This window comes from Niallia oryzisoli, assembly GCF_036670025.1.
GTDB lineage: Bacteria > Bacillota > Bacilli > Bacillales > Cytobacillaceae > Bacillus_BD > Bacillus_BD oryzisoli.
In genome coordinates, this window is record NZ_CP137640.1 from 4,279,778 (window position 1) to 4,741,150 (window position 461,373).

Here is a 461,373-nt window from a genome sequence, read left to right on the forward strand (position 1 = left end):
GTTGTTGAGTTCTCCTTTGTGGGATCTTCCTCTTTTTTACTTGTCATCATTGATGCAACTGAACCCATTTTTTTTACCTGCCTTTTGATTATTTTAATAGCCTTTGGATGATTCTTATTTTAAAAACTGCTGCTCCAATCTTTCAGCAGATAGAGGCTTACTAAATAAATAACCTTGGAATTCATCACAATTTTTGTTTATTAAATACTTTAATTGTTCCTCTGATTCAACCCCTTCAGCAATTACTCCGAGCCCTAAATTATGTGCCATTGTAATAATCGTTTCGACAATACTGGCATCACTTGAACTATTTGTAATATCTTGAACAAATGTACGGTCTATTTTTAGACGATGGATCGAAAAACGCTTTAAATAATTTAATGAGCTATATCCTGTACCAAAATCATCAATGGAAATTTGAATTCCCAATGCATGCAGTTCTTTTAGAACATGAATCGAATGATTGACATCCATCATCATGCTTTCTGTGATTTCTAAATCTAGAAATTCGGGTGCAAGTCCTGTTTCTTCCAAGATTTTACTCACATCAGCTGCTAAATTTTCCTGTGAAAATTGCTTGCTAGATAAATTGACTGAAATATTGATCGGTGGATAACCTGCATCCTGCCAACGTTTATTTTGTTTGCAGGCCTCCCTGAGCACCCATTCCCCTAAAGGTACGATGAATCCCGTTTCCTCACTTAATGGTATAAACTCAGCAGGTGATACTAAACCAAGCTGCGGATGATTCCACCTAATTAACGCCTCCACACCGACAATTTTTCTGGTCTTAGCATCAACTTGCGGCTGATACTCCAAAATAAGCTCATTATTTTCAATTGATGTTCGTAAGGCATTCTCCATGAATAGCTTCTTATAAGAATTGGAATACATACCGGGTGTGTAAATTTGAAAATTATTTCCACCGCCAGCTTTCGCTTGGTACATCGCGCTGTCAGCACAAACCATTAACTCTTCTATATCCCTCCCGTGATCCGGAAAAACAGCAATACCAAGGCTCGCTGAAATATGCAAATCAAATCCATTGACTACAAATGGTTTGTCGAAACAGGAAAGAATGTCTTTTGCGTGAGATTGAATCGATTCTTCCGAGTCCTTATCCGGCAAAATAAAAATAAATTCATCTCCACCCATACGCGCAACCAAATCTTTATTTGAATACACGTATTTTTGCAGCCGTTCGGAAACCTGCTGTAACAATCGATCTCCTTCACTATGACCAAAGGTATCGTTCACGTATTTAAAACGGTCAAGATCGATAAACACAATCGCAATTTTTTGAATCGGATCGTTTGTATTCTCAATTTCTTGTAAGAGCCTTTGTTTGACTAAGCGACGATTCGCTATTCCTGTTAGTTCATCATGATGGGCCATATGGTTTATTTTTTGTTCTGATTCAAATCTTTCTGTAATATCACGGAACTGGCCTAAAGCACCAATTAATCCACCCTTGTAATCGTAGATTGGTAAAGCATCGAAAAGACAGACGATGTCTCTATTATTTTCGGAATCATAGAAGCACACTTGAACGTCTTCAAATTTCTTTTCTTCATTTAAGACTCGGCCAATATAGTCACTCATTTGTTCTATCGTGTCAATCGATTGACCGATTACTTCCTCTTTTTGATACTTTAATATTTTTTCAGCACATGAATTAAATTCAAGAATAATTCCTTCCGGATCTGTAGCAACGATAGCATTTCTTGTCGTATCAATAAGTATATGATTGAGAACATCTAATCGGCTGTTTTGTTTCCGAAGTAGCAGCTCCCGTTCAATCGAATCTACCATCGTAATCAGCATGGCTAAGAAAAAAGGATGATTATACTCTTTTGATGTCATAATGGATATTGTTCCAAGTAAATTATCCTGTTTCTTATAGTAAAAAGGAACCGAATAGCATGCAGCACTATGGAAAAATTGATGATAATGTTCATCACCGATTAATTCTATCGGCTTTTGGTGCTTTAAAGCCAGATTTACCACATTTGTTCCGGCCCATTCTTCGCGAAACTGTATTCCGACTCTAAAACCAGCTTTATTCATTACCCTTCTTATCGATTGGTCTCCATCGATTTGAAGGATTACCCCTTCTTCATTGCTTATCGAGATCAATAATGGAATTCCCTTTCCTTGTATCGATACAAGGAACTGATTCATAAAAAAGCCGACAACTGAAAGAATCTCTTCATAATTTTTCAGCTTCTTATCGAGTTCATCACTAGGCATACAATGAAAAGTAGGGATCACAGCAGGATCTAGACCGGATTGCTTACAGAACTCTTTAGATTCCTGAACCATTGATATCTTATCAATATTATGAAGCATTCTTTTCTTCCTTTCTATTTACATTGCCATACAAAATATACGTCCGATTCTATATGACAATATTCGTCATTTTTATTGTACATTAATTTTAAATAGGAGTATATATTGATGATTAAGTATAAATTTTGGTATTTTTATAGAGATAATAAACTATTTCCAATAAAAAATAAAATAAAAAACACGGGTGGGCGTTTCTATTGCCTTCTTGAAGCAATAGAATCGTCCCCCCGCGTTTTTTATGCTGTTGTTTCAATACTCTCAATAGCTTGTCTTAGTTCATCCGGGATCGGGACCGCTCTCACTCTTGGTGTATTGAAATCAGCCCAGGCACGGATTTCGTAGCCTTCTGCAACAGTTTCTCCATCTCGTAGAAAGGTATGGTTTATGACAAACACTTTCTTGCGTATTTCTGATATAGTGGTTCTAATCGTCACTTGATCACTAAATACCAGCGGTGTTTTGAATACGCATTTTGCTTCGCAAAGCGGAATACTGACCTTATCCTCTGAAAGTAATTTTGTTGTTGGATACCCGATTTCGGCAAAATAATGATGGGACGCTTCATCCATCCAGGCATAAAAGCTGGGATAAAAAACGATTCCGGCAGCGTCTGTTTCACCCCAACGAACTTGAAAATGATATTCTATCGTTCTTGCCATGTTTTACACTCCTCTTATTTTTCCAGACAAAAATCTCTTCTTATTATCCTAGTTTCCTATCAAACTAGCGAAGAATGCCTTCAAATTTTGCCCGCAACTCTTTTTCGAGCGCTACTTTTGTAATTTTTCCGCTCGCTGTCATTGGCATTTCATCTAAAAACACAATATGGTCAGGTATTTTATAATTAGCCACTTTTCCTCGGATAAAGTCCTTCATTTCTTCCTCGTCTTCAGTCATACCTGGTTTTAATTTTATCGCTGCGCAGGAAACCTCTCCAAGCACCGTATCAGGTAGGCCGACAATCGCAATCTCTAGTACACTCGGATGTTTGTAATACAATTCTTCTATTTCGCGTGGATAGATATTATAACCGCCGCGGATGATCATTTCTTTTTTCCGGCCGACAATTCGTATGTAACCCTTTTCGTCCATTGTCACTAAATCGCCCGTATAAAACCAGCCTTCTTCATCAATCGCCTCTTTTGTCTGCTCAGGCATTTGATAGTAGCCTTTTGTAATTCCTGGTCCTCTTAACGCCAGCTCCCCAACCTCGCCGAATGGGACCGCTTCTCTTTGTGAACCTACTACCTTTGCTTCTGATCCGGCTAAAATTCGGCCAACGGTTGTTGCCCTGATAAAATCATCATCCTCAAAGGTTGTCGCTGTTATGGATGCCGTTGATTCTGTTAATCCGTAGAATACCGAAATGTCACAGCCCATCACATTACGGATTTTTCGAACAATTTCCTCAGGACATGGCGCTGCGGCAATAATACCTGTTCGTAAGGAAGAAAGATCAAACTCATCAAATCTTGGATGATTTAATTCAAGAATGAACATCGTTGGAACCCCATGGTGAACCGAAATCTTTTCTTTTTCTATTAACTCTAACGCCTCAACCGCCTTATAATTTTCCATAAAGACAATTTTGGCTCCGGCACCAATGGCTGAAAGAATACCCGGTGCCATTCCAAATACATGAAAGACGGGCACTGCAATTAGGAATACATCATCAGGTATACACTGTAACTCTTCATTTGTAATAAGTGCCGAATAGTTTAAATTTTGATGTGTCAGCATGGCACCCTTTGGTTTACCAGTTGTTCCTGATGTATAGAGAATGGAAAATACGTCTTCGACCGGATGAATACCAGGTTGTGTGAAAGGAGTATTGTTTCCTAATTCCAATAATTCGTCAAATGAGAGAAATTCTTCATTTTTACTGCGTACCGTAAAGATCTGTTCTAATGAATAGCCGTTGTGCTCATTTTTAAGATAATGTTTAAAAAACTCCACATGCCCAAATTCACCGGTCACAAAAGCTACTTTTGCATGAGAATTTTCAAGGATATACATCAGTTCTTCACTGCGATATCGTGTGTTACATGGAACAAGAACGGCCCCTACTTTGGCTAACGCAAAATAAATTGACACAAACTCATTCCAGTTAGGGAGACAAACCATGACTCTGTCTCCTTTTTCAATTCCCCTTTGTGATAAGGCAGAAGCGATATGATTTACTTCATCATATAATTGCTGATAGGTAACGCGGGTATATCCGTCATAAAGCGCTTCTTTTTCTGGGTTTATCGCATAGGATTTTTCCAACACTTCATATACTGACATTTGTGTATACATTATTATTCCCCCTTATCGTTAATAGACGTTTATCTCAGCAAAATGTGTAAGTGATAGCGATTACATTTCTATTCATCAATTTTTTCTCACTCATAAATGATTTCAATAATATTTTTTGTATGTCCCCCTTAAACTATTTAAATTTTCTGTATTTTAAGTATAAAATAATTTTTTAAATCTATATACCGACATGGTATAGGAAAGATAATTAGTTATTTCCACACATTAGAGGAATTTTCTATAGTAAGTAAAAAAAAATTTATAGAAGGCGTTTCCTTCAACGCTCTATAAAAAGATGCCCAAGCCGAAGCCTGGGCATCTATTTGATTAAATAACCGATTTTTCAAGGATCTCAACGACATCTAATGTTTGAACTTTTTCATCTACTTCCTTAGCTTTTGTGCCATCACCAATCATAGTTAAGCAGTATGGACAGCCTGTACTAATAATGGTTGGATTTGTTTCCAACAGCTGTTCCGTTCTTGCCACGTTAATCCGTGTTCCCGTATCTTCCTCCATCCACATCAGCCCGCCGCCGGCACCGCAGCACATGGCTGTTTCACGTTTCCGTTCAGGTTCCACAAGCGTAACACCCGGAATAGACTTCAAAATATCACGTGGTGCATCATACACATTATTGTAGCGGCCTAAATAACAGGAATCATGATACGTAATGACTTCATTGACAGCCTTATTTGGCTTCAGCTTTCCTTCTTCTACGAGTTTGGACAGTAATTGCGTATGATGATACACTTCTGCCTCTAGACCAAATTCAGGATATTCATTTTTCAACGTATTAAAAGCATGCGGATCCATTGTCACAATCTTCTTCACATCATACTTCTTAAATGTTTCAATATTAGCATTCGCCAGCTCTTGGAATAAGAACTCGTTACCAATCCGACGCGGTGTATCACCAGAGTTCTTTTCCTCATTTCCAAGAATCGCAAACTTAACTCCTGCATGATTCAACAAACGGACAAAGGACTGCGTCAGCTTCTGACTTCGGTTATCGTAGGAACCCATTGAGCCGACGAAGAATAGATACTCAAACTCTTCTCCCGCTTTTTTCAATTCTTTTGCTGTCGGGATCGTCACATCCTCAACAGCATCACGCCAGTTCGCACGCTCCTTGCGGTTCATTCCCCAAGGATTTCCCTGACGTTCAATATTGGTAATTGCCCGCTGTGCATCACTGTTCATGTTTCCTTCCGTTAAAACAAGATAACGGCGGAGGTCGATAATTTTATCCACATGCTCATTTGCTACAGGACATTGGTCCTCACAATTGCGGCACGTTGTACAGGCCCAAATTTCTTCTTCTGTAATGACATCACCAATTAATCGAACACTTTCCATCGCTGCTGCCACTTCTTCGGCACCGCTTCCTGCTAATGCCAGCTGATTGGCTCTTGTATTTTTAAACGCAAAAGCAGGTGCCCATGGCTGCCTCGATGTAATGGCTGCGCCTTTTTCTGTTAAATGGTCCCTCATCTTCACAATCAGATCCATTGGCGATAACGTTTTTCCAGTACCCGAAGCTGGGCACATATTGGTGCATCGACCGCATTCTGCACATGCGTACAGATCAATCAATTGCTGCTGTGTAAAATCCTCGATTTTACCAACACCGAATTCCTCAGCTTCCTCATCCTCGAAATCAATCTTTCTTAATTTTCCCACAGGGCCTTGTTTTTTAAAGAAAATATTGACCATGGCAAATAACTCATGAAATTGCTTTGACTGCGGGACAAACACAAGGAATGTGAAGACAGTCAGCATATGAACCCACCAGAATACGTAGAACAGTACAGTTCCTGCGGTTGTTCCAATACCGGAGAACAGCAGAGCAATTGTACCAGAGAATGGAGCATAGACTAGGTTTGGTTCATGATTTAACATAACCGCTTCGAAACCTAAAGTAATCAAGATGGATAAAGTTAGTGTGGATAGAGCGATATAAACAAAAGCTGCTTTTCCGTCACGTTTCCATTGCAGACGTTTTAACTTTTCACCATAACGGCGGTAAAAACCATATACGATAGCCAGCAGCATGAGGAATGTGGCCCACTCTTGCAGCAGACTGAAATATTTATGTGCTTCACCAAAAGGAAATTCATAACCTTTGATAAAACCTTTTATAATCAGTTCAATTAGTCCAATTTGAATGATAAAGAAAGTATAAAATAGTACTAAATGCATCATTCCGCTTTTTTTGTCTTTAAATAATTTGGACTGACCGAAGCCGTTGGTTAATACGAGATTCATTCTTTCTTTCAAGTTTGGTTCAAACTCAGCTTTTTTACCAAGGTTGATAAATAAATACCGTGTATAAACAAGATTGACAAACAAATAGACTGCAAATCCAGCCACGGCTAGGAAAGCAATTAAATTCAGTAATGATATCATCCTTTTCATCTCCTCCCATGGTTGTATTACGGGAATGGGAGGAAATGAATTCCTCCCTATAAGTGGATGCCTGATACCGGCATCCTATCCTGCACATTTAGTTAACTGCCACACTTTTAAACTCTTCCACTAATAACGGCACGACTTCAAACAAATCTCCAACAATTCCATAATCAGCGATGCTGAAAATATTTGCTTCTGGATCCTTGTTGATGGCAACAATGACTTTTGAGTTGGACATGCCGGCTACGTGTTGAATCGCACCCGAGATTCCGCATGCAATATAAAGATCCGGTGTGACCACTTTTCCTGTTTGGCCAATTTGTAACGAATAGTCACTGTACCCTGCATCACATGCACCACGGGATGATCCAACTGCTCCGCCTAATGCATCTGCCAGTTCCTGCAGCACTTTGAAGCCTTCTGCACTCTTTACGCCGCGACCGCCGGATACAATAATTTTTGCCTCTGAAAGGTCTACTCCGCCTGTTGTTTTGCGTACTACGTCTTTAATAATCGTACGCAAGTCTTTGATATCAACAGTAACTGATGCTACATCACCAGTACGTGCTGCATCCTTTTCAAGTGGTGCAATATTATTTGGACGAATGGTGGCAAAAATCAATCCTTCTTTAATCACTTTCTTCTCAAACGCTTTTCCAGAGTAGATTGGACGGGTAAACACAACCTCGTCTCCATTTACTTCAAGACTGACAGCATCTGAAACTAATCCTGACTTAAGCTTTGCCGCAATTCGCGGTGAAATATCTTTTCCAATTGATGTATGTCCTAGAATCAATCCTTCAGGCTTCTCCGCTTCGATCACCTGCATAATTGCCTGTGTATATCCATCTGGTGTATACTTATTCAGTTCGCTGTTCTCAGCTACTATTACACGGTCTGCTCCATATTGGATCAGTTGATTAGCCAAACTGCCTGCATCGCCTAGTAATACTCCGACTACTTCTCCTCCATCCGCAATATGCTTTGCAGCCGCAATGGCTTCAAAAGAAACATTCCGTAACTCACCTTGACGAACTTCACCTATTACAAGTACTTTTTTTGACATACTGGTTCCTCCTATAACTTTCACTTTGATTATTCCGTCCGTTTTTCTCTCTATATACTGCGTGCATATTTGTTTTGTAAAATTAAACTACCTTGGCCTCTGTTTTTAATAATGAAACAAGCTCTTTCACTTGCCCAGAAATATCCCCTGTAAGAACCTTTCCGGCCTCTTTTGCCGGCGGTAAGAAAATATCAATTGTTTTTGTTTTTCCTTCTACATCATCTTCATCAATGTCTAAATCATCTAAATCTAGCTTTTCAAGCGGCTTTTTCTTTGCCTTCATAATACCCGGCAAAGATGGATAACGCGGTTCGTTTAACCCTTGCTGGCAAGTGACTAAAAGTGGCAGCTGTGTTTCGACGATTTCGATGTCGCCTTCTACATCACGTTCAATCAATGCTTTATTTCCGTCAATCGAAAGCTTTGTAATTGTTGTAACCGCCGAAATTCCTAGCTCCTCTGCGAGTCTTGGACCTACTTGACCGGAACTGCCGTCCACAGTTACATTCCCCGCTAGAATAATATCAACTTCTTTGTCTTTAAAAAATGTGCTTAGAATTGTTGCGGTAGAGAATGGATCGCCGTCTTCCACATCTTCGTCATTAATGATGACAGCTTTATCAGCTCCCATTGCAAGGGCTGTGCGAAGCTCTTTTTCCGCTTCTTCTTCACCAATTGTGACAACGGTTACTTCACCGCCGTGTTCTTCTCGTAGGTTAAGCGCCTCTTCAATTGCATACTCGTCATATGGATTGATAATAAATTCAGCACCATCATCCACTACTTGTCCATTTTTAATCGTGATTTTTTCTTCTGTATCAAAAGTGCGTTTCATAACAACGTAAATATTCATTGTATTTCCTCCTCAGAAATGTTTTTGAATTGAATTGATTACATCTTATAAACTCTTAATCTGCTAAAATATCTTTCGCAATGACAACCCGTTGAATTTGGTTTGTTCCTTCATAAATTTGCATGATTTTAGCATCGCGGAAATATTTTTCAACCCCATATTCGCGAATGAAGCCATAGCCGCCATGTATTTGAACCGCATCTGTTGCCACCTTCATCGCTGTATCAGAGGCATAGCATTTAGCAAATGATGAAGCCTTGATATTTGGTGTTCCTTGCTCTACATACCAAACGGCCTTTTGTACTAATAATCTCGAAGCCTCAATTTGCATAGCCATGTCAGCCAGCATAAACTGAATGCCTTGGAAGTTCGCAATCGGCTTACCGAACTGCTTTCTTTCCTTTGCATAATTAACAGCTTCCTCATAAGCTCCTTGTGCAATGCCAAGTGCCTGAGCTCCAACCATTGGGCGGGCGTAGGATAACGCTTTCATAAAAATCTTAAAGCCGTCCCCTTCTTCGCCAAGACGATTTTCCACTGGAACACGTACTTCATCAAATGTCACGGAAGCTGTATTAGAAGAACGAAGTCCCATTTTCTTTTCGTGAGGACCGACATTTACTCCTTCTAAGTCGCGATCAACAATTAACGCAACAAACTTGCTGGCTCCTTCAGCATCCTTTAACTTCGCAAGTACTGTATAGTAATTAGCATAGCTGGCATTGGTAATAAAACATTTGTCTCCATTTAAAATATATTCATCTCCAACTCTTTCAACCGTTGTTTTCATCCCAGCTACATCACTGCCTGCTGAAGGTTCGGTAAGAGCAAAAGCTGAATATCCCCCATCGGCGAGAATTCCGAAGTATTTTTTCTTTTGTTCTTCTGTTCCACCGACAAGGATTGGATAGGATGCCAAGGAATTTGCTTCGACAGAAGTCGTAATTCCTGCGCAGCCTCGTGCCAGTTCTTCTACGATTACAGCATGTGAAATTTTATCGATACCAGGACCGCCAAATTGTTCAGGGAGAGCGAAATTATATAAACCAACTTCTCTCAGCTTGTTATGAATCTCAAATGGAAACTCTTCCTTTTCGTCATACTCTCGTGCATATGGAATAATTTCCTCGTTTACAAAATCTCTCGTCATTGTCTTAATCGCCAACTGATCTTCATTTAGTAAAAAATCCATTTATCTCCACCCCTAAAAAGAATAAAGTTTATCGTTAAACGCCTAAATTCTATATTGTTTTCTTGTTTTAAAGTTTAATATTTTTCAAGCAAAAGGTGTACCTACACAATGTAGGAAAATTAAGAGTCTTTTTGTACTTTATTAACGATAAATATAGTAAATTCGTTTTACAACTACTACACTGTTAGTACAGGGATAGGTTAACTACTCCTTTTTTGTTAAAGAAAAATAGCCTTATCCGATATACAGATCAAGGCTCATGTCTCTATTGACGGCTCATCTTTTACACTTTTCATGTTTAATTAATCGAAATCGTTTACCCTTCCTTTACGTCTTTTATTTGCAAAATACTGCTTTTGACTTTGTTTGCACTTGTTAATCTCCAATAAGCCGGAATCGTAAAAATGATGATGACACCGCATAAAATATACAACGCAGAGTAGCCCGATTGTGCTGAAACACCCCCTAACACAAAGGCGCCGAGAGCCATACCAGAATCAAATAATGTAAAGAACGTTGAAGTTGCGTGCCCGCTTCGATGTTTTGGTGCTGATTGAATTGCCAATGCTTGGAAACAAGGAACAATCGATCCATAACCGACTCCGATGAGAACCCCCGATATGATTAAGGTCGTAACAGAGTGTATTGAACTTAATAGAAACAATCCCGCTGCAAAAAAGAGGAATGATGGATAAATAACAGCATGAGGACCTTTCGTATCATACAAACGACCCGTCATAGGCCGAACCATTATCATCGCTGCCGCAAAGACAATGAAAAATAAACTTGCGTATTGAAGTAACCCCCTTGTCTCAACATACACGGAAATAAACGACATAATACTTGCATAAGCAAATGCTGTTAAGAAACCAACAACCGCAATTGGAAAAGACTTTGTTTCAAAGAAATCATGCCATGAAGGACGATTATTTCTAACCGTTGAAGACTTCGGCTTATACTCTGAAACCTTCAAGGAAAACGCAAATAAATACCCAATTACAACGATAACAGCGAGACCAGTGAATAATAGTTGATACGAAAACCATTGTAATGCGGTAAATGCAATAAGCGGACCAAACACTACCGCTAAATTCATAGACATGGCAAAATAACCAAGGCCTTCTCCTTTGCGGCTTTCTGGGATAATATCATTCGCAATCGCAACTAACACTGTTGTGACAATACTAAACCAAATACCATGAAATAATCTTAGAATGAGGAGAAATGATAAAGAATCAACAAAAATATATAACACCGCTGAAAGACAAAAAACAAATTCAGAGATCAGAAGCGTTTTCTGTTTCCCGAATATTTCAATAATCTTTCCTGCAAAAGGTCTTACGATAATGGCCGACAGCATAAAAATGGTCATTGCCAGACCTACTTGTCCCTTCGTTCCATTTAATTCTCCTAGAATGTAAACAGGTAAAATAGTTAGTAATGCATAATAAACAATAAATAAAAGAAAGTTATTTATTAGTGCCACATAAAATTGCCCTGTCCATATCTTTTCTACATACTTCTTCCTCATAAAAATTCCTCTTTCTTTTCATATCAATACTGCTGAAGTTTTTTCATAAACTATTAATCTAGAGCATTGTATGAAAAACATCCAAATAGAATATTAAAAATTTTTTGGCTATTCAATTAATTATAACATATTTTTTGTTACTCACAGATTCTTGATTCTTATATATGACATTTCTTAATTAAAATAACCAAAATAGGCTCGGATAAAATCCCAAGCCTGAAGTCTGTAGGAGCTGTCCATGTGTCAGTAAATCCTTCGCTCATCAATCTCTCATATTCTCCAAAAAAAATCGGGTGGCACCTACCACCACCCGAATTCATCATTACTGTCCGATATAAACCGGTTTTCTTTTTTCAACAAATGCATTTAGACCTTCTTTTGCATCTTCTGTTGCAAATGACGTATTGAAACATGTAGTTTCAATGATTAAACCAGACTCAACATCGGTATTACTTCCTGTATTGACCGCAAGTTTTACCATTTGTAAGGCTACAGGAGGTTTTTTAGCCAATTTACCTGCCCATTCTTTAGCGGCAGCCAACAGTTCATCTGCTGGGACTACTTTATTGACGATTCCCCAGTCTAATGCTTGTGCTGCATCAAACATGTCACCAAAGTAAAGTAGTTCTTTCGCTCTGCCCTGACCGATTATTTTTTGCAGACGCTGTGTTCCACCTCCGCCAGGAATAATACCAAGACCTACTTCAGGGAAGGAAAACTTCGCCTTGTCTGAGCTGATTCGGAGGTCACAGGATAGTGCAAGTTCAAGGCCTCCGCCAAGTGCTAAACCATTTAGGGCCGCAATGACAGGTTTGGTTGAATTCTCGATCTTTGTAAAAACGGAACGTGAAACTTTATTGTTGTTGACAACGGTAACGAGATTTGCATCTGCCATTTCATTAATATCCGCACCAGCAACAAATGCTTTTTCTCCGCTGCCTGTTAAAACGATCACATTCACATTAGAATTGATATCCAATTCATCAATTACTTGTCCTAGTTCATTAAACACCTGTGCGTTTAATGCATTTACCGGGGGACGATTAATCGTAACGACTGCTGTTTTGTTTTCTATTTCAACTAATAAAGACTGGTAGCTCATTTTGTCACCGCCTCTTTCTCTTGTTTCTTTTCTGTATTGTAATCGTAGAATCCAGCGCCTGCTTTCTTACCGAAGCGGCCGGCTCTCATCATGTTTTTCAATAATAGCGGCGGTGCCCAGCGGTTATCAGCAAATTCTTTTTGGAAGTATTCCATTACATGGTAACCGATATCAACCCCTGCATAGTCTTGAAGTTCGAATGAACCCATTGGGTGATTTAACCCGTAACGCATCGCTTTATCGATATCTTCTTTTGTCGCAATTCCTTCTTCAAGCACTTTAATGGCTTCAATAAATTGTGGAATCATGATTCGGTTGACGATAAATCCAGGAACGTCCTTCTTCACTTCAACCACTTCTTTTTTCAACACTTCAGAAACCTGTTTCAATGTAGCTACTGTTTCATCGCTAGTGCTATAGCCGCGAACGACTTCGACAAGCTTCATTATTTGAGCTGGGTTAAAGAAGTGCATGCCCGCTACACGATCTGGACGTTTTGTTGCCGCTGCAATCTCTGTTATGGATAAAGAGGATGTATTAGTTGCTAAAATAACATCTTCTCTCACAATTTCGTCAAGCTGCGAAAATACAGATTGTTTCAAATCCATATCTTCAAGAACAGCTTCAACAACTAAATCTACATCTTTTAAATCTTGTAAATCAGTTGTTAATGTAATGCGGGATAGAACTTCTTGCTTAGCTTCTTCTGTAATTTTTCCTTTTTGCACACTTTTGCTCATAAATTTGTCGATGCGATCTAACCCACCCTGAACAAAACGCTCCTCAATGTCACGTAATACCACATTATATCCGTTTAACGCAAATACATTTGCAATTCCTGAACCCATGGATCCGGCGCCCACTACACCTACTGTTTTAACTGTCATATCTATCGCTCCTCATAAATATTTTTAATATTTAAACTTATGAGTTTATTGTAAGTGCTTTCTAATATTGATGAAACATACATGGTGTAGGAAAAGACGACGTTTTTTTCGTCAACATTATCGAAGAACAGAAAAAGGCATGGGACAGCCCCATGCTCTCATATATTGGTAAACGAACTGCTGATCGATCGTAAAGTATGAAGCCTTGCGGTGAAAATGAACAAATCATTGTAATTTTGTTCGATATAGTCTCCGATCATGTGGATCGCTTTTCTAAAACGATTGACTAATAAAGCTGTATACTTTTCATCGTATACGAACTTATTTATTCTTGTTAATTCATCTGCTATAATTTGAAAATGAAATTCATCAATAAGCAGCTTCAGCCGATATAATTTATCCGGATCGGAAAGATAGCTGTTCTTTTGTTGATAACTTTTCCGAACAAATTGAATAAAACCTTTAATATTTTCCGCCAACAGATTTGCCTTCTCTCTTTCAAAGTCCACTTTCCACCACCTCATTAGAATTGTATGAACATCATGATGAAAAATGCATAGCAGGTATACATAACCATTTGAAGACCATTTCATTTAGAACAAACAAAGGATAAAATAGATTCATTTTACAAATAAAAAGGAACAATAGGATTAAATCGATGTAAAGGATGATAACTATGATCAACTCAAATGTAACCTTTGATTTTCACACACATCATGAGCGCTGCGGACACGCACGTGGTTCGATTCGGGACTATATTAAAGCTGCGCTGGATTGCGGACTATCGATGATTGGGATTGCAGACCATTCCCCCTATTTCGGAAGCGAAGAAGACCATCCATATCCACATATCACAATGGCGAAAAGCGAATTTCCTCATTATATAGCTGAGGTACTACAGCTAAAAAAGGAGTACGAAGGAAAAATTGATGTCTTGTTGGGAATTGAAGCAGATTTTTTCCCGGAGAACGTAGACATCTATCGCCGGTGTTTTGAGCCTTATCCTTTTGACTATATTATCGGATCCGTTCATCATGTAGATGGGGAAAGTATTTTTCATAAGACTCGCTGGGAAGGACTTTCTGAAGCGCAAAAGGTAAAGACAAAAGAATCCTATTATGAACTGATTGAAGGCTCAGCTAGAAGCGGAATGTATGATATTCTTGGTCATATTGATGCTATGAAGGGTTTTTATCCTGCCTTTTCCTCGATTCAAACAGCTGCTGTTGAAAAAACCTTAAACGTAATCGCAGAGCAGGATGTCGTGATTGAGGTCAATACCTCAGGCAAAACGAAGGACGCAGGCGGCTGGTATCCATCTGTTGAGATTCTTGAAATGGCCCATCATTATGGTGTAAAGGTGACCTTCGGTTCAGATGCCCATGATCCGGAAAGAGTCGGCGACGATTTTGAACTAGTTCAAAAAAAACTGAGAGAAATCGGCTATAAAGAATGGTGCTATTTTAAAAAGAAGAAGAGATATTCTGTTTCATTATAATGAGTATAAAAGGTGATAGGACCGGGCTACCTATCTCCTTTCAACACTTTTCCCTCATCTGCATTTCTTTAACGCTTCTTTGACATATCTTCATAAAATTACGCTTATACATATAATCAGCTAATACTCAGGGGAGGAATTCAATTATGTCATCACTCGAAGAAAGGTTTCTTGGCTTACCTACAACAGGTATATCGGATGCGTTACAAGGATATAACCATATGAATACAGCAATCAAACCACTAAAGGAAACTTACAAAATCGCTGGCAGAGCGTTTACGGTCAGTATTCCTGCAGGTGATAATACAGGAATTTTACGAGGAATTAGAGATGCTAAACCAGGAGACATACTGGTTGTTGACGGAAAAGGGTATACCGAGCGGGCCGTTGCAGGTGATTTTGTCATTAGCCTGGCCCAAAACATGGGACTTCAGGGAATCATCATTGATGGAGCTATTCGTGACATCCAAGGTATCAGGGACTTGGATTTTCCTGTATTTTGCCGTGCTTCCACCATTTCAGCAAGTGCAAAAGCAGCACCTGGAGAGCTGCAGGTCCCTATTTCCTGCGGCGGCGTAAGTGTCAGCCCAGGCGACATCATCGTGGGTGATGCAGATGGTGTCATCGTTGTACCTGCAGGAAAAGCAGAACAAATCCTCCAGACAGCAATCGAAAAAATGAAAAAAGACCAGCAGCGTCAAGAGAAATATTCCGGAAGTAAAGAGAAGGCACTGCAATACTTACATTCTATTCTTGGAGATAAATAAAATCACTTGTTCCTTGTTACTGGGCGCATACCTATACATAGTCATTTGTACTGCATAGAATACACTAGTCTGTGCCCTGTAGGAGGATTTAAATATGCCTGATATAAAAAAAGAAAAATATATATTTGATGATTACTTCGATTGTGAGCCGGAAAAACAACACCATCACAAGGCCAAAATGGTGACAAAGGTTCCAGTCGTCTTAGCAGAGGTTTATATCCAAAAAGATATGTTCCATGTAACTGACTTTCATGACTTTGTATTAGAGATTAAAAATATAAAGAAACAATTGGTTATTACGAGATGCCGTCTTTTACTTCCGACAAATAAAGTATTTATTAAAGGGTTTGTTCGTAAAAATATTCAGTATGCATCTCCCATCAATTTCGAAGCGGAGCATAATGGAGACAATCGTCCTCCGGAACAAACACTGGAGCAAAATACACGAGGTTTTGAACCCTTCCTGACTCCTATTATAGATTCCAATCTCAAATCACATACTGAACATATTGATTTTGAGTTAATTACAGAAATTAAGGAGTTTATTTCGAAACCAGTGCTGCCTAAGAAGAACAGTCGTCATGAATTTGATTTTTTAGTTCCGCAGCCTGTGCCTTCAGGTTTTCTGGAAAAAGATGAGATGCTTTCAAGTGACCTGTCCCAATTCCACCAAAATAGTGATCAATTTTATAATGACCTGCCGTACTGTGAATTGATTTCAAGTAACATCATTGAATGGGATGAAGCCATTTTTAGAGATCAGCGGGAGTATAGACGAAATATTAATATTTACAGTCCATCCGGCCAACTTATTTGTCAAGAAGTTCCTTTTCAAACGATTGATGATAAAATGGTAATTGATTTTAAGATTAGAATTCTCCAAAATCAAAACGTTTCCGTCTGATCACTTGTTTATGAAGTTCACTGTGACTATTAGTGAAAAGGATCATTAGCTTGCCAGCTTAAGCTTTTGAAATCTGTTCAAATCACTTAATATGTATCAAATAAAGTAGAAAAATTTTTTCCTTTTTATATGCACATTTAAGCTTCATTGCATACTCTATACTGGGTATAAGTCAATAATAAACCAGCATTTGGACCGCATTATGTATGCGGTTTTTTTTTTAGAAATATAGGGTGGCCCAAACGGTGTCAGGCATCCGATATTTACATATAGTCGCATTTTCGATAACATGGAGCCTGACGCCTTTGCTTTTAGGACATCTCCTTGTTATTTATGTTAAAATATATTATACAACTATAGTATAAGAGGATATAATTCATGAAAATAAAGGGACGTCTATTTATTATAAGTATTTTCATTTTTTTTGAATTGATTAGTCTTCTATTGTTTAGAGATTTTTCAACTTGGAAATTGTTCATTGATTTAATTGCAGTAATTATTATTGCTTGGTTGATTGGCAAACAATATGATAAATTATCATTTTATATTGAAAGAATGAACGAAACGGACAAGAACTACCAGCAATTAATTGAAACCATACCGGATTCTATCCTTATCCATTATCAAAATATGACAATTTACGTAAATGAGGCTGGGAAAGAATTACTTGGAGCGAAAAACAAAGATGAAATAATCGGAAAATCCATCTATCATTTTATTTCTCCGAACTACCAAGAACTTGCGAAAAAACGGATGGTTCTTCTCCACCAAGAGAAAAAACCAACTAATAATGTGGAACAAAAATTAATGCGGCTCGATCACAAAACAATTTTCGTCGAAATCTCGAGCCGGTTAATTATGTATGAAGGGAAGATGGCTACTCTATCTGTTTTTAAAGATATTACCGATAAAAAAGAAGAAACAGAAGGTCTTCTGCAGAAATCAGAAAAGCTGGCACTTGTCGGGCAAATGGCTGCAGGGATTGCTCATGAAATTCGGAATCCGCTGACTTCCATCAAGGGGTTCCTGCAACTATTTAAAGCGAAATATACCGATGATCAAGAACATTTCGAGCTAGTATTATCAGAATTAGATCGGATTAATCTCATTATTAGTGAATTCCTAGTATTGGCCAAACCAACTGCCATGGAATTCAAGGACAGGGAAATAAAGCATTTAATCAAAGATGTCGTGACTCTTGTTAACACACAGGCTATTTTAAACAATGTCCAAATCTTTGTTGAATTTGAAGCAGATATTCCAACCATTGTCTGTGAAGAAAATCATTTAAAACAAGTGTTTATTAATATCTTGAAGAACGCCATTGAGGCCATGCCAAATGGCGGAAATATTGATGTAAAAGTTAATAAACTGGAAATAGACAAAGTTTCTATTAAATTTATTGACCACGGCATTGGGATCCCGGCAGACCGGATACCGACACTTGGCGAACCGTTCTATACAACAAAAGAAAAAGGGACCGGTTTAGGCTTAATGACCAGCTTTAAAATTATTGAAAATCACGATGGCGAATTAAAAATTTCAAGTAAACTAAACGAAGGAACAACCGTAGAAGTCATCTTACCAACCGTACCTGAAACTCATTTAGTGAATGCATAAAAAAACATGGGAACGGTTCTCTTGCTTCCAAAGGAGCAAGAGAACCGTCCCCATGTACTTTTTATGAGAAACTTGGTTTTACTGCATTTTGTTTGTCTAGTTCAAAAAATAGGTTTTTGTATTCTTTTATGGTTAGTTCGCCAGAAAGGTAGTTTTTTTGGACATAATCCAGTAGTTCATTTACATGTGATGGGTTACGTTTTTTTTCTGATTTAAAGCGTTTAATTAATCCTTCTAGTAACATAGTAATCCCACTCTTCCATTGTCATTTTTTTACTTTTCTTACCGACAAATTCATTATAACATGTGATTTTAGTTACAGTTGTTTTAAAAAAATTCAAATTACCGACATTTTTCTACAAAAATTTCGACATTTATTTAATCATTTTGGCGCTAATGTACCTGCACCCTGTTCCAGCAGTACTTTGTTTCGACCAAAAAGGATGGTAAGAATGAGCATTAGTAATCCGGTTCCGCTGAGAAGCCACTCAATGGGGACAATGTCTGCGAGCGGTCCAAAGATAAGCATTCCGATTGGCATCATGGAAGTGGAAATCATTCCAAAGACACCAAAGATTCTTCCTAAATAATTTTCGTCCACCCTTTCCTGCAATAATACGTTAGTTGGGGTATTAAAAATAGGCATAGCTATTCCCGTTACGGCCATAAACACTAGATAAATCCAAAAATTTGGCACGATTCCAAGTGCAAAAGTACAGGCTCCCATGACTAGACTAGCAAAGGTCATTGTATGTATTTTATTTTGAAAGCCTCCCCATGCCGCTATAATCCCCCCGCCTGCCATCATTCCGACAGAAAAAGCTATTTCAATAGCCGTTAACTTCCAAATTTCATCCCCAAACGTGCGGGTCACCTGCAGCGGTGTTAAAAAGGCAGCCGGTGCCATTAAGACAAAGAAAATAGCAAAAAACAGAAAGAAAATCTTTAGAAAATCATTTTGTCTAATATAGGACAAGCCTTCCTTTAAATCGGAAAAATAACTTGTTGTTTGTTTTTCCGATGCTTTCTTATGTAATGGAATATGGAAAAAGAGAACTAAGGTTAGAATACCAATCGCTGCCGTCACGACATCAATAAAGAAAATCTTTTCAATAGTCGTTACGGAAAGTAATGCTGCGCTGACAATCGGCGATACAAACATGATCACAGCTTGGATACTTCCGTTTGTCCCGTTAACCTGAGTTAGTTTGTCCTTCGGCACAATTTGCGGAAGAATCGCTCCAACTGCAGGCGTTTGAACTCCTGTTCCGAGGGCACGGATTGATGCAATGACAAAAAGCAGCCACGCTTCATCATACCCCATTAGAAAAACAATGGCGAGGATTAGTGTAGCTATAGCAATCATTCCATCTGACAACATAATCAACAGCTTTCGGTTGTAACGATCAGCCCATACCCCAGCAATCGGAGACAAAATAAAAGTCGGGATGAAACCGCATATAATATAGACCGTCATCATCACGCCGGAATTCATCGAAAGAGTAATATACCAAAAAATAGCGTATTGAACTAACGAGGAACCAAAAAGCGAAATCGTTTGGCTGCTTAAAAAGAGAATAATATTCCGTTTCCAATGTTGTTTCGTTTCCTCTTCAGTTATTGTGTTCATCTTGTTCACGACCTTCTATAAACATGTAAGATATAAACTAAAGTACTTTCTGGAAATTGTCAATTCAAAAGGGATCAAAGAGGCAAGATCACCCTGAAATATCCTGTTATAGAACATAAAACAATACAAAAAAACCTCCATTTAATTGGAGATTTTCGTGCAATTTGCTTCTTTTGTCTATTCCTCTTTCTTTGATAAGCAATAATCACATTCCATTAGAAAGGATTCAACCTTCTCATCTATGATTTGGCCACATTCCACACATACCTTTTTAGGTAATTCTTTTACATCTACTGTACTACGCATATTTACCTCTCCTTTTTTATAATACAGATTCAAACGATCTTAAATTGTTATAGTACAGTATATGTTCAACAGCTGGAATGATGAATATTTTTTATAAAATGTGACTTTAGCCTAGACAAAGTTTTTATTTCAATTTCACCCTTGTCTCTGGGCGTATGCCCAAACATGGTTATACGCCCAGCATAGAATACACTATTCTGTTCCCAGTAGGAGGATTAAATATGTCAAATAATAATAAAAAACACCTTCAAGATAATTTCGTGCAAAAAAGTCACCGGCCGCAAATAACGATCGGTAAGGTACTTACAAAGGTACCCGTCGTTATAGCAGAGCCTAGCTTACAGGTTCAAACCGTTCACAGAACGACCTTTCCTGAAGACGTTCTAGAGATTAAAGATGTTAAAAAGACGCTGGTTCTTACACAATGTAGACTATTATTGCCAACAAATAAATTATTTATTAAAGGATATGTCCGTAAAAATATTCAATATTCAGCTCTTACGGAGCAATCCTCAACTGCTACAACCGTTTCAACGGATTTACACTCACTAACCGTGCATATTCCATTTGAGCTGATAACCGAAATTAAAAATTTCATTGCAAAACCAATTATGCCTAAAACAAACAACCGCCATGAGTTTGATTTTTATCTATCGAAACCTATGCCTTCCGATTTCCCAGAAAAAGATGAAATGTTATCAAGCGACCTATCCCAATTCCATCAAGCCAGTTCTGAGTATTATAATGAAATTCCATACTGCGAATTAGTTAACAGTAAAATCATTGAATGGGTTGAGGCAGTTAATCGGCATTCCATCGAAACACCCGGTCTCATAAATGAAGGTACATTTAAAGAAACAGAAGATAAATTAGTCATTGACTTTACCATAAAAATCCTCCAAAATCAGCATCTATTCGTATCTTCAACAAGTAATGACGATGACTGTGATTCTGAATAATTTTTAATAAAAAGATTTTACAAAATCATAGTATTGCCAGCATCCTTATACACTTCCTCATTGAGTTATGAAAATTAGTTTCTGTAACCTTACATCATTCACCTTAGACCCCATTCTGATACAGTTGAACATGCATGTGAGGGATGGTAATTTTTACCTAATCCCTCACAATGCCATTAATTAAATACAAATTCAATCTTGTCTTAGGCAAAGCCCTATACATAGACTTTTATACCGCATAAAATAACTATTATTTGCCCTAGGAGGTATAAAATGATCAGAGACAAAATGAATGAAGAATTTGATTTTTTCTTTTGTGATGAGGAAGAAGACATACATCAGCATAAAATAGCCATCGGAAACAGAGCATCAACCGCACCGATGATTATTACAGATCTTAATTTACAAGTGGATTTATCCTATGTGACAGAATTTCCAAAACCAGTTCTCGAAATTGTCGACATGAAAAAAAGAGTGAAAATAACAGGATGCAGGCTTATCCTGCCAACCAACCAGTTATTTATTAAAGGATTTATTCGTAAAAACATTTCCTATACGGACGGTATTTCTATGTCCTTCCTAATAGAAAATTTTCCATTCGAAAGGAAAATTAAACTAAAAGACTATCTAACGATTCCCAAACAACCAAAAATGAACACCCGTCATGAAAATTATTATTCCATCTCAAATTCAATACCAAATGGTTACAACCATTCGAATAAAAGGTTATCTAATGACCCAGGTCATATACATCATCATTCAACACACCATTTCAACGAACTTTCTTACTGCGAATTAATTCAAAGTACCATCATCGAATCAAGTGAACCAATCAATAAAGGAATCGAAGTCTCAAACTACACACTTCCAACAGGTGCAACAATCAAAGAAGAACTCTTCACCCAAGTAGAAAACAATCTCTCCATCGACCTCGCCATCCAAGTCATCCAACGACAACCGATTTTCATTTCCTAAGAAGCAGAGGGACGGTTCTCCTGCTTCCAAATAAGATAAAGGATTCACTTTATATAATGAAAAGAATGGCTGCTTCTGTTTGAGCAGCCATTCTCTTCATTTACTTCACTTCGTTTGCGTGAGCAGTTGCTGCCTCGCTTGTTTTTGAATTACCTGTTGTTAAAGGGTTGGAAACAGGCTTAGATTCCATATTATCAAGAGCTTGGTCCACAGTTGTTGTATAATTTAATTTATGTTCCGGTATTCGCTGACTTTTCATATCTATTCGACCACCTATCATTCTCTTATCTAATACGCCCGGTTATACCATCATCACCGATAATGGTTTCGCCAATTTTAGGTTTACTTGCAAGCTTTGCATTCTTTGTTTGCTTTTCCACACCAAGGTCAGTGCTGCTCTTAGCCATTGAAGGCTGATCGACCACGTCTGTAATCTTTTCATTATTCGCCATAAGAGTTCTCCTTTTTAATAACATCGTTATACTAAAAATTATAAACCGCCCACTAAAGGCAGCAAAACTTATTTCATTTAGTGATATTCCATCGGACTAAGTGAATCCATATGGCTGGCAATCATAGCAATAATCGTACTTGCTTCTTCTTTACTGAATATAAAATTCGTTTCATCTTTTAGCATATCTTCATCTGTCCAGATACGGTTGACACGTCTTAATACACCATCCCCCGTCTCCTGAACAATCCCGAACTGGTACGTAACTTCCACTTCGTTTTCTAAATAATAAGCGGTTACTTCAGGAGTTTCCCATTCTACATCTACTTCTTCTAAGTAAATTTCTGGGTCCTCATCATCGCCATCTAACAATTCTAACTCATCATCAGAAGCATAATACTCGGTATCATCAGCCAACAGATCCTCAACGACTGAAATATCGTCATCCATATAAATATGGAAGCTTTCATGAACCGCATCAATGATGTCCTCGATATCAGCCAACACAACCTTACTTTCATAGCCAAGATCTGGATCAAAGGATTCAATATAGAATTCTTCATTTCGTGGATCGAAATAAATCGTACAAAAATAATCTCTATCTACATCTCCATTTTCGACGAAAAAGTCAATTCTGGGATGCTTTGCCCCGCGTTCTACAGACATCCCGCCATTTTCATCATACTTACTGCAAATAGAATCAAGACTATCCTCCAGCTCACCACAAACTCTGTCAAACCATTCTAAGTCCATATCCTTCTCCCCCTTTCAAACACTACATCCATAGTATAACCCTCACACCAGAATCCACTTGTTTTTTCAGGTGGTTAATTATTGGAAGCAGAAGAACGGTTTAAAGGATTTATTTTCAGTTTGATTAAGTATTTTGAGGAAATTGAACCAAAATATTATACTGTGATGTATTTTAATTAAGTTCGAGAAATTCTTCCTATACGAATTTCAAATAACCATTTAAAAACAAAAAACCCTTCATAAGGATGAAAGATCCTACAAAGAGTTTGTTATATTCATTAAGTATTTATGATTATTCATCCCGCTTTGATAAGCAATGATCACATTCCATAAGATAAGATTCTGCCTGCTCCTCAATCATTTGACCGCATTCAGCACACTCCTTTTGCGGTAATTGTTTAAAAAATTCAACTGGGTTTTGTAACATCTAAGTCGCCTCCATTTTATAATACAGTTTTACTTAATTTTCCTTTGTTATAATACAGTATATGTATTTGTCCTTTAACTATGTACAAATTTTGTAAAAAAAAAGAAGCAAGAATTTCTCTCGCTCCTTCAACCAATCGTAATTAACTATAATGTTCTACCAGCAGATCCCGGTGATTTATCTGTATTTTCCTGGGTATTATAGTCATTTTTATTGCTGCCTCTGCCACGTTCCCCGCCATATTCACTCTTATGCTGACTTTGAATTTTTCTAAACTTCTCGAAGTTTTGGTTAACCATTGTGATCCCCCTTTTCATTCGTTAAAATTCAATTCATACGTTAATAAGATACACGACTGAAAGAAACTTATTCCCCACGAGAAATAATAGAAATTTTACTTGATTTTATCCTTCTAATCAAAAAAAGTTTTTTCTAATCGAAATTTTTGCTATAGTAAACTTTATATAATAAGAAAGGAATCAATCAAATGAAATGTTTCTCCATCGATTTAGACGGTACATTATTAAATTCACAGCATGAAATCTCAACAGAAAATCTACATGTCCTGCAAGATTTACAGAAGCAAGGACACAGCATCATTATTAACACAGGCCGGGCAGTGGAAGATGTCATCAAATTGGATGCTATACAAACGCTTCAGCCGCCCATTATCAGCATAAATGGAACCATCATCTACTCTAAAACGAGAGAACCCTTATTTGAAGCATCTTTGCCAATCCCAACCTATAAAAAATTGTTTCCGATTTTACATCAATTAGGATTATGGATCATGGTCTATACCAATCAAGGCGGCTTTCCATGTCGAAATCCAGACATCCAAGATAAACGTCCCGAAGAAATCGAACCGATTTTCCAGGATTATAATTATGAGCAAATTTTAGCAAAAGAAAACGTAAAAATTTATAAGGTCATGGCTGTATCACGACATGATCAGCTTGAAAAAATTGATCAGGCTAAAAAAGCAATCGAAGGGAAATTGGAAGTGTCCATGGCATCCTCACACCCAAACAATGTAGAGTTTACATCTATTGAAGCCGATAAAGGAACTGCCCTCCTGCGCTACCAGCAACTAACGAACCAGCCATTCGACGAAATCTACGCATTTGGGGATGGCGGCAACGATGTTGGCCAATTCAAAGTTGCGACAACGTCCATTGCGATGGGCAACGCCCCATCTTCAGTACAGCAGGAAGCCGATATCGTCACCAAAACAAATGACGACAACGGATTTGCCTATGCCGTTCAACATTTATTAAACCTATAAAACAAGGGGACGGTTCTTTTGCTTCCAATTTTGGAAGCAAAAGAACCGTCCCTGTGCATCTTTATATATTAATCTGTAGTGCAATAAAAGCTTTAGCCTAACAAAAAAAAGATGTGAGAAATATCTCACACCTCTTTCTTTACTTCTTTTTTCACTTCATCTATTTCTTCCACTATATCGCTGGTTAGTTCACGTGTTGACTTTTTAAATTCGCTTAGAGTTTGACCAACAGCACGGCCTAATTCAGGAAGCTTCTTTGGTCCAAAAACAATAAGAGCCAAGAGTAGAATTAAAATTAATCCCGGTACACCAATATTAGAAAGCATCTAGAAGACCTCCTATATGATTAAAAATTATTATAATACTATTATAAAACTTATTAATTTGTTTGTATTAAAAAAAGAGAAAACTTCTTATAAATTTCACAAATCAAAGGTGTTAGGACAATTCCTGTGTTATTAATTGTATTTCATCGTGTACACAAAAAATACCACAATTCTAAAAATTGTGGTATTGATATGATTTATCAGCGTAGGAACGAATTTTATATGGGTGTTATTGATGTATTCTTCTCGCAAAATCGACAAATCTAAATTTATCGGGTCTATGTCTAGATTCCGTATATTGGAAGAGACTGGTGTCGTCAAGATAGACATAGTTTTTAATGATAACAATGGAATGGAAGCCTTCTAAATCCAATAATTGTTTGTCTTCTTCCGTTGGTTCTTCGACGATAATTTCTTTTTTAGCAAAACTAATATTTAAACCCAGCTCTTTTTCAAGATACTCATAAATAGAGTTTTCACACACTTCCTTGGTAAGGGTCGGGACGAATTTTTTATACAAATAATCCTTATCAAGAATCACCTTTTCCCCGCCCATTTCTCTTACCCGGAGCACCTGCCACACCTGATCCTTGCTTGAAAGATTCAGCTGCTTTTGAATATATGTTTCCGCCTTAACGAGCGAAAGCTCCTCGACAAATGTACGCGGCTTCTCTCCCATTTTATCTGCCAATTCCTTAAAGCTCACTAAACCGGAAACAGGAAAATCAATCTTCGTGCTTTTTATGACAATCGAGCCCTTCCCACGGACCTTTTGAATATAACCGTTTTGCGATAACAAATTTAAGGCCTTACGGATGGTTTCCCGAGAGGTATTGTAACGATCACATAACTCATGCTCAGAAGGCAATAGTGAATGGGTCGCAAATTCCCCTTTATCGATTTGCTTGGCAATTTCATTATGGATCATCAAATACTTATTTGTCATAGTCAAAACCCCAGTTTACTTTTTTATGTGATAGACAATCGACTCATATGGTCTTAATGTAAAGTTTTTCGGATTTTGTGACGAATCAACATAGTTGGACAAAAGAATTTTGCTGCTGAAATCCGTTAAATCAATCTGTTCAGGCAGCTGGAACTCGACTTCTTTTTCATAAAAATTGTTCACAACGAGCAGCTTTTCATCACAATTGTTCCGTATATAAGCAAAAATAGCATCATGATCATCTAATAGCAACTCATAATTTCCCGATGTCACAATTTCATAATCTTTTCGCAGCCCAATGAGTTTTTGATAATGGTAAAAAATTGAATTCTTATCAGCCAATGCCTTTTCTGCATTAATTTCCTTGTAATTGGCAGCTGGCTGGATCCACGGGGTTCCTGTTGTAAAGCCGGCATTCGTACTGTCGTTCCATTGTACAGGCGTTCTTGAATTATCACGGGATTTCTGCTTTAAAATAGCAAGAACTTCCTGCTCTGACATTCCTTTTTCCTTGAGAATCTTAAACATATTTAATGATTCCACATCTCGGTAGTCATCGATACTCTCAAAATTCGGGTTGGTCATCCCAAACTCTTCGCCTTGATAAATATAGGGAGTTCCCTGCATCATATGAATCGCCGTAGCCAGCATTTTGGCCGATTCGCGGTGATACTTTTCATCATTGCCAAACCGTGATACGACTCGCGGCTGATCATGGTTGCACCAGAATAGAGCATTCCAACCGCCGCCTTTGTTCATTTCCACCTGCCATGAAGAAAGGATTTGCTTTAACTTCTGAAAATCAAAATCTGCTTTTGTCCATTTCTCTCCATTCGGATAGTCCACTTTTAAATGGTGGAAGCTAAAAGTCATATTCAGCTCCTGCCGGTCAGGATGAGTATATTTAATGCAATTATCAATGGAAGTCGACGACATTTCTCCAACTGTCATGATATCATACTTTGAAAATACCTCTTGATTCATTTCATGTAAATACTCGTGAATTTTTGGCCCATCGGTGTAAAATTTGCGTCCATCCCCGGGCGCAATGGTGCCGTCGTCATCAAGGAAACGCTGGTCCTTCGAAATCAAGTTAATGACATCGAGACGAAACCCGTCAACCCCTTTATCAAGCCATACCTTCATCATATCATAAACATCTTTTCGAACCCGTTCATTTTCCCAATTAAGGTCTGCCTGTGTGACATCAAACAAATGAAGAAAATATTGCCCTGTTTCTTCATCATATTGCCAGGCATTCCCGCCGAATTTTGATTCCCAATTCGTTGGCGGTTCACCGTTTTTTCCATCCTTCCAAATATAATAATCTCGGTACGGACTGTCTTTAGAAGATCTCGATTCAATAAACCATTGATGCTCCGTTGACGTGTGGTTCACGACAATATCCATAATGATTTTAATCTTACGCTTATGCGCTTCGGTTAAAAGAAGGTCAAAGTCCTCCATTGTTCCATATGGTTCATATATTTGAAAATAGTTACTGATATCATATCCATTATCACGCTGTGGAGATTCATAAATCGGAGTTAACCAGACCACGTCCACGCCTAGCTTTGTTAAATAATCTAACTTCTCGATAATCCCCTGTATATCACCGACACCATTACCGGTCGTATCATTAAAACTCTTTGGATAGATTTGATACACAACCGCTTTTTTCCACCAAGGCTGAGTCATATTTTAACACCTTTCCTTTTATAAAATTGAACGAGTTTTTCCCATAAATATCCTAAATAGTAAAAGAGGAACAACTAGTTGTTCCCCTCGTATTTTGTTTGTTTATTTTCTTTTAAAAGAAAACTTCGCCATACCCGTTTTAGCAAATACGATTGTTAAAATGAACGGAATCACAGCGGCTACTACCATCGCAATTGCAAATGTCAGCATGTGCTGCGGCTGGATGGAAAGGATTCCTGGAAGACCGCCGACACCGATGGAGTTTGCCATCACATTGCTTCCAACTGAGATAACAGCAGCAACAAGGGAACCGATCATCGCTGCTAAGAATGGGAAGCCGTATTTTAAGTTAATACCGAACATCGCTGGCTCTGTTACACCTAGGTAACAAGAGATGGCAGCCGGAATGGATACTTGCTTCTCTTCCTCGTTCTTTCGATTAATGTAAATCATCGCTAGTACGGCAGAACCTTGAGCAATATTTGAAAGAGCAATCATTGGCCATAGGTTTGTTCCGCCAAGCTCACTCATCAGCTGAAGATCAATCGCATTTGTCATATGGTGTAAACCTGTAATAACAAGCGGTGCATAGGCAAAGCCAAAAATTGCTGCAAATAACCAGCCAAATGCAGAGGTTAAACCAGAATAAACCACATCAGAGATGAAAGAACCGATTTTCCAACCAATTGGTCCTAATACGATATGAGCAATAAGAACAGTCGGTACTAAGGCAAAGAATGGGACAACAATCATCGAAATTGCATTTGGTACAATCTTACGTAATTTCAATTCAAGATAAGATAATAACAAACCTGCAAGGATAGCCGGAATGACTTGGGCCTGATAACCAATCATATCTACTTTCGCAAAACCAAAATCCCAGAAAGGAATTTCTGTCGCACCGGCAACAGCATAAGCATTTAGGAGTTGTGGTGATACTAGCGTGATCCCCAACACAATACCTAGAATTGGTGTCGCACCCATTTTTCTTGCAACCGCCCATGTAATCCCAACAGGAAGGAAGTGGAAGATTGCTTCCCCAATCAGCCATAAAAACGCATGCGTTCCGGCCCAGAATTGAGAAATTTCAACTAACGTTTTTGTGCCATCCTCAAACATTTTAATGTCGCCGATGATATTTCGGAATCCAAGAATAAGACCCCCGACAACGATCGCTGGAATTAACGGTGTAAAGATATCTGCAAGGTGAGCGATCATCCGCTGAAGAATGTTCATATTCTGTTTCGCAGCCTCCTTCGCTTCATCCTTTGAGGTGTCACTTACACCTGCTATTTTAATAAATTCATTATAGAAAGAAGACACTTCATTCCCGATAATTACCTGGAATTGCCCCGCTTGAGTAAACGTTCCTTTTACTAGCTTAAGAGCTTCAATTTTATCAATATCCGCCTTCTTCGGATCATTTAAAACAAAACGCATTCTTGTGGCACAGTGTGTCACAACAGAAATATTTTCACTGCCGCCTACGTGCTCCAACAGTTCTTTTGCAGGTTGAGTAAAGTTACTCATCGTTTTTCCCCCTCTTCTCTCGAAGAACTTAATAAAAGTATTTGTAAAACACATTTCGAATATTAATCCGCTTTCATTCCAAACCAACATGTATATACATGTTTTATTGGGAACGTTTTCATTGTAACTTGTATATACAAATCTGTCAATCTGCTTTTTTAAAATAATTTTTTAAGAAGCAGAGCGACGGTTCTCTTGCTTCCAAATTTTAAGGAACCAATAAAATCTATGACAATTTTTTGACATTCTGAACATTTTTCTTCTTCAAACGTATTACTTATTGAAGTAAAGATTTTGTATCATCAACATTCTTACTATCGATAAAGGGAGAATCCAAAGATGAAAAAGCTTGGAACTTTATTGTTGCTGATGCTTATGTTGTTTATGTTTGTTGGCTGTTCGGGAGGTTCTTACACCATTACCGTAGGGGAAATTGATTCATTCAAGCATGAAATTGCGGGAGAATATAGTAGTTTTTCAGGAAAATATTATAAGCAAGTAACAGTTGAACCTGGAGAGGTTTTAGAAATAACATTGACTGCCCATACAGAAAAAGGCAGGCTGAAAGCAGTCATACTTGATTCTGAAGAAAAAGTGATCAGCACCCTGAATCCGGGCAATAGTGTTCAAATTCGGGATGCCGGTGTATATAAACTACAGGTAGAAGGTAAAAATCATAAAGGCAGTTTTACCCTTTCATGGGAAACACCTTAGACATATAGAAAAAGAGTTTGGGAGTCTATGGTTCAGACATTCAAACTCTTTTTTTGATATCTGTTATGACCGGAAAATGATCCATCATCAAGGAAGCAGGAGAACCGTCCCTCTGCTTCTATCTCCACTGAAGCTTTTCTGGGTTGATATAGATGTTGGTTATTTGTTCGTTTTGGTCTTGAAAGCTGATGACGCTGTGGGGGTAGGAGTTAATGTAATTGACAACCCCTAGTTGTCCATTTATGTTTTGAAACTTTGTAATGAGGTCAGCCGGTGCTTTTGCGGCTATTCCTGTTAAGAATGATAGTACATGATTTCTCGAATAGATAGGTTTTATGGCAGCTTTGACGATTCCGCCTCCATCGGAATATAACACCACTTCTTCTGATACAAGTGTCATGATTTTTTCCATATCACCATTTTGAAAGGCTTGGATAAATTCAGAAATGATTGTTTGATTTTTATCATTGTTCAGCGTTGTCACCTGAACTTCTGCTCCGATTTTTTCTTTTAATCTTGTAAAAATTTTTCTACAGTTGGCTTCTGTTTTAGTAACGATTTCTCCTATTTCACGATAGCTGAATCCGAACACTTCTCGAAGGAGGAAAACAGCTCGTTCCACAGGAGACAATTTCTCCATGAGCAGTAAATAGGAAAAGGACAGACTTTCCTTTGCAATGGCTTGATCTGCGGGATCATCCTGTTCTACCGGCGTCAAAATAGGTTCAGGCAGCCATGGTCCAACATAAACCTCACGTTTTTTTCGAGCAGATTTCAGTGTATCAAGGCAAAGATTGATAGCCATTTTACATAAATAGGCTTTTTCATTTTTGACCGCCCCTGTATCATGCTGAAAATAGGATAAAAACGTTTCCTGCACGATGTCTTCTGCTTCTGTGACACTTCCTAGCATTCGATAGGAAATTGAAAAAAGCAACGCTCTGTATTGTTTAAAAATGATTTCCTCTTTACTTATAGACAATGGCATCATTCACCTCACTTAAAATTACACTTGCAGCTTTTTTGGCCGTATAAAGCGCCGCTTCTGCTAAAAGAAAGTCGTTTGTTACCCATTCTCCTGCAAGCATCAGTCCCGGGAATTCCATTGCTGCAAAATCCATAATATTTTCAGCCCCTACGGCCGGTAACGATTAGATGAGGTATGTAACGCTGGGCCACGAGATTGACCTCCCAACCGGGTTGATTTTTTTCTAAAAAAGCTGCAAGCTGGGTTTTCACTTGGTCCGGTTGAGGATTTCCCCCCGGTGTTAAATATTTCATGACATGGACCACTTGGTGCTTCGGGTTAACTGCAAGTTTCGCCGCTTGAGAATGATTGGAATAGTATAGTGAGTTTTCAAAATCAAGGGCAAAATGCTGCTGTGGTTCAGTTAAGCGGCTTAACGCTACATCTAAACAAGCTGCCTTGACAGGTATACTATTACTAAGCATATTTCCAAGATGAGTATGTTGAATATCCTTCACTAAGCGTAAGATTTCTTTTGGCGCAGCTGTAAAAAGAACCCATCCTGCCCCTATTTTCTTTTGTCCTCCCACTTTCGTCAAAGAAATAACCTTCACTTCCTCGTGCATATCCACTTGTTCTACTTTACAATTATTTAGTAAAACAACACCAAGCTTTTCCGCTTTTTCCTTGAGCTGATCAATGATTGTTTGCCATCCGCCATCAACGTAGACAGCACCATTCAAGGATGTTTTCAGCTGGCGAAGAATAACCCCGGCATTTGCAATCGTTGGTGCATTAATATAACTGGCTAACCTACAAAATGCATAAAACAACTCTTGATTCCGCTTTGATTTCAACCTAGTCTCTACCCATTGCTGTATGGTCTGATTATAAAAATTCTGAGGATTCATTCTTTGTATATTCATTAAAAGGGAAACAAATTCTCTTTTTTCCTTCCAAGTTAACAGCTTCGTTCTGAATAAATCCATCATCGTACCAGGCAATTGAAATTTTTGCTCCTCCACATATATAGCTCCTTTGGTACTTGGGCTTCCTCCCTCCAGCTTTATTCCAAGCTCTCTTAATACACGAGCAGCCACTCCTTTTTTATAAAAAGCATGAGGACCTAAATTAAAATAGGAACCTGCCATTTCCTTCGTCACAGCCCTGCCTCCAAAACCCTTCCCCTTTTCGAGAACTGCCACCCTTTTTCCGCCTTGCGCTAAAAAAACCGCTGCCGTCAACCCAGTCAATCCACCGCCAATAATCACTACATCAAACACATGACCATCTATACCTATCCACCCCTTAATCATCACTCACAAACATGACGAGCAAGGAGAGAAAAACGTGACATGGGGACGGTTCTTTTGCTTCCTTTTTGGAAGCAAAAGAACCGTCCCCATGCTCCTACGAAGATGAACAGCCTGCATTGAGGAAATAGGTTTAAACCCGCTTTTTTGCGACAACGACCAATGCTGGTGAATTCTTCGAGTACTCCTGACGTGCGAAATTCCCATAAACATGTTCCACTTCAAAACCGACCTCATGTAGAATGGGAATCAATTGACTAGAGGTTACTGGATATAAGGGAATTGAGTTAGAAAATTTGTCTCCTTTTACGGTTAAATTAGTAGTAAAAATGATTTTTTCTCCTTCCTGCCTATAGTACCTTGTAAACGTTAAGTCATCTTTTTGAATGACTGGAAATGAAAAATCATTAACCGATGATAGCACTTTTTCATAATTCACAAGCTGAAGAATAAATCGGTTTCCATTACTTAGAAGCTCATAACATTTTTTTATAAAAAGCCCTAACTCTTCTGAGTTATTCACATGCGGCAGTGTATTTCCAATACAATAAATCCCACCGACCTTTTCAGCTATCTGGTCGATTTCCTGCATCGCTTTGATATGAACGGGAATTGTTACGTTATTTTCACCAGCCTTTTTGCCTATATACTCAGCCATCGCTACATCCGGCTCAGCCGCAATCACCCGCAGCCCCTTCTTCGTAAGCGCCATCGCCATATTCCCCGTACCAGCCCCAACATCCAACACAATCTCAGCCTTTTCAAAAAACGATAACAAAAAATCACAAGCCGTCTCATTCACAGGAAAAATCTCATCATAAAACGGAGTCAACCTCTCATAAAACGCCATCATAAAACTCCTCTCTATTGGAAGCAGAGGGAGGGTTTTTCTGCTTCTTTGTTCGATTTATTTTTAAGCAAAAATTAAGTTAAGATACAGTTTTCACAGATTAATTCTCAAGAATATTCATTTAATCGACATTCAACTGCCATATAAAAACAGCAGCTAAACACAATTACAGCTGCTGTTTTTCTAAACCTATTAGTAATTTAGTTTTGGACGTACAATAATCTCATTAACGTTCACATATTCAGGCTGAGACACAGCATACACAATCGCATTGGCAATATCGTCTGCATGTAAAAGCGTTCTCTTCTTATTTCCTAAATTAGAGCGAACCTCTTCATCTGTAATATGCTCTCTCAATTCACTTTCAACGGCTCCAGGTGAAATATTGGTCACGCGTAATCCAGTCGTCGAAAACTCTTTCTCCAACCCCATTGAAAGAGCACGGACAGCGTATTTGGTTGCAGAATAAACCGTACTGGTCCGAGTCACTTCATGACCTGCAACCGATGAAATGTTGATAATATGGCCAGTATTTTGTTCAAGCATCGTAGGTAGGACAGCATGAATGCCGTGCAGAACACCTTTAATGTTCACATCCACCATCCTAGTCCATTCATCAATTAAATCATTTTTAATATGAGATAATAGCATAACTCCAGCATTATTCACCAAGATATCAATAGAGCCAAATGCTTCCTTCGTTTTCGCGGCAAGCATTTCCACAGCAGCTTTATCCGTTACATCTGTTTTTACGACAATCGCTTTTGCGTTTGTTTCATTTTCTATCCTCGTTTTCAATTCTTCAAGACGTTCTGTTCTCCGGGCCGCCAACGCTACATTTGCACCTGCTTTTGCCAACGCAAACGCTGTCGCTTCCCCAATACCACTACTTGCCCCCGTAACAATCGCCGCTTTTCCACTAAGTGTCATATGTATACCTCCACATCATATAGTCACCTAAATTGTATCAAAACGGTTTTTTTATCTCAAAGAATTTCACATCGTATTTTACTTCCGAAAAGAAAGCATGGGGTTTTCTTGCTTCCTAAAACAAACTGTTATAATACAGAATGATACTCCATGACAAAGTCCTTTACGTTCCATTATAATCCTCACAATTTGAGCAATAAAAAAACCTCCGACAAATGGAGGTTGGGTTAAATACGGGAGAATCATTAAAGTTTTTTCGATTATTCAACTCTCTTAGACAAGCAGTGATCGCATTCCATTAAATACGATTCAGCCTGCTCCTCAATAATTTGCCCACACTCAACACAGATTTTTTTCGGTAATTCTCTAAAAAAATCAACTGGACTTTGTAACATTATATACCCTCCCTTTGTTTGATACAGATTACACCACTCAAAACTGTTATAATACAGAATATGCAGCACTTTTAAAAAAATGCAGACTTTTTTATAAATGATTAATTAGCTGACAAAGACAAAAACAACACCTGATTTTACTCATAAAAAACAAGGGGACGGTTCTATTGCTTCCAAATTCACTTTTTGAAACTAAGATACTATCCCCCTACCTCTTTTTCCCATATCTTAATATTTGTATAATATTGGGAGCCTCAATATTAATGGCTCGTAAAATAATATCCTCTGACCACACTAATTTAATAAAAAAGGAACCTATTTCTGGTTTCATAGTTAGTTGTACAAGCAACTACTAAGTCAAATAAATATAATTAAGTAATATTTCAAATTCTGGGGGATAAGCATAGGACCAAGAGTATTCTACTAAAGGAGTTCTTTATTTTTTGGAAGCAAAAGAACCGTCCCCCTGCCTCAAAGGATGTGTAAAATGAAGGATAATAATACTGTAATAACTGTTTTGGGAAGTGCTGGTGGTGTTGCAAAGTCTGTACTCTCTATTTTGAATAAGTCTGTTGTTGATACGAGCGATCCAATCCACTCTCTTATTAAGAATTCTGTGATTCACTTGGTTGATAAAAATCAAAAGGATTTAGAGTACTATAGTAGTCTGTTTCCTGAATTGTACCAGCATTTCGTTTTACATCAATTTGATCTTAAGGATATAAAGAAACTGACGAAGCATTTGAAAAGCACTAAAACGTTGGTTGTGATTGATGTTTCTTGGGGAGATACCGTGGAGATGCTTCAATGCTGTAATAAACTCGGTGTTAAGTACGTTAATACAGCATTAGAGAATACGTATATTGATGAAAATGAAGAACTATATGAAGGATTTCAATTAGCAGAGAGAATCTACCATTTAGAAAAGCACAAAGACCTTTTCACTAATACCACTGCAATCATTGGTTCAGGAATGAATCCTGGAGTGGTTCAATGGATGGCATACGAACTTTTAAAAGATTCAAAGGAAAAACCGCTTGCCTGTTATATTGTCGAGCATGACACCTCGTTTTATAAAAATCCTTTAAAGGCGAAAGAGAATACTATCTACACAACCTGGTCACCTGAATGTTTTCTCGATGAGGCAATTGCAAGCTACCCAATGTATATTCATCATCATACCCCGCTGTATTTATATGAAGATGTATATGATATTGAATTTAAGGTTACCTTGGGAAACAAACAGTTTTACGGCTGTTTAATGCCGCATGAGGAGATTTTTACGTTAGGAAAAATTTATGATTTCGAAAGCGGATTTCTATACAAAGTGAATGACCATACGACAGACATAATTAGGACCAATTTAGATGATGTTGATAAATTATGGGACTATGATATGGAAGTACTGAACCCTGATAAAGCACCGCTTGATGGAGAAGACTTAGTCGGCGTCCTTGTCGTCTACCAAGACAAAGAACATTATATGTATAATGTATCTTCTAACGAAGAAATATTTTCCAAATTTCAAACAAATGCCACTTACTTCCAAGTTGCCAGCGGTGTCTACGCTGCTCTAGCTGTCCTCCTAAAAGATTCCATTCCAAAAGGTGCCTATTATGTAGACGAACTCCTGCATCAAACAGAAAACCAATATGGCAAATATCTAACCCACTACATGACTACCTTCGAAACCGGAGAAAACAATCAGACAGACGGACTACTTCTTCAAAGAATGCAGAGAATAAACTCCTAGAATCAGAGGGACGGTTCTCTTGCTTCCATCTATTTCTTTCTTTTGAATTCTTCTATCCTTTGGTAAACCTATTACACTTATTTTTTATTATTAAGAGCAAGAACAAAGCAGTATCAAATGCTTTTCTCTTGCTCTTAATATTAGCTGTATTTTTAATTATAAGTATCAAAGCAAGAATCCTTTTGTATCTTCTTTACTACCTCAAATCCATGATCCTCAATTCTATCATGTTATCCATTGAACGGATAAAACTTTGTCTAAATTTTACTGTAATCTTCCCTTTTGGCAATGTACCTTTAACAGAAACAATGCTGTGCAAGTTTCTGATAGACTGTTCAATTAAATGTAGACTATCAACATAGGTAATCCCGTATACATATAGAGTTAGTTGTGTTATATACAATTCCTCTTTTCATGGTTATTGGTTTATTTATTAATAGACTAAAGACAAATGACATCGTGAAATATATGGTGTAAAGTTATTATTTCTAACGCCAATATATGATAATGATTCTCATTATAAATTGATTAAGTTTTATCTATTTTCTAATAAACTAAGTGACTCTGGCCTTAAAATTATTGAAAGCAGAAGAACCGTCCCTGTGCTCCTAACAATTCACAGCGTTTTAAATTGTTGACGGTTTAATCTTTTACTGTGTTATATACAGAAACTGGAAGTTGTTTTTGTAGAATAGTGTTGGTTGAGATGAAGTATGATGTTGTGATTGCGGGAGGAGGGATTAGCGGGATTCAGCTGCGCTTTTTACAGGTCATCCGGGAATACGGACGGCGGCACATTGTAACGGATCTGCCCTACTTAATACTTCATAATTAACTCTTCCGACGATAAAGCCTCTATACAAGCAGGCTATCCACTAAAGAGTTTCTTTTTTTATGAAAAAAAATACCGGATAGACAAGAACTTCCGCCAATCTTTTTCCTTAAGGAAACTTTTTGTCTTACGAGCATAAAATAATGTAAAAAGGAGCTGTGAACATTCACATGAACCATCGTATCCATAAAAGAATTCTTGGGTATACAGCCTTATTTAAAAAGCTAGGTATACTCGACGACACTGACTTTCAAAGCATCACTCATCATCTTACCCAAAAAGGAAAAAGATAGACGTTTGTTACTTTCTAAAGCTCTTCTCTAATAACGAAAGAAAGTAAGCCCAATGCTACAAGCTCACTTTCTTTCACTTTCTTTAATTCCTCTTACTCAGCTATATATTATAAACACCTAAAAAATATATGCTTAAAATGACAAATTCTTGTTTTTCTTCTTTTTCCCCATTTAATTACCTCAGTCATATTCTCATTTTCTCCATATTACCATTTATGGTCAGAGGGACGGTTCTCCTGCCTTCAAGTCTCGTAAAACCAACATACTCTATAGATAAGGATGTGTATATCACCCTTCTTCTGGACATACTGCGAAAGAAATTAGCTCCTTTCGTAGTGTAGCTCTGTTTTGATTATATGTGTCCACACACGCTTCTAACCAAAATATCGTGCGTTGCTGCGAATTAGGGGCTAGTTTTATTTTATGGTAATTTGTGACATCTATTAAAAGATGGAATGGAAGCAAAAGAACCGTTCCCATGCTTCCACCGTAAAAATAAAAAGAGACCCGGTACAGGTCTCAATCATTTATTATGGCTCTAACTACAAAGGCTGTATTCTTTCAGAAAAGGTTATTCCTTCTCCTTTATATCGGCGCAGTCTCTACAAATCCCATACCATGTTTTGACACCGTTTGTATTCTCAACTGCGTCTATTTCTTTTCCACACTCCTGACAAATAATTGTACCCTGCTTTACGACTGCTTGATCTGACATTTCACTCATCCCCCTGTTATTAAAACGCTTTCAATAAAAGAGTTAATCAACATAACGCTAACCTATCGTAAATCTAGCAGCCTTCTTTTCTTTCTCTACTACTATTATAGCACTTCTTACAGTATTTTGATTAAGAAATGGTGTTAGGCACTAGAAAAAGACAAGATGCCCCAGTTTGTCTTTTTCTAGTGCCTAACACCATCAATGACACCATTAATAGTTGCGCAGCAGGTAAGCAATCCATTTACAATGTGGATGGTTTCGGATATTTTCTTGAAGTCCGTTTACAATCGCAGGACTTAGGCTGGGTTCAAGGAGATGCTGTTTTAACAGGATTAATGATTCTTTTTCGATGGAATCTTCCAATTCAGCAATTTTCTGCTCCATTAACTCAATAATTTGTTCCTTTGTTATCTTTTCATGCATCGAATATGTCGTAATTTGAACAAGCTCTTCAGATAAAAACGGTATGGTCGTATGCTGTGCTAAGATCGTTGTTTTTTCCACAAGCGATTGCGACATCTGCTGCAAATCTAATGGGGCATTTTGAAAAAATAATAAATTAGAGTAAATGCTCATAAAACCTTTAATACAATACATCAAATCATATTTTGTATGGGTAATCTCATCTCCATATAAACGGTCAATCATGGACAAGATCAGTTTTTCTAATAATCGATCATATGAATGAATTTTTTCAATCAATTCTTTATTTAACGTTTGTGACTGTTCCTTGATCAATATCTTGGCAAAATCAGAATGCTTTTGAAACGATTCAAATGTCGTATAATAGAATTCATATAATAGTTTATCATCGTCATTCGTGTTTTTGACTATATAGTCAATATCCGAAGTAATTTGAATCATAAAATGGTCAATCAAAGTCAAAATCAATTCGTCCTTTGACTTGAACGACAGGTAAAAAGCCCCTTTCGAAATCCCGCAATAATCCGTTATCTGCTTTATAGAAGTAGCCTCAAAACCTTGTTTAGCAAAAAGTTCAAGAGCTTTCTCCATAATTAATTGCTTTTTTAACATGTTATTTCATCTCCCCTAATCATTGACAAATGACCGACTAGTCATTAGTATAAATACTTGAGCTTAGCAAGTCAATTAAGGGTAGGTGTAATAGTGAAAGGGTTAGTCAATTTTGTCATAAGAAACAAACTGGCCGTATGGCTGCTTACGATTATCATTACGGTTTCCGGCATGTATTCAGCAGCGAAAATGAAAATGGAAACCATCCCTGATATTTCCATTCCATACCTAATGGTCATGGATGTATATCCTGGAGCAACTCCTGAACAAGTAATGGAGGATGTGTCCATTCCTCTTGAACAGGCTGTAGAAGGACTCGAAGATGTGAAAAATGTCTTCTCCAATTCCTATTCCAATATGGCCAATTTACAAGTCGAATACGAATATGGCGTGGATATGGATGAGGCAAAACGTGCACTAGAAGCTGCATTAGATAATGTCAATTTACCAGATGATGCACAAGAGCCGACAGTTACTGCTGTCAGCATGAATATGATGCCGGTAGTAGCGCTTAGTGTCAGCAGTCAATCAGAGGATATCGTTGAATTAACATCAACAGTCGAAGATATTTTAGTCCCAAAAATTGAAAAAGTCGATGGCGTTGCATCTGTCACTATTGCGGGCCAGCATCTTGAAGAAGTTCAGCTTACATATGACAAAGCAAAAATGGCTGAACTAGGATTAACAGAAGATAAAGTAAAGGAAATGATTCAAGCCAGCGACATGGCTGTTTCATTAGGTCTTTTCGAGTTTAAAGAAGGTGAACAAGCTGTTTCAGTGGACGGCAAGTTCATGTCGCTTGATGATTTGAAGGAAATGCTGATTCCTGTCACTCCTTCAGCAGCACAACCTTCCCCATTTGTAAAGCTTAGTGATATTGCAAAAGTGGAACTAATAGGAAAAGAACAATCCGTTTCACGTACAAACGGAGAAAATTCAATTACCATTCAAATTGTTAAAGAACAACAGGACAATACGGTTCATGTTGTTAATGCAGTAAAAGATTTAATTAAAGACCAAGAAAAAAAGATAGATGGCCTCAAAATTGATGTCTCACTTGACCAAGGTGCACCAATTGAAGAATCCGTTTCAACAATGGTTGAGAAAGCTGTTTTTGGCGGGCTTATTGCAGTGTTAATTATCCTTTTATTCCTACGTGATTTTAAATCAACGATTATTTCTATCATTTCAATTCCAGTGTCGATTTTCATGGCACTGCTGCTCTTACACTGGCTGGATATTACGCTGAATATCATGACACTTGGAGCAATTACAGTCGCCATCGGCCGTGTTATTGATGACTCCATTGTTGTTGTGGAAAATATTTATCGACGTCTCCATTTACGCGAAGAGAAATTAACAGGCCGAGCTCTTATCCGTGAAGCCACGATCGAAATGTTCAAACCAATACTATCTTCCACATTGGTAACTGTTGCTGTATTTGCACCTCTTATCTTTGTCGGCGGTATGGTTGGAGAGTTATTTGCACCATTCGCATTAACAATGACCTTTGCCCTTGGTGCCTCATTAATTGTTGCGATTACCATTGTACCCGCCCTCTCCCACTTCTTATTTAGGAAAAAACTTTACAGTGAAAAAACGGAGAGCAGTCATAAAGAGGCAGGAAAATTAGCGAACTGGTACAAGGGATTATTGAACAAGGCATTAAATCATAAAATCATTACTTCCATTCTGGCTGTAGTTTTATTAGCTGGAAGCTTGGCATTAACACCATTAATCGGCTTCAGCTTCATGGGCAGTGAGGAAGAAAAAGTGATGTATTTAACCTACACGCCAGGAACAGGCGAGCTGAAGAAAGACACCTTAGCGAACGTTCAAAAAGTTGAAGAAGAGATGTTAAAACGAGAGGATATTGATATTGTTCAAGTCTCCGTAACCGAAAGCGGTGATCCAATGACCGCGATGATGGGTGGCGGTGGTGACGGTGCCTTAATGTACCTAATTTTTGACCCGGACATGGAAAACTTCCCAGAGGTTCGTAAAGATATCGAAGACTATGTATCTAATATCAATCAATCCGGCGAGTGGAAGAGCCAAAACTTCTCTTCTATGTCGTCCATGGCTTCTAATGAAGTCAGCTACACCTTCTACAGTGAGGATTTAGATAAACTATATAAAGCAGTGGACAAAGTCGAAAATGTGATGAAAAAGAATGACCATTTAGAAGACGTTACATCCAGTGCAGAAAATCCTTATGTTGAGTATACGTTCAAAGTGGAGCAGGATGAATTACTGCAGTATGGGTTAACAACAGGACAAATTGTTATGATGTTAAACCCAACGAAAACACAGGATGTATTAACAACCATTGAAAAAGACGGAAACGACATCGAAGTAATTGTCCAGCAGGAACAAACAGAAGATCCTAAGTCAATTGATGAAATTTTAGACAGACAAATACCAACAGCACTTGGGACAGCCATGCCGCTGTCAGAGCTGGTAAAGGTTGAAGAAGGAACAACTCTCAATACATTGGCACGCAGCCAAGGTGAATACTATGCGTCAGTTTCAGGAACCGTTATTGGTGAAGATTTGTCAAAAGCAACATCTGCCGTTGATAAAGCCATTGATAAATTAGACCTGCCAAAAGGTGTCACCATGGGCGTGGCAGGTGTTCAGGCTGATATGACTGAAACCTTCACGCAGCTTGGTATGGCGATGCTTGCAGCCATTGCGATCGTCTACTTTATCCTTGTTGTTACATTTGGAGAAGGACTTGCTCCATTTGCAATCCTGTTCTCCCTGCCGTTTACCGTGATCGGTTCATTTGTCGGCTTACTGATTGCCGGAGAAACCATTTCCGTATCCGTTATGATGGGTCTTTTGATGCTGATCGGTATCGTCGTAACAAACGCCATCGTGCTTGTAGACCGGATTATTCATATGGAACGTGATGGAATGGGAATGCGCGAAGCTATACTTGAAGCGGGTTCAACACGTCTGCGTCCTATCTTAATGACAGCTATCGCAACAATCGGCGCCTTAATTCCGTTAGCCATTGGTTCTGGCGGAGGCGGTCTAATCTCCAAAGGATTAGGAATTACCGTAATTGGGGGTCTAACAAGCTCAACCTTGTTAACATTAATCATCGTCCCAATCGTATATGAAGTCCTATCCAAGCTATTCAAGAAAAACCGCAAAGAAATCAAAGAAAACTAAAGAAGAGGCTGTCCTATCCAGGACAGCCTCTTTTAGCCTTTTAAACTACATTTTCCTCCTGCTCTTCTGAAGCAGATTTGGCTTTTTTATGCAGGCCGCCGAAATAATAAGCTGCTACGAGGATCACAATCCACAGTGGACCCACATAAAGAGCAATTCTTGTATCAGGGAAATACGCCATGATTCCAATCACCATTGCTAAGAACGCCAAGGCAAAATAGGAACTAAACGGATAGAGCGGCATTTTGAATTTTAATTGTTTTTTGTCTTCAGGTGTTAAATCTTTACGAAATTTCATTTGAGACAGTAGTATCACTGCCCATGTCCAAATTGCACCAAAGGTTGAGATCGATGTCACCCATGCAAATACTTTTGCAGGCACTAAATAGTTTAATACAACGCCGATTACTAATGCCGCTGCGGTTGCAATAATTGCTATGCTCGGCACGCCGTTTTTGTTCGTTTTAGCAAAAGCTTTCGGTGCTTCACCATTTTCTGCTAAGTTAAACAACATCCGGCCCGTACTGAAAATTCCACCGTTACAGGAAGAAAGAGCTGCTGTTAATATAACAAAGTTAATAATTCCTGCAGCTGCTGGAATTCCGATTTTATCAAACGTTAACACGAAAGGACTACCGTTCGTGCCAATTTCTGTCCAAGGATAAATAGACATGATAACGAATAAGGCACCGACATAAAAGATAAGAATGCGCCAAAATACGGTATCGATAGCCTTTGCAAGAGTTTTTTCAGGATTCTTTGCTTCCCCTGCTGTCAGACCAATCATTTCAACGCCTAAAAATGCGTACATAACCATTTGTAATGACATAAAAACACCTGTTATACCATTAGGCAACAGTCCGCCATGATTCCATAAATTGCTGATACCTGTAGCCACTCCTCCATTCCCAAATCCGAAGAAGATCATGGCAAAGCCAACAACAATCATAAAAACAATTGCGACAATTTTAATAAGAGCAAACCAAAATTCAAGCTCTCCAAACGCTTTTACCGATAAAAAATTAACCAGCATGATGATGACTAATGCAGAAAGCGCCCAAATCCAACGCGGTACGTCCGGATACCAAAATCCCATATAAATGGCCACAGCCGTAAGCTCCGCCATACAGGTTACGGTCCATAGGAACCAATAATTCCAGCCTGTAATAAATCCGGCCAAGTTTCCTAAATAATCACGGGCATATTGACTAAAGGATCCCGCCACAGGATTTTGTATCCCCATTTCACCTAATGCCCTCATGATAAAAAAGATAATCATGCCACAAAATACATAAGCTAATAAAATTCCCGGACCTGCCAGTTGAATCGTTGATCCAGAACCTAAAAATAATCCAACTCCAATTGCAGATCCCAATGCCATAAGAGTGATGTGCCGTTGTTCTAATCCTCTTTGCAGTTGGCTTGGCGAATTACCTGCTTGCATCACGTTCCCCCCTTTTTATAATGGATGACTTAATGAATGATGCATGAAGGCTAGCGTTTTGAAACTGTGATATCATTAAAGATTGATAGATTTTTATTATACTATCATTATTAAGTGTCATCTATAATTATTTTATTAATATAAAATGTTTTTTATTGAATCAATCATGTGTCTTTTCTTTTAAAAATACATAAAAAGGCAGTGCATCTAAATAATTGAAAATGCACTATTTGGTGTACCAAAAAAGGATTATTCCATTTTATGTCGAAATATTCAATTAAGGATAAAAACCTTATTTTGATAGTTATATTTAGAATAAAAAACATAGTAAAAGAGGGATAAGAACATGACGAATATTGTTAAGACACCAGAGAACAAGCTGGAAGAGTTAGGAATTATTCTTGAACCGGCTAGACAGCCATTAGGCAATTATATTGGTTGTGTACGTACGGGTAACCTTATCTTTACATCGGGACAAATTTCTGATCAGTACTTAGGAACACTTGGACAGGATTTAACTGTAGAAGATGGTTATAAAGCAGCCCGCCAGGCCGCGGTTAATGTTATAAGAATCCTAAAGAGTGAACTTGGAGAATTATCTCGTGTCAAACGGGTCGTAAAGGTTTTGGGGATGGTGCATTCTGCCCTTGATTTTACCGATCATCCAAAAGTAATCAATGGTGCTTCAGATTTATTTGTTGAGGTATTCGGTGAAAAAGGCGTTCATGCACGTACGGCTGTTGGATTGGCACAGCTTCCTAAAAATGCTGCAGTAGAGCTTGAAATCATTGTTGAGGTAGAAGATTAAACTATAAAGGTATACAAAATGCCAATTCCCTTTGTATTAGGAGTTGGCATTTTTGTTTAACAGAACAGCAAACTATTCCCTTTTAATTATCTTATAATAATTGCCTTAGCTCCTCTGTCATTTGTTCCACTAATTCAGGCCTGCCGTGAAATTGTGCAGGAGTGTTCTGAAACAATTGAATCCACCACTTTCCTTCTTTCTTTATCACTACAAGTGTATGATGTGTGTTCACATTCGGGTTTATATCCGATTGCTGCGGCGCTACCATTCCGGCAATTGCCCTTAAAATGGCAGAATCTGAACTTAACAACCGCACTGCTTTGACTTTTGTGACAAACCGGGCCGTAGGATGATCCCGAAAAATAGGATTCAGATGTGAAAATATCTCGTCCCTGCCAAGTGAGATGCTTCCATCAAATCCTATACTCTCACCATCTTCTCTAAATAAGTCCGCCATACCGCGGGCACTCCGTGTATTCCATGCTTCTATCAATTGATGATAGACGGATTCAACTTCTTTTGTTTCGTTTTTTTCCATGCTCGTACTCCTTTGCAGAAATTTGATTTATGTAAAAAAACTCTCTCAACCATACTCCATTTTAAACTTTTCTGCCGATTTAATCCAAATAAAGTAGAAGTCCCCTCTGCCCTTCATTAAATTAGATAAAGCTATTCATGGTCAAATGCTTTATAATAATTCTAAATTTCCATCCCTATTTCCGCAAAAGTTGGCATATTTTTGAGAATGGAACAGGCTGCTTCAATAATTGGGAAGGCTAATGCTGCGCCGGAGCCTTCACCTAAGCACATATTCATCATTAACATCGGTTCTAATCCCAACAGTTCGCTGGCCAGTTTGGCACCCGGTTCCTGTGAGGCATGGGAAGTGACTAAATAGTCTTTCGTCTTTGGTTCTATCCCCACCGCAATGATTGCTGCTATGGTTGAGATAAATCCGTCCACTACAACCGGTATACGGTTTGCAGCAGCTCCGAGCATAACTCCAGCCATACCTCCAATTTCTAATCCCCCCACCTTTTCCAGTACATCAATCACATCGTCAGGGTTGGGTTCATTGATATGAATGGCTCTTCGGATGACTTCCGCTTTATGCTCAAGTCCACCTTTTCCTAAACCAGCACCCCGGCCCGTTATTCCTAACGGGTCACAACGAAGTAAAACAGACAAAATCGCCGTACTTGGTGTTGTGTTTCCAATACCCATTTCGCCTGTTCCAAGGATCTGAACTCCTTTTTTGATTTCTTCATTAGCGATTTCAATACCGACTTCGATGGCCTTTATTGCTTCCTCCCTTGTCATCGCAGGTCCTTTCGCCATATTGTCTGTACCATTTTTCACTTTTCGAATGATAATCCCAACATCACTTGGCATTTCTACTTTAATCCCAATATCTACAGGAACAATTCTAGCTCCTGATACTTGTCCAATCGCACAAACACCTGTAATTCCCTTAGCAAAATTCAACGTTTGACCAACCGTTACTTCCTGGGGATTACTTGTGACTCCTTCTTCATAAACCCCATGGTCGGCCGCCATCACAATGATCGCTTTCTGATCAAATACAGGTTTCAGATTTCTTGTAATACCCGCTAACTGGACAGCTAGATCCTCTAATCTCCCTAGACTCTTAGCCGGTTTAATAAGGTGATCCACTCTTTCCCTAGCTTCTGCTGCAATTTTTTGATCCAAGCACACAATTTTCTCAATCGTTTGTTGTAATAACTGCATGTCTCCTTCTCCTCTCAAAAAGTGAAATTAGATAATAAAAAAGTCTGCAGCTTATTTGTATAGCAAATAAACTACAGACTTTTCCATCATCTATACCGTCACAGCAAATAGGCAGGTCTCCTGGCTTAGGCTCATCATTTCATCAGACCTTCCCAGAAATAACTCCAGTGGCATCTCCAATGAAACTCCCCATTACAGTGGCGGGACCGCTGAAGATTCTCACTCCATTCCCTATTCTCCCATAAAGGGCACCTACTGCTTTTATACACATTTTTCCACAATTAAACATATCAATGATTGAAGATTCCGTCAAGAAGTAAAGTACTACCACGTTCCGCCTGCATCTACATGAAGTTTGCTTTTGTTATACTAAAGTGTCTTTATTATTTTCTCTAAGAAACCAATTTGCAGCTTATATTGGTCGACCATATTTTGAAAGGTTATTTTTGATAGCTCATTCATCTCTATCAATTGCTGTTTAACATTTTGTCCAGCCTCAAGCTCCTCTAATTCCTGATGCAGCTCCTTTTTTTGTGCTTCCATCGCTTCCATTAATACAGTAGTGTCTGCTTGGTGATTCGGGAGATTCAGCATTGATAGGCCAGTATACAAATTTACTGGTAGGGAAACAGATGGCTCACGAAAAGATTCCACTAATAATCTTCCATACTCCTTCTCCCCTGCCTCCGTTATTTCATATATTGCCTTCACGCGATTGCCTGTTGATTCAACTTTCGCTACTCTCACAAGGCCCTCTTTATCCATTTTCTTTAGTGCATGATAAATCGAACCTGTTAGGATTCCAGCCCATTTGTCTACTGCACTAATTTGCAGAAGCTGCTGCAATTCATAGCCTGACATTGGTTTTAATCTTAGCAAACCTAGAACCATAAGACGTGTCATATTACACCTCAATATTATATATTCAACGTTAACTATTGTGATAAAAATATAACACTTTTCTGAAGTGCATGTAAAGTGATCTAATTGATGTGATTTGTCCGTTCAAATTTGAAAAAGCAATGAGAATCCCCTTTTGACAACAATTGTGGTCTAGAGAAGCTGACTCCATGTTTTTGAGGCAGCAGTAAATCCCCCCAAATATCGTCCATGGCGCAAAAAATAGGCATGATTTCAAGTGCATCGTGACTCCGGAAAAAATCAAAGTAAAAACACTTTTTTACATGTAAATGATAGGACTGCTCTGTATCTTTAACGATCTCATGAGTAAAGTTCTGGTCACCATAATGATTAATCTGCTTTATTTTCGATATTTTTACTATCCGATTAAAGGGTTTGCGATCAAATAATAAATATAATTTCATAAAAAACTGCTGCTTTTTCTTTGTTCTGTCTATTAAACAATACCGTAAAACCTCCTTCCAGTTAGGATATTCGTACTTTCTTAATACCTTGAATGAGGCTAGAACCATAGAAGTAAAAATTAAGTTTAATTCAGTCGGTTTATCCGTAGCCCAGCCTTTATTTTCTTCCAATAATTGTAAAAAAAGTTCATGTGATTCACTTGCTTTTTCCTTTCCTACCTTTTGCTTAAGTCCTTTAAAAAAGCCCTTTTGAATGATATTCTTAATCATTTTTCTTCCCCATTTAGCTCAATGTTGAATAGTCAACGTTGAATATATTATGTAATTTACCATATTAAAAATTTTATGTAAATACATACCAACCATGATTTTCATCGTAAAATTTCGACTGTTTTAGCAAAAAAAGAACAGGTTTTTTCACCTGTCCAGCTATTGCCTATTGTATTGATAATCCTCTATCTCTAAACAAGGATATAAGTTACAGGGCAAAAAACGCAGCTCTTTTAAGAGATGCGCTTTTAAAAAGTCCTATTATGCCCATGTTGCTTCATTACAAAGCAGTGACGTCTTTTCCTGCAATTCTGTCAAATCGAGATTCAAATCTAATGAATGACTAGTTGATAAAAATAATCTTCTTTTATTATTTTTACTCCAGATTTCCGAAAGCTCGGAAGGATCGGTGGATTGTGACCAAAATGATTGATCAACTGCCACACCTTTTGTTTTTATTTTCGATGCATTCGAAAGCAAGGCAGTCGAAACGATTAAACAATCCGGAAGCTTTTCAATCTTTTCGAATGTTGTCACTTCAGGCGGGATTCTTAGGATTCCGGAAATATTATAGAATTTGATTACATTAAAAATCGGTTTATAGTATTGGCTGAATTCGTCCTTCAAGTGTACATCAAGCGGAAGATCCTCATTTATGATAATTCCGTCAACTTTTTCGTCGCCAAAGCTTTTAATCATTTGGATTAAGCCTTGAGAGATGACTTCAAGCTTATCAACGATATCTTCAGTTTTGTTTGAAAATACGTCCTCACCGTACAGATTTTTTAAAATGGTTAACGGGCCTGTAACCGTAGCAAATACGGAATAATCCTTCCCATTTACCTTTACCAACCTGTTAACCGTTTCAATCAGGATAGGAATTCTTCCTTTCATAGAAAAGTCAGAATGATCCAGTGGGTCTGAAAGTGAAAGCTGCGAATCAACCGCAGGCATTTCCTTATCTTCCCAGCGCAGCTGTGCTCCAAACGCTTCACATTCTACTGACGTATCAATCGGCAGGGTTAATGAATCATATCCCAATAACTGCTGGGTATTCACAATAGATGAAGCAAGCGTACTGGAGTCATTTAGTAATTCCTCCACAGATACTTGATTTACCTTTGTTAGAAACGACCCAAGTAAGGGGATAAAGGGAGGCCGAGAAACGGCCCGTCCCTTAAAAAATTTCTGTACAAACTCTTTTCTATTCATTCGCACACCTCCATGTTGAATCGGCTAATTTTACAAACGAACAATTTGTCTTACAGGCTCTGCTGTTGGCCATTTGCCATAATACGTAAGAGCTTCCTCAGGCGGCTGCTTTTCTGACCATTCCTTCATAAATTCATCATAACGCTTGCCGCGTTTTAAGCGTGAAATTCGCTCAGCCTTTCTAGCCTCTTCTGTCTTCACTGCATCCAATGTCAATGTTTCTTGATCATAGACAATCTTATAAATGTTTTGAGCAACCCAATCAGAGATAAGCTGGTCCTTGACATCCTTTAATACACTTTCAGGATCACGGTCAAGTACGTCACCAAAGCCGCCGCCTCCTAAAGAGTTTCCAACAAAGATGTCCCCTTCCTTCACTGGTGAAGCACCGCGCGGAGCCCGCTCAACCACATAATCTCCATCAATGCTTCGATTATTTACTAGTTCTGTTACATTTCGCGGAAGGTCACTATCCCCGTTTGCCATTTTCTCAAAGTAATTGGCATTGACCACTTTAATACCTGGGTGTGATGCAGGCGGATAACCGCCGAAGAGTCCTTGAACGGTTGGAACTTTATGGTTTTTAATGATTGATTGGTAGACAAGCTGCGGAACCTTGTGAACGGCCCACGCGACCGTCGTTCCTGCACCTCCTCGATATTTTCCGAAACCGCCGGAATCCTTCCAATGGTTAAAGAATAAATGAACATGCGGCTGCTCATTTTCCATATCCTCTACATCCGGTGCTTTACCCCACCAGCCCCAAGGGAAACCGAAGGAGTTGTTGCCGTCACGGTTACTTCTTGCACCGCCGCCTTCACTGTTAAGGGCATTTGCCAGCATGTCCGCAAAAGGAACGCCCCATTGATTTAGTCCGGCAATAACCATGGCACATCCACCAACACCATAACCTGCCGTCGCTAATTCGTTTGCACCGCTGGCATGAAGCATTTTAGCCATCGCATTGGAGACAGTTGAGAGTGTTACACTGTTTGTTACCGGTGAGTTGGCAACAGACGCATCCACATTTGCATTTAGGAATGTTCCCTGCGGTACGATTACCTCGATTGGAGAGAAAATACCGGATGATGTCGGCAGGTCTGCAAAAGGAACACCAAACAGGTAGATAGCAATATGGGCTCTGACAATGTGTAAGAAACTGTTAAATGAACCATCATTTTCAGGTGATGAACCTGTAAAATCAAAAGTTAAGGTGTCACCTTTTTTCGTCAACGTTAACACGCAGCGCATTAATGAGTCGGTTACCCCGATCGTATCCATAAAGGCAGTGGATCGGTATACACCATCCTGCCAGCTGGAAATTCGGTTTCTTGCCCCTTCTTCGGCAACGATCAGCATTTTTCTCATGACGCCGACAACCAGTTCTACACCTTTTTTCTCAATGAGCTGCTGTACCCGAACACGAAGGCGGTCACATGCAGCCACACGAGCTTTTGTATCAACAATCTGCATACGCGGTGCTCTTGATACCATGTTTGCCATCATGTTCAACATGTCATTGCGAATTTGATAGTTTTCACCAATTTTTATCGGTGGCAGCTTCATCCCTTCATCAGAACGGGATTTTGCTGTAATCGGCATTCCGCCCGGCTCAATCGCACCTGTTTCCGGCTGATGCACAGCTGCTGCTGACCAGGCAATCAGCTCGCCATTATGGAAAATCGGCATAACTGCCACTTGGTCCGGATTATGGACACCACCATAAAGGGCCTCATTGGCATAGAAGATGTCTCCTTCCTTAATACCAATGGTTGGATCATCCTTGTAATGCTTCAATATATACTTAATGGCAATCTGTGTTGTTACGGCATGTAAGTATACTCCGCAATAAGCTGCAACAAGGTCGCCTTTTGCCGTATAGAGACCTACAATAATGTCACCGGAGTGAACCATACTGGAAATTCCGATTTTTGTCAGTACTTCCTTTGCTTCCAAAACAAGCTGGTTTAGCTTTTCACTATAAATCTCGTATTCTCCAAATTTTAAACTTTCCAAACAGGCTTTTTCATAATCATCCATCGGCTCCGGATGGATGCGGTCATTAATTGATAAATCGATCATGCTAGTACCCCCTCAACCATTTTCTTTTCGATAATGCCGTTCAAATATTGGTCAACCGTATAGACTGCGTTCGGCGGAAGAACAACCGTTGTATGTGGTGATTCAATTAAGGCAGGCCCTTCAATTTTATTGCCATAGGCTAAATCTTCCAGTTGGTATATAGCCGTTTCAACAAAGCCGCCTAATTCAGGCCAGTAAGCCTGACGGTATTCTTTTATAGCACTGCTGGAATCTTCACCTTGGTATTCCTGTTCAATAAAGTTAAACTTTTCTTGCGGAACAATCGCTTTTAACACCATATTCTCAATTTCAATCCCGCCTTCAGGGAAAACAGCAATCGGGCTGTAAGCGTTTGAATAATCTTCTGTAAAACTATCCCAAAGGTTTTGAATATCTTCCGGACTATTAATAAAAATGGTTGGTGAAACCGTTCGCTTAATGTTCAGCTGTCCGCCAAACTTCATATCTAACTCCAGTTGGTATTGAATATCCTCTTCCTTGAAGCCTTCGCCGGTAATATCGCGAATCGCTTTTGCCTGCAATTCTCTTACAGTCGAATTAAAAGATTCATAATCTGTTAAAAATTCTTTTGTACTCGGCTGAAGCAGAATAATGTGTTTGGACTGCTCGTACATGTGCATCACATCCATCATGGAAGAAGAGAAGGCACAGAATACCGGTGACTGCTGCATAATAACTGTTTTTGGAATATCTGCGTCAAATCCGAATCCGGCACCATGGACAGGACCGCCGCCGCCTAAGGCAAACAAGACGAAATCTTTCGGATCATTTCCTTGCAGAGCCGTTTCCTTCTGAATAATATTGGCCATGTTTCCATCACAGACTTTTTTAATTAAATAAGCTGCTTCATAAACATCAACACCCAATGGCTTCGCAATCTTTTCTTCGATCGCCTTTTTTGCTTTTTCCAAGTTAAGGGATAAGTTCCCACCATGGAAATAATCCGGATTCAAATAGCCTAAAATCAAATCGGCATCCGTAACCGTCGGCTCTGTTCCGCCTTGGTCATAGGCTACAGGTCCTGGAAAACTTCCCGCACTTTGCGGACCGACTTCTAATCTGCCTCCAAGATCGTAATTGATCCAGGCAATGGAGCCGCCGCCTGTTCCAATTGATTTACTTTCAAGCATCGTCATATCCACAAGCCAGCGGTCAATGACTGGTTTGAATTGATAATTGTTTGTTTCACCATCTACAACAAGACCGATGTCAAAGCTTGTCCCGCCCATGTCGGCAACAACGATATTTTCAAAATCATATACTTTTCCAATTTCTTTACTGCCAATAATTCCTGCCACAGGGCCGCCATTATACGTGTTAACCGCAGATGTCCTGAATACCTCTGCCATTCCGCCTGTATTATGGACCATCAGCAAGGACTTTTTATAGCCCATATCGCGCAGCTCATCACCAATATTGGAAAGTTCTTCCGCCATGGCCGCATGCAGATAGGCATTCAGAATCGCCACGTTTGAACGACTGTATTCATAGCGTTTCGGCATGACCTCACTTGAAAGAACAACCGGCATATGGCCAAGATAATACTCAGGGTATTCTTCTTCGATTAATTCTTTAATCCGTTTTTCTTGCACCGGATTTTTAAAGGACCAAAGAGTGGAAACAACAAACCCTAACACCCCTTTGTCTACAAGAGTTTGTAATTTATCTTTAAAATCTTCCTCATCTAAAGGGCGGATCACCTTTCCTGTATAATCAATCCGTTCTTTTACCCCAATCACATACTCTCTGGAAATTAACGGATTCGGCTTGTCCACCTCTGAGATTTTACGAGATTCAAGCGTGCTGATTCCGTCAGCCCATTGGCTTCCCTTTCCGATATAAAGCATATCCTCGTAGCCTTCTGTCGTAATGAACCCAAGCTTCGGTCCTTTTTGTTCGATCAGCTTATTCATGGCAACTGTTGTGGAATAGCGGATCACTTCTGTATCCTCTAGCAATTCATCAATCGATAAATCAAGAAGATCGGCGCCATTTTCAATCGCTTTAATAAAACCAACGGACAAATCATAGCCTGTCGTCGGACTTTTAGAAATAATTGATTTTTCTCCATATCGTATAAAACAATCGGTAAAAGTTCCCCCGATATCAATATCAATTGTGGCTCTTACTTTTCCAGACATTCCATTTCCTCCCTTAGACCTGTTTGATTTCTTTTCCAGATTCTTCACGATTCACTTGCTTTTTGACAGCCTCTAAATCCAGCTCAATGTCATGTGTGATCGGATGTCCTGGTGCCAAAATTTCTGTTTCCACTAAAGTACCGCAGCTTGGACAATAAAACTCAACCAATCGGATCCAATTCGGATCAGGAGAAAACGTATACTCGCCCTCCAAATGCGGCTGATGGATCTCACTTGGATCACGGTCGTACACAAGACAACCTTCTTTAAAATTCTCTTTTGCCGAATTTAACTCATGGTCGCATTTGCTGCAGACCCAAACCTCTTTTTCTAAATCTAAATCGATATACTCAGTAATTTTTTTTCTCATTTTTATACCTCCATTACCCCATTTAAATGTTGATCCATTGTGAATCTTGCTCCGACAGGTACGACAATCGTCGTGTTTGAGCTTTCCAAAATGGCAGGACCGTTAATGACATGTCCTGGCTTTAATGTTTCAATTTCATAAATATTTGTAAGGATAAAATCATTTGTCCAATAAATATTTCTGATTGATTTTGGTATTGCATCTGCTTCTCCAGCCTCTAATATTGGTAATGTATAATGAGAAGCGGTTACAAAACTGTTTAATCGAATAAATTCAATGGTCATGTTGTCCGCTTGTAATTGTTCTGCAATATTGGTTAAAGCTTTTTGCAACTGGCTGGCGTTGTTTCCTTTAAAAGCTTCAATGTCTAAAGCAAAAATATTTCGTTGCTGCTGGTCAGCTGATACAGCCTCTACAGAGACATCAAAACGAATGGATTCCGGTGTAAATCCTTCTCCTCTCATATCACGATAGGAAAGTTTCTTCATTTTCTCCATCAGTTGATTGCTTGAGCTGATCAAGTCATCAACTGACTGGCCAGGACGATAGCTGTAATCAATCCGCTCTTGATAGTTGTGAGCAATGTCTGCAGTTGATAAACCAAATGCGCTGAACACGGAACTGAATGGGAAGGAATAAATCTTCTTAATTCCAGCTTTTTTTGCCATCCCTGCCGAGAAGAGTCCGCCGCCGCCGCCAAATGAGAAGAGTTCAAAATCTTGGATATCCTTTCCTCGTTCTGTTGAAAGCAGCTGCAATGTGTCGCCGCCAATTTCTTCAATTTTATCGACAATTAAAGCTGCAGCAGCCTCAACTGTGATATTTAATGGACTCGCAATCCACTTTTCGACCGCTTGAATGGCTTTCTCTTTGGATATTTTCTTTGTACCGCCTAAGAAATAATCCGGGTCCACCAAGCCTAACACTACGCAGGCATCTGTTACGGTTGGTTTCGTTCCTCCAAGGTCGAAGCATGCCGGCCCAGGTACTGCTCCTGCACTTTCAGGTCCTAGAAGAAGTTCCCCATCCTTTCCTACTTTTGCGATGGAACCGCCGCCGCCGCCAACAGAAAGAACATGGATGAGCGGAGAGTGTACCGGTATTCCGGCGATACTGGATTCTGTATCAAAGGTAAGCTCGCCATTTGAGATTAAGCCGACATCTGTACTTGTCCCGCCCACATCAACTGTCATAATATTTTGAAGCCCGTACAATTCTCCAATGTATTTAGTTCCCATTAATCCTGCTGCAGGTCCTGAGTTATACGTATCAAGTGCTTTCGTTTTTGCGACACGTGCCACACCGCCATTGGCATGAGCAATTAATAACGGCTTTGTATAGCCCTTTTGTCTGATGCTTTCATCCGCTTTATACAAGTACTTCACCATATCACGGTGCAAGTAAGCATTCACAACGGCTGCATTGGTGCGGATAGCATCGTCAGACCGCGTACTGATTTCACTGCCGAGCTGGATTGGTTTTGTTCCAAGATAATGTTTTGGAAAATCATCTTGAATGATCTTCTTGACCATTTTTTCATTTTCGTTATTCTTATGAGAATTTTCTAAGCTGACAATGATCACCCTTGTACCCAATTCCAGTAGTTTCTTCGTTGCTGCTTTTACCTCTTCCTCACTGACCGGCTTTATGACTTCTCCATTGTCAGATACATGTTCGTCAATCGATACAACCATTTCCGGCTGAATCAAATAGTTTATGAGAGGATTATGACCATCCAGGTATAATGTATCCTCGTATCCTTTTGTAACAATGATTCCTAATTTAGGTCCTGTTCTTTGAATCAATGAGTTGGTTCCAACTGTTGTGGATAACCGGATCGTTTTCGTTTTCTTCAGGAAATCGTTTACATTTTCAAACCCAAATCGCTTGGCCCCTTCACGAATGCAATTATTGAAGCAGATGGTTAAATCATGCGGGGTTGTATCAACCTTGACGACCTCAAATTGGTCACCATAGGAGAAAAATCCATCTGTAAATGTTCCCCCAGTATCAATATCAACCGTATATTGTGCTTGTACCATAATAAACCTCCTATTTCTAATTCGATTTTCTAATTTGAATTTTTTTGAATTTTACAACTTTATTATAAATTTTATCCCTCACTGTCACCATGTCTCCAAAAAACAAAATAATCATCACTTTCCGTCGCTTTTTTGGGTGTAAAACACAAAAAAACGTGAATTCAACATTTGAATTCACGTCTATAACTTATCATATTCACCTTTTTTTGAACCTGTTTGGCTTTATTTCCTTAAGAAGTCTGCAGCAATTGCTCCATCCGCAATGCCAGCATCAAATTTAATCTAGTTTCAGAGTCACTTAGATCTAAGCCGGTTATATCTAAAAGCTTGTCTATTCGATATTTTAACGTATTTTGATGGATAAATAATTCCTCAGCTGCCTTTTTAATTTGCCCGCTGTACTTTAAGTAGACGTCTAATGTCTCCTTCATTTCTTTTGAATCCTTCAATTGATTGACCTTGTTTAAATACAAATTTGTGAACGTGCTTGCCAATTTCGTATTATGGTTCATCATATTGGATAATAAGGTCCAGCTGCCGCAGGATGGATAGTAGCCGACATAGCCAAATTGAGGCAGAGAGGGAATAATGGTTAAAATTTGCCCTGCTTGATGATAGGAATGACTTAACAGCTCGATTCTATCAACCGATTCTCCGATTCCCAAAAATACTTCTATGCCCTGAAGTTCCTTCCTCAGCCTTCCTTGTAATAACCTTTGCAAACGTTCACAACATTCTATTAACTCTTTTTCTGTTTCATGAGGAAACAGAACATTAATGGTTCCATCCTGATAAATGGAACTTGATTTATTCAAAACCTTATTACTCTCTTCTATAACTGATTTGCTATATTCCTTTAATAAATCCATAGTCATTTCCCCGTTTTTATAAAAACCAATTTTCAAAACGCAAATTCTAGGCCGGGGAATGATTTCCAATGTATTCATAATATCTGTTGTTTCTTGCACTTTTTCATCATTCATGCTTTTTAATAAGCCAAATAGCTGATTCATTAAGTATCGTTCAATTTCGTTTCGTTTATAATCTTCTTTCCCGCTTGAGGCTAATTGAACAGCTGCTTCAAGAATAACGCCTAAATGATCAGCAGTTTCCAATAGAAGATTCAAATCATCCTGTGTAAAGAAACCCGTTTTTTTATTAATCGCATGAAGAATGCCAATTCTTTTTTGGTCAACAACTAAGGGAACTGTTATGATCGTTTTTGCTTGAAATAAATCAATGAAACTATGATTGTACCGTTTATCTTTGGTAGCATCCATCGTTATGGTTGAAATGCCAGTTAAAAACACTTGCTTGGCATTACTATCTTCATTTAGAGATACACGATATTGCTTAATGATTGAATCATCCCAAAAGCCAAAAGCTGGTTTTTGCAGAACTAGTTCATTTTTTTCCGGATCGTAAAGCATGACACCGGCCATATCAGAATGAAGCAGTTCACCGACTTTTTGGACCATCTCAGCTAAAATGTCTTGAAATGAATACTGATTGGTTAGTTGATGCAATTGGTTAATCAGGTTTAAACTCTTTGTTTTCCGTTGCATGATTAAAAATAAGCGGGAGTTCTCCAGAACAACAGAGATAGACTGCATAAAAATCGTAATAAGAGAAATCTGTTCTTTTGAAAGGTTATCACTTTGTTGTGGTTCAATGACAAATACAGAGGAAAATTCTCGTTGACGAAAAATAGGGAAAAAATAGGTATTGTCATCTTGAATATATCTTTCTTGACTTTTATTTAAAAATAATTTTTGAGCCATTCTAGTTAATCTCTTTTTCTCTTGATTACTTAGATCCAAGCTGGCTTGAGGAATTAATTCTTTTAAACTATAATCAAACACGAGAAATAAACCTTTTCCTTTTCCAACCTGCTTGATCCCTTCAATCACAATGGATTCCGTTAAAAGCTCCCAATCTTGAATATTATGGAGATATTCTAGACTTCCCTGGAGCAGCTCAATTTGATTTTCATTTAAAAATATTCTAGCACTATCAACCATTCAATATCCCCCAATACTCATTTGTAAAAAAATTCCTTACTATAAAAAACCTGCTACCATTTTAATTTAAAATTTTACAATATTCAATATATTTTGAATATTGTACATTAAGCATGGGGTCGGTTTATATGTTTCCTTTTTACAATAATTTGAGCATAAATATTTGCTACCGCTTTCATTAAATGGATCTATTTTATGATTAAGGCCATCATGATCTTGAACAGAGCCTTGAAATATTTTTTTAGGTTCTGCTCATTTCATATTTCATTTCCTCCCTTAGACATCTCATTTTAAGGACGATAAGTTTATCTAATTCCTGACTGCAGCTCAAAGTACTTGGACTGTTTAAACCAGTACCCTTAGCAATTTGGATCAACTCTTTTTTTAATTCATTAATCCTAATACTTAATAGTTCCTCCGCTTGAAACATTCTATATTCCCCTTTATTTAAAAAGTTATCTAACTATTTTGAATTATGTTTTTTTGATTCATTTTATCATAATATACATCATTTAAAACTTTATCGTTCTTTTATATGACAAAAGTACCCTTTTAATTAAAAAAACCATACTGATTAAATATTAAATTCGTAAACTTATTAATAAAAAATAAAAGGTCCAAAAGCAAAAGCTTTTGAACCCTTAACATGATGGCAATTCAATTAATCAGTCGTATTTTACTTCTAATCGCAATTTTTTATGTTGCATTTTCCAAGGTTGAATTTGCAACATTCTCTAGTTGTATACTACTCTTCATCAGTAAAAGCGGCAGGAACGAAACAAGTAAAAGTGCTCCAATGAACATCATTCCGCCCATCAGATCAAAATACCCTAAAATCGTTGGTCCGAAAAAACCACCAAGACTAGCCAATGTATTCACAGCAGCAATTCCAACAGCCGCTTCTTTTTCACTCAAAGATAATGATAACATGGCAAAGAATGGTCCAGTAAAACTGTATAATCCCATAGATGCCAATGTAATAAGAAGAACAGCCGTAAAAGGACTGCCAGCAAGCCCTGTGCCTGCAAAACCGAATGCCGCTAAAATCATTGGCAGAATAACAAACATTTTCTTATCTAATTTACGATCTGAGAATCGACCCCAAATGACCATAGATGGAATGGCTGCAAGGGAAGGAATCATCGCAATATATCCAATAGTCGTATTCGATAATTGCCCTGAAAAACTATCAATAATCGTTGGAAGCCAAAATGATAAGGCATATACCCCTGTATAAACGGCAAAGTAAGTAAAGGCAAATGACCATAATACAGGATTTTTAAACGCTGCCAGCTTAGAAGTCTTTTCTGTTTTTTGATTCACTTTTTCATTTTCTAATTCTTTCTCAATCCAATCCTTTTCCTCACTTGACAGCCATTTTGCATCCCTTGGACGATCTGTCAAATAAACCAAACACACAATCCCAAACAGGAAGGTTAATACCCCTGCAATAATGAACATCCATCTCCATCCGGATAAAGAAAACCAACTTACATGATCAAGAATCCATGTCGAAAATGGAGCTCCAATTAATCCCGCAAGCGGCATTGAAATCAGGAACAATGAATAAGCGCGTCCCCTTTCTTTTGCTCTAAACCAGTACGTAAGGTAAAGAATAATTCCCGGGAAAAAACCAGCTTCAGCGACACCTAATAAGAATCGTACAATATATAAATGTGTCGCTGATTGAACGAATCCTGTTAACACAACGACTAATCCCCACGTAACCATAATCCTTGTAATCCAGATTCTTGCTCCAAAACGTTCCATCAAAATGTTACTAGGAACTTCAAAAAAGAAATACCCAACAAAGAAAATACCAGAAAGAAGTCCAAAAACCTCCGCTGTTAAAGCCAGTTCTGCATTCATTTCAAGAGCAGCATACCCCATGTTGACCCTGTCTATAAAAGCAACAATATATAAAATTAAGACAAATGGCAAAATTCTTTTCATGATTTTTTTTACTGTTCTTTGCTCTAGAGAAACTACGGCTTCACTCATATCGATCCATCCCCTTTCATGGTCTATATTAAAATAGTGGAAGGAAAAACTTAGAAAAGAGACTTTTGTACCCCCTTTTAACAAAAGCTCTTTCCTAATTCCCCCTGCTATTTTGCTTTTCGAATATGCTTTTTTTCTAATCTTTGTTCGATCTTTTCCATTGCCTCTTGATCACGTAATAATTGAAGTTTATTTTCTTTAACGAGTTCCGCAAATGGACGTTTTTTAGGTTTATTCATCTTCCTTCCACCAACCTTATTAAAAAATGAAACATTTTTTAGTTATAAGCAAGAGTAAAATTTTTCTTTTCTTCAATGATATTTTTAAGATTTCCCCATTGTTCTTGGAATAAGCTTTCATCCATCATCTTGAGGTCTTCAGCAATTAACGGTCTGAAATCCATCCATGCAATAATGTCTTTCTCCAAGTCCACCCCTGGAGCAATTTCAATTAATCTCAGTTTTCCGTCTACTACATCAAAGACGCCTCTTTCTGTGATGTATAATACCGGTATGCCTGCTTTCGATGCATATTCACCACTAAATGTAATTTGCTCTACATGATCAATGATTTTTTTCCCTTTGCCATGGTCTTCGATAATGATTTGACCATTTTCAAATCTTTCTTTTGATCCGACAGCAAACGTACCCATGAACACAACCTTTTTGGAAGATTGACTAATATTAATAAATCCTCCAGGTCCCATGAGTCTTGGACCAAATTTGCTGACATTGACGTTCCCGTGCTGATCTAGCTGTGCTAGTCCTAAGAATGTAACATCCAATCCGCCGCCATCATAAAAATCAAACATGTGATCATGATTAATAATGGCATCCGGATTATAAGAAGCGCCAAAATCCATACCTGGGGCAGGTGAGCCCCCGAAAAGACCAAACTCGATCGTTAATGTCATTTCATCAGCCACGCCTTCTTCTGTCGCAACAGCAGAAACGATTGACGGCATGCCAACCCCTAAATTCACTATCGATTTTGGAGATAGTTCCATAGCCGCACGTCTTGAAATGACTTTTTTCGCATCTAGCTTAACCGGTTTGATGGATTGTAGCGGCACTCGCAACTCACCTGAAAGAGCAGGATCATATGAACTAGCCATTGTTTGGTAGTGATATTCCGGATTTTGTGATACAACAACATAGTCTACCATGACACCTGGCACTCGAACCTGCTTTGGATTCAGAGACCCTGCCTCGGCAATTCTTTCAACTTGTGCAATGACAATCCCGCCATTATTTTTAACAGCCGTTGCCAGGGATAATATTTCAAAATTAGCCACTTCACGTTCTGTTGTAATATTTCCATTTACATCTGCTGTCGTTCCGCGAATAATAGCAATATTAACAGGGATATTATGGTAATGAAGCCACTCTTCCCCATTTAATTCAACCACACTGATTAAATCTTCCTTTGTTACCGAGTTGATTTTCCCACCTTGTATTCTCGGATCCATAAGCGTATTCAAACCAACCTTTGTAATCACTCCCGGCTTTTTGCCCGCGATGGAACGCCAAAGCTGTGTGATCACTCCTTGCGGAAAAAAGTATCCTTCAATTTTATCTTCCGTTATTAATCTTGACATACGGTGAGAGAAACCGGCGTGACCAGAGATGACACGTTTGATCAAGCCTTCCTGAGCAATGTGGTCCATACCTCTTCCTTCTGTATTAATTCCGATTCCAGAACCATTCATAAAGGTGATATTTTTCGGACCTTCTTCTTTTTTATATCTTTCTCCAATGCTGACAAGCAATTCTTCGGGTAAACCGGCTAATCCTGAAGTACCTGTTGTCGCTACGAAGTCATTATCTTTTATTAATTTCGCTGCTTCATCTGCTGAAATCAATTTACTCATCACTGTCATCCCCTTTGTTTTTCAATGATCATTTCTATATAAAGAGATCGTGCTCAGTCACTAAACTGAGCACGGTTCCCAGAATTTTAAGCATTTGGATTTTTGATTAATAAAGCGATTCCCATACCTCCGCCAATACACGCGCTGGCAATACCGTATTTAGCGTTTCTTTCAATCAGTTCATACATTAAGGAAATCGTGATTCTTGTTCCGCTCATTCCCAGCGGATGTCCAAGGGCAACAGCGCCGCCATTTACATTGATACGATCATATAATGGGCTGTCTAAATACATTTCCAGCTCTTTCATACAGCCAAGCATTTGTCCTGCAAACGCTTCGTTTATTTCATATAAATCTATATCTTCCTTCGCCATACCTGTTTTTTCAAGAAGCTTGCGAATCGCAAACACAGGTCCAAGTCCCATAACAGACGGGTCTAGTCCTGCTACAGCAAAATCCACAATTTCTGCCATAGGTGAAAGTCCTAATTCGTTTGCTTTCTCTTCTGACATCACGACAACTGCTGCTCCGCCATCATTTAAACCGGAGGCATTCCCAGCTGTAACACTACCGTCTTTTTCAAAAGCTGGTCTTAATTTAGATAGAGCCTCCAAAGTCGTATGCGGTTTTGGATGTTCGTCCGTATCAATGATCGTTACAGCGCCTCTTCTTCCTTTGATTTCTACTGGAACGATTTCCCTTTCAAATCTGCCGGTTTCCTTCGCCGCTTTGGCTCTCATTTGACTGTTGTAAGCGAAAAGATCTTGATCTTCTCTTGAAATTTCATATTTTCTCACAACGTTCTCAGCTGTATTTCCCATATGCATAATTGGATATTGCGGGTATGGCTGGCAATTGTGGTGATACTTTGTATTCGCATCGCGTAATTCCTGGTTCCCCATTTTGAATCCATCATAACGAACTTCTAATGGAAGATAGTATGGTGCTCTTGATAAACTTTCTGCTCCGCCAGCTACAACGATTTCGGAATTCCCTGTTAATATATCTTGTGCAGCATTCACAATGGATTGAATTCCTGATCCGCAAATCCGGTTTAGTGTATACCCTGGTACATGATCCAATCCTGCAAGCATGGCTGCATTTCTTCCTAAGTTTGGTGCATCACCAGAAGATTCCACATGTCCTAACACCACATCATCAACTAGATGAGGGTCAAGGTTATTCGATCTTTTTAATGCTTCTTTTATAGCTGTTGCCGCTAATTCTTCAACGGGGACCGTTTTTAACCCTCCAAGAAAAGCTCCTACTGCTGTTCTAGCTCCGCTTGTGATAACTGCTTTACTCATTTGTTACACCTCTCCATTAAGCCATTATTTTTTCGAGTAGACGTGTATGAACACGGCCACTGGCAAAGTCTTCATCCTTCAAAATTTCTTTTAAGAATGGAATGGTTGTACGGATTCCTTCTATTTTAAACTCATCAAGGGCCGCGAGCATTCGATTAATCGCGTGTTGGCGGTCATCTCCATGAACAATGACCTTCGCGATCATAGAATCATAGAATACAGGTACGGTATAACCTGTATAACAATGAGAATCTACTCGTACTCCCGGTCCTTGCGGGATTTCCCATGTTGTAATCAGTCCCGGAGATGGACGGAATCCTTCCTCAGGTGCTTCAGCGTTAATCCGGCACTCAATCGCATGACCAGAGAAGCGAATATCATCTTGAGTAAAGCGAAGTTTCTCCCCATTTGCTACATTGATTTGTTCTTGAATTAAATCCACACCTGTAACGGTTTCAGTTACTGGATGTTCTACTTGTATACGTGTATTCATTTCAAGGAAATAGAATTTCTTTTCATCTTCATCATAAATAAATTCAACTGTACCGGCATTTTCATAGGATATATTTTCTGCTAGTTTTACAGCTGCACTTCTGATTTCTTCACGTAACTCTTCTGAAACTCCCGGTGCCATTGCTTCTTCTACTAATTTTTGATGACGGCGCTGCGTAGAGCAGTCACGTTCACCTAAGTGAATCGCATTTCCATACTTATCACCTAGTACTTGCACCTCAATATGGCGGGCATTAGCGATATATTTTTCAACATACATTGTGCCATCACCAAATGCTGATTTTGCTTCTGCAGAAGCGGATTCAAACATGGTTTTAATGGTTGAACGGTCTGTAATGATTTTCATCCCGCGGCCACCGCCGCCTGCTGCGGCTTTCAACATGATAGGAAGGCCAATGCTGTCAGCAATTTCAGCTGCTTCTTCAAAGGTGGAAACTTTTTCAGAACCCGGCAGAACAGGCACACCACATTCTTGTGCTATACTTCTTGCTACAAGCTTATTACCCATTTTCTTAATATGATCAGGCTGCGGGCCAACATAAATGATGTTATTTTCCGCACAAGCTTCAGCTAATTCAGGTACTTCTGCTAAAAATCCATACCCAGGATGAATGGCATCTGCGCCAACCGATAAAGCAGTTTGAATAATAGTTGGAATATTCAAATAACTTTTGGCAGCACTTGGCGGTCCAATACAAACGGCTCGATCTGCTATTCTTGCCGGTAAACTATTTTGATCCGCTTCTGATACAGCCAAAACGGTTTCGATTCCTAATACCTTGCATGTACGAATAATTCGAGTCGCAATTTCACCACGATTAATAATGAAGATTCTTGAAATTCCCATTGATAAGCCTCCCATTTATGTAAATGTTTATAATCAATTCCAGATTTCTCTAGTTTTCTATTAGCGGGAGTATGATACCCCCGCCAATAGGAATGGTTCATTATTTTACTTTAACGGAGAATAATACAGTACCATAATCGACAAAGTCAGCATCCTGAACATGAATTTCAGTAACTTCCCCTTCAACACCTGCAGGAATTGCACTGTAAACCTTCATGATTTCAATTAAACCAACTGTAGAATCTTTTTCTACTTTATCTCCCACTTTTACATAAGGAGCAGCACCCGGCTCAGGCTGAGCGTAGAAGATACCAGCAGTTGTTGCTTTAATTTCAACAATATTTGCTTGCGCTGCTGGTTTTTCAGGCTTGCTTGGTACTGGAGCAGCTTGTTCTGCTACTGGTGCTTCAACTGCTGCAGCCACTTCATCTACGATAGGCGCCACATTTTCAATCGGTACAACATTGTTCACTGGAGCTGCTTGTGATTGAAATACGCTGCTTTCAGTATTTTCTGCAACTACATCTTTACCAATCACAATTTTAAGATCTTGATTTTCTAACTTTAAATAATTGAAAGAAGATTCTTCTAATTTATCAATAAGGCAAGTAATGCTTTCTACATCTGTTCCAAATAAATTATTTTTTGTCATGTTATGTTCCTCCTGAATTGTAAATATATAAAAATTTGAAAAGAGGTAATTGAAATTATCCTATTTATTCGATAAAACTAGTGTGCCTTGATGACCTTGAATTTGAACATGTTTGATACTTGGCTGCTTGCTTAAATTATTTAATAGTTGTTCTAATGGTGTTGATGCTGAGAAATACTTTCTAGGAGCGCCAGCTTTACGCATTTCTTCTATATCTGCTGTACCTTTCATAATAAAGCGCATTAATAGTTCTTCATCTGACATAAGTGCACTTCCGAATTGCTCTTTTACCTTACGAAGAGGGATATCCTCTGCATAATTATTTAATGAAATTTCCTTCGCACGAGGAAGGCTTAAGAATTTATCCTTTAGATTTTGATCCATCCATTTATAACCAGAATCTTCATTAAATACGCCGGCAGCATATTGAATAAGCTCATCGATGACCACTTTGTAGCGTTCACCTGTAGCAATATTGATAGCAGACTGTGTAACAATAAATTGAGAATAAGGAGTAATCATTACAGGATAACCAAGTTCTTCTCGTACCTTTACTACTTCTTCAAGTACTTCTTCTACTCTATTTTCTAACTTTAATGTTTTTAATTGATGTCTTAAGTTCGAAATAACACCGCCTGGAACTTGGTGCACATATTGGGAGTAATCGTACTCTAAAGGCTCACCAATCGGCAGTTTTTCTACCTTTGCAACATGCATTAAGCGTTCTGATACTCGATTAATTCTTTCCATATCGAGATGATCAGCACTGTATCCTAAATATTTCGCAGATTCAAGTGTTGTGAATAAAGAAGGCTGACCGGAGCCATTCGCCAATGGCGGGATTCCTGTATGAAGTGTCGATACACCCATTTTCAACGCTTCTGCATAAACGGCATCTGCTAATCCTGTTGTACAATGTGAATGCAGTTCAACCGGAATGCCATTAGAATTTTCAATTATAATAGGAAGCAATGTTTGCAGTCTTTCAACAGTTAGAAGTCCACCCTGGTCTTTTAGATAAATAATATCCGGCTGATTTGCTGCTACTTCCTTTGTTTTTTCAGCGTAGTATTCATCAGTATGTCTTGGAGAAATACTAAATGAAATTCCATGAGCTGTTTCTACGCCTAACTTTCTTAGGTGCGGCATAAACCAAGGGTGGTCCGACCCAAGATTCCCGTAAATATTAGCCATTGTTTGAACTCGGTTTAAGGCACCCATCCCAATGATTTTCTCATAGAAAAGCTTTGAAACAGATACAGGCGCCGCATAAAGTTCAAATGGAAAAATAGTCGGGCATCCCATATAGGCTTTTTTGGCATTCGGCATTTTTTCAACAATCATTTTCGCCATTGCCCAAGGGTCTTCTTTTAATTCACGAATGATTTTCTTGAAGTTGATCGGCATAAGGGGTACCTCTACAACAGCAAAGCCTGCTTGATCAAGATCTTCTGCAACTGCCTCAATCATTCCTGTACGTGATTCAGCGGCCCATAAACTTTGCGTTCCGTCCCGCAATGTCGTGTCAACAATTTGTAATTTCTTAGTCATTGTTTCCCTCCTCTAATAACTCATTACTTTCATTGATTCTTTTTATGTACAATTGTACAATTCATAGTCTTCCTGTTAACGTTTCCAATTTTCATAAAATTTTAATTTATCGGAATCGTTTGAACTGATTATAGCATGATTTTTGTCATTTAAAACTTGTGTGTTCTTGTATATGACAAAAATATAAAATTCTTTAAAAAATTTTGTCTTTTATAAAAATTGTGTTCTTTTATATGATAAAAATTATTTTCCGGGCTTATTGCTTTTTATGTCATAAATCGTTAATCTATTAAATAATCAGTCTATTCAGCTATTTATAGTTGTTTTTTATATACTACCTCAGGAGGATTTCTCATGACTCAACAAGGGGATTCAAAATATATACTACAAACCGTTAAAAATGCTGCTCGCATTCTAAACCTATTTACGGTCGAACGAAATGAATGGAGATTAACGGAAATTTCCAGGGAATTAGATCTTGAAATTAGCCACACAAGACGGCTCATCAATACCCTAGTACAGGAAAATTTGCTGAAAAAAAAGGAAAAAAAGTACTCTTTGGGTTTATCTATCCTTAATATGTCGGGTTTGGTAAAATCCCAATTAAATATTCATTTGGAAGCAAGGCCCATTTTACTGCCGCTTGTTGATCAATTTAGTAAAACCATTCATTTAGGAATATTGGACGATATAGGTGTGGTCTATTTAGATATACTAGAAACAAGCCACCCTATTAGAATGTCTTCACAAATTGGGAAACCACATCCTGTTTATTCTACGAGCTGCGGAAAAATCATCCTATCTTATCAAACGGAAGAAATCCTGGAGGAAATCCTTGAAAAAGTAGAACAACAAGGAATCATAAAGTCTGCATCAAAGACTGTAACTGATTTAGATGAATTACGGAGTCAGTTAAAAGAGATTCGCAGAACCGGCTATGCTGTAACATGTGATGAGTTGGAAGAGGGAATTACCAGCATCGGGGCACCTATTTACAACTATAATGGAGAAGTCATTGCAGCAGCAGCCATTACAGGGTCGAGTAAAGAACTCGGGGGTAATCAGAAAGATTTATACATTTCAAGTATTGTAAAAGCAGCAAAGGAAATTTCAAAAAAAATAGGCTTTGACTACTAGTAAATAAAAGGATGAAAACGAAAATGACAGTTGAATTGAAAAAAGCAAACTATTCTACTCTCCAAAATGCCATTCGCTTACTAAATCTTTTTTCAATCGATCAATCAGAATTAAGCGTTACGGAAATTGCAGATGAATTAGGGATAGCAAAAAGCACGGCCCACCGTATCCTCATTTCCTTAGAATCAGAGGGTTTTATTACGAAAGAACCAAAAAACAACTTATACCGCCTGGGTATTTCATTTCTTTCACTTGGAAATGTCATTACAAAAAACATGAAAATTTACAAATATTCGTCGAATATTTTACAGCATATTCAAAAAGCTACCGGTGAAACATCAGGTGTAATGGTTTTAGAGAATGAATATGCCTATGTGATTAATATAGAAGAAAGTCATCATCCGATTCACTATTCTACCTATATCGGTCAGGGAGAACCGGTTTATCGTTCAAGTACTGGGTTAGCCATTCTAGCATTTCAGCCTGCTAAAACAATTAATGCAATAAAGGAGAAAGCTTTCATACCAGCTAAAGATTTCAATCAAAAAATTGATTTTATCCGGTCAAATGGATATTATGCTTCTATTGATGAGTTTTATGAAAACTTTACCTCTATTGCGGTTCCAGTACGAAATGGCCGTGGTGAAGTGATCGCGGCACTTGCTATAGCCGGTCCAAGTGAACGCATTCTTCCAAAGAATATTCCCGGCCTTGCGAAAACTATTATTTCAGCAAGTGAAAAATTCACTAAAACGTTAATGTTTAGTTAATTCATGTTGGGTCATTAAGAAAATGTTAGTTTCACTTTTTTACAAGTAAACTTTCTTATATTTTTTAAAAAACTATATTTAGGAGTGTAGTTATGGAAACAAAAATTATTGAAAATGCTTTTGATGAGTTGTTAAAGTGTCAGTATGAGAAAATAAGTGATACAAATTTAAAAGTGACTTTACCTATACAGCCGCTATTTATTAATAGCGTAGGGGTCGTTCATGGGGGGATCATTTGTTCACTTGCCGATATTGCGATGGGGAATGCCTTTCCTATTGATGAGAACAATAGACAGACCGTTGTAACAGTGGATCTTAAAACGACTTTTATAAAAGCGGCAAAAGGGAAATTTCTTGTTGCAGATGCACACATAATCAAGAAGGGCAGATCCCTCAATCATATTGATTGCTTTATTTATGATGATCAAAATAATCTTGTTGCAAAAGCAAATGGTATTTTCGCTAATATTTAATTTTCTATTTTATAAAAAAGAAAGAGGATGTAACATGATAGTTTCATCCTCTTTTCATCTGCATTTTCATCATACTCCGTGATGTTTTACAACAGGCATGTCTGCCTGTCCTTTTGCTACTGAAAATTATTTTTATAGGTTTCGTCTATCTCACTCTTCGTACTGCTATAGGTTTCTTCAATCGTTTTAAGTTTTTCTGTATACAGTTTATCTTTTTCCTTATACATCGTATTGTAGAAATCCTCTAAGTCTTCAAAGACAATATTATACACTTCCTGATTAATGTTTTGCGTTTTATTCAGATCCATTAATGTCTGTTTGCCATGACGAAGAAATAGCATTAGACTGTCCACTGTTTGTTCATTCAGGTCCATTAGACGCTGTTTATCTTCCATTAACTGATTAATGGCTTCATCCGTGTTTTGTCTATGCCAATCAATCCATTGCTGGATGGTGTTGTTTGACTCCTGAAATTCCTTATCAAGCTCCTGCTGATTATTCACCTGGATATAACGCCCTTCAGCACTTTCGGCTATTCTTTGGAGTTCATTCGCATCCTCTGCCTGAACAGCCAATCCTATTACATTGATAATCGGATCGATATTGGACTCAGCAAGCTGTTTGGCTGCAGCTACCGGGTCCCCATCACAGGTTTCTTTTCCATCTGAAACAAGATAAATGACATTCGTGGCATCGCCTGGATTCTCGCTGGCAAGTTTTTCTCCGACTTGCGTAAGCGATGCAGCCATCGAAGTCCAGCCGCTTGGGACAATCGATTCTAATTCCGCAGCAAACGCTTCCGTATGATAAGCAGAAAGTGGATAAATTTCTTCAATGCTGCTGCAGGAAAGCTGTTTATCGGAATCAGAGCCCGTCCCCTTGTGTCCATAGATCGTTAACGACACTTTAGCTTTTTCCGGCAGATTTGAAGCAAAATCTTCGATCGATTCTTTCGCCGTGTCCATTAGAGTCTTCCCATCCTGCACATTTTTCATAGAGCCGGATGCATCTAAAATAATCGCAATATGAATGTTTTCTTTCATCTCTCTGCCGTTTAATTTAATATTCGATGCTGACTCTAACGCTTCTAAATTTATTTTGCCCCTCGGTGTGAAAGTTGACATTGGAGGCAATTCCGGAAAATAGCTCTCAACTATAAATCGGGTGATTGTCTCCGCCTTCATTTCGTTGCTATCATCATTTTTAATCACATTTTTTAGTGTTTCAACTGCTGCCAGCTGCTCCTCTTCCGTTAGTTCTTCATGTTCAATTTTCTCCCACCAAATTCCTTTATGAACATTTTCTGCCTCTGTTAAGGTAGAAGGAAAAGAAAAGCTCCCTTTACTCTCTAGAAAAGCATCCGGCCAAAGCCCAGCCTCGTCTTCTATCTGCTTCCCTGCTTCTTTAACCATTTTTCCGGAAGATTCTACCGTATCCTCAACTTCGTTTTTTTCGACTGGAATGTCAGACTTACTGCATCCTACTATCATCACCGATAGTAGAACCATCATGACTCCATAGATCCTTTTCAAAAATATCCCGCCCTTTTTCTATTTTTCTGTATTATTAATACTACCGTAATTTATAGAAGAACGGTCTATTTTAAGGTTAAAACGGGATGATAGTCCTTCAATCGTTTACCTGTCAGCTAATTATGTATGATATAATGGTAAATATTTCCATCATCGCAAATTGGTTATACTACTTTTTTCATAGGCATGAAACCATTTATTCTGCCATACGTATAATTAGTACGCTGGTTATATCCCAAAAAATTGTACGTTCTACTGTTCTCTAGTACAAAAATCTATATTGAGGTGAAAATTGTATGTATGTTCAATCAGCAAATGGGTACATGCCGTCAGTCATGAGAACCTTTGCTATTTCACTTGCTATTTCCTTTGTAGGAATGGTAGCTGGAGTGTTTGTGCCGCCGGCTTTGTTTCTCCCCTTAGCCATTTTGGAGCTAGTTATGATTCTCTCTGCATTTTTATTTCGTAGAAAAAAGTCCATTTCGTACACATTTTTGTACGTTTTTACTTTTATATCAGGAATTACAACCTATCCGATTGTCGCCTATTATCTTGCAACAGCCGGTGCAAATACAGTCTTAATGGCATTAGGTACAACAACAGCCGTTTTTACAAGCCTTGCGGTCTATGCATCTGTAACAAAACGGGACTTATCTTTTTTAAGAGGCATGCTGTTTGCAGCTTTAATCGCCCTTATTGTGATTGCCATCTTTAACCTTATTTGGCCCTTAAGTACAAGCGGAATGCTGGCTTTTTCTTTTATTAGTGTTTTAGTCTTTAGCGGATATGTTTTATATGATTTTAACGTCATGAAGCATTATGGTTTCAGCGCCGAAGAAGTCCCTTTAATGGCTTTGAATCTTTATCTTGATTTTATTAACTTATTTATCAGCATTTTACGTATTTTTGGGATTCTAAGCAGTGACGATTAACAGGCAGGAGCATAGTCTCCTGCCTTTTTTAACGCATGATATCCACCAATTGCTACAATTGTGATAAAGAGGCACGGGATTCCTGTTTGACCGCCGCTTTCTTTATCTTTAGAAAAATCCAGGCTGCTGTTAGGGCCGTTCCAAACCAAATTAGTAAGGAGAGACTCGTTAGAATGGGGAGTGTCGAAAGTTCAAATACCGTCCTTCCTAATGCTGTTTGGAAACCAATCATTATGATCGATATCATCCAGGCGATACTGCCTATATGAACAAGCCGTTTTTGTATGATTTCTTGAACTTGCACTTTTTCCAATAACCAAGCTGGAATAATTAATGTTTGCATAGCATGAAATCCGATTCCATGGAGAACAATGAAATTCCCAGATACTCCTATTAAGCGGTCTTGCAGCAAAATCATCCATATGCCAGCGGCATTCGCTGCCAGTACTGAGAGAAACGCATAACGAGTACCGATTATTAGCAGATGACGTTCAAAGGGCTTTTTTATCCGAAAAAATTGTACCATCAAAAGCAGTCCTAATATGACGATGGTTAGTGAAACAACAGCAAACACCATCCCAGCCATTAGATCAACTAAAGTAGCTTCTTGAGAAAATCGTGGATTCAGCCCTCTGAAGTTTTGAATGGTCTCGATTCCATAGCTGTAGAGACTGGCCGCAACAAAGGTCCAGCGAATCAGTTTCCTTTTATGCTTTTTTAGCCTGGCTAAAGGCAAAATTGCAGCAATTGAAAGGATAAAACTGCCGATTGCAGCATTAAAAGAAAAGACATCGTTTAAATTGCCTTCAGGTAAAATGACTGGACCTTGAATAAAGATAACAATCTTGGTAAAAACAGCAAGAATAAACCCCACGATCCCTGTAATAACGAGCGCTTTTTCTCCTTCAAATAGCTTTATCGATGGTTCAACCTGCAATTGATCTACGTTCTCCCTATTAGACACAAGAAATCCCCTCTTTTTATTTATTTATCAATCAATAAATAATTGTGCTAAAAAAAGAAAGTTGTGTAACTCCCTTTTTTTGACCGCTTTTAACAATCCAAATTATCTTCTCCATAAATTAATTCTGGAATCTCTAACACTTCTGCCACTGTAATGAGCAAACCTGTGCCTATAAAACGAGCTGCAGCTGCTTTAGCATTCGGAATCCCAGACTTCTCCATTTTTAGCGTTAAGGATTCATACATTTTGCGATACAAGTTGCGAACATGGTCTCTAATCCCGGCCTCTGAAATGGCGTGTGACTGCATAACCATCAATATCTCGGCACGATGTGTCTTAATAATTTGGTCGAATCCGCGCCCCATCGCTTCAATTAACTGGTCGGCCGGTGCTTCTACCGTCACAAAAGTATCATAAATCCGGCTGAATGCACGATCAATCACAACCTTGAATAGCTCTTCCTTATTTTCAAAAAAATGAAACACATATGGTTGTGTCACTCCTGCTGCTTTTGCTACCATCGCGGTCGTGGCCTTATAATACCCCCTTTCAGCGAATACACTTACTGCATTTTCGATAATAAGTTCCCTTTTGTCTTTTCTGGCTGCCACTAGTATCATCCTTTATTCTGCGATTTATTTATTGATTAATAAATAAATCATATTCTGTCTGGCTATTTTTGTCAATGTGTTTCTGACCAAACAAATGAAAAAACGAAAATTTTCGATGTATCTTATAGCAATAAAAAAGGCTGTCAAGGTGGCAGCTTTTTTTTATTGTCAATCTACGTTGTGAAAAATTTGGCAGTGTATTTCTTAATGCACCAAAGATCTGTTGAACATGGGCAAGTTGTTCTTCTTCTGTTGCATTAGCCAAATCTCCAACTGAGCCAGTTCGAATACAAAGTGGTCCAATGTTTAATTGAATAAGGCCCAAAAGTACGACAGTTGTAGTACATGGGATATTAAAACATAGAAGATCACTATCCTAACATTCAGTTCCTTCAGGACATGTAGGACATTCAGGCTCCTGTTGCATAACACTTTGTTGTTGTACAGCAATTTCTTTTCTCTTTGATAATTGCCTCCCTTCTCTTGAGAATATATTGCTATACTATATTTGTCCGTGTAAGCTTGAATGGACAAGTTCATTATTTAGCTAAAACATTTAAAAAGTCTCTTTAAATTCTGTACTATTTTCAAATGCCTGTCTTATAATTTCATTATTAAGAATAAGATATATCTGTAAATTTAAAATAATGAAATCATTTTTATGGGCGTATTTCTATGAAAATGGTAGAATAATAAAATCAAGTTAAAAGGGAGCAACAACGAATGAATAAAATTGACATTATTGCACGAAGAATTATGGGGTGGAAATTAAATCGATGGGACAGATGGTATGATTTTGAAAAAGAGGCATTTATTCATGACCATGAATTTCAACCAGAACAAAATCTGGATCATGCCATGCTAATTGTAGAAAAATTAAAGCAGTTTGGATTTTCGTATAAAGTAACTGGCACTTTCGAAGTTTGCTTTAATGACATTTGCGCATCCGGTGAAACGCTGCAGCAGGCTATCACAAATGCTGCTTATTCCATTGCTGAAGTTCATTCCATTGATGACGCCTGGCTTTAAATAATGTAAATAAACATAAAACTCACAGCGACCTTCCAAAAAGGTCCTGTGAGTTTTATGTTTATAAAAATGTTAGAAACTATTCTTTTTTCTTATCCGCATACGCAATTAAGACTACATCTTCACCTGTCTCTTTACTAAGTTCTTCTTGCAGAGAATTTACCTGCTTCAATTCACTGTTGGACAGATTAGCAAAATCGTATTGATCATTATTTTTCATCTACATCACCTTCATTATCAAGAATACACCCTATGCAAGAGGGTCCTATGCACAGTATTTGTTAAGAGACAATTTTTATCCATTTGCTTGTTATGATTACTTAAAAGAATTAACTCATTTTTTCCTTGATCTGCTCTCGAATACTTTCCAGTTCTTCTAAAGGCAAGTCACTAAGGGATCTCTTAATCTCATCCTCGATCTGTTTTCTGTTTCTTTCCCGATATTGATCCCACCATTCTCGTAGACCTTCCGTGTTTTCCAGGAGATATTCAATATCAATTTCCTCTACTTCGTCATCTGACAGATAATGAAGAACCGCTCCCAGCATACGATTCAGTTTCCCTATCTCATCCTCTGTATTTTCACTTATAGCGGTCTCTTCATGTTCTTCTTGTTCTATCGTTTCTTGTTCATTCTGTTCCGTAACAGCTACAGCTTTTCTTGGCATTTCCTTCCTCCCTCAACTACGATTCTTTAAGGATATGTATGGTAGTATTCCCAAAGTATCCATCAAAATCGGACTGAAGGACAAAATTCTGAATGGATACATGAAAATGTCCTTCATTTAAGCCCGTAAGACGTCTAGATTGATGTATGATACAAGACGACGTTTTGACTAAAATATAACAATATCTGGTTTTATTAATGTTCTTCCGCTGCCGCTGCATCTGCTTTAGTATTGTGTACAGTACCAAATGGATGATTAGGCGGTGCATATATCGAATATAGTTTTAACGGAACAGTACCTGTATTGGTAACATTATGCCATGTTCCGGCAGGTACAACGATAGCAAAATCATCATAGACATTTCGTTTAAAGTTTAATCGATCTTTACGCTTTCCCATCTGGACAATCCCTTGGCCTTGCTCAATCCGTAGGAATTGATCAACTTCAGGGTGTATTTCCAAACCGATATCTTCACCAGGATTGAGACTCATTAATGTAACTTGAAAGTGTGTTCCTGTCCATAAAGCAGTACGAAAAGTATTGTTTTGCTTTGCTGCCTGGTTAATATTAACAACATATGGATTTGGACCATGGTCTTCTAGCTGCATACTTCCATTGTAGGTACGCAAAGAATCAAAGCTGTATTCAGGATCTATCCTATATGGAAAAGACCAATACTCTGGCTGTCTTGGATAGCTATAAATAGGTGTGTTCGCATAATAAGGATATCGATACTGATATGGATACTGGTTAGGAATATAGTACATTTTTCTTCATCCCCTTAACGTTTATCGATTTATCCTATGGTTTTGCTTTAAGGAAGGTACATAGATAATAAAAAAAAGGAAATGACGAGCATCCATATACTCGCCATTTCCTATCGGGCTTAATTAATACTAAAAATGATTGAAAAATATAGACAAACAAACAATAAAGCACTCATCAGAAACGAAACAAACGCAGGTGTTTTTTTTACAAAAGACATAAGCAGTAATACGATAAAAAGAACAGCTAATATTATTAATGAAATACTGACAGAGTTAAGTTCAAGCTGTACAGTCATACTTGGCTGAAAATCACCCTGGTACAGCATCATAAATAGTTTTGAAGCCCCTTCAATGGTAACAACCGTTTCATGCGGCGGAGCTTGTTGGCCCATTGCCGCTGTTGCAGCAAAAATAAGTAAAATAACAACACTTTCTAATTTTGCCCACGGCTTCGGATTATAGTGCTCATCATGGAGTAATTTCTTTTTCACAAAAAAACCATTTACCATTGCATAAATGAACAACGGAATAATCAATAAATGTTTCATTAACAGCGACTGGCCATAAGGCAGCATCCAGGAATTAAAATAGTCGTTAAACTCAACAACAAAAGTCATTAGTACTAGCCCGGTAATAATCGTGCTCAGAAAGCAAAGGATTGCTACAGGTGTATACCATTTCAAAAATCGGGACCAATTGGCATGATTAATAGAAAACCAGCTGACCATAAAGAGTATTCCCACCCAAATACTAACAGCAGTAAAGTGTAACGAATGGCTCATAAATCCAACGACAGGGTCATATGTGCTTGCATGACTGGACCAGCCAAGAGCAAGAATTAAGAACAACGCGAAAAGCAATCCAATTAAAGCATACGAGGGTCTTTTCCGGTAATCGACCCATATAACATATAAAAAAAGCAAGGTTGCAAGCAGATACGTGACTAACCAGGCTTTTCCCACTTCAAATGTTAACAATACAGACTGAAGCAGGGAAAAAGATAAGCCTATGTTTTGTTTCAGATATAAGATTAGCTCCCATACCGGGAAAAAGGAGAACAAACCAATTCCACCTATAGCCGTAAGCAAAACCCATTTAGGAACATGTATCTCCGGCTTTTTATTGCCTGGTACTAGCGAAAGGATAAACGTACCGACTAGTATGGCAAAACATAGATATAATAAAGACTGTGTCAGAGTGCCAATAAGGATCATGGCTATTTCTTCCTTTTCATCATAAAGGCAAAGCTTATAACAATAATAATTGCTAAAATACCAATCAGCACTGGTACTAGATAAGAGGAATTATTGTCTTGCTCCGTTCCTTGTTTATTCTCTTCAACGGGTGCAGGAGATTGTGCTTGCTCAGTTGTTTCTTTCTTCTCTATTGTTTCATCCTTTTCTTCCACAGGTGTATCTTTTGCTGGTACGTCAACAGTAAACGAAACAACTCCATCAATCGGGTGACCATCTGCTCCTATAATGCTCCAATTTACTTTGTAGTCCTCATTTTCTAACGGTTTTGATAGATTACCCTCGATTTGATTTTCTGCTAAAGCAATATTTTCAACAGCTATCGATGCGCCTTCTGAATTTACAAGTTCAAAAGTACTGCCCTGTTCAATTTTTGATTCAAACGTTAACGTTATGTTTTGTACCTCTTCTTTTAATACAGCTCCATCTTGAGGGAAGGAACTTTCTAACCCTGTATGTGCCATAGCATTGTGGACAAATAACAGGAAGAAGATTAATGTCAAAAACGATGTCTTTTTCACTATAAATAACCTCCGATAGTATTAATGAATCTATTGTAGCAGAGGCTATTATTTTACTCAAAGAATACTGTTAATAATGAAAATATATCGTTATATTTCACAAAATGTCTATAAAATATAGATTGGCCGGTATTTGATAACAATAAAAGACCGTGATATTATGAAAAAATGAAAATAACGAATGATGATCCTATTTCTAGATAGAGTAAAAAGGAAGTGCACGAATTGTCAAACATCCCCTATTCCTTATGTGATAAAGACCGCGATACGCTTCGAGCCGATTGTGAAAACTGTTTTGGTCTATGCTGTGTAGCGCTGCCATTTGCCGCTTCGGCAGACTTTGCAGTTGATAAAGACGGTGGAACACCCTGCACCAATTTACAGACTGATTTTCGCTGCTGCATTCATAAAGATCTCCGCGAGAAAGGTTTTCGTGGCTGTGCTGTTTATGAATGCTTTGGGGCAGGACAAAAGGTTTCTCAAGCTACCTTTGACGGAAGGGATTGGAAAGATAACCCTGAAACGGCGAAGAAAATGTTTGCGGTATTTCCAATCATGCAGCAGCTCCATGAAATGCTTTGGTATTTGACTGAAGCTTTATCAAGAAAAGCAACGGTATCGATTCATGATGATCTCAATCAAGCATTAGATAAGACGGAGCAGCTGACTCTTCTTAGCCCAGTAGCCCTATTAGATCTAGATATTCCAGCGCACCGTGCGGATATAAATAAGTTACTTATTCGCACGAGTGAACTTGTGCGTGCTGAAGCGATTCAGCAGCAAAAAAATCCTCCAAAACGTCGGAGAACAATTGGAAGAGGCGCTGACTTAATGGGCGCTAACCTTAGAAAAGCAGATCTTAGCGGTGCCAATCTTAGAGGTGCACTCATGATTGCCGCTGACCTAAGAGAAGCGGATTTAAAATATTCAGATCTGATCGGGGCGGATTTCCGCGATGCAAATCTCAGTGGTGCCGATCTGACCGGAAGTATTTTTCTAACACAAGATCAGCTTAATGCTGCAAAGGGGAATTCTCGTACGAAGCTGCCGCCCGAACTTAAACATCCAGCGCACTGGCATCGTTGATTTTTTTGGAGGAACATAAGTGATGTTAACAATACGAAATGTAATAATAGAAGATTTACCAGAGCTTATCAGCATTGAAAATCAATGCTTTACAAAAGAAGAGGCTGCAACTGAAGAGGCATTTATAAAACGAATTCAACTGATCCCGGATAGTTTTTTTGTAGCTGTAAATGATGGCAAAATTATCGGACTAGTAAATGGTCCTGTTATTGAAAAAGCCTTTATCACGGATGACTTATTTACAGATATTAAGGCAAACCCTGTAAGCGGTGGTCATCAAAGTATATTAGGACTAGCGGTTAATCCCTACGTTCAAAAACAAGGAGTAGCTTCAGCCTTACTCACACATCTAGAAAAAGACGCAAAAACAAAAAAACGTAAAAGCATCACACTTACCTGCAGAGCAGATCTCATTCCTTTTTATGAAAAACACGGCTACCAAAACCGTGGTATTTCAAACTCAGAACACGGTGGTATCCTTTGGTATAACATGATAAAGAAATTATAAAGCCGGGGCATACTTTGCTTTTCTTCACAAGGGGACGGTTCATTGCTTCTAAGCAATAGAACCGCCTTTTAGATATTATACTTGGAATTCTTGCGGCGGCCCGCCTTCCGTGTTTAAAATTCGAATGGTTTCAGGCTGTATTTCTAGAAACACATAGTTGGGATCTTCAGGACCGTCGAACCACTTCTGAAAGGAGTCATCCCAGAATTGCTGCTTCAGCTCCTGCGATTGATTAATACGACTTTTGCCGGACACCTCAATATAACTATCACTTATGCCCTTAGCCTCATAGCCTAGCAAAACAGAGGCAGAGGGATTTTTTTGTATTTCATCCACTTTCTCTGTATCCATTTGGGTTGGTGTGTACAGCGTTAAATCCTTATTAAAAAATGTCATGTAACGTGTATGCGGCTTGTTATTCTCGACATTCGCTAATACACCTGTGCGATGTTTAGAAATAATCTCCATAGCTTTCTTTTTCAAATTTTCCTGACTCAAAACTGGCACTCCCTTTCTATTTATCCAGCAGCGATGTTTCTATTTTTTGAATCATCGTCATTCCTAAGTTAATTGGCGGATCCGAAAATTCTGCATCTTTATCAGCCGGCTCGCTAAATTGATTAAAGGCTGCGGAACCATTTCCACTATTCGCATGATCATCCAGACCGATTTGATATTTATGGGATAATAAAAATGGTCTGCCAACTTTTACCCTGCAGCCTCTTGCATCTAATTGCCCGTCTATTGCTTCAAAAGGGAGCCTTAAAAACTGGTAGCCATCCTCTTCCCTTACCTTACAGTCAAAATATCCATGTTCATAATCCCAGTTTCCCCCAACGGAAAAACCGTATGGCTTCAAAGTAAGCTCAAGCTCATACATGTCAAATACCTTGCCCTCTAATCGAGTAGGTAACTCAATCATCGTCATACCCCTTCCATCAACTTTTTCTTAGCTTTTCCTTAAATCAACTTGTTAATCAAACAAAAAAGGAGTATGTTACTTTACTTCGTAACATACTCCACATTTCTATTTAAACTTTCAATTTTTTCACTTCTGGCTTTGCCAACTTGCTTCTCTCCTAGCAAGGAAAAAATAGGATATAACTGCGATTATTTCACAACAAACAATAATAATCCCCATCGGCCAAGCTGACTGACCATTTCCAATTCCTACGAGCGGTGCCATAATAGAACCTAAAATAAAAGGCATTAACCCTAATAAAGCAGATGCACTCCCAGCTGTTTTTCCCTGGCTTTGCATAGCTAGTGCAAAACATGTTGTTGATACAATACCAACACTTGATACAACTAAAAATAATGCTGGTAATATGCCAGGTAACCCCGCGTCTAAAGCAAGCATTGAGTTGAGAAGGATACCTCCTGAAAGTGCGATTCCCAAGCCAATCATCAGCATTTTGCTTTCTTTTACCCTGCCTGCAAGCCTGCCCGTTATCTGACTTGCAATAATAATCCCGACTCCATTGATGGCAAAGATGAAGCTAAACGTTTGCGCTGACGCTCCAAAAATATTTTGAATCACAAAAGGAGATCCGGAAATATAAGCAAACATCGAAGCATTGACAAAGCCTTGTGTCAACACATATCCCATGAAAACCCGGTCATGCAGCAGACCACTGAAGGTTCTTAGTGTTTCCTTTATCCCGCCTGTACTGCGGTTTTCATCCGTCAATGTTTCTTGAACACAAAAAAACGCCATCGTAATCATCAAAAGGCTAAGGATTCCCAATACAATAAAAACGCCCCGCCATGACGTAAACTGCAGCAACTGACCGCCTATAACCGGCGCTAGTATCGGAGCTGCTCCATTAATCAGCATTAATAGTGAAAAGAACTTCGTCAATTCCACTCCTGAATACAGATCCCGGACAATTGCCCGTGAAATCACCATTCCACCTGCTCCTGACAGTCCTTGTATGAATCTCAAACAAATCAGGATCCAGACGGAAGGTGCACTTGCACAAAGGATAGATGAGAGACAATAGATAACCAAGGAAATAATCAATGGAAGACGTCTTCCTTTTTGATCGCTGAGAGGCCCTAATAGCAGTTGTCCAAGAGCCATTCCGAGTAAACAGGCCGTTATACTTAATTGTGCAACAGATGTACTGCTTTGCAGATCCTCACTTAGTGCAGGCAATGACGGCAGGTACATATCAAGCGATAATGGTCCAATGGCAGCAAAAGACCCAAGGACCAATGCCATCTGCAGCCGCTTTGATCGATTCATATTAACAGTAACAGCATTACGTACACTCATAGGCAAAATACCATCCTCTTGTTAGTCTGTAGTTAACAGAATATAATGAATTAAATAAGGACGCAAGATATATGATTAGATGACTATGAGATTTATAGATTTAATACAATTCACATGGAACTTGCCGAAAAGTTCAGTTTGGTAATATGCTAATAGTTTTTTCATTGAGAACTCGATAACCATTATCTGCTAGAAAAAGAATTTTATAGATTCCTGGAGACAATGAAGCTGTATCCGTAAACGATACAACTCCTTCACTTTTATGTAAACTAGGTATCACTGTATTACTGCTTGCATACTTCCATTGAATCGATCCTTCCTCCGAACGTTTTTGCACATGATAAAGGCCAATCCAATCCGTTTCCTTACTAGATCCATTAAATGATACGGTAATGGGATCTCCACTAGAATAAGTTCTCTTATCAGGTGAAATATTCCATGGCTTATCTACCGGTATGATTTCAAACATAGATACGACTGCCCGATGGTCGGACGGCCATTTAGCCATTGAAAGGTCGGAATATGGGCCGGATTCCCCAACCACTTGACTGTCTAATGTTTTTACAGGACCAGCATGATAGATAAAATCAATGCGATCATGTTTTTCATTAGGCTCAATTGGCGGTTCTCTGCCAGGAAGACCTGAAGTCCATGTATAAGCTGGTTTTGCCACTGGATCTGGATAGATGTCACGATAACTATCAAGGAAGCCCAACTGCTCTAATTTTTTCGATATGGGCCATTCAACAACGAAACCATAATGGTTCGTACGTGCCTCTTCAGTCCAATCTAAATGGGATGGTGTATTAAAGTCGCCAGTTAAAAAAACAGGTATCTCTTTTTCAGCGATTTTAGGAAGTGACTCCAATCTACTTGCTATGCCGTTCATTCGCTCTTGTGTTTTTTCATGACGTATGACCAGGTCAACGGTATAGTTTTGATCCCGAAGTTGATAAGGCATATATGGTGCTGCAGGCAAATGAACATTGCTTACCGCCACTACCTTTCCAGGCTCAACTTCTACATAAACAAAATCTTTGTCTCCATGATCAATAATTGGATAGCGACTTAGAATGCTCATTCTTTCATTGTGATAAAAGCCAAGAAGCTCGGCAAGACCCGGTAAGCTTTGCGCTGGTTCTTGGATGCCTATAATATCTGCATTTGCAAATTTAATTGAAGCTGCAATTTCAAGTGGTGTTGAGCGGGACCCGCCGGCAAAAATATTATAAGTCATAACTATTAATTCCATTTGACTCTTATTTGTTTTTTTCTCAGCTGCCAGCGAAATAGGTGCGGTTGCAATTAAAGTAAACATTAAAAGCAGCAGTGCTAGCATGCAGGAACGAATAGACAGTTTCTCATCCTTCAAACACGTTTACCTCCTGTCATTGAGATAACTTCATTTTACTTACCCACTATTAACCACTCGTAGGAAAATACTAAATATTTTGTAAACCGCAGAATGTTACTTATCTTAAGAGGCAAATTTGCCTTTATATTTGATAAATAAGAAAGAAGGGCAAAGTGGCGATACCTATTAAGATATCGCCTCAATTTATTTGAATTTTTCAGGGAACTGCTTGACGATTCCATCTACCAGCACTCTTGACATATGAACTAAATGCTCTTCATTTAGATCAGCTAGACGGATGTCACCTTTCCAATCTTTATTCAATCTTGCGGTAACTTCATCTGTAGTAAATCTTAAATGGGTATAGAACATATCTGTCAATTCTTCTTTTGACCAATTGGGGTTGGCATTCGTTAAGAATTCAACGATCGTGTCTGCATTCCGAAACCATTCCTTATTATATTTCTCGACGTTATTTTGATCTTTTATTTTAGCTGCATCAATGATTTTTCCGGTAATCAATATGTGCTCGTTCAATAATTTCGTAAGCTTATTTCCAGCATCTGCTCCATAATAAGGCTTAATAATATTCCCAAGATCCGTTTGATTTTGTAAAAGTCTATCTAGAACATCCTTTTCATCCTCTAGTCCAGCATGATTGCTGATTATAAAACTCCTTGTCCACCAGGCATCCTCAATCCAGAGCTCCTGCATATCATATTTCAATCTAAAAATAGCCTCGTTCTCACATTCCTTTGAACTTTCGGTTCCTTGTGCATTTACCATTATAGAAGTATGTAACGAAGTGAATAAAGTAACGAGTATGATTGAAATCATCCACTTTTTCAACATGTAATTCTCCTTTACCTGTTTTTTAACAGGTATAGTATTCGTTCATTCGTTTTTCTTATGCTTCAATAAAAAAACTTTGTCGTTCATATATATAATGAAGGACAAAGTTTTTTAGATTTAATATAGCTCAGTCTTATAATCTTCATTCAGACTGTTTTCAATTTTTTCTGCAGTTGCACCTGGAATTTTCACATGTTCAGCTAAAATTTTCGCTGCATTAGGCAATGATTCCCTATCACTCCAAGATTCAGGTTTCCAGAGTCCTGACCGGATAATCGCTTTGGCGCAATGAATAAAACACTCTTCCACTTCTACACAAATGCCAAGCAGAGGCTTTTTGCCGTTGACAGCCATCCTTTCCAGTAGCTGAGAATCTTTCACCAATGCTGCTTTTCCATTCACCCTCAATGTTTCACCTAATCCCGGTATTAAAAAAAATAGACCAGCTTTTGGGTTTACCAGAATATTACGCAGTGTATCACTTCTTTTATTTCCAGGACGTTCCGGGATCACGATATGCTTTTCGTTAAGCACTAAAGCAAATCCAGGCATATCCCCCCGGGGAGAAGCGTCACAATATCCCGCCTCATCTGAGGTAGATATAACTAAAAAAGGTGAACGAGAAATAAAATCCTTGCAATGCTCGTCAATATAAGTAATCACTTTTCTTCTGACAAGCTCGCTAGGATAACCGATTATCGACCGTAATTCTTCCTCTGATTCAATTTTGTCTTTAAAGGTAATGGTAGAGTCCATATTTCTGCACACCCTATTCAAAAATTTTGGAAGCAAGAGAACCGTCCCTCTGCTTCTTACTTATGTGACTGGCTACGATTAGGCCGCTTTCGATTTGAATTCGCACTAGTTTTTGTATTGGTATGACAGAGTAGTTGAGTTCGTTTTCTAGCTGTTCGCAGTAGTCTTTTAGTTGCTTTGATCCTTTTTCGAGTGTATGTTGAAGCTTAGCTATGACTGCTGTATTATTCGCTTCTTCTAGTTGAAGCCTCTCTATTTCATATTCAATGGTCCGAACGGATAAGCCCAGATATAGTCCGTTATAGAACTTAGCCGTCTGCAGATTATCAAAGATTTCCGATATTTTAGCAGGTTGTTCAAATTCCGGCTGGCTGTTTGCCCATTGAATTTTGGCTTCACTGCCTTCTAAGACAAACTGGATCACTTCATCAACCAGTTTCACAAATGGATTACTTAATGAAATATAAGGTCGAACTTCCGTCAGCATTTTTTTTAATGCGCTAAAATGGGCTTTGTTCATTTCTACATTCTGAAGTATCGCTTCTCTTCTTGTTATTTCACCTTCACTCATGTCTTGTATTCTAGGATCATAGAAATAAGGAAGCTCAGCGAGCAGGGTAACACAATCTCCTTGTGACATCGCATAATCTGAACTGGATGTTCCATTTTTAATATCAGGGGCAGCGCCTGTATATTTTTCGGTAAAATCATACGCATCCTTAATGCTCATACTCTTAAAAACTGCCGGTGACAGCTTCGTAATAAATGGCTCCTCAGGCTCTCCTAAGCTTAATGGAATCTCTTGTTTCAATGCCGAGTTCCTTAGGCGATCATACAATTGGGGCAGATCATGGGATAGGTACCAATAAGCTCCTCCAAACCCTGCATTATGTAAAGAATACATAAATTCTGGTTTTGTCTCATCAATAATCTTCATTAACGCCTCCGTTTCAGGAAGCGGGTTATGAAAATGCAATTCCTTGTAATCAATCGGAAACGTCCATTCTACCTGTTCGTAACCGATTGGTCGGTAGTAGTTTTTCGTATAGTTATATAGGTTGAATGGTCCCTTGAACCATTGTTCATTAAGACGAACTCCGTCAGGATCAATGCATTTGATAATGTACCAAGTGAAGCCCAACTCTTCACGTAACTGGTCATTCTCAGCTAAAGCCCGTGAAAAGTACTCCATTGTCATGGCACCGATTGGTTCATTCGGATGCGGACAGGCAAAGCATAGCGCATTCTTGGGTCCGTCTCCAATTTTCATACATAATATTGAATGTCCCTTTCTTGATGTTCCAGCTTCAAAAACAGTTACGATACTAGGAAACTCACGAGCGAGTTCTCTTGTACTTCTATCCATTTCATCTACAGTCAAAAAGACCTGATAATCTGGAACATTGTTCACTACCTCTTGCATATTCATAAATTGAGTGTCCTTTCAGCCTGAAATTTTGTTACTTTGCTTTTATTAATAGATAGATAAAATACGGAGCACTTAATATAGCAACGACGATCCCTACAGGAATTTCTGTGGGTGCGAGGAGATTCTTTCCAATCGTATCAGATACCATCAACAATAAAGCACCTATTAGAGTGGAAATCGGGATAATATACTGATGTAACGGCCCCATTAATTTTCTCGCGATATGTGGAACAACCAATCCTAAAAAGGCAATCCCCCCGCCTGCTGCAACCGATGCACCTGCAAGCGCGACAGCAATTAACAACAGTATTTGTCTTTCTCTTTCAACGCTGGTGCCGAGGCCGCTTGCCAGGTCATCACCTAAGTGCAGAACATTTAATCCGTGTGCTTTCGATAGAGCAATCGGAATGAGGATCAAAATCCAAGGTAACAAAGCACCGACAAAGGTCCAATTTGCATTCCATATATCCCCTGTCAGCCAAACTGTGGCCTGCCTGAAATCCTGCGGATCCATTTTTAACTGAAAAATGGTCAGAAATGCACCAAAGCCTGCATTTACACCAATCCCGACTAATACAAGTCTGATAGGATTTACACCGTTTTTCCATGCTAAAACATAAATAAGCGCCGCAGCCCCGATCGCTCCAAGTAAAGCTGCGAAAGGCATCATAAAAATTGATAGTTCACTTGCTGCTGCAAAATTCCCTTGAAAAACGTAAATAAATAAGACTACTGCTAGTCCTGCACCCGTATTAATTCCCAGTATACCAGGGTCTGCCAGCTCATTTTGCGTAATGGCCTGCAGGATTACCCCTGATACAGATAAGCCTGCTCCGATTAACAACGCCAATACAATTCCTGGTAAACGGAATTCAAAAAGTATTAGTTCCTGCTTAGCCGTTCCGTTATTAAAAATGGTACTTATAACCTCACTCGGTGAGATATTTATCACCCCTAAACTCAAACTTACGAAAAACATGATTGTCATTAACAAAACAAGCAGTGCGCTGAGCGATAAGAACTTTTTCTTTTTCTTCACTTGAGCTGTATTCATTATTTTCCACCCCCACTGCCACGTGCTAAGTAAAGGAAGAAAGGAACTCCGATAAGGGATGTGATGGCTCCCACAGGTGTCTCAAAAGGAGCATTAACAAGTCTTGCAATAATATCTGATAAGACTAGTAAAAGTGCACCAAAGATAGCTGAGGATGGAATGATCCATCGATAATCTGTTCCCATTATAAATCTAGTGATATGTGGAATAATAAGACCAACAAATCCAACTGCACCTGCAACAGAAACTGCTGCACCTGTCAATATTAAAATCGAGATAAATCCTAAACCCTTTATAATGAGATTATTTTGCCCTAAGCCGATTGCCATATCTTCACCTAAACTAAGAACGGTAATGGACTTTGAGATAAGGAAAGAAACAAGTAAACCAATGATACCTGAGTATACAAGGATTTTAACAGATGACCAGCTAGCACCGGATAGTCCTCCTGCAATCCAAAAACCCAATTCTTTTTCTAAATTGAAATGAAAGGCTATCACCGAAGTAATAGATCGCAGCAGCGTTCCAATCGCTACACCCGCGAGGGCTAACTTCACCGGCGTTAATCCTCCGCTTGAAAAAGAACCAATCATAAAAATCAGAGCAACCGCTATGCCGGCGCCAATAAAAGAAGAAAGGATGGTTCCTGTTCCCGAAACACCAGGGAAAAGCGCCATCACTAGGACAAGGGCAAATGCAGCACCGTCTGTTACCCCCATAATGGAAGGAGATGCCAGCGGGTTTCTTGTCATGCCCTGCATCATGGCTCCTGACACGGCTAAAAATGCCCCCACTAATGCCGCCGAAATAGCACGAGGCAAGCGCAGCTCTTGAATCACCTGATGTGAGGTGAGATCAGGATTAAAGTGAACAACTGACTGCCAGACTGTGGCAAGATCAATCTCAGTTGTTCCATACGAGACGGACAGTCCGAGAGAGATCATTAATAATACGATGGCAGCAAGATTAAGAAGAATTTTTAAAGGACTTGAATGATTAATAAATGATAGCATTGCTCTCTCCTATTTTTGTTTCGTCAAAAGTATAATTGTTGTTTGACTAAATAAATGAAAATGATTATCATTAGCATAGAAATTATAACATAAAGGGGAAATACATATGCACTCTAATAAGAAATTCCGTCTATTTTTTTTCAGTATCATTATTGGGTTATTATTAGTTATCTCTGCATGCGGTAATAACAATGATGAAAAAGCTGAACCAGAAAAAGGAGAAACTAAAGATAAATCAGAGGTAACATTGGATTCTGCAATGGGAGAAGTGACAATCCCTTCTAGTGCTGAAAGAATCATGGCCCCTTTCCATGAAGATACTTTATTAGCATTAGGCGTTACCCCTGTTGCAAAATGGGCGATTGGAGATACAGTACAAGATTATTTGGAGAAGGACTTAAAGGATGTACCAAGTATTGAATGGAATCTGCCTTTAGAGCAAGTACTGAATCATGATCCAGAGCTTATCATTTTAGAAAATAATATGGATGGTTATGAAGGTTCATACGAAGAGTATAATAAAATTGCTCCAACCTACGTCATGACTGAAGAAACGACAGCAGATTGGCGTAAACAGATTGAAACCTTTGGAAAAATTCTTGGAAAAGAAACAGAAGCTGACAAGGCTTTAAGTGATTATGAAGCAAAAGTAGCTGATGCGAAAGAGCAGCTAAAAAAAGCAATTGGAGATGAAACAGTGGCTGCTATTTGGGCAGTCGGCAATCAATTCTTTTTATTTGAAAACAACCGTCACAGTGCGGATGTTGTCTATAATGAGCTTGGATTAAATCAACCTGCTTTAGTAAAAGAACTTGGGGATGCGGAAAGTACGCAATGGAATCCTATTTCTGTCGAAAAACTGTCTGAACTTGACGCAGACCATGTATTCTTATTGGCTTTAGAAGGCGAACAAGGAATCAAGACACTTGAAAACAGCGCCGTTTGGCAAAGTACACCAGCAGCCCAAAACGGGAATGTTCATCTATTAAACGATGCAAGTAACTGGACAAACAAAGGACTACTAGCCTCCGAAAAAACAATCGATGACCTAGTAAAAACCCTAGTAAAATAACCCTAAACAAAGCAGCTTCCTTTTGGAAGCTGCTTTCATGCTTTAGCGAGGCGGGGGTCTGTCCCCCACCTCGCTAAAGCATGAAAGCATGTGTCTATTTTTTTAATGAAAATGATTATCATTGACTATTAGAATAAAAGGAAATACAATAATAGTAACTACATTGGGAATAGTATATATAAATTTGTTTTTATGCACGACGTAGAGGAGAGATTCCAATGCAATCATTATCAGCAAAGGACTTAACACTTGGTTATGGGGAAACTATTATTATTGATGATCTAGATATTGAGATTCCAAAAGGTGAAATCACGGTTTTCATTGGCGGGAATGGCTGTGGAAAATCCACACTTTTACGCTCATTAGCTCGTCTGCTGAAGCCGCAAAACGGCAGTGTAATCTTGGATGGACAGGATATTGCTAAGATGAAAACGAAGGAAGTCGCCCAAAAACTTGCCATTTTGCCACAAAGTCCAACTACACCTGAAGGATTAACCGTTTATGAACTAGTGAAACAAGGAAGACATCCCTACCGAGGCTTGGTCAAGCCATGGTCTAAAGCAGATGAAGATGCTGTTATCCAGGCATTAAAATCAACCAATATTCTAAATTTAAAGGACCGGACAGTTGATTCATTATCAGGTGGACAACGGCAGCGGGCTTGGATTGCATTAACGTTAGCACAAAAGACAGATATTATTTTACTAGATGAACCAACAACCTATCTAGATATGACTCATCAAATCGAAATTTTAGATTTATTGTTTGACCTAAACGAAAAAGATAAGCATACGATTGTCATGGTATTACATGACTTAAACCTCGCAAGCAGATATGCTCATCATATCGTTGCGATAAAAGATAAGAAGGTATATGCAAAAGGAAAACCAGAAGACATTATTACGAGCGTATTGGTCCAAGACGTTTTTCAAATGAAATGCAATATTTCCTGTGATCCCCTTTTCGGAACACCCATGTGTATTCCGCACGGAAAAGGCCGCTCCTTATTTTCACATCAGCCAAAAGTATCTCCTAAGCTGTCTTATATGAAATAGCTGCAAATAGCTATTTTATATAAGACTTTTTTCTTTTCCACCATAATATGAATCACCATATAGAAGAAATGCAACTGCATGCAAAAAAATGTGGCAACTATGGGCTTTGCTACATAAATTATAAGGACACCAATTTATTCATTTTCACAAAAAACCTACTCCCTTGATGCAAAGCTTTTGGAGAAAAGTTAGATAATTAAGGAGAGCAAAAAATGGATAACTTTAAAGACTATCTGCATGAAGGATTCTTTTATAAACTTTATGTTCCGAGTCATCCCGCAAAAGACAGTCTTCCAATGGTCGTCATGCTTCATGGATGTGATCAAGATCCGGATCAATTTGCTGAAGAAACAAAAATGAATCAACTAGCCGAAAAAGAACATTTCATCGTCCTTTACCCTACGATGAAACGCATCTATAATCCTCTATTCATAGAACCTCATAAATCGAATCCCGCTGGATGCTGGAATTGGTTCTTAGATGAAAACCAGCATCGTGGAAAAGGACTGCCGAAAAGCATTGTCGGCGTATTGCGAAATGCAGAAAAAAAACTAAAAGACATCAGCCTTTCCGTTGATTGGAATAAGGTATATGTAGTAGGATTTTCTTCAGGCGGGGCCATGGCCAGTATCCTTGGGGTAACCTACCCAGACCTATTTAGCGGAATTGCCGTTTGTTCAGGCTTACCATATGATGCAGCAAAAACAAATTTATGGAAGGATCCCTGGAATATAGCTGCCGATATGGTCATGAGAAAAGGAGTAAGAGATCCCTTTAAATGTGGTACAAATGCCTTTCATGAAATGCAAAAAGCATTTACCGAAACAGGAATCAAACGAAAAGTTCCTCTTATTGTCTTTCATGGTACAAATGATCTGACAGTCCATCCGAAAAATGCAAATCAAATTATTGTTCAATGGAACCAGGCACATTTCCTCACAGAAGGCGGTAAAGGCAACGTAAAGGCTTCTCCTGCTTCTGTAAAAATTGAGACGTTGAACAATGGCAGACGATATTCCCATCATAGTTATACGGATAAAAATCAGCATCCTTTTATTGAACTATTTTTGGTTCACGATATGGAGCATGTGTGGTCTGGAGGAAGTGAGTTGGGGAAATTTACTGATCCGCTTGGCCCTGATGCAACATCTATTATTTGGGACTTTTTCAAAAGGATATCCACTACTTAACATGTTCTATTGAAAACGATTCCAATAAGAATAATAGTGTAGAGCACCATTCGTTCATGAATGATGCCCTACACTGTTATCACTGATGATAAGATTTACAAGAAATTTGCTTACTTTCGAACATAAATTTTCAATTTATCTTTAATGAATTTCTATCTTATTCCGAGCAGCCTTTTCCTGCTATTTGTTTTTGTATTTCGATTAATCAGATGACCCAAACAAATAAATTTTTTAATTATAACTAAATAAACGTCACTTCCCAACTCTTTTTTGGATATAGAGCCAAATTTCGTTTATTTTCTTTTTCTTTTTTACGATTTCTTTTATTTCACTAAGATTTATTTTAAATTTACACGTTCTTTTTTTTCATTTTTTTTATACTGCAGTGGTGACTCTCCCATTGTTTTTGCAAAAATCCTTGAGAAATAATTTGCATTTTCATAGCCGACAAGCTGAGATATTTCTCTAACTTTCATATCAGTATTAATTAATAGCTTCTTTGCTTCCCCCATTCGTCTATAAATCATATAATTTATCGGTGAATCATTATAGTGGTTTTTAAAAACATGTGACAGGTAATAGGCATTCATATGAAACTCTAATGCAATTTCCTCTAATGTTAATTGCTTTAAATAATTTTTATCTAAAAATTCCTTTATCTGGAGTGCAAGTGTTTCAGAATCATTTTTTGTTTTCATTTCTTCAAGCTGTGCCATTCGTTGGATATAGATAATCATGGACCTCAATAAGTTTTTACAAATATCATCATAGCCTTTAAGTTTTAGAGATGACTCCTCGAACATCATTGAAAAAAGTTTCTCCATTTGCTCTGAATATTTATTCTGTTTTATCAAAGGACATGTACCCATTGGAGTAATGTATCCTTCCGGTAGTCCCTCAATGTGAATATCAGCAATTCCACAATAGTATGTCTTTAGAGGATTATTTTTTGATGATTTTTCTTCATGGAAAATCCCTTTATTATAAATTAATAGATCACCCTGTTGGACCAAATAGGGCTGATCGTCAATAATAAAATCCCCTTCTCCACCTAGGATATAAACAATTTCACTTAAGTCATCATGTCTATGGCTAGGAAAATTCCAATCGGGCTTCTCACTTAGCTTACCGATATATACCAAAGACGGGTTTTGAAGAAGCTTAATATGATCCATTGATCTCACCTTCATCCATTTATTAGGAGCAGTTTTTTTATAATATTATACATATTTTTGAAAGCCCTTACTATAAAATCGAGCAAGATAATGCAGAAAATTTTGTATTTTAACAAGATAATTCATTGTTTTGTTAGCTGCTTCACTTTATTATTATTCAAAGAATAATCAAACAAAATATTCGTTTTTATCGATTTTAAACGTAAAAAACTTCACTATCCAATCATTTATCTTTTTAAAATTTGAATTATAATGGATTACCCTTTAAGTGATCCGTATGAAACAGACAGCTAATACAAGCAAGATAGTTAATATATTTTTAAAGGTGGTTAGACAAAATGAAAAGTAGAATCCTCTATTTTGTGATCGGTCAAATCATATTAACTCTCGGATCTTCTTTAATTATTAAAGCAAATTTAGGAGCTGCACCTTGGGAGGCTCTTGCTGTAGGAGAATCGCAAATTTTACATTTATCTGTAGGAACATGCGCAATTCTAAACGGGATCGTACTCATATTCATTAATTCTTTCATTCAAAAAAGAAAACCAGAAATATTATCCGTATTGACGATTTTTTTGACAGGAACACTCATTGATTTTTGGCTGTTAACCATCTTGGAATCCATTTCCTTTAATCAGCTTGTTGTCCAGGTACTCGTACTATTAGTTGGAATTTTCATTTTAGGATTCGGCGTAGCATTGTATTTACAGGCTAAGTTCCCAGCCAGTCCCATGGATACTATAATGATTGCCATTCATGAAAAATTTGGCCTAAGCCTGCGAAACTCTAAACTAATTGCTGAAAGCACTGCTCTTATCCTTGCCTTTCTTATTAACGGTGCTGTCGGAATTGCCAGCATTGTCATTGCACTAACAATTGGCGGCTTTGTTCAATTTTTCCATCAGAAAATTATAGCATGGAGGGAAGCAGGTACAATCAAAAGTGCAAATTTTATAAGAGGAATTCTGGTAAAAGGAAAATCCTATTGAAAACAAAAAAGGATGTCCCAAATGATCTGGGACATCCTTTTTTATTTTTAAGCTAGACGGAATTTGTTAGATTTTAACTTTTCAAGTGCAACTAAGAATTCATCATTCAACACTTTAATATGAGTTCCTTTCATACCTAATGATCGTGATTCAATGACACCGGCACTCTCTAGTTTACGTAGTGCGTTTACAATAACAGATCGCGTAATTTTCACACGGTCGGCCACTCTTGAAGCAACTAATAATCCTTCTTTTCCTTGAAGCTCTTCAAAAATATGCTCAACCGCTTCCTGCTCACTATATGATAATGAATTAATCGCCATTTGAACAATCGCTTTTCTGCGGGCTTCAATTGCAAGCTCTTGAGCCTGTTCATGAAGAATTTCCATTCCTACTACGGTTGCACCATATTCTGCAAGGATAAGATCATCATTATCAAATGGTGCTTCTACTCTTCCAATAATCAATGTTCCAATTCGTTCTCCTCCGCCGATAATAGGTACAATTGTAGTTATTCCATTTTTGAATAACTCTTTATTTTCAATTGGAAATACAGAATGTTCGTTATCTACATCAAGGTTTGAAGAAGTTTCTTTGATGTTCAATAAATTTTTCGTATAATCCTCTGGAAAACGTCGGTCTTCTAGCATTTGTTTCATTCGCTCATTTTCGATTTCTTGATTAATTGAAAACCCTAACAGTTTTCCTTTTAAACTAATAATAAATGTATTTGCTTGAATAATTTCACTTAACGTGTCAGTCATTTCCTTAAAATTCACGGATTTTCCTGCAGTTGTTTGTAAAAGAGAATTTATTTGTCTTGTTTTTGATAATAAGTTCATGATATTTCCCCCAAGGAATTTTCTTTTTATAATTTTTTTCCTAAACCATGTGAACTAGCATTATATATAAAAGTAATAATGATATATAAAAATAATTTCTTCCCTTCTATTGGATCTATAACGAAATCTATATCAATTTTAAATCATTTAATAAATTGAACTAATGATAAAAGTCACAGTTTTTCATGTAAATGTGAATATTTTATTAATTTTAACATCGCAACGAAGTAATTTTAATCTATTATGAGATCAAAATCATGCTTGACACTTATCCTTTTTTTCACATAAGATATATCAATCTCAGAACAGGGGGTGAGAGGGAAATGGGATTATTTATCAATGATAATAATAAACATCCTTCTATCTATAAAAATAATGTTGAACCGAAAGAACCGAATCAGGATATTGTCCGATTCAACGAGGTCACCGAATTAATAAAGGAACAACACAAAGCAAACAAGGAACTTATAAAATCAATTGAAGAGCTGAAACCACGCTACAAGAAACTTCAAAGAACAATGATAACTCAATGCAATCACATGAAGACACAAATTGCTGAATTAAAGAGCAGTAATTATCACCACGAACATTTTGAAGCGAAAATGATTCAAACGCTGCATTCCTTAAATGATAAAAATAACAATCTCCAATCTAGTATCGAAAGTGAAAGCCATTTAAAAAACTCCATTCTAAATAAAATGAATAGTCTGCTTGAATCGGATCAGAAAATGGCTGCTAGTCTGGAACAAAATGAGGCGGCAATTCAACAACTATCCTTACAAATAGCCGAACAAAAGGAACTTCATAATGAATCAGCAGCAAAACAGGAGGATTTTCAAAGGGATGTCTCTAGACGATTAGATACGCAGGAAGCCATAACGGAAAAAATCTTTCGGCAATTAAACCATATCCGTTCGATCATTTTTGAACGAACAAACTATTTAGCTGAAAAATTGGAGGATGGCTATAAGCTGACTTCTTCCTATGTCTCTAAGCTAATGAATGGTTCTGACCAGCCATTGGATTTTTCTTTATTGAATTATAAAAATCAGGAAAAACAAAAACATATCGATTGATTCTCTATTTGTTTTGTGAAAAAGGACTTTTCATCCCGTGATGAAAAGTCCTTTTTTTGGATATTTGGTTCTACTGATTTTTTGGTTATGTCTTGAACCTTTAATTAATGCCTGATTTACATTCAGGACAAGTTACCTCCTGAACATGCTTAAATTTAATTTTCTTCAAATCCTGTTTGTTTTTGGTATAGTAATAATGGTAAGGAAACTTGCATAAACAGATTTGTTCATCCTTAACAATATGTACTAAATGATCCTTCGTACTGTAAATAGTTGGTAAAAACATATTCGCCCTTCTTATTCTTTATGTATTAGGCAAATTAGAAAAGTTATCATTTATAACTAATATGCAACCCGGCTGCCGTGGCAAAGTTCTGCTTTAGGCCCGTGGCTTTGCGTCTTTTACTTTCGTAAAGTTTGCCCTTCATTATGATACCATAATTTACCGTCCAGAATATGATATCTTTAAGTTTTTCTTATTTTGATGAAATAACCTTTACAACAGCATTAGTTAATTCTCCGGTGCTTGTTCATGATAAAATTCCTCGTCATTTTCAATCACGATATATTCTTCTTCTGTTTGTTTGGTTTCTGAGTTAATGAACTCCATTGTCACCATTAAGGCAACACCACTTTCAATATCCTTTGCGCCCCAGATACGAATGATTTTTGTTTTGTCACCATTATAGAAAACCGTTTCTACCGTCAAAACTTCATCCTTTTCTTCTTCCTTTGATTCTACATGGACAAATGCTTGAAGAAATTGTACCTGCTGATTATTCTTGTCCAAAAAATTCATTAGAAAGGTTAAGTATTTTGGAAAATCCAATAATCGGTCTCCAAAAAAATACGTTCCGAGCTCCCCTGGATTTGTTGTGTGAAATAGCTGCTTTTGCATTTATATTTACTCCTTTTTTTGCGATAGTATGTTACTCTGCATGTGTTCCATTATAACATTATTGAATTAAAATATTATTTAAAAAAATCAAGTGAAAGAATTTAATCACCTTGTTTCATTGCATAGATTCTCGTATAGTAAGGTTACAAAATAAAAGCAGTAATCTTTTAGATTGAAAGGTTGAATTTAATGAACCCATTCACCAAAAAGGCAATCGAAATCATTAAATCCATTCCCGTTGGAAAGGTTATGACATATGGGCAAATTGCGGCCGAAGCAGGAAGTGCACGAGGAGCAAGACAAATAGTCCGAATTCTCCATTCAATGAGTGACAGCCACGAGCTCCCTTGGCATAGAGTCATAAATGCAAAAGGAGAAATTGCCATCAAAGATAAAGAATCGCACGATATACAGATAGAACGTCTTAAAAAAGAAGGAATTATGTTCGATGAACATCATCGAATCAACTTAGAACAATACCGACATGATTATCAACAACCCCATAATGAAGAAATACGAGAATAGACAATCCTCTCCAGATAGACAAAAGCAGGATAAATGTCCATTTTCGTTGTCAGGCACGATTAGTAATTAGAAAGGAGAATTTGCGCATATGGACAGTACAAAAATTCATCAAACGATGACAATAGATAAAGGCTCCAATTTGTATAGCGCAATCGAAAAGGTTGGGACTGTGCAGAAATATCAAAAAGGGGAAATCATTTATTTTCAAGATGATGCGGCCAGTGAATTTTACCTAATAAAATCTGGACGGGTAAAGCTATTTCTTACCTCAAAAGAAGGCAATGAAATCACGTTAAAATTATTAGGACCCAATATGATTTTTGGGGACGCTTCACATCTCAGCCATACTCCACGGTTAACTTCAGCCAGTACAGTAACAGGAGTTGAGTTGTTGACGGTAAATATTGACCGAATGCTAACGTATATGACTCTGAACCCGAGCTTAATGATTGAGTTATATTCCTTAATGGCTCAAACGATCCGTCTCCTTTCCATTCAAGTATACAGCATGGCCTTTTTATCATCCGATAAAAAAGTTGCCCATATATTAGTTCAACTAGGAACTTATTTTAAATCAACAGAATCAGATCCATTATATTCAATCGATTACACGCACCAGGAAATTTCGGAGCTCATCGGGATTGCCAGAGTAACAACGACAAAAGTCTTAAAGCAATTTGAAAAACAGGGCTGGATCTCCCTTGGATATCACAACATAACTGTACAGGATGAATACTCATTAAAACAATATGCACTATCATGAGTCAAAAAAGGCCTACTGTTAAAAGACGGAAAAGCCCTTTCCAATGATTTCATTCATTACTTCTTCATTTTCATCCCAATACCAACAGCGGCTGATTAGATGGATAATGAAAGTACTGGCGGACTGTCAATGATATCCCCTTTGCAATGGTCATGGCCATCGTATAGATTAGATGAAGGTCTGTCAGAAAAAGTGTACGGGTTTCTGACGGGACATTTTTCAGCACTACTCCCATTACACTACAGTCCCCTACTTGCGGCAGTTTGTTTCCTAAGCCTACACCAGGGTTCAAAGCCCTATTTCGAATCAAAATTGAATTTACCGACTGTTCTGAACCTAGTACACTATCAATCGCAACCACAAAGCTATTATCAGGAAAGGAAATCTGTGCAAGTTTATACTCAAGTGTATCTGCATCTAAAGGGTCTTTCAATGTCCCGGAAACTGTAATATGCTCTGTATACAAACCTTCCAGCAATGTACCGACAAACGGACCAAGACTGTCCCCATTTATTTTATTTGATCCAATACCCACTACATAAATATGCTCGGTGCCTTCTGGTATCAAGGAATACAGAATGTCCCGGATGAAGAATGGGGCTAATTTATCGTTATATGGAATGTGTTTATTCATACCATGCTTTTTTGGGGTCTTATAGAGAGTATTCATTCTTCATCCAGCTCCTCTAATTATTGTCTATTTCTTAAGTGTTTGATTGGAGTCATTCATTTGTTTTAACAACTTGAATACTTTATGTAAAGGGTTTAAAATCATTTAATAATTCTTACTATTTATTAAACAATATATTTACGCTTTTCGACAAGAACTAAACTAATAATATTAGAATAAATCCTCTCATTTTCATAATATATAGGAAAATTGTTTACTTCTTAAAAAAGGCACAATCCTGATGACGGATTGTGCCTTTTCACGTATATGACGATGAAATTCAATGGATTTATTTGTAAAAAACTTTCTCAATATTGTATTTTGCATGGAGCTTATTAATGATATAAGTTTCGTAAATTTCTCTCTCCATTGGATCGTCCACTAGACAAATATCCATTCGATAAACCTCATCTCGATGCATTTTAATTGGGGAGACATTGTCTTCAAAGTGTTTTTTAATCCGCTGTCTTAATTTTCTTGCCTTTCCAACGAAAAGCAGTTCATCATTAATATTATAAAATAAGAAAATGCCGCCCTTATCCCGGGGAATCTGATGAAAATCAATAAAGCCATAGATCGGTTTTATGATTGGCTCATTTTCTTTAGGAATTTGTTTTCGTTCTGTAATCGTAATATCAGGCTGTGGAATTTCAATTTTTATCACTAATTTTCACGTCCTCTTTCTATCATGAAGTTCAATCATAACATAATTTGGTGAAAAAAGATATTTTATACATAGTATAGGAAGGATTGGCTCAATTATTCAAATGCCATAAACGGTTTATAAGATGAATATTTTTTGTTCATACTTGATATAGATTAATAATATGTAGATCTCTACACCATTTAATTAAGATTGCAAATATAGAAAGGATGAAAGATGACATGAATAACGATGAAAAAGTCACGATAAAAATCAACGATAACGGCTCTATCAGAGTTACTGGCGAGGTCGAATTACTTGATGGTGCCGGAAGTCCTTTTAAAATCGGATCCACTTTTTCCCTTTGCCGCTGTGGACAATCGAATAAGAAACCATTCTGTGACGGAACTCATAAGAAAATTCAATTTGAAAGCGCACCACGAGCTTCGGAATAAATCATTATACATGATAACCTATTCGATCATAAAGCATCGAATAGGTTATTTTACTCAAAGCTAAGTTTTTAATTTTGTATGCATTTCCCATATAAGGAATTATCTTTTTTTACAGAAAACGGAAAATTTTTCTGTTTCAGTAAGGAAATTCTCTTTTTCAAGCCATTATAATTCACAATTATCCAAAAAGTTTCCGACAAATTCGACATGAATCGTCTTCTCTTTTTGAAAAAATATTTCCATATAGTTCCATTGTGAAAAAACAAACTTTTATATAAATCCTTTTAAATCAACAACTTATTATATTGATAATTAATTAACAATATATCTTAATGTTTAAATATTGTAAAAAGGTGTCGTTAGTTTGAATTTTATAAAAATTTGAACTGGATTTATTACATGTTATACTTATTTTTGAGAGCGTATTCATTTTCTAATAATCTATTTAAGGAGTGAAAACTATGACAATAGAAAACTTAATATATCAATTTAAAGAAGAGAAAAACTATCAGCCGTCACATGCCAATGACCTATTAGATTATGTTCAAAAGTGTTATATCGAGGAAAAACTTTCAATTATCGAATATAAAGAACTATTTCGTGAGCTGGATAAGATGCAGGCAGAGAAACCGCAATCTTATCTTATTAAAACAAGTCCCTATGAAAGAATTAATCTTCCAGGATAACAATAAAGAAAAGTTTACTCGCTCCCTTTTGCAGAATAAGATTAAAGCTAAAAGTCTATGGCATATAATAAAAAATTTGATATTGAGTTACACACTCCAAATAAACTAATAAATAGTCGGAAATAAGAGCTTGGGACATTTTCCAAGCTCTTTATATTAGATAAAAAAAAACAGACCCCTATACTATTTAGCTGCCTGTTTTCGCCAATTATGATAAATGACTTCTTTAAAAAATTCATTCAGGTCCTGTGGTTTTTGTTTCTGCAGCCACTCCACCTGATCAATTGGTAATTTCAATTTTACATTGACTTTTTCAATCGGCATTTCTACTTTCCGTATTTCTTCTATTGTAATACCCTCTTCAATATCCGGAAATTTAGAATCATTTTCATGTATTCTATGAAAGTCCTGATACTCATCAGGGTCATTTATTTCACAGAACAGGTTGAGCTGTGGCAATCTTCCTGCAAGCACTTTTACATGCATGATCGAGCTTATTATCCGGCCTTCATCTAATTCAATTTCAGCAATCAAGTTCTCCTCATTCTTATATTTTTTTACGACGACTTCACTGACAATCATATCCAACTCTAAAGTAAATCCTGTACTTGACTCAAATAGATAAATGGCACTGTTAAACACATGGATATCCTCGCCATCAATCTTGACCGATTTCACAGCAGCCATTTTACATTCCCCCCTGCAACAACAACTACTGCTGTTATAATAGGCATGGAGGATTCCAAAAGGCGATGGTATCTCGATTTATAGTGACTGACACCTTTTGGAATCCCTCTATGCATCACCAACTATTAGAATACAATGGTTTTGTTTTCGTGTACAATGACACGGTCCTCAAGATGCCATTTTACTGCTCTTGCAAGTACACTTCGTTCAATTGAGCGGCCGCTCTTTTTCAAATCTTCAATTTGCTCCCGGTGGTCTACCCGCAGTACATCTTGTTCAATAATTGGACCTTCATCAAGATCATTTGTTACATAATGTGATGTTGCTCCAATAATTTTCACTCCGCGCTGGTAAGCTCGGTCATACGGCCTTGCTCCAATAAACGCAGGTAAGAAAGAATGATGAATATTAATGATTTTGAATGGATGTGCTTCGACAAAAGAAGGTGTCAGAATTTGCATATATCTTGCTAAAATAATTAAATCAATGTCAAATTCCTTTAACAGCTCAAGCTGCTTTGCTTCTACTTGAGCACGATTTTCTTTACTAGCAGGTATATAGTAGAAAGGAATACCCAATGCTTCTACGATTGCTTTTGAATCCTCATGATTGCTGACAACCAGTGCGATTTCAGTCAATAAATCCCCATTTTGCCATTCCCATAATAGTTCACGAAGACAATGAAGCTCTTTTGAAACAAAAATTGCCGTTCTTTTCAAATCATAAACAAAAGTTAATTTCCAATCCATCGAAAATTTTTCTGCTACTGTTTGAAATTGAGTTCTCAGCACTTCTTTTTTCGATAATATATCAGGACATTCAAATTCAATACGCATGAAGAAGTTTCCTCCTTCAGGATTCGTTGAGTACTGACTTGATTCAATAATATTTGCACCATTATCAAACAAAAATTTTGAAACAGTAGCTACGATTCCTGGCTGGTCAGGGCAATTAATCAGCAGTCTCCCTCTATTTTTGCGACTTTCTCTAAATGTATGGATTTGATCTTGAATAACTGATTCCATATAAATCCCCTTTTTTGTTTGTATTAATAATTATAATAATCTAGTGTTATATTTTTTTAAAGAATTATCCTTTTTATTATACAATTTATTATTCAAAAAAATTATTTAAGATTTAAATAAATATTTTATAGTACTCTTCTATAAAAAGATATTCAAATTATTCCTATTTTCCATTAAAATGAATTTTATGACAATGCGTTAATAAGAACAGTTTGAGGAGATAGAAAGAATGAGTTTAGAAAGAGATACGGTTAAAGGTTTGCCCATGAATGTCATTTTGATTACGTATTTAACAAAAATGAAAGGAGAAAAGGTAAAAGGGAGCCGCTTCAAAGTATTGGAACATGCTATTTCTGCAACCAGCGGACTGATTGCGATGCTATTTATTTCTGTTATCGCCGTTTCCCTGGGATATCCCATGGTTCTCGGTCCTATTGGAGCAACCTGTTTACTGGTTTTCGCTATTCATGAAGGACCATTTTCCCAACCGTTTCAGGTAATTGGCGGACACTTTGTTTCTACGTTTACAGCCCTATTAATCTGGAGCTTCTTTGGTAAAGGTCCTATCACAATTGGAATCACATTGGCCTTCGTTGTCTTTCTCATGTATATGTTCAATATTGTACATCCTCCGGCAGCTGCAAGTGCAGTTGTAGCTATTAATTCGCTGCAAGGCTGGGATTATCTGTGCATGATTGTTTTTTGTTCGATACTAGTTATTGCCATTTCTATTTTATACCATAACTTGTTCAAGTCTAGACAATATCCAAAGCAATGTTTTAGATAGATAAATCGCAAGCCTAAAAGGGCTGTCCCAGGGACAGCCCTTTTTAAGGTTTTATTAATAACGTCTGCTTCTATTTCTTAAAAAAGTAGGTGTATCCAATGAATCCTCCTTAAATTGTGGATATCCAGCAAAAGGCTGCAAAACTTCTTCCCGTTTTTGCGGTTCATTTACTGAATGACGTTGTTCCTCTCTCCGAGGATTCTGTCTTCTGCCCACAGAGGGACGGGCAGGCATCTTCAATGACGGAGTATCCTTATCCTCAAAGCCCGTTGCAACAACCGTAACAATAATTTTGTTTTTTAAATTCTCATTTATAATAGAACCAAATATCATATTTAATTCTTCATCAGAAGAAGACGCAACGATGTCTGCTGCCTCTTGAACCTCATAAAGGCTTAAATCATTACCACCCGTAATATTTAATAACACCCCTTGTGCACCCTCGATAGACTGTTCGAGTAACGGACTTGATATTGCCTGTTTTACTGCTTCCACAGCTCTTCCTTCACCTTCTGCAATCCCAATGCCCATTAAGGCTGTTCCTTTATTGGACATGATCGTTTTGACGTCAGCAAAGTCTAAGTTAATTAAGCCCGGGACGGCAATTAAATCAGATATTCCCTGCACGCCTTGGCGCAGAACATTATCCGCTTCACGAAAGGCTTCAAGCATAGGGGTTTTTTTATCAACGACACCCAATAAGCGGTCGTTTGGAATAATAATCAAGGTATCAACTGATTGTCTCATGGCTTCGATTCCTTTTGCTGCATTCATTGATCGCTTCTTGCCTTCGAACGTAAAAGGTCTTGTGATGATTCCAATTGTCAACGCACCCTGTTCACGGGCAATCGCAGCAATCGCCGGTGCTGCTCCTGTCCCTGTTCCGCCGCCCATTCCAGCTGTAACGAAAACCATATCCGCCCCTTCGAGCACCTCTTCGATATGCTGTCTGCTTTCTTCCACTGCTTGTTTTCCAACTTCGGGATTGGCTCCTGCACCTAGTCCTCTCGTTAATGCAGTACCAATTTGCATTGTGATTCCTGCACGAGAATATTTAAGTGCCTGTGCATCCGTATTAACCGCAATAAATTCAACACCCTCAATTCCATCCTCTATCATACGATTCACGGCATTGCCTCCGCCGCCGCCAACACCGATCACTTTAATTCTTGCATTCTGATCCAGATTCGCATCAAATTCCAACAACATTAACTATCCCTCCTAAAATTCTGTCAATCATTTTTACCTATCAAAAGCTTTATCATAGGATACTAATTCATATTGTTCGAAGGTTTGATATTTTACTGTATTCATTTAGCAGATTAGAGACTGAATCGTGATTAAATCTTTTCCCTGCCTAAATTCAGTATTAATAGATTCGAGAAGATTTATTTTTATCCCTGCAAGCCAAAAGTCCTAATCTAAAGCACATAAACCGCACAGAACCTCCATAAGATTTTTTTTGACAAATAATATTGTCGTGTTGTTTGGAAAAATGTAAGTTTCCTTCCGAATGCTCCCGTAATTTCTTGTAAAGTTTTTTTGTATTATATATACATCCATTCATCGCATTTACTTTTCATATATTTCATTTTTTTACATCTTTATTAAAATTTTTTTTGATCCAATCGTTCGACAAAAAATGAAGAAAGTCTCCTTTATAATGTATGAGTGTTGATAGAAAATTTGACCATACATAAGTAAACATGATGAAAGTATAGTCTTAGCAGCGGATATTGAAAACAGTCCACAAAAATAGAGAAAGAGGATCTACTATGGAAACTTTAATCTATGTAAGCATGTATGCAATGGTTGCACTAAGTTCCCTATGGCTGATAAACCTTGTCTTTGACCAATTTATCAATTAACCAAATCATTTACTTCATATATAAATAGAACAAAAGTTTAAAGAAAGGAGAGAATTGATGTTTGACGAGACCATCATCATAGAAGAGAAGGAAAGAAAATTAGCAGAGTTTTTAGAGGCAAATACGACAGAGGATGTGTTGATGGAAGTTCAGGAATACATTCCTTCCCTTCATCCGAAATCAAAGGTGATCCGTAAATTGAAGGAAATGAAACTTCCCCAGCCTGTGATTAACACCTTAATTTACTTTGTACTGGCAACAAATAAACAGACATTTGCAACGACGAAACTAATGACACTCGCTGATTTATGCAGAAAAAATAATATTAGTAGTGCCCAATCAGCTATTACATTTTTTAAACAGTATTATTATGTTTTCCATACACAAATAAGTCGACAATAGTGAATGGCATCCATAACACTATTTCGGCCTATTTGCTTGTTTTTTATCAAAAATAAAAACCAGCCCCCGATTGGAAACTGGTTTACAAATACATGGTTAGCCGCCTTTGTCGTAAACAGGTATAAGAAAGTTTTAAACCACCACTCCTCAAAGTGGGTGTTTGCAGAAACAATCCTGCATGTCCTCCTTGTCATATAGACAGAGGCCTGGCATTCCTGTTTCGATTTAAACTCCCTATAACAGCTTAAAGGTTAAAACTTTATTATGGTTACGAGCAATGCAGCTTGTGTTCTTATAGTAATCCATCTCTATATCGAATTCAATGGTATTTTTATCCCGCGACACGAAATAGTTCAATAGACCTCATTTTTATTTACCATACCTGCTTTATGAAAGATCTAGGTCATAGGCTTTTCCAATTTTTCGCGATTTTAGTCTTGTCAGCTTTATAGCCTCTGCCCATCACTTCATGAACATGGTGGATGGTTACATAGGCATTCTCATCAATTTTTTTAATTGTTTTCTGAAGCTGAACAAGCTCCTGTTTATTAATTACAATATAGAGCACCTCTTTATCTGCCCCTGTGTACCCACCTTTCCCATCGAGAACGGTCAGTCCTCTTGACATGCTGTTAGTAATGCTGAAAAGAATTCTTTGTGGTTGATTTGAAATAATGATAACGGCAACACGTTCATCCAACCCATCTACGATAAAATCGATTGCTTTTGCACCTACCCAAACAACAACAAGCGTATACATAGCTTTTTCAATTCCAATAATAAAAATGGAACCAACTACAACGACAACGTCCATCACCAATATGCCTTTTCCAATACTCCATCCTAATACTTGATGAGCAATTCTTGCTAACACGGTTGTGCCGCCCGAAGTTCCGCCTGCACGAAAAATAATCCCTATTCCTATACCGACCAATAATCCAGCAAAAATAGAGGCAAGGAACGTATCCATCGTCAATACATTTCCTGTTTCGTTTGTTAAATGCAAAAAGAATGATGAAGCAGCAATGGAAAATAACGTATAAAAAATCGTTCTTTTATCAAAAAACTTATATCCGAGCAAAAAAAGAATGGTATTCAATAGAAAGTTCAGCATCCCTGCCGACCAGCCAAACACATAGTGTGCAATAAGGGTAAGACCGATAACGCCTCCTTCTGACAACATATTCGGAATTGTGAAAAAATTAATTCCAATCGAGAAAATAAAGGAGCCTAGTAATATTAATACTACATCATAAAGTGTTTTCTTCATTACATACTCTTCCTTAAGTCTAGTATTGTTCCATGATAATTTTATTCTATCACTCTTCATTTGTTTAGAACAAAATAAAAAAACGTATCTTCATACATTAAAAAAACAAAAACAGCTGGCTGACAGATATGAAATCCCCCAACCAGCTGTTTTATTATTATTTTACATATTCCTCTTTTGAATTTTCCTGTTCTCCAGAAACTTTTGTTTTCGTAAACGTGATTAATGGATTCCAGCTGCCGGAAGATTGTGCATCTGCATAATAAACTGGTTTCCAATCCTCATCAATAATACCAAATAACATCGCTAAATGACGGCCGCCTGATTCAACTTTAGCCATGCTTGAGAACTGTGGCAGCATATCATAGGCTGAACGATAGTCTTTATTCATAACAAAATCGACAAACTGCTTATCCATGGCATGTTCAGCCAGTGTCGGCATATGATGTCTGCCTCGGACTAAGTTATGTGCTAAGGCACCGCTGGCAACAAAGACTACTTTTTTATCGGATTCACGTAAAACCTTTGCAATTACTTGACCCCATTTATAGGTTTCGTCAAGATTTGCAGCCAGTGTGACAGATAGATTAATAACTGGAATGTCTTCATTTGGAACAAGATATCGCAAAGGAACAACAGTGCCATAATCCCAAACAAAATGTTCATCATAAACTCCTTCGATTGGAAGACCAGCATCCTTTCCTGCTTGAACTAATTCATTAGCTAAATCTTCATCACCTGGATAAAAGTACGGAACATCCTTAATTAAGTCCGGTGCCTCTTGTGCAGTAAGGAATCCTTTATGTACAGGATAACAATCTACATAGTGTGCGAATGTTGACGGCCAGTGACAAGAAACTAACACAATGGCATCAGGTCCAATTTGAGCAATTTCCTTTGCAACTTCCTTTAATCCAGCAACAATTCCTTTTTGGAAATCTGGAGCTTGGTCTTCGTGACAAATACTTGGAACATGTGGTGTAATCATACTTAATTCAATTGTCATGATAATTCCTCCCTTTTCTATACCCCTTTAAATAAAGATAAAAATTATTTATATATTCTAAATATTTAATTCAATGTCTTTATGTTAACGTTTTCCTATCCTGCATACAAGACAGATATTACGCTATGCGGAACAAAGTGAAATTTTTCATTTTTATTGGATATACAAGAAACATCCCTAAAGAAAATCAGACGAAGAGATTTCTTTAGGGATGAAATGAATATTATTTCACTGCAAATTCAAGCAGGGATTGTGCCCCTTTATCACTAATCTCTTGTGGAGGCCATACACATAAATCAAATGGATAATCTGATCCAGCCACAACCCGATCTTCTCCAACCATTTTGACAAGAAACTCAAGACTGCTAGGATTCCAAAGAACGGTATCATACCAAAAACGTTTTAAATACTCTGAAGGTGGTGCTTGTAAATTAGCAGCTACTAAATCCCATTTTTCATAGCCCTTATCTAAGCGCCCTATTTGGTATGGAAGCAGTCCACCCCCGTGAGCAAATAGAATTTTAACATTTGGGTATTTGTCGACAATTCCGCTGAGCAGTAAATCTGTTGCACAAACCGTTGTCTCCCACGGTACACCGATTAGATTCGGCATCATTCTTCTCTTTAAACGAGGATCTTCGCTTAGCAGCGGATGAATAAAAAGAATAGCTTTCAGCTTGTCCGCTTCTTCAAAAAATGGCTGGAAGAAGGAATCGGAAAGCATCTGCTGACCCAATCCAGGTCCGATAATGGCACCCTTAAGCCCAAGATTCATTGCTTCTCTTAGAATTTCAGCAGCTTTTAAAGGATTTGTTAATGGTATCGTTCCAAGAGCAGACATTTTTCCATTTGATTCTCTTACTAGATTAGCTAATGATTGGTTATATACCCTAGACATTTCAGTGCTTATTTCTAAAGGAAAATCATATAAAAACAGTTGCGGGATTGGAGAAACTAATGAGTGAGTTACCCCTGCTTTTTCTTGATCCGCTTTATAAACATCAAGATCAATAAAGGACTTTTTTAATTCGAAACCCCACTTTTGATTAATCGTGAGAAACTCCTCTTTATTATCTTCTTTCTTTACCCATTGAGCATTAACGCTCTTTTTATTGTCTTTAATCCAGCCTAAAACTTCTGTTGGGATAAAATGCGTATGAAAATCATGCATGGATATACACTCCTCTTTATTCGAAATTTTAAAATGTGTCTTAATATTGGGAAAATATCATATAAAAAGATATTATGTAAGGGATATGTATTTCTACTAACTTATTACTCCCTCTAGGTAAAACGATTAGAATAATAAATAGAAAATATTATTCTTATAAAACAAATATACATGAAAATAATCGTTTTGAAAAGATAATATATTCTAAAAATTTAAAAATGAATACCCTTTCCTAAAAAAATAAAAACAGATCCCTTTTATGGAACCTGCTTCTACTACTACTGGAAATTAAAGCATTAATGTAAATCTTCAAATTCCCTTGCAATTCTTTCAAATGCTTCTTTTATCATTGGTCTTGGAGACGGGATACAGATTCTTTGATATTCTAAGCCCTCTTTCCCAAACATTACGCCATCTTCAAGCAGCACATTCGCCCTGTCATAAATACGTTCATGAACTTCCTTTGGAGATATTCCATAACCGCTGAAGTCCATCCACATAACGTAGGTTCCTTCAGGAATTCGGACCTTTACTTTTGGCATCTTTTCCTTTAGGAACTGAACAACCCAGGCAATCGTACCATCAAGATATTCCTTTAATTGCTCCAACCACTCTTCCCCATCCCTGTAAACAGAAATTAGTGCTGCCACCGTAAATGGTGAAGCCGATTTCATACCAATGGCATCGCTGAATTTCTTTCTTAACTCTGGATTTGAAATAATCACATTTGTGCAATGCAGCCCGGCCAAATTAAACGTTTTGTTAATGGCCGTAAATGTAATAATATTGTCAATCTTATCGGCTACCTTCACAATCGGTGTAAAGGTCTGGTTACATCTGATAATGTCCCCATGAATTTCATCAGCTACAATGATGACATTATATTTTGCGCAGATATCTGACATTTTTTTCAGTTCATCCTGATTAAAGACTCTTCCTGTCGGATTATGCGGATTACATAGGACAAACATTTTCGTATTGTCATCTTTTGCTTTTGCCTCAAAATCTTCAAAGTCGATTGTGTAATAGCCCTCTTCATCACAAATTAGTCTATTATTTAAAAGTGTACGATCATTTTCAACGATCGCTCTTGTAAAAGGAGGGTACACAGGTCTTTGAATAATGATTCCGTCACCAGGATTCGTTAAGGCTTTGACCGCAATATTGGTTGCATATACAGTACCTGGACAATACACAATTTCTTCTTTTTGAATCTCCCAGTCATGTCTCTTTTTAAACCAATGCTGAATTGCCTCATAATATTCAGGAGGGAAAATAGAATAACCGAAGATTCGATGGTCAACTGTTTTATGTAAGGCTTGTATTAATGGTTCAGGAACAGGTAAATCCATGTCTGCCGTAAATAACGGCAAAGTTTCTTCATCATAACGATCCGTCAAACCCATGGCTTTAATCAAGTCTCCGCCATCCCACTTTACAGAATAAGTACCTCTGCGATTGACTATTTCATCAAAGTTATATTTCATCATCATTCACCCTTTCATTATTCTTTCTTAAAAGCATAAAACCTAGCCCTTAAATTGTAACAAAGAGAACCTTAAACGAAAAATTTTCTGTTCTAGTCTGCATATATTCTAGAATAGTGTCAAAAAAATGTTTTATATTGTGATTAATCGGAAATTTCCGAAAAATATTGGCAAATTTTGGAGTCTTTGTTATAATACAAACTATATTAATTTATCTGTTACATAACATTATTGCAAGATAATAAGGAGGGTTTTTGATGACAAACACGTTAAAAGAACAGATTGAAATGATTGACACAGCTGCAAATCTCGGTAACTATGAGAAAGCAGTACAAGAAATGGATTGGAAAAATGTTGAACAGAATTTTACTTGGTCAAAAACTGGCAAAGTCAATATGGTATATGAAGCAATCGATCGTCATGTAGATGAAGGAAAAGGAGATAAAAAGGCTTTTATTTACTGTGACTCGAACCATGAGGAAGAATATACATTTTCTGACTTGAAAGCGTTATCATGCCAATTCGCTAATGGTTTACGTTCAAAAGGCATTGAAAAAGGTGACAGGGTTTTCATCTTTATGCCTCGCAGTCCTGAGCTGTATATATCCATGCTTGGAATTATCAGAATTGGGGCAATTGCTGGACCAATGTTCGAGGCATTTATGGAAGAAGCGGTTAAAGACCGGTTATTAGACAGCGGTGCTAAAGCGGTAGTGACAACTCCTGCACTTCTTGAACGAATCCCAGTAAACGAATTACCAGATTTACAATATATTATTTTAGTTGGTGCTGACGAAGCAGCCGAGCCGTATCAGCTTTTATTTACAGACTTAATGCAAAGCTCTGATGAATATACAATTGAATGGGTGGACCGTGAAGCTGGAATGTTATTAATCTATACTTCCGGTTCAACAGGCAAGCCAAAAGGTGTTCTTCAAGTCCATGATGCCATGGTTCATCAATACCTTTCAGGAAAATGGGTATACGATTTAAAAGAGGATGATATTTATTGGTGTACAGCGGACCCGGGCTGGGTTACTGGAACATCTGCCGGAATGTGGTCTCCATGGCTTAACGGGGTGACCAATGTACTTCGCGGCGGACGCTTTGACGCTAATGAATGGTTTGAAACATTGGAAAAATATAAAGTAACAGTATGGTTTAGTGCACCGACTGCTTTACGTTTATTAAAGGGCAATACGGATGAGCTACCAAAGAAATATGATCTTTCAAACCTTCGCCATATGCTGTCAGCCGGCGAACCATTAAACCCTGAAGTTATTCGTTGGGGACTGGAAACGCTCAACTTACGTATTCACGATAACTGGTGGATGACGGAAACAGGTTCCGCAATCTGTGCTAACTTCCGCAGTAATCCAATCCGTCCAGGTTCAATGGGAAAACCATTACCAGGTATTGAAGTAAGCATTATTGATGATGAAGGAAATGAGCTGCCGCCAAACCATATGGGGAATTTAGCTATTAAACCAAAATGGCCGGCAATGGTTCGTACCATTTGGAATAACCCTGAACGCTACGATCAATATTTCTTAAAAGGATGGTTTGTAACAGGTGACTCTGCTTATAAGGATTCAGACGGTTACTTTTGGTTTGAAGGCCGCGTAGATGATGTGATTAACACATCAGGTGAGCGCGTTGGTCCTTTCGAGGTAGAAAGTAAGCTTGTTGAGCACCCTGCTGTTGCAGAGGCCGGTGTTATTGGCGTTCCAGATCCTGTTCGCGGCGAAGTCATTAAAGCCTTTATTACTTTGCGTTCAGGCTACACAGCAAGTGAGGAACTGCTTCTAGAAATCCGTAATTTTGTTAAAACAAATCTTGCCGCCCACGCAGCACCTCGGTTATTCGAAGTTCGTGAAACGATGCCGAAGACACGCTCAGGAAAAATCATGCGCCGCGTCCTAAAAGCATGGGAACTTGGTCTTCCAACAGGTGATTTATCAACAATGGAAGATTAATTAAAACTCATGTGGGGCTGTCCTAAAAGATACCAAACCTCCTTTAAGACAGCCCACTTTCTTTCTATATTAATATCCTTTATCAATATCAACTTTGTTAGTAAGCGACTTATTTTCCTCAATTTTTCTTAACGTATCAATAAAGCAATCCACCCCTTCACTAGGTGTTGTTACCGCTGAGATATGCGGTGTAATCCAAACATTTGGGTGCTCCCATAATTTGCTATCCTTTGGAAGCGGCTCATTGGTAAACACATCGAGAACAGCAAATCGCACTTGTTGATTTTCCAATGCCTGCAGTATAGCTGCTTCATTCAACGATGCGCCTCTCCCGACGTTAAAAAAACCAGCTTTAGATACCCTGCTAAAAAATGAATCATCAAAAAGACCTGCTGTTTTTTCCGTCAACGGCAACGTGTTAATGATGTAATCCATCTCATTAAGCCGTGCTTCATAGTTAGCTATGGCCATAACCTCTGTAAAAAACTCTTTTTCTTTTCCGCTTAATGACACACCATATACGTCTACACCTAAAAAAGAAAAAATCTTCGCCACCGTTTGGCCGATTTCGCCTGTACCGAAGATCATTACTTTTTGCTCGCTTAATAACCCCGGGGTCTTAGGCTGCCAATTTTTTTGACACTTATCCTGCTGAAATTGATCATGAAATTGAATATCCTTTAATATGTAGCTCAAACAATATTCAGCAATCCTTTGTCCAAAGGAACAAACAGTTCTTGTTAACAATACATTTTGCGGCCAATTTTTCTCGTACAAAAATCTGTCTACACCTGCTCCTAGGGAATGCACCCATTTTACATGACGAAAATCAAACAAAGATTTTAAGTTAAAAGCAACAAGTGCATCTGCCCATTTTAAATCTTGCTCTGTTACTTGATTGTCCGGAAGATAACGAAAATTCTTCTTTACTCCCTTTTCCGAAAGCAAGCTTTGTATCTCTTTATACATTGGGCTGACAACTAATATATTTGAAATCTCCATTCTTCACGCTCCAACAGACTGTATATAATTTTTATTTAACCAAACCTAAATTCTTCAAGCCATGATAAATACCGGAATCTGTTACAGATGCTGTTTTATGCTTGGCATATTGGAACAAATCAGGATTTGCATTCTCCATCGCAAAGCTTTCACCAACAGCCTGAAGCATCTCTTTATCATTCATTCCGTCCCCAAAAGCAATCGCCTGTGCCCGTGGAATTTGCAGATGATTAAGCAATTTTTTCACCGCTTCACCTTTATTTACATTTGTACGAATGACATCATAGGCATCCTTGCTGCCTTCTACATTAACCTGCGACAACCGGATGGTATCCTCAAATTCATATAGAGACGTCTGAGAAGGGTCTGTTACATTCAATACTGTTAGTCCTAAAATATGCTCAATAACCTCTTCTGTAAACAAAGTATTATTTTTCATTTGAAATGCTTTAAGAAAATGTTGAACCTTTGGATGATCCAGTGATGTAAGATAATTTTTTTCATTTGTAAATAGAATCAGCTCATGATTATGATCTTTAGCGATTTCTAACATTCTTTCAACCTGGTGTCTACTCATCGGTTCTTCGACAATGGTGTTATTTTGATAAACAGCCAGTGCACCATTTTGACCGATAAACGATTGAATATGTAATTCATCTGCCAGCTCTCTAACTTCATGAAGCGGCCGTCCCGTAGCAATAAAAACTTCAATCTCCTGCTCCAATATTTGAAGAATCGCTTCCCTCGTTAATTCCGTATAGGTATGATCCGGCTTTAATATCGTTCCATCAATGTCTAAAAAAAGCACTTTATATTCCATCTGGTACCCCTTTCATGGACATTCCCACTTTTACTTTCAATTGCCATTATTTCATATAATAGCTATTTCATAAACAAAACATAAAAACTTTCATAAAGTAGCATCACTGCTCCCTAACTTTTACCAGCTAAATTCTGTTTACTATTTTGCTATAATCATATGTATGGACTAGTTTAGGGAGGGATGTTTCTATGAGGATTCGTAATCTCCTACTATCTCTGATTATCATATTCACTTTTACCGGAGGTTTTTTTGCAGGAGTTTTATATTCTAATCATAAAGATGAGCAAGAGGCTGAAAATATAAAAACCCATCAACAATCGACACAATCAGTTAAAAATGAAAAAAATCAACAAAGGTCGAAACAAGAATCTGAGCAAAAACAGCAGACAGCAATCGAGGATTCTAAGGTGTTAATCGGCTATATGCAAGATTTTCGTGACCCTAACATAGTAAATTATGCAGATTTAACACATGTCATTTTTTCCTTTGCTCATCCTTTAAAGGACGGCAGTCTGATATTTAATGGTGATACAGCTTTAAATAATTTACGGTCAATCGTGTCAAAAGCACACGAGCAGAATACAAAGGTGATGCTGGCGGTAGGTGGATGGTTTCACATATACAGCGGCGAATCTTATCCCTATTTTAAAGAAGCCATTTCAAATCCGGATTCCCGTAAAAAGCTGGTTACTGAACTTGCTGGTATAGCCGAGCGGGAAAAGCTTGATGGTATCGATATCGATTTTGAACATCCTCGTACAACGGAAGATGCACAAAACTTAGCTGTCTTTACTCAAGAATTAGGGGAATTACTTCACAGTAAAAATAAAGAATTATCGATTGCAGTCAATGCAAAAGTTCATAGTGTGACCGGAACTGAAATTACCAATGTTGTATATGAACCACAAATGTTTAATTATGTGGACCATGTTAATATCATGGCATATGATGGACAGTGGGACGGCGGATACAATGCAGCCAATTTGGCACCCTATCATCATATCGAAAATATTGTCGGCTATTGGTCACGTCTTTTTGACAGCCATCAGATTGCTAAAGAGAAACTTGTTCTGGGCGTGCCTTTTTATGCGCAGCCAGAGGATCCAAATGTAAATCAATTATCCTATGCAGCCATCATCAATAGTAACCCGGAAAATGCTGAACAGGATACTGTTGTTATGAATGGAACAACCTACTATTACAATGGAGTTGAAACGGTTCAAAAGAAAACGGAATTAGCATTGGACAATGGCTTCGGCGGTATGATGCTATGGGAAGCTGGTCATGATGCGAATGGAGCCGATAGTTTAACTGCTGCTATTTCAGACTTCTTAGATGAGAAGCCAGAATATACACTACGGTCTAATAACTAACATTAAAGAGAGGACTTCCCTCTCTTTTAATTTTCTCTATTATTCTTTTATGTATAACCATTATTATATTCAAAAAATTAAATATAGAAAAATCAAGAATAATTACAAAGCTACTCATCCATAATAAGTTCAGCTACTTTTGAATATGGAAAGTTCACAAAAGCAGCCAAAACGATTATCGTTATTTAACGAGTATCAATCAGTTTCTGTATACATAAGAAGGAGGATTATTATGACTAACAAAAATAACAACCGTAATCAGCCACATACTGGAAGCAGTGATACTGAATTCGGCGCGGAGGCAGGTTTAAGTAAAAAGGCCAGAAAAAAAGCAGCAAGAGAAAATAAGAAAAGCAAATAAAAAAAGACGATTAACCATCATTTGATATGGTTAATCGTCTTTTTTCTCATGTACAATCTGATCCACTAACCTTTCTGCAGCTCTTTTATATAGATTACTTATATTTACCAAAGATGAGATTAATAACACCTTCTCCAAATAGTCAGCATCATTATCTTCCATCTTTTTCACTTTATCAGAGGCTTCCACTGCTTTTAGCTGGATGTCGTCTTTAAATTGTTGAGCATTTTTTTGCGATAAATCAAGATAGCTGCTATAAAAATAATCTAAATCCATATCCCCTTCCTCAACCTTTTTATTGATCCCGTCCAATGTCGACTTTATATCGTTAATGGAAAGTACTCCTTTTAACTGATAAATAAGACTTATTAATATAAGGTGCTCTTTTGAGTACTTCTTATTTTTAATCGGAAATAACAACTTACCCTTTGCATAATTGTTGATCATTGTTTTCGTTAATACCTTAACACCAGGATCTCTCTTTGTACTGTTATACTTACTTTCGAATAATTGAATGACTTGATCCATATACAAGTCAATATTCGGTATATCCTCTAATATTATGTGATTCTCCAGACCGAGCTGATCGATCAAATGCTTGATATTTTCCATAACAAACCTCAATTTCCATTCTATACTTTTATAATTCATTTACATATTAAATATTACATCAATTACCTACGAAAGTAAATCTTGACTATATATCATCATATATATATTATTATATATAGTTATAAAAACTACTTATTGTTACAGGAGGATTCAAATGGGAAATTATATTCGTGAGCCGATAAACGGTCTAACTCATTTAGCTGGAGCAATTCTGTCCTTTATTGCTTTACTGGCAATGGTGGTCAAAGCCTCACTGACAAATGGTTCACCTCTCGCTATTTTAGCTGTCATTCTTTTTGGGATTAGTATGATCCTTCTTTATTCGGCATCTGCAACCTACCACATGGTTATCGCAAAAGATAAGGTGATTACGTTTTTAAGAAAACTAGATCACTCCATGATTTTCATTTTAATTGCGGGGACCTATGCACCTTTTTGTCTGATCAGCTTAAAAGGAGTACTTGGCTTGGTGCTTTTCTCCATTATTTGTGCTGTAGCGATTTGTGGAGTTATTTTTAAAATGGTCTGGTTTCACTGTCCTAGATGGCTATCTACCGTACTATATATTGCAATGGGCTGGATGGTTATAATCGTCATTTCACCATTATCTCAGAATATGAATACAGCCGGATTGTATCTATTACTGATTGGCGGAATTCTATATACCATCGGTGGAATTATTTATGGGGTAAAACCTAAGATCCTTCAATATAAACATTTAGGTTTCCACGAAATTTTCCATATGTTCATCCTATTTGGAAGCTGCGCACATTTCTTATCCGTATTTTTATATGTTATTTAAAAAACTGTTATTTAATAGATTTGTCGAAGTAAGAAAAAACAGCAGCTGAAAATGAAATCTTTCTCAGCTGCTTTTATTTATAAAGCATCAATTTTTGGAGGACAGGCTTTTCTTACAAGCTGCCCCCCATCATAATACTTCCCATACTTCTTTAGAATACCTGCAGCTTCTACTTGTGAAGGAATGCTGCCATTTAGCGAATATGTCAGGTAATAGGTTTTCGTACTTTTGCGATGAATAACCCAGGTGAAAAACTTCATGGCAAAACCATGAAAACCATTATTGCGAAACTTGGACATTGACTTTCCATCCCATACTGTGATGGTTTGCCCGATTCCTTTACGATTCTTTAATTCCCCTTGAAGTTCAGCATAAAGAAGTCCCGGAGTCCGTTTCATTTGACTCATAACCAAGAGAGTTAACAGTTGGTTGATAAATAACTGCAATAGGTTCAATCCTTCTCCCCTCGTCAGTGAGATAAATGCCCTTTCCGGGAGCTGTTCCGGCCTCTCCCCTAATCTTAATAGACCTTTTCCTTCCTGATCCCTTGTTGTATTCCATGTCTTTTTTTCCATTGAATCCCTCCAGCCTGTTATCCATTAAAATAAGTATTCGCTGAAGAAAGTACTTATTCAATCAAAAATATCGGATGGAAGTCTCTTACGTGCTATCGCTTTAAATAGATTCTACCAACCGTAAAAAACAAAATGCGCTTCTACTTAATTTGTAGAAGCGCATTAACGTTCATATGTATGCTCATTTACTTTGCCTTTTTATAATTTTTATGGTTGACTACCGTTTTAATTGGTTCATCTGTTTTTGAATTTGTCCCAATTTCTACAATAACTGAATTTTCGCGGCTTACAATGACTATCCCCTTTTTCCCTTTCATAGGACCTTTTTTAATCTCTATCGTATCACCTTCGGTTGCTTTATTGATGACAACTTCTTCATTTTTATCTTTGCTTACTTCTTTTTCATCTGCCATTTTAAATACTCCTTTATACCTTTTGATTTGCATATATGGACTTTCTACTAATTATAAATAGAATTCTTAAGTATATGATAAAGTCCATTTTACATCATTTTCAATTCCAAATGTCTGTTTTAGTATTACCCTTTTTTCGACAATAAATAGCAATTTCGAGTCGTAAATGCAAAGAATAATGGTCATTTAATAAAAATCAAAGAGAATTTTTTTAATTATTAAATAAAAAACAAGATAATTTTTATAGAAAAGCGCGATAAAAATAGAATTTTTTTGTAATCTTTTGACTTCTTTTGTAGAAAGTATTTTAAATTCAGTTCAGCCTGTTATAATAACTTGTGTTAACAGGTATTAAGCAAAAAAAAAGTAAAAGGGAGAATTGATCTTAAAATGGAAGAAGTTATGATGTGGGTAATCACCGCCTATCAAGAGGAAGAAACAAAAATTTATGAATTCAAAACAGAAAAAGAAGCAAAAGAAGCGTTCAAGAGCATTCAAGGTTACAAGATACTTACCGAGGTGATTTCCTTCTACAACCGCTCAGTTAAACTAGTTGCAGTTTAAGATCTTTTCTAAGAGTCACAGCATCACGATTTACTTTTTACTAATTTATTAATTAATGATATTATCCCAAAGGAGAGACAATTGAAATGTCAACGTTACGTGAAAAAGCATTAAGGTTACACAAAGAAAATAGAGGAAAGCTGGGTGTTCACTCAAAGGTTACAGTAAGAAATGCACATGATTTAAGCCTAGCCTATTCCCCCGGTGTAGCCGAACCATGCTTGGACATCTTTGAAGATGACAGCAAAGCATATGATTACACAATGAAAGGGAATCTAGTTGCTGTTGTTTCAAACGGAACAGCTGTACTAGGTCTTGGAAATATAGGTCCAAAAGCTGCTATGCCTGTAATGGAAGGAAAAGCACTATTATTTAAATCTTTTGCAGATGTTGATGCATTTCCAATCTGCTTAGATACAACGGACCCAGACAAGATTGTTGAGACTGTAAAATTATTGGAACCGACTTTTGGCGGTGTAAACTTAGAAGATATCGCTGCACCACAATGCTTTGAAATCGAGGAAAGACTTAAGGAAATTTGTAATATTCCAGTTTTCCATGATGATCAACATGGTACAGCAATTGTAACTGCTGCGGGATTAATAAATGCTTTAAAACTTGTTGACAAAAAGCTTGAAGACATCCGTGTTGTAGCAAACGGTGCCGGTTCAGCAGGTGTTGCAATCGTTAAACTGTTACTAAACATGGGTGTAAAGGATGTTATTTTATGTGATACAAAGGGCATCATCTATGAAGGACGTCCATTCGGAATGAATCCATTTAAAGAAGAATTAGCCCGTATCACGAATAAGGAGCAAAAACAAGGTACATTAGCAGATGCTCTTGTGGGAGCAGATGTGTTTATCGGCGTTTCAGCTCCAGGTGTAGTGACAAAAGAAATGGTTCAGTCGATGAATACAAAGTCTATCATCTTTGCAATGGCTAATCCGATTCCGGAAATTATGCCGGAAGAAGCAAAGGAAGCGGGTGCCTTTGTCGTTGGGACTGGCCGTTCAGATTTTCCGAACCAAGTGAATAACGTTCTCGCATTCCCAGGTATTTTCCGTGGTGCTTTAGAAGTTCATGCGAAGGAAATAAACGAGGAAATGAAAGTAGCAGCTGTTAATGCCATAGCGGGATTAATTACAGAAGTAGAACTACACGCTAATTACGTAATTCCAGATCCATTTGATCCAAGAGTGGCAGCTCATGTTGCGGAAGCAGTAGCTAAGGCTGCAATGGAAACAGGAGTTGCGCAAAGAAAAATAAATGCTGAGAAAATTAAGGAAGAGCTTTTATCCTTAGCTAAGGAAAAAGAAACTGCTTTAATCTAAAATCTCAAAGAAAAAAGGTCCACAGATCAATTGATCTGTGGACCTTTTTTCTTATTATACTGCTTCTTTGTTTTCTATCGGAGCAGATTCTAGATCACTCTTTATTACCTTACTAATCACAAAACCAATTACTGCACCAAGGATTGCTGGTACAATCCAGCCTAAACCTTGACCATATAATGGCAGGATATTGGCAAATAGTTCATTGATTGGAGCAAAGCTGATTCCAGCTGCATTCAATCCATCAAATAAAGCTACGATAAATGTTAATCCCATACTCCATTGATACACTTCTTTTCTTCCTTTAAAGAAGTTGTGTAAGAATGTTAGAGCCATTAAACAAACAGCTAATGGATAAATTGCTACTAACACAGGAACTGAAATCGCAATTAGTTGACTTAAGCCGAAGTTCGCGAAAACTGTACTAAAAACGGAAAAGATAATGGCAAATTTCGTGTAAGAGATGCTTGGCCATAATTTATTGAAATAAGTTGCACATGATGTGATAAGACCAATACTTGTTGTTAAACAAGCACCAAATACAATTAGGCTTAGCAAAATACCGCCATATGAACCAAAGTAATGATTTGCTACACCCGATAGTACAGCGCCACCATTATCTAATAAGCCAAGATCTTCTACACTTGAAGCTCCGATAAACGTAAGTGAAGTGTAAATGATAGCTAGTAGTCCTGCTGCAATAAGTCCTGTCTTTGCAACGGCACTCATAATTTCTTTTCTCGTTGTTGCTCCTCTTTCCTTTACGGCATTGACAACAATGATACCGAAAACAAAGGCAGCGAGCGCATCCATCGTTAAGTAACCTTCCTTGAAGCCTTTATAAAATGAATCTGTTACATAATTTTCAGTAGGTGCTTGAAATACTCCCATTGGTTTCATAAAAGCTGTAATGATAAGAATAGCAATAAATAATAATAATAGCGGTGTTAATACTTTTCCTACGATATCAACGATTTTTTGAGATTTTAATGAAAAATAAAGTGTAATTCCGAAAAAGATAATTGAAAAGATTAATAATCCCATTGTAGTGTGTTCTTCAGCGATAAATGGTTTAACTCCCATTTCAAATGATACAGTACCTGTTCTTGGAATCGCAAATAATGGACCAATTGATAAATAAAGCACTACAGTAAAAGCAACTCCGAAAAATGGACTTACACGACTGGCCAATGATTGTAAATCACTTTTACCTGAATAACCTAACGCGATGACACCTAGTAATGGTAAACCTACACCCGTAACAATAAATCCAAAGTTAGCTGACCATAGATTGGAGCCAGCCGATTGACCTAGCATAGCCGGGAATATTAAGTTACCTGCTCCAAAGAATAAAGCGAATAGCATAAACCCAACCGCAATTAAATAAGAAAATGACATTTTTTGTTTCATTTTTCTCCCTCCCAAAAGTCTGTTATCCCGATGCATAAATGCATGTAATATAAGTAGGATGCTATTTAGATATATTCCCTACTTGTTTAGAAATGTAAAAAGAATGATACTAATATAATAAATTAGTTCTTATTAAAATTTTCAGATAACTTAACTTATAATAAGCTATTATTTGTTTTCCTCCTTTTTTTTAGAAGTATGTAATATATCAGTATACATACGATATCATACGCAAAATATTTATGCAATATATTACTTCAAAATAATGTCGATACATGCGATATATTGCATTTATATATTTTAATATATATAATAATATTATTAAAGAATACAAAATAGTATTTTACAAACAACTTATTTAAAGAACAAAGGGTGGGTTATACATGCCGATTCCAACAAATTTTTCTACTCCAACACGTGTTTCTGCAAAAGAACGTGCATTTTCTCAAATGCAAGAATGGATAATCGATGGTACGCTGAAGCCTCAAGAAAAATTACATGACGCAGATCTTGCACAAGCTTTAGGGGTAAGCAGAACACCTATTAGAGAGGCTCTACAATTATTAAATGTTCAAGGGTTCGTGGAAATGTTTCCTGGAGTTGGTACACAAGTGACTTCTGTTAAGAAAGAGGATATTACAAAGATTTTGCCTCCATTAGGTGCTCTCCAGGCACTGGCGGCAGAAATTGCTTCTCCCATAATTGATGATCAGACAATCAGTAAACTCCGCGAATTGAATTCAAGTTTTGCTCAAGCGATTCACCGTAAAGATTTTTATACAGCACTCAAATATGATGATCAATATCATAATTTGATTATTGAAACTGCGCAAAATTCTTACATTAAAAATGCAGTCTCAACTCTTCAAGCACATGTCATGAGACTTTTTCATCATCAATCCGTTATTTTAACAACTCAATCTATTGATGAACATGAAGCAATTATTGAAGCTTTCGAAAAGAGAGATCCTGAAACAGCCTCTAAAATGGCACGAATCAATTGGACTCGAGCAATTGACGAGTTTCTAGCTGAACAGAAATCAAAGTAATTGACGAAAAAAAGCTTGCAGAAAAAGAAGACTTTTTCTGCAAGCTTTTTTATGTTTCTGATAAATAGTTCATTTCACGGAGCAAATAATATGACAGAGGCACCTGTCATACATATTCCTGCCCCTAACCAAGAATAGTCTGCTACTTTCCACCATTTTTGGTTCCTTTACTTTTATATGGTTTTGCACTCTTTGCTTTATTTGCTCCAGCCTGCCATCGAGTCCAGCCTTTTTTTCCTGTTCCTCTGCCAGTACCGCCCTTACCCTTTGCCATTAGAAATCCACTCCACTTTCTTAAACTAGACAATGTCTTTCTCATATTAACTGAAAGAAGAATAAAACAAAAGCTAAAAAAAGAAAAAACGCCGCAAGCGGGCGTCTTCATCCATTATTGATTGTCATTATTTTTACTATTAGTCATTCCACTTTCATTTACATCCACATTATTTGATCCATAGCCTTGAACATTTCCTGCGTGTTCTTCATGATATTTTGACCCTGCACCAGGCTGAGTATTTATCATGTTCCCCTGCTTATCTGACTGTTGTTTTGACAAATTCGTCACCTCCTAAACACATATTAGGATTCGTATTATTTTAAAAAATATACAGCAATGTTTTTACTATCATTATAGCAAACTTCTTTTTAATCTTTTCATAAAGAACATCGATAAGATACCAATAATAGCTATATAAATTTCAATTATCCACATGCTTGTCATATCCCCTGTTTGGAAAAAGACAAGTGGAAAATCGATAGCAGCATGTATGAGAATAGCATAGATTAAATAGGAGATTTTCTTTCTGACAACTGCAATTAAAACGAGTAAACTAAATGAAATTTGCATAAATACAGCGAAAAATCGTTCGGACATACCATATAAATAATAGATTGCATTTTGGTTTACCAGTGATTCTTTTATCATGGAAATTTGATCAGCTGGTAATTGGGCTGCCATAGCTGTTTCAAATGTACCAGAATTGATCATGAAAGCAAATATAACATTTGGTAATATAGTAGAAAACGCTAAGACTACTGCCTCTATTCCTCCCCAGCCGACACCAAAAGATAATCCACCTTTATAATCTAAATATTTCTTCAAAAGCCAAGTAAATAAAATGAATCTTCCTACCTCTTCAAATAGTCCTGCTGCCATTCCTCCATAAATTCCAAAAAGAATTGGATGCTCTGCATAGTTTGGAAATTGAGTAATGACCACAAGATGTAATATCTTCTCTAAAACTTGTGTAAATACAATAAAGCCAATACTTCCAACAATCAATGGTTTAATGGATAAACCTGTTCTCCGTTTATTAAATAGGATAAAGCCAACAAATAATAATAGTGTATAAAGAATAACCCCTATCATTGATGCGATCGTCATATTGCTAACCATATTCATTTCCTCCTTTATATTAAGATCTCTCCCTTATTATTATCATTATCATTATCAATAATGATAATAATAATCTCAAAAAAAATATATACTTAATCTATTCGTATATATTTCCTATTATTTCTAAATGGGATTGAACTTAATGTTTTTTCTTTTATTATTATCAATAATGATAATAAATTAACAGCAAATAAATGTCAATAGTTTTTTAACTATTTAGTAATTTAACGAGATATTGGGACGGAAACCTATAGTAGATCTTGTCCCAATATTGGGTAAGTATTAAGGTTTTAACACAACTTTTATACAATCTTCTGTTTTTGTATCGAAACACTTCATATCCATGCTTTGCCTGATCTAAAGGAATTACATGTGTAATGATGTCACCCCTATTGACTTTTTCCTCATTAGCCAATTGATATAAATATGGCATATACGGGATAACCGGTGCTTGCCCTGTTTTTATCGTCACGTTTCTCTGAAAAATATCTCCTAAAGGAAAAGCATTATACCGACCGCCGTATACACCCAGTTACTTGAATGGTTCCGCCTTTTCGTACAGCCTGACTGGCCATCACCAAGGCACCCATGGAACCTCCATGAAGCTTTAATCCAGATGCTAAAAACTCCATCGGGGTGAACTTTCCATCCATACCCACTCCATCAATCACAATATCTGCTCCGCCTTGAGTGATTTCTTTTATATATTCTCCTGTATTATCATGTTGTTCAAAATTTATGGTTTCTACATTATTAGTCCGTTTGGCATGCTGAAGCCGATAATCAATATAATCAACAGCAATGACTCTCTTTGCTCCCTTTAACCAGGCAAACTTTTGCGCGATAAGACCGATTGGTCCGCATCCGAGAATGACAACAGTGTCACCCTGTTTAACACTGGCATTGTCAACACTCCAATAGGAGGTTCCAGCAACGTCCGCAAGCAGCACTAATTTCTCATCCTCTACTGTACAATCGTCTGGAATTTTAAAGGGCGTAAAATTTCCAAAAGGCACCCGTAAATATTCAGCCTGTCCCCCGGCAAGTCCCCCTGTTAATTCAGACTAGCCAAAGAATCCACCCATTTCACCATGGGGATTGGCATTATCACACTGACTAGTAAGATCATGACTGCAGAACCAGCAGCGGCCGCAAGCCGGTTGAAAAGGAATGATGACCCGGTCTCCTTTTTTTACTTTTGATACGTCCGGTCCCACTTCCTCTACAATCCCCATCGGTTCATGACCGATGACAAAATCCGTAGGAGTACTAGGGATCATTCCATGTATCAAATGCAGATCGGACCCGCATATTGCAGACGTTGTGATCTTGACGATAATGTCGTCGGCTTTTCTATGGAAGGATCTTTAACCTCTCTTACCTCTATATTTTTAATACCCTGGTACGTGACAGCTTTCATGGAGCTAAATCCCTCCTTTATTTATTCGGTGTCGCGAACATACCCTGACGATCTTTATCCATTGGAAATAAATTCAACTCTGCAATTTGTACGGCTGTTTCCGCAGATTTTAGATCGACCTTATATTGCTCTTCGAAATTATGTGGATTATGCCAGCCCTTTTTTGATCATGAGTGCTGAGATTTCGCCATGTAAATCAATGGCTGCTTCTAATTGCTTGGACAATACCTTTCTTAGCTCTGGACTTGCCGTTTCAGTGAGCGCAAATCCATAATTGCGAATCCCGTTTTTTATAGATAAAAGAAAATCCATCGCAAATGCAGAATCCATCAAATTCAGCAACTACAGAAGTTCATAACCAATCGGGAAATAATGAATCAACTGATTCAAAACATGATGGGAATGGGTGGAATGACGGATCAAGTGATCGCAACAGATTTCTTGATTTCTGCAAAATCCGGCGTAAGAAATTATACAGTTGCTATTACTGAAGCGGCCACACCTGAACTTCGTGAGGAATTAAGAAAGCAATTACGTACTTCTATTGAGACACATGAAAAAATTTCCAATTATATGATCTCGAAAGGATACTATCACCCTCATGATTTGAGCGAACAGCTGCAGGTGGATTTAAATGTCGCAAATACAGCACTTAATCTTGCACAAAAATAAAGCAGGAGTGAACAGACTTTGTTCACTCCTTTTTATTATCCTCTTCTTTATAATCCTCACTAAAATAAGGATTGTCTGTAGTTGCAAAATTAACTGATTGAAGACTCATTTCTTTTTCCACACCATAAAGGTCTTTTTCCTGTTCGTTATTTTCTACATTTTGTGGTTTTTGCTCCATACTAACTCCTTTCTGTTTTCCCGTTGTCCTTATATAGTGTTCCTTCTTGTTCCATCTTTATGATAGACTCAAAATCTTCATAATAGCACACGCTTTGTTTTTGCTTTACAATCAAGATAAAGGATGGCGTTCGTTTTCAATCGAAAAAAGCCCGACAAACAAACGTATTGTGTGGTGAATTATATGTTTAAGTTACTATTAATCGAGGATGATTCAACACTGTTCCAGGAAATTAAAGAGCGCTTGACAGGCTGGTCCTATGATGTGTTTGGGATTTCTGATTTCAGTCAAGTCATGCAGGAGTTTACCATGATTAACCCCGATTTAGTCATTATTGATATTCAATTACCAAAATTCGATGGGTTTCATTGGTGCAGAATGATCCGCTCTCATTCAAATGTGCCGATTCTGTTTTTGTCATCCCGTGATCATCCGACCGATATGGTTATGTCCATGCAGCTTGGCGCAGATGATTTCATACAAAAACCGTTCCATTTTGACGTTCTCATTGCCAAGATCCAGGCTATTCTTCGTCGTGTCTATAACTACAACACCGAACCGGTTGCACTTAAAACCTGGTGCGGAGCAGCAGTTGATTTTGAAAAGAATACGGTATCCAATGATAAAGGTATGGTTGAATTAACAAAAAATGAAATATTTATATTGAAACTGCTTGTAGAACAAAAAAATAAAATTGTAAGCAGGGAAGATTTAATTAAAAGCCTATGGGATGACGAACGCTTTGTCAGTGATAATACGTTAACGGTTAATGTCAATCGTTTGCGTAAAAAATTAGATGGCCTCCATTTAGGTCAATTTATCGAAACAAAGGTTGGTCAGGGATACATAGCCAGAGAAGAGTCGAATACCTATGATGCTTAAATATATTATAGAAAGAAAAAGCTGGATTTTACTTTTTATTTTTCTGCAATTATTGATGATCATCGTTGCATATCTAGATTCAGCAATACAAATAATGCCCATCCTCTATATTTCCTTTTTATCGCTTATGGTTTTCATTATTTTTTTCATCATCCGTTACCTGAAAGAAACAAGATTTTATAAAAGTATTAAGGAATGGGACAATCATTTGGATTTATCGAGCATCGCCACTGCCGAAACACCATTTGAAGCGGTGGTGGAACAAAAGCTTATCGAGCAGACAGAAATGCTGAAAAAGGATCTTGCAAAAAGCAGGATAACAATGGAGCAGGAAAAGGATGATCTTTTAGCTTGGATACATGAAGTGAAGACCCCATTGACAGCGATGAATTTAATGATTGACCGGATTACCGATGAAAGTGTAAAGGCACAATTAACTTATGAATGGCTCCGTATTCACCTACTTCTAGACCAACAGCTTCATCAAAAACGGATTCCATTTATTGAAAATGATCTTTATATTGAGAAAACAGATCTTCAAGCATTAATTTTTAAGGAGATTAAAACACTGCGATCATGGTGTATCCAAAAAGGAATTGGCTTTGACGTTGACTTGGAGATAACAGAAGTATTAACAGACGCCAAATGGTTGTCATTTATCATCCGTCAGCTGCTAACCAACGCTGTAAAATACAGTGAAGCCACCGAGATTGTCATAAAAAGCTATCTGCAGCATGGTCAATTAAAGTTGGAAGTACAGGATTTCGGCCGCGGGATTGATTCAAAGGATATTCCACGTATTTTTGATAAAGGCTTTACTTCCACTACCATGCATCAGGACAATGCGGCAACAGGAATGGGGCTTTATTTGGTTAAAAAAGCGACGAAGACCTTAGCCATACATATAGATGCAGACTCCATACCTGGAACGGGAACAACTTTTACCTTAACCTTTCCGAAAAAGAATGGTTTCTTAAAAATTACAGGCATGTGACAAAAATGTCACATGCTTTTATCATTTGTTCGTTAAAAAAAAGGAAAAGCAATTGTCTACTTTTTATAATAAAAGTAACGAATTCTAGGAGTGTGGATGGAAATGAAAATTTTAGAAGCAAAAAAAATCCATAAAAGCTACGGCAATAAGTTTAATAAACAAGAAGTCTTAATGGGAATTGATCTTAGCGTTGAACAAGGGGAATTTGTCAGTATTATGGGTGCATCAGGCTCGGGGAAAACAACCTTGCTAAATGTCCTGTCCTCCATTGATAAGGTGAGTGATGGAACAATTTACATTGAAGGAAGAGAAATGACTGCTATGAAAGAAAAGAAGCTGGCAGAGTTTCGAAAACATTATTTAGGTTTTATTTTTCAAGATTATAACTTATTAGATACTTTGACAATCAAAGAAAATATCCTCTTGCCTTTATCGATTACAAAAACGTCGAAAAAAGAAGCAGATGAAAAATTTAAAGCTGTTGCTGAAGATTTAGGCATCTATGAGTTGAAAGATAAATATCCAAATGAAATTTCCGGCGGACAAAAGCAGCGCACCTCTGCAGCACGGGCTTTTATTCATGAACCAAGTATTATCTTTGCCGATGAACCCACCGGTGCACTCGACTCAAAATCCGCTTCAGATTTATTAAATAAACTAAACGACTTAAATCAAAAAAGAAATGCTACGATTTTAATGGTGACACACGACCCTGTTGCTGCAAGCTATTGCAGCCGCGTTATTTTTATAAAGGATGGACGAATCTATACTCAATTAAATAAAGGCGAAGAATCGAGACAAACTTTCTTCCAAGATATCATGAAAACACAGGCTGTTTTAGGAGGCGTCCAACATGAACATTAATCAGCTCATTATGCGCAGTCTGAAAAAGAATCTAAAAAATTACTATTTATATGTGTTTGCGCTGATCTTTACGGTTGCCCTCTACTTTGCCTTTGTCACCCTGCAATATGACCCGGCAATGGATGAAACAAAAGGCAGTATTAAAGGTGCAGCTGCCATTCGCACTGCATCCATATTGCTTGTCGCAATTGTTTCTATATTTCTTTTATATGCAAATAATATTTTCATCAAACGGCGCAGTAAAGAAATCGGATTGTTTCAGCTGGTCGGAATGACCAAAGGAAAGATTCTGCAAATCCTGACGGTTGAGAACTTTATTCTCTATTTTAGCTCTACAATGATCGGAATCTTTATCGGTTTCTCTGTTTCGAAACTAATTATGATGATTCTATTTAAAATAACGAAGGTAGACGCTATTGCTTCTTTGAATTTTTCTTCGGAGGCCCTGATTCAGACGCTTGTAGTCTTTAGTGTCATTTATCTTTTCATTATTTTATTGAATTGGTTTTTTATTAAAAAACAGAGTATCCTTTCTCTGTTTCGCGTCAAATCCTCTACAGAAGAGAAAGTAAAGAAAGTTTCTATCTTTGAAATGATATACGGCATTGCTGGGATTCTACTTATTATTTCAGGCTACTATGTTTCCTCCAAATTATTTGGCGGGGATTTTATGACCATGAATGAACTGTTCATGGCCATGGTATTTATTCTTGGAGCTGTTATCATTGGAACCTATCTTTTTTACAAAGGATCAGTCCGGTTTATCTTTTACCTGATCCGGAAAAAGAAAGATGGCTATTTAAACATTAACCAGGTTCTTTCCCTTTCCTCCATCATGTTTCGGATTAAATCGAATGCTTTATTATTAACGATTATTACGACTGTATCCGCACTGGCTGTTGGATTACTTTCTTTAAGCTATATATCTTACTATTCTGCTGAAGAATCAGCTGAGCATACAGTTGGCGGTGACTTTGCCTTTATTGATACCGGAGATTCTGAATCGTTTAAAGCGAAATTAACAGAAAATAAGATAGATTTTACCGAAAGGAAAATTGAAGTCCTTCAGGCTGAGGCAAACTTAGAGAATATTATGAAAAGCACCTTTGAAGAAAACAACTTAACGAATGACCTAGATCGCATGCCTATTCCTGTAATTAGTGATAATTCGGTTAATATTGATGTTTCTAAGGGAGAAGTACTCTTCACAGGCTATAACGATATGTTAGATATGTTTTTTTCTTTCAAGGATTCTGGAAATCTTGAACTAATGGGAAAACAGCAAACCATTCCACTTGCCTTCAAAGGATTACAAAAGGACCATTATTTATCCTACTATTTCACAGCCGGAGGCATTCCATCTGCTATTGTGGACGACACTGTTTTTCAAGCTCTAAAAGAAGATAAGAATCCGTCCATTCAAGGAGAATTTTCATTGCATATCGGAATAAATCTCGTTGATGAAGATAAAGCAGACGAAGCGGCAGAATTATTTACAAGTACGTTTAGTAAAGATACGAAAAATTTATCTCTTCTAGAAAGAAGCAACGAAATAAAGCAGCTCTATGGTCTTACGATGTTCATCGTCGGCTTTTTAGGTTTAACGTTTCTGATTACATCCGGTTGTATCCTCTATTTTAAACAAATGGATGAAAGTGAAGATGAAAAGCCGAACTATACCATTTTACGAAAACTTGGTTTCACAGAAGGCGATTTGGTAAAAGGAATCCAAGCTAAACAAATCTTTAATTTTGGCATTCCATTAATCATTGGCTTGCTCCATGGATATTTTGCCGTCCAATCGGGCTGGTTTCTATTTGGTACAGAGGTTTGGACACCGATGATTATTGTCATGGTTCTCTATACTGCCTTGTACTCCATTTTTGGAATCCTTTCCGTTTTCTATTACAAAAAGGTTATTAAAGAGGCACTTTAAAATTTAGCAGAAAAAAGCTCCAGTAGAACGTACACTGGAGTTTTTTTAATTAAATTCATAGAGTTTTGTTTCTATTAATCCATTGGATTGAACCCATATTATCATGTGGATGTCCGTTCGATTGGATTGATTTGTATTCATTTTCCAGTTCAGATAAAGTTAGATACATTAGTTCCTCTTTATCTTTATACACATTACACACTAGTAATTTGTTTATTAATTTTTTTCGTCTCTCTTCTACTGCCTTGCGAAGATTATAGCTCATTAAACCCGCTCCTTTAATCCCTAATTGTATGAATACTAGATTAAAGATTCTATTTAACAGGGGTCAAAGATGAGAAGTATCAAATTATTAAGCTTATCAGATAAGATTTTATCGATGGCCATTTTATTTTTAGAACGGATCTTACTTCCTTTGATATACTGGATTCCATTTAAGTAAGTACATTTCAAGAAGCTTTGCTAAAGAATCTGCTAGTTTACCAAGTAAGGCGTACATTAAAATAGCTAAGACAACGATATCTAACTGCATAAATTCACGGGCATTCATTGCCATATACCCTATTCCTGAACTTGCAGCAACTGTTTCAGCTACAATCAATGTTAACCACATAACACCAAGTGCATATCGTATACCCACTAATATGGAGGGAAGTGCCCCTGGAAAAACAATTTTTGAAAATAATTTCCAGTTTGACAATCCATACACTTTCCCCATTTCAACTAACCCCTTTTCCACTGAACGAATCCCGTGGTAGGTGTTAATGTAAATAGGGAAGAATACACCGGTAATAACTAGAAAAATCTTCGCCTCTTCTCCTACTCCAAACCATAAGATAACGATTGGAATTAACGCCAAATGTGGTATATTACGCAGCATCTGAACGGTTGTGTCAAGATGTCTTTCTGCCATTGGAAACATTCCATTCAGAAGTCCGAGAAGTAATCCAAGTCCTCCACCTATTACAAACCCAATAAATGCTCTTTGAAAGCTAACCCATATATTTGTAAATAATTCCCCATTTACCATTAATGCTACTCCTGCTGTTATCACTTCAATTGGAGAAGGAAGGAATTTTCCAGAAATCAACCCTGTTTCTGAAAATAACTGCCAGAAGATTATCAGCAGAACAGGAAGGATCCATGGAGCTGTCCGATAATAGGCCTTAATTGTCTTTTTTGTCATTAAGTAACTCCTCCCTTGAACATTTAGAATTACTTATCCTCTTGAGTCCAAACATAATCTTTGATCTCTACATTTTTATCAGTCAGTCCAATTTTATACAAATTGTCTGCTTGTGCTTGTAAATCCTGAACAACTTGTTGATCCATATAATTAACGTCTGACTTTTTCTTTGTCAATACCTTTTCCCAGGTTTCTTGCGGAATATTTGTTTCCTTATTCAGCAATTTAGCCGCTTCCACTGGATTTTGATCTATTTCTTTTCCAATCTGTGCAAGGTGCTCAACAAATTTCTCCACTAGCTCAGGGTGTTCCTCAGCAAATTCAGTGGTTGTAAAATAAAAACCGCGATATGGAACATTGGGTATATCTGATAAAATCGTGTTCCCTTTACTTTCTGAAACAGTCAAATATGGATCCCATACAACCCATGCATCTACTTCCCCTTGTTCAAAAGCAACACTAGCATCTGGTGGATTAAGAAATACCGGTTCAACATCATCTATAGATAACCCCACAGAATGTAAAGATTGGGTTAATAAGTATTGCGAGATTGAGGCTTTATTAAAAGCAATCTTTTTCCCTTTTAAGTCCTTCACAGATTTTATATGTGAATCCTTACCAACTAATATTCCTTGAGAAGCAGGCGAAGATGGTTCGCTTGCAATATATTTAAAATCACTTCCTTTAGAAAGTGCAAAAATGGAAGGAATATCTCCAGCCGTTGCAAAGTCAATACTTCTAGCATTTAAGGCTTCAAGAATGGAGCTTCCTGTATTAAATTCAGACCATTTCACTTCGTAGCCTTCCTTTTCTAAATCTTTTTGAAGTGCCTGCTTGTTTTTCAAAGACAATGTAGTACCATTTTTTTGATAGCCTATATTTATTTCCTTTTTATTTCCTGAAGTTTCAGCTGTTTGCCCGCAAGCTGAAAGTATCAATGAAAGTAATAATAAACTAATAAGTAATAAATAATGCCTTCCTCGTAAAATTGATTTCATCCTTATTCCCCAGTCCCATATAATAATAGTATTTTGATGATTTCTATTGTAATACTCTAAAACAAATTTGGTTAAACTGACTGAACCTGGTTCAATCTTTCCCGTACCCTCGGGATAACAAGCTCACCGATTTGTGTAATTGTTTCTAAATGCGGGAACCCTCTTAACAAAACCTTGTCAAAACCTAATTCAACATACTCAACAATCCGATCGGCCACCTGGTCTGGTGTTCCTACGAGAGCAATTGAATTACCTGATAAAACCTGGGTTAAACCTGCCCACAGATTAGGTCCAATTTTAAAGTTATTGTCTTTTCCGCTTTCCATTAAATGATGTAATCTTTTTACACCTACCGAATCACCTTTAACAGTCATCTCGCTTTTCTTTTCCAGCAAAGTGCTTGGCACTTTACTAAGAAGACGTTCTGCATTTTTCCAAGCAGCCTCTTCTGTTTCACCAAGAACTACCTGAAAGGAAACACTATAACTTAATTCTCGATCTTGTTTGGCAGACAATTGCTTCATTTCTTTAATTCTTTCCTTTGTATTCTCAATGGTTTCTCCCCACATCATATAAACATCTGCTTCTTCAACTGCTACTGCTTTACCAATTTCAGATGCTCCTCCAAAAAATATTTGTGGAGTTTCTAATGGTTTTGGGTATAATGAAGCGCCCTTCAAGCGGAAAAATTCACCTTCATAATCAAAACGATCCTGAGTAAATAACATTTTCAAAATTTGAATGTATTCACGAGTTCTTCTATATCGTGATTCATGATCTAAATAATCTCCTTCACTAGCCAACTCTGCGGGAGAACCACCTGTAACGATATTTAATAGTGCCCTTCCCCCCGACCAAAAGTCTATAGTTGAAAACTGCTTAGCAAAAGTTGTAGGAGCTGTAAAACCAGGACGAACCGCAAACAAAATCTTTAATTTATCTGTATGTGCGATCAAGTTTGCAGCAATTGCTAAAGGATCGAGGCACCCTGAACCTGTTGGCAATAACAAGGTTGAAAAGCCTCCTTTCTCTGCAGCCAGTGCAATCTCCTTTATATATTCGTTTGTAGGTGGACGTTCTGCTGATTCGTCGGTCCCAGACCAACTGTTTACATTTTTCACATTCGAATTTTTAACAGCACCCACAAATTCACCATCTCCTGATGTCGGTGCCATTGTAATAAATTCCACCATGCTATATTCCTCCTAAAATATTATTTTCAATATAGAGTGATGATTGATTTACTACCTTTTTTAACGGTTCTTTCTTTCCTAGTACCTTTGACAAAACCATTTCCTCTAATTCAGCAAAATCAGGATTAGCTCGATTTCTTGGTCGGGGTAATGGAATTCTCAAATCCATTTTCACGGATCCTTTTTCTATTAAAATCACCCGGTCTGCAAGAGAAATTGCTTCATTTACATCATGAGTCACTAATATGGCTGTGAATTTCTGTTGCTGCCAAAGTTCCTCTATAAGTGCCTGCATTTCCAATCTAGTTAAAGCATCCAAAGCCCCCAATGGTTCATCCAACAATAATAATGAAGGATCGCCCGCCAATGCTCTTGCCAAAGCAACGCGTTGCTTTTGCCCTCCAGATAATACCGATGGCCAATCATTGGCTCTCTCAGCAAGCCCAACTTGTTCAAGAGCCCATTCTGCCCGATGTTCCCACCCTTTTTTCAAACTTAGTCCAACACCAACATTTTCAAGCACAGACTGCCATGGCAGTAAGCGGGCTTCTTGGAACATGATCCTAGCACTTTGATTTAATCCATTAATGACTTTATGATTTTGTTTAATTTCTCCTGCTGTAGCATGTTCCAATCCAGCAATGTGCCGGAGTAAAGTGCTTTTACCACAACCGCTTTTTCCGACAATTGCTACGAACTCTCCAGAAGCAATAGATAAATTAACATCATGAAGCACTTCTAAATGGTTATATGACTTTCTCAATTGATGAATATTTAACTCCACACCCATTTTTTGATGCATACTTTTCACCCCCAAATAGCATCCTATTTCTTGATATAATGATTAAATCTTTTCTGAAAATCCCCATGTAGAACAGATTTTTTAGTTAATTCATAGGAGAAATTTTTTTGATCATAACCTAATCCCTTTATGGTTTGGACAGTATTTAAAGGGACATTCTGCAATGTTTCTATCCATTCTAAACTCATGGCATGAGCGTCATGTGAATCTTTACATACTTCATGAACCAATCCGTACTTTTCGGCTGTTTGTGCATCCACCTTTTTGTTTAATAGTGTTAACATCCGAGCTGTTGAAGAACCCACTTCATGAATTAACCGCTGTGTACCTAAGACCAACCCAAACTGTGGACCTGGAAATCGAAACACTGTTGAAGCCATAGCAATTCTCAGATCACAGGAAAGAGCTAAATCTGCTCCTGCTCCGAAGGTATATCCATTCACTACAGCAATGGTAGGAATCGGAAATTGGGTAAGCTGATTGAATAGAATGGATAAATTAGTAAAGAAGAGACTTGCTTCTGCATTCGTTAAGGTGTTTATAAATTTCACATCAACTCCCGAACTAAAAGCTTTGGCTACTTCACTGCTTATGATCAGGATTCCAACATCCTCCCTTTCCCTAATAACTTCCAGACTTTTTTTTAACTCCTCGTATAACTCATAATTAATGGCATTCAAATTGTTTTCATTGGTAAAAGAAAGATGCGCAACTTTTCTCTTTGAAGCAATTTTTTCGGTGATTACTAATTTGATTGTTTTCATCCTGACTCCTTATCAACAGTTTGATTGCTATTAATCTACTTTTGGGGAATACTTGGCTCAATTTCTATCTCTGGGAGCTCATTTGTTATTTCTAAAAGATTATTGGTAATAAATTTCTTTAAATCTGAAAAACTCGTACCTGATGTTATACGGTAATATTGAAAATCCTCTTTTTGAGCGGCCTCATATGATAATTCACATAACATTTTCGGGGGAGCACATAATATAGTAACTCCACTTTCATTCAGCCACTTTATAACAGCGCCCCTTTTTCCACTCTGTAACTTTAAAGCGGGATTTTCAAAGTCCTGGACATCTCCAGTTGCTGTATCGTATAAACGGATCACTGTACCTTCTACAATAGGTACAATGATTTCTGGTTCTCCAGATAATACCATTGCAATCTTCATTTGTTACTCTCCTCATATTAATATTATTGGAATACTAGGAATTGTAGTTAACATCATGTATTCATCTATTTCTAACGCTGACTTCCAACTTTGCTTGGGTTGAGCCATTCTTTTATTACTTGTTTATTATGTTCTCCTAACTGTGGCGGGGTTCTATAAATCTCAAACTCGTAATCTGATATTTTTACTGGAAAACCTATTGTTAATGTTTGTTCACCATTTGGTAAATTCATTTCTCGCAAAATATTTAACGATTCCGTGATTGGATTTGCCAATGCTTCCGCAAAATCATTTACCGGTGCAGAAGGAACACCCCTCTTATCAAATTCAGTAATCCATTCAGAAGAGCTTTTAGTTACAAAGACTTTCTCTAATAGGGTTTTAAGCTCTTTTTGATTTTTGGCACGCATTGTTTGTGTCAAAAATCTGGGATCCTCATATAATTCCTTTAGATTTGTGGCTTCACAAACTTGGTACCAAAGTTTATCATTACCAGCTGCAATAACAAACGGTTTATCAGAACTCTCAAAAGCTTGATATGGGGCATTTCTAGGATGTGCTGTTCCTAATCTTTTTGGAGGCTCTCCCTTCCCATAATATTCACTAGTTTGCAATGCTGAAATTCCAAGTACACTTCCAAGCATAGAACAATCAATATACGAACCCTTTCCAGCCTCCTTTACTTTTAGAACAGAAGCAACAATCGTAAAGGCGGCATATAAACCAACTGCAAAGTCTGCAATAGGCACTCCACTTTTTACTGGAGGTCCATCCTCTTCTCCAGTAACACTCATTAACCCGCTAAAAGCTTGTATGGTTACATCAAATGCACCTTTCTTCGCATACGGGCCTTCTTGTCCATAACCTGATATAGAACAATAAACCAATTTAGGATTTTCTTTTGTTAAGCTATTGTAATGTAATCCAAATTTTTCAAGTACACCTGGTCTATAATTTTCAACAATCACGTCTGCTTTTAAACAGAGTTCCTTTAAAATCTCAAGTTCTTCTGGATTTTTAAAATCAATAGCTACACTTCGTTTATTACGATTTAGCGAAGAAAAATTAGCACTGTATTCACTATGTTTTGAATTTTCAATAAATGGTGGCCATGATCTCATACCATCACCACCATTGGGCCTTTCAATTTTTATCACATCAGCACCTAAATCTGCCAACAGCATTCCTGTAAAAGGCCCTGCAGCAATTTGACCAAATTCAAGAACTCGAATCCCCTTTAGTGGTTTATCACTTTGATGGAATATGTTCAAATTAACATCCCTTTCTTTGAAAATGATTATTATTTAACCTCTTTATCAAATTGATATACTTGGTTTTAACCTAGTATATATCAGTTTATTTAACATGTATAATTGAAAAATAAGAATAGTTCATTCAATAAAATTGAATTGAATCTTATACTTGTTAAATCAATTGCTACTTTAGCTCTTAACTTTGATGTCTATTAAGCACTTTCTTTAATGGAGGCTATTAAACGCTGAATGGCCTTACTATTTTGTAAACAATTAGCCTTTCTTACGATTCCCGTAACTACGCCTACTTTCAAATCAGCAATCTTTCTCTTAACCATTCCTTCTGGCGGCGTTCCTATTATTACATCAGGAATTACAGCTATACCAAGCCCTGACTGAACATATTCCTTTAAAGCTGTCATGCTGTTAACAACTAAACCAATTTGAGGATTTACACCAGCTTCTATCAATGACTTTTCTAGATGTATTCTATAATTACATACAAATGCACCTAATAAGAGTCTTTCGTTTTTAAAATCGGATAAATATATATCTTGTTTTCTTGTAAAATGATGTGTATTTGGAATCAATAATGACACATCTTCCGTCAATAATGGCTCAAATAAAATCTCGTGATCCAATTCCGGAGTATTACAAATGGCTAAATCAAGCTCTCCATCTTTAATCATTTGAGTTAAATTTTTCGTATTGTTTATTTCAATGCTGATTTGAACTTTTGGATATTCTGCACAAAATGCACCCAATATTTTGGGCATTCTATATAAAGCCATTGGTTCAATTGCTCCTATTTTGACCTTTCCAGTCTCACCATGCTGCCATTCATCCATGGAATTTTGTACATATTCTATATCTCTGAGCAATAAATCTGCTTTCTCATGAAAAACCCTTCCTGCTTCCGTTAATTGGATTTTCCTTCCCCGCTCAATCAATTTCACGCCAAGATCAGATTCAAGCTTTTGAATTTGAATCGTAACAGTAGACTGTACGTACTTTAATTCTTCTGCAGCTTTTTGAAAACTTCCTAACTTAGCTATAGTCTGAAATGTTTTGATTGCTTTTAAATCCATGATCACACCTCATTTTCACCTTTATTAACTAAAAAAGCCTACGAATCTAAGAAGATTTCATAGGCTTGGGTTAATATATTCAGCCCTTTAGACAAATCCCTTCTTTTAGTACGGGCCTCTAGTTGTCTAGTGGGCTGATTCATTTAATTTTCATTATTTAATAATATATTTTTATTTTTCCGATATGTCAAGTTGGATTTGTAATTTTTGCCACTAAACATTCATTTTTATTGAATTCAATATTTTTCTTTTTCTATTTTACAATGAATCATTTTATCTTTATGATTTTTTATAAAGAATTTTTATTTGACTATTTCGATAACTATACTGCGTTTAAACAGGAGGATAACCATGACAGCAATTAACCATTTTCAAGCCTTTGAAAAATCAGTAAGAAAAGTGTTACAAGAAGCTAAAACAGAAAAGGAAATCGTTACTCAAATTACACCTTATTTTCAGTTGCTTATTGAGAAAGAAGGACTAATACCTGAAAGCTACAAAAAACCCAAGCAGGATAAATATCGTCAATACTTACTATACAAACCACAGGATGAAGAATTCTCTATTGTTCTTTTTGTATGGGGACCAGGGCACACTGCTCCAATCCATGATCATTTAGTTTGGGGGCTTGTCGGTGTATATGAAGGAGCAATTGAAGAAACGAGATACAAAAAAACCTTAAGTGACCAGTCTCCTGATGATGTTCATTTAGAGGTTATAAATACCGTAACAGCTAAAAAGAGCGATATTTCATTTGTGTATCCTCCAAATGCGGATATACATAGTGTTAGAAATCCGTATAAGGATACAGCGATAACTATTCATATCTACGGCACTGATATCGGGAAACAAAAAAGAAATTCCTATCAAAAAGAAACCTATGCTGTTAACCCTATTGTAACACCGCATGAGAATGAAGTTCCCATTTATCAATAAATTTGACTATGGTCAATAAGTGAAACTTTCATTCCACTTGTTGACCTTTTAGACTATACTCCATTCTTTTTTATCATGAATATGCCTATTTAGTTTTTTAAAACTGAATTAATTACTAATATCCCCATTATGATAATAACAATATAATTGCATCAAAAATTCATTAAATTATGAAAGGATGATCATTGTGAGTAAATGGTTTGGGACAGATCCTACCTTTTATCCTTCTCCTCGATCTGCCATGGAAGCCCCCACTGAAAAACTTGCGTACGTAGCATTATTAAATCCTGATGGAATTGGGGTTATTGATTTAGATCCTGATTCCGAGACTTATGGAAAGGTTATTTATAAACTTGATATGCCGCACGGTGTTGAGGATGAACTCCACCATTTTGGATGGAATGCCTGCAGCTCAGCCCTATGTCCTACTGCTTTTCACCCTCAATTAGAACGTCGCTATTTAATTGTTCCCGGTATTCGCTCTTCCCGAATTTATATTATTGATACGAAACCAGATCCAAAAAAACCTAAAATTATTCGAACAATTGAACCAGAAGAGATAAAACAACGTACCGGATACAGCCGTCTTCATACAGTCCATTGCGGCCCTGAAGGAATATTTATCAGTGCCCTAGGAGAAGCGAACGGTAATGGCGGTCCAGGAGGATTACTGCTGCTTGATCATTTTAATTTTAATGTCTTAGGTGCTTGGGAAATAGATCGGGGGCCTCAAGTATTTGCCTATGATTTTTGGTGGCATATCGCACATGATATTACAATCACAAGCGGCTGGGCAACACCAGACTTATTTGAAAACGGGCTAAATTTAAATGCCCTGCTTCAGAGGAAATATGGCCATAGTCTCTTTTTCTTTGATAGTAAAACTCGAAGTTTTGTTGAGGAAGTGGATCTAGGAGATCAACATCAGATGGTACTGGAGCTTCGTCCTGCTCATAATCCCCGGAAAACCTATGGGTTTGCAAGTGTTGTAATTGATGTAACAAATTTAGCAAGCTCCATCTGGGTTTGGTATCAAGATAACGGTAAATGGAACGCCCGAAAAATCATTGAGATTCCTGCTGTCCCAACAGATCCTAATCTTCTTCCGCCTGCCCTTAAAGACATTGGAGCAGTTCCTCCGCTTGTGACAGATATGGTCTTGTCTCTTGATGATCGTTTTCTATATGTATCTTGCTGGGGAACGGGAGAATTGATTCAATATGATGTTAGTGATCCTTTTGATGCCAAGCTTATCGATAAAGTGAAAATTGGCGGTATAGCCAATCCGGTTCCACATCCTTCAGGAAAAAGCATGACCGGCGGGGTTCAGATGGTGGAACTGAGCAGAGATGGAAAACGGGCTTATTTTACCAACTCTCTCTATAAAACCTGGGATGAGCAATTCTATCCAACCGGAATCCAAGGGGCAATGGTAAAGGTTAATATTAACTCTAACGGTGGAATGAAGATTGATAAAGACTTTTTTGTTGAATTTGATGGGGTAAGAGCACATCAAATTAGATTGGATGGAGGCGATTGCTCTACAGACACGTTTTGTTATCCATAATGAGGAGATACCTGTATGACCGACATCCTTCTATCACATGACAGCCAATTAATTGCTGCTACTCTTTTAGGGGCTTTTCATGGTCTTAACCCCGCCATGGGTTGGTTATTTGCTGTATTTTTAGCTGTTCAACGAAATGATGCGCGTGTTTTATTTTTCGCTATTTTCCCTATTGCGTTAGGTCAGGTTCTTGGCGATGGAGTTGTCATTATCGTTCAAACCGCTGCAAGATTTCATTTTCCATTACATTTTGTTCATCTTTTTATTTCATCCTTTATTATTCTATATGGACTATTTCGTTTATTTCGGTACTATCGCCATTTCAAATGGTCAGGCGGCTTAAAGGTTGGTTATGGACAATTGATCCTGTGGTCTTTCCTAGCTTCCTCCACCCATGGTTCCGGATTATTATTTGCACCATTTATTCTTTCTGCAAAGAGATTGACAGATCTTATTCCCATCTGGGTGGTTCATGAACTAGGAATGCTGACTTCAATGATCATCATTGCAACATTAGTCTATTATGCCGGCATGGCCAAATTCAGTAAATACATCATAAATTTTGAATTGATTTGGGCCGTTTTATTAATAACAGTTGGGTTGATTTTATTCGTCATGAGTGGAGATATGAGCGGGGGACAGATGCATAATCACTAAATATTATTACCATGATGCACTCCTTAGAGTGCATTTTTTTTGCTATTAACTACAAGGCAAACGTGCAAGTTCATTTTTGTCCTCTAATTTGCTTTTTTTGGACTTTGATGAAAAAGAGTAACATACATATTTATTAAGACAAACAGAAAATAGCTTTAACATGGAAAGGGGACAATTCATGACATCTAAGTTCATCTCCGAGAAAAAAGTCGGTAGTTTAATAGCCATATTGTTTGGATGTTTATCATTATATGAAGGGATACAGCTATATCCGCTAAATAAAAACCTTTTAACCGGCGACCATGCCTTTCCAGGTTTAATCGGTCTTCTCCTGATCATTTTTGGCTTAGCCGTATTTTTTGATAGAAAAATTGAGGGTAATCAAACAAACCTCCCCTCCGGAAGAACTAGGCTAAATTTATTATTAACGATTCTCATCTTGTTTATTTACTGTTTATTCATTATGCTCGTTGGCTATGTCATTAGTACTTTGATTGTTTCTATTGCTTTAATAAAAATGATCGGAAACTATCGATGGCTTTTCTCTGTTTTGATGGGAGCGGCAATCACTACTGTTTTATATTACTTATTTATCGTCCTGCTAAAAATACCGTTTCCAAGTGGTTATTTTGGGTTTTAAGGAGGAGAACTTCTGATGGATTCGATCATGTTCCTGCTCAATGGATTTAGTGAAGTCATAACACCTTCCAATCTTCTTATTGTTTTACTGGGATCTCTGCTTGGAACCTTAGTTGGAGTTCTCCCCGGTCTTGGTCCAACTTCAGCCATTGCCATACTATTACCAGTAACAACCGTTCTTGACCCTGTGCAAGGATTAATGATGATGGCCGGTATTTACTATGGATCCATGTATGGGGGATCTACTACAGCCATCTTAATGAATATCCCCGGTGAATCTTCTTCTGTGCCTACAACACTAGATGGCTACCCTCTTGCAAAAAAAGGGAAGGCAGGAACCGCTTTAGGTATTGCAGCTATTGGTTCTTTTACAGCGGGAATCATTGGGTTAATAGGCCTGGTCTTGTTTGCTCCTATTTTAGCTGATCAAGCGCTTAAGTTTGGGCCCCCTGAATACTTTACATTACTTCTGATTGCGTTATTGATTCTATTCAATTTAACAGGCTATTCATTTAGAAAATCAGTTATTATGGGATTATTTGGCTTTCTATTCTCTTTAGTCGGTATTGGGATCACTACAGGCACTCCGAGATTTGACTTTGGATTTACCTTTCTGACTGGTGGATTTGAAATGATTAGTATCATCATTGGTCTTTTTGCCATTGCTGAAGTCTTAAAAGGTCTTGAAGAAAATCATACAGTAAAAAAGCATGTAAGGATTAAAAGTGTATATCCAGGGAGACAGGACTTAAAACAGAGTTTATCCCCTATTTTAAGAGGAAGTTTGCTTGGCTTTTTTCTTGGAATCCTGCCCGGCGTTTCGGCAACGATTACTTCCTTTCTTGCTTATGATTTAGAAAAAAAGGTTTCCAAACATCCTGAAAAATTTGGTCATGGTGCTATTGAAGGCGTAGCAGGGCCAGAATCAGCGAACAACGCAACTAGTTCGGGTGGATTTATTCCCTTGCTATCGTTGGGAATACCTGCATCACCGCCGCTTGCAGTCCTGTTAGCGGCGCTCATGATATATGGTTTAACACCAGGTCCTGTTTTATTTGAACAAAATAATCAAATTGTCTGGACGATTATTGCCAGTATGTTTATAGGTAATGCCATTTTGTTGCTATTAAATCTGCCTTTGGTTGGATTATGGGCAAAACTCACCGAGGTTCCTTTTGGAATTTTAGCACCTATTATTCTCCTAATTAGTGTTCTAGGTGCCTATTCGATTCGTAATAGTATGTTTGATGTTGTGGTAATGATTATTTTTGGCGTTCTTGGATATTTATTTCAAAAATATCGATGGCCGATTATACCGTTTATTTTATGCCTTGTTTTAGGTCCTAAAATAGAGAGGTATTTTATTGAGTCTTTAGAAATGTCATCTGGGAGTTTATTGATTTTTGTTCAACGGCCTATCTCACTTACTATTCTAGTATTTGCTGTCATTGCCTTAGTCATTTCTATATTTCTAATGAAAAGGACAAAGAAACGAATCATTCAGGAAACTGGGGAACAAATGGAATTTTAATATAATTGATAGGAGGTATTTACTTGAAACGAAAATTATCCGTATTGCTCACATGTATACTAATGGCTGGTTTAATTATTTCTGGGTGCTCATCTGGTTCTTCTACAAAGGAAGAGAAAAACAAGAATCTTAATTACCCTGCAAGGCAAATAGAACTTGTAGTTCCTTTCGCTGCCGGCGGCGGTGTAGATTTAGCAGCCCGTACTGTGGCAGATTATTTAAGTAAAGAGTGGGATCAGCCTATTGTCGTTACGAACAAAACCGGGGGCGGTGGGATTATTGGCGCCCAATATGCATTGAAAGAATCGAAGCCAGATGGATATACGGTTCTTGTTAATAATAATTCCTCTACATCACTGCATGAAGCAGGAACATCCAATCCTACTTTAACAATTGAGGATAACAAATTCATTTCTCGTATTGCTACTGGATCCATGGCCTATGCTGTAAAGGCAGATGCTGAGTGGGATAACTTTGAGGAATTTTCAGAATGGGTAAAGGCTAATCCTGAAAAATTAACTTGGGCAAGTGTCGGTCCTGCCGGGATTTCAGCATTTGCAGTAGCCCAATGGCTCGAATCAATTGGTGTTGAGTATAATTCTACAAAAATGGTATCCTCTGAAGGTGCATCAGACTCTGCAGCGAAAGTTGCCGGCGGCCACGTCGTACTAGGAGTCCATACAGTTGGCGAATTTGCTCCTCTTGTTGATTCAGGGAAGATAAAATTACTTGCCGTTCAATCACCAGAAAGAAATCCTCTTTATCCAGATGTTCCAACAACAGTAGAGCAGGGCTTTAAAGGATTAACGGTTAAATGGTGGAGCGGGCTATCCTTTGCACCTGGAACACCAGATGAGATTGTTAATAAGTGGGATAAGGCAATTGAAAAAATGCAAAAAGATGCGGAGTTTATCAAGCAATTAGAAAAAGTAAAATTAGAACCAGGGTATTTAAACTCTGAAGATTTTACCAAAGAAGTAAAAAATGAAACAAATATTTTTAAACAATTAGCTGAGGAGACAGGAATTCGCAAATAACATTTGCATTAAGACCAACCCTTCAGGAGTTGGTCTTTTTAATTGCTTTTTTAAGAACTTTAACAGGCTTTTCTTCTAGATCCTACTGTTATTTTATTGTAAAATCTTTTTGGAGTAACAATTTGGAGGTACTTCCAATCCAAAATGCCCGCGAAGAGTATCGTGGCCATATTCTTTACGGAATATTCCTCGCTCCTGCAAAATTGGAACCACATAGTCCACAAATTCAGGCAATCCTTTTGGAGTAGAAGCTCCAATAATAAATCCATCTGCTGCTTTTTCATCAATCCACTCTTGAATCAAGTCAGCCACTCTTTCAGGAGTGCCGACGAATTCTCCTTTCGGTGTTGCAAATTCCAGAGCTGCCTGACGTAAGGTTAAATTTCTTTCTTTCGCATTTTGTTTAATTTTTTCGGATGTACCACGGTGGCTATTCCTTCCTAAATCACCCAGGTCTGGGAAAGGTTCATCCAATGGATATTGTGTGAAATCATGATCATCAAAAGGTCTGCCTAATGCATGCAGCGCCTTATCAATAGTAACAAGATTGGCTATTTCCTGATGTTTGCGATCCGCTTCCTCCTGTGTATCTCCAATCACCGGGATAATTCCAGGCAGGATAAACACTTCATCAGGGTTCCGTCCAAACTCACGAGCTCTTCTTTTTACATCTGCATAATATGCCTGTAATTCTCCTTTTGATTGATGTCCTGCAAAAATAGCATCCGCGTTTTTGGCAGCAAAGTTTCTCCCATCCTCTGATACACCAGCCTGAAAAATAACTGGTTGGCCTTGTTTTGAACGGGCGATATTTAAAGGCCCTTTGACTGAAAAATACTTCCCTTTATGATTTAAAGGATGCAGCTTTTCCTTATCAAAAAAGACACCTGACTCTTTGTCATAAACAAACGCATCATCTTCCCATGAATCCCATAACCCTTTTGTCACATCCAAAAATTCCTGTGCAATTTGGTAACGTTCCGGATGTGAAGGATGATGATTTCTACTGTAATTATCCGCAGTCCCGGACAGCCAGGATGTTACCACATTCCAGCCTGCTCTGCCATGACTGATATGGTCCAATGAAGAAAATTGTCTCGCTAATGTATACGGCTCGCTATAGCTGACGGTCACAGTTCCTACTAAACCAATATGATTCGTGTTACCAGCAATCGCCGACAAAATAGTCATCGGCTCAAATCGATTTAAATAATGGGGACTCGAATTTTCATTAATTGAGACACTATCTGCAATAAAAACAAAATCCATTTTTCCAGCCTCCGCTATTTGCGCCTGCTGCTTGTAAAAATCCCAATTTGTACTTGCATTTGGTAAAGAATCAGGATGTCTCCAGTCTCCCCAACCACCGCCTACACCGTGTATCCATGCACCTAATACAATTTTTTTCTTAGCCATTTGATTTTCTCCTCCTCAGTTTCAAACCCTTCATTAAATATTTATTTGATTAGTTGTAAGCCTTCTTCCAGTTTTTCTTCGGATAACTCACCTAACACCTTTTTCACTACTTCCCCTTTAGCATTAATAAAAAACGTAGTTGGCAGATTCTGAACTTGATAGTTTTCTAGTACCTGCCCATTACGATCAAGCAAAATAGGGAAGGTTAATTTTTTTCGTGAAACATATTGATTAACAAGGATTGTAGGTTCAGCAGCATTGACTGCTAAAATTTCGATACCCTGATCCTTATAGGTTTGATAGGCATTTTCCAGATACGGCATTTCCTTTTCACATGGAGGACAATAGGTAGCCCAAAAGTTAATGACAACTCCCTTCCCCTGATTGTCAGCTAATGTGTGTTCCTTACCATCCAGGTCTGACAAAGTAAAATCAGGAGAAATATTCCCCACTTCAGCGGCTATTGTTTTTTCTTCTTTAAACAGTTCTTGATATAACACATATCCAGTTGTTATGAACAAAATAGAGATGAGAAGGATACGAGTAACAACCCTGAAATTCTTATTTTTCCACATCATCCCACCTCCTATGGTGAAACCTTCATTTCATAAACAGGCATAACATGTTCGGGCCCTAATGTGACATGAGAAATAAACTCATAAGTTCCTTCTTCATCAAATATCGTTTTAATTTGATACTTTCCATCACTAACTTTTTCTGGAGTAACAGTTCCAATGACTGGCCCATCCTTTTTAATTATTTCAAAAAAGATATCGGTTCCTTCACCCACACTCGTACCACTGTGAGTTATCGAAGCGATTATTTCGACCGGCTCTAGTAATGTAGCATTTTCCGGGTTGCTGATCACTTCTACTTCAAGGCCTTCTGATTGGGTAGCGTTCGACTCGACCTTTGATGAACAACCGGCTAAAACAAATAATAGAATCATTATCATCCATTGTTTTTTCATTTTGACTTTCCTGTTTCATTATCCGCTTTTAAATTAGTCCAAAACAGCAGACGCTTTTTTAATTTTTCAAATAATAACAAGGCAATTAAAATGACAGCACAGTTAAAAATCATCCCTGCAATCACGTAATCATAATAGGCAAAATCGGTGTAATACTGTATGAAATAGCCCATTCCTGATTCAGCACCAAACATTTCAGCCATCGTTAGGATTAAGAAAGAAAGGGTTAATGCCTGCCCGGCACCACTAAGAATATAAGGGGACGCAGCTGGGACAATGACTTTCGTTAAAAAGTCACTCCCTTTCAAACCCAGCGTCTTCGCATTATCTAAATATTGTTTATCAATAATGAGAACCCCTTGAAGGGTTCCCAAAAATATCGGCCAAAAGGTTCCAATAAAGATTAAAAAAATCGAAGCTGATTCAAACGTTGGCAGTACAGCGATCGCATACGGGACAAATAAGGTTGGGGGCAGTGGACTTAACAAATGAACATAAGGCATTAAAATTTGGCGAATGCGAGTTAATAAGCCAAAAAATACTCCCCCTCCAATCCCTAATATGATTGATCCTAAATAAGCGGGAAACAGCAACTTAAGGGAACTCATTAACCCCGCAAATAATTCATTTCCTGCTGTATAAAATACGCTAAACACTTCATTTAATTTTGGAAAAATCACCGGGTTTAAACCGCCAAATCTAGTTAACATATCCCATGCCACAATGGCGGCTGCTCCAATAAAAATGGTAATTCCATATTGTTTGAACAAGTTTTTCATCTGTTATGATCCTCCCGCCTGTCAATTGTTCTATATGATAACCTAGATGATTACAGATTTTGTTTAGTAAAACGTTCTAATAACTCTTGATAATAATCCTGATCCTCTGGATATTCTTTAATTAATTCATTTAATGCCCGTTCATAGAGATCTAGATTTATATATTTATTAATATCAATCTCTTCTGCGTTTTCAATATAGCCAATCTCCTGCATTTGCTCCCACATTTTTTTCACTTCTTTACTGTTTGGATCTGGTGAATAATGAGAATGCTCCTCGTTCACAATCGAATCGACGGTTTCATCATCCAATTTCAAATGAGTTTTTGCTGCTTCTACCGCTGTTTCCGGATGTTCATTTCGCACACGTTCTGCCCGAATTAGCGCCTTTAAAAAGCGTTTATAAGCTTCTCCGTTATCCTCTGATAATAATTCTTGCCTAGTCACAACTCGGCAGCAGACATGAGTTGGATTTAAATCATTACTCCAGCCAATAACCGCTAAATTTTGTTCTTTTGCTTTCAAGTAGGTTGATCCTGCTGAAACGGCCACATCGACTTTTCCACTTGCAACAGCCTGTAATAAATCGCCGCCCGTTTTAAATTCGATAATTTCAAGATCCTTTTTCCAATCAATTCCGGCATCTGCAAGAGCGGAACGGAACACGATATCAGAGGTAAACATCCGAATCGTACCTACTTTTTTTCCTTTGTAATCTTCCAATGATTTATACTGTTCTTTATTTTCTTCTTTAACAAGAATCGGGTGCCCTCCTTCTAGATGGCCTCCAATGATGGAAAAATTGGACCCGCCTGATATAAAGGTTAAAGGAGCTGCTGTTCCAAAGGTCATACCTAAATCAATTTTCCCTGCTTCCAAAGCATTAAGTCCATCTGCTGATGAGGCAAAGCCTACACCTTCCACCTTTAGATTTTCATCTTCAAAGAAGCCTTCATGATCAGCTACGTCAAATAAAGCCGCCCCGCTTCCCTGTCCATATCCGATTTTTAATTCATATGTTTTCTCTTCTTTTGATTCATTTGAATTGGTCTTTTCTGCACTTTGACCTGTTCCGCAGCCCGCTAGAGCAACAGCTGCTGTTAACGCGATGAGAGCAGACTTTACATTATTTTTTACCAATCGTTTCATGTTGTTTTCCTCCGATTCCACTTTTAGGTTAAATTTTATCTCCATTTGAACCTACAAATTGTTGATCTTCCAAATTATCCAGCAAGCCCTGATTCATGATGGACAAAATATGCTCTCTAAATCTCGTAAATTCACTGCTGCTAAATAGTTTTTTACGATTTCTCGGTTTAGTAAAGGGAACATCCACACTGGTAGTGACAGCTCCTTGTGATCCTGTTGAAAACATCACAATCCGATCAGCTAAATAAATGGCCTCATCGGCATCGTGTGTCACAAACACAATCGTCCGGTTTTGATCTTGGCTAATTTGAAGAATTAAATCCTGTAAGTGAATCCGTGTCAGTGGATCTAAAGCGCCAAATGGTTCATCCATTAGCATCAAATCTGAACCAAACGCTAAAGCTCTGGCAATCGCAGCACGTTGTTTCATTCCACCTGACATTTCACCAGGATATTTTTTGACAGCGTGACCTAACTGCACAAGACCTAGATAATCTGCGGCAAGAAGCTGTAATTCTTTTTTTGTTTTTTTTCCTTTTAATTTTTGCTTTAATGCGAGAACGATATTCTCTTCAGCAGATAACCAAGGAAATAATGAATAATCTTGAAAAACTACCCCGCAATCTGGAATCAAATCTGCTGAGGATACCCCATTCACTAATATTTCTCCATCGTTTGGCTGTTCCAAGCCTGCCATTAGTCGAAGAAAAGTACTTTTCCCACAGCCACTCGGCCCCATTAGAACCAGTAATTCCCCTTCTTTTACGTCAATGTCAATATGGTTTAAAATATTTACACCCTGATAACCAAAGGAGATCGATTTTGCTTGAACTTTGATTTTCTCCAAGTCCGATTGTTCTACTGGCTTCCTTACTGCTGTTACTTGATTCATCTTTTCCCCACCTTTTCCTTTTCCTCATTATTCGTATAAGGTTCTATAGCCTAAATCTTGTATGACTGTATCAACTGGACCATGTAAGGTCATCGTACGCATATTTCTCCAAAACCGATCAAACCCATAATGGCTGGAAGTTGCCCGGCTTCCCATTACTTCAAAAATCCGTGAGGTTATGTTTAAACCAGCTTGGGTTGTAAATACTTTTGCAGTGAATACCGCTTGCTCTAATTCATTTCTTTCATCTGCCGTAATTTGTTCGCCTTTATCCCATACTCTTTGAAAAAGTACATCTGTTTTATCAACCAGCAGTCTGGCCGCTTCGATTTGAACATACATTTCTCCATAATGTCGTTGAATACTTGGATCCTCAATGGCTGATTCAAACCCTGGTGTTCGTGGTCCTGTTTGTGTAATCGTGTATTTCCTCGCTTCTTCGAATGCGCCTTCCATAATACCAAGAAACAGATGATTGAGAATAAAATGAGCTATCTTGATACGTAATTTTGCAAATTCATCAGCATCGAAACGATTTCGTAATACTTCTTTTTCATTGACCCTTACATTTGTAAATGTTACGGTTCCGCTATCTGTTTGTCTTTGGCCGAAATTGTCCCAGTCATCGTTTACATTCACGCCTGGGCGATTAGTAGGGATCACTGCAATAAATAATTCCTCTCCTTCTTCAGAAAGAGCTGAAACAATTAGATAATCTGAATCTACACTTCCTGTACAAAACGTCTTTACACCATTTAAGATAAAATGATCTTGTTGTTTTTGGGCATGAAGTTTTATATCTGTTATATTGAACGCATTACCCCAAAATAAATTTCTCTTTGCTGTTTCGCGATAATAGTATTCTTGCTGTTTTGTATTTCCCCATAAATGGGAGGTAATAAGGTTTACGAAATGATATCCATATACATGAGCTAATGAACTGTCGTATTTTGCGAAAATTCTTACTATATTAACTACATCTGTCCATGTTCCACCCAAACCACCATATTCTTTAGGAATTAATACCTTCAGCAGTCCGCTGTTTCGAATTAAATCACGTTCTGCCTTCGGCGTACCTCCGATTAAATCTCTTTTTGCTGCATTTTCATTAAATTTTTGAGCAAGCTCCTCTGCTTTCTGAATATAAGTGTTTTCTAAAGCAGTAAACGTTGTCACGCCACCCTCTCCTCCCGTTAAATTAAATAATTATTTATCTATACTTACTTTTCAATTGCCATTAAACTTTAGTAAACAGGTATGATTAATCATGTATTGATTATAGGGTCATCCTAATTATTTGTAAAATTGAAAAAAATGAATAATCTTTTCGATAAAAATGAAATAACAAATTATTTAATTAACACTTGACTGATAGGTTTAATATAATTTAAGATACAAGTAATGAAAAAGAATAGGTAATTGCCGACTGGACCACTAGAGGCTTCCAAATCAGAAAGAGACATCATTCTGATTTGGAAGCCTCTATTTTTATTTCAAACATTGGAGGTGTATTATGGCTACTCAAGGTTATTTTATTTCTAGAAACAATGATCATGATCAGTTATCTTTCCATAGAAATGAGTATCTTAATTTACCTGATTTACAATTTTTTCTTTGGTGTCAGGACCGTTATCGTGTAAATAGGGGAGTGTATAATACGATTGATTGTTGGTTTTATACAAATGGAATTGTTTCAATTACAAACCGTCGTATTTATATCATAGCTTTTTTGGATTTTGTATTGGATTCAGGAGAACAGGATAACCATTACAAATATATACGTTTTGGAAATGGGGGACTTACGGTAAAACTTCATCAATTTACGAAAAGTATAGAAAAAAGGAACATCTATTAGGATGCTTAAAGATTTATTTCACATATACACCCAATTAAGAAGAATAGAAAAGGAGACAGATAATATGGCAAATATTGTTATTGTTTCATGGAGTTCCTCCCAACCTCAGCTATTGCTTTCTATTTGGAAAAGATTCTTACAAATCGAGGACATCAAGTAAAAAATATTAATGTCCGTGAATTCCCACCAAAGCGGAGCTATTACGCAAGCATTAACAATAATTGAACAGTCACAAGGAGTGATTGTTGTCAGTCCGGATGATAAAGCAAGCTTTACAGGTGTGTTGAAAACATTTTTTGATTTAATTCCAGAGAAAGGTTTGACTAATAAGATTATTCTTCCCATTGTTAACGGAGGTTCCATTGCTCTTCTGTTAACCTTAGAGCAATCTTTTAACCCCTTATTTTCCGTTTTAAATAGTCATGAAATAGTAATGGTGTCTATCTCATTGATTCTCAATTTACGTATAAGGATAAAGATCTAACTTTTATTGAGGTAGAAAAAGAACACAGAATAAAAATTGCCATTGAGTTTCTGTTAAATAAATTTAAGGAAAAACACCATCCATATCATATAATGCTCACACAAAAAATCACTATTCTTTTTGTCATTTTGACACAAAGAATAGTGATTTCGTAAAATTATTTTTTAATCGGCAACATTTCCAGTCCTTTTTTGTTTCACGAAAATAGAGGATTTCTTTTTCGATAGTTTATTAACTGTAAAAAGGATTGCTGTGGCCCATCCGACGAATATAATTGTGTATAAATATGGATAAACGGAAGTATGATCAATCCATGTAGTAAATAGAGTTCTAGAGTTGACAAAAATAATAAATCCACCGACTAGAACACCCATTAACTGCGGATGAACCTTTTGAACTAACCATGCGGCAATTGGTGCGGCAATTACTCCCCCAATGATTAACGCAGTTACCCAGAACCAATTTACTTGTGTCCAGCCCAGCGAAATAAAGAAACCTAATGAAGCTGATACAGCAATGGCAAATTCACTTGTGTCAACTGTTCCGACTACTTTTCTTGCACTCATGTCATTTTTACTTAAAAGGACAGGTGTAGCAATCGGACCCCATCCACCGCCACCGGTCGCGTCCATAAAACCAGCAATAAAACCAAGCGGAATGGCTTGCTTTCTCGTAAGAGTTGATTTGCCATTACCTACTGACGGACGATAGTTAAATAGAAAACGAAATAAAACATACATCCCTAATATCAAGAGAAAGATAGAGACATATGGTTTTGCCAATTCCCCAGGGATATTACTCAAAAAAGTAGCCCCTAAAAATGCTCCAATCGATCCAGGAATAATTAACTTATAAACAACTGATTTATCAACATTTCCAAATTTTATATGAGAAACACCTGAGGCTGCTGTAGTCACCACTTCTGATAAATGGACAGAAGCTGAAGCAACTGCTGGTGCGATACTAAATGCTAACAATAAAGATGACGATGTTACACCATAGGCCATGCCTAAAGCACCGTCGATCAACTGGGCTAAAAAGCCAATAAATGCAAAAACGATTAACTTTTTCATTGTTATCCTCCTAATTTATCTCCTGATACCCTTTTTTATCTTGAGGACCTTCGGTTGACCGATCGGCAGTGTAATTGGGTATTTTCTGATATTTCTTATATAATTAACATTTTAATCTAAACTATTCCGACTTGTCAACTGAGTTTTATGAGCTTTTTAATAAATAGGGTTTCTTTACTACTAATACCTTACACAGGTTGCAATCATCTAGCTCATATACCTATATCAAATTATGTGTTTGCTTTTCATTATGTGATTTATATTGGTTGAGAAACTTCATTTTTCTTGGGAACACAAAAAAGAGACAGGATGCAATCCTGTCTCTTTCCTATATAAATTAATCATGGAAATTAGTGCCGTCTGTTGTTGCTTTAATAATACCAGCACGGATGACATAGTCACCAAAGTGCTCGCCTTCCAAACGTTCTTTTGCGTAACGCGGAAGAAGTTCACGAAGTTCACGTAAGATCTCTTCTTCACCGATGTTTTCACGATACATTTTGCTTAGTCGGCTGCCATCATGGGCTGCACCAAGATACATATTATATTTACCAACAGCTTTACCGATAAAGGCAATTTCGCCTAGAGCCGGACGGGCACATCCGTTTGGACATCCAGTCATACGAATATTAATTTCTTTGTCTTGAAGTCCGCTTTCGTCGATAATTTCCTCAATCTGATCAAGTAGAGATGGTAGATAACGTTCTGCTTCAGCCATGGCCAAGCCGCATGTAGGAAGGGCTACACAGGCAATAGAGCTGCGGCGCAGAGCTGAATAGTGTTTACCGTCTGTCAATCCGTATTGCTCAACGAGTTCAGTAATCTTTTTCTTTTTCTGGCTTGATACATTGGCGATAATTACATTTTGATTTCCTGTTAAATGAAAATCACCTGTATGGATTTTCGCAATTTCACGTAAGCCCGTTTTCAATTTATAGTCATCATAATCTGCTACACGTCCACCTTGGATAAATAGGGTTAAATTCCATTTGCCACCTACACCCTTTACCCATCCGTAACGGTCCCCATTATGATCAAATTGGAATGCTCTTGCCTCCTCTAAACTCCAGCCAAGGCGGTTTTCCAATTCTTCCTTGACATTTTCAAGTCCAAGGCGGTCAACTGTATATTTAAAACGAGCATTCTTACGAACAGAACGGTTACCATAATCACGTTGAATGGTAATCACTTTTTCTGCTAGATCTTGAATCTTGTCTGGTGTACAGAAACCAATGACTTTCGCAAGCTGTGGATATGTTGCTTTATCGCCGTGTGACATTCCCATACCGCCGCCGATTGCTACGTTAAAACCAACAAGCTTATCATCTTCAATAATCGCAATAAGACCTAAATCTTGAGAGAAAACATCAATATCATTTGTCGGTGGAACTGCGATACCAATCTTAAATTTACGAGGCAGATAAGTTGGTCCGTACATAGGTTCAACTTCTGCATCCGGAGTTCCAGCAACTTTCTCTTCATCAAGCCATACTTCATAGTAAGCTCTTGTCCGCGGTAATAAATAATCGCTCAATTGCTTTGACCACTCATACACTTCTGCATGATGCTCAGATTGATATGGATTTGCTGCACACATTACGTTACGGTTTACATCACCACATGCTGCAATGGTATCCATAAGAGCTGCATTGATTCCCTGAATGGTACTCTTCATATTCCATTTTAGGATCCCATGCAATTGGAAGGTCATTCTAGTTGTCAGTTTTAAAGTACCGTTTCCATACTTGTCTGCAAGATCATCCATAACAAGCCATTGTTCAGGTGATGCGACGCCCCCTGGTAAGCGGACACGTAGCATGAACTGATAGGCAGGCTCCAGCTTTTGTTTTTGACGCTCATTACGAAGATCACGGTCATCCTGCAAGTAGCTGCCGTGGTGCTTCATCAAACGGTTGTCATCGTCGGGAATTCCAGCGCTCAGGCGGTCGAGCATTACTTCCTTCAGTGTTCCGCGTAAATAATTACTTTTTACTTTTATCTCCTCAACATCACTTGGTGATCCTTCAGGCGCTGTTAAAATTGTTTTCACCATGTTGAAAACACTCCTTTCAATCCAAAATCAATATACATCTCGCTGATAACGTTTTTGCTGCTGCATGTTAGCAAGATATTCTTCTGCTTTTTCACGGCTCATGCCGCCTTCTTTTTCGATAATCTCAATGAGTGTGTTGTGCACGTCATGTGCCATGTTTTTCTCGTCACCGCAAATATAGAAGTAAGCCCCTTCTTCAAGCCATTCGAATAATTCTTTACTATTTTCAAGCATGCGGTGCTGTACATATACTTTCTCAGCAGTGTCACGAGAAAACGCAACATCCATCTTTGTTAATACGCCATCTTTAAGCCACTTTTGCCATTCTGTCTGATAAAGGAAATCTGTCACAAAATGCTGATCTCCAAAGAACATCCATGACTTACCTTCTGCACCAATTTCTTCACGCTCCTGCATGAACGAACGGAATGGTGCAACACCAGTACCCGGACCAACCATAATAATAGGTGCTTCAGGATCCTGCGGAAGCTTAAAATTATCATTCTTCTGAATATAGATAGGCAGTGTGTCGCCTGATTCTAGACGCTCTGCACATAAAATCGAGCAAACACCATTACGCTCACGGCCATGCGCTTCGTAGCGAACAGCACCAATTGTTAAATGAACTTCTTCTGGATTTGCAGCATAGCTGCTCGCAATGGAATATAAACGTGCAGGAAGTTTTCTTAAAATAGATACAAACTCTTGTGCTGAAACATTCCATGGACCAAAATCACGAACTAAATCCACTAAATCTCGACCGTGAAGATATTCTTTTACATCCCCAGATGACAGAAGTTCACTTAATTTTTCATTATTTGTAAGCTCTAATGCCTTCTCAAGAAGAGGCTTTGTTAAAACAGTCAATTCAAAATAAGTAGTAAGCGCATCTTTTAGAGAGCGAACTTCCCCTTGCTTATTAACCGTTACACTTTCTTCTGGATTCAACTTCAGTTCTTCAATAAGCAAGTCAACAAGCCCTGGATCATTTTCAGGATAAATACCTAATGTATCACCTGGTTCAAATGTAAGTCCTGAGCCTTCCAATGATAATTCAAGATGACGGGTTTCTTTGTTAGAGCCGCGTCCGTTTAAATTAAGATTTTCAAGCACTTCCGCTCTAAAAGGATTTGTTCTAGAATACTGTGATTCTAAGCCTTGAGGTGCTTCAGTTGTCAATGCCGGTGCAGCATTTCCGCCTTGAGCTTGGTTTAAGCTGTTAAGGACGCCTTCCAGCCACTCTGCTGCAGGCTCATCATAGTCAACATCGCAGTCAAAACGTGGATATAGTCTTGTCCCGCCAAGCTCTTCCAAACGCTGATCAAATTGCTTACCCGTTTCACAGAAGAACTCATACGAGCTGTCTCCAAGTGCCAAAACAGAATATTGGAGTCCTTCAAGTTTTGGAGCCCGTTTCCCATGAAGAAATTCATGGAAAGATATCGCATTATCAGGCGGATCCCCTTCACCATGTGTGCTCACGATAATCAGCAGGTTGTCAACCTTTTTTAAATTATTTGGTTTAAAATCACTCATAGACGAAAGCGTTACTTTATAGTCCTGCTCCTCGAGTGTCTTTTTCGCTTTATCAGCTAATCCCTTCGCATTTCCAGACTGGGAACCAAAAAGGATAGTTACTTCTTTCGTAATTGTTTTCACATTATTCACAGATACTGGAGCTTCTACTGTTTCCAGTGCAGCAGCAGCCTGTGACCCCGAATGAACTTGAGACTGTGATGCAGCTAGAAAACCGCTCAGCCAGACTTTTTGTGACTCTGTCAAGCTCGGCAGCAAACGGTTAAGGAGCTCTGCCTGCTCCTGATTAAACGGACTGTTCAATACCTGAAGTTGCAACGAAATCCACCTCACAAAATAATTAAACTAATCGTACATCTTTATTATGATAACGACTAATCTCAATATAACGACTAATTCTCAAACATTTAATTTTTTCTTACATCCATCTTATATCTATTATTCCTATAATTCAAGTAGGAATTTAATGATATAGAAAGGATTTATGATTATTATCTAATATTAATGATTTCTATATGAAACTTTACCAAAAGAATGAGAATTAGTAAAATAAATATTAATTATTATAACTATTAATAATACTAATAATAAAAGGAGGAATCCATTTGTACTATGACGAATTAAAAACGTTTGTGACTCTGGTGGAAGTGAAAAATTTCACCAAAACTGCCGAGATCCTTCGAATGTCCCAGCCGAGTGTCAGTCTACATATTAAAAATCTAGAAAAGGAGTTTCAAACAAAATTATTTCTTCGCTCTCCGAAAATCCTAAAAATTACTCCAACCGGTGAATTGCTATATGACCGAGCAAAGCAAATGATTACCATATATGAACAGACGAAACAGGATATTCTCGAACATCAGAACTCAATTAAAGGAGAACTGAAGATAGGTGCCAGTTTTACGATTGGGGAGTACATTCTTCCGCCATTATTATATGACCTGCAAAAGAAATATCCAGAACTTGACCTGCAGGTTACGATTGGAAATACGGAAGAAATTGTCCAATCCGTCCGTTTGTTCCAAGTTGATATCGGATTAATTGAAGGTCATACAAATGAAAAAGAACTGACTGTCCAGCCATTTATGCAGGATGAGTTATTCATTGTCGCCTCGAACAATCATGAGCTTACTCATAAAAGGGACGTAACGATTACGGACCTGCAAAATCAAGAATGGGTCGTTAGGGAGATCGGTTCAGGGACACGAGAATATTTTAACCACGTCGTGCGTGCAAATGGCTTGAAGGTAAAATCCTTGATATCAATCAGCAGCAGTCAAGGAATAAAAGAAATGCTTATCCATGGGATGGGGCTTTCCCTCTTATCGAAGAGTGTCATTAAAAGAGATGTCAAGCATCGAATTCTTACCATTATTCCATTGCAAAATCATCCCTTTACCAGAACGCTTTCATATGTATCTTCCCCCATCATGGAGGATAAAACAAATGTTAAAGTATTTCTTTCTGCCTTACGTGAAAAGTGGACAGACCAAACCAAATCTGCATCTTTATAAAGAAGAAAAGAGAATATTTGTGTTTGGAAATGCAAAAAATACGTTGAAAACTTTTAAGGAGAGTACAGGATGGATATTCAACGTGCAATGGAAATTATCAACTCAGTTGAAATGGTTAATGTAAGCTTCAGAGGAATACCGGTATACATAAAAGAAGTTCACTCGAATAACCAAACAGCAACTGTGTTTCCTCTTGATGAATTGGATCACCCGCAGATTGTTGATTTGCATGGTTTAGCTGATGAAGGTCCCACTATGAGAGAATGAACAGACAAAATAAAGGCTGACGTAATTGTCAGCCTTTATTTTATTACATATCCATATTCATATTTTCTTGATTTTCCATCGTTCCGTTCGATTCCATTTCCGCTTCTTTCTGCATTTTTGCTTGATATCGTTTTTCAGCTTCTTGATCGATTGGATCCCAGCTTGACACTTCAGCATTTAATGCAGGATCTTCTAAATAAGGCTTAGCTCCTTCTTGATCCTTAAAGAAAGCATACCCATATTTCATAGTTGTTTGAACATCAGCTTTAACAACTACTGCACTACCAGCTTCAATCCACTCCGTTGTAGTAAAATCACGTAACCATTCCTTAACGAACTTTTCATTAAATTTTATCTCTGCGTTTAACAAGCAGCCGGAATCGCCGAAATACACATGAGTTCCGTCTTCTTTGATTGCTTGCGCCGTAAACACGCCTATTTCTTCATCTTTTGTATAAATCTTCATGTTACAGAAATAGCAAAGATCTTCTGCTGTTGGTTCCTCTGGATTTACAGCATGTTCGTGATTTTGTTTACTGCTTTCATTTGTGGCGGTTGTCTCTGTTGCAGGCTTATATCCGTTACAGCTGTTTCATTTCCCTTGTTTTCCGATTTTGATTGCTGCTCTTTCGCATTACAGCCTGCAAAAACAAAGATGAGTAGTAATGATAAAAACATTACTACTCATTTCTTCATTCCCCCTGCCCCCTAATTATTTTCATATTCCTAATGTATCAGGCAATTGTGTGAAAAGTACGAAATCGGGAAGAAACATTCGTGAGATTTGGATATTTTTGTAAATAAAAAGAATAAAAACAGATAAATGAACAAATACTTCCATCATTGCGTATTTTTATAATGAATGATACTTTAGGAAAAATCTTAAGGAGAAGAAACGTATGCATTGGTATGAAAAGTTAAATCAGTATTTTCCCGTTGTCGAAATGAAATCAAAAGAGCATATGGAAACCTTACTGAAGGAACGTTCGGATATCTATCATAAAGATGAAGGACCTAACCATATTATGATGTATGTAGAATTAGACAACTTTATCTTTATTGACTACTTGCTAGTCTCTAAACAAGCCCGCGGACAGCGTCTCGGTCATAAACTGTTAGAGAAATTAAAGCAAGAGGAGAAACCCATTATTCTTGAAGTTGAACCGATTAGCTACGAGGACAGCGACACTGAAAAAAGGCTGCATTTTTATAAACGCGAGGGCTTCGAGCATGCACAGTCAATCGGTTATACCAGGAGATCATTGGCTACCAAGGAAATAAATACTCTGGAAATCCTCTATTGGGCACCAAACAACGAGTCTGAGGAAATGATTTATGAGGCTATGAAAAAAACGTATGATCTGATCCATACCTATAAAGATCATAAGTTTTATGGTGAATCCTATCAGCCGGTTGAAGAAGTGTTAACCTTTAACCAAGAACCAGAGAATGATAATTTACTTGATCAATTGTGAGTGAAGTTATGTTTAGAAGATCAAAAAATAGCGAACAATCTGCTGTTCGCTATTTTTGAACATTAATTCCATTGATTAAGTACATTAATAGAAAGGTTTGCAAAGTAATTGGCTGCAACTAATAGAGCCTCTTCATTTAAATAAAACGCAGGATGATGCCATTCTTTTGGACCATCAACACCCATCCAGACAAAAAACCCAGGGAGCTTTGTTTGATAAAAAGCAAAATCCTCTCCAGCCTGACTTTGGGATGCTTCCACAACCTCATATCCAAGCTTATGAGCCGTTTCAGCCGCAATCTTAGTAAAACGCGGCGAATTGTCTACAACTGGCATATAGGGGTACCAATGAAATTCTGCTTTTGCACCATAAGTACTCGCGACCCCTTCCACTGTACGCTTCATTAAATCCGGAATAACCTGACGTGCTTCATTTTGAAAGGTTCGAACAGTCCCTTCAAGCTCTGCTTTTTCAGGAATGACATTCCATGTATTTCCTGCATGTACCTGCGTTATGCTGATGACGGCATTATGAAAGGAACTGAGATTACGACTGACAATTGTCTGTAGAGCTGAGATCATCTGACCGGTTACCACAATTGGATCAATTGTATTGTTTGGAATTCCTGCATGACCGCCAACACCTGTAATCTCAATCTCAAAACGGTCAACACTCGCCATTAGTGCTCCTTCACGAACCCCGATCGTTCCTACCGGCAAATCCGGCTTATTATGCATCCCGAAAATTGCCTCCACTCCGGCTAATACACCTGCTTTTCCGATTAAAACAGCCCCCTGTGAAATTTCCTCCGCCGGCTGAAAAATGATTCGTACCTTCCCTTTTAACTCGTTTCGTCGTTCCTGCAGAAGAATCGCTGCACCAATGATAGAAGCAGTATGAAAATCATGCCCACACGCATGCATAATTCCCTCATTTTTCGAAGCAAATGGCAAACCCGTTTCCTCTTTAATTGGCAGGGCATCAATATCTGCCCGTAAGGCAATTGTTGGTCCGGGCTGACCGCCTGCGATTTCTGCAACAACCCCAACCTCCAACGAAAAATCCAATACAGGAATTCCTGCCTCTTCCAACCACTTGCGAATTCGTTTGGTCGTTTCATATTCCTGCATTGATAGTTCCGGATGCTCATGCAATTCTCTACGGTATGAAACAAGCTTCTTTTGTAATTCTACTTTCCGCTCTATGCTTTCCATCATCTTAATCCCTCCCTAACTTATTAACTAAAAGTCAAACGATACTACCATCATTAGTAGTATAAAATAAACTCTTTACTAATAATTTTCCACATGATCTAGTTCTTCTACAATGGTTTTGCGCATTTTTTGAGATCCTTTTCGATTTATCATATAAATGCTAAGCAAAATTAGGACTAATCCAGAAAATAATGAGATCGTGAATGGTTCACCAAGGAATAATGTACCGATTCCAACAGAAATAAGCGGGACTAAAAAGGTAAACGAGCTAACCTTGCTTGATTCACCCGAATTCATTAATTTAAAATAAACTGCTGTGGCTCCTGTAACCCCTAGTATGGCACCATATAATAAACTAGAAACATATGGGACATTCCATACAATTTCTGATAGGCCCTCTCCCGTACCGAGACCAATACCGCTTAAAATGACTCCACCAAAAATATTCTGTAGCGCAACCAGCCATAAACCATCTACCTGACTGCTTGTTTTTTTCACATATACAACACCGACGGCCCATCCAGCTCCTGTTACGAACGCCAAAATAATACCAAGAATACTAATATTCCCCGATATTCCATCAAGACTCACAACTACAACACCAATAAACCCAATGATCATTCCAGCTATTTTTATCGGTGACAATGATTCCTTCAGCCATAACCATGCAAGGAGTACGACAAGTACCGGCTGCAAATACACAATGACTGAAAATAATCCAGAAGGCAAAAATTGCAATCCAAAGGTTTGAACTCCGTTAAAGATCATAATATTAAAAAAAGAAGAAATCATATAAATCGGCCATGTTTTCTTCCATTGAATTTTTCTCCACCCAGGAAGAAGGACGAACGCCAGCATAATCCCACCTAATAATGTACGCATACCCGCAAATAGAAATGGCGGAGTATATTCAAGTGCTATTTTATAAATGGGCCAGCATAATCCCCAAATAAGTACGACAAAAGCAATAGCAAAGGCTGCTTTTGGTTTGGACATTTTTCCCATTATCCTTGTTCCTTCTTTCTAGTCGTCTTTAATTATTATAAATTTAATATTATAAGTGAAAACTTCTATTATTTCTATCAATTAACATTGTATTAACGGTTTCATATAGAAAAAGGAGTGTATTGCCTTTTGACAGTACCCTCCTTTGTTCTCTATCTATTAATCTGCAATGATCAGCAGTCTTTCCTCTACTTCTTGCTCTGTCAATCCATGTTCAGCCTTGTATCGATTTCGCGGGTGAGTGCGGCATTCTGAAGAACAGCTGCGCAAATATTTATGTTCATTTTCCTCAGAGCAGATAATTTTTTTGTTACATTCTGGATTCGCACAATTTACATACCGCTCACAAGGTTCGCCTGTAAAGTAATCACGTCCGACAACCACATGCTCTTTTTGATTAACCGGTACTCCAATTCTTTCATCAAACACATAAAGCTGACCGTCCCACAGTTCTCCTTGAACTTCCGGATCCTTACCGTACGTGACAATTCCCCCGCCCAATTGGGAAACATCCTTAAAGCCCTCTTTCAATAACCAGCCGGAGAATTTTTCACAACGAATCCCTCCGGTGCAATACGTAACAATTTTTTTATCCTCTAACAAATCTTTATTTTCACGGACCCATTGCGGAAGATCGCGGAAATTCTGGACATCCGGTCTGATGGCCCCTCTAAAATGGCCCAAATCATATTCATAATCATTTCTTGCATCAAGGATGACAGTATCTTCATCATTGATGCTTTCGTAAAATTCTTGTGGTGTTAAATGTTTACCTGTTAGTTCATTTGGATTTACATCATCCTCTAATCGCAGCGTAACAAGCTCATTGCGATAACGAACCTTTAATTTTGGAAATGCATGTTTATCTGCTTCATCTATTTTAAATATCATATCAGTAAAACGAGAATCCATCTTCATTGTCTCCATGTAGCGGTCCGTTTGTTCCACTGTTCCGGAAACTGTTCCATTAATCCCCTCACCAGCAATGATAATTCTTCCCTTTAATTCAAGTTCCTGACAAAGGTTTTTGTGTTCCTGCGTAAACTCCTCAGGATCATTTATTGGTACATACATATAGTACAATAGCACTCTATAAGGTTTTTGCTCCATTTCAATTATTCCACCTATCATTTTATATTTGCAAGATATAACTATATACATAGGTTTTATATTAGATATTCTTACCGAACTTTAGTATATCAGAAAAATAGTATTTGGAGGTGTTATACGCTTATCATTTTTTCAAAAGATATAAGTAAATGATGGAATATGCATCTTGTTTTGTATCCTTCATGATAATTGTTATGATTATATAGCAATATAAATGAAAGGATGAATGAGATTGGCAAATATAAATATACCGGTTTCTATCTTAAACCTTGTTCCGATTCGCAAAGGTCAAAATGCGAAACAAGCCATTGATTCCATGGTTGAACTTGCACGTGCCGCTGAAAAAATGGGGTATCGCAGATTTTGGATTGCTGAGCATCATAACGCACCAACACTCGTCAGTTCTGCAACCTCAATATTAATAAAACATACGTTAGAACATACAGAAAGCATTCCCGTTGGGTCTGGGGGGATTATGCTGCCAAATCATGCTCCATTAGTCGTAGCAGAGCAATTTGGTACAATGGCAACGATTTATCCTAACCGTGTCGAATTAGGACTTGGCAGGGCACCTGGTACGGACCGGCTGACTTCCAATGCATTAAGAAGATCTAGCGGACATGAATCTGTATATACCTTCCCTGATGACGTTCAATCACTTCTAACCTATTTCGGACCCGAAGATGTCCAAAGCTATGTAAAAGCACATCCAGGCGTCGGCACTCGAGTTCCGATCTATATTCTTGGCTCATCAACCGATTCAGCCTATTTAGCTGCCAAATTAGGACTGCCATATGTGTTTGCCTCCCACTTTGCACCGCAGCAAATGGCAGCGGCTATTTCAATTTACCGGGAAAAATTCCAGCCATCTCAATATCTCGATAAACCATATATGATGGTGTGTTTGAATGTAATCGCAGCAGAAACAGATGAAGAAGCAAACCTCTTAGCTACATCATTAGACCTCTTCTTCTTAAATGTAGTCAGAAGTGCTGCCATGCCATTAAGCCCTCCGGTTGAAAATATGGATGAATACTGGACTCCAATGGAGAAAGAAATGGTAAAATCAATGACAAGCGCTGTTTTGATGGGCAGTAAAGATACTATTCGTGCGCAGTTCACGAACTTCCAAGAGCAGTATCAAATCGATGAACTAATGGCAATTTCGTATATTTTTGATGAGGAAAAACAAACACGCTCTTATGAAATCCTGAAAGAAGTAGTGGATTGGAAATAGGTTTTGAGGTTATTTTACTGGTCACTAACAAGATCTTTTAGTGGCTGCTAACGAGATTTGTTAGTGACCTTTTTTGTTTCGATTCTTGTCCGGCTGCTATGGAAATACGACGCCCATTTGTTTTCTGGTTTCTTCTATAATTTCTGCTGTTATTAGTGAATTAGTATAGGTGTTAATCGTTGATTCGTATTTTCCTGCTTTAATCAGTTTAATGAATTCATCTGCTTCATAATACATAGAATGCTGTTGCGACTGTGACACATTCTCAACGATACCATTGCGATAATGTATTTCTACTTTTTCAATTGGATTCATTTTATCTATGACGATATTTCCATCCTCTCCTTGAATTTCTGACGGCAGAGATGAATCCGTTATTTTAGAAAACATCACGACTGCTTCCATTTCTGGATACGATAAGATGATACTTCCTTCCCCATCAACCCCAGACTCGAGAATATAGCCATTCGCTTTTATAGCTGTTGGTTTTCCAAACAGTACCACTAGTGGATAGATACAATAGATCCCGATATCCATAATGGATCCATTCGAAAAAGCAGGATTAAAGGCATTAAGTACGGTGCCTGCTTTATAAGCATCGTAACGGGAGCTATATTGACAGTAGCTTGCTGTAAAACGGCGAACCGTACCAATTTTATGTAAGTTTTCTTGAACCACCTTAAAGTTTGGCAATAAAGTTGTTTTTAAAGCCTCCATTAAAAGCACATTGTTTTCTTTAGCCGTGTGAATCATTTCTTTTACTTCAGCCGTATTCGATGCGAGGGGTTTTTCACATAATACATGTTTCTTATGCTTCATCAGCAGAATAGCCTGCTTTGCATGAAAGGAGTTCGGGCTGGCAATATAAACTGCGTCAATCGCATCACTCTTCGCCATTTCCTTTAAATCAGTAAATATTGTTTCAACACCATATTTTTGCGCAAATTCCGCCGCTCTTTCCTCTGAACGGGAATAGACAGCAGATAAAACAAAATCCTCCGCCATTGATGCTGCTTCAATAAAAGAATCCGTTATCCAATTTGTTCCAATTATTCCAAATTTAATCATTCATAAATCCTCCACCCATTTGTTTTAACTTAAGAAGACTTTAACGATTATATCAAAAAACGAACAGCACTATAAGCACTGTCCGTTTAAATTCTATTTTTTAGTTATATTTACACGACCTGAAAAAAAGGTAGCGCCGCCGCCCATATCTGACACGCGGTCTGGTGTTAAAGAGTTCACCAATTGATTTGCCCCATCGAGATTCTGCCATAGTCCTTGAGTTGCTACAACTCCTGGAAGTACGGTTTCGCCGACAGTGACTTTTAGCTCACATTCACCACGGTGATTCCAAACCTTTACAACATCTCCATCTTGGATATCTCGTTCCTTGGCATCCGCTACATTTATATGAAGAAGAGGTTCTTTTTCAAGGGCACGATGTTTGTCATTAATTGAGAAAGTTGAATTTAAGAAATTATGGTTTGGTGCTGGAACAAATGCAAACGGTAAATCCCCGTCATCTTGAAGCGGGATATAGGTAGGAAGTGGAGGATACCCGTCCTTTTCCATTCTCTTAGAATATAATTCAATTTTTCCGCTCGGTGTTTTAAGTCTGCCTGGAAGCAATGGTTTCATGTTTGCTTTTACATATTGCTTTTCCACTAATGCTTCATAAGTGATTCCTTCTAAATAAGGATTTCTTGGATAATCAAGTGACTTCGCGATCAGTTCTGCTTCCGTCTCCTGAAAAGCAGGTTCATCAAAGCCCATACCTTTTGCAAGAAGCTTAAAGACCTCTACATTTGACTTCGACTCCTCATATGGCTCGATGACCGGCTGTTGAATCTGCATATAATGATGCCAATACGATGCATAAAAATCAGTATTTTCATAGGACGAAGTTGCAGGTAAGATGATATCCGCGTACTTAGCTGTTTCCGTTAAAAATAAATCATGTACCACTACAAATAAATCCTCACGAAGCAGACCCTTTCTGACTTTATTTCCGTCAGGTGCCACAACCGCCGGGTTACTGCTGTAGATATAAAGTGATTTGATTGGCGGGTCCAGTGTTAGCAATGCTTCACCAATTTGATTCATATTTACCCGTCTTGTCTTTTTATTTTTTAATAGATCGGGACGCTGCAGGTAATAAGCATTATACTCTAAATAACCGGAATTCCCTTTAATTGCCCCGCCGCCTTTAACCATCCATTGTCCTGTCAGGGCTGGAAGACACGAAATCGTACGGATACACATTCCGCCATTATCGTGATGCTGCGGACCATTTCCAATCCGAATATAGGAAGGTGAGGTCGTTCCATACATACGAGCTAATGTATAAATATCTTCAATAGGTACCCCGGTAATGTTCGAGACTGTTTTAGGATCATATTGGATAACATGTTCGCGAAGTTCTTCATAACCAACTGTATATTGCTGCAAGAAAGCATGGTCAACCATATTTTCTTTAAATAAAATATGCATCATTCCTAATGCAAGAGCACTGTCTGTTCCCGGCATAATTGGTATAAACCAATCAGCAAACTTAGCTGTTTGATTTTTATGAACATCAATGACCACAATCTTTGCACCGTTTTGCTTACGGGCCTGCTGGGCCAATGCAATTTGATGCATATTTGTACTAACCGCATTGACTCCCCAGAAGATAATTAACTTAGAATGAACAGTATCCTCCGGATCAATACCGAAGCTTCCGCCCATTGTATATTGATATCCAACTCCACCTGCAACGGAACAGATGGTTCTGTCTAGACGTGTTGCACCCAAACGATTGAAGAAACGGCGATCCATTCCTTCTGCAGTCAGATTTCCCATATTCCCATAAAAGCTGTATGGAAGAATACTCTCGGGTCCATCTGATTCGATCAACTCTTTCCAATGAGAAGTAATAGTTTGAAGTGCTTCTTCCCAGCTAATTCGTTCAAACATACCTTCTCCTTTAGCACCAGTCCGTTTCATTGGATACTTTAAACGATTCTCATCATGAATACGAGCTGTCATATTTCTTACCTTGTTGCAGATATTTCCTTTTGTGACCGGATGATTGGGGTCACCCTCCACTTTTACGATTTTTCCATCCCTCTTATGAATGAGCAGTCCGCACTGATCAGGACAATCTAAAGAACAAACAGAAGGAAAGACGCCATCCGGCTGATTTATATAAGATGTCATGAATCATCACCACTTTTTAAATTAATATCTATCATTATACATTTATTCTAAAATACTAACTAGATATTGATTCCCACTATTTATTGGCGGTAAATATTAACAAATATATTTTTATTCTAAAAATGAAACCTTTTTTGTTTTCACTCGTAAATACTATACAATATAAGGGTGATGTAAAAATGATTTTAATACCTTTGTTTTACTTTCACCATTATATTTTATAAACAAACACATGGAGGGAATATAGTAAATGAAAAAGCTTTTATCAGCAGTACTTACAGCGGCATTACTCTTTTCGCCGATTGGAAATGTGGTTTTCCAAGATCACACCACAACAGTTGAAGCAAAAGGGTACAAGTCAGGTAAGAAAAGTTTTAACAGCAACAATAATAGCACAACTAACAACAATTCATTCTTCCAAAATAAAAAGAATGACACGACTACAACCAATAAATCTGCTGCGACACCTGCCAAACAGAGCGGCGGTTTAATGAAAGGACTTATGCTTGGTGGTCTTGCAGGTCTATTATTCGGCGGACTGTTTGCAAATATGGGGTTCTTAGGCTCTATTCTAGGGTTATTCGTTAATATTTTAGCAATTGTTGTTATCATTGCAGTGATTCGAAAAATTTTCACTCTATTCAAGAATAACAAGAAAAAAGAGGATCCGAATCCATGGAGAGGCTGATCATCTCTGAGCAGGATATCGTAAATGCTCTTTGTGTCTATATTTCTCGAAAAAAACAGATAAAGCCTGAAGAGGTTGAAATCGAACTGATGTATGACGATGATTATGGTTTTTCCGCAGAGGCTTATGCAAACGGGAGAAAACAAGTGCTCGTGACAATCAATATTATTGAAGCATTAAGACTATGGCTTGACGAATTCTTGAATAGAGATCCATACTCAGGAATTGAACTTGTACTAGACGACGAGGAAGGAATTATTGCAGTCATTGGTTAATTTGTGATTAAAGGGTTCATTCGAATACAAAATATAAAATTCATTAGTAATTTGCAACCATTTTGGTTGCTTTTTTGTTTAATTAAGGAATATTGTCGAACTACGCAAACAAAATCTTATATAATGTGTCAAACCCTTCCAATAAATTGGCTTTTTCCCACTTAGAATGCCCTGTCCATTTGTACATTTTCTAATATAATGTACTATCCTTTAAAAAGGAGGTGACATATTATGACAAAAGCACACCCTCCAAGACCACACCATCCGCCACACCATCCACCGCACCATCCGCCACACCATCCACCGCATCATCCACCGCACCATCATCCGCACCATAAACCACACCATAAACCACACCGTAAACCACACCGTAAACCACACCATAAACCGCACCATCATCCGCACCATCATCCGCACCATCATCCGCACCATCATCCGCACCATCATCGGCACCATCATCCGCACCATCATCCGCATCATCATCCGCACCATCATCCGCATCATCATCCGCACCATCATCCGCATCATCATCCGCATCATCATCCGCACCATCATCCGCATCATCCACCGCACCATCATCCGCATCATCATCCGCACGAGTAAAATATTAATTTAAGTAAAAGGGAATAAGCCAGATCTCAATGAAGAAGCTTTCCAACCGTGATGTTAATCACGGTTTCTTTATCAAATACACCTTTCAATTCCATCTTCCTAAAATTTTTAGTTTAACTTACCTCACTTACTGCACAGTTTTGATCTACTGCAAATACTATCATTGAACGGGTGCTTTAATTCAAAAGCCGAAATATAGAAAAATGCCCAAAGCCTTTTTGCCTCGAGCATTTTTTATATTGTTAATTTGCTTACTAATTAATTTGCTAATGTGATCGTGACTTCATAGTTTTATTTCAAAATAGAACCCCGTTCTCTTGCAATAGTCTTTTCTCTATGTGCTTATATTTAATCCATAAATTAAAAATCTCTCAGAAGGGTTTTGATTATATTTATCGGCAAGGATCACCTCCTGTTTCAATTCAAATGCTGTATCTTTTTCTAAAAAATAGATATAGTCTTCAGATGGATAATATAAAATCAAATCGATATTACGTTGTGCTTGTTCGAACGATAATAGTATATTGTTAATAACCTTCCTGAATATTTGGATCGAAAAAGGATTAAAAAAATAAAATCGATTATCGTTAGAGCTAATCTTGTACTCCTCAGCTAAGCAATTAAGAAAATGAATCCGCTCCAGGCTGTTTTTTCTATTTCTTACATAACCTTCATTATTTTTCAATGCTTCCTGATAAAAAATCGAGTTCATTTCAATACCTATCACGGTTGCATTAAATAAATGTTCGATAAAAAAGTTTAACCTGCCCTTACCGCAGCCAAAATCAACAATTCGGTCGCTGTTTTTTAATTCATATTGCTGGAATAAAGTCTCCAATGCACTATATGGAGTCGGCTCATATGGATGGTAATGAAAAGACTTATAAAAACGCTTCTGTTCTTCGCAAGTATGAATATTTAGCAACTTGTCATAGTATTGTTCATTCATTAATAATTCTCCTGCTAAGTTGATTTTTTTAGTCGACATTCTTAATCCTCCCTTTTATGTAAGAAATCTAGTAAATTACTTTACGAGGTTATGATACCTCTAGATGAAAGCATTTACAATTTACCTTACCTTTATTTCATATATTGTTCATCAATTCACATTAACTTTTTGGTCAAATCGATTTAATGACCTTTTGTGAAGCCTTGATAATTATAGATTTACTCCTTCTAAGAAAAATTAATCTATGAAAATACCAATTATCATTCATTTACAATTATAAAAATTGATGTGATATATCTTAATTTTCATTCATAAGATTGTAAATATTTTGCATTTACTATCAAAAAAGAACGGTCATCGTGATCTCCCACAATGACCGTTTACCAATCAACTTAAAGCGATCGAAATATATTTTGTTTCGAGGAATTCCTCTATTCCATGATGACCGCCCTCACGTCCTAATCCGCTTTGTTTATACCCGCCAAACGGAGCCTGGGCAACAGATGGTACGCCGTCATTTAAACCGACGATTCCATACTCGAGTTTTTCAGATACCTGAATAGCCTTGCTTAAACTTTCAGTAAACACATAGGCTGCTAATCCATACGGCGTATTATTTGCCCTTTGGATGACTTCTTCCATGCTTGTAAAAGTAGCAATAGGTGCCAGCGGACCAAATGTTTCTTCATTCATACAAAGCATGTCATCCGTTGCGTTTATTAAAACTGTAGGTTCGAAGAAAAATCCTCCATTTAACGCAAGCTTCTTTCCACCAGTTTCAATTCTGCCGCCTTTTTGAAGCGCATCATCAATATGATTTTCCATTTTCTTAATGGCTCTCTCATCAATTAATGGCCCAATTTGTGTCCCTGCTTCGAGCCCGTCTCCAACCTTCAAAGCATTTACTGCTGCCTTATATTTTTCTGAAAAAGTAGCAGCAATAGATTCATGAACATAGATTCTGTTCGCACATACACAGGTTTGTCCTGCATTTCGATATTTAGACGCAATGGCCTCAGAAACAGCTTTATCAATGTTTGCATCTTCAAAAACAATTAAAGGAGCATGTCCGCCTAATTCAAGCGACACTTTTTTTACCGTATCGGCAGCTCCGCGCATTAACGTTTTCCCCACTTCAGTTGAACCGGTAAACGTTATTTTTCTTACTCGATCGTCTTGAAGCCATGCCTCACCAATTGCCTTTGCATTACCTGTAATAACGTTAAACACGCCCTTTGGAATGCCTGCTTGTTCAGCTAATTGTGCTAATTTGAATGCGGTAAGCGGCGTCAGTTCAGCTGGTTTAACAACCGCAGTACAGCCTGCTGCCATCGCTGGAGCCACCTTTCTGGTAATCATGGCAGCCGGAAAGTTCCAAGGTGTAATCGCTGCTACAACACCCACAGGCTGTTTCAATACAAGAAGACGTTTATTTTCATGTGAAGCAGGGATCGTTTCGCCATATATTCTTTTCCCTTCCTCTGCAAACCATGAAATAAAGCTATTCGCATAGGTTACTTCGCCAATGGCTTCCTGCAGCGGCTTCCCTTGCTCACGTGTCATGATTTCGCCAATCACTTCTTTTTCTTGATCAATTAATTTGTACCATTGCTGCAGAAGTTCTGCGCGCTCTGCTGCTGTTTTTTGGGACCAGCCGGCTAATGCCTCATATGCTGCGTCTACCGCCCTTTTTGCTTCGTCAGCTCCACAGTTTGGTACTGATGCAATAACTTCACCATTTGCTGGATTTACTACAGCTAGTAAGGTTGAATCGTCTGCCTCGATCCATTCTCCATTTACATATACGGGTTGAACTTTCATTTCGCCTGCTCCCTCCAAATAGAAGATTTTTTTATACAAAAGACATCATATAAACTTTTAATTGCCTAATTAACAAATAGTTATCTTCTTTCATTTTATAAAAATATCAAACATTTATCCAACAGTTAATTAAGATTTAACACAAAAATCAAAACACCACCCTATTCTCCAACAGGGTGGTGTTCATAGATTTATTAATTTAAAAATGAAGTATCAACTAATCCCGCTAACTCAGGTTCTTCTTTTAAGAAATTCTAATTCAAAAGATGATTTAGCAAATTGGTTTAATACATCTTCGTCTACTTCTGTAGTGTAATTGATACGATCCATTGCACTTGCCACAAGATCTTTATCAAACTCTTGTCATATTAACATGTTTATGTTATTTAAGCTTACTTTTTTATTACTCTAAATTCTTTAAATTTTAGCCTAAAATGGCTCATGGTTGTGTATCGTTTGACAGTATTATAAAATGACTTTGGAATTACTAGAGTGGAGCAAATTATTTACCACATTTTTGGGGAGATTAAAATCCAAAAGAAAGGAAGATTTTTAATGAAGATTTATAAATCGGTCATTGAATTAATTGGAAATACACCTATTGTCCAATTAAACAAGTTACCGGATTCAAACGGCGCTAATGTGTATATAAAATTGGAATCATTTAACCCCGGCGGCAGCGTTAAGGATCGTGCTGCGCTTAATATGATTGAACGTGCTGAAGCAGAAGGAAAGCTAATCCCGGGCAAAAGTACGATCATTGAACCGACATCCGGTAATACGGGAATAGGGATTACGATGGTGAGTGCGGTGAAAGGATACCGCTGTATTATTACCATGCCTGATAACGCTACACCAGAACGTGTCAAAATCATGAAAGCCTATGGAGCAGAAGTCATTTTAACTCCGGCTAATTTGCGAATGCAAGGAGCAATTGATGAGGCAAACCGATTGGCTGAGGATCTTCCCGACAGCTTCATCCCAATGCAGTTTGAAAATGAGGCAAATGCTGATGCCCACCGCGATACAACTGCTGTAGAAATCCTGGAAGCCTTTGAAGGAAAACTGGATGCCTTGGTATTAACTGCCGGAACGGGCGGAACCGTTACAGGAACCGGGGAAGAACTAAAAAAACAAATCCCGGATTTAAAAATATACGTCGTGGAGCCTGCCGGGTCACCGGTCCTCTCTGGAGGGAAACCAGGTCCGCATAAAATTCCTGGAACTGGTCCAGGGTTTATTCCAAAGATTTTAAATCGGGATATTTATGATGAAGTCCTGCTAATTGAAGATGAAGATGCCCAAGTAATGGCACGCCGTCTTGCTGCAGAAGAAGGAATTTTCGTTGGCGCATCTGGCGCAGCTTCTGCCCACTTTGCTGTCGAAGTAGCAAAAAAACTACCGCCTTCAGCAAGAGTTCTCTGCTTAGCTCCTGATACAGGGGAAAGATACCTATCATCTGATTTATTTCCAATTTAATAAATAAAATGAAAAGCCTGCCCTAAATGCATGTTCGTGAGTGCAACCGGGACAGGCTTTTTTTTTACAGTTATGTTGGTTCATTTTAAAAAGGCTGATCTCTCATACTTGACGCATTAATCTAATTCACGATTAACGGCAGAAGTAGAAACCATCACTTCTTGCTTCGGCACTCGAAGCAGTATAACGCCCCCAATAATAAATAAAATGACAAGACTAAAGACACCGCTGTTCGTACTTCCCGTGATTTGTGCAGCGACCCCGACCAATACCGGTCCGATTATCGCTGCAAACTTTCCAAAGATACTGTAAAAGCCAAAGAATTCATTTGATGATTCTTTCGGGACAAGTTTGGCGAAATAAGAACGGCTCATGGCCTGAATTCCTCCCTGTGAAGTCGCAACAAGCATTGCCAGCAGCCAAAAGTCTATAGAGGAATCTAAAAAATAGGCGTAACAGCAAATAAAAATATAAACAATGATCCCCACCATAATCATCGTCTTCTCGCTATATCTTCCGCCTAGTTTACCAAACAGGATGGTAAACGGCGCCGCTACAATCTGCGTAACAAACAAGACAATTAATAACGTGGTCGATGTAATGCCAAGGTCTGATCCAAATGCCGTCGACATATTAATGACCGTATGAACGCCATCAATATAGAAGAAATAGGCCAATAAAAATAAAAATAAAGGGCGGTATAATTTAATGTTTTTTACTGTTGAATACAGCTGTTTAAAACTTGTTGAAACTGGATTTGGAACACGTTCCTTGTAGTATTTTTGTTCCACATTTTTTAACATTGGAATGGTAAATATCCCCCACCATAATGCTGTAATGGCTATGGCAATCTGACTTGCTACTGTGGTTGATAACGGTATAATGCCTTGCTGAGACAATAAAATAATTCCAATTGAAACGATAAAAGGAATCGTACTGCCAACATAGCCAAGCGCAAATCCATTTGAAGAGATGCGGTCCATCCTTTCCTTGGTCGTCACATCAACAAGAAAGGCATCGTAGAAGACATTAGCCCCCGAAAAACCGAGCGACGTGACCACAAAACAAACCAATAAGAGCAGCCACTGATCACTAGGAACCACAGCCAGAAGCAGCGTAAAAAGGATTCCTAATGACGAAAAAATGACAAATAAACGTTTCTTATAGCCTTTGAAATCTGCAATTGTGCCTAAAATAGGGGCTAAAATAGAAATTAATAAAGTTGCAAATGAATTGGCATATCCCCAATAAGCCGTTGATGTCGAGGCCGCTATTCCTGCCTGCGTTGCCGAAGCTTTGAAATAAAGCGGAAATATTGCCGTGACGACAACCAGCGTGTATGCGGAGTTCGCCCAATCATAAAAAGCCCAACCACGTTCAGGTGCTGTCATTTTGCCCATAATCGATTCCTCCCAGGCAAGCTTTATAAAGCATTTTGTGCCTTGTCCCATTATTACTTTTATTCCTACTTTCAGTTTACTATGTATTTACTCAATATTATTTATATTTTGTAAAATATTCTTAAAATTTTCTCGAGTAACGAAAAAACAGCCCCGCACTCGATAAAAGTAGGGGCTGTTTTTTCATCCATTATACCATCACTTTACAAATATCATTTGTAAACTCAACCGGATCCTGAATTGGTAAACCTTCGATTAATAAGGCTTGATTGTATAGAAGATTAGTATACAACGCGAGTTTCTCTTGATCCTTTTCAAAGGCTGCTTTTAAGGATTGGAACACTTCGTGATGTGCATTAATTTCCAACACTTTATCTGCTTTAATACCTTGGCTGTCAGGCATCGCATTGAGGACCTTTTCCATTTCAATTGAAATTTCACCATCAGTAGATAGACAGACTGGATGAGTCTTTAATCTTTTAGAAATCCGAACATCTTTTACTTTACCAGCTAGGATATCCTTCATCTTTTCGAACAGATCCTTATTTTCATTCAATTCTTCATCTGTATTTGTTTGATCCTCTTCAATTCCGAGATCACCGCTTGAAACGGATTTGAATTCTTTTTCTTTATAAGTCATAAGCATCCTAATCGCAAACTCATCAATTTCATCTGTAAAATAAAGAATTTCATAGCCTTTATCTGCTACTAATTCTGTTTGCGGCAGCTTTTCAATCCGCTCATTAGAATCACCTGAAGCATAATAAATATATTTTTGGTCCTCAGGCATTCTAGATACATATTCATCAAGAGTAACCAGCTTTTTCTCTTTTGAAGAATAGAACATCAATAAGTCTTGCAAAACTTCTTTATGAGAACCGAAGTCACTGTATACTCCATATTTCAACTGTCTGCCGAAGGAATTGAAAAACTTCTCATACTTTTCTCGATCATTTTTCAATAAGCTTAAGAGCTCACTTTTAATCTTTTTGTTAATGTTTTTCTCAATTCGTTTTAACTGACGATCATGCTGGAGCATTTCCCTTGAGATATTTAAAGATAGATCTTCGGAATCGACCATACCCTTTACAAAGCTGAAATAGTCCGGCAGGAGATCCGCACATTTATTCATAATCAATACGCCATTGGAGTAAAGCTCTAATCCTTTTTCATATTCCTTAGAATAGTAATCAAATGGAATATTTTCCGGAATGAAAAGAATTGCATGATATCTTACCGCACCATCGACACTTGTATGAATCGTTTTTAACGGCTTGTCAAAACCATATCGCTTTTCATGATAGAACTTTTCATAATCTTCATCAGTAAGATCGTTTTTGTTCTTTTTCCAAATTGGAACCATACTATTAATCGTCTGTTCTTCTTTAAAATCTACATATTCATTTTCGCTGTCTTCTTTTGGCTTGCTTACAGTAACATCCATTTTAATTGGATAGCGAATAAAATCAGAATACTTCTTAATGATTTCTTTTAAACGGTATTCTTCTAAGAACTCTCCAAACTGGTCTTCCTCAGTATTATCTTTTATTTTCAAAATGATTTCCGTACCGACAGAATCCTTTTGCCATGGCTCAATCGTATACCCATCTGCACCTTCGGATTCCCACTTGTAGGCTTCGTCACTTCCCAATGCTTTACTTATGACAGTTACCACATCTGCAACCATAAAAGCAGCATAGAAACCAACACCAAATTGACCGATAATGTCATATCCATCTTTCAGCTCATTCTCTTTTTTGAATGCTAAAGAACCGCTCTTTGCAATAACACCCAGGTTATTTTCAAGCTCTTCCTTTGTCATTCCGATACCAGTATCAATAATTTTAAGGGTCCTGTTTTCTTTTTCTGCCTCGATTTTTATGTAGTAGCTATTCTGATCAAAACGTAAAGAGTCATCTGTCAAAGCTTTGTAATAAATCTTATCAATCGCATCACTGGCATTTGAAATTAACTCTCTTAAAAAAACCTCGCGATGAGTATAAATGGAATTAATCATCAAGTCTAGCAGCCTTTTAGATTCCGCCTGGAATTGTTTCTTTTCCATAAAAACATCTCCTTTCATAGCTAAGACTACGTGAACCATATGTTACGTAGTAGATTGTTGTAACAAATGAATTAGCACTCTACCCAATAGAGTGCTAATCGCGATATAATTTAAATAACATATCTATTTTCATGTGTCAATATTTTTGAAAAAATAACAGTCTAAATCTTATTCAGAGTACTTTCTAAACAAAAGCGTAGCGTTATGACCGCCAAATCCAAGGGAATTAGACAAAGCAATGTTAACATTCTTCTCCCTTGCCACATTCGGAACATAATCTAAATCCAGCTCTTCATCCTTTGTTTGGTAATGAATTGTAGGTGGAAGAATTCCATCTCTGATGCTTAAAAGAGAAAAGATCGCTTCAACGGCACCTGCAGCCCCTAGCATATGACCTGTCATGGATTTCGTAGAGCTGACAGACAGCTGATACGCATGCTCTTTAAAAACGGATTTAATGGCTTTTGTTTCATACAAGTCATTCAACGGAGTCGAGGTACCATGTGCATTGATATAATCGACTTGTTCCGGCAAAATATCAGCATCATTTAATGCTAATTGCATTGCCCGTGCAGCACCTTCCCCATCTGGTGCAGGCGATGTGATATGATAGGCATCCCCTGTGGCACCATAGCCGATCAGCTCGCCATAAATTTTCGCTCCGCGTGCTATGGCATGCTCTAATTCTTCTAAAATGATTATACCTGCACCTTCAGCAATAACGAAGCCATCGCGATTTTTATCAAACGGACGGCACGCTGTTTCGGGATCTGGATTTGTTGACAGTGCGGTCATGTTTGAAAATCCTGCGACCGTCATTTCCGTAATAGAAGCTTCCGTACCACCTGCAATCATAATATCTACACTACCTTTTTGTACCTCTCGAAATGCGTCACCAATGGAATTGGATCCGGAAGCACAAGCCGTTACAGAGCAATTGTTGATTCCTTTTGCACCTAATTCGATCGATACTCTTCCTGCAGCCATATCCGGTATAAACATTGGAATCGTAAATGGGTTCACCCTTCTTTGCCCTTTATCTAAAAACTTTCTATATTGTTCTTCAAATTCACCCAAACCGCCAATACCTGAACCAATCCATACACCAATACGCTCAGGGTCCACATTTTCACCGATCTGAAGAGCGGCATCCGCAGCAGCCATTTTGCTGGCCGCAACAGCAAGCTGACTAAAGCGCCCCATTCTTCTAACTTCTTTTCGATCAATAAACTCTTCTGGAACAAAGTCTTTTACTTCTCCTGCAAGTTTTACATCTACTTTTTCCACATCAATACGGACTGCAGGCGCAATTCCTGAGTGACCTTTTTTAATATTTTCCCATGCTGTTACAGCATCATTTCCTACTGGAGTAACAGCTCCAATACCTGTAATGACAACTCTTTTTTTCATTTATACTATCTCCCTATTATTAATATATTTATTGTAACCCGCGATACTCTTGATTTCAAAAGGACAGTAGAGGATGGAAAATATTTCGAATTTATTTTAAAATTCTAGCATTTTTTCCATTAGTTATATATATTTATTTATTTAATACTCGCTTCCTTCTATCCTTTTCTTACATATTCATTTTCATTATAATAAGACTATTCACTATATTACATTGGTTTAACCTTTTCAATCTCTGATTTTTTAAATATATTACTTTATTGGAGGTACTATGAATTACAAATTATTTCCACTGGGTGATCAAGGAGTTATTATCGAACTAGGAAATACTATCTCTACGATTACACATCAAAAAATACAAATGATTTCTTCATACCTTCAAGATTTTCCTGTTGAATGGATGATTGAATATATTCCTGCATTTACAACTTTGACCATCTTTTATCATCCAATGAAAATCGAACGTCTCACACAGGGACGAAAACTCCCCTACCATTATGTTTGCGAACAGCTAATCACGTTATTATCCAGTATTGGACTAGATCAAACATTTGAATCAAGAATGATTGAAATCCCTGTTTGCTATGGCGGAGAATATGGACCAGACCTAGAAATCGTTGCTGAATTCAATCACAAAACACCGGAAGAAGTGATTCAAATCCATACCTCTGGTGATTATGTCGTCTATATGATCGGTTTTGCACCCGGATTCCCTTACCTAGGTGGAATGTCAGATAGAATCGCTGCACCTAGAAGAAAAACACCAAGATTACAGATACCTGCCCGTTCAGTCGGAATTGCAGGGAACCAAACCGGCATTTATCCACTTGAAACACCCGGAGGATGGCAAATCATTGGCCGTACACCGTTTTTCTTGTTTCACCTTAATCAAGACCCTCCTACTCTATTAAAAGCAGGTGATAGAATTAAATTTACCAGCATCTCCTGCGCGGAGTTCAAAGAAAGAGAGGCAAAAGAAAAGCATGATTACAATCACTAAACCCGGCCTTCTTTCCACTATTCAAGACCTTGGACGGTTTGGCTATCAAAAATACGGCGTTATTACAAGTGGTGCGATGGATTCCCTTTCCCATCGATTAGCGAATCTATTAGTAGGTAATGAAGAAAATAAACCAACGATTGAAATGACTTTTCTTGGACCCAACGTTCAGTTTCAGGAGGATGCTTTAATTGCTATCTGCGGCGGGGACCTATCACCTACTATTCAAGACCGGCCTGTCCCTATGTGGCGTCCAGTCCTTGTAAAAAAAGGAGCCGTACTCAAATTTGGATACGCTAAAACTGGCACCCGTTCATATCTTGCAGTAGCGGGAGGGTTTTCAATCCCCTCTATTATGAATAGTACTTCCACTTATTTACGTGCTAATTTAGGAGGCTTTCATGGACGCGCCTTACAGGCAGGAGACAAAATCGCGTTTGCTGAAAAGTCACACCAGTCCAGTAAGCTGATAAAAAAATTGATCAATATGGACCGAAACCTGCCCTTTGTTGAAATGAACTGGTCTATTTCTTCAGAACTTATCCCAAAGCTGGAAAAGAATCCTGTTTTCCGTGTCATGAAAGGGCGGCAATATCAGCTTTTTACAAAAGAAAGTCAGGAATGGTTATGGACGGAACCTTTTCAAATTAGCCCTCAGTCTGACCGAATGGGTTACCGGTTAAAAGGACCTATGCTACGCCTAGAGAAGGCCATTGAAATGTTATCTGAAGCCGTCACATTCGGTACCATTCAAGTACCTGCTGACGGGAACCCGATTATCCTTATGGCTGATCGGCAAACAACCGGCGGTTATCCTAAGATAGGCGAAATTGCTTCTGTTGATTTGCCATTACTTGCCCAAGTTAAACCAAATGATACGATTCATTTTACCAATATTACGCCGGAGGAAGCACAATTGCTTTATCTGGAAAGAGAGAAAAAAATCAAACAGCTTAAATATGGGATTTATCATTTATAAGGAGGAAATCGTCATGCACGTAATTGATATAAATTGTGATATGGGGGAAAGCTTTGGTGCTTATAGCATAGGATATGATGAAGAAATACTGAATTATGTTACATCAGCAAATATTGCCTGCGGTTTTCATGCGGGTGATCCCGCAACGATGAGAAAAACAGTCCAGCTTGCTCTAGAAAAGAATGTCGGGATCGGAGTACATCCCGGCTTTCAGGACTTAGTTGGTTTTGGTAGAAGAGAAATGAAGATTTCACCTCAAGAAACTTATGATATTATCGTTTATCAAATTGGTGCACTATACGGCTTTGTAAGGGCCGAAGGCGGAAAACTGCAGCACGTAAAGCCGCACGGCGCCCTATATAATATGGCTGCTAAGGATAAAGCTTTATCAAAAGCCATTGCAGAAGCCATCTATAAAATAGACCCGGAATTGATTCTCTTTGGTTTAGCTGGCAGTGAATTAATCGAGGCTGGGAAGAAAATTGGACTGCGTACAGCAAATGAGGTGTTTTCAGATCGCACTTATCAACAGGATGGCTCCTTAACACCCCGTTCCCATCCAAATGCTCTCATTATTGACAGCCAAGAAGCAGATAACCAAGTCATTACAATGGTGAAGGAAGAAAAGGTGCGTACACTCCAAGGGATGGATCTCTCAATTCAGGCAGATACCGTCTGTATTCATAGCGACACGAAAGGGGCTTTAGAATTTGCTAAATCCTTATCCGTATCATTAAAAGAAGCTGATATTAGACTGACAAAAATCAGTGACTACAAATAATAGTGAAACATGATCTCCATATAAGGGGCTGTCCAATTGGGACAGCCCCTTCTTAATACGGTAATTCTTTAATTATATATGTATTTCAAACAAACTTTTGAAATATATGTGTCATATTTTCGACAAAATCCAATATTCCCTCACTCATTACAAAAGAAATGGTAAAATATACCCAAACAAATCAGAGGTTATCTATCATGAGATCAACACGGCCATTGTTGTTTCTTATTTTTATGATCATATTGTCTGGATACAATACATCTCCTTCCGAAGAAAAGAATAAACATGAAACAAATAGTGAATTACCGGTGATCTCAATTATCGCTGATTCAGAGCAATCACTTGCATTGTTTCAAATGGAGAAAAAAAATATTGAAGAAAAGTTTGGTGTTCGTATAGAATACCATTATCCAGACAGATTGAATGATAATCTTGAAGATTTTTTATTTGCCAGCAAAAAAAACTACGATATTTATATGATCTTTCCTGGTAAAATGCCGGAATATGTAACAAGAGATATGCTGCTGCCGCTTGATTCATATATCGAAAATACAAAAGATTTCGATGATCTATTACCCGTCTACCGAAATCTTTATATGAATTTTGACGGGCACGATTATGGAATGGTTTATGATGGGGATACACATTTGTTATTCTATCGAGCAGATATCTTTAAAAAATATAATGATGAGTACAAAGAAGAATATGGAAAAAACATAGAGTCGCCTTCAACATGGGAGGAATATGACCAAATTGCTAAATTCCTAACAAGAGATCTAAACAACGACGGAAAAGCGGTTTTATATGGCACTGCGATTTTTGGCAGAGATGCTAAAAGATACATTTGGTTTGCTGAACGTTATAACTCTATGGGAGGACAGTATTTTGATGAAGAGATGAATCCACTTATCCAAAATGAATTAGCGGTTATAGCATTACAAGATTTAATTGATCTGAATGACAGTGGAGCTACTCCCCCAAATTCCATGTATGATTGGATTGATTTAAATAACGCTTTTCTCCATGGCAACCTCGCCATGGTCGTTCAATGGAGTGACACTTCTCGTTTTTCTTTTGATCATAAAACATGGGATTCTCAAGTTGAAAATAAAATTGACTGGACTTCGGTGCCTGCGCAAGATCCTGATCAGCCTAAAGGAGGGATCTGGATTGGCCGTGTTTTAGGAATTTCCAAGCAATCACCAAATCCTGATAAAGCGTGGGAAATTATCTCTTATATTACATCAAAGGAGATTAGTAAAAAAGGACTTTCATCAAAAGAAACCATTAACGACCCATTTCGTTACAGTCATTTTACCACTGTTGGAAAAGGAGCATTCCCATTAGTTGAAATGAACGAAGATTTTCTTAACACAGTAAAGTCAAGCTTATACAACCCAAATGCTGATTTGATGATTCCAAGCGGATGGGAATACATGCAAGCACTTGATGAAAATATACACAAAGCATTAATTCATAATTTAACTGCCGAGGAAACTTTACAATTAACCGCCGCTGAATGGAATGATATTACGGAACAATACGGACGTAATGGACAGTCCGACCATTACAGACAATGGCTCAACCTCCTCAAGGAGGTAGGTAAGAATGAAATGGAATAAGGGATTAGTTGTCCAATTCTGGCTGGCCATGAACAGTCTTGTTTTAACTGGTGTTCTCACCATTAGTATGCTTTATCTCTGGCTGGAAACAACACATCTGGAGGAAGCCTTAAAAAATGAAGGCATAACTGCAGCTAAAACACTAAACTCAGCTATTGGATTATCTATGCTTGAAGGGGATTATTCCAACTTAAGTCCTCTAACGTATTCTTTGCAGTCTGAACCAAATATAGCTTATGTCATTATCAGGGATAAAGAAGGAAACACCGTTAATCAAAAAGGTGAAACAACTTTAGGAAATTTAATAATTGAAAAACTCCCTATCGAATACTATAAAGAAAACGTTGGAGAAGTTGAAATCGGTCTAAAAACGACTGCCCTGGAAAAACAACAAAAAATAGTCCTATTTGAAACAATTATTACAGTTATTATTTATTCGATTCTGTCTTTGATCTTTTCCTATGTGATTAGCAGGAGATTGACTGCTCCTATCAAAAAATTGATATCGGCAACGAAGCAATTATCAAAAGGATACCGAAATGTAGATGCGTTAGAGAAAAAAGGTGTAATTGAAATACAACAATTAGCCATTGAGTTTAATAAAATGGCCAAAACCATCCAAAACCATGAAGAAATCTTAGTCAATAAAATTAACAATGCAACGAAGGATTTATCCAACAAAGTAGCCATGCTAGAAGTATTCGACAGTATTTCAAATTCTGTCTTAGAAGACGATGTTCAAAGTTCAGAAGTCATCAAATCAACCTTGGTCAATATTCAAAAGTATATGGGAGTAGAGCATATTTCATTAACAGTTATGAACCAGCAAAAGAAACTGGAAGTACACAAACTCGAACAGTATAATATTATTTCTTCCTTTATACTGCAATTGGAAGACACATGTTTTATTTATGCTATCGACCATAAGCAAATCATTGTACGTAATCACTTTCAATTATATAATGGTTCCTATTTTGAACAGGCACTTTTGAAAGAAGGAATGAACTCATTATTAATACTGCCAATTATCGCAAAAAATACGGCCATTGGCACATTAAATATTGCAAGCACAGAAGAAAACTATTTTTCAGAAGATATTATCGAACAGCTGCAACCCTTTACAAATCACATAGCCCTTGCATTTGATAGGGTTGCAGCATATGAATCATTACACAAGTCTGCCTATCATGATTATTTAACAGGCTTACCAAATTTCCGTTTATTCAAAATGTATGTACAGGATGCGATAGAAAAAGCTAAACAAAACAATACTTTGGCAGCCATTTTGTTTTTAGACCTCGATCGATTCAAAGCAGTCAATGACACATTTGGTCATGCAACAGGAGACCTTTTATTAAGGCATATTTCAAAACAAATTGTATCTTGCTTAGATGAAAGTGATACTGTTTCCCGCATAGGCGGTGATGAATTTACCATTCTATTACCACTTTTACTAGACCATACTGAACCCATCCTGGTTGCAGAAAAAATTATGAAGGCTTTAGAAAATCCCGTCATCATTAAAGGCTATAAAATTCCTATATCAACAAGTATAGGCATTTCCTTTTATCCAAAGGATGGTAACGATGCGGATACTTTAATAAAACTAGCTGATCACGCAATGTATAAAGTGAAACAGCACGAAAAAAATAATTACGCTATTTATTCAAGACAAGATGATAAATATTTCGGAAATCAAATCGTCCTGGAGAATAGCATCCGTAAAGCCATTAATAACGATGAACTTGTTGTTTATTATCAACCGAAAATTAATATACAGAATGGCAGAGTCTCTGGTGTGGAAGCATTAGTTCGCTGGATTCATCCAGAAAAAGGGCTGATTCCACCGCAGACCTTTATTCCACAAGCTGAAGAAACCGGGCTCATTATTTCGATTGGAGAGTTTGTTTTACTACAAGCATGTCATCAATGTGTTACATGGCAAAAGATGGGACTTCCTCCTATACCTGTTTCTGTCAATCTATCTCCGCATCAGTTTTTACAAGCATCACTAGTCAGTAATATTGAAAAGATCATTAAAAAGACCGGCATAAACCCTGAACTTTTAGAACTGGAAATTACTGAAAGTATGTCAATGGATATTAACCGATCCATTGTTATCTTACAAGAATTGAAAGATTTAGGGGTTCATATCGTTGTTGATGATTTTGGGACCGGTTATAGCTCACTTAACTATTTACGAAAATTACCTATTGATACTGTAAAAATTGATAAAACCTTTATTAATGACATGACTATCGATCAAAATAACGAGGCAATTGTAGCGACAATTATTACGATGGCTCATAATTTAAAGTTAACCGTTACAGCTGAAGGTGCAGAGACCGAGGAACAAGTTAAATATTTAAAAAGATATCTCTGTGACAATGTTCAGGGCTATTACTTCAGCAAACCATTACCAGCCACTGAATTTGAAACCTTGTACTCTCAACTCGTAATGGAAGCACAAAAAACTATACTGTTATATGCTTAAGAACCTAATATACTTAGGTTCTTTTTATTAGCTGTACAAAAAGACCTTCAGGTTATTCTTTTGATCGATTGTAGCTAATAAGATATGATGTAATTCAACGTTGTAGCTTGATTTAATCCTCTCTTTTAACCACTCTTCATCCTTTCCAATCTCATGTAATACATAAATATTCAGCTTACCTTCTTTAATAACAGTTCGAGGAAAAGAGAAGGGTTTTGTTTGTATTTTCATATCTGCTTTGGTTATCGTTTGTTGTTGAGGATTTAAAAAGATAGAAATCGTTCCATCCGGCTCCCATAAAGCTAGAGAAACATGATGCACCTCTGACACTTTCTGCTTTCTTATTTCTGATAAAAGTACATCGAGCGATATCCTGGCTTTCGCTAGATTTTTATAAATAATTTGACTATCTTTTATTAATGGAAAGGCTTGGCCATGCAAAAGATTTCTAATGCCTTGAAATTTCAAAATTAATAAGATCGTACATAGATACAATATGATTAAAGCAGACATCGAAATCATCGATCCCTTTAATCCTAAATGTTCATCCGATAATGGATGCGCCATGATATTTCCGATAATTAATGCCATGACAAAATCAATTAATCTTAGTTGAGAAATGGAACGCTGTCCCATTATTTTTGCTGATAACAGCAAAAATAAGTAGGTAACAACAGCTCTTAACACCCACTGCAAGGTTGTTAGAGATTCTTGACCATGAAAGAACTCCATTGTATCCCCCCTCCCTTAAAATTTGCATGTTTATTTTCCCCAATTGGAGTTATGTTATTTCGAAAATAAAAAAGCAGACTTTTTTTATGTCTGCTTTTTACATTTATAAAATTTATCGTTTTCCGACAGAAGACTCCCACTTCAAGGAATGTGAAGGGTGTAGCCCAATGAGAAAGTGGGAGATGAATGTCGGTTGGCGATAGCCAAAACATATGTTTGCATGGTATAATTTCCCTGTACAAGTTGTTCTTTGAAAACTGGATATATAGGGTTGTGACAAGAAAGGCTTTGTCACGTAAAATATCCAAGCATCATTCGCCCTGCACGTATCGAAGTAGCGAAAACCAAGCAGAGTAGAGCGTGCAGTGAGTTCAAATGTACAAGATAGTATCGCCGCAGGAGGCTACAAAGCCATCTGTACTGCTAACTGTCGGTGCGACAGGGATAGCCTGCTAAATAACTGGTGGATACACCAGTGTTCGCAGGAATCTCCATCTCAAGTTTCGTTAGAAATTAAGGTGGAGTAGTTCAATTCAGTACATTCACTAATGTTCCAATTTGTTCAACCGTAACTTTAACTTCATCCCCTGATTTCAGCCATTCCTGTTGGTCTTCCGGATAACCTAGCACAACTCCCTCTGGTGTTCCAGAGAAAATGATATCTCCCGGCTTTAACGTCATGTGTTCAGAAATATAGCTGATAAGCGTTGCACAATCAAAAATCATATCACGAGTGTTGGCTGACTGCTTTACAACACCATTTACTTTACATTCAATATTTAGGTTGTTTGGATCTATTTCATCTGCTGTCACTAAATAAGGACCTACTGGACCAAAGTTATCAAGGGTTTTTCCAAGCAGCCACTGTCCGCTGCGGAATTGCAAATCTCTTGCAGACAAGTCATTTCCAACCGTATAGCCAAACACATAGGATAGAGCTTCATCCTTTGACACATTCGCTGCTTCTTTGCCAATTACAATGACAAGTTCTACTTCATAATCAAATTTCTCAGCACTTTTCGGCAATACAATCGTTTGATTATGCGCAGCCAATGCATTATTAAATTTGCTAAAAAGTACAGGTGATGTAGGTATGTCCATACTCGATTCTTTTGCATGGTCCACATAATTTAAACCGACACAAATTATTTTTTCCGGATTTGTTACAGATGGTGCATATACTAATTCTTCTTCTGAAAGATATGATATTTCCCTTTCACACAATTCGCTTAACTGCCTAATCCCCTTTTCACCTGCAGCAATCACATCTTCTATTTTCGTTGGAACTTCAAGGGCAAAAGTTTTAGCAGCTTGTTCTACATCGATAATTCCATTTTCTGTTTTAATACCTAAGCGTGTGGTATTTCCAGCTTTAAAATTGATAAATCTCACCTTAAGTCCTCATTTCATTTTGTATTTACTTTTGATTTATTAAAAATCAGTATATTACATAATTCTACTGACATTAGGGTAATCCCTTCATAACTTTACTGGATTTTGTGCTTGATATTAATAAGAAAATACAGTTCATTTGTTGGATTCTAATAGGATTAGTATTATTTTAATAATAAGAAGTTTATTATGTTAGGTTATGTTCATTTAAAACGAGATGGAGAGTGATTTTTGTATGATGGTTTTTGAAGCCATTCAAAAAAGACGAGAAATAACTCATTATATCCAAAAGCCGATAGCAAGTGAGGAACTGGAGCAAATATTACAAGCTGCCTATTTAGCTCCGGCAGGAAATAATCTTCCATCAAGGGAATTTATTTTAGTAACTGAGCGTGATTCGTTACAGCATTTATCACAAGCTACACCGTTTGTACCTTGGCTTTCAGATGCTGCAGCAGCAATTGTCATTACTGGACGTCCAGATATCAGCAAATATTGGCTGCAGGATTCATCCATTGCCAGTGGTTTTATTTGGCTGTCAGCAATCGAATTGGGAATCGGTGCTGCCTTTGGTGCGATTTATCACTCCGAGGATCAGGATGAGTCTGAGAAAAGAGAGAACTTTGTTAGAGAACATCTCCAAATCCCAAGTGACAGACGCGTTGTTGCCATATTAGGATTAGGCTATCCAGAAAAAGAACCACCTGCTAAAACATTATTACCAAGAGAATCAATTGTACACTACGGTAAGTTTGGCAAATAACTCTTTGCAGCATCCTGCCTGCTGATTACACAGAAAGTAAATATCATTTACAACAACTATCTATTAAATTTATAATCAAATTAGAATTTGGTATGCATTTGTCATGCTAATTACCACTCACCTTCATTGAAGGCGGGTGGTTTTTATTGTGTATTTAGTAAGGAGGAAATTATGAGTATATGGAAATATGGTCTCCTTGTATTTCTTGGAGGCTGCTCTTATGGTGTTGTTTCAACATTTGTTAAACTCGCATATTCCGAGGGCTTTAATGTAAGTGATATAACGGGAACACAGTATTTTTTTGGCGCGATCATGTTATGGATTCTTTCCATGTTTATTCAAAAAAACAAATTAAGTATAAAGCAAATTTTGATTTTGCTTATAAGCGGAACACCAATGGGGTTAACCGGTATTTTTTATAATCAATCGCTCAAATATATCGATGCTTCATTAGCCATTATACTATTACTTCAATTCACTTGGGTTGGAATCATTTTACAATTTCTTTTGGATAAAACAGTTCCAAGTCGAAAAAACTTGAATGCTACCACAGTGATCCTTATTGGCTCTGTGCTTGCTTCAGGAGTTTTGTATAATAGTATCTCTTTTTCGCTAATTGGATTATGCTGGGGATTACTTTCAGCCATATCTTTTGCATCCTTTATCTATATTAGCGGACGCTCAAGCATACCCATCCATCCTATTCGAAAGAGCGCAATTATGACCAGCGGAGCAACAATTCTTGTGTTTTTCATTTTACCGCCAACCTTTATCTTGAATGGCTCACTAATGGATGGTTTGCTTACATTTGCCCTGTTCTTTGCATTTTTCGGTTCATTTCTCCCTCCGCTTCTGTTTAATATCGGGATGCCAAAGGTCGGCAGTGGACTCGGGAACATCTTAAGCGCATCAGAATTACCTACTGCCGTAACTATGTCAACACTTATTCTTAAGGAAAGTGTTACCCTCTCCCAATGGATAGGTGTTACCATCATTCTAATTGGAATTGCCTATCCTAATCTGCAAATGGTGCAAAAATTGTACAATAAAAAAATGAAAGGAAGTTAGATTCCTTCCTCTCATTTTTAATAGATTAATAATTTCTAAAGCAATGTAATAGACTTTTTAGTAACGCTTTCTTTTTGATGAACCAGGAATACCCATTTCTTCCCGGTACTTTGCAACGGTCCGGCGGGAAATCTGTATTCCATTTTTCATGAGTAATTCGACAATCTTTTGATCTGAAATTGGTTTTTCTTTATTTTCTTTATCAATCAGGTCCTTTATTTGTTCCTTAATTACCACAGATGATTCACTATCCATACTGTTACGTCTTGAAAGGCCTGTTGAAAACAAGTCCTTTACTTTAAAAAGTCCATGTGGTGTCTGGATATACTTATTACTTGTTGCCCTGCTGATGGTCGACTCATGAAAGCCAAGCTGTTCAGATAAATCCTTTAAGGTCATAGGTTTTAATTTGGTCATTCCATAATGGAAAAAATCCTTCTGCATCTCTAATATCGCTTCAGTCACCTTATAAAGCGTATATTTTCTTTGCGAAATGCCATTCATTAGCATAGTTATTTCATGTTGTTTCTTTTTAATATAATCCTCTGCCATTTTCACAGTATTATTCTTATAAATAGGATGAATAGAAATTTGAGGAATCATACTATCATTAACAATAATTATATGTTCATCATTTACTTTTTCTACTATTACATCAGGAATAATATATTGTGTCATTTCATGATGATATTCACTGCATGGGCGGGGATTTAAAGATTTAATAAAATCAGCTGCTTCTTGAATATCCTGTACGGTTACATTAAATTGTTTGGCCATTTTATGATAGCGGTTTGCAGCTAAATCTTCCATATGGTGTTCAATGATAGGATAGGCTAATGGGTGGGAATCTTGTTGTGATTCGGTTTGAATCAAAAGACATTCTTTTAGATTTCTAGCTCCTACTCCTACTGGGTCTAGCGTTTGTAAAATAAAAACAGCTTCCTCCATTTCTTCCATTGATACAGATAAAATTTGAGCGGCATTCACTGGCTCTATTTCCAAATAACCATGTTGATTTAAATGACCAATTAAAAATTTCAAGATGTTTTTCTGACCTTCATTAATTTTAGCGTGTGTCATGATCTGCTCAAGTAAATGCTTTTCAAGAGTAATTACAGTATCCGAGTAATGAATAATAGGATCATAGTCCTTATCACTGTTAGAAGTACCGGAAGATACGCTTGTTTGATTATAGTTACGAGTCACAAAATCCATACTGATATTTTCTTTTATATCTAAAAGGGGGTTTTCAACTGCCTGTTGTTTTAAGAAATCGATTAGTTCATATGCAGAGTATTGTAGAATATTAATCGATTGCCTAAGCTCAGGTGTCAACGTCAGCTTTAGGGTTTGATATTGATTTAAATTCATTCCTAATTGCATATTACTCACCTATTATTCTGAAAATTTTTAATTATTAAAATAATATTTATAAAACTATAATAACTTATTTTTCATCATATGAATAGTACTATTTGAGTTTTTCAAAAGAGAAAAATGTCGAAATGTTATTTATTCAATCACAAAAAAGAAAAACCTGTTAAATGGCTTACAGGTTTTTCATAGGTACTTGAAAACAGTAATCTATCATACTTTATACAATTCGATTCGTTCTATTATTTATTTATGACTGTTTCATTTAACTGTATTTCTTCTGTATTCAAAACAGAATGTTCTTTTTTACGATAGAACAGGAAGTAAGAACCAATGACAAGAGCAGTTAACAGAGATGTTAACAGGAATTGCATTCTCATTGAATCAATAAAAGCCTGGGCAGCAAAAATGGCAAATAAGACAAAGATCGTTGCATAAGTCAAATATGGGAACAGCCACATTTTCACTACCAGTTTTTCAGGATTGTTTTTTTCCATTCTCCTTCGCAGAATAATGTGTGAGAAAGCAATAAAGATGTACATTAGCATAGAAACTCCGCCTGAACTGTTTGCCAAAAATACAAAGACGGTATTGGGAGCAATGAATTTACACAGCGTGAATACATAGGCAAAAAGTAAACTAATCGCTAATGCCCAAATTGGTACTCCTTTTTTATTTACCCGGGTTAAAATTCTTGGGGCATCCCCTTTCAAAGCCAATGAGTAAACCATTCGGGAACTTGTATACAGACCGGAATTTAAAACTGAAAGTAAAGAGATAAAGATGACAAGATTCATCACTTGCCCCGCGGCAGAAAATCCTGCCAGTTCAAATACACTCGCATAAGGTGTCAGAAGTAAGTCTTTGGCATCCTGTGGAATAACCATAATTAGTACAGCTACTGAACCGACAAAGAACAGAAGAAGGCGCCATACAACCGCATTTATCGCTCTCATTATATTCTTATGAGGGTTTTGTGACTCACCTGCTGCAATAGCTGCAACTTCACTCCCTGATAATGAGAAAGTAATAAAAATTACACTAAGAAATACCGGAAGAATTCCTTTCGGAAAAAATCCGCCGTTTGCTGTTATTTCTGATAGGCTTTGCGCTTTTATCCCTGGAACGAATCCAAACAAAATCGCAGCCCCTAAGCATAAAAAGATTACAATTGCTGAAACCTTAATTAAAGCTAACCAATATTCAAATTCTCCATATGCTTTAACCGAAAAGATATTTGTTATTAACATTAAAACAGGGAAAACCAAGCTACCTACCCAAACTGGTATGGAAGGAAACCAATCATGTACCATCCCGCCTAATAATGTTGCTTCGATTGCAACAATAATAACCCAGTTAAACCAATAGAGCCAACCTATCGTAAATCCAGCCCAAGGACCGATTGCATTATGAGCGTATGTAGAGAAAGACCCGCTGTCTGGATTCACAACCGCCATTTCTCCAAGCATTCTCATGATCAAAACAATCATTAATCCAGCAATGATATAGGATATAATAGCACCAGGTCCTGTCGAATCAATAATTGCACCACTTCCGACAAATAATCCTGCCCCGATTACACCGCCAATCGATATCATGGTCACATGCCTAGTTTTTAGATCTTGTTTAAGTTCATTATGTTGTACGGCCAAACTTATCACCTTCCTTGTTCATTTTTTTGATAATTTTAAAATATTTCGTCTTTTAAAATTACAACCATTCATAAAAAAATGAATCTATCGTGAAAATTACAAAGAAGTTGTTAGGGATACTGTTTTATATGCAGTAAAGAATTCCATTGCAGCCTGACCTTGTTCCCTCGTACCGGAGCTGGATTCTTTCATTCCTCCAAATGGTGCCTGTGGTTCCGCTCCTCCGGTCTCGCCATTAATTTGAACCATCCCGACTTCACTATTTTTAATAAAGTCAAAGGCTTTGTTTAAATTGGTTGTAAACAATGACGCACTTAAACCATAGATCGTATCATTTGCTTGAGCAAGCGCTTCATTATAACCAGCTACTTTGATGACAGCTAACACAGGGCCAAATATTTCTTCTCTAGCAATGGTCATTTCATTTGTTACTTGTCCAAAAATCGTTGGTTCAATAAAATAGCCGCCATGATAGACTGGATCATATAAGGCGTTACCGCCGTAGAGAATTTCTGCTCCTTCTTCTAAGCCTTTTCTTATATAGGAAGTAACTGTATCAAATTGTTTTTTTGAAGCTACAGGCCCCATTGTCACAGCCTCATTTAAGCCATCCCCTACCTTAATTAGAGCGGTGTGTCCTAACAGTTTTTCAATAAATGGATCATAAATCGACTGTTCAACGTACACCCGGCTTGTAGCTGTACACCGTTGACCCGTTTGCTTCATGGCTCCTTCCACGGTTAATTTAGCCGCTAAATCCAAGTCAGCATCTTCAAGAACAATGACCGGGTTTTTACCACCCAGTTCCAGCTGGTACTTTTTATTTTGCGCCACTGCTTTGGAAGCCAGCTCTCTTCCAACCCGGTTTGAGCCGGTAAAAGTGATGGCTGCTGTTTCCGGATGTTCAACAAGTGCGTTTCCCACTATTTCTCCGCTTCCATTTAAAAGATTTAATACGCCAGGCGGCAGACCTGCCTGTTCAAACACACTCGCTATCTTTACTGCTGTAATGCCTGTCTCCTGAGAGGGCTTCCAAACGACTGTATTACCATAAACCAGTGCAGGTGCGATTTTCCAAATAGGAATCGCTACCGGGAAATTCCATGGTGTAATGACAGAAATAACACCCAGCGGTACTCTCACTGAATAAAGTGTATTTTGACTGTTTGCTGAGGGCAAAACCTCTCCCAGCTTTCTCATTCCTTCTTGAGCATAATAACGCAAAATGGATGCTCCGCGAAGAACCTCACCTTTCATTTCAATTAATCTTTTACCCATTTCCTTCGTAGCTGTCTCGGCAATATCCTGTGATTGCGCTTCCAAAATATCGGCTGCTTTCCGCAATACTTCTCCACGTTCAACAGGTGAAAGCTGTTTCCATTGTGAGAAAGCTGATTTTGCATGTTTTACAGCTTCATTTACTTCCTCGGCAATAGCTGGTACTGTATAACCTATCATTTGTGAAGGATTTGCAGGATTAATATGTTCTCTTGTTGTTCCATCCATGGAGTCTCTCCATTCTCCTCCAATGAAATTTAAATATTTAGTCACGATATTCCTCCTCGTCTTCTTAGGTTGATTTTCAACCGATGAAATTCTTTATTAATTATTTAGCAATAACCATGCCAATCAAACTTTTGTTTAAATAAGGGAAAAAATCGCTGATTTTGAAGAATGATTCATTAACGAATTAAGATATCTGAATTTTAATTCAATTCTTGATTATTGGATAATTTTGATTTATATTTGAATCAAACGCTACTTAAGAAAGGAAAATGGGATGAAAGATTCTTTTGCAGAGAAACTATTAAATTACATTATTGAAACATCTAACAATAATATCACTATTACAGATGCAGAAGGGATCATTCTTCAGTCAAACCCTGAACATTGGTCAGTTTATGGTCTCAAAGCCGATGAATATAAAGGGAAATCTGTTTATCAGCTTGAAAGGGAGGAAATTCTTACCCCTTCTATTTCCGCGATGGTTTTAAGAGAAAAGAAACCAGTCCAAATCCTGCAGCACACTCAAACTGGAAAGGTTATCATGACGAAGGGGTATCCTCTTTTTGATGATGATGGAACGATCGTTCGGGTTGTCAGCTACGCCCAGGATCAAACCGAAATTAGAAGACTCCAAGAACAATATGAACAATTGGAACGGAAACTTCAAGGCTATCAAACTGAAGTAGAGGAACTGCGAAGAAAAGAAGGGATACACTTCCGCAGCAAAGAAATGCAGCAGATTGCCAATACCATTCATCGAGTGGCTGAATCAGACGCCACGGTTCTATTTTTAGGTGAATCTGGCGTTGGAAAGAGCATGTTTGCCCACGAGCTTCACAACCGAAGCCAGCGCAGCGAAGAGCCCTTTATCGAAGTAAACTGCAGTACAATCCCTGAGAATTTGTTTGAATCAGAGATGTTTGGCTATGAAGCAGGTTCCTTTACCGGTGCAACCAAAAAGGGAAAGCAAGGATTGATTGAACAAGCCCATAATGGCACTTTGTTTTTAGATGAAATTGGGGAGCTTCCTCTATCCATGCAGGTGAAATTATTGAAGGTACTGCAGGAAAAGAAGTTTATGAGAATCGGAGGCAAGAAAGAACAGCATATCGATTTCCGGCTTGTAACAGCTACCAATCAGAATTTAGAGGAAATGGTAGAAAAGGGAAAGTTTAGACTTGATTTATTTTACAGACTAAACGTAATTCCGCTGCACATTCCCCCATTAAGGGAACGCAAAGATGAAATTCCTTTTTTAATCAACCATTATATTGACTTAATAAATGCAAAATACAAAACCGCAAAGAAGCTCCATGCCGCAACTTATGAATCATTAATAGCCTACAAATGGCCCGGCAATGTCCGGGAACTAGAAAACTTAATGGAACGTTTAATCTTAACAACTGAGGGAACTACTATTTATCCAAATGACCTACCCCCTTCCATTAACTGTCATCCCATTTCGAAAACAAAGGAAACCAAATTACAAAGGGAAACAACAATCCAGTTTGAAGAACTAAAACATCTAGATCTAAATTCAGCTATAGAAAAAGTGGAGGAACATATGATACTTCGAGCCGCTCAAACATGCAAAACAACCTATGAAATGGCCGAATTACTCGGAATCAGCCAGCCATCTGTCGTCCGAAAGCTTAAAAAATATAAAGGTGTCAGACACCACCAAAGGACAAAATGAACCATTTTGTCCATTTGGGGTGCCTGACACCTTGTTCTTTATGCTGTTACACTGTTTGCTGCAACTGCTGCTTCGATTGCTTGCTCTAAGATATTTAATCCTTCCTCTAGCTGCTCATCTGTAATCACTAGCGGCATTAACAGGCGCAATACATTGCTGTAAACTCCTGCACTGAAAAGCAACAGTCCTCTCCTGTTCGCTTCCTTAATAATACTGTTAGTCAAATCCTTTGCAGGTTCCTTTGAATCTCTGTCTTTCACGATCTCCATTGCACACATCGCTCCAAGACCTCTTATATCACCTATGCAATCAAACTTTTCTGTTAACCTTTCAAAATGATCCATAACCTTTTCACCGATTTCTTGCCCGCGTTGGTTAAGGTTTTCTTCTTCAATGATTTCTAATACTGCTAAAGCAGCTTTACAGCCTAATGGGCTTCCGCTGTATGTTCCGCCCAGTTCACCTGGTTCAGATTGATCCATAATTTCTTTACTGCCGATTACACCGCTGATTGGTACTCCTGCACCCATTGATTTTGAAACAGTAATTAAATCTGGAACAACATCAAAGTGCTCGATTGCAAAGTATTTCCCTGTTCTGGCAAATCCTGTTTGAATTTCATCGGCTATAAATAGGATACCATGCTCTTTACAGAATTCAGCAACTCCTTGGACAAAGTGTTTTCCAGGAACGATAAAACCGCCTTCGCCTTGCACCGGCTCCATAACAACAGCCGCGATTGTTTCTGATGCTACATCTGTAATAAAGAAGTTTTTAAAGTCAGCAAGCACCTGCTCTTCATGCTGCTCAATTGTCATACCCTCTGGTCTTCTATATGAGTATGGGTAAGGCGCTCTATATACTTCAGGTGCAAATGGACCGAATTCAAATTTATAAGGCTTAACTTTACTTGTCATGGTCATCGTCATTAATGTACGGCCATGATATCCTCTGGAAAAGGAAATAATACCTTGTCGTTTTGTATATTTACGGGCAATTTTAACGGCATTTTCGACTGCCTCGGCACCACTATTTTGTAAAAGAACTTTCTTCTCATGATTACCAGGAGATAATTCTGCAAGCTTTTCTGCCAGTTCAATATAAGATTCATACATCATGACATTAAATCCAGTATGAATAAATTGATCAACCTGCTCATGCAGGGCTTGTTTCACTTTCGGATGATTATGTCCAACATTCATCACACCAATCGCACCGACAAAATCAATAAACGTATTTCCATCAACATCTGTAATTAACGCTCCCTCTGCTTTTTGAGCAAATGCAGGAACCCCATTGCTTACTCCTTTAGGAACTATATTTTGTCGTCTCTCGACTAATGATTTAGATTTTTCTCCAGGGATACTTGTTTTGATTTCTGCGAAACTCATTTTTATCATCCTTTCCTTTGTTCAAGTTGTTTTCTTGCTTTTTTATAAAGCAATTCTTATGCCAACATAAATCCATAAATCGTATCTGTGCCAATAAATTTATGTTCTTACATTTTTCATAAGCAATCTTCATGCCATTTCTATCATCCTTAGAAAAAAATAAAAAAAGACTCATTTTCCAGACTAAAATCCAGAGAATGAGTCTTTCTTTTATCAGATATATCCAATATGGGGTGGGGTTGGATATTATTTAAAAACAAAGGAATGAGTTAGTTAGATAGCATTTTGATTAAATCTGCCTCGTTGGCGCATTAATTCACGATATAGATTTGGATCCTTCTCAAAAGCTGCTCTACCATGAAGCCAAAATATATTATTAAGGACTACCAAATTTCCAACAGGCAGTTTTAATTCAATCACACTTTTATCATTCTCCATTGAGTTTGACAAATCATGCAGGTATTTTGCCTGTTCAATAGATTCTGGATAAACGAATTGGTCAATAAAACACATTCCTGGCTTATTATTATAATCAAAGAACGTTAAACGATCGATTTCTTGATCTACATTTTTACTGCTAGGCGCTTTATACGTAAAGCGGTGATTCCCGAGCGGATGTTTCATAAATTTATCAAGTTCCTTCCAATCATCAAGATGCAGTAAACGAGATTCCCCGCCTCGTGCATTTTGCTCTACCATTTTCATCATTAAAAGCCAATCTGTTGGTTCATCAACAAATGTACCATCAGTGTGAAGCGTGAATAAACGATAGGCTTGACGGAGGTAAGAATCACTGTTGTCCGTATCTTTTACGGAAAATCTTGCATAATATTTTCCTGTCATGGAGTCGAAATTTGGAATACCTACTATATGTGAAATAGCTGTTGCAAAAATAACATATTCATCAGTCTCTTCTGTAATACCTTCTAAACCGAGAGTAAATCCACCTGACTCACGATCATGAATAATTTCACGAAGCAGATTACCAAACTCTTCTCCCACCTGCTCTAAAAGATACGCTGCAACAAGGTGGCGTGCATATGGAGTATATTCTAAATGCTGAACAGAATAGTTTTCATTTATTGCCTTTTCAAGGAATCCTTTTATCGCATTTCTTGTAATCGTAATGTGGTATAAACGGTTTGTCTGCGGATGAACCTTTACCTCATAGTTTTTAGTTTTCACTTCAAATTTTGCCTTCTGTTTTTCAGTTGTCATACTCATGTTTTGTTCCTCCTGTTTTTTGTGATATAGGTGAAATAATCAACAGGAAATAGTAAAAGCCAGTCGAACAAGCTTCCTATTATCATCATAGGAATCTACTTGTACAACTGGCTTATATTCACTTCACCGCTCTATGGCAATAGAGTCACAGTGAACATACAGTTCGTTTGTTATTTACGTTTCCCGTCTATCGTTCAATTGCTGTTCACGATTTTGAAAGGGCATTTTCCAAAAGGCAAACATGCTTTACATTGAATTAACCTAATAATATTATGGATTGGCTAAATTGTCAATATATTTTTAATTTTTAAATAATAATTATATTGTTTTATTTGACAGAAATAGATTTTATCTGCTGAAAATGAACATCAAGATCCTTTATGGCAGCAACAAGTGCATTGGTCGCTTTCCCGCGATAATACGTCTGGATTGCTTCAATGGCTTCATCAACCCCGTCATTAAGACTAGTTCCCTTTAATAGGCGGCCAATAAATTCACGTCCGTGCTCTGTTGCCAGCGTACATGATGCCTCCAGTATAACCCCATATTTCTTATCAATTTCTGCCGTTATTGTTAACGTATCAAAGACACTTTTGGCTGCCATCCCTTGCGGTAAGCGGGCATGGCCGGCAACGAAAATGGTTTTCCCATTAAACATAAAGGATCATCCTTCCTATACATTAAATAATTGCAGCTTCAAGTAAGTGGGATTGAACAGGAATTCTTCGTACTACTTCTTTACCTATTTCAATGGATGCTGTTGCTGCCGGCGATGGTGCATTGCACACGTGAATCGAACGTCTTCCCATGATAATATGAAAATCATCCACCATATTTCCATCGTCTTTCAATGCTTGAGCACGAACGCCAGCTGGTGCAGGAATTAAATCATTCTCTTGGATTTCAGGAATTAATTGCTGCAGACTTTTTGTGAATTGTTTTTTGCTAAAAGAACGGACATATTCTTCAAATCCTTCTTTCGCAAACTTTCCTGCCATTTTCCATAAACCGCTGTAGCTTAATGCTTCGGCCAGATCCTTTGCATTAAAGTCGGTTTTTTTATAGCCCTCCCGTTTAAAGCTAAGTACTGCATTTGGACCTGCATCCACTTCACCACTTATCATGCGGGTAAAATGGACACCTAAGAATGGAAACTTCGGATTTGGAACAGGATAGATTAAATTTTTTACTAGATAGCGCTTTTCCGGTTTTAATTTGAAGTATTCACCGCGAAACGGCAAAATCTTCATATCTGTTTTATACCCGGCAGCGGCTGCCACACGGTCACTATGCAAGCCTGCACAATTAATGACCATATTAGCTTTGAAAGTTCCACGATTAGTTTCAATTGTCACACCGTCAGAGTCCTCATGGATTTTCTCTACTTTTGTGTTTAATTTTATTTCACCGCTATGTTCTTTGATGATTTTAGCAAACTTCTCGCTTACCTGGCGATAATTCACAATACCTGCCTGAGGTACACGAATAGCACCAAGGCCTTTCACATGCGGCTCAATTTCCTTTAACTCTTCCGGTCCGATTTTTGTAATAGCAAGACCATTTTCAAGTCCGCGGGTGTATAGGTTTTGCAGAAGCGGTATCTCCTCTTCCTTTGTTGCAACAATTACCTTCCCGCAAATATCGTGTTCAATCCCATGGATTTGGCAGAATTCTGTCATTGATTGGCTGCCTTGACGGGCAAATCTTGCTTTGAAACTGCCTGGTTTATAATAGATGCCGGAATGAATAACCCCGCTGTTATGACCTGTTTGGTGCTCAGCTACTTTAGATTCCTTTTCTATCACGACAACTTTCGCATTTGGAAATCGATTATATATTGCCATTCCTGTAGATAAACCTACTATTCCCCCGCCAACAATTGCAAAATCATACATGTATAAAATCCTCCTTTTTTTCAGAATAGTTTAACATTTTATCAATTTCATAAAAATTTAGAATCGCCGTAAGGGCTTATTTTTGTTTACACTATTTTTACAAGCAAGTTTTATGCCAAACTTTCTATATTTGAAGTGTTTTCGATATTTTCAAAGTTGCATAAGTTATTCATTTTTGCATAATTGGATATTATTATGATCATCTTTTATTAATCCTCAAAGTTTCCTATCTAACTATCCTGTCTAGTCGAATTTGCATTGGTTATTCATTTTTGCATAACGGGATATTGTGAAGCTGTTATTTATAGCTTCCAAAAAAATCTCCAACAAAAAAGCAAGCCTAATGATAGAAACTATCATTAAACTTGCTTTCTAGATTTATTAACCTTCACTTAAGGCAATGGAAATATATTTTATTTCCAAAAACTCTTCAATTCCGAAATGTCCGCCTTCTCTGCCAAGACCGCTTTCCTTAAATCCGCCAAACGGCGCCTGTGCTGTAGATGGCAGACCGTCATTCAATCCAACAATTCCGTATTCGATTCCTTCACTCATGCGGAAAGCACGACTAAGATTTTCTGTGAAAATATAGGCTGCCAAGCCATAGCGGGAATTATTCGCTCTCTCTAACGCTTCCTCTTCAGTTTTAAAGGTAGCAATTGGAGCCAATGGACCAAAGATTTCATCCTTCATACATTCCATATCCTCGTTAATATCCGTTAGGATCATAGGAGCATGGTAATAACCATTCTCACCAGCCGGTTTCTCTCCCGCGTAGGATATCTTTCCACCCTTTACAATGACGTCGTTTACAAGTCCTGCAACTTTATCATATGCTGCATGATCAATTAATGGCCCTATATCTGTTCCTGCCTCTAATCCATTGCCAACCTTAAACTTTTGCAATTTTGCTTGAAAAATCTGAATGAACTCATCCGCTACTCCTTCTTGGACATAAATCCGATTTGTACAGATACATGTCTGGCCGGCATTGCGGAATTTCGATTGAATTAATCCTTCTGCCGCCTTTTCTAGATTCGCATCATCCATAACGATAAAAGGAGCATTACCGCCAAGCTCTAAGCTGACTTTTTTCACATTTTCAGCAGCACCGCGCATCAACGTCTTCCCAACCTCTGTTGATCCGGTGAACGTTATTTTCATTACACGTGTATCCTTTAGCCAAGCATCGCCAATTTCCGCAGATTTTCCAGTAATAACATTTAATACACCACTAGGAATGCCGGCTTCATGGGCAAGTTCAGCAATTTTCAAAGCAGTTAATGGAGTTTGGTTTGCTGGTTTTACAACACATGTACAACCCGCTGCAAGAGCCGGCGCTACTTTTCTTGTGATCATCGCTGCTGGAAAATTCCATGGTGTAATCGCGGCAACAACTCCTACAGGTTCTTTACGGACAAGGATCCGTTTATGAGGGTGGGAGGCTGGAATCGTTTCACCGTATACCCGTTTCCCTTCTTCTGCATACCAAGAAATAAAGCTGTTAGCATACTGTACTTCTCCTACTGCTTCATGTAATGGCTTTCCCTGCTCCATTGTCATAATTCTGGCAATTTCATTCTTATTTTCTTCTATTAATTGATGCCATCTCATAAGCAGTCGATAGCGTTCATCCGCAGTTTTTTTGGACCATGTTTTAAAAGCAGCATGGGCTGCATCTACGGCCTGCTTCGCCTCCAAAGCACCTCCAGTAGGTACCGCTCCGATGACTTCATTTGTTGCCGGATTTATCACTTCTGTAAAAAATTCATTTTCATTGCCTACCCATTGCCCATCAATATACATTGGATAAACCTCATATTTTTTGATACTTGTCATTTATTTTTCTCCCCTTCTGCACCTTAAATCATTGTTTTATGGATTACACTTATTACATTCTTTTGCAATAATCATGCCAATGGTAAGAAACTGTATTTCATTATTTTTGAATTTAACTTTTATTAATTCTATTCACTTGTGCATAAATCTATTTATCTTTGAAATGAAAAAGCTGTTTCAGAAAAATCATCCGAAGCAGCCTCCTATTCATATGAATTTATTCAAATTAGTTTTTCACTGACAATTTTTTGATACTTTCTGCTGACAGAAGATTGACTGATCCCTAATGCTTTTGCCGCTTTTGTCGTCGTCTTATATTGGTTCATGGCCATAACAATCAGTTGCTCCTCCACCGATTCAATCGCATCCTGTAAAGGCATGACTCTTGTTACCATAGGCTTCATTTTTTTACGCTCATAGCCATACGCTAGAAATTGGCTGACAAACTCAGCATCAATCGCTGGCTGGTCGGCAGATACCACTAATCTCTCAATGATATTCTGCAGTTCCCTTACATTTCCCGGCCAGGAATAGCATTCAAGCATATTGATTGCATCCGGTGTTAAATGATAATGGCGGTCATACTTTTCATTTAGACGCTGCAGAAAATGAAACGCCAGCGGGGATATATCCTCCGTTCTTTCTCTTAATGGAGGGATTTTAATTGGGATAACATTTAAGCGATAAAATAAATCCTCTCGGAACGTTCCTTCCTCAACAAGTTTTTCTAAATTTTTATTTGTTGCTGCAATGATTTGGACATCAATTTTAATTGGTGTCGTACTTCCAATCGGGATTACTTCCTGTTCTTGAAGAACCCTGAGCAGTTTTACCTGCAGGTGCATCGGCATTTCACCGATTTCATCTAGAAACAAAATGCCTCCATTTGCTTGTTTAAAATAGCCTTCTTTCCCATTCTTATCTGCACCCGTAAAAGAACCTTTTACATAACCAAACAGCTCACTCTCCAATAAATTTTCCGGAATCGCTCCGCAGTTTAGTTTAAGAAAAGGTTTTTCCGCTCTTCTGCCAAATTGATGAATGGCCTCTGCAATGACTTCTTTCCCAACGCCCGATTCCCCGTTAAGGAGAACAGTGGATGAAAAATCGGCTATTTTCTTTACTTGATTCATGACTTTTTCCATTTTTGGACTGCTGTAAATCAATTTTTTTGATAATTGATCCTTCATTTTAAAATGCTGTAATTCTTTTTTATAGAGCTCTGATTTTTCCCGTATTTCCTCCAGTTCATTCTTTAAGCGGGAGGTTTCTGTAATATCCCTTGATGCAATCACAATCCGCTCTAATTCATTGTTTTCATTAAAAATTGGATTTCCGACAGCAAGGATTTTTCTACCCGTGCTTGTTTCTTGAACAACAGAAACCTTCTTTTGCTTTTCCATGACCAATCTTGAAACAGACGGTGTAAAGTAACCTTTGTCTACAAGATCCATAATATTTTTTCCAATTAACTCTTTTAAATCAACCTGCCAAAAGTCTTCGATAATCTTCTCACTATAGCGAAGCAATTCCCCTTTTGCATTGACCACGAGAATTTCATCATAAATACTGGATAAGATCGCATTCAAATCTGTATTTAGTTCCTTTATATATTCAATTTCACTTTCTTTATCTTGTTTTAATTCGAAACCATCTTCCACATCGTTCGATATTCGATCTAATTTTTCATTTTGGCTGGAAAACATGACTTCATCTCCCTTAATCTCTTAAGTTTGATACTATCATTTTATTTTGAATTTTTAAAATATAAAAAGTAGAAAAAGATCACATCTTTTTCTACTTTAAGAATGTATGATAAATTAATAATTTAGCCAGCCTCTTAATCTTGAAGCTTCTGCAATCTTTTGGATTCCTTCAATATAGGCAGCAATTTTTAAATTAACATTATATTTTTTAGCGGTTGCATATACATTGGCAAAGCTTTCCTTCATTTTTTCCTTTAAGCGTTCGTCAACCGTTTCTTCCGTCCAATAGTAACCCTGATTATTTTGACACCACTCGAAATAGGATACAACCACACCGCCTGAGTTTGCTAAGATATCCGGAACAAGGAGGATTCCGCGTTCGTCAAGAATTTGCAAAGCCTCTTTCGTTGTCGGTCCATTTGCTGCTTCGATGACAATTTTGCACTTGATTTTATCTGCATTCCGTTTATGAATAACACCTGAAATCGCTGCAGGAATTAGAACATCGCAAGGTTTTTCTAACAGTTCCTGGTTCGAAATTGAGTTAGAAAAATGGTTTGATACAATTCCAAAGGAGTCTCTGTTATCAAGAAGATATGGAATATCGAGTCCATTCTCATCATATAAGCCTCCCAGTGCGTCACCGATACCGATAACCTTTGCCCCCAGTTCATATAAATACTGCGCTAAGTAGCTTCCTACATTTCCAAATCCTTGTATTAGAACCCTTGTGTCTTTTAACGACATCTTTCTTAGTTCACACACCATTTGAAGCGTATAGAGAACACCTTTAGAGGTAGCCGTTTCCCTTCCCCTCGAACCCCCTAAGGCAATCGGTTTTCCTGTAATAAACCCAGGTGAGTCAAATTCGCGGATATGGTCATATTCGTCAAGCATCCAGGCCATAATTTGTGCATTCGTGTACATATCCGGAGCTGGAATATCTTTAGTCGGCCCTACGAGCTGACTGACAGCCCGTACATAGCCTCTGCTCAATCTCTCCAATTCACCCAAGCTCATCCGACGAGGGTCACAGACAATGCCGCCTTTAGCCCCTCCATATGGGAGATCGGTAACACCGCATTTTAAACTCATCCATCCTGCAAGTGCCTTTACTTCTTCAGGTGTCACATCCGGATGAAAGCGAATGCCTCCCTTTGTCGGCCCTTTTGCATCGTTATGCTGAGCACGGTAGCCTTGGAAAATCTGTACCTCTCCATTATCCATTCGAACCGGTATAAGGACCTCTAAAAATCTCATTGGCTTTTTGATGAGTTCAAAAACCTGATGAGGAAAGTTCATTATATTAACAGCTTCTTGCAGCGTCTCTTGAAATTCCAGCAGTGAATTATCTTTCTCTTTAGTTGCCTCATTTTGCTTTACGTTAACAGATTTAATAGACACTATAAACACCTCGATAATATTTTTATTAATACATTATGCAAATTACGTGCCATCATTTTAATTCTGATAAATCCAGGCTGACAGGAAAAGCATGGTTTATTTCATTTCTCAACTTATGAAAAATTAACTAGACTATGCGAAACTGCATAACTTTATGTTAGCGGACAAAAAAAGTGAGTTCCGCTTTACTGGATTTCTCACTGCTTTTTCTTATTCATAGAAAATAATTAAACTAAACGGATTTCTTATTGACAAAAATGTATATTTATAATATATTATTAATTGTCGATACTAAATCTACATATCATTGTATTAGAAAATATTTTTATTACGATCCGATAGTTCAGTGGGAGAATACATCCTTGACAGGGATGGGGTCGGGGGTTCGAATCCCTCTCGGATCATCAAGAAGCACTTTCATTAGAAAGTGTTTTTTTATTATTTATAATAGTAGAAAAAGGATAGAGTCTCTATCCTTTTTCTTAGCTATTTTTTTCAAATAAACCCATCCATTCGTCAAGGTGAAATGAAGCAATTTCTCCTTGATTCATTTTTATACCACAATATTCTTGTATATGTTCATCTGCATTTATAATATGTTCTTTCACAATTAATACTTGGTCTACGGATGTTGTTGTCCTTTGAACCCATGGCTTATAATCTAAAGTTTTTTTTCTTATTTGTGATTTAATAAAACCCAATCCTGCGTTATTAGCCCAGCTCTTCCATTCACCTTCTTTATAACAACGTACATGACTATGATCTCTCAATAACTCTAGCGTATTAATAAATTCATCTATTCGTTCATCTTCAGGAACAATATTATCCACTAAGATAAACTTCCCACCCGGTTTTAATACTCTGCTTACTTCTCCTATAAAATTTTGTGGATTAGGAAAATGATGAGCAGCAATTCTGCATGTAATAAGGTCAAAAGTTTCGTCTAAAAACGGCAATCTTTCTGCATCTGCTACAATGTATGACACATTCGAAACGTATTGATCTAAAAATTTTTTTGCTTCATTTAGCATTTCTATCGTTATATCAGTCGCAAATACTTGTTTTACATATGGAGACAACTGTTTCGTAACATGCCCCCCACCAGTCGCTATATCCAAAACAACCCAGTATTCTTTGGGTTCTGCCCAACTTATTATTATTGGAAGATCCGATCCATAGGCATGACTCTTACTATCAACATATTTTTTGGCATTTGTACCAAATTGTTGTTTTACTTTGCTTTTCAATTCCTCAGAATTATTTCTCATTTACTCCTCTCCCCTAATTTAACTATATAAATTTACATACTTTTTTAACAATAGTTTTTTTAAATACATATAGATAACTATTTTTTATTACAAAAGAGCAGCCACAAGGCTGCTCTCTTCAATTAAACTGCTCTTCCAGCAGAACCAAATTCACGCATTTTACCAATCACTGTTTCTTTAATCGCTTCACGTCCTGGTCCAATCACTTTACGTGGATCATATACATCAGAATCTCCATTTAATACTTCGCGGACTGTTTTCGTAAATTCTATTTGATTTTCTGTATTTACGTTAATTTTTGCTGTACCTAGGGAGATGGATTTTTTGATTTGATCCGTTGGAATACCCGTACCGCCATGTAAAACTAACGGCAGCCCGATTGTTTGACAAATCTCTTCCATTTCTTGAAAACCTAAGTTTGGCTCCCCTTTATAAGGACCATGAACTGAGCCTAATGCTGGGGCAAGACAATCAATTCCTGTCAGTTTCACTAACTGCTCACATTCCTTTGGATCTGCATAAATAACACCCTCAGCAATGATATCATCTTCCTGTCCGCCAACCGTTCCTAATTCAGCTTCAACAGATATACCGTGTTCATGTGCATATTCAACTACTTGTTTTGTAATCTTTACATTTTCTTCGAATGGATGATGTGAAGCATCAATCATAACAGAAGTAAAACCAGCATCAATGGCAGCTTTACATTTTTCAAAGCTCGAACCGTGGTCCAAATGGATTGCCACTGGAACTGTGATATTCATTTCATTCACAAGTGCTTTTACCATAGCTGTAACAACAGAAAAGCCGCCCATATAACGAGCTGCGCCTTCAGAAACCCCAAGGATAACTGGTGATTTTTCTTCCTCCGCAGCGGATAAAATGGCTTGTGTCCACTCAAGATTATTGATGTTAAACTGTCCAACCGCATACCCTTCCTTTAATGCAGTGTTTAACATCTCTTTCATTGAAACTAACCCCATGATTCTTCCTCCTAAAAATATGTATTTTTGCTTTAAATTTATTAAATGGAAGATGAATGTAAGAATCACTCATCTTCCATTAAAACCCTTCGGTCTAACTTAAATAGAGAGCTCCTTTGATAATGTTAATAGATTCATATCCACTGTATGGGTTTCTCCTAAAATAGCAGCAATATCATTATCTATCATTTGATTGTTATTTATTCCAACTGCTCTGCCACCCTTACCTTTTAATATAAGCTCAACAGCACGTGCACCAAGACGGCTTGCCAGTATACGATCAAAGGCAGTAGGGGCCCCGCCGCGTTGAATATGTCCTAATACTGAAACACGCGTATCAAAATTTGTCAGTTCTTTAATTTGCTTGCCAAATTCAACGCCGCTTGCCACACCTTCAGCAACAATGATGATACTATATTTCTTTCCACGCTCTTGTGCTTGTATTAATCGCTCACAAATATCATTCATATCATAGTTATCTTCAGGAATAAGAATCGACTCTGCACCGCCTGCAAGCCCGGACCATAGTGCAATATCACCTGCATTACGGCCCATCACTTCAATCACAAACGCACGTTCATGGGACTGGGCTGTATCTCTAATCTTATCAACCGCTTCAATGACCGTATTTAAAGCGGTGTCAAAGCCAATGGTAAATTGTGTTCCCGCAATATCGTTGTCAATCGTTCCAGGAACACCTACACAAGGGAAACCATGTTCAGTCAGAGCCTTTGCCCCACGGTAGGATCCATCTCCACCTATCACAACTAGCCCTTCAATTCCAGCTAATTTTAACTGCTCGATACCTTTTAATTGACCTTCTCTTGTTTTAAATTCTTCACATCTTGCCGAGCGAAGCATCGTACCGCCACGATGAATAATATCTCCGACAGATCCAAGCTCAAGTTTTTCAATGTTTCCATTCATTAAACCTGAATATCCTCCATAAATACCATACACTTCCACATCATGGTAAATGGCCTTCCGAACAACCGCTCTTATAGCAGCATTCATTCCAGGTGCATCCCCACCGCTTGTTAAAACACCAATTCGTTTCATGATTTCACTCCAAAAACACGTTTTGTCTTAAATGCTCATTACTTTATCTGACAATGCTTTTACTGCCTCAACAACTTCAGATGTTGTACTCATTTGCAGTGCTTTTTCAGCTAATTCTTCCATTTCATTTTTCGAAAGTCGGAGAATTTGCGAACGTGCTTTTAAGATGGATGTAGCACTCATTGAGAACTCATCAAGACCTAAGCCAAGCAATAACGGGATGGCGATCTCATCTCCCGCCATTTCCCCGCACATTCCAGCCCATTTGTCTTCTTTATGGGCCGCATCAATCACCATTTTTACTAACCGTAATATAGCAGGACTGTATGGCTGATATAGATAGGAAACCCGTTCATTCATACGGTCGGCAGCCATTGTATATTGAATTAAATCATTTGTTCCGATACTGAAGAAATCCACTTCTTTTGCAAATTGATCGGCCATTATCGCTGTTGAAGGTATTTCGACCATAATCCCAAGTTCAATAAAATCAGAAACATCGGCGCCTTCACTCACCAACTTTTGCTTTTCTTCTTCTAAAATAGTCTTTGCTGCACGGAATTCATCTAAGTTCGCAATCATTGGAAACATAATTTTTAAATTTCCATAAGAACTTGCCCGCAATAATGCACGCAATTGTGTACGGAATATATCCTGCTCCTCAAGACAGAGACGAATAGCACGAAATCCTAGGAAAGGATTCATTTCTTTTGGCAAATCTAAATACGGCAGCTCCTTATCTCCACCGATATCCAATGTTCTTACGACAACAGGCTTTCCATTCATACCTTCAAGAACTGTCTTATAGGATTCAAACTGCTCTTCTTCCGAAGGGAGCTCATTACGTCCCATATACAAAAATTCTGTTCGGTATAAACCAATGCCTTCACCGCCATTGTTGATGACTCCGGCTAAATCATTAGGTGTTCCAATGTTGGCAGCTAATTCTACGTGATGACCATCAACCGAAACAGTTTTTTCATTTAAAAGTTTTGCCCACTCTGCTTTTTGCTCTTCAAAACGAATTTGTTCCTGTTCATATTGAGTAATGAGTTCTAATGTTGGATTTACATAAACCTCACCCTTCAAACCATCAACTATGATAAAGTCACCATGTTGAATGTCCACTGTTGCAGTTTTTGTTCCAACAACTGCTGGGATTTCCATTGAACGAGCCATAATAGCTGAATGTGAAGTACGTCCGCCAATATTGGTTGTAAAACCTTTAACAAATTCGCGGTTTAATTGGGCGGTATCTGAAGGTGTTAAATCTTCAGCCACAATAATAGCCTCTTCTGAAATCATGCTTGGATTCACTATTTGAACACCAAGTAAATGAGAAAGGACACGTTTCGTTACATCGCGAATGTCGGCAGCTCGCTCTTTCATATAATCATTGTCCATTTGTTCGAACATCGAAACAAACATGTCCGCAACTTCTTTCAGAGCTTGTTCTGCGTTTACCTTTTCTGTTTTTATTTTATCTTCTATCTGAGTAATCAGTTCTGGATCGCTTAAAACTAGCAAGTGTGCATCGAATATGGCTGCTTCTTCTTCGCCAAGTCCTACCTTCGCCTTTTCACGAATGGTCTCAAGCTCTGTTTTAGATGTTGTTAATGCAGTATGTAATCTTTCAATTTCCACATTAGCATCCTCAATTACTTTCTTTTCAAATGAAAGAACTGGTTCAACTAATCGATAGGCTTTGGCCATTGCAATCCCACTTGACGCAGCTATTCCTTTTAGAAAATTCATTATTTTGCCAACCCCTCTTTATGTAATAAATCTTGTAAAGCCTTCATTGCATCCTGCTCATCTTCACCAGCTGCACTGACTTTAATTTCTGCACCTTGTCCAATACCCAGCGACATAACTCCCATGATTGATTTCAAATCTACTTTTCTCTCTTTAAATTCAAGATGAATATCAGAATCAAACCGGCTTGCCATTCCTACTAATACAGTTGCTGGACGTGCGTGAATACCTGTTTCGGCTGTAATTTTAAATGTTTTTTCTGTCATTTTTCTCATTCAAATCCTTTCAGTATTTATATATTTCCAATTATTTGAAGATTTTCTTAATCGGATGGATTTCCCAACAGGTCAGGTTGGGGCATCAAAAACACCGCAGGGACAATAAATGTCCCATAAGGACATTTATTGTCCCAAATAAGACAAAAAAATAACCTTTCATTTGTATTTATTGTAACAAGGTTAAATGTATCTTTCAACAATTTTGTGAATTGCATGTAAACTGTTTTGTATTCTTTTTCTAAAAAACCCTTGATAATATTTGATTATCAAGGGTTTTTTAGAAAAATTATTTGTTAAGAAACATATTTTACCTCATCTAGACTATAAACTTGTTCATCTACTGGCGTAATTTTTGTAATAATTTTATTTTTAAAAAGCTGTTTTAACTCATTTTTCTTTTGTTTAGCTATTGATAATTGTGTTTTATTATTGAAAAAAATGAAGGATTGATTGGTAAATTGTTGACCTTCTCTTGATGTTGGATCATGTAAGTCAAAAAATAATTCTAATAATTCCTTATAAGATACTTTCCAGGGATTATACCATATTTCCACTATATCTAAATTTTTCTCTCTTAGATGCCCTGTTCGAACATTTTCGATCCCTCTTAAACCTGTAATAAATGCCTTTTGACTAAAAAATCCACTTGCACCAAATATTGCTCTTTCCATTTCAATTCGCTCCTCCTGAGCGATAAGCCTCTTTCCATTTAAAAAACCTCTCTTTATAAAAAGAGAGGTCCGTATAATTAAATACATTGCTCTCATCTTTCAAAGGTTAACACCTTTGCAGGAATTAGCACCGTTCAAGTCATAAACTTGACTTGATGGTTGCCGGGTTTCATAGGGCCTGTCCCTCTACCACTCTGGATAAGAAGTTATCGCTATTATTTTATTTAACTACTTGAGTTATTGTTATTGATATTAACATTCAATTATCTAAAACTCAAGTAATATTTTGAAAATAAATATATTGAATCGTAAGATAATCAACCCTCTTATATAAAATCTCTAATAACTCATCCAATTATTTTGATTCTAACAGTAAAAAAACTTTAGATTTTTTTGTCTCGTTCAAACATACTACCATATAATTGGGGGTGTAGTTCATTCAAGGATTTTCTGCATGGAATCAAACCTTAGAATGGGAACGGACGGTTTTCATTTTGAACGGATACCCATCGAGTTGTTGTAAACTCTTCTAGAGACCAATGACCGCCATATCTTCCTAATCCAGATGATTTTTCTCCACCGAACGGAACGTTCGATTCACAATTTACACTTTGGTCATTTACATGAATCATTCCAGTCTGAATTTGTAATGCCACTTCTACACCATGCTCTAAATCACTAGTAAAAATGGAGCCGCTTAAACCATATTCACTATCATTTGCGATTCTAATGGCTTCTTCTTCGCTATCCACTGGTAAAAGAGCTGCAACAGGTGCAAATTGCTCATTCTTTGCGATGGCCATATCATTTGTCACATTTATTAGAATAACAGGCTCCATTAGTGTTCCTGTCACATTGCCCCTTTGGATACATACTGCTCCTTCACGGATTGACTCATCGATCCATTCTTGAACTTGATCTAGTTGATTCTTAGAAATTAGCGGCCCGACGAATACTTCTGGATCAGCCGGATTTCCAGCTTTTATTAGCTGTGTTTTTTCATTGAATACTTGGAAAAATTTATCATAAATTTTTCGATCCACAATAATTCTATTCAATGCCATACAAATTTGGCCTTGATGCAGGAACTTTCCAAACACAGCGGCACTGGCTGCTTGATTGATATCAGCATCCTCAAGGACAATCATCACATTGTTTCCACCGAGCTCTAAAGCTACACGTTTTAAGTTTTTTCCGCAGATTTCCCCAACCCGTTTTCCAACCTCTGTTGAACCTGTGAAGGAAATTACCTTTGGAATCGGATGTTCAATAAAGGCATCTCCAATTTCACTGCTAGATGCAACAACTACATTTAATAACCCCTTTGGCAATCCGGCCTCTTCGAAAATTTTTGCAATAAATAACCCACCAGAAATGAATGTTTGTAATCCTGGCTTTACTACAACACCATTTCCAACAGCTAAGGCTGGAGCAATGGCACGCATTGACAAATACAATGGAAAGTTAAATGGACTAATGACACCCACCACTCCCACCGGCAGATGATAAACACGATTTTCTTTCCCTGGAATCACGGATGAAACAACTTTCATTTCCATTTGAAATGGCAATTCTGCAAACTCATTTATATCAGCAATCGAAAAGTCCACCTCAGCATTAGCTTTTGCGAAGCTGCTTCCCGTTTCAGCAATAAGAATCTTGACAATTTCCGCTCTACGATTTTCTAACACTTCAGCTACTTTTTTCAGGAGAGCTGAACGTGCTTCCGGATTTGTTTTTTGCCAGTCCGTCTGAGCTTTTGCTGCTGACTGATACGCTGCATCAATGTCATCAACGGAAGCTAATTGAATTTTTACTAGCTCAGAGTGATCAAATGGATTTTGGTTACTATTTTCACTTTGGCTCTGCCCTTTTCTCCATTCTCCACCGATATATTGATTACTCCATTGACTAAATTTTGTCATTACTGTTGTCATAAAGTTAATTCCCTCCTTAGTTATTTCTCCCATTTTAATGATTGATTTAATAGTTAACCCGTTTATAGAATCAGCTATAGCTTGGTTAGTATCTAAAAAACTATGAAACTGAACTAATTTATCAAACGGGAATCTGCTTACTATCATTGCCAAATAACATTATCGAAATCTTCTGAATTTTCAATGGTGTTTTTTTGTAAGATTATATTACTTAGGAAAACCCCCAACTCAAGTTTGATCAAATGTCTTTAGGTTCATCATGAGTTTTATTTTCTATAACACTTGTTTGTCCGAGTCATAACTTTCTAAATCGACATTTTTTTCCCTTTTCTTTTGAATAAGCATAATAGCAAATGCTGCGATAATACCCGCTGCAGCAAAAACCATAAAACTTTGATTTAATGCTAGATTCATTGAGAGAAGGACTCCTCCCAACATTGGACCGGAGATAGCACCAAATCTTCCAACTGCTGACGACCAGCCAATGCCCGTTGAACGTATATGAATCGGATAATACTGAGAAGTAAAGGAGTAAAGAAGAATCTGTGTTCCAATCGTTCCTGCTCCAGCAATAGCAATAAGAACATATAGAACCAATGTATTTGGAGTAAGTCCCAGTGAAGCCAAAGAAACTGCACCGATGAAAAAGAATAGAATAAGCACTGTCTTAGCACTCCAACGGTCTGGCACCCGTGCACCTATAATAGGCCCTACAATGGCTCCTAAATTTAAAACTAATAGGAACATTAAACTTGAACCCATTTCATATCCTAATTCAGTCATGATTTTTGGTAGCCATGTATTTAAACCATACATCATTAACAAACACATAAAGTATGCAATCCAAAACATGAAAGTATTTATAGCACGGCCATTTCTAAATAGCTGTGAAACTGTCGTACCTTTTTGCTGGGGAACAATAATTTCATATACATCATTTTTATTAGGTATAAAGGTAGAATCGATTTTGGATAACATTTTCCCAATCTCTTTATTCTTATTTCTAGCCACAAGAAAACCAGGAGACTCAGGAAGAGATTTAATCATTAAAGGTATTGTAAGTAATGGGATGGCTCCTACCAAAAACATGGATTCCCAGCCAAATTTAGGGATAAGATAGATTCCAAGTGCTGCAGATAGTATCCCACCTAGAGAATAACCACTTAACATGATAGAGACTAGAGTATTTTTGTATGACTTCGGTGAAAATTCCGTCATTAATGCAATCGAATTTGGCATCATTCCTCCTAATCCTAAACCTGCCAAAAAACGAAGAATTCCAAATTGAGTAACGTTTGTAGCAAAGGCAATTAATCCCGTAAATAGACTAAAAATCGTAACACAGAGAATAATGACATTTTTACGGCCAAATTTATCAGCTAATGGTCCAAAAATAAACCCGCCGAACATCATCCCCAAAAGAGCGTAGCTTCCTAAACTACCTGCCTGAATTCCTGTTAAGGACCATTCTTCCATTAGTGCTGGTATAATCGTTCCATATACTACTAAATCAAATCCATCAAAAACAAGAATAAAAGCGCACCAAAAGACAACAAGGCCATGAAAGCGATTAAATTTTGATTCATCAACAAATTCTCTTACATTAATTTTATTCATAGTTTCCCCCCTCATATAAATAACATCTCGTCTTCAAACTGACTCTTTGTAACCGCACTCTTTTCCCCCCTCCCTTTAGCTTTAAGAATGGGGATAAATCCGATGGTTGTTCAGAAGGACGATAAGAGAACTTTCTAATCGTCCGCTTCTGAGGTATTACTCAATATTCGTTTTATTTGTTAAAAGGGAAAAGGTCTTGGTACCTTTTGAAAGGACACCCATCTTGTTGTTGTAAATTCATCTAGAAACCATTCCCCGCCATATCTTCCCAAACCGGAGGATTATTCTCCGCCAAAAGGAATATTTGGTTCACAGTTGACACTTTGGTCGTTGACATGAATAATTCCTGTGTGAACTTGGAGAGCTGCGTTTACTCCATGTTCCACATCGCCAGTGAAAACAGCACCACTCAGTCCAAAATCACTTTCATTTGCAATCCGAATTACTTCTTCTTCGCTATCAACCGGTAAGATGGCTGCAACAGGACCGAATAATTCATTTTTGGCTACCTCCATATCATTTGTAACATCTGTTAAAATAATTGGTTCAACGAGAGTACCTTCGATTTTACCTTTTTGGATACAATTTGCTCCTTGTTCAATGGACTGATCCACCAATGATTTAATTTTCTTTACTTGCCCCTCGTTTATTAGTGGCCCGATAAACACTTCAGGATCTGCGGGGTTTCCTGCTTTTAGCATCGCTGTTTTTTCCTTAAATACTTGTACAAATTCATTGTTAATATTACGGTGTACGATGATTCGATTCAGGGACATACAATTTTGTCCTTGATGTAAAAACTTACAGAACACAGCAGCGCTAGCTGCTTGATTCACGTCAGCATCATCCAGCACAATCATGACATTGTTTCCACCAAGTTCTAGGGCAGCGCGTTTTAAGTGTTTCCCGCACAGCTCACCAATACGGCGGCCTACAGCTGTAGATCCTGTAAATGAGATAACTTGTGGAATCGGATGTTCTACAAATGAATCACCGATTTCAGCTATATCCGCCACGACTACGTTGAATAGCCCTTTAGGTAATCTTGCTTTTTCAAATACTTTCGCGATGATGAAACCACCCGAAATATATGTTTGTAAATCAGGCTTCGCTACAACTCCATTTCCTGCTGCAAGGGCTGGTGCAATGGCGCGCATAGATAGATAAATGTGAAGTTAAATGGACTAATGACCCCTACGACACCTACCGGAAGGCGATAAACTCTATTTTCCTTATCCGGAATCACAGAGGTACTTATTTCACTGTTCATTTTAAATGGAATGTTTGCGAATTCTTGAATATCTGCTATGGCTAAATCTACCTCAACATTGGCCTTAATCGCACTGCTTCCGGTTTCAGAGATGAGAACACTGACGATTTCTTCTCTCATGCTTTCGACAACTTCCGCAGCTTTTTTCATCATATCCGCACGCTCACTCGGATCCCTTTGCTGCCAATGCAGCTGAGCTTGCTGTGCTTTTTTATGAGAAGTATCAATATCTAGGCAAGTTTGATACTTACTAAACTAGATTGATCATACGGATTTTTATTTGTATATGATTTTTGGCTGTTGCCTTCTTGCCATTCTCCACCAATATATTGCTTTGTCCAACTATTAAGTGTATTTGTAACTGTTGAGATTATTTCACTCACTCTTTTTAATTTTTTAAAGATTTTGATTATTATAAATATAGTTATATACTATCTATTATTTAATAGCTTGTAGGTCCTCTTTATTTGTTTCCTCTTTTCGTTCACCCTCACTGACTACAGTTGGCAGATGAACATCAAGAACAGCTGAACGTCCTTCTTTTACAGCTTGCAGACATTCATTTAAAGCATCCTGCAATTGTTCTGGATCTTTGACACTCTTGGCAAAAGCGCCTCCCGCTGCCTCTGCGATTTTTGAAAGATCCGCAACCGGTGTAAAATCAACGAAGAATTCATTGATTTGTTGGGCAATTCCAGTAGGGTGGACACCAAGGGTAGATAGTTTTGGTGATTTCCAACCGTGATTATTGTAAATGACGGTTAAAAACGGTGTATTATATCGGTTGGCCATCCAATGAACCGTTGATGGAATGCTGAACATATACGCTCCATCACCAGTAAGAGTAATTACGGTTTTATCTGGTCTAGCCAGCTTCATTCCAATGGCTGCGCCTCCATTCCACCCTAATGACCCTGCACCACTTCCAAAAAGTGTACCACTTTGGTTTACATTCAGATGGTTCGAGATCGTCGGATAGTTGGAGATCCCTTCATTCAAAACAATCGTATCCTCATCCATGATTTCACGAATACACGCTGTTAAATATTCTGGTGTAATATAGTCAGTACCTACTTCTTCAATTAAGGCTAGAGATTGTTTTTGACTTTCGTGTATTTTTGCATAAGTCTTTAGTCGCTTACTAACAAGCTCTGAATCGATATTTTCATTGTTTCTTAATTGCTTGTTTAACTGTTGCAATGCAATATGTGAATCTACTTTAAAGAATCTCTTAGAAGGGATGTACCATACAGGCATTTCTTCTTTAATTGGATCAATATCAAAGTAATATATAGTCGCTTGATCAGATGGCTTGTTTTTCATTGGGATCCAAGGGACGTCACTGTCCATTACAAGAATAAGGTCTGCATCTGCGATTAATTTATTTTGACCTGGTGTATTCCATTGATACCCGCAATGTAATGGGTGATCTGAAGGGAAGTTCATATAATTTGGACATGATTCAATGACCGGGATAGACAAACTCTCACAGAATGTAACTAATTCATCTACCGCCTCTGGATTACGTCCTAAGTAGGAAGTAACCACAAGTGGTTTTTCAGCCTTCAGTAAGTCTTGAACTACCTCATTAACAGATTGAGGAGGCATAGCGGTCGGAATGATCGGCTCCCACAGAGACGTATCAATTGTAACTGGTTCGACCTCCGCTTCCATGACCTCCCGTGCACCCATTAAATAAACAGGACCTTTCGGATCACTTTTGGCAAATTGCAGCGAACGATGTACGATTTGTTTGATATTAGTTCCAGTGCGAATTTCATTATTGTATTTAGAATAACCACGCATAATGCCGCGTTGGTCGAAAACATCCTGAATCCAGTGAATAAATTCGTTTCGGCTTCCTGTTAACTCTCCTTCTTGTGTAAAAGGAGAAGCTCCCGCAAATATAAGAACCGGTACTCTTCCTTTTGCTGCGTTATGAATGGCACCACCCAGGTTCTGTGTGCCACATTCCACGTGAATGATAACAGCTTGAGGTTTTCCTGTAATTTGCGCATATCCATGCGCTGAACTTAAGGCTACCATTTCATTTGGACAAATAATGACTTCCGGTAATTTTTTATTTTTTTGTTTAGCCTCAGCAAGGCTTTCAATAATGGCAGGATGATCACTTCCCAAATTAGCAAATATATAAGAGACACCTGCTTCCTGCAGAGCTTCTAAAAATGCGGTACTTGCTGTATACATATAAATCCCTCTCTCTATCTAATTTACAAATAGTGTCTTATTCTCTTCGATTAACGTCTTGATCTTTTGAACTGATTCATTAAAAGCTTTTCTTTCCGAAGGTTCCAAGTCCCATTCCAATACCGTTTGGACCCCTTTTTTATTCACTATAATTGGTACACCAATACTTACATCTGAAAATCCATATTCTCCTCTAAGAATGGTTGATCCTATTGTCGATACTAAATTATCATGTAATAGATGATGGACGATCTGACTAATACCAACCCCGGTTGTCCATCCAGTCGTTCGTTTAATATTTAAACTGTTGAAGCGAACAAACCAATTTTGAAGCTCTTCTTGAATTCTTGCTTTTTGCTCGCTGGTAAAAACTAGTTTGCTATTATTTTGTAAGACGTGGGAGAAAAGCGGTACCTGGGAATTACCGTGTTCACCAAGGACCGGACTCTTGATAACATTTTTATGATTAATATTTAAGATTTTCCTTATAGACCATTCAAATCGAAGAGAATCATTGAGTGTGTAGCCAATCAATTGGGAACGATTAAAACCAAAATTTTCAAAAAGATAATAATTTAAAATGTCTACAGGATTGGAAGCAGTTACGATAATTGCCTTTGGAGCGTACTTCGTAATTTGTTCACCAATTTTATTGAAAATACGAATATTATCCGCTAGATAGGCTGTTCTTGATGTTACTTCATTTCTATTGGGTACCCCTGCAGTAATAATAATGATATCTGAATGTTCTAGATCCTTGTAAGATCCTCTATAGATTGTTTTTGAAGGAAAAGCATTCTCAAAGTCCATAACATGGTTATCAAGTAATGTTTCATTAACGTCAATTAAACAAAGTTCATCAACAAAGTCTTTTAGCGAAATACACATGGCACAAGTAGCACCTAAGGTTCCTGCTGCACCGATAATTGATATTTTCCCCATCTAAATCACCCTATCTTTAAAGTTGCTCTTGTTTCCTCCCTGATTTTAACTAATTAAGCATTTAAAGGAGACATGGAAATCGGCCTTTTTAATTATAGTGCTAGGGGTTACACTCTAGATGCTTTATCCAATGCCATTATTTAACGACCGTTCCAATTAATAGCTACTACATATTTTTTCCATTTATCTACTAGAATTTATTTTATTTTGAAACTGATTCTTTAGTTTTGTCAGCATCTGTACTAAGATTTTGCATATCATACGTATTTTCAATCGTACAGATTAAGTTATACAATGCTTCTGTATATGGAACCTTCATATTCACCTCTTTAGCTTTTTTAACAATTCCTCCGTTAATAAAGTCATTTTCTGTTCTTCTTTTATTGATAATATCTGCAGACATGGAGGTAAAATGATCTTTATGAACCTCAAATGTAGCTGTTAAACTCTTAATGACAGATTCTTCCGATGCATCTACTCCATGACCATTAGCAACAGCTACAGCTTCTTTTGCAATGGTATAAACAAGTTGTTTTCCCTGCTCTGTTACTGCCATACCTCCACACGGTATTCTGCAAATCGCTGTTGTTGCATTAATCGCTGCATTAAAAGCAACCTTTTCCCAAATTGCTACCATCACATCAGGGACAATTTGACCATTTAGTCCTGACTCCTGTAATGCGTTTTTTATGATATACAACATTTCATTTTCTTCACCGTTAACTGACATAATTTTTGTATAACCCGAACCGTGTGAACTGATTTTTCCAATTCCCTTAACATCACTTGGGTGATTTGTAACTCCGGCAATTATATGGTCGTATGTAACATATTCGCTGATTAGTTCTATATTCCCTAATCCATTTTGAAGGGTTAACACATAAGTGTCCTTTCCTAAGAATTTTTTTGCCGACTCTAATGCAGATCTTGAATAGATTGTTTTTGTAAACAAAATAACCAAATCTACTTCTTCATTTATATCTTCTGCAAACGCAGCCTTGATAGGTATCAAATGGTATCCATCATCAGCTTCTAGATGTAAACCTTCGTTATTTAGTTTTTCTATAACAGCTGGAGCAACATCGACCATTGTAATATCATAACCTTGCAAAGCTAATCTGCCTCCAAAAAGCATTCCCATTGCGCCTGAACCTATAACTACTATTTTCACACTTGGTCCTCCTCATTGATTATCAGATTTATATATTCCCAAATAAAGGGAATTCAATAAAGCATTGCTCAAATACCAGATATTTCATCTTTCATTAGCATTCCTCCTATATGCGATTGATGTAAATTTATATTAAAACGTTTTCAACCATTGAACAATTCTAATATATCTATTTATTAATAGTTAATAACTATTAATATGGCATTTAAGTCAATAAACAATTGGCTTTCTGTTAACCACATAAAGCAACAAAAATACTAAATTTTTTAAATATTTAGTGGGTTTTTATGTTAGTAATACATTAATTAATAAAAATTAAAAAAGATGAACTCTATAAATATAGTGTTCATCTTTTTTGGGAATCTATAAACCTCTTTGGAAAATATCCTTTAATTTAGTTATTTAGATATATAATGATTATTCTTTGGCTTAGCCCAAAAATCAGTCCTCAATATTTTCTCATACCATTGTGAGTACAGTTCTGGACGCCAATCACAAGAATCAATTGATTCGTTGTATTCCCAAACGCTTTTAAGAAAAGAATTTTCAACGCATGAGAGGTCTAACGTTGCTGTCGAAACAGTACCTTCATCTGCACCAGGATCAAGAAATCTTTGACCCGCATAATAATGAATATGTGGTGGCTTACTTGAGGGACCTATGATGCTAGATCCACCCATAAAATAAGTAGTTACGTCCTTACCATATAGGTTAGCTGTGGCTATATACATGTCATTTGTACTGGCCAAGTATTCCAAACAAAGGTTTCCGTAATAGCCACCTGCTCCCCCGCTCTCCTCTGTGCCAATAGCAGAGCAATTAATAAATAGACGTGCACCCATTGCTCGACAGTACCGCATAATTTCTGGGAAACAATAGGTATCATAACAAATTCCAACACCAACAGGTCCCCAAGGAGTTTCGAATAAGACTGGATAATTCCCTCTATCTGCCCAGTTCATTTCAGAGAAAGGCAGATGGATCTTTCGGTAAGTACCTATTACGCCTTCCGGTCCACAAATAGCTGCTGCATTATATACTTTTGTTGGATCATTAGTCTCTCTTTCTGCAAGACCGTATAAAACATATATACCGTATTTTTTTGTTAATTCTGCTATTGCATTAGATGAAGGGCCTGGTACCGTTTCAGCTAATCGGCGATGCATTTTCTCCTCCAGGGGCTTGTCTTTATCATCATCATAACCTGTAAGGGCAGTTTCTGGAAAAACAATTATTTGTGACCCCTGTTTTGCTAATACATCAACATATTCTAGTATACGTTTTAAATTTTTGTTACTTTCACCCCATTTTGCTCCAAAATTGACAGTGGAGATTGTAATAATATCGTCCATTATGTCTTCCTCCAAATTTATAATTTTTTACTGAAGTTTTTTATTTAAAAAGGCTGTAAGTGTACATATTAAAGTAATCGGCACCATTGCAAAGGATGCAAATTCCCACGTAAAACAGACCACAAAAAACAGCACATTTCTCAAGAACCAGCTATTGCTATATTTTCATCCCTCCATAATCTGTTTTATGTAAATTAATGTTAGAACGCTTTCATTAATTGAACAATCCTAATATAACTATTAAATTATAGTTAATAACTATTAAAAAGTGTTAAAGTCAATAATCTACTACCTTTCTTTAAATTAATTAAAAGAATAAAAAATACTAAATTTTCAATGTATTATGTGACTATCTGATAAAATCCTTTAAAATAGGATTACAGAATTTTTTTACAAAAAGTATTACATCCATGCATTACTGATATTAGTATAGATGAAAGAGGTATTTAAACTATGGACCTGCGACTTCTTGAATATTTTCTTGCTGTTTCTGAAGAACTTCATTTCACAAAGGCTGCTGAAAAATTAGGAATCAGTCAGCCGACACTTAGTCAACAAATCAAAATTCTTGAAGATCGACTGGGTGCTAAAATTTTTAAACGTGTAGGTAGAAAAGTATATATGTCAGATGCGGGAAATATTTTATTAAAACATACTCTACGGATCTTTAATGAATTAGAACATGCACAAACAGAAATTAATGAATTTATGGGTCTTAAACGAGGAAAATTGACAATTGGATGTTCAGGAAGTCATTTACTTCGGGAGTTTGTCCTTTCCTTTCATGAACAATACCCTGGAATTCAGTTGTCTATCCTTGAACTGCCGACCGAAGAAACAAGAATTAGGCTTTTAAAAAACGAATTAGATCTTGGTATCGTCTACATGCCCGTAGAAGATGACCAACTTGAGACCATTCCTTTATTTTTCGAAAAATTTTCTCTGGTTGTTTCCTCCAAACATAAGCTTTCCAATGAGCCTTTTGTAAAGCTTGAACAATTAAAAAAAGTACCTATGATTTTATTAGCGAAACATTACATCGTTCGCCAATTTATTGATAATGATTGTAAGGAAGCCGGTTTTGTCTTAAAACCAATCCTTGAACTGTCAACATATGAATCTTTATTACATTTGGTAAGCCTTAATTTAGGAGCAACCATTCTTCCTAAATCGTATCTCGCAAAGATAAATGATGGACAGATTCGGGAAATCCCAATTGTTGATCAAAAACTTCATAAAAGAGTAGCTGCGATTTACAGGAAAGATATATTTATTGATAAGCCAATGAAAACACTTATCAACCATCTATCCCAAAATTTTGAAAAAAAGATTTTTTAATGTAAACTGCTGATTTTGTGATATGGTTTTAAGAAAGGTTCATTAATTCATCCTAAGGTAGGTACGACCATAAAGAAAGTAGCAAAAAAAAGAATAACAGTATCTTAAGAAAAAGGAAGTGGATAAAATGATATATATTTCTATTATCTACCTTCCTTTTCTTTAATTAATGGGTGTTAGTATAAGTACATTCCTTCACAATTTTTGGTTGTAATATAAAAGAGCTACCATAGTATAGCCCATAAAATTTATAAAAATAAAAATTAAAGTTCTTCACCCTTTGTTGCAATCACGGTTTTATACCAGAAAAATGACCTTTTCTTCTTACGGTCAAAAGCACTAAAGTAAATTTATGATCGAACCTTGAACAAGCACTTTAAATAAAGTAGACCCTATAATAACAATAGGATCTCTTTAATATCTATATCATTTTCTTCTAGATACATTTATCGTTACCAAAAACTTACCCTAGTTTGTTACGATAATAACGAGATAACTCGATAACCATCGCTCCCATTCTTTCGTTTTCTGGAGTAATTATCCGTTGTACTCCTTCTTCTCTCAAAGCCTCAGCTGTTACTTTTCCTACGGCTACAGCCATTGTAGTTGACTTGAAAGTATGTAAAAGGGATTCTAAAATATTCTGTTCCTTTGCAAAATCAAATAATGAGCGAACTTGGATAGCCGTGGTAAAACAGACTGCATCCACCTCATTTTCAAGCAGTTCTTTACATAATGTTGCAACTGTTTCTGTTTGCGGAGGCATATGTTTGTATGAAAGTATCATTGATACATCTGCGCCTTTATTTTTAAGAAAATTGATTAATGTTGGTGCTGTTTCACCATGGAGTTGAACCGTAACTCTTTTTCCAGTAAAGTCAAAGTGCTCCAATGATTTTATTAAACTCCTAGTTGTACCATCTTCGTCTACCGCTTCCGGCATAATCCTTAGTTTTTTTAATGTAGAAAGTGTTTTATACCCCCTTGAAGCAATCTTAGCCTGTTTGATAATGTTTTTAAACCGCTCTTTAACATCCAGTTTCTCAGCTATATCCAACAACGTTTCTGTTCCGATCCCCGTTGTAAAAATAATCCAATCTGTCCCCTCTTTTATGAGTTTCATAAGATCGGGTTCTATCTCCTTCTCCTCTAAATATACAATTCCTTGCAGCGAACGGACTATTGGGATTCCTCCTTGTTTTTCGATAAGCATACTAATCTCTTCCGTTTTTCGAGAAGCACCGATTACAACACGTTTCCCCAGCAGTTCTTTTGCCATACTACTACCCTCTTTACATATATTTAGGTTCATTTATTTAATAAAGGATTAATACCTATACCTAGCTAATTTAATTCTCCAATTGCTTTACTGTTGGACTTAAATTAACTAAAAAGTACGCTTCTCTTAGCCTTCTGAATGAATCACTTCCCTGCATATATGCAGGGCTTCCAGAATAGAGCATGTCTTCATAGACTATTTTCGGGGTTAACTTAGCTATTTCTAATCGTGTTAACAATATTTCCTTCAAAATAACTGTTAGTTCCGTATACTGTGCATATTCATAGGTTCTTTTACGAATGAACTCTATGTCATTCATCAATTCTCTTAGTTGCGATTTTACCTGATGATTTACTTCTACGTTTTTAGAATGACTTTCTACAATTGATTCAATAGACGCATCTGATACTCCTATACCTAAAGGTATTTGATAGAGTACTAATGTTGGGCGGACTTTTTGTATAAATTCATCTGCTTGTTCAGTGATAATCCACTTATCTGGAACAAATACATTATTAAAGAAACAGGAGTAAGTGGCACTACCATTCAAACCTACAAAATTCGTTTTACTTTCTAACTCTAAACCTTTTATTTTCGTAGGAATCATACACATTATTCGATGTAGATTAATGGATGCTATAATGACAAACCAGTGGTCGACATCCAGGTTGGACACACTTGACAAACTACCTGAGATCGTATATCCCCCTTCTGTCTTATCAGCTCTTAAACGAATCGTTTCGATCCCAGCATAATATTTCAACGCGTTTGATAAGCCAGTTCCACCGAGTACTTCTCCTGATTCTAATAATGGTAAAAGCTCGTTTTTAACAAAAGGATTGTTGCTCAATCTAGCAGAGGTTAAAGCAGCTAAGTGGCACCATAATGTAAAGGCTGACGTCATGCAATACCTTGCAGTCTCTTCTATTAAATAAATTTCTCGGCAACGTATATTCTCCTTTTGTAAATTACTTGAAGAAAAAAAACCCGCCTGTCCAACCGCACTAAGAAACTCTTTTGGATAATAAGATTCTTCATCAATTTTCCTTATAATCGGTTTAAGATTTTCGTTAATTATTTGTTTGAACGTTCTCTTGTTTAAATCAATTTGCATATTTTCCACTCCTTTCCATCTTTTTAATTAACGGTGACAATGCTTCTTGAAGCATTGATCCTATATTGTATGAGTTAACTACACCGACATTAGTATAATTGAAATTTAACAGAAATAAACATCTAATTCTCTACTGATTTACTCATCCGCTTTTTGAAATATACATATTAAAAGAACCTCACGAGGAAATAGGTCCATATTTTTTATCCATAAATGAATACAAAAAACCAGGCTCATGTTTCAGAACCTGTTTTTTATAAGTAATATAAAAGGGAAGATTTCATTCATTTGCAGATCTTTCTTCCCTTAAAGATGAATAAAATATAAAATCTCTATCATTCATTTATCCTAGTCTCATCTTAAAATCTTCATATCCAAATTGGTGTACAATATGGCAGTCTCCATCTTTATCACGAATAGAGAGAGCTGGTAATGCCATACCGTTAAAAGTTGTGATTTTCACCATCGTGTAGATTGCCATATCACCAAAAATTAAACGATCTCCACTCTTTAATGGTTGATCGAAAGAATAATCCCCAATTGTATCGCCTGTAAGACAAGTTTGTCCACTAAGTCGGTACATAAATGGCTTCTCCCCGACTTCACCTGATCCAAGAAGAGGAGGACGATAAGGCATTTCTAACATATCAGGCATATGACAGGTTGCAGAAGTGTCAAGAATTGCAATTTCAATACCATTATGATGCGTATCAAGTACAGTTGTAACCAAATATCCCGCATTTAGAGCAATAGCTTCTCCTGGCTCAAGATATACTTCTAAACGGTATTTATCCTGCACTTTCTTAATACAATCTTCCAATAATGAGATGTTGTAATCTTCCCTTGTAATGTGGTGACCACCGCCAAAATTGATCCATTCCATTTGTGACAGCCACGGCCCAAACTTTTCTTCCACCGCATTTAGAGTTGTTTCTAAGTCGTCAGAGTTTTGCTGACATAGTGTGTGAAAATGCAGCCCAGAAACGCCATCAAGCAAGTCAGGACGAAAATGCTCTATTGTTACACCGAATCTAGAACCTGGTGAACATGGATCATATATGGCATGCCCAATTTGTGTAGAGCATTCTGGATTGATGCGTAAGCCTACTTTTTTACCCGCTTGAAGAGCTTTATCTTTAAACTTTTCTAACTGGGAGAAGGAATTAAAGATGATATGATCACAAACGGATATAATTGCATCTATTTCATCCTCGCGATAAGCAGGTGAAAAAATATGATTTTCTTTCCCCATTTCCTCGTACCCTAAACGTGCCTCATATAAGCCGCTTGCTGCTGTACCATTTAAATACTTTGCAATCAAAGGATACATCTTATACATTGAAAAGGCTTTTTGTGCCAATATAATCTTACAGCCTGTCCGTTCCATAACTCCGTTTAGGATTTTAAGATTTTTTTCTACAAGACCTTCATCGAATACATAACATGGTGTTGGCAATTCTTCAAATTTCATTTTTAGTCCACAAGCTTGGATCAAAGCTTTCCTTTCATACTATTTGCACGGATATTTAACGAAGTTCTATAGATATCAAGCCTTTTCTTTTATACACTTAAACTATTTGAAATAGTAAACTTTTGTAGACACTCAGAACTAAGACTATAAGAAGCAACTTTCTTCTTCCACTGCTTGACTACATCAACGTGGTCATCGTAACTATAAACATAGAATGTCATTTCTTTTTTTCTACTTTTTACATTTATGACAAATGGAATAACATTCGTTTCTGGATTTAGAAACAATTCTTCATTCCCTTGGAATATATTGTACCTTTTTAAAAATAGAGCCTCATTAAAAAATTCAGTAAATCTAATTTTTTCTTTCTCCTCTAAGTGCTTTCCGTTAAATGTTATAGTAATATCTTTTGAATTAAGTTTTGGATGAAGTGCAAAATTACTTACAAACCATCCCACAACTGCACTTGGGGGACTTGTTAACATTTTTAACATTGCAAAAATCACTATAATAACAATCGTCCAAGACATTTCATATCAACTCCCTGATTGTAATATTTGGTTATCTAATTTACCTGTAGGCACTTGTTTTAAGCATTTATAGATTAACAATATTACAATAATATTAATTTTAAGTCTAATAATTAGTTAGTCAAAGAGACCCAATTTGTTTAAAAATAGATTAATCATCTTATTGGGAGTACATAACATTACTTCTTCCACTCAATACTCTTCTGTTTTTCACTATTTACTTCCAGCTTAAATACATCAGGTCTTGCATAATGTCCTATAGGATCGAAGTCAAATTTACTATAGGCAATTTGCTTCATATCAAGGTCAGCAAATATCATTTCTTCTTTTCCCCAAACAGGTTCCGCCACGTAATCCCCCATCGGGCCTATAATAGCACTTCCACCTATACACATTACTTCTGGGGAAGTTTCAAGATCAGCATAACAAGCTAAATCCTTAGGATACATATCCTTCGTTACATATTGATTACAAGATAAAACAAAGCATCTTCCTTCCATTGCAATATGACGGATAGTAGACTGCCAAGTCTCCCTTGCATCTGCAGTTGGTGCAATATAAATTTGAACGCCTTGTGCATACATAGCTGCCCTAGCAAGAGGCATATAGTTTTCCCAACAAATTAGTGCCCCAATTTTTCCATACGGGGTATCAAATACGGGTAATGTACTACCATCTCCCTCACCCCAAACAATTCGTTCTGCTGCAGTCGGTTTTAACTTACGATGTTTCCCTAGCAATTCTCCATCTGGACTGAAAAACAACACTGAGCAATAAAGAGTACCGCCACTATATTCACTGTCTCTCTCAATGACACCAATGACAAGATAGACACCTGCCTCCCGTGCTGCATTCCCAAGTAGTTCTGTCGCTTCACCTGGGACAGGAATTGAGTTCTCCCAATATCGATACCAATCTTTTCTTCCATCGTCCGTGCGGCTTCCTATTATTGTTCCAAATGATAATCCTCTAGGATAGGCAGGAATAAAAGCTTCTGGGAAAACGACAATTTGGGCTTCCTTTTCTCCGGCCTGTTTTATTAAGCTAACTGCCTTTTCTATAGTGCCATCGCGGTCCATCAAGATTGGTGCAGCTTGAATCACTGCAACTTTTACACTTTGATTAGTATTTACCATACATCTGGGACCTCCCTTGATATGATCCTTCAATCAATTAATATCAATTTATCATCCTAAGAGTTTTATGGCAGAGCTGGTCCCAATCCTTGATGCCCCCGCATCTACCATTGCTTTAATATCTTGTTTACTTCGGACCCCCCCTGATGCCTTAACACCAATATTTGGGCCAACTGCTTTTCTCATGATCGACACATCTTCAACGGTTGCTCCATACAAAGAAAATCCTGTTGAAGTCTTGACATAGTCTGCTCCAGCTTTTACTGATAACTCACAAGCACGTACTTTCTCTTCATCGTTTAATAGACATGCCTCAATAATAACCTTCACTAATGCTTTTCCTTTCGCGATATTAACAACAGAACGTATATCTTCTTCAACGAGGGCATCGTTTTTGTTTTTTAATGCACCAATATTAATTACTGTATCCACTTCAGTAGCCCCGTTTTCGATGGCATTTTTAGTTTCAAATGCCTTAGTTTCGGGTGTATTTGCACCTAAAGGAAATCCTATAACCGTACAGACATTTACATCAGTCTCCTGTAGGAGTTTTGCTGCTATCCTTACCCATACAGGATTTACACATACCGAAGCGAACCCATATACCTTTGCCTCTTCACATAACTGTACAATCTCCGCTTCTCTCGCTTCGGGATTGAGCCAAGTATGATCAATCATTTTTGTATAATTCATCTTTTTTGCCACCTTAAAGAATATTATTAAACCACTTAGTTCATTAAATATTCAATTCAAAAAGAATTGTTTAAAGGCTATATTATTTGATTACACGTAATGTTTGGAGTTGCTCATCTTCAGCACCTTGAACAGGAAGACCAGCATCGATATTTTTTCTTGTATAGAGCAGATTATCCTTTGTAATGATTTCACCAGGTATAAAAATAGGAATTCCTGGAGGATAAACCATAACAAATTCAGAAATAATCCTTCCATCGGATTGTTCAAATGGAATCACTTCTGTTTCAGAATAAAAAGCATCACGCGGTGTCACAGCCAAGGGAGGAATTTCAGGTAATAAAACGGTACTATCTACATTTCCATTAACCTGATATTTATATTCCTGTGACAGTTCATTTAGTGCATGTACAAGTGTCAATAAATCCTCTTCAGAGTCACCGGGTGTGACAATACAAAGAATGTTATATAGATCGGACAATTCAACTTCAATATTGAATCTGTCTCGCAGCCACTTTTCAACTTTATATCCCGTAATGCCCAGCTCTTTTACAGATATTAATAGCTTTGTAGGATCCATAGCCACTGCCGTACTATATTCCAGCACTTCACGACCCATACAATATAAATGATCAATCTCGTTAATCTTTGCTCGTGTTTCTTCTGCTTTTCGAATCGTATCCGTAAGTAATGCCTGTCCCTCATTGGCCAACGATTTTCGGGCAACATCTAAAGAAGCCAGTAATAAATAAGATGTAGAGGTTGTTGTCAACATACTTAAAACAGACTGTACACGCTTATGGGAGACAAGATTTCCACGCAAATTCAAAATAGAACTTTGGGTAAGGGAGCCGCCTAACTTATGCACACTTGTTGCAGCCATGTCGGCCCCAGCTTCCATTGCGGATAACGGCAGTTCATGATGAAAATGGATATGTGCCCCATGCGCTTCATCTACAAGTACGGGAATATCCCGGGAATGGGAAATTGTTACGATTTTTTTCAAATCACCTGAAGTTCCGTAATAAGTTGGATTGATCACGAGTACAGCTTTTGTATCTGGATATTGCACTAATGCTTGTTCAATAGATTCCGGTGTGATCCCATGAGAGATCCCGAAGTAGGAATCTACTTCAGGATGGATAAAAATAGGAATTGCACCTGATAAAACGATTGCACTCATAATTGATTTGTGAACATTTCGTGGAACTAGAATTTTATCCCCGGGTTCGCAAACTGACATAATCATCGCCATGATGGCCCCGCTTGTACCTTGTACAGAAAAGAACGTATAATCTGCACCAAATGCTTTAGCAGCTAACTCTTGCGCTTCTTTTATAATTCCTTTTGGAAGGTGTAAGTCATCGAGAGGACCTATATTGATTAAATCGATAGAAAGAGCATTTTTACCAATAAATTCTCTAAAATCAGGATCCATGCCATATCCTTTTTTATGGCCGGGAATGTGGAATTGGATTGGATCTTTTTCTGCATGTTTTTTTAAGGCTGTAAATAATGGAGTTTCAAATTGGATGACCAATTTTCACACACCCTTTCTCATCTTATAAATGTCATAATCATAGTTGTAGTAGATGATTAAAGTGTTCTTTAAATAAATATCTTCCTATATAAAAGGAACCAAATTCACCAAAACGGGCACTTACTTCATCAAAACGCATCTCATAAATTAGTTTTTTAAATTGGATAGGATCTTCACCAAATAGGGCCACTCCCCATTCATAATCATCTAGTCCAACAGATCCTAAAATAAATTGTTTTACTTTACCAGCATACTGGCGGCCAATTAAACTATGGCTCCTCATCATTTGATTGCGTTCCTCACTTGGTAACATATACCAATTATTTTCCTCACTACGAAGCTTGTTCATCGGATAAAAACAAATATATTCCGTTTTTGGGATTTTCGGAAATAATCTTGCCCTTATCTCAGGTTTACTTTAAGGATCTTCCCCTTTAGGGAGATAATTACTGAGTTCTACCACTGATACATACGATGTAGTCTGCACTGTAAACTCTGCAAATTTTGTTTTATTAAATGCTAGTTCTATTTGAGTTAATTCCCTAAGGGTTGGACGAAGAAACATGAACATGATATCTGCTTTATGTCCCAGTATTTGAAAGAGGGCATGATCACCCTCTGCTTTTTCTTCGTTATTGACCCATTGGTTCCACAATTCCATTATCTCCTCAAGAACTTCTTGACGTTGATCCTCATTTAAGGACCTCCATCTCTTCCAATCTATTTTGCGGAAGTCATTAAAGCAGTACCACCCTTCAAGTGTTTCAGCAGCATTAGACATAACTTCATACTCCCTTTGTTAAGAAATCATTGATACCACGATAAATTAGTTCAAAAAGCTCTTCTAAATCCTCTTCTTCCACACAAGAAAAGGCAATTCTTAAGTCGGTCGAGTTAATTGCAATTGTACCTACTCCATATTCATCCAGCAAATGAAGTCTTAGCTTTTCAGCATCTATTTGTAATAGCTTTAAGCACATAAAATACCCGGAATTGAAGGGATAGTAGGTCCATACTTCTTTATATTTTTCTTGATTGAGAATTTCTTTGACCTTCATTGCTCGATATTTCATTAGTTCAAACTTTTCACGTTTTTCCGCATCATACTTATTTGATCGTAACGAATCTAAAATAATTGTCTGTGACAAATGGGAACCGCTTGATATAGTCCCTCTAATAAGCCCTTTTGTTTTTTGCTCCAAAACATCAAGGATTTCATTATGATAAGAGGCAAACGTGAGGAATCCTACTCTTAGTCCCCAAACGTAATTTTCCTTTGTTGCCCCGTCCACTTTAATTGGTAAGATTCTTGGATGAAGTCCTGCCAATTTTCCAAATAGCGATTCTTTAACAGAGTCTTCATAAAACAATCCGAAATAGGCATCATCAAGTATGACTGCTAGATTTATCCCGGCCTCTGCCGCCTCCAATATTGCTGCAATCATCCCATGGACTTCATTATCATGGGGGGTATATCCTGTAGGGTTATTCGGGAAATTAAGTAAGACGATTGCCTTTCCAACATCCTTTTGTTCCATGAGACGTTCCCTGAATCCAGTAACATTAAACTTTTCGCTCTCATCAAAAAGCCCAAACGTTTTAAGCTGACCGCCTCTTCGAAGATGAAAAATTGATTGGTAATTCCCCCAATATTTATCAGGGAGAATAATGGAATCATTTTCGTCCACAAACAGATCTGCTATAATACTTAATCCATGAGTAAGTGCGTTCGTTATTATAGGCAATCCAAAACTTTTATTTATTAAGGAAGGATTCTCCTTTAATAGCTTCCGTTTCCACTCTTCTCTCAATTGAAATTTTCCAGAGGTAGGTGCATACGTATAAACATCCTTAGGAGAATATCCTGTTAATCTTTCTTGTATATGTTCGAAATGCATGGGAACGTTTTGCTCGGTTGCAATTCCAATCGTTGCATTAAAACGAAAAGCTTTTTTGCTCGCCTCATCACTCTGACTAAGGATCCCTTTAGGGTAATAAAGCTTTTTTCCCAGGTTAGACAATAAGTGATAGACATTATGATTATATTTAATTAAATCTTCATTTAGTTTCTTTGCAAGCTCATTCATTTTATTTCTCCCCTATAACTATCTATTCTCTCCTTTTGATTGAATAGAACAAATTGCTTCTATTAATATAGAGTTCTCTTCATGTGTTCCAATAGATATTCGAATATGTTTCGGCATTCCCCATGTATCGCCATAACGGACAATGACTCCAAGGTTTAAAAGTTCTTCATAAATTTTCTTAGCTTCTGTGCCGAATTCTACAAGAACGAAATTACTCATACTCTCCGTGTAGGGTAAGCCAAGTTCATTCAAGGCTTTATATAACTGTTCCCTTCCCGCTGTATTTACTTGTTTAGACCTATCTACATGTTCTTCGTCTGTTATAGCAGCAACTGCTGCAGCCTGGGCTAAACTATTTACATTAAATGGTTCCTTCACGTGTAAAATGCTTTGGATAATGGATTTGGGTGCTGCCCCAAACCCTACCCTTACACCTGCAAGTCCATAAATTTTAGAAAATGTTTGTAAAACAATAATTGGATAACCAGAACGGACATATTCTAATCCGTTTGTATAGTCTTCCTTTGTCGCAAAATGGCTATAAGCACTATCAAAAACGACTAAGATATTTTTAGGCAGTGAATGTAATAGTTTTTTTAACATATATTTCGGCAAGTAAGTACCTGTTGGATTATTGGGAGAACAAATATAAATCAATTTAGTGTAATCCGTAACTGCCGATAGAATAGAATCAATATTAAATTGATACTTATTATCAAGTGGTACGGAAACCACTTTTGCTCCCATTAAATGTGCCCCAAAATCATATTCACTAAAAGAGGGGGCAGGGACAATAATTTCATCTCCGGATTCTAGATATGTTTCTGAAATTAAGGTAATCAATTCATCTGCACCATTTGTAATGATTAACTGGCTTATGGACAAAGATAACTGTGACGCAATAACACTTTTTAACTCAAAAGCATGTGCATCAGGATATCGATTAATTCCAGAAAGACGACTTGTTATAGCATCAATAGCTTTTGGTGACGGACCAAGAGGATTTTCATTTGATGCTAATTTAATAACCCTTGTTAAACCTAATTCCTTTTGTACTTCCCACAATGGTTTTCCTGGTATATAGGGCTTAATATAATCTAATGCTTTACGCTGTTTTAACAGATTTATATAAATCACAACCCTTCCCCTCCAATCCAATTCAAAAACTATATGGTGAAAAGATAATTGTGAACCAATCCACACACTTAATTACAAATTATTATTAAATAACCTATTCGGATGGTTAATCATCCACTTCTCAATAATAAATGATTTATAATTTTTATAACCATCCAATAAGATGTTTTTTTGACCATCCATTTATCATAGTTATAAAAATAAAAAAAATCATAGTCTATATCATGACTTTTTATAAAAAGTAAATGTAATAACAAAAGAGATTAAGGATTAAGCACTTTATTTTACACTTTGTAAATTCCCCACAAATTGTTTCATTCTTTTCATTGCTTCACGTAATGCTTCCATAGAAGAAGCGTATGAACAACGGATATGACCTTCTCCTCCCTCACCGAAAACATTTCCTGGTACCACGGCAACTTTCTCTTGAATCAACAAATTTTCTGCAAACTGCTCCGATGTAAGGCCAGTATTACGAATCGATGGAAATACATAAAAAGCACCGCCTGGCAGGTGACATTCTAAACCCATTTCATTTAAGGAATCAACAACATAAGCTCGTCTTTTTCGATAACTTGTTTTCATTTCCTCAACATACTGTTGACCATTCTTTAACGCTTCGATTGCCGCATACTGTGTGATAGAAGGCGCACATATCATAGTATTATGATGTACCTTTAACATTGTTTGACAAAAGTGATCTGGTGAACATATAAAACCAAGCCTCCACCCTGTCATTGCGAAACCCTTTGAAAAACCTGATATTATAATTGTTCTTTCCCTCATTTGAGATATAGAGGCAATAGAACAAAATGGTTCATCATAGGTAAGTTCAGCGTATATTTCATCTGAAATAACAAGTAAATCATGCTCAATAATTATCTTAGATATTTCTTCTAGTTCATCTTGATTAAGGTAGCTGCCTGTTGGATTATTAGGTGAGCAAAGAATTAATGCTTTGGTATTTGTATTTATGGCCTGCTTAAGATGCTCCGGCTGAAGTTTAAAATTAGTTCCTCTGGTGGTTTCTAGTGATACAGGTAATCCTCCCGCAAGTGTTACTAATGGTGCATACGCAAGATAACTTGGTTCAATAATAATGACTTCATCACCTGAATTTAAAATCGTGCGCAATGAAATATCCAGTGCTTGACTTCCACCTACCGTGACGATAATTTCCGAATCTGGAGAATATTCAACTTGAAAATGAGACTTCATATAACAAGATATTTCTTTTCTAAGTTCGAGCAACCCTGCAGCTTCTGTATAGGATGTATTACCCTTTTGTAAAAATCCTATAGCTGCATCACGTATAGACCAAGGAGTTACAAAATCAGGTTCACCTACTCCAAGTGAAATAACTCCTTCAACACGACTTGCCATGTCAAAAAAGCGGCGAATACCAGAGGGTTTAATTTGTTTAACCCTTGAAGAAAGAAAGCATCTTGTCTTATTTCTTTTACCAGTATCTTCATTTTCACTTATTATCGTTCTTTTTTCAGTATTAATAAGATTGGACTCTAATTTCATCTTTTTTACCTCAAATCAAATTAATTTTATTTAACCAATTCAAATTGTGATTTCTCAAACTGTGTTTCAGTTTCAGTAAATTGATACAAATAGAATTTAATGATGTTATTTAACCTTCCTTAAATAATAAGACAAAATAAACAAAGTGAACCATCCAATAAGCTACTATTTTCACCCACCACTTCAAGTTTTATATAAAAAGTACCCGATTTATTATTAGAGTCTCCTGTTATACATAAAAAAAGAATCATGATTGACCATGATTCTAAATAATAATAAATATTCAAAGCTTGTGTTTCTTGAAAACATTAGTCCAAACCAAGTTTAAGGATTCGCTGTTTTAAGAAACTAATTTAACTCTTTTTGGCTTTTGTTCAGGGTACAAAAGACTTACGACAATACCTACGATGAGACAGATAAAGAATGTGGCAGCTTTGGCAGATACGATAACTTCTAATGGTGAAATGGACCATAGGATGGCACTTAGGAAACCTGTAATGATGGTTGCTACAACGCCTGTCCCCGATGTTTTTTTCCAAAAGAAGATCAATAAGATGATAGCAGAGAATGTATTTCCAACACCTGCCCAAGCAAAGCTGACCATACTATAAATAATGGATCCAGATGCTAATGAAACAATAATCCCTACAATTCCGCTGATAATGACGACAAAACGGGATAATTTTACTAGAGTAGTACTTTTAATTGTTTTCCCCATGGCTTTGTGAATAACATCTTCACTTACAGATGTTGTGATAACAAGTAACTGGGATGAAGCTGTTGACATAATCGCGGCAAGTATTCCGGCAATGATAATTCCAGCTACCCAAGGCGGCAGTAAGTCAAATACCATATGTGGCAAAATCATTTCAGCATCATCGATCGTACCTTGTTTATAAATGGTTGATGCAAAAATAGCAGATAAAAAGGCTCCTATATAAACAATTAACGTCCAAATAATAGCAACCCATTGACCCGTTCTAAGTTCTTTCTCATCCCTTAAAGCCATAAAACGCGAACTTAGTTGAGGCTGTCCACCTAACCAACCAAAGAACCAAGATAGGTTTGTAAATAACATCGCTCCAAGTGCCAGTCCAGTTAATCCACCTAACCAACTATCAGCACCATTTCCCATTGAACTTAATGCTGCCGATACAGATAGATCATTTTGCTGAATTTCAGCAAATCCAGCGATTGGAACAATAATAAACGCGATCAACATTAAGAAACTTTGAATCGTATCTGTCCATACAACAGACATAAATCCACCCATACATGAATAAGCAATAATGATTAGTGCTATGATAACTGTTCCAACAGTAATATTAAGTCCTGAAAATGAATATAGCGTTTTACCTACTCCGGAAAATTGAGCTGCAAGATAACATGTAAAAAAGATAACCATGATGAGCGATGATAACCAACGAATCACATTACTATGATTAGGAAATTTCACCGCTATATAATCTGTTAAGGTATACACATTATACTTTTTCGTTTCTTTCATAAATCTTTTCGCTAATACAAGCCATGAAAAGAGAATTCCTATAAACATCCCGGATAAAATCCAAACACCTGACAAACCTGCCACATAAATAAAGCCCACTGCACCTAAGAACATATAAGCTGATTCGCCTGTAGCTCTTTCGGAAAATGCTAGTGCCCAACCAGGTAACTTATTGCCACCTAGAAAATAATCTGCGTGGTCTAATTTTTTTCTACTAAAGTAAATACCAACGAGTAACATTAATAAGATATATACAATAATTTCAGCAAAAACAATTGTTGAACCTGAAAAATTCATTTTTATTCTCCTTTTAATCCAATTAAACAAAGCTAAATAGTATGAATAAAAGTACATTTAATCGTGTGTTAACTATTAATAGTGAAAAATTACAGAGCCTACTTTTTTAATTTAAAAGTCTTCACTAGTAGGCCCTGTTTTCTGAAACACATTAGTTAGCATCTAACTTTAAAATACTTTTATATAAGACGTTTGCTGCTTTTCCAATATCTTGCTTTGAAGAAAACTCCTTAGGATTATGACTGATTCCATCCTTGGATCTGACAAAAATCATTCCCACTGGGAATCGATCTTTAAACTGCATCCCATCATGTCCTGCACCGCTCGGTAAAGACACAACAGGTTCAGCAATTTCCTGAATACTGTCTCTGATTACTTCTTGAATTTTCTCATCACAACGTACAGGTGCTACCCTCTGTAATACCGAAATTTCAAGACCAAGTCGTCTTTCAGTCGCAGTCGTTTCAGCAAATTGTCTAATCCTTTGTTCAAGTTCATCACGGATATCTTCATGAATATCTCGAATATCCATCGTCCATGCCACTTCACCAGGGATAACATTTACTCCATTTGGTTTTACTGACAATTTGCCGACCGTAGCGACAGCTGTTGGATATTCTTTTGCTATTTTTTCAGCCTCAGCAATGATTAGACTTGCACCCACCAAGGCATCTTGTCGTTGATTCATCGGTGTAGCACCTGCATGCTCAGATAACCCTGTTAAAGTGAACTGCAGCCATAAAGGTCCAGCAATCCCCGTGACATTTCCTAAGGCAGCATCCTGATTTTCAAGAACCTTTCCCTGCTCTATATGAACTTCTACATAAGCTTTTACGTTATCTATTTTAGCACTTTGAAGTCGTTCCTTTTTATATCCGAATTCCTTCATGGCTTGTTCAATTGAAACTCCTTGTTGATCGACTCTTGTCAAATCTACTTCCGTCAATGTCCCAGCCACAGCTCGGCTACCGATCATTCCAAAACCAAAGCGAGTTCCTTCCTCATCCTTAAAAGCAATAACTTTTACTGGATGTTTTAATTGAACCTTATTTTCTTTTAATGAATGAATGACTTCAATTGCTGTTAAAACACCTAAGCTGCCATCATATTTACCACCATTTGGTACAGTATCAATATGAGAACCTAGTAACATAGCAGGAGCATCAATCGTACCTTTTTGACTTCCAATTAAATTTCCGACTGCATCAAAATGAACGGTTAATCCAGCTTCTTCCATATATTGTTTGACTAATTCATTTGCCAATTGCTCTTCCTTTGTATATGAAAAACGATTAACGCCACCATCATCATTTTTCCCGATGGAGGATAATTCTTCTATATGTCTTATCAATCGATGGATATTAATCATTTCTAGGATATTAATCATTTTTAGCATCTTCATCCTTTAATTGAAAACGAAAATGGCATTGTCCATGTTTTAAAAGTAATTGGTCATGCACAACATTAAATTTATTGTTATAGCCATGTGCAATTGCATCATCAATGATGGTACAATACACAAGCCCATATTTATGCATATCATCTGCTGCCCATTGATCACCTAAAGGACATACTGTAAATGTTTGCTCAACCTCTTCACCAGGAATATAATTTTCTTCAATGGTAAATAACTCACTTCTACCCATATCATAATTTGATAAGTAATTTTCAACAGTATTGTTCTGTCCATTTACTCTTGCTCTTTGTGCAATGCCATAGCCCCTCTTTTCACCGAACTCCCAAATACCTTCTTGAATCGTTTTTTCTCCTTCTTCACCATACGTATCTACAACAGCTTTAGTAATTTGCGCAAACAATTTTGCAAATAGGGCAAATGGTGTTAGTTTCTCATATTTATTCTTGACTTTATGATTCTTAGGAATATAATCAAACAGTTTGTGAATATCACCTTCTGTAACTGCTTTTGTGGCAATTTCTTCTGCATCTTTATAACCAAAATTTTCTACACCTTGTTGTAGTAAAGCCTTCCCTTTTTCCCCATGTTTCCCTACTACCTTTTTTTCTATTTCAGTAAAAAGCTTTGTTGTCATGACCTCCATAGAATATGGTGCAATATTATGAAGTACTGTACTCAATGATCTCATTCTCCTTTTCTTTCTTTTTTAATTATATTAGTTATTGTCGATATCAATACATATAAAACCTATTAACTTACTTATATTTTAATTGATTCTAATTATAATTAATTCCTTGTATAAATCAAATGAATATTTATAATGTAATATATGAAAATAATTAATACTTGGAGTGATGGTAAATGACTCTTGTCAGATATGATATTTTTAGAACAGTTGTAGAAACAGGAAGCTTATCAAAAGCAGCTGAAGTGATTGGGTTAACGCAGTCAGCTGTCAGTCATGCCATTTCAGGTCTGGAGTCAGACTTTGGATTTACTTTACTCACTAGAGGTCGTTCAGGTATTCAATTAACCAGTAACGGAGAAAAAGTGCTGCTTTACATGAGGGAAATATTAAAATGCAATGAACGAATGATGCAGGAAGTATCTAAAATACATGGGCTGGAAGTTGGGGTCGTGAGAATTGGTACACTGCCGAGTGTATCGATCCAATGGTTACCCCAAATTATTAAGCAATTTAATCAATATTTCCCTGACATAGAAATTAAGCTTTTTGAAGGAGATTACGATGAAATTGATAGCTGGATCGCAGATGGAACCGTTGATTTTGGTTTTATGTCATTACCGGTATCAAAAGCATACGAAGTAATCCCCCTAAAACAAGATCGACTGTTGTGTATTTTACCTGATGACCATCCCCTAACTCAGCAAGAAATAATTTATTTAAATCAACTGAATGATGAATCTTTTATTATGCCTAAATCCAGTATTGATAAGGATGTACGAAAAATTTTTAAAAAACATAATATTAAGCCAGTCATTAAATATGAAATCTCTGAGGATCAAGCAATTATTGCTATGGTACAAAATGGACTAGGAATTAGTATCCTTCCGGAAATGATCCTGTACCGGATTCCTGATGGTCTGCAAATCATACCTTTGGAAGAAAATTATTACCGCACCATCGGCATTGCTGGCACTTCCTTACGACACATATCACCCGGATCAAAAAAATTAATCAACTTTATTCAGGATTGGTTAAAGTGAACTAGGCATTTTTACTAAAAAAGCTTTTTTACTTTTGCTGGGCATAAAAAAAGAATAAGAATCATGATCAATATCATGATTCCCCCAAAAAATGTTAGAGAAAATGAAGCGCTTCAGAAAATCTTTTCATTCCTTCATCAATTGATGCTTCATTTTCTCTTGCAAAAGTAAACCGAACAAAGCCTTTTTTTGATCCCAATGTTGAACCAGGAACATAAATAACTCCTCTTTTGATTGATTCTTCCAGTAAGTGAATTTCATTAATATCCTTTTTTATCTTGCACCATATATGGATTCCTCCCTGAGGAACAGAAAATTCAACCTGGTCTTTCAAATAAAACTGAAGGCTGGTGACAATTTGATCTCTGCGTTTTTCTAATTCTTTCACTAATCCTTTGATATGAGCATGAAAATTTTTCGATTCTAAAAAGTCATTTGCTATCCATTGAGTAAAACTAGCATGACCAAAGTCTATTTGTTGCTTGGCGTCAGATAACCTCTCAATAACAGGTTTTGGTCCAATAATCCAACCAATTCTTAACCCAGAAGCAACAATCTTTGACAAAGAGCTGATATACAAAACATTCCCATGGACATCCATCGATTTGAGTGTGGGAACTTGTTCCCCTGTAAAAGACGTTAAGCTGTATGGATCATCTTCCACGACAGGAATCCCATGTTCAGATGATATGTCAAGAATCACCTTTCGCTGATTTTCGTTAAGTAAGGAACCTGTAGGATTTTGATAAGCCGGATTTAAAAATATCATTCTGATTCGATGTTTCTTATGTAAGGACAGTAATTCCTTGGGGTCTATTCCGTTCTTATCTACTGATAGAAAAAAGGTCTTGATTCCTGCTGATTTAAATATTGGAAGATTATAATTATAAGACGGATCTTCTAAAACAACAGCATCTCCCGGCTTTAACAAGCACTGAACGATTAAGTGTAACGCTTGTTGCGCTCCAGATGTAATCAGTATGGAAGATGGTGACGTTTCAATTTTACGAAATTGCCTAACATGCTCGGCAATGGTATTTCTCAATATTTCATTTCCTTGCGGATGGTCATAGCCTAAACTCCCAATAAACGATCTAGTCGAAGTAATTTCTCTTAAGTATTCCATTGGAAAAAGATCCTCTGACAATTCTCCGCTTGCTAGATTGATCAATTGATGTTCAACGGCTTCTTTTCGTATCCGTTGAGTAACGGGTAAATTAGGTAAGAAGGAACCCGCCTCAATATATCTATTCCAGCTAGGAATGCGTTTCTTAGTAATTCCCCAAATATCCTTGCTTATGGTCGTCCCGCTTCCTCTATTTCTTTGAATAAGCCCGTTTGATTCTAACTCATCATATGCAGCAACGACCGTGCTTCTGTTTATATTTAGCTCCTTAGCTAAGTACCTTTCAGATGGTAATGGTTTATCAGGGGGAAATGTACCATCCGCTATTCCATTTTCAAGATATTCAGCAAGTTGTTTATAAATTGCCTTTTTTGCTTTTCGATCTGGTCTCCAATCCATATTAACAGTCCTTAATATTTAATTAGTTACCTGTACTTAATTATAAGTTTTCTATTTATTTACTAATTGTGCTCTGTCTTTCTATTAGGCTCTATTAGACATGGTTGTTGATTTCTGTTCCGGGCACTTCGCACACCTTAGGGCGACCGCCGAGCCTCCTCGACACTGCGTGTCTGCGGGGTCTCGCCTGTCTCGCTTCTCCTGCAGGACATTGAGTTACTTCCCCGAATCCGCCCACGCACGAGAAAATCCGATAGAATTTTCGAGGAGTCTACGTGCCCTCTACTGCAATCAACCTGCTTACCCAAAATCAACATTGTGCTTTAACACAGCCTTCTATTAAGAACAAAAACAGAAATAAAAAATAACCTATTATCATTATTACAATAATAGGCAAAAATATCACATAATTTGTTTTAAGAGAAAAACCTAATGTATACACCTAGAGAAACTAAACCAAAAATAATGATAATTACATAAATAAAAGTTAAATTAGAGAAATTTCTTTTCGTTGAGCTGCTATAATTATTGTCGCCTTTTCCTGCAATTAATAGTGTTGAGACAATAGCTATTACTAAAACTATAATTACTAAAGTATATAAAACCTTCATTTTCCACCTCTATATTTGCATAGTTTAAGTAAGATTAAGTGGTAACACTGTACTTCCATTTAAATAATTCTATTATAAACTATATGTTTATCTAGTTAACCATCCACTAAACAATTAATTTAACCATCCACTTTCTTGCTTCAAGCAAAAAAGACAGAATCCAATAGAATAATAACTTTTGAATTCTGCCTTTTTTATTAATCTTAATTTATGCTATATATCTCAATTTCATCAATTTACTGTGAAGATTGAAGAACTGATTACATTTTCAATTTCTTTAAACACCATATCAATATGCTGGTTACCTTTGATATTACGTAAAGTTCCTTTTTCACTATAAAAATCAAGAAGGGGCTGCTGCTGGTCGATATTTACCTTCAGACGTGTTCCGACTGTTTGTTCATTGTCATCATCCCGCTGATATAGTTCCCCGCTGCACTTATCACATTCCCCGTCGACCTTTGTTGGGTTAAAGATCATATGGTAGGTTGCGCCGCAATCACGACAAATTCGGCGGCCGGTTAATCTGGCCATCAGCTCATCTGGGTCAACAAGGATATTTAATACATGGTCAATGCTTCTTCCGAGTTCTGCCAAGATTTGTTCAAGAGCTTCTGCTTGAGCAGTAGTTCTCGGGAAACCATCTAATAGGAAGCCGTTTAAGCAGTCATCTTTGCTTAAACGTTCACGGACAATGCCAATCGTTACTTCATCCGGTACAAGTTCACCGGCATCCATATACTCCTTTGCTTTTTTACCAAGCGGTGTACCTTCTTTTATTGCTGTCCGGAACATATCTCCCGTAGAGATATGTGGAATATCATACTTTTTAATGATTTGTTCTGCTTGGGTGCCTTTTCCTGCACCTGGAAGTCCCATCAATATTAAATTCACTAATTATCTCTCCCTCTGTATATCTATATAAGTTGGTGGTCAAATGGCCTTTGGTATATACGGACATGTTTACTCAAAATGAATCACTTTTTGCACGCATATATCAAAGGCCATTTATTTAACATAATAAATTGATAAAGCATTTTCGACTTGGTAGAGTGAATTTGGCAGTATCAATTTAATAATTAATTAATCATTGAAACTATGCTAAGATTTTTGAAGCAAAAGAACTTTCCTCCTCAGTGGTGGGTACATTCATGTAGTAAGGATTCTGCTAGGCGTTTATTATCTGAGTAACCGTATAATTTCCATCCAGCTGCTATTTGGTCCATGACTTGATCGAAATTTTCACAAATGATTTCCTCTTCTTGACAAAACAGAACATAAAACATGAAGTACCTCCCCTGATATTTTTTAATTTAGAAGATTAAGCACTTTTGCCAAAACGTTCAATTTGTTTCTTTTTGAATGTTCCAGTTGGAAGAATGTCTTTTTCAAATAATGGATTTAAGATACCTGCAGCGGATGCATACCAAGCAGCAAAGGCAGTTGCTAAGCCAAAGTATCCTGCCATCGGACCAGAAATGATTCCAAATTCGGTTAAATCCAATATGATAAACGTAATAAATAATAAAGTAAAAACAAGATTTAATGCAGGGCTGATGCGGAATGTTCCAATCCACATATAGAAAGTAAAGATTGTCCAGGCGACCAAAAATGTGCCGAGAGCAATATTTATATCCTCACCAAAATGTAAAACCCCAGTTAATTCCAGATATATCAAGGAAGATAAGGAAATCCAAAAAGCACCGTAGGAGGTAAACGCTGTAGCACCAAATGTATTATCCTTCTTAAATTCCCACATACCTGCCAACATCTGCGCCAATCCTCCGTAGAATAAACCTAATGTTAAAAATACATCACCTACAGAGTCTGGAAGCAGACCTGCATTTTTACAGCTTAAAACAAATGTTGTTAAAGCAAATGCTGCTAATCCTAACGGACCTGGATCTGCAATTGAAACCTTTTTCTCACTCATAATCTTCTACTCCCCACCATAAATTTCCTGCTTGTTTATCAGGCAATGACATCCATCGATTCATCACGTTCTTGAATAGGTATAAAGGTTTGATTTTTAAGTCCTACATATTCTGCCCGCGGACGAATTAAACGGTTATTCTCGTACTGCTCCAGAATATGGGCAATCCACCCAGATACACGGCTGATTGCAAAAATAGGTGTAAACAAATCATGCTGTATTCCTAAGCTGTGGTAAACAGATGCTGAATAGAAGTCAACATTTGGAAGCAGGCCTTTTTCATTTGTGACGATTTTCTCGATAGCCAGTGACATGTAATACCACTTCTCTTCACCTGTTACTTTAGCTAATTGTCTCGACATTTCACGTAAATGCTTTGCACGTGGATCCCCTGTTTTATAAACCCGATGACCAAAACCCATGATTTTTTCTTTGTTTTCAAAAGCTTTATGTAAGTATGAATCAACTTGTGTAATATCATTAATTTCAGCCAGCATTTTCATTACACTTTCATTTGCACCACCATGAAGCGGACCCTTTAACGCTCCAAGTGCTGCTGTTATACCGGAATACATATCAGATAACGTCGCAACGCAAACACGAGCCGTAAAAGTCGATGCATTTAATTCATGATCAGCATGGAGAATAAGTGCTTTGTTAAAAGCTTTTTCTGAGATTTTATCTGGAATTTCTCCATTCAACATATATAAAATGTTGCCAGCAAAACTTAAATCCTCTTTTGGTATAAGCGGTTGTTTTCCTTCGCGGATCCGCGAATAAGCCGCTACAATTGAAGCTAATTTTCCTTGGAGGCGCAGCGACTTACGATAGTTAGCTCCCTCAGACATTTGATTTGTCTCTTCATCATATATAGCAAGTGCTGAAACACAATTCATTAAGATTGACATTGGATGGGTGTTTTCTTTAGATAGTTTTTCAATTATATTTAGCAGCTCAATTGGGAGGTAAACGTTTTCAATTAATTCACTTTTGAATTCAGCCAGCTGCTGAGAGGTAGGAAGTTTATTAAACCAAAGCAGATAGATCACTTCTTCAAATTGTGCAGAATCTGTAAGATCATCAACATTGTATCCCCGATAGGTTAATACATCATCAATTATGGAGCTCACAGAAGATGTGGTTGCAACGACTCCCTCTAATCCCTTTGTTTGTACCATATAATCCCCTCTTCCATATTCATTTTTCTTTATTTGCTGTCACACAATGGTTTAGGAAAAACATCTGATATACAATACCAACTTTACTTGATTCGATTCTGATTATATAACACGTTTTTAAACCTGTCTGAAAATTTGGATAAAACGTTTTATTTTATGATGAAAGGAATTATATGGATATGAAACTCAGATCGCGTTATAATTTAGTCAATATTACAAAAAGGGAGAAAATTCTGCAAAATGAATAATATAAACATTTATAAATTCATTAAAGATTGGGTTCCTAAAGAAGCCTCTATTGCCTTTGCAGATATGAATCAATATTTAGATTATCAGTCCGGTATCCATGACATCCGCATCCGTCCTGGACAAGCTATTCCATCAGGCAGTATTTCTGAACGTGTTTTTCAACAAAGAAGCAGGATCGAATCATTAGTAAATGAATCGGTATTCGGCATCCCATACTATGGAATTGGCTATCCGATAGAAGAAGATAATGGTTTTATTGGTGCACTAACAGTCATTCTTCCTCCCTTGTATGCATTAAACAATAAACAGCCATCCTATTCTTTTATTACTGGAAAACAAGGCGAAATTTGGAATCCTATTCCTATAGAACAAATTGCTTATATTGAAAGCAGTCAAAAAAAAACCTGGTTTTATACCAAGGACGGCCAATACAGTACCATTCAGACATTAAGAGTTCTCGAACAACGGCTGCCAAGCTCATTTATCCGTATCCATCGATCCTATATTGTGAATATTTCATTTATACAACAGCTGTCTCGCGATGTATCTTCTAATCTGATCATGAAGCTTAAAATCCCTGACAGTCCTGAGCTGACCGTTAGTCAAACATACGTAACAACTGTTCGAAGAATTCTTGAGTTTTGATGAAATGTAATAATGAAATGAATCCACTAAAAGCCGTAGCTCTTCCTAATAGAGTATGCGGTTTTTTTTTCTCCAAAATAAAGATAGGTAAATAATCCTTTAACAAAAAAATTTCCTTCTTAGGATTCTGAAAGTACGGTAACACTACCAACTATATGATGAAATTCTTCATAAACATAGATAAGAGGTGGATTATCGTGGAACAATTGAAAGGTTTTAAAGATGGATTTTACGTATTTTAAATAGAGAAGCCCAATGTGAGCTTCTCTAATGTTTCTCTTTAAAGCTTTACTCTTTTCGCTCCTAAATAATATTCTTTCCAATAAGTATTACTCAAGTCTGATATGGTTACACCTGTAGAAGATCCTGCATGAATGAATTTGTTGTCCCCAATATAAATGCCAGCATGTGATGGTCCAGCTTTATATGTTGTAAAGAATACGAGGTCTCCCTTTTGTGGAACAGAAACAGGCGTTGCAGCGTTCCAAATGGCATCCACTGTTCGAGACAGAGAGACACCTTGCTTATTAAAAACGAAGTTTAAGTAACCAGAGCAATCAAAACCAGAAGGTGTCGTTCCACCCCATACATATGGTACACCAATATATTTCTTTGCCTCTGTGATTAAAGAATCAACATTCAAAGCCTTTACAATTGGGGCTGGGGCAGAAGCTGATGTTCCTTCAGCTGTTAATTTTAGTACTTGTCCAACATAAATATTGTCGTTCATTAAGTTATTGAATGACTTCAACTCTGTAGACGTAAGACTGTTTGCTTTGGCAATAGAAAATAAAGTATCACCAGATTTAACTGTATAAGTACTATGAGTATGCGGAGCAATCAATGATAACGCTTGACCAACACGGATTGTGTTTGATGTGAGATTATTCCAACTCATTAATTCCTGGACGGTAATATTATTGGATGAAGTAATTTTCCAAAGAGTATCACCGGCTTGAACTTTATATTCGATTGCATGTGCAGATGCTTGGGTAGAATAAGCAGAAAATAAAATACCAACCGAAGCGGCTACTACAAATATTTGTTTCTTCATAAATCATCTCCTCAGGTTTCGGCATCACCATGTGAATTATTCACAAAAAAATTGTAACTTGTAATCAACTAAAATAAAATCTCCAAAGTTTTGGTAGTTTTATAGACAAAAAGGTGTCAAGCACCACATATGAACAAAAATAGGATTTTGTCCATATGTGGTGCCTGACACCCTGTAGGTTATGCTACAGACGTAGCACGTTTTTCTTTCTTTTCTTTTTTCACTACAAAGGAAAGAATGATTAATACAAATAGAACCGAAAGGCAAACTATTGTACCAATTATGTTTTGTGCATTAAAGATAAAAGCAATAAAAATGACAATTAAGGATACTGCTGCAAATATTGTTGTATACGGGAACCATTTGACTTGAAAAGCCGGGAGCTTTGCATATTGTTTTCGAAGCTTTAATTGAGCTAAACAAATACTTATCCAAATAGATATTACGGTAAAGCCTGGTATAGACATCAGGTAGCTAATAACTTGATCTGGAGTTAAATAAGCTAAAAATACTCCTACTAATATAAAAGAAGTTGTTAAAATAATTCCATTTAACGGAATTCCCTTTTTGGATATGAACGAAAAAGCCTTTGGTGCTTCTCCATTCTGTGCCATTGAATATAATGTTCTAGATGTTGCATAGATACCTGAGTTTGCTGCTGATAAAACAGCCGTTAACAGGACGAAATTCATCACATGTGCTGCACCTGGAATACCTGATAAGCTGAATACTTGAACAAATGGACTGTCTGCTGAACTCACTTCATTCCAAGGGATGATACCACAGATAATTAAAATCGGGAATACATAGAATAGAATAACCCTTGCTACTGTTCCCTTAATAATCTTCGGAATAACTTTCTCACTATCCTTCGTCTCAGTCACAGCCACACCAATTAATTCAGCACCGCCGTAGGAAAACATGACGACAAGAAATGCACTCAGCATCCCTCCCATTCCATTTGGAAAGAAGCCACCGTGTGCTGTGTAATTAGAAAAAGAAGCATTTGTTGTGTTTGGTAAAATATTTAATAGAATCAATGCTCCCAAGATAATAAAAGCAATTAAAGTAATGATTTTAATACCGGCAAACCAGAACTCCAATTCCCCATAATGTTTTACTTGAAATAAATTAATACCCACAATAACGACTGCACAAAGTACGCTTAATAGCCATAATGGGATAGAGGGGAACCAAAATTGCAAAAAGCTTCCCGCTGCAATTAATTCTACAACCGTCACGATAACCCAGTTAATCCAATACAGCCATCCAACGATAAAAGATGATTGAAATCCAAAGGCCTTGTTGATCAGATTCTGTACATTAAGGTTCGGGTATACAGTTGCCATTTCTCCTAACGCCGCCATCACAATGAACAGCAATAGACCGCCGATCATATAAGCTACGACTACGCTTGGACCGGCCATATTCAATGTATCGGAGCTTCCCTTAAAAATACCAGTACCGATCATACCTGCTAACGCAATAAACTGAACATGCCTTGGCAGCAAGCCCCTTTGTAAATGTTGCTGATTTTCACTCATGCTGTTCACACCTTACTTATTATATAGTTGCCATTTGTTATTCTCTGGATAGTAAAATTCTTTTTTAATTAAACGCTTTTTAGCTTTTGAGCTTTTGAGTACTAAAGCATTTTACTATACTAATATATCATATTATGAAGAAGTGTCAATTTAATAATTTTGTTAATTTAAGAGATTACTAAATTATTTATTCTGCTTCACTTGGCTGCTATTTGGTAACATAAAAAACGCTAATTCTAGATTTGAATTAGCGTTGAATATATTAATTTTTCTCGTTATTTTTATCTGAGGAATCCCCTTGCTTACCCTGATTTCCAAAGTTTCCATTACTTCCGTTATTTCCGTTATGATTACCGTTATTCTCATTATTCTTTTGTTTTTCATTGTCCGCTTTTGTTTCAGCTTGTTCGGGTTTCTTTTCTTTCTCTGAAGGATGAGCCTTGTCCAGTTCCGGTCCTTTCACTTCACCCGTATATTGGTCAAAATTATTTTCCTTCTTTATTTGCCCTGGCGCCACATGTGGTGTGCTTTCTATTGCAGGTTTAGCTTTCCCATCCTGTGGTGTGTTCACCGGTGGATCACTCTGTTTTGAAGGCTCTACTGCTGGCTTATGCTCTTCCACTTTTGGAGAAGATGCATCCGTCTGTTGTTCTTGTTGCGGCAGTTCTTCTTTTACCGGCTTTTCTTTTTGATCCTTTTGTTTCTTTGAATGATTCTTATTCAAACTCTTGGATTCCTCTTTGTATTCCCCGATCGTTACACCCTGTTTTTGAGCTATCTCTCTATCTTCTTCCGTACCTTTCACAACTGTAAGTTCAAGATGTTTCCCTTGAATAACTTCTTGCACATCGGTCCATTTTTCTTTCCAGTTTGGGTTATCGACATCTATCGTTTCCGTTTCATAAACTGTTCCGACAACAATCTCATGGTTATCTTTCAAATAACCCTGTCTTTTTATTTCATCGATGATATCGTTTGTTACCTCATCGATCCCCTTCTTTTTCCACCCTTTTAGTTGGTTTACAATCTTCTCTCCATCTTCATTATAAGGAGTGATTGAAATGACTTGATAATCCTTATTAAACCCTAATTCGATACTAGGATTTATATCAATAGACATATAAGCATATACTTGGTTACCTTGATATAGAGGAATAAGAGAAACTAGTAACAGCAGGCTTGCAAATGACGCTGCAAGTGCTTTTCCTTTGAAAGTATGAAAAATTGAAAAAGATTTATTTTCCATTTCTTTCTTATCTGGAAAAAAGTCAATCTCTTGACCAATTTGATAGTCATTGTTAAGCTTTCGGGCCCGTAAAAATTCACCTTCCGGGGTTAAAAGGGTTACAAAACGATCATTTATTTCCAATATGATTCCTTTTTTCACGTTTCCACAACCCCTTTGATATAATCTTTTAGATAGACAAAATCATAGATCAATATAAGTGAAATAGCGATAATATATTTCCGATTTCGCTCAATTGTTTTTCTGCTGACGGACACCAGTTTTTCCAGCTGTTTGATAGGGAGCTGCTTTTTGTGTAACAAACTATTAGAAAGTTCTTCATTATCAGCAACTATTTTTGCGGCCAGTATCGCACTTTTTCTTGCATCAGCATGTTTAGGAGATTGCTCGAGCAAATCTTGGAATGTAAGATTGAATTGCTGTAGTAGTCCAGTGAATTGAAGAATTTCTTCTTTTCTTAATTGCTCATCTATTTTACTGTTATATTCTTTAATAGAAAGCTCAGCATCGATGGCTGAGGATTCGGAATCTTCATCCTGATAACTGCCTAAATTATAATTGAGTTCTTTATATTTAGCTTGCTTTCGAATATAATCGATTACTCTACGCTTGATAATTACTTCTGAAAAGCTGATTAATGAGTTCCCTTTTTCAAATGAATACTTCTCAATCGCTTCATGAAATGCAATAAGACCAATGCTAAATTCATCGTCAGAATCATGAATATATCTTTTACATATAGAAGAGACTGTTTTTGCAATAAATGGTTTATAGGTCTCAATCAGTTCATTAAGTAATGTCAAATCACCCTGTTGAATAAGATGGATTTTTTCTTCAAGGGTATGTTTTCTTTTTCTTGACATTAACAATAAACCTAGCATAGCCTCACCTCAAATCAGAAACCATTATAGCATATAATTTCCCTGCCATAGCTAATTCGCTTCTTGCTATTTATCATTTCCTCCTCAAATATTATATTTCTATCTGTCTCTTCTTCACTAAAACATTCGAAATAATGAGGTACTTTTTTGGGGGTAACAAAAAATAAATATTTTAAAATAGTATCATGTCGTTTTTGATGACAATAAATTTTGAATTTTACAAATTATACAAATTGATTCATAATGGATATAAAAATGACTTTATGAAAGGAATATATCAATGGAGAACACGAAGGAACTTGACTTACAAAATATGAATCGAATTACTTTAATCCTCTTCTGGACCGGTTTAGTCGTATTATGCTCATTATATGTAACAATTCCTTTACTGCCGGTCTTTGCAGCTTCCTATAGCCTTTCAGCTAGTCAGGCTGCCTGGGCCGGAAGCATATTTTCGATTTTCTTTGCAGCTGGCTCCTTATTTGCCGGCGCCATCTCAGACCGATACGGCCGCAAAAATGTGATGATGATCGGTTTGGTATGTTTTTCGTTCATAACCTTTTTGATCGGGTTAACCAATAGCTACAGTAGCCTGCTTATCCTAAGAGCTCTTCAGGGTGCCGCCGCAGCTACGTTTCCACCAATTGCCCTTATCTATATAGGTATGATGTATCCTCAAGCAAAAAGAGTGACTACCATTGGAATTGTCAGTTCAGGTTTTTTAATTGCCGGCATTATCGGTCAGCTTATAAGCACATTTATTGAATCTGTCTTCAATTGGAATGCCGTTTTTCTGATTTTAAGCGTTCTCTATTTCATAACGACGATTTTATTGATCATCTTTTTACCGAACGATGATATCCAGCAAGGGAATTATGGCATGTTTTCAGTGATTAAAAAGTTCAAAATCCCTTTTTCGCAAAAAAAACTTATCCTCTGCAACAGCATTGCAATCATGATTTTACTATCCTTTGTCGGCATGTACACCGCATTAGGAAATTACCTGAGCACTACTTTTGACTTTAATGATCAAGATATTTTTGCTGTCCGTGCAGCAGGGATTCTTGGCATGATTTTATCCCCTTTCACAGGAAGGTTTGTTCAAAGGTTTGGAATGAAAAAAGTTTTGGTAAGCGGGCTGGTTTGTTCAATTATAGGATTATTAGTCATGGGGCTTATTCAGCAATTATGGCTGATTATCACTATGAGCATTCTTTTTGTATGCGGGATTGCCGTTGTCGTCCCTTCCATGCTTGCATTAGTCGGTCAGCTTGGCGGCAATGAAAAAGGAATCGCCACGTCAATCTATACCTTTATCCTATTTATTGGAGCCAGCATCGGACCACTTTTGGCGACGCTGATTTTAAAAACAGGAATTATTACTCTGCCTTTTATTGTTTTTGGCTGCATTCTCTCAGCAGGCTTACTTATTGCCACTTCTATTTTTTCAACTGCGAACAAAACCAGCACGTCACAGATGAATTCCCAGTCATTTGATGCCTAAAAAAATGTCCTTCATCGTTTGAATGAAGGACATCTTACTTTTCTCTTATTTTCGATATTCAGCCTTATAGCTCTCATACTTTTCTACAATGGTTTTTACAACCTCATCCGTCTCATCTAAATGACTGACTTCTTTTAATACATGTGTGACACCATGTTCTTGAATCATTTTTTGCAGTTCAACGGCTTCTGGATCCCCTTGAACATCAAATAATAAGCAAGCCGCAATTGCGCTGGCGAGATTTTGATAAGACAATCCTAATTTCTTAGCCTCCACTAAAGGCTTAACTAACCGATCTTCAGCACCAAGCTTTCGGAGCGGAGAACGACCGACACGCGTTACATCATCATGCAGATGCTGATTTTGAAAGCGCCCTAAGATTTTCTTAATATAGGTTTGATGCTCTACTTCATTCAATTCGTAGCGTTTGGTTAAGTATGCACCGGTTTCTTCAATTGTAGCTTTCACTTTTTCGTATATTGATGGATCATTTAATGTTTGGTCAATCGTTTCTTTACCGTCTAGATAACCAAAATAGGCAGTTACTGCATGTCCTGTATTAACCGTAAATAGCTTACGTTCAATAAACGGTGCCAAATCAGCTACCTTTGTCATTCCTTCCACCGCTGGAATATCTTCTGTTGTTTCGACAACCCATTCAAAATAAGGCTCCACTAATACATCTAACGAATTCTTATTGTCCTGGATTGGTACGATTCGGTCAACGGCTGAATTAAAGAAGTGGACTTTCCCTTCCATGTTACCTGCTGCATCCTCAGGCATATTTTTTAAAATGTGACCCTTTAATATGTCTGTAGCTGAAATTTGATTTTCACACGCAATGACATATACCTTTTCATTCGTAACATTAAGTCTTGACTGCAGGCCTTTAGCAATTAACGGAGCAATGTGAGGAAGAATATTAGGGCCAATAGCAGTTGTAATGTAGACCGCCTCTTCAATCGCTTTAATAACCTCTTTTTCCTGCTTTATGTTATTTAATCCTGACACATTTTGAATTTCAATTACGGTTGGCTGATCCTCAGCTGTCCGAACTTTATAGGCTTTTTCTTCATTTAACTTTGAAATAATCTCATCTGCAATATCTATAAACGTTACATGATATCCTGATTGGGAAAACAATGCACCAATAAAACCTCTGCCAATATTTCCAGCACCAAAATGTACAACATTTTTCATATATTAATTCATTCCTTTACAAATTTATTTTGCAAATAGTCATAAAAAGTATCTTCCAGTTTTGAACGAATGATTTTCACATTCCCTGAAGAAAAAATCATGATTGCCCTTTTATCTTCAACAATAATGGAACTAACCATGCTTATTATTTCCAATTGAAGCTGTGTTAATTTCTCAGGAGCCAGCAGCAAAAGGATATTATGGACATCCATCTGCCTGCCGTCCATGCCCAGCAAACGATAGGGAGTCTCTAAATGGGCAATATGAAAGGTTATTTCCATAACTCCTTCATGACGGCAGTGGAAAAGTGCCATGTTTGTGTCAGGTATTCCTAAGCCTCCCTTTGTTTCTCTTGCAAGCAATTGACCATATACAGCTTCCGTGCTGGAAACTAACCCCTGCTCTAAACAGTGTTCAACCATTTCCTTGAGAAACGCCTTATAGTTTTCATTGTTTTTTGAACGATAGACAGATAAATTTTGTAAAATGCTCCGAATACTATTTTGACATTCATCCACTTCCTGCATGAATTCAAGTAACGACTTTGCTTTAGGTTTGTTATGTTTTGTTGTTTTCACTTGAGAATGGTAGCTTGTCTGCCTTGTGATCTTTTGAATGTTCGTCCCGATGTAATCATAGATCGCTTCAATGTCTTTTTCATACAACAATGGATTCACATAGACATAGTCCAATTTTTCCTGTAAAGGCAAAATGACGGTTGAAATAATAATCCCGTATTGGCTGATATCCTTCGTCTGTAAATCCTTTAGAGACGCAATTTCCGTTTCTGTTATCTCGGGAACTTCTTTTCTAATTCGACTTGCAAGCATTTTGGATGTACCGATACCTGTAGGACAAACAATTAAAGCAAGAATCTGTACCTCTTCTTTTCGCAGCTCTAATGCAGAGCCAAAGTGTAAAACGATATATGCAATTTCATCATCATTAAATTCCAGGTTTTTAAATTCTTTTGCTACACTTTTGCTGACAGTCAAAAACAACAAAGGATACTTCTTTTTAATTTCATCGGTTAACGGGTTAAACGAACTTAATCCTTTTTGTATCCGAAAAATAGAAGGCTCCATATGAGCCAATAAGCCTTGGAATAAAGAAAAATCTGATGTTAAATCACTATTCATTTGTTTTGAAACATGATGGATGATTTTCTTTATCGAGCGTCCGACCAAGACACTGTCATAATTCGTATATTCTGCTTTTTGTACTTTCGAGCCTCTTAATACCATGACAAGAAAGGCTATTTCGATATCAGTTAATGAAATAGAGAAGTACTGATAAAATTCCTGACTGATCTCTTTTACAAATTGAAATTCTTCCGATGGCTTTAAAGACTCGAGATCAATCTCGGTCTCCAAAAGGGAAAAGCCTTTTTCGATCCTTTGCAGAGAGATACAGATATGTATTAAGAAAGTAATATAATCACTGTCAGCCAGTTTGGTATTGAGATTTTTTATTTTTTCATATACAACCTCATCGATTACTTTTAAAAAAGATGTTTTTAAATAAAACAGGATTCGTTCCTTCTCCATTTGATCGTTGGCAAGTAAAATTAAGCTTTCGATTAACTCATTATTAAAATAAATGAGGTAAAAGTTGACCAGCGCTTTGCGGATTTTTTCCTCCGTTCCATATAATTCAACTCCGACACCTCTTTTTCTATCGAGCTCGATTCCATAGTCCTGAAGCCATTCCGTTAATTCATCTAAATCCGTTCCTAACGTTGTAATTGATACGCCAAGTTCTTTAGCCAAGGGGGCTAATTTCACTGGGTCCTTTGACTCCGCCATTTTGATAAAACAAAGAAGCCTTCTTTCCTCGAGAGAAAGGTCCTGTGGCTTTACTTTCGTAAGCTCTTGAATCAGGCGGTAAATATTCTGATTGGAGCCCGTTATCAATAATCCATTATCACTGGATTTGTCTAGTTGTAAATCAAAGGACTCTAATATCGTCTCGATGTTTCTTAAGTCACGGTGGATCGTTCGAACGCTTACATGTAAAAAGTCAGCAAAGGATAATGCTGTATGCTTCCCGCTTTTTTTGATCAATAATTCTAAAATAGCCTTTTCTCTCGCTGTTATCAGCATGGACATCAGCTCTTTTCCATTTCTTATGTATAAAAAACCTTTAAAAATAGGAATAAGAAAGATGCTTTTGCATCTTTCTTTCCCGCTTATTTTTCAAATGATGTTCCAATGATTGCTAGGATCTCATCCACAGATTGAGCTGTTGCCATTTTCTCGACATTTTCCATTTCTGAGCATGTAACAGCGATAGCTGAAAGGATTTCAAGATGGCCGCCTGCTTTACCTGCTATTCCGAAAATCAAACGGACCTTATTTCCATCAAAGTCAACGCCGTCCGGAACTTGGATAATCGTTACACCTGATTCGATGACATCCGCTTTAGCCTCTTCTGTTCCATGAGGGATGGCTACATCATTACCCATATAAGTTGAAGTTAATTGATCTCTTGCTATCATCGCTTCAATATAAGAAGGATTAACATATCCTCCATCAACCAGCACTTGTCCTGCGAAACGAATGGCTTCTTCTTTAGATGCAAACTTTTTATTTAAAAAGATATTTTTCTTCGTTAAAACACCGTTGTCAGCATTAGACGTTTTATTGGCTGGTGCCTCAGTGTTCTGTTCAGCAGTACCGTTATTCCCATCCTTAAATTGACTGATCAATTGATCATATTTTGGACTAGATAAAAAGTTATCAACTGATATGTGATAAGCATTTGGAACTTTTTGCTTCGCACGTGGTGTTAGTTCTTCTTGTGTGATGACGACCTGAGCATCATTTGGAAGGTTACTTATCGCTGTATTTGTTACTTTAATATCTAATCCAGCTTCTTTTACCTTTTTACGTAACAATGATGCACCCATTGCACTTGATCCCATACCAGCATCACAGGCAAATATTACATGTTGAACGTTTTCAGGATTAAGATCCATATTTGTTGCTGGCTCGTTTACAGTTAAGACACTAGCAACACTGCTTTTCTTGCCCTTCATTTCCTGCATTTTTTGCGATGCTTCTTCTAAATTGCCTTCTTTTGACTTGCTAGTCTTTAATACCAATACTGAAACAAGGAATGAAACAACAGCAGCAACCAGTACGCCAGCGATATTAGCAAGATACGATCCTGCCCCTTGTGGTGTCACGGCTAAAATCGCAAGGAAACTTCCTGGAGATGCCGGAGCCAATAATCCACCACCAAGCATGGATAATGTGAATACGCCGCTTACTCCCCCTAAAATGGCTGCAAAGAATAACATTGGATGCATTAATACATATGGGAAGTAAATTTCGTGAATTCCACCAAAGAAATGAATAATCGCTGCACCCGGTGCCGTTTGTTTTGCCGTCCCTTTACCAAAGAAGCAGTAGGCTAACAGAATTCCAATTCCTGGTCCCGGATTTGCTTCAAGTAAGAATAGAATCGATTGACCTGTCTGCTTTACCTGTTCAATTCCGATTGGTGATAATACACCATGGTTAATGGCATTGTTTAAGAATAATACCTTTGCCGGTTCAATCAGAATACTTGTTAATGGAAGAACTCCGGCATCAAGCATCCATTCTACACCTGCAACTAATGCAGTCGTTAATGCTGTAACTCCTGGTCCGATTGCTAAATATGAAATAATGGCAAGAATACCGCCGAGAATACCGGAAGAGAAGTTGTTAATCAACATTTCAAAACCAGTTTTCACTTTTCCTTCAATCAGTGAATCAAACTTCTTTATCACCCAGCCGCCGATAGGACCCATAAGCATGGCTCCTAAGAACATCGGCATATCGGCACCAACGATTACACCCATTGTGGCAATCGCACCGACTACGCCACCTCGGGCGTCATAAATTAATTTACCTCCTGTATAACCAATTAATAATGGAAGTAAGTATTTAACCATTGGATCAACGAGAGTTGCTAAATTTTCATTAGGTATCCAGCCTGTTGGAATAAACAAGGCTGTGATAAGGCCCCATGCAATGAAAGCGCCGATATTGGGCATCACCATAGAGCTTAAAAAGTTACCGAATTTCTGAACGCGAACCTTTACGCCTTTATTTTCTTGGGACATTCTGTCCACATCCTTTCTAACTAGCCTTACAATTATGATGTTAAATTATAAAACGCTTCCAAACAATGAATAGTAGATGTAACTTTGTCCTACTCCCTTGTGCCAAAACTTTAATAAGTGCTAAAACAACAAAAGAACACACGTTTATTGGTTATTTTTACTTTTTTCGATAACGTGTGTTTTTATACAATTTTTTGGGAGGTGCATATAGCAGGATAATCATTATTCATAAAGTACTATTTTTCACTATTTTCAATATTAATTTTCTATTAAAAGTTGTCGAATCATTAAACTAATCAATATAATTATTCTATATTTTGTAAGGAGATGTAAACATGTCAACAAGAGCACCTTTTCGAACAGATATCGTTGGAAGTTTTTTAAGACCAGAACGAATCAAACAAGCTCGTTTACAAAAAGAAAATGGAGAAATCACTGCCGAACAGCTTCGTGCAATCGAAGATACAGAAATTATTCGTTTAGTAGAAAAGCAAAAAGAAATCGGCTTACAAGCTGTTACGGATGGTGAATTTAGACGTGCATGGTGGCATTTTGATTTCTTAGGCGGCCTTGTCGGCGCTGAATTCTATGAAGCTGAAACTGGATTACAATTTAACGGTATTACGACAAGAGCTCACGGGGTAAGAGTGAAAGGAAAAATTGATTTTGACAATCATCCTTTTATAGAAGACTACAAATTTCTTCATAATATCGCTGGTGACCATGTAGCGAAGTTTACCATTCCAAGCCCAAATATGCTTCTCTATAGAGGAAAGATTGAAACCGATCTTTATACGAATAAAATAGGCTTGGCTAATGATTTAATTGCTGCTTACCAAAAGGCAGTTCAAGCTTTTTATGATGCCGGCTGCCGTTATCTGCAATTAGATGATACATCATGGGCATCTTTCTTTTCAGAATCAGGGCTTGAAAAGATTCGCGAACAAGGGGAAAGTCCTCGTAAACTAGCAGAGTTATATGCAAGAGTCATTAATGAATCCATCGCCAAAAAACCAGAAGATATGACGATTACGATGCATATTTGCCGTGGTAATTTCCAATCTATGTTTACATCAAGCGGCAGCTATGAAAATATTTCAGATATTATTTTTGGCGGCTTAGATGTTGATAGTTTATTCCTTGAGTTTGATGATGAGCGCTCAGGCGGCTTCGAACCGCTTCGCCACGTAAACCGCTCTGACTTAAAAATTGTTTTAGGATTAATCACCTCTAAATTTGGCGATCTCGAAAATCCTGAAAATGTAAAAGCGAGAATTAAAGAAGCAAGTGAATATGTAAGCCTTGATCAGCTTTGCCTAAGTCCGCAATGCGGTTTTGCTTCAACTGAAGAAGGAAATAAGCTGACAGAGGAACAGCAGTGGGATAAAGTACGTCATGTCATTAACATTGCTCAGGACGTTTGGAAATAATTTTAATCATAAAAAATGAGCAGGATGACCTGCTCATTTTTTACTAAAAGCCTCATCAATATATTTATAGTTAATACGTTCCTCAAAGTTAAATTCATTTTTGATATAACCAACTTGAACCAAGGTCTCGATTGATTCTTGCTGTGCTTTTATCGATTCTTTACTGAAGAAAATATTTGGTTCATCAGCTACAATGATTTTTTTGATTGTTTCTACTGGTATTTTGGTTGCTTCCGAATAAATTTCTGCAGCCTCATCAGGATGTTCAATTCGCCAGTCAGCAGCTTTTTTATAAACTCTTAAATAAGCTTCAACAACTTCTGGATGTTCCTCCGCAAAACCTGTACGAGCAATAATAGCTCCAGGTGCTAGTATCTCTCCATCTACTTTAAGTTCTTTTGCAATTCCTTTATCGACATTATTGGTTTTATAAGGTTCCCAAACTGCCCAAGCATCCAATTGTTTGGTTTCAAAAGCTGATTGAGCATCATCAGGCTGTAAATTGATTATTTTTACATCATCTAAAGTTAAACCATGAAATTTCAGTGCCTTAGCTAAATACACTTGACCTGTTGTTCCTGATGCTACCCCAACTTTTTTTCCTTTTAAATCTTCAATACTATTTATACTACTATCATTATGAGTAAGAATTCGAACATTAGATTTTCCATCACTAGTTTGAGCAATTACTTCGAAAGGCAGTTTTTTATCTAAACCGGCAATAAGTGCTCCGTCACCAAGAAAAGATAAGTCAACATGATTAGCTGCAAGAGATTCAAGAAGCGGGGGCCCGCTAGTAAATTCACTCCACTCAATTTCAGCATTCAAAGGGGCGAATTCTTCCTCAAACCAGCCTTTTTCTCTCCCGATTGTTAATGGATTCATTTTGCCATTTAAAGCAATCTTGACGACGATCGGGTCATCTTTTTTACTTTTTTGAGTTGATGAACTTGCTCCTGTACTGCACCCCGTTAGAATAATAGCTAATAAAAATATAAAGACTGATCCTATTAGACTTTTTCGATGTCTCTTCATAGTTTCCTCCCAGATTACAATTCCTGTTTATCAATTGAATAAGTGGTTTACGTTTTATAAAAACTTGAGATTCAATAAAGGGAAATGCTGCTCTTTATTGAATCTCAGGTTATATGATCATTTATTGCTTAGTTATTAATGTACTTTGGTGATTATCTTTGTTAACAGGAATTTCTTTTCCAACCGTCACTCTTCGTACAATACGGTGCTCATCGTAATCTGCGACAGCATAATGTTGTGTAGCTAAGTTATCCCAAATAGCAACATCTCCTTCAGTCCATTTCCAACGGACTGTATTTTCAAGACGAGTAACGTATGATTGAAGGATGCTAAATAATTTTTCAGATTCACTAGTACTATAACCCTCTAATTTTCCAACAAATCCTCCAAGTAATAAATGCTTTTTACCCGTTTCAGCATGCACATGAACAACTGGATGTTTTGTTTTATAAACAGTTGATTCAAATACAGCGCGATATTTTTGTCTGACTTCATCCTTTTCATCTATTGCCTTTGCAACTAATTGGGCATAATCGAACTCGTTTGTATGAATAGCCCATAATTCATCTGCTAATTTCTTCAATCCTTCTGGCAATCCTTCATATGCTGTATTTGTATTTGCCCAAACCGTATCACCACCCACACTTGGAATCGTAACACCTCTTAGAATGGAGTATTTCGGAACTTCCGGAACAAAGGTAACATCTGTGTGCCAATGGTTTGCTTTTGCACCTTGTTCTGAATCTAATTCAAAAATATAATTAGAGTTATCTTTTACTGGTACTGTTGGATGTGCGTATGGCTCTCCAAATAATTTAGCAAATGCCTCCTGACTTGCATCATCTAAATGATGCTGGCCTCTGAAGAATACAACTTTGTACTCATCAAGTGCTTGCTTTATTTCGTTTAATACGCTGGTATCTAAGTCCTTACTTAATTGAACTCCTTGAATCTCTGCTCCAATTCTTCCTGCTACAGGTATCACCTTTATTTGATTTGTTTGTGTTGTTGTCATTGTTTATTTCCTCCTAAATGATTTTTTATATTTTCATCTTTATTACTTCAAATTCCAACTTTACCTACCAATATAATCAGATTAATAATTAAAAAGAAAAGAGATCCAACAAAGAGGATGTGGGGGCTCACCTCTTCATTGAATCTCCGGTCGACCAGTTGATTCTTTTCAACGATATTAACTTGATAATAATGGTAATTGGTTTGTTGTATGAATGAATCTTAACAGAAGCAAAAATATTCTGTCAACAACTTTTTTGTAATTAATCCTATAAAATTAATTGGAATTAAGTATTGATTATGAAACAAAAAAGTGATAAATTACTAATTAAATATTTTCATAATTCAAATTAAAATTTTAAAATGAATCGACTAGTCGACTAGAGATTCAGCAAAAAGACAATTTATGTCTTTTGAGCTGAATCTCTTTTTTATTTCAGAAAGGATGATCAAATTATGGTTGCTACATTACAAATCAATAAAGTAAGCAAAACATTTAACAATGAAAGTGAGAAAGTCCATGTTTTAGACAACATTAATCTTTCGGTACAGCAGGGTGAATTTTTATCAGTTATTGGACCAAGCGGATGCGGAAAAAGTACTTTATTAAAGCTAATTGCCGGTCTGGATCTGAATTATGAAGGAAACATTGTCGTGGGCACCCAGGAAGTGAATGGTCCTTCAAAAGACCGCGGCTTTATTTTTCAAGAGCACCGCTTATTCCCTTGGCTGACAGTAGAAAAGAATATCGCTGGCAATCTCTCTTTAAAAGAACCAGACACACGAAAAAGAGTTGATGATTTAATCACACTGGTGAAATTGAAAGGATTTGAGAAAGCTTATCCACGGCAATTATCAGGTGGTATGTCACAGCGTGTCGCAATAGCAAGAGCATTGCTTCGTAATCCTGAAATCTTGCTGCTAGATGAACCATTTGGCGCATTAGATGCTTTCACCCGCGGTCACCTTCAGGAAGCTTTATTAGAAATATGGGAAAAAAATCAAACGACTATGGTTCTAGTCACCCATGATATTGATGAAGCCATCTTTTTATCTTCTAGAGTACTCGTGATGGATTCAAAACCAGGGCGTATGAAAGCAAATGTTGCCATTGATTTACCTTATCCAAGAAGAAGAACAAGCAAATCGTTTCAGGAATTTAGAACTGTTATTTTAAATCATCTTGATCATAAAGCTGAAGATGTAGAAGACTGGAGTATTTAATTTATTAATGAAAGGATGACAATCATGTCTACACAAACAATTGTTCAAAACAAATCTATCTCTATTAAGAAAAGGAACACAAACTCAAAAAAAGGTAAGATTATTTTTCGAGGATTATTCCTGCCTATTGCCATTATACTATTATGGCAAGTACTAGGCTCTGCTGGTATCCTACCAGCCCAATTATTTTCATCACCATTATTAATCCTAACCAGTTTTCTTGAACTCGTTCAATCAGGCGAATTGGGAGCCCATTTACAAATTAGTTTAACCCGTGCGTTTCTTGGTTTTTCTCTTGGTGGTTTTTTCGGCCTTTTATTCGGGATCATTGTTGGAATGAATAAAAGAACGGAACAATACTTAAACCCAACCATCCAAATGCTGCGTACCATCCCGTTACTAGTCATAACACCGCTATTCATCATGTGGTTTGGTTTTGGAGAATTATCAAAAGTATTGTTGATTGCATTAGGTACCTTTTTTCCTTTATATTTACAAACCTTTTTAGGGATTCGAAATGTAGATCAAAAACTATATGATGTTGCTCAGATTTTAGAATACAACCGTCTGGAAAAAGTAACAAAACTTATGATTCCTGGTGCATTACCCAACATTTTGCTTGGTATACGACTTGGTTTAAGTGCTGCTTGGATGTGCTTAGTCGTTGCTGAATTATTAGGAGCAGATCAAGGTGTCGGATTTATGATTCAAGATGCCCGTTCCTTTATGCAAACAGACATTGTTTTTGTCGGAATCATCATATTTGCTCTAGCAGGTAAAATTTCTGACTCCATTGTCCGCTTTTTGGAAAATCGATTGCTTAAATGGCAGGATAGTTTTAAAGCTTAATTGAAAAAGGATGACCTTCCTATATTGAAGGCCATCCTTTTTCATCTAAATTACTTATACTCTTCTCTAAGATCATTATTCTTTTAACAATAACCAACTTAGATCACAAAATCCTCCGGTACAAAAACCTTTACTTTTTTCGGATGCACATAAACTATTTCACCCTTTTTTAAATCCAAGCTGCTAAAATCTTCCTTACTTATTTCCGCTTCTACATACTCTTCTGAATCCTGAAGCCTCATCTCAATATAGACAACAGGACCTACAGAATGAGAGAAAATAACGATTGCTGGAATTGAACCCTTACTTTGCTTCACCTTTTCAATGGATAGATGATGCGGGCGAACATACCCCACTGCTTCTATATTAGTTGCATCGAAATGCTCGGGTACTTCTAAGTGAGCGCTGCCTACACTCAGCTTTCCATGATTCAGCCTGCCTCGGAATAAATTAACATTCCCAAGAAAATCATAAACAAACGGACTTGCCGGGTGATCATAGACCTCATCCGGCGTACCCATTTGCTCTATTTTCCCTTCATTCATTACAACAATTTGATCGGCAACATCAAGAGCCTCTTCTTGATCATGCGTCACAAATACACTAGTTATATGGACCTCATCATGTAATTTACGAAGCCAGCGGCGCAATTCCTTTCTTACTTTTGCATCTAATGCTCCAAACGGCTCATCCAAAAGCAATATTCTTGGTTCAACCGCCAATGCCCGGGCAAGCGCGACCCTTTGACGTTGACCGCCTGATAATTGTGAAGGATATCGCTCAGCAAAGCCTTCTAATTTAACTAACTGTAATAGTTCATTCACCTTTTCCTTAATAGCAGAAGCGGAAGGACGATCTCTTTTTTTTCTTACCTTTAAGCCAAATGCAATATTTTCTAATACAGTCATATGCTTAAACAATGCATAATGCTGGAATACAAAGCCTACTTCTCTATTGCTTACATGGGCATCTGTTAAATCATCCCCATCAAATAGAATAGTCCCTTCGTCGGCTGCTTCTAAGCCGGCAATGACTCGAAGCAGCGTTGTTTTACCTGAACCAGAGGGACCTAATAAGGCAACAAGTTTTCCATCAGGAATATCTAGATTAATATTTTTCAAGGCTTGAAACGTTCCAAATGTTTTTGATACATTTTTAATTTGAATAGACATGACAATCTACACTCCTTTTCCCTCTTGTTTATTTGTTTTCCGTTCAATCATGCTTTTAATTATTAGTGTAATAATAGCCATGATTGACATTAAAGATGCAACGGCAAAAGAAGCAGAAAATTGGTACTCATTGTATAAAATTTCTACATGAAGCGGCATCGTATTCGTCAATCCGCGAATCCTCCCTGATACAACAGAAATAGCGCCAAACTCTCCAATGGCTCTGGCATTACATAAAATCATGCCATACAACAACCCCCATTTTATATTTGGCAGTGTCACCCGCCAAAACATTTGCCACCCGTTGGCTCCGAGAGAAACGGCTGCTTCTTCCTCGGATGTTCCCTGCGCCTGCATAACTGGAATTAATTCACGCGCAACAAAGGGAACGGTCACAAATATAGTCGCTATAATAATACCTGGTACTGAAAAAATGATTTTAATTCCAAAATCAACAAGCCATGGTCCTAACACACCACGAGGACTAAAGAGCAATACGAACACTAAACCAGCAATAACAGGTGAAACAGCAAATGGCAATTCAAGTAAAGTTAATAGAAATTGTTTTCCTCTAAAGCGGAATTTTGTTACAGCCCATGCGGCTGCAATGCCAAATATTGTATTTAAAGGTACAACAATGACTGCCACAAGCAGCGTTAGACGGATAGCAGATAATGCATCACTATCAGTTATGGCCTCTAAATAGACTACAACACCTTGTTCAAACGCCTTGACAAAAATAGCAATAAGCGGAACAAATAATAATAAGGATAAATACAGAATTGCGATAGAAATGAGAATCATTTTTATCCATTTCGATTCTTTGGAATGTTTTCGTTTTCGAATCGACATTTGTTCAATGGGTTTTGTCATTTGGGGTTCCATTCTTTATTCACCTACTCACTTTGAGCTCAGACCTTCGGCTCCACAATTGGATGATGTTAATGATAATTAAACATAGAAATGAAATGACGAGCATGACAACAGCTATGGCTGTTGCCCCTGCATAATCAAACTGCTCCAGCTTTGTCATAATCATCAGCGGTGCAATCTCCGTTTTCATGGGCATATTACCGGCAATAAATACTACCGATCCATATTCTCCAAGACCCCTCGCAAAGGCTAATGAAAATCCTGATAATAGCGCTGGTAATATTTCAGGAAAAATCACTTTTCGAAAGATTTGAAAGCGCGATGCCCCCAAACTCTCGGCAGCTTCCTCCACTTCTTTTTCAATATCTTGAAGAACAGGCTGGACCATACGAACAATAAATGGCAAACCAATAAAGGCCAAGGCTACCGTAATACCAAACGGTGTAAAAGCTATTTTTATATTAAACGGTTCTAAAAACTGACCAATCCAACCATTTGTCGAATATAAGGTGGTTAGTGTAATTCCGGCTACAGCTGTTGGAAGTGCAAATGGCAAGTCGATTAAGGCATCTAATATCCGTTTGCCTGGGAACGAATAACGAACTAATACCCATGCAACTAACAAACCGAAAACTGCATTGATGGCTGCTGCAGCAAATGCAGTACCAAAACTAATTTTGTAGGAATGGACAATGCGTTCACTTGTGACAACATCTAAAAATTCTCCCCATCCGAGCTGAGAAGTTTGAATAAATACCATCGATAAAGGAATGAGTACCAACAAACTGAGATACAGAGTCGTAAATCCTAACGATAGGCCAAATCCCGGTAGAACTCTCTTTTTATTGCTTTTCATTTTGATCCTTCTCCTTAAAGAAAAGCTATAGGCACCCTTTGTATTATGATTGAATTCGTTCATTCTAGGTCACAGGGTGCCTTGTTACACTTCTTATAAACTTATTATAAACTTATTATTTAATCCTTTAATTTATTGAGCATAAATGGAGTCAAATACTCCGCCATCAGCAAAGTGGGTTTCCTGTGCTTTAGTCCATCCACCAAATACTTCATCAATAGTAAATAACTCTACTTCAGGAAACTGGTCCGCATATTTTTCCGCCACTTTTTCATCACGTGGACGATAATAATTTTGTGCGGCAATTTCTTGACCTTTTTCACTGTACAAGAATTTTAAATAACCTTCTGCCACTTCTCTTGTTCCTTTCTTGTCTACTACATCATCAACAATTGCTACTGGTGGTTCGGCAAGAATACTTATTGATGGTGCAACAATTTCAAATTCACCTTCGCCTAATTCTTTCAAAGAAAGTAATGCTTCATTTTCCCATGCAATTAATACATCACCAATCCCTTTTTCAACAAAAGTTGTTGTAGACCCACGTGCACCGGAATCTAATACCTCAACATTTTGATATAGTTTTTTAACAAATTCTTTTGCTTTTTCTTCATTATTATTGTTTTGTTTTAACGCATACCCATAAGCTGCTAAGTAATTCCATCGTGCCCCGCCAGATGTTTTTGGATTTGGTGTAATAACAGAGACTCCCTCTTTCACAAGATCATCCCAGTCTTTAATTCCTTTTGGATTTCCTTTACGAACTAGAAATACCATTGTGGATGTATAGGGGGATGAATTGTTTTCAAAATCCTGTATCCAATCCTTAGATATTAAATTTTGTTCTGCTATAGCATCAATATCATACGCAAGTGCTAATGTAACTACATCTGCCTCTAAGCCGTCGATAACCGCACGCGCTTGGCTGCCAGACCCGCCGTGTGATTGATTAATCGTTACTTCTTGACCTGTCTCTTCTTTCCAATAAGTAGCAAATTCTTTATTAAATTCTTCATAGAGTTCACGGGTTGGATCATATGATACATTTAATAACTCAACTGTTTCCTTTTTTTCTTTTCCTTTCCCGTTACTATTTTCACTGCTCGATGTGTCTGATGAGCATCCTGAAAGCAAAACAAATGATGCCATTAATGCTGTTGCCAACTTCAACTTTCGTTTTTTCTTAATCTGATACATGTACAACCCCTCCATTAATTAAATTAATCTTCATAAATACAAAAAAAACACACAACTGCTTAGCAAAGTGAATACAAGTTCACCTTGATAAATGTTGTGTGCCTTCAGTATGTCTGATCGGCAGATTTGTATTTTTTTGAATATTTAAAACCTATTTTAAATATATTAATCCTATATGTCAACTAAGAATTCTAATTATTTATCATTTCATAACCAAATACCCATTTTTTTCATTATTTTTAAAACTCACTTGACTGATAGGAATTATGTGATTTATGATAATATAAAATGAATTGTCGCTGATTGGTCTACCAAAGGCACCTCACTATATGAAATAAGTGGAAAAGGTGTCTCCTTTTTTAAAAAAACAAGGAAAAATCGGGAGGTATGGGGAATGGCAGTGGTTGATCAAGAAAAACTAAACAATATTATCGAGCTATTAGAGAAAATTAAATTTGGTTCAGTTAATATCGTCGTGCATGAAGGGAAAATTACGCAAATTGAAATCATTGAAAAACATCGATTTCAAAAATAGTTATCGTGGAAAGATCTGGGAAAACAGGCTATTAAAAAAGGTTTTCCGTTTTTTCAGGAACCCTCATTAAATGAAAATAATGAAGCATACTAATGATGCTTAACAGTAATTTTAAGGAGGGTCTCATATGTCGAAGAAAAAGCTATCTCCGTCTCCTGAAGTCGATCAAAAAAAATTATTGAATGACAAAGTAAAAGAACTCAGAGAAAACAATTTTGAAGATGGTCATACACGAAGAGTTACGTCTAACGGTGCAGACGGCCAATAAAGTAAATAGTACTTACTTTAACCAGGAATGGAGGTACTCCTATGACTAAAAAATATAATAAGGGCAGCAAAAATCAAAATTCACCTAAACTTCACGGCGAAGTGCCATTTAGCGGGGATAACAGCAAAGGCAATAAACGTAATAAAGACAAAAGTGACAAAACAGATGGGATTGTCTAAGTAAAAAACCGGTCCACAGACCGGTTTTTTTCATGCCATCATTTATCATTTCCTGTAATTTTGATTGCTGGTGTGTTGTTATTCAAATACGTTGGAATGATTCCATCTGAATTTTCTTCATTATAAAAAGCCTCTTGAATTTTCATATTTGCTTCTGTTGTTGAATTTTCCCCTTCTTTACCTGTACGATGCGGTCTGTAACTGTTATCATCCAATTCTTGATTTATTTTTATATTTGCCTCATTTGCTTCCTGATCAAAAAACTTCTGGTCCTCCATTTATTCCACCTCCAAAGGTTCTCTTGTTTAGTATACTACCGCAGAAAAAAAACATCCGAAATCGGATGTTTTTAAGGCAACCCTAGATTATTGGTGTTTTTTAAGAAAAAGCTTAAATAAGACTGCATAACCTGCGATTAAATAAAAGATAACCATTAGCAAGTTAACAAAGAATTCCTTTCTCACTACAATAGAATCATTGCCGCTTAACGGTTCAATTACCTTTAGGGCAGGAGGGAAAATCCACAAGATCCATTTACTGAATGAAATGGATTCAATAATCGATCGTTCGGCCAATGATACAACAAGAACAAATACTGCAGATAACCAGGCATATCGTTTTGCCGTAAGATTTGTTATGGAAAAGAAGCCAGCAACTAAAAGACCCAATAGTGCTAGTAATAAGTGGCTGTAGAAGGATAAACCATAATGAATAAGAGATACATCTCCTTTAAAACTGTTCGTAACAATCGGGAAAAACTCGGCAAGAAGAAAAAGAGGAATAAACAGTATAAGAGCTGTCAGCCATTTTCCCAATAAAAAGAGCTCCTTCTTCTTAATCGCAGCAAACAGGATATGCTTTTCGCTGTCTTCTTCTAGAGAAAATAAAGTTAAACCAACCCAGCACATCGTCAAATATATGGCAATACTTGATACCGCATAGCTGCTTAGGATGGGAACATTTTTATAGGCATAAAGAATAAAAATCCATACACCAAACACAGTGAAGGAAGGGATAAATTTTAAAGATCGAATATAATTAAGCAACTGATATTGAATAAAAGCCCGCAAACCATTACCTTCTTTCATCCAGCTTCAGGATCGAACAGCCTTGTTCCAACAGCTGGAGCAGGACTCTGTCAGAATCATGGTTAGATACAATTAAAACAGCCGTATCCTGACCTTCAAACTTCATTTCCAAAATACCTGTCAGTGTATGTAATATACTTCTATCATATACCTTTATATTGATAACCATTTGTTTTCCCTGTGTCAGCGAGTAAAGATGTGATTCCGCTTTTCCCTTATTAATTTGAATCACTTGATCTGCTAAACGATCAACTAACAGTGATTCATGTGCAGTAAAAACAATGCAATGATCACTTTTTATCGATTTCAATTGCATAGCTAGTTCGTTCTGCGACTCAGCATCCAATCCTGACAAAGGTTCGTCGAGCAATAGAATATCTGATTTCAATAATAATGCCAGGATGATCCCAACCTTTTGTTTTGTCCCTTTTGAACAGTTGTTTAAGGGAGTATCCAGATAGGCCTCAATCCCAAATTGCCCGCTATATTTATGAATATTTTTTTGAAGGACCGCGGAATCTAATCCTCTCATTTTTCCCATTATGTATAAGTATTCTTTTACTTTAAAACGGAGATTTTCTGGAAAATGTTCAGGAACGTAGCTTATCCTCTTGGTCATGCGTTCAATTGTTCCTTTGGTTGGTTCATAAATCCCGGCAATTAATTTTAGTAACGTACTTTTTCCAGAACCATTGTGACCGACAATTGCCGTTGTCAATCCTATATTAAAGGTTAGATTTATATCTTTTAAGATTAATTTTTTATGAATTTGTTTACTTGCATTTTGTAAAACTACAATTGAACGATTCATGGCTCCCTCCTGTTTTTCTTTATTTTACCATATTTACACTAAAGGAGAATCAAGCTGCAGCTTCGATACTGCAGCTCTAAATAAATCATTAAAGCCTCGAGACTACCTTTTCCCCTCGAAAATAAACCGCTTTAATTTTGTTTGGATTAACGATTTCAATGCCTGGAGTTCCTTCTGCTATGAGAAAATTGGCTTCTTTCCCTGCTTCTAAACTACCAAATTGTGTTTCTTTCCCAAGTACCTTTGCTGGATTCCTGGTGATTAACGCCAATGCTTCATTTTCGCTATATCCATATTCCAGCATCCCTTTCATATAAGGATTGGCAATGGCCATTAAGGCTTCCGGTCCCATTAATGTCTTTCTATCGTTTTGCAATGCAACTGCATTTTTTTCATAAGGAGGGAGAAAAGCATCTGTTGAAATGGAAACCGATATTTGGGCATTTACCATTTTCATTATTTCTGCAAATGTATTTGGCTTAAGATGTGTACCACCTAGAGGAGTTGCAACCACCTGTGTCTTTTGCCGGGCCGCTTTTTCTATCTGACTATCTGTTATCCCATGGGCATGATGAAGCACATCAAATCCGGCTTCCAGTGCCATTTGAATCCCTGGCTCTCCTGCTGCATGGGCACCAATTTGTTGTCCCTGCTCATGAAAAATCGATACAATGTATTCTAACTCCTGCTGAGAATATATTAGTTCACCTGCATTCGGCACTTCACTTTCTAAAAAGTTGCCCGGTGTTGCATTAATAAAGATGTTTTCGCCTGCATATTCGTTTTCCGATGCCAAAGTTTCTAAGACCTCTTTACTGACGAGTACCTCACGAGGAACAGGTGTTGAGCCTGTTACGGCTGTAAAATGAATGAGCCTTTTAAACCCTAGGGATAAAATAGACGCCGCAAAGCTGATATCCATTGGGATATCCTGAGCAGCCCGCTTTAGCTCTGAAACACGCAAATCACATATTGGGTTACCACATACCTGTTCGCCTAGTGCTGTAATTCCTGCACAAAGGGTATTGAGTAAAATCGCTTTACCTGCAAGCAAATGGGTTTCTTGTGTAATTGGGAATTGTGATGGAGGACCAAATTCGAGTAGATGTGTATGGCAATCAACGAGGGAAGGGCAAATAATATAATCACTGTAATCTAACAGTGGTACTTGATGATATTTTTGGTTTATTTTTTCCCATGTTGAGATGTTCATTATTTTTCCATTTTGAACAACCATTGCTCCATGATCAATTGTTCCTTTTTTCGAGACAGTAATGATTTTCTTTGCTTTTATTATATAAATCGACAATGGTTTCACCACCAATTAAGGAATTGTCAATATTTTTCAAGTACTGTCCATTTTTTCGAGAACTGTTTTGAATTTCTTTCATTCCTTCGGTTTTTATTATTTTATGACAGAGGGAATTTTTGTGTGAATACCTAACTTGAATTTCGGAATGCTGCCAGAACACGTATAAAAGAACACCTGTTTGTATATACTAAGGTAAAAACATCAAGGTGTGTATGTTCATGCAGCTGCTTATTAACAAATCGTTAACCGAGCAAATTCCAATTGAAATGATTTACCTTTCTGAAAAAAATCAATTTACACAAAGAAAAATTGTCGTTAAACAATTAGATGGGGAGTATATAAGAGCCTACTGCTTCCTCAGAAGACAGACGCGCGTCTTTAAACGAAAAAATGTCCTATCTATTATGCCCGTGAGACATGAGATTGTCCGGAGTAGTTAATATGGAACTAAAAAAAAGGGACTGTATGGGACAGCCCCTTTACGTTCAGCCTGAAACCTGAGCCTTTGGTGTATTATGACCTTTAAAAATAAACTGAATGACAATTAATCCGGCAAAGATGGCAAAGCCAATGAGGTCTGTCATTCCTCCCGGATGAATAAGCAGCAAGCCGGCGCCAATGGCTGGAATCCGTTCATACCAATAAATTTTTCGATACCAATGGCCGACAACACCCGCTCCAATGGCAATCATGCCTGTAAAGGCAGAGATAATAATCCATAAAACCTTATACCAGGTAGTATCAATCATAAGCAGTTCTGGAGAAAAGACGAACATATAAGGAATAATAAAGGCGGCAATAGCAAGTTTTGACGACTCTATTCCAGTTTTTATCGGCTCTCCTCCAGAAATGGCTGCTGCGGCAAAAGCTGCTAATGCAACAGGCGGTGTGATATCAGCTATGATCCCAAAATAAAACACAAATAGATGGGCCGATAAATCCGGTACACCCAGCATGATAATTGCTGGAGCAGCAATGGTTGAAGTAATGACATAGTTAGCAGTGGTTGGTGCGCCCATCCCCAAAATAAGCGAGGCGATCATCGTTAAAAACAGCGTAGGCAGTAAAGCTCCACCTGCAATATCCAGCAATCCGTTTGCGAGCTTCAAGCCAAGTCCTGTCTTTGTAACAACGCCAACGATAATCCCGGCTGCTGCTGTTGCTGCAGCAACCCCCAGTGCTGTTCTAGCTCCATCTACCAACGCATCAATGATTCCTTTAAAACCAATTCTCGTTTCTTTATTAAAAGCACTAACCACAATGGAAATCACAATCGAATAAAGCGCAGCAAGCATTACAGACATTCCTGTCATAAGAAGAACGATAATCGCGATGATGGGAATTAATAAATAGGATTTTCGCAGAACCTCTTTTCTGTCGGGCATCTCTTCCTTTGTCAGGCCGCGCAATCCCATCCGTTTTGCTTCAAAATGGGTCACAATCCAAATACCGGCAAAATAAAGGACTGCTGGTATAGCTGCTGCCAACGCAATTTCCGCATAGGGAATTCCGATAAATTCAGCCATTAAAAAGGCTGCGGCACCCATAACAGGCGGCATTATTTGTCCGCCGGTTGAAGAGGCTGCTTCTACAGCACCAGCAAACTCCTTTCGGTAGCCGAGATTTTTCATCATTGGAATGGTGAACGCTCCGCTCGTTACAACATTGGCGACAGAGCTGCCGCTGATTGTTCCTTGTAAGGCACTGGAGAATACAGCTACCTTTGCGGGACCGCCAATACTGCGTCCGGCAATTGCGATGGACAAATCGTTAAAATATTCCCCAACCCCTGTTTTTATTAAGAATGATCCAAACAGTAAAAATAAGAAAATAAAGGTGGAGGAGACCGCTAGCGGTGTTCCCAAAATCCCTTCTGTAGTAAAAAACATCGTCTGAACAAGCCGGTCAAGCTCTAAGCCGCGATGGGCCAGCGGACCAGGCATATACGGGCCATATATCGCATAACCCAGAAATACGATTGCAATAATGGTGATCGGCAACCCAACTGTTCGTCTTGTTGCTTCAAGTACCAGCAGAATCGCCAGTAAACCGACAATAAAATCTAACGACGTTAACCGCCCTACGCGATTTACGAGTTCGTCGATCATTAACGGCCAATAAGCTCCAACCACAACAGATAAAAGGGCAAAAATCATATCGTACCATGCAACCTTATTCCTTCTGCCAACATCCCTTCTTCTCGCAGGAAAAAGTAAAAAAATTAAGGCCAATGCAAACCCTAAGTGAATTGTTCGCTGCAACTGCGCAGTTAAGACACCAAATACTGATGTATATACCTGAAAAAGTGAAAAAGCCAGAAGCCCCCAAAAAACAATCCAACCAAATATTCCCTTTAATTTCCTTGTACCTGCCTCCGGATCATATTTTTCTAACAGCTCCTGCTGTTGTTCTTCTGAAAGTGTTTCGTATTGTTTACTCAAGCATGTTCACTCCTTTCCACATTTGCCATAGATTAATTCTTGCTATTTTAATCCGAACCCACGTTCCCGGCTTTATTACACGGGAAAGAGGATACTCTTTTTCAAGGAAAATTAGCGTATGATTGGCTCGTACCTTTCCGGTTCGAAGATCAAAGGATGGAAATTTTCTATCCATGTTTTTTAAATAGTATTTTCCATTTTTCTGTTCGAATGTCTCTCCTCCAGAAGCATTTTCCGGCATACCAATCGCAAAGTCTTCATACATCAATTCATATTGTTTGATCTGCCTGTCACCCGTCACTTCATAACTTTCTACAACATCCGATAAATGAATTGAATGAGTATATTTCATCTGAAACGTGTTTCCTTCCGAAATGGGGATATAAGCAAGTGTCTTCCCACTGTTTTGATATTGAAAAACAAGTGCTTCTTTAACAGGGGTGAAAATAAAAAGAAGGATGATGATTAGGAAAAAGGGTATTAAAAAGAGTAGATAAATGGACTTACTCTTCACCATGCTTTCTCCCCTCTCTATGTCATAAAACAAATAGCCGGCCCGTAACGAAATGATTGCAAGCCGGCTATTAAACAAACTTTAAATAAATGGACAACAGCTCAACTATTCAGCTGCTTTCACACCTATTTCATCAAAGTATTTCTTCGCTCCTGGATGTACCTCAATTCCAACACCATTTAAAGCATTTTCAGCTTTGATTAGTTTTGCTTTTGCGTGGGTAACCTGATTGAGATTTTCAAAAATGGCTTTAGTGATATCGTAGACAACATCCTCTGAAAGATCATCTCTGACAACAAGCATCGCTTGTACCGCAACAGTTGGAACTGCTTCTTCCAGACCATAGGTTCCTTTAGCTACTTCATCTTGAATATAGTATGGATATTTCTTAATTAGCGCATCGATTTTGTCCTGTTCAATCGGCACAATCACAATATCCTCTGTTGCTGATAAACCTTCGACAGCTCCTGTAGGGGTACCAGCAGTAACGAATGCGGCATCGATAGTTCCATCTTGAATCCCAGCTGTGGATTCATCAAAAGAAAGATCTTTCTTTTCAATATCAGCAAATGTCATGCCGTACATTTCAAGAATTTGTTCAGCATTCGGATTTGTGCCGGATCCCGGTGCACCCACAGACACTTTTTTCCCTTTTAAATCTTCGACTGATTTAATTCCTGATTTTTCAGTTGTTACAATTTGAATGGTTTCAGGATAAAGGGTTCCAATTGCTTGTACATTATCAATTTTAGTCCCTTCAAACATTAATTTTCCTTCTGCAGCATAGGCAGCAATGTCTGTTTGTGAAAAAGCAACTTCAGCATTTCCATCTTTTAAAGTTGTCATATTTTCGGCTGAAGCACCTGACGTTTCTGCATTGGTTTCAATTCCAGTTTCTTGTGAAATGATATTAGCAAACGCTCCGCCAAGTGGATAGTATGTACCTCCCGTTCCACCTGTCAGGATGCTGATAAATTTCGGTTTTTCAGACTCCCCGCTGCCTTTATCTGTAGAACTACCGCTTGTTTCTTCACTTGAACCGCTGCAGGCTGCCAAAACCAATGAAAGTGCTACTACCAGAGCCGTCATAAAATATGAAGTTTTTTTCTTCAAAAGATTTCCCCCTTTTATTATTTTACGGAAAATTTGTTATAGTACAAATTTTCCAATTATAATTTTATCATATTTTCTGATAATTATGTTAATTAGAGAGTTTTAAAACATATATTTTAGTATTGATTATTTCAGTATTAAGGCAAAAATTTGTTATAATGGAAATCAATTAATCCTGCATTATATCATTTGGGTAATCAAACTTACTTAAACGGAGGTAAATCGATGAAATACGGTATTGTGATTTTCCCTGCAAAACCTTTACAAGATTTTGTTAATTCTTATCGAAAACGATATGACCCACATTACACGCTTATACCTCCACATATCACATTAAAATCTGGCTTTGAAACAGAGTCCAATGAGACCAATACCATTGTGCAAAAACTTCATGAGATTGCACAAAAAACTGAACCTTTTGACATTACCCTCACAAAATTCAGCTCTTTCAAACCAGTTAATAATGTCATATTTTTAAAAATTGATCCAAAGGATGACCTAGAAAGCCTGCACAATGAAATTGAATCAAAGGTTCCAAGCCATGGATCAGAATATGTTTATGTACCCCATATTACAGTCGCCCAAAAGCTGACAAATGATGAGCATTCAGATGTATTCGGTTCATTACAAATGCTAAAAGTAAATATGCAGGATAAAGTGGATCGTTTTCATCTTTTGTATCAGCTAGAAAATGGATCCTGGACAGTATATGAAACATTTCATCTTGGAAAGGAATAACAACAATGAATGTAAATTCGATGGATGTACAGACAATCAGCAGTGAACAGCAGCTAAACGATGCTTTCAAGATTCGCAAAAAAGTATTTGTCGAAGAACAAAACGTGCCGCCAGAAGAAGAAATTGATGACCTTGAGTCAGAAGCAACACACTTTGTTCTATATATTAAAGAAGAACCTGCTGGTGCCGGACGATTTAGAACAGTAAATGGATATGGCAAGGTTGAAAGGATATGTGTTCTTAGCGACTACCGTGGCACTGGTGCGGGGAAAGCGATAATGGAAAAAATTGAATCTTATGCAAAAAATGAAGGCTTCAAGCGTTTAAAGCTTAACGCTCAAACTCATGCCATTCCTTTTTATAGTAAATTAGGTTATGAGGTTGTATCAGAGGAATTTCTCGATGCAGGAATTCCTCATAAGACCATGATAAAAGAAATTTAAACCCTGCTAATAGCAGGGTTTTTTCATACCCATTACAAATAGCAAACAAATCCTTTTTCGAAATCATCCTTTTGTACACAGTTAATTTTTGATATGATTAAATTTGTCTACTTTATTGATGTAAAAAAGGATGAGAAATATTTATGAAAACTGCCAAACAAGGAAATCAATTAATCGTTCTTGATGAAACGAATCGATCATCCTATCAACGAATATATGAAGATGGCAAAAAGGGGCTCTTAGAATGTCCTGTATGCTCGGAAAAAGTCCGCTTATTTTTAGGGATTGAAAAGGACCCATATTTTCAACATAATTATACAAAACACTCAAATTGTACAGATCCAGAAATCGAAGAGCAGACGGCTGCTGATTTGATCGTAAGGGAAGTAAACGGTTTCCGCATCCCCACTTCGAATGTGATTACAAAGACAAAAAATAGCGGAACTTTTAAAACGGCTAAAGCTGTCGCTTATCTCCCCCCATTTATTTCAAATGAAAAAAATATGTCAACGATACATTCTCCTTATATCAAGGCTCTTTCTGATGCCAATGTTTTTTTAGATGCTAATCAAGCGGAAGCAGTCGTCCATCCTAATGGAGCTCTTCTTGTACTGGCCGGGGCTGGAAGCGGGAAAACAAGAGTGCTGACTGCCAGGACAGCTTATCTCTTGACAGAACAAAAGGTAGAGGCAAATAGAATTATGCTTGTGACGTTTACAGCAAAAGCAGCTTCAGAAATGAAAACAAGACTATTAAACTATCCAAATATTGTAAAGAGCCAAATAAACCGTCTGGTCACAGGGACTTTTCATAGTATTTTCTACCGAATTCTTGCGCATCATTTTCCGGAAAAATGGAACAGCAAAAAGCTCTTAAATATCGAGTGGCAGCGCCGGCAAATTTTAAAAGATGCGGGAAGAGAACAAGATCTTGATGAGAAAGAATTTGCCTACGATGCAGCCCTTCAGCAGATCGGTTATTGGAAGAGTTCACTCCTGACTCCAAAACAAGTAAAGGCTGAAACGAACTGGGATGAAAAGGTATTATTTCTATATGAACGATATGAACAATTTAAGAGGCAAAAAGAACTGTTTGATTTTGATGATATGCTGACAGGCTGTTATCAACTATTTCAAGAGGAATCTGATTTACTTGAACGCTATCAAAATCGCTTTGATTATTTTTTAATTGACGAGTTCCAGGATGTGAATAAGGTTCAGTATGAGCTGATCAAAATGCTGTCTGCCGTTAAGAAAAATGTCTGTGTGGTTGGGGACGATGATCAATCGATTTATGCTTTTCGCGGCAGTGACCCGCAGTATATCCGGTATTTCGAAAGGGACTTTCCACAGGCTGCTGTTGTTCATTTAAGTGAAAATTACCGTTCCTCACATGCCATTGTCGAAACTGCTAATAAAATCATTGCCGCAAATAAACATCGTCGGCCAAAACAAATGCATGCCCAATTTGCGAATAATCATGAACCCGTTTTATTCTTTCCAGAAGATGAGGAGGAAGAGGCAACCATGATTGTCACAGATATAAGTGAGAAAATTGTTGCTGGTGCCGACCCGGGTGATTTTGCTATTCTCTTTCGCACAAATACAGCGAGCAGAGCTGTATTTGAAAGACTAACTACTTCCAGTCTGCCATTTAAAATTGATCAGGACATTGATTCATTTTATGAGCGCTTTATTATTAAAAGCATGCTTTCCTTTTTAAAATTATCCTTGAATGAAGATGATCAGAATGCAATAGCTAACATTTTGCCATCCCTTTTTCTTAAACAGAGCATTATTACCGATATAAAAGCAGAAAGTATTTTGAACGACTGCACATTGCTCGAATGCATCGGCCGAATCAAGACAAGCTTTTCTTTTCAAGAAAAGAAGCTAAAAAAAGTAGCCCCTGTTATCCGCTCAGTCGTCGCAAAGCCGCCACTGGCTGCAATTGAAAAGATTGAGAAAGAACTAGGCTTTCAAGAGTTTCTAAAAAAGCGGGGAAATGAAGGAAATCAGTGGGATAAAGGGTCTGATGATATTCGCGACCTTAAAGTTGCAGCAAAAAACTTTACTTCTATTCGGGATTTTCTTGACCATGCTGACCATATGGCTGCTATGAATAAAGAAATGAAACAGCAAAGTAAACAACGGAAAAATGCCGTTACCTTAAGTACGATCCATCGCGCAAAGGGACTGGAATATAAGATTGTTTATGTCATCGGAACTGTTGATGGCAGCATCCCGCATGATTACGCGCTGGAATCTCTCCGTGCAGGTGACAGTGACCCCCTTGAGGAGGAAAGACGTTTGTTATATGTAGCAGCAACAAGAGCAAAAGAGGAATTATTCCTTTCCATTCCGCAAAATAGGCGCGGAAAGAAAGCAAACCCATCTCGATTCTTAACATCGATTCGATATTAAAAGCTGCCCCCTTGGGACAGCTTTTTCATCACTTATTTTTTGTTAATCATTCTAGAAATGGTGTTGATATCAAGTTGTTTACCATCCTTAACAATCGACTCGACAATTTTATCCTCTGTTTCTTTTGAAACTGGTTTATTGGCAATTTGCGATACTCTTCTGACCACATTACGAACTGTATTTTCATCTTTAAAATTTGCATTTTGCAGTGAATTGGCTAAATCTAAAATATCCTTCATATTAACGCCGGTCTTTTTCTCGATATTTTTAAAAAACTGATTATCCATTTTAAATAATGCCTCCCTTTCAAGCCTTTTATATACTATGAAAAGGTGAAAAAATCGTGTCATTTTCACACAAACTGCCCCAAAAAAAGCTGCTCAAATCATTGAGCAGCTCTTCCTTCTACATGAGTTTTATTAGTAGAAGCTTGCACCAACAATAATTAAAAGAATGAACAACACAACGATTAAAACAAATGTGCTGCCGCCGTAACCATAACCACCGTAGCCGTAACCACCGTAGCCGCCGTATCCACATCCGAACATATCTTTTCACCTCACTTAATTATTGAGTCAATATAAAATATGTACGAAAATAAAATATGTGAGGGCAAGCTTAAAAATTAAATTATAAGACCGGTTTCCTTTTCTCCAATAATTTTAGCTGGAAGAAAAGGAACCGGCCTTATGGCTTTTTTATCCCTTTGGTCTAAACAATAATGCTCCTAAAAAGCCGAAAACAATCGCCGCTGAAATACCCGCACTTGTAACTTCAAACATACCGGTTAAAACACCTACTAATCCATGCTGCTCTGCCTCCTGTAAAGCACCATGAACAAGAGAATTCCCAAAGCTTAAGATGGGTACGGTTGCACCGGCACCGGCAAAATCTACAAGCGGCTCATACAGCCCTAACCCATCCAATATTGCCCCGATAACAACCAATAGACTTAGCGTGTGGCCAGGAGTTAATTTTGCTACATCAAATAATAGTTGGCCAACTACACAAATAAGTCCGCCAACCACAAATGCCCAAAAAAACATTGGCAGCATATTGTATTCTCCCTTCTAATATCTTTTTTCATAAGTTCAATTTCGCCCTGCTGTCTGAAGTTATATTTCAATAGAAACTGCGTGTGCGATACAAGGAATCGATTCACCCTGCTGAAAGCTCAGCGGGGATAACAATGCACCTGTAGCTACGAGCAGTATACGTTTATAAACACCTTTCTTCATTTGATTCAATAAATGTCCATACAATACCACTGCAGAGCAGCCGGCACCGCTGCCTCCCGCCTGCACAGGCTGATCTTCTTTATAAAGCATAAGACCGCAGTCAAGAAAACGGTCAGAATCCATTTTTAATCCATTTTGCTCCAATAAGTCCAATACGGTTTCCCGACCGACTCTGGCTAAATCGCCTGTTACAATTACATCATAATGTGACGGTTCAAGTCTCATATCTTTTAAATGAGCTGTAATGGTATCGGCTGCAGCTGGTGCCATAGCTCCACCCATATTGAACGGATCCGTCAGCCCCATATCAATGACCTTTCCAATTGTTGCGGATGTGGTGTATGGAAGGTTCTCTTGGTTCTTATTTTCCGTTACAAGAGCGACTCCAGCACCAGTTGCTGTCCACTGCGCTGTCGGCGGTTTTTGACCGCCATATTCAGTCGGGTAACGGAATTGTTTCTCAGTTGCCGCATTATGGCTGGATGCACCTGTTAATACATTTTTCGCACCTTGGTAATTGACCATAAATGAGGCCAATGCCAGTCCTTCCATGGACGTTGAGCATGCACCAAAAAGACCGAAGTACGGAATTTGAGCGGTTCTTGCTGCAAAACTTGTCGGTGTGATTTGATTAATTAAATCCCCAGCAATTAAAAATTGAACATCTTCTTTTTGAATGTCACCTTTTTGCAGCACCGTTTGAATGGCTTCTTCTATCAATACTCGCTGCGCTTTTTCATACGAATCCTGTCCCATCCATAAATCATCATGCAGGATATCAAAATCTTTGGCTAAATTTCCATTTGCCTCAAAAGGCCCGCCTGAAACTCCAGTTGCAGCAATGACCGGATGCTGCTGAAAGACCCAAGATTGCTTCCCAACGAGCATTAGATTACACCCCACATTACTAGTACTGTTTTAATTAATGCAACGACAAATGCAGCAAAAACACCAAATAGAATAACGGAACCCGCAAGCTTAAACATATTTCCTCCAACACCAAGCACAAATCCTTCTGTCCGGTGTTCGATCGCAGCTGAAATGACGGCATTTCCAAAACCAGTAATTGGTACCGCACTGCCTGCTCCGCCAAATTGGCCGATTCTGTCATATACCCCAAAACCGGTCAGCAGCATCGCAATAAAAATCATCGTTGCAACAGTCGGATTACCAGCTGTTTGTTCCGTGAAATTAAAGAAATAAATATAAAAGTAGCTAATTGCTTGTCCAATCGTACAAATAAATCCCCCAACAAAAAATGCTTTCATACAGTTTTTGAAAACAGGCCTTTTTGTTTCATGTTTTTGCTGAAGCTGCTCATACTGCTGCTGCTCTGGTGTCTTTTTCTTCTTCTGATTCCCCATTCCCAGCAACCCCTTTCTTATGTTAATTCTTTCTTTAGCTTAACAATTTTTTCAAGCTCCTCATCCGCCTTTTTATCCGGGTATTTTGGATCCTTCATCTTTTCACCTAATCTAACCGCCTCTAAGAAAATTTTATAATCGCTGGAAACGATAAAATTCTCGTCTGGATACTTTTTCTCCAGCTTTTCATTAACTTCCTTTTCAATTGTTTTCATATGAAATCGCTGCATATGCTTTACCTTGTATACGACAAGAATGTGCTTCTTTCCCTTAATCACCGCAACATCATATAAATCCTTATGTGATTCAACATCTTCTTCAATCTCTTTAATGAGATCTGGTTTGGAGTCCGAAGCAACGGTTCTTGGTGCAGGATTAGTCGTTTGCATCAATGACATATAATCTTGACTTGATTGATTACGCTGGGTATTACAACCTGCCGCTATTACTGACAGACATATCATGATGAAAACGCAGAGTATCGTCTGTTTATTTTTCATTTTCGACCCTTCCTATGTAAAATTACTTATCGTATTTATATTTTCTTCCTAATAGGCAAATTTATGATGGTTAGCTTTACAAAAATAATTTCCAATTAGAGAACATAAAAAATGATCTCAGAAAAAAATAGCATCTGAGCACAGATACTACTTTTTTCATTTCTTTTATGAACCCTTTTTCGATTTCATGTATATTAATGTTTTAGCTGGATGATTTTTTACCGCAGCCGCAGCCTTTTTTCTTTACAGCTGATTTTGAGCTGCTGCTTTTCACATTTTGGGACGATGCGTTTTTCTTCCAAGATTGAGATTGATTCATAATGCTATCCTCCCTTCACATATTTTTAACTCCATATAGTAGTTTATGCGAAGAAAGAATAGCTTGTGTAAATCAGGTGCCTAGCGCTGAAATCGTTATATTTAAAGCCTTGATTGGATAACTGTTTCGATGATAGCTGCCAGACCGCTTACAGAAAGCACCAATAAAACTGGTCCGGCAACAGCAGGAAATAATAAATAGAAGGCAACTAAAATGATGGAAGACCAAACACCAGTACACCAGTAGCAGCTTAATAATTCACCAATAAACCCCTTTACAAATCCCTGCTTCGGTACTAAATAAATTTCTTTCTGTCCTTTTTCATCATACTCTTCTATTTCATCAATAAAAAAATCGCGAATAAAACCAGTTATTTTGTCAAATACAAACAATCTAGTAAGACGAAAAGAAGATAGTCCCAGTATAAGCAACTCGAGAAAGGTAATTTCCATAATCAAGCCTCCAAAAGCTTATAAAGCCTAATTTCGCAAAACAAGGCGTTTGTCCGTATCCCAAATTACCATCCGACAATATGTTATTAGTGTAGAAACACATAAGAAATAAATAAGGAGGAAAAACATTATGGGTTGCGGAAGAAACGACGACGATGTATTAGGTACAACTGATACTAGTTCTAGAGGCTGTGTATGTGATGTAGTCCGTGCGATTAAAGATATTCAAGATAATGCAGAAAATGAATGTGAATGTCCAACAAATTGTTTTCAGGAACCACTAGGCTCGCTTGTTTCACCAGCTAGAAGAACAAATGCCGACACAAGAGTATTTGTATTAAAAACAGCTGACGGGTCGCCATTCCACGCATTCTTTAAGGGAAGAGAAGGTGCATGTGTATCGATCTTCTTTAGAGTAGAGGATGTATTCGATAACTGCTGTGCAACATTACGTGTGATTAAACCAATCACAAAAGAGAACGGTCAAATGGCTTCCTTAAATATGGTTAAAAACTGCTGCATCGATTTAAGCTCATTCTGTGATTTATGTGGATTTGAAAGCACAAATGACTGTATTACTGTCGACCTAAACTGCTTCTGTGCTATTCAATGTATCGCTGATGTAGATCTTGGCATTTGCGATTAATCAAGTCTTGATTAATCAAAGAGGCCAGCAACCCGCTGGCTTCTCTCTATTTCATAGGCCAGTGATTATGAATGTAAACCAAGCATTTTTACCTCTGTAATTTGCTCAATTGGAATATCCATGATTTTGTCATTAAAAAGCTTTATTTCAACTGAGTCCTCGGTCTTATTCAGTAAAAAACCTCTAACAGAGCTGCTTCCTGTTGCAAAAATACAAGGTACTGGCGGAAGCAACTTAGGGAAATGCTCTAAATAATTGAGCTTTTCTAATGTATTCATCTCCTTAAAGCTTTTCACTCGTTTAAAAGAATATGAATGTTGTTTACCCTTTGATGGTCCGCTCTTATCACTTTCTTGACTTTGATTATTGTATTGATTGATTACTTCCTGAACAGCTTTTTGATCAAGCTCTTGGTTTTGTGGTCTGTTATCTGTGCTGACATCCTTTTTGGTTTGTTGTTCAACGATCACTTCTTGCTTCTTCACTTCAACCGCAATTTCAGTCTCTTTATCTTGAAGCACAGCCGTTTGGTTTGTTACTGTCTCCGAATCACTATCCAATTCAGGAAATGGAGCAATTGTTTGTTTTTCTTTTTGTTGTTTAGAGATTATATATGTTTGCTGCATATCCAACTTTGGATATGCCAATTCTGGTTGTTGAATATAAAGGAGCGGTTCTCGCGATTGATTTTCAGGCATACTTCTCTCCTCCTCTAAGGAATCTATGAATATATTTATGCAATAAATAAAAATTGGTTTCTTTATTGTCATAAATAAAAACAAAAACTTAATTTTTCTACAAAAAAGACCTGCTTTCGATTATAAAAAGAAAGCAGGTCTTATCCTTTATTTTTGGAGACTATATTTAGCCTAAAATATGATATCCGGAGTCGACATGAATGTTTTCGCCTGTAATCCCTCTAGCCATATCACTAAATAGGAAAACTGCCGTATCACCGACTTCTTCCGGGGTTGTAGTTCTGCGCAATGGAGCGCGCTCTTCAATAATATTTAAAATGGAATTGAAATCGCTGATCCCTTTTGCAGATAATGTACGGATTGGTCCAGCTGAAATCGAGTTGACACGGATATTATCCTTACCAAGGTCTGCTGCCAGATATCGAACACTTGCATCAAGAGAAGCCTTCGCAACACCCATAACATTATAATTTTGCATAACCCGCTCACCGCCAAGATAGGTAAGCGTAACAATACTTCCGCCCTCTGTCATTAAAGAACGTGCTTCCTTTGCAACAGCTGTTAAAGAATAAGAGCTGATATTGTGTGCTAATAGAAAACCATCACGTGTAGCATTCATGTATTCGCCATCAAGCTCTTCTTTATGAGCAAACGCTATACAATGTGCTAACCCATGAATCGTACCGACTGTTTCTTTAATTTCTTGGAAGCATTTTGCGATATCCTCATCTTTTGTCACGTCACATGGAAGGACAAGTGTATCAGGTCTTTCTAGTGAATCAGCTAACTCTCTCACACTTTTCTCAAGACGTTCTCCAGCATATGTAAAAATTAACCGAGCACCTGCATTATTCAATGAGCGTGCAATTCCCCAGGCAATGCTGCGTTTATTTGCAACACCCATGACAACAAATGTTTTACCAGTTAAACTTATCGTCATATTTTATACCTCCATTATTATAACAAGTTATTAGTACCTAGTACTAACTTTACTACAGTTTAATTGAAAAGGGAAGAAAGAAGAACAATTTATAAACGCTGAACTTCTTTCTTAAAGATTTGTCTTAATAGTAAAGCCCAAATTGAAGCTCTTGTTTCAATTCTTCTACATACTCTTTCGTACCAGTTACAATTAAACGATCCCCAACATGCAACTCCGTCTCTCCGTGTGGTACGATCGAGTCTTTTCCACGGAAGATACGGACAAATATTACATCGCCGGTAAATGGAAATTCACGTAATGTCATGCCTTCAAACCTATTATTTGTTAAATATATTTCGTATAATGCCGATTCTTGATTGGTTAAAATATTCATCACATGTGGTGATTCAATGAGAGCACGTAATAAGGTTTTCGTTGAGAGCAGAACCGAAAAAACCTCTATATCTTTTTTCTTTAATTGTGCCTCAAGCTCCTGGCTTTCAATACGGCAAATCACCCGTTCCATCCCTTTTTCCTTTAAAGCCGATCCAAGCTCCGCATTGACCCTTTCATCACCTGTAGAAATAACCACAATTTCAGCCTCAAACACATCTGTACCACTTAACGCTTCTAATGAATAATCATCAATCTCAGTAATGGCAAACAATGATGGGAAACTTGACTTATCAGATTTGCCTTGTGCTGTATGATAAAGTACGGGTTCAAATGCCCCAGACTTCAGCTCTGAATAGACTGGAAGCGTAAATTGATTTGCACCGATAATTGCCACCTTTGTTTTTTTAATATGCTCTGCTTCAAAGGGAAAGATTTTCTTAAAAGCGATTGGTGTAAAAATTGACGTAATAACGGCTACTAGAATGAACATACCTCCCATTTCCTCAGAAATGACACCCATCCTTTCACCAATTGTTGCTGCAGCAATAACAAGCGATAAAGTAGAGGTCAACAAAAATCCAGAGGCAACTACTGTCTTTTTGTCATACCAAATTTTCAATAAATAAACCGGAATGATTTTCGAGATGAATAAACCAATCAATAGTAATGGTATAAGCAGCAGTAATTTTTGATCTCCAAATAATGACCAGATATCTAATTTAACGCCAACCATAACAAAAAAGATTGGAATTAAAAATCCATAACCAAATGAATCAAGTTTATGAACTAATTCAGGATTTGGTGACATGAGCGATACAAGGACACCCGCAAGAAAAGCACCCAAAATATTCTCTGCCCCGACAGTTTCTGAGATAGCGACAAGTACAATAATTAAGGTAAAAACACCTCTTGTTCCAATTTGGACCGTTCCTGTAGCCATGGTTTCTAAGTAGGTTTGATTTCTAAATAGTTTTAATACAAAATAAAGCAGAACACCAGCAGCAAATAAAATAAGGAGCAGCCAAGTATTTCCGCCTCCCTCTTGTAAAGAAACAAATACAGCTAAAAGAATCATAGTAACAAGATCTGCAATAACAGCAACTAATAGAATGATTTGACCGATTGCCGTTTTCATTAGATGCGCTTCCTTTAACGTAGGAACCACGACACCTAATGATATGGTAGATATAATTAAGGTCATGAGAAACGCATTATCAATAAAACCTGTTAAAACAAACAAATAGGATAACACCCATGAAATAATAAAAATCCCAATAAAAATAACCGTTGCAGTCAAAAATGTATTTGGCTCAAGCTTGCCATTCGGAAGTTTGGCTCGTTTATTTCCTCCTGAAAAAGCCTTAAAATCTATTTCCAGTCCGCTTAAAAACATCAGGAAAATAAAACCAAGCGTTGACAAAGTTTCAATCCACATATCTGATTCCACAAGATCAAATCCGCTTTTTCCAATTAGTAAACCCATCAAAATTTCTGCAACCACAACCGGAATTAAAGTCAGCTTTAATCTGTGTAATAGTAAGGGTGTTAGAAAAGCCACCAAAATTACAATTAATAATGACGTAACGGATAATCCATGTTCCATTTATTGCCTCCTTAATAAATAATCTATTTTAACTTTTTATCATAAAAGAGTTAATATTGCTAGAAATATGGAATACTCTATAACAAGTAATTGACATATTTCATATTAATAAACAAGGAATTGAACATATTAAAAAAGAAGAAGAATAGACCGTTTCTAAGCAGCTATAGTTGAAAAAGGAGGGATATTGCATGAAAGTGGATATCATTGGGGACATTCATGGCTGTTTCCAAGAGTTACATGATTTAACTGTTAAGCTTGGCTACGATTGGCAAAATGGCATTCCGATTCATCCAGATCATAGGAAGCTCGCTTTTGTTGGTGATTTAACAGACCGCGGGCCGGAATCCATTCGTGTCATTAACACCGTTTTCACTCTAATCCAAAAGGATTTAGCTTATTATGTACCGGGAAATCATTGTAATAAGCTTTATCGTTATTTTCTGGGTAATAAGGTACAAGTCACACATGGTTTAGAAACTACTGTAGCGGAATATGAAGCCCTTGATCGTAAAGAACAGCAAAAGGTTCGAAGAGCCTTTATGCAATTATATGAAAATGCTCCATTATATCGTATCCTAGATGATGGAAAACTAATTATTGCTCATGCTGGAATCAGCGAAGAATTAATTGGCAAACAAAATTCAAGAGTAAAAACATTTGTACTTTATGGTGATATTACCGGTGAAAAACATGAGGATGGCTCACCTGTAAGAAAAGACTGGGCGCTGGAGTATAAGGGAAAAGCAACAATTGTGTATGGTCATACGCCTGTTAGAGATGTAAGAAACATTGGCAATACATATAATATTGATACAGGAGCCGTATTTGGCGGTAAACTTTCTTCCCTACGATACCCCGAGTTTGAAATAATGTCGGTACCTTCTGCGATGCCGTTTGTACCAGAAAAATTCCGTGAAATAAGAACATAAAAGCCGGACTGCGCCGGCTTTTATGTTCTTATTTACTTTATAACTATTATTTGCTTCTCTCCAGCAGACTTTGCATATCTGAAGGCAATTCAGCTGTAAATTCAAACGTTTCCCCGATAATAGGGTGAATAAAGATAATCTTCCGGCAATGAAGAGCTTGTCTTTTCATTAGATCTGTTAGACCTCCATATAGCTCATCCCCTAATAGCGGATGTCCAATATATGAAAGATGGACTCGAATTTGATGCGTTCTTCCCGTTTCAAGCTGCAGTTTAAGCCATGTAAATCGCGGGAAAGATTGAATGACCTGGTAATGTGTCAATGCATACTGTCCATCTGCTCTTACTTCACGTTCAATAATACTTTCTTGTTTACGACCGATTGGCTCTTCGATCATACCGCTTGTATTTTTCAATATTCCCTCTGCAAAAGCCTCATATGTTCTTTTAATTCTGCCTGCTTTTTGCTCACTGCTTAGCAAATGATGGATATGGCGATGCTTGGCAATCAATACAAGACCGGATGTATTTCGGTCCAGTCTTGTCACAATATGTGTGGTGGCAAGCAACCCAATTTTATGAAAATAGCCGATCAATCCATTGGCCAGACTTCCTGTTGGATGTTCTCTTGACGGAATGGTATTCATTTCATAGGATTTGTTTACCACCATGACATAATCATCTTCATAGAGAATATCTAACGGCAAATCTTCCCCTAAAAGGCCTGCGCTAGGTTCTTCCACAGGAAAATGGACAGTTAAATGATCGTCAGCCTGCAAGTAATAACGAACAGTCACTTCTTGACCATTAACAGCTATTGTACCGCCTTTGAACTTTATATCCGTTAAAGCTGTTTTAGAAATACTTTTTTCTTTTAAAAACTCTTTGATCATCTTTCCTGCATCATGGGTGTCAATTACCCACTGCAGCATAAAACGTGACATAAAAGTACCGCCCCTATTCCGATTTCATACCCTGTTAGTTGTTAGAGATAAATGAATCATGTACTCTTTTCCAAAATGGAAATGGACGGAAACGTGCAAAGCGAATTTTTTTGTCAGCTACTCTAAACTGAAGAGATTTTACCTCTTTATGTAAGAGGGTAAGATGATCAATTGTAACATGAAAATCCCTTTGATTGACCGGTTTTAGCGTACATGTATGGTGCCCAGGTAGGATCAGCGGAGATCCAACAGTCCGAAATACCCGATTATTAATCGATGCAATCTCTGTTAACTGAATCGCAGGAATGGCGGGATGGATGATCGCTCCGCCTAACGCCTTATTATAAGCCGTACTTCCTGAAGGAGTGGATATACATAATCCATCACCCCGGAATCGTTCAAAATGCTGCCCGCGTATATCAACGTCCATGACAAGTGAACCTTCAACGGCTTTAACGGTTGATTCATTCAATGCCATGTAGCTTGATTCTCTTTCACCGTTTTGGTACCTGATGATGATTTCTAGCAATGGATATTCTACTACTTGAAATGGTGTCTTTGCAATAGCAATAACAAGCTTTTCAATTTCCTCCGGAATCCAGTCAGCATAAAAACCAAGATGTCCAGTATGAACACCAACAAAGGCCGTTTTGTCTAAACGGCTGCAATAACGGTGAAATGCATAGAGCAGTGTGCCATCTCCGCCAACAGAAATAACGATGTCCGGCTGATCTTCATCATACTGCAAGTTAAAATCGAGCAAATACATTTTTATCTTATGCATGAGCGTATTGGAGTTTGCATCGCCTTTTGAAGTAATCGCAAATTTCATCGGTTTAAGCTCCCTTTTCATCAACTTTTACTTACTTCCCCCTTTTTGCTGTGATTCCTTCTTGCTGCTAAAGAATGCCTGGGCTTCTTGAATCTCGCCTCTTATTAATGACATTTCTTCATCTAAGCGGAAAGCAGCTTCTGCAGCCCTCTGCAGTCTCATTTGTATATCCTTAGGAAATTGACCTTTATATTTATAGTTAAGTGAATGTTCGATCGTGGCCCAAAAATTCATCGCCAATGTACGAATTTGAATTTCAACCAATATCTTTTTTTCCCCATTAATGGTTTGAACCGGATATCGAATAACCATATGATACGAACGATAGCCACTTTTCTTTTTATTAGAAATATAGTTTCTTTCCTCAACAATTTCAAAGTCGTTTCGTTTGCGCAACAGTTCAACTACCCTACTTATATCGTCAACAAACTGACACATCATCCTCAAGCCCGCAATATCCTGCATTTCCAATTCCAGCTTATCGAGCGGGATCCCTTTGTTATGAGCCTTATCTAAAATACTGGCAATCGGCTTTACCCTGCCTGTGACAAATTCAATCGGTGAATGGCTGGATTGTAGTTGAAACTGACCGCGCATTCCTTTTAATTTTACCTTTAACTCCTCGACCGCCTGTTTATATGGAGCCAAAAAACTTTCCCAATCTTCCAAAAAAACACCACCCTGTTCAGAAAAGCGCAAGCGCCTTGCTCAGCCCCGACTGGCATAAGACAAGCCGGCATGAAGGTTGTTCTTTAACCTTCTTGACGGATTGGCTTATGACCTCGAGGGGCTAGGCGCTGGAGCTAGACCACTATCCAAGTTAAAAATTTTACCTTTTTATTTAACAAAAAACAGCCTCAACCTTACTCATCATTTTTTCACCATAATTACTGTTTCCTTTAATATTTTCAATTAAATATTCCAGTTCCTCTTGAAACTGTGGAAGCAGCAGCCTTTCTCTGCCATTTGTTACAACAACTGATAGAGATTCAGGTATAGCATCCTTTAAGCTATTCCAAACAGTGTCAGGCACTGAAATATATGTATAAGCATCATCATGCTCTAATAAATAGATGAATGATAAACCTTCTGAATCAACAAGCATTTGCCCGCTAGGCTTAAAACCATTTAGATTTATATCGCGGTCTAATTCCAGCTGTAATTCTTTATTAGAATTTATCACTGCATCTGTAACTGTTAGTCGTTTTATCATAATCATTTATCCTTCCTGTAATATTACTTATTTTATCATATGAATGTCTATTATACCCTAAAAATTGCCTTCACTATTTAGAAGAGGGATAATTAGAAAATAGGTTGTGTCTTGACTGTTACATAACATAAACAAATATAAAAGAAGGGAAAATACCAGAATGCCGCAAAATATTGAAATAGAATTTAAAAATATGTTAAGTAAAGAAGAATTTACTCGATTACTTACCGTTTTTCATTTAACACATAATGACTTCATTAGACAAGAAAATCATTATTTTGATACAAGCGATTTTTCTTTAAAGAATATAGGATGCGCTTTAAGAATTAGAAAAAAACGAGGGCAATTTGAAATGACACTTAAAGAGCCCCATCCTGAAGGCTTACTAGAAACAAACGAGAAACTTTCCGAGGAACAAGCCCAAAATATATTAAAAAACGGAAAGCTTTATGAAGGAATCATTAAATCACAAATCATAAAACTAGGCATCGACATAGAAAATCTCCACTATTTTGGAACTCTCGAGACTGAAAGAACAGAATTTCCCTATGAGGGAGGGCTGCTTGTTTTGGATGCCAGTTCCTATTTAAATCTAAAAGATTATGAGGTAGAATATGAAGTAAATAATCGAGAACAGGGACAAGCTATTTTTTATCAGTTTTTAGCGAATCATAATATCCCTATTCGCCAAACGAATAACAAGGTTAAGCGTTTTTATGAAGCATTAAAAAGGAAGCATTAAGAGGAGAAAAAGCAATGAATGTCAATCAGATAAAAGTAATGCTGGAATTGCAGGCATTGCAAAATATCAATTCTAATAGTATAACGACGTCTATAAAACCAAACTTATTTTATGATTTATTAAGCAGTCTTAGATCTGATGAGGGGACGCTTCCACAAGCGGAATCTGACAATTCTTCATCAATTGCAGTAAATGCTTTATCTATCCTGCCTAAACAGTTGACAAAGCTTTCCAGTTCTAATAATAGCTTTGAACCCATCATTCATGAGGCTGCTGAGCGTTATCAAATTCCGGCCGAACTCATTAAGGCAGTGATACAACAAGAATCCAACTTTAACCCGAATGCCGTTAGTTCAGCAGGTGCTGGCGGACTCATGCAATTGATGCCTCAAACAGCAAAATCACTTGGAGTCGAAAATGTTTTTGACCCCTATCAAAATATTATGGGCGGCAGTAGGTATTTAAGCCAAATGTTAGACAAATATAATGGTAATACGGATCTTGCCCTCGCAGCCTATAATGCCGGACCTGGTAATGTAGACAAATACCGAGGAATCCCGCCATTTAAAGAAACACAAAAGTACGTCCAACAAGTAAAAAATTATTATTTAGCTTAAACAAATAACCTAAAAGACCCGTTTAAAACGGGTTTTTTATATGAAATCAAAAAAATGCCGATTTACGCAGAAATTGCCGAAAACCAGGTCATTTTCTTTTGGTTTTCCATCCTTATACCTGACAATTTATCTACTTTAAGGCTATTTGATTGAGATATAAATGGTAGCTTGTTAAAATAGAAGAGGATTTATCTTGTTATATATCAGTTCAATATATCGTTTATTATCAAGGATGCTTACACTACATGGCAAAGGGGATTTAAATATGGTCGAAAATGCACCTACACCATTCGACATGATTGGAGAAGAAAAACTGTACCGTTTAATTGATGCTTTTTATCGTCGTGTTGCAAACCATCCTGATCTCGCACCTATTTTTCCTGACGATTTAACAGAGACCGCTCGAAAGCAAAAACAATTTATGACTCAATTTTTGGGCGGACCACCTTTATATACTTCCGAGCATGGACATCCTATGCTGCGAGCAAGGCATCTTCCATTTGAAATTACAGAAACCAGAGCAAAAGCATGGTTGTCCTGTATGGATAAAGCAATGGATGAGGTTGGTCTTTCTGGTTCTTTTCGTGAATTTTTCTTCGCGAGACTAATCCAAACTGCTCAGCATATGATAAATACTGATGAAAACAAAGACATGAAAGGTGAGAGAACGTGACAAACGAAGAAGCATTAGACTTTAACACTGCTTCCTATCCCTGTCACTGCAATGAGAAAAAGCCGATTGAAATATATATGTTCATCGATCCACTTTGCCCTGAATGCTGGGCTCTTGAACCAATCATGAAAAAGCTGCAAATTGAATATGGTCAATATTTTAAGATAAAACACGTTGTAAGTGGAAGTTTGGCAATGCTTAATTTGGGTAGGAAAAATAAGTATGAAACAATTGCAGAACTATGGGATAAAACGGGAAGCAGATTTGGAATGTCCTGTGATGGAAGTCTTTGGCTGGAGAATCCGATCTCAGCTCCATACCTAGCATCCATTGCCATAAAGGCAGCTGAACTTCAAGGAAGAAAGGCTGGAATTCGTTTTCTTCGTAAGCTCCAGGAAATGTTATTTCTTGAAAAGCAAAATATATCCACACTTGAAGTTTTACAAGTATGTGCAGAAAGTGCAGGTTTAGATGTCTCTGAATTTATTTCAGATATTCATTCTAATAGTGCCGCAAAGGCCTTTCAATGTGATTTAAAAATCACCTCTGAAATGGATGTTTCAGAAATTCCAACGCTTGTGTTTTTTAATGAAAATATTGAAGAAGAAGGAATTAAGATTACCGGAAATTATCCTTATGAAGTATATGTCCAAATTATTGAAGAAATGTTACAAGAGCAGCCGGTTAAGTCAAACCCTCCTCCACTAGAGGTATTTCTCAAGCATTTTCATTTAGTCGCATCAAAGGAAATATCAGTGGTTTATAATAAAACTGTGCAGGAAGTTGAACGGGAACTAAAAAAACTTCAGTTAAAACAACTTGTGGAGAAAGTACCGGCAAAATACGGAACGTTTTGGAGGTATATACATCAATCATAATGATGGCAGTTTGCACAACGAAAAAGACCTTGCTCACGCAAGGTCTTTTTCAATTAAATACGAACAAAGGGGATGGGAGAAATTTTTCACGGTCAAACAAAGGGGTATATGTTTGCTTGTGATCAACTTCACGTCAATAATATATCATTTGCCATTCATAATGACAAGGCATATGTACCTAGTTTCACATAATTGTCATAAACTAGTCCTATTTTAGCTTTTTCAGGCATATATTTTACTGCTTCAGTGATTTATGTGACACTTCTAGATTATCATTTGGAGGATAAGGCGATGAAGAAATTATCTATCACCATCCTTTCCCTGTTTATTATCTTTACCTTCTGTCTGCAGGTTCTCGGTTTAATGAAGCTTTTGCCAATTTTTCTTACTTCCCCCCTGTTATTTCTTTCGCTTTTTTTATTCGTGCTTTACCTAAATAATCGGAAGAGATTTAAAGGAATGTAGCAGGAGCTGGCCTTGTAAAGCCAGCTCCTACTTTTATAGTAATTGCTCTAATTCAGAAAGCTTCTCATCAAATACTTTACATGCATCTTCAATCGGTTTTTTACTTGTCATATCAACGCCCGCTTTTTTCAACACTTCAATCGGATAGTCAGAACTTCCAGCTTTTAAGAAATCAATATACCTTTTTACTGCAGGTTCACCTTCTGTAAGGATTCCGTTACTCAAAGCTGTTGCTGCACTGAAACCAGTTGAATATTGATAAACATAGTAATTATAGTAGAAGTGTGGGATTCGGGACCATTCTAATCCGATCTCTTCATCAATCACCATTCCCTCTACACCGTAATACTTTTTATTTAATTCATAATAATCCTTCGTTAAGCTTTCCGCTGTTAATGCCTCATTATTTTGTGCTTTTTGATGAATTAAATGTTCAAACTCTGCAAACATCGTTTGTCTGAATACAGTTCCCCTAAAGCCTTCCAAATAATGATTTAATAAATATATTCGCTTCTGCTCATCCTCAATAGTTTTTAATAAATAATCATTTAACAATGCTTCATTGCAGGTTGAAGCCACCTCTGCCACAAAGATTGAATAATTTCCATACGGATATGCTTGAGTTTTTCTCGTGTAATAGCTGTGTACAGAATGGCCAAATTCATGTGCAAGTGTAAAAAGGTTATTCACATTATTCTGCCAGTTCATTAAAACATATGGATTGGTGCCATATGCCCCTGAAGAATAGGCTCCGCTTCGTTTTCCTTTATTCTCATGAACATCAACCCAACGGTTTTCAAAACCTTCCTTTAAAACCCCAATATACTCTTCACCAAGTGGTGCCAATCCTTTTAAGACAAGGTCCTTTGCTTCCTCATAGCTGATCTCCATTTTTACATCTTTGACCAATGGAGTATATAAATCATACATATGTAGCTCATTTAATCCTAGTACTTTCTTACGCAGCTTAACATAGCGGTGTAATAATGGCAGATGCTCATTAATTGTGCTAACTAGATTATCATACACAGTTTCAGGTATATTGTTTTCAGAAAGCGCTGCATGACGTGCAGATTTATAATTTCTTACCCTCGCATAGAAATTATCCTTTTTTACATTTCCGCTTAATGTACTTGCAAATGTATTGCGGTATTTTCCGTACGTATCATAAACCGCTTTAAAGGCATCATGGCGCACTCTTTGATCTGCACTCTCTAAGAAGCGGCTGAACCGGCCGTGCGTGACCTCGATTTCCTCACCATTTTCATCCTTGATACACGGAAACTCAAGGTCTGCATTATTTAATGTACTGAATGTATTTCCAGAAGCATCCAATACCTCAGAGGCTTCCGCTAATAAAGCTTCCTGCTCAGCTGTTAACACATGGGGTCTCTGCCTGTTAATTTCCTCTAAGGAGTGCTCATAAAGCTTTAACTCTTCTTTTTCATTCAAGAAGCTATTTAGCCTTTCTTCCTCAACGGAAAGTAACTCCGGAACAATAAATGCAAGACTGCTGGCAGCCTGTGAGTACAAATTTTTCATCCGATCATCGAGACCTTGATAGAAGGAATTTGTTGTATCCTGATCGAAACGCATATGAGAATAAGCGAATAACTTACCGAGACGCTCTAATAATTGATCCTGATAGTTTAATGCCTGATACAAAGTGTCAGCGCTTTCGCCTAATTTACCTTGAAATTCCTTTACGCCGGGAATAAGCGATTTTACCTCTTGAAATTCCTGTTCCCAAGCTTCATCACTAGCAAAAATATCCTCTAATCTCCAAGTATCCTCAACTGCAATCTCACTTCTTGCAGGAAGTTTATTTACCGCTGCTTCATTTGCCATCATAATCCTCCATTCATTTCTTTTTTATTACTACTATCTTCTATTAGTTTAACTCAATTTCCTTCCATTTAAAAAACTTAGCACTTTTAATATATGTTGGAAGAAAAGTTTTCATTTACTTCTATCTAAAAATAACCTGCGCAAACTTCTGATAGAAGGAATCCTCCTGTTGTTGCTGCATCGTACAATGTTCGGGTATTTTTACTTCTTGGTTTAATTTATATACAGTATCATTCACCGTTTCTAGCACTTTCAGCCTTGAAAGTAATTGAAGATATTCTATCAAAGGTTTGCTCGGATCATAGTCTGAAACCAATGGCAGTGTACGTAACTTTATTTGCTGTTTCTGAATGCGTTTCATAAAACTGCGATAAACTTCATCAAAGGTAATGACATTCTTTTTAGTCTGATGTAAATGATCAATAAATAAATAGGCCTGCCAAATCAACGGTGGTGTTTCGATCATCGGAGAATTCGGTACAGGTAAGCCAATGATGGCGGGCAGCAGCAAAATATTCATGGAGCGAAGATATAATTCTTTGATAAACTGATTGGAATGATACCCTTGCAAAAGCAAGCTTGATTTTTGAATTTGTATTTCGTGCTTCCAATCATGCAAGTTACACGTTATTTTCTTTTTAACGGGCGCAATAAGTTGGTGAAATAAAAAAGATGGATGAGAAAATATGGATATTTCAGAAAGGGCATTTTTCGAAGTAACCGGTGTAATGCTTGTTAAGAGGATAAATATTTTTGATGTAGGACAGTAAGCTGGAAGATACCAAAGGTTAGATGGGCTTTTCGTGAGAAATAAATAATCAAAGCTAGAAAGTGAAACCTTTCCTTTTCCTTTTCGCTTAATGTTTTTACCTCCCAGAATCCATATAGGGATGATTTTTTCCGATTGATACTGATTGGTTCTTTTTACCATAAGTTCCGGCGGGATCACCGAACATTGAAATTCAAGTGCATAATTTCTTTCAAAGCAAGAAACACTGATATCCGGCCTTTGCCGAATCGATGGAAAATAAGGTTCAAGTCTGGGTTTAAACTGCTGAATTTCGAGCCAATCATATAATTGAATTTTTCCATTTATATGATAATCTGTCTCCCTTTCATAGCTCTCAACACATTGTGAACCTTTTTGATGTGCAAAATGCTCCATTTTCTTGGTCCCTATCTTCATGATTACCTTTTCTTTACATTCCGGGCAAAAAAATTCTTCCTTCTCTTTCTCTTTTTTAAGCGCTTCTTTTGAACGCCTTGGCAGTAATTTAACAAGTGTTCCGTCTCTACGGATGGCCGTTAGCATAACCATCTCCTCCTTTCCCTCTTAAACATTCGCTGTTGCTAAACATTTTCCTTCCTGCTAAAAAGAAAAATCCATTCTATTTGAATGGACTTCCTGAGCAACTATAATAATGGTGATAATAATCGCGATGTAGATTCGAGCAAACGATAGCCAAAATGTCTTTTCTTAAAGTTTTCCGCATTAATTTCCCTTGAATGCTGTAAATCGTTTAGATATTCACTGACTAATTTCTCCGTGCTTTTGGTTCGATATAAAAAGGCGTTTACTTCAAAATTTAAATGAAAGCTTCTCATGTCCATATTTGATGTCCCAATCGACGCAAGCTCGTAATCAACAATGAGAAACTTACTATGCATAAATCCTTTCTCATATTCGTATATCTTCACACCCGCATCAAGCAGGTCAGGAAAGTAGGATCGAGAAGCATGGAAAACAATCCGTTTATCCGGTTTTTCCGGCACTAAAAGCCGAACATCAATCCCGCTAAGAGCAGCAATTTTAATAGCTGAAAAAATATCCTCATCCGGAATAAAGTAAGGTGACGCTATCCATACGGATTCCTTAGCTGATGTAATCATAGAGAAAAAGATATTCTTGATTGCACTCCATTCATTATCAGGTCCTCCGGCAATCATTTGAACTCCACCGTGTTTATTTTCCTCTAGAATAGGTGATAAATATTCGGATGTTAAAAAGCTTTTGTTCGTCATATAATACCAATCTTGGAGGAAGATCAACTGCAACGATCTTACTGCCTCCCCTTTCAACATGAGATGGGTATCACGCCAGAAGCCAAACTGCACATTCTTGCCCAAATATTCATCCCCGATATTCAATCCCCCAACAAAGCCAATACTACCATCAATCACAATGATCTTTCGATGATTACGGAAGTTGAATTTACTATTGAGAAAAGGGAGCTTTACAGGGCCAAATAGAACCATTTCAACGCCCTCATTTTTTAAATCTTGAATATATTTTTTAGATAGCTTCCATGACCCCACAGCATCATATAAAAAACGAACTTTAACACCTTCTCTGGCTTTTTGAATCAAAACCGACTTTATCTTTTCCCCTATATCATCATCTCTGACAATATAATACTCTAAATGGATATGGTGTACAGCATTCGAAAGCTCTTTTAATATATGGTTGAAAGTTTCTTCCCCATTTGTAAGCACCCTCGTTTCCGTGCCAAATGAAATCGGGCTGTTGCCCAATCTTTGCGCCAAATAAAAGAGCTTTCTTTGGTGTACTCCTGCCTGTTGTATTTTCCCTTTACTGACCGGATCCTGTCCTTCGTGTTGTATAAATGCCTGCCGATCAAGGAAATATTTCTTTCGGAACATTTTTTCCTTACGGTAGTTACGGCCAAATAATAAATAAAAGATAAAGCCAAAAAGCGGAAAACCACCAAGAACAACGAGCCATGTTAAAGTCTGTGTTGGATGCCGATTTTCGAGAAAAATAACAAAACCAATCACTGTACCAAGTATCGTTAACAAAATACTTAGATAACCAATCAAGCCGCTTATAAAATCAACATACACATTAAGAAAATAGAGGACAGCGGCTATAATAATGAAGAAAAGAAGAATATTTACCGTATTTTTCATTCCAACCTCCACAGTAAGAAAAGCGTAGGTACCTGCTCAGCCTTAAGGCTGTAATAAGACAAGGCGGCATGAAGGTTGTTCTTTAACCTTCTTGACAGATTGGCTAGACCCAAGAGGGGCTGGCTGATTGCGCTAGACCACTATCTAAGTCTAAAGTATACTTACTTATCTGATAAAAAAAACCGACTCCGTAAAGGAAATCGGCATGTCACACAAAGTACTCTCTGATTTGCGAAAATACATTTGATTCCATTATTACTTTACCGTATTCTTCAAGCCGGTGAATTGTCGTACTCGATTCCAGCCCGTACTCGAGAAGAATACTTAATATATCATCAATTTGATCCTCTTCAAATTCATCCTCAGGGAATTCAGTATATAAATAATAATTTCCTTCAAAGAAGAAAAGTTTAGTTGTCAAATCATCTAAACCAGTTCGCTTAGAAAGGGCGATAAGATCTTCAAAATCCTGGAACCTAATTAGAAAATCCATACGGTCATCAAACTCAGAATGACCCTCTTCATGAATTGGACTAAAATGATTTTCAAGCAGATCTTCAATTCGAGCATCCATCGGCAAATCCTTAAACTTTTCATCAGAAATTGGGAGCTCAAATTTATTACCATCTTTAGAAATCTGAGCTTTTGTCACTAAAATTTCTAACCCCTTATCAAGCGCTTGAACCTGAATCCAAAGAGGTCCTTCGACCACAAATTCTTCTTCATGGTGAACCTCATCCATCATCTCCCAGAATAGTTCTTCACTTCGATCGCGATTATACCAAATTTCTTCTCGATCGAATCCTCTTTCCTCGATGTCAATATAAGAGATGTAGAACTTCACGGTGTGATCATTAATACGCTCAATTTCCATATAGCAACTCTCCCTTCCTGCATTGGTTGAAGGGACAAAATACCCCCATACAGATAGAAAACAATCATTCCCTTTGTAATATATGAATAACTCCATGATGAATGTTATTCTATACCTTGTACTCATATTTTATGATAAAAAATCAATAAAGGGAATTAAAATGCAACAAGTTTTTTAAAATCAATTTGCGCCTATATGTCTTACCCATCATTGTATCAAAGTCAACATGTTTTGAAAAGTGTTATCACCCAACGACACAAACATTCCTTTGGTACTTACGAACCGATATACTTTGCATAATAAGACTTAGCTTTTACGATATCATCTGTCCCGTGCACCAAAACTCTGCCATCTTTGAAAAATACAAGCGTTATTTCGTTATCAGGTGAAAAACGAAGCAGATATGGATTTCCTTTCACCTTACCGCTTTTCTTTAATCGTTCAGCCTGTTCCTTCATATTTATTGCCTGTTTATTTTTCGGATTGATTTGGACAGTATCGCGGCCGCATAGTGTCGTATACACAACCTGCTGACTGGAAGAGCGGTCTAAGAAATCAAACTGACCTTTGCCGCACGCCGGACATTCTGGACTTCTTCCATGTGTAATATCCATCTGCAGACTTGAATTGTACCAAACATCTATTTGTTCTAAGTTTGTCGTTACATCACTACCCACTAACAGTTTGATCGCCTCCATCGCTTGGAATGAGCCGATTATATCGGTTAACGGAGATAGAACCCCGACTGTATCGCACGTCTCACCTAAGCCGCTCGGCACAGATGGAAAGAGACAACGATAGCACGGTGTTTTCCCAGGAATAATGACTGAAAACATTCCTCTTGAACTTACCGCTGCCCCATGGACCCAGGGAATATGATGTTTAACAGAGACATCATTGATCAAATATCGGCTTTGAAAATTATCAGTCCCATCGAGTATGACATCAAACTCCTTTAATAAATCTTCAGCATTATCTAAATTAACATCAGAGATGATAGCATCAATCGTAACAGAAAAATTAATCTTTTTAAGTTTCTTTTCAGCTGCAACTACTTTAGGAAGATGATTCGCTGCATCTTCCTCGTCATAAAGGGTTTGCCTTTGTAAATTCGATAATTCTACAAGGTCACGATCAATGATTCTTATATATCCGACACCTGAGCGGACAAGATGATTTGCAATGACTGTACCTAATGCACCCATCCCTACTATCACAGCTTTACTATTTGCCAATTTCTTTTGCCCTTCCAGTCCAATCGGCTGAAAAAGGATCTGTCTGGAATAACGCTTCCAATTTTCTTCCATAGATATCCCTTCTTTCCTTATCTTTTGTATTTTATCTGATTATGGATATATTTAAAATGTTAGCAAAAAAATATAAAAGTAGTAGTCTAGTTAGAATAACTTTTATATAATAAAAGATAAAGAAACAAAACATTCTACAATAAATGGGAGAGGTGACAAAACGATGAATCTTGGCGGTTTTACAAATAAAGAAGTAATAGTAGATTTATCAGCAGGTTTAGTAGAATATAGACCTATCAATGAAGAGGATGCTAAAAAATACATCGGCGGGCGCGGTCTCGGTGTAAAATATGTTCTTGATAATGGGCCGCAGGTTGAACCATTATCTGAGGATAATATTTTATGTATTATGACAGGTCCTGTAACCGGTTCGCGTTCTTCCATGAGTGGACGCCTTTGTGTCGTGACAAAATCACCTTTAACTGGTACTGTAACAGATTCACATATGGGTGGTTGGACTGCAGCGCGCTTGAAATGGGCAGGTGTAGATAATATTATTTTCAAAGGAAAAAGCGACCGTCCTGTTTATCTTTATATTGAAAATGGAGAGGCAGAGCTTCGTGACGCTTCCGAGTTCTGGGGATTAAGTACAAGAGCAACCATTAAAGCAATGAAGGAAAAATACGGTGAAAAAGACCTTTCTGTTATGACAATTGGTCAGGCAGGAGAAAATCTTGTTCGCTTTTCCGGCTTCATGAATGAGCATGACCGAGCTGCAGGACGCGGCGGTACTGGAGCTGTTGCCGGCTACAAAAATCTGAAGGCGATTGTCATTAAGGCAGAACAAAAAGGAAATATGCCGCAGCCTAAAAATGCGGATGAATATAAGAACGCAAATAAGAAAGCCGTTAAAGCAATCTTAGAAGGCGGATTAACAGCACCTAATAAAGGTGGCTTATCTGTTTACGGGACAAACGTATTGATGAACCTAATCAATGAAGTAGGTGCCCTTCCAACAAAGAACTCTCAAATTTCTCAATGGGAGCATGCTGAAAAGATCAGCGGAGAGTTTGTCAATGAACATCTTCTTGTCTCAAATAATGCCTGCCATGCCTGTCCAGTGGCTTGTAAAATTGAGGTCGAAGTAAAAGAGGGACCATACAAAACAAGAGTAGAAAGTGTTGAATTTGAATCTGCTTTTGCTCTTGGTTCAAACTGTTTAGTAAGTGATGCTAAAGCAATTTCTTATATGATTGACTTATGTAATGAATATGGTTTAGATACGATTGAGCTTGGTCATGCCTTCTCTGTCACAATGGAAGCTTCTGAAAAAGGTCTCACTGATGAGAAGCTAGAGTGGGGCGATGCAGACGGCATGATTCGTTTAACAAATGATATTGTCTTCCGCAAAGGAATTGGCGATTGTTTAGCAGAAGGTCCTGCACGTGCTGCTGCCCAGTGGGGTGCTCCAGAGATTTCAATGTCTGTTAAAGGACAATCTATTCCTGCCTACGATCCACGCGGTATTCAAGGGATTGGTCTTGGCTACGCAACTAGTAACCGCGGTGCCTGTCACTTACGTGGTTACACGGTTGCCAGTGAAATTGCCGGTATTCCAGAGCCAACAGACCGCCTAAAGCCAGAAGGTAAAGGTGAATTATTAAAAGTATTCCAAGATTTACATGCTTTTGGTGATTCAATGGATATTTGTAAATTCTCTTCTTTCTCTGAAAATGCAGAGCATTATGCTGAACAATACAGCGGAATGACTGGAATCCCAATGACTGCAGATGATGTCATGAAGGCCGGAGAACGCATTTACAATCTTGAGCGTTACTACAATAACCTAGCGGGCTTTGACAAGCCTGAAGATGATTTCCTACCTAAGCGCTTTACTGATGAGCCTGCAACAGGTAATAGCGCTGGAGAAGTAAGCCGTATGGATATCATGCTGAAAGAATACTATGATGCTCGCGGCTGGAAAGACGGTATCGTTTCAGAGGAAAAACTGCGTGAATTAGAAATTTTACCAAACTAACCCAGCTTAATAAGCACAATAAAATAATAGAAAAAGGCACCTGCTTTTATGCAGATGCCTTTTCTTCATTTAAAACTTTTTATCATTAGCCGCCGGCTCTAAAGGTTTTTTTACGATAGTTATTAATTACCCACTCCAAGATTTCAAGATTCTCAGCCATAAAACGGATATGCACCGCATTTACCTTAAAAGCCGCTGTAAAAGCAATTTCTTCTTCACAAAGGATCTCCGCACTCCAATTTTCTCCATAATAAGAGATCGGAAATGAATCACTATCCTTTCTTCCGCCTAATTCTTCAAAATACATACCAAGATGATGTAGAGGAATCCCGCGAAATTCCAAATCCTTTGTTTTCAAATTACCCACCTGCCACAGGAGGAAAGAGAGCAAACTGATCCTGCTCTGACACTTTCGTTTGCAGATCATCCGCATGAATAATATTTCTGCCATTGATATAGACATGAACAAATGGCTTTAACTTTCTTTCCTCAGTAAATATCTCTTCCTCTAACGGAGGAAACATTGCGATCATTTTCTCTAATACATCAATTACTCTATCTCCATCCGGATGAACTTCTACAGTCACTCCTCCGCATATTTGCCGAAGATTTGCAAATACCTTAACCTGCACTTTGAATCGACTCCTTCTTCATTATACTCTGTATTTTAGAGTATAATATTGATGACTGAATATACATTAAAATGATAAAAAAGCCGGCTCACAAAATGAGAGCCAGCTTTATTTAATTTACAAGCCGCTGCGCTTCAAGCAGCTGGAACGTGCGAACTTTACGCGGCAAAAATCTTCTAATTTCATCTTCGTTATATCCAACCTGCAGCCTTTTCTCATCAATAATAATAGGTCTGCGTAATAAACCAGGATTATCTTTAATTAATTGAAATAATTCGTGTAATGGCATTGTTTCAAGATTAACATCTAACTTTTGAAAAGATTTAGAACGAGTTGAAATAATTTCGTCAGTCCCATCTTCTGTCATTCGGAGAATTTCTTTTATCTCATTGATAGTTAGTGGCTCTGAAAAAATATTTCTTTCTTTATAAGGAATTTCGTGTTCTTCTAACCATGCTTTTGCTTTTCGGCATGATGTACAACTTGGTGAAGTATATAACGTAACCATTTTCAATCCACTCCCTTATCATTAGACATGCTCTATATATCGTAAAAATATTTTGTTATTATCATAGCATTCTTAAATTAAAATAAGTTTAATTAAGTAATTTATATTGTTTATTATACACCATTAAATAGTGTTTTGGTATCCTTTTTTTGAAAAAAGAATTTAAATTAATCGAATTATTTACTATTTTCCTTCTATAACAGAATCTACTAATATTAAACGAATTAGAAAGGAAAAAGTTTCACTTTTTCTAAAAAAAGTTTAGATTATTTTTTCAAAAATCTATTTATATATCTAAACATCAATATACTTAAAGCCCTTTTCATTCACATATTTTAAAGCAGTCATTTTCTCAATTATAGTTTTGAAACTGAAAACAATTTCTTATCCATTCAAAATAGAAATAGGCATTATTATAATATAACTTCATTAAGCAGTTTATCATTTTTTAAAAGGCATTCGCCTTTATTTTTTTTACTATTTAAAAAGATTTTCTTTCAAAATCTTCTGGATTTATAATACAATGTAAGTAAGGAACACACACTCCTTCAATCTCATAAGGACTTTTGAAATTCCAGGTAATGGAGGTTTATTATGGTTGCTTATATTGTTGATTTTCTTTTAGTTGCTTTATTAATTATCGGAATAACTGCCATTAACGGGATCATCACAGATGGAATCGGAAATAAACTGTTTGGCAGAAACAAAAAATCTGTATTTGTCAATCAATCAGCCCGAATCCAAACAGGATGGAAAAATGTAGGTGGAAGTAAAAAATAAAACGATCTCACTAAGAGATCGTTTTTTTATTAGGCATTATTCTTCTTTTTCAATTCTTCATATTCTTTCTGCGAACAATAAACATAATGATTTGGTGTAACCTCACGCATTTCCAACTTCTCATCTGCTGCGTAATGGTGTTCAGCAGGATCATACGTTATCCGCTCCCGAGTTCTTTCCGTTTCAGGATCCGGTACAGGAATCGCTGACAATAATGACTTTGTATATGGGTGCATTGGGTTATTATATAAATCCTCCGCAGGCGCCAGCTCAACCAGCTTACCAAAATACATAACACCTATACGGTCACTAATATACTTTACCATTGACAAATCATGAGCAATAAAAAGATAGGTTAAACCTTTTTCACGCTGAAGTTGTTTCAATAGGTTAACAACCTGCGCCTGAATCGATACATCAAGTGCTGATATCGGTTCGTCAGCAATAATAAAATCAGGCTTTACGGCGAGCGCTCGGGCGATACCTATTCGTTGTCTTTGTCCACCAGAGAATTCATGCGGATAACGGTTTGCATGCTCCTTGTTAAGACCGACTGTTTCAAGCAGCTCATAGACACGTTCCATACGTTCCTGTTTACTGTTTGCTAACCCATGAATATCAATGCCTTCTGCAATAATATCAGCAACTGTCATACGTGGATTTAAGGATGCATAAGGATCTTGAAATATCATTTGCATTTTTCGGTTAAACTTTTTCAAGTCTGCCTTTGACTTTTTGCCATGGACATTTTCCCCATTAAATAATACCTGCCCGCCTGTTGCATTATATAAACGAATAATCGTACGGCCTGTTGTTGATTTGCCGCAGCCTGATTCTCCAACAAGTCCAAGTGTTTCTCCTTTATATATATCAAAGGTAACACCATCAACAGCCTTAACCATATTCGGTTTTCCAACATTAAAATACTGTTTTAGGTTTTTTATTTCCAATAGTTTCTCTGCCATTTTATTTCCCCCCTTCTACTAAAATTGGTTTTTCGAATGTGGAGGATAACTTTCGAATGCGGCGTTTTACTGAAGCCGGCGGTTCCACCTTTGGCGCTTCAGGATGAAGAAGCCAGGATTTCACAAAGTGAGTATCAGAAACCTGATATAACGGCGGCTCTTGTTCGAAATCAATCGCAAGAGCATATTGATTTCTGGCAGCAAATGCATCTCCCTTTGGCGGATTTGTTAAATCTGGCGGAGTTCCTGGAATGGCTGCAAGTTCTTCCTCATCGTCATTTTCAAGACTCGGCATTGAAGCTAATAATCCCCATGTATATGGGTGTCTTGGATCATAAAAAATCTCGTCAACCGTTCCAGATTCAATAATTTGACCAGCATACATTACAGCGACTCGATCGGCAACATTTGCCACTACCCCTAAATCATGGGTGATAAAAATAATTGAAGTATCCATTTTAGCCTGCAGGTCTTTCATCAATTCAAGAATTTGCGCTTGAATTGTAACGTCAAGAGCTGTTGTTGGTTCATCAGCAATTAATAGCTTTGGATTTGCCGCCAGCGCAATGGCTATCATTGCTCTTTGTCTCATCCCGCCGGAAAATTCATGCGGATATTGATTAACACGTTTTTCCGGCATTGGGATGCCAACAAGCTTCAATAGTTCAACTGCTCTAGCCTTTGCCGCATTTTTATCCATTTTCTGATGCTTAATCAACACTTCCATTATTTGTTTCCCAACTTTCATCGTTGGGTTTAACGAAGTCATCGGATCCTGGAAAATCATGCTTATTTCTTTTCCTCGAATGCTTTCCATTTCTTTTTCTGTTTTCGATACAATATCCTGGCCTTCAAGCAGGATTTGTCCTCCTGTAATTTTCCCTGGCGGCTTCGGAATTAATTGCATTAGTGTTTGTGCAGTCACACTTTTTCCTGATCCAGATTCACCGACAATAGCTAATGTTTCACCTTTATACAAATCAAAGGAAACACCGCGAACAGCCTGTACATCTCCTCCATATGTGTGGAATGAGACATTTAAATTTTTCACTTCTAATAACTTTTCCATCTTCTCACTCCTATTTACGAAGTCGTGGGTCTAGTGCATCACGTAAACCATCTCCAATGACATTAAATGCAAAAATCGTTAAGCAGATAAATGTTGCTGGGAAAAACAGTCTCCATGGATAATACCTTAATGCAGGCAGACCATCAGATGCCATCGTGCCCCAGCTCGCTAAAGGCGGTGTAAGCCCTAACCCTAGAAAGCTCAAGAAAGCTTCTGTGAAAATCGCTGACGGAATGGTCAGTGTCATCGTTACAAGAATAGGTCCCATTGCATTAGGAATAAGATGCTTACTCATGATTCTTGATGTTCCTGCCCCAAGTGTACGTGAAGCTAGTACATATTCTTGACCTTTTAATGAAAGAACCTGACCACGGACAATCCGTGACATATTTACCCAGCCGGTTATGGACATGGCTAATATCATCGTACTTAAGCTTGATCCTAATACAACCATTAGTAAAATAACGAGTAATAAATAAGGAATTCCATATAATACATCGGCAGTACGCATCATATATTCGTCAACACGTCCGCCTTTATATCCAGCAATCCCGCCCCAGAATACTCCGATTGTCAAATCAATAAATGCTGCGGCAAGTCCAATAAAAATGGAAATGCGGGCACCTTCCCAAGTACGCGTAAATACATCACGACCTAAATCATCGGTACCAAACCAATGTTCAGCGGAAGGAGGCTGATTTTTATTAGATAAATCATTTGAAGCATAGTCATAACCAGAAATCATTGGTCCAAAAATGGCCATAATGATTAATAGAGCAAGGATAACAACACCGACCAAAGCCAGCTTATTTTTTCTGAATCGATACAAAACATCTTTCCAAAAGGAAAGACTCGGTTTAGAAATTTTTTCAGCATCTGCAGATTTCGTTCCAACGAGTTTAAAAAGATCTTTATTCTCCATTTTTACTCTCCCTTCTTCCCGCCAGCTAATTTAATGCGAGGGTCAATAAGTCCATACGCAATATCGACAAGGAGAATACATACAAGCAGAAGAATACTATAAAAAGCGGTGATTCCCATGATAACGGTATAATCACGATTCGTTATACTTGTTACAAAGTGTGAGCCCAAACCTGGAATACCAAAGATCTGCTCAATAACAAAGCTTCCTGTAATGATTCCTGCCGCAAGAGGGCCCATATAGGAAACGACAGGGAGCATAGCATTTCGTATTGCATGTTTGACTGTGATTACTCCTTTACTTAACCCTTTTGACTTGGCTGTTTTAATATAATCATTGGCTAAAACCTCAAGCATTGAAGAACGGGTAAGCCGAGCGATATAGGCCATAGGGGAAGCTGCGAGTGCAAGTGCCGGCAAGACGGTGTGCATTGGAGATTCCCATAAAGCAACTGGGAAAATTCCCATTTTTATGGCAAGAACATATTGCAATAAAGTAGCGAGGATAAAGGATGGCATAGAAATACCGAAAACTGCTACAACCATTGCACTGTAATCAGCCCACTTATTATGATTAAGCGCAGCAATAACTCCTAATAAGACTCCTACAGCTACTGCAATGAGAATGGCTTCAACCCCCAATGTAAGCGAAACTGGGAATCCTTCATTGATTAAATCGTTGACCGTTTGGCTTTTATATTTAAAAGATGGACCGAAATCCCATTTTGCTAACCTTACTACGTAGTCCCAATATTGAGCATACCAAGGCTGATCTAAACCATAAAAAGCGTTCAAGTTTGCTTCAATTTCAGGAGGCAGTTTTTTCTCTGATGTAAAGGGGTTTCCCGGTGCTAATCGCATGAGGAAGAACGTTGCTGTAATAATCGCCCATAATGACAAAAGCATATACAGCAATCTTTTTGCAATATATTTAACCAATGTCAAACACCTCCAATATAATTTCTAAAAAATTAAACTTTTATATCCTATCAGCAACGAAGGTATATGGGTCGAGACCCATATACCTTACGTTGGAAAAATCATATCTTATTCAAAGTGTGCCCATTTGAATTGAACATCACCAAGACCTGAAACAGCTACTTCTTTTAAGTTTTCATCTTGAACCCAGTTATTTGTGTAGAAATAAATTGGAATAACAGGCATTTCATCCATAAAGATTTCTTCCGCTTGTTTTAACAGGTCTTGACGCTTTTCAGGATCGGATTCTGTAGCTGATTGATCTAATAATGCTTGGAAATCTTTATTTTCCCAGCCAGTATCATTATTTCCACCAGTTGCAGAATAGTACGCTTCAAGGAAGTTGATTGGATCGTTAAAATCGCCTAACCAGCCCATACGAGCAATATTGTAATCAAGCGATTGCACTTGTTCGATATAAACCTTCCATTCAGCATTATTTAACGTAACTTCAACACCTAAATTTTGCTTCCACATATCTTGGACGGCTTGGGCAATCTTTTGATGTCCTTCATCCGTATTATAAGAAAGCGCTACTGGCGGCATTTCAGAAACATCTTTATATCCTAATTCTTCTAAGCCCTTTTTCAGATATTCTTTTGCTTTTTTCACATCATTATCTTTGAAGTAGCCTTTTTCATTCTCAGGGAACATAGTTGGCGGCACGATTGCCATTGCCGGTAGTTGTCCTCCCTGTGTTACGTTGTCAATAAGCTCTTGACGATTAATTGCTAATGCAAAAGCTTTACGAATGTTTGCATTGTTAAACGGCTCAACAGTTGTGTTTAATTTGTAATTGTAAATACCAGCAATGGACTCTGTATGAAGTCTACCTTCATCTTTAAGTGCTGGCAGTGCATCCTGTGGCAGGTTTCCTGTTGGCATTCCCGCCCAGTCTAACTCGCCACTGTCAAACATCGATAGTTCTGTGTTTGGATCGTTTACCATAATCATTGTGATGTTTTTTAACTTAACAGTGTCAGCATCCCAATAATCTTCATTCTTTTCAAGAACAATTTTATCGCTGTGTGACCATTCAGTCATTTTGAAAGGTCCGTTCGTTGTATAGTTTTCACCAGCATCATTTGCCCAGTCTGGGTTTGCTTCAGCGATTTTACTGTTAACTGGTAAATACGTATAAAATGCAGTAAGTTCTAAGAAAAATGGAGTTGGATTTGTAAGCTTAACTTCCAATGTTTTGTCATCAAGTGCCTTTACACCCACTGCATCAGCATTACCAGTGCCTTCATTGAAAGCTTGCGCACCCTCAATATAATAAAGCTGGTATGAATATGGCGAAGCGTTAGCAGGATCTAATGCCCATTTCCATGCATATTCAAAATCCTTTGCCGTAACAGGGTCACCGTTTGTCCATTTTGCATCACGAAGAGTAAACGTGTAAGTTTTTTGATCTTCTGAAATTTTGACATCTTCGGCTGCCGCTAATTCTGCTTTTCCATCAAGGTTAATACGTGATAAACCTTCAAATACCTGGCGAAGGACAGTACCTGATGTAGAATCCTCTGCTAATCCAGGATTTAGAGTTGGAGGTTCTGTATTAATATTAATCCGGAGATCTTGCGCTGCTTTTTTTGCCCCATCTTTACTGCTACCTGCTTCATCTTTACCGCCACCACAAGCAGCTAAAAACATGCTCAGAACAAGCAGCATACTTAAAAAAAGTAATGTTCTTTTCTTCATGTTGTACCCTCCTTAAATATTAACAACTCTCTTTTTACACCCAATAAAAACAAATGTACGCCCATGGTATATTACTTAAATAATCCGAATCTTTCTCTTATAAAAAACAGATTTTAAACAATTTTATTTATACTAATATATTTACTCTAAAAACGAATATGATATATTAATATAATTTAGAAAATTATATTTAGTCTTTTCCATATGTACAAATGTCTTATCAGCTAAAAAAAATGTTGATAAATCTAATTATAGATTAAATAATTAATTTGACAAGCAAAAATCATTAGACAGTATTTATTATCCCCAAATAACTTAAATTCATGTTACTAGATAACAACTTTTTCGCAATTAATTATTTCGATATATTTTCTTTATTTTCATCTATTCTTTCGTATATATTTTCCATTTTATTGACAAACAGATCCTTTCCCGTGAACTAATCTTAACTTGATTTTTTCCCACAATTACGCTATTTTATTAGTAAGAATACATAATTAAAGTTTATATTGACGGCTTTGACAAAGATTAGTACACTATTTTGAAGGTTTTTAGAGAGTTTGTGGTTGGTGAGAACAAACAACCTGGATAGTAGAATGGACTTTTGAGCTTTGGTGTGGAAACGCTTAACCATGATTGGACTACACTTCAACGTTTATCTCACGTTATCGGGACTTCTCCTGCTTTAGGAGAAATAAAGTGACTCACATTGAGTAATTAGGGTGGCAACGCGGACCATTCGTCCCTATTGGTAATAGGGATGAATGGTCTTTTTTAAGCCAAAAATAATTTAGTCTTGTATATTGACATTAGAACATACCCCAGCTCCATTCTATCAGCTGAATATAAACTTAACTTACCAATAATCAATTCTTTGAGGAGGATAAAACATGAAAACCATTTTTTCCGGTATTCAACCAAGCGGTACGATTACGCTTGGAAATTATATCGGTGCATTAAAACAATTTGTCGAACTGCAGGATGAGTACAACTGTTATTTTTGCATCGTTGATCAACATGCCATCACAGTGCCACAGGATCCGATTGTATTACGTAAAAACATCCGATCTCTTGCTGCATTATACCTTGCAGTCGGCCTGAACCCTGATAAGGCAACGTTATTTATTCAATCTGAAGTTCCTGCACATGCACAGGCAGCTTGGATGATGCAATGCATCTCTTATATTGGAGAACTTGAACGCATGACGCAGTTTAAAGATAAATCAGCTGGAAAAGATGCAGTTTCTGCTGCTCTTTTAACCTATCCCCCGCTTATGGTGGCAGATATTATATTATACAGTGCAGACCTTGTACCTGTTGGAGAGGATCAGAAGCAGCATCTCGAACTAACACGTGATTTAGCAGAACGCTTTAATAAGAAATATAATGATATTTTCACCATACCTGAAGTTCGAATTCCAAAGGTTGGCGCACGCATTATGTCTCTTCAGGAACCAACCAAAAAAATGAGTAAATCCGATCCAAATCAAAAAGCATTTATTTCTTTGCTGGATGATGCTAAACAAATTGAAAAGAAAATCAAAAGCGCAGTTACTGATTCAGATGGTATTGTTCGATATGATGTCGAGAATAAGCCAGGCGTTTCTAACTTGCTTTCGATTTATTCAATCTTTTCTGGAAAAACGATACCAGAAGTAGAATCAGCATACGAAGGAAAAGGATACGGTGATTTCAAAGGTGATTTGGCAAAAGTCGTTATCGAGGCTCTTAGTCCAATTCAACAAAAATATTATGATTTAATGGAATCATCTGAGTTAGACGATATCCTTGATAAAGGTGCTGAAAAGGCAAATCAAGTGGCAAGTAAAATGCTGAAAAAGATGGAAAATGCCATGGGCCTAGGACGGAAACGCAGAAGATAATTCATCAGGGTTTTAGAAAAGAAAAAGGAGCTGACATGTATCAGCTCCTTTTTTAATTCACTTTATGACCTTGTTCCATATCCCATAATTTTTCAAAAAATGGTTGTCCCTTTATAATATTCTCGCAAAAGTTTTCGTGCTTTTCTGTCCAGCCAAATTTCGACTGCTCATATAACTGCTCCCATGCTTCATCAAATTCAAGATCTTGAATGGCTTGATATAAATCAGGTCTCCACTCTGTATACCAATAACGGACTTCCGCCACATTTTTTGATGTATAGAGCTGATCCAATGCCATAAATAAGAGCTGCTTCAATTGTCTTTCTTTTCTAGTAAGCCCTTTCATAAGTTCTGGCTGCGGTGAAAGGATATGGAATTCCTTTATTTGTGTTGGAGCCGGAGTAAAGTCATAATGCATAACTTCACTTGTTTCCAACATTTCAAAAGCTAATTGTTCTTGCCTTGGAATCAACCTGCTTTTACGGATTGGAATACTATAGCCAATAGTATCAACGGCTAAAATACCGACTCCATCAGAGACCACAAAACAATAATCAAGCTGACACCGCTCATGATTTTTTCGTAAAAAAGCCTTTTGATAAATTTCATCCAATAATTGCTGCGGTAATTCCGCCATGTCATTTTCAATGTAGTTATAAAGAACAGGGTCTATTTTTAATAAAGGGACTTGATCAAGTAATTCGACGCTGTCATCTTTGCGCCACTCATGAAAATGGCAAACATTATAGCCATTTTCTTCCCCTTCAAACCAGTTAACCCAAACATCATGAAGATACATCATTTATTAACCCCTCACTTCAACTAACTGTTTGTCATTCAGTATAGGCAGATAAGAGTTAAATTATTCCTTAAAGTACATATTACAACCATATTTTGTTCATATTGGAATCACGTTAATCAAGCATATCCTCTGACTTTATTGTAAAGGAATCCTGTATGGATAAACGCTTCTTTTTACTTGCATTTTCAATAAGCCAATACCCTATAGCATAGCCAAGAAGATCCGGATAACGGCCCTTTCCAAAAAGGATAGCATCATGTAAAGGTTCCGATCTTTTCGTTTGCAGATGTTTCTTGACATCTCTTTCCCAATAATAGCGAAGCTCTTTATCACTGTAACGTGAAACCCAATTTGCATTATAATCATCACCACAGGATTTCGTTACTGCATATTCAGCAAAGCCTTCCATGACAAGGGAATCAAGCAGGGTATATTGTTGAAATGGTTTGTCTAATCGACTTAATCGGCAGACATGATGATATTCATGCACAAACAATGCTTCAAGCTCTTTTTCATCCTTATAAAATGGAGAGAGAAACAGAAACATTCCTTCTTTGAAAGATACTCCACCTTTCATTTCACTTCTAGAATTTCTCCTCTTTCCAAACGGAAAGATATAGACAGGTATATCAGGTCCATTCCACTTTTTCTGATACCTCGCAAAAATATGTTCTACCCGCTGCCATATATGATCCTTGAGCAAATTATGATAGATATCTTTTGTCATGCGATTGGGTCTATACATCCCAAAGGAAAGTAAGTATTGATAGAATTGTGATTCGCTTTTGTCTTTATCTAACGGCTTTAGTCGGCTGCATATTTCTAACGGATCATTAAAATGATCACGAAGCCATTGGTCTGTTCTTTCAATCCCCATTGCAGTCATCCTCCCTTTCACAATATATGAAAAAGAGTTTAATTTGTTAGTAAGGAGAAAAAAGAAACAGAATCGAAAAGGCCGCATTTACTGAAACATGCGGCCTTTTCTAGAAACTTAAATCCTTTTATTTACTTTTCAAATTTCTTGAAAACAAGCGTAGCATTATGTCCGCCAAAGCCTAGTGAATTACTCAATACCGTTTTCACTTCCTGCTTTCTTGCTTCATTTGGAACATAATCTAAATCACATTCTGGATCTGGTGTTTGATAATTGATCGTAGGCGGAATAATTCCTTCTTTTATCGTAAGAGCCGAAATAATTGCTTCGATTCCTCCAGCAGCCCCTAAAAGGTGACCTGTCATTGATTTAGTCGAACTGATTGCTAATTTATTTGCGTGATCAGCAAAAACTTCTTTAATCGCCGCTGTTTCAAACTTATCATTATAGGCTGTACTTGTTCCATGTGCATTAATATAATCTATTTCTTTAGGCTTTAAGCCCGCATCATTAATAGCCATTTTCATGGCCCGGGCACCGCCTTCTCCTCCTGGAGCAGGCGCTGTAATATGATAGGCATCAGCTGTAGCACCATATCCGACAATCTCTGCATAAATGTGCGCACCACGTGCTAACGCATGCTCTAAGTCTTCTAATACCATAATGCCTGCCCCTTCTCCAAGAATAAAGCCATCCCTGTTTAAATCAAATGGACGGCAGGCCGTTTTAGGGTCTGGATTTGTACTAAGAGCAGTATTAGCACAGAAACCTGCTACTGACATATTTGTAATTGGCGCTTCAGCACCGCCAGTTACCATAGCAATGGCGTCACCACGCTGAATGACTTTAAAGGCATCGCCAATTGAATTTGTGCCTGTTGCACAAGCAGTCACAGTACAAGAATTAAAGCCCCTTGCCCCAAGTGTAATTGATACTTGACCTGCTGCCATATCAGGAATTAACATCGGTACAAAGAAAGGGCTGACTCTTCGATAGCCTTTATTGATAAAGTTCTGGTATTGATTCTCAAATGTCTCCATTCCACCAATTCCAGACCCAATCCAAACGCCGATTCGATCTGAATTCTCTTCATTAATATCAAGACCTGCATCCTTAACTGCCATAAGTGAAGCAGCAACCGCAAATTGAGTAAACCGATCCATTTTGCGAGCATCTTTCTTATCGATAAAATCTTCAGGTTCAAAATCCTTTACCTCTGCTGCTACTTTTGCCGGGAAGTCATCAGCATTTACTCTTGTTAATGGACCAATTCCACAAACCCCTGCGATTAAATTGTTCCATGTAGTTTCTATATCATTACCTAGCGGCGTTACAGCACCGATTCCCGTAACAACGACTCTTCGTTTTTCCATTCCGAATGCAACTCCTTTATCATACTATTTATTTTCTTCCATGCTATCCTTATGTTTAACGGCCCCAACGTAAAGCAATAGCACCCCATGTTAAACCGCCGCCAAAGCCAACCATCACGATGATATCATCATCCTTAATTTTACCTGCTTCTACCTCTTCTGCCATGGCAATTGGGATTGATGCTGAAGAGGTATTACCATATTTTCTAATTGTTTTTGACATTTTTTCATCAGGAAGTCCTAATCGTTGTCTTGAAGCCTCCATAATACGAATATTTGCCTGATGAGGGATGAGAAAATCAACATCTTCTTTATTAAGGCCTGCTTTTTCGATTACGTTAACAGAGCTGTCTGCCATTTGACGAACAGCAAACTTAAATACCTCTCTGCCATTCATGATAATGTATTCATCCTGATATAAATGCTTGGCACCAGTACCATCTGCACCAAGTTCAAATGATAGGACACCTCTTCCTTCAGAAACACGCCCCATGACAACAGCTCCTGCACCGTCTCCAAACAGCACGGCTGTATTACGGTCACTCCAATCTGTTATCTTGGATAACTTTTCTGCACCAACAACTAGGACATATTTATATGAATCACTTTCAATAAACTGCTTCGCCGTTATCATTCCGTACATAAATCCTGCACATGCTGCACTTAAGTCCATTGCGGCAGCATTTTTTGCACCAAGACGTTCCTGCAGCATACATGAAACAGTTGGAAATGGATGATCGGGTGTCACAGTTGCAACTAAAATTAATCCAATTTCCTCAGCGGATATGTTTGCATCTTTCAGAGCTTCTACTGCAGCCTGGTAGGCTAAATCTGAAGTGTCTGTATCATCATCAGCAATTCTGCGTTCCTCTATCCCTGTTCTGGTTCTTATCCATTCATCATTTGTATCGACCATTTTTTCTAATTCGTGATTTGTTAATACTTTTTCAGGTAATGCTTTGCCAATTCCTAGTATTCCTGCATTCATTATGTTCACTCCTTAAAAGCTGTTTTTCGTTAATTGCATATCATTAGACTAACTTTATTATCAAATATTATGACTTGGTACTAATTTTAACCTATAGTTAGGAAGTTTCGCAACATTATATATGATAAATAATTGACTCTTACTTTACAGAGAATCTTAAAAAGTCCATTCCATTCTTTATAATTTTCATATTTTATAGTATAGCTCGATCAAAGGAGGGGTTGGGATGGAGCATGAGGAAAATAAGGAATTTCATGTAGAAGAGCATGAGGAAAATAAGGAATCTCATGTAGAAGAGCATGATCGATTTACAAGATTTATGTTTGGCGATCGGAGAAACCGTCATTTCCAACATAAAGAGGATCAGGATAGGGAACCTTCTGCTGCAAATCAAGGTAATCAGATCCATGATTTATTATCGAATGTAGATATTGATGAGTTAATGAAAAATATAGATACATTCATGAGCAGTACTTCGCATTTTAAACCATTACTGAATAAGCTGGCGCCACTCATCAACAAGTGGATCAAGTAAATAAAAGAAAAAGGCTGCCCCTTCAAAGTCGCAGTCTTTTTCTTTTATTCATTGGGAAGTTTCCCTGTTTCTTTATATCTCTCAATGGAGCGATTTAATTCTTCAATAAATTTCTGATCTAATAATGGACTGAATGTTCCAAGTGAAATGACATCATTTTGAAAGTCATAGGTTATATTCCCAGGCTTCAGTTGCCCATTATTAAATTTTTCTGCCGTGATCTCGTATAACTGATCGACATCTTGAATGGTACTTGTAAGCACCGTCTTATTCCCTAAATCTGATTGATCGGAAACATAGCCAATGGCATAGAGTCCCATTTCCTTTACTCTTTCAATTACAGGAACACTATAGCTGTCACCGACAGGATATAGAATATCACAATGATTTGTCATCATCGCATCGGCTATCAGCATAGCCTTTTCTTGATCATCAAAATCATTTACATACTGGATATCGACTAGAGCATTTTTGTTTTGATATTTAACCCCTTCAGAAAAACCCTTTACTTCCGGCTGCCATTCATAAGCTGGAATTACGCCAATACGATTCGTTTTTGTCACATGACCAGCAACCATGCCAGCAAAAAAACCACTCGCATACGAATCAAAGATCAAACTTGTTACATTTTTGTTTTTGGCGTCACCGTTAAACGTGATAAAATGTATCTTTGGGTATTTTGGAGCTATGTCTGCGAAGTATTCATCATATTCATGGCCGTGCCCATATATTAAATTGACGCCTTTTTGAGCAAATTCCTTTATGGCTCTTTCGACGACATTCTTGGAATTCATCCCTTCCTTATAATAAACGTCAACTTGAAAACGGGATTGAATTTTCAGCAAACCTTTGTACCCCTTTGTGCCCCATGCTTGATCATTAATACTATCAGGTATTAATAGACCCACTTTTTTCAGCTCATCTTGATTTCCAGCTTGTCCACACGAAGCTAATACAACTACCATCAGACACAAAAGAAGGATAACAAACCGTTTCAATACAATGCAACTCCCGTTTTATCAATCATCCTTTTAACATTTTACCTATAAAACGCTTCAGTTGGTAGTCCTTTTTTTACTATCTGACTATTTTAATTGCTTTAGCCTGACTAGATGTCTTTTTTGTGTTTCAACTCCTTCCGAAAGGATTGTACCATCTACTTGTAATACAACAATATCCTCATTTACCTTCAGTTCTTCATTAGTTTTCTCTATAGTTGTGTTTTTTAATATTGTGGAAGCTGCTTTATACCAATGGTCGTTTATCGAACTTTCTAAGAGGATCTCCAAATTTTCCTTCTTCTCAACTTGAGCCAAGATACGAGTGATTACATCACTGATAAAAAGGGCATCGTTAGTCCATTCCCGTTTATCAATCTTTAATGGTTTGTCAGGATTAAGGAGTGCTTTTTGAAACGTAAAATGATGCGGCTGCCAAGGTCCATAGACTGTCGGTAAGTAATAGATTTGGAAATCCTTCTGCCTTTTTACTAGTTGTAATGGAAAATCAGCAGCGAACGTTTTATTACTCAACTGAACAGGTACAATTAAAATACATTGTGCCGCCCCATTAACGATCGATTGATTGATCATTGATTCCAGTTCATTCTCTTTATGCATCCGATAATAGCTGTAATAATCAATAAACAAGACGCTATTATCTAATAATGACTGTCCTGGTTCAAAGAAGGTTTCATCTTTTTCAATAAAATTACTATTTCTTCCAACACTTAAACGCTTTTCTTCCAAATAATCATCATCATGTAAGGATGGTAAATGAATCCCGATTACTTCTACCCCTTTTTCAAGCAATGAAAGACATAGATGGAACCCAATAAACTCATAGGCTCCAATAATAACAGCCTTGTCCATATAATTAAGCCTCCCTGTAACAGTAAATCTTACCTCATCATATGCACAGGGAGTGCCAATAATATCTAAACAACATGAATAAGGGTTTATTTCATTACGAATTTGTACACTGAATAAGCAAGACGATTTTATAAAATTTTTTCATGGCTTTTTAAGAAATGAATGATCTGGTTATCCATTTGCAGTCTTTTTTCCGGAACCATATAACAAACAGAAATAAGTTGCTTCTCTTCTTCCCATTTCTTCGATAGTTGATTGAGTAAATAGGATTGCTTGTAGGCACGACTGTCTGCTAACACGTGAATCATTTTTATTGGTACATTTGGGTTTGATGTGGGCGGTGGAGCGTCAACATGCTGCAGTTCCTCTACAATTGATTCAATATTACATTCGTAGGATTCAGAGAGTTCCCTCATTATTTTTTTATAAAAAAATTTACGATCCTTTTCCAATTCCAAGTGCTGCTGTAAAGACAAAATCGGGTTAATTAGAACAACAGAGCGAATCGAGCCTTCGAGTTCTTTTAATAATTTCAGTGCTACCAACGCCCCCATTCCTTCTGCTATAATGTGGATTTTGGCATTCAATATTTCCGAACGCATCATATGTTCATATAGTCGCTTTGCCAGTTTAACCGCTTTGCCGCTTCCCCAATTTCGGCCATATAAATTACTATAAAATAATGTATAGCCTGCCTTTTGCAGTGATTTTAACAAGGCATGCTTTCCTTCATTTTGTAACCAATAACTTGTATTTTCATCAACAAAATGTCTTTCGTCCCCAATGATAAGGATACCGAAACCTAGTGGTCTTTCCGGATAGTGAATAATATTCCATTCGGTATCCAATTGAAAGTTCCGGATCTCCATTACATTCTCCCCTTCACGGTATTTTATATAATCAGCTGCCTTTTAAACCTCGTCATAGTTCAAAAGCTTTTTACACTTTGATGCTCTTATTATTAATGTATGTAAGGAAATGAAAAATGAATGGGATTCAGCCTAGTTTGTACTAAATGAATAGAATTAGGGGAAATCTATAGTTAATTCTCACGCCAAAGTTTTCTTTATTATTTGACAGCAATATGCTAAGATAGATTAAGATATAAAAGGGTTAGAGGTGAATTTGGTGCGCTATTTTTGGACATTATTTTGGACTGTTCTTCTTATGGAAATGATTACATACGTAGTAAGTTCTATGCTTGGTGCCGAGTTTCATGCTGAAACAGGTGCGATTTTAGGGGTTGTTACGACAATCTTAATATCCATTATTCCTGCCATCCTTCCAGACACACCTTCTGGACATGACGGTGCTCATTAATTGCTTCCATAAAGAGAATCTTAGGGAAACAGAGGCTGACTCAATGAAGAGTCAGCCTTTTTTCTGGTTGTTTATGAATGATTAGCTTGTTCCTTATATGATTTCAAAGCCAATATCATTATTTTCAACAATGATGGTGACCTCTTTATTTTCTCGTATCTCACCTGAAATAATGGCACGGGCCAGTTTTGTCTCTAGATTTCTTTGGATAAACCGTTTTAGTGGCCGCGCTCCATATACTGGATCAAAACCGTTTTCTGCAATATATTCTTTTGCATCGTCATTTATACGTAATCTAATTTGCTGCTCTTGAAGTCTCAATTGCAGCTCTTTCATTAATTTCCCAACAATATCCTTAATATTTTGTAATGTAAGTGGTTTAAACAAAATAATCTCATCCACTCGATTCAAGAACTCTGGGCGAAAATGACTTCGCAGCTGTCCCATGACTAGATCCCGTGTTTCCTCTCTTATATCTTCTTCCCCATCATGCTGATCAAGCAGAAAATGGGAACCGATATTAGAAGTCATGATGATGACTGTGTTTTTACAGTCAACGGTTCTTCCTTGAGAATCTGTAATTCTGCCATCGTCGAGCATTTGCAGCAGGATATTGAATACTTCCGGATGGGCTTTTTCAATTTCATCTAAAAGGATAACGGAATAGGGTCTCCTTCTCACTGCCTCTGTCAACTGTCCGCCTTCCTCATATCCTACATATCCCGGCGGCGCTCCAATAAGCCTTGAAACGGCATGCTTTTCCATATACTCAGACATATCGATACGAATAATTTGCTCTTCGCTGTCAAATAAACTTTGAGCTAACGCCTTAGCAAGCTCTGTTTTCCCTACACCTGTCGGCCCAAGGAAAATAAACGAACCAATTGGGCGTTTTGGATCTTTTATTCCAGCTCTTGCCCTTAAAACAGCATCGGATACCAACTCAACAGCTTCATTTTGTCCAATTACCCTTTCATGGAGTATACTTTGAAGTCTAAGCAGCTTTTCACGCTCACCTTCAACTAGCTTTGTAATCGGAATTCCTGTCCAACGGGCTACAATTCCGGCAATCTCGTCTTCTGTCACTTCTTCTCTTAACAATCTTTCCCCTTGCTTGTTATTTATCTCAGCTTCTATTCGCTTCAACTCTTTTTCCAAAGCAGGTATTCTTCCATGTCTAAGCTCAGCAGCTTTATTTAAGTCATATTCGTTCTCTGCTTTTTCTAGTTCACGTCTTAATTTCTCCAATAACTCTCTTTTTTCCTGTACCTTTTGAATTCCTTCCTTTTCCAGCTGCCATTTGGCTCTCATCGCATCAGCCTGCTCACGAAAATCTGCCAATTCTTTTTGTAAAGAAATGAGTCTTTCTTTGCTTGCCTCATCACTTTCTTTTGCTAATGCAGCCTCTTCAATTTCCAGCTGCATAACTTTTCTTGTCACTTCATCTAATTCTGAAGGCATTGAATCGATTTCCGTCCTGATCATGGCACATGCTTCATCAATTAAATCGATTGCTTTATCAGGTAAAAATCGGTCAGAAATATAGCGATCTGAAAGGGTTGCTGCAGCCACTAATGCCCGGTCATGAATGTTCACGCCATGATGTACTTCAAATCTTTCCTTTAAACCTCGTAAGATTGAAATCGTATCTTCAATATCAGGCTCTTCAACAAGGACCTGTTGGAAACGCCGTTCTAAAGCCGGGTCTTTTTCAATGTATTTTCGGTATTCATCAAGCGTTGTTGCACCAATACAGTGAAGTTCTCCTCTAGCTAACATCGGCTTCAACATATTTCCGGCATCCATTGCCCCTTCTGATTTTCCGGCCCCAACAATTGTGTGTATTTCATCGATGAACAGTAAAATCCTACCGTCACTTTTCTTCACTTCATTTAAGACAGCTTTTAACCGTTCTTCAAATTCACCACGAAATTTTGCTCCGGCAATTAAAGCACTCATATCAAGTGAGAAGATCGTCTTATCCTTTAATCCTTCCGGTACATCTTTACGGACTATCCGTTGTGCGAGCCCTTCGACAATCGCCGTTTTACCAACTCCTGGTTCGCCGATCAAAACAGGATTGTTTTTGGTTTTTCTTGATAATATTCGAATCACATGGCGGATTTCACTATCCCTGCCAATAACTGGATCAACTTTTCCCTTTTTCACTTCCTGCACTAAATCTCTTCCATACTTTTTCAATGCCTCATATGTTCCTTCTGGATTTTGCGATGTCACCCTTTGATTCCCCCTAATATCTTTAATAATAAGCAGCAGAGATTTTAGGTCGATTCCTTTATCTTTTAAGTAATTTCCCACTTCAGACGGCAGTGAGACAGCTGCAATGATAATATGTTCAATAGATAGATAATCATCATGAAATTGCTTCATATATTTTTCTGCTTCGGCCAATACCCGATGCAGTTGATTTGTGATATACAGTTTCCCTTGCTCAACACCGCTGCCAGAAACACGCGGCCTTTTTAATAAGAATTGTTGCAGATCGTTCCTAAAATCTGCAGCCTTCACCTTTGTTTTTTCAAGGATAGAAGTGATTAGACTAGCATCATCTTCCAGCAGTGCAAGGAATAAATGAACCTCATCCACTTCCTGATGCTCTTCTCTGACAGCAATTGACTGGGCGTCCATAATCGCTTTTTGTACTTTTTCAGTCATTTGATTGATGTCCATTTTTCGTTGCCTCCATTTGACCTTTTTTGACCTTTAATTTTATTATACCCCGCTTTTATAGAAAATAAAAGTAAGTCGGCATTGATTACATGCAAAAAGACCATCCGTGAAGGATGGCCTTTTTGATTATGGTTTTCGTGCATATGTCCAAACACGATTATGATTTGAATTTTCAGGAAAGGCATCTCCAGCCCTGAGCTTTAATCTCTTTGGATTAACCACCGTGCTTCCTGTTTCACCAATTTCTATATAAATACCATTGTTCGGAGCCTTTTGGCCGGCACGAAACTGACGATTTTGACCCATTACATTCCCTCCTTATCCTTGAATCCTTTTTATTATGGCTGTTTTAAAAAGGAATCATGATGGAAAGAAAAGGGCATCTAGATAGAAAGGAAGCTTCAATCAATGACGGTTACTTAAGCAGCTCTACAAGCAGCGCTTTTTGAGCATGCAATCTGTTGCCTGCTTCTTGGAAAACAGCGGATTGACTGCCATCAATAATACCTGCCGTTACTTCTTCACCACGGTGTGCTGGTAAACAGTGAAGGAAAACATAATCATCTTTTGCATGCTTCACAAGATTTTCGTTTACTTGGTAAACTGGAGCAAATGCTTTTAAGCGAATTTCATTTTCAGCTTCTTGCCCCATGCTGGTCCATACATCTGTATAAATAACATCAGCCTCTTTAACGGCTTCGATTGGATCTTCCGTTACAACAATATTTGCTCCTGATTCTTTAGCAAATTCAATGGCCATGTTGACAACCTTTTCTTCCGGTTTATAGCCTTCAGGGCAAGCAATTGATAAGTCCATACCCACTTTTGCAGCACCAATCATCAAGGAGTGGGCCATATTATTTCCGTCGCCAATATAAGCCATTTTTAAACCTTTTAGCTCCCCTTTAATTTCCATAATTGTTAATAGGTCAGCTAATACCTGACATGGATGGAATAAATCAGTCAAACCGTTAATAACTGGAATAGACGCATGTTTAGCCAGTTCTTCTACTTTTTCATGCTCAAACGTACGAATCATAATACCATCTAAATATTGTGATAAAACTAGAGCTGTATCAGAAATAGGCTCACCTCTGCCGATCTGTAAATCGTTGCTACTTAAAAATAAAGCATTGCCGCCCAACTGGTACATTCCAGCTTCAAAAGAAACACGGGTTCTTGTTGAGGATTTTTCAAAGATCATCCCAAGTGTTTTTCCTTTTAATGGAGTATAGCTTTCGCCTGCTAAGTGTAATTCCTTTATCTTTTTAGCTTTTTCTAACAGACCTAAGATTTCACTGGGAGAAAAATCAGCTAATGCTAAAAAGTCTTTCCCTTTTAAATTTAAGTCGTTTTCTAAAACTGTTAGATCTGTTTTCATACTGCACTCACGTCCTCTGTTATCATATTGTGCCATTCCTCAATTGAATGAACAGTAAAGTCTTTTATCGTTAAGCCTGATAAGAAAGCCTGTAAACTTTCTTTTTCAGTAAACGTAATCACACGGTTTCTTGTTGCAATGGAACGGAGCAGTTTGTCTTCATCTAGACTGCCTGGATTATAGTACGCAACTGTATTTGCATCCTTTAGTACTGCTTCAGCATGTTCTTCTATGACAATTGTAACACCAGATTGCTCTGCAAGTTTAGTAATATTTTCTAATTCTGCTAATGTGCTAACAACAATGACATTTCCATTCTTTTTCTGTAGTGAAACATGGAATGCCTTACGTAATGCTTCTTTAAGGTTTGAAGCAATAGAAATTCCTTCACCTGTTGAGCGCATTTCAGGACTTACTTTTGAATCAAGACCATTTAAAGCATAATAAGAGTATACTGGGTACTTCACGCATACATACGGTACATCTGCAAATTCTTTTGTATCTTCACTAGACAGTCTGTATGTCCCAAGTAATACTTTTGTTGCCAATTGTACGAGCGGAACACCTGTCACTTTACTTACAATTGGGACAGTACGGCTTGCCCGAGGATTTACTTCGAGAAGATATACCTGATCTCCGTCAACAATATATTGAATATTCATCAGCCCTTTATACCCAAGCTTTTGAACAATTTTTGCAGCAAAGTCTTTCATTTTTGCTTTGGCTATTTTTGTTAATGATTGAGCCGGCAACATAGAAAGACTATCTCCGGAATGAACACCTGTTTTTTCAATATGCTCCATCATGGCTGGAACACAAATATTTTTTCCGTCTGCCACAAGATCGAGCTCTGCTTCATACGCCTGCATAAATTGATCGACAAGAACCGGATATGGGATACCGCCATTTTCAAGATATGCAGCCAAGTCTTGCTCGTTATTGATTCGCTCCATTCCTTTGCCGCCAATAACATATGATGGTCTAATCAAAACAGGATAACCGATTTTTTCGACAAGGTTTGTAATCTGTTCATGATTATACGCAATATCACCTTGAATATGCGGAATTTTCAGCTCATCTAGTAATTGATAGAATAAATCTCGATCTTCAAGAACATCAATTGTATGCGAATTTGTACCAAGGATTGTTACACCATTCTCTTCTAGCTGTTTGGCTAGATTTAGAGCTGTTTGACCCCCGAGCTGAACAATCACTTCAGAGATGCCTTCACTTTCAATGACATTTAATACTGTTTCTAAAATTAACGGTTCAAAATAAAGGCGGTCAGCAGTTGCAAAATCGGTACTTACTGTTTCTGGATTATTATTAATTAATATGGTTTCAACATTTTCTTGTTTTAATGCCAGCACACCATGGACAGAGCAATAATCAAATTCAATTCCCTGCCCAATTCGAATAGGACCACTTCCGATAATGGCTACCTTTCTCTTGCTGCTTGGAACCTGTTCATTTTCACCAAAATAACTGGAATAAAAATAATTTGATTTTGCTTCAAACTCAGCAGCACATGTATCCACCATTTTATATACAGGAAGAATTCCTAGCTGCTTTCGTTTTTCACGAACTTCTTTTTCTGTTGCATCCCAGGTACTTGCGATAAAATGATCACTAAAGCCTCTTTCTTTCCACATTTGAAAGGCTTCTTTTGTCACCGTTTCAAGTGAAGAACCGGCAATTTCCTTCTCCATCGCAATCATCTTTTCAAAGCCTTTAAGGAAGAATAAATCAATTCCTGTTTTTTCATGCAGCTCTGTAATCGAAATTCCTCTTCGCAAAAGCTCAAGTAAAATGAAAAAGCGTTGATCAGTCTGCTCAAGCAGGGCACTTTGCAGCTCAGCTAATTCTAATTGCTCTAATGCAGGAAGCTTTAAATCGTTGACACTGATTTCTAATGAATGAATCGCTTTTAATAAGGCCCGTTCTAAATTGCGGTCAATTCCCATTACTTCTCCAGTTGCTTTCATTTGTGTACCTAATTTTCTTTCGAGTGAAGGAAATTTATCGAAAGGCCATTTTGGAAATTTGGCTACTACATAATCAAGTGCCGGTTCAAAGCTTGCAAAGGTATCACCTGTAACAGGATTAACAATTTCATTTAATAAATACCCTGTTGATAATTTTGCCGCCATGCGTGCAATAGGATAGCCTGTTGCCTTTGATGCCAAGGCTGAAGAACGGCTTACCCGTGGATTTACTTCTATTAAATAATAATTCTTGCTTTTTGGATCAAGTGCAAATTGAATATTACAACCGCCAATGATCTCTAATGCGGAGATGATCTTAATCGATGCTGAACGAAGCATTTGATATTCTTCATCAGTAAGGGTTTGCGACGGGGCAACGACAATTGAATCACCTGTATGAATACCGACAGGATCAATATTTTCCATATTACAAATCGTAATGCAGGTATTGTTTGCATCTCTCATGACTTCATATTCAATTTCCTTGAAGCCCGCAATACTCTTTTCAATTAAACATTGATGGATAGCACTTTCTTTTAATCCGCCTGACACCAATTTTGTCAGCTCATCCATTGAATCAGCTATTCCACCGCCAGTTCCACCCAATGTATAGGCAGGGCGAACGATGATCGGAAATCCAATTTCTTCTGCAAAGGCAACAGCTTCCTGTAACTCATGAACAATCGTACTTTCTGGTACGGGTTCATTTAATTCATGCATCAGCTGTCTAAATGCTTCGCGGTCTTCACCTTTTTTAATCGATTCAATTGAACTACCGAGCAGCTTCACTCCGTATTTTTCTAATACACCATTTTCGTGTAACTGAAAGGCTAAATTTAATCCGGTTTGACCTCCAAGTGTCGCAAGGAGTCCATCCGGCTTTTCTTTTGCAATAATTTTCTCCACTACATCAACTGATAGTGGTTCAAAATAAATCCGGTCCGCAAAACTATGATCAGTCATGATCGTAGCCGGATTATCATTAACTAAAATGACCTCATAGCCGTCTTCCTTTAATGCCATACAGGCTTGTGTTCCAGCATAATCAAACTCGGCTGCCTGACCAATTACAATTGGTCCTGAGCCTATAACAAGTATTGAATGGATTGTTGTGTCTTTAGGCATATGCAAATACTCTCCCATTGTTTGCTTTTACTGTTTCAATAAATTCATCAAAAATATATTCACTCTCACTAGGCCCAGGATTTGCTTCTGGATGGAATTGCACCGTTTGCAAAGGATACTTCTCATGATCAAAGCCTTCAACAGATTGATCGTGAAGATTTGTAAACCTTAATGTAAGACCTGTATCCTTAATAGATTGTGAATCAACAACATAACTATGGTTTTGTGATGACATAAATACCTTTCCTGTTACCGAATCTACAACAGGGTGATTAGCTCCACGATGACCAAAAGCTAATTTTTTGGTATTTGCACCTAGAGCTAAAGCGGCTAGTTGGTGACCTAAGCAAATTCCTAGAACAGGGTAATTTGTTATTAGCTTCTTAACTGTTGGTAAAACAGACTCAAGGTCCTTCGGGTCACCAGGTCCATTTGAAAGCAATATTCCGTCTGGTTTTAACCTTTTCATTTCCTCAAATGAAGTATTAAACGGAACGACAGTAACCGTACATCCGCGCTTTACTAATGATTTTACGATCGATTTTTTTGTACCGAAATCCATTAGGACAATGTGCTGGTCTCCGTTACCATAGCTTTCAGGCTTAAAAACTGTTACTTTACTAACCTTTTGATCTTCTAATAATGTAAAGTCATGTTCATCTGAGTTTTCAGAACATGTCAGCATTGCTGGCATTGTCCCTTTGCTGCGTATCTTTTTCACTACTGCTCTCGTATCGATGGATCCCAGCATTGGGATGCCCCACTTTTCTAAATACTCAATCAACGAATATTGCGCTTCGTAATGATAAGCTGTCTGCTTTGCTTCGTATACGATAACACCTGCAACATGTGGCTTTTTGCTTTCGAAATTGACTTCATTTATCCCATAGTTTCCAATTAACGGATAAGTAAAAACAATGATTTGATCTTTATAGGATGGATCTGTAAGTACCTCTTGATATCCGGTCATTCCGGTAAAAAAGACAATTTCACCCTTAATCTCATCAACAGGTGCACTCGTTAACCATTGCCCTTGAAAGCAATCCCCGCTGTTTAACTGTAAATATCCTTTCATCTCGCACACCCCATGATTTTTTGTATATTTATTGTAACGCACTTATAATTATACGGTCAACTGAAAAATTATACAGCCTGACCGGCTGTATTTAATTTTGCGTTAAAACCTTTGTAAGTATATCGATTGCCTCTTCTAATTCTGCCTTCGTTGTGGTTAATGGAGGTAATAATCTGACTACATTTTCCCCTGCAGGTAAGGCAATAAAACCATTTGAACGAAGACTCTTTAGTAGCTCTGGAACATTTTGTATTACTTCAATTCCAATCATCAAACCGATCCCTCTTATTTCCTTGACACTTGGTAAAGGTAATAAGTTTTCCTCAAGTCCGGCTCTAAAAAAGTTCGCTTTCTCATTCACTTCAGCTAAGAAGCTTTCTTGAAATATTGTATTCATTGTAGCTATAGCAGATGAAACGGAAAGTGGATTTCCTCCAAATGTCGTTCCGTGACTTCCAGGACCGAATACATCTTTAAATTTGCCCTTCGCAATAATTCCTCCGATTGGCAGGCCGCTGCCAAGTCCTTTTGCAACTGAAACAATATCAGGCTTTAAACCATAATGCTGAAAAGCAAACGGTTTTCCAGTTCTACCAACACCTGTTTGAATTTCATCAATAACCAAGAGTGAGCCATATTCATTACACAGAACTTCAACACCCTTTAGAAATTCCTCAGAAGCAGGATGAATGCCGCCTTCTCCTTGGATGACCTCAAGCATCACTGCCGCTACTTCCTCACTCATTACTTCCTTCAAAGCTGCAAGATCATTAAATGGTACGTATATAAAGGTCTCAAGCATCGGACCAAAACCATGCTTTATTTTGTCCTGCCCAGTTGCAGACATCGTAGCAAATGTCCGACCATGAAATGATTGATTAAATGTAATAATTTTTGTACGCCCAGTTGCTTTTCTTGACAGCTTAATCGCTGCTTCATTAGCTTCAGCGCCGCTGTTTGCAAAAAAGACTAAATCCATATCTGCTGCTTTAGCTAATTTTGCTGCCGCAGTCTCCTGTATTTCAACAGGGAAAAGATTGGAAACATGCCAAAACTTTTTCAGCTGCTCCTGAATTGCCTCCTCTACCACTTTCGGACGGTGACCGAGATTACATACTCCAATACCAGATGTATAATCCAAATATTTTTTTCCGTCTTTCCCATACATGATACTGCCTTCTGCCCACTCAGGCTCAATTTCCCATCTGCTGTATGTTGGAAACAGATTACTCATTGTAACTCCACTCTTTTCCAATAATTTTTGTACCCTTCCATTCCTTGCCGTTAAAAAAGGCTGCTTTTCCTGACACGATCATAACACTTGAAAGTCCTTTATCAAGAGCAGACATAGCTGATGTTACTTTAGGAATCATGCCCCCATAGATGGTTCCATCTTCAATATATTTTTCTACCTGTTCTTTGTTTACTGAATGGACGATCCTCTTTTCTACCATGATTCCTTCAACATCTGTAACAAATATACATTGTTCAGCACCGATTGCACCTGCTACGGCAGCAGCAGCATAATCTGCATTAATATTCAACTTTTGACCTGTTGCTGTTTGAACTGCAATGGGTGTAATAACTGGTATCATCCCTTCCTGTGTCAGGATGGATATCAGCTGGTCATTCACCTGTGTAATTTCCCCGACAAATCCTAAAGAGTCTTGATCAATGAAATCAGCCTGAAGAAGGCCGCCATCACTCCCATTTAAGCCAATTGCCTGAAAACCATATCCAGTTAACTTTTGCACGAGCTTTCGATTTGTTTGACCTGATAAGACTAATTCTACAACTTCAAGTGTCTCTTTTGTCGTTTTTCTAAGGCCATTATGGAACTCCGGCTCCACCTGGTACATGGAAAGCATCTTATTAATATCGGGTCCTCCGCCATGGACGAAAACTAATTGATAACCATGGTCTTGGAGCTCTCTCAATGATGCAAAAAACGCTGGTGTTAATTCATCAAGTATACTTCCTCCACATTTGATGACAATCTTCTTCATTTCCCCATCTCTCCTATGAACGATAACTAGCATTAATTTTGATATAGTCATAGGATAAATCGCAACCCCATGCTTTTCCAGTAGATTCTCCATTATGCAAATCAACATTTATTTTAATAAAATCTTTTTGTAAATATTCAAGTGCTTCCTCTTCTGAGAATACCAATGGTACACTTCCTTTGAGCATTTCAATTGACCCAATGCTAATATCTACATTTTCTGTGTTCACGGTTGTTTTTGTTTGACCGATGGCACTAATTATTCTGCCCCAGTTGGCATCTGCACCGTAGACAGCTGTTTTAACAAGGTTTGAACCAACAATTTGCTTTGCAATCATTCTTGCATCCAGTTGATTTATGGCACCTTTTACTTCCACTTCAATTAGTTTGGTAGCTCCCTCTCCGTCCCTGGCAATTTGTTTCGCAAGGCTTTCGCATGTTGCCGATAACAGTTCTACGAACACAGGCCAATCCGCATGCTCAGGTGTTAATGGTTCATAATCAGCTTTTCCGTTTGCTAATACAAAAACCGTATCATTTGTTGAAGTATCACCATCCACTGTTATTTGATTGAATGATGTTTCCGTTATTTCTCTTAATGCGGCTTGGAGACCAGCTTGATCAACGTTGGCATCCGTTGTTATGAAAGCGAGCATGGTTGCCATATTTGGGTGAATCATTCCAGACCCTTTTGCTGTTCCTCCCATTGTAACAGTTTTGCCGTTTATTTCTGCAGTATAACAAGATGTTTTCATTATTGTATCTGTTGTTAATATCGCTGTTTGAAATGCGACTGCATTTTCCTGCTCGTTTCCAGGTTTTAATTGTTCAATACCATTAGCAATCTTCTCCATTGGTAAATTAACTCCAATAACCCCTGTAGAAGCGACAGCAATGAGATGTTCTTTGATATTAAATTTTTGGGCGACCAGGCTTCTCGTCTCGTATGCATCCCGAAGTCCTTGCTCACCGGTACACGCATTAGCACAACCGCTGTTCACGATGACAGCTTGAAGACGGCCTTCTTTTGCGATACTATCTTGACTGACTTTAATCGGTGCAGCCTGAAACTGATTGGTTGTATATACTGCTGCACAGCTGGCAGGAACCTCACTTATGATGATCCCAACGTCCTTTTTATCATTTTTCAGCCCCGCTTCAACACCTGCTGCTGAATAACCTTTTGGCGATAAAAAACTTCCGCCTTTAACTTCCTTCACATAAATATTTGATACTGCCTGCACAAGTGACTCCTCCTTTATGGGACCAGCGTACCAGATATTGCCGGCTTTTTAGCTGATACATCCCATCTTATAAGCTGATTATGGATACATCGGGATAAATGTAAGACCTGTGGTTTCATCAAGACCAGTCATGATATTTGCATTTTGAACCGCCTGGCCGGCAGCTCCCTTCATTAAGTTATCAATAACAGATACAATGGTTAATCTGCCTGTTCTTTCATCTAGATGCAAGCCGATATCACAGAAATTAGAGCCGCAAACCTCCTTAACAGACGGATAATGCCCTTCAGGTCGAACTCGAACAAAAGGATCAGCTTGATAATGTTCTTCATAAATTTTATATATTTCAGACAATGTAATATTTTCTTTAACGTTTACATAAATCGTTGCCATTATTCCACGTGAAATTGGCAGTAAATGAGTTGAAAAAGTAATCGGCTTTATTTGTTCATTCCACTCTAAAAGCTGCTGCTCAATTTCCGGAATATGCTGATGTTCATTCACTTTATATATTTTGAAATTTTCGCTCATCTCAGCATGCATATTGGTTCTTGACGGCTTTCTTCCTGCTCCTGATGTTCCGGATTTAGCATCAATGATAATCGATGCCGGGTCAATAAGATTCTCCTTCACGATTGGTCCCAAACCGAGCAGTGAAGCTGTTGAGTAACATCCCGGGTTTGAAATCCATTCTGCTGCAGCTACCTGTTCCCGGCTCCATTCTGTTAAGCCATATACAGCCTTATCAATGATAGTCTGTGGTGCTGCTTCATGTTTATACCATTTCGTGTAGTCATTGGTATTCTTTAATCGTAAATCGCCAGATAAATCGACTAATTTGATATTGAACTCGGCAAATTGAGCGGCAAGCTGTCCTGACACACCAGATGGCGTAGCTAAAAAAACAAGATCTGATTTCTCAGCTATTTCTTCCGGGTTTATAACTTCAAGAACTTGATCATTAATATTGAAAAGATGAGGATATTCCTTCCAAATTGGTACTTCGCCTCTTGTCGAGTGGATGGATTGTATCTGAAAAACTGGATGTGAATGCAATATTCGCAGCAGTTCAATGCCTCCATATCCTGTTGTTCCAATAACCGCAACTTTCATTTTCCTTCCACCTCCGGATTTATTAAAAATGAATATTTAATCATTTTATTTAATATTTATAAGATATGTTTCTACCATTATAAAACATACTCTAAAAATTGCAAACATTTTTTTCTAAAATACTATTTTGCCTCATGACTTTGCACTATATAGATAGTATAATTTATTAATAGCCTATTTAATTCATTATCACGTTGTGAATTAAAAAATGGATGAACTAACGTTTTCTTCAATTGAAAATAATTCTCATTTAAGTGCTAATATAAGATGTCTTTTTAACAATAGCTATAGAATATACGAATAAAGGTGGTACTATTATGCAGCCATTAGCACAATTACAATTATCGGAGGAACTAACTAAACTATTACAATCCGTTCACCATATACGTAAAATCAACAAAGGAAGCTATCTATATCAGGAAGGACAAGATGCGGCAGAGCTATATATTATCCAAAGCGGTAAAGTACAAATAAGTAAAATGACCCCCGATGGTCAAGAACTTACATTACGCATGAGTTCTGCCGGTGAAGTAATCGGGGAATTACCAATGTTTTATTCTTCTTCGAAGTATATGCTTAATGCAAAAGTGGTTGAAGGCGGTGAAGTTGCTGTTATCTATAAAAATGAGCTGGAAAAACGACTAGAGAGGGATAATGGGCTGGCCATTGAATTTATAAGATGGATGAGTCATCAAAACCGAAAAACCATTACAAAGTTTCGCGATTTAATCTTGAATGGCAAAAAAGGAGCTTTGTATTCTACACTAATACGAATGTCAAATAGTTATGGCAAAATAACAACTTCAGGAATTATGATTGATTTACCAATCACAAATCAGGAACTTGCAAATTTTTGCGGTACTTCGCGTGAGGTTGTAAACCGTATGCTAAGTGAATTAAGAAAAAATCAAATTATTTCTGTTGATAAAGGAATTATCACGATTCATGATCTTGATTACTTAAAAACTGAAATCCATTGTGAAAATTGTCCGGTTGATATATGCAATATTCATTAGGAAACACTTGAACGATAATAAAAAGCCAAAAACTGCTTCGTTTATGCAAATCAGTTTTTGGCTTTTTTCTTTGGCTCTGTTAAACATCGCTGTTGATTTCCGTTCCAGGCACTTCGCTTTCCGCGGGCTACCGCAGGAGTCTTCGTGCCTTCCCCTGCAATCAACAAGTGCCCAAAATCAACATTGTACATTAACACAGCCCTTTCTTTTATCATTTTAATGTCTTTCAATTTATTTTTCTAAAAGGCAGCGTAAAAGATAATACGAGGATGAAAGTAAATAAAACCATTATATGCATCTGGGCGAGCCATGACATCTGCTCGATTAGTCCCGTATTCGGGCGAAATGATATAAAACTGATCCCCCAATAAAGCATGTCTAGTAAATCATTGCCCTTTCCGCTTTCAAAAAGAGCAGCTGCACCGGATAGTAAACTTAACCATAGTAACGCTTTGACAGCTATAAACAGCACCTTACATACTCTCTCAAATGTTTTATTTCCATTATATATTTTCGAGTAATCACATTTCCATAGATACCCCATCATGACGATTAATAATACAGTATAAGGATAAATAACCCATAATATCATTCTAAACATTTCCATTTATAACACGTCCCCTTTATCAAAAACATCCCCTTACCATCATGATAAAGGAAACAGATATACGGAGCTGTGACAAAAGTTGCATATGTGAACTTTTTTCGACATATTTTTCTTTTTAACAAATGGAATGCTAGTATTGAGCATTCTTATGTTTTCAGCCGGGCAGCTAAGTATTCAACGAGCCATTGTGTTGCCTGTTGATCATTTCGATGAAACGACCGGTCAAGAAAGCCTGCTGGAGGTTTGTCCTCATACAGAACTAATTGAATGTTTGTTAATTGCTGAAGCAATGTCATGTCGTCCTGATTACGGATTAAAACCACCTTTGGATAGCCTTCATGCTTATGCCCTTCAATAATAATAAAATCAGGCTGAAAGAAAGACATAAGTGCCAGCTGTTCTTCTAATGACCAATATGCAGGTTCGGATTGCAGAATCAATCTTCCTCCACCTTCAACAAGGGAGGCAGTAGCTCCAGCAGAAACATGGCGGGCCGAATCATTGTCTTCCTTCATATCCGGTTTCCCGCCATGGCCATGATGCTTAACAGTGACAGTGTTAAATCCATTTTTCTTTAGCTCTGTAAGTAGCTTATGTAAAAAAGTCGTTTTCCCGCTGTTTTGGTATCCTGCTATTTGTAAAACAAATGGTTTTACCAAGGCCAAACGCTCCCGACAGTATCTTCTAATAATAAAACATCTACTTCTTCACCGGACTGAAAACCTCTTGTTCCTCCAGGTAAAATGATAAATGAATTCGCACCAGCAAGACTCATGACAATATTGGATTTATCCATCCCGCTTGGTTCCACTGCAAGACGGCCATCCTGAACAGTAAGAGCACTTCTGACAAATCGGGTAAATGGATTTGCTTTAGGGAAATCTGCTTGCAAAATCGCCTTTTCTTTTCGCAAATGTGGTTTATCTGAAAAAAGCATCGTTCTAATGATCGGTCTTGTAAATAACTCAAATCCGACATAGCAAGCAGAAGGGTTACCAGAAAGACCAAATAAGAGTTTACCATTTACCTGTGCCACGGTTGTAACACTTCCTGGACGCATAGCTACTTTATTAAATAATACTTCTGCCCCAAGCTTTTCATAGATGTCCGGTAAAAGATCAAAATCACCAACGGAAACACCGCCTGTTGTAATGAGCATATCAACCTTTGGAATACAGTTAGAAATTGCTTCAAAACATGTATCTAAATCATCAGGAAGATTTCCAAAAAATTGAACTTCTGCTCCTGCACGCTCAATTTGCGCCATAATCATATGCGAATTACTGTTACGTATCTTTCCTGGTTCAAGTTGATCTCCAACTTCCAGCAGCTCTGTTCCGGTTGCAAATAGTCCGACTACAGGTTTTCTTGCTACAGGTACCTGAGCGTAACCGAAAGTTGCCAGCATCGCTTGTATCCCAGGATTTATAAATGTACCTTTTGCTACAAGAACATCCCCTTCCATTGCATCTTCCCCGCAAAAGGATACATTATCACCGCTGTTATAGGATCGTTTAATCGACATAAAATGCTTTCCGTCACGTTCACTCGTTTGTGCTAATTCAAGCATGACTACTGCATCACTACCCTCAGGCATTTGCGCACCCGTCATAATTCTAATCACCTGAAACGGACCAAGAGTTTTACTGCTGACAACACCTGCCCCAATATGATCAATCACTTCAAATTCAACCGGGTTAGACAGGGAAGCCTCTTTCGTATCAATTGATCTAATGGCAAACCCATCATAGGGTGCTTTATCAAAGGGTGGAACATTATTTGTAGCCACTAATTCTTTAGAAAGATAACGTCCATAGCTTTCATTTATAGATACATACTCAACAGTACTTGCCTGTTTATAGTTCATTATTTTGCTTACTGCTTCACCAATTGTAATCGGTGTACGTTTTTCTAGCATCATACCAACCCCCGTTATATTACAAGTATTCCAAAATATTGGAACGCTAAATCATTCTATCTTATTCAATATAGCTTAATCCATTCGAATATGTCATGAAAACCATCACATATTTTGCAAAAAACTGTTTTTCATGAAAAACTTCTATAATTGTGATTCATGTCACCTTATTACACGAAGAATTCATATATGCTTATGATAGTTATCTACAAGAATTCAAGGAGGAATTGAATAATGACTACAATCCCATTTTCAAATACAAGCTTAGTAAGAGATATCGTGAATGAAGTTCCCAAGACAAGTGATGTTTTTAAAAAATATCGAATTGATTTTTGCTGTGGAGGCAACACACCTATCAGCACTGCAGCTGCTGAACAGAACGTGAATCTTGATGAATTAATGGAAGAGCTTGCGAACGTTTATGCTAAATCAGATCAAAGTGATAACATGGAGGTTTGGACGAACAGCACTTCAGAAGAAATTATTCAACATGTAATTGAACACTATCACAATCCGCTTCGCGAAGAACTAGCAGCTCTCAGCCCTTATGTTACAAAGGTAGCAAAAGTTCACAGTGACAATCACCCAGAGCTTTTAAAAGTTTACAAGCTATTTTATGAACTAAAAAAAGAACTGCTTGAACATACCGCAAAGGAAGAGGCAACCAGCTTCCCGCTTCTGTTATCATTGGAAAAGAATGAAGTCGAAAACAGAGAAGAAGCCATTGAAGAGATTCGCAAACTCGAAAGCGAGCATGATCATGCTGGTAATATTCTAAAAGAACTTCGCACCATTACAGCAGACTTTACACCGCCGCTTGATGCTTGTGGAACATACCGTTTAGTATACAGCCGCCTTGAAATGTTAGAAGCACACACATTTATGCATGTGCATTTAGAAATAATATTTTATTCCCGCGTTATATTTAATGAAAGTAAAAAACCAGCAGTGAAATACTTGCTGGTTTTTACATTGCATCGGTAGATTTCTCTTATCATACTTTTCACATTGACAAATAAAAAACTCCTGCTTTTAGGAGTTTTCTATCCACCAATATAAGACATTTCAATTTTTTTACGATTGGCAGCCATTTCGGCTGTTCTTTCATCAGAATAACGATCAGTCCGGCCATTCCAAAACTTGATAATTCTCTCTGAAATCGCTTCATCACTTGCACCGGTTCTCATAAAGTCACGTATATCGTGGCCATTTCCATTAAACAGGCAAGTGAAAATTTGTCCGTTTGCTGATAATCGAGACCGCGTACAGCTGGAACAAAATGATTCGGACACAGATGTAATAAAACCTACTTCAACTTGGTTATCTACGTATCTGTATCTTTTCGCCACTTCTCCATAATAATCTGGATCAACAGGCTCTAATGAAAAATGTTCATTTAGCTGTTGAAAAATCTCTTTTTTGGTAACAACTTCATCCATTTTCCAGCCATTTGTACTGCCAACATCCATATACTCAATAAAACGCAACTGAAGCCCATGATCTTTACAAAATTGAGCCATCGGAATAATTTCGGTATCGTTTAACCCTTTTTTAACAACCATATTAATTTTTACACCAAGACCTGCCTTTTTAGCCGCCTTTATACCATCAAGTACAGGCTGAGTTCCTACGTTACGGCCATTGATTTGTCCGAACAACTCATCATTTAACGAATCTAAGCTGATATTTACTCGTTTCAAACCGGCATCCTTTAATTCCTGAGCATATTTTGGCAAAAGTACTCCATTAGTGGTTAGAGCAATATCTTTTAGTTCTTCTATAGAGGATAATTTCTTTACAAGAAGCGGAAGTTCTTTTCGTAATAAAGGCTCTCCACCTGTTAAGCGAATTTTTTCTACGCCGAGATGAACAAAAATACGGGCAAGCCGTTCGATTTCTTCATATGTGAGCAGCTCGCTTTTTGGCAAAAAGGCGAAGTCAGGACCAAAAAGTTCAGCGGGCATACAGTATTGGCAGCGGAAATTGCAACGGTCGATAACAGAGATGCGAAGATCTCTTAATGGCCGATTTAATGCATCCTTGACCATTTGTTTTGTCATTAATAGTCAACTCCTTTTAAGAGTCCTTAACCTTATTATAATAGTGAAAACTAATAATTAGATTTATTATCTCATATTTTGAACAACATTGTTATTAATTAAGTATTTCGAACATACTCTTATTATCTGACCATAAATGTCCGTATTGTTAAGATATATTCTCACAGTACATAATCTTGTCAACTTTAACAAAAAAACTTAATGGATCCTTTGCTTTCGTAATGCCTGCGGGATATAGACACAATATGGTTCACTTTCCAAATAATCACCTGTCATAGCATAGGCACGGGATCTAGACCCGCCGCAAACATGTCTAAATTCACATTGACCGCATTTCCCTTTATATTTATCAGGATTGCGCAAATCCTGCAAGACTGGAGAATTGCGATAAATATTAGCAAGTGATTGTTCACGTACATTTCCTACCTTAATTGGTAATAATCCGCTTGGATAAACATCACCAATATGAGAGATAAAGATAAACCCATTTCCGTCATTTACCCCTTTTGGAGCTCTTCCCAATCCGTCAATCGAGCCGGTCAACCCTTTTTCTGTTAATGCATCCAGGTATTGAATTTGATCCTTCTGCTCTTTCATTTCTCTTCTTTTCTGTTGGATGACAACTCTGCGATAATGCTGTCCCGCTGTTGTTTTTATATCAAATGATACTCTTTTGCTTAATTGATACAGCCAAGTGAATACTCTTTCATGCTCGGCGGGTGAAATCATATCCTTTTCTAAGCCTCTGCCCGTCGGAACAAGGAAAAATACACTCCAAAGAACGCATCCTAATTGCTCTACTAATTCAGCCATTTCTTCTAGGTGGTCCAGATTATAACGTGAAATCGTTGTATTAATTTGAATGGGAATGTCCAGCTCATGCAGGTATTTAATTCTTTCCATTGTTAGATAAAATGAGCCGGTTGTCCCGCGGAAATGATCATGTATCTCTGCATTATGACCGTCCAAACTAAATGCCCATCTGGATAATCCGATTTCCTTTGCCTTTTCGATTGCTTCTTTTGTTACATTCGTAGTGGCACTTGGAGTCATAGAGACTCTTACACCCTTCTGCACAGCATATGAAGCTATCTCAAAAACATCCGCTCTCATCAATGGATCGCCGCCTGTAAATACAAGCATTGGATTATTCATATCATAAATTTGATCAATGAGTTTCTTGCCTTCTTCAAAGGTCAATTCACGTGGATCTCTTTTTAACTGTGCTTCTGCCCGGCAATGTAAGCAGTGGAGCTGACAAGCTCTCGTTAATTCCCATATGACAATAAATGGATCTCGATTAAAATCTCGATTAAACATCAGAAAACCCCTCTCATTTTATCCAACAATAAGTTTCTATCGTTATGCAATATAAAAAATTATAAAGCACTTTAGAGTTAATTATAGTGAGGTTACTCACATATAAATGGTGTTTTCATTTTTAGCCACATTTTTATCACATAAAAAAATAGCCGGCAATTCCTGCCGGCTGCGAAAAGTTTATTGAATCCCTAAAGCTATTTTTGCATATCTTGACATCTTATCTTTTGTCCATGGCGGATTCCAAACAATATTAACATTTGTAGCGTTTACTTCTGGAATATCTCGTAGAGCTGCTTGTACTTGGTCTACAATCATTCCTGCAAGAGGGCAGCCCATTGATGTTAAGGTCATATCGACCGTTAGAATGCCATCGTTATCCATTTTTAAATCATATACTAATCCTAAGTTAACGATATCCATGCCGATTTCAGGATCTTCTACCAGCTCTAAAGCACCCATAATACTATCTTTTAAATCTTGATCCATATATGTTCACTCCCTGTTTGTATTTAATATCTTCCTTATCGTAACAGAAAAGAAGAAAAAGCTTAAACGTTTCGCTTAGATATTCTGTTGACTAAGCAAGATATGTCTCAAACCATTCCACTGTTTTTAAAACTCCCTGCCTGCTGACTTTATGACCAGATTTTTCATCAAAGATAAATTGCAATTTTTCCGGTTTTTCTTCATAAAGAGGTTTAATTCTTTCGTAAAAGTCATATGTATAAGAAAAAGGCACAATTGGATCCTGTTTCCCATGCCAGAACAAAAGCGGGCGTTGGTCGAGCTTTTCTGGCTGATTACTTAAATCAAGTTCTTTCAATTTTTCAAGCAGCTCTGAAATTTGTTCCTCCTTTAACGGAAGCTTGATCCCACGTTTTTTTATTTCATTGATTTGTAATAGTGCATACTTTTCATAATAAGGCATGCCCATTAAACTAACAGCTGCCTTGATCCATTTATAACGTGTTAACGAACCAAGTGTGACAATTCCCCCCATTGAAGTACCCACTAGACCAATCCGGTCAGGATCAATAAGATGATCCTCTTGATAAGATTGACGCAGTACGTTTATTTCGTCTATTGACTGTAGAACAATATCCCAAAAATGGAGCGCAAGCTTTTCTTTACTCATATTTCCTTGTCGTTCTCCATGATACATGGCCTCCGGAAGTACAACACGAAAACCCTTCTCAGCTAATAAATAGGCGTAATGCAGGTTATTTTCTTTTGCACTCGTAAAGCCATGCATAAACATAATAAAGGGCAGCCTGGCTTCATAAAGGCTTTTCTTTGCCAAATGTAATACCGGAATACCATGAACTACTTTATTTTCAATTAAAATCACAATGTATTCCTCCAATCGAGAGAAGCAACAGCTTTAGAGCTTAATAATGAATTAACAAAACAAAGCATTGAATGTTAACAAAAAGATTATAAGATTAAAGAAAGTTCTTTTGAATTAAGTGTAACATGTGGACTTTTTTTTTCCAAAAGGATTACACTATCTAAAAGACGATTACATACAGCTGATAGCGAGCAGGGGAAGGAGAATTAGAATGGCTGATACACATCTAATTGCATTGGATTTAGACGGAACTTTACTAAAAGATGATAAAACCATCTCTTATAAAACGAAACAGGTAATAAAAAAAGCAAAGGAATTGGGACATGTTGTTATGATCGCAACAGGGAGACCATTTCGTTCTTCGGAAATGTATTATCGGGAACTTGAATTAGATTCTCCAATTGTCAATTTTAATGGGGCTTTTATCCACCATCCGAAAGATCATAATTGGGGTATTTACCATTCACCGCTTGAAATGTCTGTTGCAAAGGATATAGTGGACACATGTATTTCTTATGACTTTTACAATATTATTGCTGAGGTCATTGATGATGTATACTTTCACTATCATGATGAGAAGCTTCTCGATTTATTCAACTTTGGTAATCCGAATATAACGACAGGTGATCTACGTCAATTTTTAACAGTATCACCGACAAGCATGTTAATTCATTCTACAGAAGAACAGGTCAAGCTCATTCGCCAGCGGTTAAATGAAGTCCATGCTGAGGTCATTGAGCATCGCAGCTGGGGGGCACCGTTTCCCGTTATTGAAATTATTAAAAACGGGCTGCATAAAGCAATTGGTCTAAAACGAGTTTCTGAATATTACAACATACCTCAGGAACGAATTATTGCCTTTGGTGATGAAGATAATGATCTTGAAATGCTTGATTTTGCAGGTTATGGTGTAGCAATGGGAAATGCTATTACTGAACTGAAAACAGTCGCAAATGATGTCACGTTAACCAACGAAGAAGATGGGATTGGCTATTATTTAAATGACTTATTGAATTTAAAGGCGATTTAAAGGAAGGACAGGATAACTTTCCGATATTCCTTCATAATCCTCTTCGGAATGAACATACTATGAATGAGGCTTATAACAAGCTTCAACACTCTTTTTTGGAGGGGATTCGAATGGGTAAACGGAACAAATCCAAACGTTTTGTACAGCAAGGTGTAGACACTGTTACTAAACATGCTGAACGTATCCCTTATCACATGACGTATGCAGAAGCAGAGGCATACAAAATGGCCAATGATAAAGAATCTTCACTTGGAGGAGGGCTTTAGGAGATGGCTAACAGACTGTTCCAAGATGCGCGTAAATTTGTTAATTTAGCAAGAAATACAAGCCCTGAAGAACAGCCAGCGGCTATCGAAAAAGCTAAAAATGCTCTATCATCTGCTTACGCCAATACAACAATGGCTGAAAAAGAGCAGCTCCAAGAACTACAAAAAGAGTTAGATGCGCTACAATAAAAGTTATGTACGCTTCGATTAAACAAAGCTGACAAGTTTGTCAGCTTTGTTTAATCTTTAAAACGTTCGAGAACAACCGGGAAATGATCCGTTATTTCCTTAGATCTGTCCTTTTCATATAAATTTAAAATCAAGACCCCATTATCGGGTATATTTTTCGTTGGAATAGCAACAGACAATTTAAAATAAGTCCAGTACAAATTATTTACTCTCACTTTTGTTTCTGGAACCCACACACGATGTCCATCCTCCACATTATAATAAAAGACGCCTTTTTTGACTTTAGATTTTCCTGTAATTACATACTGTCCATTCTTCTTACTAACGACAATATCTTTAAAATAATGATTTTCCACTCTGTCTTCAGCGGCAACAGCATGACTTAACTGCTCCGACATGCCTTCTACTGCATTCCCAGATTGAAAAAACAATAGGAAAGAAAAAAAGATGATGACCTTTTTCATTTAAAAGCCTCCTTTAATAAAAAAAGCATTTTAGGGTATTATGCCCAATTTAATCACTTCATGCTTGTTTTTGTTAGATTCTCTCATCTCATAATACTTTTATCGATATTCATAAAATGGTACACTATTTAACGAAATACTGTTACAGTGAGTATTTTTAAGAATACATCCAGCAATTAATGGAAAGCAGGTGATTCCAATGCCGGTTAAGATTTTAACTGACAGCGGGAGTGACTTACCCTTACATTTTTATAAAGACAACCATGTTACATTATTTCCGTTAAAAGTTCATTTGAATGGTCAAGAATATGAAGACTTGCTGACAATTGAACCAAAAACGATTTATCATGCGATTCGGAATGGTCAAGTTCCGAAAACATCTCAGGTTTCACCACTTCTATTTGAACAAACATTCACGGAAATGGCCCAAAAAAAAGAGGAAGGAATTTATATTGCCTTTTCTTCACAGCTATCAGGTACATATCAAACAGCGGTTATGATTCGTGATCAAGTGAAAGAAACATACCCAGATTTCAAGTTAACCATTATTGATACGAAATGTGCTTCTCTCGGACAAGGATTGATCGTCATGGAGGCGGCAAAACTGGCAAATGCTCATGCTTCATTTGACGAAATCGTTGCTAGAGCCGAGTTCCTTGCCAGACATATGGAACATTTATTTACTGTTGATGATTTAGATTATTTAGCAAAGGGCGGACGAGTTTCAAAGGCATCAGCCTTTTTGGGCGGATTGCTGAATATTAAGCCGCTTTTAAATGTCGAAGATGGTAAACTTGTCCCTCTTGAGAAAATCCGCGGCCAAAAAAAACTACTCCGCCGCATTATAGAAGTAATGGCAGAGCGCGGAGTAAACTTTGAACACCAAACCGTTGGCATCAGTCAGGCCGATGCCATGGATACTGCACTGGAAATGAAACAATTAATTGAAAATGAATTACATGCAAAAGAAGTTATGATTACAGATATCGGGGCTGTCATTGGTTCTCATACAGGGCCTGGAACCATTGCCATCTTTTTCTTAAACGAAATGTCTGCTTAAAGAATGTCATGGAAAAAACTCTCTTACATACTCCTTTTCGTCAGAGCCAAGACTAAGCTTGAAGCTAATGATGGAAAGGAGTTTTATTATGCCGCATACATCTGATAATGATAAAAAGGCAAAGGACAACAATGCCCTTCACCATGAAAAAAATATGATGCGTGAAAAAAACCGCAAAGCTGGTAAGAACCAATACTCAAAAAAGACAGATCATCTATAATTAATAAGGGCGGTTTTATTCCGCCCTATTCGTCTTTCTTTATATAAGTCCAGCCTTCCTCTTGATAGACTTTGCCTTCCTTCATCAGCCTTCCCAACGCCCGCTTAAATGCCGCTTTGCTCATCATGAAACGGTTCTGGATATCTTCCGGCAGGCTTTTATCCCAATAGGGCATAGCTCCATTACGTTCATTTAAAATTGAAAGGATTTTTTCAGCATCTAAATCAAGTGCCTCTTCCTTTCTTGGCAGCAACGATACGTTTATCGTTCCATCCTCTTTCACATCAATAATTCTTCCCTCGACTTTTTCACCGAGACGCGGCTCGACTTGACGCTGTGATTCATGTATAAACCCTTTAAAGCCTTCTGCAGTAAAAATCCAGCTTCCGACTTTAGCCGTTCTGTAAATGAAGCCATGAATACTTTTATTAAAATCAGCTCTTGTGGCTTTAACTGATTTTTCATCAATAATAGGGTCCGTAGCCAGTTTCACATATATGCGGTTATTTCGATTCACTCTTAACGTGATATATAGTAAATCACCGACCTGTGGCCAGACACTTTTATGGGCAGGCAGATCCTCTTCCCCGAGCAGCATATCCTTATTTATTCCGATATCTAAGAAAACGCCAATCCCAGATTTTACATCACTCACTTCTGCCCAATCATATTCGCCGACCGTTATCTTTGGAATCGTTGTTGTAGCAGCGATTCTTCCTTGGGAGTCTGTATATAAAAAGACCTCCACGGATGTCTCTAGTTCCAAATCCTGCTGGGTTTCATTTTTATGTAACAGAACATCCTCTGTTCCATCTGTTAAAAAGTAACCAAAATCCGTTTTTCTTGCTACCTCTAACTGTATGACACGGCCAATACTTTCATTTATTAACAAGGGAATTTTCCTCCTTAAAAAAACTAAATCGATTGAAACGACATATATAAATAAGTCTCATTTCATAAAGTTGTATCAACTGCTATATTTTACTATAATTGAAATGTAAAGGGAAACTTCTTTCCATAATAGAGTGGCCGAGAACGAAAACTGTTTTGATGGAGGTATGTATGGCTAAAGATAGTTCATTTGATATCGTGTCTGACGTTGATTTTGCTGAAGTGCAAAATGCTATTCAAATAGCAATGAAGGAAATTCAAACACGCTACGATTTTAAAGGCAGCAAAAGTGATATTTCTCTCGACAAAGAAGAACTGGTACTTATTTCAGATGATGAATACAAATTAGATCAGGTTAAGGATGTACTTTTCAGTAAATTATTTAAACGCGGGGTACCCGTGAAAAACCTGGATTACGGAAAAGTGGAAAAGGCAAGCGGCGGCACGGTAAGACAAAGAGCAAAGCTTATTCAAGGTATTGATAAAGAAAATGCAAAGAAGATTAATACCATTATTAAGAACAGCGGACTTAAGGTGAAAAGCCAGATTCAAGATGACCAAATCCGTGTTACAGCAAAAAGCCGTGATGACCTGCAAAAAATTATTCAGGCAGTCAAAGAAGCCGATTTAACCATTGATGTTCAATTTGTCAATTACCGTTAATAAAAAAAGAGGGGCGAAGTCTAGGACTTCGCCTCCTTTTTTTAGGATTGCTGTCTGCGGGATCTTTTTATAACTAAACCAAGAAAAATGAAAAAGGCAATCAATACGGCTCCGAGAACTATAAAGTAAGAATAATTGATTCCAGATTTATTGCTCAATAAGTAAATTTCAGATTCATCGCGGTCAATCGTGATATGGTATTGATCCTTATCGCTTCGGACTAAATCATTGTTTAACATGCCCCTTAATTCCATATCTGCAGCTAGCTCGTCCGCTGATAAGGTAACGGTTTGTGTTTTTGTTGTATTATTAATAGCAATGACAGTCGTTTCTTCATGATAAACTCGTTTGTAAACAGCCATTCCATCCTTCTCGTACAGTACATCCATTGTTCCCCTGGTTAAGGAAGGGAGCTCTGAGCGCAGGCTTCCGATCTTTTTAATATAATCGACGATATCTGTATCAGTACGGAAATTCATTTGTTTTCGGTTATCTGGCACTTCTCCTCCATTCAATGCGATTTCACTTCCATAGTAGACGAACGGAATACCCGGTGTTGTGTAGAGGAACGTTAATGCCTGCTTCCAGCGCGGTCCTGGATGCTCATTTTTCTCCACCATATTATTTGTAAAACGAACAGTATACTGATTATCCATAAAAGTTCCAATTAAAGCTGTTCCAGAAAAATTGGCTTGATTTTGTTCAAGCCTTGAAAACAGAGGTGCAAACGACTGATTTGTCTCGGAAAACACCTCTCTTAACTCTGCAGCTAACGGATAGTCTGTAATGCTATCCCCGCCACTTTCCAAAAATGCCTCTGCTTCCTTCGAATCGGCGTTTTTTGTCTCTCCAAGGAGATAAAAATTCTCTTTTACTGTTTTCACTTCTTTTGCAAACTCATTCAAAAAAGCAGCAGATGTATCTTCTTGTAACTTTAACTGATAACCATCAATATCCGTTTCTTCAATCCACCATTTTCCAGCATCAATTAAGTATTTTTTTACTTCTTCATTATTTTGATTTAATAAAGGCAGATCTTTTTCTTGATTTGGCACAGCCAGGAACCAATCCTTTTTCTCCCCATCGTTTAACCAAGTATGTTTGGGTCCTACGTGGTTTATTTCAAATTCAAGAATTACCTTCATTCCCCTTTTATGTGCCTCTTGTATCAGCTTCTTAAGTGATGCTATTGAGCCAAAATGCTCGTCCGTTTTATAGAAATCCTTTACCCAATATCCATGATACCCTCCGGCTTCATTATCAAAAACAGGCGTTAACGATATAGCAGTAAATCCCATATCCTTTATGTAATCTAATTGATCGATCACTCCTTGAAAGTCACCGCCGTGATAGCCTTCAGGATTATTTACTTCCACATCTTCGTCATTGCTCTGATCCCCATTATTAAAGCGGTCAATCATGATTAAATAAACGCTTTCATCCTGCCATTTTCGATTCTCTTTTTCAGCAGCATGTGCTGACAGTCCGTTTAAAAAAAATAACGAGATGATCATGAGCATGTAAACCCATTTTTTCATCTTCCATTCTCCCCTCTATCGTAAAAAAGCTTTTTCCTTGCACTATTAAGATTATCCTTTAGGCTGTATGACAGTCAACGAAAAACATTATTATTTTGAAAAATTTCAAATATTCATCTTAACAAGGCTTGAATCTTCAAATTATAAGGTCAAAATCATAATTAACCGATTCAAGACGTAAATTTTTACTTAATAACGGGATAACCTATAATCAATCCTTTACAGAAGGGAAGGTATTTCGATGATTGAGCGAGCTTCTATTCTTCACCGTCCAACCGATCAGTATGCCTATCCTTTTCAAAAAGATACGCTGCATATAAGAATTCAAACGAAAAAAGACAATGTAGCATCTATTGAGCTGATTTACGGCGATCAGTATGAATGGAATGATGACAGATGGTTCACAAGAATTGCCCCTCTGACTCGTTTTGGGACAGATGCATTATTTGATTACTGGATGGCTGAGGTTTCACCTCCCTATCAGCGGTTACGGTATGGGTTCCATGTACATGGAGACTCTGAAAGTACCATTTACACGGAAAAAGGCTATTTTACAGAACCGCCACAGGACCCGAACCAATATTTCTGCTTCCCATATTTACATACAAACGAAGTGTTTCGTGCGCCAGAGTGGGTTCGTAATACGGTTTGGTATCAAATATTTCCGGAACGATTTGCAAATGGCGATCCCGGCATAAATCCACCAGAAACAAAACCATGGGGTAGTGAGGAGCCCACATCCGCAAACTTTTTTGGCGGTGACTTTTTAGGTATCATCCAAAAGCTTGATTATCTTAAAGAATTAGGGATAAATGGGATTTATTTGACACCCATATTTAAAGCGCACTCCAATCATAAGTATGATACAATCGATTATTTTGAAATTGACCCGCAATTTGGCGATAAACAAAGCTTTAAACAACTCGTTGATACATGCCATTCAAAAGGGATACGTGTCATGCTTGATGCTGTATTTAATCATAGCGGGTTTTATTTTCCTCCATTTCAGGATGTATGGAAAAACGGAGAAAAGTCTCCTTATAAAAATTGGTTTCATACGAATCAGTTTCCTTTAAAGGGTGGTGAAAAGCCGAACTATGCCACTTTTTCCTTTGTTGAAACGATGCCAAAGCTAAATACGCAAAATAAAGACACAAAAAACTACTTGCTTGATGTAGGGCGCTACTGGGTTAAGGAATTTGATATTGACGGCTGGAGACTTGATGTTGCCAATGAAATTGATCATGCATTTTGGAGGGAATTTCGTCAAGCTGTTAAAACGATAAAACCTGAGCTTTTTATTCTTGGTGAAATATGGCATGACAGCATGCCATGGCTTCGAGGAGACCAATTTGATTCGGTCATGAATTATCCGTTTTTAACAAAAACGATTCACTTTTTCGCAAAGGGAATGCTTTCCGCAAGTGAATTTGTAGAGCAAATGACGACTGTTATGATGAAATATCCCGACACAGTTAACGAAGCTTTATTCAACATTGTCGGGAGTCACGATACACCGAGATTATTAACGGAATGCGATGGAAATGTGGAAAAGGCAAAGCTGATCAACACTTTTTTATTAACCTTTATTGGTACGCCCTGCCTATACTATGGTGATGAAATTGGAATAACAGGCGGAATGGATCCAGGCTGCCGGAGCTGTATGATATGGGATGAAAAGCAGCACAACCTTGAAATATTGACTCATATTAAACAGTTAATCCGACTTAGAAAAACGGAACCACTGTTAGCGAATAATGGTACATTCTCTTTTCTACCTTGTAAAAACGGTATCGCGTATGTAAAAGCTGGTGATGGCCGCAAATGCCTAGTTATCCTTAATCCTACTTCAGAGGAGTTAAAATTTATGCTTCCTTTTTCATTAAAAGGACGAAAAATAATAGATATGCTTAAAAACCAAGAATTCATGATGGAGTCCGATGAATTGATTGCTGTTTTAAAACCCTATGATGCATCCATACTCCAATTTCAGGATGGTTCTTCATAACTTAAGTGATATGGTGGTGTCTGTTAGATAAAATTGTATTTTGTATACCAGACACCACATAAAAAATTTTTCAACCTAATCAACAATCTTTATATTATAATCTTCAAACCAATGATGAATTTGAACAAGATGCGCTAACAGCTGCGGCCCCGTCATCAGCTGGCCAAACCATGGTTCCTTAAAGGAAGCCCCTTCTGATTCGACGATTTGCTTTAGCTTCTCCTTATCAAAAAACTCATATAACACCGTACCTCGATCTTTTAATATACTTTCCAGCATTCCTTTTACAAGTTTTCGGTATGCAGGGTGATGTGTTTTTGGATAAGGACTTTTCTTTCGATACAATACCTCATCAGGCAAAAGACCTTCCAATGCTTTACGTAAAATTCCCTTTTCGCGATTCCCTGCCATTTTCATGTCCCAAGGTACATTCCACATATATTCAACTAACCGGTGATCAGCGAACGGAACGCGGACTTCCAGACTTGCTCCCATACTCATCCTGTCTTTACGATCCAGTAAAGTCGTCATGAAGGAAAGCATATTAATATAAAACAATTCCCTTCTTCTTGCTTCTTCTTTGCTTTCTCCGTCGAGCAACGGCGTTTCAACAATCATTTCCTGATATTTTTCGAGGGAATATTCCTGAAGACTTAACTTCTTTTGCCATTCTTCCTTTAACAAACCCTGTCTTTCCTCAATTGACCGCATCCACGGAAACCCTGTCCGGCTTAAGTCGTCTAAACGATGAAACCACGGATATCCTCCAAAAATCTCATCCGCACATTCGCCTGAGAGGCTGACAACAAAATCATTTTTGATTTCACGGCAGAACCAAAGCAATGATGAATCAATATCAGCCATTCCAGGTAAATCCCGAACATGAACGGCTTCATGTAAATATTCAGCTAGAGCTTCCTGTGAAATAACACAGTGATGATGGATCGTGTTATACGTATCCGTAATTTTTTTGATATATGCTCCATCCGAATTTGGTTGAAACTCATTTGCTTGGAAAAACTGATCATTTCCCTCGTAGTCAATAGAATACGTATGAAGCTGCCCTTTACCTTCTTGATTAAATGTCTTCGCCGCTATAGCTGTAATGGCACTTGAATCAACACCGCCGGAAAGAAACGTACAAAGTGGTACATCTGAAACTAATTGTCTTGTGACGGCATCTGTAAATAATAAGCGGATTTTTTCAACTGTATCAGCAAAGGAATCGTTATGTTGTTCGCTTTTCACATTCCAATATCGCCAGATTTTCAATCCGTTTCGTGAAAACGTTAATGCATGGGCAGGTCTTAATTCTTTTACACCCTTAAAGACACCCGATCCCGGTGAACGAGATGGTCCGAGTCCAAACACTTCCGCAAGACCTTCTCGATCGATCGCTCGATTGACGTCCGGATGTGCTAATAGTGCTTTTAATTCTGAACCAAATATGAACCCTGTTGCTGTTTCATAATAAAACAATGGTTTAACGCCCAGGCGGTCCCGGCCAATAAACAATAAGTCCCGCTCTTCATCCCAGACAGCAAAGGCAAAGATCCCATTTAGATAATCGACGCATTTTTCTTTCCATTCTATATAGGCAGCTAACAGAACTTCTGTATCAGAATGACCATTAAAAGAATATCCTTTTAGTAGTAGTTCTTTTCGGATATCCTCAGTATTGTAAAGCTCACCATTATAACAGATGGTGTATCGATGATTATGTTTTGTTTTTACCATTGGCTGCTTACCGCGCTGTGGATCTACAACGACCAATCGTTTATGACCAAATCCAATATGAATATCAGTCCATATATTGGTATCATCCGGTCCTCTCTTCGCCAAAGTTTCCGTCATCTTATTAATGGTTTCAGTATCGTTTTGCAAATTTCGGTGATAGTCCACCCAGCCTGTTATCCCGCACATTATGCTCACCCTTTCTTTACGGAACCTTTTAAGCTAACTTCTCTTTAACTACACTATGCTTAAGCATAAATTTGGTTATTTGTCCCGAAAAATAAAATTGGGGTTTAAAACACGGCGATTATGTCTAGAAATAGAAAATGAAAATGAAATTCTCCCCCTTATTTATGGGGTATATATACGGAGGTTTTTATACGGAGGTCTTATAAACCATGAATAAACAACAACGTACAAAACTTATCGAATTTCAGCAGCGTGCCTTCACAGAAGGAACAGTTGAATGTATAAACGATCAGTGGGTTTTTTTTGATGAGGAAACAGAGGAAGCGACGTTATTAGATGTATGGCTTCACGAAGAAATAGAAGTATTCCGTTTAAATCGCTGGCGCAAGGGAATTTTAGGCAAAGATGGAAAAGTTCAAAAAGGCAAAGAAACAATACATTTAAAGGATCAGGACACCGTAAGAATTAGAAAAAATTTAGTGTTTTCGTTAGAGCGGCTGTTAGAGGAAGTCAATGATGATGCTTTTTATCAATTTATTACCAGCCTAAATACGATGGATTTTTCTATATACGATTGTATTTATTGCTATAATCAATTGACTTTTCTTAATGATAGTAAACAAAAGAACGGTGTTAATTTTATTGTTTTCGATAATGGAGATTCTATTTGCAGTGTTCATCATCATTTCACCTACTTTGAACATACAAGTGACCGCTTTGAATTTACCTTAAGTACCGGCAAGAGAATGGTCATTGAAAAAATCGGTTGAAAAACAAAAAACTGCCCCTTCTCTTTGGCAGTTTTTTTGTGTCTTAAATATAAAATCCCAAAGGCAGCGATAAGCCTAAATAAACAACAGCTACAAACGCTATCACGAATATTACCCAAACTGCTCCCGTCGATTTTCCTTTCGTGGTAGACCCGAGTATCATTTCAAACAAGCCAATCACAACGATTCCAAGTATAGCCTTGATCCAATGCATCGTACTAATTGCAGCCATACTGAAGAGCAACATCACTCCTGTAACAATAATCAATAGATAGAACAATCGTAAAATCATTTGAACAATTTTAAAACCGCGCTGTTTTCCTGCTTTATGTAGACTTATTGCTACAAAAAATAAAATTAATGCTATTAACCATGTTGTAATATGTGCATGTGTCATACTAATAGTCCTCCTCTATCAAAACTCGAACCTATCATACCATATAGAAATGGAAAAACCTATTAATATGATAACGATATACAATTGCTTTACTTACCTACTTTTTTCGCAAAGAAAAAACATGGGCAATGAACGCACCTTCCGCTATCTATGACATACAATGTAAAAAAGCTGGGCAAAGATCACACATTTCTTTATTCCAGTCCAATTATATATATAGAGGGTGTTACAAAAATGCCAGCCATCGTAGGCGTTGTTCAAGTAATAGCTGTGGGATCAGGAGCCGTTTTCCATATTGGTGATGTGTATAGAATATCAACACTTTCCAATGCAAAGACCTTTGCTGGTGCAGGTTCCTTTAATACAGGTGATGGTCTCTATGTACAAAACCACCAAAGTTCAACAAATACTATTGATTCAGATGTTACGGATCAAGGCAACTTCTTTAATGTATAGACTAGAAATAATTGATTTTTCAGCATAAAACAGCATACAGCTTATTTTAGTGAATAAAGTGGTGAATTCCATGAATTTCTATGTTCAACAATCGATATCGATTCACCTTTTGAGAATTAACGGAATTACAAACTCTTCAGTACTTCAAATCGGCAGTGCCGGCATTATAAAGCCTGTTTCAAATCTTTATAATACAGGCGGGTTTACCGGACCAGCTCCTCAAGCTGTCAGACCTGGAAGACTTTTGGAGGCACCTGCCGTACCGTTGACATCGCCAACAGCTTAATGTTTATTAAAGGTCAAATATTTCCTATGTTTTCTTAATTTGTAGATCTAGTAGTATTGTGAGGTGGGTAAAGTGAATCAAAATTTTTATCAAGTCATTCAATCTATTCAAGCATATGTTTATGCACAGGACAAAACAATACGAAAATTACAAAAAAAGATAGACATGTTAGAGAAAAAAATAACAGAAATGCATGACCGTCCCCCTATTCGTGTTGAAAAAATGGAATATAAATTTGACCAGTTAAAAGTAGAAACATTAGAAGGAACGTTAAATATTGGGTTAAATCCATCCGATCTACAAGGAATAGAGGATTTTTCTGTTCCAAGTCAAAACGGGGTTCCAAATCCAAAAGATAGGGTGTCCATGTTTACTGAGATTGAAAGTCAGGTCCACCAATATTTAGATGATAACCTGCAAACGATTATGCAGAATACAGGAGAACAGTTACAATTTAGAGTAGATGATACGTATCGTGACTTTATTCTTCAAGATATTAAAAAGCAGCTTCCATCGCGAATTGAGTATTATTTAAACCAGCCTCCTCAAAATGGACGCACCCATGATCAGCATAAAGTATGGATTTTCGAACAAATGAAGAAGGAAATACATCATGGTGTTTCAACATTCCTTCAACATTTACCAGAAAATATGAAAGGACCAAAATAGCATGATATTTGAAGTAGTCAACCGTGAGCTTTGTGTTGGCAGTATTCGAATAATAGGTGTATCAAGTTCGTCACTATTAATGGTGGGGGATACAAACTCTATTCAGCTTACTTCACTGTTTGATACTCCTGCCGAATCATTGATTATCGGGCCGTTTGTACCGTTATCTCCAGGAGGATAATTTTCTATGTACCGAACATCAAAAGTAGATTCTCTTAAAGTGGATTCATCAGCGCTGTCTTCAGTGATTCAAATAGGTGATTCAACGTGTATTACTGCTTTTACTCGCGCCCTTGCCGTTCAAAGACAGAAAGAATTGTTTTATTCAAATGAGGGTAATTTTAATTCATATCCCATTTTCTCTTTTCAACTTCCTATTGAGCCAATAGTTGAGCCGATAATTATTGGTTCAACTTCGTTACATCCACTCATTAAAGTAGGTTCCATTGATATAACCGGTATAACTTCCGCTTCTGTTTTGCATATTGGAAGCTCCTGCAACTTTCAAGGGGAATCAAGAACCCTGCATATAAGACAATTAGAACACACTAACGGGAACAGTGAAAAAAATGTTGAGCAAGCATAGGAGGTGGAAAAGATGCCAGCAATTATTGGACCGGTTCAAATACTAAATGTTGGCGGAGGAAATGTTCAATTCGGCGATGCATTAAATATTTCACCGAAAAGTAACTCGAAAACAACTACCGGTTCGGGCGCAGGTAGTACAGGCGGATTGGTTGTAGCCAATAATGGCATTAGTGCAACAAATCATTTTGATACTGATCTAATTGATCAGCCTAATGTAGGAAATAATTAGACAATGACATTCACCAGCAGCTAGAAAAACCGGCAGGGTTCACACCTGCCGGTTTTATTATCGTTCTAATTTTAGTAGATGGGCGCCGTCAAAGAAAAATAAATACCGTTCCTTAATTGGACGCTTATAAATTTGCTCTACAGCTTTTGTATAAAGATCTATTTGGACACGATAACGTTTTTCGAGAATCGGTCTTGCTTCTTCAAAACCGCCTTTATACCGGTCCGTAATCCCGTCTGTTTTATAATCAACAAGAACGAGTCCTTCCTGATCCTCAAACAAACAGTCAATGATTCCTTGCACAAGTACAGGTTCATCCTCACCAGTCCAGTCCTCATATGCTTCGACAGCCGGTAGGGACAAACTGAATGGTACTTCACGCTTTAAGGATGGTGCTGACGTCATCCTTTTTCCTAACGTAGATTCAAAAAACGAACAAATTAATTCAGGTTCAATGACAGACTTTTGTTCTACTGTCAACAATTCTTTTCTGACCATATCATCGACAAGCTTATTGATTGTTTCATGTTCAACAGGCTTGGAAAAATCAATATGCTGCATCACCATATGCATGGCCGTCCCAATTTCGGCAGGTGATAACGCCTTTTCCTGCATAAATCTTGGCCTGTTCATTAATGGCTTTTTAAATCTTCGTAATAGCTCCGTACCACTGGCCTCATCGGATGAATCCTTTTGTCTTTTTATTTCTGAGACTGACTGCTTTGAACGATGGGTTGATGCCCTTCGATATGGATATTGCCACGATAATCTTGCCGCAATTTCCTTTTTATAAGGAGATTCAATCTTGATCGTTTCGCCTTGAATGATTTTATCGAGCCAAGTATTATCAGCGGCGAGTTCTTCCTCATCTAATACTGCTGCTTCCTCTGCTTTTATCACGGCAATTCTCCAGCAGGACGGGTGTTCAATCAGATCCTCGGGGATCAGTCCTGATGCTTTGGTTCCTTTTTCCATCGGCAGTTGGCAGTCACGATGCCTGATGAGCGAAGGGCCAACCCAGTCGAGATAGCTGTCAGCAGAAGCACGATCATAATCCTTTAAGAGCCATTCTGGATGATCCAGCGTCTGCTCCCACTTTGAAAGCTTTTTTTGTAAGCTTTTCACAGATGCGATTAAAAATAGTCTTTCTTTTGCCCGCGTTAATGCCACGTAAAGAACACGCATTTCTTCAGCCAGCGTCTCAAGCTTTTTCTTGCGTTTAAAGGCTAATTGAGGCAGGGATGGATACGTTATCCGTTTATCTATATTCACATATTTTGAAGCAAAACCAAATTCTTTGTCTAGTAAATATGGCTTTTTTAAATCCATCATGTTGAATTGCCGTCCTAAGCCGGCAACAAATACAATCGGGAACTCAAGCCCTTTACTGCTGTGAATCGTCATGATTCGGACAACATCCTCCTGTTCGCCAAGAGCACGTGCTGCACCAAGGTCATCTCCCCGTTCCTGCATTCTTTCAATAAAACGCAAGAAGCGGAACAACCCCCTAAAGGAAGTGGCTTCATATTGGCGGGCCCGGTCATATAATGCCCGTAAATTAGCCTGTCTTTGTTTCCCCCCTGGCAGACCCCCGGCAAAATCATAGAAATGAGTGTCCCGGTACAGCTGCCAAATTAGTGAAGACAAGGAACCCTGCCGTGCCATTGATCTCCAGCCGTCTAACAGCAAGAGAAATGGTTTAACTTTATCGTAGAGTTTTTCATTATCACCTGTCTGTTTGTGCCGGCAAAAGGATGATAAAGCATCATAAAAGGTTCCATTTTTTTCATGAATGCGGATTCTAGCTAGCTCCTCCTCATGCAAGCCGACAATCGGTGAACGAAGGACAGAGGCCAACGGTATATCTTGATAAGGGTTATCGATAACCTTTAATAAGGACATCATTATCGTAATTTCCACAGCTTGAAAATAGCCGGTTGAAAGGTTCGCATAGATTGGAATCCCCTGCTGTTTACATTCCTCGATAATCTGCGGCGCCCACGTCATGGAGCGGAGTAAAATGACGATATCCTTATACATGACAGGGCGTGAACTATTTGTTTTCGGGTTATATACAGAGGACTTGTCAGCGATCATGGTTTTGATTTTCTTTGCCATGACTCTCGCTTCAAGCTGTGATTGAGCAAGTTCTGCCTCATCAAGAACAGCCTCAGTCTCTTCACTGCTGCCTCCCTCAAAATCGCTTTCCTCTTTTTCAAGGTCAATGAGCAGTAATTCTACAGGGTAGGTAACATCTTCAGGATAAGATGCACCTTTTACAAGCTCGGCAGCTTCGTTATATTCAATTTCACCGACATTGACGCCCATTATTTGCTTAAACAAATAATTTGTTCCAGCCAAAACCTCATGACGGCTGCGGAAATTCTTTGCCAAGTCAATTTTTAAGCCGCTCTCATTGCCGTCATCTGTGAATCGATTGTATTTCCCTAGAAAAAGATTAGGCTCTGCCAGTCGAAAGCGGTAAATCGACTGCTTCACATCTCCAACCATAAAAAGATTTCCTGTTTTCTCTTCTTCCTTCGTGACGAGTTGAATAATGGACTCCTGAACTAAATTGACATCCTGATACTCATCAACAAGTACCTCTTTAAATGTATCACGATAGTGCCGTGCTGCCGCAGATGGCACAAGAATACCATCACTTTTCGCAGAAGGGTCAAGTAGAATCTCAAGGCAGTAATGCTCTAAATCAGCAAAATCAACGAGCCCTTTCTCCCGCTTTACGACACTGAAACGTTCAGAAAAGCTTCGTACAAGTCTTGTTAGCGTTTCGATAATCGGCTTCATATCCTTCATATCCTGCAGGAAGCTTTCTGGCTTTCGTAAAAAGAACTCCTTCTGTAGATCCTGCAGCTTTTTCTTTGCTCCATCACGTAATTTTTGCGCATGGTCGATTAGCTCTTTATTAAAATCATCGCCACGGCAGGTTTTCGCGCGGGAAAAAGACCAGTTTTGCATGGCCCGATGTAATGTGTTCCACGAATCCTTACAGGCGGCCAGCATGGCTTCCACAATTTGCAAATCATCTAAAAAGTTCTCTGCCCTTGGCGCGGGTCCTCCCGGCAGTTTCGTTAAAGCCAGCCCTTTTTCAAGCATGCCTTTGACCCCTTCTAGCTGAAGCACCACATCAAACATACAGGATTTCATAAAAGGTAGTTCATTAATGGATACGTTTGTGTCAACATCATACATTTGAATGATGTTTTGCAAATATCGATCCGGATCAGGGTTCGCACGGGCAAAATCATAAAGATCGCGGATAATATCCATCAGCGCGGTATCACTGCGGTCATTTGTAAAACTGTCAACAAGACGGAAGAAATCTTCATTATCCGCTTTACCGTATTCTTCTTCAAATAAATCATCAAGTACTTCATCACGTAATAACTGACCTTCTGTCTCATCGGCAATCCTGAATCCTGGATCGACATCAATCATATAATAATATTTTCGAATGACTTCAAGACAAAAAGAGTGAATGGTTGATATGGATGCCCGGTTTAACAAACTCAGCTGTTTTCGTAAATGGCTGGATGCTGGATCGTCATTGATTGCTTTTTCCAGCGCTTCACTGATTCGATGGCGCATTTCCGCTGCAGAAGCATTGGTAAACGTTACGACAAGCAGCTCATCTACGTTAATCGGTGCTTCTTTTGACAGGACTTTCTTGATCATCCTTTCCACTAATACAGCTGTTTTACCAGACCCGGCAGCAGCGGCAACCAATATATCCTGTCCAGTCGCCATGATGGCTTTCCATTGGTCATCGGTCCATGTTGCATGTTCAGGCTTCGGCGGTATCTTGTTTATTCCCATTTTCTGCTACCTCCTTTCGCATCAGCTCGAGCGCCTCTTCTTTTGAACGAGGAACAAGCAAGCGGTAATGATTTTCTTCCATTGATTCATCGAATTGACAAACTGATTTAAACGAACAGAACGTGCATGGTGTTTTATCCTTCATTTTATAAGGGGAGATTTCCACATTCCCTTCCGTAATGGAATTTCCTGTTTTCACATACATATTACGGACATATTCACGCATATCATCAAAGTCCTGTTTGCTCGCCGTTTTTGAACGCTTTGCCAAGGTTCCATCCTTTTTAATTTCCGCCGGAACCACTTCTGATGAACCTGTATCAAGGCTAAGGTCCATTAACCGAATCGCATGTTCATCACCAAGGACAAGCCCGTTCATTTTAAACTTTTTAAAAATCTGTTCTTCAATGTCTTCAAGCGTTAAAATTTCCTTAGCATTAATTATTGGATTATGAACATGAAAATAGAGGACGCCAGCTGGAATCGCTTCGGATCCAACCAATGATGTTGCATGACTCATAATGATATCTAAATAGGTCAGCATCTGCAGCGCCATCCCATAATATACTTCACCTAAATTTAATTCCTTCGAGCTGGATTTATAATCAAGGATCCGTAAATATATTCCATTTTCGTCCACTGCTTTATCAACACGGTCAATTCTTCCTACCAGCTGCATCTTCGTACCGTTGCGCAGTTGAAAAGATAGGGGCGGAAGTTCGCTCTTTGGACCAAAACCAAGCTCCAAACCGACCGGTGCAAAGCCGCTTACTTTGGCATGTTCACTTAAGATAATCGAAGCGCGGGTAATGATCTGTGCAAGCTTTCTTTTTATATAGGCATGACGATTCGAGCTTAAGAGAATTTCATTTTGCAGCCTTGGCGCCAATGCTTCTACTGCTGCCTTGGCCAATGTTTCCGATTGTTCCTTCGTAAGATCGGCCCAGGTTAAATTATTTGTCATAACCGCTTCCGCGATAAATTTTAATGCTGAATGGAACAGGTCTCCGATATCAGGTGCATCCAGTCGGAAAATTTGCCTGTCTCGTAACCGTAAACCATGCTGAACAAAATGCGAAAATGGACAGCCCTGGAATAACTCCATCCTCGATACACTCGCTTGAATCACATCTCCGTATAACTCATGAGCAACCTCTTCTGAAAGCGGTTTGACAGGGTTTTTGTAGTCCAAGCTTGAGAGAACAAGGACAGCACTTTCTTTCGCACTGCCTGATACATACCAGTTATATACATCCCACCAGAAATCTGCTAATGGATAGTTCCGTTTTTTAAGCTGAAGCTGTGCTGTTAAATACGACAAGCTTCTATTCCGATGTGAAATGTACTCAAGCTGTTCTTCATCAGCCAGTTCTGAAGGGTCTGCCATATAAAGCAGCTCATTATGCCCAGGGAATAAATCCTGCATTCTTTTGATATAAAGAGATGGTATTAATGCTTTTCCTTCTTCATTAGCTAGCGGATAACTGATATACAAGTTTTCTGATGGTGTAACGAAGGCTTTGTAGGCAAGAAATTCTTCATCTAATAATCTTGTTTTGCTTGAAGGAGCTATTTTCAATCCATTTGAAAGTAATTGCTCACGGTCCTCATCGGCAAAAATACCATCCTCGGTAAATTTGGCAGGCAGCACACCTTCATTTAAGCCAATAATAAATGCTGCCTTAACGTCTGAAAATCTTGATTTTTCCAGATCTCCTGCCAGTACTTGATCTATGGCCGGCGGAACAAGTGAAAAGCGAAGAGCTTCCAATCCTGCATCTAGTATTTTTGAAAATGATGGAAGGGTTAGTTCCTCATCACCGAGAATCTCTACAAATTGATCGAGAATATCGATAATCGCATTCCAAGCCTGGTCGTGCTCGCGCGCCTTTACAAGATTTCCTTTCTCTTCTTCAGCAAATTTCCAGTTTTCTAGCTTTGCCGGGATATCTAGTTCTTCCAAAAATAAATAAAGAGCCTCTCCAAGATTTCTCCCTGTTCCGGCTCTTTTCAACCGCCGTGACAATCGTAATATTGGTGCTGTTACCATAAGGCGAAGTTCATTCAATTCCTGTTCTTTACGCTTTTCTCTATCGGTTTGTGCGACATTTTCAAACTCTAATCCCCGAATACGACGGTAAACCCAGCGCTCCCGCCTCGTCCATCTATCCCCTTTAATCCCATACGCTAACACATAGTTTTCAAGGTTATCCATTTGCTCACGAAGCTTATCATTATTTTGTCCGAGTGGAAATAACAGCTCCGTTTTAATGGCACGAAATACCGGTTCATACCGCCAATTCCCATTGATAATTTCGAGAACGGACCGAATCAGCTCAACCAAAGGATGATGCAGCATCGTTCTCTTTTGATCGATAAAATAAGGAATCTCATAATCACGGAAAATTGTTTCAATCAGTTCATGATAATCCTGTCCGTTTCTCATCAACAAGGCTATATCACGGTAGCGGTAATGTTGTTCTGATACAAGGATCTTAATGTTTCTAGCAATTCCCTCAACCTCCGACCTTCTGTTGACCGCTTGGGCAATATAAATTGAATTTGGTTTGTTAAAGGTCCGTGCCGGACGTGAATCAAAATGGGCTTCAAGATGCTGTAATGCTTCATCATTCCATCTTTTAGACTCGTCTAACATCACTTCTTCAACAGATACCCCATTTACAGAAGCGATCTCATATAATGTCCGGCAATTCTCTCCAGTGAGGCGGAATAAATGCAATTCATCCGGAGCCTGCCCATGGAAGGAACGATCAAGTGTTAAGGTAATCGTGACCTGCTTACAATGCTTCATTAACTGCTCGATAATCATATATTCCTGCGGTGTAAAACTATAAAAACCATCTATATAAATTTCAGCCTTCTGCAAATAGGTGGACTCTGCTATTTTTTCAGACAAAAGACGAAAATAATCTTCCGTATCAATATATTTATTTGATAATCCAGCTTCAAAGCCTTCATAAATAAGCTGCAGGTCATGGAGTTTATCCTTTAATGTTTGCTCTGATAACTGGTCCTTTTTTTCGGCCAATTCCCCCGGTTGGACACAGTAACGCTTAAATTCTACTAACATTTGCTCCATTTGACTGATAAAGCCTGTTTTATCTGCTGCCTGCCCAAATAGATGGAGCTCTTCTTTTTTCTCTTCGATAATTTTTTGAATCAGCATATTGATACCAGTGCTATTCAAATGATAGCGGCTGATTCCGCCTGTCTCTTGAAGAATTCTCCAAGCGAGACGAGTAAAAGAGAAAACTTGAGCACGTATCATGCCGCCTAAACCGGGTGTATTAATTAATTGATACTCGGATAAAAAGGTCATTTGGTCAGGTACTAAATAGATCAGCGGATCACCTTCTGGATCATCTGCTAATTTTGTTCGAATTTCATCGAGACAAACTGCGGTTTTCCCGCTGCCCGACCGTCCAATTAATAAACGTACTGTCACTTCTCTCACCCTCTCAAGGTTTTGTCTATTAAACATCTTACCATACCAATAGAAAAATTTATTAAAGGTTATCCTGTTAATTTCTTGTAGAGATTCAAAAAGCAATAAAAAAAGATCCGTTAATTTCACGAATCCTTTTCATTATTTTTTGAATGCATGAACTTTAAAATGAATGCCTTAAAAAGATACAGCCACTTCGTCCATTGGCCAATATCTTAGATTTACTTTGCCAACTACCTGATCAACAGAAACAAATCCAAATTCCCGGCTGTCCCTGCTGCCAAGACGATTATCGCCTAATACAAAAATCATATTCTCTGGGACTGTTTTTCGTCCTGTCAGCTCAAAAAGAGTAAAATTACCGGTCAGCCTTCCGCCAAATGTCTGTTTGCGATATTTTTCTAAATAGGGTTCCTCATACTTTTTTCCGTTAATGAAAAGCTGATCGTCACGATACTCTATTTCGTCACCAGGTAAACCAATGACACGTTTTACATAGTCTTCCTGTTCGTTTGCGTGAAAAACGATCACATCAAACCGATGCAGTTCACCTATTTGATAACCGATTTTATTCACGACAAGCTTATTCCCATCCTGGAGAGTCGGCATCATCGATTCGCCTTCTACAACATAATTCGAGAAAAAAAACATGCGGATAAAAGCAAAAATTACAATACCAATTCCAAACGCTTTAAGCCATTCAATGCCTTCCCTTTTAATTTCCTCCTTCATATGCACCGATTCCTCCAAATTAAGTAGTCCACTAAGGTTGATTATCCTTCTTGTCTCTTGTTTTCTTTGTTCATACTCTTATTTATTTTTACTTCTACCATCTTTCCAACATACCAAAGAATAAATATAACAAGCCCTACGACAGCTGTCCTGAATGGCTGTGTCATCAAGGATTTCAAATCATACCCCACGAAACTAATGGTAAAAATCATCACCAGTTTTCCCGTCATAACCGCTAACATGTACTGATATGTACTAATCTTAGATAGTCCTGCAACAATATTCACAATTGCCGAAGGAGTGAATGGAAAACATAGAAGGATAAATAATGGACCAAAACCATGACGCTCCACCCACCGCATCAGCTTTTGAACCTTTGGATGTCTCTTTAAAAATTGCAGAATCCTTTTTTGACCAAACCTTCTAAAAAATAAAAAGACAAGAAGTGCTCCCGTACAGGCTCCTATCCATGAAAATAAAAAGCCAAACCAAAGACCGAACGCATTCGCATTTGCCATCACAAACAAAAATAGCGGTAAAAAAGGAAGAAATGCTTCAAGCATGGGAAGCAGGATACCTGGAAGCGGACCAAAGGATCGATATTCATGAATTAAGGCCATAATATTTTCAAATGTGAACCACTCTTTTATCATATCAAAATCCATTAATGATAACTCCCGGCTCAAAACAAAACAGAATCTTCACTTTGACATTCCCACCTATTTTCTTATTTCTCTCAAATAACCTTAACTTCATTTTACACCCGGCCCGGATAAATGAAAAAGAATAAAACCTATTTTGCTAAAAATTCTCCTATTGCTTTTGCGTTGGCTTCATTATCTATGGTCAAGACTTCTCCTATCCCATTGATTCTATCCGTATCAAACATACCCTCAACCGGAATCCTAAACGTTTCAATATTACGATTTTCCTTTGATAAATAGTCCTTACCTATATATATAATATCTGACGTATCCATATTTGTATTCACATATGGTTTCATCACACCAACTAATTTGGGAAGCTTTGATAAGGTTTGGAATGAAGCAAATTGACTGGCTACTTCCTTCATCGCCTTTTGCTGGCGTTTCACACGGTCGAAGTCTCCCATTGTATCGTAACGGAATCTGACATATGAAAGAAGATGCGCCCCATCCAGCCGCTGCAACCCCGGTTGAAGCGGGACATCCAGATAAGCGGACATGGCTTTTTCCACTTCAATTTCGACTCCGTTCGGAAATGCTTCATCAATCAGATGGATAAAGCCATCAAAATCAACAATCGCATAGTACTTTACATCGACATTAAAATTTTCTTTAATGGTCTGCCTTAATAATTCAGGTCCGCCAAGTGCAAAGGCAGCATTAATTTTATTTTTCCCATGATTCGGAATATCAACGTAGGAATCCCGCATAATAGAAATTAATTTATAAGAGTGCTTTTTCGGATGATATTGCGCAATCATAATGGTATCTGAGCGGGCACTTTCTTCTCCTCTTGAGTCACTTCCAATTAAAAGAATATTCGTACCGCCATATCGGTCCTTTTCACCATTAAATTCAAATACTTCCTGATTAATCGTTGATTTTTCACCGGCTTTATTTATCCCTTGTTTATATTGAAAATAAGCATACCCAAAGGTAACAGCCATCAGCAAAAATAATCCTAAAACAGTCGTTTTGAGCAGCCTCTTTTTTCGCTTTCTCTTTACCTTTTTTTCTTGTTGTCTTTTATCATATCTCATAGTCAAGTAACCCTTCCTAAATTAGTAACAGCCAAAACACTGTCATTCACTTCACTTTATGCTTTAGATAAGTTAATAGTTTACTATTTCATTTTACCTTAAATTACTTTTTTGGACCTACTAGAATATTTTGATTTGTTATTGAAATAAAGGACGATATCCTTTATGATAATTTAAGAACAAATGTTCCTATATTTATAAGGAGGTTTTGGAGCAATGACCAGAATCCCGGAGTACGATCGAAATATTATGGAGCAGGCAATTTATTTACCTATGGTCCTTACCATATTAAATCGAGACCTTGCAATTGTTAATGCAAGTCCCTTTAAACTAAAGCAGCCCTATGCTGACCTTATTGAGGAAACAATGAAGGCTATTCAGAATGATATGAAAGGTATAAAGCAATACATGAAACAACAAAAACTAAAAGTTGAGCAGGTAAGCCATGATCAAGCTTTTACTGGTTTTCTGTTTTTGTATCAAGGCTATGAAGAACAACATAATTATTTTAATCCCCGTATCCGAAACAAGGTCCAAGAATTGCTTAGCTACTATCTATTTAAAAGATATACTTCTCCAATAACAGTAATAACAACCCAGTAAATTTTCAACTATAGGAAAACAGAAGCATGTTTTTTTACATGCTTCTGCATTCTTAATACTTCCTTATTCTGTTATCAAATCATCATGGCTAACATCATAATCAGGACTATGTTCAGAAGCCTTGGAAATTTGACGACTTCTGGAGATGGTTCGACCATAACCGCCATTTCTCTTATTTTGCATCAGCTTTGTACGTAATAATGCGGTTCTTAACATTTGATTTTCAAAAGTATAGGCGGAGACTGGTAAAATGGCTGTTTTTTTATTTCTAAAATAAACAAGTGTATTTGCAGCATCAACTTTTTCATAATGTAACACATGAACATGCGAAACCCATGCACAACGCTTACTCAAAGGAGATGCTGTTGGAAAAAAGTACAGCATATTTGTGGAATCAATTGTAATGGGGATTTTGTGTGTAAAGCCAATTAATTGTCTGCTCCCTTCTTTACGCCCTTCGTAGCTAGAACAGAATGATCGGCAGCTCATCTTAATCAGCTCCAGCGGCTTTGATGGAGAAAATTGATCGTATTCAAGATCATAAATCTGTGAATATAGTTTACTTCCATATTCCATTGGGAGAATCGCAAGTGTCGAACGACTAATCAGATATTCCTCGTTGATGTCAGGTCTTACCATATAATTTTCATCTCCTTTTATATCAAAGTCAATTACCATAATATCATATATATTCCATTTTCTTCTATAAACTAATTCTAATTTCTTAATTTGTACATATTTGTAAATAAGGCAAAATATTTTCAAAAAATTTTCAAAATTCAGTTGATTAATGGATCGTTATTCCATATAATATAAAAAAGCACCCGAGGTGATTTCCATGAAAGATAATTCTTACACAGAATTGATGAAATCCAGTGCCATGAACAAAAAGAAATTAAAAGAAAACTACATTCTAGACTTGTACATTGAAATGTTCCTGACTGAAATCCTATTAAAAGCAGAGAAAGAAAGTTTATTGGCCCGCATTGACAAAGCCATTGATGAGCGAAATGAAGAGAAGTTTTTCCGACTTTCCGAGCAATTCAGAGAACTTAGCAAACGCTTTGGTACGTAGGTCAGCTGGAGTATTTATTAACTTTAAACCCCTCCATAACTCTCCTATCGCCTGTCAAAGTGAACTGTTCTCCTTTTTCCAACAAAAACATCCTCCTTTATCCTTAAGGAGGATGTTTTTCATGTTACATCCGCTTACTCAGTTAACTTCCTTCGTTATCTTCTGTTTTCATCTGGTTATGTTCATATTCTTCAAGTGTTGAGATGCGCTCAAGCATCGTAGGATGTCCATAAATGAAAAATTTCACGAGATAGGGCGGATTAACTTGGCTCAATCCCGCACGTGATAATTCTTGAAAGGTAGTAATCCCTGCTTCTGAATCCTGTGTCATTTCAATTGCATATCGATCTGCCCTTGTTTCCTGGTACCTAGAAATCATGTTAGTGAGCGGACTGGAAACAAACATAAGCATGGAAATAATCAGCAAGAACAGAGGCAATGAACGAAGATCTGAGACTGCTGGAACTTTAAAGGCCTTTCCATAGCGAATTACCATCCAATTCATCAACTTGGCTGTCAAATATAACCCCGCTAATGAAAATAATAAACTCGTTACAATATTGACATAAATATGTTTTTCTACATAATGGGCCATCTCATGCGCCATGATAAACAGGATCTGCTCATCTGTTAACTTATTTAGTGTCGTGTCCCAAAGAACAATGCGAGCATTTGAACCAATTCCAGTCACATAAGCGTTTAATGCATTCGTCTTCTCCGACATATTCACTTCAAAAACATGATCAGCAGGAATATCTGCCCTTTGTGCCATCTCAAGGATTTCTGCTTCTAGCTCCTTATTTTTTAATGGATAAAAGTCATTATATAAAGGATCAATCACAACAGGCTGCAAAAACGTCATAAATAATGTAAACGGAACTGAAAGAAGCCATGCATACAGCCACCAGCGTTTTGCACTTTTCTTCATTAACCAATACAGCACGGAAACAAGAATGAACGTTATTCCATAATTTATCCAAAAATCAAGTAATTCTTCTTTGAGCCAGGACGCGAAGTTCTGTGTCGAGATATGATAACTTTTTGATAAATGGTAGCTGATATAGCTAAACGGAAGCATGGCAACAAATGAGAAGAATGACAACCATATTAAATAAACAGCCGTTTGCAGCCATTTCTTTTTTACCGTCACTTCAGACCAGTCTTTAAATGCTTTTGACATACCAAGCAATAAAACAAATAAATAAAAAAGCCATTCAAATGGAGTGGATAAAAAATACAATAAATAGCGAATCCTTGAGTATTCTTCACTCAAAAAAAGCTCCCGTTTATTTAAAAACGTAGCAGGATCTGCTTGGGTACCTTGATACTCAAACGGTAAACTTGAATCTGCAAAATAAAACAGATACCAGTAAAAAAATAACCCAAAAAGCAAATACGCTAAAACTCCATATAGACCAATCTTTCTTGCCATTCTCATCCCCCTTCCTTAAAAAGTTTGTACAAACACTTACTATTAGTGTAGTAGAAATACTGCATTTTAGAACATGTTTGTGATTTAATCAAATAAAAAAGGAGTCTGACAACTATGGTCAGCCTCCTAGATTAATACGGCTCTGTCACTATTCATTTTTTCTCCGCGTATCCGCTGAAATTCTTCTAATAATTTTTCAACCGTTAATTGTTTTTTATCTGTTTCATTTGCTTTAAAAATGACTTGTCCTTTATCCATCATGATCAGCTTGTTCCCTAAATCAAGAGCCTGCTGCATGTTATGAGTTACCATTAAAGTGGTCAATTTGTTTTTTTGTACAATTTCCCGTGTCAGGTTTGTAATTAATTCAGCCCTTGATGGATCTAGTGCGGCAGTATGTTCATCAAGCAAGAGTATTTTCGGGTCTGTAAAGGTAGCCATTAACAATGACAGTGCTTGTCTTTCTCCACCTGAGAGCAGACCAACCTTTGCCTCCAAACGATTTTCCAAGCCCAAATGGAGTGTTTCCAGCTTCGTTTTAAAAAAGTCTCGCCGTTTTTTAGTAACACCGATTCGCAGTCCGCGTGGTTTTGTCCTTGAATAAGCGATGGCCAAGTTTTCTTCAATTGTCATAGTCGGGGCAGTCCCGGCCATTGGATCTTGAAAGACACGTCCTACCAACCTTGCCCGATTATGTTCTTGAACGTTTGTAACATTTTTCCCATCGATAGAAACAGTCCCCAAATCCGTAATAATTTTTCCAGAAATAATATTCATTAAGGTTGATTTTCCTGCTCCGTTACTTCCAATGACCGTTACAAAGTCCCCTGGATTTAACTGAAGAGTTAACTCATGAAGTGCTACTTTCTCATCTGGTGTCCCTTCATTAAAAACTTTAAAAATTTGGTTTAAGTGCAGCATACGACTCACCTCGATTTCAATTATGCTTTAAAGACCTGTTTATGTTCAAACGACTGCAACATTCGTTTCTTTTTCCTCTGTTTTTCTTTTCGGTTATGATTAATTTTCGGTAATACTAAAGCAATAATAACTATAATGGCCGTAATTAATTTCATATCTCCCGTTTCTAGAAAATCCACACGTAGTGCCATTGTGACAATCAATCTGTATAAAATGGACCCCCCGATTACAGCCAACGTTGCCCGTGCAATCTTCTTTGCTCCAAATACAGCCTCACCAATGATGACAGAAGCAAGACCAATAACGATCATTCCAATGCCCATTCCTACATCACTAAAGCCGCTGTATTGAGCTACTAATGCCCCTGAAAAAGCAACGATAGCATTTGAAAGACCAAGACCCAATATTTTCAGAGCATCTGTATCAGCTGAAAAACTTCGAATCATCGTTTCATTATCACCGGTTGCCCGGATTGCCAGACCAATATCGGTTTTAAGAAAGAAGTCGATTCCTTTTTTCACTATATAAGCCAATAACAGCATGATAACTAGAATTCCCCATGTCTTAGGGACAAGGTCCCCCAGTCCAATCATTTGAAACAGCGAATGAATACCATCATCAATTTTTAAGCCCTGCCAAAAACTTGTAAGCTTTGTAAAGATGGTTTCCTCCTGCAGGAGCGGAACGTTTGATTTTCCCATAATACGTAGATTAATAGAATAAAGTGCAATCATCATGAGAATCCCTGATAATAAAGGGTTAATTTTTCCTTTTGTATGAAGCAGGCCTGTCACGCAGCCAGCAATAAAGCCAACAATAATTGCAGCTAATGTCGCGATAAAAGGGTTTACCCCGCCAACAATTAACACAGCGGCAACAGATGCACCAGTAACAAATGACCCGTCAACGGTCATATCGGGGAAATCTAATATTCTAAAAGATAGGTATACTCCTAAAGCCATCAGTGCATAAATGGCACCTGCCTCAAAGGAGCCAAAAACAGCGTTAAACATGATATTTCTCCTTTCTGCCAAAACCTAAAGACACTAATAGCATTCATTAGAAAAGCGTCAGCATACGGTACTAAACCACTATTCTTATGAACAAAAGGAGGGGCCCTAAGTAGAACCCCTCTCTATAAAATTACTCAATAAATTCAGCCTGATCTTTCCATTCTTCCTTAAGCTCAACATTCATTTTTTCTGCAGCTTTCTTGTTGATTACTAGTTTTAGATTTTGCGGGTATTGAACAGGTAACTCAGACGGTTTCTTTTCGCCACGTAAAATTTGTGCTGCCAGTAAGCCCGCTTCATAACCGATATCTTCGTAATCAAATCCATATGCAGCAAAGCCGCCGCGTTCAACAGAATCCAATTCACCAACAAACAGCGGCAATTTATTATCCTGTGCAACTTGGATAACCGATTCAAGTGCAGAAACAACGGTATTATCCGTAATGATGTAAATAATATCCGCTTTACCAATTAAGGATTCAGCTGCCTGTTTTACTTCGGCAGATGTAGATACAGTTGCTGTCTCAAGCTCCTTTAACCCTAATTCTTTAATTGATTTTTTAATCGTATCAACTTGTGCGACAGAGTTTTGTTCACCAGCATTATAAACGGTTCCAATTGTTTTATCAGGAAAGTTTTCACTAATGAACTTCACCGTATTAGGAATTGCCTCTGGGTGGTTATCAATTGTGCCTGTTACATTGCCTCCTGGTTCTTCCATTGACTTAACAAGCTGTGCTCCAACAGCATCTGTAACAGATGTGAACACAATTGGAATATCCTTTGTAGCATTAAATGCTGCTTGTGCACTTGGTGTCGCGTTAGCAAAAATTAAATCGACGCCGTCTCCAGCAAAGTTATTCGCGATGTTTTGGACGTTGCTTTGATCTGCATTTGCATTCTGTTCATCAAACTCTACTTTTAAACCTTCGTCCTTAAGCGCTTTTTTGAATCCTTCTGTTGCAGCATCTAATGATGGATGCGTTACATACTGTGAGATTCCAACTTTAAAGGTTTCCTTACTGTCATTTGCTTCATTTCCACTGGTACTCTCATTATTGCTGCAGCCGCTGAACAATAAAGCGCCAACTAACCCAAATGCTGCCAAACTCATTGACTTTTTCTTTCTCATTAACATTTTTATCCCCCTCAATAATAGTATCTTTATTACTCAAACGCTTTTATGCTGTTATGCTTTCGTGTAGTAAATTATAATATTAAAATAATATTATTTCAATCTATTTATATGTCTTTTTAAAAAATAAAATGGATTCTGTCAATTTTCTTTAAAAAATCGCTATAACCCACTTTTCCTTTGTTCAAAGACCACATTCCCCACCACATAACCTCCTCCAATCACTCATTTCAAAAATCTCTATCTTATATATTACACGGAAATCTAATATATTGCATTATTCTTTCTATTCTAAATTAAGCTAAAAGAAGCAGACCCTATTGCCCGCTTCTTTTAGCTGAATGAAGTTAATAGATTAATTTTAAAAAGTCTTCCTTCGTAATATTGCCAAAATAGTGTTTAGTATCTATATCTCTTAATGCCTTTTCCAATGCAGCTTTTTCATATTTAACATCTTTTAAGAGGGTTTCAATATCATGCACATCACCGACACCGAAGAAGTCACCATAGATCTTACAATTTTCAATAACTCCTTTGTTAACCTCAAGTCTTATATCAATGCTGCCGACAGGGAAACGATGTGAATGCTGGAGATTAAATTTAGGGGATTTCCCATAATTCCATTCCCATGTTTGATACCGTTCTTTTGACAGCTGATAAATTTTTTCCCAGTCCTCTTCTGTCAATACATATTCAGGAATCTTCGCTTCACCAGCAAAAATATTTGATAACAATAATTGACGGAATTCCTCCATCGTAATCTTTTCAGCTAAAAACTCGGAAATATTTGCAACACGACTGCGGATGGACTTGATTCCTTTTGATTCAATTTTATCCTTCTTCACTTTCAACGCTGAAACAACATGATCAATTTCAGAATCAAGCATGAGCGTACCGTGGCTAAACATTCTCCCTTTCGTTGAAAACTGAGCATTTCCTGAAATTTTACGGCCATCGACAACGAGATCATTGCGCCCGCTAAGTTCGGCATTCACGCCAAGCTTCTTCAAAGCATTTACGACGGGTTCGGTAAACTTACGGAAATTATGAAAGCTCTCTCCGTCATCCTTCGTAATAAAGCTAAAATTCAGATTACCTAAATCATGATAAACAGCACCTCCGCCGGACAATCTCCTTACGACGGTGATTCCATTATTTTCGACAAAATCAGTATTAATCTCTTCGATTGTATTTTGATTTTTACCGATAATGATAGATGGTTTATTTATATAAAAAAGAAGATACGTTTCATTAATATCAAGGTTTTTTAATGCATACTCTTCGATCGCCAAGTTAATTCTTGGATCCGTAATACCTTTATTATCTATGAACAACATCTCAGACACTCCTTTAAAGTAGACCAGTTCTTATCCTCCCTTTCATTGTTGAATAGAAAGGGATACAATATAAATCGTAGCACAAGGAAAAACATATTAAAAATTCAAGTTTATTCAGAATTTGAACCAAAACTACATAGCATTTTGAATGGAGGCATCCTAATGAATCAAAGATTAACAAACATGTCGAAATGGATGAATCAGAATCAAATTGAAATTTCAATTATTACTTCAACGGAAAATGTCTTTTATTTAAGTGGTTTTTACAGTGACCCTCATGAGCGATTACTAGCTTTAATTGCTTTTCAGCAGGAAGAGCCTATTCTTATTTGTCCGGCAATGGAAAAAGAAGACGCAAAAGCTTCAGGCTGGACCTATGAGATCATCGGCTACAGCGACGTTGAAAATCCCTGGGAAATGGCGCGGAAAGCGATTGAAAGGCGTGTGAATAAAGTCTCAAAGCTTGCTGTTGAAAAAGAGCATATGAACGTAGAACGCTATGAGTCGGTCTCTTCCATCTTCCCGGAAGCAGCCTTTATTTCGGCTGAGGAAATCCTTCGTAATCTTCGCATGATTAAGGACGAAAAAGAAATCGCTAAAATCCGTGAAGCATGTGTATTAGCAGATTATGCAGTTGAAGTTGGCTGCGCAGAAATTAAAGAAGGAAAAACGGAATTTGATATATTAGCTGTCATTGAATATGAAATGAAGAAGAAAGGCATTACGGCAATGTCTTTTGCCACGATGGTATTAACCGGAGCAAACGGAGCCTCACCACATGGCAATCCAGGATTATCGAAAGTAAAAAAAGGGGATTTTGTTCTCTTTGATTTAGGAGTAGTCGTTGATGGCTATTGCTCTGATATTACACGAACAGTTGCTTATGGTGATATTACGGATCAGCAAAAAGAGATTTATGATACAGTCTTAAAGGCCCAGCTTGCAGCGATTGACGCAAGTAAACCAGGAGCTGCCTGTTCAACTATCGATCGAACAGCCAGAAAAATTATACAGGAAGCAGGATATGGAGAATATTTTCCACACCGGCTTGGGCATGGCTTAGGGATAGGGGTACACGAATACCCTTCCTTAACTGAAACGAATCCCCTATTGCTGGAGAGAGGAATGGTCTATACAATTGAACCCGGAATTTATGTACCGAATGTAGCTGGTGTACGCATTGAAGATGATGTGTTTGTCACAGCCGACGGAGTCGAGGTATTAACAAAATTCCCGAAAGAACTGCAAATAATTAAATAAAATAAATAAGGTGTCAGGCACCATAAAAAGACAAAGGGTATATATTTGTCCATATGTGGTGCCTGACACCTTTCGTTTTTATATGGAATTAAGAATACTTTTTACTTCATGATAATCAAGCTGTAAACTTTTTGCTACTTCTTCATATGTAACATATCCATTCAGTGTATTGATCCCCTTCAATAATGCTTCATTATCAAGACAGGCTTGTTTAAAACCTTTATTGGCAATTTGAACAGCATATGGGACCGTCACATTGGTTAAAGCAATAGTTGAAGTCCGGGGGACAGCTCCCGGCATATTGGCAACAGCATAATGCACGACCCCGTGTTTGATATAGGTTGGATTATCATGTGTGGTAATTCGGTCGGTTGTTTCAAAAATACCGCCTTGATCAATCGCGATATCAACCACAACAGATCCAGGACTCATTGATTTGATCATTTCCTCCGAAACGAGAATAGGTGCTTTTGCCCCTGGAATCAGGACAGCACCAATAACAAGATCTGATTCCTTCACCGCTTCTGCTATGTTGAATGGATTGGAAATAAGAGTAGAGATTTGTGAGCCAAAGATATCATCCAGCTGCCGCAAGCGATCAGGATTGATATCGAGAATGGTCACTTCCGCTCCTAGACCGACTGCGATTTTAGCCGCATTTGTGCCTGCTACCCCTCCACCGATTATAGTCACCCTGCCTCTTTTTACACCAGGTACTCCCGACAGTAAAATACCTTTTCCGCTATAGACTTTTTCCAGAAATTGTGCCCCCACCTGTGCTGCCATTCTGCCTGCTACTTCACTCATCGGCGTTAATAACGGAAGACTTCGATTATGTAGCTGTACTGTTTCATAGGCAATTCCAACAACCTTTTTATCCAGCAGAGCTCTTGTCAGCTCCGGTTCCGGGGCAAGATGTAAATATGTAAACAAAATTAAACCTTCTCTAAAATATTCATATTCGCTCGTCAGCGGCTCCTTAACTTTCATTACCATGTCCATTGACCAAGCTTCTTCAGCAGTTTCAACAATTGTTGCCCCAGCATTTAAATATTCTTCATCACTGAAGGCAGAACCAAGTCCTGCACCTTTTTCAATATAAACCTGATGACCCTCATTGATTAAATTTACAACCCCTGCCGGTGTCATAGCCACGCGGTTTTCATTATTTTTTATTTCTTTCGGAACACCGATACGCATACCCATTGGACCTCCCATTCAATTTATTTTCATATATCTCATTTAATTATAAATATAAGTTACCCTTTTTTTCTGTTACGGTTTTCCTAATTTTCTACTTCTATCAACTTACTCTCTCCATTTTAAAAGAATGTATTTATTCATATATTTTTCTAAATCTTTTTACAAATATTCAATTATTTTCATGTATAATAAAAGTATAAGGAGGGATTATTATGACACTAACGTATAAAAAAATCCTTGTTGCAGTAGATGGTTCAAAAGAAGCTGAATGGGCATTTAAAAAAGCGGTTGCGGTTGCAAAAAGAAATGATTCAAAGATTGTCATTGCCCATATTATTGACACCCGCACCTTTGCCACAGTCGAGGCATATGATCGCACGATTGCAGAAAGAGCAGAACTATTTGCAAAAGAGTTAATGGAAAACTATAAGAGAGAAGCAATTGATGCAGGGGTCAAGGACGTCGAATATGTTATTGACTATGGCTCTCCTAAAGTAAAAATTCCAAAAGATATTGCGAAAAAGCATGAAATTGATTTAATCATGTGTGGTGCTACAGGCTTAAATGCTGTTGAGCGTTTCTTGATTGGAAGCGTTTCCGAACACATCACACGCCATGCCCGCTGTGACGTATTAGTTGTTCGCAGTGAATCCGGAGAAGTATAAATATAAAAAACCACGCTATTTTTATACAGCGTGGTTTTTTTATGATTATTTAGCTTCTAAACAATTCTTAGCTTTTTCAAGCGCAATTTTTATTTGTGCAAAACCGGTGCCGCCAGCACTGTTTCTGCGTGCAACAGCCGTTTCCGGTGCCAACACTTCATAAATATCGTTTTCAAAAAGCTGACTTGAGTTTTTAAATTCATCCATTGATAAGTCACTTAGGTAGCAGCCCTTTTCAACACAATGAAGAACAAGCTTTCCTACTACTTCATGCGCTTCCCTGAATGGCATTCCTTTACTTGACAAATAATCAGCAAGCTCCGTAGCATTTGAAAAGTCCTGTTTTGTCGCTTGTTCCATATTACCTGTATTGACTTTCATCGTACGGACCATTCCCGCAAAAATTTTCAAAGATCCGGTAACGGTTTTTACAGTGTCAAACATACCTTCTTTATCCTCTTGCATATCCTTGTTATACGCAAGCGGCAAGCCTTTTAGAACAGTCAGTAACCCAAACAGGTTTCCGTAAACTCTTCCTGTTTTACCGCGGATTAATTCAGCCATATCCGGATTTTTCTTCTGTGGCATTATGCTGCTTCCTGTTGAGAAGCTGTCATCAAGGTCAATAAAACGGAATTCCTGGCTGGACCAAAGAATAATTTCTTCACTGAAGCGTGAAAGGTGCATCATTAAAATCGAGCTTGTAGAAAGAAACTCGAGAATAAAATCGCGGTCACTGACAGCATCCATACTATTCTCATAGATCCCATCAAAGCCTAAAAGCTCTGCACTGTAATGACGGTCGATTGGAAAAGTTGTCCCTGCCAATGCTCCAGCACCAAGCGGAGAAATATTAATTCTTTTAAAGCTCTCTGTTAAACGCTGCTTATCACGTTCAAACATCCAGAAATAAGCCATTAAATGATGGGCAAACGAAATAGGCTGTGCTCTTTGCAGGTGTGTATAACCAGGCATAATGGTTTCCACATGCTTTTCTGCCTGTTCAAGCAAAGCATGCTGCAATTCAGCAACTAATTCAATAATAACCGTTACCTGCTTACTCAAATATAGATGCATATCTGTCGCTACTTGGTCATTACGGCTGCGTCCTGTATGAAGCTTTCCACCGACAGGACCGATTAGATCAGTCAGCTTGCTTTCTAGATTCAAATGGATATCCTCTAATGCTACTGAAAATTCCAATTCATCATTGGCTGCTTTTTCTTTTAGAGCTTCAAGACCCTTTTTAATTTGCTGGGCTTCATCATCAGTTAAGATGCCTGTTTTGGCAAGCATCGTCACATGGGCGATGCTGCCAGTAATATCTTCCATAACTAATTCTTGGTCGAAAGGGATGGAGGCACCAAATTCATCGACCCATTCTTCTGCTGTTTTTGTAAATCTTCCGCCCCAAAGCTTTTTCACGCTTTCACCTTCTTGTTTTTTTGCACGATACTTTGAACTTTTGTAGGAAGTCCCCATAATTGAATAAATCCTACTGCCGCAGTATGATCAAATGCATCATCAGAAGTATATGTTGCTAATTTCTCATCATATAGAGAGTACTCTGATTTTCTTCCTTCAACAATAGCATGCCCTTTAAATAGTTTTACTCTTACTGTACCAGTGACAAATTTTTGTGTGTCAGCAATAAATGCTGCTAAAGCATCCTTTAATGGTGAGAACCATAGACCTTCATAAATAATTTCTGTTAATTTTAATTCAATAATTGGTTTAAAGTGCGCTACTTCTTTCACCAATGTTAAATCTTCTAATTCTTTATGGGCTGTAATAAGTGTCATAGCAGCAGGGCATTCATACACTTCACGTGATTTAATTCCAACAAGACGGTTTTCAACGTGGTCGATTCTTCCAATCCCATGCTTACCAGCAAGAACATTTAAATCTAAAATCAGCTGTGCTAAAGAATCATATTTCTTTCCATCTAAGCTTACAGGAACACCTTGCTCAAAGCCGATTTCAATGATATCCGGTGTATCAGGTGTATCTTCGAGTTCTGCTGTTAATTCATAAGCGTCTACCGGTGGTTTTGCCCAAGGATCTTCTAAAATTCCACATTCATTCGCTCTTCCCCATAGATTTTGATCGATAGAGAATGGGCTGTCTAAATTAATTGGAATCGGAATATTCTTTTGTTTTGCATATTCGATTTCTTCTTCCCTTGACCATGCCCATTCACGAACCGGTGCTACAACTTGTAAATTTGGATTAAGGGCTTGGATTGAAACTTCAAAACGCACTTGGTCATTTCCTTTACCTGTACATCCGTGTGCAATCGCAACTGCACCTACTTCTTCAGCTACCTCTACTAGCTTTTTAGAAATAAGCGGTCTTGATAGAGCAGATACAAGTGGATATTTTCCTTCATATAATGTATGAGCCTGCAAGGAAAGAAGCGCATAATCTTGTGCAAATTCTTCTTTTGCATCAATAATATAAGACTCTACAGCTCCAACCTTTATAGCTTTTTCTTTAATAAACTCTAGATCTTTTCCCTCACCAACATCTAAACAGCAAGCAACAACATCATACCCTTGATCTTTTAACCATGTAATTGCGACAGATGTATCTAAACCACCAGAATATGCTAGTACTAATTTTGGATTTGCCATTAAAAATTTTCCTCCTCGATATATAACGAATAAATATTCATTTATTTATATTTTTATTCAACGTTTATGAATAACACTTTAACAACTTTTCTTAAAAAATTCAATAGTTATTTCTTAATTTCGCATAAAAATAATTATTTTCGTATTAAAAATCAGAAATGAAAGAGACAACTAAAATTATGTGGTAAAATTTATATGAATCTTTTGATAAGTTAAATAGTTAACGAATCTAGTGACTTCATATATAGGAGGAGCAAATAATGAAAGAATATTTTGTTTTTGACGAACGATTAGGGATTCAATTGCCTTCAATTGAGCTTGAATGGGATGAATTATCAGATGAGTCTCAAGAGTCCATTTTGCTATACTGGGAGAATATTCGGGGGGCAATTCCTGACCGGATTATCCATCTTGAAAAAATCATCAATCAGAAGCAAGCACAGTTGAATGACGAAGCTGACTTCCAGCTCTCCTGCCAACTTAATAGTGAAATTGCTGAACTCGCATCGACCATCAATGAATTATGGCTTTGGTTTCGCCTCAATCAAAACATCACTGATAAAATGCACCAATAATAAACCAGGTGTCAGGCACCGTAAAAAGACAAAATCATTATATTTGTCTTTTTATGGTGGCTGACACCTATAACTTTATGATAAATCCTTTTTTAATTCTCGGACCACATGACCAAGTTCAGGGAGAATTAATTTATTTATTGCCAGCTTCACAGCCCCTGATGAACCCGGTGTGGAGAACACCGCTTTATTTCCAATGACTCCGGCTGCTGCACGGGAGAGAATCGCTGCCGACCCGATATCCTCCTGGTAACTGAGCATCCTGAATAATTCTCCAAATCCAGTTATTTCTTTATCAAATAATGATTGAACCGTCTCTATCGTTACATCTCTTAAGGCAATTCCCGTTCCGCCATTTGTCAAAATCACATCGATATCAGGATCTAAGCTGCCCTTTAATACGGCTTCCCGAATAGGCTCTTCCTCATCCTTCACAATGACATAATCCCCTATCCTGTGTCCGGCATTCTCAAGCAGTTCAATCATTAACTTCCCGCTTTTGTCTGTTTCTTTGTCTCTTGTATCACTAACTGTTATGACTTTACAAATAACACTTTTTTGCGCTTGTTTTTTATGCTCTTCAATACTCATTTGTACTCTCCTTTTTCTTTAACAAATATCTCATCTGATAATACTTATGAGCAAAGTCAGTAACTTTTCTTGTTAATTGATAATTGACCCCGGCACCAATAGCCATGCTAATAAAGGGAATTCCTTGAATAAGCTTTTTCCTAAAAATCATAATTGCTATTCCCTTTAATCCTTGCTTCAACAGCTGTTCCACCCAGGCAAGATTAGCGATTTCCTCTTTCCCTTCATAAAAATAGCCATCGTGCTGGATATCATTCATTAATTCCTCCCAGCCCTGGCCCTGCATGCGTATAGGAAGGATTGAGATATTAAAGACCTTTAAAGCCGTCATCATTTCATATGGTGTATTTACTTCAATTCCATATGTCATTGCTATTAACTGCACAATCCGCATATTAATCACAGCCATCCCCGGAATATCAACACCCAGTAGGATGGTTCCTCCGGTTCCTGACATGCCTCCTTGCGCAAACGAGTAGAGGCGGTGCCTGGCAATATGCTGCCCTGCTATATATTGCAATTGATCGATTGATAGTGATTGCAAGTCCTCAATCGTTTGTATGCCTTCGTGAAATATTCTTCCACTCTCAATGATTCTTTGCTTTGCATCCATCTGAAGTTCAGACCCTTGAATAAAGGCGTGAAGATGAAATAACCAATTATCAAGTGATGAGGAAAACTGCTCTCTTGTTTTTTCCGGTAAAAGCTGAAAAGAGCGTTCAATATACTTATCATAAACCAATTGAAAATCATTCGGCACATACCTGTACATCCGATTTTCCCATTCACGGATCTCTTGATATACTTGTTCTTCCCGATCTGTTAATGTCACAAAAGAACCCCCTAACTTACAGCACCGTTTATTTTGTATCAGTATACCATAACTAATTAGGAAAATCTTAGAACTGCCTTGCACCTTCAATAAAAAAGCAACCCCTTTCCTGCAGACAAGTGCAAGAAAAAGATTGCTTATTACTACTATTATTTACTTAAGCGAACAACGTCTCTTGCAATCATAACTTCCTCATCTGTAGGAATCACCATTACTTTAACTGGTGAGTGCGGGTAGTTAATAAAACGCTCATCTCCGCGCAGATTATTTAAAGCAGGATCCCAATAAACGCCCATAAATTCAAGACCGTTCAGCACGCGGGCACGGATTGTCTCACTGTTCTCTCCAATACCTGCTGTAAAAATAATTGCATCAACCCCAGACATACGCGCAGCGTACGCACCGACAAAAGCATGGATACGAGAAGCAAATACTTTAAGGGCCAGCTCGGCTCTCTCATTGCCTTCAGATGCTTGAAGCTCAATGTCGCGAAGGTCGCTTGAGAATCCAGAAAGAGCAAGCATACCGCTCTTTTTATTTAAAACATCTAATACTTCATCCGCAGATAGTTTTGTTTTCTCCATAATATATGGAATAAGGGCAGGGTCAATATCACCGGAACGAGTTCCCATTGTTACACCGGCAAGCGGAGTAAAGCCCATTGATGTATCAATCGAGTGTCCGCCTTGGATGGCTGTAATACTTGCACCATTACCTAGGTGACAAGAAATTAAACGAAGCTGATCAAGCGGTCTTCCAAGCATTTCAGCAGCACGCTCAGATACATATTTATGAGATGTACCGTGGAATCCATATTTACGAATTCCATAGTCTTTATAGTACTCGTAAGGAACACTATATAGGAAAGAATCCTCCGGCATAGTTTGGTGGAATGCTGTATCAAATACTGCAATCGCAGTAATATTTGGCAGAACCTTTTGGAAAGACTTAATTCCTGTCACGTTTGCAGGATTATGCAGCGGTGCAAGCTCTGATAGCTCTTCAATTTTTTGCAGAACTTCAGGTGTAATTAAGACAGAATCTGAAAATGCTTCTCCACCATGAACGACACGGTGCCCCACTCCTTCAATCTCTGATAATGATTGAATAATACCAAGATCAGTAAGCTTATTTAGTAGAAGTTCAACAGCAACGTTATGATCAGGGATATCAGTTGTTTCCTTAATTTTTTCACCATTAACAGTAATATTGAAGACAGCATCATTTAACCCTATGCGTTCAATTAATCCTTTAGTAATTACCTCTTCGCTTGGCATTTCAAATAATTGAAATTTTAAAGATGAGCTGCCAGCGTTGATTGCAATGATTTTAGCCATATTTAAAAACGCTCCTTTATAAAACATGTCATTAGTACTGAGTCAATTGGATAATCAATAAAAAAAATTAATTGTTATTCGATACAACGATAGTTTATCCAATTAAAAAAATTAATATCTCCAATTTCTCATTTAATCATTGAACGACAAGTAATTCAAGGAATACTTTTACAAAAATGGCACACAACTAAAAGTAATTATTTTCTGATATTTCGACAAATTTCCACAAAATTTATTATAAACTTTTTCTATAGATTGATTACTTTTTATTTTCAATCAACCAGCGATCAATTTTCGCAAGAATTTTTTCTACTTCATTTCCGTTTGAGAAAGAAGGCATATTAACTAATAATACCTGTTTTGGAGGCTCCAGAGTGTCTTCCTTTTTCTGCAGAATTAGAATGCTTTTTGCCGATTGTTTATTCTTAAACATCGTTTCAGGTAATTGAATAATACCTTGAATATGGACAGACTTTTGGAAATACTCGTGGAGCTTTTTCGCCTGCGCCGATTCAAATAAACCGTTCGGGATAATAAAAAATAAATAGCCTCCAGGTTTCACATGACGAATACTTTGCTCAATAAACAAATGATGAGCATACGAATGTCCTTCGTCAGCCTTCAATTCATAGTCTCTTGCTCTAATATCATTCGGGTAATAGCCGACAGGCAAATCGCTTATCACTGCATCGACTGGCTCAACGAAAAGAGGCTCCAGGCTGTCTTGGTTAAAGAAATCGATTGGATGCTCCTGCAAGTTGGCATTTATATAAGCTAATTTAATGAGTAAATCATCTATTTCGATTCCAACCCCTTGGATTGTTTTATTCATTTCCTGATTCATAGCCGCTGTTAATAAGTTTCCCGTACCAACTGCAGGGTCCATTAACCGATAAGCTTCCTTTTTGACGAACTTATGTAGTAAATATCCAACGAACATCCCCACGGAATCAGGGGTCATTTGATGATTAGGCTGCGCACTTTCCTTCATTCCTTTTAATATCGCTAATTGGAACGATTTTCGAATTTCCTCTTTCGTAAATTTCGTTATTTGACTATCTTCATAGATCTTTTTCAATCTTTTTAACGTCAGCTCACTCAATTCGTCCTGTAGAACGGATTGATGAAACAAATTTTCTCCTGTTTCCGCTAACGCTTCTAAGTAACTGACATTTAATTCTTCTTGTAAAAGAATGGCCGTATCATTGATGATCGTAAACAATTCTTCAACCGGAGTGGTTTTCACAATATTTTCCTCCTGTTTCTAGTCTCTTTTCCTATTTTAGCGGGGTTTATTAAGATGTACAAGTTAGCAGGCTAAGAAGACAACAAAAAGCCAGCTTATAAAGCTGGCTTTTTCTGATATTGTAAACGAATTATTTTGCTTGCTTTGCAGCTTCAAGTGCTGCTTCGTAGTTAGGGTGGTTTGTTACTTCACTTACATATTCTGCATATGTTACTGTGTCGTTTGAATCCACAACAAATACAGCACGAGCTAATAAGCGTAGTTCTTGAATCGCAACACCGAATGCTTCCCCGAAAGAAATGTCACGGTGATCTGATAATGTTTGAACATTTTCGATACCTGCAGCTCCACACCAGCGTTTTTGAGCAAATGGAAGATCAACACTTACCGTAAGAATTTTTACATTGTCTAATTTAGAAGCTTCTTCGTTAAAACGACGTGTTTGTGCATCACATACGCCAGTATCAAGTGATGGAACAACACTGATTAAACGTACGCTTCCTTTTGTATCTTCTAAAGTTACTGGTGATAAATCATTAGCCAGTACAGTAAAGTTAGGTGCTTTATCTCCAACCTTTACTTCATTACCAATTAATGTAACTGCATTTCCTGCGAATGTAACAGATGCCATAATTATTTCCTCCTATAACAATTTATGTACATTGTAAACTATAACTTTTCAAATTAACTTTTGCAACAAATATGTATCGAAATTCAAAAAAAGGAAAAAATTCAGTGAACAGCCAAAAGGAAAGGTTAACTCCCTAATTAGAAAGTTAACCTTATTCATATCAAAACTCTAATTCCTGTTTTTGTTGGTTATATTCATTTGATTGCTGACCGCCGGATTGATTACCGGGGTGTTGATTGTTGCCGGACTGCTTTCCGGATTGATTGTTGTTATCTTTATTGGACATCATTTGTTGGATTTTATCTACCGCCTGTGGAGCGAGGTCTAGAATCCGTTCATATAAATGAGTACTTTCATCAAGATGTACCATTTTCACTCCATGGGAGTTCACAATTAAAAAGGCAATCGGTGTAATCGAAACACCTCCGCCGCTTCCGCCGCCAAACGGCATCTTTTGCTTTTCTCCTCCTTGGTTTCCACCGCTGCCACCATTTTCCATATTAAACTCACTTCCGCCGGCAGCAAAACCGAAACCAACCTTTGAAACCGTTAATATTACACTGCCATCAGGGGTTTCAACCGGATCCCCAATAATAGTGTTAACATCAATCATTTCTTTTAAATTTTCCATTGCGGTCGTCATTAATCCTTGAATTGGATGATCGGACATTGTTTACTTCCTCCTCTTCTAGACTGGTTTTGTTTTATCATTTGACAAGGCGGATAAAGGCTTTGTCTTAAACTGAGGTCGTCCGCCTTTCCAAAATTTAAGCAATTTGATTCCTGCTACCATAGCATACCCGATTCTAAATTGAAGCATACATTTAAAAGATGTTTGTGTAACAGCCAGTTGAAAGTGAGGCTGGACGGTCATTTGCGGCATAACATGAAGCTTAAAATAGCTGCTGATAATTCCGATAATGCCCCCTTTTACAGTCCAAGCTGCACCTGTCAGCATCCCTGTCAGTGCCGCATCACCGGTCCCGAGAAGCGTATTCCACTCCAATTGGGTGATTTTTACTTTTTTCAAAAAGCGGCGGATAATTTTATGTAGTGAGACCACATGCAGTAAAAGTAATTTATAATCTTTGAAGCTTTCTAAAAGATCTTCAGGTGTAAATTTTTGTTCTCCCTTTTTCATTGTTTGCTCTTTTTCCCCTGACTCTATTTTCCCTTTTGCCACTATTGACGCTGAATCGTCATCTATTTTAATAACTGGAATATCTAATTTATATTTAATTAGTCCGAACAAAGCTCTAAATTCTATTTTTAATGAATCATCATCGCGGGCATGAAAATAGTTGATCATTACTTTTATCTTTGTCATGATGATGAACACAAACAGAAGCAGGATAACTAAACAAACGACCAAGATCCATTTCAATTTGTTCACAACCTTTCAGCCTTTTATTATTGTCAAAAAAAGGCATAAATAAACCTGCCATCTTCTGATGACAGGTTTTAGTTATTTCTTTATGAACGTTCATGAACAACCGTTGTATCCGCGAATAAATCATGAATCCCTTGTCTTTTTGGTAAAAAAGCAACCACAACATATAATATAAGAATACTGCCTGATATAAAGCGTCCGATCCATTCACGAAACATAATCGTTGACCAGCTTAATTTTTTATCATCAAGTGAAATGACCTTTAATCCAAACACCATTTTCCCAAGTGTTTGACGAAAGAATTTGGTCATCAACACAAAATAGCCGTAGAATATAACAGCAGTCAGTATAGAAACAGGTGCAAACATACTTGGATCACTAATTTTCACATCCAAGGCTCTGAGAATTGGATATACGAGAATTCCATTTAAGCTGGCGATGACAAGTAAATCAAGTAAATATGCCCAGAATCTCATCCAAAACCCTGCATATCGATAATCAGTCTTTACATCTTCTGGCAGTTGACCGGCGATATCTGCCCCTTTATCTCCATTTTCTATTTGTCCGGAATTCATCTCTAATTGTGCTCCCTCTTCATGTACATTTATCCTTTTATCAAGGTCTTGTTGATTTGAATCCAATTTCTACACCCCCTATTCTGCGTACAAATACATTAATCGTGGTGAATTCCGCTGTGATAATAAATTCATTAATCCGGCAAGTTCAACATCATCCTGCCCCATCAGCTGACGGGCACTCATCGAAAATAGTGAAGCAATGCCAAGATCTTCTGTATACTGAATGACTTGTGCATCTTTTAATTTATAATCTTTCTTCATTGCATCGACAACATCTTCAAAATATCCAAAGTTATCAATTAAATGTAAATCTTTCGCCTGTCGTCCATCATAAATTCTGCCATCTGCAATTCTTCTTACTTCTTCTTCCGAAATATCCCTGCCCTCTGAGATGACTTTCACAAAACCGTTATAAGAGCTATTGATCATTTCCTGTAAGATGGCTCTTTCTTCATCTGTCATGTCTCTTGAAGGACTCATAATGTCTTTAAATTCACCGCTCTTAATCGTTTCGAACTTGACACCATATTTTTCGGCGAGCCCGGCATAATTGATGCCCTGCATGATCACTCCAAGTGATCCGGTTAATGTTTCCGGACTGGCAAATATTTTATTTGCTGGTGCCGAAATGTAATATCCACCAGAAGCAGCCATGGATCCCATTGATATGTAAACTGGTTTTTTCGTTTCTTTTTGAATCTCTACAATTTTATCATGTATTTGCGCGCTCTCAACTACTCCGCCACCGGGAGTATTGACTCGAATAATAATCCCTTTAACAGCATCATCCTCCTTGGCATAATCTAAATTTTCAAGAAAGGTTTGATGATTGTAGCCAGCTGGGGCAAAAATAGGTGAAGTATCCCCGGTATCCTGGATCGTTCCATTCACATCCAGTACAGCAATTTTTTTCGCCACATTTCCTTCTTCAATCACTTCCTCCGTTAAGAGTCCACTTGTCGGATTCATCCATTCATCCATCGTAGTTTGAAAGTCTTTACTAAAAATCGTTGTAAAAGTATTAATGACAACTGAGAAAATAAATAGTGCAGCTGCAATCCCCAAAGCTGCCCAACGTTTTCCATTCACTTACTCGTCCTCCTTTAATTTTCGGTTACTTGTATTACGAATAAAACCATGAAATGTTTCACAACAAAGAAATAATTAGAAAAATTCAATAAATTTTAGTACGATAAGAAAAGGGAGGGATCATGATGACAGAGCGCCGTAATCTTTATTTTTTCCACAAAGAAGAGCCAATGATACGAGAAAAAATAGACACTATTCGTAAACTAGCAATCGAGCTTGGTTTCACAATGGTTAATGATTATAAAAAAGCTAATGTAATTGCCTGTTACGGCGGCGATGGAGCCTTTTTGCAGGGTGTCCGCAGAACCGGGTTTCGTGAAGATTGTTTATATGTAGGGATATCAACTACAGATCATTTAAGCCTTTATTGTGATTTTCATATTGAAAATACACAAGAAATGATTGATGCAATGACATCACAAGTGATTGAAGTCCGCCGCTATCCAACGATTGAAGTGACGGTTGATAACCAAGCCTCTTTTTATTGTTTAAACGAATTCAGTATTCAATCTAATATTGTCAAAACCTTTATCATGGACGTATACATTGACGACCTTCACTTTGAAACATTTAGAGGAGATGGACTTATCGTATCTACGCCGACAGGCAGCACTGCTTATAATAAATCCGTTAACGGCGCAGTAGTAGATCCGCTGCTTCCGTGTATGCAGATAACAGAGCTCGGTTCATTAAATAACAATCAATTTAGGACACTTGGATCTCCTTTTATCTTAAGCAATGAGAAGATTTTAACGCTGAAGGTAGCCAAGGAAGGAAATGAACATCCAACAATGGCAATGGATAATGAGGCACTTAGTATTCAACATGTTGAAAAAATACAAATCAAACTAAGTGATAAAAAGATTAAAACAATCAAACTCAAGCATAATTCATTTTGGGACAAAGTAAAAAGAAACTTTTTATAACGAAGGCTGCTCCCGCAGTCTTCGTTATAAATATTAACGTTAAGCCTCCTTAATACTTTTCCTTTTCTGCTTTTCACGCTTCATAAATTTTGTGTTTGATAAAGAGTAGATGATTAAGGCAAACCAAATAAAGGAGAATGCGATCATGTGCCCCGTTGAAAAATGCTCTCGATAAACAAATACACCCAATACCAAACTGATCGTCGGTGCAAGGTATTGAATGTATCCGAGCATGGACAGCGGAATCCTCTGGGCGCCTTTCGCAAAATAGAGAAGCGGTATCGCTGTCGCCGCACCTGATAAAATAAGGAGCAGGTCTGTTTTTACAGAAACTGTCAAGAATGTGTTCGTTCCTTGCGAGAATAAATAAAGGATATAAATGAATGCAATAGGTGTGATCACCAACGTTTCTAATGTTAAACCAATTGATGAATCTACTTTTATCATTTTCTTTGCTAATCCGTAAAAACCGAACGTAAAGGCTAATGACAATGAAATCCATGGCAGCATTCCATATGATGCAGTTAAAATGATTACGCCGATACTAGCAAAAAAGAAAGAGACATATTGCGCTGCTGATAATTTTTCTTTTAACACGATCATTCCAAGCAATACACTGACAAGCGGGTTGATATAATAACCCATACTCGCTTCAATAATCTGGTCATGATTAACTGCCCAAATATAGATAAACCAATTACAGCTAACCAGTACAGATGCTGTTGTTAAAAATACGAGCTGCTTCTTATTTTTAAATAAATTTTTTAATGTAACGATAAAGCTCGACCACTTTCTTGTGATGAGCAAGACAGCAATCATGAAAAGAAAGGACCAGACAATTCGGCTGGCCAATATTTCATCCGCTCCAATCCCATCTAACAGCTTCCAATAAATAGGTAATAATCCCCATATTAAATAAGAAAAGGCGGCATAAATAACCCCCATCTTCTCCCCTTTATGATCCATTTCCATTACCTCTATTCTATTATTTTAAAATAATAATTATAAATGAGAAGATAAATTGTGACAAGAAGTACATATTCTAAAATTTGAAGTTTAAACAACTAGAAAAGCAGGCTGCCACTGCGCCTGCTCCTTCCTCCACAAATTACATAAACCTTTTCAATTCCTGATTTCGCAATTCAACACGACGGATTTTTCCTGAAGAAGTTTTTGGTAAATGTTCAACAAATTCTATTCTCCGCGGGTATTTATAAGGTGCTGTCATTTCTTTCACATGACGCTGAAGCAGCGTTACAAGTTCGGCTTCATTTTCCTTAACCCCTTCTTTTAGCACGACAAAAGCCTTTACAACATTTCCGCGGTCTTTATCAGGACTGGCTACAACTGCACATTCTTTGACTAATGGATGTTTAACAAGTGCATCCTCAACCTCAAACGGTCCAATCGTATACCCTGAACTAATAATGATATCGTCACTTCTGCCTTCAAACCAGAAATACCCTTCTTCATCCTTCTTAGCCCTGTCGCCTGTCACATAATAATCACCGCGATATTGTGCCATTGTTCTTTCAGGTTCCTTATAATATTCTTTAAACAATGCTGGCGTATCCTTATGGACAGCTATATCCCCTACTTCTCCGACTGAACAAATCTCACCAGCATCATTAATGATTTCTACCGTGTTGCCTGGTGTAGGTTTACCCATTGACCCCGGCTTTAACTCCATATCCTTCATAATCCCAACTAAGAGAGTATTTTCAGTTTGACCATATCCATCCCGAACTTTGAGATCAAAGCACCGTTGAAATGTTTCAATCACTTCACGATTCAACGGCTCTCCAGCAGAGACAGCACTGTGTATATTTGACAAATTATAATCACCTAAGTGATCAACCTTTGCCATCAAGCGGTACTCCGTTGGTGTACAGCAAAGTACATTCACCTTATTTTTTTCAAGCAGCGTTAAATACTTCTCAGGTTCAAATTTCCCATGGTACGCAAAACCGGTTGCACCCGAACCTAGTACAGCTAAGAACGGACTCCAAATCCATTTCATCCACCCAGGACCTGCAGTTGCCCATACGATGTCGTTTTCATTGATACTAAGCCAATGCGGTGCAGCTGTTCTAAGATGGGCATAGGCCCACCCATGTGTATGTACAACGGCTTTTGGATTGCCTGTTGTCCCTGATGTATAAGATAAAAAGGCCATATCATCACGGCTTGTATCAGCCATTTCAAGCTCAGCGGAAGCTGTTTGCATTTTCAGATCTAACCGTTCCCAGCCTTCTTTATCATTGCCGATAATAAATTTAACTATCTGGTTCATTTCAGCAATCGGCTCAAATTCATCCGCATATGGATAATAGCTGATTACCCCTTTCACACCACCATGCATAATGCGGTATTGGAGATCTTTCGTTCGAAGCATTTCTGAACTTGGAATAACAACAAGTCCTAGTTTAAGGGCGGCTAAATAAACCTCATAGGCCTCAATTAAGCGTGGGATAATAATGAGTATTACATCGCCTTTTTTTAATCCTTTATCTAAAAATACATTACCAATTTTATTAGCACCAGACATTAATGACTCATATGAAATTTCTTTCGTTTCACCATCATGACTTTCCCACTTAATAGCAATCTTTCCTTTTTGTTTTGCAAAACGTTCCATTTCTGAAACAAGATTGTACTGTAACGGTGCAATCAAATCTTCACGTTTCATGTTATTCGCCTCCAAAATCATCTATTTTCCATCATATCACATTTTAAGCAATTTTCTAAGAAAAACTTCAACCAGATATTATGAGTAAGTACTAAATATAATTGCATTTCTATAGTGATTGCACAAATTAAAAGGAGCGGGATTGCTCCCACTCCTTGTAGCCATCTTCTATTTATTTTTTATTATTGTTGAGAAAATCCAGCCATTTGTTGTTGAGCTGTTTGTACTAGACGCTTAGTAATTTCTCCACCAACAGATCCGTTAGCACGAGAAGTTGTATCAGCACCAAGGTTGACACCAAACTCAGAAGCAATTTCATATTTCATTTGGTCAAGAGCTTGTTGTACCCCAGGAACTAGTAATTGGTTTGAGTTGTTGTTGTTTGCCATGTGATATCACCTCCTTGTGATAATAGAATGTGTAGTATCACATGACTTCATTCAACTTTCCCCTTGGTAATTTGTAGACCTAATGTAAGAAAATAGAAACTTTTGTATTAAAAAAGTTCATCGAAAGCATCGATTTTATTTTCCTGCGGTTTTATGTCGATTGTTTCGATATTGGCAACTGCTTTTTGAATGTAGGGCTCAAAGTCAATATAACTTTCATAATGAATAACCTTATCCCGTTTCGGCTTTGTTTTTGGAGAGGCTGGAACAAAAATCGTACAGCAATCCTCAAAAGGTCTAATGGATATGTCATGTGTATCAATGGATTGGGCAATTTCAACAATATCAGACTTATCCATCATAATAAGCGGTCTTAAGATTGGTGTGTTCGTCACATCATTGATGGCAAACATGCTTTCAAGTGTTTGACTCGCTACTTGACCGAGACTTTCTCCCGTGACAATGGCAAGTGCTTCTTGTCTTTCACGAATCCTGTCTGTGATACGGAGCATCAATCTTCTCGTTGTCGTCATTGTATAATTTTCTGGAACCTGCTTATGAATTAATTGCTGAATTTCGGTAAAAGGAACAATATGCAGGCGAAAATGTCCGCTAAAGGAAGCTAATTTTGCTGATAAATCAATGACTTTTTGTTTGGCACGCTCACTCGTAAATGGGGGACTATAAAAATGGACGCCTTCTAGTTGTAATCCTCTTTTCATTGATACAAACCCTGCAACCGGACTGTCAATACCACCCGAAAGCATTAACATTGCCTTTCCGCTTGATCCTGCCGGAAGCCCTCCTGCACCTTGGATCGTTTCACAGGATATATAGGCCGCCTCTGGTCTGATTTCGATTTGCATATTTATATCCGGTTGTTTGACGTTAACCGTTAAATTCGGGACATTTTGCAGGATATGAGAGCCAAAAACATGATTTAATTCATTCGTTTCCATAAAATACGTTTTATCTGCACGTTTTGTTGTGATTTTAAATGTCTGACCTTCTTTGTATACCTTTTTGAAAAGATCAAGTACAGCAGCCTTCATTTCTTCGATATCTTTACTCGTTTTAATCACAGGACTGAAAGATTGAATCCCAAAGACACCCTTCAAGCGTTCAATAATTTGACGGCCATCTTCTCCATTTAAGATGACGTACGTACGGTCCCTCGTACTCCTAATGGATACATTGGGAAATTCATGTAATGTACCTCTTATACTATTTGCCAATTTCTCAATAAATTTACTGCGGTTTCTTCCTTTTGTGGAAAGTTCTCCGTAGCGGATTAAAATGCGGTCATAGTTCATATTATTTCATTACCTTTCTTAACTCTTCGATCGTTTCCTTTATTGCAGAAAGCACGGTATTAACTTCATCCATTGTATTCGAATAAGACAAGCTTAACCGTATTGCACTGCCAGCTCTTTCTTCCTGGATACCCATCGCTAGAAGTGTGCTGCTGGTTGTCTTCTGTTTCGAAGAACAAGCGGATGTCGTCGAAACAAATATCTCTTTTTCTTCAAGAGAATGAACAAATACTTCAGACTTTAAATGAGGTATAGAAAAATTCAATATATGTGGTGCGGCATGTTTTTCAGGAGTGTTCACGACAGTCCCTTCTATCTGTGACAATCCATCCCGTAAACGTTTAGAAATCAGGTTTAATTGACCTAATTCCTGTTGTTGTTTTTCTAGGATCATACGTAAAGCTTTTGCTAAACTCACCGCTCCGGCTACATTCTCTGTTCCGCTTCTCAGATTCTTTTCCTGACCTCCGCCATTCAATAACGGATTTATTTTAACTCCATCGCGAACAAACAGCAAACCAGTCCCTTTAACACCATGGAACTTGTGGGCTGAAATAGAGCAAAGATCAATATGGCAATCATTTATGTTTAACGCTACTTTTCCAATTCCTTGAACATGATCAACATGAAACTTTATTTTCGGATAATGCTTCAATAATTGCCCAATCTCTTTTATAGGCTGAATCGTTCCAACTTCATTATTAACATGCATAACGGACACAAGAATCGTATCTTCACGAATCGCATTCTCAATTGTTGTGACATTGATTCTTCCATTTGAATCAACCGGAACTTCCGTCACATCAAAACCAAAGCCCTCCAGCTGTTTAATTGACTCCCGGACAGATGGATGTTCAATATTTGTCGTGATTAGATGACGTCCAAGTTTTTTATTGGCAAACGCGGTACCTTTAATAGCTAAATTATTCCCTTCCGTACCGCCGGAAGTAAAATAAATTTCGTTGGACTGTACATTCAAGAACTTTGCCGCTTGCGCTCTTGCCTGACTGAGCAGCTTTTCAGCCAGCCCGCCAAAATTATGTAATGATGATGGGTTGCCAAAATACTCGGTAGAAACCTTTACAAAAGAATCAAGCACTTCTGGAAACGGCTTCGTTGTGGCACTATTATCAAAATAAATCATCGTTTTTCTTTCTCCCTTTCGTTACGGATCACCTAACTTAAAATGTTATCATAATCATTGGATTTTGGAAAATAGTATTAATATGAAAAAAAGCCTGCTGTTATCAGCAGGCCTTTTTCAAATTACACCTCTAAAAGTTCTTCTAATCGTTTTAATGCGCCAGGGTCTACTCTTTCAATCGCAGCAGATGCAACTTCAAAGGCCTCTTTGTATTCAAAGGATCTGAATAGACTTTCTGCCTCTTTTAGGGCTTTATCGACAGAAGCATATCTGCTTCTGTAACGGTTTCCGTATTGGATAACCCGCTCAGCAAGCTTAACCATCTCAAAAAGTTCTTCCGTCTCTTTTGTTACTTTTTCAACCGTTAGAACCGCTAGTTCTAAATATTCCTGAACAACCGGAATATCCAGCGGCTTATCATTCAACTTTTTAATGACATCTTTAATGCTGTCATGTGCATCTTCTAGTAGATCTTTAAAGTCCTCCGAAACACCGGGAACATTACTGTTAGATATCAACCGAATGGTTTCGGCTACCTTTTTCTTGAGATCTTTTACTTTATCTCTTGCAGCTAATTCTTCTTTACGTAATGCCAGCAACTTCTGGCTAAAGGCAGCTTGTTCTGCAACTAGTATATCTAGCATTTCTTTAACCGCTGTCATATCCATGCTCAAATGTGAATAAGCTGTCAGGTTCTCGTCCATTTTATATTCCAACAGTTCATATCGTTTAAATAACTGATCGAGCTGTTTTGCTAAAGATTTCACAACTTCTAAATCAGCATCTTGAAGATGATAACTTTCTTGAACATGTGCAATTTCGTGATTTAATTCACTATTTACTTTTTTAGCAGACTGGAGCATATCCAAAATTTCTCGATCCCGTTGACTGATTTCATGCTTTGCCATTACTTCCTTTTCGAGCAGATCATACACGGTATCAATACTTTCTTTCCAATTCACTACTTTTTCCTGAATTTCTTCCATATCCGATACTTCTATTTTGCCGAAGGTTTCTGCTAATTCAAGTGAGATTCTTTCTACTTCTTTTTCGGCTTGAATATGGTCAAGTACATAGCCTTCTGTATGCATTTCTTTATATCCTTCTGTTAATTCATGTAATTGAGAAGGAATAGTTGATTGACATTCCATTAATAAATTAGGAATAATTTCCATATCCCTTTTTGTTTTTTCTAAGCAATTATGGATAGAAACGACAATTTCCCGTGCCTGTAAATAATTGCCGTTCGTCGTTTTTTCATCAAAGTCGCTAAACTTCTTTGAGACTTCCTCTAGCCTTTTTTCAAGACTCTTTTCCATTTTCCCAAAAGAATAGCGGTGCGCCAGCAGCGTTTTTTTACTTTCTCGGTATACTTCCTTCAAATCTTCAATTTCAAGGCGATTCTTTTCCTCACTGCCAACCAGCTCTTGTAGTTCATCCAGTAATTGTTTCATTTTTTCTTCAATATTTTCTAATACTGAACTGATTTCCGTTTGGACAACTTTTGCTTTTTTAAAGCGATATTTATCAATATGCTCTTCTGCATCAAACAGCAATTCTTCAAGATCCGGCAGCTGAACTGTAATAATTTCATCCCAAGTGTTTCGCCATCGTTCAAAACGTTCTTCTGTTTCACCGTTCATATTTAACTGCTTAACCTTTTGCAACTCATCTAGTACAGGGCGAGTGGTAATGTCAATTTTCCACGATTCTAGCCGATCTGTCTCCTTATAAAATTTTTTCTTCATAAAAAACCCCGCTAGGAATATACAAATTAAAACTGCAATTCCTCCGATTATGTATTCCATTGTAAGCCCCCTGTTCTATAACGAGCTGATTCTATTTTTTATATAAATTTTTTTTTGCAATTTGTATGATTCATATCCAAATAATGCCTAGCATTATGACAATCATGAAAACTAGCTTTGAAGTGGATTTAGGAAGAAATATGAAGAGCCGAGGTTATATATATTTCTATGTGAGGCTCTGTGCATGTTCTTTTCAATGTTTTTATGATACCATGTAAACGACGATTTTTGACTATTAAAATTTAATTTTTTGTAGAATTATTTAACTGACTTTTTTCAACCAACCATAAAAGAATTTTTTACATATTTCTGAAAACATTATCTATATTAACACAAAAATACAAAAATTTTAAATAATTGAACTTTTTTGTGAAGATTAAATATTGGGGGATTAACCATGGTTAAAAAAGATGGACATATTCATACTCCATTTTGTCCGCACGGATCAAATGACCACTTTGAAAAGTATATTGAAAGAGCGCTTTCACTAGGGTTTACAGAGATTTCTTTTACAGAGCATGCACCCCTGCCGGAGGGATTCAATGATACAACGCCAACGAAAGACAGTGCTATGTCCTGGGGAAATTTGGACCATTATTTCGAAGAGATAGAGCGAGTTAAACTGCTGTACAGGAACAAAATTCAAATTAATTGTGGACTTGAGGTCGATTTTATTGAAGGATTTGAAAGAGAGACGACCGCTGCCCTTAACAAAATTGGCACAATGCTCGACGATGCAATTTTATCAGTACATTTTCTGAAACGCGAGGGACAATATGATTGCCTGGACTATAGTCCACAGGGGTTTGAAGAAATGATTTCTATCTATGGCTCTGTCGAAGAAATCTATCAAAAGTACTATGAAACCGTAAAACTGTCTATCGAAGCCGATCTAGGCACCTTTAAACCAAGAAGAATCGGTCATATTACCCTTGTTCATAAATTTCAAAAGCGTTTTCCCTTTCATGGTGATGAAAAAAACGCCCTGTTACAGTTATTAAAAATAATAAAAAAAGAAGGCTATGAACTCGATTATAATGGTGCTGGAACAGCAAAACCATTATGCCGCGAGCCATATCCCCCTGACTGGGTTATACAGGAAGCAAATAGATTACAGATTCCGCTTGTCTATGGATCTGATGCACATCAATCGAAAGAACTAGGACAAGGCTATGAGCGTCTCCTATCAGTGCCGCTCTAAAATATAACGAAGACTTCCGCCGCCTGCTTGTTTTTGTTTCGATCTTCGCACCGGAACATTCTTAAGAGTTAATGGCGGCACAGCTTCGTTGTATTGTTTTAATGTTTTAGAAGAAGGAATTAAAATGCCCTCAAGCCAGCTTGTAATTTCAAGAATATATTTTTCAGCAAAGTACTTTTCATGTGGAAATAGATGAAGCACTTCAGAAATATATTGACTATTTAAAAATGGCATAGATAATAAACCCTTTAATTGAATAATAAAAAAGTTGATATTCACCTTTTTAAATTCCTGATGGGATATCCCCTTTTCCAAAATTTCCGAAAGCAGATAACGCTCTTTTGTCAGATAGGTAGACATCATTTCACGGACCACTTGAGTATCCAGTGATAGCTCACGGAGAATAAATCGCGTTAAATGTAAATTCATGCTTTGGAAATGAACAATATTCTGAACAACCTTTTTTATACAGGCAAATGCATCAGCCTCAAGGACTGCCATCCCTTTTTCTAACTCCTTTAAATATTCCTCATAGTAATGCGTAAAACAATATTCTAAAAGACCATTTTTATTTTGAAAATAATAGGCGATATTCGCAACATTAACCTTTGCTTTTCCAGCAATGTCTCTGACAGACGTACCTTGAAATCCTTTCGTATTAAACAAGAAAATAGCAGCTTGGATTATTTCCTCTTTCGAGTTTTTTTTCATTATAAACCCCTCACTATTAGTGATTTTATCAATATTGGGCGAAAGTATTCTATCTATAAGAAAATTCGCTCTTCAGCCCTGCAATCCTTTAAAAAAAACTCGACAAATACGAATGCAGTTCATGCCGTTTCGCTAATATAAAATGATCCATTTCGTCGTTTCTGTAGAAAAATGTATCTACCTGATATTAATTTTCGGAAAAAGAAACAACTCCTGAGTTGTCAGGAGTTGTTTGATATTGTTAAGAGTCTTGTCTAACCACTTTATTTTTCCCTGTTTTTTTCGCCAAATACAGTGCATTATCGGCACGTTTAAATAAATCTTGATAGTTATCTTGAACCTCACTTTTCCAGCATGTAACGCCGCAGGAGATCGTGACAGTTGGATTTGTAGATTCTCTTACCCGTTGGACTAACCTTTCAGCAATTTTCACACCAGTTTCAATCTGCACTTTCGGCAAGTAGATTGCCAGCTCTTCACCACCCCAGCGGGCACCAATATCCGTCCCGCGGATATTGGAATGAATAATTTTTGAAACTTGAATAATGACTTCATCACCAATTTGGTGGCCATATGTGTCATTTATAACTTTAAAATTATCGATATCGATTAATATGAAAGTCGCACCTTCATCCAATTGCATAGATTTCTGGATCTGCTCATCAAGATACATTCGCGAATACAATTTCGTTAAATGATCAGTTACTACTAATTTCTCAAGTTTTTCTCTTAAAAGTGTATTCGTAAAGGCTAATGTTGAATGATGGATGAGAGAAAGGAACAGCTTATACGTGTCAAATGAAAATGCATATGGGTCATGGTGCAGAACTAAAACAAATCCATTCAAAACATTTGATTGACTCATCGGCACCGCCATTGCCGATTTATAAGTCGAAAGTTGGGTTGTTTCGGAAGACAATTTTAAATCACCGATAAATAATGATTCCTTCTCTTTAAGAAGTCTTTCTTTGACATACTTAATATAGGGTTTAGCCTCATCGGTAAAAAAGAAAGAAGTACTTCCCTGTTGTACATCATTTTGCGTTTCAGCGGAAGAAAACTGTATAAAACCGACTTCTTCAGCTGCGAGTGATTTGACAATTTGCTTTGACATGTAGAACATGGTTTCAGTAAGCCTAAGATTAGAATTTAAGTGATGACTCGTTTCATTAATCAATTGTAAGTCTGCTATCAACCGCTTAGACTGCTCATAAAGTTGAGCATTTTCAATGGCTCCCCCGGCTGTATTGGCAAGAACCGTAATAAATTCAACTTCATTTTTTGGAAAAACAAGAGTGTTTGGCGACGTAACTTGCAGTACCCCGTAGACACCTTGTTTCCCTTTTAACGGTGCATACAAAATCGATTTACGCTCTGTTATAGAAACCTCAAATTGAATGGTTCCGGTCACATACGATTGCATAATTTCCTTATTTTTACTAGTATAATTAAATTCTTTAATTGGTAATCCTTCATAGCCTTTATGATCCTGCGAAAGAAATAAGAAATAGGTAAATGTTGGATAGACCGCCTGCAGGGAATCAATAATTTCTCCAAGGACAGATTTCATATTCATCGTTGAATGGACCTTTTCCGTGACCCGGAATAGTTGTTTGTAGCGCTTTTCCTCTACAAACAATTTGGTTAGTTTTTGAGCCTTTTGCAAGAAAAGTCCACATTCAACACTTAATTTTTCAAGAACCTGTTCGGTTAATTGGGAAAATAATTGACCTTCTTTTTTTAACACAAGATAGCTTTGAATACGTTCGTTATTTCTCAGAGGGATTAATAAGTCATAGTGGTTAAAAGCGTGAAACTGAAAGGGCCTTCGGTATAGTCTCATTTCTTGATGATCTTCATAGGAAAAATGAATCGCAACAAAGTTTCGTTTTACTTCTGAATTTGTTGAAGCCTCAACAACCAATTGTTGGTTTCGTTCATCATAATGATAGAGCGTCACCTCTTCAGCGTGCATTAGCTGCTTAATCGTTACGAGCATATCTTCTAAGATCGCATCATATTGCAATTGATGATATTCTGTTGAGATTATATCAAAAAAGCGACTTTTTAAATTCAGAATAATACGTTCCCCGAGCAATTCCATAATAAACCTCACCTAGTTTTTATCCTGATCTATTTTTCACTGCAAATAGTTTCCTTAGGCTATATTATACATGCATTTAACTGAATTTACCAAATGAAGAAATCATGTCGCTTGTCTTCATTATAAGTTTCCGTCTGTTTCCCTAAACCAGCCTTGACATTTATATAACAATAATTATATAATAGCCTTTGTGTAAAATATGCAGCTAATGTGAATACTTTTTTGGCATCATTTTGTTCCTCAGGTTGCACTAAGACGGTGTATTGAGTAACCCTTGCTGCAGGGCGAAGGTACATGAAAACAAAATGACTAAGAAAGATCTCACATCTGTTTTTATTTTACCAAAAATAAAAACATAGAGGAGGAGTCATTCATGGCTCGTTATACAGGTCCAAGCTGGAAACTGTCTCGTCGTTTAGGTATCTCTTTAAGCGGCACTGGTAAAGAATTAGAAAAGCGTCCTTACGCTCCTGGACAACATGGTCCAAACCAACGTAAAAAACTATCTGAATATGGTTTACAATTACAAGAAAAGCAAAAGCTTCGCCATATGTATGGTGTAAACGAGCGTCAATTCCGCAATCTTTTTGATAAAGCCGGAAAACTTGCTGGTATCCATGGTGAAAACTTTATGATTCTTTTAGAATCTCGCTTAGATAACGTTGTTTACCGTTTAGGTTTAGCGCGTACTCGCCGTCAAGCTCGTCAGCTTGTTAACCACGGTCATATTCTAGTAGATGGCAAACGCGTTGATATTCCTTCTTACCGCGTTCAACCTGGTCAAACAATCGGTGTTCGTGAAAAATCACGTAACCTTGACATCATCAAAGAAGCAATCGAAGTGAACAACTTTGTTCCTGATTTCTTAACTTTTGATGCTGATAAACTAGAAGGTACATTCACTCGTTTACCAGAGCGTTCTGAACTTCCAGCTGAAATTAACGAAGCATTTATCGTTGAGTTCTACTCTCGTTAATGATACGTTTAAAAAACCTTGCCAAATCGGCAAGGTTTTTTATTATGATTAATATTTGATTAAGTAATATTTCTTTTTACCGCGGCGAATGACTGTGAACTGTCCTTCAATCCGGTCTTTGGCTGTAACAAGATAATCCGTTTCTGTTACGCGTTCTCCGTTAATAGACACAGCCCCATTTGTCACATCTTCACGTGCCTGTCTTTTGGAAGGAGCAATTTTTGCAGCTATTAATAGCTCAACAATATTGATTTCTTCCCCAGAAGTATGCTCATAGGATGGGACGTCTTTAAAGCCTTGTTTAATTTCAGCTGCTGTTAAGTTTTGAATGTCGCCATTAAATAGTGCGTCTGTAATCTTCATTGCCTGCTCAAGTGCTTCCTGACCATGAATTAACTTTGTCATCGCTTCTGCCAATGCTTTTTGCGCTTTACGTAAATGAGGCTCAGTCTGGACAGATGCTTCTAACTCTTCAATTTCTTCTTTTGATAAGAAAGTGAAAAACTTCAAATATTTGATGACATCCGCATCAGCAGTATTGATCCAGAATTGATAGAACTCATACGGTGAGGTTTTTTCAGGGTCAAGCCAAACAGCTCCGCTTTCTGTTTTACCAAATTTTGTTCCATCTGCTTTAGTAACTAGAGGAATCGTCAATCCAAATGCTTTTGAGCCTTCCGGTGCCATTTTTCGGATTAATTCGAGACCTGTTGTAATATTACCCCATTGGTCACTTCCACCAACCTGCATTTTACAATTATGTTTCTCATAAAGGTGTAAGAAATCCATCGCCTGTAAAATTGTATAGGTAAATTCAGTGAATGAAATCCCTGTTTCAAGTCTGTTTGCAATTGTATCCTTTGCCAGCATATAGTTTACACCGACATGTTTTCCATAATCGCGTAGGAATGTAACAATATCCATAGAGCCGGCCCAGTCATAGTTATTAACCATAATTGCCCCTTGTTCGCCTTCAAAATCGAATATATGGCTCAATTGTTTCTGGATGCATTCAACATTATGCTGAATTGTTTCAGTTGTTTGAAGTTTACGCTCCTCACTTTTTCCACTTGGATCACCGATCATCCCTGTAGCCCCGCCGACAAGTACGATTGGACGATGTCCATGCTGCTGGAACCGTCTTAGGGTTAGAAACGGTAATAAGTGACCGATGTGCATACTATCTGCAGTAGGATCCACACCGCAGTATAGTGAAATTTTTTCTTTATCCAATGTTTCTTTAATACCTTCTTCATCTGTCTGCTGGTAGATAATTCCTCTCCATTGTAAATCCTCAAGTAAATTCATTTTGTTTTCCTCCTTAAAAAATAAAAAGCGTCCCTGCAAACATGCAGGGACGCAAAAATATGCGCGGTACCACCCAAATTGGAGAATTCATTCTCCCACTCAAAAAGATAACGGATTAACCGGTCACTAGTACTAGAAAAGCGAAACTATCTTGCCTAAAAATCCGCTATTTTTCTTAGTGAAAGCTCAGGGCGGTAATTCATCACTTCTATTTGCACCAGCTTACAGCAGCCGCTGGCTCTCTTTGGCAGGGATAGAAGCACTACTGGATGCCCGTCTTAGCCTTTACTTATTAATTAGTAATATTGCATTTTTATCATAATCAGCAAATAATGTCAAATACTATCATGAAAGTTCCGCAAATAGCAACAATCTTTTCGTTTTCCATTCCCTGTTTATGCTATAATGAAGGGTGATTTTGGAGGGGATTACTAAATGAAAATAGAAAAGTCGAAATATAGTGATAAATTAAAATCATTTATCCAACTGTTAAAGGACAAACAAACAGTTAAAAAAGCGCGGATCACCTACCAGGTACTCTGGAATCTTGTTCTTATTTTTATAATCGTTATTGTACTTGGTATATCTTTTGCAGGTGGTCTTGGTGCAGGATATTTTGCTTCATTAGTTAAAAATGAACCAATACGCTCTTATGATAGTATGAAAAAAAATATCTATAATTATGAAGAAACCTCCGAACTTTATTTCGCTAATGATGTTTATCTCGGTAAGCTGTACACTGACCTTGAACGGGAAGAAGTAAAGCTTGAGAATGTATCGCAAGATTTGATTAATGCTGTTGTAGCTACAGAAGACGAATATTTTTACGAGCATGGCGGAATTGTACCAAAAGCTATTTTACGTGCGGTCTTTCAAGAGGTGACCAATTCCTCCGTTCAATCAGGCGGAAGCACTCTCACACAGCAGTTAATAAAAAATCAAATTTTAACAAATGAAGTGTCGTTCGAGCGGAAAGCAAAAGAGATATTACTGGCCCTTCGACTTGAAAAGTTTTTCTCAAAAGAGGAAATCCTTGAAGCCTATCTAAATGTATCAACGTTTGGCCGTAATTCTTCAGGCAGAAATATTGCCGGTGTGCAATCAGCAGCAAAGGGTATTTTCGGAAAAGACGTAAGTGACTTGAACTTACCACAGGCCGCCTTTATTGCCGGACTTCCTCAAAGTCCATTCGGATATACACCATATACGAATGGCGGAGAAATTAAACAAAATCTTGAACCCGGCATATCAAGAATGAAAACTGTCTTAAATAGAATGTATACTGACGATAAAATTACGAAGCAACAATATGAAGAGGCCATTGCCTATGATATTACAAAAGATTTCATTACCATTCATGAAAATCCAATCGAGCAATATCCCTGGGTTACAATAGAAATTGAAAAACGTGCGACTGAGGTAATGACCTATGTTCTTGCAGAAAAAGACGGCATTACAAAAGAGAAGCTGGACGCAGATGACGTACTAAAAGAAAAATACACGGCTCTTGCGGACAGGGACATTCGACAAAATGGTTATGATATCCACAGTACAATCAATAAAGATATTTATGATCGCTTTACAGAAGTAGTTAATAACTTCCGATATTACGGAAACGATAAAACAAAAACATACACAGATCCTGAAACCGGTGAAGTAAAAACGGTTAGTGATCCAGTTGAAACCGGTGCGATTTTAATTGAAAACAAAACTGGTAGAATTATTAGTTTTGTCGGCGGTCGCGATTATAACCGTGAGCAGACCAATCATGCCACAAGCGCCAAACGATCAAATGGATCCACAATGAAACCATTGTTAGTCTATGCTCCTGCTTTTGAACAGGGTACGCTCTCACCAGGCAGCATTTTACCTGATGTTCCATTAAAATTAAATCCTGGCTCAAGCAAACCTTGGCCTACCAACTACGGGGGCGCAACTCACGGGCTTGTAACAGCCAGAGAAGCATTAGCAAAATCCTATAATATTCCTGCTGTTAAAGCCTATGTTGATATTATTGATACACAGCCTGCACAATATCTAGAGAAAATGGGCTTTACCTCCTTAACAGAGGGCGACTATGTTAACCGATCAGCGGCATTGGGCGGCTTGACCAAAGGTGTTTCTGTCGAGGAAAATACAAATGCTTTCGGTACTTTCGCTAACGGCGGTCAATTTATTGATGCCTATATGATTGAAAAAATTACCGATAAGGAAGGAAACATTGTCTACCAGCACCAAGTAACACCAGTTCCGGTATTCAGTCCGCAAACCGCCTATTTAACCTATGATATGTTACGAGATGTAATCAGCGGCGGTACCGCTACTTCAGTAAATGGACGCTTAAAATTCAGCTCGGACTGGGCTGGTAAAACAGGTACAGGACAGGACTATAAAGATTCATGGTTTGTCGCAACAAATCCAAATGTATCGTTTGGAGTTTGGAACGGCTATGATGAACCTAAACCATTAGAACTCAGTTATAAAGGATTATCATATGGTGTACGTAATATCTATCTATGGGCTGATTTAATGAATGCAGCCTATGATATCGCTCCAGAATTGGTAGATCCAAGTGAAACGCTCCCAATGCCGGAAGGAATCGTTACCAGAACCTTCTGTGCTGTTTCCGGAGGGATTGCAACTGAGGCATGCTCAAACGCCGGACTTGTACGTACTGATCTTTTCAACGCAAAGTTCGTACCTACCAAATCGGATAATAGTTTTGAAAGCGGAAGATTTGTAACAATCGGTGGTAAAAAATACTTAGCGCTCGATTCTACACCTTCTGAATTTGTCCAATCAGGGGTAATATTAGACTCTGCTGCAATTCAAAAAATGCTGGGAATCTCAGCAAACCAATTAGCCTCGTATAGCAGCGGCTTATCCAATGCAATCGTGCCAAATGCAAGCCTGAAGGACAACGGCAGTGCTCCTTCAGCTCCAGGTATTTCATTATCAGGCAGTACGATTACATGGGGAAGCAGCTCTGAATATGATATTGTCGGTTACAGAGTCTATAACGGAGGTCAAAGAGTTGGAACGATTAAAGTAGACGGGTCCCATTCATTCCAGGCAGGTATCGGCACGTATTATGTCACTGCTGTAGATATTGCCGGGAATGAATCAGCACCATCCAATTACGTGACAGCCGGGCAGCCGCCTGCAGAGCCGGTAGATTCCGGATCAACTGACGAAGCTGTTACAGAGCCGCAGCAGCCTGCAGCTCCCCCGCCTGCCCCTGAAACAGGAGAACAAGGTACTCAAGGAACAATAGCACCTCCTGCACAGTAATCGATAAGAACAAATGAAAAGCGGGTATCCCAATAGAGTGGGACACCCGCTTTTTTGCTGATTAATCTTCCATTGTCGATAGATCACCTGTTGGTAAATTAAGCTCCCATGCTTTTAACACACGACGCATAATCTTACCGCTTCTAGTCTTCGGCAATTTATCGCGGAACTCAATTTCTCTTGGTGCCGCATGTGCCGCAAGTCCCGTTTTAACAAATTGGCGAATATCGTCAATTAACGCTTCTGAAGGCTCATAGCCATCCATTAACGCAATAAATGCTTTAATAATTTCACCACGGACAGGATCAGGTTTTCCTATTACACCAGCCTCTGCAATAGCCGGATGCTCGAGGAGTTTACTCTCAACCTCAAATGGACCAACACGTTCACCGGCTGTCATGATGACATCATCTACACGGCCTTGGAACCAGAAATACCCTTCTTCATCCATATAAGCAGAATCTCCAGATACATACCAATCTCCAGGCATAAAGTAAGACTCATATTTTTCTTGATTATTCCAGATTGTATACATCATGGACGGCCATCCCTTTTTAATAGCAAGATTGCCCATCCGATTTGGAGGAAGCACGTTTCCTTGATCATCAACGATGGCAGCTTGTACACCAGGAATCGGTTTACCCATTGAACCAGGCTTCACTTCCATGCAAGGATAGTTACAAATAACTTGTGCACCTGTTTCAGTCATCCACCACGTATCGTGAATTCGCAAACCAAATACCTTCATGCCCCAACGGACTACCTCTGGATTTAGCGGCTCACCAACGCTCAAGATATGACGTAAATTAGATAAGTCAAATCGCTTCACAACTTCATCGCCGGCACCCATCAGCATCCGGAAAGCTGTTGGAGCACTGTACCAAACAGTAACACCGTAATCCTCAAGCATTTTATACCATGTCTCAGGATTAAAACGACCGCCTACGATTAAATTTGAAGTACCTGTCAGCCATGGTCCAAAAATACCGTATGCTGTACCAGTAACCCAGCCTGGATCGGCTGTGCACCAATAAACATCATCTTCTTTTAAATCAAGAACCCATTTTGCTGTTTGGTATTGCTGAATCATTGCATTATGAATATGTAATACGCCTTTTGGCTTACCAGTTGAACCAGATGTATAATGAAGCAGCATACCATCTGTACGTTCAACCCACTCTATATCAAGCTTTGAGCTTGCTTCTGCCATTTTTTTATTAAAGTCAATAATTTGACCGTTTTCTTCTACATCGTCACCAACGACAAAGATATGTTTTAATGCTGGAAGTTCATCAACAGGAATACGCGGCAGCAGTTCTTTCGTTGTAACAATCACTTTCGCTTCACTGTCTTCGAGACGGTCACGTACAGCACCTTCCATAAATGCTTCAAATAAAGGCCCAACAATAGCCCCTAGCTTAATAGCTCCTAATACAGAAAAATATAATTCTGGTGATCTAGGCATGAAAATAAAGACCCGGTCTCCTTTTTCAACTTGTGCATAGTTTTTAAACACATTACCAGCTTTGTTAGAAAGCTCTTTCATTTCTTTAAACGTATATTTTTCTATTCTTAGACCTTCATGATAATATAGTGCCACTTTATTTTTTCTGACACTTTCTGCATGTTTGTCGATTGCCTCATATGCTATATTTACTTTTCCAGTTTCATACCAGGAAAACATCTTCTCTGTTTCTGTCCAATCAAAACTATTATACACTTCCTCATAACTAGTTAGATTATAGTCTCCTTTAAAAGATGGTAATGCCTCCAATTTCATCTATCTTTTCCTCCCTTTTGTAATTTCAAATCTATTATATAACAAGTTTTAAATTTTCTCAATTTTTAAAATATTAAATATTAAAAAAATTTTTCAACATATCGATCTATTATGTCCAAAAATTATTAATAATGTAAATAGGCTATAGTAACATTTATTGCTTGAAAATTGTGTATAATGGTGTTATTACATCCTTAATTCCTTTTAATCCCAACTAATAAAGATTTATCCACCGATTTTTTAAGAGTATTAAGGGGTAGAGAATATTTCAGGCGGTGAATAAAAATTTATGGAACACAAGAAAACCTATTATTCAAAAGAATTAACAACCCCTGTTGGCATATTAATCATTGAAGGACCGATAACACCTGAGCAATTAGCGCAATATGAATTTGATCCAGGACTCATTGCCTTCCGCCCTCCAGCAAAGCAGCATCAAGCTGTTATTGAGATTGCAAGTTTAACAGAAGGCAGGATTATCATTGCCAGAATAGAAAACACCATTATCGGTTACGTCACCTTCTTATATCCTGATCCACTTGAACGCTGGTCCGAAGGAAATATGGAAAATTTAATCGAGCTTGGGGCAATTGAAGTTAGTTCACATTATCGCGGACTCAAAGTTGGAAAAGCCCTTTTAAAGGTTTCCATGATGGATGATGCAATGGAAGACTATATCATTTTTACAACTGAATATTATTGGCATTGGGATTTAAAAGGAACAGGGTTAAACGTTTGGGAATACCGAGATATTTTGGGAAAAATGATGAGTAGCGGAGAACTAGAATGGTATGCAACAGATGATCCGGAAATTTGCTCGCATCCAGCAAACTGCCTGTTGGTGCGGATAGGAAAAAGAGTAAATTCAGAATCTATACAAAAGTTCGACAGTTTACGTTTCATGAACCGATTTATGTATTAAAATAGAGATAGTAAAGGGGGAAAAAGAGATGATTGTGGAAGAAATAATGAAGACAAAGATTTTTACGCTCACAGAAGATCAACCCATCCTAGAAGCAGCGAATCTTATGCTACAACATAAAGTAAGGCATCTTCCGATTATCACGGAAGACAACCAATTGATCGGGTTAGTATCTGATCGGGATATCCGCGATGCTACCCCCTCCATATTAAGCAATCCGGAGGAACAAAAACATGTCCTAAAAAAACCAATTAAAACGATTATGACAACCAATTTGATTACTGGGCATCCCCTCGATTTTGTTGAGGAGATTGGCGCCATTTTTTATGAACATCATATTAGCTGCTTACCAATTGTTAAGGATAAGAAATTAGTTGGAATCATAACGGAGACAGATCTATTACATACATTAATAGAGCTTACTGGAGCCAATCAGCCGGCATCACAAATTGAAGTCAAAGCCCCAAATCGAGCCGGTGTTCTTAATGAAATTACAGCTGTGTTTCGTGAACAAAAGGTTAATATATTGAGCGTACTTATTTACCCAGACAAAAAGGATGAAAGATTTAAAATGATTGTGATCAGAGCGCAGACTATAAATCCAATAAGTTTAATAGACAATATCAAAAAGGCTGGATATCAAGTTCTTTGGCCAAATTTACCGGGTATCGAAAGATGAATGATGATTCAATCTTTATTTACTCACCAGATCTATTAAACTATAGATTTAATGCACACCATCCTTTTAGTCCGATTCGCTTAAAATTGACATATGATTTATTAGAAAAAAGCAACGCCATTGACAGAGAGAGTATCATCCCCCCACGAACAGCAACAAGAGATGAATTAATTCTCATTCACGATCCACAATTTGTAGATTCTGTAAAATTAGCCGGACAGGGGAAGCTTTCTTCTGAACTAGCTGAAAGCTATGGCTTTGGCACAGAGGATACACCTATTTTTCCGAATATGCATGAGGTCACTTCATTAATTGTCGGAGGGGCTTTAACTGCTGCAGATTATGTTATGAGTGGAAAAGCAAAGCACGCACTGCACCTTAGCGGCGGTCTTCATCATGGTTTTAGGGGAAAGGCGTCTGGATTTTGCGTATATAACGACATTTCTGTCGCCATCAAATATATTCAAGAAAAATATCAGGCCCGCGTCCTTTATATTGATACGGATGCCCACCATGGTGACGGAGTACAATGGGCCTTTTATGATGACCCTAATGTATGCACCCTATCGATCCATGAAACCGGGCGTTACCTGTTTCCTGGAACCGGGAATATCAGTGAGAGAGGCCAAGGAGCAGGATACGGATATTCCTTTAATATTCCAGTAGATGCTTTTACTGAGGATGAGTCATTTCTAGATTGCTATAAAACGGCCGCTTCAGAGGTAGCTGAATTTTTCAAACCGGATGTGATCATTACGCAAAACGGTGCTGATTCCCACTATTTGGATCCTTTAACACACCTTTATACATCGATGAAGTCGTTTAAGGAAATTCCGAAGCTTGCCCACAAGCTCGCCCATCAATATTGTGATGGAAGATGGATTGCTGTCGGGGGCGGTGGCTACGATATTTGGCGTGTGGTTCCGAGAGCTTGGGCATCCATTTGGTTTGAAATGACGGAGAATCGAACAAATACTGGGATTCTTCCAGAGGATTGGATGACGCAATGGCAGGTAAAAGCAGATTGCACTCTCCCATCAAATTGGGAGGACGAAGAGCAATTGTATGAACCGATTCCAAGAAAAGAAGAAATTACGGAAAAAAATAAACAAACACTCGAAAAGGCTTTGTATTCCATTCGTAAAGAGAAAAAAGCTGACTGTAACTAACCCTATGAAAATGGGGAGACCCACATAAGGGCTCCCCATTACCATGTTCAAAGTAGTCTATTTTGTTGAATTTCGTACTTCAATTCGGTGTGGAAGAACAACAATTAAATCATCTACTTCCTCTTTATTCATTAATTTAGTCAACAGACGCATCGCTACCGCCCCGATATCATATAAAGGCTGTACAATCGTCGTCAACTGCGGACGTACCATTAACGACAATCTTGTGTTATCGGATGTGATCACTTCAAAGTCATCCGGAATAACAAACCCTTTATCCTCAGCACCGTGTACGACGCCTAACGCCATTTCATCGGAGCCTACCATAATAGCAGTTGGACGATTTTGTGCTTCCAAAAGTTTTTCGAAAGCCTCTATCCCTGAATCATATGTATAATCCCCTTCCACTATTAGTTCCTCATTGTATTCAATGCCAGCTTCACTTAAGGCTCTCTTATACCCAGCAAGCTTTTTATGGATATTTATCGGATCATGTAACGGACCAATCACAAGCCCAATAGTTTTGTGTCCCTCTTCAATAAAAGTGGTTACAGCATCAAAAGCAGCCTGCTCATGATCAATATTAACTGAAGGAATTTTTCCCGTTTCTTCAATGGAGCCAGCCAATACAATCGGTACAGGAGATTTTTCAAATTCCTCCACATGTTCTTTTGTAATATTACCACTCATAAAGACAAGACCATCAACCTGCTTGCCTAGCATCGTGTTTAACAAATGCAGCTCCTTGTCTTTATTTTGGTCTGAGTTACTTAAGATAATGTTGTATTTGTACATTGTCGCAATGTCTTCAATTCCCCTTGCTAATTCAGCAAAAAAGACATTTGAAATATCAGGAATAATAACCCCTACGGTTGTTGTTTTCTTGCTTGCTAATCCTCTTGCCACCGCATTCGGACGATATCCTAACCGGTCAATAACCTCTAACACCTTTTTCCTAGTCGTCGGTTTTACATTTGGGTTTCCATTTACTACTCTCGATACCGTTGCCATGGAAACATTTGCTTCCCGAGCAACATCATATATCGTAATATTCACGTTTAACACTCCTTTATAATCTTATTTGTAATCAATTTTTAGTTGTTTATCCTCACTATCTTACTTTGTTCTAAATTTCACGAACGAACTGGTAATAATGATTCAGCTAATCAAACTTTATCAATTAATATACATATTTATGTACTTAATCATACGATAGACAACAACAACAAGCAATGTCAACTGATTTGTTTAACATTTATTTCATAATTATAGGCAATTTACCATTATTCTAACGTTATTGAATTTTAAATCCAAGAATCACAAAGAAAAAACTTCCCACTTTTTTTGTGGAAAGCTTCTCCGATTGTTGATTAAGATCTGATAAAGACAGATTTCTGAATTTCATTATAAAAGTCATCAAATTGTTTCAAATCCATTTGCTGTGCTGAATCAGACAATGCTACGGCAGGATCTGGATGAACCTCTGCCATTACACCGTCAGCACCAATTGCGAGGGCTGCTTTTGCACATGGCAGTAATAAATCTCTTCTGCCTGTAGAGTGTGTCACATCAACAAATACCGGTAAATGTGTTTCTTGTTTTAAGATTGGTACTGCAGAAATATCTAATGTATTTCTTGTTGCTTTTTCATAAGTCCGGATACCGCGTTCACAAAGCATAATTTGACCATTTCCTTGTGACATAATATATTCGGCTGCATTAATAAATTCTTCAATAGTTGCTGCAAGACCTCGTTTTAACAGGACTGGTTTATTTACTGCACCAGCTGCTTTCAGCAATTCAAAGTTTTGCATGTTGCGGGCACCGATTTGAATCACATCGATATAATCAAGGGCTGTTTCAATATCTGCTGGTGTAACAATCTCGCTAATAACAGCTAAATCATATTCATCTGCCACACGTTTTAAAATTTTTAGACCTTCTACACCAAGACCTTGGAAGTCATATGGAGATGTTCTCGGCTTATAAGCTCCTCCACGAAGAAGTTTAAGCCCTTTGGCTTTTACAGAAGCTGCAACGGCTGCAACCTGTTCGTACGATTCAACCGAGCATGGACCAAATACAAAGGAAGGATTTCCGGCACCGACCATTTCACCTTTTAAATCAATGACTGTATCTTCTGATTTTTTCTTACGAGATACGAGCAAGGCCTTGCGGTGGTCATCCTGCTGCAGTTCAAGGCCTGCTTTAAAGATCTGTTTAAATAAATGTAAAATGGTTGAATCTTCAAAAGGACCATTATTATTTTCAATAATTTGATCAAGCATATGACGCTCACGTACCGGATCATAGCGGTTTACTCCTTGTGTTTCCTTCACACGCCCGATTTCCTGAACCGTCTTCGCCCGCTCATTTATTAATTGTAATATTTGTAGGTTTTGTTCTTCGACTTTTTGTCTCAATTGATCTAACTGATTATTACTCATGTCAAGTCCGCCCCTTTTTAGTTGATCACATTAACATTAGCTTCTTTATCGACTATCTAAAATGTGATACATTTTTTATGATTACGGTTATTATATATGAATTATCAGTCATTGTCACGACTTTTTTCTTTTTTGCTTAGACGCTTTTAAGCACTAAAGTATTTATATAAACCACTAAAGAAGGTGCATCCTCTTGGAAGAACAAAAGAAGCTATTTGCTTTAGACATTGGTACCCGCTCTGTTGTCGGAATCATATTAGAAGAAGTGAATCAGCAATCTTATCAAGTCATTGATATCTTAATGATAGAGCACTCGGAGCGGGCTATGCTTGATGGACAAATCCATGATGTAGTAGCTGTTGCCAATATTATTGCTGATATAAAAGAGAAACTTGAAAAAACACATGGACCGTTAAAAAAGGTAAATGTTGCCGCAGCAGGAAGAGCATTAAAAACAGAACGTGCGACTGTAACCGTCAATATCGCTGGAAAACCTATGATTCAAAAAGAAGATATCCTTCATTTGGAGTTAAGTGCCGTTCAACAGGCTCAAGCGGTTGTAGCCGAGAATCAGCAGAACCATGAAAACCATCACTATTATTATTGCGTTGGCTATTCTGTTTTAAATTATAAACTTGATCATGAGGAGATTGGGAACCTAATTGACCAACAAGGTAATGAGGCTTCCGTTGAAATTATCGCTACCTTTTTACCAAGAGTGGTCGTAGAGTCTTTAATCGCTGCTCTACATCGAGCAGATTTAGAAATGGAGGCACTGACCCTTGAGCCGATTGCTGCCATTAATGTACTCATCCCTCCGTCAATAAGGAGATTGAACGTCGCCCTTGTTGATATTGGTGCAGGAACATCCGATATTGCCATTACAGATATGGGAACTGTCATCGCATATGGAATGGTACCGATTGCCGGTGATGAAGTAACAGAGGAAATCAGCGATCAATACCTGCTGGATTTTCCGGTTGCAGAGCAGGTAAAAAGGGTATTATTGACCGAGCCTAGTCTTACAATTACAGATATTTTAGGTTTCAAAACCGAGGTTTTCAGGGAAGAAGTGATTGCCAACATAACACCTGTTATTGATCACTTAGCTAAATCGATTTCTGATGAAATTTTGCGGTTAAATAATAATAAAGCACCGAAGGCAATTATGCTTGTTGGCGGCGGCAGCCTGACTCCTAACATTACACAAGCACTCGCTCAAAATATGAATCTTCCTGAAAATAGAGTAGCGATTAGAGACTTAAATGCCATTCCATCTGTCTCGATTGCCGGCCATATTGATAAAGGTCCTGAATTAGTTACTCCGATTGGAATTGCCATAACGGCACAAAAATCACCTGTCCACTACCGAACTGTTTACGTCAATGAACAGCCGGTCCGCCTTTTTGAAGTGAATAAATTAACAACGGGCGACTGTCTGCTTGCAAGCGGAATTAAATTAAATAAGCTATACGGCAAACCTGGTATGGCCATGATCATTTCTCTTAATGGGCAAAATATTACGATACCAGGCGGACATGGGGAAGCACCCTTATTATATAAAAATGGTGCCTCAAGCAGTCTTGATGATCCAATCAAAAATGGCGATCAGCTGGAAGTCATCCCAGGAAAAGATGGAGAACAGCCGGTTGTCTATATTAAAGATTTACTGGATGGAATTCCGCAAAAAACGGTTACGATCAATGGAACAGCATACACCGTATATGCGCAAGTTACATGCAATGGCCTTCCCGCTGATACAGAAAAACAGATTTCTGACCGTGACCATATTGAATGCAGGCTCCCAGAAACCATCGAACAATTACTTACCAGTTTGAACCTGCAAACAGAACTCGATAAATTACGTCCCTTTCATATTAATCTAAATGGCAAGGAAACATTTATTCCTCCTTTTTCAGGAAAACTATTTCGAAATGGATTAGAGGTGAAATTAGGGAGTACCTATGAACATTTAGACGCTATCATCATCGAAAACAAAAAACAGCCAAAAGTGAGAGAACTGGCAGAGGTGAAACAAATTCTGCTTTCACAAAGCATCCCTGTATCTTATAATGGCAAACCGCTTACCATGACGAAAAGATTAACAGAGTTCAAAAGAAATCAAGTTGTACTTTCAGAGAATGATCTTATTTTAGATGGAGACCACATCGTTTATGAACAAAGAAAAATGGAACCGTTCATCTTTCAGGATTTATTTCATCATGTTCAAATAAATCTGCCACAAAAAGCAACAGGCCGATTTACATTATTAAGAAATAATCAACAAACAACTTTTTTCGGAAAAATTGAACCCGGAGATGATTTAAGTATTGTGTGGCCCGTTACTAAAACGTGATGACGAAATAAAAAAGCATCCAGTGGATGCTTTTTTATTTCGTGTGCTCTAATGAATCAGCTAACGACTTCTGATTAATATTTCGGTGTGAGGCATTCCAGACAGCCTTACTCTTAGTGAAAAGAATCGCTTGTGGTGACTCATGCTTGATTTGGAATGTCTCAGCAATATAATTGGATAATGGGCGTGCCTCTTGAACAGTTAAAAAGTATGTAGGAACTGCCTGTTGTTCGGTTGTAAATGTTTCATATTCATCATATGCAGCCTGACTGATCGGGCATGTGATACTATGTTTTAAAACAAAAAGAGCCTCTTCTTTTTCTAATGCGTGATTGAATTCTTCTATTGAACTAAGTTTAATCATTTTTTTCCTCACTTCTCTTCTTACTGTTATATATAGAAGGAACTATTTTGAATTGAATTTACTTTCTGTTTCGTCAAATGCTCTTTTGGTTTCCTCCAGCTTCTTTTGAATATCTGACTCAGAATGTGTAGTTTGTTCAAATAATTCATCAACTGGATTTGTCACCGGTTTCGTTTCAGCGTCAGTCGTTAACCCTTTCACTTTATTAACAAGGTCCACCGACTGCTCTGAGACTTTTTTTGAAATGGCAGTTGTTTTATCTTTTACTGTTGAAGTTAATTCATTTCCTTTTATTGATACTGATTCACGAATATGATCTGTTTTTTCTCTCAATAGGTATGCTTGATTATTCAAATCACCCCTTAATTCTTTTCCTGATTTTGGCGCTAACAAAAGGGCTGTGAGAGAACCGACAGCTGCACCGATCAGTGTCCCGATCAGAAAATCCTTTGTACTCATCCGTGAATCTGTTTTATCTTTTTTCAATTCATAATTCATTCTTTCGTTTCCAGCCATTCATATGCCTCCTTATTCTCTAGTACCTTGCTCTCTCCTTCTTAAAATCATAACCTTCTTCAAGTGTACGTTCAGTATGTTTCTTTTGTTTTCTTTCCTGCCATTTATCCTTTAATTCAAAAATAATATTACTCCATTGTATGACCTGTGCCATTTTATCCTTATTTTCTTCAACCTGTTGGTTCATTGAATGTGTAATCGACTGTATCGAGCCGCTAAATTTCCGAACTGACTCGCCTACATCCTTCACTGCAGCTACCACACTATTCAAATCTTCTGCTTTCTTTTGTACATCACTTGCGAGTTCGTTTGTTCTATGTAATAGAATGGTTGTTTCTTTTGTTACCCCTTCTAATTGCTGCTCCAAACCTGATAATGTCTTTGAAACATGATCAAGTGTACCCTGTAATGACTTTAAAGTTCTGGATAGAAAAACCACTAAAATAAAAAAGGCAATAGCTATTATGGCTACACTTAAATATAAAATGATAATCAAATTGACTGACACCTCCCTATCTTATTTATATATCCTCTACTAACAGGATATAAACATAAAAACAAGCTTTCTTGGTCAAGAACCCACCTATATAAAAATCTTACCACACTCCAAAATACTTGCAATTCATAATCACTGATCCTAGTGTGAATTTTTCCATACCCTTGACAAATAAAAAACGAAAGTATCATAAGACATTTTGTCTATTCAATACTTCCGCTTCTGTTTTTCTAATTAAGCTGTTGCAGAGTTTTTTCATATGCAGCCTGAAACTTTTGAATATCTCCGGCTCCCATAAAAATAATCACGCTGTCATCGTGACTCTTTAAAGAAGACATATCTTCTTCTGTAATAATTTCCGACTCAGGTACCTTGGCCTGCAAATCCTGAATCGATAATTTGCCATGATTCTCACGGGCTGATCCAAATATTTCACATAAATACGTTTTATCGGCAAGACTCAAGCTTTCAGCGAATTCCCCAAGGAACGCTTGCGTTCTTGAAAACGTATGAGGTTGAAAAACGGCCACAATTTCTTTTTCTGGATATTTTTGTCTTGCTGCATCGATTGTTGCTTTAATCTCGGTTGGATGGTGTGCATAATCATCAATTAAGATTTGTGATCCAGCTTTTTTTTCTGAAAAACGCCTTTTAACCCCTTCAAAATTCAATAATTGTTGACGTACGACTTCCTTGTCAATTCCTTCATAATGACAAAGGGTGATCACTGCTAAAGAATTTAATATATTGTGATCCCCGAAGCTACTAATGGAGAACGTATCAAATAACGTATTTCGAATAAAAACATCAAAGGTTGTACCTTCTGTTGTTTTTACGACATTACGTGCTTGAAAATCATTTTCTTCTCCGAAACCGTAAAACAATACAGGAACTTTTGCTTGAATTTTTTGTAAATGCTCATCATCGCCGCAGGCAATAATCCCCTTATTCACCTGCAAAGCCATCTCCTGGAAAGCCGCGCATACATCATCTATATTCGCAAAGTAATCAGGGTGGTCAAAATCAATATTGGTCATGATCGCATAATCAGGGAAATACGATAAAAAGTGCCTGCGATATTCACATGCCTCAAACACAAAATATTCCGCATTCTCGTCCCCTTTACCAGTACCATCACCGATCAGATATGCAGTCGGTTTTTCTCCTGAAATGACATGAGCAAGCAATCCAGTTGTAGATGTTTTACCGTGCGCTCCAGTAACGGCAATACTTGAGAACCGTTTCATAAAATCACCTAAAAATCGGTGATAGCGTATAACCGGCAGACCTAGCTTCATTGCTTCTTGAATTTCTTCATTGGTATCAGGAAAAGCATTACCGGCAACAATCGTCATTCCAGGTTGAATATTTTCTTTTTGAAAAGGAAGGATCTTTATTCCTGATTGCTCAAGAGCAACTTGCGTAAAAAATCGTTTATCTACATCGGAGCCTTGAACCTGAAAGTTCATGTCATGAAGAATTTGTGCGAGTGCACTCATTCCAGACCCCTTAATACCTACGAAATGGTAATTAGTCATATAAAGAACCTCCAACCATCGTCTAACTGTAAAAACAGTATATGATTATTAATTAATTTTTGCTCATTATGCTTGATTATGAAGATATCCTGATAGAATGGACATCCTAAACCGATATCTAATCATATTCAAACATTATATCACCATTAACATCTAAAGAAAACTTCATTATTTATTATTCATTAGAGTACATTCAATCATGTACCCTATGTATGAGAGAAGGAAAAACAGCCCAGATGTCCATTCATCCCCTCTCATTCTAGTAGGCTTATAAGCTTTTATGTGCTATCTGTAAGGATTCTAATTCCTCATCTGTAATGAATACATCTCTCGGCTTGCTTCCGCGTGATTCCGAAATATAACCGTGCTGCTCCATCATATCAATTAATCTAGCGGCCCGATTATAGCCTATTTTAAATCGTCTTTGCAGCATGGAAGTAGACGCTCCGCCATTTTCAATGACAAACTCACATGCTTCATAGAAAAGTTCATCCTCAGCTTCATTCACTTCAGCCTTTTTCAGCAGCTCTTCTTGTTCGAATAAATAGTCAGGCTCCCCTTGCTTTCTGGCATGGGCTACCACATCATCAATTTCTTCGTCTGAAACAAAAGTCCCTTGAAGTCGGATAGGCTTTGATGAGCCGTTTTCTAAAAATAGCATATCCCCTCTGCCAAGCAGCTTTTCGGCACCGCTCACATCGATAATAGTCCGTGAGTCAACCTGTGATGACACAGAGAAAGCTATTCTTGTCGGAATATTAGCTTTGATTAATCCCGTAATGACGTCAACAGATGGTCTTTGTGTCGCGATGATCAGATGAATTCCACATGCACGTGCCTTTTGGGCAATTCGACAAATAGCCTCTTCCACATCTGCAGGCGACATCATCATTAAATCTGCCAATTCATCAATAATAATGACAATGTACGGCAGTTTATCTGCATATTGCTTATGCTTTACAGCCAACTCATTAAAGCGTCCAATATCTCTAACACCCGTATGGGCAAATAATTCATAGCGCCGTTCCATTTCCTCAACAGCCCATTTTAACGCAGCTGTCGCAGCCTTAACATCCGTAATAACCGGGCTGACGAGATGCGGTATATGATTATACGGTGCCAATTCCACCATCTTCGGGTCGATCAGAAGCAGCTTTAAATCCTCCGGTTTCGCTTTGTACAGAAAACTTACAAGAATCGTGTTGATACAGACACTTTTCCCTGAACCTGTGGCACCAGCGATTAAACCATGCGGCATTTTCCGCAGATCAGACACAATTGGTTTTCCGGAAATATCTAAGCCTAATGCTGCTGTAAGCGGTGAGTCCTGGCGAATAAATTCTGGATTGCTAACAATTTCACTTAAATAAACCGGTCTGCTTTTATTATTAGGAACTTCAATGCCGATTGTGTGTTTACCTGGAATAGGGGCTTCTATACGAATGTCCCTTGCGGCGAGACTAAGTTTAATATCATCAGATAGATTCGTAATTTTATTGACTTTCACACCAGGCTCTGGCTGTACTTCAAAACGTGTAACAGATGGTCCTTGTGTGACATTGACAACAGAAGCGCCAACATTAAAATTCTTTAAGGTTGTATTTAGCAGCTCTTTTTGCTCCTCAATCCATTGATCGTTTTCCTCGACGACTACAGGAGGTGTCAGCAGGTCAATGGAAGGGAATGAAAATTCATAGTTCTGATTCGTTTGTTCCTGAGCTTGATCCAGTTCATTGTCCTCATCGATTTGATTATGCTGCACTGTCTCTTCGATTGCTGCAGCAGTTTGTACGACTGGTTCATCTATATTTGCTATGATTTGAAACGATTGATCTGCTATGACGACTTTATGATCATGATCTGTCTCTTGAGCAACCGCTTTTAGATTGGCTTGAACAGCTTGTTCAGTCTGGTTTTTTGTTCCCTCTAACTGTTGAGGCATCTCTCTTTCGACCTTCTCAACCTTTTTTCGCTCTCTTTCCATCAGCCTTAGCTTATCTTGATTAAGCATAATCACATTAAAAGGAATTGTTGAACGCACCGGCTCTTCTTCCTGACTTTCCATTGATTCTTCAGGCTCAGCTTGAATACTGTTCTCCGGTTCAATTATTTCTCCTTTAATAATGTGATTCAGTAAAGACAGTTGTTCATCCTCTGTTAATTCTTCTTCATGGACTGATGCAGGTTCAGGTTCAATAGCGGCGGCTGCTTCCCTTTCTGCTGTTTCAGGTCTTTCAGGAATTAACTCTTGATCATCCGCTGTCTCAATCGTTTCTGGGATTAACTCCTGATCATCCGCTGTCTCAATCGTTTTTAGGATTAACTCTTGATCATCCGCTGTCTCAATCGTTTCTGGGATTAACTCCTGATCATCCGCTGTCTCAATCGTTTTTAGGATTAACTCTTGATCATCCGCTGTCACACTATTTTCGATTACCGCTTCTTCTCCATCTGGAGGAATATCAACATTTTCTTCCTTAGCCCCATGAATTTCTTCTTTAATATGTACTGCTTGTTCATTATTGTCTGCCTTTATTACATCCTCGTCAATCACTTCTTGCACATTTATTTGTTGTGAGTCTTTTATTTTTAGAACCTCTTGCTCCATTTTTTGTTCAACCGGTATCTCAGCTTTTTGTTCCTTAAGTTTTACAACCGAAAGAGGTATCTCCTTGAGGTTAACTTGAGCCTTTGACAGACTTAAATCCAGCGGATTAAACCTTTTCTCACCCGGTTTCACAATCACAGGAGCACCACCCCATGACTGCGAATAGCGATGATACAGCTCACGATTGATTGGATCCTTTTTCTCAATCGCTTCCAACTCAACCTCATGATGCAAGGAGCCTTTTCGTATGTCCGGCCGCTGCTTATAGCCAAAGATAGGCGAAGGGATATCTGTTGGTTTAAAAGGTCTTGAATTTTTATTTTCCTGTTCATCCATTCTTTGTCTGATAACAGGTTCATATTTTGCTTGATGGCTATGCCGCCTTGGTCGCTCGTTGCCGTGCCCTTGTCTACGCTCTTGCCTATGCTCTTGTCTACGCTCTTGTCTATGTTCTTGCCTATGCTCTTGTCTATGCTCTTGTCTATGTTCTTGCCTATGCTCTTGACTGATTTCCTGTTCCTGTTTCAAAACAGAACGCCTTGGTCGATTTCTTACCTCTTTATTATCGTCAGGAACTAATGGAAATCGAAAGGCACCCTTTGGATATTGGTAGACAATTTTCGCATCTACTTCTTTTCCTATCTCTCGATTTTGCTTCGATTCTTGAGTCTTTTTTGTACTGCCGCGAATGTGTTCACTGTCTTCATCTATATGTACTTCATCTTCTTTAAATAGGCGTAAGAACCTTTTTATCCAATTCAAACTTTATCACTCTTTCTTTTCTCTCATTCTACCATTCTTATTTTATCAGTAATTCCTAAAAATACGAGATAAATTAAAAGAATGATACTATGGTAAGATGAAATGGAAAATTCTGAAAGATAGAGACCTCTGTTATGAATGTCTGCTTATGTCATTATACATGACAAAAAAAAGAACCTTAATGGTCCTTTTCATTCATTTCTATCTCTCTTTTTATTTTTCCCTAAAATAAAGATTGGTTCGAGCTCCCCATCCTCATATAAAAAGGATAAAGCTGTGATCGGGACCCTGCCTGCTGCAAAAAAACTCATCGTCATTTGGGCTAGTATATCATAGCCTGTATCATTCCCAATATCGGCGATAATCAGCACATCCTGATGCGGTACGGCTATTGCCATTGTACCTTTTATTTTCTGCTGCATTTCTTTTAAAAAGGAGTCATTTAATATTCTGCTGGCATCATACCCATCATTTTTATTTAAAAAATAAAAGGTATTTCCAGCAACCTGATCTGTTTTCAATTCTGTTGATAATGAACGAACATTAAATAGAGCCATTTCCTTTATCCGTTTTTCATCCCATTGTTCTTTCTCAATAAGAGCTTGGTCAATCAGTCGGTACGTATTTCCGAGGTCAAGTGCATAATATATTCTCGTTTCTGCTGTATGGTCATCATATATAAAAGCATTTCCCTCGTTCGTTTCTACTGGAAAAGAAGTCGATCGAATAACAGGGAAAATATTTTTTTCTTTCCCAGAGATTTCTGGATCTGCCTCCATTGCCTGCAGTCCTTCTTCCACATAATACACAATTTCATCGATTGCTTTTTCTTTTTGTTCCTGCCACTTCGCTATAATACCTGGTAAAGAAATCGTAATTCCTTTGCCGGTTTGTTTATGTTCAATTCGCAATTGATCTTTTTTACGATCATATTCAAACTTTCGCTCCGGATGGGCAAGCCGGTTTTGAAGCTCATTTTTCATTTTAATACTATCCATTTTCATTATGCAATCTCCTTATAAGACATTCTTTCTTATTCTACAAAATTAATCCCCTTATCTCAAAGAAAAGGGGTTTATCTGCATAGGTTATTTTTATTTTAGACCGTCAATAAATTGTTCAATTTCTTCCTGTGTTTTTTGGTCTTTACTTACAAACCGGCCGAGTTCACTGCCATTTTCGTAGGCAATAAAGCTTGGAATACCAAAAACATCCTGCGCAATACATAAATCAATAAATTGATCACGGTCAACATGGATAAACGTATATTCGCTGTATTTTGCCTCTACCTCAGGCATAAACGGTTCGATAAAGCGGCAATCCTTACACCAGTCAGCAGAAAATAAAAAGATGTGCTTACCGCTATTTTGCAATTCTGTATATTGTTCAACTGATTCTAGATTTTTCAATCCTATTTCCTCCATTTTTCGAATGACCTATATGATTTTCGGTATTCTGATCATAACAAACTGAGAAGCTGGTGACCATTAATATGCTGTATGGTAATGATGATTAGCTGTTTTGCAAAATGCTGTTTACGGTTGTGCGATCAGATGCTTTTACTAATTTTGTCACTAATTCTTTTGCGGCCGCATAATCATCAATATGGATGATACTTGCCGGTGTATGAATATAGCGCGAGCAGATTCCAATCACAGCACTCGGTACCCCTTCATTTGACAAATGAACCCGCCCGGCATCTGTACCGCCTTGCGAAATAAAGTATTGATATGGGATATTATTTGATTCAGCTGTATCAAGAACAAACTCCCTCATGCCTCGGTGTGTCACCATTGTGCGATCAAAAATACGCAGCAAGGCGCCCTTTCCAAGCTGGCCAAATTCGTCCTTTTTCCCTGACATATCATTTGCTGGACTGGCATCCAGGGCGTAGAATAGATCAGGCTTAATCATATTTGCAGCAGTCTGCGCTCCGCGTAGCCCCACTTCCTCCTGAACCGTTGCACCTGAGTATAGGATATTCGGTATCGTTTCATTCTGTAGTTCTTCAAGAAGCTCGATCGCCAAACCACAGCCATATCGATTATCCCAAGCCTTCGCCATAATTTTTTTGCCATTTGCCATAGGTGTAAAAGGACAAACAGGGACAATCATCTGCCCTGGCTTAATTCCAATCCTAATTGCATCATCTCTATCATCTGCACCAATATCAATCAGCATATTTTTCATTTCCATTGGCTTTTTCCGCTGCTCATCACTTAAAAGGTGAGGTGGAATAGAACCAATTACGCCTGGAACAGGACCGTTTTTTGTGATGATTTCGACTGTAGTAGCCAGCATAACCTGATTCCACCAGCCGCCGATTGTTTGAAAACGAATCATTCCGTTATCTGTTATAGAAGTTACCATAAATCCGACTTCGTCCATATGCCCAGCCACCATGATAGTAGGACCGTTTAAATCGCCTCTTTTGACGCCAAAAATACTACCCAGTTTATCTTGGACAATTTCGTCCGTATACTTGCCTAATTGTTCACGCATAAAACTCCGAACAGCATGTTCATTCCCTGCTATAGCCGGCAGCTCTGTTAAGTTTTTAAACAATTGTAACGTTTTTTCGTTCAAATCAGGTCACACTCCTCTTTTATAGTCATCCTATTATGTATTTCTCTATCACTATTCATTGTACCTAAAATTCTATTTCACCACCATTTTCATGTCATAGCATTCCCGATTCATGGGTCATATATTTGACACTACTTCAGATGAAATATTTGAAAATAGTTAAGTATTGTCATGATTTCTGATAATATTAATAACAGAATCATGTAATCATTAACATGAAGGAGGTTCTTTCGTGAATTGGAAAACCTTTCTCACTGGGGTAGGCTCCGGTGTTGCCGTTGGAATTGTTCTTAGTAAAGCAATAGATAATAATAAATCAATCTCAGCAGAAAAAGCCTTGGCGAATGCAAAAGCTGCCTTTAAAAAGCATGGAGCGATTTCTGGCTCATGGATTCAAATGGAAAAACAGCAGCATTCAAAATCTCTCTTGGATTATGAAGTCTATATCGGCGGTATTTCAAGAATGGTCGATGGTCAAACGGAACAATATGAATTCATCGTTGATGCCGAAACAGGAGCCATTCTTGATGCCTACCCTTTAAGCTAAAAAATCCCCATGCAAGGGGATTTTTTGTATTGCTGTTCATTTCCATTATCTTTCTCTGTGCACTGACTCAGTCAACTTTCCTTCGTGATCCCATTTAACAGCCCGGTAGTACGCATCATGATAAAACGTAAACCAAGCATTGCGGTCAAGTCCATATTGCAGCCATTTCTGTTTCGCAGCAATGGAATTCATCGGATAATCATCATATGCCATTACCCATAAAACATTTTGATGCGCATGTGTCGGCATGATATCTGCCATGTGTAAAACGGTATGCCCACCGTCCTCAATAAGGATGATCGAATGTCCGTCGCTATGCCCGCCAGTATGAATAAGCTTAATATTTCCCATTGACCATTCTTTCTCAAACACCTCAACCTGCCAGGCAATGGCTTCCCAGTTTTCTTTCCAATATGTACTTTTTGAGCGGATATTAGGCTGCCTTATTTCATTCCATTCAATCTGATTGACAATGATTTTTGCATTTGGAAAAACAGGAACATATTCACTTCCACTCGGTTTTGTTAAGCCGCAAGCATGATCAAAATGCAAATGTGTCATTAATACATAATCAATGTCATGTAGCGATAAACCAAGCTTTGCTAGTGATTCTTCAAGCTTTGCTTCCTCTTGCGCGCCAAAATTACGCTTTTGTTTTTCCGTTAATTTTCCATTCCCTATTCCAGCATCTATCAATAGATTGACTCCATTCATTTGGATAAGGATTGGATCTGTTCGTAACTCTATCTGATTGTTTTCGTTACATGGATATTTCTTTATCCATAGTGGTTTTGGAACGACTCCGAACATCGCTCCGCCATCGAGGTGATTGACCCCGCCATTTAACCATGTCAGCTTACTATTCGTTAATTGTAATGTTTCCATCCTTACCCTCCCCTATATTCACGTTTTTTTACCCTCGTCCCTATGATCGTTACGCACAAAATATATTATAATATTTTAAAAATTACAAATTTTTAGCTCAAAACATTACATTTTTTCCTTTTATAAAAATTAAAAAAGGCTGAACAATCGATCAGCCCTATTTTTTAAATTGTACCTCACAGCGATAAATGCGATTCCCTCTCTCAGAGAACTTTTCTTCATACTCAGTCATAATATTTCCTTCAAAAAGGCTGTTATGCAAATCAAGGCTGACAAATTTCAACAGCATCCCATATGCTGAAAAACTCATAAGAGAGTATTCAAACAAACCTTGATTATCTGTTTTGAAATGAATTTCTCCTTCCTCAGGAAGAATATCTTCATAAATCTTTAAAAAGGATTTATACGTCAAACGACGCTTCTCATGACGGGTCTTAGGCCAAGGGTCTGAAAAATTTAAATAGACTCTTGAAATTTCTCCTTTTTCAAAGTACTGTGGTAAATCAACCGCATTTGCATTCAGCAGCTTTACATTTGGCACTTCTGCTTCAATTAAACGGTCAAGCGCAGAAACAATGACACTTTCCTGCAGTTCAATCCCCAAATAGTTAATCGAAGGGTTAGCTTTTGCCATTTCTGTAATAAACCGTCCTTTTCCGGTACCAATCTCAATATGAAGTGGTTGATTTTTTTCGTAAACCCCATTCCACTTTCCTTTTAATTCTTCAGGAGCAGATGCAACATATTGCGGATACTGCTCTAGTTTTTCCTTTGCCCAAGGTTTGTTTCTTAAACGCATGGTGACACCCCTAAATATAATTTTTCGTACATTTCCTTTTACTCGTTATCATATATCCATAGCCCAAAATAATTCTACCCAGACGAATAAATTAAAAAAGAACTCACAAAATAAATTGTGAATTCTCCTTTACTTTTTTACGCAGGAGATTGACAGAAAGGATGTTTGACAATGCCACTTCAATATCAGGATCAAGTAAATTTACTAAAGGATATTTTATCTAACCATCAAACAGACTGCTGCGGATCTGTTTCAGAATGTGAACAATTAGAGCGTTTAATCAAATCGTTAATGGTTAATTCAAATATCGATCAAAACAACAAACAAGTTCTCGATCAAATCTATTCATACAGCCAAAGCGGAATCAACGCTTCAAACTTGGATGCTCATATTGAATTACATCAGGAGCAGCTGTCCCAATGGGTTGACAATATTGACCAGTTTTCATAATGACAGGTATTGAATTAGCCTGTCAATCTCTTTATTCATTTCCGTTAACCGCGACTTATCTTTATGCCATTGAATGGATGTAAGCGTATGAGCAATCACATACCATTTCATCCGTAACAGTAAATGATCATCCAACTTTAGCCCATATAGACTCAGCCATGTTTCCCATTCGGTACGCGGTATATACCAGTAAAGCAGCGTGCCGATATCAATGGCTGGGTCAGCTATAACAGCCCCATCCCAATCAATTAAATACAACTGGTTGTTTTCATCCAGGAGCCAGTTATTATGATTGACATCACAATGACATACCACTTTATGTTCATAATGAATCCCATTCACATTATTCTCAAGAAATTTAAGCGATGCTTTGACAGAATCAAGATTACCTATTTCATGATCCAAATCCTGTATCATTATTTGGAGAATCTTTACAGGCTGCATTGGAGTTTTCCCAAGACGCTTTAACATGCTCAGCAGCGGCTTTGATTGATGGATCTTTTTTAAGAGCTTCGCCACATTTTCCTGGTTCATTTCTGAAGGCTGCAGTTCTCGTCCATTTAACCATTGCTGCGCAGTAAAAACATCGCCGGTTTCCAATCTTTTCGTCCATACAAGCTTAGGAACAATACCTTCCGCTGATAGGCTGGCCAAAAATGGAGAAGTATTCCGTTTTAGAAAATATTGATTTTCTTCGTGTTGTGCATAAAAGGCTTCCCCGGTCGCTCCACCTGCGGGAACAATCTCCCAATCATGTCCAAAAAAGTGTTCCAATGCTGTTCACCTGCAATTTCTATTTACTGCCTGAAAAGCTTTAAGCGCCTTCTTTTCCTTATGAGGGAGAACAGACGCTAAAGCTTGCAATATATGGTTTCATTATCATTTTTCTGTAAAAAGACAGCTATTGAACGATAATATTTTACAATAACCATCTTTTAAATTTTATCCTCACATCCAGGAGCCGTCAAGACTATCCTTTTGTTTTCATCAGTCAATTTGAAATTTAGACCTTAAATAGTACATAAGAGCTGATCGGTTTTAACTTGGCTTTTTCCTTCACACGATTGATTGGAATGATACCGCTTTTGTCATCATCGGCCATAATATTCCAGTTTCCGTCCGGTAATGAAACAACTTGCTCAGAATTTGTGGGATTAAAAAGAACGATAATAGACTGACTCGGTCCATAATCTCCAACACCTTGTAGAGTCCAGCCAATGAGCGGCTTTTGAAGAGATAAAAAACACATATATTTTCGTATGAGTTCGGCAGTTGGAAAACGAAAGGCACGATGGGATTTCCGAATGGCAATGATTCCTTTTATATAATCAACATGATGTTGAAATTCATCTTTACGATCCCAGTCAAGCTGATTAATTTCATTACTTGATTTATAGCTGTTTCCTTCGCCATTTTTTGTGCGGAAAAATTCCTGCCCACTATGGATAAAAGGAATTCCCTGCGCAAGAAGCACCATCACTGTTGCAAGGCGATGATATTTTTGGATATTTTCCAGCTTCTCATTCTGTAAACAAACTATTAGTTTGTCCCATAATGTATGGTTATCATGTGATTCCACATAATTGATACTTTGATCAGGTTCGGTAAATAATCCTTTCTCATTTTTTCCTATACCGACACTGCCAGCAAGAACTTGAATGGCCATTTCATAATAATGTTCATTTCCTAACATGTAGCCTAAATCGTACATATTAAATGTACTGCCTTTAATTGAATCACGAAACCAATCATTAAATTGACCAATTCGCGGAAGATTGTGTTGGTTGTGAATAATTGCTTTCATTTCAAGCGGGAGAGGCGTATTTAAATCCCAGCCTTCGCCTATAAGCAGGATGGATGGATCCATTTGATCAACGAGAGACCTGATTGCATTCATTGTCTCGATATCGAGTATCCCCATTAAATCAAACCGAAAACCGTCAACATGATACTCATTAAGCCAAAATGATATAGAATCCAGGATGAACTTTCTAACCATTTTCCTCTCCGATGCAATATCGTTTCCGACGCCGGTTCCATTTGATGGCATTCCGTGTTCGTCATGACGAAAATAATAACCAGGAACGATTTTTTCAAAACTTGATGTTTCTCTTTCATATACATGATTGTATACAACGTCTAAAATCACGCGGAGACCATTTTGATGGATGGTATCAATAAGTGATTTTAACTCATTTATTCTGCTATAGGGATTATGAGGATTCGTGCAGTAGCTGCCATCAGGAACATTGAAATGAAGCGGATTATATCCCCAATTATATTCGTTTCTCATTTCAAGCTCATCCACCCCGGCAAAATCATGCAACGGAAGAAATTCGATGTGGGTGACACCCAGCTCTTTAATATAGCTGAGGGATGTTAAGCTTCCATTCTTGCTTCTCGTGTCCATTTCAGCGGCGCCTATATACGTTCCTTTATTAGAAACACCGCTATTGGGGTGTATTGTCAAGTCCCTGATATGAGTTTCATAGATCACACTGTCTACTGCTTTTTCCAACGGAGGCAGCACTCGTTTTACCCGGTTGGTTTTATTTAAATCAATGATCACTCCTTCTTGACCATTCGCGTTGACAGCGACAGTATATGGATCAACCGCTTCCTTCCATTGAAGATTAACGCAGACTAAATACGTATAAAGGGAATTCTCAAGATCCCGCTTAACAGAAACCGTCCAAACACCTTTCTCTTCTCTTGTTAGATCAATGATTTCTTGATCGGATCTATCTGATGACATTAATTTTAGCTTTACTCCGGTTGCTGTTGGTGCCCATAATTTAAAAGTTGTTTGATCCGGTTGGTAAAAAGCTCCCAAATGTCCGTCATAATAGAAACGTTCATCGAATGCACCTGTTCTTGTCACTGCTCCAATCTGTAAATCAGTCTTTCTTTGAAGGTGATCCTTAATCCAATACTGACTGCCAATGTTCAACTCTTCTGCTGTTTGGCAGATATATTTCATAAACTCATTGAGGTGTATTTTATCAACAACGGTAAGTGGAAATTCATCTGCGTCACATTCCAATGTAAAGGAACTTTCATCGGCGTGAGGAAGAGTATGAGGGACTATGATTGTAATGACTCGCATTTCATCTAAATAGGCTTGATAATCCCTTTCAATCGCAATCATGTATCTTCATTCCCTTCACTTCCTTTTAATAAAAAAATCAATTGATGATCGTTTAGTTATTTCCATCATTTACTTCCCATTCTAGCCGTCTGATGGATGTGGTTTGGGTATAATCCAATAGTGCCTTTGCCCCTTTTAACTGAATCGATTTCAAAGGGGAACGAAGCCGCCGTAACGAAGCAAACCATTCTTCATAATTCCGCTTGTCAATTAATGTCGCATCGTATGGTGGTAATGGATAATCAATAAAACCGTTCCTTGACAAAATTACTTTATGAATTGGCAAGTCAATATCATGTAACTGAAATATTTTTTTCACGATTGTTTCTGTTCGATTCGCAGCAATTAACGGATTAACAATCTTTTTCACGTTGCGATTCGTTCTTACATCCCAGAACTTTTGATTAGAACCGATAAATACAGCCGAATCATGATCCTCTAAAAAGGTAATACACCAAACTTCAGTCGGACTGATTAAAATCGACTCTACTTCAATCGATGCTTTTTTTAATAAAAAGATGGGCCTATATAACAGGAGATACGTATCGGGAAACCGCTGCAAAAAGAATCGTAAATGTTCATCAAAAAAGAATCGTTTATTCATATTGGACTTCTCTGTTAATGTCGATGTGGCCCATTTCAATTGGAAATCAAATAGTTGATTGAGAAATTGCTGTTTTAATTCTTCAACGTTTTCTGCATGATATATCTTGACAGAGAAATGATCTATTTCTGTTGGTTCTTCTGCCGCTAATTTCCCATTTTCCTTTTGTATCGTTTCTGAGGCATTCCTTCGGTTAAACAGCGTTTTTATTTTATTGAGTAAATGAGGCTTCTCTTCTATAGTCAATTCAGCTGTTTGCGATAACAAAATTTCATCTCTGGGATTTTCCCAATTGTGCTGTAATTTCTCCCATTGCTGCTTTTTCAACGTCACAAAGCGTGTAGGATAATGAAATATATTTTGTTCATAGCGCGATGTATAATCTTGTAATTTAATTAACTGTCCCATTGTATTCTTCCTCGTTTTCTTCTCATATTCTATTCAGATATCAGGGAAAAGGTTGCAATGGGTTCATACTTTGGAATTTTCTCAAGATTCGTTTTATATAACACAACTTCATTTGCGGGAAAAGAAATCAACTTTTCCTGATATGGATTATATGTATCAAGCCAGTTATGATCAAAATCGTCGCCAGTCCAATTTCTTGCCAGTGTAATATGCGGTGCAAACGGGCGCGACTCCAGTGTAAATCCAGATCTCAAACAAGCCTTAAATACAAGTGATTGCAAATTCATCAGTTTATCGTTCTTTTTTACTGATGCCCAAAAGATACGTGGCGACTTTTTGCTTCCAAATACACCTAGTCCTTGAAGATTCAAAAGAAAGGTCCTTTCATTTTCTATCGCTTCTCCGACTAATTCTATTGATCGGCGAAGCTTTTGTTCTTCTGCGGACCCAAGAAAAGCAAAGGTAATATGATAATCTTCCCAATACACCCATCGTTTAAAAGGAAAATGTTCAACCACATCCCCAAGCTGACTATGCATCGTCTGTTTCGTTGATTTTGGAAGCGCCAGAGCCCAAAAGTAATGTGTGCTCATTATATTCGACCTCACTTTAGCTTTTTAATTGATAAGTGGTAGAGCTGATAGAAGCACCCGGCAACATGACGGGTGCTTTTCTTTCTACCATACGTAAGAGAATAAATTACTTTGCCAATTCATATATCGCTTGAGCATAAATAGCTGTCGCTTTTACTAAATCATCAATATACATATACTCATCCTTCTGATGGGCAATATCCTCTCTGCCTGGGAACAGTGGGCCAAAAGCAACACCGGAAGTTAAAGAGCGTGCATATGTACCTCCGCCGATTGCCAAAAGCTCTGCTGTTTCACCTGTTTGTTCTTCGTATACATTCTTTAATATTTGAATTAATTCATGATTTTCATCCACATGATGCGGCTTTGAATCTGAGAATTTTTCCAGCTTAAAGCCTTTTTGTCCTACGAATAATTCAAGCAATTCTTTTGTTTTCTCTATGTCAGCTGTAACCGGATAGCGCAGGTTCAGGCCAAACATACCGCCTTCTGATCGATTGAAAGACATTTTTCCAATATTAATAGTAAGTTCTCCGGAAATATCATCCGAGTATGCGACTCCTAGTTGCTTCCCTCTTGAATCCCTAAATAAGTAACGGGAAGCAAATTCGAAGTAAGGTGCCGCCTGTTGATCAGGTTTGTTTTCATGAATAAACTGAGCTAAGAATAGACCAGCATTTTTGCCTTGGTCGGGCTCCATACCGTGTGCTGACACGCCTTCCAGCTCGAGAATCAGTTGACCATTATCAACGTAACATTTTCCCTTTACTCCGTGTTTATCTAAAAAGTCTTTATATCTTTGGATCACATCTGTTTTTTCCTTTTGAACATGCATGACCGCTCTCGCAAAATCCGGTACCATATTATATCTTCTTCCCGATTCAAAGCTGATAATTTCTAATTTCGCTTCAGGATCTGCGTCTTTGTCTTCAGTTATGCTTTGAACAAGATCGAAATCACATATTCCTTTTTCAGCAAAGATGATAGGAAAATCTGCATCCGGTGCAAATCCAACCGTAGGCATCTCCTCATGTTCGAAATAATGCTCAACACATCTCCAGTCACTTTCCTCATCTGTTCCAATGATCATGCGAACACGTTTATTAAGCGGCAGATTTAATTCTTTGACAATTTTCATGGCATAATAGGCAGCAATCGTTGGGCCTTTATCATCAATCGCACCTCTAGCGAATATTTTGCCATCACGAATCTCTGCACCATATGGGTCACTTGACCATCCATCGCCCTCTGGCACTACATCAACGTGGCAAAGAATCCCAACACTTTCCTCACCTTGCCCAAATTCAATATATCCAGCCAGGTTTCCGACATTCTTTGCTTTGAACCCATCTTTCTCTCCCATTTCGAGCATGAACAACAATGCTTCTTTTACACCGCCGCCAAGCGGTGCATCCTCTGTAGCATTTACCTCATCCAACACACTTTTAATCCGTAATATTTTTTGTGTGTCTTGAATGAGTGCATCTTTTCTTTTTAATACTTCATCAGACCAATTTATATGTACCATATGAAACCTCCATTAAGAAAAGCCCTCAGCTGTAAAATTCATCAGCCCTATTTAAATCATATCATAATCTTTATTGATAAAAAGTGTACTTTGTTTTTCCCTTTTTCTCTTAAATCATTACCAAACCTCCATTGATTATGCAAAAAGTATTTATTATTGGGTGAATTTCTTTAATAATATGAGAATATTCTGCATAATGTAGTTTTAGGTATTCATATTATCCTGCTTTTGATACTGGCAAAATTATTAAATGAAGTTAATCTTTTGTAAATTCAGTTCTACATAGTGGAAATCTTATGATAATATGGATATTATATAGGTAGAGGTAATACAGCAAAGTACTTACTATATGTTGTGAAAAGGGGTTGTCTGGGGAAAAGAAGGGAATATTCTCGGGAGATTTCGATCTTCACTAAAGTGTTGGATGCTGGAATTTGTCATAGGTTTGAAATTAGGATAGGGAGTGGTTTATTGAAACCGTCAACTAACCGGATGTTAAACCGTATCAAATCCGTTTATATGTTTATTAATAATCGAGGAACTGTCACTACTCAAGAACTTGTGGAAGAGTTCGGAATCACTCCTCGAACGATACAAAGAGACTTAAATGTCTTAGCGTACAACGATTTAGTCAGAAGCCCAAGCAGAGGAAAATGGACAACAACTAAAAAGAAGGTTAAGTTAACATCGTAAAAGTAAACACAAAATAAGCCACCTTATGATGAAGGGCGGCTTATTTTGTGTTTACTTCTTTTATTGCTGTTATTTCTTCATCCGTTAACTCCCGATACTCCCCTAGTTCGAGGCTTTCATCCAATCTTAAAGGCCCCATTGAAATTCTTTGCAGGTAAACCACTTTTTTGCCAACTGCTTCGAACATTCTTTTTACCTGATGGAATTTCCCTTCTGTAATCGTTAATTCGATATCCGATCGTATCCCTGATTTCAGTATTTTCAGCATACCCGGCTTTGTTACATAACCATCATCCAACGTAACACCCTCTTGAAAGGCCTTTACGTCAGCATCTGTAACCTCTTGATCAATTACTGCAAAATATGTTTTGGGAACATGTTTTTTTGGTGATAAGAGCTGATGCGCAAGCTGACCATCATTTGTTAAGAGCAACAAGCCTTCCGTATCTTTATCGAGTCTGCCCACAGGGAATGGCGAATAAACAGCATCCTCCATTTCCAGTAAATCAATAACCGTTTTTTCATAATGATCCTCGGTTGCAGAAATGACTCCCTGCGGCTTATTCATCATCAAATAAATATATTCCTTATACTCAATGACCTCCCCGTGCAATGTAACTGTATCCTTTTCAGGGTCAACCTGTTCTTTTCCATTTTTTACCGTTTGGTCATTTACTTTTACAACTCCACTTTTGAGAAGATCTTTTACTTCCTTCCGACTTCCATATCCTAAATTCGCTAACAATTTATCAATCCGCACAAAACCACTCCTTTTGTAACATTATAGGCTATTATCCATTTCCAATTCAGAGAAAAACCATAGTATGTAATCGTGTAACTAAATCATGAGGCAGACACACAAGAAAACATTTCAGTCTCAAATAAATAAAGTGAGGAGATGTCAAGTGATGATGGATTATCATCAATATCAACAATTTTACCCAACGGTGGATTCTCGTCAACAACAAGGTCAATTTTTTCCAGGTGGAGGCTTTTCCCAACGACTAAATAGTTTAGAGAGACGAGTAGACAGACTAGAACGCCAAAACGAACGTATCGAACGCCGTCTAGATCGAATCGAAAGAAGACTCGGCATTCGTCAGGATGAGCAATACTATTAAGATTAGAACAAGGGTCTCCATTAACGGAGACCCTTTAGTTATCGTTTAAGATGTAACTTTTGCATGACTCTGTCCACTTTTTGACCAAATAATTTATTCACCAATTTTAATTTCAGTCCCAGGTATCCATAGATACCTACACCAATTGCGGCACAGCAAATGATGATAATGAGTGACTGCCAGACTGATTCTGGAGATAAAAATTGGGTAAGCAGCATATAGGCCCCTCCTGCACCGGCAAACATCAACGCAGTAAAAGTCACTATTAAGAGAACCCTTCGCAAAACAAGTTTAAACGAATAACGAGTATAGATTTTTATTACGATAAGATTAATGATAATCGCAGCTCCATACCCCAGCGCAGTTGCTAAAATCGCGCCTTTTGTTTCCATTAACTTGATCAGCGGAATATTTAAGCTCAGCTTAATAAGCAGTCCCACCAAAAGACTTAAAATCGTAAAACGCTGTTCATCAATTCCCTGCATGATCGCAGCAGTAACAGAATATAAAGCAAAGAGAATCGCTACCGGAGAATATGCACGCAATACCTCCGTGCCATACACATCATGACCATAAAATGCCGTATAGACCGGCTCCGCAAGTAACGACATCCCGACAACAGCAGGTAAAGTGAGAAACAATAACACTTGGAATGTCTGATTGAGCTGACGGTCTAATTCATTGCGGTCATTTTCAATATAGGTTCTCGTAATATTTGGTACTAGTGTTAATGAAAAGGCCGTTGCCAATGATACAGGAATGATCACCAGCTTATGTGAATAAAAGTTTAAGGCACTAAAAGCAAAATCTGATTGCTTTGCCAAGCCAATTTCAACCATAGCCTTATTAAACGTTATTTGGTCAATGAATTGAAATAATGGGTTGGCAATACCGACAAACACAAAGGGTGCCGCATATAAAAGAATTTCCTTGTACATGTCCTTTAACGGAATCACAACTGTCCCTTTATCCTGCAGCAGTAATTCATCCAGGTAAGGCTTACGTTTAAACCAGTACCAGAAGAGCACAAGCAATGAACCAATGGCACCGACGAACGCAGCAAAGGTAGCCACACTAACCGCCGTAGCAATTTCTCCGCTCATCATATGTAAAACAACATATGCGCCGGCCAAAAGGAAAACAATCCGGACAATTTGCTCTACTACTTGTGACACAGCTGACGGCCCCATCGATTGATGTCCTTGGAAAAAGCCTCTAATTAAACTCATAAACGGGACAACAATAAGGGCAAAACTGACCGCACGAATAACGGTTATAACGTCTTCTACTTTTGTCACTTGATCATCATCTTGAATGACCATCTCTCCCAAAACAGGAGCAGAAAAGAATAGAATTAGAAAAGATACAAAACCGGTCACCAGCATGACAATTAACCCTGATTTAAAAAGCCTTCTCCCTACCGCATATTCCTCGAGAGCATTATATTTCGCGATAAACTTAGAGATAGCCAGCGGGATGCCGGCAGTTGCAATACTAATAAAAATCGTATAAGGTACATACGAATATTGATAAAGTGTTGTACCCTCTTTCCCAACAATGGCATCAAAGGGAATGACATAAAATAATCCAAGCACTTTAGAAATAATAGTTCCAAGCGTTAATATAAATGTTCCTCTTAAAAGCTTTGACGACATCAATTCCTTCTCCTTATCAACGTAGGAATATGTAAATACATAGAAACCGGACAATATTTAATTTTATACCTTTATTTCGCTTTAAGCGATAGCAAAATTTGACTAATATAGTACAATTGCTCTTGAAAACACACTATTTGTAGTTTACTCTTCTTTAATAAAGAATTCTAGTATTAACTTCATTCAGCAGTAGTCCCCCACTTCTATAATTTGAGGATGTATGTAAAATACTCTCTGATTCATTGGTGATCAAACCCCGGCTGAATGAAGTTAAGCCTCCGGCGGATGTCTCGGATTTTTTAAAGGTAATTTATCGAGCGAGCTCGATAAAAATCCGGACGCAAATTCGACGAGCGAATTTGATTAGAAAGGAACTTACTATATGTATGATGTAATTGTAATCGGCGGCGGTCCTTCAGGTTTAATGGCTGCTATCACGGCAGGTAAATCAGGGGCCAAGGTGCTCCTGATTGATAAGGGAGACAAGCTTGGCCGAAAGCTGGCTATTTCGGGCGGTGGCCGCTGTAATGTAACCAACAGACTCCCAATTGACGAATTAATCAAACACATCCCTGGAAACGGACGTTTTTTACATAGCGCATTTTCGATTTTTAATAATGAGGATATTATTGATTTTTTCAACGGATTAGGGATTGAGTTAAAGGAAGAAGATCATGGAAGAATGTTCCCTGTCAGCAACAAAGCACAATCTGTTGTTGATGCTTTATTAAGAAAATTATCTGACCTGAGTGTTGAGATAAAAACGAATAGTCCGGTAGAAACAGTTGAATATGATCAAGACGAGGTAAAAGCTGTTCTATTAAAAAACGGCGAACGATTTAAAACACACGCAGTCGTCATTGCTGTTGGCGGTAAATCCGTTCCTCATACAGGGTCAACTGGTGATGGATACGTATGGGCAGAAAAAGCAGGACATACGATAACGGAGCTTTTTCCTACCGAAGTACCTGTAACATCAAATGAACCCTTTATAAAAGAAAAAACATTACAGGGATTGTCTCTCCGTGATGTTGCCTTAAGTGTCTTGAATCAAAAAGGCAAAGCGCTTATCACGCATAAAATGGATATGATTTTCACTCATTTTGGAATTAGCGGGCCTGCTGTCCTCCGTTGCAGCCAATTCATTGTTAAAGAGCTGAAAAAGTCGGCAGGTCATAAAGTGACAGTTAATCTTGACGTCTTTCCTGATAAAAAAGAAGAAGTTTTTTATCAAGAGCTTCTACAGTTATTAAAATCTGAACCAAAAAAGAATATAAAGAATGTACTAAAACATTTATTGCCGGAGCGATATTTACTTTTTCTGCTTGAATTCAATCAAATCGATCCTATGGCCCAGGCTGGAACTCTTTCAAATGAAAAACTAAGAAGCTTCGTGGAGAGCTGTAAAAGATTCCGCTTTACTGTAAATGGTACCCTTCCACTCGAAAAGGCATTTATTACCGGCGGCGGTGTTTCCACCAAGGAAGTAGAACCCAAAACAATGGCGTCAAAAAAAATGTGCGGTTTGTATTTTTGCGGGGAAATTTTGGATATTCATGGCTATACCGGCGGCTTTAATATTACAGCTGCTTTTGTAACCGGACACCTTGCAGGTCAAAATGCGGCCGAATCTAGTAAATTAAAAGGATAAAAAACAATCGAGCCTGCGTTACTCAGGCTCGATAAATCACCATGGCAGTAAAACAATAAATTTGTTCCTCATCCTCATCATCAGGCATGGCTGCTACATTATATTTAATATCCAGCAGTTTTTTCTCATCCAAATCTTTCAAAAAATGGTTCATCTCCGACTCTAAGTTCTTCTCGTGCTCCTGATCAAATAATTTTACCTGAATCAAACCGCTCTCTCCTTATCATTAGCTATTATTCATTATTTTTTCCTGTTTTATAAATTTTAATCTTTCTATTATTTTAAATTTTGTCATTTTATGAAGAATTACTCCGACTAATTAACTAAAAATTTAGTTAATTCAGATAATTAAATAGACTAATTGAGGGATATCTTGTACAATGTTTTCAGAATATTGAAGTTTCATAATCATTAATCTTTCATGACAAAGAAGACACCAGTACGAAAGTCAAAACCATTTACGAGGGGGAGAAGGATGAGAAAAAGAAAGTTAAATGCTCTTTTCATGTCACTTATGCTTTCAGCAGGAGTTTTGGCAGCTTGCTCTGGAAATGATGAACAAACGTCTGGTACCGAATCGAATGGCAGCGGAGACAGTATTAAAATCGGTGCCAACCTGGAATTATCCGGTAATGTGGCTTCGTATGGTCAGGGGATTGCTGAAGGATTGGATCTGGCAATTGAAGAAATTAATAAGGAAGGGATTGATGGTAAGAAAATTGACCTTGTGAAGGTTGATAACAAATCAGAAGCTGCTGAAGCTACAAGCGGCGCCCTCAAGCTGATTAACCAGGATTATGTATCAGCGATTGTTGGGTCGGCAACGAGTACCAATACGCTTGCTCAAGTACAAATTGCCCAGGACAACCAGGTTCCTATTATAACACCATCCGGAACAAATCCGGATATTACCTTTAAAGATGATAAACTGAATGATTTCATTTTCAGGACCTGCTTTATTGATCCGTTTCAAGGGGAGATTGCAGCTAATTTTGCCGTAAAAGATTTGGGTGTTAAAAATGCGGCCATTCTTATTGACAGCTCCAGCGACTATGCAAAAGGACTTGCCAATGCTTTTAAAAAGGCTTTTGAAGAAAATGGTGGAAAAGTCATTGGAGAAGAAGCCTATATAGCAAAGGATACTGACTTCCGAGCTACATTAACAAGGCTGAAATCGAAAAACCCTGAATTTGTCTATATTCCAGGTTATTACGAAGAAGTTGGTCTAATCCTAAAACAGGCAAAAGAATTAGGTTTAGATGTACCTTTCATGGGTGGTGACGGTTGGGATTCACCAACACTAGTTGAAATCGCAGGTGCTGAAGCCTTAACAAACACATATATTACGAATCACTATTCTTCTGGTGATACAGATGAAAAGATTCAAAACTTTGTAAAAGCATACGAAGCAAAATATAAAGAAACACCAGATGCTTTTAACGCCCTTGGTTACGATACAGGTTATTTACTTGCCGATGCCATCAAACGTGCGGGCAGTGCTGACCCTGTAAAAATTAAGGAAGCGTTGGAAGATACAAAAGATTTATCGCTTGTAACTGGTAATTTTACCTATGACGAAAAACATAATCCTGTAAAATCTGCCACGATTCTCACTTTTGAAAATGGAGAACAGGTATTTGAAACGAAAGTAAATCCTTAACTGTTAAAATCCTGCACTGTGCTCCTTTTAAATCAACGCTGACAACAAAAATGTTTATCTGAAAAGGGGGCTCTGCCCCCTTTTTCTATATAGTAGTCAGTTTCAAATAATTCTCTATCTCTAGATCCTTCCATAATCATGATAATGAAGTTCATGTCATAAATGACACCCAATAATAAAATTATGATTTTATTTGGAAAATATTATACTAAAAAACTAAAAATTTATTTTTGCAAGAAAATTTCGTAGACTAAGCGTAAAATATCATGTAAAATACATTCATCTATTCCTATTTTACTAGGAATAATCGCCTCATACACAAATACTAAATGACGGCGGAAAATAATATTATTATTGGGGGAAAACGTATGAGAAAGAGAAAGTTAAATGCCATTTTCATGTCTTTTATGCTTTCAGCAGGCGTTCTAGCTGGATGTGCTGGTGGTAAAGACAACTCAACAGGAGGACAAAGCGACGGTGACACGATCAAAGTCGGTGTAAATCTTGAATTATCAGGAAACGTTGCTTCTTATGGTCAAGGAATTAACGAAGGAATTGAACTTGCTGTTGAGGAAATCAATAAAAAAGGAATTGACGGCAAAAAAATTGAGCTTATTACTGTAGATAACAAATCTGATGCAGCAGAATCTACAAGTGCTGCACTTAAATTAATCAGTCAAGATAAAGTCTCTGTCATTCTTGGTGCTTCAACAAGTACAAACTCGATCGCTCAAGTACAAATTGCCCAAGATAATAAAATACCTGTCATTGCACCGCCTGCTACAAGCCCTGACGTAACAGTTACGGACGGAAAATTAAATGATTATATTTTTAGAACAAGCTTTATCGATCCATATCAAGGAGAAATTGCTGCAAACTTTGCTGCAAAAGATCTAAAGTTAAAAAATGCTGCTGTATTAATTGATAGTTCAAGCGACTATTCAAAAGGACTTGCTAATTCTTTTAAAGATTCTTTAGAAAAAAATGGCGGTAAGGTTATTTCAGAAGAAGCTTATGTTGCAAAGGATACAGACTTCCGTGCCACATTAACTAGAATTAAAGCAAAAAAACCAGAAGTAGTATATGTACCTGGATATTATGAAGAAGTTGGTTTGATTTTAAAACAAGCTAGAGAAATCGGTCTTGACGTACCATTTGTTGGCGGAGACGGCTGGGATTCTCCTAAACTGGCTGAAATTGCTGGCGCAGATGCTTTACATGATGTGTATTTTACAAATCACTACTCTTCATCCGATACTGATGAAAAAGTTCAAAATTTTGTGAAGGTTTTTAAAGAAGAGTACAATAAAACACCTGATGCCTTTAATGCTCTAGGTTATGACACAGGCTACTTGCTTGCAGATGCAATCAAACGTGCTGGTGGCGGAGATCCTCAGAAAATTAAAACAGCATTAGAAGAAACAGAAGGCCTATCCCTAATCACTAGTGACAATTTCAAATATGACAAAAATCATAATCCAATTAAATCAGCTACCATTCTTTCATTTGAAAACGGAAAACAAATATTCAAAACAAAAGTAAACCCTGAATAAGAAGAAAACAAGTATTATCATTAAGACTTGGTTTAAAACATTGAATTCGTCACTCGGAATTGTTTGAATATTTAAACGTCTTTATTATAAACATAATTGATTTCTAGAATAGGGGTATATCCCCTATTCATATTTTTAATTTATCTACAAACTGAAAAAATAGATGTGGTTAGGAGAGTGCACATATGGAACTAATACAACAATTAGTTAATGGGATTTCACTTGGCAGTATATATGCGTTGATTGCACTCGGTTACACTATGGTTTACGGAATTGTTAAACTCATCAACTTCGCTCATGGCGATGTATTCATGGTTGGTTCATTCGTAGGCTTCTACTCCATGACAGTACTTGACCTTGGATTCTTTCCTTCCCTAATTCTTTCCATGGTCGTGTGTGCATTATTTGGAGTCTTAATCGAGAGAATTGCATATAAACCTTTAAGGAATGCAACTAGAATTGCAGCGCTTATCACCGCTATCGGTGTTTCCCTGTTTATTGAATATGGAACGATTTATTTTCGAGGTGCACAGCCTGAGGCATATCCCGGCGATGCCCTTCCTTCTAGTACAATTGATATATTTGGCGTATCGATTAATTCTCAATCACTTTTTATACTAGGAATTTCTTTATTATTAATGATCATCTTGCAATTCATTGTTCACAAAACAAAAATTGGTAAAGCTATGCGCGCTGTTTCTTACGATACTGAAGCCGCTCAATTAATGGGGATCAATGTGAATAATACAATTTCAGCTACATTTGCAATTGGTTCTGCTCTTGCTGGAGCTGCAGGTGTTATTTTTGGAGCCTATTATATAAAAATTGAACCACTTATGGGGATTATCCCAGGACTTAAAGCTTTCATCGCTGCAGTATTAGGTGGAATTGGAATTATCCCTGGAGCAATGGTTGGCGGACTTGTATTAGGAGTTATCGAATCCTTTGTAAGTGCGTCTGGATTTTCATTGTGGCGTGATGGAGTTGCATTCATTGTTTTAATTCTTATTTTAATTTTCCGTCCATCAGGTTTATTCGGGAAAAACACAAAGGAAAAAGTATAAAGGAGGCTGTAGCATGTCTATCATCAAACGATCTAAAGGTTTCTGGCTTTCAATTTTGTCAGCCTTTGCTGTATTTTTTGTCGTTCAAGTACTTATTTCAGGCGGACAGCTCAATGCCTTTTACGAAAACATGATTTATCTAATGGCGATCAATATTATTCTTGCAGTTAGTTTACATTTGATTATCGGAATTACCGGCCAATTCTCGATTGGTCATGCAGGTTTTCTTGCTGTAGGTGCATATGCTTCTGCCATTATAACCATGAAATTAGGCTTACCTTTTGGTGTAGCCGTAATAGTAGGGGGACTTGCTGCTGCACTTGCTGGTTTAGTTATTGGTATTCCAACCCTTCGTCTGAGAGGAGATTATTTAGCAATTGCTACTCTCGGTTTTGGCGAAATTGTAAGAATTACACTGTTAAATATTGAATATGTAGGCGGCGCAAGCGGGATGCAGGTATCACATTTAACATCTTGGCCTTGGATCTTTTTTGCAACGTTACTTACCATATTAATAATCAGAAATTTCACAAATTCAACTCATGGAAGAGCATGTATTTCCGTTCGAGAGGATGAAATTGCAGCTGATGCCATGGGAATTAACACTACTTATTATAAAGTTGCTGCCTTTATTATCGGTGCGTTTTTTGCTGGTGTAGCTGGGGCATTGTATTCACATAATTTTTATATTATTCAGCCAAGTAACTTTGGTTTTTTAAAGTCTTTTGATATTTTAATTTTTGTTGTACTTGGCGGTTTAGGTAGTTTGTCAGGTTCCGTTATTTCAGCCATATTATTAACTATTATCTCTACCTATCTACAGGACTATCCAGAAACCAGAATGATTATATACAGTCTTGTTCTTATTGTCATGATGCTGTATCGTCCACAAGGCCTAATGGGGACTAAAGAAATAACGTCATTCTTTAAAAAACGGAAAGCTGTTTAGGAGGGATTAAAAAATGACAACAAACCAACCGTTGCTTAAAGTAGATCATGTCGGAATCCAGTTCGGCGGTCTAAAGGCTGTATCAGATGTTAATATCGAAATCAAAAAAGGCGAATTAATTGGACTGATTGGGCCAAATGGTGCTGGGAAGACAACCTTTTTTAATATGCTCACAGGAGTGTATGTTCCAACAGAAGGAAGTATTCTGTTAAATGGTGCAAAATTAAATGGATTGCCTCCATTTAAAATAACACAAAAAGGGATCAGCCGCACATTTCAAAATATCCGACTATTCGGTGAGTTATCCGTACTTGATAATGTAAAGGTTGCCTATCATTCACTTGCAAAACATTCGATCCTATCATCCATGCTTCGACTTCCAGGTCATTTTGCGGGTGAAAAAGAAATGGAAGACAAAGCCATTGAATTTTTAAAGATCTTTCATTTAGAAGGTTTTAAAGATGAAAAAGCAAAAAACCTTCCTTATGGTCAACAACGCAGGCTTGAAATTGCACGTGCTCTTGCCGCTTACCCAGAACTTTTATTATTGGATGAGCCGGCAGCTGGAATGAATCCACAAGAAACCCATGATTTAATGGAGCTCATTTCCTTTATTCGTGACCAATTTAATTTAACGGTAATACTAATTGAACACGATATGGCTCTTGTTATGGGAGTTTGTGAACGAATTTATGTACTTGACCATGGACAATTAATCGCGCAAGGTACACCAAAAGAAATTCGAAACAATCCAAAAGTAATTGAGGCATATCTTGGCGAGGAGGTTTCATAATGCTTAAAGTTCAGGGAATCGATGTATTTTATGGTAATATTCATGCACTAAAAGAAGTTTCACTAAATGTGAACCAAGGAGAAATCGTTACTCTGATAGGAGCTAATGGTGCTGGAAAAAGTACTTTGCTGAAAACCGTTTCTGGTTTGTTAAAACCTAAAAAGGGAACGATTACCTTTGAAAGTGTATCCATTGATGGAAAACAAGCGCAATGGATCGTAAAAAAAGGAATTTCACACGTTCCCGAAGGAAGACGAGTATTTGCTAATATGAGTGTAGAAGAAAACTTAGAGCTTGGCGCCTATTTGCGTAATGATAAAAAAGGTATTAAGGAAGATTATGAAAAGGTATATGAGTTATTCCCACGTCTTCATGAGCGTCGAAAACAGCAATCAGGAACACTTTCCGGAGGAGAACAGCAGATGCTGGCAATGGGCCGTGCCTTAATGGCGAGACCAAAGCTGCTTCTTTTGGATGAGCCTTCAATGGGACTTGCTCCCTTATTAGTGAAAACGATTTTTGACATTATAAAAGAAATCAATTCAACAGGTACTACAATTATGCTTGTTGAACAAAATGCCAATATGGCCCTATCTATCGCCCATCGCGCCTATGTAATTGAAACTGGACGAGTTGTATTAAGCGGCACTGCTGAAGAGCTTAGATCAAGTGATCAAATTAAAATGGCCTATCTCGGGGGGCATTGATGAAAAAACTAATGATAGTAAAAAGAAAAAACAGACCTTTATCTTTACGTTAAAGGTCTGTTTTTATATTTATATTGTCTTTAGAAATCCACAAATGTTAATATTCTACTTTCCCTCTCCATTCAAGCATTCCGCCAGTCATATTGCGGACTTTATAGCCTTGTGCTTGGAGAAAATCGCAAACATATGCACTTCTTGAGCCAGAACGGCAAATCATAATATATTCTTTGTCTTTGTCAAAATAATCTAAGCTTGCCGGGATATCTCCCATTGGAATATGCTTGGCACCTGGAATGATCCCCATTGCCACTTCATCATGTTCTCTCACGTCTACAAGCTCCAGCTTTTCCCCTGCTTCGAGCTTTTCATTTAATTCATATGTTGTAATGACAGCCATTTGACTCATGTGTTACACCCCTATTGTTCTTTGTTCTTTTACAATAAACGGCATTCCTTTTATTAAGGAAGAAATGCCGTTTATTCTTCTTACTTATTCTACTTTACTTCTTAATTTGCAACAATATTAACGAGCTTTCCAGGAACCGCAATGACTTTCCGAACGGTTTTGCCGTCAATTTGTGCCTTTACTTTGTCATCGTCCATGGCAATTTGCTCCAGCGCATCTTTGTTTGTATTTGCCGGTACGACCAATTTTGCTTTGACTTTACCGTTTATTTGAATGACAATCTCAATTTCATCATCCTTTAATTTTGCCTCGTCATATGCAGGCCATGCTTCAAAAGCAATCGTAGAATTCGAATGACCAAGCTTTTCCCATAGCTCTTCTGCAATATGTGGTGCAATCGGAGATAATAGTTTCACAAAACCTTCCATATAATCAATTGGTAACACATCTGCTTTGTAGGCTTCATTAATAAATACCATCAGCTGAGAAATGGCTGTGTTAAAACGCAAGCCCTCATAATCTTCTGTTACCTTTTTAACCGTTTGGTGATAGATTTTTTCAAGATTACTTTCTTTTTCATTATCTTTAATCTTTGAATTCAAGCTACCGTTATCTTCAATGAATAAACGCCAAATTCTATCTAAGAAACGTCTTGAACCATCGACACCGTTTGTAGACCAGGCAATGGATCCGTCAAGCGGTCCCATGAACATTTCATACAAACGTAATGTATCCGCACCATGACTGTCAACAATCTCGTCAGGGTTCACAACATTTCCTTTTGATTTACTCATTTTTTCATTATTTTCACCAAGAATCATTCCTTGGTTAAACAGTTTTTGGAAAGGCTCTTTTGTTGGAACGACTCCGATATCGTATAAAAACTTGTGCCAGAAACGAGCGTACAATAAGTGTAATACCGCATGCTCTGCTCCGCCGATATAGATGTCAACAGGAAGCCATTCTTTTAGTTTTTCAGGATCTGCTAACACTTCATCATTATGCGGATCGATGAAGCGAAGGAAATACCAGCAGCTTCCGCCCCATTGTGGCATTGTATTGGTTTCCCGGCGGCCTTTTTTACCAGTAACAGGATCGACTACATTCACCCATTCTTCGATATTTGCTAATGGAGATTCTCCTGTACCGGATGGTTTGATTTCTGTTGTAACCGGTAGAATTAGAGGAAGTTCCTCTTCCGGAACAGCTGTCATCGTACCATCTTCCCAATGGATAATTGGAATTGGTTCGCCCCAATAGCGCTGACGGCTGAATAACCAATCACGAAGGCGGTATGTTACTTTTTTCGTACCAATTGCCTTTTCCTCAAGCCAAGCAATCATTTTACTTATGGCTTCTTCTTTATTTAAACCATTTAGGAAATCAGAGTTTACATGCGGTCCATCACCTGCGTATGCTTCTTTTTCAATGTCTCCGCCTGCCACAACCTCTTTAATTTCTAAACTAAATTTCTTAGCAAATTCATAGTCGCGCTCATCATGACCGGGAACAGCCATAATTGCACCAGTACCATAGCTTGCCAATACATAGTCTGCGATCCAAATTGGAATTTTTACATCATTTACAGGATTAATAGCATAGGCTCCGGTGAAAACACCCGTTTTTTCCTTGGCTAAGTCTGTACGTTCTAAATCACTTTTGCTCTTAATTTGTTCTAAATAATCTTCAACCGCTTGACGCTGTTCATCAGTCGTAATTTTTTTCACTAAATCATGCTCAGGAGCAAGCACAGCATAGGTTGCACCAAATAATGTATCAGGACGTGTAGTGAAAACCGTAAAACTGTCATCATGTCCATCAATTTGGAAAATTACTTCTGCTCCTTCCGAACGGCCGATCCAGTTACGCTGCATATCTTTAATGCTTTCCGGCCAGTCTAATTCTTCAAGGTCTTCTAATAAACGGTCAGCATAGGCCGTAATTCGTAAATTCCACTGCTTCATTGGACGACGCTCTACCGGGTGTCCGCCGCGCTCACTCTTTCCATCAATAACCTCTTCGTTTGCCAGCACAGTTCCTAATGCAGGACACCAGTTAACAGGTGCTTCGCTGATATAGGCAAGACCCTTTTCATAAAGCTTCAAAAAGATCCATTGTGTCCATTTATAATAGTGCGGATCTGTTGTATTAATTTCACGGTCCCAATCATAGGAAAAGCCTAAAGATTTAATTTGACGGCGGAAATTATTAATATTATGCTCTGTAAATTCTGCAGGGTCATTTCCCGTATCTAATGCATATTGCTCTGCAGGCAGTCCGAAAGCATCCCAGCCCATTGGGTGAAGGACGTTGTATCCCTGCATTCTTTTCATTCTTGAAAGAATATCGGTTGCTGTATAGCCCTCCGGGTGTCCAACATGGAGCCCGGCACCAGATGGGTAAGGAAACATGTCAAGTGCATAAAACTTACGCTTCCCCTTATCCTCACTTGTTTTAAAGGTTTTATTTTCTTCCCAATACTTTTGCCACTTTTTTTCAATTTCATGATGATTAAAACTCATCTTGTTTTCCTCCTACATTTAATAAATGGCTAGAATCCAGCCTTTTTTTCGTAATAATGGGTTCTGAAGCATTTTTCTCTATAACTTAGAAAAGAATATAAAAAACCCCTCATCCCAAAACTGGGACGAGAGGATTATGTATCAAAACTCCCGCGGTACCACCCACATTAGTGAAAAAGTCACTCGCTTCATTTATCCTTAACGCGGAAAACGACAGACATTACTGTTCTTTCACATCTGTAACTCCAAGGCGAGTTCATGATGATCCCGGCTGACTTGCACCAACCGCCAGCTCTCTATTACGGGTTTTTACATCATTACTATTCCTTGTCAATGTTGTTCTAATTATAGAAAAATATATAGTGATATTGTATATAATTTTGCCTCAAGATGCAAGTCGGCAAAAAAGGTACTAAATCAAATTCGCCATCGAATTTGCGTCCGGATTTTTATCACGCTTCAAAACGCCACATCCGTATGTCTAGCCTGATCCAGGACGTCGTGTCCGTCGTCGAGCTCGCTCGATAAATTACCATAAAAAAAATCCGAGACATCCGCCGGAGGCTTAATTTCATTCAGTCAGTGCCCGAAACCCTTACAAAAATCGAAGAGTTTTTTCATTCAACTACTAATTATAAAAGTAGGCTGCTGAATGAAATTAATATATTACAAGATACTAACAATTGTTAACACTTTTAGTAAGAATTATACCTCATTTCATCCAAAAAATATCTCTTAAAACTATGCAAGCCACCACTATAAAAAGTGGTGGCTCATGATTTCTTTATTTTACTCCTGTATTCGCTTTAACCATAACTTCGGCATATTTCTTCTCATCACGTTTATTAGCAACAACTGTACCGATATATGCACCGATGAAACCAGCAGGTATGGAGACGATTGCTGGATTTGTTAAAGGAAAAATAGGATCTCCAACAAGAATAGCTGCACCTGCAACAGGGTTTAATACGTTTGGACTGATAGCAACCAATACAAGCGCTGTAATTAATCCTGTCAGCATTCCTGTAACGGCGCCGGCAGTGTTAAACTTTTTCCAGTAAATCGTACAGAGGATAACCGGTAAGTTAGCACTCGCTGCGACACAAAATGCAAGCGATACAAGGAAAGCAACATTCATTTTCTGAGCAAAAAGTGCAAGAATAATAGATAATACTGAAACGCTGATTGAAGCATATCGTGCCGCAAGCATCTGTTGTTTTTCTGTAATCTGACCTTTTTTAATAATTTGTCCGTAAATATCATGCGCAAAAGCGGATGCACCAGATAATACAAGACCGGCAACTACAGCTAGGATTGTCGCGAACGCTACCGCTGACACAAAGGACATGAGAAAATCCCCGCCAAGCGCTTTTGCTAACAGCGGCGCTGCCATGTTTCCTGCAGCGTTCGCAGCAATAATATCTTCAGATCCTACAAAAGCAGCTGCCCCAAAGCCAAGGAAAATCGTTAAAATATAGAAGATACCAACAACCCATGTAGCCGTTACAACTGAACTACGTGCTGTTTTCGCATCTTTAACAGTAAAGAAACGCATTAAAATATGTGGCAAACCAGCTGTACCAAGTACAAGAGCTGCCATCATGGAAATCGTATCAAGCGGAACTTTATACTTCACACCTGGATTTAAATAAGATTCACCAAGTGGTGTCATCGTTTTCATTTCACTAAACATCGTAAAAATATTAAAATTAAACTTCGATAACACTAAAAATGAGATCACAACAGTTCCAATCATTAATAATACGGCTTTTGTAATCTGAACCCAGCTTGTTGCCGTCATACCGCCAAATAGTACATATGTGGTCATCATCACACCAACGATAAGAACTGCCACCCAATAATCAATACCTAATAAGAGCTGAATAAGAGCGCCTGCACCAACTAACTGGGCAATCATATAAAAGATAACGATGGTAATCGTACTTAACGCTGCAACAGCTCGTACTTTCTTTTGGTCAAAACGTGCTGTAATCATATCGGCAATCGTGTACTTTCCAAGATTTCTTAACGGTTCAGCCACAATATACAAAACAACTAGATAAGCAACCAGGTAGCCGATTGAATAGAAAAAACCGTCAAAACCATTAAGGGCAATAGCACCGGCAATTCCTAAGAAGGATGCTGCTGATAAATAATCTCCAGCGATAGCTAGTCCATTTTGCCAGCCTGTTAAACCGCCTCCTGCTGTGTAAAATTCACTTGCTGTTTTCGTACGTTTTGCGGCCCAATACGTAATGACGAGTGTCAATCCAACAATGAGGACAAATAATACTAATCCAACTCCACTCATAGGCTTTTATCTCCTTGATTATATTTTTCAATGAGGTCTTGAGCCATTTTGTCATAGCGTGCTGCTCTTTTTACGTACACCATACATAAAACCCATGTCATGATAAATAGACCTAAAGAATATACCCATGTCCATGAAATGGATCCAATTGCAGGGGTGTTTAAGATGGTTGAATAAGAAGTTAGAATTGGTAATAAAAAGTACAGGGCCAAAAAGACAACAGAGACAGGAACAAGGAATTTTTTCTTGGCTTTCATCAACTGTTTAAATTCTGGGCTGTTTGCAATTTTTTCAAAATCATACTTATTTTGCTGTGATACGCCTTCTTTTGCTAAATTACCCATTAACGTTCCTCCTTTTTTAAAATATTCTGAAATATAAGTATATTCTAAAAATTTATAGTCCAAATAGCAATCTTTTTTAGTAAAAACAGGAAACATTTACTAATTAAAAAGTTCGACAAAAAGAGCTGATTTTTGCAAATCAGCTCTTTGATGACAATATTGGTGTCTAGCCTCAGCGCCTAGCCCCTCTTGGGTATAGCCACTCCTGAATTGAAAGCAAAGAACGCCTTCTATTCAGGAGCGTCTTATGCTTGTCGGGGCTGAGCAAGGCATTTCCGCTTTTCGGTTATTCAGGATGAAATTTCGACTTTACCGGCTGGCTGCCGCTTTGTTCATATTTTTTCTTCGATTGCTTTACAAGATCATAATCCTGTCCAAGCTCTAGATCATTACTGTTTGCTCCATTGCGTGTTTTCTGCTCTGGATTTTGTTGTTTTGAACGCTTTTTCACGGCTGTTCCTCCTAATGATCATGTAATATCATTTGACTTTGAGCCTGCTGCAGCTGTAATCTCATGCGGTGAAGCTGTTCACGCTGCTGCCCATTTGCACTTTGAGCCATTTTTGCCAGCTCATTATAGGCACCCTCTAATTTCTGTAAAGCTTGTGTATAATTTTCACCATTGTAATGTTCTTGGAGGCTGCTTTCCTGATATTGATCTGAGGCAAACCTCAGTGCGTCTTCACAATTTGCTATCAGCGTTTCAATCGATGCTCGAGTCGCCATAAAACCCCTCCTTATCAAATTCGCTCCGCCGAATTTGCGCCCGGATTTTTATCGAGCTCGCCCGATAGATTTCCTATAAAAAATCCGAGGCATCCGCCGTAGGCTTAACTTCATTCAGCCTGGGTTGATCCTCCTTGGAATCAGTGAGCATTTTCATACATCCACACTTATAAAAGTCGATGACTTCTGCTGAATGAAGTTAAATCATTCCAAGCAAAGCTCGATTTCATTTAAGGACTAGAGCTTTACGTACTTATTTTGCACAAATCTCCTGTTTCTACGCAGACAGTGACTGCCATTTCTAGACAGAAGCTGACACCGCATTGGAAAGGTGTATACTTCGTGGTAAAATATTTAAATGTGAGTTTTAAGGAGGTATCCGCTATGCATCAAATAAATCCTTTTCCATATGCAAGCGACCATAAGCGTTATCATACATGGAATTACCATTTACGGCATATATTTGGCCATAAAGTGTTCAAGGTAGCATTAGACGGTGGTTTTGACTGTCCGAACCGCGATGGCACTGTTGCACACGGCGGCTGTACTTTCTGCAGTGCATCAGGTTCTGGTGATTATGCCGGCAGCCGAAATGATGATCTCATCAAACAATTTAATGATATTAAAGAAAGAATGCACACAAAGTGGAAAGATGGCAAATATATGGCCTATTTTCAAGCATTTACGAATACACATGCCCCTCTTCCTGTATTAAAGGAAAAATATGAAACCGTCTTAAATCTGGATGGGGTTGTCGGGCTTTCTATCGCAACGAGACCGGATTGTCTTCCTGATGATGTTGTCAAATATTTGGCAGAGCTGAATGAACGAACCTATTTATGGGTGGAGCTTGGACTGCAAACAGTTCATGACCAAACAGCCAACCTGATTAATAGGGCGCATGATTTTGCAGCCTATGTTGAAGGTGTCGAAAAACTCCGCAAGCATGGGATTCGAATTTGTTCCCATATCATTAACGGCCTGCCAATGGAGACTACTGATATGATGATGGAAACTGCACGTGAAGTAGCAAAGCTTGATGTACAGGGAATTAAAATCCATCTTCTTCATTTATTGAAGGGCACCCCGATGGTGAAACAATACGAAAAAGGGATGCTTGAATTTTTATCATTCGATGACTATGTAAAATTAGTATGTGATCAATTAGAAATTTTACCACCGGAAATGATTGTTCACCGTATTACAGGTGATGGACCGATTGATTTAATGATCGGGCCAATGTGGAGTATTAATAAGTGGGAAGTTCTCAACAGCATTGATGCAGAGCTTGTCCGCCGAAACAGCTGGCAAGGAAAGAAATGGAGTGTTGTAAAAGCATGAAGCTGAAGCAGATTTTACCTTTTGCAAGATCATTGCTGGAAACAGCAGTTACTCCTGGGGATATTGCTGTAGATGCAACACTTGGAAACGGCCATGATACCCTATTTCTCGCCAATTTGGTTGGGGAAAGCGGCCATGTCTACGGCTTTGATATTCAAGAGGAAGCCGTATTGAACAGTAGGAATCGTTTAGCAGAGCAGAATCTACTGAACCGAGTAACCTTTTTTAATAAGGGTCATGAGCAAATAAGTGAATGTATACCAAATGAGCATTACGGAAAAGTGTCTGCAGCCATCTTTAATCTTGGATATTTGCCTGGCGGCGATAAATCAATCGTAACGAAGCCGAATACAACGATTTCAGCTATCGAACAGCTCCTTTCCATAATGAAGCCCGAAGCGATTATCGTGCTGGTTATCTATCACGGCCACCCTGAAGGTGCGGTTGAACGTGACAGGCTGTTGGAATTTGTAAAGTCAATTGATCAAAAACAAGCCCATGTCCTGCAATATGGTTATATTAACCAGACAAACAATCCGCCATTTATCATTGCAATCGAGAAAAGGTAAGGTGTCAGGCACCACAAAAAGACAAAAGGTATCTATTTGTCCATATGTGGTGCCTGCCGCCTATACGTAACGTTCTAACCTCTGTTTTTCTTGTTTTAATCCCCTGCTGAATTTTTGCATTGCTCGATAAATGACAGCATTGATAAAAAAGAACACACTGACGGCACCGCCTGTTTTCATGATCCCTTTTGCCAGCTTGCGGACGTCGCGCTGCTTTCTTACTTTTTCGTCTGATAAATAAAGACCTAAGAGACCCCGATTAATTAAACGATGAAAACGTTTGTGCGGAAGGCTGTTTGTATGGCGGTCTGCTTCCTTAATAAAATGTGTTAAACGAGTAAAAAGCTGCTCTTCGTTTTTATAATAAAAACAAAAATTTAAATCTCCTTCCTTTTTATCCTCTTCCTGATCAATTAAATAATCCAACAAAATATGTAAGCCTTGAATGTAAGGAAAATAGCCTTTGCGAATATCATTCGCATATCGATCCTGAAAATCGTTGCTAAAAGCATAAGCTACCAGACAAAAAACACCTAAGGTAGATCCGGAACAAGCAGAGAATTCATACCACTCCATTTTCGGAATTGAATCTTTATTCTCGTGAAACCACCTTTTTAAACGAGGCACACGTTCATCCGGAATCACATGTTTATGTACTTGTAAATCACAATAATATCCACACAGTTCTAGTAAGTAATCTTTTACTTTTTCGTAATGAACACATTTCGAGAGAACCTCCTTGCATGTTGCAACAAGGTCGGAAAGGTAGTTTCCATCATCCTGTTCAGAACGAAAACGATAATAACTGGCTTCTGTCTTCTCTAATGACAGTGCATCCCTCATCGCTTCATGCAGTGCTCTAAAATCAGCCGGATCTAACGAAGTGCTTCGATCACAAAGATTATCTAAATAATCGCTTATTGTTTGATAAGCGACAATAAAACGAATCACTTCAGCATATTGATCATTTGCCATGAGTGCCATAATCGCACCGCCCTCACAATGAAACGTTTTATGATTGATGCTCGCCAATGCTTGTTTGCGAAGCTCTGGGTCTGGAATATTCCAAGCCCGCTCCTTCCAATAAGAGAGCTCCTTATTGGCACATGGAAAAATCTTACGATATGACTTAGTCATTAAACTTAACGGCATACTTGGAACTGACATATTCTATACCCTCGCTTATACAAGATATCCTATTGATTTTAGCTGGCTGTTAAAGAAGTCCTTTGCATATTCAAAAACTTCCTCACGTTCCGGCTCATTAAAAATTTCATGATAGCAGCCCGGCCATTCCTTAAACCTTTTCTCAGATAAAGGCACCATGTTAAACCAGTTTCTGACTGTATTTTTATTGACAATTTTGTCATCCCCGCCCTGCATCAGAAAAAGCGGAACGTCTTGTATCTGATTTATTTTTTCAAATGCCTCTTTTATCCCATAGATTAATTCACGATACCATCTGACAGACACTTTTGTAATATAGAGTGTATCATTCATGTCTGCTTCCCTTACATCCTCATTTCGGGTGGCCATATCAATCGTTAAGCCGGTATTTAGTCTTAATTGCGGCGCTATTATGTTTAGAAAGTATGAACATAAATCCAATAACTTTGATGGGGGTTTGACTAATCCCAGGCATGGAGAAGATAGCACAACACCTGCCAAATTTAATCGTTCTTCCTGAAGCAAACGGACAGAGATTAGTCCACCCAGACTATGCCCGATGAGGAAAACCGGTAACTCAAATTGATAGGCTGCCTGTATCCAATCTTTCACTTCAAAAATATATTCATCAAAGGAATCAATATGGCCTCTTCCAGATCTTGTTGTCATGCCTTGACCCGGTAAATCCCCCATCACCACATGAAATCCTGACAATCGCCACATTTCAATTAACCAGCCATAACGTCGATGATGTTCCATGGCCCCATGAACAATCACCACAACCGCTTTGGCTTCTCCTTCCGCTTCCCATTTCCACATTGTACTTTCCTCCTGAAAATCAAAAGTGACTCAACTTCTTATTATCTTTTTATGGTTCCGCAAAAGCCTATTATATATTTCTGTTTCACGAAACCGAAACATTCATACTATTATTATGACTCAAATACAAATCCTTTGACAAATCTCTTCACTTATTAGATACAATTAGTACAATAGATATGACTTGGTTTTGATACGATCAGCAAGATTCTCCATACCTAAATTAAATGTGTGTCCTAAGTCAAACAATAAAAAGTTTTAAAGGAGCGTATAAAATGATTTATCCCTACAAGGGCAAAAGCCCAAAAATTTCAGATTCTGCATTCATCGCTGATTACGTTACGATTACCGGCGATGTTGAAGTTGGTGACGAATCGAACATCTGGTTTAACACTTCCATTCGTGGAGATGTTGCACCAACAATAATCGGAAAAAGAGTAAGTGTCCAAGATAATTCTGTTTTGCACCAAAGTCCTAATAATCCCCTTATTATTGAAGATGGTGTAACAGTTGGACACCAAGTCATTCTTCACAGCTGTATTATAAGGGAAAACTCTTTAATTGGCATGGGTTCAATCATTCTCGACCAGGCCGAAATTGGCGAAGGTGCTTTTATCGGTGCAGGCAGCCTTGTTCCACAAGGAAAAAAGATTCCTCCGAATACACTTGCCTTCGGCAGACCTGTAAAAGTGATTCGTGAATTAACTGCTGAAGATAAAGCAGATATGGAACGAATTCGAAGAGAATACGTTGAAAAAGGCATCTACTATAAATCATTACAGAATAAAGCTGATCAACAGTCATAGTATTTTCTACATTTCCAACATTAACCGTATTAATATTTACCGATATTAAACTATACTAGTATTATCAACCAAAATACACATCAGGTGGTACTCATGATAATATTATACTTTCTTATTGCAGTGTTATTTTTATTGCTCATTTCCCTTATCGCTAAATTAGTGAATCGGAAAAAGCTATTTAATTCTTTCATCATGTTTTTCGTGATCATCATTGTTTTAGCAGCAGGTTTTTTCCTTGATTCTACGAAATCAAGAAATGTAGCAAATGCAGTTGAGCACATGAAATACTGGTTTCAATCACCGATTGTCAAAACCAATACATTTTTACAAGATAACTTTGACGTTTCCATTATTAAAATAAAAGACAGTGTCCTCATCGATGCACCAATAATCAAGCAGCTTCCAGAGCTCCCGCGCGGATGCGAAGTAACGAGCCTTGCGATGCTGCTTCAACATGCAGGTGTAGAAGTCGATAAAATGACACTTGCCGAAAAAATAAAAAAAGAACCTTCCACTTACCGTAAGGAAAACGGGGTCATCTATTTTGGCCACCCTAATGATGGCTTTGTCGGGGATATGTATTCATTTCATAATCCTGGTCTTGGTGTCTATCATAAACCGATAAAAGATCTTGCAGACCAATTTCTGCCGGGAAGGATGATTGATTTAACCGGTTCTGATTTTCAAGAATTGAAAATTCATCTATCCGATAATCGTCCTGTTTGGGTGATAATAAATACTACCTACAGCAGACTGCCTGAGAGCAGGTTTCAAACATGGCAGACACCAAGCGGACCTGTTGATATTACTTATAAGGAGCATTCTGTTCTGTTAACTGGCTATGATGAACAGTATATTTACTTTAACGATCCTTTAACAGGTGAAAAAAATAAAAAAGCACCCATAACGGAATTCGAAGATTCCTGGGTGCAAATGGGAAGTCAAGCGATTACGTACCTTTATTAGCCTCTGATCGCTTGGCTCATCGGCTTAGAAGCTTCTTGATCAAAAGAATATTTCTTTTCCACGTAAATTTGATGCCACACCATGAACATGAGGACTGTCCAAATTTTACGGCTGTTGTCCGCTTTTCCTTGGCAATGGTCTTCTAAGAGATTCAAAACATACGATTTATTAAGTAAATGATCCGTATCACTTTCACGGATTATTTTTTTTGCCCAATCATTCATTTCATCTTTTAACCAATGGCGAATGGGAACCGGGAAGCCTAATTTTTTACGATTCAAGACATGATCCGGAACAATGCCTTCGGCTGCTTTACGAAGGACATATTTTGTTGTACCATTCGCTGTTTTTAAGCTTGTTGGTATCTGTGAGGCTACACGAAACACTTCCTTGTCCAGGAATGGAACCCGAAGCTCCAATGAGTGTGCCATTGTGACACGGTCTGCTTTCAGTAGAATGTCGCCGCGCATCCACGTATGAATATCGATGTACTGCATCTGATCAACTGGATCATAGCCCCGGCTTTCCCAATACAGCGGCTTCGTAACATCTGTATAATGAAGATTAGGATTAAAAACGTTTAACAGCTGCTGTTTCTCATCTTCAGTAAACATTTTTGCATTCCCGATATAACGTTCCTCCATCGGTGTTAAACCGCGCTCAATAAAGCTTTTCCCTTTCATTCCTTCTGGCATGAGTCTTGCAAGCCATTTTAAGAATACCTTACCGAACTGCGGCATTTTATTGAACATCTTTAATGATTCCGGTTCCCGATAAATATTATAACCGCCGAATAGTTCATCGGCACCCTCACCTGATAGTACTACCGTTACGTGCTTACGTGCTTCCCGGGCAACGAAATAAAGCGGTACACAGGCAGGATCTGCAAGCGGATCATCCATATGCCACATGATTTTCGGCACTTCATTCATATATTCCTCAGGGGAAATAATATAACTGATATTCTCTACACCAAGCTTATCAGCTGTTTCCTTTGCCACATCAATTTCACTGAAGCCATTGTGGTCAAAACCAACAGAGAAGGTTTTAATGGCAGGATGAAACTCTTTCGCAATTGATGCGATAATAGATGAATCAATTCCGCCTGATAAGAATGAGCCTACAGGCACATCACTTCTCATATGGATTTTTACAGAATCAAATAACACATCTTTAATCTCTTTAATAAAATCACTTTCTGATTTTTGAACGGGATGGAAATTGGCTTTCCAATAACGTTTAATCTCCATTGGTGAGCCAATTTTCTTTGTAAAGTAGTGGCCAGGTTCGAGCTTGTGAATGCCTTGTGATAATGTCTCAGGCTCTGGAACAAATTGATAAGTTAAATAATGCTGCAATGATTCATAGTTTAATACATCATTTTTCATTGCCTGTAGAATACTCTTTTTCTCAGAAGCAAAAAACGTTCTTTCATCATCTTCACAATAAAAGAATGGTTTAATTCCAAAAGGGTCTCTTCCGCCATAAAGGGTTTGTTCCTCTTTATCCCAAATGACAAATGCAAACATGCCGCGTAAACGCTCAATTGCTTTTTCCTTTACATGGCTGTACAGGGCAATGATTACCTCTGTATCTGAGCTTGTTTCAAATGTAAGACCTTCTTTGATAAGCTCTTCACGTAATTCAACATAGTTATAGACTTCACCATTAAAAATGATCCAATAGCGCTCATTTTCATATGTTAAAGGCTGGTGACCGCTCTCGATATCAATAATACTTAAGCGACGAAATCCAAATTGACTATGATCATCCATATAATATCCATCATCATCAGGTCCGCGATGGGTAATAAGGTTATTCATTTGTTTGAATAACTGTTTTTCGGTTTCGTTAAAGTTTTGTGCTTTTTCATGTACACAACCAATAAAACCACACATTATGTACGTCACTCCATTCTTTATTTAAAGCTCCTGCGATAGTGTTCTTAAATTTTTCTAAAAAACATACTCTCTTATACTACCACTAATTTTTTTATAATGGCATGAAGTATTAAAAAAAACAATGGGAAAATCATGCTATTATAAGCAGTTTATACTTTTTCTATTTATTCTAAAACATTAAGCAATTTTCAGATTCGAGTATATGAAGCCATGCCAAGCAAAAGGAAGCGGGAGCCGCATCATCGATGCAGCTCCCGCTTATCATTACGATTTTGAATGTTAGTTATGGCCTTCTAATGCTTGTTTGCGTATCAAGTCTGCTTTATCTGTTCGTTCCCATGGTAGGTCCACGTCCACACGGCCAAAATGACCATATGCAGCCGTTTGTTTATAAATCGGGCGGCGAAGATCAAGCATTTTGATGATACCTGCCGGGCGAAGATCGAAGTTGCTATTTACTATATCAACTAACACTTCTTCCTCTACTTTTCCTGTACCAAACGTATCAATTGATATCGAAACCGGACGAGCAACGCCAATCGCATAGGCTAATTGAACTTCTACTTTATCCGCTAGTCCAGCTGCCACAATATTTTTTGCTACATAACGAGCAGCATAGGCAGCAGAGCGGTCAACTTTCGTTGGATCCTTACCAGAAAAAGCACCGCCGCCATGACGGGCATAGCCACCGTAAGTATCAACGATGATTTTTCTCCCTGTTAAACCGGCATCTCCCTGAGGTCCGCCAATGACAAAGCGGCCTGTCGGGTTGATAAAATATTTTGTTTGTTCATCAATTAATTCATTTGGTACAACCGGAGAAATAACCAATTCCTTTAAATCGCGTTGAATTTGTTCAAGAGTGATTTCCGGATCATGCTGCGTTGAAATCACGATTGTATCCACACGAACAGGTTTATTATTTTCATCGTATTCTACTGTTACCTGTGTTTTTCCATCCGGGCGAAGATAGGCAAGTGTATTATCTTTACGTACTTCTGCTAAACGGCGGGATAGCTTATGGGCTAATGAAATCGGTAATGGCATCAGCTCACTTGTTTCGTTGCAGGCAAATCCGAACATGAGACCTTGGTCTCCTGCACCAATTGCCTCAATTTGTTCATCGGTCATCGTTCCCTCACGAGCTTCTAATGCTTGATCAACGCCCATGGCAATATCCGGAGACTGCTCATCAATTGACGTTAACACAGCACAAGTTTCTGAATCAAATCCATATTTGGCTCTTGTATAACCAATTTCTTTTACTGTACTACGAACAATTTTTGGGATATCAACATATGTTGATGTAGTAATTTCACCTGAAACTAAAACTAATCCGGTCGTAACTGAAGTTTCAGCAGCCACACGTGCATTAGGATCCTGAGCAAGGATTTCATCTAAAATGGCATCAGAGATTTGATCACATATCTTATCTGGATGACCTTCTGTAACTGACTCCGAGGTAAACAAGCGACGTTTTGACAATCTGATTTCCTCCTTATATAAAATGAGATTGCAAAAAAGCGGTTATCGAGCAATCTCTCATGATACGGAACTCATTCCCTAGTAGTTTGGAAATAACAAGGAGTATTTATCCTATATATTTTATAAAATTCGGGGTAAATAATTCCTTTGATATGAAGATTTTTTAAAAGTCGTCCATCATATGCATAAAAAAAACCTTCTCAATATGTGAAAAGGTTGAAAGCAATAAGATTCGCGCCTTTCACTCTTATCGTTCAAGGAAATAGATCCTTGCCACAGATTAGCACCTTTGCTAAAAATACTAGCAGGTTGCTGGGTTTCATTGGGTCTGTCCCTCCACCAGCTCGGGATAAGAGAGTATCCGTTCAAGGAAACATCATATCGTACCTATGGAAAGACTGTCAATGAATATGCTAAAAATATTTTCCTATTAATATATATCCTGTTATTCTAGTCATTTTCTTCTATCCATATATTTAACCATTCCAATTTTTACGAAAAGACTAAAAACTTTTATTATTAGTATAGACTATTCGAATAATTGTGTTATACTATTTGTGAGCTAAGTCACTCTGAAATTAAAATTATAAATAAATTGGTCAAAGGAAGGTATTCGTCGGATGAATTTTGTAAGTTTGAAACAAGAAATAAATGAATTTCTTAATGGCACTAATATTCTTACTCAATTATCTGTTCCACAACTCGTTGAAAAAGTATTAACTCGGAAGGAAGGGCAATTAACTTCAACCGGCGCTGTCATTGCAACAACAGGAAAATACACTGGAAGATCCCCTAAGGATAAATATATTGTTGAAGAAGAATCAGTAAAGAACAAAATTGATTGGGGCTCTGTGAATCAACCGATCTCTAAAGAAGTATTCTCTAGTCTGTACAATAAAATGTTGGAATATCTAAAAGAAAAAGATGAAGTATTTGTTTTTAAAGGTTTTGCAGGGGCTGATGAAAAGCATCGACTCCCTATCCAGGTTATTAATGAATATGCATGGCATAACTTATTTGCACATCAGCTATTTATTCGTCCGAACCTTGAAGAACTGGCTGAACATGATGCAGGGTTTACAGTTATTGCTGCACCTAATTTTAAAGCTGATCCAGAAGTTGACGGCACTAAATCAGAAACATTTATTATCATTTCCTTTGAGCAGAGGACTGTCCTAATTGGTGGAACAGAGTATGCCGGAGAAATCAAAAAGTCTGTCTTCTCGATTATGAATTACCTATTACCTGAAAACGGCATCATGCCAATGCATTGTTCTTCTAACGTTGGAAATGAAGGGGACGTTGCTCTTTTCTTTGGTTTATCAGGAACAGGAAAAACAACCCTTTCAGCTGATCCCAATCGCCGTTTAATTGGTGATGATGAGCACGGCTGGTCTGGAAATGGTGTCTTTAATATTGAAGGCGGCTGCTATGCGAAATGTATCAATCTATCTCGCGAAAAAGAACCGCAAATCTTTGATGCGATCCGTTTTGGTTCAGTTTTAGAAAACGTTATCATTGACCAGAATTCACGCATTGCAGACTATGATGATGGTACACTGACTGAAAATACTCGTGCTGCCTACCCGCTGCAAGCAATTGACAATATTGTTGACCCAAGCGTTGCCGGTCACCCTAATACAATTATTTTCTTAACTGCCGATGCCTTTGGTGTATTACCTCCAATTGCTAAGCTTTCAAAAGAGCAGGCCATGTATCACTTTTTAAGCGGATACACTTCCAAGCTTGCGGGAACTGAACGCGGTGTTACATCACCTGAAGCAACATTCTCCACATGCTTTGGTTCACCATTCCTTCCGCTGCCTGCAACACGCTATGCTGAAATGCTTGGAGAAAAGATCAGCCAGCATAATGCAAATGTATTTCTTGTGAATACAGGCTGGACTGGGGGAGAATATGGTGTTGGAAGCCGTATGAAGTTAAGCTATACACGTGCCATGGTGCAAGCCGCACTTGAAGGTGAGCTTACAAATGTGGAAACGAAAAAAGATGATATTTTTGGTTTAGAAATTCCGTTACACGTACCAGGTGTTCCGGATGATGTCCTACAACCAAACCGAACATGGGCAAACCAAGAAACTTACGAAGCGAAAGCGAAAGAACTAGCTGCAAAATTCCGCGAAAACTTTAAAAAGTTCCAAAACGTTTCATCTGACATTATTGAAAAAGGCGGACCAACCGCATAAGATAGTAAAAAAACAGCAACTTAAGGTTGCTGTTTTTTAGTTAGTCGTATTTAATGAAATGAGCTGATATGTAATGGTTGTTTTGTTATTTTCCCATTCCAATCTTTTTACTACTGCGTAT

At 37.7% G+C, this 461,373-nt stretch carries 435 protein-coding genes, 1 tRNA gene, 1 other RNA gene, 6 pseudogenes, 4 riboswitches and 3 other annotated features (2 of these 450 only partly in view); of the genes and pseudogenes, 136 read left to right on the forward strand and 307 right to left on the reverse strand.

Annotation, left to right across the window (positions count from 1 at the left end; genetic code table 11):
- The 12 genes from R4Z09_RS21455 to R4Z09_RS21510 form a co-directional block, all read right to left on the reverse strand.
- Positions 1 to 68 carry the start of a thiamine pyrophosphate-binding protein gene (locus R4Z09_RS21455; protein WP_338448760.1) on the reverse strand. 1,630 nt of this gene lie to the left of the window's left edge, so only the first 68 of its 1,698 coding nucleotides appear in the window; the start codon lies at positions 66 to 68; the stop codon falls past the left edge of the window.
- A gap of 46 nt (positions 69 to 114) precedes the next feature.
- Positions 115 to 2,349, reverse strand: a complete 2,235-nt coding sequence (locus tag R4Z09_RS21460) for an EAL domain-containing protein (RefSeq protein ID WP_338448761.1) — start codon at positions 2,347 to 2,349, stop codon at positions 115 to 117.
- A gap of 236 nt (positions 2,350 to 2,585) precedes the next feature.
- The gene (locus tag R4Z09_RS21465; protein ID WP_338448762.1) at positions 2,586 to 3,008 is read right to left on the reverse strand and encodes a thioesterase family protein; all 423 of its coding nucleotides are present in this window, start codon (positions 3,006 to 3,008) and stop codon (positions 2,586 to 2,588) included.
- Between the two features lie 64 nt (positions 3,009 to 3,072).
- Complete coding sequence (locus R4Z09_RS21470; protein ID WP_338448763.1) at positions 3,073 to 4,647, reverse strand: class I adenylate-forming enzyme family protein; 1,575 nt, start codon at positions 4,645 to 4,647, stop codon at positions 3,073 to 3,075.
- A gap of 327 nt (positions 4,648 to 4,974) precedes the next feature.
- Positions 4,975 to 7,056 (reverse strand): (Fe-S)-binding protein, encoded by a 2,082-nt coding sequence (locus tag R4Z09_RS21475; protein ID WP_338448764.1) that lies wholly within the window; start codon positions 7,054 to 7,056, stop codon positions 4,975 to 4,977.
- A 97-nt stretch (positions 7,057 to 7,153) separates the two neighbouring features.
- Positions 7,154 to 8,125: an electron transfer flavoprotein subunit alpha/FixB family protein gene (locus tag R4Z09_RS21480; RefSeq protein WP_338448765.1), complete on the reverse strand. Its 972-nt coding sequence runs from the start codon at positions 8,123 to 8,125 to the stop codon at positions 7,154 to 7,156.
- 82 nt (positions 8,126 to 8,207) lie between these two features.
- Positions 8,208 to 8,978 (reverse strand): electron transfer flavoprotein subunit beta/FixA family protein, encoded by a 771-nt coding sequence (locus R4Z09_RS21485; RefSeq protein WP_338448766.1) that lies wholly within the window; start codon positions 8,976 to 8,978, stop codon positions 8,208 to 8,210.
- Between the two features lie 55 nt (positions 8,979 to 9,033).
- Entirely contained in the window at positions 9,034 to 10,170 is a 1,137-nt protein-coding gene (locus R4Z09_RS21490; protein WP_338448767.1) for an acyl-CoA dehydrogenase family protein, read from the reverse strand.
- Positions 10,171 to 10,486: 316 nt separating this feature from the next.
- Complete coding sequence (locus R4Z09_RS21495) at positions 10,487 to 11,701, reverse strand: MFS transporter (protein ID WP_338448768.1); 1,215 nt, start codon at positions 11,699 to 11,701, stop codon at positions 10,487 to 10,489.
- A 322-nt stretch (positions 11,702 to 12,023) separates the two neighbouring features.
- Entirely contained in the window at positions 12,024 to 12,803 is a 780-nt protein-coding gene (locus tag R4Z09_RS21500; protein WP_338448769.1) for an enoyl-CoA hydratase/isomerase family protein, read from the reverse strand.
- A complete protein-coding gene (locus R4Z09_RS21505; protein ID WP_338448770.1) occupies positions 12,800 to 13,690 on the reverse strand; it encodes a 3-hydroxybutyryl-CoA dehydrogenase in 891 nt (296 codons plus the stop codon). The genes R4Z09_RS21500 and R4Z09_RS21505 overlap by 4 nt, the downstream gene beginning before the upstream one ends.
- Positions 13,691 to 13,848: 158 nt before the next feature.
- The gene (locus tag R4Z09_RS21510) at positions 13,849 to 14,199 is read right to left on the reverse strand and encodes a hypothetical protein (protein ID WP_338448771.1); all 351 of its coding nucleotides are present in this window, start codon (positions 14,197 to 14,199) and stop codon (positions 13,849 to 13,851) included.
- Between the two features lie 167 nt (positions 14,200 to 14,366).
- Between R4Z09_RS21510 and R4Z09_RS21515 the strand changes: the two genes are divergently transcribed.
- The 4 genes from R4Z09_RS21515 to R4Z09_RS21530 all read left to right on the forward strand — a co-directional run bounded on the left by R4Z09_RS21515 (position 14,367) and on the right by R4Z09_RS21530 (position 18,479).
- Positions 14,367 to 15,188, forward strand: a complete 822-nt coding sequence (locus tag R4Z09_RS21515; RefSeq protein WP_338448772.1) for a histidinol-phosphatase — start codon at positions 14,367 to 14,369, stop codon at positions 15,186 to 15,188.
- A 146-nt stretch (positions 15,189 to 15,334) separates the two neighbouring features.
- The gene (locus R4Z09_RS21520; protein ID WP_338448773.1) at positions 15,335 to 15,955 is read left to right on the forward strand and encodes an RraA family protein; all 621 of its coding nucleotides are present in this window, start codon (positions 15,335 to 15,337) and stop codon (positions 15,953 to 15,955) included.
- Positions 15,956 to 16,049: 94 nt separating this feature from the next.
- Positions 16,050 to 16,859: a DUF3794 domain-containing protein gene (locus R4Z09_RS21525; RefSeq protein WP_338448774.1), complete on the forward strand. Its 810-nt coding sequence runs from the start codon at positions 16,050 to 16,052 to the stop codon at positions 16,857 to 16,859.
- Positions 16,860 to 17,237: 378 nt separating this feature from the next.
- A complete protein-coding gene (locus R4Z09_RS21530; protein WP_338448775.1) occupies positions 17,238 to 18,479 on the forward strand; it encodes an ATP-binding protein in 1,242 nt (413 codons plus the stop codon).
- A gap of 61 nt (positions 18,480 to 18,540) precedes the next feature.
- Here R4Z09_RS21530 and yppF (R4Z09_RS21535) read toward each other — a convergent pair whose 3' ends face one another.
- The 3 genes from yppF (R4Z09_RS21535) to yhfH (R4Z09_RS21545) all read right to left on the reverse strand — a co-directional run bounded on the left by yppF (R4Z09_RS21535) (position 18,541) and on the right by yhfH (R4Z09_RS21545) (position 20,415).
- The gene (gene yppF, locus R4Z09_RS21535) at positions 18,541 to 18,723 is read right to left on the reverse strand and encodes a YppF family protein (RefSeq protein ID WP_338448776.1); all 183 of its coding nucleotides are present in this window, start codon (positions 18,721 to 18,723) and stop codon (positions 18,541 to 18,543) included.
- 138 nt (positions 18,724 to 18,861) lie between these two features.
- Positions 18,862 to 20,109, reverse strand: a complete 1,248-nt coding sequence (locus R4Z09_RS21540) for an MFS transporter (RefSeq protein WP_338448777.1) — start codon at positions 20,107 to 20,109, stop codon at positions 18,862 to 18,864.
- Positions 20,110 to 20,286: 177 nt separating this feature from the next.
- Positions 20,287 to 20,415 carry a protein YhfH gene (gene yhfH, locus R4Z09_RS21545; RefSeq protein WP_338448778.1) on the reverse strand — a complete coding sequence of 43 codons (129 nt, stop codon included), beginning with the start codon at positions 20,413 to 20,415 and terminating at the stop codon, positions 20,287 to 20,289.
- Positions 20,416 to 20,636: 221 nt separating this feature from the next.
- Between yhfH (R4Z09_RS21545) and R4Z09_RS21550 the strand changes: the two genes are divergently transcribed.
- Both R4Z09_RS21550 and R4Z09_RS21555 read left to right on the forward strand, forming a co-directional pair.
- A complete protein-coding gene (locus R4Z09_RS21550) occupies positions 20,637 to 21,374 on the forward strand; it encodes a CsxC family protein (protein ID WP_338448779.1) in 738 nt (245 codons plus the stop codon).
- A gap of 273 nt (positions 21,375 to 21,647) precedes the next feature.
- Positions 21,648 to 22,349 (forward strand): hypothetical protein, encoded by a 702-nt coding sequence (locus R4Z09_RS21555; protein WP_338448780.1) that lies wholly within the window; start codon positions 21,648 to 21,650, stop codon positions 22,347 to 22,349.
- A 100-nt stretch (positions 22,350 to 22,449) separates the two neighbouring features.
- Here the strand turns inward: R4Z09_RS21555 and R4Z09_RS21560 are convergent, their stop codons facing one another.
- From R4Z09_RS21560 to R4Z09_RS21580, 5 genes are all read right to left on the reverse strand, one after another.
- Positions 22,450 to 22,608, reverse strand: coding sequence for a hypothetical protein (locus tag R4Z09_RS21560; protein WP_338448781.1), 159 nt, complete (start codon positions 22,606 to 22,608; stop codon positions 22,450 to 22,452).
- Between the two features lie 25 nt (positions 22,609 to 22,633).
- Positions 22,634 to 22,801 (reverse strand): hypothetical protein, encoded by a 168-nt coding sequence (locus R4Z09_RS21565; protein WP_338448782.1) that lies wholly within the window; start codon positions 22,799 to 22,801, stop codon positions 22,634 to 22,636.
- A gap of 77 nt (positions 22,802 to 22,878) precedes the next feature.
- Positions 22,879 to 23,553 carry a hypothetical protein gene (locus R4Z09_RS21570; RefSeq protein ID WP_338448783.1) on the reverse strand — a complete coding sequence of 225 codons (675 nt, stop codon included), beginning with the start codon at positions 23,551 to 23,553 and terminating at the stop codon, positions 22,879 to 22,881.
- A 292-nt stretch (positions 23,554 to 23,845) separates the two neighbouring features.
- On the reverse strand, positions 23,846 to 23,980 hold the full coding sequence (yhfH, locus tag R4Z09_RS21575; protein ID WP_338448784.1) for a protein YhfH: 135 nt from the start codon (positions 23,978 to 23,980) through the stop codon (positions 23,846 to 23,848).
- A gap of 146 nt (positions 23,981 to 24,126) precedes the next feature.
- The gene (locus R4Z09_RS21580) at positions 24,127 to 24,279 is read right to left on the reverse strand and encodes a hypothetical protein (RefSeq protein WP_338448785.1); all 153 of its coding nucleotides are present in this window, start codon (positions 24,277 to 24,279) and stop codon (positions 24,127 to 24,129) included.
- A gap of 188 nt (positions 24,280 to 24,467) precedes the next feature.
- On the opposite strand from R4Z09_RS21580, the gene R4Z09_RS21585 reads away from it, so the two are divergent.
- Positions 24,468 to 25,265: a Cof-type HAD-IIB family hydrolase gene (locus tag R4Z09_RS21585; RefSeq protein WP_338448786.1), complete on the forward strand. Its 798-nt coding sequence runs from the start codon at positions 24,468 to 24,470 to the stop codon at positions 25,263 to 25,265.
- Positions 25,266 to 25,390: 125 nt separating this feature from the next.
- On the opposite strand, the gene R4Z09_RS21590 is transcribed toward R4Z09_RS21585, so the two are convergent.
- From R4Z09_RS21590 to treP, 4 genes are all read right to left on the reverse strand, one after another.
- Positions 25,391 to 25,591, reverse strand: a complete 201-nt coding sequence (locus tag R4Z09_RS21590; protein ID WP_338448787.1) for a twin-arginine translocase TatA/TatE family subunit — start codon at positions 25,589 to 25,591, stop codon at positions 25,391 to 25,393.
- 229 nt (positions 25,592 to 25,820) lie between these two features.
- A complete protein-coding gene (gene treR, locus R4Z09_RS21595) occupies positions 25,821 to 26,537 on the reverse strand; it encodes a trehalose operon repressor (RefSeq protein ID WP_338448788.1) in 717 nt (238 codons plus the stop codon).
- Between the two features lie 15 nt (positions 26,538 to 26,552).
- A complete protein-coding gene (gene treC, locus R4Z09_RS21600) occupies positions 26,553 to 28,235 on the reverse strand; it encodes an alpha,alpha-phosphotrehalase (RefSeq protein ID WP_338448789.1) in 1,683 nt (560 codons plus the stop codon).
- A 102-nt stretch (positions 28,236 to 28,337) separates the two neighbouring features.
- The gene (gene treP, locus R4Z09_RS21605) at positions 28,338 to 29,765 is read right to left on the reverse strand and encodes a PTS system trehalose-specific EIIBC component (protein WP_338448790.1); all 1,428 of its coding nucleotides are present in this window, start codon (positions 29,763 to 29,765) and stop codon (positions 28,338 to 28,340) included.
- Positions 29,766 to 30,104: 339 nt separating this feature from the next.
- Between treP and R4Z09_RS21610 the strand changes: the two genes are divergently transcribed.
- Entirely contained in the window at positions 30,105 to 30,479 is a 375-nt protein-coding gene (locus R4Z09_RS21610) for a hypothetical protein (RefSeq protein WP_338448791.1), read from the forward strand.
- Between the two features lie 118 nt (positions 30,480 to 30,597).
- On the opposite strand, the gene R4Z09_RS21615 is transcribed toward R4Z09_RS21610, so the two are convergent.
- The 6 genes from R4Z09_RS21615 to yhfH (R4Z09_RS21640) all read right to left on the reverse strand — a co-directional run bounded on the left by R4Z09_RS21615 (position 30,598) and on the right by yhfH (R4Z09_RS21640) (position 34,934).
- Positions 30,598 to 31,461 carry an RNA polymerase sigma-70 factor gene (locus R4Z09_RS21615; RefSeq protein WP_338448792.1) on the reverse strand — a complete coding sequence of 288 codons (864 nt, stop codon included), beginning with the start codon at positions 31,459 to 31,461 and terminating at the stop codon, positions 30,598 to 30,600.
- Positions 31,448 to 31,600, reverse strand: coding sequence for a hypothetical protein (locus R4Z09_RS21620; protein WP_338448793.1), 153 nt, complete (start codon positions 31,598 to 31,600; stop codon positions 31,448 to 31,450). The genes R4Z09_RS21615 and R4Z09_RS21620 overlap by 14 nt, the downstream gene beginning before the upstream one ends.
- A gap of 7 nt (positions 31,601 to 31,607) precedes the next feature.
- A complete protein-coding gene (locus R4Z09_RS21625) occupies positions 31,608 to 32,762 on the reverse strand; it encodes a phytoene desaturase family protein (RefSeq protein WP_338448794.1) in 1,155 nt (384 codons plus the stop codon).
- 130 nt (positions 32,763 to 32,892) lie between these two features.
- Positions 32,893 to 33,612, reverse strand: coding sequence for a class I SAM-dependent methyltransferase (locus R4Z09_RS21630; RefSeq protein ID WP_338448795.1), 720 nt, complete (start codon positions 33,610 to 33,612; stop codon positions 32,893 to 32,895).
- A gap of 189 nt (positions 33,613 to 33,801) precedes the next feature.
- Positions 33,802 to 34,539, reverse strand: a complete 738-nt coding sequence (locus R4Z09_RS21635) for an SDR family oxidoreductase (RefSeq protein WP_338448796.1) — start codon at positions 34,537 to 34,539, stop codon at positions 33,802 to 33,804.
- Between the two features lie 260 nt (positions 34,540 to 34,799).
- The gene (gene yhfH / locus R4Z09_RS21640) at positions 34,800 to 34,934 is read right to left on the reverse strand and encodes a protein YhfH (protein ID WP_338448797.1); all 135 of its coding nucleotides are present in this window, start codon (positions 34,932 to 34,934) and stop codon (positions 34,800 to 34,802) included.
- A 487-nt stretch (positions 34,935 to 35,421) separates the two neighbouring features.
- On the opposite strand from yhfH (R4Z09_RS21640), the gene R4Z09_RS21645 reads away from it, so the two are divergent.
- Entirely contained in the window at positions 35,422 to 36,687 is a 1,266-nt protein-coding gene (locus tag R4Z09_RS21645) for a saccharopine dehydrogenase NADP-binding domain-containing protein (protein WP_422392210.1), read from the forward strand.
- A gap of 1,696 nt (positions 36,688 to 38,383) precedes the next feature.
- On the opposite strand, the gene R4Z09_RS21650 is transcribed toward R4Z09_RS21645, so the two are convergent.
- Positions 38,384 to 38,527, reverse strand: coding sequence for a GapA-binding peptide SR1P (locus R4Z09_RS21650; RefSeq protein ID WP_338448799.1), 144 nt, complete (start codon positions 38,525 to 38,527; stop codon positions 38,384 to 38,386).
- A 213-nt stretch (positions 38,528 to 38,740) separates the two neighbouring features.
- Complete coding sequence (locus tag R4Z09_RS21655; RefSeq protein ID WP_338448800.1) at positions 38,741 to 39,565, reverse strand: TetR/AcrR family transcriptional regulator; 825 nt, start codon at positions 39,563 to 39,565, stop codon at positions 38,741 to 38,743.
- Positions 39,566 to 39,658: 93 nt separating this feature from the next.
- On the opposite strand from R4Z09_RS21655, the gene R4Z09_RS21660 reads away from it, so the two are divergent.
- Positions 39,659 to 42,745: an efflux RND transporter permease subunit gene (locus R4Z09_RS21660; RefSeq protein WP_338448801.1), complete on the forward strand. Its 3,087-nt coding sequence runs from the start codon at positions 39,659 to 39,661 to the stop codon at positions 42,743 to 42,745.
- Positions 42,746 to 42,785: 40 nt separating this feature from the next.
- On the opposite strand, the gene R4Z09_RS21665 is transcribed toward R4Z09_RS21660, so the two are convergent.
- Positions 42,786 to 44,189, reverse strand: coding sequence for an amino acid permease (locus R4Z09_RS21665; RefSeq protein ID WP_338448802.1), 1,404 nt, complete (start codon positions 44,187 to 44,189; stop codon positions 42,786 to 42,788).
- Between the two features lie 346 nt (positions 44,190 to 44,535).
- On the opposite strand from R4Z09_RS21665, the gene R4Z09_RS21670 reads away from it, so the two are divergent.
- On the forward strand, positions 44,536 to 44,997 hold the full coding sequence (locus R4Z09_RS21670) for a RidA family protein (RefSeq protein WP_338448803.1): 462 nt from the start codon (positions 44,536 to 44,538) through the stop codon (positions 44,995 to 44,997).
- Between the two features lie 91 nt (positions 44,998 to 45,088).
- Here R4Z09_RS21670 and R4Z09_RS21675 read toward each other — a convergent pair whose 3' ends face one another.
- The 18 genes from R4Z09_RS21675 to R4Z09_RS21760 form a co-directional block, all read right to left on the reverse strand.
- On the reverse strand, positions 45,089 to 45,535 hold the full coding sequence (locus R4Z09_RS21675) for an SgcJ/EcaC family oxidoreductase (protein WP_338448804.1): 447 nt from the start codon (positions 45,533 to 45,535) through the stop codon (positions 45,089 to 45,091).
- A gap of 161 nt (positions 45,536 to 45,696) precedes the next feature.
- Positions 45,697 to 46,746: a nicotinate-nucleotide--dimethylbenzimidazole phosphoribosyltransferase gene (gene cobT / locus R4Z09_RS21680; RefSeq protein WP_338448805.1), complete on the reverse strand. Its 1,050-nt coding sequence runs from the start codon at positions 46,744 to 46,746 to the stop codon at positions 45,697 to 45,699.
- Between the two features lie 93 nt (positions 46,747 to 46,839).
- Positions 46,840 to 47,017: riboswitch (cobalamin riboswitch) on the reverse strand.
- A 98-nt stretch (positions 47,018 to 47,115) separates the two neighbouring features.
- Complete coding sequence (locus R4Z09_RS21685; RefSeq protein ID WP_338448806.1) at positions 47,116 to 47,649, reverse strand: PadR family transcriptional regulator; 534 nt, start codon at positions 47,647 to 47,649, stop codon at positions 47,116 to 47,118.
- A gap of 80 nt (positions 47,650 to 47,729) precedes the next feature.
- A complete protein-coding gene (locus R4Z09_RS21690; protein ID WP_338448807.1) occupies positions 47,730 to 48,341 on the reverse strand; it encodes an L-2-amino-thiazoline-4-carboxylic acid hydrolase in 612 nt (203 codons plus the stop codon).
- A gap of 261 nt (positions 48,342 to 48,602) precedes the next feature.
- Complete coding sequence (locus R4Z09_RS21695) at positions 48,603 to 49,553, reverse strand: uroporphyrinogen decarboxylase family protein (protein WP_338448808.1); 951 nt, start codon at positions 49,551 to 49,553, stop codon at positions 48,603 to 48,605.
- 30 nt (positions 49,554 to 49,583) lie between these two features.
- Complete coding sequence (locus R4Z09_RS21700) at positions 49,584 to 51,635, reverse strand: hydantoinase B/oxoprolinase family protein (RefSeq protein ID WP_338448809.1); 2,052 nt, start codon at positions 51,633 to 51,635, stop codon at positions 49,584 to 49,586.
- The gene (locus tag R4Z09_RS21705) at positions 51,632 to 53,797 is read right to left on the reverse strand and encodes a hydantoinase/oxoprolinase family protein (protein WP_338448810.1); all 2,166 of its coding nucleotides are present in this window, start codon (positions 53,795 to 53,797) and stop codon (positions 51,632 to 51,634) included. Before R4Z09_RS21705 ends, R4Z09_RS21700 begins: the two co-directional genes overlap by 4 nt.
- Positions 53,798 to 53,810: 13 nt before the next feature.
- Positions 53,811 to 54,167: an acetone carboxylase subunit gamma gene (locus R4Z09_RS21710; RefSeq protein WP_338448811.1), complete on the reverse strand. Its 357-nt coding sequence runs from the start codon at positions 54,165 to 54,167 to the stop codon at positions 53,811 to 53,813.
- A gap of 2 nt (positions 54,168 to 54,169) precedes the next feature.
- Positions 54,170 to 56,209: a hydantoinase/oxoprolinase family protein gene (locus R4Z09_RS21715; protein ID WP_338448812.1), complete on the reverse strand. Its 2,040-nt coding sequence runs from the start codon at positions 56,207 to 56,209 to the stop codon at positions 54,170 to 54,172.
- Between the two features lie 230 nt (positions 56,210 to 56,439).
- Entirely contained in the window at positions 56,440 to 58,230 is a 1,791-nt protein-coding gene (locus R4Z09_RS21720; RefSeq protein ID WP_338448813.1) for a helix-turn-helix domain-containing protein, read from the reverse strand.
- A 241-nt stretch (positions 58,231 to 58,471) separates the two neighbouring features.
- Positions 58,472 to 58,660 (reverse strand): aspartyl-phosphate phosphatase Spo0E family protein, encoded by a 189-nt coding sequence (locus R4Z09_RS21725; protein ID WP_338448814.1) that lies wholly within the window; start codon positions 58,658 to 58,660, stop codon positions 58,472 to 58,474.
- A gap of 266 nt (positions 58,661 to 58,926) precedes the next feature.
- The gene (locus R4Z09_RS21730) at positions 58,927 to 60,231 is read right to left on the reverse strand and encodes an MFS transporter (RefSeq protein ID WP_338448815.1); all 1,305 of its coding nucleotides are present in this window, start codon (positions 60,229 to 60,231) and stop codon (positions 58,927 to 58,929) included.
- 107 nt (positions 60,232 to 60,338) lie between these two features.
- On the reverse strand, positions 60,339 to 60,470 hold the full coding sequence (locus R4Z09_RS21735; protein WP_338448816.1) for an FbpB family small basic protein: 132 nt from the start codon (positions 60,468 to 60,470) through the stop codon (positions 60,339 to 60,341).
- Between the two features lie 38 nt (positions 60,471 to 60,508).
- Positions 60,509 to 62,101, reverse strand: coding sequence for an acyl CoA:acetate/3-ketoacid CoA transferase (locus R4Z09_RS21740; RefSeq protein ID WP_338448817.1), 1,593 nt, complete (start codon positions 62,099 to 62,101; stop codon positions 60,509 to 60,511).
- Positions 62,102 to 62,187: 86 nt separating this feature from the next.
- Entirely contained in the window at positions 62,188 to 63,408 is a 1,221-nt protein-coding gene (locus R4Z09_RS21745) for an acetyl-CoA C-acetyltransferase (RefSeq protein ID WP_338448818.1), read from the reverse strand.
- Between the two features lie 16 nt (positions 63,409 to 63,424).
- Positions 63,425 to 64,768 carry an acetyl-CoA carboxylase biotin carboxylase subunit gene (gene accC, locus R4Z09_RS21750; protein ID WP_338448819.1) on the reverse strand — a complete coding sequence of 448 codons (1,344 nt, stop codon included), beginning with the start codon at positions 64,766 to 64,768 and terminating at the stop codon, positions 63,425 to 63,427.
- Between the two features lie 100 nt (positions 64,769 to 64,868).
- Complete coding sequence (locus R4Z09_RS21755; RefSeq protein WP_338448820.1) at positions 64,869 to 65,420, reverse strand: acetyl-CoA carboxylase biotin carboxyl carrier protein; 552 nt, start codon at positions 65,418 to 65,420, stop codon at positions 64,869 to 64,871.
- A gap of 60 nt (positions 65,421 to 65,480) precedes the next feature.
- Positions 65,481 to 66,971 carry a hypothetical protein gene (locus tag R4Z09_RS21760; RefSeq protein WP_338448821.1) on the reverse strand — a complete coding sequence of 497 codons (1,491 nt, stop codon included), beginning with the start codon at positions 66,969 to 66,971 and terminating at the stop codon, positions 65,481 to 65,483.
- Between the two features lie 354 nt (positions 66,972 to 67,325).
- Here R4Z09_RS21760 and R4Z09_RS21765 point away from each other — a divergent pair, with 354 nt between their 5' ends.
- From R4Z09_RS21765 to R4Z09_RS21775, 3 genes are all read left to right on the forward strand, one after another.
- Positions 67,326 to 68,108, forward strand: a complete 783-nt coding sequence (locus R4Z09_RS21765) for an IclR family transcriptional regulator (RefSeq protein WP_338448822.1) — start codon at positions 67,326 to 67,328, stop codon at positions 68,106 to 68,108.
- A gap of 23 nt (positions 68,109 to 68,131) precedes the next feature.
- Entirely contained in the window at positions 68,132 to 68,878 is a 747-nt protein-coding gene (locus R4Z09_RS21770; protein WP_338448823.1) for an IclR family transcriptional regulator, read from the forward strand.
- Between the two features lie 92 nt (positions 68,879 to 68,970).
- Complete coding sequence (locus R4Z09_RS21775; RefSeq protein ID WP_338448824.1) at positions 68,971 to 69,351, forward strand: PaaI family thioesterase; 381 nt, start codon at positions 68,971 to 68,973, stop codon at positions 69,349 to 69,351.
- A 116-nt stretch (positions 69,352 to 69,467) separates the two neighbouring features.
- Here the strand turns inward: R4Z09_RS21775 and R4Z09_RS21780 are convergent, their stop codons facing one another.
- Entirely contained in the window at positions 69,468 to 70,883 is a 1,416-nt protein-coding gene (locus R4Z09_RS21780) for a vWA domain-containing protein (RefSeq protein ID WP_338448825.1), read from the reverse strand.
- A 296-nt stretch (positions 70,884 to 71,179) separates the two neighbouring features.
- Here R4Z09_RS21780 and R4Z09_RS21785 point away from each other — a divergent pair, with 296 nt between their 5' ends.
- The gene (locus tag R4Z09_RS21785) at positions 71,180 to 71,815 is read left to right on the forward strand and encodes a Bax inhibitor-1/YccA family protein (RefSeq protein ID WP_338448826.1); all 636 of its coding nucleotides are present in this window, start codon (positions 71,180 to 71,182) and stop codon (positions 71,813 to 71,815) included.
- Between the two features lie 52 nt (positions 71,816 to 71,867).
- Here R4Z09_RS21785 and R4Z09_RS21790 read toward each other — a convergent pair whose 3' ends face one another.
- Entirely contained in the window at positions 71,868 to 72,779 is a 912-nt protein-coding gene (locus R4Z09_RS21790; protein WP_338448827.1) for a hypothetical protein, read from the reverse strand.
- A gap of 89 nt (positions 72,780 to 72,868) precedes the next feature.
- A complete protein-coding gene (locus R4Z09_RS21795) occupies positions 72,869 to 73,390 on the reverse strand; it encodes a TetR/AcrR family transcriptional regulator (protein ID WP_338448828.1) in 522 nt (173 codons plus the stop codon).
- A gap of 723 nt (positions 73,391 to 74,113) precedes the next feature.
- Between R4Z09_RS21795 and R4Z09_RS21800 the strand changes: the two genes are divergently transcribed.
- Complete coding sequence (locus R4Z09_RS21800) at positions 74,114 to 74,419, forward strand: BC1872 family protein (RefSeq protein WP_338448829.1); 306 nt, start codon at positions 74,114 to 74,116, stop codon at positions 74,417 to 74,419.
- Positions 74,420 to 74,498: 79 nt separating this feature from the next.
- Here R4Z09_RS21800 and R4Z09_RS21805 read toward each other — a convergent pair whose 3' ends face one another.
- From R4Z09_RS21805 to R4Z09_RS21825, 5 genes are all read right to left on the reverse strand, one after another.
- Positions 74,499 to 74,639 carry a hypothetical protein gene (locus R4Z09_RS21805; protein ID WP_338448830.1) on the reverse strand — a complete coding sequence of 47 codons (141 nt, stop codon included), beginning with the start codon at positions 74,637 to 74,639 and terminating at the stop codon, positions 74,499 to 74,501.
- Between the two features lie 109 nt (positions 74,640 to 74,748).
- On the reverse strand, positions 74,749 to 75,087 hold the full coding sequence (locus R4Z09_RS21810; RefSeq protein ID WP_338448831.1) for a hypothetical protein: 339 nt from the start codon (positions 75,085 to 75,087) through the stop codon (positions 74,749 to 74,751).
- Positions 75,088 to 75,281: 194 nt separating this feature from the next.
- A complete protein-coding gene (locus tag R4Z09_RS21815; protein WP_338448832.1) occupies positions 75,282 to 75,854 on the reverse strand; it encodes a cupin domain-containing protein in 573 nt (190 codons plus the stop codon).
- A gap of 119 nt (positions 75,855 to 75,973) precedes the next feature.
- A complete protein-coding gene (locus R4Z09_RS21820; RefSeq protein ID WP_338448833.1) occupies positions 75,974 to 77,068 on the reverse strand; it encodes a copper resistance D family protein in 1,095 nt (364 codons plus the stop codon).
- Positions 77,069 to 77,070: 2 nt separating this feature from the next.
- On the reverse strand, positions 77,071 to 77,628 hold the full coding sequence (locus R4Z09_RS21825; protein ID WP_338448834.1) for a copper resistance CopC family protein: 558 nt from the start codon (positions 77,626 to 77,628) through the stop codon (positions 77,071 to 77,073).
- 225 nt (positions 77,629 to 77,853) lie between these two features.
- On the opposite strand from R4Z09_RS21825, the gene R4Z09_RS21830 reads away from it, so the two are divergent.
- Both R4Z09_RS21830 and R4Z09_RS21835 read left to right on the forward strand, forming a co-directional pair.
- The gene (locus R4Z09_RS21830; protein WP_338448835.1) at positions 77,854 to 78,714 is read left to right on the forward strand and encodes a pentapeptide repeat-containing protein; all 861 of its coding nucleotides are present in this window, start codon (positions 77,854 to 77,856) and stop codon (positions 78,712 to 78,714) included.
- A gap of 22 nt (positions 78,715 to 78,736) precedes the next feature.
- Positions 78,737 to 79,222, forward strand: a complete 486-nt coding sequence (locus R4Z09_RS21835) for a GNAT family N-acetyltransferase (RefSeq protein WP_338453328.1) — start codon at positions 78,737 to 78,739, stop codon at positions 79,220 to 79,222.
- A 75-nt stretch (positions 79,223 to 79,297) separates the two neighbouring features.
- On the opposite strand, the gene R4Z09_RS21840 is transcribed toward R4Z09_RS21835, so the two are convergent.
- The 9 genes from R4Z09_RS21840 to R4Z09_RS21880 form a co-directional block, all read right to left on the reverse strand.
- Positions 79,298 to 79,720, reverse strand: coding sequence for a pyridoxamine 5'-phosphate oxidase family protein (locus R4Z09_RS21840; RefSeq protein WP_338448836.1), 423 nt, complete (start codon positions 79,718 to 79,720; stop codon positions 79,298 to 79,300).
- A gap of 16 nt (positions 79,721 to 79,736) precedes the next feature.
- The gene (locus R4Z09_RS21845; protein WP_338448837.1) at positions 79,737 to 80,144 is read right to left on the reverse strand and encodes a YugN-like family protein; all 408 of its coding nucleotides are present in this window, start codon (positions 80,142 to 80,144) and stop codon (positions 79,737 to 79,739) included.
- Between the two features lie 126 nt (positions 80,145 to 80,270).
- Complete coding sequence (locus tag R4Z09_RS21850; RefSeq protein ID WP_338448838.1) at positions 80,271 to 81,500, reverse strand: multidrug effflux MFS transporter; 1,230 nt, start codon at positions 81,498 to 81,500, stop codon at positions 80,271 to 80,273.
- 133 nt (positions 81,501 to 81,633) lie between these two features.
- The gene (locus R4Z09_RS21855) at positions 81,634 to 82,872 is read right to left on the reverse strand and encodes an endonuclease/exonuclease/phosphatase family protein (protein WP_338448839.1); all 1,239 of its coding nucleotides are present in this window, start codon (positions 82,870 to 82,872) and stop codon (positions 81,634 to 81,636) included.
- A gap of 186 nt (positions 82,873 to 83,058) precedes the next feature.
- A complete protein-coding gene (locus R4Z09_RS21860; protein WP_338448840.1) occupies positions 83,059 to 83,706 on the reverse strand; it encodes a glycosyltransferase in 648 nt (215 codons plus the stop codon).
- Positions 83,707 to 83,823: 117 nt separating this feature from the next.
- A complete protein-coding gene (locus R4Z09_RS21865) occupies positions 83,824 to 84,462 on the reverse strand; it encodes a pyridoxamine 5'-phosphate oxidase family protein (RefSeq protein ID WP_338448841.1) in 639 nt (212 codons plus the stop codon).
- 13 nt (positions 84,463 to 84,475) lie between these two features.
- The gene (locus R4Z09_RS21870) at positions 84,476 to 85,891 is read right to left on the reverse strand and encodes a M14 family zinc carboxypeptidase (protein WP_338448842.1); all 1,416 of its coding nucleotides are present in this window, start codon (positions 85,889 to 85,891) and stop codon (positions 84,476 to 84,478) included.
- A 31-nt stretch (positions 85,892 to 85,922) separates the two neighbouring features.
- Positions 85,923 to 86,945, reverse strand: coding sequence for an iron ABC transporter permease (locus R4Z09_RS21875; protein ID WP_338448843.1), 1,023 nt, complete (start codon positions 86,943 to 86,945; stop codon positions 85,923 to 85,925).
- Positions 86,945 to 87,958: an iron ABC transporter permease gene (locus R4Z09_RS21880; RefSeq protein ID WP_338448844.1), complete on the reverse strand. Its 1,014-nt coding sequence runs from the start codon at positions 87,956 to 87,958 to the stop codon at positions 86,945 to 86,947. Before R4Z09_RS21880 ends, R4Z09_RS21875 begins: the two co-directional genes overlap by 1 nt.
- Before the next feature lie 106 nt (positions 87,959 to 88,064).
- Between R4Z09_RS21880 and R4Z09_RS21885 the strand changes: the two genes are divergently transcribed.
- The 3 genes from R4Z09_RS21885 to R4Z09_RS21895 all read left to right on the forward strand — a co-directional run bounded on the left by R4Z09_RS21885 (position 88,065) and on the right by R4Z09_RS21895 (position 91,275).
- On the forward strand, positions 88,065 to 89,030 hold the full coding sequence (locus R4Z09_RS21885) for an iron-hydroxamate ABC transporter substrate-binding protein (RefSeq protein WP_338448845.1): 966 nt from the start codon (positions 88,065 to 88,067) through the stop codon (positions 89,028 to 89,030).
- Positions 89,031 to 89,248: 218 nt separating this feature from the next.
- Entirely contained in the window at positions 89,249 to 90,085 is an 837-nt protein-coding gene (locus R4Z09_RS21890) for an ABC transporter ATP-binding protein (protein ID WP_338448846.1), read from the forward strand.
- 212 nt (positions 90,086 to 90,297) lie between these two features.
- Positions 90,298 to 91,275, forward strand: coding sequence for a PHB depolymerase family esterase (locus tag R4Z09_RS21895; RefSeq protein ID WP_338448847.1), 978 nt, complete (start codon positions 90,298 to 90,300; stop codon positions 91,273 to 91,275).
- 338 nt (positions 91,276 to 91,613) lie between these two features.
- Here the strand turns inward: R4Z09_RS21895 and R4Z09_RS21900 are convergent, their stop codons facing one another.
- Entirely contained in the window at positions 91,614 to 92,450 is an 837-nt protein-coding gene (locus R4Z09_RS21900; RefSeq protein WP_338448848.1) for an AraC family transcriptional regulator, read from the reverse strand.
- Between the two features lie 338 nt (positions 92,451 to 92,788).
- Between R4Z09_RS21900 and R4Z09_RS21905 the strand changes: the two genes are divergently transcribed.
- Entirely contained in the window at positions 92,789 to 93,439 is a 651-nt protein-coding gene (locus R4Z09_RS21905; RefSeq protein ID WP_338448849.1) for a YitT family protein, read from the forward strand.
- A 47-nt stretch (positions 93,440 to 93,486) separates the two neighbouring features.
- On the opposite strand, the gene codY is transcribed toward R4Z09_RS21905, so the two are convergent.
- Positions 93,487 to 94,281, reverse strand: a complete 795-nt coding sequence (codY, locus tag R4Z09_RS21910; RefSeq protein ID WP_338448850.1) for a GTP-sensing pleiotropic transcriptional regulator CodY — start codon at positions 94,279 to 94,281, stop codon at positions 93,487 to 93,489.
- Between the two features lie 323 nt (positions 94,282 to 94,604).
- Here codY and R4Z09_RS21915 point away from each other — a divergent pair, with 323 nt between their 5' ends.
- Complete coding sequence (locus tag R4Z09_RS21915) at positions 94,605 to 95,357, forward strand: hypothetical protein (protein ID WP_338448851.1); 753 nt, start codon at positions 94,605 to 94,607, stop codon at positions 95,355 to 95,357.
- 345 nt (positions 95,358 to 95,702) lie between these two features.
- Positions 95,703 to 95,789, reverse strand: a riboswitch (cyclic di-GMP riboswitch).
- A 79-nt stretch (positions 95,790 to 95,868) separates the two neighbouring features.
- Here R4Z09_RS21915 and R4Z09_RS21920 read toward each other — a convergent pair.
- Positions 95,869 to 96,255 (reverse strand): hypothetical protein, encoded by a 387-nt coding sequence (locus R4Z09_RS21920; RefSeq protein ID WP_338448852.1) that lies wholly within the window; start codon positions 96,253 to 96,255, stop codon positions 95,869 to 95,871.
- 189 nt (positions 96,256 to 96,444) lie between these two features.
- Between R4Z09_RS21920 and R4Z09_RS21925 the strand changes: the two genes are divergently transcribed.
- Both R4Z09_RS21925 and R4Z09_RS21930 read left to right on the forward strand, forming a co-directional pair.
- Positions 96,445 to 96,780, forward strand: a complete 336-nt coding sequence (locus tag R4Z09_RS21925) for an MGMT family protein (RefSeq protein WP_338448853.1) — start codon at positions 96,445 to 96,447, stop codon at positions 96,778 to 96,780.
- A gap of 88 nt (positions 96,781 to 96,868) precedes the next feature.
- Complete coding sequence (locus tag R4Z09_RS21930) at positions 96,869 to 97,543, forward strand: Crp/Fnr family transcriptional regulator (RefSeq protein ID WP_338448854.1); 675 nt, start codon at positions 96,869 to 96,871, stop codon at positions 97,541 to 97,543.
- A 70-nt stretch (positions 97,544 to 97,613) separates the two neighbouring features.
- On the opposite strand, the gene yyaC is transcribed toward R4Z09_RS21930, so the two are convergent.
- Complete coding sequence (gene yyaC / locus R4Z09_RS21935; RefSeq protein WP_338448855.1) at positions 97,614 to 98,213, reverse strand: spore protease YyaC; 600 nt, start codon at positions 98,211 to 98,213, stop codon at positions 97,614 to 97,616.
- A 289-nt stretch (positions 98,214 to 98,502) separates the two neighbouring features.
- Positions 98,503 to 98,877 carry a nucleotide excision repair endonuclease gene (locus tag R4Z09_RS21940; protein WP_338448856.1) on the reverse strand — a complete coding sequence of 125 codons (375 nt, stop codon included), beginning with the start codon at positions 98,875 to 98,877 and terminating at the stop codon, positions 98,503 to 98,505.
- Positions 98,878 to 99,098: 221 nt separating this feature from the next.
- Between R4Z09_RS21940 and R4Z09_RS21945 the strand changes: the two genes are divergently transcribed.
- Together R4Z09_RS21945 and yppF (R4Z09_RS21950) are read left to right on the forward strand one after the other, a co-directional pair.
- Positions 99,099 to 99,311 carry a CDGSH iron-sulfur domain-containing protein gene (locus R4Z09_RS21945; protein WP_338448857.1) on the forward strand — a complete coding sequence of 71 codons (213 nt, stop codon included), beginning with the start codon at positions 99,099 to 99,101 and terminating at the stop codon, positions 99,309 to 99,311.
- 461 nt (positions 99,312 to 99,772) lie between these two features.
- Positions 99,773 to 99,997 carry a YppF family protein gene (gene yppF / locus R4Z09_RS21950; RefSeq protein ID WP_338448858.1) on the forward strand — a complete coding sequence of 75 codons (225 nt, stop codon included), beginning with the start codon at positions 99,773 to 99,775 and terminating at the stop codon, positions 99,995 to 99,997.
- A gap of 183 nt (positions 99,998 to 100,180) precedes the next feature.
- On the opposite strand, the gene R4Z09_RS21955 is transcribed toward yppF (R4Z09_RS21950), so the two are convergent.
- Both R4Z09_RS21955 and purU read right to left on the reverse strand, forming a co-directional pair.
- On the reverse strand, positions 100,181 to 100,684 hold the full coding sequence (locus tag R4Z09_RS21955) for a hypothetical protein (protein ID WP_338448859.1): 504 nt from the start codon (positions 100,682 to 100,684) through the stop codon (positions 100,181 to 100,183).
- A 125-nt stretch (positions 100,685 to 100,809) separates the two neighbouring features.
- The gene (gene purU, locus R4Z09_RS21960) at positions 100,810 to 101,709 is read right to left on the reverse strand and encodes a formyltetrahydrofolate deformylase (protein ID WP_338448860.1); all 900 of its coding nucleotides are present in this window, start codon (positions 101,707 to 101,709) and stop codon (positions 100,810 to 100,812) included.
- Between the two features lie 229 nt (positions 101,710 to 101,938).
- Between purU and R4Z09_RS21965 the strand changes: the two genes are divergently transcribed.
- The gene (locus R4Z09_RS21965) at positions 101,939 to 102,496 is read left to right on the forward strand and encodes an HPP family protein (protein WP_338448861.1); all 558 of its coding nucleotides are present in this window, start codon (positions 101,939 to 101,941) and stop codon (positions 102,494 to 102,496) included.
- A gap of 54 nt (positions 102,497 to 102,550) precedes the next feature.
- Here the strand turns inward: R4Z09_RS21965 and ftsZ are convergent, their stop codons facing one another.
- Positions 102,551 to 103,702 carry a cell division protein FtsZ gene (gene ftsZ, locus R4Z09_RS21970; RefSeq protein ID WP_338453329.1) on the reverse strand — a complete coding sequence of 384 codons (1,152 nt, stop codon included), beginning with the start codon at positions 103,700 to 103,702 and terminating at the stop codon, positions 102,551 to 102,553.
- A 719-nt stretch (positions 103,703 to 104,421) separates the two neighbouring features.
- On the opposite strand from ftsZ, the gene R4Z09_RS21975 reads away from it, so the two are divergent.
- Positions 104,422 to 104,766, forward strand: coding sequence for a hypothetical protein (locus R4Z09_RS21975; RefSeq protein ID WP_338448862.1), 345 nt, complete (start codon positions 104,422 to 104,424; stop codon positions 104,764 to 104,766).
- 93 nt (positions 104,767 to 104,859) lie between these two features.
- Here R4Z09_RS21975 and ssrS read toward each other — a convergent pair.
- From ssrS to R4Z09_RS22000, 5 genes are all read right to left on the reverse strand, one after another.
- Positions 104,860 to 105,055, reverse strand: a non-coding RNA gene (gene ssrS, locus R4Z09_RS21980) — 6S RNA.
- A 114-nt stretch (positions 105,056 to 105,169) separates the two neighbouring features.
- Complete coding sequence (locus tag R4Z09_RS21985) at positions 105,170 to 106,036, reverse strand: YitT family protein (RefSeq protein WP_338448863.1); 867 nt, start codon at positions 106,034 to 106,036, stop codon at positions 105,170 to 105,172.
- 157 nt (positions 106,037 to 106,193) lie between these two features.
- Positions 106,194 to 107,042: an extradiol ring-cleavage dioxygenase gene (locus R4Z09_RS21990; protein ID WP_338448864.1), complete on the reverse strand. Its 849-nt coding sequence runs from the start codon at positions 107,040 to 107,042 to the stop codon at positions 106,194 to 106,196.
- Positions 107,043 to 107,265: 223 nt separating this feature from the next.
- A complete protein-coding gene (locus R4Z09_RS21995; protein ID WP_338448865.1) occupies positions 107,266 to 108,213 on the reverse strand; it encodes an amidohydrolase family protein in 948 nt (315 codons plus the stop codon).
- A gap of 296 nt (positions 108,214 to 108,509) precedes the next feature.
- A complete protein-coding gene (locus R4Z09_RS22000; RefSeq protein WP_338448866.1) occupies positions 108,510 to 109,700 on the reverse strand; it encodes a MalY/PatB family protein in 1,191 nt (396 codons plus the stop codon).
- 257 nt (positions 109,701 to 109,957) lie between these two features.
- On the opposite strand from R4Z09_RS22000, the gene acsA (R4Z09_RS22005) reads away from it, so the two are divergent.
- Positions 109,958 to 111,676: an acetate--CoA ligase gene (acsA, locus tag R4Z09_RS22005; RefSeq protein ID WP_338448867.1), complete on the forward strand. Its 1,719-nt coding sequence runs from the start codon at positions 109,958 to 109,960 to the stop codon at positions 111,674 to 111,676.
- A 69-nt stretch (positions 111,677 to 111,745) separates the two neighbouring features.
- On the opposite strand, the gene R4Z09_RS22010 is transcribed toward acsA (R4Z09_RS22005), so the two are convergent.
- Together R4Z09_RS22010 and R4Z09_RS22015 are read right to left on the reverse strand one after the other, a co-directional pair.
- Complete coding sequence (locus R4Z09_RS22010) at positions 111,746 to 112,678, reverse strand: D-2-hydroxyacid dehydrogenase (protein ID WP_338448868.1); 933 nt, start codon at positions 112,676 to 112,678, stop codon at positions 111,746 to 111,748.
- 31 nt (positions 112,679 to 112,709) lie between these two features.
- The gene (locus R4Z09_RS22015; RefSeq protein WP_338448869.1) at positions 112,710 to 113,498 is read right to left on the reverse strand and encodes an HAD family hydrolase; all 789 of its coding nucleotides are present in this window, start codon (positions 113,496 to 113,498) and stop codon (positions 112,710 to 112,712) included.
- Between the two features lie 191 nt (positions 113,499 to 113,689).
- Here R4Z09_RS22015 and R4Z09_RS22020 point away from each other — a divergent pair, with 191 nt between their 5' ends.
- Both R4Z09_RS22020 and R4Z09_RS22025 read left to right on the forward strand, forming a co-directional pair.
- The gene (locus R4Z09_RS22020) at positions 113,690 to 114,874 is read left to right on the forward strand and encodes a glycoside hydrolase family 18 protein (RefSeq protein ID WP_338448870.1); all 1,185 of its coding nucleotides are present in this window, start codon (positions 113,690 to 113,692) and stop codon (positions 114,872 to 114,874) included.
- A gap of 232 nt (positions 114,875 to 115,106) precedes the next feature.
- Positions 115,107 to 115,235, forward strand: a complete 129-nt coding sequence (locus R4Z09_RS22025) for a hypothetical protein (RefSeq protein WP_338448871.1) — start codon at positions 115,107 to 115,109, stop codon at positions 115,233 to 115,235.
- Positions 115,236 to 115,265: 30 nt separating this feature from the next.
- Here the strand turns inward: R4Z09_RS22025 and R4Z09_RS22030 are convergent, their stop codons facing one another.
- The gene (locus R4Z09_RS22030; protein ID WP_338448872.1) at positions 115,266 to 115,847 is read right to left on the reverse strand and encodes a DUF1836 domain-containing protein; all 582 of its coding nucleotides are present in this window, start codon (positions 115,845 to 115,847) and stop codon (positions 115,266 to 115,268) included.
- 154 nt (positions 115,848 to 116,001) lie between these two features.
- Here R4Z09_RS22030 and trhA point away from each other — a divergent pair, with 154 nt between their 5' ends.
- The gene (trhA, locus tag R4Z09_RS22035) at positions 116,002 to 116,649 is read left to right on the forward strand and encodes a PAQR family membrane homeostasis protein TrhA (RefSeq protein ID WP_338448873.1); all 648 of its coding nucleotides are present in this window, start codon (positions 116,002 to 116,004) and stop codon (positions 116,647 to 116,649) included.
- 77 nt (positions 116,650 to 116,726) lie between these two features.
- Here trhA and R4Z09_RS22040 read toward each other — a convergent pair whose 3' ends face one another.
- Entirely contained in the window at positions 116,727 to 117,224 is a 498-nt protein-coding gene (locus R4Z09_RS22040; protein ID WP_338448874.1) for a hypothetical protein, read from the reverse strand.
- 185 nt (positions 117,225 to 117,409) lie between these two features.
- The gene (locus R4Z09_RS22045) at positions 117,410 to 117,637 is read right to left on the reverse strand and encodes a DUF2187 family protein (protein ID WP_338448875.1); all 228 of its coding nucleotides are present in this window, start codon (positions 117,635 to 117,637) and stop codon (positions 117,410 to 117,412) included.
- 390 nt (positions 117,638 to 118,027) lie between these two features.
- Here R4Z09_RS22045 and R4Z09_RS22050 point away from each other — a divergent pair, with 390 nt between their 5' ends.
- Together R4Z09_RS22050 and R4Z09_RS22055 are read left to right on the forward strand one after the other, a co-directional pair.
- Positions 118,028 to 118,201, forward strand: a complete 174-nt coding sequence (locus R4Z09_RS22050) for a hypothetical protein (RefSeq protein ID WP_338448876.1) — start codon at positions 118,028 to 118,030, stop codon at positions 118,199 to 118,201.
- 86 nt (positions 118,202 to 118,287) lie between these two features.
- Positions 118,288 to 119,535 carry an NAD(P)-dependent malic enzyme gene (locus R4Z09_RS22055; protein WP_338448877.1) on the forward strand — a complete coding sequence of 416 codons (1,248 nt, stop codon included), beginning with the start codon at positions 118,288 to 118,290 and terminating at the stop codon, positions 119,533 to 119,535.
- Between the two features lie 54 nt (positions 119,536 to 119,589).
- Here R4Z09_RS22055 and brnQ read toward each other — a convergent pair whose 3' ends face one another.
- Positions 119,590 to 120,945, reverse strand: coding sequence for a branched-chain amino acid transport system II carrier protein (brnQ, locus tag R4Z09_RS22060; RefSeq protein ID WP_338448878.1), 1,356 nt, complete (start codon positions 120,943 to 120,945; stop codon positions 119,590 to 119,592).
- A 383-nt stretch (positions 120,946 to 121,328) separates the two neighbouring features.
- On the opposite strand from brnQ, the gene R4Z09_RS22065 reads away from it, so the two are divergent.
- Entirely contained in the window at positions 121,329 to 121,994 is a 666-nt protein-coding gene (locus R4Z09_RS22065) for a GntR family transcriptional regulator (protein WP_338448879.1), read from the forward strand.
- A gap of 142 nt (positions 121,995 to 122,136) precedes the next feature.
- On the opposite strand, the gene R4Z09_RS22070 is transcribed toward R4Z09_RS22065, so the two are convergent.
- The 5 genes and pseudogenes from R4Z09_RS22070 to R4Z09_RS22090 all read right to left on the reverse strand — a co-directional run bounded on the left by R4Z09_RS22070 (position 122,137) and on the right by R4Z09_RS22090 (position 125,140).
- Positions 122,137 to 122,268: a DUF3934 family protein gene (locus tag R4Z09_RS22070; RefSeq protein ID WP_338448880.1), complete on the reverse strand. Its 132-nt coding sequence runs from the start codon at positions 122,266 to 122,268 to the stop codon at positions 122,137 to 122,139.
- A gap of 114 nt (positions 122,269 to 122,382) precedes the next feature.
- Positions 122,383 to 122,550, reverse strand: coding sequence for a hypothetical protein (locus R4Z09_RS22075; protein WP_338448881.1), 168 nt, complete (start codon positions 122,548 to 122,550; stop codon positions 122,383 to 122,385).
- Between the two features lie 72 nt (positions 122,551 to 122,622).
- Positions 122,623 to 123,390 carry a YhfC family intramembrane metalloprotease gene (locus R4Z09_RS22080; RefSeq protein WP_338448882.1) on the reverse strand — a complete coding sequence of 256 codons (768 nt, stop codon included), beginning with the start codon at positions 123,388 to 123,390 and terminating at the stop codon, positions 122,623 to 122,625.
- Between the two features lie 282 nt (positions 123,391 to 123,672).
- A pseudogene (locus R4Z09_RS22085) lies at positions 123,673 to 124,810 on the reverse strand (zinc-dependent alcohol dehydrogenase).
- A gap of 17 nt (positions 124,811 to 124,827) precedes the next feature.
- A pseudogene (locus tag R4Z09_RS22090) lies at positions 124,828 to 125,140 on the reverse strand (spore coat protein).
- Positions 125,141 to 125,182: 42 nt separating this feature from the next.
- Between R4Z09_RS22090 and R4Z09_RS22095 the strand changes: the two are divergent.
- A complete protein-coding gene (locus R4Z09_RS22095) occupies positions 125,183 to 125,482 on the forward strand; it encodes a spore coat protein (RefSeq protein WP_338448883.1) in 300 nt (99 codons plus the stop codon).
- Between the two features lie 22 nt (positions 125,483 to 125,504).
- On the opposite strand, the gene R4Z09_RS22100 is transcribed toward R4Z09_RS22095, so the two are convergent.
- Complete coding sequence (locus R4Z09_RS22100) at positions 125,505 to 125,660, reverse strand: hypothetical protein (RefSeq protein WP_338448884.1); 156 nt, start codon at positions 125,658 to 125,660, stop codon at positions 125,505 to 125,507.
- A gap of 183 nt (positions 125,661 to 125,843) precedes the next feature.
- Here R4Z09_RS22100 and R4Z09_RS22105 point away from each other — a divergent pair, with 183 nt between their 5' ends.
- The 4 genes from R4Z09_RS22105 to R4Z09_RS22120 all read left to right on the forward strand — a co-directional run bounded on the left by R4Z09_RS22105 (position 125,844) and on the right by R4Z09_RS22120 (position 130,336).
- Positions 125,844 to 126,542: a response regulator transcription factor gene (locus tag R4Z09_RS22105; RefSeq protein WP_338448885.1), complete on the forward strand. Its 699-nt coding sequence runs from the start codon at positions 125,844 to 125,846 to the stop codon at positions 126,540 to 126,542.
- The gene (locus tag R4Z09_RS22110) at positions 126,532 to 127,536 is read left to right on the forward strand and encodes a sensor histidine kinase (RefSeq protein ID WP_338448886.1); all 1,005 of its coding nucleotides are present in this window, start codon (positions 126,532 to 126,534) and stop codon (positions 127,534 to 127,536) included. Before R4Z09_RS22105 ends, R4Z09_RS22110 begins: the two co-directional genes overlap by 11 nt.
- A 102-nt stretch (positions 127,537 to 127,638) precedes the next feature.
- Positions 127,639 to 128,400: an ABC transporter ATP-binding protein gene (locus R4Z09_RS22115; RefSeq protein WP_338448887.1), complete on the forward strand. Its 762-nt coding sequence runs from the start codon at positions 127,639 to 127,641 to the stop codon at positions 128,398 to 128,400.
- Positions 128,390 to 130,336 carry an ABC transporter permease gene (locus R4Z09_RS22120; protein ID WP_338448888.1) on the forward strand — a complete coding sequence of 649 codons (1,947 nt, stop codon included), beginning with the start codon at positions 128,390 to 128,392 and terminating at the stop codon, positions 130,334 to 130,336. The genes R4Z09_RS22115 and R4Z09_RS22120 overlap by 11 nt, the downstream gene beginning before the upstream one ends.
- A gap of 55 nt (positions 130,337 to 130,391) precedes the next feature.
- Here R4Z09_RS22120 and R4Z09_RS22125 read toward each other — a convergent pair whose 3' ends face one another.
- The 9 genes from R4Z09_RS22125 to R4Z09_RS22165 form a co-directional block, all read right to left on the reverse strand.
- Entirely contained in the window at positions 130,392 to 130,601 is a 210-nt protein-coding gene (locus R4Z09_RS22125) for a Fur-regulated basic protein FbpA (protein ID WP_338448889.1), read from the reverse strand.
- A gap of 141 nt (positions 130,602 to 130,742) precedes the next feature.
- Positions 130,743 to 131,522, reverse strand: coding sequence for an aliphatic sulfonate ABC transporter permease SsuC (ssuC, locus tag R4Z09_RS22130; RefSeq protein ID WP_338448890.1), 780 nt, complete (start codon positions 131,520 to 131,522; stop codon positions 130,743 to 130,745).
- A 29-nt stretch (positions 131,523 to 131,551) separates the two neighbouring features.
- The gene (locus R4Z09_RS22135) at positions 131,552 to 132,520 is read right to left on the reverse strand and encodes an aliphatic sulfonate ABC transporter substrate-binding protein (RefSeq protein ID WP_338448891.1); all 969 of its coding nucleotides are present in this window, start codon (positions 132,518 to 132,520) and stop codon (positions 131,552 to 131,554) included.
- A gap of 71 nt (positions 132,521 to 132,591) precedes the next feature.
- Positions 132,592 to 133,713, reverse strand: a complete 1,122-nt coding sequence (locus R4Z09_RS22140) for an LLM class flavin-dependent oxidoreductase (protein WP_338448892.1) — start codon at positions 133,711 to 133,713, stop codon at positions 132,592 to 132,594.
- A gap of 1 nt (position 133,714) precedes the next feature.
- Complete coding sequence (locus R4Z09_RS22145; RefSeq protein WP_338448893.1) at positions 133,715 to 134,515, reverse strand: ATP-binding cassette domain-containing protein; 801 nt, start codon at positions 134,513 to 134,515, stop codon at positions 133,715 to 133,717.
- 23 nt (positions 134,516 to 134,538) lie between these two features.
- Positions 134,539 to 135,279, reverse strand: a complete 741-nt coding sequence (locus tag R4Z09_RS22150; protein WP_338448894.1) for an enoyl-CoA hydratase/isomerase family protein — start codon at positions 135,277 to 135,279, stop codon at positions 134,539 to 134,541.
- Positions 135,280 to 135,314: 35 nt separating this feature from the next.
- Entirely contained in the window at positions 135,315 to 135,689 is a 375-nt protein-coding gene (locus R4Z09_RS22155) for a hypothetical protein (protein WP_338448895.1), read from the reverse strand.
- 71 nt (positions 135,690 to 135,760) lie between these two features.
- On the reverse strand, positions 135,761 to 136,960 hold the full coding sequence (locus tag R4Z09_RS22160) for a CoA transferase (RefSeq protein WP_338448896.1): 1,200 nt from the start codon (positions 136,958 to 136,960) through the stop codon (positions 135,761 to 135,763).
- A gap of 194 nt (positions 136,961 to 137,154) precedes the next feature.
- Positions 137,155 to 138,030 carry a LysR family transcriptional regulator gene (locus R4Z09_RS22165; RefSeq protein ID WP_338448897.1) on the reverse strand — a complete coding sequence of 292 codons (876 nt, stop codon included), beginning with the start codon at positions 138,028 to 138,030 and terminating at the stop codon, positions 137,155 to 137,157.
- 351 nt (positions 138,031 to 138,381) lie between these two features.
- On the opposite strand from R4Z09_RS22165, the gene R4Z09_RS22170 reads away from it, so the two are divergent.
- The 6 genes from R4Z09_RS22170 to R4Z09_RS22195 all read left to right on the forward strand — a co-directional run bounded on the left by R4Z09_RS22170 (position 138,382) and on the right by R4Z09_RS22195 (position 144,397).
- A complete protein-coding gene (locus tag R4Z09_RS22170) occupies positions 138,382 to 138,966 on the forward strand; it encodes a cysteine dioxygenase family protein (RefSeq protein ID WP_338448898.1) in 585 nt (194 codons plus the stop codon).
- Between the two features lie 187 nt (positions 138,967 to 139,153).
- A complete protein-coding gene (locus tag R4Z09_RS22175; RefSeq protein WP_338448899.1) occupies positions 139,154 to 140,533 on the forward strand; it encodes a selenium-binding protein SBP56-related protein in 1,380 nt (459 codons plus the stop codon).
- A 15-nt stretch (positions 140,534 to 140,548) separates the two neighbouring features.
- Positions 140,549 to 141,190, forward strand: coding sequence for a hypothetical protein (locus R4Z09_RS22180; RefSeq protein ID WP_338448900.1), 642 nt, complete (start codon positions 140,549 to 140,551; stop codon positions 141,188 to 141,190).
- 178 nt (positions 141,191 to 141,368) lie between these two features.
- The gene (locus tag R4Z09_RS22185; RefSeq protein ID WP_338448901.1) at positions 141,369 to 141,830 is read left to right on the forward strand and encodes a tripartite tricarboxylate transporter TctB family protein; all 462 of its coding nucleotides are present in this window, start codon (positions 141,369 to 141,371) and stop codon (positions 141,828 to 141,830) included.
- A gap of 15 nt (positions 141,831 to 141,845) precedes the next feature.
- Complete coding sequence (locus tag R4Z09_RS22190) at positions 141,846 to 143,360, forward strand: tripartite tricarboxylate transporter permease (protein ID WP_338448902.1); 1,515 nt, start codon at positions 141,846 to 141,848, stop codon at positions 143,358 to 143,360.
- Between the two features lie 23 nt (positions 143,361 to 143,383).
- Positions 143,384 to 144,397, forward strand: coding sequence for a tripartite tricarboxylate transporter substrate binding protein (locus R4Z09_RS22195; RefSeq protein WP_338448903.1), 1,014 nt, complete (start codon positions 143,384 to 143,386; stop codon positions 144,395 to 144,397).
- Between the two features lie 93 nt (positions 144,398 to 144,490).
- Here the strand turns inward: R4Z09_RS22195 and R4Z09_RS22200 are convergent, their stop codons facing one another.
- From R4Z09_RS22200 to R4Z09_RS22230, 7 genes are read right to left on the reverse strand one after another with little or no spacing between them, the layout of a single operon-like run.
- The gene (locus tag R4Z09_RS22200) at positions 144,491 to 145,813 is read right to left on the reverse strand and encodes an LLM class flavin-dependent oxidoreductase (RefSeq protein WP_338448904.1); all 1,323 of its coding nucleotides are present in this window, start codon (positions 145,811 to 145,813) and stop codon (positions 144,491 to 144,493) included.
- 41 nt (positions 145,814 to 145,854) lie between these two features.
- On the reverse strand, positions 145,855 to 146,388 hold the full coding sequence (gene resA, locus R4Z09_RS22205) for a thiol-disulfide oxidoreductase ResA (protein ID WP_338448905.1): 534 nt from the start codon (positions 146,386 to 146,388) through the stop codon (positions 145,855 to 145,857).
- Positions 146,389 to 146,399: 11 nt separating this feature from the next.
- Positions 146,400 to 146,783, reverse strand: a complete 384-nt coding sequence (locus R4Z09_RS22210) for a FixH family protein (RefSeq protein ID WP_338448906.1) — start codon at positions 146,781 to 146,783, stop codon at positions 146,400 to 146,402.
- Positions 146,780 to 147,562, reverse strand: coding sequence for an ABC transporter permease (locus R4Z09_RS22215; RefSeq protein ID WP_338448907.1), 783 nt, complete (start codon positions 147,560 to 147,562; stop codon positions 146,780 to 146,782). Before R4Z09_RS22215 ends, R4Z09_RS22210 begins: the two co-directional genes overlap by 4 nt.
- A gap of 50 nt (positions 147,563 to 147,612) precedes the next feature.
- A complete protein-coding gene (locus tag R4Z09_RS22220) occupies positions 147,613 to 148,710 on the reverse strand; it encodes an ABC transporter substrate-binding protein (RefSeq protein WP_338448908.1) in 1,098 nt (365 codons plus the stop codon).
- A gap of 28 nt (positions 148,711 to 148,738) precedes the next feature.
- Positions 148,739 to 149,602 (reverse strand): ABC transporter ATP-binding protein, encoded by an 864-nt coding sequence (locus tag R4Z09_RS22225; protein ID WP_338448909.1) that lies wholly within the window; start codon positions 149,600 to 149,602, stop codon positions 148,739 to 148,741.
- A gap of 27 nt (positions 149,603 to 149,629) precedes the next feature.
- Positions 149,630 to 150,778 carry an acyl-CoA dehydrogenase family protein gene (locus R4Z09_RS22230; RefSeq protein WP_338448910.1) on the reverse strand — a complete coding sequence of 383 codons (1,149 nt, stop codon included), beginning with the start codon at positions 150,776 to 150,778 and terminating at the stop codon, positions 149,630 to 149,632.
- Between the two features lie 337 nt (positions 150,779 to 151,115).
- On the opposite strand from R4Z09_RS22230, the gene R4Z09_RS22235 reads away from it, so the two are divergent.
- Together R4Z09_RS22235 and R4Z09_RS22240 are read left to right on the forward strand one after the other, a co-directional pair.
- Positions 151,116 to 151,457 carry a hypothetical protein gene (locus tag R4Z09_RS22235; RefSeq protein ID WP_338448911.1) on the forward strand — a complete coding sequence of 114 codons (342 nt, stop codon included), beginning with the start codon at positions 151,116 to 151,118 and terminating at the stop codon, positions 151,455 to 151,457.
- A gap of 169 nt (positions 151,458 to 151,626) precedes the next feature.
- Positions 151,627 to 151,941, forward strand: a complete 315-nt coding sequence (locus R4Z09_RS22240; protein ID WP_338448912.1) for an NAD(P)H-dependent oxidoreductase — start codon at positions 151,627 to 151,629, stop codon at positions 151,939 to 151,941.
- Between the two features lie 164 nt (positions 151,942 to 152,105).
- Here the strand turns inward: R4Z09_RS22240 and R4Z09_RS22245 are convergent, their stop codons facing one another.
- The 3 genes from R4Z09_RS22245 to R4Z09_RS22255 form a co-directional block, all read right to left on the reverse strand.
- Positions 152,106 to 153,014 (reverse strand): sulfite exporter TauE/SafE family protein, encoded by a 909-nt coding sequence (locus tag R4Z09_RS22245; protein ID WP_338448913.1) that lies wholly within the window; start codon positions 153,012 to 153,014, stop codon positions 152,106 to 152,108.
- Between the two features lie 337 nt (positions 153,015 to 153,351).
- On the reverse strand, positions 153,352 to 155,067 hold the full coding sequence (cysI, locus tag R4Z09_RS22250) for an assimilatory sulfite reductase (NADPH) hemoprotein subunit (protein ID WP_338448914.1): 1,716 nt from the start codon (positions 155,065 to 155,067) through the stop codon (positions 153,352 to 153,354).
- 27 nt (positions 155,068 to 155,094) lie between these two features.
- Positions 155,095 to 156,921: an assimilatory sulfite reductase (NADPH) flavoprotein subunit gene (locus tag R4Z09_RS22255; RefSeq protein WP_338448915.1), complete on the reverse strand. Its 1,827-nt coding sequence runs from the start codon at positions 156,919 to 156,921 to the stop codon at positions 155,095 to 155,097.
- A gap of 287 nt (positions 156,922 to 157,208) precedes the next feature.
- On the opposite strand from R4Z09_RS22255, the gene R4Z09_RS22260 reads away from it, so the two are divergent.
- Both R4Z09_RS22260 and R4Z09_RS22265 read left to right on the forward strand, forming a co-directional pair.
- Positions 157,209 to 158,117 (forward strand): LysR family transcriptional regulator, encoded by a 909-nt coding sequence (locus R4Z09_RS22260; protein ID WP_338448916.1) that lies wholly within the window; start codon positions 157,209 to 157,211, stop codon positions 158,115 to 158,117.
- A gap of 69 nt (positions 158,118 to 158,186) precedes the next feature.
- The gene (locus tag R4Z09_RS22265; protein ID WP_338448917.1) at positions 158,187 to 158,384 is read left to right on the forward strand and encodes an H-type small acid-soluble spore protein; all 198 of its coding nucleotides are present in this window, start codon (positions 158,187 to 158,189) and stop codon (positions 158,382 to 158,384) included.
- Positions 158,385 to 158,427: 43 nt separating this feature from the next.
- Here R4Z09_RS22265 and R4Z09_RS22270 read toward each other — a convergent pair whose 3' ends face one another.
- Both R4Z09_RS22270 and R4Z09_RS22275 read right to left on the reverse strand, forming a co-directional pair.
- On the reverse strand, positions 158,428 to 158,850 hold the full coding sequence (locus tag R4Z09_RS22270) for a hypothetical protein (protein ID WP_338448918.1): 423 nt from the start codon (positions 158,848 to 158,850) through the stop codon (positions 158,428 to 158,430).
- A 44-nt stretch (positions 158,851 to 158,894) separates the two neighbouring features.
- Positions 158,895 to 159,062, reverse strand: coding sequence for a hypothetical protein (locus R4Z09_RS22275; protein ID WP_338448919.1), 168 nt, complete (start codon positions 159,060 to 159,062; stop codon positions 158,895 to 158,897).
- Between the two features lie 221 nt (positions 159,063 to 159,283).
- On the opposite strand from R4Z09_RS22275, the gene R4Z09_RS22280 reads away from it, so the two are divergent.
- The gene (locus R4Z09_RS22280; RefSeq protein WP_338448920.1) at positions 159,284 to 159,859 is read left to right on the forward strand and encodes a GNAT family N-acetyltransferase; all 576 of its coding nucleotides are present in this window, start codon (positions 159,284 to 159,286) and stop codon (positions 159,857 to 159,859) included.
- Positions 159,860 to 159,921: 62 nt separating this feature from the next.
- Here the strand turns inward: R4Z09_RS22280 and R4Z09_RS22285 are convergent, their stop codons facing one another.
- From R4Z09_RS22285 to R4Z09_RS22295, 3 genes are all read right to left on the reverse strand, one after another.
- Positions 159,922 to 161,073, reverse strand: coding sequence for a M20 peptidase aminoacylase family protein (locus tag R4Z09_RS22285; RefSeq protein ID WP_338453330.1), 1,152 nt, complete (start codon positions 161,071 to 161,073; stop codon positions 159,922 to 159,924).
- A 78-nt stretch (positions 161,074 to 161,151) separates the two neighbouring features.
- Complete coding sequence (locus R4Z09_RS22290) at positions 161,152 to 162,078, reverse strand: DMT family transporter (RefSeq protein ID WP_338448921.1); 927 nt, start codon at positions 162,076 to 162,078, stop codon at positions 161,152 to 161,154.
- A gap of 159 nt (positions 162,079 to 162,237) precedes the next feature.
- Entirely contained in the window at positions 162,238 to 163,188 is a 951-nt protein-coding gene (locus R4Z09_RS22295; RefSeq protein WP_338448922.1) for a rhodanese-related sulfurtransferase, read from the reverse strand.
- Positions 163,189 to 163,420: 232 nt separating this feature from the next.
- On the opposite strand from R4Z09_RS22295, the gene R4Z09_RS22300 reads away from it, so the two are divergent.
- Positions 163,421 to 164,425, forward strand: coding sequence for an LLM class flavin-dependent oxidoreductase (locus tag R4Z09_RS22300; protein WP_338448923.1), 1,005 nt, complete (start codon positions 163,421 to 163,423; stop codon positions 164,423 to 164,425).
- Positions 164,426 to 164,521: 96 nt separating this feature from the next.
- Here R4Z09_RS22300 and R4Z09_RS22305 read toward each other — a convergent pair whose 3' ends face one another.
- Both R4Z09_RS22305 and R4Z09_RS22310 read right to left on the reverse strand, forming a co-directional pair.
- Positions 164,522 to 165,493 (reverse strand): Gfo/Idh/MocA family oxidoreductase, encoded by a 972-nt coding sequence (locus tag R4Z09_RS22305; protein ID WP_338448924.1) that lies wholly within the window; start codon positions 165,491 to 165,493, stop codon positions 164,522 to 164,524.
- 93 nt (positions 165,494 to 165,586) lie between these two features.
- The gene (locus R4Z09_RS22310; protein WP_338448925.1) at positions 165,587 to 167,629 is read right to left on the reverse strand and encodes a molybdopterin oxidoreductase family protein; all 2,043 of its coding nucleotides are present in this window, start codon (positions 167,627 to 167,629) and stop codon (positions 165,587 to 165,589) included.
- A gap of 250 nt (positions 167,630 to 167,879) precedes the next feature.
- On the opposite strand from R4Z09_RS22310, the gene R4Z09_RS22315 reads away from it, so the two are divergent.
- The 3 genes from R4Z09_RS22315 (at position 167,880) to R4Z09_RS22325 (ending at position 169,195) form a co-directional block, all read left to right on the forward strand.
- A complete protein-coding gene (locus tag R4Z09_RS22315; RefSeq protein ID WP_338448926.1) occupies positions 167,880 to 168,317 on the forward strand; it encodes a hypothetical protein in 438 nt (145 codons plus the stop codon).
- Entirely contained in the window at positions 168,305 to 168,592 is a 288-nt protein-coding gene (locus tag R4Z09_RS22320; RefSeq protein ID WP_338448927.1) for a YxcD family protein, read from the forward strand. Before R4Z09_RS22315 ends, R4Z09_RS22320 begins: the two co-directional genes overlap by 13 nt.
- A 231-nt stretch (positions 168,593 to 168,823) precedes the next feature.
- Entirely contained in the window at positions 168,824 to 169,195 is a 372-nt protein-coding gene (locus R4Z09_RS22325) for a hypothetical protein (protein ID WP_338448928.1), read from the forward strand.
- Between the two features lie 343 nt (positions 169,196 to 169,538).
- Here the strand turns inward: R4Z09_RS22325 and R4Z09_RS22330 are convergent, their stop codons facing one another.
- Positions 169,539 to 170,153 carry a class I SAM-dependent methyltransferase gene (locus tag R4Z09_RS22330; RefSeq protein WP_338453331.1) on the reverse strand — a complete coding sequence of 205 codons (615 nt, stop codon included), beginning with the start codon at positions 170,151 to 170,153 and terminating at the stop codon, positions 169,539 to 169,541.
- A gap of 387 nt (positions 170,154 to 170,540) precedes the next feature.
- Positions 170,541 to 171,974 (reverse strand): NAD-dependent succinate-semialdehyde dehydrogenase, encoded by a 1,434-nt coding sequence (locus R4Z09_RS22335; RefSeq protein WP_338448929.1) that lies wholly within the window; start codon positions 171,972 to 171,974, stop codon positions 170,541 to 170,543.
- Positions 171,975 to 172,529: 555 nt separating this feature from the next.
- On the opposite strand from R4Z09_RS22335, the gene cysK reads away from it, so the two are divergent.
- Positions 172,530 to 173,453 (forward strand): cysteine synthase A, encoded by a 924-nt coding sequence (gene cysK, locus R4Z09_RS22340; RefSeq protein ID WP_338448930.1) that lies wholly within the window; start codon positions 172,530 to 172,532, stop codon positions 173,451 to 173,453.
- Positions 173,454 to 173,569: 116 nt separating this feature from the next.
- On the opposite strand, the gene R4Z09_RS22345 is transcribed toward cysK, so the two are convergent.
- The 3 genes from R4Z09_RS22345 to fabF (R4Z09_RS22355) form a co-directional block, all read right to left on the reverse strand.
- A complete protein-coding gene (locus tag R4Z09_RS22345) occupies positions 173,570 to 174,853 on the reverse strand; it encodes an MFS transporter (RefSeq protein ID WP_338448931.1) in 1,284 nt (427 codons plus the stop codon).
- Positions 174,854 to 175,043: 190 nt separating this feature from the next.
- Complete coding sequence (htpG, locus tag R4Z09_RS22350) at positions 175,044 to 176,918, reverse strand: molecular chaperone HtpG (RefSeq protein WP_338448932.1); 1,875 nt, start codon at positions 176,916 to 176,918, stop codon at positions 175,044 to 175,046.
- 168 nt (positions 176,919 to 177,086) lie between these two features.
- A complete protein-coding gene (fabF, locus tag R4Z09_RS22355; protein WP_338448933.1) occupies positions 177,087 to 178,328 on the reverse strand; it encodes a beta-ketoacyl-ACP synthase II in 1,242 nt (413 codons plus the stop codon).
- A 271-nt stretch (positions 178,329 to 178,599) separates the two neighbouring features.
- Between fabF (R4Z09_RS22355) and pxpB the strand changes: the two genes are divergently transcribed.
- The 5 genes from pxpB (at position 178,600) to R4Z09_RS22380 (ending at position 185,204) form a co-directional block, all read left to right on the forward strand.
- Entirely contained in the window at positions 178,600 to 179,328 is a 729-nt protein-coding gene (pxpB, locus tag R4Z09_RS22360) for a 5-oxoprolinase subunit PxpB (protein ID WP_338448934.1), read from the forward strand.
- Entirely contained in the window at positions 179,312 to 180,307 is a 996-nt protein-coding gene (locus tag R4Z09_RS22365; protein WP_338448935.1) for a biotin-dependent carboxyltransferase family protein, read from the forward strand. The genes pxpB and R4Z09_RS22365 overlap by 17 nt, the downstream gene beginning before the upstream one ends.
- Positions 180,308 to 180,320: 13 nt before the next feature.
- Entirely contained in the window at positions 180,321 to 181,088 is a 768-nt protein-coding gene (locus R4Z09_RS22370; RefSeq protein WP_338448936.1) for a 5-oxoprolinase subunit PxpA, read from the forward strand.
- Between the two features lie 197 nt (positions 181,089 to 181,285).
- Positions 181,286 to 182,710, forward strand: a complete 1,425-nt coding sequence (locus R4Z09_RS22375; protein ID WP_338448937.1) for an ABC transporter substrate-binding protein — start codon at positions 181,286 to 181,288, stop codon at positions 182,708 to 182,710.
- Positions 182,697 to 185,204: an EAL domain-containing protein gene (locus R4Z09_RS22380; protein WP_338448938.1), complete on the forward strand. Its 2,508-nt coding sequence runs from the start codon at positions 182,697 to 182,699 to the stop codon at positions 185,202 to 185,204. The genes R4Z09_RS22375 and R4Z09_RS22380 overlap by 14 nt, the downstream gene beginning before the upstream one ends.
- Before the next feature lie 27 nt (positions 185,205 to 185,231).
- On the opposite strand, the gene R4Z09_RS22385 is transcribed toward R4Z09_RS22380, so the two are convergent.
- Entirely contained in the window at positions 185,232 to 185,936 is a 705-nt protein-coding gene (locus tag R4Z09_RS22385; protein WP_338448939.1) for a DUF421 domain-containing protein, read from the reverse strand.
- A gap of 528 nt (positions 185,937 to 186,464) precedes the next feature.
- Positions 186,465 to 187,328 (reverse strand): fumarylacetoacetate hydrolase family protein, encoded by an 864-nt coding sequence (locus tag R4Z09_RS22390; protein WP_338448940.1) that lies wholly within the window; start codon positions 187,326 to 187,328, stop codon positions 186,465 to 186,467.
- A 235-nt stretch (positions 187,329 to 187,563) separates the two neighbouring features.
- Here R4Z09_RS22390 and R4Z09_RS22395 point away from each other — a divergent pair, with 235 nt between their 5' ends.
- Positions 187,564 to 188,091 carry a nitroreductase family protein gene (locus R4Z09_RS22395; RefSeq protein ID WP_338448941.1) on the forward strand — a complete coding sequence of 176 codons (528 nt, stop codon included), beginning with the start codon at positions 187,564 to 187,566 and terminating at the stop codon, positions 188,089 to 188,091.
- A 171-nt stretch (positions 188,092 to 188,262) separates the two neighbouring features.
- Positions 188,263 to 189,159 (forward strand): DMT family transporter, encoded by an 897-nt coding sequence (locus R4Z09_RS22400; RefSeq protein WP_338448942.1) that lies wholly within the window; start codon positions 188,263 to 188,265, stop codon positions 189,157 to 189,159.
- Between the two features lie 57 nt (positions 189,160 to 189,216).
- On the opposite strand, the gene rpoN is transcribed toward R4Z09_RS22400, so the two are convergent.
- The 3 genes from rpoN to R4Z09_RS22415 form a co-directional block, all read right to left on the reverse strand.
- A complete protein-coding gene (gene rpoN / locus R4Z09_RS22405) occupies positions 189,217 to 190,542 on the reverse strand; it encodes an RNA polymerase factor sigma-54 (RefSeq protein ID WP_338448943.1) in 1,326 nt (441 codons plus the stop codon).
- Between the two features lie 233 nt (positions 190,543 to 190,775).
- Entirely contained in the window at positions 190,776 to 192,194 is a 1,419-nt protein-coding gene (locus R4Z09_RS22410) for an amino acid permease (RefSeq protein ID WP_338448944.1), read from the reverse strand.
- Positions 192,195 to 192,281: 87 nt separating this feature from the next.
- Positions 192,282 to 193,691, reverse strand: a complete 1,410-nt coding sequence (locus tag R4Z09_RS22415) for an aldehyde dehydrogenase family protein (protein ID WP_338453332.1) — start codon at positions 193,689 to 193,691, stop codon at positions 192,282 to 192,284.
- Between the two features lie 274 nt (positions 193,692 to 193,965).
- Between R4Z09_RS22415 and R4Z09_RS22420 the strand changes: the two genes are divergently transcribed.
- Positions 193,966 to 195,387, forward strand: coding sequence for a sigma-54 interaction domain-containing protein (locus tag R4Z09_RS22420; RefSeq protein WP_338448945.1), 1,422 nt, complete (start codon positions 193,966 to 193,968; stop codon positions 195,385 to 195,387).
- A 38-nt stretch (positions 195,388 to 195,425) separates the two neighbouring features.
- On the opposite strand, the gene gabT is transcribed toward R4Z09_RS22420, so the two are convergent.
- From gabT to R4Z09_RS22455, 7 genes and pseudogenes are all read right to left on the reverse strand, one after another.
- The gene (gabT, locus tag R4Z09_RS22425) at positions 195,426 to 196,787 is read right to left on the reverse strand and encodes a 4-aminobutyrate--2-oxoglutarate transaminase (protein ID WP_338448946.1); all 1,362 of its coding nucleotides are present in this window, start codon (positions 196,785 to 196,787) and stop codon (positions 195,426 to 195,428) included.
- Positions 196,788 to 197,051: 264 nt separating this feature from the next.
- The gene (gene glaH / locus R4Z09_RS22430; protein WP_338448947.1) at positions 197,052 to 198,002 is read right to left on the reverse strand and encodes a glutarate dioxygenase GlaH; all 951 of its coding nucleotides are present in this window, start codon (positions 198,000 to 198,002) and stop codon (positions 197,052 to 197,054) included.
- 328 nt (positions 198,003 to 198,330) lie between these two features.
- On the reverse strand, positions 198,331 to 198,660 hold the full coding sequence (locus R4Z09_RS22435) for a DUF3870 domain-containing protein (RefSeq protein ID WP_338448948.1): 330 nt from the start codon (positions 198,658 to 198,660) through the stop codon (positions 198,331 to 198,333).
- Positions 198,661 to 198,682: 22 nt separating this feature from the next.
- Complete coding sequence (lhgO, locus tag R4Z09_RS22440; protein ID WP_338448949.1) at positions 198,683 to 199,897, reverse strand: L-2-hydroxyglutarate oxidase; 1,215 nt, start codon at positions 199,895 to 199,897, stop codon at positions 198,683 to 198,685.
- A gap of 381 nt (positions 199,898 to 200,278) precedes the next feature.
- On the reverse strand, positions 200,279 to 201,703 hold the full coding sequence (locus tag R4Z09_RS22445) for an NAD-dependent succinate-semialdehyde dehydrogenase (RefSeq protein WP_338453333.1): 1,425 nt from the start codon (positions 201,701 to 201,703) through the stop codon (positions 200,279 to 200,281).
- A 254-nt stretch (positions 201,704 to 201,957) separates the two neighbouring features.
- A pseudogene (locus tag R4Z09_RS22450) lies at positions 201,958 to 203,373 on the reverse strand (sigma-54 interaction domain-containing protein); the annotation flags it as partial.
- A 183-nt stretch (positions 203,374 to 203,556) separates the two neighbouring features.
- Complete coding sequence (locus R4Z09_RS22455; protein WP_422392211.1) at positions 203,557 to 204,855, reverse strand: Glu/Leu/Phe/Val family dehydrogenase; 1,299 nt, start codon at positions 204,853 to 204,855, stop codon at positions 203,557 to 203,559.
- A 323-nt stretch (positions 204,856 to 205,178) separates the two neighbouring features.
- Here R4Z09_RS22455 and R4Z09_RS22460 point away from each other — a divergent pair.
- A tRNA-Val gene (locus R4Z09_RS22460) sits at positions 205,179 to 205,250 on the forward strand.
- 78 nt (positions 205,251 to 205,328) lie between these two features.
- Here the strand turns inward: R4Z09_RS22460 and R4Z09_RS22465 are convergent.
- From R4Z09_RS22465 to R4Z09_RS22525, 13 genes and pseudogenes are all read right to left on the reverse strand, one after another.
- Positions 205,329 to 206,114 carry a class I SAM-dependent methyltransferase gene (locus tag R4Z09_RS22465; protein WP_338448952.1) on the reverse strand — a complete coding sequence of 262 codons (786 nt, stop codon included), beginning with the start codon at positions 206,112 to 206,114 and terminating at the stop codon, positions 205,329 to 205,331.
- A 122-nt stretch (positions 206,115 to 206,236) separates the two neighbouring features.
- Positions 206,237 to 207,097, reverse strand: a complete 861-nt coding sequence (locus tag R4Z09_RS22470; RefSeq protein WP_338448953.1) for a class II fructose-bisphosphate aldolase — start codon at positions 207,095 to 207,097, stop codon at positions 206,237 to 206,239.
- Between the two features lie 99 nt (positions 207,098 to 207,196).
- Positions 207,197 to 208,156: a 6-phosphofructokinase gene (gene pfkA / locus R4Z09_RS22475; protein WP_338448954.1), complete on the reverse strand. Its 960-nt coding sequence runs from the start codon at positions 208,154 to 208,156 to the stop codon at positions 207,197 to 207,199.
- A 27-nt stretch (positions 208,157 to 208,183) separates the two neighbouring features.
- Entirely contained in the window at positions 208,184 to 209,911 is a 1,728-nt protein-coding gene (gene ptsP / locus R4Z09_RS22480; protein WP_338448955.1) for a phosphoenolpyruvate--protein phosphotransferase, read from the reverse strand.
- Complete coding sequence (locus tag R4Z09_RS22485) at positions 209,911 to 210,177, reverse strand: phosphocarrier protein HPr (RefSeq protein WP_338453334.1); 267 nt, start codon at positions 210,175 to 210,177, stop codon at positions 209,911 to 209,913. The genes ptsP and R4Z09_RS22485 overlap by 1 nt, the downstream gene beginning before the upstream one ends.
- Positions 210,178 to 210,482: 305 nt before the next feature.
- The gene (locus R4Z09_RS22490; RefSeq protein ID WP_338448956.1) at positions 210,483 to 210,860 is read right to left on the reverse strand and encodes a peptide-methionine (S)-S-oxide reductase; all 378 of its coding nucleotides are present in this window, start codon (positions 210,858 to 210,860) and stop codon (positions 210,483 to 210,485) included.
- Between the two features lie 89 nt (positions 210,861 to 210,949).
- Positions 210,950 to 211,065, reverse strand: a riboswitch (SAM riboswitch).
- Between the two features lie 262 nt (positions 211,066 to 211,327).
- Complete coding sequence (locus R4Z09_RS22495; protein ID WP_338448957.1) at positions 211,328 to 212,797, reverse strand: aldehyde dehydrogenase family protein; 1,470 nt, start codon at positions 212,795 to 212,797, stop codon at positions 211,328 to 211,330.
- Positions 212,798 to 213,070: 273 nt separating this feature from the next.
- Complete coding sequence (locus tag R4Z09_RS22500) at positions 213,071 to 214,414, reverse strand: aromatic acid/H+ symport family MFS transporter (RefSeq protein ID WP_338448958.1); 1,344 nt, start codon at positions 214,412 to 214,414, stop codon at positions 213,071 to 213,073.
- Between the two features lie 281 nt (positions 214,415 to 214,695).
- A pseudogene (locus tag R4Z09_RS22505) lies at positions 214,696 to 215,912 on the reverse strand (aldehyde dehydrogenase family protein).
- Between the two features lie 210 nt (positions 215,913 to 216,122).
- A complete protein-coding gene (locus tag R4Z09_RS22510; protein WP_338448959.1) occupies positions 216,123 to 217,892 on the reverse strand; it encodes a thiamine pyrophosphate-requiring protein in 1,770 nt (589 codons plus the stop codon).
- 18 nt (positions 217,893 to 217,910) lie between these two features.
- On the reverse strand, positions 217,911 to 218,834 hold the full coding sequence (locus R4Z09_RS22515) for a malate dehydrogenase (RefSeq protein WP_338448960.1): 924 nt from the start codon (positions 218,832 to 218,834) through the stop codon (positions 217,911 to 217,913).
- Positions 218,835 to 219,036: 202 nt separating this feature from the next.
- On the reverse strand, positions 219,037 to 220,005 hold the full coding sequence (locus R4Z09_RS22520; protein WP_338448961.1) for a 2-dehydropantoate 2-reductase: 969 nt from the start codon (positions 220,003 to 220,005) through the stop codon (positions 219,037 to 219,039).
- 398 nt (positions 220,006 to 220,403) lie between these two features.
- Positions 220,404 to 221,357, reverse strand: coding sequence for a carbon-nitrogen hydrolase family protein (locus R4Z09_RS22525; protein ID WP_338448962.1), 954 nt, complete (start codon positions 221,355 to 221,357; stop codon positions 220,404 to 220,406).
- A gap of 453 nt (positions 221,358 to 221,810) precedes the next feature.
- Between R4Z09_RS22525 and R4Z09_RS22530 the strand changes: the two genes are divergently transcribed.
- A complete protein-coding gene (locus tag R4Z09_RS22530) occupies positions 221,811 to 222,695 on the forward strand; it encodes a LysR family transcriptional regulator (RefSeq protein WP_338448963.1) in 885 nt (294 codons plus the stop codon).
- Positions 222,696 to 223,158: 463 nt separating this feature from the next.
- Here R4Z09_RS22530 and R4Z09_RS22535 read toward each other — a convergent pair whose 3' ends face one another.
- The 14 genes and pseudogenes from R4Z09_RS22535 to R4Z09_RS22600 form a co-directional block, all read right to left on the reverse strand.
- A complete protein-coding gene (locus tag R4Z09_RS22535; protein ID WP_338448964.1) occupies positions 223,159 to 223,974 on the reverse strand; it encodes a uroporphyrinogen-III synthase in 816 nt (271 codons plus the stop codon).
- Positions 223,975 to 224,044: 70 nt separating this feature from the next.
- The gene (locus tag R4Z09_RS22540; RefSeq protein ID WP_338448965.1) at positions 224,045 to 225,088 is read right to left on the reverse strand and encodes an acyl-CoA dehydrogenase family protein; all 1,044 of its coding nucleotides are present in this window, start codon (positions 225,086 to 225,088) and stop codon (positions 224,045 to 224,047) included.
- A 343-nt stretch (positions 225,089 to 225,431) separates the two neighbouring features.
- Complete coding sequence (gene nspC / locus R4Z09_RS22545; protein WP_338448966.1) at positions 225,432 to 226,559, reverse strand: carboxynorspermidine decarboxylase; 1,128 nt, start codon at positions 226,557 to 226,559, stop codon at positions 225,432 to 225,434.
- Positions 226,560 to 226,648: 89 nt separating this feature from the next.
- Positions 226,649 to 227,089: a YfmQ family protein gene (locus tag R4Z09_RS22550; RefSeq protein WP_338448967.1), complete on the reverse strand. Its 441-nt coding sequence runs from the start codon at positions 227,087 to 227,089 to the stop codon at positions 226,649 to 226,651.
- Between the two features lie 179 nt (positions 227,090 to 227,268).
- Positions 227,269 to 228,225 (reverse strand): carbon-nitrogen hydrolase family protein, encoded by a 957-nt coding sequence (locus R4Z09_RS22555; RefSeq protein WP_338448968.1) that lies wholly within the window; start codon positions 228,223 to 228,225, stop codon positions 227,269 to 227,271.
- 51 nt (positions 228,226 to 228,276) lie between these two features.
- Entirely contained in the window at positions 228,277 to 228,918 is a 642-nt protein-coding gene (gene deoC / locus R4Z09_RS22560; RefSeq protein ID WP_338448969.1) for a deoxyribose-phosphate aldolase, read from the reverse strand.
- Positions 228,919 to 229,000: 82 nt separating this feature from the next.
- Positions 229,001 to 230,458 carry an aminotransferase class I/II-fold pyridoxal phosphate-dependent enzyme gene (locus R4Z09_RS22565; RefSeq protein WP_338448970.1) on the reverse strand — a complete coding sequence of 486 codons (1,458 nt, stop codon included), beginning with the start codon at positions 230,456 to 230,458 and terminating at the stop codon, positions 229,001 to 229,003.
- A 37-nt stretch (positions 230,459 to 230,495) separates the two neighbouring features.
- Positions 230,496 to 231,239 (reverse strand): annotated as a pseudogene (hemQ, locus tag R4Z09_RS22570) (hydrogen peroxide-dependent heme synthase).
- Between the two features lie 4 nt (positions 231,240 to 231,243).
- Positions 231,244 to 232,545, reverse strand: a complete 1,302-nt coding sequence (locus R4Z09_RS22575) for an aminotransferase class I/II-fold pyridoxal phosphate-dependent enzyme (RefSeq protein ID WP_338448971.1) — start codon at positions 232,543 to 232,545, stop codon at positions 231,244 to 231,246.
- An 18-nt stretch (positions 232,546 to 232,563) separates the two neighbouring features.
- The gene (gene hisC / locus R4Z09_RS22580; protein WP_338448972.1) at positions 232,564 to 233,682 is read right to left on the reverse strand and encodes a histidinol-phosphate transaminase; all 1,119 of its coding nucleotides are present in this window, start codon (positions 233,680 to 233,682) and stop codon (positions 232,564 to 232,566) included.
- Positions 233,683 to 233,961: 279 nt separating this feature from the next.
- On the reverse strand, positions 233,962 to 235,212 hold the full coding sequence (locus R4Z09_RS22585; RefSeq protein WP_338448973.1) for an aminotransferase: 1,251 nt from the start codon (positions 235,210 to 235,212) through the stop codon (positions 233,962 to 233,964).
- Between the two features lie 340 nt (positions 235,213 to 235,552).
- Positions 235,553 to 237,016, reverse strand: coding sequence for a sodium/proline symporter (locus R4Z09_RS22590; protein ID WP_338448974.1), 1,464 nt, complete (start codon positions 237,014 to 237,016; stop codon positions 235,553 to 235,555).
- A 151-nt stretch (positions 237,017 to 237,167) separates the two neighbouring features.
- Entirely contained in the window at positions 237,168 to 238,403 is a 1,236-nt protein-coding gene (locus tag R4Z09_RS22595; RefSeq protein WP_338448975.1) for a Zn-dependent hydrolase, read from the reverse strand.
- Positions 238,396 to 239,067 (reverse strand): L-2-amino-thiazoline-4-carboxylic acid hydrolase, encoded by a 672-nt coding sequence (locus tag R4Z09_RS22600; RefSeq protein ID WP_338448976.1) that lies wholly within the window; start codon positions 239,065 to 239,067, stop codon positions 238,396 to 238,398. The genes R4Z09_RS22595 and R4Z09_RS22600 overlap by 8 nt, the downstream gene beginning before the upstream one ends.
- 227 nt (positions 239,068 to 239,294) lie before the next feature.
- Here R4Z09_RS22600 and R4Z09_RS22605 point away from each other — a divergent pair, with 227 nt between their 5' ends.
- On the forward strand, positions 239,295 to 240,161 hold the full coding sequence (locus tag R4Z09_RS22605; RefSeq protein WP_338448977.1) for a LysR family transcriptional regulator: 867 nt from the start codon (positions 239,295 to 239,297) through the stop codon (positions 240,159 to 240,161).
- Between the two features lie 94 nt (positions 240,162 to 240,255).
- Here the strand turns inward: R4Z09_RS22605 and R4Z09_RS22610 are convergent, their stop codons facing one another.
- From R4Z09_RS22610 to citZ, 5 genes are all read right to left on the reverse strand, one after another.
- On the reverse strand, positions 240,256 to 241,686 hold the full coding sequence (locus R4Z09_RS22610; RefSeq protein ID WP_338448978.1) for a PLP-dependent aminotransferase family protein: 1,431 nt from the start codon (positions 241,684 to 241,686) through the stop codon (positions 240,256 to 240,258).
- 842 nt (positions 241,687 to 242,528) lie between these two features.
- Complete coding sequence (locus R4Z09_RS22615; RefSeq protein WP_338448979.1) at positions 242,529 to 243,191, reverse strand: adenylate kinase; 663 nt, start codon at positions 243,189 to 243,191, stop codon at positions 242,529 to 242,531.
- Positions 243,192 to 243,430: 239 nt separating this feature from the next.
- Positions 243,431 to 243,583, reverse strand: a complete 153-nt coding sequence (locus R4Z09_RS22620) for a hypothetical protein (protein ID WP_338448980.1) — start codon at positions 243,581 to 243,583, stop codon at positions 243,431 to 243,433.
- A 35-nt stretch (positions 243,584 to 243,618) separates the two neighbouring features.
- Positions 243,619 to 244,230, reverse strand: coding sequence for an acetate uptake transporter (locus tag R4Z09_RS22625; protein ID WP_338448981.1), 612 nt, complete (start codon positions 244,228 to 244,230; stop codon positions 243,619 to 243,621).
- Between the two features lie 38 nt (positions 244,231 to 244,268).
- On the reverse strand, positions 244,269 to 245,408 hold the full coding sequence (citZ, locus tag R4Z09_RS22630) for a citrate synthase (RefSeq protein ID WP_338448982.1): 1,140 nt from the start codon (positions 245,406 to 245,408) through the stop codon (positions 244,269 to 244,271).
- A gap of 240 nt (positions 245,409 to 245,648) precedes the next feature.
- Between citZ and R4Z09_RS22635 the strand changes: the two genes are divergently transcribed.
- The gene (locus tag R4Z09_RS22635; protein WP_338448983.1) at positions 245,649 to 246,302 is read left to right on the forward strand and encodes a LytTR family DNA-binding domain-containing protein; all 654 of its coding nucleotides are present in this window, start codon (positions 245,649 to 245,651) and stop codon (positions 246,300 to 246,302) included.
- A 280-nt stretch (positions 246,303 to 246,582) separates the two neighbouring features.
- On the opposite strand, the gene R4Z09_RS22640 is transcribed toward R4Z09_RS22635, so the two are convergent.
- The 4 genes from R4Z09_RS22640 to sigI form a co-directional block, all read right to left on the reverse strand.
- Positions 246,583 to 247,356: a C40 family peptidase gene (locus R4Z09_RS22640; RefSeq protein WP_338448984.1), complete on the reverse strand. Its 774-nt coding sequence runs from the start codon at positions 247,354 to 247,356 to the stop codon at positions 246,583 to 246,585.
- Positions 247,357 to 247,535: 179 nt separating this feature from the next.
- Positions 247,536 to 248,900 (reverse strand): amino acid permease, encoded by a 1,365-nt coding sequence (locus R4Z09_RS22645; protein WP_338448985.1) that lies wholly within the window; start codon positions 248,898 to 248,900, stop codon positions 247,536 to 247,538.
- A gap of 262 nt (positions 248,901 to 249,162) precedes the next feature.
- Entirely contained in the window at positions 249,163 to 250,287 is a 1,125-nt protein-coding gene (locus tag R4Z09_RS22650) for an anti-sigma factor domain-containing protein (RefSeq protein ID WP_338448986.1), read from the reverse strand.
- On the reverse strand, positions 250,284 to 251,027 hold the full coding sequence (sigI, locus tag R4Z09_RS22655; protein WP_338448987.1) for an RNA polymerase sigma factor SigI: 744 nt from the start codon (positions 251,025 to 251,027) through the stop codon (positions 250,284 to 250,286). The genes R4Z09_RS22650 and sigI overlap by 4 nt, the downstream gene beginning before the upstream one ends.
- A gap of 280 nt (positions 251,028 to 251,307) precedes the next feature.
- On the opposite strand from sigI, the gene R4Z09_RS22660 reads away from it, so the two are divergent.
- Positions 251,308 to 252,531, forward strand: coding sequence for an MFS transporter (locus R4Z09_RS22660; protein ID WP_338448988.1), 1,224 nt, complete (start codon positions 251,308 to 251,310; stop codon positions 252,529 to 252,531).
- Positions 252,532 to 252,576: 45 nt separating this feature from the next.
- Here R4Z09_RS22660 and R4Z09_RS22665 read toward each other — a convergent pair whose 3' ends face one another.
- The 3 genes from R4Z09_RS22665 to R4Z09_RS22675 all read right to left on the reverse strand — a co-directional run bounded on the left by R4Z09_RS22665 (position 252,577) and on the right by R4Z09_RS22675 (position 257,842).
- A complete protein-coding gene (locus R4Z09_RS22665; RefSeq protein WP_338448989.1) occupies positions 252,577 to 253,731 on the reverse strand; it encodes a mannitol-1-phosphate 5-dehydrogenase in 1,155 nt (384 codons plus the stop codon).
- 8 nt (positions 253,732 to 253,739) lie between these two features.
- The gene (locus tag R4Z09_RS22670) at positions 253,740 to 255,839 is read right to left on the reverse strand and encodes a BglG family transcription antiterminator (protein WP_338448990.1); all 2,100 of its coding nucleotides are present in this window, start codon (positions 255,837 to 255,839) and stop codon (positions 253,740 to 253,742) included.
- An 80-nt stretch (positions 255,840 to 255,919) separates the two neighbouring features.
- Complete coding sequence (locus R4Z09_RS22675; protein ID WP_338448991.1) at positions 255,920 to 257,842, reverse strand: PTS mannitol transporter subunit IICBA; 1,923 nt, start codon at positions 257,840 to 257,842, stop codon at positions 255,920 to 255,922.
- A 335-nt stretch (positions 257,843 to 258,177) separates the two neighbouring features.
- On the opposite strand from R4Z09_RS22675, the gene R4Z09_RS22680 reads away from it, so the two are divergent.
- Positions 258,178 to 259,272, forward strand: a complete 1,095-nt coding sequence (locus R4Z09_RS22680; RefSeq protein WP_338448992.1) for a 5-methyltetrahydropteroyltriglutamate--homocysteine S-methyltransferase — start codon at positions 258,178 to 258,180, stop codon at positions 259,270 to 259,272.
- A 33-nt stretch (positions 259,273 to 259,305) separates the two neighbouring features.
- On the opposite strand, the gene R4Z09_RS22685 is transcribed toward R4Z09_RS22680, so the two are convergent.
- Together R4Z09_RS22685 and R4Z09_RS22690 are read right to left on the reverse strand one after the other, a co-directional pair.
- Positions 259,306 to 260,307: an aliphatic sulfonate ABC transporter substrate-binding protein gene (locus R4Z09_RS22685; protein ID WP_338448993.1), complete on the reverse strand. Its 1,002-nt coding sequence runs from the start codon at positions 260,305 to 260,307 to the stop codon at positions 259,306 to 259,308.
- A gap of 121 nt (positions 260,308 to 260,428) precedes the next feature.
- A complete protein-coding gene (locus R4Z09_RS22690) occupies positions 260,429 to 261,322 on the reverse strand; it encodes a TauD/TfdA family dioxygenase (protein WP_338448994.1) in 894 nt (297 codons plus the stop codon).
- Positions 261,323 to 261,777: 455 nt separating this feature from the next.
- Between R4Z09_RS22690 and R4Z09_RS22695 the strand changes: the two genes are divergently transcribed.
- Together R4Z09_RS22695 and R4Z09_RS22700 are read left to right on the forward strand one after the other, a co-directional pair.
- Entirely contained in the window at positions 261,778 to 262,545 is a 768-nt protein-coding gene (locus R4Z09_RS22695; protein ID WP_338448995.1) for an ABC transporter ATP-binding protein, read from the forward strand.
- 24 nt (positions 262,546 to 262,569) lie between these two features.
- Positions 262,570 to 263,394: an ABC transporter permease gene (locus R4Z09_RS22700; RefSeq protein ID WP_338448996.1), complete on the forward strand. Its 825-nt coding sequence runs from the start codon at positions 262,570 to 262,572 to the stop codon at positions 263,392 to 263,394.
- 98 nt (positions 263,395 to 263,492) lie between these two features.
- Here R4Z09_RS22700 and R4Z09_RS22705 read toward each other — a convergent pair whose 3' ends face one another.
- From R4Z09_RS22705 to R4Z09_RS22720, 4 genes are all read right to left on the reverse strand, one after another.
- Positions 263,493 to 264,566 (reverse strand): sulfate/molybdate ABC transporter ATP-binding protein, encoded by a 1,074-nt coding sequence (locus R4Z09_RS22705; protein ID WP_338448997.1) that lies wholly within the window; start codon positions 264,564 to 264,566, stop codon positions 263,493 to 263,495.
- Between the two features lie 6 nt (positions 264,567 to 264,572).
- Positions 264,573 to 265,451: a sulfate ABC transporter permease subunit CysW gene (cysW, locus tag R4Z09_RS22710; protein ID WP_338448998.1), complete on the reverse strand. Its 879-nt coding sequence runs from the start codon at positions 265,449 to 265,451 to the stop codon at positions 264,573 to 264,575.
- A 7-nt stretch (positions 265,452 to 265,458) separates the two neighbouring features.
- Complete coding sequence (cysT, locus tag R4Z09_RS22715) at positions 265,459 to 266,295, reverse strand: sulfate ABC transporter permease subunit CysT (protein WP_338448999.1); 837 nt, start codon at positions 266,293 to 266,295, stop codon at positions 265,459 to 265,461.
- Positions 266,296 to 266,427: 132 nt separating this feature from the next.
- Entirely contained in the window at positions 266,428 to 267,492 is a 1,065-nt protein-coding gene (locus R4Z09_RS22720; protein WP_338449000.1) for a sulfate ABC transporter substrate-binding protein, read from the reverse strand.
- 394 nt (positions 267,493 to 267,886) lie between these two features.
- On the opposite strand from R4Z09_RS22720, the gene R4Z09_RS22725 reads away from it, so the two are divergent.
- The 3 genes from R4Z09_RS22725 (at position 267,887) to R4Z09_RS22735 (ending at position 268,474) form a co-directional block, all read left to right on the forward strand.
- Positions 267,887 to 268,027, forward strand: coding sequence for a DUF2292 domain-containing protein (locus R4Z09_RS22725; protein WP_338449001.1), 141 nt, complete (start codon positions 267,887 to 267,889; stop codon positions 268,025 to 268,027).
- Between the two features lie 127 nt (positions 268,028 to 268,154).
- A complete protein-coding gene (locus tag R4Z09_RS22730) occupies positions 268,155 to 268,295 on the forward strand; it encodes a hypothetical protein (RefSeq protein WP_338449002.1) in 141 nt (46 codons plus the stop codon).
- Positions 268,296 to 268,336: 41 nt separating this feature from the next.
- A complete protein-coding gene (locus tag R4Z09_RS22735) occupies positions 268,337 to 268,474 on the forward strand; it encodes a hypothetical protein (RefSeq protein WP_191090587.1) in 138 nt (45 codons plus the stop codon).
- Between the two features lie 38 nt (positions 268,475 to 268,512).
- Here R4Z09_RS22735 and R4Z09_RS22740 read toward each other — a convergent pair whose 3' ends face one another.
- The 4 genes from R4Z09_RS22740 to R4Z09_RS22755 form a co-directional block, all read right to left on the reverse strand.
- The gene (locus R4Z09_RS22740) at positions 268,513 to 268,752 is read right to left on the reverse strand and encodes a hypothetical protein (RefSeq protein WP_338449003.1); all 240 of its coding nucleotides are present in this window, start codon (positions 268,750 to 268,752) and stop codon (positions 268,513 to 268,515) included.
- Between the two features lie 87 nt (positions 268,753 to 268,839).
- On the reverse strand, positions 268,840 to 269,544 hold the full coding sequence (locus R4Z09_RS22745) for a hypothetical protein (RefSeq protein ID WP_338449004.1): 705 nt from the start codon (positions 269,542 to 269,544) through the stop codon (positions 268,840 to 268,842).
- A gap of 4 nt (positions 269,545 to 269,548) precedes the next feature.
- Complete coding sequence (locus R4Z09_RS22750; RefSeq protein WP_338449005.1) at positions 269,549 to 270,373, reverse strand: ABC transporter ATP-binding protein; 825 nt, start codon at positions 270,371 to 270,373, stop codon at positions 269,549 to 269,551.
- Positions 270,374 to 270,461: 88 nt separating this feature from the next.
- Complete coding sequence (locus R4Z09_RS22755) at positions 270,462 to 271,682, reverse strand: amidohydrolase family protein (RefSeq protein ID WP_338449006.1); 1,221 nt, start codon at positions 271,680 to 271,682, stop codon at positions 270,462 to 270,464.
- Positions 271,683 to 271,903: 221 nt separating this feature from the next.
- Between R4Z09_RS22755 and R4Z09_RS22760 the strand changes: the two genes are divergently transcribed.
- Positions 271,904 to 272,125: a hypothetical protein gene (locus R4Z09_RS22760; RefSeq protein ID WP_338449007.1), complete on the forward strand. Its 222-nt coding sequence runs from the start codon at positions 271,904 to 271,906 to the stop codon at positions 272,123 to 272,125.
- A 45-nt stretch (positions 272,126 to 272,170) separates the two neighbouring features.
- On the opposite strand, the gene R4Z09_RS22765 is transcribed toward R4Z09_RS22760, so the two are convergent.
- From R4Z09_RS22765 to R4Z09_RS22775, 3 genes are all read right to left on the reverse strand, one after another.
- Complete coding sequence (locus R4Z09_RS22765; RefSeq protein ID WP_338449008.1) at positions 272,171 to 274,126, reverse strand: TRAP transporter permease; 1,956 nt, start codon at positions 274,124 to 274,126, stop codon at positions 272,171 to 272,173.
- On the reverse strand, positions 274,119 to 274,643 hold the full coding sequence (locus R4Z09_RS22770) for a DUF1850 domain-containing protein (RefSeq protein WP_338449009.1): 525 nt from the start codon (positions 274,641 to 274,643) through the stop codon (positions 274,119 to 274,121). Before R4Z09_RS22770 ends, R4Z09_RS22765 begins: the two co-directional genes overlap by 8 nt.
- Positions 274,644 to 274,745: 102 nt before the next feature.
- On the reverse strand, positions 274,746 to 275,753 hold the full coding sequence (locus tag R4Z09_RS22775) for a TAXI family TRAP transporter solute-binding subunit (RefSeq protein WP_338449010.1): 1,008 nt from the start codon (positions 275,751 to 275,753) through the stop codon (positions 274,746 to 274,748).
- 225 nt (positions 275,754 to 275,978) lie between these two features.
- Here R4Z09_RS22775 and R4Z09_RS22780 point away from each other — a divergent pair, with 225 nt between their 5' ends.
- The 3 genes from R4Z09_RS22780 (at position 275,979) to R4Z09_RS22790 (ending at position 279,357) form a co-directional block, all read left to right on the forward strand.
- Positions 275,979 to 276,491 carry a YjcG family protein gene (locus R4Z09_RS22780; protein ID WP_338449011.1) on the forward strand — a complete coding sequence of 171 codons (513 nt, stop codon included), beginning with the start codon at positions 275,979 to 275,981 and terminating at the stop codon, positions 276,489 to 276,491.
- A 20-nt stretch (positions 276,492 to 276,511) separates the two neighbouring features.
- Positions 276,512 to 276,934 carry a GNAT family N-acetyltransferase gene (locus R4Z09_RS22785; protein ID WP_338453335.1) on the forward strand — a complete coding sequence of 141 codons (423 nt, stop codon included), beginning with the start codon at positions 276,512 to 276,514 and terminating at the stop codon, positions 276,932 to 276,934.
- Positions 276,935 to 277,077: 143 nt separating this feature from the next.
- A complete protein-coding gene (locus R4Z09_RS22790) occupies positions 277,078 to 279,357 on the forward strand; it encodes an ATP-dependent helicase (protein ID WP_338449012.1) in 2,280 nt (759 codons plus the stop codon).
- Positions 279,358 to 279,389: 32 nt separating this feature from the next.
- Here the strand turns inward: R4Z09_RS22790 and R4Z09_RS22795 are convergent, their stop codons facing one another.
- The 7 genes from R4Z09_RS22795 to R4Z09_RS22825 form a co-directional block, all read right to left on the reverse strand.
- Entirely contained in the window at positions 279,390 to 279,644 is a 255-nt protein-coding gene (locus tag R4Z09_RS22795; RefSeq protein WP_338449013.1) for a stage VI sporulation protein F, read from the reverse strand.
- 132 nt (positions 279,645 to 279,776) lie between these two features.
- Positions 279,777 to 279,905, reverse strand: a complete 129-nt coding sequence (locus R4Z09_RS22800) for a YjcZ family sporulation protein (protein ID WP_338449014.1) — start codon at positions 279,903 to 279,905, stop codon at positions 279,777 to 279,779.
- A 150-nt stretch (positions 279,906 to 280,055) separates the two neighbouring features.
- A complete protein-coding gene (gene spoVAE, locus R4Z09_RS22805; protein WP_338449015.1) occupies positions 280,056 to 280,412 on the reverse strand; it encodes a stage V sporulation protein AE in 357 nt (118 codons plus the stop codon).
- Positions 280,413 to 280,472: 60 nt separating this feature from the next.
- The gene (gene spoVAD, locus R4Z09_RS22810; RefSeq protein WP_338449016.1) at positions 280,473 to 281,483 is read right to left on the reverse strand and encodes a stage V sporulation protein AD; all 1,011 of its coding nucleotides are present in this window, start codon (positions 281,481 to 281,483) and stop codon (positions 280,473 to 280,475) included.
- Positions 281,483 to 281,959 carry a stage V sporulation protein AC gene (gene spoVAC / locus R4Z09_RS22815; RefSeq protein ID WP_338449017.1) on the reverse strand — a complete coding sequence of 159 codons (477 nt, stop codon included), beginning with the start codon at positions 281,957 to 281,959 and terminating at the stop codon, positions 281,483 to 281,485. Before spoVAC ends, spoVAD begins: the two co-directional genes overlap by 1 nt.
- A gap of 17 nt (positions 281,960 to 281,976) precedes the next feature.
- On the reverse strand, positions 281,977 to 282,459 hold the full coding sequence (locus tag R4Z09_RS22820; protein ID WP_338449018.1) for a sporulation protein: 483 nt from the start codon (positions 282,457 to 282,459) through the stop codon (positions 281,977 to 281,979).
- A 420-nt stretch (positions 282,460 to 282,879) separates the two neighbouring features.
- Positions 282,880 to 283,230, reverse strand: coding sequence for a DUF1360 domain-containing protein (locus R4Z09_RS22825; protein ID WP_338449019.1), 351 nt, complete (start codon positions 283,228 to 283,230; stop codon positions 282,880 to 282,882).
- Positions 283,231 to 283,360: 130 nt separating this feature from the next.
- On the opposite strand from R4Z09_RS22825, the gene R4Z09_RS22830 reads away from it, so the two are divergent.
- Complete coding sequence (locus R4Z09_RS22830) at positions 283,361 to 283,876, forward strand: CotY/CotZ family spore coat protein (protein ID WP_338449020.1); 516 nt, start codon at positions 283,361 to 283,363, stop codon at positions 283,874 to 283,876.
- Between the two features lie 65 nt (positions 283,877 to 283,941).
- Here the strand turns inward: R4Z09_RS22830 and R4Z09_RS22835 are convergent, their stop codons facing one another.
- The 3 genes from R4Z09_RS22835 to R4Z09_RS22845 form a co-directional block, all read right to left on the reverse strand.
- Positions 283,942 to 284,574 carry a CotO family spore coat protein gene (locus R4Z09_RS22835; protein ID WP_338449021.1) on the reverse strand — a complete coding sequence of 211 codons (633 nt, stop codon included), beginning with the start codon at positions 284,572 to 284,574 and terminating at the stop codon, positions 283,942 to 283,944.
- Positions 284,575 to 284,740: 166 nt separating this feature from the next.
- Positions 284,741 to 285,514 (reverse strand): enoyl-ACP reductase FabI, encoded by a 774-nt coding sequence (gene fabI, locus R4Z09_RS22840; RefSeq protein ID WP_338449022.1) that lies wholly within the window; start codon positions 285,512 to 285,514, stop codon positions 284,741 to 284,743.
- A gap of 124 nt (positions 285,515 to 285,638) precedes the next feature.
- Positions 285,639 to 287,495, reverse strand: coding sequence for a monovalent cation:proton antiporter family protein (locus R4Z09_RS22845; RefSeq protein ID WP_338449023.1), 1,857 nt, complete (start codon positions 287,493 to 287,495; stop codon positions 285,639 to 285,641).
- A gap of 191 nt (positions 287,496 to 287,686) precedes the next feature.
- Between R4Z09_RS22845 and prpE the strand changes: the two genes are divergently transcribed.
- The gene (gene prpE, locus R4Z09_RS22850; RefSeq protein ID WP_338449024.1) at positions 287,687 to 288,427 is read left to right on the forward strand and encodes a bis(5'-nucleosyl)-tetraphosphatase PrpE; all 741 of its coding nucleotides are present in this window, start codon (positions 287,687 to 287,689) and stop codon (positions 288,425 to 288,427) included.
- A gap of 46 nt (positions 288,428 to 288,473) precedes the next feature.
- Here prpE and R4Z09_RS22855 read toward each other — a convergent pair whose 3' ends face one another.
- The 4 genes from R4Z09_RS22855 to R4Z09_RS22870 all read right to left on the reverse strand — a co-directional run bounded on the left by R4Z09_RS22855 (position 288,474) and on the right by R4Z09_RS22870 (position 291,415).
- On the reverse strand, positions 288,474 to 289,370 hold the full coding sequence (locus R4Z09_RS22855) for an RluA family pseudouridine synthase (protein ID WP_338449025.1): 897 nt from the start codon (positions 289,368 to 289,370) through the stop codon (positions 288,474 to 288,476).
- Positions 289,371 to 289,404: 34 nt separating this feature from the next.
- On the reverse strand, positions 289,405 to 290,202 hold the full coding sequence (locus tag R4Z09_RS22860) for an NAD kinase (RefSeq protein ID WP_338449026.1): 798 nt from the start codon (positions 290,200 to 290,202) through the stop codon (positions 289,405 to 289,407).
- Between the two features lie 27 nt (positions 290,203 to 290,229).
- The gene (locus R4Z09_RS22865; protein WP_338449027.1) at positions 290,230 to 290,871 is read right to left on the reverse strand and encodes a GTP pyrophosphokinase family protein; all 642 of its coding nucleotides are present in this window, start codon (positions 290,869 to 290,871) and stop codon (positions 290,230 to 290,232) included.
- A 172-nt stretch (positions 290,872 to 291,043) separates the two neighbouring features.
- Positions 291,044 to 291,415 carry a hypothetical protein gene (locus R4Z09_RS22870; RefSeq protein ID WP_338449028.1) on the reverse strand — a complete coding sequence of 124 codons (372 nt, stop codon included), beginning with the start codon at positions 291,413 to 291,415 and terminating at the stop codon, positions 291,044 to 291,046.
- Positions 291,416 to 291,575: 160 nt separating this feature from the next.
- Between R4Z09_RS22870 and R4Z09_RS22875 the strand changes: the two genes are divergently transcribed.
- From R4Z09_RS22875 to R4Z09_RS22890, 4 genes are all read left to right on the forward strand, one after another.
- The gene (locus tag R4Z09_RS22875; protein ID WP_338449029.1) at positions 291,576 to 292,157 is read left to right on the forward strand and encodes a CYTH domain-containing protein; all 582 of its coding nucleotides are present in this window, start codon (positions 291,576 to 291,578) and stop codon (positions 292,155 to 292,157) included.
- 14 nt (positions 292,158 to 292,171) lie between these two features.
- Positions 292,172 to 292,774, forward strand: coding sequence for a lytic transglycosylase domain-containing protein (locus R4Z09_RS22880; RefSeq protein WP_338449030.1), 603 nt, complete (start codon positions 292,172 to 292,174; stop codon positions 292,772 to 292,774).
- A 265-nt stretch (positions 292,775 to 293,039) separates the two neighbouring features.
- A complete protein-coding gene (locus tag R4Z09_RS22885) occupies positions 293,040 to 293,447 on the forward strand; it encodes a globin (protein WP_338449031.1) in 408 nt (135 codons plus the stop codon).
- The gene (locus R4Z09_RS22890; protein WP_338449032.1) at positions 293,444 to 294,325 is read left to right on the forward strand and encodes a ClpXP adapter SpxH family protein; all 882 of its coding nucleotides are present in this window, start codon (positions 293,444 to 293,446) and stop codon (positions 294,323 to 294,325) included. The genes R4Z09_RS22885 and R4Z09_RS22890 overlap by 4 nt, the downstream gene beginning before the upstream one ends.
- 498 nt (positions 294,326 to 294,823) lie before the next feature.
- Here the strand turns inward: R4Z09_RS22890 and pepF are convergent, their stop codons facing one another.
- The 5 genes from pepF to R4Z09_RS22915 form a co-directional block, all read right to left on the reverse strand.
- Positions 294,824 to 296,638 carry an oligoendopeptidase F gene (pepF, locus tag R4Z09_RS22895; protein ID WP_338449033.1) on the reverse strand — a complete coding sequence of 605 codons (1,815 nt, stop codon included), beginning with the start codon at positions 296,636 to 296,638 and terminating at the stop codon, positions 294,824 to 294,826.
- Between the two features lie 121 nt (positions 296,639 to 296,759).
- Positions 296,760 to 297,950 (reverse strand): competence protein CoiA, encoded by a 1,191-nt coding sequence (locus R4Z09_RS22900; protein WP_338449034.1) that lies wholly within the window; start codon positions 297,948 to 297,950, stop codon positions 296,760 to 296,762.
- A 101-nt stretch (positions 297,951 to 298,051) separates the two neighbouring features.
- Entirely contained in the window at positions 298,052 to 299,566 is a 1,515-nt protein-coding gene (gene cls, locus R4Z09_RS22905; protein ID WP_338449035.1) for a cardiolipin synthase, read from the reverse strand.
- A gap of 208 nt (positions 299,567 to 299,774) precedes the next feature.
- Positions 299,775 to 300,440, reverse strand: coding sequence for an adaptor protein MecA (gene mecA / locus R4Z09_RS22910; RefSeq protein ID WP_338449036.1), 666 nt, complete (start codon positions 300,438 to 300,440; stop codon positions 299,775 to 299,777).
- A 275-nt stretch (positions 300,441 to 300,715) separates the two neighbouring features.
- Positions 300,716 to 301,747: a ThiF family adenylyltransferase gene (locus tag R4Z09_RS22915; protein WP_338449037.1), complete on the reverse strand. Its 1,032-nt coding sequence runs from the start codon at positions 301,745 to 301,747 to the stop codon at positions 300,716 to 300,718.
- A 163-nt stretch (positions 301,748 to 301,910) separates the two neighbouring features.
- Here R4Z09_RS22915 and R4Z09_RS22920 point away from each other — a divergent pair, with 163 nt between their 5' ends.
- Positions 301,911 to 303,725: an aldehyde ferredoxin oxidoreductase family protein gene (locus R4Z09_RS22920; protein WP_338449038.1), complete on the forward strand. Its 1,815-nt coding sequence runs from the start codon at positions 301,911 to 301,913 to the stop codon at positions 303,723 to 303,725.
- An 85-nt stretch (positions 303,726 to 303,810) separates the two neighbouring features.
- Here the strand turns inward: R4Z09_RS22920 and R4Z09_RS22925 are convergent, their stop codons facing one another.
- The 3 genes from R4Z09_RS22925 to spxA form a co-directional block, all read right to left on the reverse strand.
- The gene (locus tag R4Z09_RS22925) at positions 303,811 to 304,083 is read right to left on the reverse strand and encodes a hypothetical protein (protein ID WP_338449039.1); all 273 of its coding nucleotides are present in this window, start codon (positions 304,081 to 304,083) and stop codon (positions 303,811 to 303,813) included.
- 1 nt (position 304,084) lies between these two features.
- A complete protein-coding gene (locus tag R4Z09_RS22930; protein WP_338449040.1) occupies positions 304,085 to 304,357 on the reverse strand; it encodes a ubiquitin-like small modifier protein 1 in 273 nt (90 codons plus the stop codon).
- A gap of 112 nt (positions 304,358 to 304,469) precedes the next feature.
- Positions 304,470 to 304,865, reverse strand: a complete 396-nt coding sequence (spxA, locus tag R4Z09_RS22935; protein WP_338449041.1) for a transcriptional regulator SpxA — start codon at positions 304,863 to 304,865, stop codon at positions 304,470 to 304,472.
- A gap of 594 nt (positions 304,866 to 305,459) precedes the next feature.
- Between spxA and R4Z09_RS22940 the strand changes: the two genes are divergently transcribed.
- Complete coding sequence (locus tag R4Z09_RS22940; protein ID WP_338449042.1) at positions 305,460 to 305,645, forward strand: hypothetical protein; 186 nt, start codon at positions 305,460 to 305,462, stop codon at positions 305,643 to 305,645.
- 29 nt (positions 305,646 to 305,674) lie between these two features.
- Here R4Z09_RS22940 and R4Z09_RS22945 read toward each other — a convergent pair whose 3' ends face one another.
- The 5 genes from R4Z09_RS22945 to R4Z09_RS22965 all read right to left on the reverse strand — a co-directional run bounded on the left by R4Z09_RS22945 (position 305,675) and on the right by R4Z09_RS22965 (position 311,279).
- Entirely contained in the window at positions 305,675 to 306,610 is a 936-nt protein-coding gene (locus tag R4Z09_RS22945; RefSeq protein WP_338449043.1) for an ABC transporter ATP-binding protein, read from the reverse strand.
- A 1-nt stretch (position 306,611) separates the two neighbouring features.
- Positions 306,612 to 307,679: an ABC transporter ATP-binding protein gene (locus R4Z09_RS22950; RefSeq protein WP_338449044.1), complete on the reverse strand. Its 1,068-nt coding sequence runs from the start codon at positions 307,677 to 307,679 to the stop codon at positions 306,612 to 306,614.
- Between the two features lie 10 nt (positions 307,680 to 307,689).
- Entirely contained in the window at positions 307,690 to 308,601 is a 912-nt protein-coding gene (locus R4Z09_RS22955; RefSeq protein ID WP_338449045.1) for an ABC transporter permease, read from the reverse strand.
- Between the two features lie 2 nt (positions 308,602 to 308,603).
- Positions 308,604 to 309,539, reverse strand: a complete 936-nt coding sequence (locus R4Z09_RS22960) for an ABC transporter permease (protein WP_338449046.1) — start codon at positions 309,537 to 309,539, stop codon at positions 308,604 to 308,606.
- Positions 309,540 to 309,647: 108 nt separating this feature from the next.
- The gene (locus R4Z09_RS22965) at positions 309,648 to 311,279 is read right to left on the reverse strand and encodes a peptide ABC transporter substrate-binding protein (RefSeq protein ID WP_338449047.1); all 1,632 of its coding nucleotides are present in this window, start codon (positions 311,277 to 311,279) and stop codon (positions 309,648 to 309,650) included.
- A 509-nt stretch (positions 311,280 to 311,788) separates the two neighbouring features.
- Positions 311,789 to 312,029 (forward strand) — a binding site (T-box leader).
- A gap of 140 nt (positions 312,030 to 312,169) precedes the next feature.
- Between R4Z09_RS22965 and trpS the strand changes: the two genes are divergently transcribed.
- On the forward strand, positions 312,170 to 313,162 hold the full coding sequence (gene trpS / locus R4Z09_RS22970; RefSeq protein ID WP_338449048.1) for a tryptophan--tRNA ligase: 993 nt from the start codon (positions 312,170 to 312,172) through the stop codon (positions 313,160 to 313,162).
- 52 nt (positions 313,163 to 313,214) lie between these two features.
- Here the strand turns inward: trpS and R4Z09_RS22975 are convergent, their stop codons facing one another.
- The 4 genes from R4Z09_RS22975 to R4Z09_RS22990 all read right to left on the reverse strand — a co-directional run bounded on the left by R4Z09_RS22975 (position 313,215) and on the right by R4Z09_RS22990 (position 317,202).
- Positions 313,215 to 313,964 carry a YjbA family protein gene (locus R4Z09_RS22975; RefSeq protein WP_338449049.1) on the reverse strand — a complete coding sequence of 250 codons (750 nt, stop codon included), beginning with the start codon at positions 313,962 to 313,964 and terminating at the stop codon, positions 313,215 to 313,217.
- Between the two features lie 112 nt (positions 313,965 to 314,076).
- Positions 314,077 to 314,841, reverse strand: coding sequence for a DUF2268 domain-containing protein (locus R4Z09_RS22980; protein WP_338449050.1), 765 nt, complete (start codon positions 314,839 to 314,841; stop codon positions 314,077 to 314,079).
- 131 nt (positions 314,842 to 314,972) lie between these two features.
- On the reverse strand, positions 314,973 to 316,214 hold the full coding sequence (gene fabF, locus R4Z09_RS22985) for a beta-ketoacyl-ACP synthase II (protein ID WP_338449051.1): 1,242 nt from the start codon (positions 316,212 to 316,214) through the stop codon (positions 314,973 to 314,975).
- Positions 316,215 to 316,269: 55 nt separating this feature from the next.
- Positions 316,270 to 317,202 carry a beta-ketoacyl-ACP synthase III gene (locus tag R4Z09_RS22990; protein ID WP_338449052.1) on the reverse strand — a complete coding sequence of 311 codons (933 nt, stop codon included), beginning with the start codon at positions 317,200 to 317,202 and terminating at the stop codon, positions 316,270 to 316,272.
- 226 nt (positions 317,203 to 317,428) lie between these two features.
- Between R4Z09_RS22990 and R4Z09_RS22995 the strand changes: the two genes are divergently transcribed.
- Positions 317,429 to 317,737, forward strand: coding sequence for a hypothetical protein (locus R4Z09_RS22995; RefSeq protein WP_338449053.1), 309 nt, complete (start codon positions 317,429 to 317,431; stop codon positions 317,735 to 317,737).
- A 44-nt stretch (positions 317,738 to 317,781) separates the two neighbouring features.
- On the opposite strand, the gene R4Z09_RS23000 is transcribed toward R4Z09_RS22995, so the two are convergent.
- The 3 genes from R4Z09_RS23000 to R4Z09_RS23010 all read right to left on the reverse strand — a co-directional run bounded on the left by R4Z09_RS23000 (position 317,782) and on the right by R4Z09_RS23010 (position 320,477).
- A complete protein-coding gene (locus R4Z09_RS23000) occupies positions 317,782 to 318,702 on the reverse strand; it encodes a BMP family ABC transporter substrate-binding protein (protein WP_338453336.1) in 921 nt (306 codons plus the stop codon).
- A 120-nt stretch (positions 318,703 to 318,822) separates the two neighbouring features.
- Positions 318,823 to 319,608: a hypothetical protein gene (locus R4Z09_RS23005; protein WP_338449054.1), complete on the reverse strand. Its 786-nt coding sequence runs from the start codon at positions 319,606 to 319,608 to the stop codon at positions 318,823 to 318,825.
- 128 nt (positions 319,609 to 319,736) lie between these two features.
- Entirely contained in the window at positions 319,737 to 320,477 is a 741-nt protein-coding gene (locus R4Z09_RS23010; RefSeq protein WP_338449055.1) for a hydrolase, read from the reverse strand.
- A 259-nt stretch (positions 320,478 to 320,736) separates the two neighbouring features.
- On the opposite strand from R4Z09_RS23010, the gene R4Z09_RS23015 reads away from it, so the two are divergent.
- Positions 320,737 to 320,928 carry a YjzD family protein gene (locus R4Z09_RS23015; protein WP_338449056.1) on the forward strand — a complete coding sequence of 64 codons (192 nt, stop codon included), beginning with the start codon at positions 320,737 to 320,739 and terminating at the stop codon, positions 320,926 to 320,928.
- Between the two features lie 93 nt (positions 320,929 to 321,021).
- On the opposite strand, the gene clpB is transcribed toward R4Z09_RS23015, so the two are convergent.
- From clpB to argC, 9 genes are all read right to left on the reverse strand, one after another.
- Positions 321,022 to 323,619: an ATP-dependent chaperone ClpB gene (clpB, locus tag R4Z09_RS23020; RefSeq protein ID WP_338449057.1), complete on the reverse strand. Its 2,598-nt coding sequence runs from the start codon at positions 323,617 to 323,619 to the stop codon at positions 321,022 to 321,024.
- Between the two features lie 126 nt (positions 323,620 to 323,745).
- Positions 323,746 to 323,925, reverse strand: coding sequence for a YjzC family protein (locus tag R4Z09_RS23025; protein WP_338449058.1), 180 nt, complete (start codon positions 323,923 to 323,925; stop codon positions 323,746 to 323,748).
- Positions 323,926 to 324,034: 109 nt separating this feature from the next.
- Positions 324,035 to 325,000 (reverse strand): ornithine carbamoyltransferase, encoded by a 966-nt coding sequence (gene argF / locus R4Z09_RS23030; RefSeq protein ID WP_338449059.1) that lies wholly within the window; start codon positions 324,998 to 325,000, stop codon positions 324,035 to 324,037.
- Complete coding sequence (locus R4Z09_RS23035) at positions 324,997 to 328,110, reverse strand: carbamoyl phosphate synthase large subunit (protein ID WP_338449060.1); 3,114 nt, start codon at positions 328,108 to 328,110, stop codon at positions 324,997 to 324,999. The genes argF and R4Z09_RS23035 overlap by 4 nt, the downstream gene beginning before the upstream one ends.
- A complete protein-coding gene (locus R4Z09_RS23040) occupies positions 328,103 to 329,185 on the reverse strand; it encodes a carbamoyl phosphate synthase small subunit (protein WP_338449061.1) in 1,083 nt (360 codons plus the stop codon). Before R4Z09_RS23040 ends, R4Z09_RS23035 begins: the two co-directional genes overlap by 8 nt.
- Before the next feature lie 91 nt (positions 329,186 to 329,276).
- Positions 329,277 to 330,419 carry an acetylornithine transaminase gene (locus R4Z09_RS23045; protein WP_338449062.1) on the reverse strand — a complete coding sequence of 381 codons (1,143 nt, stop codon included), beginning with the start codon at positions 330,417 to 330,419 and terminating at the stop codon, positions 329,277 to 329,279.
- Positions 330,412 to 331,191, reverse strand: coding sequence for an acetylglutamate kinase (gene argB, locus R4Z09_RS23050; RefSeq protein ID WP_338449063.1), 780 nt, complete (start codon positions 331,189 to 331,191; stop codon positions 330,412 to 330,414). The genes R4Z09_RS23045 and argB overlap by 8 nt, the downstream gene beginning before the upstream one ends.
- 13 nt (positions 331,192 to 331,204) lie before the next feature.
- A complete protein-coding gene (gene argJ, locus R4Z09_RS23055; RefSeq protein ID WP_338449064.1) occupies positions 331,205 to 332,434 on the reverse strand; it encodes a bifunctional ornithine acetyltransferase/N-acetylglutamate synthase in 1,230 nt (409 codons plus the stop codon).
- A gap of 78 nt (positions 332,435 to 332,512) precedes the next feature.
- On the reverse strand, positions 332,513 to 333,547 hold the full coding sequence (argC, locus tag R4Z09_RS23060; protein WP_338449065.1) for an N-acetyl-gamma-glutamyl-phosphate reductase: 1,035 nt from the start codon (positions 333,545 to 333,547) through the stop codon (positions 332,513 to 332,515).
- A 317-nt stretch (positions 333,548 to 333,864) separates the two neighbouring features.
- On the opposite strand from argC, the gene R4Z09_RS23065 reads away from it, so the two are divergent.
- Positions 333,865 to 334,563: a Crp/Fnr family transcriptional regulator gene (locus R4Z09_RS23065; RefSeq protein WP_338449066.1), complete on the forward strand. Its 699-nt coding sequence runs from the start codon at positions 333,865 to 333,867 to the stop codon at positions 334,561 to 334,563.
- A 226-nt stretch (positions 334,564 to 334,789) separates the two neighbouring features.
- Here R4Z09_RS23065 and R4Z09_RS23070 read toward each other — a convergent pair whose 3' ends face one another.
- The 3 genes from R4Z09_RS23070 to glp form a co-directional block, all read right to left on the reverse strand.
- Positions 334,790 to 335,170 (reverse strand): respiratory nitrate reductase subunit gamma, encoded by a 381-nt coding sequence (locus tag R4Z09_RS23070; protein WP_338449067.1) that lies wholly within the window; start codon positions 335,168 to 335,170, stop codon positions 334,790 to 334,792.
- A 146-nt stretch (positions 335,171 to 335,316) separates the two neighbouring features.
- Entirely contained in the window at positions 335,317 to 335,829 is a 513-nt protein-coding gene (gene mobB / locus R4Z09_RS23075; protein ID WP_338449068.1) for a molybdopterin-guanine dinucleotide biosynthesis protein B, read from the reverse strand.
- Positions 335,823 to 337,088 carry a gephyrin-like molybdotransferase Glp gene (glp, locus tag R4Z09_RS23080; RefSeq protein WP_338453337.1) on the reverse strand — a complete coding sequence of 422 codons (1,266 nt, stop codon included), beginning with the start codon at positions 337,086 to 337,088 and terminating at the stop codon, positions 335,823 to 335,825. The genes mobB and glp overlap by 7 nt, the downstream gene beginning before the upstream one ends.
- Positions 337,089 to 337,322: 234 nt before the next feature.
- Here glp and ric point away from each other — a divergent pair.
- A pseudogene (ric, locus tag R4Z09_RS23085) lies at positions 337,323 to 338,017 on the forward strand (iron-sulfur cluster repair di-iron protein).
- A gap of 114 nt (positions 338,018 to 338,131) precedes the next feature.
- Here ric and moaA read toward each other — a convergent pair.
- The 4 genes from moaA to R4Z09_RS23105 all read right to left on the reverse strand — a co-directional run bounded on the left by moaA (position 338,132) and on the right by R4Z09_RS23105 (position 341,819).
- Positions 338,132 to 339,148, reverse strand: a complete 1,017-nt coding sequence (gene moaA / locus R4Z09_RS23090) for a GTP 3',8-cyclase MoaA (RefSeq protein ID WP_338449070.1) — start codon at positions 339,146 to 339,148, stop codon at positions 338,132 to 338,134.
- 198 nt (positions 339,149 to 339,346) lie between these two features.
- On the reverse strand, positions 339,347 to 340,468 hold the full coding sequence (locus R4Z09_RS23095) for a TIGR04053 family radical SAM/SPASM domain-containing protein (protein ID WP_338449071.1): 1,122 nt from the start codon (positions 340,466 to 340,468) through the stop codon (positions 339,347 to 339,349).
- Positions 340,469 to 340,648: 180 nt separating this feature from the next.
- Positions 340,649 to 340,957: a metal-sulfur cluster assembly factor gene (locus R4Z09_RS23100; protein WP_338449072.1), complete on the reverse strand. Its 309-nt coding sequence runs from the start codon at positions 340,955 to 340,957 to the stop codon at positions 340,649 to 340,651.
- Positions 340,958 to 341,048: 91 nt separating this feature from the next.
- The gene (locus R4Z09_RS23105) at positions 341,049 to 341,819 is read right to left on the reverse strand and encodes a prolyl oligopeptidase family serine peptidase (RefSeq protein ID WP_338449073.1); all 771 of its coding nucleotides are present in this window, start codon (positions 341,817 to 341,819) and stop codon (positions 341,049 to 341,051) included.
- 211 nt (positions 341,820 to 342,030) lie between these two features.
- Between R4Z09_RS23105 and R4Z09_RS23110 the strand changes: the two genes are divergently transcribed.
- From R4Z09_RS23110 to R4Z09_RS23120, 3 genes are all read left to right on the forward strand, one after another.
- Complete coding sequence (locus tag R4Z09_RS23110) at positions 342,031 to 342,849, forward strand: Cof-type HAD-IIB family hydrolase (protein WP_338449074.1); 819 nt, start codon at positions 342,031 to 342,033, stop codon at positions 342,847 to 342,849.
- Positions 342,850 to 342,959: 110 nt separating this feature from the next.
- Complete coding sequence (locus R4Z09_RS23115) at positions 342,960 to 343,115, forward strand: hypothetical protein (protein ID WP_338449075.1); 156 nt, start codon at positions 342,960 to 342,962, stop codon at positions 343,113 to 343,115.
- Between the two features lie 3 nt (positions 343,116 to 343,118).
- Entirely contained in the window at positions 343,119 to 343,304 is a 186-nt protein-coding gene (locus tag R4Z09_RS23120; RefSeq protein ID WP_338449076.1) for a DUF3813 domain-containing protein, read from the forward strand.
- Between the two features lie 50 nt (positions 343,305 to 343,354).
- Here the strand turns inward: R4Z09_RS23120 and R4Z09_RS23125 are convergent, their stop codons facing one another.
- On the reverse strand, positions 343,355 to 343,768 hold the full coding sequence (locus R4Z09_RS23125) for a hypothetical protein (protein ID WP_338449077.1): 414 nt from the start codon (positions 343,766 to 343,768) through the stop codon (positions 343,355 to 343,357).
- Positions 343,769 to 343,967: 199 nt separating this feature from the next.
- Here R4Z09_RS23125 and R4Z09_RS23130 point away from each other — a divergent pair, with 199 nt between their 5' ends.
- Together R4Z09_RS23130 and R4Z09_RS23135 are read left to right on the forward strand one after the other, a co-directional pair.
- Positions 343,968 to 344,828 carry a DegV family protein gene (locus tag R4Z09_RS23130; RefSeq protein WP_338449078.1) on the forward strand — a complete coding sequence of 287 codons (861 nt, stop codon included), beginning with the start codon at positions 343,968 to 343,970 and terminating at the stop codon, positions 344,826 to 344,828.
- Between the two features lie 88 nt (positions 344,829 to 344,916).
- Positions 344,917 to 345,048, forward strand: a complete 132-nt coding sequence (locus R4Z09_RS23135; RefSeq protein WP_338449079.1) for a DUF3941 domain-containing protein — start codon at positions 344,917 to 344,919, stop codon at positions 345,046 to 345,048.
- Between the two features lie 25 nt (positions 345,049 to 345,073).
- Here R4Z09_RS23135 and R4Z09_RS23140 read toward each other — a convergent pair whose 3' ends face one another.
- Positions 345,074 to 345,940 (reverse strand): CvfB family protein, encoded by an 867-nt coding sequence (locus R4Z09_RS23140; RefSeq protein ID WP_338449080.1) that lies wholly within the window; start codon positions 345,938 to 345,940, stop codon positions 345,074 to 345,076.
- Between the two features lie 170 nt (positions 345,941 to 346,110).
- Here R4Z09_RS23140 and R4Z09_RS23145 point away from each other — a divergent pair, with 170 nt between their 5' ends.
- On the forward strand, positions 346,111 to 346,602 hold the full coding sequence (locus tag R4Z09_RS23145; protein ID WP_338449081.1) for a YajQ family cyclic di-GMP-binding protein: 492 nt from the start codon (positions 346,111 to 346,113) through the stop codon (positions 346,600 to 346,602).
- A gap of 41 nt (positions 346,603 to 346,643) precedes the next feature.
- Here the strand turns inward: R4Z09_RS23145 and R4Z09_RS23150 are convergent, their stop codons facing one another.
- Positions 346,644 to 348,140 (reverse strand): alpha-amylase family glycosyl hydrolase, encoded by a 1,497-nt coding sequence (locus R4Z09_RS23150; RefSeq protein ID WP_338449082.1) that lies wholly within the window; start codon positions 348,138 to 348,140, stop codon positions 346,644 to 346,646.
- 241 nt (positions 348,141 to 348,381) lie between these two features.
- On the opposite strand from R4Z09_RS23150, the gene R4Z09_RS23155 reads away from it, so the two are divergent.
- The gene (locus R4Z09_RS23155; protein ID WP_338449083.1) at positions 348,382 to 350,148 is read left to right on the forward strand and encodes an alpha-glycosidase; all 1,767 of its coding nucleotides are present in this window, start codon (positions 348,382 to 348,384) and stop codon (positions 350,146 to 350,148) included.
- 75 nt (positions 350,149 to 350,223) lie between these two features.
- Here R4Z09_RS23155 and asnB (R4Z09_RS23160) read toward each other — a convergent pair whose 3' ends face one another.
- Complete coding sequence (gene asnB, locus R4Z09_RS23160; protein WP_338449084.1) at positions 350,224 to 352,071, reverse strand: asparagine synthase (glutamine-hydrolyzing); 1,848 nt, start codon at positions 352,069 to 352,071, stop codon at positions 350,224 to 350,226.
- A 209-nt stretch (positions 352,072 to 352,280) separates the two neighbouring features.
- Between asnB (R4Z09_RS23160) and R4Z09_RS23165 the strand changes: the two genes are divergently transcribed.
- Entirely contained in the window at positions 352,281 to 352,841 is a 561-nt protein-coding gene (locus R4Z09_RS23165) for a DUF2777 domain-containing protein (protein WP_338449085.1), read from the forward strand.
- Between the two features lie 43 nt (positions 352,842 to 352,884).
- Here the strand turns inward: R4Z09_RS23165 and R4Z09_RS23170 are convergent, their stop codons facing one another.
- Complete coding sequence (locus R4Z09_RS23170; RefSeq protein WP_338449086.1) at positions 352,885 to 353,238, reverse strand: YisL family protein; 354 nt, start codon at positions 353,236 to 353,238, stop codon at positions 352,885 to 352,887.
- Between the two features lie 234 nt (positions 353,239 to 353,472).
- On the opposite strand from R4Z09_RS23170, the gene R4Z09_RS23175 reads away from it, so the two are divergent.
- From R4Z09_RS23175 to R4Z09_RS23200, 6 genes are all read left to right on the forward strand, one after another.
- Complete coding sequence (locus R4Z09_RS23175; protein ID WP_338449087.1) at positions 353,473 to 353,694, forward strand: spore germination protein; 222 nt, start codon at positions 353,473 to 353,475, stop codon at positions 353,692 to 353,694.
- A gap of 70 nt (positions 353,695 to 353,764) precedes the next feature.
- The gene (locus tag R4Z09_RS23180; RefSeq protein WP_338449088.1) at positions 353,765 to 353,980 is read left to right on the forward strand and encodes a spore germination protein GerPB; all 216 of its coding nucleotides are present in this window, start codon (positions 353,765 to 353,767) and stop codon (positions 353,978 to 353,980) included.
- 72 nt (positions 353,981 to 354,052) lie between these two features.
- Complete coding sequence (gerPC, locus tag R4Z09_RS23185) at positions 354,053 to 354,649, forward strand: spore germination protein GerPC (RefSeq protein WP_338449089.1); 597 nt, start codon at positions 354,053 to 354,055, stop codon at positions 354,647 to 354,649.
- Between the two features lies 1 nt (position 354,650).
- Positions 354,651 to 354,830 carry a spore gernimation protein GerPD gene (locus R4Z09_RS23190; protein WP_338449090.1) on the forward strand — a complete coding sequence of 60 codons (180 nt, stop codon included), beginning with the start codon at positions 354,651 to 354,653 and terminating at the stop codon, positions 354,828 to 354,830.
- A 6-nt stretch (positions 354,831 to 354,836) separates the two neighbouring features.
- On the forward strand, positions 354,837 to 355,235 hold the full coding sequence (locus R4Z09_RS23195; protein WP_338449091.1) for a spore germination protein GerPE: 399 nt from the start codon (positions 354,837 to 354,839) through the stop codon (positions 355,233 to 355,235).
- Positions 355,236 to 355,247: 12 nt separating this feature from the next.
- Positions 355,248 to 355,466: a spore germination protein gene (locus R4Z09_RS23200; RefSeq protein WP_338449092.1), complete on the forward strand. Its 219-nt coding sequence runs from the start codon at positions 355,248 to 355,250 to the stop codon at positions 355,464 to 355,466.
- Between the two features lie 57 nt (positions 355,467 to 355,523).
- Here the strand turns inward: R4Z09_RS23200 and addA are convergent, their stop codons facing one another.
- The 5 genes from addA to R4Z09_RS23225 form a co-directional block, all read right to left on the reverse strand.
- Positions 355,524 to 359,303, reverse strand: a complete 3,780-nt coding sequence (addA, locus tag R4Z09_RS23205; RefSeq protein ID WP_338449093.1) for a helicase-exonuclease AddAB subunit AddA — start codon at positions 359,301 to 359,303, stop codon at positions 355,524 to 355,526.
- Positions 359,272 to 362,769 (reverse strand): helicase-exonuclease AddAB subunit AddB, encoded by a 3,498-nt coding sequence (gene addB / locus R4Z09_RS23210; RefSeq protein WP_338449094.1) that lies wholly within the window; start codon positions 362,767 to 362,769, stop codon positions 359,272 to 359,274. Before addB ends, addA begins: the two co-directional genes overlap by 32 nt.
- A 177-nt stretch (positions 362,770 to 362,946) precedes the next feature.
- Positions 362,947 to 363,501 (reverse strand): signal peptidase I, encoded by a 555-nt coding sequence (gene lepB / locus R4Z09_RS23215; protein WP_338449095.1) that lies wholly within the window; start codon positions 363,499 to 363,501, stop codon positions 362,947 to 362,949.
- A 41-nt stretch (positions 363,502 to 363,542) separates the two neighbouring features.
- Positions 363,543 to 364,166 (reverse strand): TVP38/TMEM64 family protein, encoded by a 624-nt coding sequence (locus tag R4Z09_RS23220; RefSeq protein WP_338449096.1) that lies wholly within the window; start codon positions 364,164 to 364,166, stop codon positions 363,543 to 363,545.
- Between the two features lie 128 nt (positions 364,167 to 364,294).
- Positions 364,295 to 365,245, reverse strand: a complete 951-nt coding sequence (locus R4Z09_RS23225; RefSeq protein WP_338453338.1) for an LCP family protein — start codon at positions 365,243 to 365,245, stop codon at positions 364,295 to 364,297.
- Between the two features lie 216 nt (positions 365,246 to 365,461).
- On the opposite strand from R4Z09_RS23225, the gene R4Z09_RS23230 reads away from it, so the two are divergent.
- Positions 365,462 to 365,848, forward strand: a complete 387-nt coding sequence (locus tag R4Z09_RS23230) for a hypothetical protein (protein WP_338449097.1) — start codon at positions 365,462 to 365,464, stop codon at positions 365,846 to 365,848.
- Positions 365,849 to 365,911: 63 nt separating this feature from the next.
- On the opposite strand, the gene R4Z09_RS23235 is transcribed toward R4Z09_RS23230, so the two are convergent.
- Positions 365,912 to 366,487, reverse strand: coding sequence for a competence protein ComK (locus R4Z09_RS23235; protein ID WP_338449098.1), 576 nt, complete (start codon positions 366,485 to 366,487; stop codon positions 365,912 to 365,914).
- 199 nt (positions 366,488 to 366,686) lie between these two features.
- Here R4Z09_RS23235 and R4Z09_RS23240 point away from each other — a divergent pair, with 199 nt between their 5' ends.
- A complete protein-coding gene (locus tag R4Z09_RS23240; protein WP_338449099.1) occupies positions 366,687 to 366,923 on the forward strand; it encodes an IDEAL domain-containing protein in 237 nt (78 codons plus the stop codon).
- Between the two features lie 142 nt (positions 366,924 to 367,065).
- Here the strand turns inward: R4Z09_RS23240 and R4Z09_RS23245 are convergent, their stop codons facing one another.
- The 5 genes from R4Z09_RS23245 to R4Z09_RS23265 form a co-directional block, all read right to left on the reverse strand.
- A complete protein-coding gene (locus tag R4Z09_RS23245; RefSeq protein ID WP_338449100.1) occupies positions 367,066 to 368,355 on the reverse strand; it encodes a M48 family metallopeptidase in 1,290 nt (429 codons plus the stop codon).
- 126 nt (positions 368,356 to 368,481) lie between these two features.
- The gene (locus R4Z09_RS23250) at positions 368,482 to 369,276 is read right to left on the reverse strand and encodes an ABC transporter ATP-binding protein (RefSeq protein WP_338449101.1); all 795 of its coding nucleotides are present in this window, start codon (positions 369,274 to 369,276) and stop codon (positions 368,482 to 368,484) included.
- A 20-nt stretch (positions 369,277 to 369,296) separates the two neighbouring features.
- Positions 369,297 to 370,289 (reverse strand): ABC transporter permease, encoded by a 993-nt coding sequence (locus R4Z09_RS23255; RefSeq protein ID WP_338449102.1) that lies wholly within the window; start codon positions 370,287 to 370,289, stop codon positions 369,297 to 369,299.
- Between the two features lie 130 nt (positions 370,290 to 370,419).
- On the reverse strand, positions 370,420 to 371,421 hold the full coding sequence (locus tag R4Z09_RS23260) for an ABC transporter substrate-binding protein (RefSeq protein ID WP_422392314.1): 1,002 nt from the start codon (positions 371,419 to 371,421) through the stop codon (positions 370,420 to 370,422).
- Between the two features lie 350 nt (positions 371,422 to 371,771).
- Positions 371,772 to 372,761, reverse strand: a complete 990-nt coding sequence (locus R4Z09_RS23265; RefSeq protein ID WP_338449104.1) for a lipoate--protein ligase — start codon at positions 372,759 to 372,761, stop codon at positions 371,772 to 371,774.
- A gap of 162 nt (positions 372,762 to 372,923) precedes the next feature.
- Here R4Z09_RS23265 and R4Z09_RS23270 point away from each other — a divergent pair, with 162 nt between their 5' ends.
- Positions 372,924 to 374,021, forward strand: a complete 1,098-nt coding sequence (locus R4Z09_RS23270) for a Xaa-Pro peptidase family protein (protein ID WP_338449105.1) — start codon at positions 372,924 to 372,926, stop codon at positions 374,019 to 374,021.
- Between the two features lie 78 nt (positions 374,022 to 374,099).
- Here R4Z09_RS23270 and ald read toward each other — a convergent pair whose 3' ends face one another.
- A complete protein-coding gene (gene ald, locus R4Z09_RS23275; RefSeq protein ID WP_338453339.1) occupies positions 374,100 to 375,221 on the reverse strand; it encodes an alanine dehydrogenase in 1,122 nt (373 codons plus the stop codon).
- A gap of 215 nt (positions 375,222 to 375,436) precedes the next feature.
- Between ald and R4Z09_RS23280 the strand changes: the two genes are divergently transcribed.
- Positions 375,437 to 375,889 carry a universal stress protein gene (locus R4Z09_RS23280; RefSeq protein WP_338449106.1) on the forward strand — a complete coding sequence of 151 codons (453 nt, stop codon included), beginning with the start codon at positions 375,437 to 375,439 and terminating at the stop codon, positions 375,887 to 375,889.
- A 45-nt stretch (positions 375,890 to 375,934) separates the two neighbouring features.
- On the opposite strand, the gene argH is transcribed toward R4Z09_RS23280, so the two are convergent.
- Together argH and R4Z09_RS23290 are read right to left on the reverse strand one after the other, a co-directional pair.
- Positions 375,935 to 377,314, reverse strand: coding sequence for an argininosuccinate lyase (gene argH / locus R4Z09_RS23285; RefSeq protein WP_338449107.1), 1,380 nt, complete (start codon positions 377,312 to 377,314; stop codon positions 375,935 to 375,937).
- The gene (locus R4Z09_RS23290; RefSeq protein ID WP_338449108.1) at positions 377,311 to 378,522 is read right to left on the reverse strand and encodes an argininosuccinate synthase; all 1,212 of its coding nucleotides are present in this window, start codon (positions 378,520 to 378,522) and stop codon (positions 377,311 to 377,313) included. Before R4Z09_RS23290 ends, argH begins: the two co-directional genes overlap by 4 nt.
- A gap of 260 nt (positions 378,523 to 378,782) precedes the next feature.
- Here R4Z09_RS23290 and R4Z09_RS23295 point away from each other — a divergent pair, with 260 nt between their 5' ends.
- The gene (locus R4Z09_RS23295) at positions 378,783 to 379,097 is read left to right on the forward strand and encodes a hypothetical protein (protein WP_338449109.1); all 315 of its coding nucleotides are present in this window, start codon (positions 378,783 to 378,785) and stop codon (positions 379,095 to 379,097) included.
- 75 nt (positions 379,098 to 379,172) lie between these two features.
- Here R4Z09_RS23295 and R4Z09_RS23300 read toward each other — a convergent pair whose 3' ends face one another.
- The 9 genes from R4Z09_RS23300 to sppA form a co-directional block, all read right to left on the reverse strand.
- Positions 379,173 to 379,688, reverse strand: a complete 516-nt coding sequence (locus R4Z09_RS23300; RefSeq protein WP_338449110.1) for a MogA/MoaB family molybdenum cofactor biosynthesis protein — start codon at positions 379,686 to 379,688, stop codon at positions 379,173 to 379,175.
- Positions 379,678 to 380,520, reverse strand: a complete 843-nt coding sequence (locus R4Z09_RS23305; RefSeq protein ID WP_338449111.1) for an EcsC family protein — start codon at positions 380,518 to 380,520, stop codon at positions 379,678 to 379,680. The genes R4Z09_RS23300 and R4Z09_RS23305 overlap by 11 nt, the downstream gene beginning before the upstream one ends.
- A gap of 149 nt (positions 380,521 to 380,669) precedes the next feature.
- Positions 380,670 to 381,857 carry an acetate kinase gene (locus R4Z09_RS23310; RefSeq protein ID WP_338449112.1) on the reverse strand — a complete coding sequence of 396 codons (1,188 nt, stop codon included), beginning with the start codon at positions 381,855 to 381,857 and terminating at the stop codon, positions 380,670 to 380,672.
- Between the two features lie 259 nt (positions 381,858 to 382,116).
- Entirely contained in the window at positions 382,117 to 383,103 is a 987-nt protein-coding gene (locus R4Z09_RS23315) for a class I SAM-dependent methyltransferase (protein WP_338449113.1), read from the reverse strand.
- A gap of 130 nt (positions 383,104 to 383,233) precedes the next feature.
- Complete coding sequence (gene tpx / locus R4Z09_RS23320; RefSeq protein ID WP_338449114.1) at positions 383,234 to 383,734, reverse strand: thiol peroxidase; 501 nt, start codon at positions 383,732 to 383,734, stop codon at positions 383,234 to 383,236.
- Between the two features lie 160 nt (positions 383,735 to 383,894).
- A complete protein-coding gene (ytfJ, locus tag R4Z09_RS23325; RefSeq protein ID WP_338449115.1) occupies positions 383,895 to 384,404 on the reverse strand; it encodes a GerW family sporulation protein in 510 nt (169 codons plus the stop codon).
- An 18-nt stretch (positions 384,405 to 384,422) separates the two neighbouring features.
- Positions 384,423 to 385,127 carry a DUF2953 domain-containing protein gene (locus tag R4Z09_RS23330; RefSeq protein WP_338449116.1) on the reverse strand — a complete coding sequence of 235 codons (705 nt, stop codon included), beginning with the start codon at positions 385,125 to 385,127 and terminating at the stop codon, positions 384,423 to 384,425.
- Positions 385,128 to 385,207: 80 nt separating this feature from the next.
- Positions 385,208 to 385,765 carry an RDD family protein gene (locus tag R4Z09_RS23335; RefSeq protein WP_338449117.1) on the reverse strand — a complete coding sequence of 186 codons (558 nt, stop codon included), beginning with the start codon at positions 385,763 to 385,765 and terminating at the stop codon, positions 385,208 to 385,210.
- Positions 385,766 to 385,777: 12 nt separating this feature from the next.
- Entirely contained in the window at positions 385,778 to 386,791 is a 1,014-nt protein-coding gene (sppA, locus tag R4Z09_RS23340; protein WP_338449118.1) for a signal peptide peptidase SppA, read from the reverse strand.
- Positions 386,792 to 386,913: 122 nt separating this feature from the next.
- Between sppA and R4Z09_RS23345 the strand changes: the two genes are divergently transcribed.
- Positions 386,914 to 387,717, forward strand: a complete 804-nt coding sequence (locus R4Z09_RS23345; protein ID WP_338449119.1) for an NAD kinase — start codon at positions 386,914 to 386,916, stop codon at positions 387,715 to 387,717.
- A gap of 39 nt (positions 387,718 to 387,756) precedes the next feature.
- On the opposite strand, the gene rarD is transcribed toward R4Z09_RS23345, so the two are convergent.
- The 6 genes from rarD to ezrA all read right to left on the reverse strand — a co-directional run bounded on the left by rarD (position 387,757) and on the right by ezrA (position 395,060).
- Positions 387,757 to 388,689 carry an EamA family transporter RarD gene (rarD, locus tag R4Z09_RS23350; RefSeq protein ID WP_422392212.1) on the reverse strand — a complete coding sequence of 311 codons (933 nt, stop codon included), beginning with the start codon at positions 388,687 to 388,689 and terminating at the stop codon, positions 387,757 to 387,759.
- Between the two features lie 136 nt (positions 388,690 to 388,825).
- Positions 388,826 to 390,406: an acyl-CoA synthetase MbcS gene (gene mbcS, locus R4Z09_RS23355; protein WP_338449121.1), complete on the reverse strand. Its 1,581-nt coding sequence runs from the start codon at positions 390,404 to 390,406 to the stop codon at positions 388,826 to 388,828.
- A gap of 182 nt (positions 390,407 to 390,588) precedes the next feature.
- Positions 390,589 to 390,795: an alpha/beta-type small acid-soluble spore protein gene (locus tag R4Z09_RS23360; protein ID WP_150439021.1), complete on the reverse strand. Its 207-nt coding sequence runs from the start codon at positions 390,793 to 390,795 to the stop codon at positions 390,589 to 390,591.
- Positions 390,796 to 390,902: 107 nt separating this feature from the next.
- A complete protein-coding gene (gene thiI, locus R4Z09_RS23365; protein ID WP_338449122.1) occupies positions 390,903 to 392,108 on the reverse strand; it encodes a tRNA uracil 4-sulfurtransferase ThiI in 1,206 nt (401 codons plus the stop codon).
- A 1-nt stretch (position 392,109) separates the two neighbouring features.
- Positions 392,110 to 393,252, reverse strand: coding sequence for a cysteine desulfurase family protein (locus R4Z09_RS23370; RefSeq protein WP_338449123.1), 1,143 nt, complete (start codon positions 393,250 to 393,252; stop codon positions 392,110 to 392,112).
- A gap of 122 nt (positions 393,253 to 393,374) precedes the next feature.
- On the reverse strand, positions 393,375 to 395,060 hold the full coding sequence (gene ezrA, locus R4Z09_RS23375) for a septation ring formation regulator EzrA (RefSeq protein WP_338449124.1): 1,686 nt from the start codon (positions 395,058 to 395,060) through the stop codon (positions 393,375 to 393,377).
- A 397-nt stretch (positions 395,061 to 395,457) separates the two neighbouring features.
- Here ezrA and hisJ point away from each other — a divergent pair, with 397 nt between their 5' ends.
- Complete coding sequence (gene hisJ / locus R4Z09_RS23380) at positions 395,458 to 396,261, forward strand: histidinol-phosphatase HisJ (protein ID WP_338449125.1); 804 nt, start codon at positions 395,458 to 395,460, stop codon at positions 396,259 to 396,261.
- Here hisJ and refZ read toward each other — a convergent pair.
- The gene (refZ, locus tag R4Z09_RS23385; RefSeq protein ID WP_338449126.1) at positions 396,247 to 396,972 is read right to left on the reverse strand and encodes a forespore capture DNA-binding protein RefZ; all 726 of its coding nucleotides are present in this window, start codon (positions 396,970 to 396,972) and stop codon (positions 396,247 to 396,249) included. The two genes, hisJ and refZ, sit on opposite strands and share 15 nt — an antisense overlap.
- A 241-nt stretch (positions 396,973 to 397,213) precedes the next feature.
- Positions 397,214 to 399,076, reverse strand: coding sequence for a sensor domain-containing diguanylate cyclase (locus tag R4Z09_RS23390; protein ID WP_338449127.1), 1,863 nt, complete (start codon positions 399,074 to 399,076; stop codon positions 397,214 to 397,216).
- Positions 399,077 to 399,449: 373 nt separating this feature from the next.
- Between R4Z09_RS23390 and rpsD the strand changes: the two genes are divergently transcribed.
- Positions 399,450 to 400,052, forward strand: coding sequence for a 30S ribosomal protein S4 (gene rpsD / locus R4Z09_RS23395; RefSeq protein WP_338449128.1), 603 nt, complete (start codon positions 399,450 to 399,452; stop codon positions 400,050 to 400,052).
- Positions 400,053 to 400,100: 48 nt separating this feature from the next.
- On the opposite strand, the gene tyrS is transcribed toward rpsD, so the two are convergent.
- Positions 400,101 to 401,360, reverse strand: a complete 1,260-nt coding sequence (gene tyrS, locus R4Z09_RS23400; RefSeq protein WP_338449129.1) for a tyrosine--tRNA ligase — start codon at positions 401,358 to 401,360, stop codon at positions 400,101 to 400,103.
- Positions 401,361 to 401,402: 42 nt separating this feature from the next.
- Positions 401,403 to 401,649 (reverse strand) — a binding site (T-box leader).
- A gap of 146 nt (positions 401,650 to 401,795) precedes the next feature.
- Between tyrS and R4Z09_RS23405 the strand changes: the two genes are divergently transcribed.
- The gene (locus R4Z09_RS23405) at positions 401,796 to 404,651 is read left to right on the forward strand and encodes a transglycosylase domain-containing protein (RefSeq protein ID WP_338449130.1); all 2,856 of its coding nucleotides are present in this window, start codon (positions 401,796 to 401,798) and stop codon (positions 404,649 to 404,651) included.
- A gap of 61 nt (positions 404,652 to 404,712) precedes the next feature.
- On the opposite strand, the gene acsA (R4Z09_RS23410) is transcribed toward R4Z09_RS23405, so the two are convergent.
- A complete protein-coding gene (acsA, locus tag R4Z09_RS23410) occupies positions 404,713 to 406,431 on the reverse strand; it encodes an acetate--CoA ligase (protein WP_338449131.1) in 1,719 nt (572 codons plus the stop codon).
- A gap of 289 nt (positions 406,432 to 406,720) precedes the next feature.
- On the opposite strand from acsA (R4Z09_RS23410), the gene R4Z09_RS23415 reads away from it, so the two are divergent.
- The 3 genes from R4Z09_RS23415 to R4Z09_RS23425 are packed head-to-tail and all read left to right on the forward strand — an operon-like array spanning position 406,721 to position 409,201.
- Positions 406,721 to 407,353 carry a GNAT family N-acetyltransferase gene (locus R4Z09_RS23415; RefSeq protein ID WP_338449132.1) on the forward strand — a complete coding sequence of 211 codons (633 nt, stop codon included), beginning with the start codon at positions 406,721 to 406,723 and terminating at the stop codon, positions 407,351 to 407,353.
- Between the two features lie 28 nt (positions 407,354 to 407,381).
- Positions 407,382 to 408,032 carry an acetoin utilization AcuB family protein gene (locus R4Z09_RS23420; protein ID WP_338449133.1) on the forward strand — a complete coding sequence of 217 codons (651 nt, stop codon included), beginning with the start codon at positions 407,382 to 407,384 and terminating at the stop codon, positions 408,030 to 408,032.
- The gene (locus R4Z09_RS23425; protein ID WP_338449134.1) at positions 408,029 to 409,201 is read left to right on the forward strand and encodes an acetoin utilization protein AcuC; all 1,173 of its coding nucleotides are present in this window, start codon (positions 408,029 to 408,031) and stop codon (positions 409,199 to 409,201) included. Before R4Z09_RS23420 ends, R4Z09_RS23425 begins: the two co-directional genes overlap by 4 nt.
- Positions 409,202 to 409,258: 57 nt before the next feature.
- Here the strand turns inward: R4Z09_RS23425 and ccpA are convergent, their stop codons facing one another.
- On the reverse strand, positions 409,259 to 410,257 hold the full coding sequence (gene ccpA, locus R4Z09_RS23430) for a catabolite control protein A (protein ID WP_338449135.1): 999 nt from the start codon (positions 410,255 to 410,257) through the stop codon (positions 409,259 to 409,261).
- A 314-nt stretch (positions 410,258 to 410,571) separates the two neighbouring features.
- Positions 410,572 to 411,648 (reverse strand): bifunctional 3-deoxy-7-phosphoheptulonate synthase/chorismate mutase, encoded by a 1,077-nt coding sequence (locus tag R4Z09_RS23435; RefSeq protein ID WP_338449136.1) that lies wholly within the window; start codon positions 411,646 to 411,648, stop codon positions 410,572 to 410,574.
- Positions 411,649 to 411,841: 193 nt separating this feature from the next.
- On the opposite strand from R4Z09_RS23435, the gene R4Z09_RS23440 reads away from it, so the two are divergent.
- Positions 411,842 to 414,004, forward strand: a complete 2,163-nt coding sequence (locus R4Z09_RS23440; RefSeq protein ID WP_338449137.1) for a cell division protein FtsA — start codon at positions 411,842 to 411,844, stop codon at positions 414,002 to 414,004.
- 34 nt (positions 414,005 to 414,038) lie between these two features.
- On the opposite strand, the gene ytxJ is transcribed toward R4Z09_RS23440, so the two are convergent.
- The 8 genes from ytxJ to R4Z09_RS23480 form a co-directional block, all read right to left on the reverse strand.
- Complete coding sequence (gene ytxJ, locus R4Z09_RS23445) at positions 414,039 to 414,368, reverse strand: bacillithiol system redox-active protein YtxJ (RefSeq protein ID WP_338449138.1); 330 nt, start codon at positions 414,366 to 414,368, stop codon at positions 414,039 to 414,041.
- Between the two features lie 42 nt (positions 414,369 to 414,410).
- On the reverse strand, positions 414,411 to 414,884 hold the full coding sequence (locus R4Z09_RS23450) for a YtxH domain-containing protein (protein WP_338449139.1): 474 nt from the start codon (positions 414,882 to 414,884) through the stop codon (positions 414,411 to 414,413).
- A gap of 19 nt (positions 414,885 to 414,903) precedes the next feature.
- Positions 414,904 to 415,380 (reverse strand): DUF948 domain-containing protein, encoded by a 477-nt coding sequence (locus tag R4Z09_RS23455; RefSeq protein ID WP_338449140.1) that lies wholly within the window; start codon positions 415,378 to 415,380, stop codon positions 414,904 to 414,906.
- 230 nt (positions 415,381 to 415,610) lie between these two features.
- Positions 415,611 to 416,918: a UDP-N-acetylmuramate--L-alanine ligase gene (murC, locus tag R4Z09_RS23460; RefSeq protein WP_338449141.1), complete on the reverse strand. Its 1,308-nt coding sequence runs from the start codon at positions 416,916 to 416,918 to the stop codon at positions 415,611 to 415,613.
- 268 nt (positions 416,919 to 417,186) lie between these two features.
- The gene (locus R4Z09_RS23465; protein WP_338449142.1) at positions 417,187 to 420,288 is read right to left on the reverse strand and encodes a DNA translocase FtsK; all 3,102 of its coding nucleotides are present in this window, start codon (positions 420,286 to 420,288) and stop codon (positions 417,187 to 417,189) included.
- 191 nt (positions 420,289 to 420,479) lie between these two features.
- On the reverse strand, positions 420,480 to 421,286 hold the full coding sequence (locus R4Z09_RS23470; protein ID WP_338453340.1) for a DUF1444 domain-containing protein: 807 nt from the start codon (positions 421,284 to 421,286) through the stop codon (positions 420,480 to 420,482).
- A 96-nt stretch (positions 421,287 to 421,382) separates the two neighbouring features.
- Entirely contained in the window at positions 421,383 to 421,697 is a 315-nt protein-coding gene (locus R4Z09_RS23475) for a thioredoxin family protein (RefSeq protein WP_338449143.1), read from the reverse strand.
- 103 nt (positions 421,698 to 421,800) lie between these two features.
- A complete protein-coding gene (locus tag R4Z09_RS23480; RefSeq protein WP_338449144.1) occupies positions 421,801 to 422,874 on the reverse strand; it encodes a M42 family metallopeptidase in 1,074 nt (357 codons plus the stop codon).
- Between the two features lie 232 nt (positions 422,875 to 423,106).
- On the opposite strand from R4Z09_RS23480, the gene R4Z09_RS23485 reads away from it, so the two are divergent.
- A complete protein-coding gene (locus R4Z09_RS23485) occupies positions 423,107 to 423,421 on the forward strand; it encodes a PepSY domain-containing protein (RefSeq protein ID WP_338449145.1) in 315 nt (104 codons plus the stop codon).
- Positions 423,422 to 423,466: 45 nt separating this feature from the next.
- Here R4Z09_RS23485 and R4Z09_RS23490 read toward each other — a convergent pair whose 3' ends face one another.
- Positions 423,467 to 424,306 (reverse strand): YtnP family quorum-quenching lactonase, encoded by an 840-nt coding sequence (locus R4Z09_RS23490; protein ID WP_338449146.1) that lies wholly within the window; start codon positions 424,304 to 424,306, stop codon positions 423,467 to 423,469.
- A 157-nt stretch (positions 424,307 to 424,463) separates the two neighbouring features.
- Entirely contained in the window at positions 424,464 to 425,105 is a 642-nt protein-coding gene (gene trmB / locus R4Z09_RS23495) for a tRNA (guanosine(46)-N7)-methyltransferase TrmB (protein WP_338449147.1), read from the reverse strand.
- A 171-nt stretch (positions 425,106 to 425,276) separates the two neighbouring features.
- On the opposite strand from trmB, the gene R4Z09_RS23500 reads away from it, so the two are divergent.
- The gene (locus tag R4Z09_RS23500; RefSeq protein ID WP_338449148.1) at positions 425,277 to 425,555 is read left to right on the forward strand and encodes a YtzH-like family protein; all 279 of its coding nucleotides are present in this window, start codon (positions 425,277 to 425,279) and stop codon (positions 425,553 to 425,555) included.
- On the opposite strand, the gene R4Z09_RS23505 is transcribed toward R4Z09_RS23500, so the two are convergent.
- The 5 genes from R4Z09_RS23505 to pepV all read right to left on the reverse strand — a co-directional run bounded on the left by R4Z09_RS23505 (position 425,550) and on the right by pepV (position 431,836).
- On the reverse strand, positions 425,550 to 426,329 hold the full coding sequence (locus R4Z09_RS23505; RefSeq protein ID WP_338449149.1) for a phosphotransferase family protein: 780 nt from the start codon (positions 426,327 to 426,329) through the stop codon (positions 425,550 to 425,552). The two genes, R4Z09_RS23500 and R4Z09_RS23505, sit on opposite strands and share 6 nt — an antisense overlap.
- A 229-nt stretch (positions 426,330 to 426,558) precedes the next feature.
- Positions 426,559 to 428,703 (reverse strand): type I pullulanase, encoded by a 2,145-nt coding sequence (pulA, locus tag R4Z09_RS23510; RefSeq protein ID WP_338449150.1) that lies wholly within the window; start codon positions 428,701 to 428,703, stop codon positions 426,559 to 426,561.
- A gap of 52 nt (positions 428,704 to 428,755) precedes the next feature.
- Complete coding sequence (locus tag R4Z09_RS23515) at positions 428,756 to 429,715, reverse strand: nuclease-related domain-containing protein (RefSeq protein WP_338449151.1); 960 nt, start codon at positions 429,713 to 429,715, stop codon at positions 428,756 to 428,758.
- Between the two features lie 29 nt (positions 429,716 to 429,744).
- A complete protein-coding gene (gene thpR, locus R4Z09_RS23520) occupies positions 429,745 to 430,308 on the reverse strand; it encodes an RNA 2',3'-cyclic phosphodiesterase (RefSeq protein ID WP_338449152.1) in 564 nt (187 codons plus the stop codon).
- Positions 430,309 to 430,414: 106 nt separating this feature from the next.
- Positions 430,415 to 431,836 carry a dipeptidase PepV gene (gene pepV, locus R4Z09_RS23525; protein WP_338449153.1) on the reverse strand — a complete coding sequence of 474 codons (1,422 nt, stop codon included), beginning with the start codon at positions 431,834 to 431,836 and terminating at the stop codon, positions 430,415 to 430,417.
- A gap of 471 nt (positions 431,837 to 432,307) precedes the next feature.
- Between pepV and R4Z09_RS23530 the strand changes: the two genes are divergently transcribed.
- Positions 432,308 to 432,529, forward strand: a complete 222-nt coding sequence (locus tag R4Z09_RS23530; protein ID WP_338449154.1) for a DeoR family transcriptional regulator — start codon at positions 432,308 to 432,310, stop codon at positions 432,527 to 432,529.
- 40 nt (positions 432,530 to 432,569) lie between these two features.
- Here the strand turns inward: R4Z09_RS23530 and R4Z09_RS23535 are convergent, their stop codons facing one another.
- Entirely contained in the window at positions 432,570 to 433,289 is a 720-nt protein-coding gene (locus R4Z09_RS23535; RefSeq protein ID WP_338449155.1) for a pseudouridine synthase, read from the reverse strand.
- Between the two features lie 148 nt (positions 433,290 to 433,437).
- Between R4Z09_RS23535 and R4Z09_RS23540 the strand changes: the two genes are divergently transcribed.
- Positions 433,438 to 433,650 carry a hypothetical protein gene (locus R4Z09_RS23540; protein WP_338449156.1) on the forward strand — a complete coding sequence of 71 codons (213 nt, stop codon included), beginning with the start codon at positions 433,438 to 433,440 and terminating at the stop codon, positions 433,648 to 433,650.
- A gap of 38 nt (positions 433,651 to 433,688) precedes the next feature.
- Here R4Z09_RS23540 and R4Z09_RS23545 read toward each other — a convergent pair whose 3' ends face one another.
- Complete coding sequence (locus R4Z09_RS23545) at positions 433,689 to 435,305, reverse strand: putative polysaccharide biosynthesis protein (protein WP_338449157.1); 1,617 nt, start codon at positions 435,303 to 435,305, stop codon at positions 433,689 to 433,691.
- Between the two features lie 382 nt (positions 435,306 to 435,687).
- On the opposite strand from R4Z09_RS23545, the gene R4Z09_RS23550 reads away from it, so the two are divergent.
- Entirely contained in the window at positions 435,688 to 436,956 is a 1,269-nt protein-coding gene (locus tag R4Z09_RS23550) for an NAD(P)/FAD-dependent oxidoreductase (protein ID WP_338449158.1), read from the forward strand.
- Positions 436,957 to 436,978: 22 nt separating this feature from the next.
- Here R4Z09_RS23550 and R4Z09_RS23555 read toward each other — a convergent pair whose 3' ends face one another.
- A complete protein-coding gene (locus R4Z09_RS23555; protein ID WP_338449159.1) occupies positions 436,979 to 437,164 on the reverse strand; it encodes a sporulation protein Cse60 in 186 nt (61 codons plus the stop codon).
- 267 nt (positions 437,165 to 437,431) lie between these two features.
- On the opposite strand from R4Z09_RS23555, the gene R4Z09_RS23560 reads away from it, so the two are divergent.
- From R4Z09_RS23560 to R4Z09_RS23585, 6 genes are all read left to right on the forward strand, one after another.
- Positions 437,432 to 438,616, forward strand: coding sequence for an ABC transporter substrate-binding protein (locus R4Z09_RS23560; RefSeq protein ID WP_338449160.1), 1,185 nt, complete (start codon positions 437,432 to 437,434; stop codon positions 438,614 to 438,616).
- A 368-nt stretch (positions 438,617 to 438,984) separates the two neighbouring features.
- Positions 438,985 to 440,169, forward strand: a complete 1,185-nt coding sequence (locus R4Z09_RS23565; RefSeq protein WP_338449161.1) for an ABC transporter substrate-binding protein — start codon at positions 438,985 to 438,987, stop codon at positions 440,167 to 440,169.
- A gap of 185 nt (positions 440,170 to 440,354) precedes the next feature.
- Entirely contained in the window at positions 440,355 to 441,233 is an 879-nt protein-coding gene (locus R4Z09_RS23570; protein ID WP_338449162.1) for a branched-chain amino acid ABC transporter permease, read from the forward strand.
- Between the two features lie 13 nt (positions 441,234 to 441,246).
- The gene (locus R4Z09_RS23575) at positions 441,247 to 442,182 is read left to right on the forward strand and encodes a branched-chain amino acid ABC transporter permease (RefSeq protein WP_338449163.1); all 936 of its coding nucleotides are present in this window, start codon (positions 441,247 to 441,249) and stop codon (positions 442,180 to 442,182) included.
- Positions 442,183 to 442,195: 13 nt separating this feature from the next.
- Positions 442,196 to 442,975 (forward strand): ABC transporter ATP-binding protein, encoded by a 780-nt coding sequence (locus tag R4Z09_RS23580; RefSeq protein ID WP_338449164.1) that lies wholly within the window; start codon positions 442,196 to 442,198, stop codon positions 442,973 to 442,975.
- On the forward strand, positions 442,975 to 443,682 hold the full coding sequence (locus R4Z09_RS23585) for an ABC transporter ATP-binding protein (protein ID WP_338449165.1): 708 nt from the start codon (positions 442,975 to 442,977) through the stop codon (positions 443,680 to 443,682). Before R4Z09_RS23580 ends, R4Z09_RS23585 begins: the two co-directional genes overlap by 1 nt.
- Positions 443,683 to 443,779: 97 nt before the next feature.
- On the opposite strand, the gene R4Z09_RS23590 is transcribed toward R4Z09_RS23585, so the two are convergent.
- The 6 genes from R4Z09_RS23590 to R4Z09_RS23615 all read right to left on the reverse strand — a co-directional run bounded on the left by R4Z09_RS23590 (position 443,780) and on the right by R4Z09_RS23615 (position 449,991).
- On the reverse strand, positions 443,780 to 444,088 hold the full coding sequence (locus tag R4Z09_RS23590; protein WP_338449166.1) for a rhodanese-like domain-containing protein: 309 nt from the start codon (positions 444,086 to 444,088) through the stop codon (positions 443,780 to 443,782).
- Between the two features lie 101 nt (positions 444,089 to 444,189).
- Positions 444,190 to 446,610 carry a leucine--tRNA ligase gene (leuS, locus tag R4Z09_RS23595; protein WP_338449167.1) on the reverse strand — a complete coding sequence of 807 codons (2,421 nt, stop codon included), beginning with the start codon at positions 446,608 to 446,610 and terminating at the stop codon, positions 444,190 to 444,192.
- A gap of 118 nt (positions 446,611 to 446,728) precedes the next feature.
- Positions 446,729 to 446,953: a binding site (T-box leader), on the reverse strand.
- Positions 446,954 to 447,394: 441 nt separating this feature from the next.
- A complete protein-coding gene (locus R4Z09_RS23600; RefSeq protein ID WP_338449168.1) occupies positions 447,395 to 448,921 on the reverse strand; it encodes a solute symporter family protein in 1,527 nt (508 codons plus the stop codon).
- Positions 448,918 to 449,265, reverse strand: coding sequence for a DUF485 domain-containing protein (locus R4Z09_RS23605; RefSeq protein ID WP_338449169.1), 348 nt, complete (start codon positions 449,263 to 449,265; stop codon positions 448,918 to 448,920). Before R4Z09_RS23605 ends, R4Z09_RS23600 begins: the two co-directional genes overlap by 4 nt.
- A gap of 286 nt (positions 449,266 to 449,551) precedes the next feature.
- Positions 449,552 to 449,716: a glycogen biosynthesis protein GlgD gene (locus R4Z09_RS23610; RefSeq protein ID WP_338449170.1), complete on the reverse strand. Its 165-nt coding sequence runs from the start codon at positions 449,714 to 449,716 to the stop codon at positions 449,552 to 449,554.
- Between the two features lie 11 nt (positions 449,717 to 449,727).
- A complete protein-coding gene (locus R4Z09_RS23615) occupies positions 449,728 to 449,991 on the reverse strand; it encodes a YtzC family protein (RefSeq protein ID WP_338449171.1) in 264 nt (87 codons plus the stop codon).
- A 384-nt stretch (positions 449,992 to 450,375) separates the two neighbouring features.
- Here R4Z09_RS23615 and R4Z09_RS23620 point away from each other — a divergent pair, with 384 nt between their 5' ends.
- Together R4Z09_RS23620 and R4Z09_RS23625 are read left to right on the forward strand one after the other, a co-directional pair.
- Positions 450,376 to 451,332, forward strand: coding sequence for a TIGR01212 family radical SAM protein (locus R4Z09_RS23620; RefSeq protein WP_338449172.1), 957 nt, complete (start codon positions 450,376 to 450,378; stop codon positions 451,330 to 451,332).
- On the forward strand, positions 451,329 to 451,901 hold the full coding sequence (locus R4Z09_RS23625; protein ID WP_338449173.1) for a class I SAM-dependent methyltransferase: 573 nt from the start codon (positions 451,329 to 451,331) through the stop codon (positions 451,899 to 451,901). The genes R4Z09_RS23620 and R4Z09_RS23625 overlap by 4 nt, the downstream gene beginning before the upstream one ends.
- A gap of 60 nt (positions 451,902 to 451,961) precedes the next feature.
- On the opposite strand, the gene R4Z09_RS23630 is transcribed toward R4Z09_RS23625, so the two are convergent.
- Entirely contained in the window at positions 451,962 to 453,068 is a 1,107-nt protein-coding gene (locus tag R4Z09_RS23630; RefSeq protein WP_338449174.1) for a tetraprenyl-beta-curcumene synthase family protein, read from the reverse strand.
- A 15-nt stretch (positions 453,069 to 453,083) separates the two neighbouring features.
- Positions 453,084 to 453,887, reverse strand: a complete 804-nt coding sequence (locus R4Z09_RS23635; RefSeq protein WP_338449175.1) for an alpha/beta hydrolase — start codon at positions 453,885 to 453,887, stop codon at positions 453,084 to 453,086.
- 275 nt (positions 453,888 to 454,162) lie between these two features.
- Here R4Z09_RS23635 and R4Z09_RS23640 point away from each other — a divergent pair, with 275 nt between their 5' ends.
- Both R4Z09_RS23640 and R4Z09_RS23645 read left to right on the forward strand, forming a co-directional pair.
- Complete coding sequence (locus R4Z09_RS23640) at positions 454,163 to 454,693, forward strand: gamma carbonic anhydrase family protein (RefSeq protein ID WP_338449176.1); 531 nt, start codon at positions 454,163 to 454,165, stop codon at positions 454,691 to 454,693.
- Between the two features lie 93 nt (positions 454,694 to 454,786).
- Positions 454,787 to 455,659 carry a C39 family peptidase gene (locus R4Z09_RS23645; RefSeq protein ID WP_338449177.1) on the forward strand — a complete coding sequence of 291 codons (873 nt, stop codon included), beginning with the start codon at positions 454,787 to 454,789 and terminating at the stop codon, positions 455,657 to 455,659.
- Here R4Z09_RS23645 and asnB (R4Z09_RS23650) read toward each other — a convergent pair.
- Together asnB (R4Z09_RS23650) and metK are read right to left on the reverse strand one after the other, a co-directional pair.
- A complete protein-coding gene (asnB, locus tag R4Z09_RS23650; protein ID WP_338449178.1) occupies positions 455,656 to 457,557 on the reverse strand; it encodes an asparagine synthase (glutamine-hydrolyzing) in 1,902 nt (633 codons plus the stop codon). The genes R4Z09_RS23645 and asnB (R4Z09_RS23650) overlap by 4 nt on opposite strands.
- Positions 457,558 to 457,839: 282 nt before the next feature.
- Positions 457,840 to 459,045 (reverse strand): methionine adenosyltransferase, encoded by a 1,206-nt coding sequence (metK, locus tag R4Z09_RS23655; protein ID WP_338449179.1) that lies wholly within the window; start codon positions 459,043 to 459,045, stop codon positions 457,840 to 457,842.
- 244 nt (positions 459,046 to 459,289) lie between these two features.
- A riboswitch (SAM riboswitch) is annotated at positions 459,290 to 459,401 on the reverse strand.
- A 264-nt stretch (positions 459,402 to 459,665) separates the two neighbouring features.
- Between metK and pckA the strand changes: the two genes are divergently transcribed.
- The gene (gene pckA, locus R4Z09_RS23660) at positions 459,666 to 461,252 is read left to right on the forward strand and encodes a phosphoenolpyruvate carboxykinase (ATP) (protein WP_338449180.1); all 1,587 of its coding nucleotides are present in this window, start codon (positions 459,666 to 459,668) and stop codon (positions 461,250 to 461,252) included.
- A 36-nt stretch (positions 461,253 to 461,288) separates the two neighbouring features.
- Here pckA and R4Z09_RS23665 read toward each other — a convergent pair whose 3' ends face one another.
- On the reverse strand, positions 461,289 to 461,373 hold the 3' portion of the coding sequence (locus R4Z09_RS23665; protein ID WP_338449181.1) for a DUF2584 domain-containing protein. Its footprint extends 158 nt past the window's final position; 85 of the gene's 243 nt are visible here — the last part of the coding sequence; the start codon falls outside the window, past its right edge; its stop codon occupies positions 461,289 to 461,291.

Excerpts from the sequence above, each read along its gene's own strand:
- R4Z09_RS21685 (WP_338448806.1), bottom strand. The coding sequence starts at position 47,649 with ATGACACGTCTTATGGTTCTAGGTTTGCTAAGATTAAAACCAATGTCA.
- ssuC (WP_338448890.1), bottom strand. The coding sequence starts at position 131,522 with ATGACAAAAAAGACAATTAAGGCCTATTATCGGACAGCTCCATGGATC.
- R4Z09_RS23550 (WP_338449158.1), top strand. The coding sequence starts at position 435,688 with ATGTATGATGTAATTGTAATCGGCGGCGGTCCTTCAGGTTTAATGGCT.
- R4Z09_RS22595 (WP_338448975.1), bottom strand. The coding sequence starts at position 238,403 with ATGATTAATATCCTAGAAATGATTAATATCCATCGATTGATAAGACAT.
- R4Z09_RS22675 (WP_338448991.1), bottom strand. The coding sequence starts at position 257,842 with ATGTCCCAAGAAAATAAAGGCGTAAAGGTTCGCGTTCAGAAATTCGGT.
- R4Z09_RS21630 (WP_338448795.1), bottom strand. The coding sequence starts at position 33,612 with ATGATGGCGTTTTATGAGAGGTTGACTCCGTTTTATGATGAGATTTTT.
- accC (WP_338448819.1), bottom strand. The coding sequence starts at position 64,768 with ATGGGAATTTCAAGAATCTTCATTATTAATCGTGGTGAAATTGCGACT.
- R4Z09_RS23565 (WP_338449161.1), top strand. The coding sequence starts at position 438,985 with ATGAGAAAGAGAAAGTTAAATGCCATTTTCATGTCTTTTATGCTTTCA.
- R4Z09_RS23200 (WP_338449092.1), top strand. The coding sequence starts at position 355,248 with ATGCCAGCAATTATTGGACCGGTTCAAATACTAAATGTTGGCGGAGGA.
- R4Z09_RS22535 (WP_338448964.1), bottom strand. The coding sequence starts at position 223,974 with ATGGCAAAAGAACTGCTGGGGAAACGTGTTGTAATCGGTGCTTCTCGA.
- R4Z09_RS22185 (WP_338448901.1), top strand. The coding sequence starts at position 141,369 with ATGACATCTAAGTTCATCTCCGAGAAAAAAGTCGGTAGTTTAATAGCC.
- R4Z09_RS22435 (WP_338448948.1), bottom strand. The coding sequence starts at position 198,660 with ATGTTTAATGGGAAAACCATTTTCGTTGCCGGCCATGCCCGCTTACCG.
- R4Z09_RS22880 (WP_338449030.1), top strand. The coding sequence starts at position 292,172 with ATGAATGTCAATCAGATAAAAGTAATGCTGGAATTGCAGGCATTGCAA.
- R4Z09_RS23560 (WP_338449160.1), top strand. The coding sequence starts at position 437,432 with ATGAGAAAAAGAAAGTTAAATGCTCTTTTCATGTCACTTATGCTTTCA.
- R4Z09_RS22680 (WP_338448992.1), top strand. The coding sequence starts at position 258,178 with ATGTCAACAAGAGCACCTTTTCGAACAGATATCGTTGGAAGTTTTTTA.
- R4Z09_RS21925 (WP_338448853.1), top strand. The coding sequence starts at position 96,445 with ATGAACCCATTCACCAAAAAGGCAATCGAAATCATTAAATCCATTCCC.
- R4Z09_RS23170 (WP_338449086.1), bottom strand. The coding sequence starts at position 353,238 with ATGACACATGCACATATTACAACATGGTTAATAGCATTAATTTTATTT.
- R4Z09_RS23310 (WP_338449112.1), bottom strand. The coding sequence starts at position 381,857 with ATGGCTAAAATCATTGCAATCAACGCTGGCAGCTCATCTTTAAAATTT.
- yyaC (WP_338448855.1), bottom strand. The coding sequence starts at position 98,213 with ATGAATACTCTCTATAAGACCCCAAAAAAGCATGGTATGAATAAACAC.
- nspC (WP_338448966.1), bottom strand. The coding sequence starts at position 226,559 with ATGAAATTTGAAGAATTGCCAACACCATGTTATGTATTCGATGAAGGT.
- R4Z09_RS22885 (WP_338449031.1), top strand. The coding sequence starts at position 293,040 with ATGGTCGAAAATGCACCTACACCATTCGACATGATTGGAGAAGAAAAA.
- R4Z09_RS22975 (WP_338449049.1), bottom strand. The coding sequence starts at position 313,964 with ATGATGTATCTTCATGATGTTTGGGTTAACTGGTTTGAAGGGGAAGAA.
- lhgO (WP_338448949.1), bottom strand. The coding sequence starts at position 199,897 with ATGTATGATTTTGCAATTGTTGGCGGGGGAATAGTAGGTTTATCTACA.
- R4Z09_RS22210 (WP_338448906.1), bottom strand. The coding sequence starts at position 146,783 with ATGAAAAAACAATGGATGATAATGATTCTATTATTTGTTTTAGCCGGT.
- R4Z09_RS23230 (WP_338449097.1), top strand. The coding sequence starts at position 365,462 with ATGACCAGAATCCCGGAGTACGATCGAAATATTATGGAGCAGGCAATT.
- R4Z09_RS22980 (WP_338449050.1), bottom strand. The coding sequence starts at position 314,841 with ATGGGGATTGAAAGAACAGACCAATGGCTTCGTGATCATTTTAATGAT.
- R4Z09_RS22110 (WP_338448886.1), top strand. The coding sequence starts at position 126,532 with ATGATGCTTAAATATATTATAGAAAGAAAAAGCTGGATTTTACTTTTT.
- spxA (WP_338449041.1), bottom strand. The coding sequence starts at position 304,865 with ATGGTTACGTTATATACTTCACCAAGTTGTACATCATGCCGAAAAGCA.
- fabF (WP_338449051.1), bottom strand. The coding sequence starts at position 316,214 with ATGGAAAAACGAAGAGTCGTTGTTACGGGAATCGGTGCTGTAACGCCG.
- fabI (WP_338449022.1), bottom strand. The coding sequence starts at position 285,514 with ATGACGATAAGTTTAACTGGTAAAACATTTGTTGTCATGGGTGTTGCA.
- R4Z09_RS21770 (WP_338448823.1), top strand. The coding sequence starts at position 68,132 with ATGACAGTTGAATTGAAAAAAGCAAACTATTCTACTCTCCAAAATGCC.
- R4Z09_RS22030 (WP_338448872.1), bottom strand. The coding sequence starts at position 115,847 with ATGGAAAATATCAAGCATTTGATCGATCAGCTCGGTCTGGAGAATCAC.
- R4Z09_RS21655 (WP_338448800.1), bottom strand. The coding sequence starts at position 39,565 with ATGTTAAAAAAGCAATTAATTATGGAGAAAGCTCTTGAACTTTTTGCT.
- rarD (WP_422392212.1), bottom strand. The coding sequence starts at position 388,689 with ATGGAAATGGATCATAAAGGGGAGAAGATGGGGGTTATTTATGCCGCC.
- acsA (WP_338448867.1), top strand. The coding sequence starts at position 109,958 with ATGACAAACACGTTAAAAGAACAGATTGAAATGATTGACACAGCTGCA.
- R4Z09_RS22720 (WP_338449000.1), bottom strand. The coding sequence starts at position 267,492 with ATGTATCAGATTAAGAAAAAACGAAAGTTGAAGTTGGCAACAGCATTA.
- ald (WP_338453339.1), bottom strand. The coding sequence starts at position 375,221 with ATGCGTATCGGTGTTCCGAAAGAAATAAAAAATAATGAAAACCGCGTG.
- R4Z09_RS21995 (WP_338448865.1), bottom strand. The coding sequence starts at position 108,213 with ATGCATGATTTTCATACGCATTTTATCCCAACAGAAGTTTTAGGCTGG.
- R4Z09_RS22145 (WP_338448893.1), bottom strand. The coding sequence starts at position 134,515 with ATGCATCAAAAAATGGGTGTGGAGTTAAATATTCATCAATTGAGAAAG.
- R4Z09_RS21850 (WP_338448838.1), bottom strand. The coding sequence starts at position 81,500 with ATGAGTGTACGTAATGCTGTTACTGTTAATATGAATCGATCAAAGCGG.
- citZ (WP_338448982.1), bottom strand. The coding sequence starts at position 245,408 with ATGGTACAAACAAAGGGATTAGAGGGAGTCGTTGCAACCACATCTTCT.
- R4Z09_RS23065 (WP_338449066.1), top strand. The coding sequence starts at position 333,865 with ATGCAGCCATTAGCACAATTACAATTATCGGAGGAACTAACTAAACTA.
- R4Z09_RS23220 (WP_338449096.1), bottom strand. The coding sequence starts at position 364,166 with ATGGATTTTGATATGATAAAAGAGTGGTTCACATTTGAAAATATTATG.
- R4Z09_RS23260 (WP_422392314.1), bottom strand. The coding sequence starts at position 371,421 with ATGAGAAAGAAAAAGTCAATGAGTTTGGCAGCATTTGGGTTAGTTGGC.
- R4Z09_RS21610 (WP_338448791.1), top strand. The coding sequence starts at position 30,105 with ATGAAAAAGCTTGGAACTTTATTGTTGCTGATGCTTATGTTGTTTATG.
- deoC (WP_338448969.1), bottom strand. The coding sequence starts at position 228,918 with ATGAATTATACAAAAATGATTGATCATACTTGGCTCAATCCCGAAGCG.
- R4Z09_RS21865 (WP_338448841.1), bottom strand. The coding sequence starts at position 84,462 with ATGGACTCTACCATTACCTTTAAAGACAAAATTGAATCAGAGGAAGAA.
- ptsP (WP_338448955.1), bottom strand. The coding sequence starts at position 209,911 with ATGAATTTTCTAAAAGGAATAGCTGCGTCAAGTGGGATTGCAATGGCC.
- R4Z09_RS22290 (WP_338448921.1), bottom strand. The coding sequence starts at position 162,078 with ATGGGAAAAATGTCCAAACCAAAAGCAGCCTTTGCTATTGCTTTTGTC.
- R4Z09_RS23045 (WP_338449062.1), bottom strand. The coding sequence starts at position 330,419 with ATGAGTAATCTGTTTCCAACATACAGCAGATGGGAAATTGAGCCTGAG.
- R4Z09_RS22265 (WP_338448917.1), top strand. The coding sequence starts at position 158,187 with ATGGATATTCAACGTGCAATGGAAATTATCAACTCAGTTGAAATGGTT.
- refZ (WP_338449126.1), bottom strand. The coding sequence starts at position 396,972 with ATGAAAAAAAACTCGAAAGAGGAAATAATCCAAGCTGCTATTTTCTTG.
- R4Z09_RS23420 (WP_338449133.1), top strand. The coding sequence starts at position 407,382 with ATGATTGTGGAAGAAATAATGAAGACAAAGATTTTTACGCTCACAGAA.
- tpx (WP_338449114.1), bottom strand. The coding sequence starts at position 383,734 with ATGGCATCTGTTACATTCGCAGGAAATGCAGTTACATTAATTGGTAAT.
- R4Z09_RS21480 (WP_338448765.1), bottom strand. The coding sequence starts at position 8,125 with ATGTCAAAAAAAGTACTTGTAATAGGTGAAGTTCGTCAAGGTGAGTTA.
- R4Z09_RS22385 (WP_338448939.1), bottom strand. The coding sequence starts at position 185,936 with ATGGAGTTCTTTCATGGTCAAGAATCTCTAACAACCTTGCAGTGGGTG.
- R4Z09_RS21670 (WP_338448803.1), top strand. The coding sequence starts at position 44,536 with ATGACGAATATTGTTAAGACACCAGAGAACAAGCTGGAAGAGTTAGGA.
- R4Z09_RS22055 (WP_338448877.1), top strand. The coding sequence starts at position 118,288 with ATGTCAACGTTACGTGAAAAAGCATTAAGGTTACACAAAGAAAATAGA.
- R4Z09_RS22770 (WP_338449009.1), bottom strand. The coding sequence starts at position 274,643 with ATGGTGAAGAGTAAGTCCATTTATCTACTCTTTTTAATACCCTTTTTC.
- R4Z09_RS22800 (WP_338449014.1), bottom strand. The coding sequence starts at position 279,905 with ATGTTCGGATGTGGATACGGCGGCTACGGTGGTTACGGCTACGGTGGT.
- R4Z09_RS21755 (WP_338448820.1), bottom strand. The coding sequence starts at position 65,420 with ATGACAAAAAATAATTTATTTGGAACAGATGTAGAAAGCATTACTTGC.
- R4Z09_RS21635 (WP_338448796.1), bottom strand. The coding sequence starts at position 34,539 with ATGACACTTAGTGGAAAAGCGGCGATTGTTACGGGGGCAAGTAGTGGT.
- acsA (WP_338449131.1), bottom strand. The coding sequence starts at position 406,431 with ATGAAATTGGAGGCATTACCATCTTTTAAAGGAGACTATAATCTAACT.
- R4Z09_RS22485 (WP_338453334.1), bottom strand. The coding sequence starts at position 210,177 with ATGACAGAAAAAACATTTAAAATTACAGCCGAAACAGGTATTCACGCA.
- R4Z09_RS22080 (WP_338448882.1), bottom strand. The coding sequence starts at position 123,390 with ATGGTTAGCAATATGACGATCGCATCAATGATAGGGGTTATTCTTTAT.
- R4Z09_RS22395 (WP_338448941.1), top strand. The coding sequence starts at position 187,564 with ATGATGGTTTTTGAAGCCATTCAAAAAAGACGAGAAATAACTCATTAT.
- R4Z09_RS23600 (WP_338449168.1), bottom strand. The coding sequence starts at position 448,921 with ATGAGTGGAGTTGGATTAGTATTATTTGTCCTCATTGTTGGATTGACA.
- R4Z09_RS22835 (WP_338449021.1), bottom strand. The coding sequence starts at position 284,574 with ATGCCTGAAAATCAATCGCGAGAACCGCTCCTTTATATTCAACAACCA.
- R4Z09_RS21725 (WP_338448814.1), bottom strand. The coding sequence starts at position 58,660 with ATGTTTCAAGCGGAGGAACTATTAAGTATTAGGATTAATGAATTAAAA.
- R4Z09_RS22330 (WP_338453331.1), bottom strand. The coding sequence starts at position 170,153 with ATGAATGAACAATACTATGACAAGTTGCTAAATATTCATACTTGCGAA.
- R4Z09_RS22695 (WP_338448995.1), top strand. The coding sequence starts at position 261,778 with ATGGTTGCTACATTACAAATCAATAAAGTAAGCAAAACATTTAACAAT.
- asnB (WP_338449084.1), bottom strand. The coding sequence starts at position 352,071 with ATGTGCGGGATAACAGGCTGGGTGGACTATCACCGAAATTTGCAAAAC.
- R4Z09_RS21760 (WP_338448821.1), bottom strand. The coding sequence starts at position 66,971 with ATGACTAAGAAATTACAAATTGTTGACACGACATTGCGGGACGGAACG.
- R4Z09_RS21815 (WP_338448832.1), bottom strand. The coding sequence starts at position 75,854 with ATGTACTATATTCCTAACCAGTATCCATATCAGTATCGATATCCTTAT.
- rpoN (WP_338448943.1), bottom strand. The coding sequence starts at position 190,542 with ATGCAATTAGGAATGAATTTAAATCAATATCAAACCCTAAAGCTGACG.
- leuS (WP_338449167.1), bottom strand. The coding sequence starts at position 446,610 with ATGAGTTTTAATCATCATGAAATTGAAAAAAAGTGGCAAAAGTATTGG.
- R4Z09_RS22575 (WP_338448971.1), bottom strand. The coding sequence starts at position 232,545 with ATGAATGAGCTTGCAAAGAAACTAAATGAAGATTTAATTAAATATAAT.
- cysK (WP_338448930.1), top strand. The coding sequence starts at position 172,530 with ATGAAGATTTATAAATCGGTCATTGAATTAATTGGAAATACACCTATT.
- R4Z09_RS23135 (WP_338449079.1), top strand. The coding sequence starts at position 344,917 with ATGCCGCATACATCTGATAATGATAAAAAGGCAAAGGACAACAATGCC.
- R4Z09_RS22965 (WP_338449047.1), bottom strand. The coding sequence starts at position 311,279 with ATGAAGAAAAGAACATTACTTTTTTTAAGTATGCTGCTTGTTCTGAGC.
- R4Z09_RS22295 (WP_338448922.1), bottom strand. The coding sequence starts at position 163,188 with ATGGAGCAAAAACCTTATAGAGTGCTATTGTACTATATGTATGTACCA.
- R4Z09_RS23165 (WP_338449085.1), top strand. The coding sequence starts at position 352,281 with ATGAATAAACAACAACGTACAAAACTTATCGAATTTCAGCAGCGTGCC.
- R4Z09_RS21530 (WP_338448775.1), top strand. The coding sequence starts at position 17,238 with ATGAAAATAAAGGGACGTCTATTTATTATAAGTATTTTCATTTTTTTT.
- R4Z09_RS23390 (WP_338449127.1), bottom strand. The coding sequence starts at position 399,076 with ATGGAATTGCTCGGGGAACGTATTATTCTGAATTTAAAAAGTCGCTTT.
- resA (WP_338448905.1), bottom strand. The coding sequence starts at position 146,388 with ATGTGGAAAAATAAGAATTTCAGGGTTGTTACTCGTATCCTTCTCATC.
- R4Z09_RS23405 (WP_338449130.1), top strand. The coding sequence starts at position 401,796 with ATGAAAATAGAAAAGTCGAAATATAGTGATAAATTAAAATCATTTATC.
- R4Z09_RS21775 (WP_338448824.1), top strand. The coding sequence starts at position 68,971 with ATGGAAACAAAAATTATTGAAAATGCTTTTGATGAGTTGTTAAAGTGT.
- R4Z09_RS22165 (WP_338448897.1), bottom strand. The coding sequence starts at position 138,030 with ATGGATTTAAAAGCAATCAAAACATTTCAGACTATAGCTAAGTTAGGA.
- R4Z09_RS21740 (WP_338448817.1), bottom strand. The coding sequence starts at position 62,101 with ATGAGTAAATTGATTTCAGCAGATGAAGCAGCGAAATTAATAAAAGAT.
- R4Z09_RS22020 (WP_338448870.1), top strand. The coding sequence starts at position 113,690 with ATGAGGATTCGTAATCTCCTACTATCTCTGATTATCATATTCACTTTT.
- R4Z09_RS22320 (WP_338448927.1), top strand. The coding sequence starts at position 168,305 with ATGGAGAGGCTGATCATCTCTGAGCAGGATATCGTAAATGCTCTTTGT.
- R4Z09_RS22690 (WP_338448994.1), bottom strand. The coding sequence starts at position 261,322 with ATGACAACAACACAAACAAATCAAATAAAGGTGATACCTGTAGCAGGA.
- sigI (WP_338448987.1), bottom strand. The coding sequence starts at position 251,027 with ATGCTAGGTTTATTGTTAATGTCAAGAAAAAGAAAACATACCCTTGAA.
- R4Z09_RS22525 (WP_338448962.1), bottom strand. The coding sequence starts at position 221,357 with ATGGACGATATTATTACAATCTCCACTGTCAATTTTGGAGCAAAATGG.
- R4Z09_RS22750 (WP_338449005.1), bottom strand. The coding sequence starts at position 270,373 with ATGAATCGTTCAATTGTAGTTTTACAAAATGCAAGTAAACAAATTCAT.
- R4Z09_RS21985 (WP_338448863.1), bottom strand. The coding sequence starts at position 106,036 with ATGAAGAAAACACTTTATGATGTAGTATTAATATTACTAGGCTCCTTT.
- R4Z09_RS21585 (WP_338448786.1), top strand. The coding sequence starts at position 24,468 with ATGAAATGTTTCTCCATCGATTTAGACGGTACATTATTAAATTCACAG.
- R4Z09_RS21930 (WP_338448854.1), top strand. The coding sequence starts at position 96,869 with ATGGACAGTACAAAAATTCATCAAACGATGACAATAGATAAAGGCTCC.
- R4Z09_RS21820 (WP_338448833.1), bottom strand. The coding sequence starts at position 77,068 with ATGATCCTTATTGGCACTCTGACACAGTCTTTATTATATCTATGTTTT.
- R4Z09_RS23115 (WP_338449075.1), top strand. The coding sequence starts at position 342,960 with ATGGGTAAACGGAACAAATCCAAACGTTTTGTACAGCAAGGTGTAGAC.
- R4Z09_RS23195 (WP_338449091.1), top strand. The coding sequence starts at position 354,837 with ATGTACCGAACATCAAAAGTAGATTCTCTTAAAGTGGATTCATCAGCG.
- R4Z09_RS22335 (WP_338448929.1), bottom strand. The coding sequence starts at position 171,974 with ATGAAAGTTCAACCCGTATATGTAAATGGAGAATGGATCGAGGCAGAC.
- R4Z09_RS23255 (WP_338449102.1), bottom strand. The coding sequence starts at position 370,289 with ATGTTTAACGCTGTTTTTGGCTCCTTTGAGGCAGGTGCCATTTATGCA.
- R4Z09_RS23635 (WP_338449175.1), bottom strand. The coding sequence starts at position 453,887 with ATGTGGAAATGGGAAGCGGAAGGAGAAGCCAAAGCGGTTGTGGTGATT.
- R4Z09_RS23450 (WP_338449139.1), bottom strand. The coding sequence starts at position 414,884 with ATGGCTGGAAACGAAAGAATGAATTATGAATTGAAAAAAGATAAAACA.
- R4Z09_RS22215 (WP_338448907.1), bottom strand. The coding sequence starts at position 147,562 with ATGAAAAACTTGTTCAAACAATATGGAATTACCATTTTTATTGGAGCA.
- thpR (WP_338449152.1), bottom strand. The coding sequence starts at position 430,308 with ATGAGCACACATTACTTTTGGGCTCTGGCGCTTCCAAAATCAACGAAA.
- R4Z09_RS22830 (WP_338449020.1), top strand. The coding sequence starts at position 283,361 with ATGGGTTGCGGAAGAAACGACGACGATGTATTAGGTACAACTGATACT.
- R4Z09_RS22050 (WP_338448876.1), top strand. The coding sequence starts at position 118,028 with ATGGAAGAAGTTATGATGTGGGTAATCACCGCCTATCAAGAGGAAGAA.
- spoVAC (WP_338449017.1), bottom strand. The coding sequence starts at position 281,959 with ATGGGGAATCAGAAGAAGAAAAAGACACCAGAGCAGCAGCAGTATGAG.
- R4Z09_RS23575 (WP_338449163.1), top strand. The coding sequence starts at position 441,247 with ATGTCTATCATCAAACGATCTAAAGGTTTCTGGCTTTCAATTTTGTCA.
- R4Z09_RS22920 (WP_338449038.1), top strand. The coding sequence starts at position 301,911 with ATGAATCTTGGCGGTTTTACAAATAAAGAAGTAATAGTAGATTTATCA.
- R4Z09_RS23005 (WP_338449054.1), bottom strand. The coding sequence starts at position 319,608 with ATGGACAAGGCTGTTATTATTGGAGCCTATGAGTTTATTGGGTTCCAT.
- R4Z09_RS23235 (WP_338449098.1), bottom strand. The coding sequence starts at position 366,487 with ATGGTAAGACCTGACATCAACGAGGAATATCTGATTAGTCGTTCGACA.
- R4Z09_RS21895 (WP_338448847.1), top strand. The coding sequence starts at position 90,298 with ATGGATAACTTTAAAGACTATCTGCATGAAGGATTCTTTTATAAACTT.
- R4Z09_RS23190 (WP_338449090.1), top strand. The coding sequence starts at position 354,651 with ATGATATTTGAAGTAGTCAACCGTGAGCTTTGTGTTGGCAGTATTCGA.
- R4Z09_RS23570 (WP_338449162.1), top strand. The coding sequence starts at position 440,355 with ATGGAACTAATACAACAATTAGTTAATGGGATTTCACTTGGCAGTATA.
- R4Z09_RS22155 (WP_338448895.1), bottom strand. The coding sequence starts at position 135,689 with ATGAAGATTGCAATGGTATTATCTGGAGAACCAGAAATCATTGTACCT.
- R4Z09_RS22245 (WP_338448913.1), bottom strand. The coding sequence starts at position 153,014 with ATGAAAAAGTTAATCGTTTTTGCATTTATTGGCTTTTTAGCCCAGTTG.
- R4Z09_RS22540 (WP_338448965.1), bottom strand. The coding sequence starts at position 225,088 with ATGCAAATTGATTTAAACAAGAGAACGTTCAAACAAATAATTAACGAA.
- R4Z09_RS22285 (WP_338453330.1), bottom strand. The coding sequence starts at position 161,073 with ATGGAAAGCATAGAGCGGAAAGTAGAATTACAAAAGAAGCTTGTTTCA.
- R4Z09_RS22590 (WP_338448974.1), bottom strand. The coding sequence starts at position 237,016 with ATGAATTTTTCAGGTTCAACAATTGTTTTTGCTGAAATTATTGTATAT.
- R4Z09_RS22115 (WP_338448887.1), top strand. The coding sequence starts at position 127,639 with ATGAAAATTTTAGAAGCAAAAAAAATCCATAAAAGCTACGGCAATAAG.
- R4Z09_RS21460 (WP_338448761.1), bottom strand. The coding sequence starts at position 2,349 with ATGCTTCATAATATTGATAAGATATCAATGGTTCAGGAATCTAAAGAG.
- R4Z09_RS21550 (WP_338448779.1), top strand. The coding sequence starts at position 20,637 with ATGTCAAATAATAATAAAAAACACCTTCAAGATAATTTCGTGCAAAAA.
- R4Z09_RS22135 (WP_338448891.1), bottom strand. The coding sequence starts at position 132,520 with ATGAAATCAATTTTACGAGGAAGGCATTATTTATTACTTATTAGTTTA.
- R4Z09_RS21505 (WP_338448770.1), bottom strand. The coding sequence starts at position 13,690 with ATGACAGTTAAAACAGTAGGTGTAGTGGGCGCCGGATCCATGGGTTCA.
- R4Z09_RS23370 (WP_338449123.1), bottom strand. The coding sequence starts at position 393,252 with ATGATTTATTTTGATAATAGTGCCACAACGAAGCCGTTTCCAGAAGTG.
- R4Z09_RS21800 (WP_338448829.1), top strand. The coding sequence starts at position 74,114 with ATGAATAAAATTGACATTATTGCACGAAGAATTATGGGGTGGAAATTA.
- R4Z09_RS22790 (WP_338449012.1), top strand. The coding sequence starts at position 277,078 with ATGAAAACTGCCAAACAAGGAAATCAATTAATCGTTCTTGATGAAACG.
- argF (WP_338449059.1), bottom strand. The coding sequence starts at position 325,000 with ATGAAAACAGATCTAACAGTTTTAGAAAACGACTTAAATTTAAAAGGG.
- R4Z09_RS23545 (WP_338449157.1), bottom strand. The coding sequence starts at position 435,305 with ATGTCGTCAAAGCTTTTAAGAGGAACATTTATATTAACGCTTGGAACT.
- argB (WP_338449063.1), bottom strand. The coding sequence starts at position 331,191 with ATGAAGAAGATTGTCATCAAATGTGGAGGAAGTATACTTGATGAATTA.
- R4Z09_RS22015 (WP_338448869.1), bottom strand. The coding sequence starts at position 113,498 with ATGGAATATAAAGTGCTTTTTTTAGACATTGATGGAACGATATTAAAG.
- yhfH (WP_338448797.1), bottom strand. The coding sequence starts at position 34,934 with ATGTTACAAAGTCCAGTTGATTTTTTTAGAGAATTACCGAAAAAAATC.
- R4Z09_RS22415 (WP_338453332.1), bottom strand. The coding sequence starts at position 193,691 with ATGGATGGAACAACAAGAGAACATATTAATCCTGCAAATCCTTCACAA.
- cobT (WP_338448805.1), bottom strand. The coding sequence starts at position 46,746 with ATGCAGTTATTACAACAAACGATTGAGAAAATTGTGTGCTTGGATCAA.
- R4Z09_RS22500 (WP_338448958.1), bottom strand. The coding sequence starts at position 214,414 with ATGAATAAAATTAATGTAAGAGAATTTGTTGATGAATCAAAATTTAAT.
- R4Z09_RS21565 (WP_338448782.1), bottom strand. The coding sequence starts at position 22,801 with ATGGCGAATAATGAAAAGATTACAGACGTGGTCGATCAGCCTTCAATG.
- R4Z09_RS22685 (WP_338448993.1), bottom strand. The coding sequence starts at position 260,307 with ATGAAGAGACATCGAAAAAGTCTAATAGGATCAGTCTTTATATTTTTA.
- R4Z09_RS23180 (WP_338449088.1), top strand. The coding sequence starts at position 353,765 with ATGAATTTCTATGTTCAACAATCGATATCGATTCACCTTTTGAGAATT.
- R4Z09_RS22995 (WP_338449053.1), top strand. The coding sequence starts at position 317,429 with ATGGAGCATGAGGAAAATAAGGAATTTCATGTAGAAGAGCATGAGGAA.
- R4Z09_RS22660 (WP_338448988.1), top strand. The coding sequence starts at position 251,308 with ATGGAGAACACGAAGGAACTTGACTTACAAAATATGAATCGAATTACT.
- R4Z09_RS22225 (WP_338448909.1), bottom strand. The coding sequence starts at position 149,602 with ATGAATCAAGTAACAGCAGTAAGGAAGCCAGTAGAACAATCGGACTTG.
- R4Z09_RS22730 (WP_338449002.1), top strand. The coding sequence starts at position 268,155 with ATGTCGAAGAAAAAGCTATCTCCGTCTCCTGAAGTCGATCAAAAAAAA.
- yppF (WP_338448858.1), top strand. The coding sequence starts at position 99,773 with ATGACAATAGAAAACTTAATATATCAATTTAAAGAAGAGAAAAACTAT.
- R4Z09_RS23490 (WP_338449146.1), bottom strand. The coding sequence starts at position 424,306 with ATGGAAACATTACAATTAACGAATAGTAAGCTGACATGGTTAAATGGC.
- R4Z09_RS22125 (WP_338448889.1), bottom strand. The coding sequence starts at position 130,601 with ATGAGCTATAATCTTCGCAAGGCAGTAGAAGAGAGACGAAAAAAATTA.
- mecA (WP_338449036.1), bottom strand. The coding sequence starts at position 300,440 with ATGGAAATTGAGCGTATTAATGATCACACCGTGAAGTTCTACATCTCT.
- R4Z09_RS22105 (WP_338448885.1), top strand. The coding sequence starts at position 125,844 with ATGTTTAAGTTACTATTAATCGAGGATGATTCAACACTGTTCCAGGAA.
- R4Z09_RS21620 (WP_338448793.1), bottom strand. The coding sequence starts at position 31,600 with ATGGATTTTGCAGCAATGGAATTCCCGGGACTGATGCTTGCAGGAGAA.
- asnB (WP_338449178.1), bottom strand. The coding sequence starts at position 457,557 with ATGTGTGGTTTTATTGGTTGTGTACATGAAAAAGCACAAAACTTTAAC.
- R4Z09_RS21860 (WP_338448840.1), bottom strand. The coding sequence starts at position 83,706 with ATGTTGAAAAAGTGGATGATTTCAATCATACTCGTTACTTTATTCACT.
- pulA (WP_338449150.1), bottom strand. The coding sequence starts at position 428,703 with ATGATTGCGATTGAAAGGGATTATCAAGCCTATTTAGATGAAATGCGA.
- R4Z09_RS22220 (WP_338448908.1), bottom strand. The coding sequence starts at position 148,710 with ATGAAACGATTGGTAAAAAATAATGTAAAGTCTGCTCTCATCGCGTTA.
- R4Z09_RS22345 (WP_338448931.1), bottom strand. The coding sequence starts at position 174,853 with ATGGGCAAAATGACAGCACCTGAACGTGGTTGGGCTTTTTATGATTGG.
- R4Z09_RS23345 (WP_338449119.1), top strand. The coding sequence starts at position 386,914 with ATGATGACAGAGCGCCGTAATCTTTATTTTTTCCACAAAGAAGAGCCA.
- R4Z09_RS22725 (WP_338449001.1), top strand. The coding sequence starts at position 267,887 with ATGGCAGTGGTTGATCAAGAAAAACTAAACAATATTATCGAGCTATTA.
- treP (WP_338448790.1), bottom strand. The coding sequence starts at position 29,765 with ATGAGTAACTTTACTCAACCTGCAAAAGAACTGTTGGAGCACGTAGGC.
- R4Z09_RS22000 (WP_338448866.1), bottom strand. The coding sequence starts at position 109,700 with ATGAAATATAACTTTGATGAAATAGTCAATCGCAGAGGTACTTATTCT.
- R4Z09_RS23010 (WP_338449055.1), bottom strand. The coding sequence starts at position 320,477 with ATGGAGATCCGGAACTTTCAATTGGATACCGAATGGAATATTATTCAC.
- R4Z09_RS22950 (WP_338449044.1), bottom strand. The coding sequence starts at position 307,679 with ATGGAAAAGTTATTAGAAGTGAAAAATTTAAATGTCTCATTCCACACA.
- R4Z09_RS23145 (WP_338449081.1), top strand. The coding sequence starts at position 346,111 with ATGGCTAAAGATAGTTCATTTGATATCGTGTCTGACGTTGATTTTGCT.
- R4Z09_RS22045 (WP_338448875.1), bottom strand. The coding sequence starts at position 117,637 with ATGGCAGATGAAAAAGAAGTAAGCAAAGATAAAAATGAAGAAGTTGTC.
- R4Z09_RS21915 (WP_338448851.1), top strand. The coding sequence starts at position 94,605 with ATGGGATTATTTATCAATGATAATAATAAACATCCTTCTATCTATAAA.
- R4Z09_RS21470 (WP_338448763.1), bottom strand. The coding sequence starts at position 4,647 with ATGTATACACAAATGTCAGTATATGAAGTGTTGGAAAAATCCTATGCG.
- pepF (WP_338449033.1), bottom strand. The coding sequence starts at position 296,638 with ATGGCAAATGAAGCAGCGGTAAATAAACTTCCTGCAAGAAGTGAGATT.
- R4Z09_RS23225 (WP_338453338.1), bottom strand. The coding sequence starts at position 365,245 with ATGAGATATGATAAAAGACAACAAGAAAAAAAGGTAAAGAGAAAGCGA.
- R4Z09_RS22305 (WP_338448924.1), bottom strand. The coding sequence starts at position 165,493 with ATGATTAAATTTGGAATAATTGGAACAAATTGGATAACGGATTCTTTT.
- R4Z09_RS21955 (WP_338448859.1), bottom strand. The coding sequence starts at position 100,684 with ATGGCTGCTGTGAAATCGGTCAAGATTGATGGCGAGGATATCCATGTG.
- R4Z09_RS21625 (WP_338448794.1), bottom strand. The coding sequence starts at position 32,762 with ATGATTAAGGGGTGGATAGGTATAGATGGTCATGTGTTTGATGTAGTG.
- R4Z09_RS23125 (WP_338449077.1), bottom strand. The coding sequence starts at position 343,768 with ATGAAAAAGGTCATCATCTTTTTTTCTTTCCTATTGTTTTTTCAATCT.
- R4Z09_RS21695 (WP_338448808.1), bottom strand. The coding sequence starts at position 49,553 with ATGAATAGAAAAGAGTTTGTACAGAAATTTTTTAAGGGACGGGCCGTT.
- R4Z09_RS22875 (WP_338449029.1), top strand. The coding sequence starts at position 291,576 with ATGCCGCAAAATATTGAAATAGAATTTAAAAATATGTTAAGTAAAGAA.
- R4Z09_RS23295 (WP_338449109.1), top strand. The coding sequence starts at position 378,783 with ATGAAAGAATATTTTGTTTTTGACGAACGATTAGGGATTCAATTGCCT.
- tyrS (WP_338449129.1), bottom strand. The coding sequence starts at position 401,360 with ATGAATTTACTTGAGGATTTACAATGGAGAGGAATTATCTACCAGCAG.
- R4Z09_RS22735 (WP_191090587.1), top strand. The coding sequence starts at position 268,337 with ATGACTAAAAAATATAATAAGGGCAGCAAAAATCAAAATTCACCTAAA.
- R4Z09_RS22510 (WP_338448959.1), bottom strand. The coding sequence starts at position 217,892 with ATGTATACAGCAAGTACCGCATTTTTAGAAGCTCTGCAGGAAGCAGGT.
- R4Z09_RS22240 (WP_338448912.1), top strand. The coding sequence starts at position 151,627 with ATGTCCGTGAATTCCCACCAAAGCGGAGCTATTACGCAAGCATTAACA.
- R4Z09_RS21690 (WP_338448807.1), bottom strand. The coding sequence starts at position 48,341 with ATGATTAAGAATATCATTCAAAAGGGCTTTTTTAAAGGACTTAAGCAA.
- R4Z09_RS22670 (WP_338448990.1), bottom strand. The coding sequence starts at position 255,839 with ATGTCCATGCTGATAACAGCGAGAGAAAAGGCTATTTTAGAATTATTG.
- brnQ (WP_338448878.1), bottom strand. The coding sequence starts at position 120,945 with ATGAAACAAAAAATGTCATTTTCTTATTTAATTGCGGTTGGGTTTATG.
- R4Z09_RS22095 (WP_338448883.1), top strand. The coding sequence starts at position 125,183 with ATGAATCAACTGATTCAAAACATGATGGGAATGGGTGGAATGACGGAT.
- clpB (WP_338449057.1), bottom strand. The coding sequence starts at position 323,619 with ATGGACATCAATCAAATGACTGAAAAAGTACAAAAAGCGATTATGGAC.
- R4Z09_RS21765 (WP_338448822.1), top strand. The coding sequence starts at position 67,326 with ATGACTCAACAAGGGGATTCAAAATATATACTACAAACCGTTAAAAAT.
- R4Z09_RS21475 (WP_338448764.1), bottom strand. The coding sequence starts at position 7,056 with ATGATATCATTACTGAATTTAATTGCTTTCCTAGCCGTGGCTGGATTT.
- R4Z09_RS23625 (WP_338449173.1), top strand. The coding sequence starts at position 451,329 with ATGAAGCTGAAGCAGATTTTACCTTTTGCAAGATCATTGCTGGAAACA.
- R4Z09_RS21810 (WP_338448831.1), bottom strand. The coding sequence starts at position 75,087 with ATGCCAAGAAAAGCTGTAGCTGTTACGGAACAGAATGAACAAGAAACG.
- R4Z09_RS21705 (WP_338448810.1), bottom strand. The coding sequence starts at position 53,797 with ATGTCTGGAAAAGTAAGAGCCACAATTGATATTGATATCGGGGGAACT.
- R4Z09_RS23515 (WP_338449151.1), bottom strand. The coding sequence starts at position 429,715 with ATGGGACAGTTAATTAAATTACAAGATTATACATCGCGCTATGAACAA.
- R4Z09_RS22190 (WP_338448902.1), top strand. The coding sequence starts at position 141,846 with ATGGATTCGATCATGTTCCTGCTCAATGGATTTAGTGAAGTCATAACA.
- R4Z09_RS22555 (WP_338448968.1), bottom strand. The coding sequence starts at position 228,225 with ATGGTAAATACTAATCAAAGTGTAAAAGTTGCAGTGATTCAAGCTGCA.
- R4Z09_RS22310 (WP_338448925.1), bottom strand. The coding sequence starts at position 167,629 with ATGACATCTTATATAAATCAGCCGGATGGCGTCTTTCCTTCTGTTTGT.
- glp (WP_338453337.1), bottom strand. The coding sequence starts at position 337,088 with ATGCTAGAAAAACGTACACCGATTACAATTGGTGAAGCAGTAAGCAAA.
- R4Z09_RS21645 (WP_422392210.1), top strand. The coding sequence starts at position 35,422 with ATGAAGGATAATAATACTGTAATAACTGTTTTGGGAAGTGCTGGTGGT.
- R4Z09_RS22860 (WP_338449026.1), bottom strand. The coding sequence starts at position 290,202 with ATGAAATTTGCGATTACTTCAAAAGGCGATGCAAACTCCAATACGCTC.
- R4Z09_RS21590 (WP_338448787.1), bottom strand. The coding sequence starts at position 25,591 with ATGCTTTCTAATATTGGTGTACCGGGATTAATTTTAATTCTACTCTTG.
- R4Z09_RS23300 (WP_338449110.1), bottom strand. The coding sequence starts at position 379,688 with ATGAGTATTGAAGAGCATAAAAAACAAGCGCAAAAAAGTGTTATTTGT.
- R4Z09_RS22150 (WP_338448894.1), bottom strand. The coding sequence starts at position 135,279 with ATGAAAACAATCAAATTAGTAATCACCGAAAAAATTGCTTCAAAGAGA.
- R4Z09_RS23470 (WP_338453340.1), bottom strand. The coding sequence starts at position 421,286 with ATGGATAGTATTAAAATGAAAAATGAGCTTCAAAACCGGCTTGCCCAT.
- R4Z09_RS22795 (WP_338449013.1), bottom strand. The coding sequence starts at position 279,644 with ATGGATAATCAGTTTTTTAAAAATATCGAGAAAAAGACCGGCGTTAAT.
- R4Z09_RS21965 (WP_338448861.1), top strand. The coding sequence starts at position 101,939 with ATGAGTTTAGAAAGAGATACGGTTAAAGGTTTGCCCATGAATGTCATT.
- R4Z09_RS23620 (WP_338449172.1), top strand. The coding sequence starts at position 450,376 with ATGCATCAAATAAATCCTTTTCCATATGCAAGCGACCATAAGCGTTAT.
- R4Z09_RS22585 (WP_338448973.1), bottom strand. The coding sequence starts at position 235,212 with ATGAAATTAGAGTCCAATCTTATTAATACTGAAAAAAGAACGATAATA.
- R4Z09_RS21900 (WP_338448848.1), bottom strand. The coding sequence starts at position 92,450 with ATGGATCATATTAAGCTTCTTCAAAACCCGTCTTTGGTATATATCGGT.
- R4Z09_RS22900 (WP_338449034.1), bottom strand. The coding sequence starts at position 297,950 with ATGCTAACGGCCATCCGTAGAGACGGAACACTTGTTAAATTACTGCCA.
- R4Z09_RS22550 (WP_338448967.1), bottom strand. The coding sequence starts at position 227,089 with ATGTCTTGGACGATTGTTATTATAGTGATTTTTGCAATGTTAAAAATG.
- R4Z09_RS23120 (WP_338449076.1), top strand. The coding sequence starts at position 343,119 with ATGGCTAACAGACTGTTCCAAGATGCGCGTAAATTTGTTAATTTAGCA.
- R4Z09_RS21975 (WP_338448862.1), top strand. The coding sequence starts at position 104,422 with ATGTTTGACGAGACCATCATCATAGAAGAGAAGGAAAGAAAATTAGCA.
- hisJ (WP_338449125.1), top strand. The coding sequence starts at position 395,458 with ATGGTTAAAAAAGATGGACATATTCATACTCCATTTTGTCCGCACGGA.
- R4Z09_RS22120 (WP_338448888.1), top strand. The coding sequence starts at position 128,390 with ATGAACATTAATCAGCTCATTATGCGCAGTCTGAAAAAGAATCTAAAA.
- R4Z09_RS22200 (WP_338448904.1), bottom strand. The coding sequence starts at position 145,813 with ATGGCTAAGAAAAAAATTGTATTAGGTGCATGGATACACGGTGTAGGC.
- R4Z09_RS22955 (WP_338449045.1), bottom strand. The coding sequence starts at position 308,601 with ATGGAGAATAAAGATCTTTTTAAACTCGTTGGAACGAAATCTGCAGAT.
- R4Z09_RS22470 (WP_338448953.1), bottom strand. The coding sequence starts at position 207,097 with ATGGGGTTAGTTTCAATGAAAGAGATGTTAAACACTGCATTAAAGGAA.
- R4Z09_RS22180 (WP_338448900.1), top strand. The coding sequence starts at position 140,549 with ATGACCGACATCCTTCTATCACATGACAGCCAATTAATTGCTGCTACT.
- trhA (WP_338448873.1), top strand. The coding sequence starts at position 116,002 with ATGGGAAATTATATTCGTGAGCCGATAAACGGTCTAACTCATTTAGCT.
- R4Z09_RS22495 (WP_338448957.1), bottom strand. The coding sequence starts at position 212,797 with ATGACAACAGTAATGACAAAATTTAGTCAATGGAGTAATCAATATATC.
- rpsD (WP_338449128.1), top strand. The coding sequence starts at position 399,450 with ATGGCTCGTTATACAGGTCCAAGCTGGAAACTGTCTCGTCGTTTAGGT.
- R4Z09_RS23425 (WP_338449134.1), top strand. The coding sequence starts at position 408,029 with ATGAATGATGATTCAATCTTTATTTACTCACCAGATCTATTAAACTAT.
- R4Z09_RS21500 (WP_338448769.1), bottom strand. The coding sequence starts at position 12,803 with ATGAGCTACCAGTCTTTATTAGTTGAAATAGAAAACAAAACAGCAGTC.
- R4Z09_RS23035 (WP_338449060.1), bottom strand. The coding sequence starts at position 328,110 with ATGCCTAAAGACACAACAATCCATTCAATACTTGTTATAGGCTCAGGA.
- R4Z09_RS22365 (WP_338448935.1), top strand. The coding sequence starts at position 179,312 with ATGATTACAATCACTAAACCCGGCCTTCTTTCCACTATTCAAGACCTT.
- ytfJ (WP_338449115.1), bottom strand. The coding sequence starts at position 384,404 with ATGTCCGATCATCCAATTCAAGGATTAATGACGACCGCAATGGAAAAT.
- R4Z09_RS22825 (WP_338449019.1), bottom strand. The coding sequence starts at position 283,230 with ATGGAAATTACCTTTCTCGAGTTGCTTATACTGGGACTATCTTCTTTT.
- R4Z09_RS22940 (WP_338449042.1), top strand. The coding sequence starts at position 305,460 with ATGGTTGCTTATATTGTTGATTTTCTTTTAGTTGCTTTATTAATTATC.
- R4Z09_RS22780 (WP_338449011.1), top strand. The coding sequence starts at position 275,979 with ATGAAATACGGTATTGTGATTTTCCCTGCAAAACCTTTACAAGATTTT.
- R4Z09_RS21990 (WP_338448864.1), bottom strand. The coding sequence starts at position 107,042 with ATGACAATTGAATTAAGTATGATTACACCACATGTTCCAAGTATTTGT.
- R4Z09_RS22870 (WP_338449028.1), bottom strand. The coding sequence starts at position 291,415 with ATGATAAAACGACTAACAGTTACAGATGCAGTGATAAATTCTAATAAA.
- R4Z09_RS22845 (WP_338449023.1), bottom strand. The coding sequence starts at position 287,495 with ATGGAACATGGATTATCCGTTACGTCATTATTAATTGTAATTTTGGTG.
- R4Z09_RS22760 (WP_338449007.1), top strand. The coding sequence starts at position 271,904 with ATGCAGCTGCTTATTAACAAATCGTTAACCGAGCAAATTCCAATTGAA.
- R4Z09_RS22640 (WP_338448984.1), bottom strand. The coding sequence starts at position 247,356 with ATGAAGAAACAAATATTTGTAGTAGCCGCTTCGGTTGGTATTTTATTT.
- R4Z09_RS21555 (WP_338448780.1), top strand. The coding sequence starts at position 21,648 with ATGATCAGAGACAAAATGAATGAAGAATTTGATTTTTTCTTTTGTGAT.
- R4Z09_RS21540 (WP_338448777.1), bottom strand. The coding sequence starts at position 20,109 with ATGAACACAATAACTGAAGAGGAAACGAAACAACATTGGAAACGGAAT.
- R4Z09_RS22990 (WP_338449052.1), bottom strand. The coding sequence starts at position 317,202 with ATGAATGCAGGAATACTAGGAATTGGCAAAGCATTACCTGAAAAAGTA.
- cls (WP_338449035.1), bottom strand. The coding sequence starts at position 299,566 with ATGAAAAATACGGTAAATATTCTTCTTTTCTTCATTATTATAGCCGCT.
- R4Z09_RS22065 (WP_338448879.1), top strand. The coding sequence starts at position 121,329 with ATGCCGATTCCAACAAATTTTTCTACTCCAACACGTGTTTCTGCAAAA.
- R4Z09_RS21945 (WP_338448857.1), top strand. The coding sequence starts at position 99,099 with ATGAATAACGATGAAAAAGTCACGATAAAAATCAACGATAACGGCTCT.
- R4Z09_RS23435 (WP_338449136.1), bottom strand. The coding sequence starts at position 411,648 with ATGAGTAATAATCAGTTAGATCAATTGAGACAAAAAGTCGAAGAACAA.
- yhfH (WP_338448784.1), bottom strand. The coding sequence starts at position 23,980 with ATGTTACAAAACCCAGTTGAATTTTTTAAACAATTACCGCAAAAGGAG.
- treC (WP_338448789.1), bottom strand. The coding sequence starts at position 28,235 with ATGACTCAGCCTTGGTGGAAAAAAGCGGTTGTGTATCAAATCTATCCA.
- R4Z09_RS22370 (WP_338448936.1), top strand. The coding sequence starts at position 180,321 with ATGCACGTAATTGATATAAATTGTGATATGGGGGAAAGCTTTGGTGCT.
- fabF (WP_338448933.1), bottom strand. The coding sequence starts at position 178,328 with ATGAAAAAAAGAGTTGTCATTACAGGTATTGGAGCTGTTACTCCAGTA.
- yhfH (WP_338448778.1), bottom strand. The coding sequence starts at position 20,415 with ATGCGTAGTACAGTAGATGTAAAAGAATTACCTAAAAAGGTATGTGTG.
- R4Z09_RS23070 (WP_338449067.1), bottom strand. The coding sequence starts at position 335,170 with ATGGAAATGTTTAGAATGATATTATGGGTTATTTATCCTTATACTGTA.
- R4Z09_RS22645 (WP_338448985.1), bottom strand. The coding sequence starts at position 248,900 with ATGAGTGAAAATCAGCAACATTTACAAAGGGGCTTGCTGCCAAGGCAT.
- R4Z09_RS21465 (WP_338448762.1), bottom strand. The coding sequence starts at position 3,008 with ATGGCAAGAACGATAGAATATCATTTTCAAGTTCGTTGGGGTGAAACA.
- R4Z09_RS21880 (WP_338448844.1), bottom strand. The coding sequence starts at position 87,958 with ATGCTATCATTTATTAATCATTCAAGTCCTTTAAAAATTCTTCTTAAT.
- R4Z09_RS22235 (WP_338448911.1), top strand. The coding sequence starts at position 151,116 with ATGGCTACTCAAGGTTATTTTATTTCTAGAAACAATGATCATGATCAG.
- R4Z09_RS22100 (WP_338448884.1), bottom strand. The coding sequence starts at position 125,660 with ATGGAGCAAAAACCACAAAATGTAGAAAATAACGAACAGGAAAAAGAC.
- R4Z09_RS22400 (WP_338448942.1), top strand. The coding sequence starts at position 188,263 with ATGAGTATATGGAAATATGGTCTCCTTGTATTTCTTGGAGGCTGCTCT.
- R4Z09_RS22700 (WP_338448996.1), top strand. The coding sequence starts at position 262,570 with ATGTCTACACAAACAATTGTTCAAAACAAATCTATCTCTATTAAGAAA.
- R4Z09_RS21885 (WP_338448845.1), top strand. The coding sequence starts at position 88,065 with ATGCACTCTAATAAGAAATTCCGTCTATTTTTTTTCAGTATCATTATT.
- R4Z09_RS22040 (WP_338448874.1), bottom strand. The coding sequence starts at position 117,224 with ATGGAAAAAAAGACATGGAATACAACAAGGGATCAGGAAGGAAAAGGT.
- pepV (WP_338449153.1), bottom strand. The coding sequence starts at position 431,836 with ATGGTACATATAAATTGGTCTGATGAAGTATTAAAAAGAAAAGATGCA.
- purU (WP_338448860.1), bottom strand. The coding sequence starts at position 101,709 with ATGGAATCAGTTATTCAAGATCAAATCCATACATTTAGAGAAAGTCGC.
- R4Z09_RS23000 (WP_338453336.1), bottom strand. The coding sequence starts at position 318,702 with ATGGTAGTTGTATTAGCTTCGTGTGGACAAGCTGGAAATCAAGATGAG.
- R4Z09_RS23240 (WP_338449099.1), top strand. The coding sequence starts at position 366,687 with ATGAAAGATAATTCTTACACAGAATTGATGAAATCCAGTGCCATGAAC.
- lepB (WP_338449095.1), bottom strand. The coding sequence starts at position 363,501 with ATGAAGGAGGAAATTAAAAGGGAAGGCATTGAATGGCTTAAAGCGTTT.
- cysT (WP_338448999.1), bottom strand. The coding sequence starts at position 266,295 with ATGAAAAGCAATAAAAAGAGAGTTCTACCGGGATTTGGCCTATCGTTA.
- yppF (WP_338448776.1), bottom strand. The coding sequence starts at position 18,723 with ATGTTACTAGAAGGATTAATTAAACGCTTTAAATCAGAAAAAAAACGT.
- R4Z09_RS22740 (WP_338449003.1), bottom strand. The coding sequence starts at position 268,752 with ATGGAGGACCAGAAGTTTTTTGATCAGGAAGCAAATGAGGCAAATATA.
- R4Z09_RS21675 (WP_338448804.1), bottom strand. The coding sequence starts at position 45,535 with ATGGAAAAAAACGAAACAAAAGAAGTTGAATCCGTCTATCATCAATTG.
- cysW (WP_338448998.1), bottom strand. The coding sequence starts at position 265,451 with ATGGAACCCCAAATGACAAAACCCATTGAACAAATGTCGATTCGAAAA.
- treR (WP_338448788.1), bottom strand. The coding sequence starts at position 26,537 with ATGACAAATAAGTATTTGATGATCCATAATGAAATTGCCAAGCAAATC.
- R4Z09_RS21845 (WP_338448837.1), bottom strand. The coding sequence starts at position 80,144 with ATGATTGAGTTACCTACTCGATTAGAGGGCAAGGTATTTGACATGTAT.
- R4Z09_RS21580 (WP_338448785.1), bottom strand. The coding sequence starts at position 24,279 with ATGGTTAACCAAAACTTCGAGAAGTTTAGAAAAATTCAAAGTCAGCAT.
- R4Z09_RS21805 (WP_338448830.1), bottom strand. The coding sequence starts at position 74,639 with ATGAAAAATAATGATCAATACGATTTTGCTAATCTGTCCAACAGTGAA.
- R4Z09_RS23615 (WP_338449171.1), bottom strand. The coding sequence starts at position 449,991 with ATGGCGACTCGAGCATCGATTGAAACGCTGATAGCAAATTGTGAAGAC.
- R4Z09_RS21710 (WP_338448811.1), bottom strand. The coding sequence starts at position 54,167 with ATGAGAAAAAAAATTACTGAGTATATCGATTTAGATTTAGAAAAAGAG.
- R4Z09_RS21745 (WP_338448818.1), bottom strand. The coding sequence starts at position 63,408 with ATGAGTAAAGCAGTTATCACAAGCGGAGCTAGAACAGCAGTAGGAGCT.
- R4Z09_RS21560 (WP_338448781.1), bottom strand. The coding sequence starts at position 22,608 with ATGAAAAGTCAGCGAATACCGGAACATAAATTAAATTATACAACAACT.
- R4Z09_RS22855 (WP_338449025.1), bottom strand. The coding sequence starts at position 289,370 with ATGTCACGTTTTATGCTGCAGTGGGTAATTGACACCCATGATGCAGGA.
- R4Z09_RS22945 (WP_338449043.1), bottom strand. The coding sequence starts at position 306,610 with ATGGCAGAGAAACTATTGGAAATAAAAAACCTAAAACAGTATTTTAAT.
- R4Z09_RS23645 (WP_338449177.1), top strand. The coding sequence starts at position 454,787 with ATGATAATATTATACTTTCTTATTGCAGTGTTATTTTTATTGCTCATT.
- R4Z09_RS23130 (WP_338449078.1), top strand. The coding sequence starts at position 343,968 with ATGCCGGTTAAGATTTTAACTGACAGCGGGAGTGACTTACCCTTACAT.
- R4Z09_RS22010 (WP_338448868.1), bottom strand. The coding sequence starts at position 112,678 with ATGGAGATTTCAAATATATTAGTTGTCAGCCCAATGTATAAAGAGATA.
- R4Z09_RS21735 (WP_338448816.1), bottom strand. The coding sequence starts at position 60,470 with ATGAATAAACCTAAAAAACGTCCATTTGCGGAACTCGTTAAAGAAAAT.
- R4Z09_RS23415 (WP_338449132.1), top strand. The coding sequence starts at position 406,721 with ATGGAACACAAGAAAACCTATTATTCAAAAGAATTAACAACCCCTGTT.
- R4Z09_RS22635 (WP_338448983.1), top strand. The coding sequence starts at position 245,649 with ATGAATAATATAAACATTTATAAATTCATTAAAGATTGGGTTCCTAAA.
- R4Z09_RS23580 (WP_338449164.1), top strand. The coding sequence starts at position 442,196 with ATGACAACAAACCAACCGTTGCTTAAAGTAGATCATGTCGGAATCCAG.
- glaH (WP_338448947.1), bottom strand. The coding sequence starts at position 198,002 with ATGAGTATGACAACTGAAAAACAGAAGGCAAAATTTGAAGTGAAAACT.
- R4Z09_RS21485 (WP_338448766.1), bottom strand. The coding sequence starts at position 8,978 with ATGAATATTTACGTTGTTATGAAACGCACTTTTGATACAGAAGAAAAA.
- R4Z09_RS21730 (WP_338448815.1), bottom strand. The coding sequence starts at position 60,231 with ATGAGTGAAGCCGTAGTTTCTCTAGAGCAAAGAACAGTAAAAAAAATC.
- R4Z09_RS22070 (WP_338448880.1), bottom strand. The coding sequence starts at position 122,268 with ATGGCAAAGGGTAAGGGCGGTACTGGCAGAGGAACAGGAAAAAAAGGC.
- R4Z09_RS22270 (WP_338448918.1), bottom strand. The coding sequence starts at position 158,850 with ATGAAGATTTATACAAAAGATGAAGAAATAGGCGTGTTTACGGCGCAA.
- R4Z09_RS21875 (WP_338448843.1), bottom strand. The coding sequence starts at position 86,945 with ATGAATACAGCTCAAGTGAAGAAAAAGAAAAAGTTCTTATCGCTCAGC.
- R4Z09_RS23290 (WP_338449108.1), bottom strand. The coding sequence starts at position 378,522 with ATGGCAAATCCAAAATTAGTACTAGCATATTCTGGTGGTTTAGATACA.
- R4Z09_RS22375 (WP_338448937.1), top strand. The coding sequence starts at position 181,286 with ATGAGATCAACACGGCCATTGTTGTTTCTTATTTTTATGATCATATTG.
- R4Z09_RS22465 (WP_338448952.1), bottom strand. The coding sequence starts at position 206,114 with ATGAGAAATAATTCTGAGGAATTGAAAAGCAAAGTAAAACAACAATTT.
- moaA (WP_338449070.1), bottom strand. The coding sequence starts at position 339,148 with ATGACAAAACAAATGGTCAAGGATGCATTAAATCGGCCATTAAGAGAT.
- R4Z09_RS23640 (WP_338449176.1), top strand. The coding sequence starts at position 454,163 with ATGATTTATCCCTACAAGGGCAAAAGCCCAAAAATTTCAGATTCTGCA.
- R4Z09_RS22610 (WP_338448978.1), bottom strand. The coding sequence starts at position 241,686 with ATGGATTGGAGACCAGATCGAAAAGCAAAAAAGGCAATTTATAAACAA.
- R4Z09_RS22600 (WP_338448976.1), bottom strand. The coding sequence starts at position 239,067 with ATGACAACAAAGCTTTTTACTGAAATAGAAAAAAAGGTAGTAGGGAAA.
- thiI (WP_338449122.1), bottom strand. The coding sequence starts at position 392,108 with ATGAACTATGACCGCATTTTAATCCGCTACGGAGAACTTTCCACAAAA.
- pfkA (WP_338448954.1), bottom strand. The coding sequence starts at position 208,156 with ATGAAACGAATTGGTGTTTTAACAAGCGGTGGGGATGCACCTGGAATG.
- spoVAD (WP_338449016.1), bottom strand. The coding sequence starts at position 281,483 with ATGCTCGTTGGGAAGCAATCTTGGGTCTTTCAGCAGCATCCGGTCATT.
- R4Z09_RS22605 (WP_338448977.1), top strand. The coding sequence starts at position 239,295 with ATGACTCTTGTCAGATATGATATTTTTAGAACAGTTGTAGAAACAGGA.
- R4Z09_RS23265 (WP_338449104.1), bottom strand. The coding sequence starts at position 372,761 with ATGTTGTTCATAGATAATAAAGGTATTACGGATCCAAGAATTAACTTG.
- R4Z09_RS23250 (WP_338449101.1), bottom strand. The coding sequence starts at position 369,276 with ATGCTGCACTTAAACCAAATTTTTAAAGTTTTTAATGAAGGGACACCA.
- argC (WP_338449065.1), bottom strand. The coding sequence starts at position 333,547 with ATGAAAGTTGCGGTTATTGGAACAACAGGATATGGAGGCATTGAACTG.
- R4Z09_RS22325 (WP_338448928.1), top strand. The coding sequence starts at position 168,824 with ATGACAAAAGCACACCCTCCAAGACCACACCATCCGCCACACCATCCA.
- R4Z09_RS21870 (WP_338448842.1), bottom strand. The coding sequence starts at position 85,891 with ATGAATATGCAAGAGGTAGTGAACAATGTTCCAGATTATCAGGTCTTT.
- R4Z09_RS21520 (WP_338448773.1), top strand. The coding sequence starts at position 15,335 with ATGTCATCACTCGAAGAAAGGTTTCTTGGCTTACCTACAACAGGTATA.
- htpG (WP_338448932.1), bottom strand. The coding sequence starts at position 176,918 with ATGGAAAAGAAACAATTCCAGGCGGAATCTAAAAGGCTGCTAGACTTG.
- R4Z09_RS21665 (WP_338448802.1), bottom strand. The coding sequence starts at position 44,189 with ATGCAAGCAGGTAATTCGCCAAGCCAACTGCAAAGAGGATTAGAACAA.
- prpE (WP_338449024.1), top strand. The coding sequence starts at position 287,687 with ATGAAAGTGGATATCATTGGGGACATTCATGGCTGTTTCCAAGAGTTA.
- ezrA (WP_338449124.1), bottom strand. The coding sequence starts at position 395,060 with ATGGAATACATAATCGGAGGAATTGCAGTTTTAATTTGTATATTCCTA.
- trmB (WP_338449147.1), bottom strand. The coding sequence starts at position 425,105 with ATGCGTTTAAGAAACAAACCTTGGGCAAAGGAAAAACTAGAGCAGTAT.
- R4Z09_RS23280 (WP_338449106.1), top strand. The coding sequence starts at position 375,437 with ATGACACTAACGTATAAAAAAATCCTTGTTGCAGTAGATGGTTCAAAA.
- R4Z09_RS22280 (WP_338448920.1), top strand. The coding sequence starts at position 159,284 with ATGCATTGGTATGAAAAGTTAAATCAGTATTTTCCCGTTGTCGAAATG.
- R4Z09_RS21785 (WP_338448826.1), top strand. The coding sequence starts at position 71,180 with ATGTATGTTCAATCAGCAAATGGGTACATGCCGTCAGTCATGAGAACC.
- R4Z09_RS23630 (WP_338449174.1), bottom strand. The coding sequence starts at position 453,068 with ATGTCAGTTCCAAGTATGCCGTTAAGTTTAATGACTAAGTCATATCGT.
- R4Z09_RS21700 (WP_338448809.1), bottom strand. The coding sequence starts at position 51,635 with ATGATCGATTTATCAATTAATGACCGCATCCATCCGGAGCCGATGGAT.
- R4Z09_RS21905 (WP_338448849.1), top strand. The coding sequence starts at position 92,789 with ATGAAAAGTAGAATCCTCTATTTTGTGATCGGTCAAATCATATTAACT.
- R4Z09_RS22785 (WP_338453335.1), top strand. The coding sequence starts at position 276,512 with ATGGATGTACAGACAATCAGCAGTGAACAGCAGCTAAACGATGCTTTC.
- R4Z09_RS22530 (WP_338448963.1), top strand. The coding sequence starts at position 221,811 with ATGGACCTGCGACTTCTTGAATATTTTCTTGCTGTTTCTGAAGAACTT.
- R4Z09_RS21715 (WP_338448812.1), bottom strand. The coding sequence starts at position 56,209 with ATGGTACAAGCACAATATACGGTTGATATTGATACTGGGGGAACATTT.
- R4Z09_RS23110 (WP_338449074.1), top strand. The coding sequence starts at position 342,031 with ATGGCTGATACACATCTAATTGCATTGGATTTAGACGGAACTTTACTA.
- R4Z09_RS22705 (WP_338448997.1), bottom strand. The coding sequence starts at position 264,566 with ATGTCTATTCAAATTAAAAATGTATCAAAAACATTTGGAACGTTTCAA.
- R4Z09_RS21495 (WP_338448768.1), bottom strand. The coding sequence starts at position 11,701 with ATGAGGAAGAAGTATGTAGAAAAGATATGGACAGGGCAATTTTATGTG.
- R4Z09_RS23155 (WP_338449083.1), top strand. The coding sequence starts at position 348,382 with ATGATTGAGCGAGCTTCTATTCTTCACCGTCCAACCGATCAGTATGCC.
- R4Z09_RS22315 (WP_338448926.1), top strand. The coding sequence starts at position 167,880 with ATGAAAAAGCTTTTATCAGCAGTACTTACAGCGGCATTACTCTTTTCG.
- R4Z09_RS23605 (WP_338449169.1), bottom strand. The coding sequence starts at position 449,265 with ATGGGTAATTTAGCAAAAGAAGGCGTATCACAGCAAAATAAGTATGAT.
- murC (WP_338449141.1), bottom strand. The coding sequence starts at position 416,918 with ATGACTAATTACCATTTCGTAGGTATTAAGGGGTCTGGAATGAGTGCA.
- R4Z09_RS21890 (WP_338448846.1), top strand. The coding sequence starts at position 89,249 with ATGCAATCATTATCAGCAAAGGACTTAACACTTGGTTATGGGGAAACT.
- R4Z09_RS22140 (WP_338448892.1), bottom strand. The coding sequence starts at position 133,713 with ATGGTGGAATTTATTACAATGGCACCGACATCAGGAGATGGTGAATTT.
- gabT (WP_338448946.1), bottom strand. The coding sequence starts at position 196,787 with ATGATAAAAATGAGTTTCGCAGAAATCAAAACAAGTATCCCTGGAGAA.
- addA (WP_338449093.1), bottom strand. The coding sequence starts at position 359,303 with ATGGGAATAAACAAGATACCGCCGAAGCCTGAACATGCAACATGGACC.
- R4Z09_RS22380 (WP_338448938.1), top strand. The coding sequence starts at position 182,697 with ATGAAATGGAATAAGGGATTAGTTGTCCAATTCTGGCTGGCCATGAAC.
- ytxJ (WP_338449138.1), bottom strand. The coding sequence starts at position 414,368 with ATGATTAAACTTAGTTCAATAGAAGAATTCAATCACGCATTAGAAAAA.
- R4Z09_RS22170 (WP_338448898.1), top strand. The coding sequence starts at position 138,382 with ATGACAGCAATTAACCATTTTCAAGCCTTTGAAAAATCAGTAAGAAAA.
- R4Z09_RS21920 (WP_338448852.1), bottom strand. The coding sequence starts at position 96,255 with ATGCAAAAGCAGCTATTTCACACAACAAATCCAGGGGAGCTCGGAACG.
- R4Z09_RS22445 (WP_338453333.1), bottom strand. The coding sequence starts at position 201,703 with ATGTATATTGATGGGCAATGGGTAGGCAATGAAAATGAATTTTTTACA.
- R4Z09_RS23025 (WP_338449058.1), bottom strand. The coding sequence starts at position 323,925 with ATGGGTCAAAATCGTCAGTTTCGTGCCGGCCAAAAGGCTCCGAACAAT.
- R4Z09_RS21515 (WP_338448772.1), top strand. The coding sequence starts at position 14,367 with ATGATCAACTCAAATGTAACCTTTGATTTTCACACACATCATGAGCGC.
- R4Z09_RS23590 (WP_338449166.1), bottom strand. The coding sequence starts at position 444,088 with ATGAGTCAAATGGCTGTCATTACAACATATGAATTAAATGAAAAGCTC.
- R4Z09_RS22820 (WP_338449018.1), bottom strand. The coding sequence starts at position 282,459 with ATGAAAAATAAACAGACGATACTCTGCGTTTTCATCATGATATGTCTG.
- R4Z09_RS23360 (WP_150439021.1), bottom strand. The coding sequence starts at position 390,795 with ATGGCAAACAACAACAACTCAAACCAATTACTAGTTCCTGGGGTACAA.
- mbcS (WP_338449121.1), bottom strand. The coding sequence starts at position 390,406 with ATGAAACGTGAAGATTTGATTGCACCGTTACAGTACAATCTTGTTTCA.
- codY (WP_338448850.1), bottom strand. The coding sequence starts at position 94,281 with ATGAACTTATTATCAAAAACAAGACAAATAAATTCTCTTTTACAAACA.
- R4Z09_RS21720 (WP_338448813.1), bottom strand. The coding sequence starts at position 58,230 with ATGGTTGATAGTGCTAGAATATTTTTAAATGAAAATCAAATTGAGCTG.
- R4Z09_RS22915 (WP_338449037.1), bottom strand. The coding sequence starts at position 301,747 with ATGGAAGAAAATTGGAAGCGTTATTCCAGACAGATCCTTTTTCAGCCG.
- R4Z09_RS23500 (WP_338449148.1), top strand. The coding sequence starts at position 425,277 with ATGCCACTTCAATATCAGGATCAAGTAAATTTACTAAAGGATATTTTA.
- R4Z09_RS23585 (WP_338449165.1), top strand. The coding sequence starts at position 442,975 with ATGCTTAAAGTTCAGGGAATCGATGTATTTTATGGTAATATTCATGCA.
- cysI (WP_338448914.1), bottom strand. The coding sequence starts at position 155,067 with ATGGTGAAAACAATTTTAACAGCGCCTGAAGGATCACCAAGTGATGTT.
- R4Z09_RS23270 (WP_338449105.1), top strand. The coding sequence starts at position 372,924 with ATGAATCAAAGATTAACAAACATGTCGAAATGGATGAATCAGAATCAA.
- R4Z09_RS22025 (WP_338448871.1), top strand. The coding sequence starts at position 115,107 with ATGACTAACAAAAATAACAACCGTAATCAGCCACATACTGGAAGCAGT.
- R4Z09_RS21650 (WP_338448799.1), bottom strand. The coding sequence starts at position 38,527 with ATGTCAGATCAAGCAGTCGTAAAGCAGGGTACAATTATTTGTCAGGAG.
- R4Z09_RS22620 (WP_338448980.1), bottom strand. The coding sequence starts at position 243,583 with ATGTTTTATGTTCTGTTTTGTCAAGAAGAGGAAATCATTTGTGAAAAT.
- R4Z09_RS22275 (WP_338448919.1), bottom strand. The coding sequence starts at position 159,062 with ATGTTTTTATCATTACTACTCATCTTTGTTTTTGCAGGCTGTAATGCG.
- R4Z09_RS23540 (WP_338449156.1), top strand. The coding sequence starts at position 433,438 with ATGATGGATTATCATCAATATCAACAATTTTACCCAACGGTGGATTCT.
- R4Z09_RS22665 (WP_338448989.1), bottom strand. The coding sequence starts at position 253,731 with ATGAAAAATGTTGTACATTTTGGTGCTGGAAATATTGGCAGAGGTTTT.
- R4Z09_RS21490 (WP_338448767.1), bottom strand. The coding sequence starts at position 10,170 with ATGGATTTTTTACTAAATGAAGATCAGTTGGCGATTAAGACAATGACG.
- R4Z09_RS22625 (WP_338448981.1), bottom strand. The coding sequence starts at position 244,230 with ATGAGTGAGAAAAAGGTTTCAATTGCAGATCCAGGTCCGTTAGGATTA.
- pxpB (WP_338448934.1), top strand. The coding sequence starts at position 178,600 with ATGAATTACAAATTATTTCCACTGGGTGATCAAGGAGTTATTATCGAA.
- R4Z09_RS23175 (WP_338449087.1), top strand. The coding sequence starts at position 353,473 with ATGCCAGCCATCGTAGGCGTTGTTCAAGTAATAGCTGTGGGATCAGGA.
- R4Z09_RS23100 (WP_338449072.1), bottom strand. The coding sequence starts at position 340,957 with ATGGATCAAGATTTAAAAGATAGTATTATGGGTGCTTTAGAGCTGGTA.
- R4Z09_RS22515 (WP_338448960.1), bottom strand. The coding sequence starts at position 218,834 with ATGGGGAAAATATCAATTATCGGTGCAGCAGGAACCTTAGGTGCTACT.
- R4Z09_RS22420 (WP_338448945.1), top strand. The coding sequence starts at position 193,966 with ATGAAAGATTCTTTTGCAGAGAAACTATTAAATTACATTATTGAAACA.
- spoVAE (WP_338449015.1), bottom strand. The coding sequence starts at position 280,412 with ATGCTGCCAATGTTTTTTTGGGCATTTGTGGTTGGCGGACTTATTTGT.
- R4Z09_RS21570 (WP_338448783.1), bottom strand. The coding sequence starts at position 23,553 with ATGGACTTAGAATGGTTTGACAGAGTTTGTGGTGAGCTGGAGGATAGT.
- pckA (WP_338449180.1), top strand. The coding sequence starts at position 459,666 with ATGAATTTTGTAAGTTTGAAACAAGAAATAAATGAATTTCTTAATGGC.
- R4Z09_RS22490 (WP_338448956.1), bottom strand. The coding sequence starts at position 210,860 with ATGGAAAGAGCAATATTTGGTGCAAGTGGATTTTTTAGTCAAAAGGCA.
- R4Z09_RS23245 (WP_338449100.1), bottom strand. The coding sequence starts at position 368,355 with ATGGCAAGAAAGATTGGTCTATATGGAGTTTTAGCGTATTTGCTTTTT.
- R4Z09_RS23095 (WP_338449071.1), bottom strand. The coding sequence starts at position 340,468 with ATGTTTAATCGAGATTTTAATCGAGATCCATTTATTGTCATATGGGAA.
- R4Z09_RS21525 (WP_338448774.1), top strand. The coding sequence starts at position 16,050 with ATGCCTGATATAAAAAAAGAAAAATATATATTTGATGATTACTTCGAT.
- R4Z09_RS21835 (WP_338453328.1), top strand. The coding sequence starts at position 78,737 with ATGTTAACAATACGAAATGTAATAATAGAAGATTTACCAGAGCTTATC.
- trpS (WP_338449048.1), top strand. The coding sequence starts at position 312,170 with ATGAAAACCATTTTTTCCGGTATTCAACCAAGCGGTACGATTACGCTT.
- R4Z09_RS23150 (WP_338449082.1), bottom strand. The coding sequence starts at position 348,140 with ATGAAAAAATGGGTTTACATGCTCATGATCATCTCGTTATTTTTTTTA.
- R4Z09_RS23040 (WP_338449061.1), bottom strand. The coding sequence starts at position 329,185 with ATGAAAGGATATTTACAGTTAAACAGCGGGGATTGCTTTCAAGGGCAA.